The sequence below is a fragment of the Campylobacter concisus genome (assembly GCF_001298465.1).
Taxonomy (GTDB): domain Bacteria; phylum Campylobacterota; class Campylobacteria; order Campylobacterales; family Campylobacteraceae; genus Campylobacter_A; species Campylobacter_A concisus.
Map to the genome: position 1 here is coordinate 1,093,323 of NZ_CP012541.1, position 461,373 is coordinate 1,554,695.

General features: G+C 38.1%; 447 protein-coding genes, 8 tRNA genes, 6 rRNA genes, 1 other RNA gene and 2 pseudogenes (2 of these 464 running past the window's edge). 162 read left to right on the plus strand and 302 right to left on the minus strand.

The annotated features are described in order from the left end of the window. The 3 genes in view from CCON33237_RS05570 to CCON33237_RS05580 are tightly spaced (at most 11 nt apart) and all read right to left on the minus strand, a layout consistent with a single transcriptional unit that may run on beyond the window. Positions 1-20: the 5' portion of a hypothetical protein gene (locus tag CCON33237_RS05570; RefSeq protein ID WP_054196754.1), read on the minus strand. The gene continues 319 nt to the left of window position 1, outside the view; the window shows 20 of its 339 coding nt (coding positions 1-20); the start codon lies at positions 18-20; the stop codon falls past the left edge of the window. 11 nt (positions 21-31) lie between these two features. Further along, positions 32-931 carry a P2 family phage major capsid protein gene (locus CCON33237_RS05575; RefSeq protein ID WP_054196755.1) on the minus strand — a complete coding sequence of 300 codons (900 nt, stop codon included), beginning with the start codon at positions 929-931 and terminating at the stop codon, positions 32-34. Further along, positions 931-1,695, minus strand: coding sequence for an XkdF-like putative serine protease domain-containing protein (locus CCON33237_RS05580; RefSeq protein ID WP_054197410.1), 765 nt, complete (start codon positions 1,693-1,695; stop codon positions 931-933). Before CCON33237_RS05580 ends, CCON33237_RS05575 begins: the two co-directional genes overlap by 1 nt. 199 nt (positions 1,696-1,894) lie before the next feature. Here CCON33237_RS05580 and CCON33237_RS05585 point away from each other — a divergent pair, with 199 nt between their 5' ends. Continuing rightward, on the plus strand, positions 1,895-2,956 hold the full coding sequence (locus CCON33237_RS05585) for a phage portal protein (protein ID WP_054196756.1): 1,062 nt from the start codon (positions 1,895-1,897) through the stop codon (positions 2,954-2,956). 98 nt (positions 2,957-3,054) lie between these two features. Beyond that, entirely contained in the window at positions 3,055-4,623 is a 1,569-nt protein-coding gene (locus CCON33237_RS05590) for a terminase large subunit domain-containing protein (RefSeq protein ID WP_054196757.1), read from the plus strand. Between the two features lie 118 nt (positions 4,624-4,741). Here the strand turns inward: CCON33237_RS05590 and CCON33237_RS05595 are convergent, their stop codons facing one another. The 15 genes from CCON33237_RS05595 to CCON33237_RS09650 all read right to left on the minus strand — a co-directional run bounded on the left by CCON33237_RS05595 (position 4,742) and on the right by CCON33237_RS09650 (position 13,761). Continuing rightward, positions 4,742-5,545 (minus strand): hypothetical protein, encoded by an 804-nt coding sequence (locus CCON33237_RS05595; protein ID WP_054196758.1) that lies wholly within the window; start codon positions 5,543-5,545, stop codon positions 4,742-4,744. Between the two features lie 25 nt (positions 5,546-5,570). Further along, the gene (locus tag CCON33237_RS05600; RefSeq protein ID WP_054196759.1) at positions 5,571-6,005 is read right to left on the minus strand and encodes an HK97 gp10 family phage protein; all 435 of its coding nucleotides are present in this window, start codon (positions 6,003-6,005) and stop codon (positions 5,571-5,573) included. A gap of 9 nt (positions 6,006-6,014) precedes the next feature. Then, positions 6,015-6,248, minus strand: coding sequence for a hypothetical protein (locus tag CCON33237_RS05605; RefSeq protein ID WP_054196760.1), 234 nt, complete (start codon positions 6,246-6,248; stop codon positions 6,015-6,017). Beyond that, positions 6,245-7,462 carry a hypothetical protein gene (locus CCON33237_RS05610; protein WP_054196761.1) on the minus strand — a complete coding sequence of 406 codons (1,218 nt, stop codon included), beginning with the start codon at positions 7,460-7,462 and terminating at the stop codon, positions 6,245-6,247. The genes CCON33237_RS05605 and CCON33237_RS05610 overlap by 4 nt, the downstream gene beginning before the upstream one ends. Further along, positions 7,455-7,655, minus strand: a complete 201-nt coding sequence (locus CCON33237_RS05615) for an NrdR family transcriptional regulator (RefSeq protein ID WP_054196762.1) — start codon at positions 7,653-7,655, stop codon at positions 7,455-7,457. The genes CCON33237_RS05610 and CCON33237_RS05615 overlap by 8 nt, the downstream gene beginning before the upstream one ends. 31 nt (positions 7,656-7,686) lie before the next feature. Then, on the minus strand, positions 7,687-8,130 hold the full coding sequence (locus CCON33237_RS05620) for a phage protein GemA/Gp16 family protein (RefSeq protein ID WP_054196763.1): 444 nt from the start codon (positions 8,128-8,130) through the stop codon (positions 7,687-7,689). After that, complete coding sequence (locus tag CCON33237_RS05625) at positions 8,127-8,333, minus strand: hypothetical protein (RefSeq protein ID WP_054196764.1); 207 nt, start codon at positions 8,331-8,333, stop codon at positions 8,127-8,129. Before CCON33237_RS05625 ends, CCON33237_RS05620 begins: the two co-directional genes overlap by 4 nt. Then, positions 8,323-8,655 (minus strand): hypothetical protein, encoded by a 333-nt coding sequence (locus tag CCON33237_RS05630; protein WP_054196765.1) that lies wholly within the window; start codon positions 8,653-8,655, stop codon positions 8,323-8,325. The genes CCON33237_RS05625 and CCON33237_RS05630 overlap by 11 nt, the downstream gene beginning before the upstream one ends. A gap of 18 nt (positions 8,656-8,673) precedes the next feature. Then, entirely contained in the window at positions 8,674-8,841 is a 168-nt protein-coding gene (locus tag CCON33237_RS09545) for a hypothetical protein (RefSeq protein WP_155463279.1), read from the minus strand. A gap of 60 nt (positions 8,842-8,901) precedes the next feature. Further along, positions 8,902-9,312 (minus strand): hypothetical protein, encoded by a 411-nt coding sequence (locus CCON33237_RS05635; protein ID WP_054196766.1) that lies wholly within the window; start codon positions 9,310-9,312, stop codon positions 8,902-8,904. Positions 9,313-9,392: 80 nt separating this feature from the next. After that, a complete protein-coding gene (locus tag CCON33237_RS05640; RefSeq protein WP_054196767.1) occupies positions 9,393-9,872 on the minus strand; it encodes a DUF1937 family protein in 480 nt (159 codons plus the stop codon). A 175-nt stretch (positions 9,873-10,047) separates the two neighbouring features. After that, the gene (locus CCON33237_RS05645) at positions 10,048-10,245 is read right to left on the minus strand and encodes a sigma factor-like helix-turn-helix DNA-binding protein (protein ID WP_054196768.1); all 198 of its coding nucleotides are present in this window, start codon (positions 10,243-10,245) and stop codon (positions 10,048-10,050) included. Positions 10,246-10,249: 4 nt separating this feature from the next. Further along, on the minus strand, positions 10,250-11,119 hold the full coding sequence (locus tag CCON33237_RS05650) for an AAA family ATPase (protein ID WP_054196769.1): 870 nt from the start codon (positions 11,117-11,119) through the stop codon (positions 10,250-10,252). 11 nt (positions 11,120-11,130) lie between these two features. Continuing rightward, positions 11,131-13,590, minus strand: coding sequence for a Mu transposase C-terminal domain-containing protein (locus CCON33237_RS05655; protein ID WP_054196770.1), 2,460 nt, complete (start codon positions 13,588-13,590; stop codon positions 11,131-11,133). Further along, positions 13,591-13,761 (minus strand): hypothetical protein, encoded by a 171-nt coding sequence (locus tag CCON33237_RS09650; RefSeq protein ID WP_167496274.1) that lies wholly within the window; start codon positions 13,759-13,761, stop codon positions 13,591-13,593. A 239-nt stretch (positions 13,762-14,000) separates the two neighbouring features. Between CCON33237_RS09650 and CCON33237_RS09455 the strand changes: the two genes are divergently transcribed. Further along, complete coding sequence (locus CCON33237_RS09455; protein WP_081004441.1) at positions 14,001-14,744, plus strand: XRE family transcriptional regulator; 744 nt, start codon at positions 14,001-14,003, stop codon at positions 14,742-14,744. 170 nt (positions 14,745-14,914) lie between these two features. On the opposite strand, the pseudogene CCON33237_RS05665 reads toward CCON33237_RS09455, so the two are convergent. Both CCON33237_RS05665 and CCON33237_RS05670 read right to left on the minus strand, forming a co-directional pair. Beyond that, positions 14,915-15,292: pseudogene (locus tag CCON33237_RS05665) on the minus strand (cation diffusion facilitator family transporter); the annotation flags it as partial. Next, complete coding sequence (locus CCON33237_RS05670) at positions 15,282-16,154, minus strand: ABC transporter six-transmembrane domain-containing protein (RefSeq protein ID WP_054196771.1); 873 nt, start codon at positions 16,152-16,154, stop codon at positions 15,282-15,284. The gene CCON33237_RS05670 and the pseudogene CCON33237_RS05665, both read right to left, overlap by 11 nt. A 149-nt stretch (positions 16,155-16,303) precedes the next feature. Here CCON33237_RS05670 and CCON33237_RS05675 point away from each other — a divergent pair, with 149 nt between their 5' ends. From CCON33237_RS05675 to CCON33237_RS05685, 3 genes are all read left to right on the plus strand, one after another. Then, the gene (locus CCON33237_RS05675) at positions 16,304-16,678 is read left to right on the plus strand and encodes a cupin domain-containing protein (RefSeq protein WP_054196772.1); all 375 of its coding nucleotides are present in this window, start codon (positions 16,304-16,306) and stop codon (positions 16,676-16,678) included. A gap of 79 nt (positions 16,679-16,757) precedes the next feature. Then, positions 16,758-17,357 carry an NAD(P)-dependent oxidoreductase gene (locus CCON33237_RS05680; RefSeq protein WP_234402308.1) on the plus strand — a complete coding sequence of 200 codons (600 nt, stop codon included), beginning with the start codon at positions 16,758-16,760 and terminating at the stop codon, positions 17,355-17,357. Between the two features lie 116 nt (positions 17,358-17,473). Then, positions 17,474-17,890, plus strand: coding sequence for an Rrf2 family transcriptional regulator (locus CCON33237_RS05685; RefSeq protein WP_054196773.1), 417 nt, complete (start codon positions 17,474-17,476; stop codon positions 17,888-17,890). 152 nt (positions 17,891-18,042) lie between these two features. Here CCON33237_RS05685 and CCON33237_RS10115 read toward each other — a convergent pair whose 3' ends face one another. The 11 genes from CCON33237_RS10115 to CCON33237_RS05740 all read right to left on the minus strand — a co-directional run bounded on the left by CCON33237_RS10115 (position 18,043) and on the right by CCON33237_RS05740 (position 28,843). After that, the gene (locus CCON33237_RS10115) at positions 18,043-18,486 is read right to left on the minus strand and encodes a ComEA family DNA-binding protein (RefSeq protein WP_054196774.1); all 444 of its coding nucleotides are present in this window, start codon (positions 18,484-18,486) and stop codon (positions 18,043-18,045) included. 221 nt (positions 18,487-18,707) lie between these two features. Continuing rightward, a 5S ribosomal RNA gene (gene rrf / locus CCON33237_RS05695) occupies positions 18,708-18,826 on the minus strand. 133 nt (positions 18,827-18,959) lie between these two features. After that, positions 18,960-21,863 (minus strand): 23S ribosomal RNA (locus CCON33237_RS05700). Positions 21,864-22,190: 327 nt separating this feature from the next. Beyond that, positions 22,191-22,266: transfer RNA gene (locus tag CCON33237_RS05705), tRNA-Ala, on the minus strand. Positions 22,267-22,278: 12 nt separating this feature from the next. Next, positions 22,279-22,355, minus strand: a tRNA-Ile gene (locus tag CCON33237_RS05710). Positions 22,356-22,449: 94 nt separating this feature from the next. Beyond that, positions 22,450-23,961 (minus strand): 16S ribosomal RNA (locus CCON33237_RS05715). The 16S, 23S and 5S rRNA genes sit together here with 2 tRNA genes alongside, the layout of an rRNA operon. A gap of 254 nt (positions 23,962-24,215) precedes the next feature. After that, complete coding sequence (locus CCON33237_RS05720; RefSeq protein WP_054196775.1) at positions 24,216-25,556, minus strand: DUF945 family protein; 1,341 nt, start codon at positions 25,554-25,556, stop codon at positions 24,216-24,218. Further along, the gene (locus tag CCON33237_RS05725; RefSeq protein ID WP_054196776.1) at positions 25,553-26,119 is read right to left on the minus strand and encodes a DedA family protein; all 567 of its coding nucleotides are present in this window, start codon (positions 26,117-26,119) and stop codon (positions 25,553-25,555) included. Before CCON33237_RS05725 ends, CCON33237_RS05720 begins: the two co-directional genes overlap by 4 nt. Next, positions 26,119-26,715 carry a lipid-binding SYLF domain-containing protein gene (locus CCON33237_RS05730; RefSeq protein ID WP_054196777.1) on the minus strand — a complete coding sequence of 199 codons (597 nt, stop codon included), beginning with the start codon at positions 26,713-26,715 and terminating at the stop codon, positions 26,119-26,121. The genes CCON33237_RS05725 and CCON33237_RS05730 overlap by 1 nt, the downstream gene beginning before the upstream one ends. 9 nt (positions 26,716-26,724) lie before the next feature. Next, on the minus strand, positions 26,725-28,278 hold the full coding sequence (gene rny / locus CCON33237_RS05735; protein ID WP_035167447.1) for a ribonuclease Y: 1,554 nt from the start codon (positions 28,276-28,278) through the stop codon (positions 26,725-26,727). Further along, a complete protein-coding gene (locus tag CCON33237_RS05740) occupies positions 28,199-28,843 on the minus strand; it encodes a 5-formyltetrahydrofolate cyclo-ligase (RefSeq protein ID WP_054196778.1) in 645 nt (214 codons plus the stop codon). Before CCON33237_RS05740 ends, rny begins: the two co-directional genes overlap by 80 nt. A 49-nt stretch (positions 28,844-28,892) precedes the next feature. Between CCON33237_RS05740 and CCON33237_RS05745 the strand changes: the two genes are divergently transcribed. Genes CCON33237_RS05745 through radA form a run of 4 tightly spaced genes read left to right on the plus strand, consistent with a single transcriptional unit; the run spans position 28,893 to position 32,061 of the window. After that, a complete protein-coding gene (locus tag CCON33237_RS05745) occupies positions 28,893-29,525 on the plus strand; it encodes a TlpA family protein disulfide reductase (RefSeq protein WP_054196779.1) in 633 nt (210 codons plus the stop codon). Then, the gene (gene ftsY / locus CCON33237_RS05750) at positions 29,525-30,391 is read left to right on the plus strand and encodes a signal recognition particle-docking protein FtsY (RefSeq protein ID WP_054196780.1); all 867 of its coding nucleotides are present in this window, start codon (positions 29,525-29,527) and stop codon (positions 30,389-30,391) included. Before CCON33237_RS05745 ends, ftsY begins: the two co-directional genes overlap by 1 nt. Then, a complete protein-coding gene (locus tag CCON33237_RS05755) occupies positions 30,384-30,746 on the plus strand; it encodes a VanZ family protein (protein WP_054196781.1) in 363 nt (120 codons plus the stop codon). The genes ftsY and CCON33237_RS05755 overlap by 8 nt, the downstream gene beginning before the upstream one ends. Then, a complete protein-coding gene (gene radA / locus CCON33237_RS05760; RefSeq protein WP_054196782.1) occupies positions 30,721-32,061 on the plus strand; it encodes a DNA repair protein RadA in 1,341 nt (446 codons plus the stop codon). The genes CCON33237_RS05755 and radA overlap by 26 nt, the downstream gene beginning before the upstream one ends. 145 nt (positions 32,062-32,206) lie before the next feature. Here radA and CCON33237_RS09915 read toward each other — a convergent pair whose 3' ends face one another. The 3 genes from CCON33237_RS09915 to fliL all read right to left on the minus strand — a co-directional run bounded on the left by CCON33237_RS09915 (position 32,207) and on the right by fliL (position 34,056). Next, positions 32,207-33,034, minus strand: a complete 828-nt coding sequence (locus CCON33237_RS09915; RefSeq protein ID WP_054196783.1) for a hypothetical protein — start codon at positions 33,032-33,034, stop codon at positions 32,207-32,209. 144 nt (positions 33,035-33,178) lie between these two features. Beyond that, positions 33,179-33,523 (minus strand): holo-ACP synthase, encoded by a 345-nt coding sequence (gene acpS, locus CCON33237_RS05770; protein WP_054196784.1) that lies wholly within the window; start codon positions 33,521-33,523, stop codon positions 33,179-33,181. After that, positions 33,520-34,056, minus strand: a complete 537-nt coding sequence (fliL, locus tag CCON33237_RS05775; RefSeq protein WP_021091240.1) for a flagellar basal body-associated protein FliL — start codon at positions 34,054-34,056, stop codon at positions 33,520-33,522. Before fliL ends, acpS begins: the two co-directional genes overlap by 4 nt. A gap of 58 nt (positions 34,057-34,114) precedes the next feature. On the opposite strand from fliL, the gene ybaK reads away from it, so the two are divergent. Next, positions 34,115-34,597 carry a Cys-tRNA(Pro) deacylase gene (gene ybaK / locus CCON33237_RS05780; RefSeq protein WP_054196785.1) on the plus strand — a complete coding sequence of 161 codons (483 nt, stop codon included), beginning with the start codon at positions 34,115-34,117 and terminating at the stop codon, positions 34,595-34,597. Here ybaK and CCON33237_RS05785 read toward each other — a convergent pair. After that, the gene (locus tag CCON33237_RS05785) at positions 34,586-35,572 is read right to left on the minus strand and encodes an SAM-dependent methyltransferase (RefSeq protein WP_054196786.1); all 987 of its coding nucleotides are present in this window, start codon (positions 35,570-35,572) and stop codon (positions 34,586-34,588) included. The genes ybaK and CCON33237_RS05785 overlap by 12 nt on opposite strands. Beyond that, positions 35,569-36,177 carry a trimeric intracellular cation channel family protein gene (locus CCON33237_RS05790; RefSeq protein ID WP_054196787.1) on the minus strand — a complete coding sequence of 203 codons (609 nt, stop codon included), beginning with the start codon at positions 36,175-36,177 and terminating at the stop codon, positions 35,569-35,571. Before CCON33237_RS05790 ends, CCON33237_RS05785 begins: the two co-directional genes overlap by 4 nt. Positions 36,178-36,294: 117 nt before the next feature. Between CCON33237_RS05790 and CCON33237_RS05795 the strand changes: the two genes are divergently transcribed. Further along, complete coding sequence (locus tag CCON33237_RS05795) at positions 36,295-36,957, plus strand: lipid-binding SYLF domain-containing protein (protein ID WP_054196788.1); 663 nt, start codon at positions 36,295-36,297, stop codon at positions 36,955-36,957. Between the two features lie 91 nt (positions 36,958-37,048). Here the strand turns inward: CCON33237_RS05795 and CCON33237_RS05800 are convergent, their stop codons facing one another. Further along, on the minus strand, positions 37,049-37,258 hold the full coding sequence (locus CCON33237_RS05800) for a hypothetical protein (protein WP_002942234.1): 210 nt from the start codon (positions 37,256-37,258) through the stop codon (positions 37,049-37,051). A gap of 150 nt (positions 37,259-37,408) precedes the next feature. On the opposite strand from CCON33237_RS05800, the gene CCON33237_RS05805 reads away from it, so the two are divergent. The 10 genes from CCON33237_RS05805 (at position 37,409) to modD (ending at position 44,559) form a co-directional block, all read left to right on the plus strand. Further along, positions 37,409-37,855: a Fur family transcriptional regulator gene (locus CCON33237_RS05805; protein ID WP_054196789.1), complete on the plus strand. Its 447-nt coding sequence runs from the start codon at positions 37,409-37,411 to the stop codon at positions 37,853-37,855. 102 nt (positions 37,856-37,957) lie between these two features. Further along, a complete protein-coding gene (locus CCON33237_RS05810) occupies positions 37,958-38,281 on the plus strand; it encodes an HMA2 domain-containing protein (RefSeq protein WP_021091233.1) in 324 nt (107 codons plus the stop codon). Beyond that, positions 38,274-38,924: a ferritin-like domain-containing protein gene (locus CCON33237_RS05815; protein ID WP_054196790.1), complete on the plus strand. Its 651-nt coding sequence runs from the start codon at positions 38,274-38,276 to the stop codon at positions 38,922-38,924. Before CCON33237_RS05810 ends, CCON33237_RS05815 begins: the two co-directional genes overlap by 8 nt. Beyond that, positions 38,917-39,267, plus strand: a complete 351-nt coding sequence (locus CCON33237_RS05820; RefSeq protein WP_021091243.1) for a hypothetical protein — start codon at positions 38,917-38,919, stop codon at positions 39,265-39,267. Before CCON33237_RS05815 ends, CCON33237_RS05820 begins: the two co-directional genes overlap by 8 nt. Positions 39,268-39,276: 9 nt before the next feature. Next, positions 39,277-39,591, plus strand: a complete 315-nt coding sequence (locus CCON33237_RS05825) for a magnetosome protein MamC family protein (protein WP_021091246.1) — start codon at positions 39,277-39,279, stop codon at positions 39,589-39,591. Continuing rightward, on the plus strand, positions 39,591-39,914 hold the full coding sequence (locus CCON33237_RS05830) for a hypothetical protein (RefSeq protein ID WP_054196791.1): 324 nt from the start codon (positions 39,591-39,593) through the stop codon (positions 39,912-39,914). The genes CCON33237_RS05825 and CCON33237_RS05830 overlap by 1 nt, the downstream gene beginning before the upstream one ends. Next, positions 39,898-41,973, plus strand: a complete 2,076-nt coding sequence (locus CCON33237_RS05835) for a heavy metal translocating P-type ATPase (protein WP_054196792.1) — start codon at positions 39,898-39,900, stop codon at positions 41,971-41,973. Before CCON33237_RS05830 ends, CCON33237_RS05835 begins: the two co-directional genes overlap by 17 nt. A gap of 14 nt (positions 41,974-41,987) precedes the next feature. After that, the gene (locus CCON33237_RS05840) at positions 41,988-43,451 is read left to right on the plus strand and encodes an alanine/glycine:cation symporter family protein (protein WP_054196793.1); all 1,464 of its coding nucleotides are present in this window, start codon (positions 41,988-41,990) and stop codon (positions 43,449-43,451) included. A 12-nt stretch (positions 43,452-43,463) separates the two neighbouring features. After that, positions 43,464-43,724, plus strand: coding sequence for a helicase (locus CCON33237_RS05845; protein ID WP_103583443.1), 261 nt, complete (start codon positions 43,464-43,466; stop codon positions 43,722-43,724). 1 nt (position 43,725) lies between these two features. Next, positions 43,726-44,559 carry a ModD protein gene (gene modD, locus CCON33237_RS05850; protein WP_054196795.1) on the plus strand — a complete coding sequence of 278 codons (834 nt, stop codon included), beginning with the start codon at positions 43,726-43,728 and terminating at the stop codon, positions 44,557-44,559. A gap of 360 nt (positions 44,560-44,919) precedes the next feature. Here the strand turns inward: modD and CCON33237_RS05855 are convergent, their stop codons facing one another. From CCON33237_RS05855 to abc-f, 5 genes are all read right to left on the minus strand, one after another. Then, on the minus strand, positions 44,920-46,860 hold the full coding sequence (locus tag CCON33237_RS05855) for a BCCT family transporter (protein ID WP_054196796.1): 1,941 nt from the start codon (positions 46,858-46,860) through the stop codon (positions 44,920-44,922). Between the two features lie 126 nt (positions 46,861-46,986). Further along, entirely contained in the window at positions 46,987-48,432 is a 1,446-nt protein-coding gene (locus CCON33237_RS05860) for a DKNYY domain-containing protein (protein WP_054196797.1), read from the minus strand. Continuing rightward, entirely contained in the window at positions 48,432-49,943 is a 1,512-nt protein-coding gene (locus tag CCON33237_RS05865; protein ID WP_054196798.1) for a DKNYY domain-containing protein, read from the minus strand. The genes CCON33237_RS05860 and CCON33237_RS05865 overlap by 1 nt, the downstream gene beginning before the upstream one ends. A gap of 131 nt (positions 49,944-50,074) precedes the next feature. Further along, positions 50,075-50,461, minus strand: a complete 387-nt coding sequence (locus CCON33237_RS05870) for a hypothetical protein (protein ID WP_054196799.1) — start codon at positions 50,459-50,461, stop codon at positions 50,075-50,077. 1 nt (position 50,462) lies between these two features. Next, positions 50,463-52,394: a ribosomal protection-like ABC-F family protein gene (abc-f, locus tag CCON33237_RS05875; RefSeq protein ID WP_054196800.1), complete on the minus strand. Its 1,932-nt coding sequence runs from the start codon at positions 52,392-52,394 to the stop codon at positions 50,463-50,465. Between the two features lie 102 nt (positions 52,395-52,496). Here abc-f and CCON33237_RS05880 point away from each other — a divergent pair, with 102 nt between their 5' ends. From CCON33237_RS05880 to CCON33237_RS05890, 3 genes are all read left to right on the plus strand, one after another. Continuing rightward, positions 52,497-53,816, plus strand: coding sequence for an MATE family efflux transporter (locus CCON33237_RS05880; protein WP_054197412.1), 1,320 nt, complete (start codon positions 52,497-52,499; stop codon positions 53,814-53,816). Then, entirely contained in the window at positions 53,792-54,454 is a 663-nt protein-coding gene (locus CCON33237_RS05885) for a M48 family metallopeptidase (RefSeq protein WP_054196801.1), read from the plus strand. The genes CCON33237_RS05880 and CCON33237_RS05885 overlap by 25 nt, the downstream gene beginning before the upstream one ends. A 72-nt stretch (positions 54,455-54,526) precedes the next feature. Beyond that, positions 54,527-55,012 carry a tetratricopeptide repeat protein gene (locus tag CCON33237_RS05890; protein WP_054196802.1) on the plus strand — a complete coding sequence of 162 codons (486 nt, stop codon included), beginning with the start codon at positions 54,527-54,529 and terminating at the stop codon, positions 55,010-55,012. 166 nt (positions 55,013-55,178) lie between these two features. Here the strand turns inward: CCON33237_RS05890 and CCON33237_RS05895 are convergent, their stop codons facing one another. Together CCON33237_RS05895 and CCON33237_RS05900 are read right to left on the minus strand one after the other, a co-directional pair. Next, complete coding sequence (locus tag CCON33237_RS05895) at positions 55,179-57,245, minus strand: TRAP transporter permease (RefSeq protein ID WP_054196803.1); 2,067 nt, start codon at positions 57,243-57,245, stop codon at positions 55,179-55,181. Between the two features lie 87 nt (positions 57,246-57,332). Then, positions 57,333-58,274, minus strand: a complete 942-nt coding sequence (locus tag CCON33237_RS05900) for a TAXI family TRAP transporter solute-binding subunit (protein ID WP_054196804.1) — start codon at positions 58,272-58,274, stop codon at positions 57,333-57,335. Between the two features lie 314 nt (positions 58,275-58,588). Here CCON33237_RS05900 and CCON33237_RS05905 point away from each other — a divergent pair, with 314 nt between their 5' ends. From CCON33237_RS05905 to CCON33237_RS05920, 4 genes are read left to right on the plus strand one after another with little or no spacing between them, the layout of a single operon-like run. Continuing rightward, the gene (locus CCON33237_RS05905; protein WP_054196805.1) at positions 58,589-59,461 is read left to right on the plus strand and encodes a phosphate ABC transporter substrate-binding protein; all 873 of its coding nucleotides are present in this window, start codon (positions 58,589-58,591) and stop codon (positions 59,459-59,461) included. A gap of 3 nt (positions 59,462-59,464) precedes the next feature. Next, positions 59,465-60,322, plus strand: a complete 858-nt coding sequence (pstC, locus tag CCON33237_RS05910) for a phosphate ABC transporter permease subunit PstC (protein WP_054196806.1) — start codon at positions 59,465-59,467, stop codon at positions 60,320-60,322. Continuing rightward, positions 60,309-61,166 (plus strand): PstA family ABC transporter permease, encoded by an 858-nt coding sequence (locus CCON33237_RS05915; RefSeq protein WP_054196807.1) that lies wholly within the window; start codon positions 60,309-60,311, stop codon positions 61,164-61,166. Before pstC ends, CCON33237_RS05915 begins: the two co-directional genes overlap by 14 nt. After that, a complete protein-coding gene (locus tag CCON33237_RS05920; RefSeq protein WP_054196808.1) occupies positions 61,135-61,800 on the plus strand; it encodes a phosphate ABC transporter ATP-binding protein in 666 nt (221 codons plus the stop codon). Before CCON33237_RS05915 ends, CCON33237_RS05920 begins: the two co-directional genes overlap by 32 nt. A 26-nt stretch (positions 61,801-61,826) precedes the next feature. Here CCON33237_RS05920 and CCON33237_RS05925 read toward each other — a convergent pair whose 3' ends face one another. From CCON33237_RS05925 to CCON33237_RS05940, 4 genes are read right to left on the minus strand one after another with little or no spacing between them, the layout of a single operon-like run. Further along, positions 61,827-62,699 (minus strand): carbon-nitrogen hydrolase, encoded by an 873-nt coding sequence (locus CCON33237_RS05925; RefSeq protein WP_054196809.1) that lies wholly within the window; start codon positions 62,697-62,699, stop codon positions 61,827-61,829. Between the two features lies 1 nt (position 62,700). Next, complete coding sequence (locus CCON33237_RS05930) at positions 62,701-63,627, minus strand: cation diffusion facilitator family transporter (RefSeq protein ID WP_081004442.1); 927 nt, start codon at positions 63,625-63,627, stop codon at positions 62,701-62,703. A gap of 2 nt (positions 63,628-63,629) precedes the next feature. Next, positions 63,630-64,598, minus strand: coding sequence for an agmatine deiminase family protein (locus tag CCON33237_RS05935; protein WP_054196810.1), 969 nt, complete (start codon positions 64,596-64,598; stop codon positions 63,630-63,632). Further along, positions 64,595-64,840, minus strand: a complete 246-nt coding sequence (locus tag CCON33237_RS05940; protein ID WP_021089339.1) for a CBU_0592 family membrane protein — start codon at positions 64,838-64,840, stop codon at positions 64,595-64,597. The genes CCON33237_RS05935 and CCON33237_RS05940 overlap by 4 nt, the downstream gene beginning before the upstream one ends. Positions 64,841-64,950: 110 nt before the next feature. Between CCON33237_RS05940 and CCON33237_RS05945 the strand changes: the two genes are divergently transcribed. The 4 genes from CCON33237_RS05945 to CCON33237_RS05960 all read left to right on the plus strand — a co-directional run bounded on the left by CCON33237_RS05945 (position 64,951) and on the right by CCON33237_RS05960 (position 67,952). Continuing rightward, positions 64,951-65,604, plus strand: coding sequence for an amino acid ABC transporter permease (locus tag CCON33237_RS05945; RefSeq protein ID WP_054196811.1), 654 nt, complete (start codon positions 64,951-64,953; stop codon positions 65,602-65,604). After that, positions 65,591-66,259 carry an ABC transporter permease subunit gene (locus CCON33237_RS05950; RefSeq protein ID WP_054196812.1) on the plus strand — a complete coding sequence of 223 codons (669 nt, stop codon included), beginning with the start codon at positions 65,591-65,593 and terminating at the stop codon, positions 66,257-66,259. The genes CCON33237_RS05945 and CCON33237_RS05950 overlap by 14 nt, the downstream gene beginning before the upstream one ends. Position 66,260: 1 nt before the next feature. Further along, positions 66,261-66,998: an amino acid ABC transporter ATP-binding protein gene (locus CCON33237_RS05955; RefSeq protein ID WP_021091230.1), complete on the plus strand. Its 738-nt coding sequence runs from the start codon at positions 66,261-66,263 to the stop codon at positions 66,996-66,998. Positions 66,999-67,094: 96 nt separating this feature from the next. Next, complete coding sequence (locus CCON33237_RS05960) at positions 67,095-67,952, plus strand: cysteine ABC transporter substrate-binding protein (RefSeq protein WP_054196813.1); 858 nt, start codon at positions 67,095-67,097, stop codon at positions 67,950-67,952. Positions 67,953-68,346: 394 nt separating this feature from the next. On the opposite strand, the gene CCON33237_RS05965 is transcribed toward CCON33237_RS05960, so the two are convergent. The 3 genes from CCON33237_RS05965 to groES form a co-directional block, all read right to left on the minus strand. Next, a complete protein-coding gene (locus tag CCON33237_RS05965) occupies positions 68,347-69,714 on the minus strand; it encodes a phosphomannomutase/phosphoglucomutase (RefSeq protein ID WP_054196814.1) in 1,368 nt (455 codons plus the stop codon). Positions 69,715-69,842: 128 nt separating this feature from the next. Next, positions 69,843-71,477, minus strand: a complete 1,635-nt coding sequence (groL, locus tag CCON33237_RS05970) for a chaperonin GroEL (RefSeq protein WP_002940160.1) — start codon at positions 71,475-71,477, stop codon at positions 69,843-69,845. A 17-nt stretch (positions 71,478-71,494) separates the two neighbouring features. Next, a complete protein-coding gene (groES, locus tag CCON33237_RS05975; protein ID WP_002940431.1) occupies positions 71,495-71,755 on the minus strand; it encodes a co-chaperone GroES in 261 nt (86 codons plus the stop codon). 168 nt (positions 71,756-71,923) lie between these two features. Between groES and CCON33237_RS05980 the strand changes: the two genes are divergently transcribed. The 3 genes from CCON33237_RS05980 (at position 71,924) to CCON33237_RS05990 (ending at position 76,033) form a co-directional block, all read left to right on the plus strand. Next, positions 71,924-74,467: a translocation/assembly module TamB domain-containing protein gene (locus CCON33237_RS05980; RefSeq protein WP_054196815.1), complete on the plus strand. Its 2,544-nt coding sequence runs from the start codon at positions 71,924-71,926 to the stop codon at positions 74,465-74,467. 207 nt (positions 74,468-74,674) lie between these two features. Next, positions 74,675-75,322, plus strand: coding sequence for a hypothetical protein (locus CCON33237_RS05985; protein WP_103583393.1), 648 nt, complete (start codon positions 74,675-74,677; stop codon positions 75,320-75,322). Between the two features lie 18 nt (positions 75,323-75,340). Then, a complete protein-coding gene (locus CCON33237_RS05990; protein ID WP_054196817.1) occupies positions 75,341-76,033 on the plus strand; it encodes a metallophosphoesterase in 693 nt (230 codons plus the stop codon). Between the two features lie 482 nt (positions 76,034-76,515). On the opposite strand, the gene uvrB is transcribed toward CCON33237_RS05990, so the two are convergent. After that, positions 76,516-78,492: an excinuclease ABC subunit UvrB gene (gene uvrB / locus CCON33237_RS05995; protein ID WP_054196818.1), complete on the minus strand. Its 1,977-nt coding sequence runs from the start codon at positions 78,490-78,492 to the stop codon at positions 76,516-76,518. A gap of 65 nt (positions 78,493-78,557) precedes the next feature. On the opposite strand from uvrB, the pseudogene CCON33237_RS10120 reads away from it, so the two are divergent. The 8 genes and pseudogenes from CCON33237_RS10120 to CCON33237_RS06030 form a co-directional block, all read left to right on the plus strand. Continuing rightward, a pseudogene (locus tag CCON33237_RS10120) lies at positions 78,558-78,653 on the plus strand (hypothetical protein); the annotation flags it as partial. A gap of 18 nt (positions 78,654-78,671) precedes the next feature. Beyond that, positions 78,672-78,851 carry a cell division protein ZapB gene (locus CCON33237_RS06000; protein WP_407044219.1) on the plus strand — a complete coding sequence of 60 codons (180 nt, stop codon included), beginning with the start codon at positions 78,672-78,674 and terminating at the stop codon, positions 78,849-78,851. Between the two features lie 13 nt (positions 78,852-78,864). Then, positions 78,865-79,101 carry a hypothetical protein gene (locus CCON33237_RS06005; protein ID WP_054196819.1) on the plus strand — a complete coding sequence of 79 codons (237 nt, stop codon included), beginning with the start codon at positions 78,865-78,867 and terminating at the stop codon, positions 79,099-79,101. After that, positions 79,098-79,514, plus strand: coding sequence for a type II secretion system protein (locus CCON33237_RS06010; RefSeq protein ID WP_054196820.1), 417 nt, complete (start codon positions 79,098-79,100; stop codon positions 79,512-79,514). Before CCON33237_RS06005 ends, CCON33237_RS06010 begins: the two co-directional genes overlap by 4 nt. Further along, positions 79,514-81,367 (plus strand): primosomal protein N', encoded by a 1,854-nt coding sequence (locus tag CCON33237_RS06015; protein WP_054196821.1) that lies wholly within the window; start codon positions 79,514-79,516, stop codon positions 81,365-81,367. The genes CCON33237_RS06010 and CCON33237_RS06015 overlap by 1 nt, the downstream gene beginning before the upstream one ends. 238 nt (positions 81,368-81,605) lie before the next feature. Then, complete coding sequence (ispG, locus tag CCON33237_RS06020; protein WP_054196822.1) at positions 81,606-82,664, plus strand: flavodoxin-dependent (E)-4-hydroxy-3-methylbut-2-enyl-diphosphate synthase; 1,059 nt, start codon at positions 81,606-81,608, stop codon at positions 82,662-82,664. 4 nt (positions 82,665-82,668) lie between these two features. Beyond that, positions 82,669-84,081, plus strand: coding sequence for a replicative DNA helicase (locus tag CCON33237_RS06025; RefSeq protein WP_054196823.1), 1,413 nt, complete (start codon positions 82,669-82,671; stop codon positions 84,079-84,081). Next, positions 84,081-85,355, plus strand: a complete 1,275-nt coding sequence (locus CCON33237_RS06030) for a ComEC/Rec2 family competence protein (protein WP_054196824.1) — start codon at positions 84,081-84,083, stop codon at positions 85,353-85,355. Before CCON33237_RS06025 ends, CCON33237_RS06030 begins: the two co-directional genes overlap by 1 nt. Here CCON33237_RS06030 and CCON33237_RS06035 read toward each other — a convergent pair. Genes CCON33237_RS06035 through CCON33237_RS06070 form a run of 8 tightly spaced genes read right to left on the minus strand, consistent with a single transcriptional unit; the run spans position 85,352 to position 94,748 of the window. Next, positions 85,352-86,215: an EamA family transporter gene (locus CCON33237_RS06035; protein ID WP_054196825.1), complete on the minus strand. Its 864-nt coding sequence runs from the start codon at positions 86,213-86,215 to the stop codon at positions 85,352-85,354. The genes CCON33237_RS06030 and CCON33237_RS06035 overlap by 4 nt on opposite strands. After that, positions 86,208-87,443, minus strand: a complete 1,236-nt coding sequence (locus CCON33237_RS06040; RefSeq protein ID WP_054196826.1) for a TolC family protein — start codon at positions 87,441-87,443, stop codon at positions 86,208-86,210. Before CCON33237_RS06040 ends, CCON33237_RS06035 begins: the two co-directional genes overlap by 8 nt. Then, positions 87,440-90,466 carry an efflux RND transporter permease subunit gene (locus tag CCON33237_RS06045; protein ID WP_054196827.1) on the minus strand — a complete coding sequence of 1,009 codons (3,027 nt, stop codon included), beginning with the start codon at positions 90,464-90,466 and terminating at the stop codon, positions 87,440-87,442. The genes CCON33237_RS06040 and CCON33237_RS06045 overlap by 4 nt, the downstream gene beginning before the upstream one ends. Beyond that, complete coding sequence (locus CCON33237_RS06050; RefSeq protein ID WP_054196828.1) at positions 90,463-91,206, minus strand: efflux RND transporter periplasmic adaptor subunit; 744 nt, start codon at positions 91,204-91,206, stop codon at positions 90,463-90,465. The genes CCON33237_RS06045 and CCON33237_RS06050 overlap by 4 nt, the downstream gene beginning before the upstream one ends. Then, positions 91,203-92,468 (minus strand): TolC family protein, encoded by a 1,266-nt coding sequence (locus CCON33237_RS06055; RefSeq protein ID WP_054196829.1) that lies wholly within the window; start codon positions 92,466-92,468, stop codon positions 91,203-91,205. The genes CCON33237_RS06050 and CCON33237_RS06055 overlap by 4 nt, the downstream gene beginning before the upstream one ends. After that, on the minus strand, positions 92,468-93,190 hold the full coding sequence (gene fliP / locus CCON33237_RS06060; protein ID WP_374057409.1) for a flagellar type III secretion system pore protein FliP: 723 nt from the start codon (positions 93,188-93,190) through the stop codon (positions 92,468-92,470). The genes CCON33237_RS06055 and fliP overlap by 1 nt, the downstream gene beginning before the upstream one ends. 11 nt (positions 93,191-93,201) lie before the next feature. Further along, entirely contained in the window at positions 93,202-93,981 is a 780-nt protein-coding gene (locus CCON33237_RS06065; protein WP_054196831.1) for an OmpA/MotB family protein, read from the minus strand. Further along, positions 93,981-94,748 (minus strand): motility protein A, encoded by a 768-nt coding sequence (locus CCON33237_RS06070; protein ID WP_054196832.1) that lies wholly within the window; start codon positions 94,746-94,748, stop codon positions 93,981-93,983. Before CCON33237_RS06070 ends, CCON33237_RS06065 begins: the two co-directional genes overlap by 1 nt. A 136-nt stretch (positions 94,749-94,884) precedes the next feature. Here CCON33237_RS06070 and glmU point away from each other — a divergent pair, with 136 nt between their 5' ends. The 8 genes from glmU to CCON33237_RS09920 all read left to right on the plus strand — a co-directional run bounded on the left by glmU (position 94,885) and on the right by CCON33237_RS09920 (position 101,512). Then, a complete protein-coding gene (glmU, locus tag CCON33237_RS06075) occupies positions 94,885-96,192 on the plus strand; it encodes a bifunctional UDP-N-acetylglucosamine diphosphorylase/glucosamine-1-phosphate N-acetyltransferase GlmU (protein WP_054196833.1) in 1,308 nt (435 codons plus the stop codon). Continuing rightward, complete coding sequence (coaBC, locus tag CCON33237_RS06080) at positions 96,179-97,351, plus strand: bifunctional phosphopantothenoylcysteine decarboxylase/phosphopantothenate--cysteine ligase CoaBC (RefSeq protein ID WP_054196834.1); 1,173 nt, start codon at positions 96,179-96,181, stop codon at positions 97,349-97,351. Before glmU ends, coaBC begins: the two co-directional genes overlap by 14 nt. Next, positions 97,348-98,034, plus strand: a complete 687-nt coding sequence (locus CCON33237_RS06085) for a hypothetical protein (protein WP_054196835.1) — start codon at positions 97,348-97,350, stop codon at positions 98,032-98,034. Before coaBC ends, CCON33237_RS06085 begins: the two co-directional genes overlap by 4 nt. A gap of 3 nt (positions 98,035-98,037) precedes the next feature. Beyond that, entirely contained in the window at positions 98,038-98,709 is a 672-nt protein-coding gene (uppS, locus tag CCON33237_RS06090; protein WP_054196836.1) for a polyprenyl diphosphate synthase, read from the plus strand. A gap of 7 nt (positions 98,710-98,716) precedes the next feature. Next, positions 98,717-99,505 (plus strand): prepilin peptidase, encoded by a 789-nt coding sequence (locus CCON33237_RS06095; RefSeq protein ID WP_054197414.1) that lies wholly within the window; start codon positions 98,717-98,719, stop codon positions 99,503-99,505. Beyond that, a complete protein-coding gene (locus tag CCON33237_RS06100; RefSeq protein ID WP_054196837.1) occupies positions 99,498-100,526 on the plus strand; it encodes an LptF/LptG family permease in 1,029 nt (342 codons plus the stop codon). Before CCON33237_RS06095 ends, CCON33237_RS06100 begins: the two co-directional genes overlap by 8 nt. Then, positions 100,526-101,257, plus strand: coding sequence for a tRNA pseudouridine(38-40) synthase TruA (gene truA / locus CCON33237_RS06105; protein WP_054196838.1), 732 nt, complete (start codon positions 100,526-100,528; stop codon positions 101,255-101,257). The genes CCON33237_RS06100 and truA overlap by 1 nt, the downstream gene beginning before the upstream one ends. A 66-nt stretch (positions 101,258-101,323) precedes the next feature. Further along, complete coding sequence (locus CCON33237_RS09920) at positions 101,324-101,512, plus strand: helix-turn-helix domain-containing protein (protein ID WP_236842027.1); 189 nt, start codon at positions 101,324-101,326, stop codon at positions 101,510-101,512. A gap of 152 nt (positions 101,513-101,664) precedes the next feature. On the opposite strand, the gene CCON33237_RS10125 is transcribed toward CCON33237_RS09920, so the two are convergent. The 11 genes from CCON33237_RS10125 to mqnE all read right to left on the minus strand — a co-directional run bounded on the left by CCON33237_RS10125 (position 101,665) and on the right by mqnE (position 112,687). Further along, positions 101,665-102,108, minus strand: coding sequence for a ComEA family DNA-binding protein (locus tag CCON33237_RS10125; protein WP_054196774.1), 444 nt, complete (start codon positions 102,106-102,108; stop codon positions 101,665-101,667). A 221-nt stretch (positions 102,109-102,329) separates the two neighbouring features. Continuing rightward, positions 102,330-102,448 (minus strand): 5S ribosomal RNA (gene rrf / locus CCON33237_RS06115). A 133-nt stretch (positions 102,449-102,581) separates the two neighbouring features. After that, a 23S ribosomal RNA gene (locus CCON33237_RS06120) occupies positions 102,582-105,485 on the minus strand. A 327-nt stretch (positions 105,486-105,812) separates the two neighbouring features. Further along, a tRNA-Ala gene (locus CCON33237_RS06125) sits at positions 105,813-105,888 on the minus strand. A 12-nt stretch (positions 105,889-105,900) separates the two neighbouring features. Continuing rightward, positions 105,901-105,977, minus strand: a tRNA-Ile gene (locus tag CCON33237_RS06130). A gap of 94 nt (positions 105,978-106,071) precedes the next feature. After that, positions 106,072-107,583, minus strand: a 16S ribosomal RNA gene (locus CCON33237_RS06135). A gap of 352 nt (positions 107,584-107,935) precedes the next feature. Continuing rightward, positions 107,936-108,637, minus strand: a complete 702-nt coding sequence (locus tag CCON33237_RS06140; protein ID WP_054196839.1) for a pilus assembly FimT family protein — start codon at positions 108,635-108,637, stop codon at positions 107,936-107,938. After that, a complete protein-coding gene (locus CCON33237_RS06145) occupies positions 108,638-109,855 on the minus strand; it encodes a glycosyltransferase family 39 protein (protein WP_054196840.1) in 1,218 nt (405 codons plus the stop codon). It abuts the gene before it with no gap. Between the two features lie 9 nt (positions 109,856-109,864). Next, positions 109,865-110,305 carry a phosphoribosyltransferase gene (locus CCON33237_RS06150; RefSeq protein WP_054196841.1) on the minus strand — a complete coding sequence of 147 codons (441 nt, stop codon included), beginning with the start codon at positions 110,303-110,305 and terminating at the stop codon, positions 109,865-109,867. Between the two features lie 12 nt (positions 110,306-110,317). Beyond that, positions 110,318-111,610: an NCS2 family permease gene (locus CCON33237_RS06155; protein ID WP_054196842.1), complete on the minus strand. Its 1,293-nt coding sequence runs from the start codon at positions 111,608-111,610 to the stop codon at positions 110,318-110,320. A gap of 12 nt (positions 111,611-111,622) precedes the next feature. Beyond that, positions 111,623-112,687, minus strand: coding sequence for an aminofutalosine synthase MqnE (gene mqnE, locus CCON33237_RS06160; RefSeq protein ID WP_103583753.1), 1,065 nt, complete (start codon positions 112,685-112,687; stop codon positions 111,623-111,625). 110 nt (positions 112,688-112,797) lie between these two features. Between mqnE and CCON33237_RS06165 the strand changes: the two genes are divergently transcribed. Both CCON33237_RS06165 and glmS read left to right on the plus strand, forming a co-directional pair. Then, the gene (locus CCON33237_RS06165) at positions 112,798-115,293 is read left to right on the plus strand and encodes an HD domain-containing protein (protein ID WP_054196844.1); all 2,496 of its coding nucleotides are present in this window, start codon (positions 112,798-112,800) and stop codon (positions 115,291-115,293) included. A 3-nt stretch (positions 115,294-115,296) separates the two neighbouring features. Next, on the plus strand, positions 115,297-117,108 hold the full coding sequence (gene glmS, locus CCON33237_RS06170) for a glutamine--fructose-6-phosphate transaminase (isomerizing) (RefSeq protein WP_054196845.1): 1,812 nt from the start codon (positions 115,297-115,299) through the stop codon (positions 117,106-117,108). A 385-nt stretch (positions 117,109-117,493) separates the two neighbouring features. On the opposite strand, the gene CCON33237_RS06175 is transcribed toward glmS, so the two are convergent. Together CCON33237_RS06175 and CCON33237_RS06180 are read right to left on the minus strand one after the other, a co-directional pair. Continuing rightward, positions 117,494-117,988, minus strand: a complete 495-nt coding sequence (locus tag CCON33237_RS06175; protein ID WP_054196846.1) for a type 1 glutamine amidotransferase family protein — start codon at positions 117,986-117,988, stop codon at positions 117,494-117,496. A gap of 11 nt (positions 117,989-117,999) precedes the next feature. Continuing rightward, positions 118,000-119,199, minus strand: coding sequence for a 2,3,4,5-tetrahydropyridine-2,6-carboxylate N-succinyltransferase (locus CCON33237_RS06180; protein ID WP_054196847.1), 1,200 nt, complete (start codon positions 119,197-119,199; stop codon positions 118,000-118,002). Between the two features lie 154 nt (positions 119,200-119,353). Between CCON33237_RS06180 and CCON33237_RS06185 the strand changes: the two genes are divergently transcribed. Continuing rightward, complete coding sequence (locus tag CCON33237_RS06185; RefSeq protein WP_054196848.1) at positions 119,354-119,956, plus strand: YagU family protein; 603 nt, start codon at positions 119,354-119,356, stop codon at positions 119,954-119,956. A gap of 84 nt (positions 119,957-120,040) precedes the next feature. On the opposite strand, the gene CCON33237_RS06190 is transcribed toward CCON33237_RS06185, so the two are convergent. The 6 genes from CCON33237_RS06190 to thiC form a co-directional block, all read right to left on the minus strand. Continuing rightward, positions 120,041-120,493 (minus strand): hypothetical protein, encoded by a 453-nt coding sequence (locus tag CCON33237_RS06190; protein ID WP_054196849.1) that lies wholly within the window; start codon positions 120,491-120,493, stop codon positions 120,041-120,043. A 172-nt stretch (positions 120,494-120,665) separates the two neighbouring features. Further along, positions 120,666-121,355: a hypothetical protein gene (locus tag CCON33237_RS06195; RefSeq protein ID WP_054196850.1), complete on the minus strand. Its 690-nt coding sequence runs from the start codon at positions 121,353-121,355 to the stop codon at positions 120,666-120,668. 103 nt (positions 121,356-121,458) lie between these two features. Then, positions 121,459-122,796 (minus strand): PFL family protein, encoded by a 1,338-nt coding sequence (locus CCON33237_RS06200; RefSeq protein ID WP_054196851.1) that lies wholly within the window; start codon positions 122,794-122,796, stop codon positions 121,459-121,461. Between the two features lie 9 nt (positions 122,797-122,805). Then, a complete protein-coding gene (locus CCON33237_RS06205; protein WP_054196852.1) occupies positions 122,806-123,072 on the minus strand; it encodes an ACT domain-containing protein in 267 nt (88 codons plus the stop codon). 137 nt (positions 123,073-123,209) lie between these two features. Then, entirely contained in the window at positions 123,210-124,310 is a 1,101-nt protein-coding gene (locus CCON33237_RS06210) for an Mrp/NBP35 family ATP-binding protein (protein WP_054196853.1), read from the minus strand. Then, on the minus strand, positions 124,304-125,602 hold the full coding sequence (thiC, locus tag CCON33237_RS06215) for a phosphomethylpyrimidine synthase ThiC (RefSeq protein ID WP_054196854.1): 1,299 nt from the start codon (positions 125,600-125,602) through the stop codon (positions 124,304-124,306). The genes CCON33237_RS06210 and thiC overlap by 7 nt, the downstream gene beginning before the upstream one ends. A 149-nt stretch (positions 125,603-125,751) precedes the next feature. On the opposite strand from thiC, the gene CCON33237_RS06220 reads away from it, so the two are divergent. From CCON33237_RS06220 to CCON33237_RS06235, 4 genes are read left to right on the plus strand one after another with little or no spacing between them, the layout of a single operon-like run. Beyond that, positions 125,752-126,870 carry a bifunctional 2-C-methyl-D-erythritol 4-phosphate cytidylyltransferase/2-C-methyl-D-erythritol 2,4-cyclodiphosphate synthase gene (locus CCON33237_RS06220; RefSeq protein ID WP_054196855.1) on the plus strand — a complete coding sequence of 373 codons (1,119 nt, stop codon included), beginning with the start codon at positions 125,752-125,754 and terminating at the stop codon, positions 126,868-126,870. Then, positions 126,867-127,757 (plus strand): response regulator, encoded by an 891-nt coding sequence (locus CCON33237_RS06225; protein ID WP_054196856.1) that lies wholly within the window; start codon positions 126,867-126,869, stop codon positions 127,755-127,757. Before CCON33237_RS06220 ends, CCON33237_RS06225 begins: the two co-directional genes overlap by 4 nt. Further along, the gene (locus CCON33237_RS06230; protein ID WP_054196857.1) at positions 127,735-128,916 is read left to right on the plus strand and encodes a sulfate adenylyltransferase; all 1,182 of its coding nucleotides are present in this window, start codon (positions 127,735-127,737) and stop codon (positions 128,914-128,916) included. The genes CCON33237_RS06225 and CCON33237_RS06230 overlap by 23 nt, the downstream gene beginning before the upstream one ends. An 8-nt stretch (positions 128,917-128,924) precedes the next feature. After that, entirely contained in the window at positions 128,925-129,392 is a 468-nt protein-coding gene (locus tag CCON33237_RS06235; RefSeq protein WP_054196858.1) for a phosphatidylglycerophosphatase A family protein, read from the plus strand. A 53-nt stretch (positions 129,393-129,445) separates the two neighbouring features. Here CCON33237_RS06235 and CCON33237_RS06240 read toward each other — a convergent pair whose 3' ends face one another. From CCON33237_RS06240 to CCON33237_RS06250, 3 genes are read right to left on the minus strand one after another with little or no spacing between them, the layout of a single operon-like run. After that, positions 129,446-129,907, minus strand: a complete 462-nt coding sequence (locus CCON33237_RS06240) for a hypothetical protein (RefSeq protein WP_054196859.1) — start codon at positions 129,905-129,907, stop codon at positions 129,446-129,448. A 49-nt stretch (positions 129,908-129,956) separates the two neighbouring features. Next, positions 129,957-130,910, minus strand: a complete 954-nt coding sequence (gene hemH, locus CCON33237_RS06245; RefSeq protein WP_054196860.1) for a ferrochelatase — start codon at positions 130,908-130,910, stop codon at positions 129,957-129,959. Next, positions 130,910-131,779: a Gfo/Idh/MocA family protein gene (locus CCON33237_RS06250; RefSeq protein WP_054196861.1), complete on the minus strand. Its 870-nt coding sequence runs from the start codon at positions 131,777-131,779 to the stop codon at positions 130,910-130,912. The genes hemH and CCON33237_RS06250 overlap by 1 nt, the downstream gene beginning before the upstream one ends. A 167-nt stretch (positions 131,780-131,946) precedes the next feature. Here CCON33237_RS06250 and alaS point away from each other — a divergent pair, with 167 nt between their 5' ends. The 6 genes from alaS (at position 131,947) to CCON33237_RS06280 (ending at position 139,414) form a co-directional block, all read left to right on the plus strand. After that, positions 131,947-134,505: an alanine--tRNA ligase gene (gene alaS, locus CCON33237_RS06255; protein ID WP_054196862.1), complete on the plus strand. Its 2,559-nt coding sequence runs from the start codon at positions 131,947-131,949 to the stop codon at positions 134,503-134,505. Continuing rightward, entirely contained in the window at positions 134,502-135,002 is a 501-nt protein-coding gene (locus tag CCON33237_RS06260) for a hypothetical protein (RefSeq protein ID WP_054196863.1), read from the plus strand. Before alaS ends, CCON33237_RS06260 begins: the two co-directional genes overlap by 4 nt. Next, positions 134,999-135,541 carry a septum formation inhibitor Maf gene (gene maf / locus CCON33237_RS06265; protein ID WP_054196864.1) on the plus strand — a complete coding sequence of 181 codons (543 nt, stop codon included), beginning with the start codon at positions 134,999-135,001 and terminating at the stop codon, positions 135,539-135,541. The genes CCON33237_RS06260 and maf overlap by 4 nt, the downstream gene beginning before the upstream one ends. After that, positions 135,538-137,466 carry a transglycosylase domain-containing protein gene (locus tag CCON33237_RS06270; protein WP_054196865.1) on the plus strand — a complete coding sequence of 643 codons (1,929 nt, stop codon included), beginning with the start codon at positions 135,538-135,540 and terminating at the stop codon, positions 137,464-137,466. The genes maf and CCON33237_RS06270 overlap by 4 nt, the downstream gene beginning before the upstream one ends. Positions 137,467-137,475: 9 nt before the next feature. Next, on the plus strand, positions 137,476-137,733 hold the full coding sequence (locus CCON33237_RS06275) for a ComEA family DNA-binding protein (RefSeq protein ID WP_054196866.1): 258 nt from the start codon (positions 137,476-137,478) through the stop codon (positions 137,731-137,733). A 106-nt stretch (positions 137,734-137,839) separates the two neighbouring features. After that, positions 137,840-139,414, plus strand: coding sequence for a phosphoethanolamine transferase (locus CCON33237_RS06280; RefSeq protein ID WP_054196867.1), 1,575 nt, complete (start codon positions 137,840-137,842; stop codon positions 139,412-139,414). A gap of 44 nt (positions 139,415-139,458) precedes the next feature. Here CCON33237_RS06280 and glyS read toward each other — a convergent pair whose 3' ends face one another. The 13 genes from glyS to CCON33237_RS06335 all read right to left on the minus strand — a co-directional run bounded on the left by glyS (position 139,459) and on the right by CCON33237_RS06335 (position 149,487). After that, complete coding sequence (gene glyS / locus CCON33237_RS06285) at positions 139,459-141,477, minus strand: glycine--tRNA ligase subunit beta (RefSeq protein WP_054196868.1); 2,019 nt, start codon at positions 141,475-141,477, stop codon at positions 139,459-139,461. Beyond that, a complete protein-coding gene (locus CCON33237_RS09550; RefSeq protein ID WP_054196869.1) occupies positions 141,474-141,626 on the minus strand; it encodes a hypothetical protein in 153 nt (50 codons plus the stop codon). Before CCON33237_RS09550 ends, glyS begins: the two co-directional genes overlap by 4 nt. A 3-nt stretch (positions 141,627-141,629) precedes the next feature. Further along, positions 141,630-143,033, minus strand: coding sequence for an endonuclease/exonuclease/phosphatase family protein (locus CCON33237_RS06295; protein WP_054196870.1), 1,404 nt, complete (start codon positions 143,031-143,033; stop codon positions 141,630-141,632). Next, the gene (locus CCON33237_RS06300; protein ID WP_054196871.1) at positions 143,030-143,509 is read right to left on the minus strand and encodes a tRNA (cytidine(34)-2'-O)-methyltransferase; all 480 of its coding nucleotides are present in this window, start codon (positions 143,507-143,509) and stop codon (positions 143,030-143,032) included. The genes CCON33237_RS06295 and CCON33237_RS06300 overlap by 4 nt, the downstream gene beginning before the upstream one ends. Before the next feature lie 74 nt (positions 143,510-143,583). Then, on the minus strand, positions 143,584-144,771 hold the full coding sequence (locus CCON33237_RS06305; RefSeq protein WP_081004443.1) for a tRNA nucleotidyltransferase/poly(A) polymerase-related protein: 1,188 nt from the start codon (positions 144,769-144,771) through the stop codon (positions 143,584-143,586). Further along, complete coding sequence (locus tag CCON33237_RS06310) at positions 144,731-145,147, minus strand: CiaD-like domain-containing protein (RefSeq protein ID WP_054196872.1); 417 nt, start codon at positions 145,145-145,147, stop codon at positions 144,731-144,733. The genes CCON33237_RS06305 and CCON33237_RS06310 overlap by 41 nt, the downstream gene beginning before the upstream one ends. Next, on the minus strand, positions 145,144-145,389 hold the full coding sequence (locus tag CCON33237_RS06315) for a hypothetical protein (protein ID WP_021091490.1): 246 nt from the start codon (positions 145,387-145,389) through the stop codon (positions 145,144-145,146). The genes CCON33237_RS06310 and CCON33237_RS06315 overlap by 4 nt, the downstream gene beginning before the upstream one ends. Further along, the gene (gene leuB, locus CCON33237_RS06320; protein ID WP_054196873.1) at positions 145,386-146,453 is read right to left on the minus strand and encodes a 3-isopropylmalate dehydrogenase; all 1,068 of its coding nucleotides are present in this window, start codon (positions 146,451-146,453) and stop codon (positions 145,386-145,388) included. The genes CCON33237_RS06315 and leuB overlap by 4 nt, the downstream gene beginning before the upstream one ends. Before the next feature lie 3 nt (positions 146,454-146,456). Beyond that, positions 146,457-146,936, minus strand: coding sequence for a 3-isopropylmalate dehydratase small subunit (locus CCON33237_RS06325; RefSeq protein WP_054196874.1), 480 nt, complete (start codon positions 146,934-146,936; stop codon positions 146,457-146,459). A 124-nt stretch (positions 146,937-147,060) separates the two neighbouring features. Continuing rightward, positions 147,061-147,243, minus strand: a complete 183-nt coding sequence (locus CCON33237_RS09465; protein ID WP_081004444.1) for a YgaP family membrane protein — start codon at positions 147,241-147,243, stop codon at positions 147,061-147,063. 4 nt (positions 147,244-147,247) lie between these two features. Continuing rightward, positions 147,248-147,409, minus strand: coding sequence for a YgaP family membrane protein (locus tag CCON33237_RS09470; RefSeq protein ID WP_081004445.1), 162 nt, complete (start codon positions 147,407-147,409; stop codon positions 147,248-147,250). Positions 147,410-147,419: 10 nt separating this feature from the next. Beyond that, positions 147,420-148,757, minus strand: a complete 1,338-nt coding sequence (locus tag CCON33237_RS06330) for an NAD(P)/FAD-dependent oxidoreductase (RefSeq protein ID WP_054196875.1) — start codon at positions 148,755-148,757, stop codon at positions 147,420-147,422. 85 nt (positions 148,758-148,842) lie between these two features. Beyond that, the gene (locus CCON33237_RS06335; RefSeq protein ID WP_054196876.1) at positions 148,843-149,487 is read right to left on the minus strand and encodes a Crp/Fnr family transcriptional regulator; all 645 of its coding nucleotides are present in this window, start codon (positions 149,485-149,487) and stop codon (positions 148,843-148,845) included. An 83-nt stretch (positions 149,488-149,570) separates the two neighbouring features. On the opposite strand from CCON33237_RS06335, the gene CCON33237_RS06340 reads away from it, so the two are divergent. Further along, complete coding sequence (locus tag CCON33237_RS06340; RefSeq protein WP_054196877.1) at positions 149,571-150,530, plus strand: SLAC1 anion channel family protein; 960 nt, start codon at positions 149,571-149,573, stop codon at positions 150,528-150,530. A 20-nt stretch (positions 150,531-150,550) separates the two neighbouring features. Here the strand turns inward: CCON33237_RS06340 and CCON33237_RS06345 are convergent, their stop codons facing one another. The 7 genes from CCON33237_RS06345 to CCON33237_RS06375 all read right to left on the minus strand — a co-directional run bounded on the left by CCON33237_RS06345 (position 150,551) and on the right by CCON33237_RS06375 (position 155,776). Beyond that, positions 150,551-151,402 (minus strand): hypothetical protein, encoded by an 852-nt coding sequence (locus tag CCON33237_RS06345; RefSeq protein ID WP_054196878.1) that lies wholly within the window; start codon positions 151,400-151,402, stop codon positions 150,551-150,553. Between the two features lie 190 nt (positions 151,403-151,592). Then, positions 151,593-152,489 carry a DUF4299 family protein gene (locus CCON33237_RS06350; RefSeq protein WP_054196879.1) on the minus strand — a complete coding sequence of 299 codons (897 nt, stop codon included), beginning with the start codon at positions 152,487-152,489 and terminating at the stop codon, positions 151,593-151,595. A gap of 19 nt (positions 152,490-152,508) precedes the next feature. Further along, positions 152,509-152,868, minus strand: a complete 360-nt coding sequence (locus CCON33237_RS06355) for a DsrE/DsrF/TusD sulfur relay family protein (RefSeq protein WP_054196880.1) — start codon at positions 152,866-152,868, stop codon at positions 152,509-152,511. Between the two features lie 74 nt (positions 152,869-152,942). After that, entirely contained in the window at positions 152,943-153,542 is a 600-nt protein-coding gene (locus CCON33237_RS06360) for a LysE family translocator (RefSeq protein ID WP_054196881.1), read from the minus strand. Positions 153,543-153,649: 107 nt separating this feature from the next. Next, positions 153,650-154,666 carry a type II asparaginase gene (locus CCON33237_RS06365; protein WP_390622020.1) on the minus strand — a complete coding sequence of 339 codons (1,017 nt, stop codon included), beginning with the start codon at positions 154,664-154,666 and terminating at the stop codon, positions 153,650-153,652. Positions 154,667-154,781: 115 nt separating this feature from the next. Continuing rightward, complete coding sequence (locus tag CCON33237_RS06370) at positions 154,782-155,117, minus strand: branched-chain amino acid transporter permease (protein WP_054196883.1); 336 nt, start codon at positions 155,115-155,117, stop codon at positions 154,782-154,784. Then, complete coding sequence (locus CCON33237_RS06375) at positions 155,114-155,776, minus strand: AzlC family ABC transporter permease (protein ID WP_054196884.1); 663 nt, start codon at positions 155,774-155,776, stop codon at positions 155,114-155,116. The genes CCON33237_RS06370 and CCON33237_RS06375 overlap by 4 nt, the downstream gene beginning before the upstream one ends. Before the next feature lie 104 nt (positions 155,777-155,880). Here CCON33237_RS06375 and CCON33237_RS06380 point away from each other — a divergent pair, with 104 nt between their 5' ends. Together CCON33237_RS06380 and CCON33237_RS09555 are read left to right on the plus strand one after the other, a co-directional pair. Next, positions 155,881-156,324, plus strand: a complete 444-nt coding sequence (locus tag CCON33237_RS06380) for a tetratricopeptide repeat protein (RefSeq protein ID WP_054196885.1) — start codon at positions 155,881-155,883, stop codon at positions 156,322-156,324. 11 nt (positions 156,325-156,335) lie between these two features. Further along, positions 156,336-156,488 carry a hypothetical protein gene (locus tag CCON33237_RS09555; protein ID WP_155463281.1) on the plus strand — a complete coding sequence of 51 codons (153 nt, stop codon included), beginning with the start codon at positions 156,336-156,338 and terminating at the stop codon, positions 156,486-156,488. A 125-nt stretch (positions 156,489-156,613) separates the two neighbouring features. Here the strand turns inward: CCON33237_RS09555 and flgG are convergent, their stop codons facing one another. Both flgG and CCON33237_RS06395 read right to left on the minus strand, forming a co-directional pair. Continuing rightward, positions 156,614-157,402, minus strand: coding sequence for a flagellar basal-body rod protein FlgG (flgG, locus tag CCON33237_RS06390; protein ID WP_021091447.1), 789 nt, complete (start codon positions 157,400-157,402; stop codon positions 156,614-156,616). 15 nt (positions 157,403-157,417) lie between these two features. After that, positions 157,418-158,227, minus strand: a complete 810-nt coding sequence (locus CCON33237_RS06395; RefSeq protein ID WP_054196887.1) for a flagellar hook-basal body protein — start codon at positions 158,225-158,227, stop codon at positions 157,418-157,420. A 150-nt stretch (positions 158,228-158,377) separates the two neighbouring features. Here CCON33237_RS06395 and rpoD point away from each other — a divergent pair, with 150 nt between their 5' ends. Further along, entirely contained in the window at positions 158,378-160,234 is a 1,857-nt protein-coding gene (gene rpoD, locus CCON33237_RS06400) for an RNA polymerase sigma factor RpoD (protein ID WP_054196888.1), read from the plus strand. A gap of 242 nt (positions 160,235-160,476) precedes the next feature. Here the strand turns inward: rpoD and CCON33237_RS06405 are convergent, their stop codons facing one another. The 7 genes from CCON33237_RS06405 to CCON33237_RS06435 all read right to left on the minus strand — a co-directional run bounded on the left by CCON33237_RS06405 (position 160,477) and on the right by CCON33237_RS06435 (position 167,754). Next, on the minus strand, positions 160,477-161,232 hold the full coding sequence (locus CCON33237_RS06405; RefSeq protein WP_069174580.1) for a flagellin: 756 nt from the start codon (positions 161,230-161,232) through the stop codon (positions 160,477-160,479). An 84-nt stretch (positions 161,233-161,316) separates the two neighbouring features. Next, positions 161,317-162,609 carry a histidinol dehydrogenase gene (gene hisD, locus CCON33237_RS06410; protein WP_054196889.1) on the minus strand — a complete coding sequence of 431 codons (1,293 nt, stop codon included), beginning with the start codon at positions 162,607-162,609 and terminating at the stop codon, positions 161,317-161,319. Then, positions 162,606-163,457: a pyridoxal-phosphate dependent enzyme gene (locus CCON33237_RS06415; protein ID WP_054196890.1), complete on the minus strand. Its 852-nt coding sequence runs from the start codon at positions 163,455-163,457 to the stop codon at positions 162,606-162,608. The genes hisD and CCON33237_RS06415 overlap by 4 nt, the downstream gene beginning before the upstream one ends. Continuing rightward, complete coding sequence (locus CCON33237_RS06420; RefSeq protein WP_054196891.1) at positions 163,450-164,541, minus strand: OmpA family protein; 1,092 nt, start codon at positions 164,539-164,541, stop codon at positions 163,450-163,452. The genes CCON33237_RS06415 and CCON33237_RS06420 overlap by 8 nt, the downstream gene beginning before the upstream one ends. Beyond that, on the minus strand, positions 164,538-165,851 hold the full coding sequence (locus tag CCON33237_RS06425) for a MotA/TolQ/ExbB proton channel family protein (protein ID WP_054196892.1): 1,314 nt from the start codon (positions 165,849-165,851) through the stop codon (positions 164,538-164,540). The genes CCON33237_RS06420 and CCON33237_RS06425 overlap by 4 nt, the downstream gene beginning before the upstream one ends. A 4-nt stretch (positions 165,852-165,855) precedes the next feature. Further along, positions 165,856-166,920, minus strand: coding sequence for a class II fructose-bisphosphate aldolase (fbaA, locus tag CCON33237_RS06430; RefSeq protein WP_009294115.1), 1,065 nt, complete (start codon positions 166,918-166,920; stop codon positions 165,856-165,858). Between the two features lie 15 nt (positions 166,921-166,935). Continuing rightward, entirely contained in the window at positions 166,936-167,754 is an 819-nt protein-coding gene (locus tag CCON33237_RS06435; RefSeq protein ID WP_009294116.1) for a peptidylprolyl isomerase, read from the minus strand. 94 nt (positions 167,755-167,848) lie between these two features. Here CCON33237_RS06435 and nth point away from each other — a divergent pair, with 94 nt between their 5' ends. After that, positions 167,849-168,481 carry an endonuclease III gene (gene nth / locus CCON33237_RS06440; RefSeq protein ID WP_054196893.1) on the plus strand — a complete coding sequence of 211 codons (633 nt, stop codon included), beginning with the start codon at positions 167,849-167,851 and terminating at the stop codon, positions 168,479-168,481. Here nth and dsbD read toward each other — a convergent pair. Next, the gene (dsbD, locus tag CCON33237_RS06445; RefSeq protein ID WP_054196894.1) at positions 168,478-170,205 is read right to left on the minus strand and encodes a protein-disulfide reductase DsbD; all 1,728 of its coding nucleotides are present in this window, start codon (positions 170,203-170,205) and stop codon (positions 168,478-168,480) included. The two genes, nth and dsbD, sit on opposite strands and share 4 nt — an antisense overlap. Before the next feature lie 105 nt (positions 170,206-170,310). Here dsbD and ppk2 point away from each other — a divergent pair, with 105 nt between their 5' ends. Further along, the gene (gene ppk2 / locus CCON33237_RS06450; protein WP_021091543.1) at positions 170,311-171,120 is read left to right on the plus strand and encodes a polyphosphate kinase 2; all 810 of its coding nucleotides are present in this window, start codon (positions 170,311-170,313) and stop codon (positions 171,118-171,120) included. 51 nt (positions 171,121-171,171) lie between these two features. Here the strand turns inward: ppk2 and CCON33237_RS06455 are convergent, their stop codons facing one another. The 4 genes from CCON33237_RS06455 to CCON33237_RS06470 form a co-directional block, all read right to left on the minus strand. After that, the gene (locus CCON33237_RS06455; protein WP_054196895.1) at positions 171,172-171,603 is read right to left on the minus strand and encodes a trehalose-6-phosphate synthase; all 432 of its coding nucleotides are present in this window, start codon (positions 171,601-171,603) and stop codon (positions 171,172-171,174) included. A gap of 126 nt (positions 171,604-171,729) precedes the next feature. Beyond that, positions 171,730-173,604, minus strand: a complete 1,875-nt coding sequence (gene dnaK / locus CCON33237_RS06460; RefSeq protein ID WP_054196896.1) for a molecular chaperone DnaK — start codon at positions 173,602-173,604, stop codon at positions 171,730-171,732. Between the two features lie 31 nt (positions 173,605-173,635). After that, positions 173,636-174,178 carry a nucleotide exchange factor GrpE gene (gene grpE / locus CCON33237_RS06465; RefSeq protein WP_054196897.1) on the minus strand — a complete coding sequence of 181 codons (543 nt, stop codon included), beginning with the start codon at positions 174,176-174,178 and terminating at the stop codon, positions 173,636-173,638. Continuing rightward, positions 174,175-174,969, minus strand: a complete 795-nt coding sequence (locus CCON33237_RS06470; RefSeq protein ID WP_054197416.1) for an HrcA family transcriptional regulator — start codon at positions 174,967-174,969, stop codon at positions 174,175-174,177. The genes grpE and CCON33237_RS06470 overlap by 4 nt, the downstream gene beginning before the upstream one ends. 367 nt (positions 174,970-175,336) lie before the next feature. Between CCON33237_RS06470 and CCON33237_RS06475 the strand changes: the two genes are divergently transcribed. Both CCON33237_RS06475 and CCON33237_RS06480 read left to right on the plus strand, forming a co-directional pair. Next, on the plus strand, positions 175,337-175,582 hold the full coding sequence (locus CCON33237_RS06475) for a helix-turn-helix domain-containing protein (RefSeq protein ID WP_009294123.1): 246 nt from the start codon (positions 175,337-175,339) through the stop codon (positions 175,580-175,582). Further along, positions 175,583-175,762, plus strand: a complete 180-nt coding sequence (locus CCON33237_RS06480) for a hypothetical protein (protein WP_054196898.1) — start codon at positions 175,583-175,585, stop codon at positions 175,760-175,762. Positions 175,763-175,899: 137 nt separating this feature from the next. On the opposite strand, the gene kdsB is transcribed toward CCON33237_RS06480, so the two are convergent. Genes kdsB through CCON33237_RS06510 form a run of 6 tightly spaced genes read right to left on the minus strand, consistent with a single transcriptional unit; the run spans position 175,900 to position 181,225 of the window. Next, on the minus strand, positions 175,900-176,613 hold the full coding sequence (gene kdsB, locus CCON33237_RS06485) for a 3-deoxy-manno-octulosonate cytidylyltransferase (RefSeq protein ID WP_054196899.1): 714 nt from the start codon (positions 176,611-176,613) through the stop codon (positions 175,900-175,902). Next, a complete protein-coding gene (gene thrC, locus CCON33237_RS06490) occupies positions 176,610-178,073 on the minus strand; it encodes a threonine synthase (protein ID WP_054196900.1) in 1,464 nt (487 codons plus the stop codon). The genes kdsB and thrC overlap by 4 nt, the downstream gene beginning before the upstream one ends. Beyond that, positions 178,070-178,384, minus strand: a complete 315-nt coding sequence (gene cutA / locus CCON33237_RS10130) for a divalent-cation tolerance protein CutA (RefSeq protein WP_054197417.1) — start codon at positions 178,382-178,384, stop codon at positions 178,070-178,072. Before cutA ends, thrC begins: the two co-directional genes overlap by 4 nt. Before the next feature lie 49 nt (positions 178,385-178,433). Next, the gene (locus CCON33237_RS06500) at positions 178,434-179,354 is read right to left on the minus strand and encodes a tetraacyldisaccharide 4'-kinase (protein ID WP_054196901.1); all 921 of its coding nucleotides are present in this window, start codon (positions 179,352-179,354) and stop codon (positions 178,434-178,436) included. Further along, the gene (locus CCON33237_RS06505) at positions 179,347-180,477 is read right to left on the minus strand and encodes a DegT/DnrJ/EryC1/StrS family aminotransferase (protein ID WP_054196902.1); all 1,131 of its coding nucleotides are present in this window, start codon (positions 180,475-180,477) and stop codon (positions 179,347-179,349) included. The genes CCON33237_RS06500 and CCON33237_RS06505 overlap by 8 nt, the downstream gene beginning before the upstream one ends. A gap of 10 nt (positions 180,478-180,487) precedes the next feature. Then, complete coding sequence (locus CCON33237_RS06510) at positions 180,488-181,225, minus strand: NAD+ synthase (RefSeq protein WP_054196903.1); 738 nt, start codon at positions 181,223-181,225, stop codon at positions 180,488-180,490. A 120-nt stretch (positions 181,226-181,345) separates the two neighbouring features. Between CCON33237_RS06510 and CCON33237_RS06515 the strand changes: the two genes are divergently transcribed. Next, positions 181,346-181,948 (plus strand): MBL fold metallo-hydrolase, encoded by a 603-nt coding sequence (locus tag CCON33237_RS06515; protein WP_054196904.1) that lies wholly within the window; start codon positions 181,346-181,348, stop codon positions 181,946-181,948. A 172-nt stretch (positions 181,949-182,120) separates the two neighbouring features. Here CCON33237_RS06515 and CCON33237_RS06520 read toward each other — a convergent pair whose 3' ends face one another. The 4 genes from CCON33237_RS06520 to CCON33237_RS09930 form a co-directional block, all read right to left on the minus strand. Next, positions 182,121-183,398, minus strand: coding sequence for a major outer membrane protein (locus CCON33237_RS06520; RefSeq protein WP_054196905.1), 1,278 nt, complete (start codon positions 183,396-183,398; stop codon positions 182,121-182,123). Between the two features lie 195 nt (positions 183,399-183,593). Continuing rightward, positions 183,594-184,127 (minus strand): thioesterase, encoded by a 534-nt coding sequence (locus CCON33237_RS06525; RefSeq protein ID WP_054196906.1) that lies wholly within the window; start codon positions 184,125-184,127, stop codon positions 183,594-183,596. An 8-nt stretch (positions 184,128-184,135) separates the two neighbouring features. After that, entirely contained in the window at positions 184,136-185,005 is an 870-nt protein-coding gene (gene cmoB, locus CCON33237_RS06530; RefSeq protein WP_054197418.1) for a tRNA 5-methoxyuridine(34)/uridine 5-oxyacetic acid(34) synthase CmoB, read from the minus strand. Between the two features lies 1 nt (position 185,006). Then, positions 185,007-185,174, minus strand: a complete 168-nt coding sequence (locus tag CCON33237_RS09930; protein WP_002942642.1) for a hypothetical protein — start codon at positions 185,172-185,174, stop codon at positions 185,007-185,009. A 91-nt stretch (positions 185,175-185,265) separates the two neighbouring features. On the opposite strand from CCON33237_RS09930, the gene CCON33237_RS06535 reads away from it, so the two are divergent. The 4 genes from CCON33237_RS06535 to CCON33237_RS06550 are packed head-to-tail and all read left to right on the plus strand — an operon-like array spanning position 185,266 to position 188,221. Then, entirely contained in the window at positions 185,266-186,345 is a 1,080-nt protein-coding gene (locus CCON33237_RS06535) for a transglutaminase-like domain-containing protein (RefSeq protein ID WP_054196907.1), read from the plus strand. Beyond that, a complete protein-coding gene (locus tag CCON33237_RS06540) occupies positions 186,342-186,665 on the plus strand; it encodes a hypothetical protein (protein WP_054196908.1) in 324 nt (107 codons plus the stop codon). The genes CCON33237_RS06535 and CCON33237_RS06540 overlap by 4 nt, the downstream gene beginning before the upstream one ends. Further along, complete coding sequence (locus CCON33237_RS06545) at positions 186,658-186,915, plus strand: heavy-metal-associated domain-containing protein (RefSeq protein WP_054196909.1); 258 nt, start codon at positions 186,658-186,660, stop codon at positions 186,913-186,915. The genes CCON33237_RS06540 and CCON33237_RS06545 overlap by 8 nt, the downstream gene beginning before the upstream one ends. 16 nt (positions 186,916-186,931) lie before the next feature. Further along, positions 186,932-188,221 carry a M28 family peptidase gene (locus CCON33237_RS06550; protein ID WP_054196910.1) on the plus strand — a complete coding sequence of 430 codons (1,290 nt, stop codon included), beginning with the start codon at positions 186,932-186,934 and terminating at the stop codon, positions 188,219-188,221. 87 nt (positions 188,222-188,308) lie between these two features. On the opposite strand, the gene CCON33237_RS06555 is transcribed toward CCON33237_RS06550, so the two are convergent. From CCON33237_RS06555 to CCON33237_RS06585, 7 genes are read right to left on the minus strand one after another with little or no spacing between them, the layout of a single operon-like run. Then, positions 188,309-189,586 carry a dihydroorotase gene (locus CCON33237_RS06555; protein ID WP_054196911.1) on the minus strand — a complete coding sequence of 426 codons (1,278 nt, stop codon included), beginning with the start codon at positions 189,584-189,586 and terminating at the stop codon, positions 188,309-188,311. Positions 189,587-189,588: 2 nt separating this feature from the next. After that, a complete protein-coding gene (locus CCON33237_RS06560) occupies positions 189,589-190,518 on the minus strand; it encodes an aspartate carbamoyltransferase catalytic subunit (RefSeq protein ID WP_054196912.1) in 930 nt (309 codons plus the stop codon). Between the two features lie 17 nt (positions 190,519-190,535). Continuing rightward, entirely contained in the window at positions 190,536-190,946 is a 411-nt protein-coding gene (locus CCON33237_RS06565) for a tetratricopeptide repeat protein (RefSeq protein WP_054196913.1), read from the minus strand. A gap of 9 nt (positions 190,947-190,955) precedes the next feature. Then, complete coding sequence (locus CCON33237_RS06570) at positions 190,956-191,183, minus strand: hypothetical protein (RefSeq protein WP_002942640.1); 228 nt, start codon at positions 191,181-191,183, stop codon at positions 190,956-190,958. Further along, the gene (locus tag CCON33237_RS06575) at positions 191,180-192,205 is read right to left on the minus strand and encodes a DHH family phosphoesterase (protein ID WP_054196914.1); all 1,026 of its coding nucleotides are present in this window, start codon (positions 192,203-192,205) and stop codon (positions 191,180-191,182) included. The genes CCON33237_RS06570 and CCON33237_RS06575 overlap by 4 nt, the downstream gene beginning before the upstream one ends. A 9-nt stretch (positions 192,206-192,214) precedes the next feature. Next, positions 192,215-194,410, minus strand: coding sequence for a flagellar biosynthesis protein FlhA (flhA, locus tag CCON33237_RS06580; protein WP_054196915.1), 2,196 nt, complete (start codon positions 194,408-194,410; stop codon positions 192,215-192,217). A gap of 2 nt (positions 194,411-194,412) precedes the next feature. Continuing rightward, positions 194,413-194,817 carry an RrF2 family transcriptional regulator gene (locus CCON33237_RS06585; protein ID WP_054196916.1) on the minus strand — a complete coding sequence of 135 codons (405 nt, stop codon included), beginning with the start codon at positions 194,815-194,817 and terminating at the stop codon, positions 194,413-194,415. A gap of 146 nt (positions 194,818-194,963) precedes the next feature. Between CCON33237_RS06585 and rpsO the strand changes: the two genes are divergently transcribed. After that, complete coding sequence (gene rpsO / locus CCON33237_RS06590) at positions 194,964-195,236, plus strand: 30S ribosomal protein S15 (protein WP_004317763.1); 273 nt, start codon at positions 194,964-194,966, stop codon at positions 195,234-195,236. Between the two features lie 392 nt (positions 195,237-195,628). Next, a complete protein-coding gene (locus CCON33237_RS10135) occupies positions 195,629-197,908 on the plus strand; it encodes a molybdopterin oxidoreductase family protein (protein ID WP_307781498.1) in 2,280 nt (759 codons plus the stop codon). A 52-nt stretch (positions 197,909-197,960) separates the two neighbouring features. On the opposite strand, the gene CCON33237_RS06605 is transcribed toward CCON33237_RS10135, so the two are convergent. The 14 genes from CCON33237_RS06605 to CCON33237_RS06665 form a co-directional block, all read right to left on the minus strand. Next, a complete protein-coding gene (locus CCON33237_RS06605) occupies positions 197,961-198,395 on the minus strand; it encodes a hypothetical protein (RefSeq protein ID WP_169748878.1) in 435 nt (144 codons plus the stop codon). Positions 198,396-198,421: 26 nt separating this feature from the next. Continuing rightward, a complete protein-coding gene (locus CCON33237_RS09660; RefSeq protein WP_169748879.1) occupies positions 198,422-198,604 on the minus strand; it encodes a hypothetical protein in 183 nt (60 codons plus the stop codon). A gap of 52 nt (positions 198,605-198,656) precedes the next feature. Beyond that, positions 198,657-199,361, minus strand: a complete 705-nt coding sequence (gene cmoA / locus CCON33237_RS06610) for a carboxy-S-adenosyl-L-methionine synthase CmoA (RefSeq protein WP_054196918.1) — start codon at positions 199,359-199,361, stop codon at positions 198,657-198,659. Beyond that, a complete protein-coding gene (locus CCON33237_RS06615) occupies positions 199,358-200,251 on the minus strand; it encodes a bifunctional riboflavin kinase/FAD synthetase (protein ID WP_054196919.1) in 894 nt (297 codons plus the stop codon). The genes cmoA and CCON33237_RS06615 overlap by 4 nt, the downstream gene beginning before the upstream one ends. Further along, complete coding sequence (tlyA, locus tag CCON33237_RS06620; RefSeq protein WP_054196920.1) at positions 200,217-200,930, minus strand: 23S rRNA (cytidine-2'-O)-methyltransferase TlyA; 714 nt, start codon at positions 200,928-200,930, stop codon at positions 200,217-200,219. The genes CCON33237_RS06615 and tlyA overlap by 35 nt, the downstream gene beginning before the upstream one ends. Further along, positions 200,920-202,863, minus strand: a complete 1,944-nt coding sequence (ligA, locus tag CCON33237_RS06625) for an NAD-dependent DNA ligase LigA (protein WP_054196921.1) — start codon at positions 202,861-202,863, stop codon at positions 200,920-200,922. Before ligA ends, tlyA begins: the two co-directional genes overlap by 11 nt. A gap of 41 nt (positions 202,864-202,904) precedes the next feature. Beyond that, complete coding sequence (locus tag CCON33237_RS06630) at positions 202,905-203,336, minus strand: NADAR family protein (protein WP_234402287.1); 432 nt, start codon at positions 203,334-203,336, stop codon at positions 202,905-202,907. Beyond that, positions 203,330-204,469, minus strand: a complete 1,140-nt coding sequence (gene folP, locus CCON33237_RS06635; protein ID WP_054196922.1) for a dihydropteroate synthase — start codon at positions 204,467-204,469, stop codon at positions 203,330-203,332. Before folP ends, CCON33237_RS06630 begins: the two co-directional genes overlap by 7 nt. Beyond that, a complete protein-coding gene (locus CCON33237_RS06640) occupies positions 204,466-205,086 on the minus strand; it encodes a DNA polymerase III subunit delta' (RefSeq protein ID WP_054196923.1) in 621 nt (206 codons plus the stop codon). Before CCON33237_RS06640 ends, folP begins: the two co-directional genes overlap by 4 nt. Next, positions 205,087-205,629, minus strand: coding sequence for a HobA family DNA replication regulator (locus tag CCON33237_RS06645; RefSeq protein WP_054196924.1), 543 nt, complete (start codon positions 205,627-205,629; stop codon positions 205,087-205,089). Next, a complete protein-coding gene (locus CCON33237_RS06650; RefSeq protein ID WP_054196925.1) occupies positions 205,629-206,831 on the minus strand; it encodes an aspartate kinase in 1,203 nt (400 codons plus the stop codon). The genes CCON33237_RS06645 and CCON33237_RS06650 overlap by 1 nt, the downstream gene beginning before the upstream one ends. Beyond that, a complete protein-coding gene (locus tag CCON33237_RS06655) occupies positions 206,831-207,295 on the minus strand; it encodes an RNA pyrophosphohydrolase (RefSeq protein ID WP_054196926.1) in 465 nt (154 codons plus the stop codon). Before CCON33237_RS06655 ends, CCON33237_RS06650 begins: the two co-directional genes overlap by 1 nt. Positions 207,296-207,358: 63 nt before the next feature. Further along, entirely contained in the window at positions 207,359-208,456 is a 1,098-nt protein-coding gene (locus tag CCON33237_RS06660; protein ID WP_054196927.1) for a PepSY-associated TM helix domain-containing protein, read from the minus strand. Between the two features lies 1 nt (position 208,457). Further along, positions 208,458-210,404: a TonB-dependent receptor domain-containing protein gene (locus CCON33237_RS06665; RefSeq protein WP_054196928.1), complete on the minus strand. Its 1,947-nt coding sequence runs from the start codon at positions 210,402-210,404 to the stop codon at positions 208,458-208,460. Between the two features lie 106 nt (positions 210,405-210,510). On the opposite strand from CCON33237_RS06665, the gene CCON33237_RS06670 reads away from it, so the two are divergent. The 6 genes from CCON33237_RS06670 (at position 210,511) to CCON33237_RS06695 (ending at position 215,543) form a co-directional block, all read left to right on the plus strand. Further along, positions 210,511-211,395, plus strand: a complete 885-nt coding sequence (locus tag CCON33237_RS06670) for a helix-turn-helix domain-containing protein (RefSeq protein ID WP_054196929.1) — start codon at positions 210,511-210,513, stop codon at positions 211,393-211,395. Between the two features lie 53 nt (positions 211,396-211,448). Beyond that, positions 211,449-212,495: a radical SAM family heme chaperone HemW gene (gene hemW, locus CCON33237_RS06675; protein WP_054196930.1), complete on the plus strand. Its 1,047-nt coding sequence runs from the start codon at positions 211,449-211,451 to the stop codon at positions 212,493-212,495. Between the two features lie 67 nt (positions 212,496-212,562). Then, complete coding sequence (tatB, locus tag CCON33237_RS06680; RefSeq protein ID WP_054196931.1) at positions 212,563-212,961, plus strand: Sec-independent protein translocase protein TatB; 399 nt, start codon at positions 212,563-212,565, stop codon at positions 212,959-212,961. Next, positions 212,961-213,731 (plus strand): twin-arginine translocase subunit TatC, encoded by a 771-nt coding sequence (gene tatC / locus CCON33237_RS06685; protein WP_054196932.1) that lies wholly within the window; start codon positions 212,961-212,963, stop codon positions 213,729-213,731. The genes tatB and tatC overlap by 1 nt, the downstream gene beginning before the upstream one ends. Continuing rightward, positions 213,724-214,746 carry a tRNA preQ1(34) S-adenosylmethionine ribosyltransferase-isomerase QueA gene (gene queA, locus CCON33237_RS06690; RefSeq protein ID WP_054197419.1) on the plus strand — a complete coding sequence of 341 codons (1,023 nt, stop codon included), beginning with the start codon at positions 213,724-213,726 and terminating at the stop codon, positions 214,744-214,746. Before tatC ends, queA begins: the two co-directional genes overlap by 8 nt. Beyond that, on the plus strand, positions 214,743-215,543 hold the full coding sequence (locus tag CCON33237_RS06695; protein ID WP_054196933.1) for a hypothetical protein: 801 nt from the start codon (positions 214,743-214,745) through the stop codon (positions 215,541-215,543). Before queA ends, CCON33237_RS06695 begins: the two co-directional genes overlap by 4 nt. A 15-nt stretch (positions 215,544-215,558) precedes the next feature. Here CCON33237_RS06695 and ruvX read toward each other — a convergent pair whose 3' ends face one another. Genes ruvX through ilvC form a run of 4 tightly spaced genes read right to left on the minus strand, consistent with a single transcriptional unit; the run spans position 215,559 to position 219,108 of the window. After that, positions 215,559-215,942 carry a Holliday junction resolvase RuvX gene (gene ruvX, locus CCON33237_RS06700; RefSeq protein WP_054196934.1) on the minus strand — a complete coding sequence of 128 codons (384 nt, stop codon included), beginning with the start codon at positions 215,940-215,942 and terminating at the stop codon, positions 215,559-215,561. Continuing rightward, entirely contained in the window at positions 215,939-216,706 is a 768-nt protein-coding gene (locus tag CCON33237_RS06705) for a DNA-processing protein DprA (protein ID WP_054196935.1), read from the minus strand. Before CCON33237_RS06705 ends, ruvX begins: the two co-directional genes overlap by 4 nt. Further along, complete coding sequence (locus CCON33237_RS06710) at positions 216,703-218,082, minus strand: divergent polysaccharide deacetylase family protein (protein ID WP_054196936.1); 1,380 nt, start codon at positions 218,080-218,082, stop codon at positions 216,703-216,705. Before CCON33237_RS06710 ends, CCON33237_RS06705 begins: the two co-directional genes overlap by 4 nt. A gap of 3 nt (positions 218,083-218,085) precedes the next feature. Continuing rightward, positions 218,086-219,108, minus strand: coding sequence for a ketol-acid reductoisomerase (ilvC, locus tag CCON33237_RS06715; RefSeq protein ID WP_054196937.1), 1,023 nt, complete (start codon positions 219,106-219,108; stop codon positions 218,086-218,088). 142 nt (positions 219,109-219,250) lie between these two features. Here ilvC and CCON33237_RS06720 point away from each other — a divergent pair, with 142 nt between their 5' ends. The 11 genes from CCON33237_RS06720 to CCON33237_RS06770 all read left to right on the plus strand — a co-directional run bounded on the left by CCON33237_RS06720 (position 219,251) and on the right by CCON33237_RS06770 (position 226,515). Next, on the plus strand, positions 219,251-220,069 hold the full coding sequence (locus CCON33237_RS06720) for an HDOD domain-containing protein (protein WP_021091523.1): 819 nt from the start codon (positions 219,251-219,253) through the stop codon (positions 220,067-220,069). Beyond that, positions 220,066-221,985, plus strand: coding sequence for a VacB/RNase II family 3'-5' exoribonuclease (locus CCON33237_RS06725; protein ID WP_054196938.1), 1,920 nt, complete (start codon positions 220,066-220,068; stop codon positions 221,983-221,985). The genes CCON33237_RS06720 and CCON33237_RS06725 overlap by 4 nt, the downstream gene beginning before the upstream one ends. Next, positions 221,978-222,976, plus strand: coding sequence for a DNA polymerase III subunit delta (gene holA / locus CCON33237_RS06730; RefSeq protein WP_054196939.1), 999 nt, complete (start codon positions 221,978-221,980; stop codon positions 222,974-222,976). Before CCON33237_RS06725 ends, holA begins: the two co-directional genes overlap by 8 nt. Before the next feature lie 77 nt (positions 222,977-223,053). Further along, the gene (gene rpsF, locus CCON33237_RS06735) at positions 223,054-223,473 is read left to right on the plus strand and encodes a 30S ribosomal protein S6 (RefSeq protein WP_054196940.1); all 420 of its coding nucleotides are present in this window, start codon (positions 223,054-223,056) and stop codon (positions 223,471-223,473) included. A 13-nt stretch (positions 223,474-223,486) separates the two neighbouring features. Further along, on the plus strand, positions 223,487-224,044 hold the full coding sequence (locus CCON33237_RS06740; RefSeq protein WP_054196941.1) for a single-stranded DNA-binding protein: 558 nt from the start codon (positions 223,487-223,489) through the stop codon (positions 224,042-224,044). Between the two features lie 15 nt (positions 224,045-224,059). After that, entirely contained in the window at positions 224,060-224,320 is a 261-nt protein-coding gene (gene rpsR / locus CCON33237_RS06745) for a 30S ribosomal protein S18 (protein WP_021091467.1), read from the plus strand. A gap of 566 nt (positions 224,321-224,886) precedes the next feature. Beyond that, positions 224,887-224,962 (plus strand) — tRNA-Lys (locus CCON33237_RS06750). A gap of 13 nt (positions 224,963-224,975) precedes the next feature. Then, positions 224,976-225,051, plus strand: a tRNA-Glu gene (locus tag CCON33237_RS06755). Between the two features lie 18 nt (positions 225,052-225,069). Then, positions 225,070-225,145, plus strand: a tRNA-Val gene (locus tag CCON33237_RS06760). A gap of 8 nt (positions 225,146-225,153) precedes the next feature. After that, a tRNA-Asp gene (locus CCON33237_RS06765) sits at positions 225,154-225,230 on the plus strand. 265 nt (positions 225,231-225,495) lie between these two features. After that, positions 225,496-226,515, plus strand: a complete 1,020-nt coding sequence (locus CCON33237_RS06770) for a bifunctional 3,4-dihydroxy-2-butanone 4-phosphate synthase/GTP cyclohydrolase II (RefSeq protein WP_054196942.1) — start codon at positions 225,496-225,498, stop codon at positions 226,513-226,515. 47 nt (positions 226,516-226,562) lie between these two features. Here the strand turns inward: CCON33237_RS06770 and panB are convergent, their stop codons facing one another. Then, a complete protein-coding gene (panB, locus tag CCON33237_RS06775; RefSeq protein ID WP_054196943.1) occupies positions 226,563-227,372 on the minus strand; it encodes a 3-methyl-2-oxobutanoate hydroxymethyltransferase in 810 nt (269 codons plus the stop codon). An 86-nt stretch (positions 227,373-227,458) separates the two neighbouring features. Here panB and CCON33237_RS06780 point away from each other — a divergent pair, with 86 nt between their 5' ends. Together CCON33237_RS06780 and ssrA are read left to right on the plus strand one after the other, a co-directional pair. Then, positions 227,459-227,863 (plus strand): histidine phosphotransferase, encoded by a 405-nt coding sequence (locus CCON33237_RS06780; protein WP_035167557.1) that lies wholly within the window; start codon positions 227,459-227,461, stop codon positions 227,861-227,863. Positions 227,864-227,889: 26 nt separating this feature from the next. Beyond that, positions 227,890-228,248, plus strand: a transfer-messenger RNA (tmRNA) gene (ssrA, locus tag CCON33237_RS09355). 43 nt (positions 228,249-228,291) lie between these two features. Here ssrA and CCON33237_RS09665 read toward each other — a convergent pair. The 17 genes from CCON33237_RS09665 to galU form a co-directional block, all read right to left on the minus strand. Beyond that, positions 228,292-228,471, minus strand: coding sequence for a hypothetical protein (locus CCON33237_RS09665; protein WP_169748880.1), 180 nt, complete (start codon positions 228,469-228,471; stop codon positions 228,292-228,294). Positions 228,472-228,531: 60 nt separating this feature from the next. Further along, on the minus strand, positions 228,532-229,179 hold the full coding sequence (locus CCON33237_RS06785; protein WP_169748881.1) for a cache domain-containing protein: 648 nt from the start codon (positions 229,177-229,179) through the stop codon (positions 228,532-228,534). Continuing rightward, the gene (locus CCON33237_RS06790) at positions 229,172-229,543 is read right to left on the minus strand and encodes an HIT family protein (RefSeq protein ID WP_054196944.1); all 372 of its coding nucleotides are present in this window, start codon (positions 229,541-229,543) and stop codon (positions 229,172-229,174) included. The genes CCON33237_RS06785 and CCON33237_RS06790 overlap by 8 nt, the downstream gene beginning before the upstream one ends. An 18-nt stretch (positions 229,544-229,561) precedes the next feature. Continuing rightward, entirely contained in the window at positions 229,562-230,602 is a 1,041-nt protein-coding gene (locus CCON33237_RS06795; RefSeq protein ID WP_054196945.1) for an AI-2E family transporter, read from the minus strand. 216 nt (positions 230,603-230,818) lie between these two features. After that, complete coding sequence (locus tag CCON33237_RS06800) at positions 230,819-231,898, minus strand: hypothetical protein (protein WP_054196946.1); 1,080 nt, start codon at positions 231,896-231,898, stop codon at positions 230,819-230,821. Between the two features lie 23 nt (positions 231,899-231,921). Continuing rightward, positions 231,922-232,932 carry a Holliday junction branch migration DNA helicase RuvB gene (ruvB, locus tag CCON33237_RS06805; RefSeq protein WP_054196947.1) on the minus strand — a complete coding sequence of 337 codons (1,011 nt, stop codon included), beginning with the start codon at positions 232,930-232,932 and terminating at the stop codon, positions 231,922-231,924. A gap of 49 nt (positions 232,933-232,981) precedes the next feature. Further along, the gene (locus CCON33237_RS06810) at positions 232,982-234,088 is read right to left on the minus strand and encodes a sensor histidine kinase (protein ID WP_054196948.1); all 1,107 of its coding nucleotides are present in this window, start codon (positions 234,086-234,088) and stop codon (positions 232,982-232,984) included. Further along, complete coding sequence (locus CCON33237_RS06815) at positions 234,072-234,740, minus strand: response regulator transcription factor (protein WP_054196949.1); 669 nt, start codon at positions 234,738-234,740, stop codon at positions 234,072-234,074. The genes CCON33237_RS06810 and CCON33237_RS06815 overlap by 17 nt, the downstream gene beginning before the upstream one ends. Before the next feature lie 90 nt (positions 234,741-234,830). Next, entirely contained in the window at positions 234,831-235,766 is a 936-nt protein-coding gene (gene nrfD / locus CCON33237_RS06820) for an NrfD/PsrC family molybdoenzyme membrane anchor subunit (RefSeq protein ID WP_054196950.1), read from the minus strand. Beyond that, positions 235,759-236,322: a 4Fe-4S dicluster domain-containing protein gene (locus CCON33237_RS06825; protein ID WP_054196951.1), complete on the minus strand. Its 564-nt coding sequence runs from the start codon at positions 236,320-236,322 to the stop codon at positions 235,759-235,761. The genes nrfD and CCON33237_RS06825 overlap by 8 nt, the downstream gene beginning before the upstream one ends. 9 nt (positions 236,323-236,331) lie before the next feature. Beyond that, entirely contained in the window at positions 236,332-238,605 is a 2,274-nt protein-coding gene (gene phsA / locus CCON33237_RS06830; protein WP_054196952.1) for a thiosulfate reductase PhsA, read from the minus strand. A gap of 294 nt (positions 238,606-238,899) precedes the next feature. Beyond that, a complete protein-coding gene (locus CCON33237_RS06835; RefSeq protein WP_054196953.1) occupies positions 238,900-240,387 on the minus strand; it encodes an anaerobic C4-dicarboxylate transporter in 1,488 nt (495 codons plus the stop codon). Between the two features lie 91 nt (positions 240,388-240,478). Continuing rightward, positions 240,479-241,879 (minus strand): aspartate ammonia-lyase, encoded by a 1,401-nt coding sequence (locus CCON33237_RS06840; protein ID WP_054196954.1) that lies wholly within the window; start codon positions 241,877-241,879, stop codon positions 240,479-240,481. A gap of 660 nt (positions 241,880-242,539) precedes the next feature. After that, entirely contained in the window at positions 242,540-244,129 is a 1,590-nt protein-coding gene (locus CCON33237_RS06845) for an ABC-F family ATP-binding cassette domain-containing protein (protein ID WP_054196955.1), read from the minus strand. A 60-nt stretch (positions 244,130-244,189) separates the two neighbouring features. After that, entirely contained in the window at positions 244,190-244,735 is a 546-nt protein-coding gene (locus CCON33237_RS06850; protein WP_054196956.1) for a DUF1287 domain-containing protein, read from the minus strand. Between the two features lie 3 nt (positions 244,736-244,738). Beyond that, positions 244,739-245,959 carry a glucose-6-phosphate isomerase gene (locus tag CCON33237_RS06855; RefSeq protein ID WP_054196957.1) on the minus strand — a complete coding sequence of 407 codons (1,221 nt, stop codon included), beginning with the start codon at positions 245,957-245,959 and terminating at the stop codon, positions 244,739-244,741. Next, complete coding sequence (gene galU, locus CCON33237_RS06860; RefSeq protein WP_009294249.1) at positions 245,956-246,777, minus strand: UTP--glucose-1-phosphate uridylyltransferase GalU; 822 nt, start codon at positions 246,775-246,777, stop codon at positions 245,956-245,958. The genes CCON33237_RS06855 and galU overlap by 4 nt, the downstream gene beginning before the upstream one ends. A 125-nt stretch (positions 246,778-246,902) precedes the next feature. On the opposite strand from galU, the gene CCON33237_RS06865 reads away from it, so the two are divergent. From CCON33237_RS06865 to CCON33237_RS06940, 15 genes are all read left to right on the plus strand, one after another. After that, on the plus strand, positions 246,903-247,544 hold the full coding sequence (locus CCON33237_RS06865; RefSeq protein ID WP_054197420.1) for an IMPACT family protein: 642 nt from the start codon (positions 246,903-246,905) through the stop codon (positions 247,542-247,544). 40 nt (positions 247,545-247,584) lie between these two features. Continuing rightward, entirely contained in the window at positions 247,585-250,869 is a 3,285-nt protein-coding gene (locus CCON33237_RS06870; protein ID WP_054196958.1) for an N-6 DNA methylase, read from the plus strand. Continuing rightward, entirely contained in the window at positions 250,869-251,417 is a 549-nt protein-coding gene (locus CCON33237_RS06875) for a restriction endonuclease subunit S (RefSeq protein ID WP_054196959.1), read from the plus strand. Before CCON33237_RS06870 ends, CCON33237_RS06875 begins: the two co-directional genes overlap by 1 nt. Before the next feature lie 48 nt (positions 251,418-251,465). Beyond that, entirely contained in the window at positions 251,466-252,281 is an 816-nt protein-coding gene (gene lgt, locus CCON33237_RS06880; protein WP_054196960.1) for a prolipoprotein diacylglyceryl transferase, read from the plus strand. Positions 252,282-252,400: 119 nt separating this feature from the next. Continuing rightward, entirely contained in the window at positions 252,401-253,099 is a 699-nt protein-coding gene (locus CCON33237_RS06885; protein ID WP_054196961.1) for a fumarate reductase cytochrome b subunit, read from the plus strand. A 14-nt stretch (positions 253,100-253,113) separates the two neighbouring features. Beyond that, positions 253,114-255,132, plus strand: a complete 2,019-nt coding sequence (locus CCON33237_RS06890) for a fumarate reductase flavoprotein subunit (protein ID WP_054196962.1) — start codon at positions 253,114-253,116, stop codon at positions 255,130-255,132. Then, positions 255,125-255,844, plus strand: a complete 720-nt coding sequence (locus tag CCON33237_RS06895) for a fumarate reductase iron-sulfur subunit (RefSeq protein WP_021091811.1) — start codon at positions 255,125-255,127, stop codon at positions 255,842-255,844. Before CCON33237_RS06890 ends, CCON33237_RS06895 begins: the two co-directional genes overlap by 8 nt. Positions 255,845-256,206: 362 nt before the next feature. Then, complete coding sequence (locus CCON33237_RS06905) at positions 256,207-256,980, plus strand: restriction endonuclease (protein WP_236842009.1); 774 nt, start codon at positions 256,207-256,209, stop codon at positions 256,978-256,980. A gap of 359 nt (positions 256,981-257,339) precedes the next feature. Then, entirely contained in the window at positions 257,340-258,071 is a 732-nt protein-coding gene (locus CCON33237_RS06910) for a phosphatidate cytidylyltransferase (RefSeq protein WP_054196964.1), read from the plus strand. Next, on the plus strand, positions 258,053-259,162 hold the full coding sequence (gene dxr, locus CCON33237_RS06915; protein ID WP_081004448.1) for a 1-deoxy-D-xylulose-5-phosphate reductoisomerase: 1,110 nt from the start codon (positions 258,053-258,055) through the stop codon (positions 259,160-259,162). The genes CCON33237_RS06910 and dxr overlap by 19 nt, the downstream gene beginning before the upstream one ends. Continuing rightward, complete coding sequence (locus CCON33237_RS06920) at positions 259,149-260,384, plus strand: uracil-xanthine permease family protein (protein ID WP_054196965.1); 1,236 nt, start codon at positions 259,149-259,151, stop codon at positions 260,382-260,384. The genes dxr and CCON33237_RS06920 overlap by 14 nt, the downstream gene beginning before the upstream one ends. Then, positions 260,384-261,676, plus strand: coding sequence for a M99 family carboxypeptidase catalytic domain-containing protein (locus tag CCON33237_RS06925; protein WP_054196966.1), 1,293 nt, complete (start codon positions 260,384-260,386; stop codon positions 261,674-261,676). Before CCON33237_RS06920 ends, CCON33237_RS06925 begins: the two co-directional genes overlap by 1 nt. Then, complete coding sequence (gene tsaD, locus CCON33237_RS06930; protein ID WP_054196967.1) at positions 261,673-262,680, plus strand: tRNA (adenosine(37)-N6)-threonylcarbamoyltransferase complex transferase subunit TsaD; 1,008 nt, start codon at positions 261,673-261,675, stop codon at positions 262,678-262,680. Before CCON33237_RS06925 ends, tsaD begins: the two co-directional genes overlap by 4 nt. A gap of 96 nt (positions 262,681-262,776) precedes the next feature. Then, positions 262,777-264,864, plus strand: a complete 2,088-nt coding sequence (locus CCON33237_RS06935) for a dynamin family protein (protein WP_054196968.1) — start codon at positions 262,777-262,779, stop codon at positions 264,862-264,864. Continuing rightward, positions 264,857-266,689, plus strand: coding sequence for a dynamin family protein (locus CCON33237_RS06940; protein WP_054196969.1), 1,833 nt, complete (start codon positions 264,857-264,859; stop codon positions 266,687-266,689). The genes CCON33237_RS06935 and CCON33237_RS06940 overlap by 8 nt, the downstream gene beginning before the upstream one ends. Positions 266,690-266,738: 49 nt before the next feature. Here CCON33237_RS06940 and CCON33237_RS06945 read toward each other — a convergent pair whose 3' ends face one another. Continuing rightward, entirely contained in the window at positions 266,739-269,192 is a 2,454-nt protein-coding gene (locus tag CCON33237_RS06945; protein ID WP_054196970.1) for a molybdopterin-dependent oxidoreductase, read from the minus strand. Between the two features lie 161 nt (positions 269,193-269,353). Here CCON33237_RS06945 and CCON33237_RS06950 point away from each other — a divergent pair, with 161 nt between their 5' ends. Genes CCON33237_RS06950 through CCON33237_RS06960 form a run of 3 tightly spaced genes read left to right on the plus strand, consistent with a single transcriptional unit; the run spans position 269,354 to position 270,840 of the window. Next, positions 269,354-269,647 (plus strand): putative quinol monooxygenase, encoded by a 294-nt coding sequence (locus CCON33237_RS06950; protein WP_054197422.1) that lies wholly within the window; start codon positions 269,354-269,356, stop codon positions 269,645-269,647. Positions 269,648-269,679: 32 nt separating this feature from the next. Then, positions 269,680-269,901 (plus strand): hypothetical protein, encoded by a 222-nt coding sequence (locus tag CCON33237_RS06955; RefSeq protein WP_021091847.1) that lies wholly within the window; start codon positions 269,680-269,682, stop codon positions 269,899-269,901. Between the two features lie 51 nt (positions 269,902-269,952). Next, positions 269,953-270,840, plus strand: coding sequence for a hypothetical protein (locus CCON33237_RS06960; protein WP_054196971.1), 888 nt, complete (start codon positions 269,953-269,955; stop codon positions 270,838-270,840). Between the two features lie 180 nt (positions 270,841-271,020). Here CCON33237_RS06960 and CCON33237_RS06965 read toward each other — a convergent pair whose 3' ends face one another. From CCON33237_RS06965 to CCON33237_RS06995, 6 genes are all read right to left on the minus strand, one after another. Continuing rightward, positions 271,021-273,759 (minus strand): M16 family metallopeptidase, encoded by a 2,739-nt coding sequence (locus CCON33237_RS06965; protein WP_054196972.1) that lies wholly within the window; start codon positions 273,757-273,759, stop codon positions 271,021-271,023. A 74-nt stretch (positions 273,760-273,833) separates the two neighbouring features. Further along, the gene (locus CCON33237_RS06970; protein ID WP_054196973.1) at positions 273,834-274,550 is read right to left on the minus strand and encodes a transporter substrate-binding domain-containing protein; all 717 of its coding nucleotides are present in this window, start codon (positions 274,548-274,550) and stop codon (positions 273,834-273,836) included. Between the two features lie 194 nt (positions 274,551-274,744). Then, entirely contained in the window at positions 274,745-276,697 is a 1,953-nt protein-coding gene (locus CCON33237_RS10205; RefSeq protein WP_054196974.1) for a methyl-accepting chemotaxis protein, read from the minus strand. A gap of 379 nt (positions 276,698-277,076) precedes the next feature. Then, complete coding sequence (locus CCON33237_RS06985) at positions 277,077-277,850, minus strand: basic amino acid ABC transporter substrate-binding protein (protein WP_054196976.1); 774 nt, start codon at positions 277,848-277,850, stop codon at positions 277,077-277,079. Positions 277,851-277,861: 11 nt separating this feature from the next. Further along, the gene (locus CCON33237_RS06990; protein ID WP_054196977.1) at positions 277,862-278,590 is read right to left on the minus strand and encodes an amino acid ABC transporter ATP-binding protein; all 729 of its coding nucleotides are present in this window, start codon (positions 278,588-278,590) and stop codon (positions 277,862-277,864) included. Then, complete coding sequence (locus tag CCON33237_RS06995) at positions 278,583-279,293, minus strand: amino acid ABC transporter permease (protein ID WP_021091602.1); 711 nt, start codon at positions 279,291-279,293, stop codon at positions 278,583-278,585. Before CCON33237_RS06995 ends, CCON33237_RS06990 begins: the two co-directional genes overlap by 8 nt. 150 nt (positions 279,294-279,443) lie before the next feature. Here CCON33237_RS06995 and putP point away from each other — a divergent pair, with 150 nt between their 5' ends. Further along, the gene (gene putP / locus CCON33237_RS07000) at positions 279,444-280,931 is read left to right on the plus strand and encodes a sodium/proline symporter PutP (RefSeq protein ID WP_054196978.1); all 1,488 of its coding nucleotides are present in this window, start codon (positions 279,444-279,446) and stop codon (positions 280,929-280,931) included. Between the two features lie 58 nt (positions 280,932-280,989). On the opposite strand, the gene mnmC is transcribed toward putP, so the two are convergent. The 14 genes from mnmC to CCON33237_RS07070 all read right to left on the minus strand — a co-directional run bounded on the left by mnmC (position 280,990) and on the right by CCON33237_RS07070 (position 295,770). Further along, positions 280,990-282,858 (minus strand): bifunctional tRNA (5-methylaminomethyl-2-thiouridine)(34)-methyltransferase MnmC2/FAD-dependent 5-carboxymethylaminomethyl-2-thiouridine(34) oxidoreductase MnmC1, encoded by a 1,869-nt coding sequence (gene mnmC, locus CCON33237_RS07005; RefSeq protein WP_054196979.1) that lies wholly within the window; start codon positions 282,856-282,858, stop codon positions 280,990-280,992. After that, positions 282,855-284,297 (minus strand): N-acetylmuramoyl-L-alanine amidase family protein, encoded by a 1,443-nt coding sequence (locus CCON33237_RS07010; RefSeq protein WP_054196980.1) that lies wholly within the window; start codon positions 284,295-284,297, stop codon positions 282,855-282,857. The genes mnmC and CCON33237_RS07010 overlap by 4 nt, the downstream gene beginning before the upstream one ends. After that, a complete protein-coding gene (locus tag CCON33237_RS07015) occupies positions 284,294-285,385 on the minus strand; it encodes a nitronate monooxygenase (RefSeq protein ID WP_021091713.1) in 1,092 nt (363 codons plus the stop codon). Before CCON33237_RS07015 ends, CCON33237_RS07010 begins: the two co-directional genes overlap by 4 nt. Continuing rightward, positions 285,386-286,591: a tyrosine--tRNA ligase gene (tyrS, locus tag CCON33237_RS07020; protein WP_054196981.1), complete on the minus strand. Its 1,206-nt coding sequence runs from the start codon at positions 286,589-286,591 to the stop codon at positions 285,386-285,388. It abuts the gene before it with no gap. A 10-nt stretch (positions 286,592-286,601) separates the two neighbouring features. Further along, entirely contained in the window at positions 286,602-288,791 is a 2,190-nt protein-coding gene (locus CCON33237_RS07025; protein WP_054196982.1) for a RelA/SpoT family protein, read from the minus strand. Then, the gene (locus CCON33237_RS07030; RefSeq protein ID WP_054196983.1) at positions 288,778-288,993 is read right to left on the minus strand and encodes a DNA-directed RNA polymerase subunit omega; all 216 of its coding nucleotides are present in this window, start codon (positions 288,991-288,993) and stop codon (positions 288,778-288,780) included. The genes CCON33237_RS07025 and CCON33237_RS07030 overlap by 14 nt, the downstream gene beginning before the upstream one ends. Before the next feature lie 18 nt (positions 288,994-289,011). Next, complete coding sequence (gene pyrH / locus CCON33237_RS07035) at positions 289,012-289,728, minus strand: UMP kinase (RefSeq protein WP_054196984.1); 717 nt, start codon at positions 289,726-289,728, stop codon at positions 289,012-289,014. 73 nt (positions 289,729-289,801) lie between these two features. Beyond that, positions 289,802-291,019, minus strand: coding sequence for a murein hydrolase activator EnvC family protein (locus CCON33237_RS07040; RefSeq protein WP_054196985.1), 1,218 nt, complete (start codon positions 291,017-291,019; stop codon positions 289,802-289,804). After that, a complete protein-coding gene (locus tag CCON33237_RS07045; protein ID WP_054196986.1) occupies positions 291,016-291,831 on the minus strand; it encodes an FtsX-like permease family protein in 816 nt (271 codons plus the stop codon). Before CCON33237_RS07045 ends, CCON33237_RS07040 begins: the two co-directional genes overlap by 4 nt. After that, a complete protein-coding gene (locus tag CCON33237_RS07050) occupies positions 291,818-292,489 on the minus strand; it encodes a cell division ATP-binding protein FtsE (protein WP_021091805.1) in 672 nt (223 codons plus the stop codon). The genes CCON33237_RS07045 and CCON33237_RS07050 overlap by 14 nt, the downstream gene beginning before the upstream one ends. Then, complete coding sequence (gene trmB / locus CCON33237_RS07055; RefSeq protein ID WP_054196987.1) at positions 292,473-293,660, minus strand: tRNA (guanosine(46)-N7)-methyltransferase TrmB; 1,188 nt, start codon at positions 293,658-293,660, stop codon at positions 292,473-292,475. Before trmB ends, CCON33237_RS07050 begins: the two co-directional genes overlap by 17 nt. Beyond that, the gene (locus tag CCON33237_RS07060) at positions 293,660-294,127 is read right to left on the minus strand and encodes a fibronectin type III domain-containing protein (RefSeq protein ID WP_054196988.1); all 468 of its coding nucleotides are present in this window, start codon (positions 294,125-294,127) and stop codon (positions 293,660-293,662) included. Before CCON33237_RS07060 ends, trmB begins: the two co-directional genes overlap by 1 nt. Before the next feature lie 64 nt (positions 294,128-294,191). After that, entirely contained in the window at positions 294,192-294,866 is a 675-nt protein-coding gene (locus CCON33237_RS07065; RefSeq protein WP_169748882.1) for a fibronectin type III domain-containing protein, read from the minus strand. Next, on the minus strand, positions 294,799-295,770 hold the full coding sequence (locus CCON33237_RS07070; RefSeq protein WP_054196989.1) for an RluA family pseudouridine synthase: 972 nt from the start codon (positions 295,768-295,770) through the stop codon (positions 294,799-294,801). The genes CCON33237_RS07065 and CCON33237_RS07070 overlap by 68 nt, the downstream gene beginning before the upstream one ends. A 52-nt stretch (positions 295,771-295,822) precedes the next feature. On the opposite strand from CCON33237_RS07070, the gene CCON33237_RS07075 reads away from it, so the two are divergent. Then, the gene (locus tag CCON33237_RS07075; protein WP_054196990.1) at positions 295,823-296,929 is read left to right on the plus strand and encodes an FtsW/RodA/SpoVE family cell cycle protein; all 1,107 of its coding nucleotides are present in this window, start codon (positions 295,823-295,825) and stop codon (positions 296,927-296,929) included. Between the two features lie 37 nt (positions 296,930-296,966). Here the strand turns inward: CCON33237_RS07075 and CCON33237_RS07080 are convergent, their stop codons facing one another. The 4 genes from CCON33237_RS07080 to CCON33237_RS07095 all read right to left on the minus strand — a co-directional run bounded on the left by CCON33237_RS07080 (position 296,967) and on the right by CCON33237_RS07095 (position 300,987). Then, the gene (locus tag CCON33237_RS07080) at positions 296,967-298,244 is read right to left on the minus strand and encodes an aminotransferase class V-fold PLP-dependent enzyme (RefSeq protein ID WP_054196991.1); all 1,278 of its coding nucleotides are present in this window, start codon (positions 298,242-298,244) and stop codon (positions 296,967-296,969) included. 70 nt (positions 298,245-298,314) lie between these two features. Further along, positions 298,315-298,920: a thiamine phosphate synthase gene (gene thiE / locus CCON33237_RS07085; RefSeq protein WP_054196992.1), complete on the minus strand. Its 606-nt coding sequence runs from the start codon at positions 298,918-298,920 to the stop codon at positions 298,315-298,317. Next, positions 298,913-299,659: a hydroxymethylpyrimidine/phosphomethylpyrimidine kinase gene (locus tag CCON33237_RS07090; RefSeq protein WP_054196993.1), complete on the minus strand. Its 747-nt coding sequence runs from the start codon at positions 299,657-299,659 to the stop codon at positions 298,913-298,915. The genes thiE and CCON33237_RS07090 overlap by 8 nt, the downstream gene beginning before the upstream one ends. Next, positions 299,656-300,987: an aminotransferase class V-fold PLP-dependent enzyme gene (locus CCON33237_RS07095; protein ID WP_054196994.1), complete on the minus strand. Its 1,332-nt coding sequence runs from the start codon at positions 300,985-300,987 to the stop codon at positions 299,656-299,658. The genes CCON33237_RS07090 and CCON33237_RS07095 overlap by 4 nt, the downstream gene beginning before the upstream one ends. Positions 300,988-301,097: 110 nt before the next feature. Here CCON33237_RS07095 and CCON33237_RS07100 point away from each other — a divergent pair, with 110 nt between their 5' ends. Genes CCON33237_RS07100 through CCON33237_RS07110 form a run of 3 tightly spaced genes read left to right on the plus strand, consistent with a single transcriptional unit; the run spans position 301,098 to position 303,579 of the window. Then, positions 301,098-301,934: a DUF234 domain-containing protein gene (locus CCON33237_RS07100; RefSeq protein ID WP_054196995.1), complete on the plus strand. Its 837-nt coding sequence runs from the start codon at positions 301,098-301,100 to the stop codon at positions 301,932-301,934. Continuing rightward, positions 301,931-302,920, plus strand: coding sequence for a sensor histidine kinase (locus tag CCON33237_RS07105; protein ID WP_054196996.1), 990 nt, complete (start codon positions 301,931-301,933; stop codon positions 302,918-302,920). The genes CCON33237_RS07100 and CCON33237_RS07105 overlap by 4 nt, the downstream gene beginning before the upstream one ends. After that, complete coding sequence (locus CCON33237_RS07110; protein WP_054196997.1) at positions 302,917-303,579, plus strand: cysteine hydrolase family protein; 663 nt, start codon at positions 302,917-302,919, stop codon at positions 303,577-303,579. Before CCON33237_RS07105 ends, CCON33237_RS07110 begins: the two co-directional genes overlap by 4 nt. Here CCON33237_RS07110 and CCON33237_RS07115 read toward each other — a convergent pair. The 15 genes from CCON33237_RS07115 to CCON33237_RS09670 form a co-directional block, all read right to left on the minus strand. Then, complete coding sequence (locus CCON33237_RS07115) at positions 303,576-304,250, minus strand: DUF6882 domain-containing protein (RefSeq protein ID WP_169748883.1); 675 nt, start codon at positions 304,248-304,250, stop codon at positions 303,576-303,578. The genes CCON33237_RS07110 and CCON33237_RS07115 overlap by 4 nt on opposite strands. 14 nt (positions 304,251-304,264) lie before the next feature. Further along, positions 304,265-307,882: a DNA polymerase III subunit alpha gene (gene dnaE, locus CCON33237_RS07120; RefSeq protein WP_054196998.1), complete on the minus strand. Its 3,618-nt coding sequence runs from the start codon at positions 307,880-307,882 to the stop codon at positions 304,265-304,267. Between the two features lie 311 nt (positions 307,883-308,193). Continuing rightward, positions 308,194-309,045 carry a universal stress protein gene (locus CCON33237_RS07130; protein WP_021091781.1) on the minus strand — a complete coding sequence of 284 codons (852 nt, stop codon included), beginning with the start codon at positions 309,043-309,045 and terminating at the stop codon, positions 308,194-308,196. A gap of 17 nt (positions 309,046-309,062) precedes the next feature. Then, positions 309,063-311,261 carry a polyribonucleotide nucleotidyltransferase gene (locus tag CCON33237_RS07135; RefSeq protein ID WP_054196999.1) on the minus strand — a complete coding sequence of 733 codons (2,199 nt, stop codon included), beginning with the start codon at positions 311,259-311,261 and terminating at the stop codon, positions 309,063-309,065. Beyond that, positions 311,251-311,949, minus strand: coding sequence for a phosphoribosyltransferase family protein (locus tag CCON33237_RS07140; RefSeq protein ID WP_054197000.1), 699 nt, complete (start codon positions 311,947-311,949; stop codon positions 311,251-311,253). Before CCON33237_RS07140 ends, CCON33237_RS07135 begins: the two co-directional genes overlap by 11 nt. Continuing rightward, positions 311,950-314,109, minus strand: a complete 2,160-nt coding sequence (locus CCON33237_RS07145) for an LPS-assembly protein LptD (RefSeq protein ID WP_054197001.1) — start codon at positions 314,107-314,109, stop codon at positions 311,950-311,952. It abuts the gene before it with no gap. After that, the gene (locus tag CCON33237_RS07150) at positions 314,102-314,551 is read right to left on the minus strand and encodes an RDD family protein (RefSeq protein WP_054197002.1); all 450 of its coding nucleotides are present in this window, start codon (positions 314,549-314,551) and stop codon (positions 314,102-314,104) included. Before CCON33237_RS07150 ends, CCON33237_RS07145 begins: the two co-directional genes overlap by 8 nt. Next, positions 314,548-315,792 carry a phosphoribosylamine--glycine ligase gene (gene purD, locus CCON33237_RS07155; protein WP_054197003.1) on the minus strand — a complete coding sequence of 415 codons (1,245 nt, stop codon included), beginning with the start codon at positions 315,790-315,792 and terminating at the stop codon, positions 314,548-314,550. The genes CCON33237_RS07150 and purD overlap by 4 nt, the downstream gene beginning before the upstream one ends. A gap of 232 nt (positions 315,793-316,024) precedes the next feature. Further along, on the minus strand, positions 316,025-316,663 hold the full coding sequence (locus tag CCON33237_RS07160) for a uroporphyrinogen-III synthase (protein WP_054197004.1): 639 nt from the start codon (positions 316,661-316,663) through the stop codon (positions 316,025-316,027). After that, positions 316,656-317,816 carry a multidrug effflux MFS transporter gene (locus CCON33237_RS07165; protein WP_054197005.1) on the minus strand — a complete coding sequence of 387 codons (1,161 nt, stop codon included), beginning with the start codon at positions 317,814-317,816 and terminating at the stop codon, positions 316,656-316,658. The genes CCON33237_RS07160 and CCON33237_RS07165 overlap by 8 nt, the downstream gene beginning before the upstream one ends. A 108-nt stretch (positions 317,817-317,924) precedes the next feature. After that, a complete protein-coding gene (locus tag CCON33237_RS07170) occupies positions 317,925-318,569 on the minus strand; it encodes a cupin domain-containing protein (RefSeq protein ID WP_054197006.1) in 645 nt (214 codons plus the stop codon). A gap of 361 nt (positions 318,570-318,930) precedes the next feature. After that, a complete protein-coding gene (locus tag CCON33237_RS07175) occupies positions 318,931-320,223 on the minus strand; it encodes a hypothetical protein (protein WP_054197007.1) in 1,293 nt (430 codons plus the stop codon). 72 nt (positions 320,224-320,295) lie between these two features. Next, on the minus strand, positions 320,296-321,828 hold the full coding sequence (gene guaA, locus CCON33237_RS07180) for a glutamine-hydrolyzing GMP synthase (protein WP_054197008.1): 1,533 nt from the start codon (positions 321,826-321,828) through the stop codon (positions 320,296-320,298). A 10-nt stretch (positions 321,829-321,838) separates the two neighbouring features. Further along, positions 321,839-323,227, minus strand: a complete 1,389-nt coding sequence (nhaD, locus tag CCON33237_RS07185) for a sodium:proton antiporter NhaD (RefSeq protein ID WP_054197009.1) — start codon at positions 323,225-323,227, stop codon at positions 321,839-321,841. 115 nt (positions 323,228-323,342) lie between these two features. After that, positions 323,343-323,510 carry a hypothetical protein gene (locus CCON33237_RS09670; protein ID WP_021091736.1) on the minus strand — a complete coding sequence of 56 codons (168 nt, stop codon included), beginning with the start codon at positions 323,508-323,510 and terminating at the stop codon, positions 323,343-323,345. Positions 323,511-323,540: 30 nt separating this feature from the next. Here CCON33237_RS09670 and CCON33237_RS07190 point away from each other — a divergent pair, with 30 nt between their 5' ends. Genes CCON33237_RS07190 through CCON33237_RS07205 form a run of 4 tightly spaced genes read left to right on the plus strand, consistent with a single transcriptional unit; the run spans position 323,541 to position 329,413 of the window. Further along, positions 323,541-323,990, plus strand: coding sequence for a hypothetical protein (locus CCON33237_RS07190; protein WP_054197425.1), 450 nt, complete (start codon positions 323,541-323,543; stop codon positions 323,988-323,990). Continuing rightward, positions 323,984-325,801 (plus strand): excinuclease ABC subunit UvrC, encoded by a 1,818-nt coding sequence (gene uvrC, locus CCON33237_RS07195; protein WP_054197010.1) that lies wholly within the window; start codon positions 323,984-323,986, stop codon positions 325,799-325,801. The genes CCON33237_RS07190 and uvrC overlap by 7 nt, the downstream gene beginning before the upstream one ends. Then, positions 325,798-326,553, plus strand: coding sequence for a hypothetical protein (locus CCON33237_RS07200; protein WP_054197011.1), 756 nt, complete (start codon positions 325,798-325,800; stop codon positions 326,551-326,553). The genes uvrC and CCON33237_RS07200 overlap by 4 nt, the downstream gene beginning before the upstream one ends. Beyond that, on the plus strand, positions 326,543-329,413 hold the full coding sequence (locus CCON33237_RS07205; protein WP_054197012.1) for a response regulator: 2,871 nt from the start codon (positions 326,543-326,545) through the stop codon (positions 329,411-329,413). Before CCON33237_RS07200 ends, CCON33237_RS07205 begins: the two co-directional genes overlap by 11 nt. On the opposite strand, the gene CCON33237_RS07210 is transcribed toward CCON33237_RS07205, so the two are convergent. Then, positions 329,410-330,681: an anthranilate synthase component I family protein gene (locus tag CCON33237_RS07210; RefSeq protein ID WP_054197013.1), complete on the minus strand. Its 1,272-nt coding sequence runs from the start codon at positions 330,679-330,681 to the stop codon at positions 329,410-329,412. The genes CCON33237_RS07205 and CCON33237_RS07210 overlap by 4 nt on opposite strands. Positions 330,682-330,835: 154 nt before the next feature. On the opposite strand from CCON33237_RS07210, the gene CCON33237_RS07215 reads away from it, so the two are divergent. Continuing rightward, on the plus strand, positions 330,836-331,576 hold the full coding sequence (locus CCON33237_RS07215) for a sulfite exporter TauE/SafE family protein (RefSeq protein ID WP_054197014.1): 741 nt from the start codon (positions 330,836-330,838) through the stop codon (positions 331,574-331,576). Positions 331,577-331,606: 30 nt separating this feature from the next. Here CCON33237_RS07215 and CCON33237_RS07220 read toward each other — a convergent pair whose 3' ends face one another. The 24 genes from CCON33237_RS07220 to lpxB form a co-directional block, all read right to left on the minus strand. Next, a complete protein-coding gene (locus tag CCON33237_RS07220) occupies positions 331,607-333,067 on the minus strand; it encodes a class I SAM-dependent methyltransferase (RefSeq protein ID WP_054197015.1) in 1,461 nt (486 codons plus the stop codon). Continuing rightward, on the minus strand, positions 333,067-334,146 hold the full coding sequence (gene serC, locus CCON33237_RS07225) for a phosphoserine transaminase (protein WP_054197016.1): 1,080 nt from the start codon (positions 334,144-334,146) through the stop codon (positions 333,067-333,069). Before serC ends, CCON33237_RS07220 begins: the two co-directional genes overlap by 1 nt. Positions 334,147-334,148: 2 nt before the next feature. Continuing rightward, positions 334,149-335,315, minus strand: a complete 1,167-nt coding sequence (gene xseA / locus CCON33237_RS07230; protein ID WP_054197017.1) for an exodeoxyribonuclease VII large subunit — start codon at positions 335,313-335,315, stop codon at positions 334,149-334,151. Continuing rightward, positions 335,308-336,030: a bifunctional demethylmenaquinone methyltransferase/2-methoxy-6-polyprenyl-1,4-benzoquinol methylase UbiE gene (ubiE, locus tag CCON33237_RS07235; RefSeq protein ID WP_054197018.1), complete on the minus strand. Its 723-nt coding sequence runs from the start codon at positions 336,028-336,030 to the stop codon at positions 335,308-335,310. Before ubiE ends, xseA begins: the two co-directional genes overlap by 8 nt. A gap of 12 nt (positions 336,031-336,042) precedes the next feature. Then, on the minus strand, positions 336,043-337,449 hold the full coding sequence (locus CCON33237_RS07240; RefSeq protein ID WP_234402285.1) for a CYTH and CHAD domain-containing protein: 1,407 nt from the start codon (positions 337,447-337,449) through the stop codon (positions 336,043-336,045). A 138-nt stretch (positions 337,450-337,587) separates the two neighbouring features. Then, positions 337,588-337,998, minus strand: a complete 411-nt coding sequence (locus CCON33237_RS07245) for a Fur family transcriptional regulator (RefSeq protein WP_054197019.1) — start codon at positions 337,996-337,998, stop codon at positions 337,588-337,590. Positions 337,999-338,070: 72 nt separating this feature from the next. Beyond that, a complete protein-coding gene (gene dxs / locus CCON33237_RS07250) occupies positions 338,071-339,897 on the minus strand; it encodes a 1-deoxy-D-xylulose-5-phosphate synthase (protein WP_054197020.1) in 1,827 nt (608 codons plus the stop codon). Then, complete coding sequence (gene fliH / locus CCON33237_RS07255) at positions 339,890-340,753, minus strand: flagellar assembly protein FliH (protein WP_054197021.1); 864 nt, start codon at positions 340,751-340,753, stop codon at positions 339,890-339,892. The genes dxs and fliH overlap by 8 nt, the downstream gene beginning before the upstream one ends. Beyond that, positions 340,750-341,781 (minus strand): flagellar motor switch protein FliG, encoded by a 1,032-nt coding sequence (gene fliG, locus CCON33237_RS07260; RefSeq protein ID WP_021091747.1) that lies wholly within the window; start codon positions 341,779-341,781, stop codon positions 340,750-340,752. Before fliG ends, fliH begins: the two co-directional genes overlap by 4 nt. Beyond that, entirely contained in the window at positions 341,781-343,478 is a 1,698-nt protein-coding gene (gene fliF / locus CCON33237_RS07265; protein ID WP_054197022.1) for a flagellar basal-body MS-ring/collar protein FliF, read from the minus strand. The genes fliG and fliF overlap by 1 nt, the downstream gene beginning before the upstream one ends. Before the next feature lie 4 nt (positions 343,479-343,482). After that, complete coding sequence (hisC, locus tag CCON33237_RS07270; protein ID WP_054197023.1) at positions 343,483-344,580, minus strand: histidinol-phosphate transaminase; 1,098 nt, start codon at positions 344,578-344,580, stop codon at positions 343,483-343,485. Then, positions 344,580-345,659 (minus strand): prephenate dehydratase, encoded by a 1,080-nt coding sequence (gene pheA / locus CCON33237_RS07275; RefSeq protein ID WP_054197024.1) that lies wholly within the window; start codon positions 345,657-345,659, stop codon positions 344,580-344,582. The genes hisC and pheA overlap by 1 nt, the downstream gene beginning before the upstream one ends. Further along, the gene (gene lysA, locus CCON33237_RS07280) at positions 345,643-346,866 is read right to left on the minus strand and encodes a diaminopimelate decarboxylase (RefSeq protein ID WP_054197025.1); all 1,224 of its coding nucleotides are present in this window, start codon (positions 346,864-346,866) and stop codon (positions 345,643-345,645) included. The genes pheA and lysA overlap by 17 nt, the downstream gene beginning before the upstream one ends. 55 nt (positions 346,867-346,921) lie before the next feature. Beyond that, positions 346,922-347,986, minus strand: a complete 1,065-nt coding sequence (locus CCON33237_RS07285) for an LptF/LptG family permease (protein WP_054197026.1) — start codon at positions 347,984-347,986, stop codon at positions 346,922-346,924. Further along, entirely contained in the window at positions 347,983-348,531 is a 549-nt protein-coding gene (gene pth, locus CCON33237_RS07290) for an aminoacyl-tRNA hydrolase (RefSeq protein ID WP_054197027.1), read from the minus strand. The genes CCON33237_RS07285 and pth overlap by 4 nt, the downstream gene beginning before the upstream one ends. Positions 348,532-348,542: 11 nt before the next feature. Continuing rightward, positions 348,543-349,079 (minus strand): 50S ribosomal protein L25/general stress protein Ctc, encoded by a 537-nt coding sequence (locus tag CCON33237_RS07295; RefSeq protein ID WP_054197028.1) that lies wholly within the window; start codon positions 349,077-349,079, stop codon positions 348,543-348,545. A gap of 116 nt (positions 349,080-349,195) precedes the next feature. Next, positions 349,196-350,188: a transaldolase gene (locus tag CCON33237_RS07300; protein WP_054197029.1), complete on the minus strand. Its 993-nt coding sequence runs from the start codon at positions 350,186-350,188 to the stop codon at positions 349,196-349,198. Positions 350,189-350,194: 6 nt separating this feature from the next. Further along, positions 350,195-350,821 (minus strand): phosphoserine phosphatase SerB, encoded by a 627-nt coding sequence (gene serB / locus CCON33237_RS07305; protein ID WP_054197030.1) that lies wholly within the window; start codon positions 350,819-350,821, stop codon positions 350,195-350,197. Between the two features lie 8 nt (positions 350,822-350,829). Then, entirely contained in the window at positions 350,830-351,327 is a 498-nt protein-coding gene (locus CCON33237_RS07310) for a chemotaxis protein CheW (protein WP_054197031.1), read from the minus strand. A 9-nt stretch (positions 351,328-351,336) separates the two neighbouring features. Next, positions 351,337-353,691 carry a hybrid sensor histidine kinase/response regulator gene (locus CCON33237_RS07315; RefSeq protein WP_054197032.1) on the minus strand — a complete coding sequence of 785 codons (2,355 nt, stop codon included), beginning with the start codon at positions 353,689-353,691 and terminating at the stop codon, positions 351,337-351,339. An 8-nt stretch (positions 353,692-353,699) separates the two neighbouring features. After that, the gene (locus CCON33237_RS07320; RefSeq protein WP_054197033.1) at positions 353,700-354,653 is read right to left on the minus strand and encodes a chemotaxis protein; all 954 of its coding nucleotides are present in this window, start codon (positions 354,651-354,653) and stop codon (positions 353,700-353,702) included. Continuing rightward, positions 354,653-355,444: a UDP-2,3-diacylglucosamine diphosphatase gene (locus CCON33237_RS07325; protein ID WP_054197034.1), complete on the minus strand. Its 792-nt coding sequence runs from the start codon at positions 355,442-355,444 to the stop codon at positions 354,653-354,655. Before CCON33237_RS07325 ends, CCON33237_RS07320 begins: the two co-directional genes overlap by 1 nt. A gap of 111 nt (positions 355,445-355,555) precedes the next feature. Next, entirely contained in the window at positions 355,556-356,041 is a 486-nt protein-coding gene (gene greA, locus CCON33237_RS07330) for a transcription elongation factor GreA (protein WP_054197035.1), read from the minus strand. 3 nt (positions 356,042-356,044) lie between these two features. Further along, positions 356,045-357,079 carry a lipid-A-disaccharide synthase gene (gene lpxB / locus CCON33237_RS07335; protein WP_054197036.1) on the minus strand — a complete coding sequence of 345 codons (1,035 nt, stop codon included), beginning with the start codon at positions 357,077-357,079 and terminating at the stop codon, positions 356,045-356,047. Between the two features lie 102 nt (positions 357,080-357,181). On the opposite strand from lpxB, the gene surE reads away from it, so the two are divergent. Both surE and CCON33237_RS07345 read left to right on the plus strand, forming a co-directional pair. Further along, complete coding sequence (surE, locus tag CCON33237_RS07340; protein WP_054197037.1) at positions 357,182-357,958, plus strand: 5'/3'-nucleotidase SurE; 777 nt, start codon at positions 357,182-357,184, stop codon at positions 357,956-357,958. Next, positions 357,948-358,598 carry a tRNA threonylcarbamoyladenosine dehydratase gene (locus tag CCON33237_RS07345; RefSeq protein ID WP_054197038.1) on the plus strand — a complete coding sequence of 217 codons (651 nt, stop codon included), beginning with the start codon at positions 357,948-357,950 and terminating at the stop codon, positions 358,596-358,598. Before surE ends, CCON33237_RS07345 begins: the two co-directional genes overlap by 11 nt. Positions 358,599-359,131: 533 nt before the next feature. Here CCON33237_RS07345 and CCON33237_RS07350 read toward each other — a convergent pair. The 37 genes from CCON33237_RS07350 to gap all read right to left on the minus strand — a co-directional run bounded on the left by CCON33237_RS07350 (position 359,132) and on the right by gap (position 398,489). Next, positions 359,132-360,646 carry a 2-isopropylmalate synthase gene (locus CCON33237_RS07350; protein WP_054197039.1) on the minus strand — a complete coding sequence of 505 codons (1,515 nt, stop codon included), beginning with the start codon at positions 360,644-360,646 and terminating at the stop codon, positions 359,132-359,134. A gap of 145 nt (positions 360,647-360,791) precedes the next feature. Then, positions 360,792-361,523 (minus strand): CDP-diacylglycerol--serine O-phosphatidyltransferase, encoded by a 732-nt coding sequence (gene pssA / locus CCON33237_RS07355; RefSeq protein ID WP_054197040.1) that lies wholly within the window; start codon positions 361,521-361,523, stop codon positions 360,792-360,794. Next, positions 361,516-362,142 (minus strand): phosphatidylserine decarboxylase, encoded by a 627-nt coding sequence (locus tag CCON33237_RS07360; protein WP_021091662.1) that lies wholly within the window; start codon positions 362,140-362,142, stop codon positions 361,516-361,518. Before CCON33237_RS07360 ends, pssA begins: the two co-directional genes overlap by 8 nt. A 2-nt stretch (positions 362,143-362,144) precedes the next feature. Further along, a complete protein-coding gene (ftsH, locus tag CCON33237_RS07365; RefSeq protein WP_021091790.1) occupies positions 362,145-364,070 on the minus strand; it encodes an ATP-dependent zinc metalloprotease FtsH in 1,926 nt (641 codons plus the stop codon). Further along, on the minus strand, positions 364,063-364,896 hold the full coding sequence (locus CCON33237_RS07370; RefSeq protein ID WP_054197041.1) for a 50S ribosomal protein L11 methyltransferase: 834 nt from the start codon (positions 364,894-364,896) through the stop codon (positions 364,063-364,065). The genes ftsH and CCON33237_RS07370 overlap by 8 nt, the downstream gene beginning before the upstream one ends. Continuing rightward, positions 364,896-365,261, minus strand: coding sequence for a chemotaxis response regulator CheY (locus CCON33237_RS07375; protein WP_002939933.1), 366 nt, complete (start codon positions 365,259-365,261; stop codon positions 364,896-364,898). Before CCON33237_RS07375 ends, CCON33237_RS07370 begins: the two co-directional genes overlap by 1 nt. Positions 365,262-365,318: 57 nt before the next feature. Then, the gene (gene hisA, locus CCON33237_RS07380; protein WP_054197042.1) at positions 365,319-366,035 is read right to left on the minus strand and encodes a 1-(5-phosphoribosyl)-5-[(5-phosphoribosylamino)methylideneamino]imidazole-4-carboxamide isomerase; all 717 of its coding nucleotides are present in this window, start codon (positions 366,033-366,035) and stop codon (positions 365,319-365,321) included. After that, complete coding sequence (hisH, locus tag CCON33237_RS07385; protein WP_054197043.1) at positions 366,035-366,646, minus strand: imidazole glycerol phosphate synthase subunit HisH; 612 nt, start codon at positions 366,644-366,646, stop codon at positions 366,035-366,037. Before hisH ends, hisA begins: the two co-directional genes overlap by 1 nt. Before the next feature lie 16 nt (positions 366,647-366,662). Then, positions 366,663-368,444, minus strand: coding sequence for a UDP-N-acetylglucosamine 4,6-dehydratase (configuration-retaining) (gene pglF / locus CCON33237_RS07390; protein ID WP_054197044.1), 1,782 nt, complete (start codon positions 368,442-368,444; stop codon positions 366,663-366,665). Then, positions 368,445-369,536 (minus strand): UDP-N-acetylbacillosamine transaminase, encoded by a 1,092-nt coding sequence (gene pglE / locus CCON33237_RS07395; protein ID WP_054197045.1) that lies wholly within the window; start codon positions 369,534-369,536, stop codon positions 368,445-368,447. It abuts the gene before it with no gap. Between the two features lie 50 nt (positions 369,537-369,586). Next, positions 369,587-370,177: a UDP-N-acetylbacillosamine N-acetyltransferase gene (gene pglD, locus CCON33237_RS07400; RefSeq protein WP_054197046.1), complete on the minus strand. Its 591-nt coding sequence runs from the start codon at positions 370,175-370,177 to the stop codon at positions 369,587-369,589. Further along, positions 370,164-370,769: an undecaprenyl phosphate N,N'-diacetylbacillosamine 1-phosphate transferase gene (gene pglC, locus CCON33237_RS07405; protein WP_054197047.1), complete on the minus strand. Its 606-nt coding sequence runs from the start codon at positions 370,767-370,769 to the stop codon at positions 370,164-370,166. Before pglC ends, pglD begins: the two co-directional genes overlap by 14 nt. Beyond that, a complete protein-coding gene (pglA, locus tag CCON33237_RS07410) occupies positions 370,762-371,877 on the minus strand; it encodes a N,N'-diacetylbacillosaminyl-diphospho-undecaprenol alpha-1,3-N-acetylgalactosaminyltransferase (RefSeq protein ID WP_054197048.1) in 1,116 nt (371 codons plus the stop codon). Before pglA ends, pglC begins: the two co-directional genes overlap by 8 nt. Positions 371,878-371,879: 2 nt before the next feature. After that, the gene (locus CCON33237_RS07415; protein ID WP_054197049.1) at positions 371,880-373,979 is read right to left on the minus strand and encodes an STT3 domain-containing protein; all 2,100 of its coding nucleotides are present in this window, start codon (positions 373,977-373,979) and stop codon (positions 371,880-371,882) included. Further along, entirely contained in the window at positions 373,972-375,096 is a 1,125-nt protein-coding gene (gene pglJ, locus CCON33237_RS07420) for an N-acetylgalactosamine-N,N'-diacetylbacillosaminyl-diphospho-undecaprenol 4-alpha-N-acetylgalactosaminyltransferase (protein WP_054197050.1), read from the minus strand. The genes CCON33237_RS07415 and pglJ overlap by 8 nt, the downstream gene beginning before the upstream one ends. Next, positions 375,093-376,136 (minus strand): glycosyltransferase, encoded by a 1,044-nt coding sequence (locus CCON33237_RS07425; protein WP_054197051.1) that lies wholly within the window; start codon positions 376,134-376,136, stop codon positions 375,093-375,095. Before CCON33237_RS07425 ends, pglJ begins: the two co-directional genes overlap by 4 nt. Next, entirely contained in the window at positions 376,133-377,191 is a 1,059-nt protein-coding gene (locus CCON33237_RS07430) for a glycosyltransferase (RefSeq protein ID WP_054197052.1), read from the minus strand. The genes CCON33237_RS07425 and CCON33237_RS07430 overlap by 4 nt, the downstream gene beginning before the upstream one ends. Beyond that, complete coding sequence (locus CCON33237_RS07435) at positions 377,188-378,120, minus strand: glycosyltransferase family 2 protein (RefSeq protein ID WP_054197053.1); 933 nt, start codon at positions 378,118-378,120, stop codon at positions 377,188-377,190. Before CCON33237_RS07435 ends, CCON33237_RS07430 begins: the two co-directional genes overlap by 4 nt. Further along, the gene (locus CCON33237_RS07440; RefSeq protein WP_054197054.1) at positions 378,121-378,882 is read right to left on the minus strand and encodes a glycosyltransferase family 25 protein; all 762 of its coding nucleotides are present in this window, start codon (positions 378,880-378,882) and stop codon (positions 378,121-378,123) included. Beyond that, on the minus strand, positions 378,883-380,400 hold the full coding sequence (locus CCON33237_RS07445; protein WP_054197055.1) for an MATE family efflux transporter: 1,518 nt from the start codon (positions 380,398-380,400) through the stop codon (positions 378,883-378,885). Further along, positions 380,400-382,520 (minus strand): STT3 domain-containing protein, encoded by a 2,121-nt coding sequence (locus CCON33237_RS07450; protein WP_054197056.1) that lies wholly within the window; start codon positions 382,518-382,520, stop codon positions 380,400-380,402. Before CCON33237_RS07450 ends, CCON33237_RS07445 begins: the two co-directional genes overlap by 1 nt. Positions 382,521-382,528: 8 nt before the next feature. Further along, positions 382,529-383,761: a nucleotide sugar dehydrogenase gene (locus CCON33237_RS07455; RefSeq protein ID WP_054197057.1), complete on the minus strand. Its 1,233-nt coding sequence runs from the start codon at positions 383,759-383,761 to the stop codon at positions 382,529-382,531. After that, on the minus strand, positions 383,758-384,198 hold the full coding sequence (locus CCON33237_RS07460) for an ecotin family protein (protein WP_054197058.1): 441 nt from the start codon (positions 384,196-384,198) through the stop codon (positions 383,758-383,760). Before CCON33237_RS07460 ends, CCON33237_RS07455 begins: the two co-directional genes overlap by 4 nt. Then, the gene (locus tag CCON33237_RS07465) at positions 384,195-385,517 is read right to left on the minus strand and encodes a UDP-glucose dehydrogenase family protein (protein WP_054197059.1); all 1,323 of its coding nucleotides are present in this window, start codon (positions 385,515-385,517) and stop codon (positions 384,195-384,197) included. Before CCON33237_RS07465 ends, CCON33237_RS07460 begins: the two co-directional genes overlap by 4 nt. Positions 385,518-385,525: 8 nt before the next feature. Beyond that, positions 385,526-386,509, minus strand: a complete 984-nt coding sequence (gene galE, locus CCON33237_RS07470) for a UDP-glucose 4-epimerase GalE (RefSeq protein WP_054197060.1) — start codon at positions 386,507-386,509, stop codon at positions 385,526-385,528. An 80-nt stretch (positions 386,510-386,589) separates the two neighbouring features. Next, a complete protein-coding gene (locus tag CCON33237_RS07475) occupies positions 386,590-387,438 on the minus strand; it encodes a DNA ligase (RefSeq protein WP_081004468.1) in 849 nt (282 codons plus the stop codon). Beyond that, a complete protein-coding gene (locus CCON33237_RS07480; RefSeq protein ID WP_054197062.1) occupies positions 387,438-388,016 on the minus strand; it encodes a DNA-3-methyladenine glycosylase I in 579 nt (192 codons plus the stop codon). Before CCON33237_RS07480 ends, CCON33237_RS07475 begins: the two co-directional genes overlap by 1 nt. Before the next feature lie 9 nt (positions 388,017-388,025). Next, on the minus strand, positions 388,026-389,084 hold the full coding sequence (locus CCON33237_RS07485) for an NAD-dependent epimerase (RefSeq protein ID WP_054197063.1): 1,059 nt from the start codon (positions 389,082-389,084) through the stop codon (positions 388,026-388,028). A 45-nt stretch (positions 389,085-389,129) separates the two neighbouring features. Continuing rightward, entirely contained in the window at positions 389,130-389,807 is a 678-nt protein-coding gene (locus CCON33237_RS07490) for a DUF4272 domain-containing protein (protein ID WP_054197064.1), read from the minus strand. A gap of 38 nt (positions 389,808-389,845) precedes the next feature. Next, a complete protein-coding gene (locus CCON33237_RS07495; RefSeq protein WP_054197065.1) occupies positions 389,846-391,192 on the minus strand; it encodes an FAD-dependent oxidoreductase in 1,347 nt (448 codons plus the stop codon). Positions 391,193-391,319: 127 nt separating this feature from the next. Then, complete coding sequence (locus CCON33237_RS07500; protein ID WP_234402286.1) at positions 391,320-393,137, minus strand: TonB-dependent receptor domain-containing protein; 1,818 nt, start codon at positions 393,135-393,137, stop codon at positions 391,320-391,322. 597 nt (positions 393,138-393,734) lie between these two features. Continuing rightward, positions 393,735-393,881: a hypothetical protein gene (locus CCON33237_RS09560; protein WP_155463283.1), complete on the minus strand. Its 147-nt coding sequence runs from the start codon at positions 393,879-393,881 to the stop codon at positions 393,735-393,737. An 84-nt stretch (positions 393,882-393,965) separates the two neighbouring features. After that, entirely contained in the window at positions 393,966-394,352 is a 387-nt protein-coding gene (locus CCON33237_RS09480; protein ID WP_081004450.1) for a DUF2625 family protein, read from the minus strand. Positions 394,353-394,477: 125 nt separating this feature from the next. Then, entirely contained in the window at positions 394,478-395,296 is an 819-nt protein-coding gene (gene fabI, locus CCON33237_RS07510; RefSeq protein WP_054197067.1) for an enoyl-ACP reductase FabI, read from the minus strand. A 301-nt stretch (positions 395,297-395,597) separates the two neighbouring features. Next, positions 395,598-396,275 carry a triose-phosphate isomerase gene (locus CCON33237_RS07515; RefSeq protein ID WP_054197068.1) on the minus strand — a complete coding sequence of 226 codons (678 nt, stop codon included), beginning with the start codon at positions 396,273-396,275 and terminating at the stop codon, positions 395,598-395,600. Beyond that, complete coding sequence (locus CCON33237_RS07520) at positions 396,272-397,474, minus strand: phosphoglycerate kinase (protein ID WP_054197069.1); 1,203 nt, start codon at positions 397,472-397,474, stop codon at positions 396,272-396,274. Before CCON33237_RS07520 ends, CCON33237_RS07515 begins: the two co-directional genes overlap by 4 nt. 16 nt (positions 397,475-397,490) lie before the next feature. Further along, complete coding sequence (gene gap, locus CCON33237_RS07525; protein WP_054197070.1) at positions 397,491-398,489, minus strand: type I glyceraldehyde-3-phosphate dehydrogenase; 999 nt, start codon at positions 398,487-398,489, stop codon at positions 397,491-397,493. Between the two features lie 79 nt (positions 398,490-398,568). Between gap and nadD the strand changes: the two genes are divergently transcribed. After that, the gene (gene nadD / locus CCON33237_RS07530) at positions 398,569-399,450 is read left to right on the plus strand and encodes a nicotinate (nicotinamide) nucleotide adenylyltransferase (protein WP_054197071.1); all 882 of its coding nucleotides are present in this window, start codon (positions 398,569-398,571) and stop codon (positions 399,448-399,450) included. On the opposite strand, the gene CCON33237_RS07535 is transcribed toward nadD, so the two are convergent. Further along, positions 399,434-400,417: a YeiH family protein gene (locus CCON33237_RS07535; RefSeq protein ID WP_054197072.1), complete on the minus strand. Its 984-nt coding sequence runs from the start codon at positions 400,415-400,417 to the stop codon at positions 399,434-399,436. The genes nadD and CCON33237_RS07535 overlap by 17 nt on opposite strands. 103 nt (positions 400,418-400,520) lie before the next feature. Here CCON33237_RS07535 and CCON33237_RS07540 point away from each other — a divergent pair, with 103 nt between their 5' ends. Further along, entirely contained in the window at positions 400,521-401,450 is a 930-nt protein-coding gene (locus tag CCON33237_RS07540) for a sugar transferase (RefSeq protein ID WP_054197073.1), read from the plus strand. A gap of 91 nt (positions 401,451-401,541) precedes the next feature. Here the strand turns inward: CCON33237_RS07540 and argS are convergent, their stop codons facing one another. Genes argS through gpmI form a run of 6 tightly spaced genes read right to left on the minus strand, consistent with a single transcriptional unit; the run spans position 401,542 to position 407,748 of the window. Further along, positions 401,542-403,125, minus strand: a complete 1,584-nt coding sequence (gene argS, locus CCON33237_RS07545; protein WP_054197074.1) for an arginine--tRNA ligase — start codon at positions 403,123-403,125, stop codon at positions 401,542-401,544. Positions 403,126-403,134: 9 nt separating this feature from the next. Then, entirely contained in the window at positions 403,135-403,356 is a 222-nt protein-coding gene (gene tatA / locus CCON33237_RS07550; RefSeq protein WP_054197075.1) for a twin-arginine translocase TatA/TatE family subunit, read from the minus strand. Between the two features lie 50 nt (positions 403,357-403,406). Beyond that, on the minus strand, positions 403,407-404,018 hold the full coding sequence (gene gmk / locus CCON33237_RS07555) for a guanylate kinase (RefSeq protein ID WP_054197076.1): 612 nt from the start codon (positions 404,016-404,018) through the stop codon (positions 403,407-403,409). After that, on the minus strand, positions 404,019-405,461 hold the full coding sequence (locus tag CCON33237_RS07560; protein WP_054197077.1) for a midas domain-containing protein: 1,443 nt from the start codon (positions 405,459-405,461) through the stop codon (positions 404,019-404,021). It lies immediately after the preceding gene. Positions 405,462-405,518: 57 nt separating this feature from the next. Beyond that, positions 405,519-406,280: a flagellar biosynthetic protein FliR gene (gene fliR / locus CCON33237_RS07565; RefSeq protein ID WP_054197078.1), complete on the minus strand. Its 762-nt coding sequence runs from the start codon at positions 406,278-406,280 to the stop codon at positions 405,519-405,521. A gap of 4 nt (positions 406,281-406,284) precedes the next feature. Next, on the minus strand, positions 406,285-407,748 hold the full coding sequence (gene gpmI, locus CCON33237_RS07570) for a 2,3-bisphosphoglycerate-independent phosphoglycerate mutase (RefSeq protein ID WP_054197079.1): 1,464 nt from the start codon (positions 407,746-407,748) through the stop codon (positions 406,285-406,287). A gap of 79 nt (positions 407,749-407,827) precedes the next feature. Here gpmI and mraY point away from each other — a divergent pair, with 79 nt between their 5' ends. The 6 genes from mraY to CCON33237_RS09740 all read left to right on the plus strand — a co-directional run bounded on the left by mraY (position 407,828) and on the right by CCON33237_RS09740 (position 414,785). Beyond that, positions 407,828-408,892: a phospho-N-acetylmuramoyl-pentapeptide-transferase gene (gene mraY, locus CCON33237_RS07575; protein ID WP_054197080.1), complete on the plus strand. Its 1,065-nt coding sequence runs from the start codon at positions 407,828-407,830 to the stop codon at positions 408,890-408,892. Between the two features lie 8 nt (positions 408,893-408,900). Next, a complete protein-coding gene (gene murD / locus CCON33237_RS07580; protein WP_054197081.1) occupies positions 408,901-410,118 on the plus strand; it encodes a UDP-N-acetylmuramoyl-L-alanine--D-glutamate ligase in 1,218 nt (405 codons plus the stop codon). Positions 410,119-410,262: 144 nt separating this feature from the next. Then, positions 410,263-413,220, plus strand: coding sequence for a hypothetical protein (locus CCON33237_RS07585; protein ID WP_054197082.1), 2,958 nt, complete (start codon positions 410,263-410,265; stop codon positions 413,218-413,220). Between the two features lie 3 nt (positions 413,221-413,223). Next, positions 413,224-413,544 carry a DUF5675 family protein gene (locus tag CCON33237_RS10150; RefSeq protein WP_219808678.1) on the plus strand — a complete coding sequence of 107 codons (321 nt, stop codon included), beginning with the start codon at positions 413,224-413,226 and terminating at the stop codon, positions 413,542-413,544. Then, positions 413,528-414,238 (plus strand): hypothetical protein, encoded by a 711-nt coding sequence (locus CCON33237_RS07590; protein ID WP_054197083.1) that lies wholly within the window; start codon positions 413,528-413,530, stop codon positions 414,236-414,238. Before CCON33237_RS10150 ends, CCON33237_RS07590 begins: the two co-directional genes overlap by 17 nt. Then, the gene (locus CCON33237_RS09740) at positions 414,231-414,785 is read left to right on the plus strand and encodes a hypothetical protein (protein WP_199906613.1); all 555 of its coding nucleotides are present in this window, start codon (positions 414,231-414,233) and stop codon (positions 414,783-414,785) included. The genes CCON33237_RS07590 and CCON33237_RS09740 overlap by 8 nt, the downstream gene beginning before the upstream one ends. Positions 414,786-414,856: 71 nt before the next feature. Here CCON33237_RS09740 and CCON33237_RS07600 read toward each other — a convergent pair whose 3' ends face one another. After that, positions 414,857-415,894: a 3'-5' exonuclease gene (locus tag CCON33237_RS07600; protein ID WP_054197084.1), complete on the minus strand. Its 1,038-nt coding sequence runs from the start codon at positions 415,892-415,894 to the stop codon at positions 414,857-414,859. A gap of 63 nt (positions 415,895-415,957) precedes the next feature. On the opposite strand from CCON33237_RS07600, the gene waaC reads away from it, so the two are divergent. From waaC to CCON33237_RS07640, 8 genes are read left to right on the plus strand one after another with little or no spacing between them, the layout of a single operon-like run. After that, positions 415,958-416,932 (plus strand): lipopolysaccharide heptosyltransferase I, encoded by a 975-nt coding sequence (waaC, locus tag CCON33237_RS07605; protein ID WP_054197085.1) that lies wholly within the window; start codon positions 415,958-415,960, stop codon positions 416,930-416,932. Beyond that, positions 416,925-417,818, plus strand: a complete 894-nt coding sequence (locus CCON33237_RS07610) for a lipid A biosynthesis lauroyl acyltransferase (protein ID WP_054197086.1) — start codon at positions 416,925-416,927, stop codon at positions 417,816-417,818. The genes waaC and CCON33237_RS07610 overlap by 8 nt, the downstream gene beginning before the upstream one ends. Next, complete coding sequence (locus CCON33237_RS07615) at positions 417,812-418,516, plus strand: glycosyltransferase family 2 protein (protein ID WP_054197087.1); 705 nt, start codon at positions 417,812-417,814, stop codon at positions 418,514-418,516. The genes CCON33237_RS07610 and CCON33237_RS07615 overlap by 7 nt, the downstream gene beginning before the upstream one ends. Next, positions 418,513-419,574 carry a putative lipopolysaccharide heptosyltransferase III gene (gene rfaQ, locus CCON33237_RS07620; protein ID WP_054197088.1) on the plus strand — a complete coding sequence of 354 codons (1,062 nt, stop codon included), beginning with the start codon at positions 418,513-418,515 and terminating at the stop codon, positions 419,572-419,574. The genes CCON33237_RS07615 and rfaQ overlap by 4 nt, the downstream gene beginning before the upstream one ends. 4 nt (positions 419,575-419,578) lie before the next feature. Continuing rightward, entirely contained in the window at positions 419,579-420,652 is a 1,074-nt protein-coding gene (locus tag CCON33237_RS07625) for a glycosyltransferase family 4 protein (protein WP_054197089.1), read from the plus strand. Beyond that, positions 420,649-421,446, plus strand: a complete 798-nt coding sequence (locus CCON33237_RS07630) for a polysaccharide deacetylase family protein (protein WP_054197090.1) — start codon at positions 420,649-420,651, stop codon at positions 421,444-421,446. The genes CCON33237_RS07625 and CCON33237_RS07630 overlap by 4 nt, the downstream gene beginning before the upstream one ends. Then, on the plus strand, positions 421,446-421,952 hold the full coding sequence (locus CCON33237_RS07635; RefSeq protein ID WP_054197091.1) for a nucleoside/nucleotide kinase family protein: 507 nt from the start codon (positions 421,446-421,448) through the stop codon (positions 421,950-421,952). Before CCON33237_RS07630 ends, CCON33237_RS07635 begins: the two co-directional genes overlap by 1 nt. Then, positions 421,945-422,730 carry a glycosyltransferase family 25 protein gene (locus CCON33237_RS07640; protein WP_054197092.1) on the plus strand — a complete coding sequence of 262 codons (786 nt, stop codon included), beginning with the start codon at positions 421,945-421,947 and terminating at the stop codon, positions 422,728-422,730. Before CCON33237_RS07635 ends, CCON33237_RS07640 begins: the two co-directional genes overlap by 8 nt. A gap of 9 nt (positions 422,731-422,739) precedes the next feature. Here CCON33237_RS07640 and CCON33237_RS07645 read toward each other — a convergent pair whose 3' ends face one another. The 3 genes from CCON33237_RS07645 to CCON33237_RS07655 are packed head-to-tail and all read right to left on the minus strand — an operon-like array spanning position 422,740 to position 425,576. Further along, complete coding sequence (locus CCON33237_RS07645; RefSeq protein ID WP_054197093.1) at positions 422,740-423,498, minus strand: polysaccharide deacetylase family protein; 759 nt, start codon at positions 423,496-423,498, stop codon at positions 422,740-422,742. Beyond that, a complete protein-coding gene (locus CCON33237_RS07650) occupies positions 423,495-424,544 on the minus strand; it encodes a glycosyltransferase family 4 protein (RefSeq protein ID WP_054197094.1) in 1,050 nt (349 codons plus the stop codon). Before CCON33237_RS07650 ends, CCON33237_RS07645 begins: the two co-directional genes overlap by 4 nt. Before the next feature lie 3 nt (positions 424,545-424,547). Continuing rightward, positions 424,548-425,576 (minus strand): glycosyltransferase family 2 protein, encoded by a 1,029-nt coding sequence (locus CCON33237_RS07655; RefSeq protein ID WP_054197095.1) that lies wholly within the window; start codon positions 425,574-425,576, stop codon positions 424,548-424,550. 86 nt (positions 425,577-425,662) lie between these two features. Here CCON33237_RS07655 and CCON33237_RS07660 point away from each other — a divergent pair, with 86 nt between their 5' ends. Beyond that, on the plus strand, positions 425,663-426,835 hold the full coding sequence (locus CCON33237_RS07660) for an O-antigen ligase family protein (protein WP_054197096.1): 1,173 nt from the start codon (positions 425,663-425,665) through the stop codon (positions 426,833-426,835). A 58-nt stretch (positions 426,836-426,893) separates the two neighbouring features. Here CCON33237_RS07660 and uvrA read toward each other — a convergent pair whose 3' ends face one another. Further along, positions 426,894-429,722 carry an excinuclease ABC subunit UvrA gene (gene uvrA / locus CCON33237_RS07665; RefSeq protein ID WP_054197097.1) on the minus strand — a complete coding sequence of 943 codons (2,829 nt, stop codon included), beginning with the start codon at positions 429,720-429,722 and terminating at the stop codon, positions 426,894-426,896. A 174-nt stretch (positions 429,723-429,896) separates the two neighbouring features. Here uvrA and CCON33237_RS07670 point away from each other — a divergent pair, with 174 nt between their 5' ends. From CCON33237_RS07670 to CCON33237_RS07735, 14 genes are all read left to right on the plus strand, one after another. After that, positions 429,897-430,181: an NADH-quinone oxidoreductase subunit I gene (locus CCON33237_RS07670; protein ID WP_021091598.1), complete on the plus strand. Its 285-nt coding sequence runs from the start codon at positions 429,897-429,899 to the stop codon at positions 430,179-430,181. Positions 430,182-430,289: 108 nt separating this feature from the next. Continuing rightward, positions 430,290-430,703 carry a nucleoside-diphosphate kinase gene (gene ndk, locus CCON33237_RS07675; RefSeq protein WP_054197098.1) on the plus strand — a complete coding sequence of 138 codons (414 nt, stop codon included), beginning with the start codon at positions 430,290-430,292 and terminating at the stop codon, positions 430,701-430,703. Positions 430,704-430,719: 16 nt separating this feature from the next. Continuing rightward, positions 430,720-431,079 carry a DUF177 domain-containing protein gene (locus CCON33237_RS07680; protein WP_054197099.1) on the plus strand — a complete coding sequence of 120 codons (360 nt, stop codon included), beginning with the start codon at positions 430,720-430,722 and terminating at the stop codon, positions 431,077-431,079. Between the two features lie 12 nt (positions 431,080-431,091). Next, positions 431,092-431,238, plus strand: coding sequence for a 50S ribosomal protein L32 (rpmF, locus tag CCON33237_RS07685; RefSeq protein WP_002942540.1), 147 nt, complete (start codon positions 431,092-431,094; stop codon positions 431,236-431,238). Positions 431,239-431,241: 3 nt separating this feature from the next. Beyond that, the gene (gene plsX / locus CCON33237_RS07690; protein WP_054197100.1) at positions 431,242-432,231 is read left to right on the plus strand and encodes a phosphate acyltransferase PlsX; all 990 of its coding nucleotides are present in this window, start codon (positions 431,242-431,244) and stop codon (positions 432,229-432,231) included. Positions 432,232-432,234: 3 nt separating this feature from the next. After that, positions 432,235-433,242: a beta-ketoacyl-ACP synthase III gene (locus tag CCON33237_RS07695; RefSeq protein ID WP_054197101.1), complete on the plus strand. Its 1,008-nt coding sequence runs from the start codon at positions 432,235-432,237 to the stop codon at positions 433,240-433,242. Positions 433,243-433,477: 235 nt separating this feature from the next. Further along, positions 433,478-434,077, plus strand: a complete 600-nt coding sequence (locus tag CCON33237_RS07700; protein WP_021091673.1) for a peroxiredoxin — start codon at positions 433,478-433,480, stop codon at positions 434,075-434,077. 123 nt (positions 434,078-434,200) lie between these two features. Beyond that, positions 434,201-435,283 (plus strand): PilZ domain-containing protein, encoded by a 1,083-nt coding sequence (locus tag CCON33237_RS07705; RefSeq protein WP_054197102.1) that lies wholly within the window; start codon positions 434,201-434,203, stop codon positions 435,281-435,283. Between the two features lie 8 nt (positions 435,284-435,291). Then, the gene (locus tag CCON33237_RS07710; RefSeq protein ID WP_054197103.1) at positions 435,292-437,580 is read left to right on the plus strand and encodes an ATP-binding protein; all 2,289 of its coding nucleotides are present in this window, start codon (positions 435,292-435,294) and stop codon (positions 437,578-437,580) included. Between the two features lie 60 nt (positions 437,581-437,640). After that, positions 437,641-438,252 carry a glycerol-3-phosphate 1-O-acyltransferase PlsY gene (plsY, locus tag CCON33237_RS07715; RefSeq protein WP_054197104.1) on the plus strand — a complete coding sequence of 204 codons (612 nt, stop codon included), beginning with the start codon at positions 437,641-437,643 and terminating at the stop codon, positions 438,250-438,252. Next, positions 438,249-438,575 carry a dihydroneopterin aldolase gene (locus tag CCON33237_RS07720; RefSeq protein WP_054197105.1) on the plus strand — a complete coding sequence of 109 codons (327 nt, stop codon included), beginning with the start codon at positions 438,249-438,251 and terminating at the stop codon, positions 438,573-438,575. Before plsY ends, CCON33237_RS07720 begins: the two co-directional genes overlap by 4 nt. A 76-nt stretch (positions 438,576-438,651) precedes the next feature. Continuing rightward, positions 438,652-439,323, plus strand: a complete 672-nt coding sequence (hsrA, locus tag CCON33237_RS07725) for a homeostatic response regulator transcription factor HsrA (protein WP_054197106.1) — start codon at positions 438,652-438,654, stop codon at positions 439,321-439,323. Positions 439,324-439,361: 38 nt separating this feature from the next. Continuing rightward, positions 439,362-440,579: a sensor histidine kinase gene (locus CCON33237_RS07730; RefSeq protein WP_054197428.1), complete on the plus strand. Its 1,218-nt coding sequence runs from the start codon at positions 439,362-439,364 to the stop codon at positions 440,577-440,579. A 2-nt stretch (positions 440,580-440,581) separates the two neighbouring features. Further along, the gene (locus CCON33237_RS07735) at positions 440,582-442,030 is read left to right on the plus strand and encodes a Ppx/GppA phosphatase family protein (protein WP_054197107.1); all 1,449 of its coding nucleotides are present in this window, start codon (positions 440,582-440,584) and stop codon (positions 442,028-442,030) included. A gap of 61 nt (positions 442,031-442,091) precedes the next feature. Here the strand turns inward: CCON33237_RS07735 and CCON33237_RS07740 are convergent, their stop codons facing one another. The 10 genes from CCON33237_RS07740 to CCON33237_RS07785 form a co-directional block, all read right to left on the minus strand. Further along, on the minus strand, positions 442,092-442,970 hold the full coding sequence (locus tag CCON33237_RS07740) for a hypothetical protein (RefSeq protein WP_054197108.1): 879 nt from the start codon (positions 442,968-442,970) through the stop codon (positions 442,092-442,094). Further along, positions 442,967-443,284, minus strand: coding sequence for a flagellar motor switch protein FliN (gene fliN / locus CCON33237_RS07745; RefSeq protein ID WP_021091807.1), 318 nt, complete (start codon positions 443,282-443,284; stop codon positions 442,967-442,969). Before fliN ends, CCON33237_RS07740 begins: the two co-directional genes overlap by 4 nt. Continuing rightward, on the minus strand, positions 443,281-443,700 hold the full coding sequence (locus CCON33237_RS07750) for a chemotaxis protein CheX (protein WP_054197109.1): 420 nt from the start codon (positions 443,698-443,700) through the stop codon (positions 443,281-443,283). The genes fliN and CCON33237_RS07750 overlap by 4 nt, the downstream gene beginning before the upstream one ends. A gap of 78 nt (positions 443,701-443,778) precedes the next feature. Beyond that, entirely contained in the window at positions 443,779-444,528 is a 750-nt protein-coding gene (trpA, locus tag CCON33237_RS07755; RefSeq protein WP_054197110.1) for a tryptophan synthase subunit alpha, read from the minus strand. Then, on the minus strand, positions 444,521-445,702 hold the full coding sequence (gene trpB, locus CCON33237_RS07760) for a tryptophan synthase subunit beta (RefSeq protein ID WP_054197111.1): 1,182 nt from the start codon (positions 445,700-445,702) through the stop codon (positions 444,521-444,523). Before trpB ends, trpA begins: the two co-directional genes overlap by 8 nt. After that, a complete protein-coding gene (locus tag CCON33237_RS07765) occupies positions 445,692-446,306 on the minus strand; it encodes a phosphoribosylanthranilate isomerase (RefSeq protein ID WP_054197112.1) in 615 nt (204 codons plus the stop codon). The genes trpB and CCON33237_RS07765 overlap by 11 nt, the downstream gene beginning before the upstream one ends. Beyond that, positions 446,306-447,910 carry an anthranilate phosphoribosyltransferase gene (gene trpD / locus CCON33237_RS07770; RefSeq protein WP_054197113.1) on the minus strand — a complete coding sequence of 535 codons (1,605 nt, stop codon included), beginning with the start codon at positions 447,908-447,910 and terminating at the stop codon, positions 446,306-446,308. The genes CCON33237_RS07765 and trpD overlap by 1 nt, the downstream gene beginning before the upstream one ends. An 83-nt stretch (positions 447,911-447,993) precedes the next feature. Beyond that, entirely contained in the window at positions 447,994-448,566 is a 573-nt protein-coding gene (recR, locus tag CCON33237_RS07775; protein WP_002942587.1) for a recombination mediator RecR, read from the minus strand. Next, positions 448,563-449,819 (minus strand): ArsS family sensor histidine kinase, encoded by a 1,257-nt coding sequence (locus CCON33237_RS07780; protein WP_021091798.1) that lies wholly within the window; start codon positions 449,817-449,819, stop codon positions 448,563-448,565. Before CCON33237_RS07780 ends, recR begins: the two co-directional genes overlap by 4 nt. Further along, positions 449,816-450,487, minus strand: a complete 672-nt coding sequence (locus tag CCON33237_RS07785) for a response regulator transcription factor (protein WP_021091583.1) — start codon at positions 450,485-450,487, stop codon at positions 449,816-449,818. Before CCON33237_RS07785 ends, CCON33237_RS07780 begins: the two co-directional genes overlap by 4 nt. Before the next feature lie 122 nt (positions 450,488-450,609). Between CCON33237_RS07785 and dnaJ the strand changes: the two genes are divergently transcribed. Then, positions 450,610-451,752, plus strand: a complete 1,143-nt coding sequence (dnaJ, locus tag CCON33237_RS07790) for a molecular chaperone DnaJ (RefSeq protein WP_054197114.1) — start codon at positions 450,610-450,612, stop codon at positions 451,750-451,752. Positions 451,753-451,969: 217 nt separating this feature from the next. Here dnaJ and pyk read toward each other — a convergent pair whose 3' ends face one another. Next, positions 451,970-453,421, minus strand: a complete 1,452-nt coding sequence (gene pyk, locus CCON33237_RS07795; RefSeq protein WP_054197115.1) for a pyruvate kinase — start codon at positions 453,419-453,421, stop codon at positions 451,970-451,972. 90 nt (positions 453,422-453,511) lie between these two features. Here pyk and CCON33237_RS07800 point away from each other — a divergent pair, with 90 nt between their 5' ends. After that, positions 453,512-454,567, plus strand: a complete 1,056-nt coding sequence (locus tag CCON33237_RS07800) for a TRAP transporter substrate-binding protein (protein WP_054197116.1) — start codon at positions 453,512-453,514, stop codon at positions 454,565-454,567. Between the two features lie 152 nt (positions 454,568-454,719). On the opposite strand, the gene CCON33237_RS07805 is transcribed toward CCON33237_RS07800, so the two are convergent. The 8 genes in view from CCON33237_RS07805 to CCON33237_RS07840 are tightly spaced (at most 13 nt apart) and all read right to left on the minus strand, a layout consistent with a single transcriptional unit that may run on beyond the window. Next, positions 454,720-455,508, minus strand: a complete 789-nt coding sequence (locus tag CCON33237_RS07805) for a shikimate dehydrogenase (RefSeq protein WP_054197117.1) — start codon at positions 455,506-455,508, stop codon at positions 454,720-454,722. Then, on the minus strand, positions 455,505-456,350 hold the full coding sequence (locus CCON33237_RS07810; RefSeq protein ID WP_054197118.1) for an SPOR domain-containing protein: 846 nt from the start codon (positions 456,348-456,350) through the stop codon (positions 455,505-455,507). Before CCON33237_RS07810 ends, CCON33237_RS07805 begins: the two co-directional genes overlap by 4 nt. 13 nt (positions 456,351-456,363) lie before the next feature. Then, on the minus strand, positions 456,364-456,906 hold the full coding sequence (locus tag CCON33237_RS07815; protein WP_054197429.1) for a DUF1882 domain-containing protein: 543 nt from the start codon (positions 456,904-456,906) through the stop codon (positions 456,364-456,366). Then, positions 456,906-458,150 (minus strand): serine hydroxymethyltransferase, encoded by a 1,245-nt coding sequence (locus CCON33237_RS07820; protein WP_054197119.1) that lies wholly within the window; start codon positions 458,148-458,150, stop codon positions 456,906-456,908. Before CCON33237_RS07820 ends, CCON33237_RS07815 begins: the two co-directional genes overlap by 1 nt. Further along, positions 458,147-459,655, minus strand: coding sequence for a lysine--tRNA ligase (gene lysS / locus CCON33237_RS07825; RefSeq protein ID WP_234402280.1), 1,509 nt, complete (start codon positions 459,653-459,655; stop codon positions 458,147-458,149). Before lysS ends, CCON33237_RS07820 begins: the two co-directional genes overlap by 4 nt. 4 nt (positions 459,656-459,659) lie before the next feature. Continuing rightward, positions 459,660-460,127 (minus strand): Fur family transcriptional regulator, encoded by a 468-nt coding sequence (locus tag CCON33237_RS07830; protein ID WP_021091630.1) that lies wholly within the window; start codon positions 460,125-460,127, stop codon positions 459,660-459,662. A gap of 1 nt (position 460,128) precedes the next feature. Further along, positions 460,129-460,740, minus strand: coding sequence for a CvpA family protein (locus tag CCON33237_RS07835; protein WP_054197121.1), 612 nt, complete (start codon positions 460,738-460,740; stop codon positions 460,129-460,131). Continuing rightward, positions 460,740-461,373 carry the 3' portion of a type IV pilus twitching motility protein PilT gene (locus CCON33237_RS07840; protein WP_054197122.1) on the minus strand. Its footprint extends 506 nt past the window's final position, so only the last 634 of its 1,140 coding nucleotides appear in the window; the start codon falls outside the window, past its right edge; it ends in the stop codon at positions 460,740-460,742. The genes CCON33237_RS07835 and CCON33237_RS07840 overlap by 1 nt, the downstream gene beginning before the upstream one ends.

Genomic DNA, 461,373 nt, shown 5'->3' on the forward strand with positions numbered 1-461,373 from the left:
TTTAAAACTATAAATTCCATTAATTCTCCTTTTAAAGAGTTGCTATGCTGACCCATTTTTTGATTATGATCTCATAGTCCACACTTGCATCAAAGATGTATTTTAGTGCTCTCTCTTCTGGGTCATACCAACGGTTGCGATTTATATCAAGGCATACGCCAAGAACTAAATTTTTAAGCGGAGTAGCCATGTAAACGCCTTTTGGCATTAAAGGACTAACTTCAAGCTTTACACCAAGCACACGATCAGCATTGCCATTTATTAGGTAGGTTGGTGCATTTAACGCTGAAATTTCTTTGTTGTACTCCTGCATGTCAGCTGTGCTTATTAAGATTACACTATCAACTAAGGCGTCTGGGTTGATTGATTGGGCAAGTGCTGTTAAGCGTTTGCTTACACTATCATTTGCGACATAAGTAACTTTTGTGACGTCATTACTATCTTTTGCTGTTTGGATCCAGCCTTTATGTAGCGTCTCAAAGCTATTTGCATAAGTATCACTTGTACCACTAAAGCCAAGAAGTGCAAGATCATTACCGAAAATTGTTCCAAAAGAGTTAAATGTTTCACTCTCAAAATTTGGATTATTTTGGTTGTCTGCTAGTGTATCTTGAAGTACCCTTGCAAAAAGTTGCACACTTTTTGCTTCTAGCTTTACGCCTGCTTTTTTAAGCTGCGTTCTTTGTGCATCGCTTGGTTTTTCGCCACTTGCTACACGTACCAAAACGCCCCTCATAGCATCCCAGCCATCAAGCTCTTTAGTTAAGCGACTCATTTTGTCAACATGAATTTTTTGCAAAAATTCACTATTGTCTTTAATCACATTTATAAGACTAGTTGCTTGCTCTGGAGTTAAACTACCACTTAGTGTCGCACTAGTAGCATTCATGCTGCCTTTTGCAATATCTTTTAAACCAAGTCCCTCTAACATTAAAGTATTCCTCCTACTATTTTGTCATCTGTTTTCTCTATATTTTTGCTTTGTTTGCTATCTTTTGCGACATCCTCAAGCTCGCTTATACGCTTCTCAAAGCCAAGGAGCTTCTTGTTAAGCTCATCCATACCTTCAACAAGCGTCTTTTTTATCTCCTCTGCTTGTGAAATTTCTTTTGTTTCTTTTTCCACTTTGTCCTCTCCTTTTTTAGTTTTTTCAAATTTCTTTAGTAGCTCGTTAAAACCATTTGCTATGGCAGCAGCTATTGAAGTATCGTTTTTTTGTACCTCTTCACGCTTCGCAAATCCTGCCATTGAAAGTCCTGCGATCTCGCCACTTTTTATAAGTTCTTTTAGCTCGTCGCTTTCTATCTTGATACCAACTGCCCAGCTTCCCACCTTCTCGCTCTTAAAGAGAGCATCGTTTTCTCTTACTATCCAGCTCTCAGCCACGTATGCTTTGCCGTCTGGCTTAAAGTCATGCTCCTTGTCTATGTTTTGACCTTTAAGATCCTTCATAAAAGCATAGGCAGCCTTTTCAATCTCGGCCGCGTCCGTAAAATCCCCCTGAGTATCTACTTCATCTGGTGAATACACAATCCCATATACAACGCCTTTTTCTTCGTCAAATTTGGCGATGCTCACATCTTTTTCAAAGCTTGGCTCACTTGCGTCACTTTTATAAATGATGCTCTTTTTGTTTGCACCAGCTTTTACAAGAGATATGTGCGTGATACTTAGGTTAGTTAGTTTGTTTGCCATCTTTTTACCTCTTTCATTTTTAAGCCAAAAAGGCTCTTTGCTAGTGGGCATTTTATAAGAAAGGCTATTTTTAGAAATGCTAAATAATGGTCATTTGCTAATGTTTTAAAAAATTTTTCAGATAAATTTACCCCTAGCGTAGATTAAAGATTTATGGTCTTAGTCTTTGCTCAAATTTAGGTAATAATAAGGAGTGAGTGTGGAGAACAAATTTATTTTTAAGTCAGATACTCCGAGTTTGCAACTCTCGTCTGATGTGCAAAACGGTGATTATATAGAGCCTTTTATAAGTTTTAGTGATCTTTTAGAGCTTCACTATGCAAACGTATATCACCGCCGTGCCATAAAAATAAAAGCCAATATGCTCTCTCAGATAGAAATAGATGAGAGCGATCTGGCAAAGTTTTTACCTCAAAATGTAAGTGAGAAAGAGTTTTTATTTGAGTTTTGCTATAACCTAGAGCTTTTTGGCAATGCTCCTATTGAAAAAGCTGGAGCTAAGACAAACTATAAACTCTACAATATACCAGCTCATGAGTGGCGAACCAATAAAGATAAGCAAATGTTTCAGGTAGGCAAATCTGGTAAAAAGATAAAACTTGATGGATACTATCTTAAATTTTATTCTCCAAGCTCAAGATACTACGGCGAGCCAGACTATCTTGCAGCTATGTGTCAGATTTTGACAAATAGGCAAGCAGACATGTATAACTACTCATTTTTCCAAAATGGAGCAAGGCCTGATCTTGCTATCATTCATGAAAACTCAGAGCCTAGCGAAGAACAAATAGCAGCTTACAAAAAATTTTTTAGTGAAAACTATAAAGGAAGTGCTAATGCGCATAAAACACTCCTATGCTATACAAACTCGATTGGCGAAAAGGATGCAAAAATTCGTTTTGAAAAGCTATCAGAAGTACAAGATCTAAGCTTTAAAGCACTAAAGGAAGTAAGCCGTGATGAGATAGCAGCAGCTCATGGTATTCCGCCACGTCTGCTTGGTATCATTCAAAGTGCCCAGCTTGGCGGAAGTGGAGAGCTTATAGGCCAACTTCACCAGTTTAACGAGCTTGAGATAAAACCAAAAATAGAGCTAATAGAAGGTTTTTTTAGAAGCATCGGTATAAAAGTGGTATTAAGTGCTGTTGATGTAACAAATTTTAAAGACGATGGCGAGATAGTTACGCAGCTTGTTGAAAGAGGGATCATCTCAATTTCTGAAGCTAGAAGTATACTTGGCTGGCAAAAGAATATTGAGTAGGATAAAAATAGTGTTTAAAAACGTTTAAACCCCCTTTAAAAACGTTTAAATACTAAAAGGCAATACAAATGTATTTTAATAATATAAAAGGGCTTTAAATGGCTTATAATGAAGAGTTTAAAAAAGAGTGTATAAATTTATTAAAAAGTGGCGTGAGCTCAGTGCTAGTTTCAAAGCAAATGAACGTATCTCGCCCAACATTACAAAAGTGGTTAGAGCAGGCAAATGATGAATTTAGTCTTGATGATGGTGTAAAGGCACTAAAAAAGCAGGTTGAGTGTTTAAGCAAAAAGAAAAAGTTAGTCCCTGATGAGACGGCCCAGCTTGCTGATCTTATAGTGGCGTTAAATAAGATCGAGAGCAAAAGCAAAGCAGCCAAAGAGCAAAAAGCCTATGTTTTGCCACCAGTAAGCTTAGACAAAAGTGCCAAAATTTTAAGAGATGAGATAGTAAAAGATGGCGAACTGTTTGCTTATCAAAAAGAATTTTTGCAAAGCGATGCTCAGTTTCGTATCGTACTAAAATCGCGCCAGATAGGCTTTAGCTACGTGGCAGCAGCTGACGCACTTATAGGAGCAGTTGGCGGTAGAAACCAGCTATTTTTGTCCGCTTCAGAAGAACAAGCGCTAATCCTAATGAGATATTTAAAACTATGGTCTGATAGGTTTGGAGTGGCTTTAGCAAAAGATAGTGAGACTGAGATAAAGCTAGAAAATGGCGCTATTATAAAAGCTCTCGCTCACAACTTTCGTACAGTTCAAGGTTTTACTGGTGATATTTGGATGGATGAGTTTGCATGGTACCCAAACCCTAAGAAAATTTGGCACGCTTTTGTGCCAAGCATCGGTGCTGTTAAAGGTCGCTTAACAATACTTTCAACACCATTTGAAGAAAAGAGCCTTTTTCATGAGCTGTACTTTGACGAGCAAAAGTATAAGATGTTTAAGCGGTTCCATGTTGATATTTATAGAGCTATGGGAGATGGGCTAGAGTTTGACCTTGAAACCATGAAAGCACTCTTTGATGCTGATACATGGGCTAGTGCTTATGAATGCGTCTTTATAGATGATGAGAGCAGCCTACTGTCTATTACGCTTATCAAAAGCTGCATAGATGAAAAGCTTAGCTATTTTAGCCCAAACTCAAACACTCCGCTGCTTTGTGGGTATGATATAGGAAGAGTTAGCGACCGTTCAACACTTGCAAGTGTGATCAATAGCGATGATACATATACTCTTGCTATGCTTAATGTGCTTGCAAAAGCTAGCTTTAAAGAGCAAGAAGATGTCTTAAGCTCTCACCTGCGCTCCTACCCACTAGCAACCCTTGATATGGATAAAACCGGCATCGGTCTAAATTTAACAGAAACTATGCATGCTAAATTTAAAAGCAGGGTAAATGGAGTATATTTTACAGCTGGCACAAAGGAGCAAATGGCTCTAAATTTAAAGAAACTCTTTGAAGATAAAAAGATAAGCATACCAAACGATCCACTTTTAATCAGTGATCTTCACGCCATAAAACGCACAGCAGGAACAAAAAGCTTTAAGTATGATGCAAAAAGAAACGAGTATGGTCACGCAGATAGGTTTTGGGCATTAGCTTTAGCTTGTCGTAAGATAGAGGCTGTTGTAAAAAGAAAAGGCGGCGGAGCGGTGATATTATAAATAAAGGGGGGGGTGATAAAATCCAAGTAGAGCCAAAAGGCTCTACTCTTAGCAAGGCTCAATTATTTAAAATGTCTCCCAACATTTCAATTTGCAACAGTATAAAAATGCACTATTTTTAAGTATTTGTATATAATTTGTAAGTGCGTCCACTTTTAACCCTGTGAATGTCACCTAGTTCATTTGCAAAATAAAGCACATATCTCATTATCTCGATGTCATACTCTTTAAAATACTGATAGATTTGAGTTTGAAACATACCTTCATTTTTGGCTACTATACCAATGATTTTTTTAATGCAATCGTTATAGAGTGGATCTTTGTATGCAAAATAAATCATAATTTTTTTAAATTGGTCTTTTTCTTGTTGTGTGTGTCTATCTCCGACCATCTCGTAAGCTACTCTTTGTAAGGCAAAACGCATAGCATCAAACTCTCGCCTTTCATAATAATCTATAATTTCAATAGGTGTGTTATCTGGATATTCTTGTATAATTTCAGCTTCTAATACTTCGTCTTGTTTAATCGTTTGTATTTTATTGTTTACTTTTGTCAATTCTTGTTTCTTATGTTCTATTTCTTTTGGTTTATCCTTTAAATCTTGTTGCTTTGTTTTACATTGTAGTTCTATCTCTATATATTTTTTAGCCAATTTATTGGCTTCTTGATGTTTTAGTTTTTCTCTTTTATCTTTTATAAGCTCTTTTATCGCTTTTTTATCAAGCATTTTTGATTTAAAAGCTTGTAAAATTTGGATTATTTCTGATTGTGGATATTTTTCAAGTTCAAGCTCAATTATAATCTTAAGTTCATCTGATGTAGGCTTATAGCCTAAGATTTTACTCCATTTTTTTAAATCCCGATGATTTAATATCATAAAAACAACCAAAGCAAGTATAAAAATAGCAATAAACCAATGCATTTTTAGCCTTTTTTATGAAATTATATCACTTAATGTTATTAATGGAACTTGTTATAAATTTTACTGTCTCATCTCCTATATCCTTAGCTAATTGCTCTTTTGCCTTTACAAAGCTAGCGCTACTTATATACTCGCTAAAAGCTTTCTCGATATATGGGTTTGCCTTTGTGCCAGGGTGATTTACACTTTTGCCAAAAATTTGACCGCTCTTTTTGTTTGCAAGAGCCTTCATCTTTTTTGGCTTTATAACATGTGGCCTTGTACCAAAATATACAAATTTAGCATAAGGTGCAAGCTTTGTATTTCCCACACTTATGCTAAAACTATCTATCTTCTCGTCAAAAACTTGTATATCTTTTTTAAGATTACCAGTTTTATATGGCGCTAATTGCTTCGCTCTATATCTTACCCCTGAGCCTATGCGAAATAAAAACCTTTTTAAAGCACTATTAAAATTCATTAAAACCTACTAAGCTCTTTTTTTGGCTACATACTCTAAGCACGAGCACAAATCTCCGCTAAATTTTTCACCACTATCAAAGAAAAAATCATGCTCGCTTCCATTATCTATTGCAGTCTTTACATACTCTATAAAGCTAGCAAGATCGCCTACGCATGAACATACATCAGCACTTTTATCCTTTAGGCTTTTATCACTTGTTATAATAAGTTCTATGCCGCTATCAAAAACAAAATATTTCATATCTGCCACCATCTCTTTATGACTTCGATTTTATCCTTTTTGGCATAATTTTCAAAGTATTTTTTTAATGCTTGATTGTCTTTTGTAGGAAATATAGTGTCTATTTTATCACCATCAAAAATTATAATATAGCCATTTTGTGTTTTTGCTATTGATTTTTGCTCAACATTTGTATGTGGAGCTATATGTGTGATAGAGTTAAGTGCTGAGACTATCTTTGCTGCTGATGTACGTTGCAGCAAATTTGCACTATGCTTTTTATCATTTGCGTTTACAAAAGTCAGCACCCTCTCCACGCCCATTTTATCTATGTGTCTTATGATCTCGTCTTTGCCCGGTGCTTCGCTGGCTCTCATTGTCACGCCATCATTTTCATATTCATCAACCCATGCCGGCACGATCTCTGTTCTACACCTAAAATGATATGGCGGCATGCCAAAGTTACTATCCATCTTATCGCTTCTACCATTATATGGTGCTTTTGCCCATGTAGCTGCTGCCTTTTTGCTGGCCATATCTTTTGCATTCATGATATTATCGCACTGTCTTTCTATGTGCTCTGCTGGTATGAGCCTACCATTCATCGATCTACATATAGCGCTTGTTCTACTATCCATCACAGCTACTACTTTATAGTATTTTACGCCGTATTTCCTAGCCTGATTTACTGTTGATATGTTTTGATTTTGGCTGATGATATGATCACTCACTCCCTCAAAGTATCTTACGCTTTGCTTTAGCTCACTTGCAAATTCGTCTTTTAGTCTCTGTGCTAGTTCGCTTCTTGCTACCTCGCCACGAAAAGCACTCTCAATGATATCTTTTAGCCTATCACTAAAGTCTTTGTTAAACTCTTTGCCAACCCAATAGAAGTTATTTCTCATAGCGTTTATAGCCCTTATGTCTATCTCATCAAAGACTATATTTACGGCTATATTTTTACCTGCAAGCACGGCGTAAATTTCTTCAAGATTATTTGGATTTATACTTAGTCCCATTGATGAAATTTTAGAATTTACAAGCTCTTTTAACACCTTTTTATCAATGTTATAATTCTCATTTATAAATATAAGTAAATTTGCAAGCTGTGCCTCTAGCTCCTTTTTAGCTAGCTTCGCATTTTGTTTTATAAACTCATCTACTAGCTCGCTAACGCTCTTGTTTTTGTCAAATTTAGCCTTTAAAAGTGTTCTTAGAAGTAGCTCGTTATTCATTTTTTATACCCTTAAGATCGCCAAGCTCTTTAGTAGCCTTAGCATACTCTTGCCAGTACGGATCACAAAAAAGTGCTTCGATACTCACAAAGCTTCTTTTACACTTATCACAAACTCTATAACGCTTGTTTTGCAAGCCTTTCATAGTATTTAAAACCTTAGTCTTTTCAAAACCGCAGTAAGGACAAAACATAAAAATCCTTTTTATATATTTTTAAAAAATATTAGCTTTTTTTAGGATTTTTTTCACATTTTATAACGGCACTTAGTCCAGTAATGATCTTTGTAGCTTGGCTTGAGTTTAGTAAGGCTATGTTTGTCACAAGTGCTCCGATCTGGCGGTAGTAAAATCTCCTAGCACTATTTTCATCCCAGCCAAGAACGTCTATCAAAACCTCTATCTTTTTAAGCTGCTTCTGCGTGATAGCGCCTTTTTTGAAAATGCGCCTACCTTTAATGTCTGGCTCAAAGCCTAGCCTATCATCTACCCTCTCTTGTAATATATCAAGAGCCAAATTTAGCTCGCTTATGCTAAGTTCCTTGCTGCTCTCTACACCAAAGCGAAGCATTAGCCATTCTTGCCAAGCTCCATTTTCTACGATCTGCTTGTAAAGTGGGTTTATATGGATGAGTGTTAAAAGTCTCTTTCTATACTCACTTTGGTTCATATTAGCCCCCTTATATCAAGCTCACGTCTTGCAAATTTTTCGCTCACTCCAGCACATCTTGCAAGCTTAGCTACATTTAGTCTGCCATTTTTAAATTTATAAAAATCCTCATCGTAACCAAGTGCATTTTTCAGCCTAAAAAGTGCATTTTCATGTCTTTTAATGGCTAAATTTCTTAGGTGTTCTCTTTGCTTAAAGCTCATCTCTTGCCCTTATTGCTTCTCTTAATTGATCAAAGAGGTTGGCTAGATCTTTATCCATCTGCTTTTTAGGCTCTTTTTGTGCCAGCTTTGCGATTACGTCGGTGAAGTAAATTCCATTTTGCTTTATCTCTTTGGCGTGGATCTTCCAAAACTCACGTAAATTTGCCTTTATAGGCTCTAAATTGTTGTTAAAATACGTCTGATCATTTGGTGAAACAAAGTAAAAGATCAATGTTTGATACTCTATGCTTGCCCCTTTTAGTGAATACTTTAGGCAGCTATCTTTTAATGCATATTCACTCATCTCTTTTAAAAGTTTCATTTAATATCCCTTTATATTTTAGGCTTTCTCTTTTAGCTCTGGCTCAAGCATGCTAAGCCAATACGCATCGAGCTTTTGGTTAAACTCAGCTATCACTTCATCTCTAGGGCGCAAGCACTTAAATTCTTTTATCTGTGCTTCTTTGTTGGCTGTATGAAAATTAGCTACCGCTTCTTCAAAAGTCAAAAATAGTTCCTTTGTTTTTAAGCCTTAATCAAGCCCTAAAATTTAGGGCTTTGTTAAAGCTTAGAGCATGCTAACAGCTGGTGCTTTCTCCTTTATCTCTAAGCACTCTTTTAAGCCATCATCATTTAATGCAAGCTCCTTTAGTTTCTTTTCAGGCTTATAGACGCACTCAGTTTTTACAAGTAGATCAAATTTGTCTGCAAGCAAATTTCTAAGCATCTCTTCATCACTTACTTTTACATCCCAGCCAAAACTAACTTTTACGCCGTTTTCTTCGCCTACAAAGCTTATGGTGGTAGCCTCATTCTCGCATAGTGCATCCCTAGCAAAACAAACAATGACATCTTTATGCTCCTTTAGCTTCTCGTTAAGGGCGTCTATTTGCATCTTTATCTCGCAAAAATCCTCTACCGCGCGAGTTAGTTTTTTGTCGCTTATTTCGTTCTCACTTTTGCCTATTTTTACTCTCATTTTTCTCTCCTTTCTTAGATTTTTTAGCCCTTTTAGGATTTTGTGCTAGTTTTTTGTCTAAACTCGCCATCTCTTCTCCTTTAAATTTCTAACTCACTTATGCCAAGCTCTCTTGCATATTCTCTTTCCATATCCATGCCTTTTGAAAACTCACTAGCTGGATGCTTTGAAAAATATACATAAGAGCAGTGGCTAAGCATTTCAAGTCCAGCCTTTAGCACCTCGTCTCTTTGCTCCTCGCTAAACACACCACTAAATGCAAGCACAGGGCTAAGCGGTATATATCCAGCTTCTTTTACCTTTCTGCACTCTTCTTTAGCTACCATGCAAGCCATAAAATCAGCATTTACCTTACCGCTTTTAAAGGCAGCATAAGGGCTAGCAACATATACAAGTCTCATTGTCTCTTTCAAGCTCTTCTCCTTTCTTTTTGCATGCTTGTCTGGCTTTGCATAGCTTCGTTGTGATTTCGCTTGCCGCACTGCGTCGGACAAAACGTCCGTCTCATTTGCAAACCAATAAGGGCTAGCAACATATGCAAGTCTCATTGTCTCTTTCATCTATCTCCTTTGTAAAATTTTGACTTAAAAAAGCCCTCTATTAAGGGCTTTGTAAAATCAAATACTTAAAGTATCAACTACAAAATCGCTATCTTTCACATAGATATATAAGCCTCTTACTTCGTAAAATTTCTTTGAGTAAGATGCAAACATTCCCTTTATCATGGCTCTCTCCTTATGCTTTTATGCCTTGATATATCTCATCGCTATCGCTTTTTGCCTTATGCTCTTCAAGCAAAGCCATAAGCTCTCTTATCTCTTGCCATTTTTTGAAATTTCTTGGGTGAGATAGCTTTAAAAGTGCGCCTTTTTCTATTCTACGCACTTGCTCTACGCTTAGATTTAGCACCAAAGCTATCTCTTTTAGTGTCATTTTTCTATCCCAAGATAACCATGTCAATCGCCGTAGCAACGACACTCTCATCAACAAGGCATCCATTTAGCTCAGCTAGCCTCAAAGCCTTTTTATATAGCTTTGCACTGCTTCTAAAGTTACCTTTGCAGTAGGCAAATATCTCTTTTGTATAGATCTTCTCACACTCATCTTTGCTAAGCCCTTGCATGCACCATTTGCCACAAATTCGGCTAAAAAGCTGTCTTAGCTCCTTGTTTTTACCCATTAGATTTTTTAGTAGTATCTCTGTGCCACAAAGTATTAGCGGAGTGCGTGAGAAGTCATAAATTCTTCTTAGATCTTCAAGAGCCTTTAGCGGTAGATGCTCCGCCTCATCTACCATTATCACCTTATCGCTACTCTTTAAAAACCTTGCTACCGCCTTTAGCTTTGTGCTTAGCCCACCACTAGCATCGATCTTTAAAGCCTCGCATAGATCTTCAAGCAAAACCTTAGCGCTCGTGTGACAAGTTGCCTCTATCAAAACCACATTTGGATTATTCTTGGCAAATTCTTTCAAAACTGTTGTCTTGCCACTTCCAGCAAAGCCATATATTAGCCCTATCTCTTTTTCGGCTATCGCCTCACTTATGATGAAATTTGCCATCTTTACATCGCTAGTTACGTAAAACTCATTTTCTTTTGCGTTTGCGTGAAAATTCTTAGCTTTTTTGTTAAAATTATCGATGTAAGCATTGATTTTTGCATTTACTGCATCGCTATCGCCCTTATAACTTCCGGCACGAAGTTGGCTTATTAGCGATGCACTCACTCCTATTGCACGTGCAAGTGCTGATGCACTTATGTTGTTACTAGATAAAAATTCATCTAGCTTTTTTATACTTTCACTCATTACTACTCCTTTTAGTTAGTTTCATTGACTATTTCTTGCCAACTTTTTATCTTTTTCTCTTTTTTTACATCACTGCCAGCTACAGCCAAAAGCTCATCATCAAAAGCTCTATTTTTAGTCAGTGATCGGCTGCTTTTTTGAGCTGCTTCGATCTCTTTGCTCTCATTATTTACGCCCTTTAGCTCAGGCTTTAGCGCTCTTTTGGCTTCAAGGCCCATGACCATTTGTTTAAACTCTTCTTGGCTCTTATCTCTTGCCTCGCTAGCATCAGCTTTTATATCACGCAAGCGTTTGCTAAAGAGCTTTCTAGCTGCTTTTGCTTCCTCAACACTTACGCCCTCATTCATATCAAGAACATTTGCCACGCCTATAAATTTCTTGTCATCTTCATCCCAGACAAAACACTCATTTATGTTGTCTATGTTTTCTCGGATGGTAACTCGCTCATACCCAAACATCTGAGCGTTATAAAAATTCACGCCACCCACGCTTACTCCCTTTTTACTCACATGCTTTAGCTCTTTTTTGCTAAGTCTTGCACTAAGACTTATTGCGTCCATAGCCACAGCATCGTTTATCTTTTCGTTATATGCTTCGTTGCATGTTTTATTAAGGCGCTCTAGGTAGCGTGCGTTTAAGAAATTTTCAGCGTAAAGATCCATAAGCTCTTGCACTTCGCTTAGCTCTTTTAGTTTTGCTATATTAGTTTTTACGCCCTTTTTAAGGCGTCTCTCTTTTTTAGAGTAGAAAAACTCTATCGCTTGTCTCTCAGTTATGTTATGTCCGATATATCCGGCTAAATTTTCACTAAAGCTATGTTGAAGCGCTCTAAAATTTCTCTCTACATAAGGTTTTAACCAACCACTATATGCTCTAACGGCCTCATAGCGTATCTCAAGCGAACCAAGAACCGAGCTCATATATTCACTCTTAAAGGCCTTACCATTATCGCCCTTTATAGTTTTTGGCTTGCCATACCTTATTATGTATTTAGCCACAGCTCTTGCTATTGCTAGGCTATTTTCGCTATCGCTTATATGAAAGCTTGCCACTCCTGAGTAGGTATCGATTAGTGCTATGATCGTGTAGCGTTTTTGCCACTGCCTTACGTAGCTCTCAAACTCCTCTTTGCTTGAAAAGATATTATTTACAGCCTCATATCCTATGCTCTTGCATATATCACTGGCATTACATATCATGTCAAGTGGGCTAGCATCTATTTCAACGACTTCATTTATCGTTCTTACTGCCCAGTTGCTCACTCCAAGTGCTGGCATTTGTCTGCCTATAACGCCATCTTCGCCGTAAAGTATGAGATTTTTAAGAAGTTTGTTTTTCTTTAGGTAGTTATTTACATACCTATTTACCACCTCATAGCTCACACACTCATCTTTTTTGGCCAAAAACTCATCAAAACTTAGCTCACCGATCTGTGAAGTTGTATAGTAGTAGTTAAGCACCTTATAGATGTTTGTTATATTTATCCTACCTTTGCCTACATTTGATTTTATTAGCTCGTCGCACTTGTCACTAAGCCCAAGCTCTTCTATTTTTAAGCTCTTATTATTACTCCTACTATCCACAAGTGCATCTAGACCACCCATTTTAAATTTTCTTTGCCAGTCATAGAGCTTATTTGAGCTTACTTTTATAGGGTATTTATTGCTTGTATTTAAATACTCTATAAAACTACTCTCATCTATCTTCCCTTTTGCCTTATCCCACTCCAAAACTATTGCACGCTTACATAGTGCATCAGCTCTTTTTTTATCGCCGCAAGTTGCTATTAGCGGCAAATTTGCAAAAGAGTTGCCGCTATTATTAGTGCTGCTACCATACATGGTGCTAGTAGCAGCGCAGCCATTGCCATTATCTATATTCTCTAGCTTATCATTACTACAAGATATAGCAAGTACATAGCCATTACTATCATTGCCACATTGTTCATCTCTTTTTACCTCTTCTTGTATCCATATATTCCGTGTTTTGTTACTCTTATCACAAAGCCCATCTCTTGCATCTTCATCACAAATTCTTCCAGCGCTCTCTTTGCTTTTATCTCTTGCATATTCGCTCTCTCCTGCCTCTTTTGCTCCATTGCTTGCTCTTCTATCGCCATTTGCATTAGCTCCATCTCTTCCGCCCAGTTCATCTGCTCCCTCATCATCTGCACCAGCCCCTTTGCCTGACTTCGCTCCGCTTGCTGCATTGTAAGGCACGTCATAGCTCTCTCCTTCTCTTGTTTTACTGATCCTCTCCACGATCTCTGGATAAATTCTCTCGTCTATATCTATTCGAAGGGTTTTGCCACTTGCTCCACCACGATTACCTCCTATATAATCAAAGAGTAATATATTACTCTTTATAGAGCAAAATTTTTTGCCTGCTTTTTTGGCACGGCATGCTGCCTTTTCCACGCTTTTATTATTTATGCCAAAAAATTCAGCTGCAACCCTTGAATTTACCCACATTTAGGCTACCTTTATTCCATCTTTCTCTAGTATTTTTCTAGCTCTTTGGCTCACAAAACCTTTATAAAGGCTACTAAGACTAAGTCCTCTCATCTCGCAATAGTCTTTGAGGTCATACTTTAGCTTCTGCTTTACCTCTCTTGTCACTTGCTTGACCCTATATGCTCTCATTTTTTTTCACTCCTTTTCTATAAATTTATAGTTAAGCGGATATTACTTACTTTTTCTTGCATAGTGTATCCTTTAAAATGGCCTTTATCCGCTTGACAATAAATTTTAAAAGAACCTTTTTAGAAACTTTTTACTTTTTTTAAAGTAATATGCTTCCAAACACATTTTGAATTATAGCGTAATATATTACACTTTGTCAAGCATATCAAGCATATTTGGTATCTTTAAAGGAGAATTATATGGACTTATCAACTAGGCTAAAAGAACTCAGGCTAGAAAAGCAATGGACGCAAGCGGATTTAGCAAAATTTTCAGGTGTTTCTATTGATAGTATAAAAGGATATGAGGCAGGAAAGACGAAAAATATTACAATAGAAAATTTAAACAAAATTGCTTTAGCCTTTAACTTAACGCCAACAAATTTTTACACAGGTAATATGTCTCCCAATATGTCTCCCAAAAATAATAATTCTGTCTCCCAATATGTCTCCCAAACTCAAAATTTGTCTTCTAATTTGTCCATAAGTCCTACAAACCTTAAAAACTCACAAATAGAGCAGTTAAAAGAGGATCAGATCCTTATATGTGAGCTAAGCTCTAAAGTTGGAGCAGGCGAAAGTGTCGATATAAACGGCATTGAAGTCTATGACACAACTAAACTCGTCCCATTTTCTCAGATGCTCTTTAAAACTCGTCTAAAAAACACAAACAACCTACGCTGCATGCAAGTAGAAGGCTACTCTATGGTCCCTATGTTATACCCTGATAGCTGGGTCATTGCTGACGTTACAGCTAGATTTGAAGGCGATGGGCTATACATTATAAACTTTTGTGGAAATTTTATGGTTAAATTGCTCCAAAAAAGCCCTGACGGCGTGCTTCATATCATAAGCATCAACAAAGACTATCAAAGCTACGAGATAGATGAAGATAGTAACGTTGAGGTCTATATAGTAGGTAAAGTATTAAGATGTGTGATTTAAAGCCCATTTAAACGGCTTTTAAAAGAGTTTGTAAAAAGATGTAAAGCTTTTGTAAAGTGATGTAAAGAAATTTTTGCCACTTTGATTTTGACTAAAACTCACTCTAACTACGAATTAATCGCACTTTTCTATGCCTTTTTATAACTTTGATATCTAACATAACTTTACAAAATAGCCACGACTAAATTTACCACAAGCCCCAAAATACTAACAAAAAGCATCGTTTTAGCCTCTATCTGCGGCTCATTAAAAAGCCTAACTATCGCCTCGGCTATGACAAAGACGGCTAGCGCGATAAGAGCAATGGCATTTATAAAAGCGGCGATGATCTCGACCCTTTTGTAGCCAAAGGTCTTTCGTAAATTTGCCCTTTTTTCTGCGATCTTAAAAGCTACCAGCGACAAAAAAAGAGCCGCAGCGTCTGAGAGCATGTGAAATGCGTCGCTAATGAGCGCAAGCGAGTTTGAAACGAAGCCAAAAACGGCCTCAACTATCATAAACGTGAAAATTAGAAAAAATGAATTTCTAAGAACGCTCTTATTGTGCATCATTGTCCTTCTTTTGGGCGTCGATCCTCTTGCCTATATCTTTTAAATTTGAAAATTCCTCGATGAGCTTTGGCGAGTCGTCAAGGCTGATGACGAAATTCCATATATAGGTCATCACAGAGTAGATGTGGCCGGCATTTGTCTGCTGCGAGCTTAGCACTATTATCGCCACCAAAAAGAGCAGCGAAGCGCTAATGCCGATGATAAAATAGCTCATCGCCTCCCTGTTTGAGATCGCTATACGAAATTTAGAAACGACGTCGTAGTGCCTATTTAGCGTGCTTTTATTAAAAACACCTATCACCTTTGCCTCTTTTTCTAGGCGGTCATTTAAGCGAAGATAAAGGTCGTCATTTTTCTTAATATATCTTGGTAAAAATATAAGAAAAAAGGTCATCACTACAAAGCACGCCACAGCAACCTTTGGCTCGACAAAGATGAGCATAAATGCTGAGCCAATGATAGAAATAACCGATGTGAAAAACATAGGAAAATGTGTCTCAAAGAAATTTACAAACTCTCGCGAGAGCGCAGCTCTGGCGATGATGGCGGAATCGTCTTTGGCATTTTGTTTTTCATTCATGATGACGTTTACGGCGAGCTCTGCGTAGATGCCTGCAAAGACTTGCGTATCCACGCGGCGCCTGATAGCTCCAACAAGCCACGCTATGAGCACAAAAAGTGCGTAAACAAGGGCATTTAACGTGTTTCCTTGCATGATTGCGTTGATCGCAAAGCCTGCAAATATCGGGTAGGTTAGAAAAAGTCCGTTCTCGGCTAGCACCAAAGCGAAGGTCAATATAAGCTTTTTATTGTGCTCGGTTGCTATGCTCTTTAGCGTTTTAAAGGCGTTATTTTGCAAATTTACTCCTAAAAAATTTTTGCGAATTTTAGCTAAATTTATAAAAATTTGAAAAAAATTTTGTTGTAACTCTTGACATTACAACTAAAGAATATTATACTTCGCTCATCAGTTATAAATAAAAAGATTACAACAAAAAGGAGAACAAAATGAAAAATTATCAAGTTGTAAAGATCACTAACGAGCCAAGAGTCGAGCTAAAAGAAGCTTTAAATTTAAGCGGCTGTGAAGTTTCTATAAACGAGCTTCCAGCAAACGCAAGCGTGCCATTTGTCCACTCACACAAACAAAACGAGGAACTTTACATCATTATGGATGGTGAGGGTGAGCTTTTCATCGACGGTGAAGTGCTAAAAGTAAGCAAAGGTGACGCGCTACGCATAGACCCAGAAGGTAAAAGGTGCTTTAGAGCTGGCAAAAGTGGTATAAAAATGATGTGTATCCAAAGCAAAAAAGGTAGCCTAGAGCAATACACTATGAGCGATGGTGTGATGGTTACAGACATCAAGCCAAGCTGGTTATAATCTCAAAAACATTGCTGTCTAGCAGTCAAAAAACAAAAATTTAAAAGATAAATAATGAAAATAGCAATCATAGGTGCAAATGGTAAAAGCGGTACAAATTTCTTTAAAACAAGGCTACGATGTCACAGCGATAGTTAGAAATAAAGAGTATAAAAATGACACCGTTAAAGTCATATATAAAGATATTTTTGATATAGCTAAGTCCGATCTAGCAGACTTTGATGCAGTTATTAGTGCATTTGCTGCTTGGACACCAGAGACCTTCCCACTCCACAAAAAAATTGCTGCTCATCTTGCAAATTTGCTAGAGGGTAGCGACACAAGACTACTTGTAGTTGGTGGCGCTGGTACATTATTTGTAGATGATAAGGGCACAATGGTGATGGATACGCCAGACTTCCCGGCTGCATATATAGGTGTGGCAAAGGCGACTGCAGAGTCTTATTTTGAGCTAAAAGGCAGGAGCGATTTGCTTTGGACATATGTAAGTCCAGCAGGCGACTACGACGCAAGTGGTGCTCACACTGGTAAATACACGCTTGGTGGAGATAATCTCATCTTAAACTCAAAAAATGAGAGCTATATAAGCTATGCAGACCTTGCTATAGCAATCATAGACGAACTAAAAAACAAAAAATTTATACAAAAACGCTTCACAGCAGTTAGCAAGCGAGAATAAAAATTATAGATTTGACATAGTTAACACAAAAAGTCGGCTTGTCAAATCTAAACTAAAAAATAAACTGCTTTTAGTAAAAATTTAAAGTATAATCAGAGAAAATTTCAAGGACAATCATGCAAGTAGGGATCAAGTTTTCAACCGCGATCCATGTAGTTTTAGCAGCTTATTTTTTCAAAGACGAGAAAGTCACGAGCGAATTTATAGCAGGTAGTATAAACACAAATCCTGTCATAGTTAGGCGCCTGCTTGGCACTCTAAAGGCTGCAGGACTTGTGAATGTTGTAGCTGGAGTTGGTGGTGTGAGTCTTGCAAAAGAGCCAAAAGATATAACCCTCCTTCAAATTTTTAACGCAGTAAATGATAAAGAAAAACTTTTTAAGATCCACTCTGACTCACCTAAAGCCTGCCCACTTGGTAGCAAGATCGAGGGACTTTTAACTGGTCACTTCCTAAAAGCACAAGAAGCTTTAGAGGATAGTTTAAGAAGCATTACTTTACAAGATCTATTAGATGAGCTTATTGATTTATAAAATTTAAAAAGTAGGCAAACCAAGTTATAGAATTTAAAAAGTAGGCAGATATATAAAAAAACCAATCTATTTTATTTATTAGGAACGCTATGCGCTCCTAACTATTTTTATATATATTTTATGTAAGAATTTTTATAAATTCCTAGATTTTATTACTCTTTGCTTTTCTCTTTTTTAGCTTTGCTCTTTTTCTCTGCTTTATCTTTTGGGCTTTCTTTCTTATCTTTGACTTCTTTTACGCTATCTTTAGCACCATCTTTTTTCTCTTTTACTTCATCACTCTTTTTACTTACTTTTTGTTTTGTGTCATCTTTTTTAGATTTTGTTTTAGCTTTTGTTTCGTCTATCTTTGTAGTGCCTGATACTGATATATCTGATTTTAAATTTTCAAATGTCTTATCACCTATACCATTTACATTTTTTATATCTTCTATTGAGTTAAATTTATTTGCTTTTCTATACTCTATTATTGCATCTGCCTTTGAAGATCCTATGCCATCTAAACTCATTAACTCTTCTTTTGTGGCAGTGTTTAAATTTATGGCTGCTAGTAATGTAGAAGCTGCTACTAATAGTGAGAATATAATCTTTTTCATTTTTGTCCTTTTTGGGTAAATTTGGGTTTGGAGTCTATCATATTTGGTGTTTTTAGTCAACACTCGCATAAAAACATAAGCTAAAAGATATTTATAAATGTAAAGATAAAAAGTCTAATTATTTAAAAATATAAATAAATTTTAGATTTGATATTTTGTTATAAATTAAGAAATAATATTAAAAGATGATTGTTTAGATAAAGAATATTAAAAATCAACAAAGCCCGCAACGACCTACTTTTCCAACATCCCAGTAAGGGAGAGTATCATCAGCCAGGACGAGCTTAGCTTCTTGGTTCGAGATGGAGCAAGGCGTTTCCTCGTCTGTATAGTCACGGGCAGTGTTAAATAAAAGATATATCAGATAAATCTCTTATTTAACACTACTTGATAAAGTTAAAAGTCATAAACAAAGTTTTATAAAAACATATCTTATTAAGTTTTTATCCTTAACAAGGAAGTGATGCTTATTAAAAGATAAGCAGACGAGCTATTAGTACTGGTCAGCTAAAGGACTTTCATCCATTACACACCCAGCCTATCAAACACATAGTCTATATGAGCTCTTAAAAGAAGATTCATCTTGGAGTTGGCTTCCTGCTTAGATGCTTTCAGCAGTTATCACATCCCAACATAGCTACCGAGCGGTGCTCTTGGCAGAACAACTCGTACACCAGTGGTTGGTTCGACCCGGTCCTCTCGTACTAGGGTCAACTCTCCTCAATCTTCTTACGCCCACGGCAGATAGGGACCGAACTGTCTCACGACGTTCTGAACCCAGCTCGCGTACCGCTTTAAATGGCGAACAGCCATACCCTTGGGACCTGCTCCAGCCCCAGGATGCGATGAGCCGACATCGAGGTGCCAAACCTCCCCGTCGATGTGAGCTCTTGGGGGAGATCAGCCTGTTATCCCCGGGGTACCTTTTATCCTTTGAGCGATGGCCCTTCCACACAGAACCACCGGATCACTAAGACCGACTTTCGTCCCTGCTTGACGTGTATGTCTCGCAGTTAAGCTGGCTTTTGCCTTTATACTCTGCGAACGATTTCCAACCGTTCTGAGCCAACCTTTGTAAGCCTCCGTTACATTTTGGGAGGCGACCGCCCCAGTCAAACTACCCACCAGACATTGTCCTACTTGAGGATAACTCAAGCTAGTTAGCTATCAGAATAAAAAAGAGTGGTATCTCAACAACGGCTCACCATAAACTGGCGTCTATAGATCAAAGCCTCCCACCTATCCTGCACATTTTTATCCCAATAGCAGTGTCAAGCTGTAGTAAAGGTCCACGGGGTCTTTCCGTCTTGCCGCGGGTAGGAGGAATTTTCACCTCCACTACAATTTCACTGGATCCCTCTTCGAGACAGCTCCCATCTCGTTACGCCATTCATGCAGGTCGATATTTAATCGACAAGGAATTTCGCTACCTTAGGACCGTTATAGTTACGGCCGCCGTTTACTCGGGCTTCGATCAAACGCTTCGCAGAGCTAACGTCATCAATTAACCTTCGAGCACCGGGCAGGCGTCACACCCTATACATCCTCTTACGAGTTAGCAGAGTGCTGTGTTTTTGGTAAACAGTCGGGAGGGACTCTTTGTTGTAACCTTCAATGCTTACGGAGTAAATCCTTCACAAAGTTAGGCACACCTTATACCGAAGATACGGTGCTATTTTGCAGAGTTCCTTGAAGAGAGTTCTTCCACGCGCCTTAGAATACTCATCCCACCCACCTGTGTCGGTTTACGGTACGGGCAACTATAACTAAACTTAGAAACTTTTCTTGGCTCGACAGTATCGGCAATTCGCTATCCATTCCGAAGAACTTCAAACGCCTGTGGGGTCTCGGCTTAAAAAGATCCGGATTTGCCTGGATCTTAACCTACACCTTTCGACTAGCACTACCATCCGCTAGCTTGCTTAACTCTAAGCGTCCTTCCATCGCACATTATAGTTGGCATTGGAATATTAACCAATTTTCCATCGCATACCCCTTTCGGACTTTGCTTAGGACCCGGCTAACCCTACGATGACGAGCATCGCGTAGGAAACCTTGGGTTTACGGCGTTGGGGATTCTCACCCCAATTATCGCTACTCATGCCTGCATGCTCACTTGTATTCGCTCCAGCACTCCTTACCGGTATACCTTCAACGCAAATACAACGCTCTCCTACCACTTAGTAAAACTAAGTCTAAAGCTTCGGTACTCATTTTAGCCCCGTTATATTTTCCGCGCAGAATCACTAGACCAGTGAGCTATTACGCTTTCTTTAAAGGATGGCTGCTTCTAAGCCAACCTCCTGGTTGTTTAAGTAACTCCACATCGTTTTCCACTTAAATGAGATTTAGGGACCTTAGCTGTTAGTCTGGGTTGTTCCCCTCTCGACGACGGATTTTATCACTCGCCGCCTGACTGCCATGATTACACACTAGGTATTCGGAGTTTGATAGGGTTTGGTACATTGGTGTATGCCCTAGCCCATTCAGTGCTCTACCCCCCAGTGTTACTACATGACGCTATACCTAAATATATTTCGGAGAGAACCAGCTATCACGATGTTTGATTGGCCTTTCACCCCTATCCACAAGTCATCCCATAGCTTTTCAACGCTAGCGGGTTCGGTCCTCCACCGGCTCTTACACCGGTTTCAACCTGCTCATGGATAGATCACATCGTTTCGGGTCTGCAACGTCTGACTAAACGCCCTATTAAGACTCGCTTTCGCTACGGCTCCGGGTTTCCTTAACCTTGCCAGACATCACAACTCGCAGGCTCATTATGCAAAAGGCAGTCCATCACCCTGATAAATCATAGGGCTCTGAATGATTGTAAGCAAATGGTTTCAGGTTCTATTTCACTCTGATCACCTCAGTTCTTTTCACCTTTCCCTCACGGTACTTGTGCACTATCGGTCTAGTAGTAGTATTTAGGGTTGGATAGTGGTCTACCCAGCTTCAGACAGAATATCACGTGTTCCGCCCTACTCAGGATACTGCTAAGTAAAACAAAGCTTTCATATACGGGAGTATCACCCTCTATGCTTAATCTTTCCAAATTATTCTATTAGCTAAGTTTAGTCTATATTGCAGTCCTACAACCCCGTTAGTAAACTAACGGTTTGCCCTCTTACGCGTTCGCTCGCCGCTACTAGCGTAATCTCTTTTGATTTCTTTTCCTGAGGGTACTAAGATGTTTCAATTCCCCTCGTTCGCTCCATATTAGGTAGTTAAGCTCGCGCTTAACTGGGTTGCCCCATTCAGAAATTCCCGGATCAAAGCCCCTTGACGGCTCCCCGAGACTTATCGCAGCCTGGCACGTCTTTCATCGCCTCTACTAGCCAAGGCATCCACCACTTGCTCTTTGTAGCTTACCTTTTCTATATTAGATTATTCTAATTCGCATCACTTCCTTGTTAAAGATAACTTTATGTTACTATATTTAAATTCTAGCTCTCAAGACGGAAAGCATTGACTACTATTTAGATAAGTTTTAAATCCTAAATAGATTGTGATGTCAAACTTTTGCATTAAATGCAAAGAGAATAGAAATTTAAATCTTTAACAAGTCCTGTAAAATTGTTTTTAAAACTTGCTTGTGACTATTAACAATATTAATTAAAAGAACATTTAGACAAAAGTCTAATTAGAAAGTTTAAAAATTTAAGCTCTCTAATTAGACTTAATACGGTTAAACTATTTTATGGTGGAGAATAGCGGGATCGAACCGCTGACCTCCTGCGTGCAAAGCAGGCGCTCTCCCAGCTGAGCTAATTCCCCAATTAAATTCTCTGGTGGGCCTAACAAGACTTGAACTTGTGACCTCACCCTTATCAGGGGTGCACTCTAACCAGCTGAGCTATAGGCCCCTATAGGTCTATCAATCTTTCAAAACTAAACAAGGATGATTGAGAATATCTTTCTTATAGATATCTTGTGAGAGAATATCTATATGTACTCTAGAAAGGAGGTGATCCAACCGCAGGTTCTCCTACGGTTACCTTGTTACGACTTCACCCCAGTCGCTGATTCCACTGTGGACGGTAACTAATTTAGTATTCCGGCTTCGAGTGAAATCAACTCCCATGGTGTGACGGGCGGTGAGTACAAGACCCGGGAACGTATTCACCGTAGCATGGCTGATCTACGATTACTAGCGATTCCGGCTTCATGGAGTCGAGTTGCAGACTCCAATCCGAACTGGGACATATTTTATAGATTTGCTCCATCTCGCGATATTGCTTCTCATTGTATATGCCATTGTAGCACGTGTGTCGCCCCGGACATAAGGGCCATGATGACTTGACGTCGTCCACACCTTCCTCCTCCTTACGAAGGCAGTCTCATTAGAGTGCTCAGCCGAACTGTTAGCAACTAATGACGTGGGTTGCGCTCGTTGCGGGACTTAACCCAACATCTCACGACACGAGCTGACGACAGCCGTGCAGCACCTGTCTTAACATTTCTGCAAGCAGACACTCTTCTATCTCTAGATGATTTGTTAGATATCAAGTCCGGGTAAGGTTCTTCGCGTATCTTCGAATTAAACCACATGCTCCACCGCTTGTGCGGGTCCCCGTCTATTCCTTTGAGTTTTAATCTTGCGACCGTACTCCCCAGGCGGTATACTTAATCCGTTAGGTGCATTACTGCCAAGACTAGCTTAGCAACAACTAGTATACATCGTTTAGGGCGTGGACTACCAGGGTATCTAATCCTGTTTGCTCCCCACGCTTTCACGCATTAGCGTCAGTTGAGTTCCAGCAGATCGCCTTCGCAATGGGTATTCCTGGTGATCTCTACGGATTTTACCCCTACACCACCAATTCCATCTGCCTCTCCCTCACTCTAGATTACCAGTTTCCCAAGCAGTTCTATGGTTAAGCCATAGGATTTCACAAGAGACTTGATAATCCGCCTACGCGTCCTTTACGCCCAGTGATTCCGAGTAACGCTTGCACCCTCCGTATTACCGCGGCTGCTGGCACGGAGTTAGCCGGTGCTTATTCGTTAGGTACCGTCATTATTCTTCCCTAACAAAAGGAGTTTACGCTCCGAAAAGTGTCATCCTCCACGCGGCGTTGCTGCTTCAGGGTTTCCCCCATTGAGCAATATTCCCTACTGCTGCCTCCCGTAGGAGTCTGGACCGTGTCTCAGTTCCAGTGTGACTGATCATCCTCTCAGACCAGTTATGCGTCATAGCCTTGGTGAGCCATTACCTCACCAACTAGCTGATACAATATAGCCTCATCCTACACCGATAAAACTTTCCCTATCTAACTTATGTAAGACAGGAGTATAGAGTATTAGCAGCCGTTTCCAACTGTTGTCCTCTAGTGTAGGGCAGATTAGCTATACATTACTCACCCGTGCGCCACTAACTCATAAGAGCAAGCTCTTACTTGTCCGTTCGACTTGCATGTATTAGGCACGCCGCCAGCGTTCACTCTGAGCCAGGATCAAACTCTCCATATTAATTACCTATCTAATAGACAGGATTTTTATTATGAAGTTTTTAATCAAAAAAACTTTTAGTTTTTATATTAGTTTGTCTAATCTATTATTTAATCATAATAGACTGGCTCAATCGATCACTTGTTTAGATTTCAAAGATTGACTAATAGTTTAACAATTGTAAGTTAAAAGAACTTTCTGCTCTGCGTTTTGCAAAACAGAAAGTGAAGTATATAGAAGTGATGCTTAAATACAGATAAAAATCAGGCTAATTTTTAAAAACCCATAAAGAAATTTTGAAGTCCAACTTTTCCATTAAATATAATATCTTTTTTGTTTGGATCATATTTAAATTCACTTATTACTTTTTTGTCCTCTTCTTTAAAATATCCAGCAGATATCAAAGTAGGCTCAACAAAAGCTACTTCTGGCACTAATGTATCAAAAAAATTCGCCAGACTTTCATCGACACTTATTTTTCCACTAAGAGATAATTTATCAAAAATTTCTGACTGATTTGTTCCCTTTTTAAAGCCATTTACTGCTGCATCTAAATTTAGCTTTAGAGCCTTATCTCCCTTTTTGAAACTTAATGTATCTATTTTTATGGTTGGATTCTTTTCTAAGATTTGATCTACTGTCTCATCAAAATTTAATCCAGCTAAAACATTATAATTTTCTTCATTATTTAAATTATTAAGCTTGTCTAATACATTATTTAATGCAGGCACATTGATATTTGCGATTTTGCTATCAAAGACAAAATCTGTATATTTTACTTTATCAACTGCTACGATACCTATTTTTATAACATCGTCTGATCTTCCAAGATCATTTGAGATTTCAAATTTTGAGTCATACTTAAAGTCATCTATCAAAACATTACTTACATCATTAGATGCGAAAGACACCCTTTTAAATTTAACTTTTGCTAGATAAGGTACAAGCTGACTCTCTAAAATTTTTGAAATCTTAACTGGCTCTTTATAACTTGAGTCAATATAGAACCCTTCGATATTTAGATCAACTTTATTGTATTCACTAAAATCTTTCAAAACAATCTTATCTGCTTCAACCTTTAAGCTGTTTATACTATCTTTTGAATCAAGCGTCATACCAATCTTTATATCTTTTGTATTAAATGCAGTTTTTTGCTTATCATTAAATTCAATATTGCTAAATTTAATATCCACATCTTTATCGCCAGTTAAGCTAACTTTTGTTTTAGTTGTTGCAATGACGTTTGAACCCATGAATGTTGCGATAATGTTTTTAATCATATCGTTTTGGATAGAAATTTTTGAGTCTATTTCAAAGCCATCTATAAAAGCAAGCGCTGTATGAGAAATTTCATTTTCTACTTTAAAAACCAAATCCTCATTTACATTTTTACCAAATATATTTTCCAAAAGATCTTTTGAAACACTAAAATCAAATGATCCTTTTGAGCCAAAAAAACCTTTTTTGTAATTGTTATTAGAAATTTTAAAGCCCTTAATATTATTTAGATCATTCACTATCCTTTGATAGTTTTTCTCCACCTCATTTGAAGCAAAATAAACCGCTCCAATGGCTACCATGATAACTACGATTAAAGCAGATATCACCTTTTTCATGCTTTTCTCCTTTTTGTAATATGTTGTAAAAAAAACCAAATTCCAAGCAACAAACAAACCATAGCAAGAGGCATAATATATCCATGCTCGCCAAGATAGTCGCTTGCACCTACAAAATAATCACCCGCTTTAAAGCTGGCAAATCCGATAATGGCCGCCCAAAGCACTGACGAGATCAAATTTATAATGCTAAATTTATAAAATGAATATTTCGTAAGTCCAAGCGCGATAGGAACCAAAGTTTTGACGCCGTAGATAAATTTTTTGATAAATATTATCTTATCGCCGTGTTTTTTGGCCAAAATTCCTGCATAAGCAAGCTTTCTTTTATGATTTTTGATATAAGGCATAAGTGAGCTTTTATTAAATCTTGCGAGATAAAAAATTAGCGTGTCGCCGATTGTATTTGCCACAGCAGCGACAATTATACTAAGAGTGATATCCATCTTACCGGCAAAACTTAAAATTCCAGCGGCGATTAATGCAACCATACCGCCACCAAGGCTATAAAAAAACAATACAATATAGCCGTATGTTGAAACTGAGTTTATGATATCTTGCATTAATCTCCTAAAAGTTTAGATGCGGAGGCTATTAGCTGTTCATAGGCATAGCCACTTTGCTTTAAAATTTCTTCTCTTGCACTGATGACTGCTCCACCAAAGCTAGCTCCCGCAAAGAAACCATCATTTGCGGCATATGCGTAAATATCACTTGAAAATTTAAAATCGCTTACTTTACTGTAATTGCGTCCAATGTCACCAAAAGCTACTGAAAGCTTTGTATCAAGCGTGATCTTGGCATCTTTAATATCGTGGATAATGCTATCTTTAAATATAAAAAGTACAAGTGAACTATCTTCATAACCAAGCTGTATACCGATACTGCCGCCACTTATGCTAACTGGTAAAATTTCACTTGGCGAGTTAATGTTGCCAACAACCATGATGCCATCTCCGCCCATGCCACCAACTACAAAACCGACCTTTTTAACACTTGGAAAGATGATCGTCGCTTTTGACTGCTCGATTAGCTCTTTTATAGGAGCGTTTCTAGCGCCTCTCATAGTTGTTATAAACGAGTTTGCCGAATCTAGCACGAGCTCCTCGCTGGCAAAGCCAAGTGAGAAAAATAATAAAATTGAAAAAAGAAATTTCATATCTTGCCGTTATTTCGCAAAATCAACAGCGCGAGTCTCTCTGATGACGCTTACTTTTATCTCACCAGGATACTGCACCTTACTCTCAATCTCTTGAGCTATCTCTTTTGCTACAAGCACTGCCTCGTCGTCGTTTATGAGTTTAGCATTTGCGATGACACGAATCTCACGGCCTGCATTTATCGCATAAGCTTGTTTGATGCCATCTTTACTTTTTGCGATGTTCTCGATCTCTTCGACACGTTTTAGGAAGCTCTCAAGCACCTCGCGCCTTGCACCTGGACGAGCTGCACTTAGTGCGTCAGCTGCGCAAACAGCCGCACTTTCTATACTTGTTGCCTCTTCGTGGCCGTGGTGAGCGTAGATAGCGTTGATGACTACTGGATGCTCTTTGTAGCGCTTACAAATTTCTGCTCCAAGATCAACGTGACTGCCCTCATACTCGTGAGTTAGCGCCTTACCAATATCGTGAAGTATGCCAGCTCTTTTTGCAAGCTTCTCATCTCCGCCACACTCAGCTGCGATGATGCCAGCAAGGTGAGCTACTTCAAGGCTGTGCGCTAGGGCATTTTGTCCGTAGCTCGCTCTAAATTTAAGCTTGCCTATTAGTTTTACGATCTCTGGATGAATTTTATTTAGACCAAGATCCATGACGATATTTTCGCCCTCTTCTTGTATGCTTTGCTCAAATTCTTCAGTCACTTTTTTGTGAAGATCTTCTATCCTTGCTGGCTGAATTCTTCCATCCTCCACCAAAAGCTCGATCACTCTTGTTGCGATCGCACGTCTGTAAAGGTTAAAGCTGCTTAAGATGATCGCATGTGGTGTGTCATCAATGATAATATCAACACCAAGCACCATTTCAAGGGTCTTGATATTACGTCCCTCTTTGCCAATGATCCTACCTTTTAGCTCATCGTTTTTAATATTTACGACATTTATCAGACGCTCAGCTGCAAATTCTCCAGCAAATCTTGACGTAGCCTGCGCCAAGATGTAATTAACTCTCTTTTTAGCCTCTCTTTTTGCCTCTTCTTCGTACTTTCTAACGATGTGAGCGATGTCAGCACGTGACTTCTCTTCGACCTTTTTAAGCACGACCTCTTTTGCCTCTTCCTCCGTTAAACCAGCAGCGTGCTCAAGCACTCTTATCGCCTCTTCTACTTTGTTTTGATAAGTCGCTTTTAAATTTAAGCCCTCTTCGTAAGTGATCTTCGCATCTTGCTTATCTTTTTCAAAAAGCTCTTTGCTCTCATTTAAAAGCTCTTGCTCATTTAGCAAAATTTTCTCTTTTTTGGTCAGCTCATCAAATTTACTCGCATACTCTTTTTGAAGCTTTGTTGTTTTGTCATCGTATCTTTTTTTAGCCTCAAATTCAGCCTCTTGTACTGAAATTTTAGAATTTTTAAGCGTTAGTTCAGCTTCGTATTCTATTGCTTTTGCTTTTGCTTTTGCTTGTTCTAAGAAGATGTTGTAGTTTGCATCATTTATCTTTTTGGCGTAGAGATACCCTGCTCCAACGCCCGCCACACCGGCTCCTAAGCCTATTAAAACCTCTATCATTTATTCCTCTTTTTATATAATTTTTATTTGGGGTTATATAAAAGTCTGCTACCGCGTCTTGTGCATTTGAAAGTACATCTTTGGTGTAAAAGTCTTTTATCTCAAGAAAAACTATCCGTTTTGGCTTAATGGGCAAAGAGTTAAAAAATCTATCATAAAATCCTTTTCCGTGCCCTATCCTAGCCATAGCTCCATCAACCCCAATCGCTGGAACTACTGCCATATCAAGTCTAACATTATCCATTTTTTTGCCAGATGGCTGTCTGACGTTAAATTTATAAGTTATAAATGGCAGTCGCAATCTTACCATCTCTAAGCTAAGACCTACCATAAAAGGGGCAAAAATTTCACATTTATGCGATAAATTTCGCCTTATTTTAAGCACATCAACTTCGTAGTTAAGTGGCAAATAAAACAATACTTTCTTAGAATTTGTAAAATTTATCAATTTTAAAAGAGTTTTCGTAGCTTTATAATGCGAGCATTTGGCCTTAAATTTAGTAAGTTTCATCAAATTTGCTCTTGCATTTTTTCTAAATTCATTTTTTTCTAAATTAACGCTCATTTTATGCTCTTTCTTGTATAATCCTGAAATCTTATTCAAAAGGAAATTTATGACATTAAAACGAGCAATTATAACATCACTTTGCATTTTTGCATTTTTTGGATGCGGCGACGAGAACAAGCAAAAAAAAGAGCAAAATACAAGCGAACAAACGCAAGGCAAAATTTTAGATAAAAATGCTAGCAAAGATGAAAATTTAAGCAAAGACTCACTCACTCCAAAAATGAGTGAAAATGCCCAAGATAGCGAGATAAAAGAGATAAATCTAAAGCTGCTAAGTGGAGCAACTATGCAGATTACAAAAAGAAGCAATGGCTTTGATGTAAAAGATGGCAAAAAAGCAACTCTTTACGTATTTTTTGCCACTTGGTGCCCACCTTGCAAGGCCGAGATCCCTCACTTAAATAACCTAAGCGAGAAATTTAAAAACGAACTAGATATCGTTGGTGTGCTACTTGAAGACAAAAGTGAAGATGAAGTAAAAGATTTTGCTCAAAAATATAAAATAAAATACGAAGTCGCGGTTGGCGAGGGAAATTTTTTATTTGAAAAAGCAATGGGTGGCATAAAAGGCTTGCCTGCGTCAGCACTTTTTAAAGCAAATGGCGACTACGTTCAAGGCTACATCGGTCTTGTGCCTGAAGAGATGCTTGAAAATGACATAAATAGGGCTACAAAATAATGCTTGATTTTCTAAAAAAAGGCCTTGAGAAGACTTTTGGAGCGATAAGCTCAGCGAAGAAGTCAAAAAAGATAGACAAAGAGAGCTTAGAAGAAATTTTGCTTGAAGCTGACGTAGCTTACGAGATCGTGGAAGAAATTTTATACTACTTGCCACCACAAGATGAAGTGAGCAGAGCCGACCTAAGGCGCGTTATGAGTAGCTATTTCATCTACGAAAATGAGCGCGTGATCGAGCCTGATAAGCCATTTGTCGATCTCATCCTTGGCGTAAATGGCGCTGGCAAGACGACCACAATCGCAAAGCTTGCAAATTTATATAAAAATAATGGCAAAAGCGTCATTTTAGGCGCTTGTGATACATTTAGAGCTGGAGCGATCGAGCAGCTACGCCAGTGGTCAATTAGGCTAAATGTGCCAATAGTCGCCACACAGCAAGGGCATGATCCTTCGGCTGTTGCTTACGATACGATTAGCTCAGCCCTTGCAAAAGGCATCGACCGAGTCATCCTTGATACGGCTGGCAGACTTCAAAATCAGACAAATTTAGCAAACGAGCTAGAAAAGATCGTTCGTATTAGCAAAAAAGCTTACGAAAAAGCGCCTCACCGCAAAATTTTGATTCTTGATGGCACGCAAGGTAATGCCGGAGTAGCACAAGCAAAGGCGTTTAACGATATTGTCTCGCTTGATGGCGTTATCATCACAAAGCTTGATGGTACTGCAAAGGGTGGAGCACTGTTTGGTGTGGCAAGAGAGCTTGAGCTACCTATATTTTATATAGGCATTGGCGAGAGTATGGACGATATCATCAAATTTAATCCAGACGAGTTTTTAGACGAGCTAATGGACGCCATTTTTGAGTAGGGTAAAATTTCTTAGTAAAATTTGCTTTTTCGCTGCTCTTTTAGCAATTGATTTTCTTGCATTTACTCCAAAAAGTCCCACGATCATCGAAAATTCGTGGGATAAAGCAAATCATTTTTTAGCTTTTTGCATCCTATACATCCTGCTCTATCTTGGCTATGAGTTTAAAATTTTTAAAAATTTAGCCCTACTTTTAGCCTTTGGTGTGCAAATAGAACTCGTTCAAGCGTTTTTACCAAACAGGGAATTTAGCCTGCTTGACATCGTGGCTGACATGATCGGAGCAACTTTTGGAGTTATAGTAGTTGAAATTTTAAAAAGGATAATTTATGGCAAAAGCAAAGCCAGTTTTTGAGTGTCAAGCCTGCGGAAACCAGCAGAGCAAATGGCTAGGCAAATGCCCACAATGTGGGGCTTGGGATAGCTTTGTCGAGCTTAGTCAGCAAGAGATAAAGATAAGCAAAGAGATAGCAAAAAGCACCGGAGTAGCCAGCAAAGCCATAAGCATAGATGAAGTTGAAATTCAAAATTTTACGAGATTTAGCACCAAAGATAGCGAACTCGACCTTGTTCTTGGTGGTGGCGTAGTCGAGGGCTCACTCGTTTTAATAGGTGGTAGTCCGGGCATCGGCAAATCAACCCTGCTTCTAAAAATCGGCTCAAATTTAGCAAAAGACGGTAAAAAAACGCTCTATGTAAGTGGCGAAGAGAGCCAAAGCCAGATAAAAATGAGAGCTGACAGGCTAAATGCTGTGGATAAAAATTTATACTTATTAACTGAAATTTGCCTAGAAGATATCCTGCTAGAAGTGCAAAAAAGCGACTACAAAGTGCTAGTAATCGACTCCATACAAACGCTTTATAGTCAAAATATAAGCTCCGCTCCAGGCTCGATCACACAGGTTCGAGAGATCACATTTGAGCTGATGAGGCTTGCAAAGAGCCAAAATATCTGCGTTTTCATCATCGGTCATATTACCAAAGAGGGCTCGATCGCAGGGCCTAGAGTGCTTGAACACATGGTCGATGTGGTGCTTTATTTTGAGGGCGATGCGAGCAGAGAGTTAAGAATTTTGCGTGGGTTTAAAAACCGCTTTGGCTCGACGAGTGAGGTTGGTATATTTGAAATGAGCCAGCACGGACTGGTGAGCGCAAACGAGGTTTCGAGTAAATTTTTCACACGTGGCGGGGCGATGAGTGGAAGTGCGATAACTATCATAATGGAAGGCTCAAGGGCGCTTAGCATCGAAATTCAGGCACTTGTTTGCGAAAGCGCTTATCCAAAACGAAGCTCGACTGGCTTTGAGAGAAACCGCCTAGATATGCTGCTAGCCCTACTTGAGCGAAAGCTAGAGATCCCACTTGGCCACTACGATGTCTTCATAAACGTTTCAGGTGGCGTTAAGATAAACGAAACTGCGGCAGATCTAGCCGTCATCGCAGCGATAATAAGTAGCTTTAAAAACCGCCCTATCAGCAAGGACAGCGTCTTCATCGGCGAGCTAAGTCTAAACGGCGAGATAAGAGAGATTTTCAATCTCGATCAGCGCCTAAAAGAGGCAAAAATGCAGAAATTTAAAAATGCTATCATCCCAAACAAACCGCTTGACACGCAAGGACTAAAGTGCTTTTACGCCAAAGATATCACGCAAGTGCTTGAGTGGATGTAAATTTATCTTGCTAGCGACTTAATATCAATACTTTGCTGGCTAGGACATGTTTTTTGAAATTTATCTTTTGTATAAGTCTGAGAGCATCTATGCTTTTTCTTTGAAATTTAAATTATAAAAATTCCATTCTTTGCTTATAAAATACCTATGCCCTCTTATCCACTTTAAGCTTTGCCACTTTTTCTAAAATTTCAAACATGCTCTTGCCACTATCAAATTCACTCTTTATAAATTTATAAAGCTCTTTAAATCTCTCATCGGCTTCAAGCTTATAGGTATGAGATTTTTTAGTAACTTGTATAGGTGTAAATTTCTTCTCTTTAGCGTTGTCTTCTTTTTCAAGATTATCTATATTCTGAATACCTTTTTCGTTTAGCTCTTTTAATATATTGACAGCATTTTTAGCATCTTCGCCAGATAGAGTTAGATCAAATCGCTCTTTTAATACATATTTAGCCCACTCCTCTTTAAACTCATCAACGCTCATATCACTATCAAGCAGATCAATAGTCCTTGAGTTTTGCATAAATAGCAAATCGCTATCGCCACGATATTCATTTAAAAATTCATTTACAGTGTATGGGGTATCTCTTAAAATTTTTGGCTTATCGTTGTCTGGTTTTGCTTGCTGACCTTGTATGTATTCTACAAATAAACCCTTGCTTTCATTTATGAAATTTTTAAGATCCGATAACTGCTCACTTGTAAAATCAGGATCATAGCCTCTAAGCTTTCCTATGATAGTGACTTTTGCTTCATCACCCTTTGTAAAGCCAGATAGCGGATATATATGTCTATCATAAGCTGCAGCTTGAGCTTTTCTATCAAGCCTTGCGTATTTAGGAAAGCTCATACCATATCCCATATCGTTACTAAGTATCTCGTTTATATCGTTAAACTGAAAGCCCATCTCTCTTGCTATGTTTTCTCTTGAAAGATAGTTAGTAGTTGAGAGGTTATTAGAAATTTGCATTTTACTATCCTTAGTTTCTTTAGCTCCATTAAATCTTAATCTAAGATATCGTCTTTTCTTTAAAAAATTTTATAAAAATACGTTTTTTAAATTTATCAGAAGTAGTTAAAAGATATTAAAAAGCTTTGTAAAAATGTATAAATTTTAGACAATCATCACTGCAGCTACAGCAAATCCGCCGTCGTGAGTTATGCTAAGGCTTGCTTCTTTGATATTAAAATTTATATAAATTTTTGGGCTAAATTTTATCTTTGGTGCGTTTTTTGCGTCTTTGCTAAGCTCAATGTCCAAAAAGCCACACTCTTTGCTAATGCCCACACCAAGGGCTTTACTAGCTGCTTCTTTGGCCGCCCAAAATCCAGCCAAAGTCGCATCGTTTTTTGCTAGCATGATCTCGTCATCACTAAGAAATTTTTTTAAAAAAAGCTCACCGTGACGAGCCTTCAGTCTTGAAATCCTATCTATCTTAACGATATCAATGCCTATCATTGCACCACAAAATCAGTAAAAAATATGTTTTTGATGTAGCCATCATTTAGCACTTCATTTAGCTTGCCGACGATCTCGTCTTTTAGCCTATCTTTGCCTTTTGCAGTGCTTACTTCTTCGTAAGTTTTTGACGAAAGTGTTCTAATGATAATGTCTCTTAAAAGTGCTTTTTTCTTATCAAGCTCAGGAGTTAGCAACTCATCGCTTTGCTCCATATCAATCTTAGTTTTAAGAAATCTTGAGCCATTTTCGCTAAGCAAATTTACAATAAACTGATCAAGCGGATATATCGGCCCCATATTTGAATAGTCGTTGCTACCATGCTTTGCCTTATTTTGAGCTGGCATGGACTGCGTTTGAGTCTGAGCTGGTGTTTGCGCCATATTTGCCTCTTTTGGCTCGTCAGAACTAAGCATCAAAAACGCGACTAGCCCTCCAATAACTAGCAGCAAAACAAATATCGCAATGATAATTATCATTAATGCACCATTGCCACCTTTTTTTGCCTTTTTCTCTTCAACTTCTTCAGCCATCTTTCCTCCTTTAAGTTTTGGCTATAATTATACAAAAAATTCGCAAAAATGAGAAAAAATGATACATAAAACAAATGCGGCTAGGGCTTTAGATAAGCTAAAAATTAATTATGAAATTTTAGAGTATGAAGTTGATTTAAACGATCTTTCAGCCATTCACGTAGCAGCTAGCACCAAGCAAGATATAAAGCAAATTTATAAAACTATTGTTTGTGAGTGTGAGCCTAAAAATTTCGTTGTTGCTTGCTTACAGGGCGATTTGGAGCTTGATCTAAAAGCACTTGCTCACGCGTACGGAGCTAAACGCTGCGAGCTTATAAATTTAAAAGACTTAGAAAAGATCACTGGCTACATCAGGGGCGGCTGCTCACCGCTTGCTATGAAAAAACACTTTGCGACTTTTATAGACGAACGTGCTAGAGAGCTTGATTACGTACTTGTGAGTGCTGGTGTAAGAGGTAAGCAGATCAAAATAGCACCAAACGATCTTTTAAAGGCTTGTGAAGCAAGTTTTGCCAATATCGCTAGGCTAGCTCTTTAAAAACTCTATAAATTTAAACTTCTCGCCTAAAAACTCTGGTGAGAGTAGAAATTTTGCTTGTTTAGCTGCATTTTCATAGGCTTGCTTGCTACCTTTTTCAAGCACTAAAGATAAAATTTCATCCACGCCAAAGTCGCAAACTAGGGCATCATTTTGTTTTTTAAATTTAAGCATCTTAAAGCCAGTCTCACTAAAAGCGTATTCAACTTGTTTAAAGCAAAGACTATAAGTTAGATCTGAAGTTTTAAAGTATGGTGCAAGGTTTGAAATTTCAAACAAAGAAAAAACTTGATGATCTTTAAAAACTCTTAAACTAAACTCATTTTTTGGCTCAAATTCGCCGTAGTCAAAGCTTAAAAATCTAACCTTTTTTGCTGCATTTGCAAGCTGGGCTGCAAATTTAGCGTAGCTAGCTGATATCTCGCCCTTTTTTATCCCGAATTTCTTTGCCAAGTCTAATAAATTTTGATCAGCTTTTTGCCAGTAAAATTTTAGCTCACTATCCACAAAAAGCATATTTTCGCCATCTATCGCCTCACAGCTAAATGCATCAAGTAGCTCATTTGAGATAACAAAAATTTCTTCAAATGAACACTCGTTTAAATTTTCATAATGCCTTATTTTGACATCATTGCCAAAGCGCTTTGTAAAAGTTTCAAGCTGCTTTTTTCTTAAATTTTCATGAGGCTCAATGATAATAAACTCTAAATTTTTTAAGATCTCTGGCTCGAGTGTAAAAATTCCTTGAACAAAATCAGCTAGCATTTCACCTGAGTTTGCGCCGATCTCCACAACCTTACAAGAGCTAGAAATTTCGCCTTTTCTAAGCAGCTTTAAAAAGTAGTTTGCAAGGCAAGCACCAAAGAGATAGCCAACGCTTACATTTGTATAAAAATCGCCCTTTTTGCCGATATCTACGCCGAATTTATAGTAGTTTTCATTGGCCCAGATATCAAAAAACTCGCTAAATTTCATAGATCAGGTAGCTTCCAGCCTCTGTAAAACGCAAACATCCTAACCGTTATGCCAGCAGCAAGCAAGAGCATAGTAAAAAATATATTGGTTAGGCCTAGATGATATAGCACAAAGTAAGCAAGCCCAACGCCAAGGCTTATCGTGCCGTAAAGTCCAGTGCGTAAAAACCATGGAATTTCATTTAGCAAAATATCTCTTAAGATACCGCCGCCAACGCCGTTAAAAAAGGCGATCATCATGACGCCAAAGATGTTGTAGTTGTACTCAATAGCAACCATCGCGCCAACGATCGAAAAACAGATAACATCGATCGCATCTGCGAAAATGAATACAAATTTTCGCTCCAAACCTTCTCTTTTTATGTGTAAATTTGCCACTCTTGAAACAATCAACATAAAAATAACAACGCTTACTGGCATATAGTGCGTAAATGAATAAACCGCCCTGCCAACGAGCATATCACGCATGATACCGCCACCAAGTGCGGTCAAAAATGCAGACAAAAAGACTCCAAGCCAGTCGCATTCCTTTTTCACTGCAAATAAAAACCCGCTAAGTGCAGCTGATGCGATACCGACGTATTCGACAAAAAGTATTAAACTCATATTTTTCCCTTAAAAGGTCGCATTTTATAATGAACTCTCATAAAAAATCATTAATACTATTTTTACCATTAGTTTATTTTAGGCTATAATAACGAAAAATTTAAGGAAGGAATTTTAATGAAAAGACTATTAATCATATTTCTTGCTGGTTTATTTTTCACGCCAAACTTAAATGCTGATGTGATCCAAAATCAAAAGCTAAAAAATGCAATAAATATTTTAAATGCTTTTGGTGCAAGAAATTTAAAGCCAAACACTAAATTTGAAGGCATAAAAGCGATCGCCATAATCCCTGATGTAACAAAAGCAGGCGCTGTTGTAACTGGCTCAACAGGCAAAGGCGTATTTATCGCTAAAAACGATGATGGTGAATGGTCAAGCCCATTTTTTGTAAATTACACATCCGGAAGTATAGGCTTGCAGATTGGTTACAGCTCAGCTGACATGATCATCTTATTTAAAAATTCAGAAGCTTATGCAAATTTATTTAATGCAAAAGATACGATCAGTCTAAAAGCAGAAGCAACTGGTGGCGTTGGTAATGAAGTAGCGATCACAAGTGATTTGCCTGAAATTTCAGCATTTGCTGAGGAGCGTGGCAAGACAAGTGGTGCTTTTGTAGGCGTTAGCCTAGATGTGGCAAGGCTAAAAATAAATAGACAAGATACAAATGATTACTATGAGCGAATGTATGATTTTGAGAATATCTACAATAATAGCCCAAAAGCTAGTAAATATACTCTCAAATTTAAAGAAATAATCTCAAAATACTTCTTATAGCTCAAATTTCTTGGCTCATTAAGTGGGTCAAGAGCTCTTTTTATTTTTACTTTTTTGATTAATTTTATAGAAGTTATGGCTTAGCTTTTTGCTAAACCATAAATAGTGAAACAAAGCGTTTTTTAGGGATTGGAGAAAATTGAGTCATATACTCAAACGCTTCTTCGTAATCGCCATCTGTATATTGTGCAACTTGTTCTATAAGCTCGTAAAGCTCCTCATCGTCCATAGAATCAAAACTGCCTCTATTTTCTAAAACCTCTAACAAAACGGCGTCTAATTCAAGCTCGTCGTAAGTCATTTTATTCCTTAATTTTGATTTAAAAAATGCGACACTATACCAAAACAATCTTATAAAATACTTTACTTGAAATTCGTAAGAAATTTTATGCTTTTTTTATAAGTAAAGTTGTAAAATCCTTATATTCATTATCATTTTAGTTAGGTTTTTGTGGATAATTTTGAACTATTTTATAAGCATTTTAAAGAGTTTTTAGAAGCCTTTGGGCAGAAAAGCTCAGAGTTAAAAGAACAAATTTTGCATGTACTTTTCATTAGCAACTCTCATCTAAGTGCTCAAGAAATTTCTTCAGAAATTTACAAAATCCACAAGAATGAAATTTCAATGACATCAATTTACTCGTTTTTAAATTTTCTCGAAATGCATCATCTTGCAAATTGTTTTGAAGAAAATGGAGTAAAAAAATTTGAGTTAAATTTAAAATCCTCGCACGATCATTTGATATGTGAAATTTGTGAAAAGATAGTTGATTTTGAAGATGAGATGATAGAGCAAAGACAAGAGCAAATTTGCAAAGAAAAAAATTTTAGCGAGCAGTCACATACGATGATACTTTATGGTATTTGCAGTGATTGCCAAGAGAAAAATGGAAATTAAATTTTATCATTTCATTTTACTTTTTGATAATGAAAAACAAAAAAATTTCAGGTTTATTTAAGCTATGAAATAGATAATACGCAATTAAAAAAAAGGATAAAAATGGATATAAAAACACAAACTTTAGCACAAGTTGCAAGCTATTTTTCAATGATAGCTCACACAAACGGTAGACTAAGAGTAAGAGTTAGTCCAAAGATAAAAGAGCTAAGTAGCAGCGTAAATTTAGCTAGCCTAGATGATGTGATAGCTCAGATAAATGGTATAAAAAATGTAAAATTTAACAAGCTAATCGGCTCTGTAACGATCGAATATGATCATGAAATTTTTCCAAAAAACCTTTGGGAAGATCTTTTAAAAGGGCAAAATTTAGAAGAGATTTCAACTAGAGTAAATGAAGTTGCAAAAGAAGTAAAATATGCTTAATGAACTTTTAAATGCATCATACACCAGCGAAAAAAACGCACTTAGTTTATATGAAAATTTAGTTTTATTTGGTGATGTTTTTAACGAGATCGCAAATATCAGAAAAAATGCGATCATCTTGATAGAAAAATTTGCGAGTACGCATGATTATGAGCTTGCTTGCGAAAATGAAGCTATATTTTTGCCAGCAAAAAATAAAGAAGATGCGCTAATACAAGCTTTAAACTATGAGTTAGAGCTAAATAAAATGTATGAAAAATTTTGTGAAAGCTTAGATGACGAGGAGCTAAAAGATCTATTTTTTAGACTTTGGGCTACTTCAAATAACGAATACGTCGCCTCTTTAAAACAACGCTTAAAAGAAATTTATAGTGGCTGTGAAATAAAAAATGAGCTAAATTTAAATGAAATTTCACAAAATTTTGAGCAAAATGGCATAACAAATATTTTAGAAAACTATCAAAACGACTTTAATGAGATAACTAAAAGCTTGCAAAATATCGCAAGTGGCAAAGCTGATAAAAATGAGTTAGCAAAGATAACCAATAATCCAAATTTCTCGTTTTTTAGCGGACTTGCGCTTGGGGCATTAGGTATTTCAGTAGTTAGCAAAAATTTTAATAAGGATGAAGAAAATGAATAATTTACAAAATCAAACAAAGAAAGGATTTAAAATGGCATTACCATTTTTAGCAGGTTTAGCAGTAGGCGGTTTAGCAATAGCTGCTTGGAATAAAAGAGATAAGATCAAAGAGTACGCCCAAGATGGCTTTGATAAAGGCAAAGAGGCCGCAAAAGATCTTTACAAAAAAGGTAAAAGTGTTGCAAAAGATGCAAAAGACTTTATAGTAAAAGAAGAGAAAAAAGCAAAACGTGGTGCTAAAAAAGTAGAAAAAGAGGCTGAAAAAGTGGTAAAGAAAACAAGAAAACCACGCGCTAAAAAGCCAGCCGCTCCAAAAGCTATCACACCAAACGATATAGCTTAAGGATAGAGAATGCAAGAAAATAGTCTTTTTACACTTTCAAGCACAAGACTTCCATTTGATCACTTCATCAGCGGAGCTTTAATCGCTGGCATGGGTGCAGCTGCACTTGGCTTTAGCGACTATCTAAATAATAGAGCGACTAAAAAAGATGTCGCTAAAAAGATAGCAAAATACGCTGTAACAGGTGGTTTTGTAGGTGCTGTTGGCATTCATGCTTCAAATTTAATAGCACAAAAAAAATATCTAAATGCGGCAGCTTTTACAGCAGCTGGTATCGGCGGTCTTTTGATAGCAGAAAAACTAATAAAATTGGAGAGTAAATAATGAATAACCCTTACATTAATGAAGAAAACGTAGCAAGTGAAACTGCAGCTAACAATGCAGCAGCTTCTCAGCCAAGCGCAATCGATAATGCAATAAACAATGCAGCTCAAAATTTACCATTTGTGCCTGAAAATTTTAATGCTGCTGGCTTTGTAAAAGGTCTAGTTTTAGGTGGTATCGCAGCTTATGTACTGACTAATCCAAAAGCACAAGAGTGCGTATTTAAAGCGATTATCAAAGGTGGCGAGCTTATAAATGCTGGCATAGAAGAACTAAAAGAGCGTTTTGAAGATGTCAAAGCAGAACTTGACTCACAAAAATAAGATCACTCTAGCTCACAAGAGTAAAAATAGAGCGAGGTTTATTTGCGAGAGCCTAAACGCTAGAAGCGACGTCAGCGCTATCGAGGCTGCGATCTCAGAGCGAACTGATGCACTAAGTGTTCGTGTAAATAAATACGCAAAAAGCATTATCGTTGAATACGATAAAAACTACGATAAAATTTTAAACTTTATCAAGAGCTATGAATTTCCAACAAAGGCAAAAGATCCAAATTTGCCAAGCAAGGCAAATATCTATAAGGCTGCTGTTGCACTTGGCATAACGCCATTTATGAGTAACAAAACTCTAAAATCAGCCGTGACTCTTTACGCCACAGCTCCAAATCTAATAGAAGGTGCAAAAGAGCTAAGGCATGAGGGTATCACTTCAAAAGTGCTTGAGGCAACTGCCATTGGTACTAGCCTAGCAATGGGCGATCATTTAGCAGCAAATAGCACAAATTTGATGATAAATATCGGCGAATATATGGAAGAAAGTGCTAGCCACAGAAGCGATGATCTCATCAAAGAGCTAGCAAAACCAAATATCGAAGAAGTCTGGGTCGAGAGAAATTTAAATGGTGAAAAGACGCTTGAAAAAGTAAAAACCGAAAATTTAAAAAAGGGCGACATCGTAGTAGTTGGAGCTGGTGAGACGATAGGTGTTGATGGTTATATCGTTGAAGGTAATGCCGATGTAAATCAAGTCTCAATGACCGGAGAGGCTGAGCCTATACCAAAAGCTAGAGGCGACCGTGTTATAAGTGGCACCGTGGTTGATGAAGGTAGGATAAAAATTTGGGCTGAAAATGTAGGTAGCGACACAGCGACAGCTAGGATCAAAGAGTACATACAAACCTCACTCAATGAAAAATCAGCCATTGGTGTAAAAGCGTTAAAACTAGCTGATAAACTTGTGCCTGTTACGCTCTCGCTTGCTGGACTTTCATACATTATAAATAAAAATATGAATAGCGTTGCTAGCGTACTTCAAGCGGACTACTCTTGCGCATTAAAGCTTGCTACACCAGTTGCTTTTAAATCAAGCATCTCAAAAGCTGGTAGAAACGGCATTCTTGTAAAAGGTGCAAAGGCGATCGAAGCTTTAAGCTCAGTTGATACTTTTGTATTTGATAAGACCGGCACTCTTACACATGGACGCCTAAGTGTAGTTGAAATTTACTCATTTAAAGAGGGCTTTTCTCAAAATGATATATTAAATTTAACTGCAAGTGCCGAGGAACACTACTTTCATCCAGTAGCTGAAGCAATAGTTGAAGCTGCAAATAAGCGTGGTTTCCACCATATCCATCACGATGAAGTTGAATTTATCGTAGCTCATGGCGTAAAAACTGCGATGCACGGCAAAGAGGTAGTTATCGGCAGCAGGCACTTCTTAGAAGATGACGAGATGATAAGCTTTAAAGCTCATGAAGCTTTAATAAGCAAAGCATTAAATAGCGGTTTAACCTTACTCTACGTAGGATATGATAAAGAGCTAGTCGGAGTCATCGCTATGAAAGATGATATGAGAGAAAACGCAAAAGACATGGTGGTAAAACTACGCAGTCTTGGCGTAAAAGAGGTCGTCATGCTAAGTGGTGACATCAAAAGCAAGGCTGAAGAGGTGGCACGCGAGCTTGGACTTGATAGAGTCTATGCAGAGTGCTTACCAACAGATAAAGCAGCTATTATCGAAGAGTTAAAGAGCGAGGGCAAAAAAGTAGCCTTTGTGGGAGATGGCATAAATGATGCTCCAAGCCTAACTAAGGCAAATGTGGGCATAAGTATGCACAAGGGTGCTGATATAGCTAAAGCGACGGCTGATATAAGTCTTTTGAAAGACGACATCATGAGCGTAGCTCTTGTAAAAGAGCTAGCAAATAAAACAATGGATTTAATTAGCTCAAATTTCCGCTCAACCGTTGGCGTAAACACAGCTATACTAAGTGCTGCGACACTTGGCATGTTAAATCCAATAGCAACTGCCATGCTTCATAATGGCACAACGATTTGGCTTTTATTAAACTCAATGAAGGGCGTAAAATTCAAATCAAAATAAATTTGAAAGGGTAGATGGTGCTTGATAGTTTCTTAAATTTTTTAAACGGCAAAATGGACGTAGCCAACGACTTTTTATATGGATATTTTTTAGTCATTATTCTTGTGGCTACGGGAATTTATTTTAGTTATTTGACTCGTTTTGTGCAGTTTAGGATGTTTTTTGAGGCTTGCAGGGTCTTAGTAGAAAAAAAAGACAAGTACAATAAGCACCATTTAACGCCATTTCAAGCACTTATGATCTCGACTGCTTCGCGCGTTGGCATAGGCAATATCGCTGGAATTTCAGCTGCTATCGCCGCGGGCGGTCCTGGTGCTCTTTTCTGGATGTGCTTGATGGCATTTTTAGGATCAGCTTCGGCTTTTATAGAGAGCACACTTGCACAAATTTATAAAACAAAAGACGTTTTTGGATTTAAAGGTGGTCCAGCTTATTACATCAAAAATGGCCTTGGCATAAAGTGGTTGGCTTCGCTTTTTGCGGTGATTCTCATCATCACCTACGCATACGGCTTTAACGGCCTTCAAAGCTATACCATGACATCAGCCTTTGAAATTTACTACGACAAAGCTGGTAGCAACGTTAGCTTTGCGCAAAGCGGCCTACCTGTTGGTATCGGTCTTATTCTTACGGCATTTGCGGCGGTAATGTTTTTTAGCAAAAGCCACATCATCGGTAAAGTAAGCTCATACATCGTACCTTTCATGGCACTTGCCTACATCTCGCTAGCACTTATTGCTATCGTTTTAAATTTCAAAGAAATTCCTGATGTTGTTAAGATGATTTTAGAAAATGCCTTTGATTTTAAAGCGATATTTGGCGGATTTGCCGGCAGCGTGATCGTAATAGGCATCAAAAGAGGCCTTTTCTCAAACGAAGCTGGCATGGGTTCAGCTCCAAACGCAGCAGCCGCAGCACATACTAGCCACCCAGTAAAACAAGGCCTAGTTCAAGCAATGGCAGTCTTTATAGACATGACTATATGTATCGCTTCTGGTATGATCGTGCTATTTTCACAGGCATATCTTACAAAGCAAACTGGATCAAGTGGTGAGGTGCTAACAGCACTTCCTCTCGTTCAAGCTGCAATGAAAGAGTATTTTGGTGAATTTGGAGTTCATTTTACCACTCTTGCGGTCGTACTTTTTGCCATCACTTCACTTATTGGTAACTACTACTACGCTCAGGCAAATATGAAATTTTTAACAAAAAACCACAAGCTTACGTTGCTATTTAAGATAACAGCTGTCGTTATGATATTTATTGGTGCTCAAATGAATTTAAAGCTCGCTTGGAATATCGCTGATATCACAATGGCTGCGATGGCAACTATTAACATCATCGCTATATTCTTACTTTCAAAAGTAGTGATAATAGCAGTCAAAGATTACGAAGCTCAAAGAAAAGCTGGACAAAATCCAGAATTTGACCCAGAAAGCCTTGGTATCAAAAATACAAGTTGCTGGAATAAAAACTAAATGGAGAAGAATTTGAAAAACGATACAAAAATAAGTGGCAAACTACTTGATATAAACACTCATAGACAAGTATCAAAAGTCGGTATGGGCATCACTTTAGCCTCAGTTTGCTTAAGTGCCCTTTTTATGAAAAGAAATAAAAGTATTAAGAAATTTCACGTTGCTTCAGGTATTGCATTTACTTGTTTTGCTCTTTATCATGCTGGACTTTATGATAATGGAATCTTCAAAAAAATGATAATAAAAGCAAAAAATGAGGTAAAAAAGGCATAAAATGATACTTAGCGACGCAGAAATTCTAAGCTATATAAACGAAGATATACCTTACTTTGATCTTACTACGTCGCTTCAAAATATCGATAAAAATGCCTTACTTGAAATTTATTCACGTGATGAAATTTGCGTTAGCTGCGTTGATGTAGCCGCAAGTATCGCGAGGCTACTTTCATGCGAAAGTCAAATTTTTATCCAAAATGGTCAAATTTGCAAAGCTGGCGATGTAATTATCAAAATTTATGGTGATTATGAAAGCGCACACAAGGTCTGGAAGCTAGCTCAAGTAGCTTTAGAATATGCCAGCGGCATTGCAACCTATACAAAAAAAATGGTAAATGCCGCAAAGTGCGTCAATGAAAAGTGTGAAGTGTTGGCAACTAGAAAGAGTTTTCCATTTGCTAAGAAATTTTGCGTAAAAGCCGTACTTGAAGGCGGTGGTGGCATCCATAGACTTGGGCTTAGCGATAGTATTTTATTTTTTAAAAACCACATGAAAGCTTATGGTGGCTTTGATAAATTTCTCTCTCATTTACCAGAGTTTAAAGCCAAAATGGCTGAGCGAAAAATCTGCGTCGAGGCGGAAAATTTAGACGAAGCAAATAAGCTTTTAAAAGCAAACTGTGATGTTGTGCAATGCGATAAATTTAGTCCAGAGCTTATCGAAAATGTACTCTCTTTAAGAGATGAGATTTCGCCAAATACCATTATCCTAGCAGCTGGTGGCATAAATTTAGCAAATGTAAAAGAATACGCAAAAGCCGATGCGATAGTAACGTCAGCGATGTATTCAAAAGGCGTTGCTGATATCAGCACCAGACTTGAGATTTTGTAAATTTTTACGACGACCGATACAGCAAAATATCTATCAAAGTTAAAAATTTACAGAAAATGTATTTTGGCTCTGGAATTTGAACGATACGCAATAAAAAATTAACATTTTTTATTTCAAATTCACCTCATAACTACAAGCAAAAACATAAACTAATAAAGTTAAATTTTCTAATTTGTTTTCTCTAAAAAATAATAACACTTATATTTCGCTTTACACCATGTGCATATAAAACTCAATTAAAATTTTAAAATTTATAAACAAGCACATCACACTTTTAAATTCAGTAACAAACGATAACGAGTGAGTAAGATTTATAATTTGCCTAGAAATTTTCAAATTCCAGGCAAATTTAAGTCAAGCCTACCTTCTAACGACATGCAAGAACTGCATATGTTTGCGGTATTGCTCGATTACGTCATTTATCAGCGTGGCCTCGCTCCAACCAAGCACGTCGTAGTCTTGACCACCCTCTTTTAGATATACCTCGGCTCTGTAGTAAAGATCGTCGCCGTCAAGCTCTCTGGTGTAGTCTGGGCTCTGGCTCTTGGTGAGATAGACGCCATATCTAAAGTCCATCTCGTCGCCAAGTCCGACATTTAAATTTACAAAATTTTCGCCATTTGTGACCTTTGCTTCAAGGCCGTTTTTGGCAAATTCCTCTTTTAGCTCGTTAAAAACTTTTAGCACGACTTCGTTTAAAAATTTCTTGCCATCTTTCTTGCCTGGCAGCGTAATGATCGCACTTAGGCGCTCTTGCCACGGCTTTGAAAGATCACTAATGGGCATGTTGCTAAAGTTATTTGTCTCTTTTTTGGTTAGATCCACACGTAACGCCTTAAATAGCCCATAAATAGCACCAAGTAGCACTATGGCAAATGGCAGCGCGGTCGTGATCGTAAGTGCTTGAAGTGAGCCAAGACCGCCTGCTAGCATCAAAAATGCCGCCACGACGCCCACTGTAACGCCCCAAAAGACCTTTTGCCAAACCGGCGTATCATCCCTACCGTTTGAACAAAGCATATTCATCACGATCGCCGCAGAGTCGGCAGAAGTCACAAAAAATATGACGATCATAAAGACGGCGATGGTGCTTAGCACGCCTGAGAAGCTAAATTTTTCTAAAAACATAAAAAGTGCTGAGGCTGAGTCGGAATTTACAGTCGTTGCTAGCTCGCTAAAGCCGCCTTGCACAAGAGCGATCGCTGAGTTGCCAAAAAAGCTCATCCAAGCAAAGGTAAAGCCAGTTGGCACTAAAAGTACGCCGATCACAAATTCTCTTATCGTTCTGCCCTTTGAAATTTTAGCTATAAAAAGCCCCACAAACGGCGACCAAGATAGCCACCAAGTCCAGTATAGCAGCGTCCAGCCACCAAGCCAGCTCTCGTTTTGCCTCTCATAGGCGTAGAGGTTAAAGGTATTTGAGATGAGCGTAGAGACGTAGTCGCCACTGTTTTGTACAAACGACTTTAGAAGCTGTGTCGTATCGCCTAAAAATAGTATCAAAAACATAAAACATATAGCTAGCGCGATATTTGCGTTTGATAAGATCTTGATGCCCTTATCCACGCCGCTTGCCGCTGAGATGGTAGCTGCAAAACAAAGCACTATTAGAAGCGTGATGTGCATAGTCGGCAGGCCAAAAACGTGCGTAAGACCGGCATTTACCTGAAGCACACCATATCCCAGCGAGGTCGCCACACCAAAAAGGGTCGCTACGACGGCAAATGTATCGATGGCGCTACCTATCTTGCCGTAAATTTTATCTCCGATGATCGGATAAAACGCCGATCTAAGCGTGAGTGGCAAGCCGTGTCTATACGAGAAAAAGGCTAGAATTAGCGCTACGATAGCATAAACTGACCATGCACTCATGCCCCAGTGAAAAAATGTGATATTCAACGCAAGCTTTTGCGCTGCGATAGTTTGCGCGTCGCCAACTGGTGGGTTTAGATAGTGCATGAGCGGCTCGGCCACACCAAAAAATACTAGACCTATGCCCATGCCAGCGGCAAAAAGCATAGAAAACCACGAGATATTTTTGTGCTCTGGCTTTACGTGATCAGCTCCAAGCTTGATCTCGCCAAGCTTGCTAAAGCCAAGTATAATGACGCTTAGAAGTATGACGGCGACGGCTAGGATGTAAAACCAGCCAAATTTGGCCGCGATGTAGTTTTGCATACCTTTAAAAAACTCATTTGATAAATTTGGAAAAATCGCTGCAAATGCCGTTATTAAAACTATGACAACAAGCGATGGGATAAATACTGAGTTGTTAAATTTTGACCTTTGAAATTTAAACATTTTTCTCCTTTTTATAAATTTCAGTCTCGCTTTAAAATAACAAAAAAGAGTAAATAGATCAAATTTTCTCTTTAAAATTTTTATGAAATTTTAAGCTCTAGCCACCAAAAATAGCCACTTTGAAGTTTATCTCAAGTCGCTTTTATCTCTCTTTGGTTTTGCAAGAGTTATTAGCACTATGACGACAAAAGCTATGCCAAATGTGATATATAAAATGATCTTTGGCGAGTCATACTCTATCCTAGATCTTGCGACCTCTTCGCCACTTGCCTCCACTAGCTCGCCGCGCTTTATCATACCGCTGATATCTTTTGCACTAAGCGATTTAGATGGTCTTGTTAAAATTTCTATGACGCTCAGATCCGCCACCTCATAAACGCTATGCTTTATGCCATAAAATGGCTTTATCTTGCTAAAAAAATAGAGCTTATCGCCATTTGCATAAACTGCGCCATATTCGCCATCTTTTACCAGCCCTAACTCACGCCAAGAGGAGCTTGGGGCAAATTTATATAAAGAGACTATTTGTGCTACTAAGTGTCTGCCGTGCCTTGAGCGCTGCCACTCTTCGCCTTGCTGTAAAAAATACGCTGAGCCCTCATCTACAAAAACGTCAGTATAGAGCCTTTTTAGCTCGCCTTTTAGCTGGTAGTCTGAAATTTTAGCTTGCTCGTTTTTACTGCCATCCCAAAAGTAAATTCCATCTTTGCTGGCAAAAAGAGGCCAAAACGAGTGCACGTTATCCACGCTATAAATTGCGCTATAAGGCATATTTTGAGCGCTAAATTTGAGCTCATTTGCAAACGCCGCCCCACTTTTTGGCTCAAAAAGATATTCCATATCGTGCTTATCATCATAGCAAATCCGGCGCGTCCCATCTGTGTAGCTCGCATCAAGCTTATAAAAGCCTAAAAATAGGCTCTTGCCGTCTGTGTAATATCCGCTAGGAGCGCCATTTTCTGCTGTGATGTATCTTAGCTCGCTAGGATCTGCGTCAAGCTTTTCGCCCTTGTAGTAAAGCGTGCCGCCATCTCTTGCAAAGCCAGCGTCAAATATAGGCTCTAAATTTGTGCCTTCAACCCTTTTTGTCCTGTAAAAATAAGGGCTATCATCGTAGCTTTTTATAAAAACGTGAGCAAGGTTTTTCATAATGGCGCTAAATTCTCTAAATCCCGCCTCTTTCTCGCTTCTAGTGGCGCAATAATAGCTTATCTTGCCATCACTTAGATAGCCATTGCCAAGCACTTTGGCACTTTTTGGATCAAGACCAGGCAAAATTTCTCTAGCGCAATAGACATGATTTTTATCAGCCGCCACATTTGAGTAGTCGTATGCATGTTTTAGCTTTAAAATCCTAAAACTAGCCTCATCGACGCCTTTTAGCTCATACTTGCCACTGCCTGAAATTTGAACGTAAATTTTACCCTCAGGCGAGCGGTAAAACTCGCTACTATCAATGTTTGCAAAGCCTCTTTGATACTCGCCCTCATGCCATAGATAAAGCATCGCCAAAACAAAAAATAGCGTCAAGATGACTAAAAAATAAACAAATCTAATAGTAATTTTTCTCATTATCTATAATCATCCACCCTTTTTTTAAGCCCACTTTTTTGCTTTTTGTTTTTAAAAATAGCGCCAACTACCGAGACTATAAATGCAATGGCTAAAAATATCCAGTAGGCATATTTTTGCGAGTAATCATCAAAGTCGCTTATCGCATCGATCACCACCTCGCCCTCAGCTGGCGTCATAGCGCCTTGATCTACCATTTTTACTATCTCATCAAGTTTTAAATTCTTAACATTTGGGCCATAAGGACGAGTGAGAATTTCAACCACACCAAGGTCGTTTATATCATAAACGCTGCTGTTAAAACGCCAGCCGTAGCCGACGTTATCAAAATAATATGTCTTATCTCCGTTTGCATAAACCGCTCCGTAGCCATCGTTTCTTACAAGCCCTATCTTTCGCCACTGCTCTTTTGTATCAAGCCTTACGATACACGTGTGGCGTGAGCTTAGGCTGTGATCATTTTTCGTGTTGTGCCAAATTTCATAGGTTTTTAGAAAATATGTCTTGCCATCACTTATCACCACGTCGCCATATAACGGCGTTATCTCGCCTTTAAACGGATCGTCTCCGTCTCTTACAAACTCGCCCTCATCTATGCTGTTATACCACTGCCACTTTCGCTCCCAGTGATAGATCCCGCCTTTGCCGCGAAAGAGCGCATGATAGGAGTGCTCATCTTTTAGGTTAAAAAGTGGCTCGTATGGGGCAAATTTTGGGTCAAATGCGTGATCGTTTGCATAGACCATGCCAGAATTTGGCTCATAAAGATAGTGAATGCGCCATATCTCGCCGATATCACGCATTTGTGGGCTAAATTTGATCCCTAGTTTTGTGCTGTCATAATAGACATTTTCTCCGTCAGTCGTAAAATGCACGCTCTTTCTGCCAGATGCCTGCTCGATATATCGCATTTTACTAGCATTTGCGCCCTCTAGCTCTTTGCCATCATGATAGACCTTCACGCCGTCGCTTGCATAGCCAAAGCCCAAGATCGCTGCTAAATTTGCGTTATCAACCTGCCTAAATTTATAGATATGAGTTTGCGCTTTTGGCGTATCAAACATTTTATGTGAGACGATGTCCCAAAACTCTTTAAGCGCGGATATTTCGAGGTTCGTCTCGCTTACGCTATCACAAAAATATGTGATCTTGCCATCGCCAAAATAGCCATTGCCAAGCGCTCTAACGCCATTTGGATCAAGCCCGCTCATCACGAGATTGCCACAATATACCGCCTCATCGCTAGCGCCAACGTTTCTGTTGTCGTATTTTCCGGTGTCAATGTATCTAAATTTGCTGGCCCTCACGCCTATTAGCTCAAATTTACCGCCGCTTGGCACCATGGCATAGACTTTGTCATCTTTGACGTAAAAAAAGCTATTATTTAACTCTTTACTATCGCCAATGTCGTCGTCTAAAATAGTAGCTAACCCAAAGATAAAAAAATAGATAGCAAAAAATATCACAACAATGGCGATCATTACGGAAATTAGCGGATGTTTTTTTAGCATTTTAGCTCCATATCAAACAATTTTAAAGACCTTATCATGCCAAAAACCTTTCATACATTTAAATTTCAAAGTACCTATCCAAATATGAAATATCTAAATATCAAAAACCTAAAATATGCGGATTTGCCCATCTAAAATAGAAAACAAGCAGCTGCTAATATCATGAGAGCTACAAAAATGTCAAACTTTAACATAAGCCCCATAACCCCGTCATAAATAAGCCCCAACGCAACAAGGCAAAAATAAAAACAACCAAGCATGAAGATCAAATTTTTAAGCTTTGCAAAAAGCCCTGACTCCTCACTATTTTTTGCGATGAGGATAATAGTATCTATCTTATTTAAAAAACCAACCTTGTTATATTTTATCCGGACTAGGTCACCCACTTCATATTTATATATTTCAGGCGGAAATGTCTCACTAAACCTCATCTTATCAACAACAATACTAAGGCTTACAACAGAATTTTGTCTAACAACTCTTCTATTTAGCGCGCTTATCCTACCGATCTTTTTCAAGCTACTCCAGCCCCTCGGCGATCTCAAGTACTTCAAAATAGTCATTTTCAAGCTCTTCTAGCTCGGCTTTTGCCGCTTCTAGCTCGTTATAAAGCGTGGTAAGACCTAGTTCTTGATAAATTTTAGGGTCGCTTAGAGCCTCGTTTAGCTCGGTTATTCTTATTTCAAGGGCTGAAATTTTATCTGGATATGTGTTTAAAATTTGCGTTTGTTTGTAGCTCAGCTTTGCGCCTGTTTTGCTCTTTTGCTTAGCTTCATTTTGACTATTTGAGAGCTCTTTTTCAAATTTATCAAGCTCTTTCATTTCATCTTCAAGCTCCAAATATACGCTGTATTCTTCGTGCAAAACATTTATCCTCTCGCCTTCAAACGCCCAAAGCTTATTTGCCATCTTATCGACAAAATATCTATCGTGGCTTACTAACAAGATCGCCCCCTCAAAGCTTTGCAAATAATCCTCTAAAATGTTAATAGTTGCGATATCTAGGTCATTTGTCGGCTCGTCAAGTACTAGTACGTCGTAGGTTTTTGTAAAAAGAAGTGCAAGCGCCACGCGGTTTTTCTCGCCACCACTTAAAACACCTATCTTTTTATCTAAAAATTCTTTTGGGAAAAGGAAATTTTTAAGATAGCCATAAACGTGCATATTTCGCCCACGAACTAGCACGTGGTCGCCACCGTTTGGACAAAATGTCTCGATGAGGCTCTTGTCATCATCAAGGACATTTCTCGCTTGATCAAAGTAGCCGATACTTACTTCGCCTCTTTTTATCTCGCCACTACTTGGCTTTTCAAGTCCTAGCAAAATTTTAAGTAGTGTACTTTTGCCGCTACCATTTCGCCCGACTATGGCGATCCTTTCGCCTTGTAAAACCCTTGCGTCAAATTTTTCAAAAAGCACCTTGCCGTCTATGCTTTTGCTTAAATTTTTAAACTCAAAGAGCATTTTTTTGCGGTTTTGGCTCTGCGTTTGGTTGAAATTTTTACTCGCGCGCTCAAGCTCAAGCCTCACGCGTCTTATCACGCCTGGGTTTTTCTTGGCCTCCTCGCGCATGGCGAGCACTCGCTCTTTTCTGCCTTCATTTCGTTTTAGTCTAGCTTTTACGCCGCGCCTTAGCCACTCCTCTTCAGCTTTTAGCTGCTTTAGTAGCGTTTCATGCGACTTTGCAAGGCTTGCTAAAATTTCCTCTTTTTTGGTTAGATAGTTTGCATATCCGCCCTCGAAATTTTTTAAGCTTGCATCCTCGACCTCAACGCACCTGGTTGCCAGCGCATCGATAAAATACCTATCGTGGCTTATAAAAACTATGCTTTGATTTGAACCCTTTAGCATATCTTCAAGAAATTTGACCATGTAAACATCAAGGTGGTTTGTTGGCTCATCAAGTAGCAGCACATCTGGCTTTTTAAGGATGAGCGCACCAAGTGCCACGCGTCTAATCTCGCCGCCACTTAGCGAGCAAATAGGCCTGTTTTCATACTCTTTTAGCTTAAATTCTTGCAAAATTCGCTCTATTTTGTGCTCGATATTCCAGCCATCTTTTGCTTCTATAAATTTTATAAGTCTCTCTTGCTCTTTTAAAATTTCTTTGTTTTCTGGGTCGTTTGCTAGCAAGACTCCACTTTTTTCGTACTCGCTTATCGCATCAAATATCTCTTTTAGCTCGTTATTTAGCGCTTCTCTCACACTAAACGTGGCGTTAAAATTTGGATTTTGTGCTAGCATCTCGACGCTTATTAGGCTTTGCACTATCCGTCTGCCGCTATCCACCGTCACCTCACCAGAGATGATCTTCATTAGCGTGCTCTTACCACTGCCATTTTTGCCGATTATTGCGATCTTTTCATTTTCATTTATACTAAAATTTACACCATTTAAAATTTCATTTGCGCCGAATTTTTTACTAACGTCTATCAGGTCGATTAATGCCATTTTTCTCTCATTTTTAAATTTTTTGCGATTATATCAAAAGGGAGCTAAAACCTAATTTGGCTATAATTGCCACATAAATTTAGACTTTCAAGCGAGCATTTAATGAATCTTTCTATGAAAAAATTAGTAATTCCTATATTTTTAGATATGTTTTTACACTTCATCACACTCATCATCAACACCTACATGGTAACGAAAGTGAGCGTACATCTTGTGGGCGCCATGGGTGCAGGTAATCAAGTGATGGATCTTTTTATGACTATTTTTAACTTTCTAAGCATTGGCTGCTCGGTCGTCGTCGCACAAGCCTTGGGAGCTAAAAAGAACGATCTTGCCTCAAACGTCATACATGCAAGCATCACTTCAAACACCATATTTGGCGTATTTTCAGCTATCATCATCTACGTCTTTGGCTACAACATCTTAAATTTACTAAACGTGCCAAAAGAGCTCATCAACGAGAGTTTTTCATATCTACATATCCTTGGCTTTGCCCTGCTCTTTGACGGCATAGGTATGGTGCTAGCTGCGGTACTTCGCGTTTATAACTTTGCAACCGGCGTAATGCTAACCTCAGTTTTAATGAACGTCATCACCATTTTTGGCAATGCTATCGCCCTTTTTGGCTGGTTTGACCTGCCAAATTTAGGCCTCCAAGGGGTTGCTCTCTCGACGCTTGTAGGCAGACTAATAGGCGTTTTTGTCCTACTTTACATGCTCACTCGCGTGGCAAAAGTTAAAATTTTTATTAGCAAGCTACTTATCGTGCCATTTGAAATTTTAAAGAAAATACTCACCATCGGCCTTCCAAGCGCAGGGGAAAATTTACTCTGGATGGCGCAATACATGGTCGCTTTTGGCTTTGTAGCAAGCATGGGCGAGGCTAGCCTTAGCGTACAGACTATCTACTTTCAGATCACGCTTCTTATCTTACTTTGTGGAGCAAGTATCAGCGTGGCAAACGAGGTCATCGTAGGGCATTTAGTAGGCGCTAGCGAGTTTAACGAGGCCTATACAAGGACATTTAAAGCGCTAAAAATAGGCGTTTTTATAACTCTTATTGTCGTTCTTATCGCCTACGCACTTAAAAACCAGATCATGGACGCACTAAATTTAAACGAAAATTTACGTGCGATCATGCTACCGCTTTTTACACTTTCGATATTTCTTGAAGCGGGTAGAACCTTTAACATAGTCATCGTAAACGCCCTTCGTGCAAGTGGTGACGCGAAATTTCCTCTTGCGACTGGCCTTATCTTCATGTGGGGGCTTTCACTGCCACTTGGATATTTTTTAGGTATCTATCTTGGCTGGGGAATTATCGGCGTTTGGATAGGATTTTGTGCTGATGAGTGGCTAAGAGGTCTTGCAAATACGTGGCGTTGGAGAAGTAAAAAATGGCAAGAAAAACGCCTAGTTTAAAGCAAAAGAGCATAAATTTAGACTTTTATGGGCTAAGCGTTTTAATAAATTTTAAAACAAATGTAAAATCCATGCGTCTAAGAGTTGGCAAGGATGCTAAGATCACGCTATCTATGCCATTTTATAGCACACAAAAGATGGCTCTTAGTTTTCTTGAGATGCACAGAATTTGGCTTGAAAATACTTACAAAAAAGCTCTTTTGAATTTACCAAAAGATGATGAGATGAAATTTCTTGGGCAAATTTATAAGATAAAATTTGATGAAAATTTTAAAGAGCCATTTTTTGATGGCGAGTTTGTCTTTACGCCAAATTTAAAAAGCCTTGAGCGTTTTGTAAAAGTAAGAGCAAAAGAGCTATTTTTAGAGCTTATAAGCCATTTTCAGCCTTTTATAAATAAGCCAATCAAGCGTATAGTCATACGAAATAGCAAAACTCGCTGGGGCAGCTGTAATCACAAAAAAGGCTATATAAACCTAAGCCTAAGACTCATAGAAAAGCCACTCTCAGCCGTGCGCTACGTCGTACTTCACGAGCTTACTCACCTACTCTATCCGCATCATCAAAGCAGCTTTTATAAATTTATAGAACATATCATGCCTGATTATAAAGAGCAAGAGAGAATTTTAAGAGCGTAATTTATTTTCATCAAGTAAGTGTAAAAATTAATATGCTAAAATTGCATGTTAATTCACAAAAAGGGAATTTCAATGAAAAAAATGATTTTTATCTCAATCTTAGCTGCTTGTGCTTTTGCAGGTAACTTTGAAGATGGACTAAAGGCATATGGGAGCTCAAATTTCAAAGAAGCTTTGGCTAAATTTGAAGCAGGATGTTTGGCAAATGATGTAAAATCTTGCGTAAAAGTTGGAGCGATTTACCAACTAGGAAAAACAGCTCTACCTAATCCAAGCAAGGCCTTAGAGTACTATAATAAAGCTTGCGAAGCTGGTGAGGTTGAAGGTTGCTCGGCAGCTGGTGGACTTTATCTAAATACTGAGCCACAAAAAGCAAGAGAACTTTTTAATAAAGCTTGTGAGAAGAATGATGGATATTCTTGCGAGATGGTAGGTTCTATCTTAATAGAAGCTAAGGAATTTAAAAAAGCTTATGAATTTTTAGTAAAAGGCTGCGAATTAGGCGATAAGATGTCTTGCGAATTTGCAGGTGATCTAAGACGCTCAAAACAACTATAATTTTTAGGCTTTCGAGCCTAAAAATTTCTTATTTAATTTATTACACCAATATCCTTAAACAAAAAATCCTAAAAAACACTTATTTTAAATAGAAATTACTCAAAGTATAAAGGTAGCCCTAAAAAATTTATATTAGAAATTTAGGCAAGAGTGCTCTTGCCTAAGATTAGATTATTTTTATTTGATTAAGTGGTTTGTCTTTAATGCCCCATTGAGTCATAAAAACAAATCCATAAAGTACAGCAGCTACGATATAAGCAGTGTATTCGTTTGGTATAAGATTAAATTTCGCACATATATTTGGCACAAGAGCTAGTGGCACAACAGGGATCAAAAGAATACGCTCCCAAATTCTAAGCTTTGTGACATAGTAGCCTTGAAGTAAGCTTGAAAATGCAAACATTCCCACGATCGCCATACCAAAGACAAGTAAAATTTCAAGTGGATTGCTCATCCAGACTATTCCTTTTGAATCAAGCGGGTCGCCCTCATTTACGCTTTCTATTAGCATAAGTTTGTTGTTAAAGAAAAATGCAAATGGCAAGATCGCCGTTCTTAGATCGTAAAAGAATCCTTGAACGCCAACGGTTATAGGATTCGCTTTGGCGATACCAGCTGCTGCATAAGCTGCGATGCCAACTGGTGGCGTGTCATCAGCTAAAATTCCAAAGTAAAAGACAAAAAGATGCACAGCAATGGCTGGGATTAAAAAGCCATTTTTGTGCGCCAAAAATAAAATAACAGGTGCCACAAGGCTTGAAACTACGATGTAGTTTGCCGTCGTTGGAAGGCCCATTCCTAGTATAAGTGACATCATCGCAGTAAGAAGCAATATCATAACTATATTATCACCAGCAAGTAGCTCAACTAGATCTGAAAGTACTTGGCCAAGGCCAGTTAGAGAGATAGAGCCCACGATGATACCTGCAAGCGCGGTTGCTATAGCGATCGTTGTCATACTTTTTGCGGCTGCGACCATCGCCCAAAATATATCTTCAAAGCCTATTAACACATCATTTATTCCAACTTTTTCGCCACTTGCTAGTTTTTTAACTGGCTCTTGAAAGATCATTATTAAAAATAAAAATCCAATCGCATTAAATGCCGCAGCGATGGCCGATTCTTTTGCGATTAATAGCGTATAAAGCAAAATTAAAATCGGAGTTATATAGTGAAGTCCGCTTACAAAAATTTTAAATCTTGAGTGAAATTCGCTTTGATTTATACCTTTTAAGCCAAGCTTCACACTCTCTAAATGAACGATAAAAAATAGCGACAAATAACAAGCAAACGCTGGGATAACCGCCGCCATCATGACATTTGTATATGTCATGCCTAAAAACTCAGCGATGATAAAAGCAGCTGCGCCCATGATCGGAGGCATGAGCTGTCCATTTACGCCAGCAGCGACCTCAATGGCTCCAGCTTTTGTGCGCGAAAGACCAGCTTTTTTCATAAGTGGTATAGTAAATGTACCAACTGTTACAACATTTGCAGTGGAGCTTCCTGAAACCATGCCAGTTAGGCCACTTGCGATAACTGAAGCCTTAGCTGGGCCGCCTCTATATTTTCCAAGAAGCGAGAAGGCTAAATTTATGAAATATTGCCCAGCACCTGCTCGCTCAAGCAATGAGCCAAAAAGAACAAAAAGATAGATAAAACTAACGCTAACTCCGATAGGCACACCAAAGATGCCCTCAGTCGTCAAAAACATATGGCCTGCGATCTTTTCAAAGCTGGCACCTTGATGAGCGATGATGTCTGGCATATAAGGGCCAAAGTGATCATATATCAAAAATAATATACAAATAATTGGAAGTGCTGGCCCCATTACGCGCCTGCCAGCCTCAAGCAAGACAATGATCGCTAGAAACGATATGACAATATCTTGCGTGATGTAGTCCCCTGTCCTATCAGCTAACTCATAAAAATAAACCGCTGGATAAAGCACGGCAATAACGCCTACCACACAAAAGACCAGATCGTAAAATGGCAAACTAGAATGTGCCTTTTTATGAAAAGTGACTGGATAAAGCAAAAATACAAGACCAACCGCAAAGGCTAGGTGCACCGAGCGTGAAATGTTAGTATTTAGCGGAAAATAAGCTATATAAAGCTGAAAAATTGACCAAGAAAAGCATACGATCGCAATGAAATAGTTGTAAAAATTGCTATTTATCTCCCTTGTTTTTACTTCGACAAATTGTTCTTCGTTGTCTTTGACTTCGTTCATCTCTCTCCTTTAAAATTTAAATATATAAATTTAGAAAAAATTTGCATATTTAAATTTTATCCAGAGGCAAAAGCCCCTGGAAATGGATTATTTTAAAATACCAGCCTCTTTAAATGCAGCCTCTGCAGCTGGGTGAAGCGGAGCTGAAAGACCTTGAACAAGATCTTCTTTGTTTACTGATTTTAGCGCTGGGTGAAGAGTTTTATACTCATCAAAGTTGTCTAAAATAGCTTTTATCACAGCTTTTACAGCCTCGTCCTTTGTATCTTTGCTAGTTACTAAAACAGCTTTTACACCAATAGTATTTACATCGTGATCGACGCCGTCATATGAGCCTTTTGGGATCACACCTTTTGCAAAGTATGGTTTTTCTTTAAGAAGGTTATCGATCTCATTGCCTTCGATGTTTAGGATATCAATAGGCAAAGATGTCGCTGCGTCAGTGATGTTTGCAGTTGGGTGACCGACAACAAAGCTATATCCGTCTATCTTTTTATCTTTTAGTGCGTGTGGGCATTCGCCAACTGTTAAAACACCGCGGTAGCCTAGTTTTGAAACGTCAAAGCCTTTTGCTTTAAAGACTTCAAGTGTACTCACTTCGTTGCCACTGCCTGGGTTTCCGACGTTATATTTTTTGCCTGCAAATGAAGCAAGATCACTTGTAAGACCGCTATCTTTTGCTACAACAAATGCAAGAAGCTCTGGATAGATGGCAACTACTGAGCGTAAATTTTCATCTTTTGCTCCGTCAAATTTGCCAGTGCCGTTAAATTTATCATAGACGACGTCGCTTTGAACAAAGCCAAATGTAAGCTCTTTTTTGAGGACGTTATTTACGTTGTAGACTGAGCCGCCAGTTGATTGGACTGAGCATTTTACATTGGTATTTTTGTTTGCTAAACGGCAAATCGCTCCACCTATCGGATAATAAGTGCCTGTCATGCCGCCAGTACCGATACTGATAAATTCTTTTGCTGAAAGAGTTGTTGCTAAAAGCAAGCCAGCAAGTGCTAAAGAAGTAGTTTTCATCTAAGATCCTTTCAAGAAATTTAAGGCTATTTTATTCTATAAATTTAGCTTTTTACCTTATTTAATATGATATTTTCATGCCGTTTTAGTAAAGTTGCAACCATTCTACACAATCAAGACTTAAAAAAATATTTTCTTAAGATTAAATTTATATTTCTTTATTAGTCAAAATAAATTTGATAAACCGGCTATTTAAATATTATTTTTTATTGTATAATCCACCGCAGTTCTAAGTTTTAGAAAAACTGTTGCAAATTTACAACTAATCAATAGCTTTTACAAATGTTAATAACAATCAAATTTTGGAGGTTTTTATGAAAAAATCACTTATGTTGGCCGCTTCTATGCTGCTTTTATCTTTAAATTTCGCTTCAGGTGCGGATGAAAAAACGCAAGTTAGCTTTAGTGGCTCATCTACTCTAGCTCCAGTCATCGCTAAAATTTCAACCGACTTTATCGAAAAGTACGAAACTTGGGACAAAGTTGATAGCTCTTTGCCAAACAAAAATATCACCATCTTTGTCTCAGCTGGTGGCTCTGGTGCTGGCGTAAAAGCCGTGCTTGATCATGTCGCTGACTTTGGCATGCTAGCTCGCGATATAAAAGATAGCGAAAAAGCAAAAATAAAGGATATGAAAGCCTACACGCTTGGCATAGACGCACTTTGCGTGGCTGTAAACCCAGAAAATGAGGTGATAAAGCTAAAGGGCGGGAATTTAAACAAAGATGAGATTATCAAAATTTTCTCAGGCGAGTATAAAAAATGGAGTGATCTTGATAAGTCTCTACCAAATGACGAAATAGTCGTAGTTACAAGAGATCTTGGCGGCGGTGCTCACGAGGTATTTCAAAAAAAGATCATGAAAGATGTCAAAGTTAGTAAAAACGTCATCCAATCACCTTCTATGGGCGCACTTGTTTCAAAAATCATCGAAAATAAAAATGCTATTGGCTACGCATCTTTTGGTATCACAAACCAAAACAAAGGCAAGCTAATACCGCTAAACGTTGACGGTGTGGAGCCAACTGTTAAAAATATAGTTGATGGCAAATACTACATCTCTCGCCCGCTCATCATTGTAAAAAGTGGCGATCTAAGCAAGAGCGAGCAAATTTTTGTTGATGTGTTAAATTCAGCCGAAGGTCAAAAGACTATCGAAAAAATGGGATTTATACCAGTAAAATAGCCAATGACAGGGCAAATTTTTAAAGGCGGGGTATATGCTTTCACACTTTTATCCGCCATGCTTTTGCTTTTACTCGTGGGGTTTTTACTGATAAATTCCACGAGTTTTTTTGCAGAAGTAAGCCTTTTTGACTTCTTACTAAATGGCGACTGGGACGTTAGTACAGAGCCTTTTAGCTTTGGGCTGTTTAATATCCTAATCGCAAATTTCGCAGTTGCGTTTTTAGCTTGCATATTTTCATTTTTTATCTCGCTTGGCGTTACTATCTTTATCTGCTTTTTTGCGAGCGCCTGGCTTAGGCACGTGCTAGACTGGATGATACGAATACTAGCTGGCATACCCTCTATCATATATGGATTTTTCGCGCTTTACACGGTTGTAAAAATTTTAGAGTCAGGGCTAAAAATGTCCGCTGGCGAGTCAGTCTTGGCAGCTAGCCTCATCCTTAGCGTCATGATACTGCCCTTTTTTACCTCGCACTTGCTCCAAAGTGTTGATCTGCTAAAGCAAAATTTCAAAACAAACTCAGACGCGCTTGGCGTAAGCACGGGATATTTTATAAGAAAAGTCATTTTTAGAAAATCCATAAAAGCTAGCATTTCAGGCTTTATACTCGCATTCTCAAGGGCAGCTGGCGAGACGATGGCTGTGATGATGGTCATAGGCAACACTCCACTTTTTCCGCACCTGCTCTCAAAAGCTCAGACTATACCATCTCTAATAGCCCTTGAAATGGGCATGAGCGAGGCTGGCAGCCTGCACTACCACGCTCTTATTGTAAGCGGATTTGTCCTGCTTGTTTTTATATTTATGTTAAATATTTTTATCTTTAAATTTGAGAAAAACAATGAACGCTTTTAAAGATCATCTAGTCAAATTTTATGCTTATCTTTGCGTATTTATAGTGGTTGCGGTGATGTTTTGGATATTTTATTTCATCTTTGCAAATGGCATCTCTCAGATAAATTTAGACTTTCTAACTAAAAATCCGCAAGGTTTAAATTTAGGTGAGAGTGGTGGCATAAAAGATGCCATCATAGGCTCATTTTTACTGATGATACTATCTATGATATTTTCTGCGCTCCTTGGCGTTAGCTGTGCCATTTATAGGCAAATTTACTGCACCTCTAGCACGATCAAGCTTGGACTTAAATTTATCATCCAAACGATGGCCTCTATACCTTCTATCTTGCTTGGGATGTTTGTTTATGGGCTTTTTATCGTTAGTCTTGATATCCCAAAGAGCCTACTAACAGCTAGCATTACGCTTGCTTTGATGGTCTTTCCATTTGTGGAAGTTAGCACAGAAAAGGTGATCTCGCAGATAGATGAAAAGATGTTAAGAGATAGCTTCGCGCTTGGCGTTGATAAAAATTTCATGGCCAGAAAGCTAGTTTTGCCAACTATTAGAAAAAATATCATATCTATCTTGATACTTGCTGGCAGCTACGCCATAGGGGCTACTGCACCGCTACTTTTAACAGGGGTTGTCTTCATGGCAAAGGCTGAGGGCCTGCTCTCGCCAGTCATGGCGCTACCTTTTCACCTGCACATGCTCCTAAGCCAGTCAGTCGCAACGCAAAATGCCTACGCCACGGCACTTGTGCTTATATTTATACTTATCATTTTGCACCTGCTTTCAGCCGTAGTTTTATTTGATATAGGAGAGAAAATTGCCAGATATTTTAAACATAAAAGATCTTAGTATCTTTTACCAAGACAATGAAATTTTAAAAGATCTAAATTTAAACATCGCTCAAAACGAGATCATCTGCCTAATGGGAAGCTCAGGATGTGGCAAATCGACATTTCTTTCAGCGCTAAATGGCTTTTTGGAGCAAAAAGGCGGCAGATATAGCGGAGAAATTTTATTTAAAGGCGAAAATATCAAAAATAAGGGCGAAATTTGGCTAAGAAGGAAGCTAGCCATACTCTTTCAAGACGCCACACTCTTTCCCTTTAGCGTCGAAAGAAATTTGACCTATGCGATGGAATTTTACGAGGGCAGCATAAAAGACAAGCAAAAAAGAGTAGAGGAACTGCTTAAAAGCGTAAATTTACTAGATGAGATAAGTGACCTTTATATACCAGCTAGCAAACTTTCCGGCGGTCAAAAGCAAAGACTTTGCATCGCAAGGATGCTAACTACAAAGCCAGAAATGCTCATGCTTGACGAGCCTTGCTCATCGCTTGATATGAAAAATGTCTTGATAATAGAGGAGCTCTTAAAAAGCTTGTCGCAAAAATATACGATCATCATCACCACACACAACGAAGAGCAGGCAAAAAGGCTTGGCGGCAGGATAGTCCGCATCGTAGATAAGAAATTTGTATTTTAAAAGAGCTAGAAATTCTAGCTCTAATTTTAGTCGATAAATCTCTTTGTGATATTTGCGTAGGCATCTATCCTGCGGTCTCTTAAAAATGGCCAAATTCTGCGCACTTCTTCGCTTCTTTTCATATCAATTTCTACGATCTTACATAGCTCATCTGTGCTATTTGCACGGAAAAGCTCCTCGCCTTGTGGCCCAAAAACAAAACTATTTCCCCAAAATTTGATCCCATCCATCACGCCGCTATCATCTTTTTCAAAGCCCACACGATTTACTGCGACCACTGGCAGGCCATTTGCCACGCTGTGGCCTCTTTGCACTGCCACCCACGCTTCAAGCTGTCTTGACTTTTCATCCTCGCTATCGCCCTCAAACCAGCCAATAGCCGTTGGATAGATAAGAATTTTTGCCCCTTTTAGCGCCATCAGCCTAGCTGCCTCTGGGTACCACTGATCCCAGCAGACCAAAACGCCAAGCTTGCCAAGGCTAGTTTCAATAGGCTCAAAACCGATATCACCAGGCGTGAAATAAAATTTCTCGTAAAATCCAGGATCATCAGGGATGTGCATTTTTCGGTATTTGCCAGCTACGCTGCCGTCACGCTCGAAGACAAAGGCGGTGTTGTGATAAAGTCCGTCAGCTCTCTTTTCAAAGAGTGAAGTGACTAAAACCACGCCGTTTTCCTTAGCCACCTTGCCCCAAAAAGCAACATCTTCTTGCCAGTCGTTTGCGTGATCAAAGAAATTTGTATCCTCGCTTTGGCAAAAGTACTGCGTCTGGTGCAGCTCTTGACAGACCACGAGATCGGCACCTCCTTTTTTTGCCTCAGCGATTAGCTCGAGTGTCTTTGCGATAGTCGCCTCTTTTGTCCCTTTAAATTCTTGTTGAAGTAGTGCTACTTTCATCTCATTTCCCTTCTTTGTCGTTATATGGGTCTAAATGTGTGGTTATCTGCCACGAATAATCCCTAAATTTTTCTCTTATCTCAGCTTCAAGCGAGTCGGCCACTTCGTGCGCGTCGTAAAGCGAGATATCTTTGTCAAAAACTAAATGCAGCGTTAAAAATATGGTATTTGCGCTCTGTCTCGTGCTTAGGTAGTGAAAGTCTGAAATCCTCTCTTTTGCCTTTATCATCTTGATGATCTCATCTATGACTTCAGGGCTTGCTGCGTGATCTAACAAGATACCAAAGGCGTCTTTACCTAAATTTATAGCGCTTTGAGCGATGTAGCCACTTATCACGATACCAAAGATCGCATCTATCATCACAAAGCCGCTAAATTTAATGATAAGTAGCGAGATGATGACTGCTAGGTTGCTAAAAAGGTCGATCTTATAGTGCAGTGCGTCTGCTTTTATGATAAGGTTTCCGCTTTTTTTAGAAATTTGGTTTAAAAATAGCACCAAACATAACGTCACAACTACCGAAAATACCATCACACCAAGGCTTAAATCAAGGTCTATCTCTAAATTTGGCTCACTAAATTTTTTAATACTCTCATAAAAAATATATCCAGCAGCCACGACGATGATGACACACTCAAATAGCGCTGCCAAGGCCTCTAGCTTTGTGTAGCCAAAGTTAAATCTCTCATCGGCTTGCTTTCTTGACTTTCTAAGCGCAAATAAATTTAAAAGCGAAACGATAAAATCAAGCATCGAGTCAATCGCCGAGCCAAGTACAGCGACTGAGCCGCTAAAAAGTCCAGCTGCAAATTTCACAAGTGCGAGCAAAAAGGCGCAAGCTCCAGCTGCGATAACGGCCTTATTTTCGCCCTGCGTGCACTCTTGCTTATTTATGCGGTTAAACTCATAATCAAACGGACTTCCCAAGACTAAGACCTTTTGTATCTATTTTGGCTTGAGCAGTGAAGCGAGCCATTTTGACGGACAAAAACTAGCGAATTTACACCGATGATCTTTCTATCTGGCAGTGCCTGAGCTAGTAAATTTAGCACCTTTTCGTCGTTTTCGTCGTTATATGTTGGCACGATTAGCGCACCATTTATAAAGATAAAATTTGCATAGGTGCAGCCAAGCCTTTTGCCCTCATAAAATTTAGGCTTAGGAAGCGGCAGAGCAAGTAGCTTAAAGCCAGTTTTTTTAAGCTCATCCTCCATCTTTTTAAGCTCATCAAAGTGTTCATCGCTCTTGTCATCGCAAGCTGCGTAAGCGATAGTATCAGGCGTGATAAAGCGAGCTAAAGTGTCAATGTGGCTATCTGTGTCATCGCCTTTTATAAAGCCATTTTCAAGCCATATAATGCGCTTTAAGCCAAATAAGCTCTTTAGTTTTTCTTCGATCTGCTCTTTACTAAGTGCTTTGTTTCTATTTTCATTTAGCAGACATTTTGAGGTGGTTAAAAGCACGCCATCTCCGTTAAACTCGACACTTCCACCCTCTAGTATCATATCAACTTGCTCAAGCTTGGTTTTGTAAATTTTAGCTAGCTCTAAATTTATTGCATTATCTTTTGAGCTCTTAAATTTACCGCCCCAAGCGTTAAATTTAAAGTCGTAGCTCTTTACGCTAGAGCCATCGTAAACGTCGATCATACCGTAGTCTCTGATCCAAGTATCATCAGTATCAAGCTTAACAAACTCTACATTTTTAAATTTCTTAAACCTAGCAAAATTTGCCTCATTGGGGCAGATGAGCACCACTTTTTGAAACGGTGTAACAGCAGCCACAAGCTCCTCATAGCTCGCCAAAATCTCCTCTAAATAGGGCTCCCAGTCGCTATTACTATGCGGCAGCGATAAAAATAAAAGCTCCTGCTCTTCCCACTCTGCGTACGCTCTCACGCTCTCTCCTTGTAAATTTTATAAATTCCATAAATCGTAATGATTATCCAAAAGACCTCTATCAAAAATGAACCGAGGTTAAAGTGCACAAAAAGCGAGATGATGAGTAGCACCGCACCTGCTAAATTTATTATCTGATAGGCTAGATCGCGGCTATTTAGGCGGCCGATCTGAAGTAAAAAGTAGCCCATCACGATGCAAATCATCCCCAAAAAGCCGATGATCTGAAAAAGATCGATCAAATTTTATCCTTTTTGTAAGCTTAAATTTAAAACAAGATCATATCTAATTAGTTTTAAATTTATGATTATAAGATAAAATAACTCCATTTTTCAGATTGGATTAAAGTTTTATGGATTTTGAGTTTATTGAGAAATTTTATCCGCTTTATGTTAAGGCCGGAGTGCTTACCTGTGAGATCGCCTTTTTAGGGATCGTTTTTTCTATTTTGATCGGTATTTTTTGTATGGCCGTGAAATTTTACAAGCTAAAATTTCTATCAAAAGTGATTGACTGCTACGTTGAGCTCTCAAGAAATACACCACTTCTTATACAGCTTTTCTTTTTATATTATGGCTTGCCAAAGCTTGGGGTGTCGATGAGTGGCTTTGCCTGTGCGGTCGCGGGACTTAGCTTTCTTGGTGGTAGCTATATGAGTGAGAGCTTTAGGCTTGGCTTTGAGGCGGTTAGAAAGTCGCAGATAGAAGCAGGACTTAGCATCGCACTTAGCAAAAATCAGCTGCTAAGATATGTTATCTTGCCTCAAGCATTTAGCGTAGCAGTGCCAAGCATCAGTGCAAATATTATCTTTTTACTAAAAGAGACAAGCATCGTTAGCATCGTGGCACTTGCTGATCTAGTTTATGTCGCAAAGGATCTCATTGGGCTTTATTACAAGACAGACGAGGCACTTTTTATGCTAGTAATTAGCTATCTCATCATCATTTTGCCAGTCTCGCTGGTGCTTAGCTATGTCGAAAAAAGGGTGAGAAATGCAAGGAGTTAGTATTTTATTTGACACGCAAAATTTACTAAGACTCTTTGAAGGTCTAGTCGTTAGCACAGAAATTTCATTTATCTCTATATTTATCTCTATAATCGGTGGCTTAGTGCTTGGCGTACTTATGAGCATGAAAAATAAATTTATCTATTTTATTTTAAAAATTTGCCTAGAAATCGTTCGTATAATGCCTCAGATCGTTTGGTTATTTTTATTTTACTTTGGCGTTAGCAAGGCTTTTGGGATGCATATCTCGGCATTTACCGCCTCGCTCATCGTCTTTAGCCTTTGGGGCGTTTTTGAGATGATGGACATCGTGCGTGGAGCGATAACATCAATACCAAAACATCAATTTGAATCAGCCGCCTCACTTGGGCTTGGTAAATTTCAAATTTACTCTCACGTCATCATCCCACTTGCCACAAGAAGGCTAGTGCCTGGAGCTGTAAATTTACTAAGCCGCATGATAAAAACAACCTCTATCGTCGTACTAATCGGCGTTGTAGAGGTGGTCAAAGTCGGTCAGCAGATCATCGAGCGAAATGTATTTACAAATCCTATGGCGCCATTTTGGATATACACGCTCATATTCTTTTTATATTTTGTGATCTGCTATCCAGTCTCAAAACTATCAAAAAAACTAGAAAAAAAATGGAGCTAAAATGAGCGAAAACATATTAGAACTTAAAAAAATAAACAAATTTTATGGAGAGCTTCACGCCTTAAAGGATATAAATTTAGAGGTAAAAAGCGGTGAAGTGGTCGTGCTTCTTGGACCATCGGGCTGTGGCAAGAGCACAACTCTTAGATGTATAAACGGCCTTGAGAGCATAGCAAGCGGTGAGATCATTATAGACGGTGAAGTGATAGACGCTAAATTTAATGATTGGCAAAGGATCCGCCAAAAAGTCGGCATGGTCTTTCAAAGCTACGAGCTGTTTGATCACATGAACGTCATAGATAATGTCCTTCTTGGGCCTTTAAAGGTGCAAAAAAGAGATAGGGCCGAGGCTGAAAAAACCGCTGATATGTGGTTAAGCAAGGTTGGACTGCTTGATAAGAAATTTGCCTACCCAAAGGAGCTAAGTGGCGGCCAAAAGCAACGCATAGCAATAGTAAGAAGCCTTTGTTTAAACCCTGAGATCATGCTATTTGACGAAGTCACGGCTGCGCTTGATCCAGAGATCGTTAGAGAAGTGCTTGATGTGATACTAAATTTAGCCAAAGATGGCATGACAATGCTAATCGTCACGCACGAGATGAGCTTTGCAAGGGCGGTTGCGAACAAGATCGTATTTATGGACGCTGGAGCCATCGTAGAGATCAGCGAGCCAGAGGAATTTTTCACTAATCCAAAGAGCGATCGCGCGAAGAAATTTCTAAATTTATTCTCGTTTTAGAAAAAATAAGAGATAATTTGCCCGTTTTTTTCAAAATGCGTTTAGAGCGAGATTTGATCGTTCTTATTTATTTAACTTTTTTTACAAGGAGAAAGAGTGAGAAAATTAAAATTTTTCTTATTAGCATTAGTCGCTACCGTCTTTCTAACGGGTTGTGGTGATGACAAAGGTGCGGACAAAGCAGCCGCTTCAAACCAAGCTGACGCGATCGCAAAGATCAAAGAGCGTGGATATATAAGAATAGGCGTTTTCAGTGACAAGCCGCCATTTGGCTACGTCGATAAAGACGGCAAAAACCAAGGCTATGACGTCTACTTTGCAAAACGCATCGCAAAAGACTTACTTGGCGATGAGAGCAAGGTTAAATTTGAGCTAGTCGAGGCTGCTGGTAGAGTCGAAGTGCTCGTGGCTGACAAGGTCGATATCACGCTTGCAAATTTCACAAAGACACCTGAGCGTGCACAAGTAGTTGATTTTGCGCTTCCATATATGAAAGTTTCGCTTGGCATCGTTAGCCCTGAGGGCGCTGTGATAAAGAGCGTCGATGAGCTAAAAGATAAGACTTTGATCGTTAACAAAGGCACAACCGCGGACGCATTTTTTACAAAAAATTATCCTGACATTAAGCTTGCAAAATACGACCAAAATACTGAAACATTTGCAGCTTTGGTTGATAAAAGAGGTGCCGCACTAGCACATGATAACGCCCTACTTTTTGCCTGGGCAAAAGAGACCCCTGGCTTTGTTGTAGGCATTGAAGCACTTGGTGATGTGGATGTGATAGCACCAGCTGTTAAAAAAGGTAACAAAGTTTTACTTGACTGGCTAAACAATGAGATCATTGAGCTTGGAAAAGAAAATTTCTTCCATAAAGACTATGATGCTACACTAAAACCGATCTATGGTGATAGTGTCAATCCAGAATCACTTGTCGTTGAAGGTGGCAAATTCTAAAATTTAATGGCGTAAATTTTTACGCCATCTCTCTTTTTTTAAATTTAACAAATACGTTTGTAAAAATTTTTGCCAGTAGATTACACTGCATAAAATCCATAAAGGGCGGATATCTTACATACCTGAGTAGCAAACTAGTAGACGACCCCTTGCAAAATAATGAGCTATTTTAAAAAGAACGCCGACATTAGATAAGATTGTATTATCCGCATGAATATTCAAAAAGGCTAAGATGAGCATATACTTAATAAATTTAAATTGTAGATGGTATGTATGCAAAGTTTCCAAAAAATTCGCGAAAGCTAGACGATAGAGATAAATCTTAGTTTTTGAATGTTTAAATAAAATTTTAAAAAGCATTTTGACTAAATTTAACCCAAAATGCTTTTATTGGCTACATCAAGCTCTTTAGTAAATTTGTCACTTTTTGCTCGATCTCTGCTAGAAATTCCTTGCTCTTTGCCTCAAATCTAGTAACTATTACAGGCGTTGTATTTGACGCGCGCACCAAAGCCCAACCATTTTCAAATTGAATCCTTATGCCATCGATATCAATGATATTTTTTATCTTTGGCAGGTCGCAGCTCTCATTTTTCACACACTCTTTTAGCTTGGCAACTATCTTAAATTTAGCCTCATCAGTCGTCTTTATCTTGATCTCATCTGTACTAAAGACAAGTGGCATCTTATCAAGCTCGCCGTCAAGATCAAAGCCCTTGTGAACTAGCTCAAGCACCCTCATCATCGCATAAAGCGCATCATCAAAGCCAAAGTATCGCTCTTTAAAGAATATATGCCCACTCACTTCGGCTGCAAGATCAATATTTAGCTCTTTCATCATCTTTTTTATATTGCTATGTCCAGTTTTTCCCATGAAAACTTCGCCGATCTTTGCGATCTCATCGTACATATTTTGTGAGCATTTTACCTCGCCAAGCACCTTTGGATGTTTCATATTTAGAGCATAAAGATAGGCTAATTCGTCGCCTTTTATATCCCTTTTTGGTGTTATCACAGCGATCCTGTCACCATCTCCGTCAAAGCCAAATCCAAGATCAAATTCCTTCTTTTCGATGAGCGAAAATATCTCTTTTAAATTCTCTTTTTCGCTTGGGTCTGGGTGGTGATTTGGGAAATTTCCGTCTGGATCTTCATATAAAATTTTTGCATTTAGCCCAAGCGTTTTTACGATCGGCACCAAGCTCACGCCAACAGCACCATTTGCGCAGTCGATAACAAAAGGTTTTTTGAAATTTTTAAGTTCGCTAAATTCTTTTACAAAAAACTCAACATATTTTTCTAAGATGTTAAATTTCTCACAGCTCTCATCGTCTGCGATCTGCTCACCAGAGGCGATTATCTCGTTCACCTTGTCTCTTAAAATTTGCAGATCTTTGCCAAAAAAACTATCTTTTTTGATAGTGATCTTAAAGCCGTTATACTCTTTAGGGTTGTGAGAGCCCGTGATCATGATATTTGCGTCAAAATAGTCAGCATAAACGCTAAAGTAGCCAACAGGAGTTGGAAGCAAGCCAATGTTGTAAATTTTAAAGCCACCAGCCTTGTTTAGACCACTTAGCAGGCACCTAAAAAGTGTGCTAGCACTAAGCCTTGCATCAAAACCAACACTTAAAGTTTTTACGCCAAATTCGTTAAATTTCTTACCCAAAGCAAGCCCTATAGCCTTGACGCTATCTTCTGTCAAGTCTTTCTCAAAAATGCCGCGGATGTCGTATTCTCTAAAAATTTCATCATATTTCATTGTAAATTCTCCCTAAAAGAATGCAAAAATAATACAAGAATAAATTTAAAAAGGAGTAAATAATTTTATAAATTTAGTGGGGTTAAAATATAAATTCGAGCTAGAAAGCTCTAGCTCGAAAAGGATTGCTACATCATGCCGCCCATGCCACCCATTCCGCCCATGTCAGGCATTGCAGGCATTGCTTTTTCTTCTTTTATCTCGCTGATAGTTGCCTCAGTTGTTAGTAGTAAGCTAGCCACACTAACAGCGTTTTGAAGCGCGACTCTCTCAACTTTAACTGGATCGATGATACCAGCTTCAAACATATTTACATATTCGCCAGTTGCAGCGTTAAAGCCAAAATTTGCATCTTTGCTTGTCTCAACTGCGTTTGCAACAACGCCTGCGTCAAAGCCAGCGTTTTCAGCGATTTGACGAAGTGGAGCACGAAGCGCTCTTCTAACGATCTCAGCGCCGATTGCCTCATCACCTTGTAAATTTAAATTTACACTCTTTGAAGCAAGGATAAGAGCTGAACCGCCACCTACTACTATACCCTCTTCAACAGCTGCACGAGTAGCGCTTAGTGCGTCATCTACGCGGTCTTTTTTCTCTTTCATCTCAGTTTCAGTCGCAGCACCTACTTTGATAACTGCCACGCCGCCACTTAGTTTTGCAAGGCGCTCTTGTAGTTTTTCTTTGTCATAGTCGCTTGTAGTCTCAGCGATTTGCGCTTTGATCTGAGTTATTCTAGCGTCGATCGCTGACTTTTCGCCTGCGCCATTTACGATAGTTGTGTTATCTTTGTCGATAACTACACTTGAAGCTTGTCCAAGGTCGTTTATAGTAGCGCTCTCTAGTGTTCTGCCTAGCTCTTCACTGATAACTTCGCCACCTGTTAAGATAGCGATATCTTCAAGCATCGCTTTTCTTCTGTCACCAAAGCCAGGAGCTTTAACGGCTGAGATGTTTAGCACGCCACGAAGTTTATTTACTACAAGCGTTGCAAGTGCTTCGCCCTCGATATCTTCAGCGATGATTAGAAGTGGTTTGCCACTTTTTTGTACTTGCTCAAGCACTGGCAATAAGTCTTTTAAATTTGTTATCTTCTTGTCAAATAGTAATATGAAAGGATTGCTTAGCTCAACTTGCATCTTTTCAGGGTTTGTGATGAAGTATGGGCTTAGATATCCACGGTCAAACTGCATACCCTCAACAACGCTTAGCTCGTCTTGGATAGATTTTGCCTCCTCTACTGTTATGACGCCATCTTTGCCGACTTTTTCCATCGCGTCAGCGATAAGTTTGCCGATACTCTCGTCTGAGTTTGCAGAGATAGTAGCGATCTGAGCGATCTCTTTTGAGCCAGAAACTTTTTTAGAGATATTTTTTAGTGCATCTATAAGAGCTGCTACTTCTTTATCCATGCCACGTTTCACTTCGATAGGATTTGCGCCAGCAGTTACGTTTCTAAGACCCTCTTTAAATATCGCATGAGCTAGCACAGTCGCTGTTGTAGTACCGTCGCCTGCTTGGTCGTTTGTCTTGCTTGCTACTTCTCTAACTAGGCTTGCACCCATGTTTTCGATAGTATCTTTTAGCTCAACTTCTTTAGCCACGCTAACGCCGTCTTTTGTGATGTTTGGAGCGCCAAAGCTCTTTTGGATAAGGACATTTCTGCCTCTTGGTCCCATTGTCACTTTCACAGCGTCATTTAGTTTTTTAACGCCCTCATATAGGCGGTTTCTTGCATCATCAGAGTAAAAAATTTCTTTTGCCATTGTCTTTCCTTTTTAAATTATTTAATCACGCCTAAAACGTCGTCGATGTTTAAAACAAGATATGTTTTATCATCTAAATTTACCTCAGTACCAGCGTATTTAGCAAATACTACTTTTTCGCCAACTTTTACGCCCTCAGCTTCAGCGCCAACTGCTTTTACCTCGCCGCTTAAAGGTTTTTCTTTTGCGTTATCAGGTATAATAATGCCCGAAGCTGTCGTCTTTGTCTCTTCTACGCGTTCGACTAGGACACGCTTGCCTAATGGTTGAAAGTTCATTGTTCATCCTTTTAGTTTAATTGTCTTTTTTAGCACTCTTTATTTTTGAGTGATGAAATCCTAGCATTTTTTTCTAAAAAAGTCAATAATTTATAGTGAATTTTATTAAAAACTTTAGTCTAAGTGACTAAAGTTTTATGATATATAAAACTAATATAAAGGAATTTTATGAAAAAAATAGCCTATATAGTAGCGGCTTTGGCGCTGATAATCCTTTGCATTTTTGGCCTTTTGTTTAGCTCTTTTGGCAATAAATTTATAGCCAGCAAACTAGAAAAAGAGGCACTCGCTCGTGGCATTGATGTCAAATTTAAAGATTTTAGCCTTGGGTTTAGCACGCTAAATTTAGAAGCAACCGTGATGAATGCCATAAATTTAAAAGCAAATGGCGACCTCTCTTTGCTTGCTCAAAGCATGAATTTAAACATAGATATAGACGCCAACAAGGCAAAGGCTAGCGAGCTTGGTTTAAAAGAACCTGTCGCGCTTAAGGCAAATGTGGCTGGCAAATTTAGCGACTTTAAGCTAGTGGCAACTGGCACGGCGCTTGGCTCAAACATAAATTTAAATGCAAATTTAAAAGACTATCTACCAAAAGCTCTAAATCTTGACGCTAAAAATATCGAGCTTTCTGAGATCTCAGCCCTTGCTAAAAAGCCAAATTTAGCCAGCGGCAAGCTTGATCTAACGAGCAATATGCAAGGCGTTGATGAGAAAAATGAGCCCATCATTAACGCTCAAATTTTAGCCAGCAACGCAGTGATAAACAAAGAAATTCTTAAAAACGAATTTGGGCTAAATTTAGCAAAAGATATAAGTTTTAAAGGCGGCGTAAATGCTAAATTTGCAAATGAAAAAGTGAGCGCAAAAACCATTATCATTGCGCCTGAAGCCACTTTAAAAGCAAATGAGACGACCTATGATCTAGCTAGTAAAAATTTAAAGAGCGACTTTTCGCTAAACGTGCCTGATCTTGCTCTTCTTGGCAAGCTCTTGGGCGAGCAGCTAAATGGCGCAGTGGATGCAAACGGCAAAATTTTGGTGCAAGAAAATGCCCTTAAAAACCTAAAAGCAGACATCAACGGCCTTGGCGGTAAGATAAATGCAAATTTTGATAGTAAAAATTTAGTCCTAAATGCCGCAAATATCAAACTAAAAGAGCTTCTAGCACTTGCTTTGCAGCCAAACTACGCAGACGGAGAGATAAATTTAAATGCAAAATTTAGTGGCTTTGACGAGCTAAAAAAGCTTGCCGGCGAGGCTAAATTTGATATAAAAAACGGCCTTATAAATAAAGAACTTGCAAAGCTTAAAAATACGGCTAAATTTGAGCTAAAAGGTGGCGCTGTTGCAAAGGGAGAGCTTGTAAATTTTGACGCAAATGTGCTTAGCGACCTTGGCGAGCTAAAGGATATAAAGGGTATTTATGACTTAAAAAACAGCCAAATTTTTACTAAATTTGCCCTGCTTATTAGCGATCTTGAGAAATTTAAAGCAACAAGCGGCTTTGAGGTGAGCTCAAAGATGGCACTTGTGGGTGATATAAAAGTAAAAGAAAGCAAGATAGATGAGCTAAATTTGGGCGGCGATGCCTTTGCTGGCAAGCTAAACTCCACCATAAAAAATGAAAATCTAGGTCTTAGCCTAAAAGAGGCGCAGCTAGGAGAGATCTTAGCGCTTAGCGGCAACGATAGGCTGGCAAACGCCAAGGCAAATATCCAGGCAAAGGGGCAAAATATCTTTAGTAAAAGCCCAAGCATCGCCGTAACGATCGCTCTAAATGATGGCAAATTTAACGCCGCAGCGCTTAGCAAAATGCTTGATAAAAAATTCCCAGAAAATGAGAAATTTAGCTCAAATTTGAGCCTAGACTACAAAGGCGACGTAGCAAAATTTAGTGGCGACTTTCTTAGCTCGCTAGCTGACATAAAGGGCATAGATGGCAGCTTTGACGTGAGCAAAAGCACGCTAAACTTAAAGCTTCAAGCGGTAGTTTCAGAGCTAAATAAGCTTGCATTTTTAGCTGGTCGCGAGCTTCACGGTAAATTTGCAGCCCTCATAACAGCAAATGGCAAAGTGGATGACCTAAGCGTAAAAGCCACTTCAGATGATCTATTTAAGGGCAAACTCGAGGCTAACTATAAAGCTGGCACGCTTGATGCTGTGCTAAAAAACTTTGAGGTTAAAGGCCTAACGCAGACTTTGGGGCTTGATCATCTATATGATGGCAACGGCGATGCTAAATTTGACTACGAAACAAAGCAGAAGCTCGGCAAATTTGACATCTTGTTAAAAGAGGGTCACCTAGCCAGCACAAACCTCACAAACAACATCAAAACCTTCACCGGCAAGGACATCACAAAAGAAATTTACAAAGACGGTAAAATTTACGGCGATATAAAGGGCGATAACGTCGTTTTCAACGTAAATTTAAGCTCTCCAAAAAGCGACATAAAGGTCACAAATGGCACTTATAATACCGCGACAAAAATGCTAAACGCACCGCTTGTTTGCAGGCTCGAAAAGACCAATCTAAACGTGAAAATTTCAGGCACGACAGACAAGCTAAAATACGACGTCAGATCGCAGTATCTTGAAAATAAGGTCAAAAAAGAGATAGGTAGATTTTTAGATAAAAAGCTTGGCAAAGATGATGAAGGCACAAGTAGCGAAAAGCAAAATTTAAAAGGGCTTTTAAAAGGGCTATTTTAGATGAAAAAGGCGGAAAAATTTAAAGTATCTAATGGGGCTTGGGCACTTTTGTAGCGACATAAACCAAAGTGCGCTTGGCGTGATGCTAGTGATCGGCGAGTGATAGCGCTCAAATTTGATGCGAAATTTAGCTTGCGCGTATTTTGCAAGTAAAATTTAATGCTTGCGGTAGTAAAATTTTACAAAATTATGTTTACAAGAGAAGCGATGAAAAAGCTGATTATTTTTATGATTGCGCTACTATTTTGCGGGTGCGGTATAGCGTCAAAGGGTGATGGAGCCTCAAATAGTATGAATTTTCATATAGCAAAGAGGGTAGCCATAGATATGTCGGGCGGCTGGATTGATTTTAACAAAGAAAACTACGATAAATTTTGGAGAAATATACGAAGTTCTGGCAACACAAAATATAAATTGGATTGGATTAAAGCTGATGCTTATTCGATGGTAAATTTAAATATAGAGTTTTTGAAATCTGCTCTTGAAACTTATAAGAGTAAAAATGTGATTAAAACAGCTGATTTTGCGTCCTACGAGAAAAATATCGAAAATTTAGCTCCAACCGTATCTGGTTACAATACCGAACAAGAATATAAATTAAAAATGGTGATAAAGCAGGCTATAGCTGCATATAATCAACAGCTTCAAATGTTTCAAAACGGCGGTGAATTTAATCTTTATTTATATCTCATGCATGTTGCAAATATCAGCGATAACGGCGTGAGTATATTTATTGACTTTGGGAGAATTAATGCTGTCGGCGAGAATAAAAACGATATAGAAAAACACTTGAATAGAGCATATGAATTAAAGCAAAATCTAGATAGTCTTTTTGATAAAAACTATCGTTGGTAATGTATAAATTTTAGCAAAATGAACGACCAAATTTACCTCATCGGCGACGTTCACGGCTGCTATAAAACTCTTTGTGCCCTGATAGACCGCTTGCCGCGCGGCGCTGATTCTAAAATTTGCTTCGTCGGCGATCTGATAGACCACGGCGAGGGGAGTTTTGAGGTCGTGCAGCTAGCGATGCGGCGCGGTTACGCAGCCGTGATGGGCAATCACGAATACCGTCTTTTGCAATACAAGGACGCATTTTTACGCGGTGAGACGCCTAGCAACCCGCGCTGGTTTTACCTAAACGGTGGCGCGCAGACTTTCGCCTCCTACGATAAAGCTAGCCGCGTCCAGAAACTCGCGCATATAGAGTTTTTATCAAATTTACCGCTTTACTTGGAGTTTGCCGAGTTTAAAAACGCTCAGGGCAGACGGCTCTTCGTATCGCATTCGGCGATTGGGCGGATGTGGCCGCTGCGTAACTTGGACGGCGATAGCGAGGCGGAGTTTAGGCGGCATGTGCTTTGCGGCAGAGGCAATTTTAGCCAAAACGAAGGCGTCTTTAACGTCTACGGACATACGCCGATCGCCAAGCCCGATGTCACGAATTTTAGTGCAAATGTCGACATAGGATGCGTCTATAAGCATGATTTTGGCCGTCTTTGCGCTCTGGAGTTTCCGAGCATGCGGGTTTTTATGCAGGAAAATATCGAGGAGGGTGGGTGATTTTAGTCAAATTTTGAGGCTAAATTTGACTAAAATTTGAAATTTACGCACCGAGACCCGTACCGCGAAAATGCTAAATTTGGGTTAATCAAATTTGACGCCATGTGTTTAAAACCATCTAAACAAAAACAATTGTTTGAATTCGTCTTACTTCTTTGTTAAGGGGGAAGGGGCTTAAATGGCGAAGTCGCTCCCCCCCCCTTTTTTTTAATCCTCCTCCCCTCCCCTACGACGCTTTTAATGTGGCGACACAGCTTTTCTGACGCAAAGCGTCGCAAATATGATTCAAATTTGACGTTTTAAAGATGCGGGTCTCGGTGGGTCAAATTTGAAACCGAAATTTGCAAATTTGACTTCAAATTTGAGCAAAAAACGATAAGGCGAAGCATTTTTTCGTCAGACGAGGGAGCGGACTGGCCGTCCGTGATCGAAGCCGACTGAGTCGGTAACGAAGTATGGCGGAAAAAGACAAGCCGTCAAATTTAAAGCTTACGGATTTTGGCGATCTCGTCGCGCAATGCCGCTGCCTTCTCAAACTCCAGCTGCGCCGCAGCTTCAAGCATCTGCTTTCTTAGCTCTTTTACTATCGCAGCTCGCTCGCCAGCTGGCATTTTCTCTAAATTTTTACCACGCTTGTAAATTTCACCATCATCTTCGACGTGCAGGCTCTCTTCGATATTCCTGCTTGCAGAGTGCGGCGTTATGCCGTGAGCTTTGTTGTACTCATCTTGAAATTTACGCCTAGCTGTCGTCGTATCGATCGCCTCTTTCATTGATTTTGTTATCTTTTTGGCAAACATTAGCACCTTGCCATTTACATTTCTAGCTGCGCGCCCCATCGTCTGTATAAGGCTCGTTGTCGAGCGCAAAAAGCCCTCTTTATCAGCGTCCATTATGGCTATCAGGCTCACTTCAGGTAGGTCAAGCCCCTCACGGAGCAAATTTATGCCTATTAGCATGTCAAATTCGCCGCTTCTAAGCCCTCTAATGATCTCATTTCGCTCGATCGCGTCGATGTCTGAGTGCATATATTTGACTTTTACGCCAAGCTCGATGTAGTAGCGGCTTAGCTCCTCGGCCATTTTTTTAGTTAGTACCGTGACAAGCACACGCTCGTTTCTAGCGATGACCGCCTTCGCCTCGTCAAATAGCGCCTCGACTTGATTGTCACTATCTTTTATCTCGATGAGCGGATCTAATAGCCCAGTAGGACGTAAAATTTGCTCATAGACGTGCCCCTGGCTGATACCAAGCTCGTACTCGTTTGGTGTGGCTGAGACAAAGAGAAATTTTGCCTTTTTGCTTATAAACTCATCAAATTTAAGCGGCCTATTATCAAGCGCTGATGGCAAACGAAATCCATACTCCACAAGCACCTCTTTGCGGCTCCTATCACCCGCGTACATGCCCCTAAACTGAGGCAAACTCACATGACTCTCATCGACGATAACCAGATAGTCCTCGCCGTTTATCTCAAAGTAGTCAAACATCGAGTACGGCGTCTCTCCAGCCTTTTGACCAGTCAGATGTCGCGCGTAGTTTTCGATACCTTTGCACATGCCAGTGCTCGCCATCATCTCGAGATCAAACTCCACCCTTTGCTTTAGCCTCTGCGCCTCGACTAGCTTGCCTTGCTCGTTAAACTCTTTTAAGCGCGCATCAAGCTCCTCCTCGATCTCTTTCATCGCGATCTTTAGCCTATCAGCGCCCACGATGAACTGGCTGGTGGCATAAAGCGTAAATTTAGAAATGTCTTTGAGTCTCTTGTTATCAAGCACGTCAAAATGATACATCGAGTCTATCTCATCGCCAAAAAACTCAACCCTTAGGGCTTCGTCGTTGTAGTAAGCTGGATAAATATCCACCACATCGCCATTTACACGAAAGTCACCCCTGTCAAAGTAGTTGTCATTTCGCTTATAGCCCATATCGACAAGCTGCTCTAAAAGCTTTCTTTGGCTTATTTTCTCCCCTACGCTAAGATAAGCTACCATACCTTTATACTCGTTTGGATTACCAAGTCCGTAGTTTGCAGAGACAGAGGCGACACAGACGACGTCATCAAAGCTTAGTAAGCTAGCCGTCGCAGAGAGGCGCAGGCGTTCAAGCTCCTCATTTACTGAGCTATCCTTCTCTATATATAGGTCGCTTCGCGGGATGTAAGCCTCTGGCTGGTAGTAGTCGTAGTAGCTTATGAAGTACTCGACGTGATTTTTTGGGAAAAAGCCCTTAAATTCGCTATAAAGTTGCGCAGCTAAGGATTTGTTATGCGTCATTATCAGAGTTGGCATATTTAGCTCTTTTATCACATTTGCCATGGTAAAGGTCTTGCCAGATCCTGTGACACCTAAAAGTGTTTGATATTTGTTACCTGATTTTACACTTTTTACTATCTCTTTTATCGCTCTTGCCTGGTCGCTACTTGGACTAAATTTAGATGAAATTTCAAATTTGTTCATTGACTGCCTTTAAATTTGCAAGAATCTTATAGCAAAGATAGTGCTTTGTCAAATGGGAATTTTAAAAAGAATTTAGCCTCTGCGTGTTAGAATACGAGCCTAATTATTATTTTAAAGGAACTTTTATGTTTGAAGATAATGCGATCTTAACCACACTAAGCGATAAAGTAAATGACCTGATCACAAAATATGACGAACTTTGCAAAACGAACGAAGAGTTACGCAACGAGATCGTAACTTTAAAAGCACAAAATGAGGCGAAAAGCAATCAAATCATGCGTTTAGAAGAGGATCTTGACAAGAAAAATACCGAAGCTGACGATGTAATGAGAAAAATCGAAGCTGTCCTTGGCAGATAAGCTTGGCTAAAATATGAAAAAAATTACGCTCACGATATCATCTCGCGACTACACGATCACGCTTGATGATGATTTTGCTAAATTCTTTGAAGATGACTGGCAAAATTTAATGGGCGGACGCCAATTTATCGAGCCAAAAGAGCTTTTAAATGCCTTTATAGAAAAATGTTATGAAAATTATGCTGTGATAAAGGCAGTAAAAAATTTAACTGGCAACGTTGATGAGATATTAAAGCGAGAAGAGAGATGAAAAGACGAGCTTACACCTTGCTTGAGCTGATATTTATAGTAGTTATACTAGGCATTTTAAGCACAGTCGCTATACCTAGGCTATTTTTTTCTAGAAGTGATGCTACCATCTCAAATGCCAAAACTCAACTTGCCGCTATAAGAAGTGGAATTTCACTAAAATACAATGACAATATCTTGCAGGCAAAGCCAGAATTTCCACAAAAACTAGACGATAGCGATCCAAGTAAACTCTTTAAAAATGTTATAAATATACCGATAAAAGATAGCGGTAGCAAAAATGGCTGGCACAGAATAAGCGATGACAAATACACATTTAGGCTAGATGGCAAAGTAGCAAATTTCAAATACGACAAAAATACTGGCGATTTTGGTTGCAGCGATGAAAATGAAATTTGCAAATCACTTCAGTAATGCATTATTACATACTCGCATTTTATGGGCTAAATTTAGCCCCACTCACTTATGAAAGTGATCAAAAACTAGAAAAATTTCAAGGCGTAAAGGCTTCATTAAGAGGTAAAATTCTTACTGCTTTTGTCCTAAAAGAGACCAGCAAGCCAGAGTTTAAAACAAGTAAAATTTTAGAAATTTTACCAATCAATCTAACCCAAATCCAAGGCGAACTGGCAACCTTTATCTCATACTACTATACCTGCGAATTAGGCGTTAGTCTAAATTTATTTGAGCCAAACAGTATCGATTTATCAGAAGAATTTTACGAGAAACAAGACTTTGATATAGCACCAAAGCTAAATGAGCGGCAGCAAGAGGCTTTGGAATTTATAAATAAACGTAAAATTTCACTCATCTTTGGCGACACTGGAAGTGGAAAAAGCGAAATTTACATAGCGAAGATCAGAGAAATTTTAAACGCAGGCGGTCAAGCGCTATTTTTGATGCCTGAAATTTCACTTACACCACAGATGCAAAAACGTCTTGAGGGCTTTTTTGGCGAGGCAGTAGCAGTCTGGCACTCAAAGATCATGCCAAAGAAAAAAGAGAAAATTTTACAAGATATAAAAAGTGGCAAAGTTAGGCTCATTGCAGGTGCAAGATCTGCTTTATTTTTACCACTTGAGAGGCTAAAACTCATCATTATCGACGAAGAACATGATGATAGCTACAAAAATACAGGTTCAAAACCACACTACAACGCAAGAGATCTTGCCCTCTTTCTAACTGGTAAATTTGACCTGCAAGTAGTACTTGGAAGCGCCACACCAAGCCTTACTAGCTTTTACAAACAAGAACATTTTCGCCTAAAAGGGACATTTTTTGACTCACAAAAGAGCTATATATTTGACGAGAGTGAAACTGGAATTAGTGAAATTTTAAAAGACGAAATTTCAAAAACACTCGCGAATAAAAAGCAAGCTGTCATCTGCCTGCCAACAAGGGCAAATTTTAAGTATCTAGTCTGCAAAAACTGTGGCGAAACAGTAAAGTGCCCATTTTGCAGCATCGGAATGAGCTACTACAAAAAACAAAACGTGCTAAAGTGTCAATACTGCGAGCACAAAATGGCTGTGCCAAAGACCTGCCATCAGTGTGGTAGCGAGATGATAGAGGCCAAAAAAATTGGTACGAGTGAGCTACTTGAGAGGTTGCAAGCTGAGTTTGCGAACGCTAGAATCGCTAAATTTGACAGGGATGAGATAACGACGCAAAACAAGCTCGTAAAGGCTTTAAAGGAATTTAACGACGGCAAGATAGACATCCTGCTAGGCACGCAAATGCTAAGTAAGGGGCATGATTATCACAACGTCGAGCTTGCTGTCATCATGGGCTTTGATGAGCTTTTAAATTTTCCTGATTATAAAGCCAGAGAGCGAACGCTTGCTCTTGCCATGCAAGTAGCCGGAAGAGCTGGTAGAAACGGGGCTGGTAGAGTTATCATTCAAAGCAAACAAAGAGAATTTTTTGAGAGCTACATCAGTGATTATGACGCATTTCTAAAAGAAGAGATTGGCTACCGCGAGGGACTATATCCGCCATTTACTAGGCTTCTTCGCATTATCATCTCGCATAAAGATGAACGCATAGTAAAAAATACAACGAATGAATTTGTGCAAAGAATAGAACCTCTAAGAAGCGATGAGCTTGAGGTCATAGGATACGGAAAGTGCCAGATAGAGTATCTTGGAAGTAAATTTAGATATGAAATTTTACTCCGCTCAAACTCACATATACCTCTTTTAAAAGCTGCAAACCTCTGCAAAAGCGAGCTTAGCGATATTGATATAGACCCAGTCAACTTTACTTAAAATGTTAGTCTAAAAACTATTTAACAAAGACATGGTAAATTTTAAAATAGATAATAGAGAAACCTAAGGCTTATGAAAGCATTATGAAATTTGATAAGTTGACTATGGAAAGCAAGTGAAGTTTTAAAAACTATACCCAATAAAATACTAACTTTTGTAAATGATTAAAAATAAATTTTCAAGCCTTTTAAAAGCCATTTTTCTTTATAATCCCCAATAAAAATTTAAAGGCAAAATTTTGCAACGATACCCAACAAAACAGATAAAAATTCGCAATGTTTTAATAGGCGGTGACGCACCAATATCCGTGCAGTCGATGACCTTTTCAAAGACGAAAGACGTAAAAGGCACGTTAGAACAGATACAGCGGCTTTATTTTGCGGGCTGTGATATCGTGCGTTGCGCAGTTTTTGATAAAGAAGACGCCAGCGCGCTAAAACAGATCGTTGCAAGCTCCCCAATCCCAGTCGTTGCAGACATTCATTTTAACCATACCTATGCGCTCATCGTTAGCGAATTTGTCGATGCTATCCGCATAAATCCAGGCAACATTGGCTCAGCTAAAAACATAAAAGCAGTCGTTGATGCCTGCAAGCAGCGAAATTTACCCATCCGCATAGGCGTAAATTCTGGCTCGCTTGAAAAGCAGTTTGAAGACCGCTACGGCCGCACGGTGGAGGCGATGGTGGAGAGTGCAATGTACAACATCAAGCTTCTTGAGGATTTTGACTTTACAGACATTAAAATTTCGCTTAAATCAAGCGACGTCGAGCGCACTATGCAAGCTTATAGAGCGCTTCGTCCAAAGACAAACTACCCATTTCATCTAGGCGTAACAGAGGCAGGTACCACTTTTCACGCGACTATCAAGTCTGCGATCGCACTTGGCGGGCTTTTGCTTGAGGGCATCGGCGATACGATGAGAGTTAGCATCACAGGCGAGCTTGAAGAGGAGATCAAAGTCGCAAAGGCGATCTTAAAAGATAGCGGCCGCCAAAAAGAGGGGCTAAACATCATCTCATGCCCAACTTGTGGGCGTTTGCAAGCTGACCTCATGGCAGCAGTAAAGCTCGTAGAAGAAAAGACAAAAGGGATAAAAGAGCCACTAAACGTCTCAGTGATGGGCTGTGTGGTAAATGCGATCGGCGAGGCAAAAGGCGCAGACGTAGCCATAGCATTTGGCAAGGGAAATGGCATGATCATGCGCCACGGCGAATTGGTCGCAAGGCTGCCTGAGAGCGAGCTTGTTGATAGATTTTTACAAGAGATCGACGACGAGATAAAGAGCAGAGGATAAAGCAGTGGCAAAAGAGAGACTTAACGAGATAGAATTTAGCAACCTTTACGACCTTGATATGGAGCGAGCTATACTAAGCTCCATTTTGCAAAACAACGATATTTTAGGTGAAATTTTTGACATTGTTAAGGCAAAGGATTTTTATCTAAAAGGACATTCGCAAATATATGATGCAATGGTAGCATGCCTAAATAGCGATGATCCTATAACTATGCCATTTTTAAAAAATAGACTTGGTGAAAAATACGACGAAGAGCTAATACTAGATATTTTAGGCACAAATTCCCTAATAGACATTCAAAAATACGCAAACGAACTAAGAGAAAAATCTATAAAACGAAGTCTTGTAAAGATCGCTCACAATATACCAAGCAAAGTAAATGAAGATAAGCCAAGCCGCGATATGGTCGATGATCTTAGCCAGGAATTTTACTCTTTGATAGAAGGTGGAAGCACTGGAGTTATAAAAGAAGGCAAAGAGATCATCATGAAAATGATGGATCATATTAATGCTCAGGCCTTGCTTGGCGAAAAAGATATAGTTGGACTTGATACTGGATTTAAAAAGTTAAATGAGATGATAAAGGGCTTTAAAAATGGTGACCTCATCATCGTCGCAGCTCGTCCAGGCATGGGAAAAACGACACTTTGTTTAAATTTTATGAGTCAGGTTTTAAAAAATAATGCTGGAGTTGTTTTCTTCTCACTCGAGATGCCAGCTGAGCAAATAATGATGAGAATGCTAGCAAGCAAGACCTCTATCCCGCTTCAAGACATAATGACTGCAAAGATGGACGATGAAGCGTTGGCTAGATTTAGCGATGCTTGCGAGGAGTTTGCGGCTAGCAAGCTTTTTGTACATGATAGCGGCTATGTAAATATCCATCAAGTAAGAACGCAAATGCGAAAACTAAAGGCTATGCATCCTGAAATTTCACTTTGCGTGATCGATTACATCGGTCTTATGATGAGTACAAATAACTACGCTGATCGTCACGTCCAAATAGCTGAAATTTCTCGTGGATTAAAGCTTTTAGCACGTGAGCTAGATATGCCAATCATCGCTCTTTCTCAGCTAAATAGAAGCCTAGAATCTCGCGCAAACAAACGCCCTATGCTAAGCGATCTAAGAGAGTCAGGCGCGATCGAGCAAGATGCTGACATTATTCTTTTTGTTTATAGAGATGAGTTTTATCTAGAACAAGAAGAAAAAGAGAAAGAAAAACGCGCAAGTGCCGAGGGTAAAGAGTACAAGAGCAATCACGTCTTTAATAAGCTTCAAGAAAAGGCCGAGATCATAGTTGGCAAAAATAGAAATGGCGAAACTGGCTCAGTTGATGTGCTCTTTCAAAAGCAACACTCAAGGTTTGAAGATATGTCTGCAATGCCAGTATCTGACGTATCATTTGAAGGATAATGAGTTTTAAGAATCCAAAAAATAGAGAAATTTTTAATATATTTTGTCTATTTTGTCTTTGTATTTTTTCTATAAATTTAGCTATTAGCTATCATAAATATCAAATTTTTATGGACAAAGGAGAACAAGAGCTAACAGCAACCGTGATTTCTAGCTATGAAAAGCTTGGAGATGACGGCAAGAAAAGGCAAATTTTAAAGCTTAAAACTGATGAGTTTACATTTTATACACTTGGAGCTAAAACAGATGACTTTAAAGCTGGAGATAATATATTTCTAAGCGTCATAAATTTAGACGTTAGTTTTAAAGACTATCTTGCTTCCTCCTTTTACATGCCTAGCTTCTCACGCGAAAAACTGCCACAAAAAGCCACGCTAAATATCAACCAAAAACTACAATCACTCATCTACGCCCAGCATGAAAATAGTAAAATTTCACAGCTCTACTCGGCTCTATTTTTAGGCACAAGTATTGACGCAGAGTTAAGAGATGACGTCTCGCACCTTGGTATAGCGCATCTTATAGCCATAAGTGGCTATCATTTAGGTTTTATAAGCGCAGTTATATTTTTTGTATTTAGGCCGCTTTTAAAATTTTTATATGCGAGGTTTTTACCTTTTAGAAACTACAACTTTGATCTAGCCATTATCGTTTTTATAGTCTTGTCATTTTACTTTTTTATAATAGGCTTTATACCAAGCTTTTTGCGAGCGTTCTTAATGAGCATTTTAGGATTTTATTGCACGTTAAAAGGCGTCAAAATTTTAAACTTCAAAACACTTTTTATAGTGGCACTTGTTAGCATATCGCTCTTTCCGCAGCTACTTTTTAGCGTAGGTTTTTACTTTTCACTCATGGGCGTCTTTTACATATTTTTATATTTTAAACACCTAAAAGATAAATTTTCGCCCTTCATTCATCTTATACTTTTAAATTTATATGTTTGCTTTGCAATGGAAATTTGCGTGCTTTATTTCTTTCCACTCATTAGCTTACAGCAGCTTAGCGTCCTTGCCATCAACTACATCTTTAGCGTTTTTTATCCATTAAGCGCCGCACTTCACATCGCTTTGTATGGCGACATTTTTGATGGATTGCTAAATAATGTTTTAAATTTTAGACTAAGCTCAACTAAAATTTTCGTGCCAGCTATTATTTTTATATTTTATAATATCGCTTCGCTTCTAGCTATAAAATTTAGATCAATATTCTACATTTTGCCACTATTTGGACTTCTGTGTTTTGCTATTGCCAGCTATAAAATTTACGCCTAAGCGATCTTCATACCATAAAATTTCATTATCTTGTTGTGAATTATCAAAGATATATACATTATAACAGCGCCTAAAATTAGCCTAGTTAAGTCTGTGTCCTTTTGCCAAAAGACTAAATTTACGATGATAGCAGCTGGAATGAGAGCGTTATTCATGATAGCAAGCACGCCGCTATCGACCTCGCAAGCACCTTTGTTCCACATAAAATACCCTAGCCCACTAGCGACCACGCCAAGCCATAAAAGCACTAAAATTTGCGTTAAAGTAAGTGAAAATTTGGCTGGATTGCCAAGAGTAAGAAGCGCAACGACAGCTACAAAAAATGCACCAAAGTGAAAGTAGCCAAAGACATTTTTTTGATCCACGTCAAATTTTTCTAAAAGTGCCTTATATGCGCTCTGCCCTGCCCCAAAGCAGATATTTGCCGCTTGCACTAGCAAAAAGCCCTTTAATACACCATCGTTTATAGCGCCGTATTTTATAATCAAAGCTCCAAAAACCGCAACGCCAACACTAAATAGATAAAGTGGCCTAAATTTAAAGCTAAATGCGTCGTATATGAGCGTCACATAAAACGGCGTAAAAATGGTAAAAAGTGCGACTTCTGGAACACTTAGATACAAAAATGAATTGTAATAAAATAGATACATAAGTCCTATTTGCACCGCTCCGATCGCCATTATGCCAAATGCTAGCTTTGGACTGATACCACGAAATTTTGTAAATGGCAAAAAGACTAAGCTCGCAAGCGCAACCCGAATAAAAACAGCCAAATAGCTATCAACCTTGCCAGCTAAAAACTCACCTATCAAACTAAAGCTAAACGCCCACAAAATGGTTACAAAGATTAGTTTATTCAATTATCACCTCATTTATTTTTCTTGCACATTCAAAAAAATACTCAAGTTTGTTTAGCTCAAGTAAATCGCCATCAAGTATGAAATTTGCCCTATCGCTAAAATTTTTCTCACTCACAAACAAAAATTCTTCATATTTTATCTCGCCATCAAGATAGCCATTTAACAAATCAACAAAATCACTATCAAGCTTATCTTGCTTCAAATCTTGCAAATTTAACTTTGCACTTAAGCCTTTGATCGTGCTTTCTAGCTCTTTTAGGCGAGTGATTATCCTATTTTCTTCATCGCTTAGATCAAGTACCGCCTTTTGCTCTTCAATGCGCTTAACTTGACTTTGCTTGCTAAGACTTAAGCTATCTGGCAGCTTCCACTCAAACTCCACTCTAGGCCTGTTCGCATCAGCGTAAGCGCCTATCATCTGTGAAGTCGTCCTCTCACCTTTTTTAAAGCTGTTATTATTCACACTTTGCGTATCTTTTAAGTAAATTTTTGGAGCAAATTTGCTCTTTTGCTTCTCGTTTTCTTGCTCTTTTATAAATTTTTCTTGCTCCATCGCCCCAAGCTTGGCGCTTAGATCATCCTTGCTAAAATCAGGCATCACTATCTTTGAGCCAGCATTAAAGCCGATCTCGCCGTTTGAGAGCAAATTTATCCTTGAGTTTAGCTCGGCTAGCTTAAGCCCAAGCTCGTCTAGCTCAGCTCTTTTTTTATTTAACGTGAAATTTATCGCATCAAACTCAGCTTTATTTATCTCGCCATACTCAAACCAAAACTCATTTTCAGCCGCAGCTTTTGCAAAGCTATCTACAAATTTTGTCTCTAAATTTATAAGCGAATTTAGCGCAACAGCGTTGAAATAGACCCTTGCGACCTGAAAAGCGGTTAAATTCATCAGCTCTTCATCTTTGTAAATTTTCTCCACACCCTTGTGGTCTAAAATTTTATCAGCAGCCTCACTCGCACCGCCATCAAAGATAAGATACTCAACCTTTGCCGTGATAGATCCCGCCTTTGTCATATATCCGCCCTTTATCTCATCAGGCACAAAGGTATATCTGCCATCAAGGGATAAATTTAGCTTTTTACTTTTATTTTTATTTATATATTCATTTTTATTAAATTCTTTCAAGCTTTCAAGCCTTGCACTTTGCGCTAGAGCGATGATCTCTAGTAAATTTCCAGCCCAAAGAGGCAAAGCAAAGAGCAAAACCGCCAAAATCTTCTTCAAATTCTCTCCCTTTCATAAAATTTTCTTATAAATTTATCAAGATTATAAACCCAAGCAAAGAGCACTGGCACGACAAGCAAGCTTAGCAAAGTCGAGCTAATGAGCCCAAAGATGATGCTTATAGCCATAGGCGAATTGGCTTCAAAGCCAGCTCCTCTGCCAAGAGCAAGTGGCAACATGGCAAATATCATCGCAAAAGTGGTCATCAAAACAGCCCTTAGACGCTTTTTTGCAGCCATTTTCACAGCTTCGTTTGCCTCTATGCCGTTATTTGCAAAGTGGTTTGCAAAATCAACGACTAAGATAGCGTTTTTACCAACCATGCCAAAGAGCAAGATGACGCCAACCATGACAAATAGGCTAAATGGATTGCCACTTATAAAAAGTCCGATCACGACGCCACAAAAGGCAAGTGGCATGGCTAGCATGATAAGAAATGGCAGCAAAAAGCTCTCATAAAGTGCAGCAAGCACCATGTAAATAAGCACAGCACTAGCGCTCACTGTAAAGATAAAAGAAGCGTTCGTATCGTCCATCAGCTCCACAAATCCAAGAAATTTATACTTGAAATTTGCTGGCAAAATTTCATCAAGCTTCTTTGAAATTTCATTTGCCACGCTATTTAGCGGCGCGTTGTTTTTGGTATTTGCTAGAAATTTTATCTCATCAGCTCTATTAAACCTCGAAATACTAGCTGGCTTTTGCTCAAAACTAATCGTCGCCACATCACCAAGTGTCACGAAAAAGCCCTCTTTGCTTCTTATCTTGGTCTTTAAGATATCATCTGTATCGCTTCTAAATTTATCATCAAGACGCATGTAAAGCTCATACTCTTTGCCATTTTCGTTTTCAAAAACAGAGACCTCGTTCTGGCTAAATGCGCTATAAACAGCACTTGCAACGCTAGCTTTATCTAAAATTAGCCTCTTTGCCTTATCTTCATCAATAGAAATTTGCACACGCTTTAGCAGATCCTCTTCAGGAGAATTTACGTCCGTTGCGTCATTTATCTCTTTTAGCATTTTGCTGATCTTTGGTACAAATTTTTCTAACTCTTTGCCATTTTCAGAAGTGATAGTAAGCTTTACTGGCTGCACATCGCCACCTTCAACCACTGGCAGATCAGCCACGATGACGCTCATATCATCACTCTTTAGTCTGTCACGAAAACTTTGCATGATAGCGTTTTGCCGCTCGTGATTAACCCTATCTTTTAGCTCCTTTAGCCTAACGTAAGCCTTTACAAGATAGGGCTGCTTGGCGTCTGTGTAGCCAAGGATGAAGTACGCATAAGCAACCTGAGGATCGGCATTTATGAGTGAAATTTTATCTTTTAGCTTATCTTTGCTAGCTTGCAGGCTAAGTGAGGGATCGAGCTTAAAGTAGATGTTAAACTCTGAGTTATCCTCGCTTGGCATGAAGTCGCCACCTACAAATTTAGCCAGAGTAAACGAGCAAACAACGACCACAAGCGTTATGGCTAAAAATATGAGCTTAAATTTAAGAGCTAAGGCTAAAATTTTCTCATAGAAATTTTCAAGCGCTTCAAAAAATGGCTCGCTCTTTAGAAAAAAGCCACTTTGTTTGGCATTTACAAACCTAGCGCTAAGCGTTGGCACAAGAAATATGCTCACAAAAAACGATATTACAATGCCAGCTGCCACGCTCATCGCAAATGAGTTAAAGTATTTGCCAACGATGCCACTCATAAAGGCGATAGGCACAAAGACGCAAAGCAGAACGAGCGAGATCGCAAAGACGCTAAATGCTATCTCTTTTATGCCTGCAAAGCTTGCTTTTAGGGCATTTGGCTCATCTTTTAGCTTGCTAGCGATATTTTCAGTGACAACTATCGCATCATCGATGAAAATTCCAATGCCAAGCGTTAATGCGATAAGGCTTAAGCGATTTATATCGTATCCTAGGGCATTTATGATGAAAAATGTCGCCACGATGCTAGTTGGTATCGCTACGACTGAGATGATGGTGATCGAGAAATTTCTTAAAAATAGATATACGATCACGATGGTTAGCAAGATACCAAGGATCATATCAAAGGCGGTTTGATCGATGTGCTTTTGTATCACTTCGCTCTTATCATAAGCTATTTTTACGTCGTATTCGCTGCCAAGCAGGCTTTTAAACTGATCTAGCTTTGACTTAGCTAGAGCGATCACGGTTAGAGCGTTTGCGTCTGGAGCTAGTTCAAGACCAAGCAAGACGCCACTTTTTTTATCCATTATCGCTGCTTCGTTTGCATCTTTATAAGAGAGATCAACGCTTGCGATATCTTTTAAAAATACCCCTTGTTTGATCGTTAAATTTCTTATCTCATCTATGCTTTTGGCGCTGAAATTTGACTTGATCGCCATTTGGATCTGCTCATTTTCTATCTTGCCAAGTGGCGCTTTTAAATTTTCAACCTTTATTAAATTTGCCACTTCGTTTGCACTAAGGGCGTTTTTATCAAGTTTAAATCTATCTAGTAAAATTTTCACCGCTGGCTCTAAAAAACCATTTGTCTTGACCTTTGAAACGCCACTAATGCGCTCCAAAAATGGCTTTGCCACGTCATCGATCTCTTGCATTAGCTTAGTTTCATTACCATCGAGCCTTGTGATAAAGAGGCTAAAGACAGATGACGAGAGACCATTTAGCTTTTCTATCTCGTAGTTTGCGCCAACTCTCGCCTTTTGCATCTTATCGCGAACGTCATTTGTAGCGCTCTCTAGGTCTTTGTTTAGCTCAAATTCGATGCTAACTACACTTAGATTATCAAAGCTTGTTGAGTAAATTTTCTTGATACCTTCAATGCTTGAAATTTCATCTTCGATCTTTTGTGTGATCTTAGTTTTTATATAGTTCATATCGCCGTTTGCGTAGGTCGTGATCTTTACTATTGGGATATTTACTTGTGGGTATAAATTTACATTCATCGTCTTTAGCGAGTAGATACCAAAGACAACGAGGCTTAAGAATATCATAAGCGTAGTTATGGGGCGGTTGATGGCTGTTTTTATCATTTATTTTCGCCGATTATCACTTTTCCTTGACCAAACATGCCAGGTTTTAGTCCAGTGTCATAAGCCTGGGCGTAAAATTTTCTAGTCTCTCGCTTAATCTCTGGATAGATGAGAGCGATTTTTACCTCTTTTTCCTCGCTTGTTGCGTCAAGCTTAAATTTAAACGTATCTCCAACTTTTACTAAATTTGCATATTTTTCATCGATCGCTATTAAAATTTTAGCCTCTTCAGAGTTTAAGACAAAGGCTGGCTGAAGCGGCGAAGCACTCTCGCCAAGCTCGACATTTTTACTAGCTATGACGCCATCAAATGGAGCTTTTAAAACGGCCTTTTTAAGGCGATCTTGCGCATTTAAAATAGCAATTTGTGCACTTTGAACCCGAAGTATCGCTTCGTCAAATTTATACTTTACCTCGTCAAATTCTTGCTTTGAAGTGACGTTCCTTACTTGAGTAAATTTGCTTAAAGTATTTTTTGCAAATTCACTAGCGTTTTTTGCCAGCTCAAGATCATTTTTTGCCTTTTTAAGAGCGATTTCTAGGCTGCTTTGATCAAGAATAGCTAGCACGTCGCCCTTTTTAACATGGCTTGATACATCTACAAAAATTTTATCCACCTTGCCACTACCCTCAAATGCAAGCTTTGAGCTTTGCTTAGCATAGACTTCAAAATCAGCAAAAATTTCTTCACTAGCAAATGAAAAAATGCCAAATATCATTAAAATTATCAGCTTTTTCAATCTCTAATCCTCTCCAAAATCGGCTCGCCATTTTCAAAAAAGAACTCCGCTTTTTTGATCTCAAGCTCATCCTTTGCACTCTCAAAAAGGCTAATGGCATCAAATTTCTGAGAGAGCGCCTCAAGTAGGTCGCTATATCCCAAAAGCCCAGAGTTATACTTCTCATAGCTAGCTTTTAATGCCAAATCGCTTGCTCTTACATATTCGTTTAGTGAAGCAATTTTTGAAGTAAGCACCACGATTTCACTTTGCAAATTTTTAAGCTTTGTCTCGTTTTCACGCCTTTTATACTCCAAATTTAGCCTTGCCTCATCAAGTGCGATCTTTTGAGCCTGACTCATCTTACTAGTGGCGAAAAAATCAAAAATTTTCCATTTAAAAGCGATACCAAATTTATTGCCGTGAGTATCTTCTTTTAAGTATTTATCCACGTATGAGCGGTAAGAACTAAATCTGCCTAGATCGATATCGTAATTATTTTTATAAAATCCATATGTGTCATAAAGCAAAATTTGAGGCAAAAAGCCAGCCTTTGCCTCGCTAAGCTTAGCTTCACTTAAAAATATATCTTGGCTTAGTCTATCAAGCTCAGCATTCTTTGAAGCTAAATTTGAGCTAATATCAGCCATCTTTGCTCCGGCTACTGGTAAAATTTTCTCACCAGTTAGCAAATTTATCTCATTTAAAATTTGCTCCATTTTGTTTTTGTATTCAAGCTGCGTGCTATTAGCTAAGTAATATTTAGCCTTTACATTCTCAAGCTCATCTTTTGCGGCAAGGCCTGCTTTGTTTGCCTTTTCAAGCTTATCTAAAACACCTTTTAAAAAATTTGCCTGAGCGTTTTTGGCTGCGATTATATTTTCAAGCGCTAGAGCATTAAAGTATAAATTTACAGCCTTAAGTGCAAGGTAGTTTTTAGCTTCATCACTTGCTATGGCGGCTTTGTTTTTTAAAAGCTGGCTCGTCTTTAGCCTAGCCTCTCTAGCCCCGCCATCATATAGTAAAAAATCAATTCTAGCCAGCACACCGGCTGACTCTTTAGCGACTACGCTTGGAAAAGTGCTTGCATTTTTGCCGTATGAGCCCTCTAAGCTAAGGCTTGGCATATATGAGCTTAATGCGGCTTCATCGTTTAAATTTGCTCTTTTTAGCTCAAGCTCTTTGATCTTTGAAATTTCATTTTGCGTTGCCTTGTTTGCGATCACGCCTAAATTTGAACCAAGCAAAAATACCGGCAAAAAAATGAATAAAAATTTTTTCATTAGTGAAAGCTTTTTACAAGATTTCCTATTAGTAAATTCCAGCCATCAACAAGCACGAATATGAGCAGTTTAAATGGTAGTGAGATCATTACAGGAGGAAGCATCATCATACCCATAGCCATCAGCACTGAGCTTACGACCATGTCGATGACAAGAAATGGTAAATAGAGCAAAAACGCTATCTCAAAAGATGTCTTTAGCTCACTTATCATGAAAGCTGACATTGCGATACTTAGCGGTATCTCTTCGATATTTGCTGGATTTTGTAAATTTCTAATCCTAAAGAAAAGCGCAAGGTCTTTTTCTCTTGTGTTTTTTACCATAAATTCTTTAAATGGCTTTAAGCTTTTATCAAGCATCTCTTCATAGCCTATCTGCTCGGCTATATAAGGCTTTATGCCATCGTTATAGCTCTTTTGCCCAACTGGCTCCATAATAAAAAATGTAAGAACCATCGCAAGTGAGATGAGTACTGTTGAAGGTGGAACTTGTTGCGTGCCCATCGCTTGGCGCAAAAATGAAAATACGATAACAAGCCTTAAAAAACTTGTCATCATAAAAATGAGCGAAGGAGCAAGTGCAAGTGCGGTGAGAATTAGTAAAACATTTAGAGAATTTACTAGTTGTTCAGCATTTGCAGGAGAATTTAGACTTAAATTTATAGTTGGCAAGGCCGGATCAGCCCCAAAAACCACACAAAATAAAACCGCTAAGCTAAGCAGTGCTTTCAAGACTAATTCCTCATATCAAGGATACTTTTCTTAGTAGCCTCTTTGTTTTTTGGTTCAAGAGAGACGAAGTGAATTTCTACTCTATTGTTTTTTGCCCTACCCTCTTCTGTATTATTAGTAGCAATAGGATCAAACGAAGCCTTTCCTGAAGCTATCAGCCTATTTTGCGGCACTCCATCGCTACTAAGCTGTTCTACTACACTTAAAGCTCTTGCAGTTGAAAGTTGCCAGTTGTTTTTATAAGCTGAGTCTTTATTTGGCTCTATGTTATCGGTATGTCCGATGATATCGACCTTTACTTCATTTGGCATTTTTGCCACAATCATACCTATACGTTTTAAAAATAACTTTGCATCTTCGCCAGAAATTTCAGCACTATCCTTATCAAAAAGCATGGCTGCCGGAAGCCTTACGATAAAGCCATCTTCGCTCTCTTCCATCGTAATCTCAGGTGCACCACTAGCAGTTAGTAGCTCATTTATTTTTTTAACTGTCGCGCTTAGCTCGCTTTGTGAGCCTTTTTGCCTGCTTGATTTTTTCGCACGAGTACTTTCTGGGTCTGTCTCTTTTTCTATCTGATTTTCGGGTCTAGCACCGCCTTCAAGTACGCTTAGAGCGCCAGCTAACGAGCCAACAGCAGCCTCCATCTTTTTAGCATCCATTGTTGCCATCGAAAGAAGTAAAACGAAAAAGCAAAGCAAAAGCGACATGAGATCGCCAAAAGTAGCAAGCCACTCAGGCATACACTTTGGGCAATCTTTAGGATCTATTAATTTACCCATTATTCAAACTGACTTTTTCTATCTTTTGGTGGCAAAAACGCCAAGAGCTTAGCTTCAAGCGTTCTTGGATTATCCCCTGCTTGTATCGCCATGATGCCCTCTAAAATGACTTGTTTTTCAAGTGCCTCGTCAGAGTCACGTATAGAGAGAATATTTGCCACAGGTGCACCGATAATGTTACCTATCATCGCACCATAAAGTGTCGTAAGCAAAGCAACCGCCATTGATGGGCCGATCGCACTAGGATCTGACATGTTAAGAAGCATCGCAACAAGACCTATTAGAGTACCGATCATACCCATCGCACCAGCAAAACCGCCAATTTGTTCAAAAATTTTAATGTTATTTGTATGTCTAGCACTAGTTTGGTCTATGTCAATCTCTAAAAGCGCTCTTATAGCATCTGGCTCGTTACCATCGACAGCCATTGAAAGACCTTTTTTTAAAAACTGATTTGTTTCGTTATTTACTTCGCTCTCAAGCGCTAGTATTCCATCGCGTCTAGCTTTTGTAGAGTAATCAACTATCTTTTTTATAGTCTCAGGCAAATTTACAACAACGGGTGGCTTAACGGCAACACCATAAAATTTACCAATACCTTTAAGCGTCTCCATCTTGAAGCCAACCATCATAACGCCGATAGTACCACCAAAAACGATCATTATCGAAGGTACATCGATATATGGTCCTATACCAACGCCAATTGCCATTGATCCAAACAAAAGCACTAGGGTCAAAACCCAGCCGACGACGGTTCCTAAATCCATTTAAACTCGCTTTATTTATAAATTCTTAAGATTGCCTATTCTATTAGCTTTTTGTTGAAAAAATCGTTAAATTAAAAAAATTGTTTGCCATTTTTTGATACAATCTGCGAAATTTTTAACGTTAAAAGGCTTAAAAATGAACAATACTTCAATCATAATTTTAGCGGCTGGTCTTGGCACCAGGATGAAATCAACCCGCCCAAAAGTGTTATTTGAACTTTGCGGTGAGCCGATGATAATTCACATCTTAAAACAAGCCTATGCCATCACAAATGACGTTAGTGTCGTACTTCACTACGAAAAAGAGTTAATTAGCAAAAAGATAAAAGAAATTTTCCCTCAAACTAAAATTTTTGAGCAAGATCTAGCAAATTTCCCTGGAACTGCAGGCGCGATAAAGGGCGTTAGCCTAAGCGGCGAAAAGGTGCTTGTTACTTGCGGAGATATGCCACTTGTTAGATCAACTGACCTCATGCGCCTAGCAAATGCCGAAGCAGACGTAGTTATGAGCTCATTTGAAGCTGCAAATCCTTTTGGCTACGGCAGAGTCATCATAAAAAACGGCAAAGCTGAGGCCATCGTCGAGCAAAAAGATGCGAGCGAAGCACAGCTTGCCATAAAAAGCGTAAATGCTGGTTGTTACTGCTTTAAGCGCGAGGCGTTAGAGCAAATTTTACCACTCATAAATAATCAAAACGCGCAAAAAGAGTACTACCTAACTGATGCTATAAAAATAGCAAATGAAAAGGGTTTAAAGTGCGTTGCAGTGAGTGTTAGCGAGCAAAATTTCATGGGTATAAATGATAAATTTCAGCTTAGTATCGCTGAAAAAATAATGCAAGATGAGATCAAGCAAAATTTGATGAAGGCTGGCGTTTTAATGCGCATGCCTGAGAGCATTTTCATAGACAGTAGGGCTAAATTTGAAGGCGAATGCGTGCTCGAAGAAAACGTAAGTATCCTTGGCGAGTGTCTCATCAAAGAGAGTATTATCAAAAGCTCATCAGTGATCGAAAGTAGCGTCATCAAAAACTCAGATATCGGCCCACTAGCTCACATAAGGCCAAATTCTGAAATTTCTGACACACACATAGGAAATTTTGTCGAGGTTAAAAAAGGCGTTCTTGGAGGCGTAAAAGCTGGGCATTTGAGCTATCTTGGCGACTGCGAGATAGAAAGTGGCACAAACATCGGATGTGGTACAATCACATGCAACTACGACGGCAAGGCAAAATACAAAACCAAAATCGGTAAAAACGTCTTTGTAGGCTCAGATACACAGCTAGTTGCCCCTGTAAATATCGCTGATAACGTCATCATCGCAGCAGGAAGCACCATCACAAAAGACGTTGAAAGCGGTGCATTAGCGATTGGCAGAGCTCGACAAGAGAACAAAAGCGGCTTTTTTGAGAAATTCTTTGGCAAAGACGATGTTAAAAAATAAGAAAATTTTACTAGCTGTTTGCGGTAGTATCGCCTTTTATAAGGCTTTTGAAATTTTATCACTGCTTAAAAAGAAAGGCGCTGATGTTTATGTGGCTTTAAGTGACGGAGCGCTTGAATTTTGTAGTGTAAGCGGCTTTGAGGCGCTAAGCGAGCATAAAATTTTAAGCTCTCAAACACAAAACTGGCAAGATGGCGTAAATCACATATCCTACTCTAAAATGGACCTAGTCCTAATAGCGCCAGCCTCGGTAAATACGATAAATAAGCTAACAGCTGGCATCTGTGACAATGTCTTCATGCAAACGCTAATCGCCGCCTCGCACGTACCCTTAGTCGTTGCCCTAGCTGCAAATAACAATATGATCGAGCACTTCGCGACACAAAATTCGCTTGAAATTTTAAAGAAAAACGGCGCTTTAGTGGTTGAGCCAGTTCTTAAAACTCTAGCTTGTGGTGATGTTGGCAAGGGCGGTCTTGCAAGCCCTGAAGTGATAGTAGAAGCTGCCATAAAAAGGCTTAGCAAGACACTTTTTGCAGGCAAAAAAGTAGTTATAACTGGTGGCGCGACAACTGAAAAGATAGATGATGTAAGAGCTATTACAAATTTCTCAAGTGGCAAGATGGCAAAAGCCTTAGCTAGAGCCTTTTACTACTCAGGTGCGGAGGTAAAACTACTTGCTAGTTTTGAAACTAGTAGTGAGCTATTTGAATGTCTTAAATTTAGCTCAAGTAGCGATCTTTTGGAGCTTTGCAAAAGCGAGTGTGAAGACGCAAATTTACTTGTAATGTGCGCTGCGGTGAGCGATTTTATACCAACAAAAATTGATGGCAAGATAAAAAAAGAGGATGTTGGCGAAATTTTAAGCTTAAGTCTAAAGAGAAATGTCGATATTTTGCAAAGCTTAAAAGAGTTCAGCTGCAAAAAGATCGGCTTTAAGCTTGAAATCTCAAGTGAGAGCGCACACAAAAATGCCAGAGTAATGCTAGAGCAAAAGGGGCTTGACGCAGTTTGCCTAAATATCTTGGGTGAGAAAAATAGCTTTGCAAGCGAGCAAAATGAAATAAATTTTATCACGAAAAATAATGAAACTTTGCTACCGCTTGCCGCAAAAGACGAGATCGCAAGACATATCGTGGAGCTAGCGGCAAATTTATGATAGAGAAAATTTCTCGCATTCAAAAAATAGCAAAAAATGCAAATTCACCGTTAGTAGCTATAAATTCGTCACTTCCGCTTAGTATCTTAGTAAGCCAAAAGATCGGTTTTAACAGATACATTTTAAATTTTGCAAATAGAAATTTAAACACAAAAAGCGCAAAAGAGCTAAACGTAGGCTCGAGATACTGGGGCGAGATGCAAAGCCAGGGCGAAAATATCGTCATAAAAAATTTATACGAAAAGCCAAGAATTTTAGACGAAGATGTCTTGGCTAATGGGCTAAATCTTATCGAAAATTTGATAGAAAATGAGAATTTATCGTGGTTTTATGACTATTTATTTAAAAGTTTAAGTGAAGCTAAGACAAAAGACGAGATGAAAGTGCTAGCGAAAATGCTCTTTGCTCTGCAAGAAAATGTCTTGCATATACCATTTATTTATAATGGTACAAACGGCGTTTTTCAGCTAAAAAAAGAGGAGAATGATATGAAAATTTTTTTAATATTTTCAAATTTTGCTCCACTTATTTTTAAATTTAAAGATGAAGCTTTATGCGAGATCGCGACTCCATTTAATAATGTAGCTAGCTTGCTAAAAAGAGAATTTAACGCCAACATAACAGTGCAAAATGTGAGTGCTCTTTGGAGCAAAAAAGAACAAATTATTGATATAAAAGGTTAAAGATTGAATGAATTAAACCACCTTGCTATTATCATGGATGGAAATGGACGCTGGGCTAAAAAACGTGGATTTTTGCGGACAAATGGGCACGAAGCTGGAGCAAATGTAGTAAGCGATATGTGCGAATTTTGTATCGATAATGGAGTGAAAATTTTAAGCCTTTATGCATTTAGCACTGAAAACTGGAAAAGACCACAAAAAGAGGTCGAGTTTTTGATGAATTTGCTTAAGAAATTTCTCATTTTAAAGCGTGATGATTTTATAAAAAATAGGATCAAATTTAACACAATTGGCGATATTTCGCCATTTAGCGATGAGCTAAAAAACGAGATAGAGATCACCAAAAACACTACAAGAGAGAATAAAAATTTATTATTAAATTTAGCGATAAACTACGGCTCAAAGGATGAGATTATTAGAGCTGTGAAAAAGCTAAATTTAGAAGGTGTAGATATAAACGAAACAAGCCTAAATGCAGCACTTGATGAGAGTGAGCCGGTGGATCTTCTCATTAGAACTGGTGGCGAAAGTAGACTCTCAAATTTCATGCTCTGGCAGGCAAGCTACGCGGAGCTATTTTTTACGCCAACACTTTGGCCTGACTTTAGCAAGGATGAGCTTACAAGCATCGTTAGCAAATTTAAAAATATAGAGCGAAGATTTGGCGGAGTTTAGCGAGATAATGGATAATTTAGTCATCTTTTTTGCCGTTTTTACTTTTGTTTTGGGTATTTGTGTGGGCTCATTTTCAAATGTGCTGATATATCGCCTACCAAAAAATGAGAGCATAAATTTTCCAGCTTCTCATTGCCCAAACTGCGATCATAAGCTAAATTTCTATCACAATGTTCCAATTTTTTCGTGGATATTTTTAGGCGGCAAATGTGCCTTTTGTAAGCAAAAAATAAGCCTCATTTATCCAGCAATCGAGCTAGTTTCTGGGATACTTTTTTTGATCTGTTTTTTTAAAGAGTGCGGCGAAATTTTAAGTATAGAAACATTGCTTTACGCGCTATTTTTAGGGCTTTGTTTTATAATGCTGCTAGCTCTTAGCGTCATAGATATAAGATATAAAGCTGTGCCGGATCCGCTTCTTTTTGCAGCACTATTTTTCGCATTTATCTACGCTTTGATGCTTTTTATAGTTAAAGGAAATTTTGCCCAAATTTTAAATTTATTCCTTTTTGCACTTATCTTTTGGGTGCTTAGATTTGTCGTAAGTTTTGCCATAAAAAAAGAAGCGATGGGTAGTGCAGATATCTTTATAGCAGCGATCATCGGAGCTATTTTGCCAGCCAAACTGGCTCTAGTGGCGATCTATCTTGCAGCGCTTTTTACACTTCCAGTCTATGCGCTCGTTCAAAAAAAGGGCTATGAGCTGGCTTTTGTGCCATTTTTAAGTCTTGGCTTACTTATTGCATACGCTTTTAAAGAGCAAATTTTAGAAATTTTAAGGTTTATTTATGAGTAGAGTGAATAGATATCTTTTGTTTAACTTCCTAGGGACTTTTGCGTCGCTATTTAGTACGCTTTTTTTGATCATGTCGATCGTATTCTTCATCCAGATCGCGCGCATCACTTCTTACATTGAAATCAGCTTTGGCGAGCTTTTTAAACTCTACTCATTTATGCTTCCACGCGTACTACTTTTTGTCGTACCTATCGCATTTTTTGTATCACTTGCGATGACACTTTTTAGGCTATCAAAAGAGAACGAGAGTATCGTCATTTTTACGCTTGGTGGCTCACCAAATAAGATTGCTAAATTTTTCTTAATATTTTCAGCATTTTTAAGCACCGCTCTACTTGTAATCGCTACCATAATGATACCAATAGCCGCACAGCTAAATGCAAATTTTATTGATTATAAAAAGACTGTTGCAAAGCTAAATTTAAAACCAACTCAGTTTGGACAAAAATTTTCTGACTGGATGGTCTATGTGGGTAGTGAAATGCAAGATAACAACGGCACTACCTATAAAGATATCGTGATGTTTAATCCTTACATTAAAGACTCCCAACGCTTAATCACTGCTAAAAATGCAAAGATCACTAATACAAATCAAAGCATTGAACTCTCCTTAGCAGATGGAAAAATGTATGACATAAAAGATGAAATTTATCATCAAAGTAACTTCAAATCTATGAAGATAAGGACTACCCAAAGTGAAGAGATAAGCGATATAGGCAGTATAAAAGAGTACTGGACGGAGGCAAATAGTAGTGAAAAAAGAAGAAAAGACCTTAGTACGTATGTACTTGTTGCACTATTTCCACTTGCCAGTACACTTTTTGCTATAAGCTTTGGCATCGTTACTTATAGATATGAAAAAGGCATGGTTTATGTTGGGACATTTGGCGTTTTATTTGGGTATTTTACGCTCATAATGCTATTTTCATCAAAGCCATCTTTTGCGATTCCACTCATATTTTTTGTTTTTTTATTGGCAGGAATTTTGCTTTTTAAAGCCAAGATCATGCGAAGATACTAATGAAAATCCAACTAATTTATAGCTACGATGGCTCCAAATTTCAAGGCTCACAAACTCAGCCGCATGAAAATGGTGTAGAAGATGAGCTTTCGCGTGCTCTAGCTCACGTTGGAATATTTGAAAAAATAGTCTCTAGCTCACGTACAGACAAAAACGTCCATGCGATCAATCAAAGCTCAAGCGTAATTTGTGGAGATCATTTTAAAAATTTAGAGCATCTAAAAGAGCTAATCAACCGCCATGCTCATCCAAATATTCATATAAAACGTATAAATTTAGTTGATGAAAATTTTCAAGCAAGGTTTGATGCCATAGCAAGGTCTTATAGATACATTATAGATCATGGAGAATTTGATGTTTTTGGCTCAAACTATAAAGTCTTTTTGCCAAAATTTGATATCAAAAAAGCAAATGAAATTTTATCTAATTTTGTTGGTGAGCATGATTTTAGCTCCTATATGAAAACAGGAAGTAACACAAAAAGTCCGGTGCGAGAAATTTTTAAGGCATTTTGTTATGAATACAAAAACCAAACTATCATAGTTTTTAAAGCAAATGGATTTTTACGCGCACAAGTACGGCTTATGGTTGCAAATCTACTTAAAGCCTTAAGTATCAAAAATGGTGGTGAGCTCATTAATGTTTCACTTAACGGATACCCCGCCCTAACTCGTATCCCAGCTCCAGCTGAAGGACTTTATCTAAATAGAGTTTTTTATAAATTTAACTAGGTTTTTAGAATATTCAATAGTAAGTTTACTTAAAATATTAAATAAAGAATCTTAACCCTCCTTCAAATTTTTAACGCAGTAAATGATAAAGAAAAACTTTTTAAGATCCACTCTGACTCACCTAAAGCCTGCCCACTTGGTAGCAAGATCGAGGGACTTTTAACTGGTCACTTCCTAAAAGCACAAGAAGCTTTAGAGGATAGTTTAAGAAGCATTACTTTACAAGATCTATTAGATGAGCTTATTGATTTATAAAATTTAAAAAGTAGGCAAACCAAGTTATAGAATTTAAAAAGTAGGCAGATATATAAAAAAACCAATCTATTTTATTTATTAGGAACGCTATGCGCTCCTAACTATTTTTATATATATTTTATGTAAGAATTTTTATAAATTCCTAGATTTTATTACTCTTTGCTTTTCTCTTTTTTAGCTTTGCTCTTTTTCTCTGCTTTATCTTTTGGGCTTTCTTTCTTATCTTTGACTTCTTTTACGCTATCTTTAGCACCATCTTTTTTCTCTTTTACTTCATCACTCTTTTTACTTACTTTTTGTTTTGTGTCATCTTTTTTAGATTTTGTTTTAGCTTTTGTTTCGTCTATCTTTGTAGTGCCTGATACTGATATATCTGATTTTAAATTTTCAAATGTCTTATCACCTATACCATTTACATTTTTTATATCTTCTATTGAGTTAAATTTATTTGCTTTTCTATACTCTATTATTGCATCTGCCTTTGAAGATCCTATGCCATCTAAACTCATTAACTCTTCTTTTGTGGCAGTGTTTAAATTTATGGCTGCTAGTAATGTAGAAGCTGCTACTAATAGTGAGAATATAATCTTTTTCATTTTTGTCCTTTTTGGGTAAATTTGGGTTTGGAGTCTATCATATTTGGTGTTTTTAGTCAACACTCGCATAAAAACATAAGCTAAAAGATATTTATAAATGTAAAGATAAAAAGTCTAATTATTTAAAAATATAAATAAATTTTAGATTTGATATTTTGTTATAAATTAAGAAATAATATTAAAAGATGATTGTTTAGATAAAGAATATTAAAAATCAACAAAGCCCGCAACGACCTACTTTTCCAACATCCCAGTAAGGGAGAGTATCATCAGCCAGGACGAGCTTAGCTTCTTGGTTCGAGATGGAGCAAGGCGTTTCCTCGTCTGTATAGTCACGGGCAGTGTTAAATAAAAGATATATCAGATAAATCTCTTATTTAACACTACTTGATAAAGTTAAAAGTCATAAACAAAGTTTTATAAAAACATATCTTATTAAGTTTTTATCCTTAACAAGGAAGTGATGCTTATTAAAAGATAAGCAGACGAGCTATTAGTACTGGTCAGCTAAAGGACTTTCATCCATTACACACCCAGCCTATCAAACACATAGTCTATATGAGCTCTTAAAAGAAGATTCATCTTGGAGTTGGCTTCCTGCTTAGATGCTTTCAGCAGTTATCACATCCCAACATAGCTACCGAGCGGTGCTCTTGGCAGAACAACTCGTACACCAGTGGTTGGTTCGACCCGGTCCTCTCGTACTAGGGTCAACTCTCCTCAATCTTCTTACGCCCACGGCAGATAGGGACCGAACTGTCTCACGACGTTCTGAACCCAGCTCGCGTACCGCTTTAAATGGCGAACAGCCATACCCTTGGGACCTGCTCCAGCCCCAGGATGCGATGAGCCGACATCGAGGTGCCAAACCTCCCCGTCGATGTGAGCTCTTGGGGGAGATCAGCCTGTTATCCCCGGGGTACCTTTTATCCTTTGAGCGATGGCCCTTCCACACAGAACCACCGGATCACTAAGACCGACTTTCGTCCCTGCTTGACGTGTATGTCTCGCAGTTAAGCTGGCTTTTGCCTTTATACTCTGCGAACGATTTCCAACCGTTCTGAGCCAACCTTTGTAAGCCTCCGTTACATTTTGGGAGGCGACCGCCCCAGTCAAACTACCCACCAGACATTGTCCTACTTGAGGATAACTCAAGCTAGTTAGCTATCAGAATAAAAAAGAGTGGTATCTCAACAACGGCTCACCATAAACTGGCGTCTATAGATCAAAGCCTCCCACCTATCCTGCACATTTTTATCCCAATAGCAGTGTCAAGCTGTAGTAAAGGTCCACGGGGTCTTTCCGTCTTGCCGCGGGTAGGAGGAATTTTCACCTCCACTACAATTTCACTGGATCCCTCTTCGAGACAGCTCCCATCTCGTTACGCCATTCATGCAGGTCGATATTTAATCGACAAGGAATTTCGCTACCTTAGGACCGTTATAGTTACGGCCGCCGTTTACTCGGGCTTCGATCAAACGCTTCGCAGAGCTAACGTCATCAATTAACCTTCGAGCACCGGGCAGGCGTCACACCCTATACATCCTCTTACGAGTTAGCAGAGTGCTGTGTTTTTGGTAAACAGTCGGGAGGGACTCTTTGTTGTAACCTTCAATGCTTACGGAGTAAATCCTTCACAAAGTTAGGCACACCTTATACCGAAGATACGGTGCTATTTTGCAGAGTTCCTTGAAGAGAGTTCTTCCACGCGCCTTAGAATACTCATCCCACCCACCTGTGTCGGTTTACGGTACGGGCAACTATAACTAAACTTAGAAACTTTTCTTGGCTCGACAGTATCGGCAATTCGCTATCCATTCCGAAGAACTTCAAACGCCTGTGGGGTCTCGGCTTAAAAAGATCCGGATTTGCCTGGATCTTAACCTACACCTTTCGACTAGCACTACCATCCGCTAGCTTGCTTAACTCTAAGCGTCCTTCCATCGCACATTATAGTTGGCATTGGAATATTAACCAATTTTCCATCGCATACCCCTTTCGGACTTTGCTTAGGACCCGGCTAACCCTACGATGACGAGCATCGCGTAGGAAACCTTGGGTTTACGGCGTTGGGGATTCTCACCCCAATTATCGCTACTCATGCCTGCATGCTCACTTGTATTCGCTCCAGCACTCCTTACCGGTATACCTTCAACGCAAATACAACGCTCTCCTACCACTTAGTAAAACTAAGTCTAAAGCTTCGGTACTCATTTTAGCCCCGTTATATTTTCCGCGCAGAATCACTAGACCAGTGAGCTATTACGCTTTCTTTAAAGGATGGCTGCTTCTAAGCCAACCTCCTGGTTGTTTAAGTAACTCCACATCGTTTTCCACTTAAATGAGATTTAGGGACCTTAGCTGTTAGTCTGGGTTGTTCCCCTCTCGACGACGGATTTTATCACTCGCCGCCTGACTGCCATGATTACACACTAGGTATTCGGAGTTTGATAGGGTTTGGTACATTGGTGTATGCCCTAGCCCATTCAGTGCTCTACCCCCCAGTGTTACTACATGACGCTATACCTAAATATATTTCGGAGAGAACCAGCTATCACGATGTTTGATTGGCCTTTCACCCCTATCCACAAGTCATCCCATAGCTTTTCAACGCTAGCGGGTTCGGTCCTCCACCGGCTCTTACACCGGTTTCAACCTGCTCATGGATAGATCACATCGTTTCGGGTCTGCAACGTCTGACTAAACGCCCTATTAAGACTCGCTTTCGCTACGGCTCCGGGTTTCCTTAACCTTGCCAGACATCACAACTCGCAGGCTCATTATGCAAAAGGCAGTCCATCACCCTGATAAATCATAGGGCTCTGAATGATTGTAAGCAAATGGTTTCAGGTTCTATTTCACTCTGATCACCTCAGTTCTTTTCACCTTTCCCTCACGGTACTTGTGCACTATCGGTCTAGTAGTAGTATTTAGGGTTGGATAGTGGTCTACCCAGCTTCAGACAGAATATCACGTGTTCCGCCCTACTCAGGATACTGCTAAGTAAAACAAAGCTTTCATATACGGGAGTATCACCCTCTATGCTTAATCTTTCCAAATTATTCTATTAGCTAAGTTTAGTCTATATTGCAGTCCTACAACCCCGTTAGTAAACTAACGGTTTGCCCTCTTACGCGTTCGCTCGCCGCTACTAGCGTAATCTCTTTTGATTTCTTTTCCTGAGGGTACTAAGATGTTTCAATTCCCCTCGTTCGCTCCATATTAGGTAGTTAAGCTCGCGCTTAACTGGGTTGCCCCATTCAGAAATTCCCGGATCAAAGCCCCTTGACGGCTCCCCGAGACTTATCGCAGCCTGGCACGTCTTTCATCGCCTCTACTAGCCAAGGCATCCACCACTTGCTCTTTGTAGCTTACCTTTTCTATATTAGATTATTCTAATTCGCATCACTTCCTTGTTAAAGATAACTTTATGTTACTATATTTAAATTCTAGCTCTCAAGACGGAAAGCATTGACTACTATTTAGATAAGTTTTAAATCCTAAATAGATTGTGATGTCAAACTTTTGCATTAAATGCAAAGAGAATAGAAATTTAAATCTTTAACAAGTCCTGTAAAATTGTTTTTAAAACTTGCTTGTGACTATTAACAATATTAATTAAAAGAACATTTAGACAAAAGTCTAATTAGAAAGTTTAAAAATTTAAGCTCTCTAATTAGACTTAATACGGTTAAACTATTTTATGGTGGAGAATAGCGGGATCGAACCGCTGACCTCCTGCGTGCAAAGCAGGCGCTCTCCCAGCTGAGCTAATTCCCCAATTAAATTCTCTGGTGGGCCTAACAAGACTTGAACTTGTGACCTCACCCTTATCAGGGGTGCACTCTAACCAGCTGAGCTATAGGCCCCTATAGGTCTATCAATCTTTCAAAACTAAACAAGGATGATTGAGAATATCTTTCTTATAGATATCTTGTGAGAGAATATCTATATGTACTCTAGAAAGGAGGTGATCCAACCGCAGGTTCTCCTACGGTTACCTTGTTACGACTTCACCCCAGTCGCTGATTCCACTGTGGACGGTAACTAATTTAGTATTCCGGCTTCGAGTGAAATCAACTCCCATGGTGTGACGGGCGGTGAGTACAAGACCCGGGAACGTATTCACCGTAGCATGGCTGATCTACGATTACTAGCGATTCCGGCTTCATGGAGTCGAGTTGCAGACTCCAATCCGAACTGGGACATATTTTATAGATTTGCTCCATCTCGCGATATTGCTTCTCATTGTATATGCCATTGTAGCACGTGTGTCGCCCCGGACATAAGGGCCATGATGACTTGACGTCGTCCACACCTTCCTCCTCCTTACGAAGGCAGTCTCATTAGAGTGCTCAGCCGAACTGTTAGCAACTAATGACGTGGGTTGCGCTCGTTGCGGGACTTAACCCAACATCTCACGACACGAGCTGACGACAGCCGTGCAGCACCTGTCTTAACATTTCTGCAAGCAGACACTCTTCTATCTCTAGATGATTTGTTAGATATCAAGTCCGGGTAAGGTTCTTCGCGTATCTTCGAATTAAACCACATGCTCCACCGCTTGTGCGGGTCCCCGTCTATTCCTTTGAGTTTTAATCTTGCGACCGTACTCCCCAGGCGGTATACTTAATCCGTTAGGTGCATTACTGCCAAGACTAGCTTAGCAACAACTAGTATACATCGTTTAGGGCGTGGACTACCAGGGTATCTAATCCTGTTTGCTCCCCACGCTTTCACGCATTAGCGTCAGTTGAGTTCCAGCAGATCGCCTTCGCAATGGGTATTCCTGGTGATCTCTACGGATTTTACCCCTACACCACCAATTCCATCTGCCTCTCCCTCACTCTAGATTACCAGTTTCCCAAGCAGTTCTATGGTTAAGCCATAGGATTTCACAAGAGACTTGATAATCCGCCTACGCGTCCTTTACGCCCAGTGATTCCGAGTAACGCTTGCACCCTCCGTATTACCGCGGCTGCTGGCACGGAGTTAGCCGGTGCTTATTCGTTAGGTACCGTCATTATTCTTCCCTAACAAAAGGAGTTTACGCTCCGAAAAGTGTCATCCTCCACGCGGCGTTGCTGCTTCAGGGTTTCCCCCATTGAGCAATATTCCCTACTGCTGCCTCCCGTAGGAGTCTGGACCGTGTCTCAGTTCCAGTGTGACTGATCATCCTCTCAGACCAGTTATGCGTCATAGCCTTGGTGAGCCATTACCTCACCAACTAGCTGATACAATATAGCCTCATCCTACACCGATAAAACTTTCCCTATCTAACTTATGTAAGACAGGAGTATAGAGTATTAGCAGCCGTTTCCAACTGTTGTCCTCTAGTGTAGGGCAGATTAGCTATACATTACTCACCCGTGCGCCACTAACTCATAAGAGCAAGCTCTTACTTGTCCGTTCGACTTGCATGTATTAGGCACGCCGCCAGCGTTCACTCTGAGCCAGGATCAAACTCTCCATATTAATTACCTATCTAATAGACAGGATTTTTATTATGAAGTTTTTAATCAAAAAAACTTTTAGTTTTTATATTAGTTTGTCTAATCTATTATTTAATCATAATAGACTGGCTCAATCGATCACTTGTTTAGATTTCAAAGATTGACTAATAGTTTAACAATTGTAAGTTAAAAGAACAACGATAAAAAGAAAAGGCTTTATTAACCAATGAAGTTAAAGGTGGTTTCTTGTTTCGTGAGCTGGAATTATATACGAGCAATACTTAAAGATAGTTGAAATATTTAGGGAATTTTAGAAAAAATTGTTAGGCGCTTAAAAATTTTAAAGTATGTATTTTTATTATAGGTTTAAGGGTTTAGTTTATATATGCGTATCCACTTCTTTTTTCTATATTTATAGAGGCCACATTATTATTTTTATCTGTTAAAACTATCTTACAATCACCTTTTAATAGTCTTGAATAAGGCCTTTTTGCTCCTTTATTGCCAGTAACACTTACCACTCTCATAGGCCTACCTAATTCATCAAAATCAATGGTTTGCGTTTTGCCTTTTCCGCAACTACCGACAAATTTAACCGATTTTATGCCATATTTTTTTTCAATATTTAAATCTGTATTAATTTTATTACAATAGGATTGAGGAATGCCTCTCCAGCCCGCACTTAAAAATTTATTTGACTTTTGCGTATCGATGGCAACCTCTTCTTTGGAATTTAAGTTACCACTAAATTTATTACCACTACCTCTTTTATCATAAAAAATACTATATTTCCAAGATTTAACTCCAGGCTCATCTACAGAGCACTCTTGCAAACTAGTGTCATTAATAGCTATCCCCCATCTCATTTTAAACCAAAATTTTTCATTTTCTGAATATACAAATTTATCATCTTGCATGGCAAGGTGCTGGGCGTACCTTATATGCGTTAGCATCTGTGTAGCTGCCTCTCTAGCTCCATTTATTTCTAGCCTTGGTATGATCATTGCTGCAAGTATGCCTACGGCAATAATCACAAAGATAAGCTCTATAACAGTAAAACCCTTGTTTTTATGCATCTACCTGCCTCTTATGTCAAAATTTGCAATTACTTTTCCCATTTTTTCTATGCAAAATTTTGATTTTCCATTTAGATCGACGCTTAATAATAAATTTTTAGACTCATCTCTTACATCTATACCATAAAATTTAAGTCTTAATGCAAGCTTTTTATTGTCAGTGTATAAATCCTTGATTTCCGCTTCTTTTAATTTATCAGCAAGCTCTTTTACAATATCAAATTTATAGACAAAATGCTTTGTTGGATTATCCAAAAATAGGTAAAAAATTTGATTAAATACAATCATCGACCAGTTTATAGCCAGAAAAAGCATCACTAAAGTCGTACAAATTTTATAGCCTTTTCTAAATTTTGGCAATCTTACGCGATACGAATTAAAAAAAACTCTTACCATAAGTGGCGTTGCGATCACGCAAAACGGCAAAAACTGCTCAAGCTCTAGCCTTTGGCGCACTGAGACTATCATACAAAAGCAAAATGAGCAAATCGCAATAAACCATAAAAGATCCTTCTTTTCCTTAACCCAAATTCTATAAATAGTATAGACAAAAAAGATAAAAACAAACGGTGAAAAAACAGCGGCAAAGATACCAAAAGTATCAATGAAGTGTCCACTTGGCCTACCATTTGTATCAAAGCCAAAAAAGTAAAGCGTGAGTAAAAATAAAATAGCACTTAGCCAAGCAAGCGGAGGCCTTCTTTTATAAAGTGAAAATATAAAAAATCCTGCGTAAAATATCAAAAAATCGCCATCTATAAAAAAAGAAAGGCAAAAAAATACTACAAATAAAATTTTATTTTTAACATGGAAAAAGTATATACATAGGAGCGCCAGCATAACGCAAAGCCCAGCATTATTGACGATAAGAGCTGAAGCTAACGTGCCAGGAAGTAAGATAAAAAACAATACCGCAATAAGTCTGTCAAACTTTAATTTAATGTAAAATTTGCTTATCTTATACATTAAAACGACACTTATGACATGAAAAGCAATCATCACAGATCTTAGAGCAATATCTGTTTGACCAAAAATTTGAACGCTTAAGTTTAAAACATGACTAAGAAAATTTTGTTTGTTAAAAAAAATTTCAGCTTCACTATAACTTATGCTAAGAGAATTTGCCGTATAAAGTAAAAATATACAATCAATCAAACATATTAAAAATACGCTAAAGGCGACGTGATGTCCAACAAATTCTCTAAATTTATCTAGCAAAAATTTTCCTTAAATATGTATATCCCAAAAAAACTCGATCCAATCGTGAGCTTCTTTTACCTTAAATTCTGGTAAAAGCAGAGCTTTCTCTTTATAAAAGACGGTCGCTATTTTGATATCTAAATTTGGATAACGCTTAAGTAGCTCTCTTTTTATCTCGACCATGCTCTCTCCACTATCGATGATATCATCGACGAGCAAAATTTTAGTGTATTTGCTAAGATCTGGTACGTTAAAGATATTAATAGTATCAAGCTTATTTGTATCTTCGTAATGGATAGAATTTAGGGTAAATAAATTCCTATTATTAAGCGCAACAGCTAGCGAGTGGCCAAGCGTTAGACCGCCTCTTGCCACAGCTAGTATCACCTCTGGATCAAACTCGTCTTTTATCTGTTTTGCCATCTTTTTAGTATCAACGGCAAATTCATCGTAGCTATAAAATATCATCTTTCTTCCTTATCAATGCACTAAAAATACGATAAAACTAATGAGCGCTAGCACGACTACGCCTAAATTTATATCGCTAAATTCTCTCTTTATGAGCTTAACTATGACGTATGACATAAAGCCAAATGCAAGGCCGTTTGTGATCGAATAAGTAAGCGGGATGAGCACAACTATGAAAAATGTCGCAACAGCAATGGCTGGATCTTTAAAATTTATACTAGCAAGCTCAGCAAACATAAGCACGCCAACCATCACAAGGATCGGATAAATGGCATTGCCAGGAATCGCTTTAAAAAGTGGCAACATAAATAATGTAAGTATAAATAAAAGTCCGCAAAATACAGCCGTTAGACCAGTTCTACCGCCCTCTTCTACACCGCTAGCACTCTCTACAAACGATGTGGTCGTACTTACGCCTACAAGTGAGCCAGCTGCCGTAGCAATAGCGTCAGCTTCAAGAGTTTTTTCAAGTTTTACGACGCCATCTTTTTTGTTTTCATCAAAAATTCCAGCCCTCGTGCCTACACCAGCTAGTGTGCCTATCGAGTCAAAAAGATCGGTCACAAAAAATGTGATAACAACTGGCAGCAAGGCTAGACTAAGCGCGCCTTTTATGTCAAGCTCTAAAAATATCGGAGAGATAGAGGCTGGAGTTGAGAAAATTTCTGTTGGATGAGGAGCGATACCAAGCACCCAAGCTATTACTGAAGTAGCAAGCACAGCTAGGATAAACGCGCCCTTTATCTTCCACGCCCAAAAGAAAATAACTAAAAATAGTCCCAAAACGCCAAGAAGTACGTTTGGATCTTTGAAATTTCCTATACCAACCAAAACTGCGTCGCTATTTACAATAAAACCCATTTGCTGAAATGCCACAAAGCTGATAAATGTGCCTATGCCAGCGCTTATCGCCCTTCTTAGATCAAGTGGGATGGATCTAATTATCCACATTCTAAAATTTGTAAACGAAAGCACGACAAATATCACACCACTTAAGAAAACAACGCCAAGAGCCGTTTGCCAAGGCACTTTCATACCGATGCAAAGACCAAATGTAAAATAAGCATTAAGCCCCATACCAACGCTCATCGCAACTGGCGTGTTCGCCCAAAGACCATTTAATACAGTAGAAAATATGGTAATTAGCGCTGTTGCAGTGATGAGTGCCTCATAAGGCATGCCAGTTTTGCTCATAATGATCGCATTTACCGGCACAATATACATCATCGCTAAAAACGTCGTAAGTCCCGCTCCAAATTCCTGCTTCACACTTGTTTTATTTTGTGCTAAGTCAAAAAATTTCACCCCAAGCTCCTTTTAGTAAATTTTAAGTTCGTTATATAAGCTATCACGCTCAACCGGCGTAAAACCAGATGTCTTTATGAGATCACAAAATGTCTTTAGTGTAACGCCATTTGCGCTATTTGCGCCAGCTGCACTTTGGATGCTCTCTTTTTCTATCGTGCCATCAAGATCATCAGCGCCAAATTCCTGAGCGATCATCGCCAAATTTAGCGTCGAAGTGGCCCAGTAAGCTTTGATATGAGGAACATTATCTAGCACAAGACGTGAGATCGCCAGAGTCTTTAAAATTTCAGCTGATCCTAGAAATTTCACATCTTTTAAGTAGTTATTTTCTCTTTGATAGACAAGCGGGATAAACGCGTTAAAACCGCCAGTTTCATCCTGCAATTCTCTAATCCTTAGCATATGATCGATCCTGTTACCGCGACTTTCTATGTGACCAAAAAGCATTGTTGCGTTGCTTTGTTTGCCGTGATCGTGCCACATTTTATGGATCTTTAGCCAGTTTTCGCTACTTACTTTGCCTTTGCAAATTTTAGCTCTGACCTCTTCATCAAAAATTTCAGCCCCGCCGCCTGGCATGCTATCGACGCCGTATTCGAGCATCTTCTCTATCACCTCATCATAGCTTAAGCCGTAATGTCTTGATAAAAAGTCGATCTCGGCTGCCGTCATCGCCTTTACGTGAAGGTCTGGATGGGCTACCTTTATCTTTTTAAAAATTTCTAAGTACCACTGCCAGCCACTTTTTGCGTTGTGGGCAGAGACAATGTGTATCTCCTTTACGCCGTGACTCACGCTCTCATCAACGATCTTTAAAATTTCTTCGTGGCTCATTAGATATGGGTTTGGATTTTTTCTGTGAGCCGAAAATGCGCAAAATTTACAGATATCAGCACACATATTTGTTGGATTGATATGGCGATTTACATTAAAAAAGACCTTGTTGCCATGCAGTTTTCTACGTTTTTTATCGGCAAATTTAGCCAAGGTAAAAAGATCAAGCTCATAAAGCGAAAAAGCCTCTTGTTTGCTTAATCTCTCGCCACTTTCTAGTTTTTGTAATAGATTCATTATTTATATCGTCCTAAAGCTGAACTTAAGGCTTCATTATAAGCAAATAAAGCTTTGTTTTTGCAAAAATTATGTAACATTTGCCAAGATATTTTTAACAATGGAAACATTAAATGCTGTCTGATAAAAGTACCAAAAATAGCGATAATTATTTAAAAATCAAAGAGAAATTTCTTGATTTTAAAGCAAATTTACCAAAACATTTTCAAAAAAATCAGGGTAGAAATTTTGCAAATTTTTTAGCCAAAGAATACGATGATTTTATAAAATCTTATTTAAATGAAACTATGCGAGATTTTTTTGATGATTTTATTCCGCAAAATGACAGCTTTGCTTTTAGTGTTTTAGCTACTGGAAAATACGCTCAAACACTACTTAGCGCAAATAGTGAGCTTGAAATTTTACTAGTTTATAAAAATTTAAAAGGCTATAACATAAAGAATTTCTTAAAAGAATTTAGCGAAATTTTAAGTAGCTCTGGAATAAATTTTTATATAAAAAGTGTTGAAATAGATGAAATTTTTACAAATTACAAAGACGATCTCAAATTTAAAAGCGAAACATCGCAAGTCCGATATATCTGTGGTTCAAAAAGCCTCTACCGCTTAGTAAAAAGCGAGATCATAAAATTAAAAGAATTTGATAAAAAAGCCTTTTTAAACTACCATTTAAAGGCGTTTTTGCCATTTTCTAGCATCAGCTACTTAGCCCAAGAGCCAAATTTAAAAAGTGGCTTTGGAGGAATCGATGAAATTTACCACTTAAACTGCATACTAAACTGCCTAGATAGCGACGTTTCTGTTAGATCTCAAGCCCTAAAAGTGATGAATGAAAAAGAGATCGCTAGCTTTAACCTAAATGTAGACTTTTTATTAAGCTTGCTAAGTGCTTTAAATTTAACCCAAAACACCGATACTTTCAGCGCTTCAAGTGTTGAGATCACGACAAATTTCATGCAAACAAAGTCCAAAAAACTCCAAGACAATGAGAGTGTTATCAGCCAAAAAATGCTAAGCTCAATGAATAATGTCGCTATTTATTCAAGGTTTATCGTCGCTTCTCTTTGCAGGCCATTTTTCAAAAGCGAGCTAAGTTTTGAGCAGAGAAAATTTGCTAGGTTAAAAAATGGCTTTTACGAAGTAAATGGCGTCATCTACGTACCTTTACATAAAAAGCCAGCACTCATAGAAAAGCTAATATCCGAGCTTTTGGAGCTAAAAGATGTGGACTATAAATTTGACATAAGTGCGATCTTTTACATCAAGCGAGCCATCATCACAAAAAGCGGCTTGGAGTGCGCTATAAGCGAGTTTAAGAAGATATTTTTAAGAGAAAATTCCTACGCTATTTTAAAGTCCTTACTCGATGCGCAGATGATACAAATTTTGATAAAACCCATGGAGCACATCAGCCAGCTGGCTCAGTACGACGGCTATCACGAGTTTACAGTCGATGAGCATAGCGTCTTAAGCGTCAAATTTCTTGAAAATATAAAAGATAAATTTATAAAAAATCTCTATACCGAGCTTTGCTTGGAGGGCAAGACGATACTAAAGATCGTGACTTTAATGCACGACGTTGGCAAGGGGCTTGGTAAAGACCACGCAAATATCGGCGCAAATATCTTTAGAGCATACGCAAACAAGCTAAATTTAAGCCAAAAGGCGGTAAATATCGGCGTCATTTTGATAAAATATCACACGCTAATGAGCAACGTCTCAAACAGAGAGGACATTTATTCCCAACGCGTTATATTTGCTTTTATCTCAAAGCTTGGCGACAAGCAGGTTTTAAAACTGCTTTACATCCTTAGCTACTGCGTGATAAACGCGACAAATGAGAGGCTCTATAACGCCTACACAGCTAAACTTTTAAGAGAGCTTTATGAAATTTCTCTTAGTGCATTTAGCGATGAAAATTTACTAGACGAAGCGACAAGGCGCGTAAAAAAAGAGCAGTCTATAAAACGAAATAGCGAGTTTTTGGCGCTTGAACCAAGCTTGCAAGAGAAAATTTTTAAAATCACATCAAATCTTGTCTTTATAAAATATAGTGCGAGTGAGATCATAAATTTAAGCAAGACTGCAGATAGCTTAGATGCGACAGAAATTTTTATAAATAACTCTAAAAATTTAAGCATTCAGATCTATACAAAAAAGAGCCTAAATTTAAGCGCCCTGCTCTATGAATTTGCTAAATTCGACTTGGCATACATGGAAATTTTTGAGCTATTTGAGAAAAAATTTTATATCAGGCTTGATTTTAACCAAAATGTTAAAAAAGAGGAGCTTGAAATTACTAAAAATTTAGCTCTAAAATCCTTAAATAGCGAGGTTTTAAAAGAGCCTTTGAAACCAAATATTAACAAAGATGAGATAAACTTCGAGCTAAATCACTCTAAAGATTACGCCAAACTTAGCATCAACGCAAAAGATCAGCGCGGGCTAATGGCTTATGTGATGAGTGTTTTTGACAGGCTTCATTTTCAAGTCACGAGTGCTAGAATCCAAACGGTCAAAAATAGAACAAGAAATCTCTTTTTGATCGAGAAAAACGAGCGACTTGAGAGTAAAGGCGAAGAGATATTAAATTTATTAATAAGCGAGTAAAACATGTGTGGAATCGTAGGATACATCGGAGATAAAGAGAAAAAAGAGGTCATTTTAAGCGGCCTAAAAGAGCTTGAGTATCGCGGATACGACAGCGCTGGTATGGCTGTGATGAGTGATGGCAAGATTGATTTTTTTAAAGCGGTCGGCAAGCTTGAAAATTTAGCCCTAAAGACAAAGGACTTTACATCAACTGGCTTTGGCGTGGCGATAGGTCACACACGTTGGGCAACTCACGGCAAACCAACTGAGATAAATGCTCACCCACACCTTGGAGAGCACTCATTTGTCGTTCACAACGGAATCATCGAAAACTACAAAGAGCTTAAAGATGAGCTTGAAGCAAAGGGTGTGAAATTTGTCAGCCAAACCGACACCGAAGTGATCGTGCACCTTTTTGAAGAAATTTTAAAAGAGAAAAAAGACCCATTTAAAGCTTATGAGGCAACTATCGCAAAGCTAAGAGGCGCATACGCGACGCTACTTATCACCAAAACTGCACCTGATAAGATATTTTTCGCAAAAGATGCCGCTCCTATGGCGATAGGCAAAAGCGATAAAAAAGAGCTATATTTTGCCTCATCAGATGCCCCGCTTATCGGCAACGCAACAGAAGTGGCATATCTAGATGACAATAACTACGGCTATGTGAGCTTAGACGAGATAGCTGTTTTCAAACACGGCAAAAAGGCTAGCATAACATTTAACGCACTGCCAAAAGATAAGAGCTATGCCCAAAAAGAGGGTTATACATTTTTTATGGAGAAAGAAATTTACGAGCAAGGTGCAGTTGTATCTGAAACCATCATGGGCAGGGTTAAAAACCACAAAGTTACCCTTGAAAATTTAGACGATGAATACCTAAAAGGCATCGATGATGTCGTGCTTTGTGCGTGCGGCACGAGCTACCATGCAGCACTAACTGCAAGCTATCTTTTTGAAAGGCTTGCTAAAGTGAGGACAAAGGTCGAAGTGGCAAGCGAATTTAGATATAGAAAGCCTTATCTAAACAAAAACTCGCTCTTCATCGTCATCTCACAAAGTGGCGAGACAGCTGATACTCTTGAGGCACTTAGGATCGCAAAAGAGGCTGGGCTAAAGACGCTTGCGATTTGCAACGTCGATAACTCATCTATCGTTAGACTAGCTGATAATACACTTCTAACTCGTGCTGGTATCGAAAAAGGTGTTGCAAGCACAAAAGCTTTCGCAACGCAGATCATCGTGCTTTGGATGCTTGTGCTTCAAATGGCGGTAGCGAAAGATTCTATCAGTAAAAAAGAGCTTGATCACGAGATCAAAACTCTTCTTCACATCCCACAAATTTTAAATATCAATAACTCTCTTCAAGAGAAGCTTCACCGCCTAAGCAAGCACTATTTGCACGGGCATGGCTTCTTTTTTATCGGTAGAGATATCTTCTATCCGCTAGCACTTGAAGGTGCGTTAAAGCTTAAAGAAATTTCATATCTTCACGCCGAGGGCTATCCATCAGGCGAGATGAAACACGGTCCTATCGCACTTGCAGATGAGAAGCTATTTACAATCGCTTTAATGCCTCAAAATTTACTTTACGAAAAAACAAAAAGCAACGTCGAAGAGCTCGCTGCAAGAGATGCATACATCCTAGCGATAAGCCCACTTGAGTTTGAGCTAAGTGATGACTACGTAAAAACAAGCGTTCAAGATCACTATATGAGCGAATTTTTTGAGATGATGCTTGTACTTCAGCTACTTGCACTTGAAATTTCCGTTAGACTTGGCAACAACGTCGATATGCCAAGAAATCTCGCAAAAAGCGTAACTGTCGAATAATTTAACTGGCCAGCAAACACTGGCTAGTTAAATTTTAGTTGAAATTTTGCATTAAATTTTATGAAATGCTGTTTTTGCAAGAACACGATCCAGCTAAAATTTATCTAGCCTTAGTTTGATTTTTTATACTTTACTATGGCAATAAAAAATGGTGGCATAGATATAGTTTTTGATGTGACTAAAAACTTAATGAGTTAAGTAAAAAGAATAAGAATATCGCACTGGAGTATTTTGAGATGATGTGCGATATTAAAAATCAAAAAGTGGATATTTGTCCGATCTTGTTGGCATTTTCTCTTTAAACGCAAAAGAGATGTTAATTAAAAGCGCTATATTAAAGCTTTTTTGTAGCCCACTAAACTAAAAAATTTAAAGCTCAAAACTCTTAAAATTTATCTTTACCCAGTATCGTTACCAGCTGTTCTTTGATTCTATCATCGAATTCACTAACACTTATGACACCCCTGCTTTCGCACATCTTAGCGTCATTAACATCGCAGTAGTCACCCAGTGCATTTTTGTATCCGCCCCTTATGCAAGCCTCTCTGTCTTCTAAAAATCCAGCACCACCAAGGATAAGCACGCCAAGGTCAAAACCTATCTTAAATTTCGCACTCGCCGAGCTTTTAACCCAGCTTAAAAATATCTCATCGTATCTTAATCCAAGTGCTCCAACGCCATCTGGCACTACCAAAATATCCACACCATAAAGGCTCTCAGCATAAATTTCTGGATGAAGCCTGACGCCAAATTCATCGATTATCTCAGGCTTTAGTGCGTAAGTCTTGATATTAAAATCCTCAAATTTATGTAAAAAATCATAAATTTTGGCAAAGCTTAGTAGATTTAGCTTGTCAAACATCAAAATGCCAACTTTCATGCTAGCTCCTTTTAATGAAGTGCCTCATTTAGCTTGATCGCCCTTTTGCTCGCACTTGCAGTGATCTGACCTGTTTGGCTATTTTGTCTAAAATGAAGTCCATTTAGCCCGCCAAGCTCAAGTGCTTTGTAAATTTCAGCTTCAAATTTAAACTCTGGATTTAGCTTAGCTAACTTTTCGCGCTCGCTAGCTGATATATAGACCTTTGTGCCTTCAAGCACTGCTATGCCAGCATCCACGATGCAGTTATCACCAAGAGGTACGCCTGTAACTGAGTTTGCCCCAAGCAAGCAGTGTTTGCCGATGCTTACAGGGTTGCCATTTGTGCCACTTAGCACGCCAAGTATGCTAGCTCCGCCACCTACGTCGCTACCCTCGCCAACTACGACAGAGCTGCTGACTCTGCCTTCAACCATTACGCCACCAGTTGTACCTGCGTTAAAGTTGATGTAAGCAGCACCAGGCATAACGACTGTGCCAGGATACACGGCAGCACCCATGCGAACCTTGGCTGAGTCTAAAATTCTCGTATTATCAGCTGGGATGATGTGGCTTAAAAATCTTGGGAATTTATCGACGCTAACGATCGCTGGATATTCGCCAAACATCTTTAGAGAAATTTCATTTTCTCTTAGCCATTCAAGCTCGATTGGCGTATTTTGGCTAGTCCATGCAACATTTGGCAACACACCAAAAGCTCCATCAAGCACAATCGTTCTAGGTGCGACTTTGCCAAGCGATATCAAGTAAAGCTTGAGATATACGGCCTCTACGCTAAGTGGTTTTGCATCATCAAACAAAAACACAAGCTTAAATTTATTCTCATTTAGTTCAAGATCGTCATCAAATGCCATTTTTACAGCATGCAAATTTTGTACATTTTTATGAGAGCTTATCTCTTTTTCAAAGACGCTAAAGAGCTTGCTAGCTTTTTTCACCACTTTTGGTGTAAGATCAGCTACAAATTCAGAGCCGTTAAAATCAACCTTAACATCACATTTTTGCAAAGCATAGATATAAGCGGCTGCGCTTAAAAAACTCTCTTTGTAATTTACAACAGCAAATGTCGCTTGCAAAATTTTATCTGTATTTTTTTGTCCACGATCGATCCTAGCGATACCAAAAGCAAGCGGATCTTTATAGCCATCTTTTTTTCTAAATTCTTCAAAAAATTCCTTAAATTCATTTGCATCTTTAAACTCTTTAGACATCTATTCTCCTTTAAATTTTTTCTTAGTCTAGCCAAAAATGGCTAAAAATTTTATGATTTTAAGTCCATTAAAATTTTAAATATTTTTAATAATGATTAATCTTATCATAAAGTAAATTGCAATAAGATTTTGCAAATTTAAAGAAGGAGTTTAAATGTCAAATTTAATAACAAAACCTAGATTTGCTCTGGCTGCATTGATCGGCCTTGTTGCTGGCGTTGTCTCAGCTTTTGTCAAATGGGGAGCAGAATTCCCACTTCCTCCAAGAAGTCCGATGGATATGTTTAACGCTGCTTGCGGACCAGAGAGTACCATTAGGGCAGCCGATGCGATCGATTGCTCTAGAAATTTCTTAAATCCGCCTTATGTATTTTTAAGGGATTATTTGGGCGTAGCCGATCCAAATGCCGCTATTTACGAGTTTGCAGGGCATGCGTTTAACTACGTAATGATGACGCATATATTATTTTCGATCGTTTTTGCGGTTGCTTATTGTGTTTTGGCTGAGAAATTTCCAAAGATTACAATATGGCAAGGCTTACTAGTTGGCATTATCGTAAATATCGCTGTTCACGTGATCACATTACCTATTTTGGGGCTTACTCCACCACTTTGGACACTTCCTTGGTACGAGCATGTATCTGAATTTGTCGGCCACATGATATGGTTCTGGTCGATAGAGATCATCCGTCATGACCTAAGAGCTAGGATCACAAAAGAAAAAGATCCAAGTGATTATTGCTGCTGCAACGCATAAATGCAAATTTTTGCTGTTTTGGGCTAAAAACCTAAAACAGCAACCAAATTTATCTCACCGTTTAAAAGCAAAATTTATCCGCGATTAGCACTCCTGGCTAAGCTCTAAATTTTCTAAACGAAGTGGCTTTTCACCTTCAAAAATCACCCCAATACCGAAAGGTTCGCAAATATCAAGCACACCATCGGCAAATCTCATCAGCCACTGCTTATCTTGCGCATAAAAAGTACACTGTGGGGACTCAAACGGTAGATCGCAAACTGGCACATCAAGCGCTCTAAGCTCGTCCTTGCTCAAAAAGCACCCTCGCCTAAGCTCATCTTTTAAAAAGACAAGCGCCTCTTTTACATACCGGTCAATATCGTTGGCAATGCGCTCTGCTAGCAAAGTAGTCTCATCATCCACATCTGCCCCATCTGTGCTAACGAGGCAAAATAGCACCTGACCGAAATTTTCGCTCATTAGCTTCACCTCCGCATACCAGATAAAGCCACCATCTGTCGCTATTTTTTCAAGTTCGCCAAATTTCAAAGTCATTTTTTATTCTCATTTTTGTGGTTTTGCTACTCTTTTGCAAAAAGAGCCAAATTTAAGCAAATTTGTAGTGAGCTAAAATTTATTATCTAAAATGGAGATAGCTTGTAAATTTGCCCTTTTAGCATAAAGCAAAAGCTAAATTTACAAGCAATTTTTCAGTTTTTCTCGCTATTTAAAAGCAAAATTTCTCATCAGTGCCATTTTGCTTGCGCATAGCTTTAAAGTTAGCAAGATTGTCTTTGTCTAAAAAGTAATCTTTCTCTTTTTTATTGCGGGCTTCAAGCTTTTCTATGCCTTTTGCAAGGGCTGCTTTTCTATCTTCGTGAGGCGAGCTAAATTCTGGCGAAAACATCGCTTCATAGGCATTTTTCTTAGTCCATTCAAGTGCTTTATCAGCGATCTCTTGTTGCTTTTTGATATCGCAAAATGCGTAAGGATTGACCACATCACCAACAAGCTTCATAAACGCCCCTATCGCAGCCACCACGTCAGCAAATTTCTCGCCCTCCATGTCTATAACACCTCTTAGCAAGATCGCGCGATTTTTTGCCACGTAAAACCAAAATACCGCATCATCGCGAAGTCCGAGGTCATAAGCGCGAGCTGATAGAACAAAAAGAGTTATCGGAGAGACCATTTGCGGGGCGTCTTGCACGATCTTTTCTGCCTTTTTAAAGTCCTCTACTTTGCCACTTTTTAAAAGCTCATCTATCTTGTCATAGACCTTGACATATTCCACCTTGCCAGCGTTTGCTGAGTAGTAAGGCGTGACGTAGATGTCGATACTTCTTACTTTGCCGTCGTTTGCAAAGCCACATACCGCTGTAAAAAGTAGCATCGAAAGCAGTGATAAAATTTTCATTTTAACTCCTTGGTTTAAAATTTTTATTATTTTAACTAAAAGCAGTTGAAAGGTTGGGATAAATTTGAAAGAAAGTCCGCAAATTTAAAGCGGACTTTGAAGATTAGTTTTTAAAACTATGGATAGGTGCTGGAATTTGTCCGCCACGAGCGATAAAGTCGGCACTTGAAGCCTTATTTATCTTCATCACAGGCGCTCTTCCTAAAAGGCCGCCAAACTCGATCATATCGCCCTCACGTCCAAGAGGTATGATACGAACGGCCGTTGTTTTTTGATTTATCACGCCGATAGCCGCCTCATCAGCGATCATCGCAGCTATACTCTGGCTTGGCGTGTCCGCAGGTATGGCGATCATATCAAGTCCCACCGAGCATATCGCCGTCATCGCTTCAAGCTTTTCTAAATTTAGCGATCCCGAGCGCACCGCAGCTATCATGCCCTCGTCTTCTGAAACCGGGATAAAGGCACCACTTAAGCCGCCAACTTGATTGCACGCCATGACGCCACCTTTTTTGACCGCGTCATTTAGCAGAGCAAGTGCCGCAGTCGTGCCGTGCGTACCAACAGCCTCAAGCCCCATCTCCTCAAGCACACGAGCCACCGAGTCGCCAACAGCTGGCGTTGGAGCAAGAGAGAGATCGACGATACCAAATTTAACCCCAAGGCGCTCGCTCGCCATTTGACCAACTAACTGACCGATACGAGTGATCTTAAATGCCGTCTTTTTCACAGTCTCAGCCACCACGTCAAAGCTCTCGCCACGCACCTTTTCAAGGGCTCTTTTGACGACGCCTGGGCCTGAAACGCCGACATTTATCACCACATCAGCCTCGCCCACACCGTGAAATGCACCAGCCATGAAAGGATTGTCCTCGACTGCATTTGCAAAGACAACAAGCTTCGCACAGCCCATCTCTGATGCCGCCGCCGTCTCTTTTATGATGCGTCCCATGTCACGCACTGCGCTCATATTTATGCCACTTTTTGTTGAGCCGACATTGACGCTTGAGCACACTTTTGCGGTTTGTGCTAGTGCTTGCGGGATAGAATTTATCAAAATTTCATCGCCCTTTTGATAGCCCTTTTGCACTAGAGCCGAAAAACCACCTATAAAATCAATACCAACTTCAATAGCCGCCCTATCAAGCGTCTTTGCGATCATCACGTAGTCTTTTGCATCCGTTGCGGCGCCGATTATCGAGATAGGCGTCACGCTCACTCTTTTATTGACGATTGGTATGCCTAGTTCAGCGGAAATTTCGTTGCCCACTCTAACTAGGTCTTTGGCTTTAGTGGTGATTTTTGCGTAAATTTTGTCGCAGGCTTTATTGATGTCAGGATCGATGCAGTCAAGCAAACTAATGCCCATCGTGATCGTTCTGATGTCAAAATTTTGCTCCTCGATCATCGAGATCGTTTCGGTTACGTTTTTGATATCCATCTTTTGTCCTTAAATTTTGTGCATAGCATCAAAAATAGCTGAGCTTTGGATATTTATCTTTACTTTTAGGCTCTCTCCAAGTTTATCTAGCTCCACTCTTAAGGCTGTAAAGTCCTTATTTTCATCGCTTGAAACCACCGCCATCATCGTGAAAAAGTCGCTCAAAATAGTCTGGCTTATATCATCTATATTTAGCCCTAGCTCGCTAAGCTTTGCTGAGACGCCAGCAACGATGCCGACTCTATCTTTTCCGACTACGGTTACGATCGCTTTCATGTTTTCTCCTATTAAATTTAAATGATTGCATTTTGGCTACAAAATTTAAACCCTGCATCAAGCAAAGCCAAATTTTGGTAGCCAAATTCAAACTGGCAAATTTTAAAATTTGCTCTAAATTTTATCTTTTGTAAATTTTACTTCGAGCAAGCACTCTTGCCGTCATTTACTGGTTGGATCGCTGAGTTATCAGCTCCGCCATCACTATTTATATTTTCTATCACTTCCCAAAGTCTAGCAGCCGCGCTCTCGTAGCGTTTTGCAGTGACTGAGTTTGGCTCGTAGAAGCTAACTGGCTTACCATTATCGCCGCCCACACGAACAGCTGGCTCGATAGGGATTTCAGCTAAAATTTGCGTGTTGTAAGCTTTCGCCACCTCTTCAGTCGTACCTTTGCCAAAGATGTCATACTCTTTTCCATTATCTGGGCAGATAAAACCGCTCATATTTTCGATGACGCCAGCGATTGGAATGTGGAGCTTCTCAAACATATCAAGCGCACGCTTGCTATCGTCAAGTGCTACCACTTGTGGTGTTGTGACGCAGACACCTGCCGTTACCGGCACGCTTTGAGCTAGAGTTAGCTGTGCGTCGCCCGTTCCTGGAGGCATATCAAGAAACAAGACATCAAGCTCACTCCAAAGCACGTCTTTTAGTAGCTGCTCGATCGCTTTCATGATCATTGAGCCACGCCAGATAAGGCTCATGCCCTCCTCCATCAAAACGCCCATACTCATCATCTCCACGCCGTGGCTAAGTATCGGTTTTAGCTTGTTACCAACGACTTGTGGCTGAGTATTTACTTCGCCAAGCATTCTTGGGATATTTGGTCCGTAGATGTCAGCGTCTAAAATTCCCACTTTCTTGCCTAGTTTTGCCATTGAGATGGCTAAATTTAGAGTCGTGGTTGATTTACCAACGCCGCCTTTACCTGAGCTTACCATTACGAAATTTTTAACTTGTGGTGCGATATTTTTACCACTTTGAGTGTTACTTTTCTCCTCAGGTATCTTTGGCTGGATCAAATTTAGCGCGTACTCGTTTGAGCCCATGACACGTTTGATGTCCGCTTTTAGCTCGTTTGCCACATCAGGATTTGAGCTAACGATCTCGACTTCGATTAAAATTTTCTCGCCGATTTCTACATTTTTTACAAAGCCAAAGCTAACGATATCTTTTTCAAAGCCCGGATATATGACGCCTTTTAGTCTATTTAAGACCTCTTCTTTATTTAACATTTTTCTCCTTTTATTAGATCTTTTGAAATTTTATATGCACAAAATTTTGGTCCGCACATCGAACAAAAATGAGCACTCTTAAACGCATCTTCTGGTAAGCTCTCATCGTGAAGCTCTCTAGCCTTTTTTGGATCAAAGCTAAGCTCAAACTGCTTGTTCCAATCAAATGCGTATCTTGCATCACTCATCTCGTGATCCTTTTCTATCGCTCCCGCCTTACCAAGTGCGACGTCTGCGGCATGAGCTGCTATCTTGTGAGCTACAATGCCCTCTCTTACGTCATTTTCATTTGGCAAGCCAAGGTGCTCTTTTTGTGTCACGTAGCAAAGCATGCTAGCGCCGTGATATGCTGCCATTGTGCCGCCGATCGCTGACGTGATATGATCGTATCCTGCCCCTATGTCTGAGACAAGCGGCCCAAGCACGTAAAATGGGGCGCCATGGCAGAGCTCTTGTTCGATTTTCATATTATACTCAATTTGATTTAATGGCACATGACCAGGGCCTTCTATCATCACTTGCACATCTTTTTGCCACGCACGAAGTGTAAGCTCTCCAAGCACTTTTAGCTCACTAAGCTGCGCCTCGTCTGTTGCATCAAAAAGACATCCTGGGCGAAGTCCGTCACCAAGCGAGAGCGAGACGTCATATCTAGCGCAAATTTCTAAAATTTGATCAAAAATTTCATAGAAAGGATTTTGCCTATTTAACTTTGACATGTAGCTAGCGCTCAAACTGCCACCACGGCTTACTATGCCCATTTTACGCTTTTTTACAAGCGGTAAAAACTCACGCAAAAAGCCAGCGTGTATCGTAAAGTAACTAACCCCTTGCTTTGCTTGCTTCTCTAGCACGCTTAAAATGAGCTCATTTGTGATATTTGTAACCTCTTTTGCCTCTTTTAAAATTTCATACATCGGCACCGTGCCTATCGGAACGCTTGAATGCTCGATGATCGCACTTCTAATGGCATCCAAATCGCCGTCCGTACTTAAATCCATAACCGTATCAGCGCCAAATTCTAGGCAAATTTCAAGCTTTCTAAGCTCCGCGCAAATGTCGCTACTTAGGCTTGAGTTGCCGATATTTGCATTGACCTTTGTCTTTAGCTTTCTGCCTATGCCCATTGGCTTTAAATTTATGTGATTTACATTTGCTGGGATAATGATCCTGCCGTTTGCCACCTCGTCCATCACTAAATTTTCGCTCACTCCCTCGATCTTTGCCACACAGCTCATCTCCTTTGTGAGCTCACCACGCCTAGCATAATACATCTGCGTCTTATCTCTCATATAAGGCCTTTTTTGATTTTTAAAAACCTCATTTTAGTCCTTTTTTGATTTAAACTAACTAAATAAGCTTTTAAAAATTTACTTTTTAAAAAGAAATTTTGAAGTTTTGAGATGTATAATTCTGTAACAATTTTTAACAAGGAGCTACCTTGCTTGATATATCACTTATAATGCTTGGAGCAGGAAATTCTAGCCGTTTTGAGCTACCAGTAAAGAAGCAATGGCTTCGAATAGGAAGCGATCCACTTTGGCTATTTGCCACTAAAAATTTGAGTAACTTTTACACATTTAAAGAGATCATTGTCGTTAGCAAAGAGTGCAAATATATGTCAAAATTTGCTCCAAATTATAAATTTGTTGAAGGCGGCGAAACTAGACAAGATAGCCTAAAAAACGCACTTGAGCTAGTAAATAGCGAATTTGTCTTAGTTAGCGACATTGCTCGCCCTTGCATCTCAAGTGAGCTTTTTCACAAGATTATAGAGGCAGCGAGTCAGGCTGATTGTGTAGTTCCAGCGCTAAAGATCGCAGACACCGCTTATCTTGGCGAAAATGTGGTTGATAGAGATAAGGTGAAGCTTATCCAAACACCACAACTCTCTCGCACAGCACTTCTTAAAAAAGCTCTTAACAGCGGTGAAATTTACACAGATGATAGCTCGGCTATGAGAGCCATTGGCGCAAGCGTATGGCAAATTTTAGGTGATGAGATGGCAAGAAAGATCACTTACAAAGAGGATCTTGCCAAAATTTCTGCTTTAAAAGAGCCAGAAAATGAAGTCTTTGTGGGAAACGGCTTTGATGTGCATGAGTTTGAAAAAGGTCGTCCTTTGATTCTTTGTGGCGAGAAGATCGACTATGAGTTTGGGCTAAAAGCTCACAGTGACGGCGACGTGGCGCTTCATGCACTGACTGACGCTATCTTGGGGGCTGCTGGGCTTGGCGATATAGGTGAGCTTTTTCCTGATACGGATGCTAAATTTAAAGATATTAGCTCTATTTACTTGCTTGAGGAAGCCTACAAAAGGGTGCAAAGTGTGGGCTTTGTGCTAACAAACGCTGATATCACGATAATGGCACAAAAACCAAAAATTTCAAAACTAAAGTCAAAAATGGAGGCAAATATCGCAAAAGCTCTAAATTTAAGCCAAAGCCGCATAAATGTAAAGGCAACGACTACTGAAGGGCTTGGCTTTGTTGGCAGATGCGAAGGGATCGCCGTAATAGCAAGTGCAAGCCTTAAATTTTACAACTGGAAGCAAATATGAAAATTTTAATAGTAGAAAATGAAATTTACCTAGCTGGCTCGATGGCTAGTAAACTAGCTGATTTTGGCTACGACTGCGAGATCGCTAAAAGCGTAAAAGAAGCATTGAAGTTTGAAAATTTTGATGTAGTGTTACTTTCTACCACACTTCCAGGACAGGACTTCTACCCAGTCATAGAAAAATTTAAAAGCTCTATCATCATTTTACTAATCGCTTATATCAATAGTGACACTGTGCTAAAACCGATCCAAGCAGGTGCGGTTGATTACATCCAAAAGCCTTTTATGATAGAAGAGCTAGTTAGAAAGATAAAGCATTTTGAGGAATTTAGAAATTTCAAAAATGAGATCAAAAACTATGAAAGCTACGTAAATTACGCTTTAAAAGAGTATGAAATTTCTAGCTTTGAAGCAAAAAAGATAAAATTTCCACTGCTTTTAAAATCAAGCAAAAGCGGATACAGCGATAAATTTATATTTAGCTACGTAAAAGCTTGCAAATTACCATTTTTATTTTTAGGCAAAGCCTGTTTCTCTGAGCTTGAAAAGGCATTGTCCAAAAATAGTGATGAGCTAATCTATATGACAAATTTAGAGGAGCTAAAACAAGAAGAAAAAGAGAAAATTCTAGAAATTTGCAAAAAGAAAAAGGTTGCGATCTCAACTAGCGATTTTGCACAAAAAGCACCATTTGACGAGCTTGAGCTTTCAGGACGCGATAAAAATTTCAATATCGATGAGATTGTTACGATCGATGAATATATAAAATACATAATCGTTAATTATCAAGATAAATTCCCTGATACAGAACTTAGCAAGAAGCTTGGAATTTCTAGAAAATCACTTTGGGAAAAGAGAAAGAAATATGACGTCAGCAAGAAAAAATAGTGAAATTTCTATAAATACCGAGGTCTTTGGTGCTTTAGAGCTGATAAAAAATAAAATAGTATCAGACTACGACTCGCTTATGGATGATGAGCAGATAAAAGAGGTAAGCGAAAAAGGCTATTTTAACGGCGAGCCAATGCCGTATTCTTTTGGATTTGCTCCATTTGGCGAGCTAAATCAAAATATTGCCAGCAAGCTTACTCCTGGACAAAAAGTAAATCTAAGTCTTGATGGTAAGATCGTTGGACACATCAATGTTGCCAAGGTCTTTAAATTTGACGAGAGCATGAGAGCTAAAAATATATTTTTAGCAAATGAAGCCAGCAACGATAAAGAGCTAAATTTAGGCAAGTACGGCATCAGTGGCGAATTTGAGCTTTATGATGAAAGTATGCAAATAAGCAAAAATGCACTAAATGATCTAATAAAAGAAGATGGTGCAAAAAAGATAACGGCGGTCTTTTTAACGGCTGATCCATTCAATAGAGCTCACGAGCGCCTTGTTAGAATGACTATTGACAAGGCTGATTTAGTAATCATTTTTTTAATACGAACACGTGAAGAAAAGCATGTTGATTACGAGATTAGAAAGCAAGTGCTAGATTATTTTATACAAAATTATTTGCCGACAAAAAAGGTCTTTGTCTTTGCTTTAAAAAACACAACTCTTTTTAGCTCACATGCAAACCCAACACTTGAGTGTATTGCTGCTTCAAGATTTGGGGCAAATAAGCTAGTCATCGGGCAAAACCACTCAGGGATTGGAATGTTTTTTGATCACAATGAAGCTCATACGATTCTTGATATTTATAAAAACGACCTAAATTTAGAGATAATCGTGCTGCCAGAGCTAGTTTATTGCAATAAATGCAAGACACTAGTTAGCACCAAAAGTTGCCCGCACGGACAACATCATCAGATCAAATATCATCCAGATGTTATCAAGGAGCTGCTATTTAACGGCATTATGCCACCAGCCATTCTTGTGAGGCCAGAAATTTCTGCACTAGTTTTAAGCAAACTCTTTACAAATCGCTTCAAAGACGTGCAAAAGCTTTGTGATGATCTTTTTGTAAATTCAGGATTACTTGAAAACAAAACTGACCGTGACTTTTACGAAGAGCTTATGAAGCTTTATCAAACATCATCGATGACTTAAGGAAATTTATGCAAAAACTATTTTTAACTTTTTTTGGATTTGGACTTTTGCCAAAAGCGCCTGGTACTTGGGGCTCTATAGCTGGCGCTGTGGTAGCTTATTTTGTGCTTTATTTTTTATCATCAACCACGCTTTTTCTAGCTAGTATTTTGCTGTTTTTGGTAAGTATTAGTGTCATCGATGATTTTGAAAAAAAGGTAAATTCTCACGATGAAAGCTTTATTGTTATAGATGAAGTTGCTGGAGTTTGGCTTGCTATTGCGATTAGCGGAGCTACACTTTCTCAGCTTATTCTTTCGCTTGCGCTTTTTAGAGTGCTTGATATCAAAAAACCATCCATTATCGGAAGGATCGACCGCAACATAAAAGGCGGACTTGGTGTGATGGGCGATGATATGGTAGCTGGTTTCTTTGCTGGAATAATTAGCGCAATAATATACGGAGCTGCTATAAAATTTGGCATAACTTTGCCGTAAAAATATAGATTTTTGGCAAAGTTATATAGGCTTAAATATCTTTTATATAAATTTTAAGCAAGTCCTAGCTCATTTAAAACAGAACTTAGATTAACCGAGCTACTACTCTTACTATTAAGATTTTTTTGCTTCTCTAGTAGAGCCTGATTGGCAAGTGCTACATTTAGCTCTTTGCGATAATCGCTCAAAATTTTATCCATTATCTTAAGCAGCTCATTCTTTTGATCCTGTGTTTTTGCGGGATCATCTATACCTAGAAGTTCTGTTAGCTCCTTTTTCTTTTGGGCTATTTTCTCTTCTATCTTATTAGAATTTAGCTCGCTTATAAAACCAACTGCGCCGATTTCAGTAAGCCTTTTTTTAAACTGTTCAATCTTATCTGAAATTTTTGCATCGCTTGCGATCTTATCCATAGCAAGGCTTAAAATTTCATCAAAACTATTTTTTTTATCTTTAGTTTTGCTTGAGCCTGATTGCAATAAATAATCGATTATGTCATTATTTTGTACTTTCATATATCTCCTTTTACTGTATTGAGATATATTTTATAAGCAAGATTTATTCCTAAAAATTAATCTCTTTGGCTGTTTTTACTTTTTGTAAGATAAAATTAGCAAACTCATCACTAAAATTTGGGCACCAAACAACCTTGTAGAAGCTAAAATTTAGCTCTTTTGCGATCTTTGCATACTCAATAACTAGCTCAAAAATGGTCTCAGAGTTATCAATACAAAAAGATAGTGGATAGATAAGAGCCTTTTTACTCTTGCACTTTGCTAAAATTTCATTTAGTGAGGGCTCTAGCCATTTTACAGGCCCAAGACGCGATTGGTAGGCTAAATTTATCTCTTTGAAGTTTAATCCGCTATCTTTTATCATTTTGCTTAAAATTTGCACATGCTCATTTATATGTTTTTCGTAGACATCGCCTTTATCGATAATTTTTTGAGGTAACGAATGAGCTGAAAAGATAAGCTCCACATCGCTTACATCTATATTATTTATAGCTTCATTTATGTGCGAGATTATGATTTTATTATAAATTTCATCATCATAAAATGGCCCACAAAGCAAAATTTTAGCCTTTATCTTTAACTCATCTTTTGCTTTTTTAAAATCATCTAAACTCGAAGTTATTGTAGTTTGTGAATGATGAGGATAAAGTGGTAAAAGCACTATCTCACCAAAATTTTCGTATTTTTTAAGCACATCTTTTGCAAATGGTGAAGTATAGTTCATCGCAAAATCAACTGCATCAAACTCATTTTGTAAGCTTGAAATTTTATCGCAAAGCTTAGCTGTAAGCTCGCAAATAGGTGATTTGCCACCTATTTGTTCGTAGTTATGCTTAGCCGTTTTTAGCCTACCTTTTGTGATCATAAAAGCTACAAATTTTCTTAAAAATTTATTCTTTATACCCAAAATATAAGGGTCATTAAACATATTTTTTAGAAAAATTTCTACATCAGCAAGGCTATTTGCCCCACCCATATTTAAAAGCAAAAGTGCCTTTTTCATCAAAACAACTCCTTAATTTTTATCGCATCATCAATGCTTGAAAGCTCACTACTTTCGCCGCTTTGACAAAGATCATAAAAGGCATCGTATTGAGCTTTTATCTCATTATTTATGGGGTCAGTTTTTAAATTCATCTGCCCATTTTCATTGACTCTATGAAGCTTATAATCGATAAGATCGCCAAAATAAACACCTTCTTTGGCATTTACTTCTATTTTAAAACGCTCTAAAGATCCACAAAAAGAATCAGTAATACTCACCAAAATTTGATTTTTCATTTTAATGTTTATTCCAACATTGTCGCATATTTTGGTATTTGTTTTATTTGCCTGAGTATAAAAAAAGCTGCAAATTTCACTATCTACTAAATTTTTCGCAAGGTCTATATCGCAAAGCGAAAGTTCGTTTATAATATTTCCCTCACAAAGTGGCTTAAAATGCGCAATTGAAATGCTATAAATTTCTTCTTCTTTTAAAAGTGCCTTTTTTAATGAAACAATAGTCGGGTTAAAGCGCTCATCAACGCCAGTGCAAACTCTTACTTTATTTACCACTGAAGCATATTTTATCTCTTTTAGCTCGCTTACACTTTTAAATATTGGCCTTGAAATCAAGATATTTTGGCAATATTTTGCACACTGACAAAAGGCCTCTACGATCTCGTGTTGAGGCAGACAAAGTACGACAGCTTGCGGCTGGGCTACTTCTATAAATTTCTTAAACTCATCAAAAAATGGAGCTCTGCAAGCATCATCTCTATTTTCTTTATCAAAAACTCCACAAACTTCAAATTTATCAGAACGCCTCAGCTCCATATAGTGCCGCTTGCCAACTAGATTGTATCCAACAATGCCAATTTTGAGTTTCACTAAAGACCTTTTAGTTATAAATTTTTAGGCTATTTTAATTGCAAATCGCTTTTAAACAAATAAATTTATAAAATATATTAAGCAAAAATTAATTTTGTATTTTTTTATAAATTTACAAACGATTTTTAGCTAAAATCGAGCAAAATTTAAAACTAACGAGGATAAAAATGCAAAATTTAGATATAAGAAAGGCATATCTTGATTTTTTTAAATCAAAAGGTCACGAAGTCGTAGCTTCAGCGCCACTCGTGCCAAACGATGCAACGCTACTTTTCACAAATGCTGGCATGGTGCCATTTAAGAGTATTTTCACAGGCGAAGTGCCACGCCCAACACCACCTATCCGCACTAGCTGTCAGACCTGCATAAGAGCTGGAGGTAAGCACAACGACCTAGACAACGTCGGCTACACCGCGCGCCACCACACGTTTTTTGAGATGCTGGGAAACTTTAGCTTCGGCGAGTACTTCAAAAAAGACGCGATCGCATATGCGTGGGAGTTCGTCACGCAGGTGCTAAAACTACCAAAAGACCGCCTCTACGTGACCGTTCACGAGAGCGACGACGAGGCGTTTGCGCTATGGGAGCAGCACATCGCAAAGGAGCGCATTTATAGATTCGGCGATCACGATAACTTCTGGCAGATGGGCGATACGGGACCGTGTGGACCGTGCTCGGAGATCTTTTACGACCAAGGCGGCGAGCACTTTAACACGCCTGAAGACTACATGGGCGGCGACGGCGACAGATTTCTTGAAATTTGGAACCTAGTCTTCATGCAGTACGAGCGCAGCAGCGACGGCAAACTAACTCCGCTACCAAAACCAAGTATAGACACGGGCATGGGGCTTGAGCGCGTCACGGCGATAATGGAAGGCAAATTTAGCAACTACGACAGCTCGCTTTTTATGCCGCTTATAAACGAAGTAGCAGCGCTTTGCAGCAAGCCGTACGCGTATGAGAGCGGTGCTAGCTACCGCGTCATCAGCGACCACATCCGCTCGGTGACTTTCCTGCTAGCTCAAGGTACGACATTTGATAAAGAAGGCCGTGGCTACGTGCTTCGCCGCATCTTACGCCGTGCGATCCGCCATGGATACTTACTAGGCATAAAAGAGCCATTTATGTATAAGCTTGTTGATAAAGTTTGCGAGCTTATGGGCGAGCACTACACCTATCTAAATGAGAAAAAAGCGGCTGTAAAAGAGCAGATCAAGCTTGAAGAAGAGAGATTTTTAGCGACTATTGCAAGCGGTTTAGAGCTATTTGAGAGCGAGCTTAAAAATACAAAAGAAATTTTTAGCGGAGAGGCTGCATTTAAGCTCTATGACACATTTGGCTTCCCACTTGATCTAACGGCTGATATGCTTAGAGAAAAGGGCTTAAAGGTCGATGAGGCAAGGTTTGATGAGCTTATGAGCGAGCAAAAAGCACGCGCAAAAGCTGCTTGGAAAGGCAGTGGCGACAAGAGTGCGAAGGGCGATTTTAAAGAGCTACTTGAGAAATTTGGCGAGAATAAATTTATAGGCTACGAAGAGCTTAAAAGCAAAAGTAAAATTCTAGCTCTGCTTGATGAAGAATTTAAAAATGTAGATAGCCTGGACGCTGGCAATGATGGTTGGGTGATGTTTGATGTCACTCCATTTTACGCTCAAAGTGGTGGTCAGTGCAGCGATAGCGGTAAGATAGTAGGCAAAGCAAATGTACTTGATACGCAAAAATTTCATGGACTAAATTTATCTTTAGTAAAAACTAGCGCACCGCTAAAAGTTGGTGACGAAGTAGAGCTTGAAGTTGGCAGTGATAGAGCCCAGATCGCGCGTCACCATAGCGCTACACACTTGCTTCACGCAGCCCTTAGAAACGTGCTTGGCACGCATATCGCTCAAGCTGGCTCAAGTGTAGAAGCGGATAAGTTAAGATTTGACTTCTCACATCCAAAAGCACTAAGTAGCGAAGAACTTTCAAGGATTGAAAATCTAGTAAATGAGTGGATCTTAAACGGTGCAAATGCAAAAACGCAGGTTATGGAGCTTGAAGAGGCCAAAAAAAGCGGGGCGATCGCACTATTTAACGAAAAATATGCCGATAAAGTAAGAGTTGTAAGCTTTGGCGATGTCAGCAAAGAGCTTTGCGGTGGCACACACGTTAAAAATATAGATGAGATAGGATCATTTTTCATCACAAAAGAGAGCGGCGTAAGTGCTGGTGTTAGGCGCATAGAGGCTGTTTGCTCAAGGGCTGCGCTAAATTTAGCAAAATCATTTAGAGCTGAGCTTGATGAGCTAAAAGATGAGTTAAAGAGCACTGAGCCACTAAATGCGGTCAAAAAGCTAAAAAATGAACTAAGAGTTTTAAAAGATAAACTAAAAAATGCTAAAAATTCTCATGAGCTAGTCTATTTAGATATAAATAAAACCAAACTTTGCGTTACAAGCGTAGATGGTGGAGATATAAAAACCTTGATAGACGAGTTTAAAAATGAGCATGAAAGTGCTGCTATTTTGCTAATCCAAGCTGATGAGAGTGGTAAAATTTCTCTTGCAGCTGGAGTTAAAAACGCTCCTTTAAAGGCAGGTGCTTGGGTAAAATTTGCAGCACAAATTCTAGGCGGCAATGGCGGTGGTAAAGATGACTTTGCAACAGCTGGTGGCAAAAATGCATCAATGATAGAAGATGCGATAAAAGATTCACTTGGATACGCAAGGCAAGCCTTAGAAAAATGAGTCATTACGATATAGCTTTTATAAAATTTGACCAAGTAGTACTATTTTTGCATGTATGCTTTGTAGCTCTTTTTGTGGGGCTACAAGCCGGTCTTGTGCTTGTTGGAAGTTACTTTATAAAAAATAAATTTGAAGACAAGGAACGCTATCACATCTTACTTCACATTATAAGACGCTTTGGTATTGCGATTTTCATACTAATCCTTTGCGTGATAGCGACAAGCATAGTTATAATTTTTGGATTTTATGATGCAAATTTGACAAACCCTATGGCAAGTGCGATGGTAGCAACAAAATGCGCAATAGAACTATTTTTGCTATTAAATTTAAGCTATATATTTTATAGATACAAAAAGGCCTTAAAAGCACTAAGATCGCATGAAATGATCGAGCTAAATGAGAGTTTGATCGTTATAATTTATTACTTCACACCGCTAAATTTATTAGCTTCCCTAGCAGCTATTTATCTTGGCATAAGCTATAAGGTGTTTTTATGATAACACTTGCTTCAAGCTCACCAACAAGGGCAAATTTATTAAAAGATGCTGGCATAAATTTCATTCAAATTTCTTTCCAGTTTGACGAGAGCAAGATAGAAAAAAATGTAAAGCCTGAAATTTATGTCCAAAATGTTGTAAAAGCCAAAAAAGAGCAATTTTTAAAAGAAAATGTAGGTCTTAAAAATTTGCTCTTTGCAGATAGCTGTGTGGCGTGTGGAGATAAAATTTTAGGTAAAGCAAAAGACGAGAATGAGGCGCTTGCTATGCTAAATTTACAAAGTGGCAACGAATGTAGCGTCTATACGGCGATGATATTTTTAGGCGAATTTGAGCTTATAAACGTGAGCAAGACCACATATAAATTTGCTAAATTTAGCGAGCAAGATTTAAAAAGCTACCTAGAAAGTGGCGAGTGGCGAGGTAAGGCTGGAGCCATGACGATAGAAAATTTTAATAAAAAATACATCATCTCCCAACACGGCGAAACTAGCACGGCCATGGGACTAAATTTAAAAATATTAAAGGCATTTTTATGAAATATATCTTGGCATTTATCTTTATAGTTGCCATTTCGCTTGGCGGAGCATTTTTATATTTTTATTCACAAGTTAGATTTGATGCTTACGCTATTATTGATTATAAACCAAAGCTTACAACGCAAATTTTTGATAGAAACAACGAGCTCATTGCAAATATCTTTGAAGAAAATAGAATTTACGTAAAATATAACGACATCCCGCCGCGTGTCATCGAAGCGCTCGTAGCTATCGAGGATACAAGCTACTTTGAGCATGGTGGCATAAACGTAGAAGCTATGGCAAGAGCTGCCATAAAAGATATTAAAGCTAGAAAACTAGTCGAGGGAGCTTCAACACTAACACAACAGCTCATTAAAAATTTAGCTCTAAGCCGTGAGAAGAAATTTACAAGAAAGATAAAAGAAATCGTGCTTGCCATGAAGCTTGAAAGCGAGCTTAGCAAAGAAGATATCATCGAAAGATACCTAAATCACGTCTATTTTGGACATGGCTACTACGGCATAAAAACAGCAGCTGAGGGATATTTTAGAAAAGAGCTAAATGAGCTAAGCATAAAAGAAGTTGCCATGCTAGTTGGCTTGCCAAAAGCTCCAAGCACTTATGATCCTACAAAGCACCTTGACTTGTCGCTTAGCCGTGCAAATAGAGTACTTGAGAGAATGTATAGCATCGGCTGGATAAACGAGGACGAGTACCGCAAGGGCGTGCTTGAAGAGCCAGCAGTCTTTGACGATACACTCACAAGAAATAAAGCCCCTTACGTAGTCGATGAGATAATAAAAGAGGCCTCTAAAAAATTTGACGATATAAAAACTGGTGGCTATAAGATACAAAGCACAGTTGATCTAAATGTCCAAAAGATCGCTCAAGAAGCTCTAGTCTATGGCTACAATGAAATTTTAAAAAGAGATAAAAAGGCAAATCCAGAGATGCTAAATGGCGCTATCGTCGTCACTCATCCACAAAGCGGTCAAATTTTGGCACTAATTGGCGGTATTGACTACGCAAAAAGCAGCTATAACCGCGCCACTCAAAGCAAGCGCCAGCCAGGATCTAGCTTTAAGCCATTTATCTATCAAATAGCACTTGATAATGGCTACTCAGTCGTTTCTCAAGTGGCTGATATCGCTAGGACATTTGACATGGGAAATGGCAAAGAGTGGACGCCAAAGAATTATAGTGGTGGCTTTCAAGGCTATATAACTATAAAATCAGCCATAACCCAGTCGCGCAACCTCGCAACCATAAATTTGCTAAACGATCTTGGTCTTAGCTCGGTTCGTAAACAGCTTACTGATATGGGCTTTAACGATATCCCAGAAAATTTATCTATCGCACTTGGAAGTTTTGGGATTTCGCCACTTGATTTTGCAAAATTCTACTCGATGTTCCCAAATGAGGGCGAGATGGTTGAGCCAACACTTATTAAGCATATAGAAAATAGCTTTGGGGCTTCGATGGACTATGAACCACAAAGAAAGCAAGTGCTAAAACCAGAACAAGCATTTTTAATGACGACACTTCTTCAAAATGTCGTAAATAACGGCACTGGACGCAACGCTAAAATAAACGGCATCCAAATAGCAGGCAAAACCGGCACAACAAATAATAACATCGATGCTTGGTTTTGTGGCTACTCGCCCGATATCGAAGCGATAATCTGGTACGGAAATGACGACAACAGCCCTATGAAAAAGATTGAAGGCGGTGGTAGAACAGCCGCACCTGTGTTTAAGAAATTTATGGAAGGCTACATTAAGCTTTATCCTACTTTAAGACGTGCATTTGAGCAGCCAGATGGTGTTTATAAAGGCTATTATGGTGGCAGTGACGAATACTACACAAACGACTCACCACTACCTCAAAATATACCGGCAAATGACATCATACAAGATCAAGAAAATGATGGATTATTATTCTAGGAAGATAAGATGAGGATTAAAATTTTACTTTGTTTAGTAGTCGCAAGTATTGCATATGGTGCCAATCTAAATACAGCCAGCAAAAACGAGTTAATGGGGCTTGGGCTAAGTAAAGGCCAAGCGTTAAACATTATAAAATACAGAAAAGCCCATAAATTTAAAAGCATCGATGAACTTGAAAAAGTCCAAGGTATTGGCTTTAACGATATGCAAAAAGTTAAAGAAAAACTTAGCATAAAAGAGAATGCGAAAGTCAAAAAAATCTGAAGCAAAAAACTCCAAAGGCAAGAAAAAATAATCTTATTTTTTATTTGAAATTTCCAGCCATTTACATTTGAGTCCTATTATTATGGCTTTTTATAAAGGCTGAAAAGTGCTAAATATTAATAAATTTAAAAGTATCAGTTTTTTAAAGTTTCTGATTTTATTTACTGCTTACATATTTTTTATAAATTATATATTTTTATACAAAGGCGTTCTTTCAGGCTTTCTACAAAATAATCAATTCTCTTTTTCTATATTCTTTTTTCTTATATTTGCAATTGTCTTTATCTTAGTTTTCGCTAGTATTTTTTGTATCTTATTTGTGCCTTTTTTGCTAAAGCCAGTTGCAATTATTTTGATTTTAGCAAGTGGCATATCTGTTTACTTTATGCAAGCATATGGTGTTATTATAGATAAAGATATGTTATTAAACGTCCTACACACCGATACCAAAGAAGCCTTTAGTTACTTTAACACAGGTTTAGTTTTCTGGATAATTTTTACAATCATCTTACCTTGTGTATATGTAGCATTTGTAAAGATTAACTATGGTAGTTTCAAAAATGAGCTTAAATTAAGAGTAAAAATTATCTCATTTTCTATAGTTGCGATAGCTATCATATTTTCATTAACTTCTAAAATTTTTATACCATTTTTTAGAGAGCATTCGAATTTAAGAACTGCATTACTCCCATACTATCCTATCTACTCAGCTATAAAACTAGCAAAATCAATCACACAAAAACCACTACCTTTTACTTATGTAGCAGATGATGCGGTACTAACTAATGATAAAAAGAAAATTTTAGTTTTGATAGTTGGTGAGACACAAAGGAGCAAAAACTACTCACTAAATGGCTATACTAAAAACGATACAAACAAATTTACCAAGCAAAAAGATGTGGTAAGTTTTACAAATTTCTACTCATGCGGGACTGCCACAGAGACTAGTGTGCCTTGCTTATTTTCAGACTTAAAGCGAAAAAATTTTAGCAACCGCGAAGCTAAAGCTCGTGAAAATTTAGTTGATATCATCAACAAACTTGGAATAAAAACATACTTTTTTGGCAACAATAGTGGTGGCTGCAAGGGCGTTTGCGACAATCTTGATCAAAACCACACTTCAGAACACAGAGCAGCTGGCTTTGATGAAGTGATATTTGATGAGGCAAAAAAGGTCATACAAGATGCAAATTCCACTACTTTTATTGTATTGCACCTACAAGGCTCACACGGCCCTATCTACTACAAAGGCTATCCAAGTAAATTTAAAGAATTCACCCCAACCTGCGACACTGCCGAGCTAAACAAATGCACGCCAGACGAGATAGCAAACACCTATGACAACACCATTTTATACGAGGACTATCTACAAAGTGAGCTGATAAACGCCCTTGAAGCAAAAAAAGACAAATTTGAAGTCACTATGTTCTTTTTCTCAGATCACGGAGAGAGCCTTGGCGAAAATGGTATATATTTACACGGACTGCCTTACTCCATCGCTCCAGACGAGCAAAAGCACATCCCAGCCATCATCTTTTCAAGCGATAGCGAGCTTTTAAAAAGGCTAAAAACTAGAAAAGGCGAAAGTCTTTCGCATGATTTTGTCTTTAGCTCAGTTCTTGGATATTTTGGGGTGAAAACTAAGGCTTATGAGCCAGAATTTGATATTTTTAGGCAGTAAATTTAAAAGCCAGCCCAAGCGTAAAGCCTGAAGCTGGCGAAATTTTATAAGCTGATCTCTTTTATATCAGCTACTTTTAATATCTCGCTATAAATTTGACCAATGATCGCGACGCGGTTATTTCGCACTTTCTCGTTTTCAACGTTTATCATAACTTTGTCAAAAAACTCATCTATCTGCGGCTTTAGTGCAAATAGCGCTTTTAGCCTTGGTTCGTATGCCAAGCTCTTATCGACCGCTTTAAATGCGTCATTTAGGGCCCTTTCAGCATCTATCTCAAAGAGGCTCTCATCGACCATGCTAAATTTATCATCTTTTATGATGTTTGCAAGGCGCTTAAATGTCGAGAAATTCTCCCTAAAACTTGGCTCGCTTGAAATTTTAGCAAGCGCAGTTATCATCTTTGTAAGCTCCAATATATCCTTTTCACCGCTTTTAATGCAAGCTTTTACAATGGAGGCATTTGCGTCAAAGAAAGTATAAAGTCTATCAAGGATGAAATTTATAAGCACTTCAACATCAAATTTCTTATAATCTTTTGCAATATCTTCTAAAATTTCTTTTACCTTAAATTTTAAATTATGAGCTAAAATGATCTTTATTACGCCATTTGCCGCACGTCTTAGAGCGTATGGATCTTTTGTGCCGCTTGGGATCTTACCGATACTAAAGAGTCCCATTAGAGTATCAAGCTTATTTGAAAGCGCTACAACCGAGCTAAATACCTTGCTTGGACACTCTGCTTCTTCGCCATCTGGCAAATACTGCTCTTTTATAGCCAAAACGACGTTTTCATCCTCTTTTTTAGCCTTTGCGTAGTAAGCGCCCATGATACCTTGAAGCTCGGTGAACTCATAAACCATCTGCGTTGTAAGGTCAGCCTTACTTAACATCACAGCTCGCTCAAGCTTTGCTCCATACTCGCCAGCTTCTTTTTTAAGTAGTTCATCGTAGTTGCTGGCTAGTTTTTTAGCCACTTGTAGCTCTCTAAGCTCTTTTTCATAGATACTTCCAAGCTCTTTTAGGTAAGTTATATTTTTTAGTTTTTCTGGGCCAAATGCGTGCGCTAGGTCGCTTTGCCAAAAGAACATCGCATCACTTAGTCTTGCTCTTAGCACCTTTTCATTACCCTTAATAATAAGCGAATACTCATCAGTGATAGCGTTACTAACGACAACAAAGCCATTTGCAAGCTTACCATCTTTAAATACTGGGAAATAGCGTTGATTTTCTTTCATCGAAGTGATGATAACCTCGCTTGGCACCTCTAAAAATTCCTCTTCAAATGAGCCAAGAAGTGCTGTTGGGTACTCAGTGATCGCCACGACTTCAGCTAGAAGGTCTCTATCTATCTCGATCTTTAGCCCACTTTTTTGGCTGATCTTTTCAAACTCATCAAGTATGATCTTTTCTCTCTCGTCCGCTTCAAGTACGACACCACGAGCCCTTGAGCCATCAAAATACTCTTTTATATTTGATATTTTTATCCTATCGTAGCTGATGCTTCTGTGTGGATATGTCGAGTCGCCACTTTTCACGCCAAATTTATTAAATTTAATGACCTCATCGCCCAGCAAACACAAAAACGATCTTATCGGGCGGATAAACTCAAACTCACCATTACCCCAGCGCATAGACTTGCCAAAATTTAGGCTCTTTAAAAACTCCTCGACCATGTCACCCATTATCTTAGCGACTGGCTCGCCTTTTACCTCTTTTTCGTAATAAAGCACCTCTTTGCCATCTATCTCTTTAAATTTAAGCTCACTCTCGCTTATGCCACATTTGCTAGCAAAGCTAAGTGCTGCTTTTGTGAAAGCTCCGTCTTTTAGTGCTACTTGCTTTGGCGCACCGATAAAACTAGCCACACTATCAGGCTGTGCTTGTGGAAATTTCTCATGAAAAAAGACCAAGCGGCGCGGCGTGTAATAAAATTTAAACTCGCTTGCAATGTTATATTTTTCAAGTATTACCTGCCACTTTGCATTGATATTTGGCAGCTCTCTTAAAAATGGTATCGCCGGAAGCTCCTCGACTCCAATCTCTAGTAACAACTCTTTCATATTTCACTCTTTTTATTAAAATTTTCTCTTTTTTCTCTTACCATTTTTCTTACTCTCTCCTTCTCCTGTGCTTGCAAAACAACCCCTCTTATCATAAAAATAGCAAACAAAACAAATGCCGTGATCATAAAAATATCTAAAATTTGCACTTTCTACTCCACGACGATTTGATTTTCTCTTTTGTAAATTTGCACTCTTACATTTTCAAAAATTTGTTCGCCTTGTTTTAGCTTTTTCTTACTATAAACCCTAATCTTTCCATATGGCGTATGCAAATAGCGACCTACAAGATTGCCCGAAATTTTAGCAAAGACATCGCCACTTCTAGCTTCACTTAGTTGCGATGCATCTAGTAAATTTTCACTAATATCTTTCGTGCCATGCTCATTTATGATCTCATAAGAGCTGACTTCAAGCGCATCTTTATAAATTTTCATTCGCCTTACTAAAACATCTAGCTCTTCGCCTACAGTAACGCTATTTTTAGGATCATAAACATAAATTCCGCGGTGATTTTTCGAGATAATAAAGCCATGCTTATCTTTTAAGATAACAACCGCTTTTTCAATCACGACTGGCACAGCTTCTGGATGATCAAAAAGCGTATCTACATCAGCCGTCTTATAGTTTTGCTCGATTGTTTTTTTATTGGCTTTATTTTCATCTTTTTTAAAAATTTTACTCACAAAGCCTTTTTTTACTGGACTTGGATCAGTTGAAATTTTAAACTTTAATGCAAAGTGATCTAAGTAAAGGTCGCTCTTTGCAAAGCCTTTTTCATCGACTGCAAAGCTTGGTTTAAAGACTTCAAAACTACCGCCAACATAGCTTAGATCGCCATTTTCCATAAAGCTAGGCGAAAGTAAAACATGATCGATTGCTCTTTTTTTGCCATGCACTGCGTGAGAATATCTATCTTTTGGCTCAAGCTCTTTATAAAGATCATAAAAATTTCTCGTTGCAATGATGTCATTTAGGATGGATTTTTGTCCAAAGGGCGAGTTAAAATCACCCAAAATAATCGCATTTTTCTCTTTACCTAGAGCCGTTCTTAGCGTTTTTTCGGCCTTTTTTTGCATATTTATGCCATTTTTATAAGTTGGAAAGTGATTTACAAATATGCTAAATTTCTTGCCTTCCATCTCAAAAATAACCTTTAAAATATTTCTCGTCTTTACATTTGGAACTTTAAAAACTTCACTGCCACTTGGCTGCAACTTTGAAATAAGCCCAAGCCCAACAGGCGAATTTTTCTCCTTTGTAAAGCTTATAAATTTATACTCGCTATCACTTACCAGAGCTTTTAAAACCTGCTCATTTTCGATCTCTTGAAGTGCGATAATGTCAGTATTTAGTGCATTTATGACTTGTCTTGTCCTTTGTAGTTTTGAATCAGCTGCCTCGCAGTCCCATTTTGATACGCCTACTTTAAAATCAAGATACTCGCTACCATCATCTTTGCAATCAAATAAATTTTGCACATTATAAGTTGCGATGCTAATTTCACTCGCAAATGCCACCAAAATGGTAAAAAACAAAGCAAAAACTACTCTCAAATCTCACTCCTAAAGTCAAATTCAGCGATATTTTGCCTGATCGCCTCATAAGCGATAATGCCAGCACTCATAGCTAAATTTAAGCTCCTACCCTCTTTTCCCATTGGTATGGTTATGGCGTTTTTAAAATTTATATCCATAAATTCTCTTGGCAACCCAGTACTCTCGCCACCAAAAAATATAAAATCTCCTGGCTTAAACTTAGCCTCGTAGTAAAGCCTATTTGTCTTTGTGGTAGCGAAGAAAAATCTATCCTTATGGCTTAAGTTTGCTTCTAAAAATTCTTCCAAACTATCCCAAATTTTTGGATTTAAAATTTTCCAGTAGTCAAGCCCTGCTCGTCTAACAGCCTTTTCACTTAGATCAAACACAGTGGGCTTAACGATATGTAACTTTAAATTTGCATTAACGCACATTCTACCGATAGCTCCAGTATTTTGCGGTATCTGAGGATGAACTAAGACTATGTTAAACATAAGCTTTCTTTGCCTTAAAAAGTGTTATAAACTAGCCTATTTTAGCCAAAATGGGCTTTTAAGAGTTTTAAAGACTAATCTTTTCTAGGCTTATGCTCGCTTAGATATTTTGAAATTTCAAGCTCTTGCCTACGTTTTATCTCTTTTGCGATCTCTTCGTTTTTAAAACCAGCTGATAAAATTTCTGTCACATCGACTTTCGCATCAAATTTTAGCTCATAAATTCCAAGCTTCTTGGCACGCTCTATTCGCTCTTTATTATAAGCTCCAAGCCATGATTTTATGGGCATGTTTAGGGCAATTTGCATTAGCTCTTTATCGCTTGGCATGTCCTTAAAATAAGGCTGCTTTAAGATAGAAAAATAGCTCTTTGGCAGACGCATTTTCTCTAAAATTTTCTTTGCGTCAAGCTCAAATTTGCCAAACAAAAGATACAAAAATAGCCTCTCATCATCCACAAATTCTCTAGCACTCTTAAGATCGCTTAAAAATCCATCGTCCATAGAAATTTGCATACCAAAAATTTCTTTAAAAAGTCCAAGCTCAAAGAGATAGTAAGCTCCTTTTTCTAGATACTTTGCGTGAAAAAATTTAATAAGCTCAGTATTTATCCTATCTCTGCTTAGATGCTCCAAACTAAGGCTTTTCATAAGAGCTAGCGTCTCATCAGCTATGCTAAAATCAAGCCTAGCGCTAAACTGCACACCACGAAGCACCCTTAGCGGATCTTCTTTAAATTTATCACTATCAATGTGCCTTAATGTCTTGTTTGCCAGATCTTGCTTTCCGCCGTAAAAGTCTAAAATTTCTCCATTAAAGATATTCATCATCATGGCATTTATCGTAAAATCTCGCCTAAGGCTCGCCATTTTGGGATCGTTAATATAGCTTACTGCAAAGTCTTTGTGCGAATTTCCAGTTTTGCTCTCACTTCTTGGAAGCCCAAGATCGTAATTTTTGTATTTGTAGATGAAGTAGCTTTTGCCAACACCGCTAGCACCTATTCTAGCCATTAGCTCATTAAATTTTAAAGGCTCAATGTCATAAACTTCGATGTCATAATCATAAATTTCTCGCCCCAAGAACGCATCTCTTACGCAGCCACCAACTAGATAGACACGTGAAGTAAATGGGGCAAATAGCGACCTAAAAAAGTCTAGCTCGCTATTTTTATAAATTTCATTTTTGATTTTTATCTCATTTTTTAAGCCATCTAATGGCTTATTTTGAGAGATTTTGGAGTCTATTTTCGATATTTGCAAGGGTAAATTCTAAAAATTTTGTCGTTAGCTCAAGCCTTGAAGCAAGATTTTGTTCACTAGTTTGTTTAAGCCCTTCAAAAAGCACTTCTATGCGCTCAGCAAGGTTTGCTAAGAAAATTTTCTCTTCGCTCACCTCTCTATTTTTTATTGGACTTACTGGCTCCTCTTTTACCTCAAACACTTGCTCATTTTGTAAATTTGTCTCAACTTTTAGCTCGTTATTTAGTGCATTTTCATTAGACTCTATAGCCAAAAGCTCTTTTTTTAGATTCTCACGCTCGAGCTCTTCTTGCTTTTTACTTTGCAATGCTTCTATTTTCTCAAGCTCAGCGCTAACCTCACTGATTGCCATTCTAGCGATATCATCAAGCTTCATAATCTTATCAACCACCTTTTAAATTCATTTATCTCTTCGTCACTTTTCATCGCTATAAAAAACTCTTTCATCTGCTCGTTTTTTATCGCTCGCTCTTTGCGAAGTCCGCTCAGGCGATTTATCGCGCTAAGGGCGTCTTTGTTTGACGGATCTTGCTTTAAGATATTTTTATAAATTTCAAGTGCGTCATCTTTTAGCCCCTGAGCTTCGTAGATCAGTGCTTCAGTGATTGTGTTTTTCATTTTTTGATAAATCCTGCGATAACATCGCCTATCTCGCTAGTTGAGCAAATTTCAACTGCGTTAAAAGCAGCGATATCTTTTGTTCTATAGCCTTTTGCAAGTGCCTCTTTCACAGCATTTTCTATCGCATCTGCGGCTTCATTTTCACTAAATGCGTATCTTAGCATCATAGCTGCGCTTAAAATGGTCGCGATCGGATTTGCTATGCCCTGCCCTGCGATGTCTGGAGCTGAGCCGTGAATTGGCTCATAAATTCCCACTTTGCCGCCCATGCTAGCGCTTGGCAAAAGTCCTATCGAGCCACAAACCATGCTCGCTTCGTCACTTAAAATATCGCCGAATAAATTTTCAGTAAGTATGACGTCAAAATTTGCTGGAGCTCTTACTAGCTGCATCGCTGCGTTATCTACATACATAAAACTAAGCTCTACTTCAGGGTAATTTTTAGCCACTTCGCTAGTCACCTCACGCCAAAGCTGACTTGTCTCAAGCACATTTGCCTTATCGACCATGCAGACCTTTTTCTTGCGAAGCATAGCCGTCTCAAAGGCGATCTTTGCGATGCGTTCGATCTCAAATTTAGTATAAACCATCGTATTAAACGCTCTATCTTCGCCTTTTTCACGTGGCTGCCCAAAATAAAGCCCGCCTGTTAGCTCACGAACCACGACAAAATCAACGCCTCTTAAAACCTCTGGCTTTAGCGTGCTAGCATCCACTAGCTCATCAAAAACAATGGCTGGGCGTAAATTTGCATAAGCTTCTAGCTCTTTTCTAATCTTTAAAAGCCCACTCTCTGGCCTTAGATGTCTTGGCAAATTATCCCACTTCTCGCCGCCGATCGCCCCAAAAAGCACAGCATCAGAGTTTAGAGCGGAGCTAAGCGTCTCATCTGGCAAAGGCACGCCAAATACATCATAAGCTGCACCGCCCATAAGCTTGTAGTCGTACTCAAATTTTATCCCAAACTCAGCGCTAACAACATCTAAAATTTTTATCGCCTCATCTATGATCTCAGGACCGATGCCATCGCCTTTTATAACACAAATTTTATATTCTCTCATTATTTAATCCAACTTTACTTTTGCGTATTCTATAAGTCCGCCAGCGTTTAAAAGCTCTTGCATAAACGGCGGTATAGGGCTAAATTTATACTCTTTGCCGCTGGTTAAATTTACGATCGCGCCGTTATCTACGTCTATTTTTAGTTCGTCGCCCTCGTTTATCTCGTCCGTTTCTTTGATCTCAAGTATCAAAAGTCCCGTATTAAAGCTATTTCTATAAAAAATTCTCGCATAGCTTTTAGCTATCACCGCGCCTATACCGGCGGCTTTAAGCGCGATAGGAGCGTGCTCGCGAGAGCTACCGCAGCCGAAATTTTCGCCCGCTACGATAATGTCACCCTTATCTATCTTGGAGCTAAAATTAGGATCGGCGTCCTCCATTATATGTTTTGCTAAGATATTTTCGTCGGAAGTATTTAAGTATCTGGCGGCGATAATTATATCGGTATCGATATTGTCGCCGAATTTCCAAACTTTATTCATCGTTTCGCCTTTTTTAAATTTTCGAGATTTTAGCCAAAAGTAGCTAAATAATTCATCAAACGGCGAATAAAATTTACGGTCTAAGCGGCTAAATAGCGAGGCAAAGGGCGCTAAAACGCCCTTTTTATCTTTTTAAATTTAAAGAACACCTGCCTAAGAATTTACACGCAGGGCAAAAACCCGTAACGCCGACGATAATCGGGATTAACCCGATTAACGCCCAGTAGCTCTCGTAAAAATACCAAACTGCCGCCATAAAAACTAGCCCTAGTACGACCCTAATAATTCTACTTTTCACGCTTACCATATTTTTACCTTTTCTTGAAAATTTTATAGAGCGGGCAGTAGCCGTAATATCCCGTTAAAAGCGGAATTAGCCCGACCGTCCACAACCAGCAGTCGCAAATAAATCCGAAAATAAAAAACCAAATCACCGCTATAATCAAACGTATAGTTTTATCTAAAACGCTCATTTTATCTCCTTTAAGCTAAAGCTTTTAGCATTCCGTTCATAACCATAGGTTTAAATCCGTAAATTTTAACCAGCCAACTCATATAGCTCTCTCTAGTAGCGCCGAAACATTCTAACGTCGGAGCCGTTCCCTCCCAGTCGAACTCTACCATTATGGCCTTGCCATATTTGGTGATAAATGGGCAAGCCGTATATCCGGTAAATTTCTCGCTAGGTTCTCGTCCTTTTATCGTGTCGGCTAAATTTTTGGCTAAGATCGGATACATTTTCCTAACGCTAGCCCCCGTTTTGCCGGCCGCAAATCCGCAAATATCGCCGATACCGAATATATTTTTAAATTTTGTACTTTGTAGGCTGTATTTATCGACGGCTAGGAAATTTAGCTTGTCGCCCTCTTTGGTTAGGCCGGCGCGAGCTAAAATTTCGCTTCCTTTTTGCTTAGGCGGCAAGTGAAGCCAGTCGTATTTTACGTCGATTAGCTCGGATGCGATTTTATCTTCGCCGTTTTGCCTATACGCCGTCCAAAACTCGAAAGTAGCGGTATTTGAGCTTTTATCGACGGCTACGATTTGGTGGCGAAGATTAAATTTTATCTTTCTTTTTATCATTATTTGAGTCATCGCCGCGGCATAAGTCGGATCGCCGAAAAGCTTGCCGCCGCCGACGTAAAGATTAACGCTGCCTTTATCGCGGTTACCGGCCAACCTCAGCCTATCTTCGCTCATGCATGTTACTTTTTTATTAGCGCCGCTGCATTTCATCGGAGTTTTTTGATCGCAAAATACCGCCGCGCCGCCGTTTTGAGAGAATTTTTTCATCAGCTCGTTGCTCTTTACGGCGCCTTGTAGAGTGTAGACGGAGGATATGTTGCCGCTCGTATCGTTAATATCCTCTAAGCTTAGCCCCTTAACGGCTTCAAAGTCGTATTCCACGCCGCTTGCTACGATTAGATAATCATACCCCAGCTCGCTCCCGTCGTCTAGGACGAGCAGATTGGCTTCCGGCTTTATCTGCGATACGTTTTTGCGTATCCACTCGGCTCCTTGCGGGATATAATCCGCTTTTTCGTAAACGACGTCGCTAGCTTCGTAAATTCCGACGGCGATTAGCGTAAAGCCCGGCTGGTAGTAAAATTTCTCGTCTTTATCCACGAGAATTACCTTGGCGTTAGGCATATCTCTTCTAAGTTTAGCCGCCAATGCGATACCGCTAAGTCCCGCGCCCATTATGACGATTTTAGAATTTATATCGTCGTTTTCGCCACCCGTTACCGAGCAACCGCTCATACTCGCGGCTAGTCCCGCGGCCCCCATTAGCTTTAAAGCGTCTCTTCTTTGCAGTCCTTTCATAAATTCTCCTTATTAAACGAGTTTATGAAATGCTACCTAAAAAAGGCCGTCCTCTCCGTAACAAAGTTACCTTAAAACGAGAATTTTAAGAAACAAGCCTTATTTCGCCGCGGCTTTGCGTTATTTGCCCGCTTCTCTCAAGCTCTTTAAGCACCCTAGATACCGCTTCTCTAGCGCTTCCTAGATGATTCGCCAGCTCTTCGTGAGTTATTTTTATAAAATTTTCGTTTAGATTTTCGATGCTTTGGGATAAAAAATTCATAATCCGCGCCGAAAGCGGCAAAAACAAAGCCTGTTCCATAACGTTTATAGTTCTGGCAAACCGATCGGCTACGATTTTTAGAGTAAAATTTAAAATACTCGGATATTTTTCTTTAAGAGGCTTGTAAATTCGCGCCGGAATAACGATGATCTCGCTATCTTGCTCGATTTCGACGCTTACTTTATTTTCTAGCGAATTTATAGAACACGTATCGCACAGCACGCAACTCTCGTCTTTAGTTAGCCTAAATATCGTTATTTCCTTTGCGTTAGACGATACGAACGCCCTTAAAACGCCTTTTAGTATAAAGATAAATCCAAAGCAATCGTTTCCGGAGTAAAATATATCGCCCTTTTTTACGGTTTTTAGATACGCGTTAGCAAAGATCGCATTTAGATCCTCGCTTGCTAGATCGAAATTATTCGTAAATCTCTCGCGCAAAATTTCTTTTAACTCTTCGCTTAGCATTTTGCCCTTTCGTGACTTCGTTACAAAAATTTAACCTTATTATAGGTAATATTGCATAAAAATTTAATACGAAAAGAAAAACAATGCACGACGTTAAGCAAAACGACTCGCAAAGCAAAATAAAATCGCTTCCGATTATGCTTTTTGCCGGTACTATGGGGCTTGGAGGGCTTTGCGCGGCTTATAAGAAATTAAGCGAGATATTTGATTTACCGGGCGAGATATTCTCGGCGCTTAGAGCGCTAGACTGCACGGTATTTTGCCTACTTTCGGCGTTTTACCTCTTTAAGCTTTTAAAATTTAAAGAAGAGGTAAAGGCCGAATTTTCGCACCCTATAAGGATAAATTTTTTCGGCGGGTTTATCATCTCGCTTTTTCTTTTAGCTCTAGCCTACAAAGACGCGCCGCTACTATACTACTCGCTTTTTTACGCGGCTTTAGGCTTGCAAACGATTTTTACGCTTTACGTAATTTCTTTTTGGATCGACGAAAAATTCGATATCGCGACGCTAAATCCGGCATGGTTTATCCCCGTAGTGGGCAACTTGCTAATCCCGATCATAGCCGAAAAATCTCAAGCGATCTGGTATTATTTTAGTTTGGGGCTATTTTTCTGGATTATTTTATTCGCCGTTATATTTTACAGGCTAGTCTTTTACGATAAGTTAGCCGACAAATTCGTCCCGACGCTAGTCATTACGCTAGCGCCGCCGGCTATGGCGTTTTTGGGATATGTAAAATTAACCGAGCAATTCGATGCTTTTGCGGCGATACTGCTTAATATAAACGTATTTTTCGCGGCGCTTATACTTTTTTCGTATAAAAGATTTATTAAACTCAAATTCGCCCTATCGTGGTGGGCTTTTACCTTCCCGACGGCCGCTAGCTCCATAGCGTTTTTAAAAGCTTACGAAATTACGCAAAGCGATTTTTATTTAGTTTTAGGAGTCGGCGCTTTTGCGGCTCTAGTCGCTTCGATTTTGATAGTCGGATTTTTAACGGCTAAATCTATAATAAACGGCGAAATTTTTTCAGAAAAATAACCTTAGCTCAAAAATTTACTTTAGTAGTATTCATAGCTGATTTCCAGCTTTTTATATAGGCCGATTTCCGTTATGTCGCCGTTTTCGTAGTATTTGTCCGTGGGCTTAAATTTGACCGAGGTTTTATGCGTCAAATTTCCCCGCTCGTCCCTGCTTATATCCTTAAACTGCAAGATTTGCCCGATTTTTGCCTCAGATCCGAAGTAATTTACCGACGTATACTCCATCTCGTCGCCGTTTGCGGCGTAGTAATAAACCCATTTTGAGCCCGGGGCTTGCGTGATTTTTTCGTATTCGCCGTTTGGCTTGCGCTCGAAGCTTATCTCTATGCCGTGGCGCGGCTCCATATTATTTTCTATCCGCGTTAAAACGCCCTTTTCGTCGTAGACGTAGCTATCGTCCGTCACTAGCGTCCCACCCGAATACGCCGCCCAAGCGATCATTTTGCCGTCCTTGCTGTAAGTGGTTTTCTCCGTGCGGGGGTAAAATTTATCCTCCACATGCTGTTCTTTGGCTGTCGCGACTAAATTTTCGCCGTCAAATTCGTATTCGTAGAGATAAACGGCGCTATCTTGGTATTTTTTGCGTATTAGCCCGTCTTTGCCGTATTCAAACAAAACCGAGCCGTTTGGTACGCCGTTTATGTGCTCGGTTTCTTGCAGTATATAGCCGTTTTCATTAAACTCCGTCCGCTTCACGCGCGTATTTTCTAGCGTCCCGGAGCCATCCATTGAGTATTCGTACTCCGTAGCCGCCATACTTTTGACCTCGCCTTTTAGATCTTTTTTGTTCCAGTCGCTTTCTGGTAAAACGGCCGAGTTTAGATAGCAAACCGCCGATGCCGCCGCTAAAATAGCTTTTAAAATTTTCATTTTTATCCTTTTTCAAATCACGCAAAGCCTAGATTAATTTAGGTTAAAATTTCGCCTAATTTAGCCCAAAAAGCGACAATACTAATGAAATCCTAGCTTTTACGAGTTAAAATATATGTTTAAAATCGACTCAAATTTTTAAGCAAGCCTGAGGCGAATTTTCATTTTCGAGTGGTTTATTAACTTAAGACTAAGCTTCATTTACCTTTTTAAAAATTTCTCTCATCTCTTCTTCACTCAGTGGCTCAACTAGCACATTTGCCGCATCGATGAATCGGTATTTTTCTTTTGGTAAATTTTTCATGAAAGCACCATATTCACACTCACCAAGCACATGTGCATCACTATCTTCCACACCCACTACTAGCGTAAGTATCCAGCGTGAGACCTTGCGTTCACCTAGGGCTTCTTGTGCTTGCCACGAAGGAGAGGGAGCGTAAGGCAAGATGGTCGGTAAATTTTCACTAAGCGTATATGCACCAAAAATTTCGTTGCCGTTTTTATCTTCGTATAAATTCTCTCTTGCGCTATAAGCGTCAAGGTACTGCACCTGCCTCATCATCTCATCAAATTTAGCCACAGGGCTGGCACTTGCAAAAATTTCATCTATCATAACCGCGTCAAACGCCACGTCACGCTCCACGCCATAGATATAAAGCGTTTGATTTTTCTCTTTTGCGTCCTTTAGAGCTTCAAGCCCCCACATTATGTCAGCTTCATAATCAAATTTTAAAATTTGCTCGCTATCGTAAATTTCTTCATTGTCGCGCTCTATTTTCGAGCCGGTTTGGGCTGAGAGCTTTGAGAGTAGTTCAAGCGCGATCTGCCAGTCGCCAACGCCGCTTGGAGTGCAGACTCGGACGATATATTTGCCGTCTTCGTAGCTTAGTTCAAAGCCGCAAGCGCTCTTTTGCCATACGCCTGATATCATCACGTTTTCGTTTAGCGAAAGCTCGCTCGGCTCGTCGTTTTGACCATTAAAAAAGCAAAATCCCTCTATAAACTCTGAAATTTCACGCTCGCTAAGTGCCTTTGTATATCTGCCAAACAGCTTCTTTTTGTTTTTTACACTAAATATTACGCTCATAAATTCTCTTTCGCCTACTCTAAAACGTCATCGCTTGATCGCACTGCCTAACCCACTCGGACAAGATATCCATGCTGCCTTTCACCTCAGCCTCGAAATAAGGCTCTCCCGCATGCAAACCGCACCTCGTTTGGCAGCTACCGCAAACCTTTAACATAGCGCCGCTAGCGTATAGCTCTTTTAACATCGCTACTAGATCTACGTCGTAGTTTTCCGGCTTTTTGGTGCTATTTCGCGCAAGATCGACCGCGTTGTTCATTAGAAAAATTCTAACCTCTTCGCCTTTTTCTTTTAGCGTTTTAGCTAGCCTTAATGCGTTGTAAGCATTGTCGGTACCGTTGTATGGTTGATTTGTAAGTATAAATAGAAATTTTTTCATCTTTTTCTCCTTTTGCCAAAAATGTAGCGCAAACTGGGCAAATTTTAGCCAAGCTATATAAAAAGAGGCTAAATTTATCTAAAAAGTAAAAGTATGCCGATCGTGCAGACGATAATGGCGGTGCAAATTTCAAGTAGCCTTAGGTGCGTTTGTAGAAATTTCTTTAGCATAGCTCCGCCAAGCGCGTAGATATTTAGCGCCAAAAACTCGACAAAGATGAGTGAGGCGGTGATAACGCACATGCGAGTTATGCTAAATGGATCATCTTTGTCTAAAAATGTAGGCAACAAGGCTGAGAAAAATATCCACGCCTTTGGGTTTGAGACGCTAACGATGAGGCCATTTAAAAACATCTGCTTTTTGCTTGGCGAATTTGAGACCTTTGTGATGCTAAGCTCGCCCTTGCCAAAAAAGAGCATCGCGCCAAGATAGAGCATATATAGGCCTGCGATGATGTTTAGCGCCTTAAATGCGTACTCAAAGTGATGTAGCACTGCGCCCACGCCAAGCATACAACAAAACGAGACAAATGCAAGTGCTAAAAGCTGCCCAGCCATTACAAAAAACGAGTGCTTGTATCCAAGGCTCATGCCAACGCTCATTGCATAAGTCATGTTTATACCTGGCATCATAGAGATAGGAAAAATAGTGATAAAAAATAGAAAGAAATTCATAAGAGGCCTTGAAATTTAGCTAGTAAACATAAAAATTTAAGCTATAGATCTGATCCAATAATCAAATTTATAGCTTAAATTTAAAAGGCGGACTAAGCCGCCTTTTTTTAGTGAGTCAAGAAAAACTCTTGAATTTTTGCTTTATTGCTTGTTTTTGTAAGAGCAAGCATTAAAAGCACTCTAGCTTTTTGAGCATTTAAGTTATCGCTTGTTAAAAAGCCGTATTTTGCGTCATCAACTTCGCCGTTCATAGTTGTCTCGCCGCTTCCTACACGTGAGTCACGAACTACTACTACACCGGCTTTTGAAGCCTCACCAAGTGCGTCTAGCACGCTAAAGTAAGGGTTGCCGTTGCCTAGACCAGCGCTAACGATACCTTTTGCGCCGTTTTTGACAGCTATGTTTACAAAGTCAGGATTGTCATTTGCATGAGAGTAGATGATGTCGACTCTTGGAAGTTCTTTTACACCCTCTAGGTCAAATGCTGATTTTGCTGTGTGTTTTCTGATCGGATTCATATAGTATTTTACGTTGCCATAAAAGACTGTGCCGATTTTGCCGCTATTTGGTGATTTAAATGTATCAACACCTGTTGTGTTGGTCTTTGTCACCTCTCTTGCAGCGTGAATTTCGTCATTCATCGTAACTACAACGCCTTTTCCTACGCTATCTTTGCTGATAGCAACGTTTACAGCGTTAAATAAATTTAATGGGCCGTCTGCGCTTAGTGAGCCGCTATTTCTCATCGCACCTACAAGGACAACCGGTTTGTCGCTTTTGACGACTAAATTTAGAAAGTAAGCTGTCTCCTCCATAGTGTCTGTGCCGTGAGTAACGACGATACCATCGGCTTTGCCGCTATTTAGAAGCTCATTTATTCTATTAGCAAGCTTAAGCCAAACTTCGTTGTTCATATCTTGTGAGCCGATATTTGAAATTTGCTCGCCTTTTATGGTAGCGATCTTGTTTATATCTGGCACGGCTGCGATAAGTTTATCGACCGTAACAGTTCCAGAAGTATAGCTAGAGTCAAGCGATCCTGAGCCGCTTCCTGCTATCGTTCCACCAGTAGCTAGTATGTAGATGGTTGGCTTTGCAACCGCTAAAGTAGCACCTAAAATCATGAGTAACACCGCCTTAAAGATTAAACGCATTTTAGCTCCTTTGCATTAAAATTTGCAAAGTCATTATAATGCCATTTATTTAAAAAAATTATTAACTTCCAAATTTTATATTTATTTAAAAAATTCTTATCAAAAGCATATAAATTCCGGTTGAAATAACTATGCTAAGAAGGGCGTTTTTAAACTTTATATGCACTAAAACAGCCGTAAAAACCGCTGCTATCTCGCTTAGTCCATATGAAAACTCACTAAATTTCGTATCTTTTAAGCCGTAGCAGACCAAAACGACCATTATCATCATACCCATATGCTTCTCAATGGCGTCTAAATAAGGGTTTGACTTATAGTTTTTCAGTACATAAAACGGCGTTGCTCTCGTTATAAAAGTAGCTAGAGCACTTAAAAGCACCGCCACAAAAAGTACCATCTCGCTTGAGCTTACGCTTATCAAATTTTATCCTTGAACAAAAGCAAAAATATAAAACAAAGCGCCATCGAGCCAACAAGCACAAATTTAGCTGGAAACAAACTCACTCCAAGCACGCCAAAAAAGGTCGCCGCAAAGAGCACGCGGTAGTTTTTATCATTTTTAAACATCTCGATGACAATCACTATAAAAAGCGAGGTCAAACTAAACTCAAGACCCTTTGTATCGGCCTTTATAAGATCACCAAGTATCGCTCCAAATAGCGTTCCAGTCGCCCAGTAAGACCAAGAAAGTACGTTTAGCCAGGTAAAGACAAAACTGCGATCACTTGCATCCTTTAGCCCTAAATTTTTAAATATCGCAAAGGTCTCATCTGTTAATAGCGAGATATTTAAAAGTCTAAATTTTATCCCGCTATACTCTTTTAAAAGTGAAATTCCATAAAAAGTGTGGCGCAAATTTACAAGGTAGCTCACGATAAAGACCTCAACATAGCTCGTGCCGACGCTAAAGAGCGAGAGCATCATAAACTGCGCTGCTCCGCCATATCCAAGCATACTAAGCGCCATGGCAATAAATGCGCTAATGCCCATGCTTTTAGCCAAAATGCCAAAGGCGATGCCAAGAGGGAAAAAACCCATAAAGATAGGAATGGATAGTTTAAAAACGTAGTTAAATGTCAAAATTTTGCCTTGATAAAAGCCGAAATGTTAGCGAAAATTTGAAAAATTTATAGTAAAAATAGAGTTAAATTTTATAAAATGATAGAAATTTTTGGAGTTAAAAGATGAAAAAGGTAATTCTAATTTTATTTTGTATTCTATTTTCTTGGGGTAAAAATTTAGATACCACCAAGCTTGAAAATGAATGCGCTTTAAATAACGTAGAAAGCTGCACCGATCTTATATATATCTACCTTGATAGAAATGAGCGCGATAAAATGTCAGCTATGGCAAACAAGGCCTGCGAGCTAGGCAGTCCGCACAGTTGTCTATTTCTAGGAAATATATATCTACAAAAAGACACTCTAGCACAGGAGAAAGAAGAAGGACTTAGACTTTATAATAAGGCTTGCGAACTAAAAAATGCATTTGCCTGCTATACTCTTGCACTCATCTATGAAACTGGAGATGCTGGTGTGTTGCAAGATAAAAATAGAGCAAAAAACTACTGCAAAAAAGCCTGTGAGCTTGATTTGGAAGAAGCATGCAGTATGCTTAAAAATTTTTAATTAAGCAAAAGATGCTTTTATTCTTGCTCTTAAAAGCAGAAATTTTAGACGAGATGTATCAAAGTGATAGCAGGACAATAGAAAATTTTACAAGCAGTTACAAAGATGCCTTAAAAATTTATAATTCATCAAACAACAATAGTACTGCCAAATTTATAATTTAGACCAAATTAATGCGTCTGCTTTATTGAGTCCTTCTCTTTTGAAGTATTATTTGAAAAATAAAAAACCTCAAGCGTAAAAGCAACCAATATCAGCCCAACGATAGTCAGAGTCACATCCATGCTACCTACCTTTTAAGCCCATTTACTATTTCAAGCATCGAGTCACTCGTGGTTATAGCCTTTGAGTTTGCCTCGTATGCACGCTGTCCAGTGATAAGATCAGTCATCTCTTCAACCAGCTGGACGTTACTCATCTCGACAAATCCTTGTCTTATAGTACCAAGTCCGTCAAGTCCTGCCACACCTACCACCACGTTACCGCTAGCGCTTGTTTCTAGATAGTTGTTGTCGCCCATCGAGTGAAGGCCAGCTGGGTTTATAAAGTTTGCTAACTCGATCTGACCTATCTGAGCCATCTCTCTCTCACCTGCTTGGAGCACTGACACGGTGCCATCTGTGCCTATTGAAATTTGCGTAGCATTTGCAGGTACGGTGATCTGAGGGATCAGCTGATAGCCATCGCTATTTACGATCGTGCCGTTTGCGTCAAGCTTAAATGCGCCGTTTCTAGTATAGGCTGTCGTGCCATCAGGGAGTTGAATTTGAAAAAATCCGTTGCCAGCTATTACCATATCTAGGTTATTGCTGGTCTCTTTAAAATAGCCCTGAGAAAAAATTTTATTTATCGCCGTTGGACGCACACCAAGACCCACCTCGATACCAGTTGGGCTTGTAGTCGTCTGGCTTGTAGCCGTACCTGCGTACTCCATGACTTGATACATAAGATCAGCAAATTCAGCCCTATTTTTTTTGTATCCATAAGTATTTACATTTGCGATGTTGTGTGAGGTTACGTCTATCTGCGTCTGCTGAGCTATCATGCCAGTGGCCGCAGTGTAAAGTGATCTCATCATAGTTTTATCCTTTTATTAAGCTTTTAGGGCTAGTTTTTGAACAGCATCTTGGTTAAGATCACTCATGTGGCTTGTCATAACCTTTTGATACATATCAACTAAGCGCTGGGTTTCTATTAGACCCACCATTTCTAAAACTGGGTTTACGTTTGACATCTGAGCATATCCTTGCATTACACTATCAGCTTCATCAAGCTCGGTTATGTCGTCAAAATTTCTCGTTTCAAAGAGGTTGTCGCCGACCTTTTTAAGATCTCTTATTTCCCTTGGTTGGGCGATAAAAAATTTAGAAAATTGATTATTATTTGAGTATAAATTTCCATTTTTATCAGCAGTTAGTACCTCACCTTGTGGTACCTGAATGCCTCTTTGTCCAGGGTTTTGTGCCTCATAGCCACTTGGTAAAACCTTATAGCCCTCCTTTGTGACGATATAACCATCACCATCAAGGCTAAAAGAGCCATTTTTGCTAAGTTTTACACCATTTGGAGTGTCAACTAAGAAAAATGCATCATCTCTTTTTATCGCAAAATCAAGCGTATTTGAGCTGTATTTAAAACCACCAGCACTAAAGTCGGTATACTCTTCGCTCACTTGTGGCACGCGGTTAAGAGTTCTATTTAAAAATTTAGCTCCATCTTTTGTGTGATTTTTAAGTGGAAGCTCATCTTGTGTCTCTTTAAAAATTCTCGCAAAATCTCCGATAACTACGTCATTTCTCTTGTAGCCAATCGTATTTACATTTGCAAGATTATTTGAGATAACGTTTAATCTGTTAAACTGCGTTACCATGCCAGCAGTGGCTTGATAATAACCATTTTGCATAAATTTTCCTAATCAAAATTTGATTGTTTAGAATTTACTAAGCAATCATCGTTCCAATTTTGTTTTTATACACATTTACAAAATTTGGGTATAATCCACTTTCTTTTAAACAACACTTAAATCACAATTAGACGATTCGAAAGGAAATTTATGAGCGCCGCAAAAGACTCTTTTTCTCAGATAGAAGAGCTTTTCGCTGAAAATGCAAAAGGCTTTTTGACATACGAAAAATTAGTAAAATTATTAGACAAAGCTCCGACTGCTACGATAGTAAAAAAGATAGAACAACTAGCAAAAACGAATAAAGTCCAGCTCATCACATCTGCTGAGGCTGCAAAGCTTAGAAATTTAGCCGATGCTAAAAAACGCCAAGAAAATGCTCAAAAAAGTGATCAAGATATCGACGAAGACCTCGATCTTTCAGGCGAAAGTGACCTTTTAGAGTGGTCAAGATCTGATAGTCCAGTAAGGATGTATCTAAGAGAGATGGGTCAGATCGCACTTCTTACAAAAGATGAAGAGGTAGAGATCAGCAAAAGAATCGAGCTTGGCGAAGATATCATTATCGATGCATTTTGTTCAGTGCCATTTTTGATAGATTTCATACTTGATTACAAAGAGCCACTTATAAACAGAGAACGCCGTGTAAAAGAGCTTTTTAAGAGCTTTGAAGACGAGAGCGAAAACGAAGAAAATGAAGATAGTGAAGACGATATAGACGAGGAAGATGAAGAGAATGAAGAGAACGAAGCTCCTAAAAAATCAGCCAAAAACGACAAACGTGCTGAAAAGGTCATAGAGAGCTTTAAAGCCCTTGAAAAAGCTAAAAAAGAGTGGCTAAAAACTGCAAACAAGCAAGATAAGGTAGAAAGTGACGACACAGCTTCAAAAATGGCTCTTGCATTTAAAAAGAAAATTTTAAAAGAGAAGTTGATGGATCTTGGGCCAACAAGTAAGCTAATCAGCGAAATCGTAAAATCAATGGAAACAGCTCTAAAAAGCGACGATGAATTTGATAGAGAATTAAAACGCTTAGAGTATCGCTTGCCAATGTTTAGTGATGAACTTAAGAAAAATCACAAAAGCATACTAAAAGATATCATCAAGCTTAGTAAGGAAGAAATCGCGGCTCGAGTACCAGAAGCTACAATGGTCTCAACTTATGTCGAGATCAAAAAGCTATTTACTACAAAAGAGGCAAGCAAGCAAGGCTTTGATCTTGAGCCAACAAGGCTAAAAGAAATTCTAGAGCAGATCAAACGTGGAAAGAAAATTTCTGACGAGGCAAAAGCTAGAATGGCTAAGTCAAATCTCCGTCTAGTTGTAAGTATCGCGAAACGCTATACAAACAGGGGCTTGCCATTTTTAGATCTCATCCAAGAGGGCAACATTGGCCTTATGAAGGCGGTTGATAAATTTGAATATAGAAAAGGCTATAAATTTTCAACCTACGCCACATGGTGGATCCGCCAGGCTATTTCGCGTGCGATCGCCGATCAGGCAAGGACGATTAGGATACCTATCCATATGATAGAGACGATAAATCGTATCAACAAAATAAACCGCAAATACCTCCAAGAAGAGGGAAAAGAGCCTGATGTGAGCGTTATCGCAAAAGAGGTTGGACTAAGCGTTGATAAGGTAAAGCAAGTCATCAAAATAACAAAAGAGCCTATCAGCCTCGAAGCCCCTATCGCAAACGAAGAAGACGGTAAATTTGGAGATTTTGTTGAGGATAAAAGCTCACTTTCTCCAATTGATCAAATTTTAAAAAGTGACCTTAGAGAGCAGATAGATGACGTACTTTCACAGCTAAATGAGCGTGAAAAAGCGGTTATTTCGATGAGATTTGGCTTGCTTGAAGATGAGAGCGACCGCACACTTGAAGAGATCGGCAAGGCCCTAAATGTCACTCGTGAGCGCGTCCGCCAGATAGAAATCTCAGCTATCAAAAAACTAAAACACCCAAAAGTCGGTAGAAAACTTAAAAACTACATTGAGGGCTAAAAGCCCTTTTCTTTTGGATATTTTCCTTAAGACTTTCTCTTTAGCTTTATAAAAATTTAAATTTGATAATTTTTAGCAATAAATTTTACTAGCAAAACTACATTAATTTCATTATTGAAAGACTAGATCTAAATTTTATTTAGCCATTAAACCAACTTAAAAATAGAAACACAAAAAACTTAATATTTTTTAAAGAATAAAGTTAGATAAAAAGAATTTACCGGTGCAAGACCGGTAAAAATTTATTCAGCTAGAAGTTTATCTAGTTTTGCGACCAAACTCGTAGTATCGTGAGCTTTAGCCAAAGATACAGCATGTAGCTTTAAATTTGCTTGTAAATTTTCTTCCAAGCTCTTTGCTATATCGCTACTATCAAGATTCTCTATACTATTAGCATTTGCCACACTTCTTGCTGCTAGAGCGTTTATGCCCCTAAATACAGCATTTTGTGTTGATCCGATCTCTGAACGAAGCGAATTTATATTTTTTAAAATTTCATCTGCATTTGAGCCGTCATCTTTTACATTTAGAAGCGCGTTTGTACCTAAATTTATACTTTTTGTACTCTCACCTGCGAAAAATCCAAGCTCAGCATCAAATACGTTTTTGCCGTTAAATTTAGCTTCTTTTACACTATCACTCATAGCACTTCTTAGTGCATTGATTTCGCCCTTTATGCCTTTTTGTTCATTTGCTGAGAGAGTAGGATTTGTAAGCTTACTTGAAAGCTCGCCTATTCTATCCGTACTTTTACTTAAATTTAAAAGCGTTGAATCAGCGATTTGAAGCATACCGATCATGTCGTTTGCATTTGCCAAACCTTCGTTCAAGACATTTGTTTGTGATAGCAAACTCTCTGCGATTTGCAAATTTGCACCTGAAGCTTTGATCTCGCTGTTTGCAGAGATAGCATTTAGCGCTTTCTTCTCGCTATTTTTTGCTTGATCTAAATAATAGTTTCCTGAAGCCTGGTTTGCAGTATAAGTTCCTAACTTCATAACAACTCCTTTTTAATAATTCGCTATGGATTCTACTATAAATTCTATAAAAAGTTGCAAAATCTCTATAAAATCCATTTTTCTTTACTCTTCTAGCCTCACTGCGACTGATTTTTTATGAGCGGTTAGCCCCTCAGCTTCAGCTAGCTGCATGCACGATTTGCCAAGATGCATGATACCTTTTCTACTTACTGAAATGATCGAACTTCGCTTCATGAAATTTTCAACTCCAAGCGGTGAATAAAATCTCGCACTTCCTCCAGTTGGCAATGTGTGATTTGGTCCAGCGATATAATCCCCCATCGCTTCAGGCGTAAAGTGTCCAAAAAATATAGCGCCCGCATGAGTCACATCATCAATATAACTTAAAGCATCGTTTGTAGCGATCTCTAGGTGCTCAACAGCAAGCTCATTCATGAGAGCAAAACACTCTTTTAAATCTTTTGCCACTATTATTGCAGCTTTATTTCTTATGCTTGCACTTGCGATTGGTTCACGTTTTAGTGTCTTTAGCTCATCTTCAATGTGTCTTTGCACCGCTCTTGCAAAAGCCTCTACCGGTGTTATCAAAAAGGCGCTTGCTATCTCGTCGTGCTCGGCTTGTGAGAGTAGATCGATCGCTATGTGGCGAGGATCAGCGCTATCATCAGCGATCACGCCTATCTCGCTTGGACCAGCTATCATATCGATATTTACGTCGCCATAAACTAGCTTTTTAGCAGTCGCTACGTAGATATTGCCAGGTCCTGTGATGACATCAACTTTTGGCACCGTTTCGGTTCCATATGCCATCGCTGCGATCGCACTTGCACCGCCTACTTTAAAGGCTGTCTTTATGCCACAAAGATGCATTGCCGCAAGAAGCAAAGGATTTACATTGCCATTTGGTGCAGGTGTACAAACCACAATCTCTTTTACGCCAGCCACGATAGCAGGCACAGCGTTCATAAGAAGTGAGCTAGGATATGCTGCCTTACCGCCAGGGATGTAAAGGCCGGCACGATCAACCGGAGTGTATTTTGCCCCAAGTAATATGTCGTGCTCATCTTTGTAGGTCCAGTCACTTGGCTTTGTGCGCTCATGATAGCTTTTTATCCTATCGTGAGCTAAATTTAAAGCTACTCTTAGGGCGTTATCTAGAGAGTTATAGGCCGCTTCCATCTCTTTTACGTCGATTATTATGTCGTTTTTGCCTGTGACGCTAAATTTATCAAATTTTGTTATCTGGGCAAAAAGTGCACTATCGCCATCTTTTCTTATCTCGTCTATTATGCCCGCAACCACTGGCATTACAGCGCTCATATCATTATCACTTCGTCTAACAAGCTGCGAAAATTTACTCTCAAAGTCAGCGTCGCTGCTGTGTAAAAACTTCATCTATTATCCTTTATTTTTAGTTTTCTCTCATATCTTTGCTTTTGTGTAATGTTACCTAAAATTCCGCCCTGGTGGATATATAAAATTTCATTACTAAGCTTATCTAAATTTGCAAAAAGCGTCATAAAGCCCACTGGGTCGTAGATAAGCTCAAACTCCACACCACTTTTGCACACTTCAAGCCAAATTTCATAAAGCTCTTTGTATAAATTTCCAAAATGATACTTCTTTGGGGGATTTAAAATTTGTACCTTGCTATTTTTATCTAACTCATAAATTTGCTTTTTGAGATAGTCGCTGTCTCCCACGCAAGGAGCGGTAAAAACTCTAAGATCGGTGTGCTTTGCTAAGTAGCATGCACTTGTGCCTGTGCCTGATGGTAAAAAGATATCAGGCCTTATGCCACTTTTTTTGCTCCACTCATTTATCTCATTTGCCTGCGTGATAAAGCCAAGCTCGGCTTCACTCTGCGCTACGCCCTCGTTTATAAAAAGTGCATTTTTGCTAATTGCCAGCTCTTTAGCAAATTTCTCACGTTCCTCTTCTACAAAAATTTCCATACCATTTTCAAGTGCAAATTTGAAATTTCCAACTGGATTTTGCTCTAAATTTGAACTAAGATGAGAGACGACATAGTAAAATTTAAGCCCCTTTAGCTTAGCAAAAAGACTTAGGCTATACATAGCATTTGACTGACTTGAGCCGTGAGATACGATGGCCTGAGTGCCACCAAGATCAGCCTTTAGAAAATACTCTAGTTTTCTTGCTTTGTTACCGTTAAACTCGCCTAGAAGATCATCTCTTAAAAGCCAAAACTCTCGCCCCTTAAGAACAATCCACTCAATCACCCTTAAACTCCAAAAATTTCTCTATCTCGTTGATAGCCTCTTTGTTTGAGAGTGAAAATTTGATCTCGATGCGCCTTGAAGCGTCCTTGTCCTCGGCTCCGTCTTTAAAAATTAGCTCGTTGTAGCTTCGTCCGCTTGCAACAAGCAGCTTTCTAAGTCGAGTATCGTCACTAAATGAATTTATAAATTCCATCACCGCGTAAGCTCTTTTTTGTGAAAGCTCTAAGTTATAAATATAGCTTCCATCGCTGTCCGTAAAGCCTTCGATTATAATTTGATCAATGTTTGATGCAATATCTTTATCATTTAAAAGCACGTCAAAATATTTACTAAGCGTAGCCTTTAGCTCCTCTTTGACCTCTTCTTTTAAGACCGCACTGCCTTTATCAAAAAGTACTGAGGAGCTAAGCTTTAGCGCGCCTGAGTTTGGATCGATCTCGATGCTTGAGCCTAGCCTATCTTTTAAGGCTGAGATCACTTTTACCCTTATTCCAGTTAGGTTTTTGATCCTGTCACGAGTGACGTTTAAGTCCCTTAAAAGCTCGTCATATCTAGCCTCTCTTTGGCTCACTTGCTCGAGCAAAAAGGCGATCTTAGCTAAATTTTTCTCGCTGCTTTCATTTGCGTCGCTAAGCGCTCTATCTTTTGATGAAATTTCATCATTTAGCACGATCATCTTTTGATTTAGATCAAAAATACTGGCATTTAGCTCTTTTATACTCGCATTTGCATCTTTGTTTTCATTTATTAGCTGAGCTAGCTTTTCTTTTAGAGCGTCTATTTGGATAACAAAAATTTCATTTGATTTTTTCAAATTTATATTTTCGTCGCTTATCTTTGAAAGCTCTCTTTTTAGGGCGTCATTTAGCTCTTCAAGGGTGAAATTTCTACCCTGGGCGTCTTTTAAATTTGCCAGTGCTGCGATGATGGCTTGCTCTTTATTTTCAAGGGTGTTTTGAGTTAGGACGTATTTTACGACGACAGCGCCTATTAGCAGCATAAAAACAAAGAGTAGACCCGCCATCAAGTCCGCGTACGAAACCCAAAAGCTCGATTGATCCTCGTTATTTTTGTTTATTTTCATTGCACTAGATTTTCGATTTTTTCTATTACAGAATTTGCTTCTTTATCGATCTCGTCTATGTTTTTCTTAAGCTCAGCTATGAGGCTCTCGCGCTCTTTTTCACGCTCCAAGCTCCTGCCCTCTTGCTCATATGCGGCTTTAAATATCGTCGCACTCTCCACGAGCGAGGCTCTAAATTCCTTTAGTGCGTCGTTTTGCTCTTTCATGAGTGAGTAAGAAAATTCTCTTAAAACCTTGTCAAAGCCCTTGATAGTCTGCTCAAATTTAAGCTGGCTCTCTTTTGTGGCGTTTAAATTTCTACTAAAAATTTCGCCAAGTTTTGCATGCTCGGTTAAAATTTTAATCTCCATATCTTTAAAGGCGTTAGAGAACGCGCTTACTGCCTTTAACATATCAGAGTGGATTTTTACAAATTCATCTTGTTTTAGCCCAGATTCATTTAGCATTTTAAGGTTTGTGCTAAGCTCGGCTTTGCTTTGATTGATGATATTTTTCTCAACCTCGCAAAGCTCTTTTAGACTGTTAAATTTCTCATTTGTCAGTTCGCTTAGCTCTTTTACAAATTTATCGTCAAGCACCATTTTAAAGGCGTCGTGACTATCTTTAAAGTAGCCTACACTTGCTTTCATGAAATTTGCATTTAGCTCATTTTCTTGCCAGAAAAACTCACGGCTTAGCTCTTTTTGCTCGCTGTAAAATCTCTCAAATTTACTAATGCCGATCTTTTCAAAAAACATCCACCAAAGCGCTAAAAATATGCCATATATCGATACATAAAACGCCGTAGCTACGCCGTTTAGCAGTATAGCGATCTCTTTTTCAAGTTCGTTTGCAGTGCTTGAGCTAAAGCTTGGCATAGAGATAGCGATACTGATAAATGTGCCCAAAATTCCAAGCATAGGAAAGACTGCTTGCCCGATGTTAGCTAGGTTGTCATTTCTAAAATTTCTTGTATAGCTCTCAAAAAAATCTTCAAATTTAGCATTTGCCTTTTTGATGCTTGAAATTTCAAAAAGGTGAGCGATGATAAATTCTTTTAGCCTTATCTTGTAGTCTTTAGTATTTGCTAAGAAATTTGAGTAAGCTACCAAGGCGCTATGGCGAGAAAAGATAAATGCCACAAAGAGTATAACGCCCATCATCACGATGGTGTGAAGCTTCATCTGAAAATTTATAACGCCAAGATACGCTAGTATCGCCAAGATGTAGATAGCTAAAGGGATAAAGATAACTTTAAAAAAGACAAAGAAAGAGTGAGCTTGGCGCTCTTTTGGCACGCTTAGCTCACTAAAATCATTTTGATTTTGCATAGGATTAGTTCCTATTTAGGCAGTTTAAGTCGCTAAAAGCAGTCTGAAGACGCTTAACCATGCTCTCCTCACCACTTCTTAGCCATTTCCTTGGGTCGTAGTATTTTTTATTTGGTTTATCGTCGCCCTCTGGGTTTCCGATCTGACCTTGTAAGTATGCTCTATTTTTAGCCTCGTACTCGCGCACGCCGTCCCAGAAAGCCCACTGCGTATCTGTATCAATGTTCATCTTGATAACGCCGTAGCTAACAGCATTTTTGATATCTTTTAACTCGCTACCGCTACCACCATGAAATACAAAATTTACTGGCTTGTCGCTTTTTGTGTTAAATTTCTTAGCGACATAGGCTTGTGAGTTTTTAAGAATTTCTGGTCTTAGCACGACATTGCCCGGTTTATAGACACCATGAACGTTGCCAAAACTGGCTGCGATGCTAAATTTATCGCTTATCTTACTTAGTCTTTCATAAGCAAGTGCGACGTCCTCTGGCTGAGTGTAAAGAAGTGCGTTATCAACACTTGTGTTATCCACGCCGTCCTCTTCGCCACCAGTGACGCCAAGCTCGATCTCTAGGCTGATACCAAGCTCGCTAAGCTCTTTTAGGTACTTCTCACATGTGCTTAAATTTTCGTTGATATTCTCTTCACTAAGATCAAGCATGTGAGAGCTAAAAAGTGGCACGCCGTGAGTTTTTTTATACTCATGGCTTGCTTTTACTAGCTCATCTATCCAAGGCAAAAGCTTTCTAGCGGCATGGTCAGTGTGTAAAATGACTGGCACGCCATAAGCCTTGGCTAGTAGATGAACATGCTTTGCTCCAGCGATCGCACCAAGAACGGCTGCGTTTTCGCAGGCTTTACCAGCGTAAAAACCTGCACCGCCATTACTAAACTGAACGATAACAGGCGAGTTAGCAACCTTTGCTGCTTCTAAAACAGCATTTACTGAGTCGCTGCCTACGACATTTACAGCAGGTATTGCAAAACCTTGCTCTTTGGCATAAGCATAAAGTTTTGTTACATCATCTCCGCTTAAAACACCAGGTTTTACGATATCTAAAACGCCCATTTTATCCTCCAAATTTTATTTGTATTCTATCTTTGCTTTTTGGCGTAGAGCTTCACTTTTTTGTCTAACAGCAGCTTGGAATTTCTCCATTTTTACAGCTTGCTCGATCTCTGGTTTTGCTTGCTCAAAGCTTACAGTACCAGCAGCTTTGCCATCTTCTTTTAAGATAACATGGTAGCCAAACTGAGTTTTAACTGGCTTAGTTGAAACTGTGCCATTAGCCATTGAAAATGCTGCGTCTGCAAAAGGTTTTACCATTTGGCTTTGACCAAACCAGCCAAGCTCGCCACCGTGTGCTGCTGAGCCTTTGTCGATTGATTTTTGGCTTGCTAGCTCTGCAAATTTCTTAGTTAGAGCCTCGCCTTTTAAATTTTTAAGTTGAGCTATGATGTCATTTGCTGTTTTTTCATCTTCAACTAAGATATGTCTTGCTCTTGCTTGAGCTGGTTGGTTCATGCTAGCTTTGTTTTTGTTATAAAAATCTCTTAAATCGCTATCGCTTACTTTTATACCGTCAAATAGTTTTCTCATATAAAGCTCAACTGCGATGCCCTCTTGTGCAGCTTTTACAGCCTTGATGTAATCAACATCTTTTTCAATGCCTGTCGCTTTTGCGTCTTTTAAAAGAAGTTTTCTGTTGATTAGATCGTCGATTATACGTTTTTTCTCATTTGGTTGAAGCTTGCTAGCGTCAAATCCTGGCATAGCTGCTGATAAAAGTGCTGAGATATCGCTATCATTTATAGCATCGCCATCAACTGTTGCAACTACTGCTGCGTTTAGAGTGACAGCTGCAGCTAAACTTAAAACTGCTGGAAACAAAAATTTTTTCATATAAATCCTTTAAAAAATTGATTTTATGGGCAAGATTATATCAAATAATGCGGTAACTTTTCGTTTAACTTGTAATTTTAGGTAAAATAGCCAGATGAGAACAAAAAAAGATATTTTAGAGATAAAAAGAAGACTTTTGGACGAGTTTAAGGACGCAAAAAGCGAGCTTAAATTTAGAAATTTATATGAGCTACTTGTTTGTGTCATGCTCTCAGCTCAGTGCACCGACAAAAGGGTAAATTTGATCACGCCTGCCCTATTTGAGGCGTATAAAGACGTTTTTGAGCTAGCTAGCGCAAATTTAGCCAGTCTAAAGCTCTTGATAAACTCATGCAGCTTTTTTAACAACAAAGCCATAAATTTGATCAAAATGGCAAACAGCGTGGTTGAGCTTTATAACGGAGAAATTCCGCTTGATGAAGAGAAGCTAAAAGCCCTTGCTGGAGTTGGGCAAAAGACCGCTCACGTCGTGCTTTTAGAGGCGACAAATGCAAACGTAATGGCTGTTGATACGCATGTTTTTAGAGTATCACACAGGCTTGGTTTAAGCAGTGCAAAGACGCCAGAAGCGACTGAAGAGGATCTAAGCCGTGCCTTTAAAACCGATCTTGGCAAGCTTCATCAAGGCATGGTTCTTTTTGGGCGCTACACCTGCAAGGCTAAAAAACCACTCTGCCATGAGTGCATATTAAACGATCTTTGTAAGAGCAAGGATAAGGCTATTTAGATTTTCTCAAGCTTTGCTAGGAAATTTTTAGCATTTATAAAGCCGATCGTTCTAAGTGATTTTTGCTCTTCGCCGTTTTTAAAAAGTAGAAGTGCAGGCGGATCGATGAGTTCAAAATTTCTTAACATCTCATCATTTTGCGCCCCACCACTTGTCACGTCGATGCGAATAAGCGTAAAATTTGCCAAAGCATTTTTCACGCCAGCGTCCTTAAAAGTGATATGCTCTATCTCTTTGCAGCTCGCGCACCACTCGGCGTAAAAATCCACAAGTACTGGCTTGCCTGAGCTTTTTATCATCTCATTTAGCTCGTTTAAATTTCTAGCTTGTTTGAAATTTAACTCGCTCTCGTTTTTTGCTAAATTTAGTCCAGAAAGCGGCGAAAATGCGTCTTTTGAGCCTAAAAATGCTCCAATTATTAGCATGAAAGAGTAGATAAAAGCTAGCATGCAAAGTGCTTTTTTAAATTTAGCCCAGCCGCTATTTGCTGCCTCAAACGCCCCAAGGTAAATGGCTGCAAAGACGCCTATGATGCCGTAACCTAGTAGCTCAAAAAACGCTCCAAGCACGCGTGCAAGGATCCAAACTGCCATGATGAGCATCAAAAAGCCAAAGAGTTTTTTGACCTCGTCCATCCAACTACCAGGTTTTGGCAAGAGCTTTCCAGAGCTTAGCCCAATAATAAGCAGTGGCACTCCCATGCCAAGCCCCATGACAAAAAGCATAATGCCACCATAAAAGATATTTCCACTTTGAGCGATATAAAGAAGCGCGCCCGCTAGTGGTGCTGCAACGCAAGGCGACACAATGAGAGCTGAGGCAAAACCCATAATAAAAATTCCAACATAGCCTGAGCTATTTTGCGATTTTTTACTTATTAAATTTTCAAATTTTGCTGGCAATTTTATATCATAAAATCCAAACATGCTAAAGCTTAAAACGACAAAAATGGCTGCAAAAGCGCCAAGTACATAGATATTTTGCAAAGCTCCTGCGATACCAAAGCCAAGTAGACTAGCTGCCACTCCAGCTAGTGCGTAAGCTAGGCTCATCGCGACAACATAAATGAATGATAATAAGAAGCCTTTTTTTGCATTTAAATTAGCACCTTTTGAGACGATTATGCTTGAAAGTATCGGTATCATCGGAAAGACGCAAGGTGTTAGTGAAAGCAAGAGACCATAACCAAAAAAAGTAAGAAGCGAGATAAAGAAATTTTTATCTCCAAGCCTATTAGCGATATCTTGCTCGCTAGAAAATTCTTCAGCAAGAATGTCGGTATCGCTTTTTTGCTCTTTTTTAAAAGTGGCGATGCTAAATTTTCCAGCTTGGTCAGTTATCTCATAAATTTTACTTTGTGGACGGTAACAAATGCCGTTTTTAGCACAGCCTTGATAGTTAATGTCAAGTATTGCTTTGCCATTTGAAAGATTTTCTTTTACTAAATTTAATGGGATAAAAATCGAAAAATCTTTTGGATAAATTTCATATTCTCCCGTATTTTCACTACTTGGTAAATTTAATAGCTCATTTATCTTTTTGCCAGCTAGTTTAATCTCAAAACTCTCTTTATAAAGATAGATATTTTCACCAAAGTTAAACTTCACTTCAACATTTTGACTATCAATGCTTGGAGTTAAGACAAAGGCTTTGCTAACATCTAAAACCTCAGCAAAAAGCGAGCTTGCAAATAAAATAAGCGAAAAAAGAAATTTTAAAAACATACTAATCCTTGTTAAATTAAAAAAGATGATTTTAGTCTAAATTCCTAAATTTATTCTATTTTATTGTAAAATTGTGAAAATATGTGAAATTTTAAAGGAGCAAAGATGTCAAAAGACAAAAAACACCAAAAAAGTGAGAAACTTGGCTACGAGGAAGAGCTTAGACTACTTCAAATTGAACTTTTAAAATTTCAAAATTACGTAAAAGAAAAAGGTCTTAGAGTACTTATGCTAATGGAAGGGCGCGACGCAGCCGGTAAAGGAGGAACGATAAAACGCCTAACTGAGCATCTAAATCCAAGGGGTTGCCGTATAGTGGCGCTTGCTAAGCCAAGTGATGTCGAAAAAACGCAGTGGTATTTTCAAAGATATGTGACTCATCTACCAAGTGCTGGAGAGATCGTGATCTTTGATAGAAGCTGGTACAATAGAGCTGGTGTTGAGCCAGTGATGGGCTTTTGCACGCAAGAAGAGCATAAAGAATTTTTACGTGAAGTGCCAAAATTTGAAGAGATGATCATAAACTCCGGCATAATTTTCTTTAAAATTTATCTTTCAATCACAAAAGATGAGCAGAAAAAACGCTTCAAAGAGAGGCAAAATGATCCGTTAAAGCAATTTAAAATTTCACCCGTTGATCAAAAAGCACAAGAACTTTGGGATCAATACTCTATCGCTAAATATTCGATGCTTCTTGCCTCTCACAATAGCATTTCACCATGGGTTATCGTCTCAAGTGATAACAAAAAAGAAGCTAGGCTAAATGTCTTTAAATTTATCCTAAGTCACGTTGAATATCCAAAAAAGATAAATGACTACTTGGAATTTGACAAAAACGTCGTAAGAGATGGAAGTGAAGAGATAAAACGCATAGAAGAAGGGCTAAATAAAGACAAGTTAAAGAGTATCGATTAAAGAATTTTTAAGTTCTAGCTGGCGATTTGCTTAGATTTGTTAGCTAAATTTTTAAGCCCACCACATTACTTTTGCTAAAATGACCATTATTAGGCAAAGCACTAGAGCTATTAAATGTGAAAATTTGCCAAATGGATCAGTTTTTTTTAAAATAACGACATTAAAAACAGATATAAAAGTTACAAGGCACATTATAAGTAAAACAAAAATTTTTACAAGCAGTAGTTTTTGAAAGTTGCTTTGCCACCAGCCAAGCTCACCTCCAAAATAGTCTTTTGCCATATAAGCGCCACTTATTAAAAGCAATAAAAATGCCGTGCCAAAAACCTTTGCGCTGCCTTTTGTGTAGGCTTTTTTAACTATTTCAAGGGTTTTAGTATCAACCGTTTTTTTAGCAAACGGATATATGCAAACATCGAAAAATACGTATCCTATAAATACAATGGCACAAATTAAATGAGTAATCAAAAAAAATAAGTACATTTTTTCGCCTTTTTGTTTGGCATTATATAAATTTTAACTATTTAAATTACTTATTTTGAATCAATTTTAAGAATTTATGAAGATAAATTTAGAAAAGAGCAAGGCAAGTGCCCTGCTCTAGGATTTTTACTCGACTTCAGCGTCTATAACGTCGTCGTCTTTTTTGTTGTTTCCGCCGTTTGCGCCAGCGTTTTCATCTTTTTTATACATAGCTTCTGCTAGTTTGTGGCTAGCTTTGCTTAGAGCTTCTACTTTTGCGTCGATCTGCTCTTTTGAAGAGTTTTCATCTTTTAAGACCTCTTTTAGGTCATTTAGCGCAGCTTCGATCTTGCTTCTATCTTCAGCTGGGACTTTCTCGCCAAGCTCGCTCATGCTCTTTTCAGTTTGATGAACAAGTGCGTCTGCTTGGTTTCTAGCTTCAACTGCGTCTTTACGCTTTTTATCCTCTTCTTTGTGAAGCTCAGCATCTTTTACCATGCTATTTATCTCATCTTCGCTAAGACCGCTTGATCCTGAGATAGTGATGTTTTGAGCTTTGCCAGTTGCTTTATCTTTTGCTGAAACGGTCAAAATTCCGTTTGCGTCGATGTCAAATTCAACTTCTATTTGAGGCACACCTCTTGGAGCTGCTGGGATACCCTCGAGATTGAAATTTCCAAGTGATTTATTATCCCTTGCAAACTCACGCTCACCTTGTAAAACCATGATAGTAACAGCACTTTGGTTATCTTCAGCAGTCGAGAAGACTTGGCTTTTCTTAGTTGGTATAGTTGTACCTTTTTCTATGATCTTAGTCATCACGCCGCCAAGTGTCTCGATACCAAGGCTAAGTGGAGTAACGTCAAGAAGTAGCACATCTTTAACGTCACCTTTTATAACCGCACCTTGGATAGCAGCACCGATAGCTACGACTTCATCTGGATTTACGCTCTTATTTAGCTCTTTGCCAAATGCCTTTTTAACCTCTTCTTGAACAAGTGGCACACGAGTTGAACCACCGACCATTACGACCTCTTTGATGTCGCCCTTGCTTAGACCTGCATCTTTGATGACTTCATTTATCTTAGTGATAGTCTCACCCACAAGTGAGTCGATCATGCCTTCAAATTTAGCGCGAGTTAGCTTTTTGACAAGGTGTTTTGGACCAGTCGCGTCAGCTGTGATAAATGGTAAATTTATCTCAGTCTCTTGAGCCGAGCTTAGCTCTTTTTTAGCATTTTCAGCGGCTTCTTTTAAGCGTTGAAGCGCCATGATATCGCCTTTTAGATCGATACCAGTTTCGTTTTTAAACTCACTTACCAACCAGTCGATGATCTTGTTATCAAAGTCATCACCACCTAAAAATGCATTACCGCCAGTTGCCAAAACTTCAACTATATTATCGCCAGTTTCTAGCACTGTAACGTCGAATGTACCGCCACCTAGGTCATAAACTAAAATTTTCTCAGCCTCTTTTTTATCAAGACCATAAGCAAGTGCCGCAGCTGTTGGCTCGTTGATGATACGAAGCACGTTTAGACCTGCGATCGTTCCAGCTTCTTTTGTAGCCTTTCTTTGGCTATCGTTAAAGTAAGCTGGCACAGTAATAACCGCATCTGTTACCTTCTCACCAAGATATGCTTCAGCATCTTCTTTTAGTTTGATAAGAATTTTTGCTGAAATTTCTTGCGGAGTATAGACCTTGCCAGCGATCTCAACCGCGCAAGCGCCGTTTCTATCTACAACATGATATGGCAAGCGAGCCTTTGCCTCTTCAGCATTTTTTTCATTGCTCATCAAACCCATGATACGTTTGATAGAATATATCGTTTTTTCAGGGTTTGTAACTGCTTGACGTTTTGCAACATCACCTACTAAAATTTCACCTTTGTCTGTAAAAGCAACAACAGATGGAGTTGTGTTTTTACCCTCTTTGTTTGGGATAACCTTGCTCTCGCCGCGCTCAAAAACGCTCACACAAGAGTTTGTTGTACCTAAGTCTATACCTATAACTTTTGACATATTTTTCCTTTATTAGATTTATTTTTTAAATTTAGTTTGCCACACTGACCATGGCTGGGCGCAAAACCCTACCATTTATCATATAGCCTTTTTGCAAAGCTTGCACGATCTGACCGCTTTGCTTTTCCTCGCTATCGACCCTTAAAACGGCATTATGCACATTTGGATCAAACTCGACATCAGTTGCGATCTCGCTCACGCCATGCTTTTCAAAACATTTCTTAAACTGATTTATCGTTATCAAAATGCCCTCTTTGATCTTTTTAGCAAATTCATCATCCTCTGGGTCAAAATTTGCAGCGATCTCGAGCGCATCGATGACTGGTAGCAAGTCCCTTGCAAATTTCTCATTTGCATAGCTTGCAACATCTGCTTTCTCTTTTTCATAACGCTTTTTAATATTTTCAAACTCAGCATTTGCTCTGTAATATTTATCAGTGATCTCGCCAAGCTCTTTTTCGAGCTTCTCAACTTTTGAGATATCGCCAAGTGCGTCTAAATTTACGCTATCGCTAGCTGCCTCTTGCACTGGCTCGACCTCAGGTAGATTTTGCTCTTTTACCTCTTCGCTCACGCGGCCTCCTTTATTAGATTTATAAATTTCACATAATCAGTATAAACACTGCCAGCACAGATCATCTGCGCCTCGCTACCAAGGTAGTTTGCTTTAAATTTAAGCCCCATGTAATTTTCATCAAACATAGGAGAAAATGTAAGTTCTTCATCCATCTGCAAGCTAAAACTTGGGTCAAAAACCGTCTTAAAGCGTCTATCCTTAAACATATCAAAGGCTAAAATTTCATTTTCTTGGAAGTAAATTTTAGTCCTTTTAAGCTCTCTTATCTTGTTTTTTAGTTCGCTTAAGCCAACTTGAGAGCAGATAAGCTCAAGCTTGTCTAAACTAACTCCGATAAGGTTGTTTAAAAATTTATACATCCTAGCATCAAACTTGATGACGATCTCATCGCCACTAAAATTTAAAACCAGATATCTATCATTTAAATTTAAAATTTCTAGCAACTCCTTGTCGATCGTGCCAAAAATCATACAATAAAGCTCAAATTCATCACAGAGCATCTTTAAGCTTCCTGGATCATTTATCTCTAAATTTATGTCGTTTTCAGTAAAAATTTCACTCCAATATCTCCTCATCGCAGCGATAGTTGGGATCCTACCGCCACTGATGTGAAGCTTTGTGATCTCGCCCTCATCTGAAAGCTTTTTGAAATAAACACGTATCGTCGATGCTGGTATCGCCACGCTCATGCGAGAGCCAAGCTCGTTTGAGCCAATAGGCATATTGTCCTGCAAATAGGCTTCAATGATAGAATTTAGTATCAAATCGCGTTTATTTGTTTTACTCACTTTTAGCACTCTTTCTTTTTAATTGCTAAGCGGATTATACAACTTTAGTTTATCAATGTCAAGTATATAAGTTAAAAAAATTTATTTATATATATTTAGCCTATATAACTAAACTTTTCTAATGCCTATAATATAAGCTTTGCGTAAAAAAAATAAAATTTAAAACAAAATAAGAAATTTAACTTCAACATAAAAATCCGAAATTTCTAATTTTATTCAAAAATTTAAAAGATTTTTATACTTTTTAACGTATATTATAAATAATTTTTAGTATATTTAATACTTTATTTTGATATTTATATACTATTTTACATTATTTATATAATATTTTAGGTATATTTAATGATAAATAACGTATAATTCTTCAATGATTGAAACAAGTGATATATTTAATTTGCTTCACAATGCAGTTGAGGCAAAAAATATCGGAAAAAAAATTTCACAAGCAAAAATGGCAGAGGATCTTGGCGTGCCGATGAGGACATATCAGGACTGGAGGCTTGGTAACTCAAAGCCGCAAGCTGCTGCTGCTGTTTGCAAACTGCTATGTGAGCTTGACGATGATGAAATATTATTTGTTGTCAATAAGATGAGAAAATTGCTAGGAAAATAGATGGAAAATTTAACACAAAAAGAGAGAATCGACCTTGAAAGCGTTTTTGCAGCCATTTGCACTAAAAAAGAGTCAAAAATTTTAGTTACCTACAAGGATCTATGCTCGGCTGCAGCTTCAAAATTTCATGTAGTTAAAAACAAGATAAAAAAAATAAAATTTACGAAGATAGAAAAGTAGCCTAAATTTGAAGCTCTACACTTCGCTTCAAACCAAAAAAAATTATTTTTATATTAAGGTATTTAAGAATAAAGTTATAAAATACGCAAGAAGAATCCTCTTTAATTTATATGTTTATTAAAGAGAATTCACTTACATTATTTCTTGCCAAATTTAGCTAGCGCTCTTTGGTAGTCCTCTTCGCTGTCGATACCGATACTTTGACTTTCAACCTCTAGCATCGCTATCTTTTTGCCATTTTCTAGGGCACGCAGCTGCTCGAGCTTCTCGGTATTTTCAAGGCTTGAAGGTAAGAGGCCGCAAAACTCTTTTAGGCTTTTTACGCTGTATCCGTAGATGCCAAGGTGCGCCTTGTAGCTTTTGCACTCGCTTCTGTTAAATGGTATCCTCGATCTTGAAAAATAAAGTGCATAGCCCTCAAAATCAGTCACCACTTTGACTAAATTTTTATCATCCGCAAACTCATCGTCCATCTTTTTGTAGCAAGAAAACATAAATGCTTTCCCCTTATTTTGCTCGCAAAATGCCCTAAATTTAGCGATATTTTCAGGCTCGATAAATGGCTCATCAGCCTGAACATTTATGATGATCTCACTCTCGCTTAGCCCCAAAATTTGCGCCGCTTCGTTTATCCTGTCAGTGCCACTTTGATGATCTTTGTTAGTTAGCACCGCTTTTATGCCGTGAGCCTTGGCGATATCAAGCACGCTTGGCTCATCAACAGCAACCGCCACATCATCCACGCCGCTTATTCTAAGAGCCGTCGCCACAAACATCGGCACGCCGTTTATCTCTTTTAAAATTTTATTACTAAACCTTGTTGAGGCAAGGCGGGCTGGGATGATTATCATCGCTCGATCCATTCTAGGACGCACTTTTCGATCTCGTCCTCTTTTATGATGTTTTTGTGTAAAATTTTCGCACTAAATAGCGAGTTTATCGAGTTTGGCACGCTGTCATTTAAAATTTTAGCGGTCTTTGCCAGCGCATCTTTTTCATCTTTTGTATTTGTGATCTGGCACGCTTTTATCATACTTGGCGTAAATTTCACCCAGTGAGCAGTCGATGTGATGACGCTTAATCGGCTAGCATCCACCATTTTAAAGCAAGTAGCCGTATGCGGATCGATCGCGTAGCCGTCTTTTGCGAGCTTTGCGATATATGCCTCGCACTCCTTGTCATCGCACCAGCTAGCCTCAAAATCCTCTTTTAGCGCTTCAAGCTCTTGCTTGCTAAGTTTATAAAATTTATTTTTAGCTAGGCTTTGCATGAGCTCGTTGCTTCTAATGCTACCAAATTTATCAAATAGCAAGCGCTCAACGTTTGAGCTGATCAAAATGTCCATGGCTGGGCTTATCGTCTTAACAAGCTTTTTATCTCTTAGGTCGTAAACGCCGGTAGTGAAAAACTGCGTCAAGATGTTGTTTGCGTTTGAAGCGATCTTGATCTTGCCGATCTTTGCGCCCATTTTTTTAGCGTAATACGCCCCAAGTGCGTTGCCAAAATTTCCACTTGGCACGATGATATCAAAGCTCTCGTTTGCCTTAAGCGCCTTTTGTTTTAGTAAATTTGCGTAGGCGTAGGCGTGGTAGATGATCTGAAAGAGAATTCTGCCAAAATTTACCGAGTTTGCCGCGCTTAGCTTAAGGCGCTTTTTCTTAAGCTCAGCCTTAAATTTATCATTTGCAAGTAGCGTTTTTAGTGCCCTTTGAGCGTCGTCAAAGTCGCCTTTTATGCCAAAAACCTTTAAATTTTCACCCTGCATGGTCTGCATCTGGAGCCTTTGCACCTCGCTCGTGCCGCCGTCTGGATATAAGCAGACAACTTTGATATTTTCATCGTTTGCAAAGGTTTGAAGTGTCGCAGGGCCCGTGTCGCCGCTAGTTGCGCACATGATAAGGTATTTTTCGCCTCTTTCCTTTGCCAACTGGCTAAGCAGCGAACCAAAAGGCTGAAGCGCCATATCCTTAAATGCCCTAGTTGGGCCGTGATAGAGCTCATTTACATATAGATTTTTATCTATTTTTTTAAAAATTACTGGGTGCTTTGGATCATCAAAGCTTGTGTATCTTTTGACCGCTTTTTTGAAAAAGGCCTCTGGCACGTCAAATTTAAATAGCGAGATGATGTGAAGTGCGAGCTTCTCGTAGCTTAATTGTGAGAGCTCTTGCCACTTTGATTTTGTTATTTTTGGAAGCTTATTTGGTGCGTAAAGTCCGCCGTGAGCGGAGCTTGGGCTAAGCATGGCTGTGCTTAAATTTACATTTTTTGTCTTTTCATCTTTTACGCTTCTTGTCGGTGTTAGTCTCATTTTTTGCCTTTTTTGGTTGATTTTTGTATCCAATTTTCATATTTTTTAAAGATCTCTTTTGGCTTAAGTGCCAAAATTTCTGGGGTTTCGTAGCTGTGGTGCTTTCTTATAAAATTAGCCACCTTTTTAAATTTCACGTCCGTTTTTATGAGTAAAATTTGCTCTTTTTCATCGCAAAGCTTCTCTTGCCAAAGATAAAGACTTTTTACGCTAAAACTACTCACACAAGCCGCAAGTCCATTTTTCACTAGCTTTTTGCTTAGTTTTTTTGCCTCTTTTTTCTTTGCGACTGAGGTGATTAAAATTCTCATTTTGATCAAAATTTCCTTTTAAGAAGTGGCTCATTATAACAAAATGGGCTTAAATTTGCTGCGCCAAAACCTTTTTAAACTCCTCGCTTAGCGTAACTTCAAGCGTGATAAGCGAAATTGGCAAACCAAAGTCCTTTGCCTTTACATAGTCCTTTTGCGTCATCAAAAGCGAGGTGGCAGCGTAACTTTGCAAAATTTCACTTAGCTCTTCTTTTGAAAAGTCGTAGTGATCAGGGAAAAATACCTGTCCCACGCACTCGCTAAAAAATGCTTCAAGGCGGGCTGGGTTTGCTATAGCGGTAACTAGCACCATTTTTTCACTTTTATTTAAAATTTCACTCTTTCTAAAGTGAGTTTGCCCTTCAATCGCCACAAAATCAGCAAATTTATAAAAGCTAAATGGATATCTATAAGCCCCACTTGGTAGGCAAAATTTTAGCCTTGGCTCAGGATTTGGACGCACTAATATGTCAAATTTAGCTATGTCAAATTTAGAAAACCCATCATCTAGCAAAATATACTTTGCGCCATGGGTTTTGGCGTACTTTATGGCTACTTTCCTATTTTCGCTTACTATTACATTTGCGTTTTTAAGGCTTGTAGCATATATCATCGCTTCATCGCCACTTGCTGCTACGTCAAGTAAAATTCCGCCATTTCGAGCGACAACTTGCATGCCTTTGCTTTTTCTTTTATAGCCTCTAAGAATGATAAAAGCGCCCTCGTAATTTTTAGCAATTGCCACGCAAAGTGGAGTCTTCCCGCTTCCTCCAAGGGTCAAATTTCCAACGCTTATTACCTTTATGCCAAAGTCTATTTTTCTAGCAGTAAATTTCTTAAAAATAACAATAAGAAAATAGATAAAACTTAATGGCAAAAGTAAAAATGCTAGTAAAATTTGAAATAAATTTGGGCGAAAGAAGTAATCGTTCGCCCAAGCATGCAAGAAAATATTTAATTTCTTAAACACGAGTTTTAGAAATTTCTTTTACTTTATTGCAGATGTATTGCACCTCTTCGTCACTCAAACTATGATAAATAGGCAGTGACAACACTTGCTGATAATTTTTTAAAGCATTTGGAAAATCATTTACTTTAAGCGAGTATTTGTTTTTGTAATAGCTTAGTAAATGTATCGGTATGTAGTGCAATGATGTGTGAATGCCGTGTTCCAAAAGCTCTCTAGCAAAGCCGTCACGATTTTTATTTATCTTAATAATATACTGAGTGTAAATGTGCTCACGTTTTTTAACAGGGATTGTTATATTGTGGCACTCGCCAAGCTCTTTATCATAAATTTTTGCGATCTCTTGTCTTCTTCGTATGAGCTTATCTGTTCTTTCTAGCTGCGCAATAGAAAATGCTGCATTTATCGAGTTTATATCATACTTTAAGCCAATATCTACGACATCATAAATATAACTCAAGCTACCGAATTTATCAATGCCATTTACAAGGGCATAGTTGCGAAGTAGTTTTGCTCTTTTATAAATTTCCTCATCATTTGTCGTAAAAAATCCAACCGTTGATATAGGGTTTTGCACACGAGAGTGTGTTTGAAAGCACGATAAAAAGGAGTCTGAGCCAACTTTTTTGCCATTGTATGTTAGTCCCATACCACGGTTTGCATCATCTAAAATTTTTACACTATATTTCTCACAAATCGCTGTTATTTCGTCCATCCTGGCACTTTGACCTGCGATATGAGAGATAAAAGCACATTTTAATTTTTTATGATTTTGCTCTTTTAGTACTTTCTCAAGGGCATCTGGGCAGATGTTAAAATCTTCTTCATCAACATCCACAAAAATAGGTTCAGCATCAAAATGTCTAACAGCTTGTGCAATGCTAGGAAAGGCATTTATGGAGCAAATGACCTTATCTCCGCGTTTAGTGTCAAGCGCGCTTAGCGCCAAGTGATGTGCGGCTGCGATATTATTTGTGGTAACTACAAATTTTGCACCAAAATACTCTTTTAACTTTTCTTCAAATCTAGCAACGATATTAGTAGTATTTTCAGAGTGCAAAGCCTCTTCAATAAGCTCACTTTCACGCTCAGTGATAGTTGGTCTATAAAACGGAATCTCTCTCATCTTTAATCCTTTAAATTTTCACTATCAACGGCATTTGTCGTTTAAACCTGTTTGAAACAACTCTATTTTCTATATCCGATACTGCTTTTAATCCGAACTTTTTGATGACTTGCTCCTTGTTATTTTCTAAATTTTCTAAAATCTCATCAATAACAGCATAACTGTAACCTATGTCGCCTTCGTCACTTTGTCCATCCCACAAATCAGCCGAAGGTGCTTTGTTGATAAAATTTTTATCAACCCCAAGATGTTTTGCAAATTCAAAAATTTCACTTTTGTAAAGCTCTCCGATAGGATTTATCGCACATGCTAAATCCCCAAATATCGTACCGTATCCGAGCATAAGCTCACTTTTGTTGCTTGTTCCGATAACTAGAGCGTTTATACTAGATGAATAATCATAAAGCAAGCTCATTCTAACTCTAGCTGCTAAATTCCCTTTTCTTAAATTGCTTAAATTTACATCTATCGTTTCATAAAAGGCATTTAAAATGCCATCTATGGATAAAACCTTATATTTTATGTTTAGTTTTTCGCATAAATTTAAGGCATCGTCCATGTTTTGTCTGTTTGATGATGCTGTTGGCATGATGAGTGCATGAGTTTCATTTGGTTTTGCTCTTGCACACAAAGTCGCTACCACAGCAGAATCAATACCTCCACTAACACCCAACAACAAATTTTTATCTTTAGTTTTATCTCTTAAGCTAAAAACTAAAGTTTCTTCGATTTTTTGATACTCCTTCATTCTTCCTTTGCCTAGATTTGCTTCCTTTTGCAAAAATTATACTAAGTGAATTTAAAATTTTTCTTTAAGTTTAAGTAAAAAGATGTAAAATTTTAAGAAATAATAAATTTAAGGTAAAAAATGAGAGTAATACACAAAAGTTTTGGAGATTTTGGCACTAATTGTTACATAGTTACAAAAAATGATTCATCTTTAGTGATAGATCCGGGAGACGGGGCAAAAGAATGGGTTTTGCAAAATGCTAAAAATTTAAAAGCTATCCTTTGTACTCATGGGCATTTTGATCATATTTTTGATGCTGGTAAATTAAAAGATGAGCTAGAAATTCCAGTTTATATTAATAAATTTGATGCTTTCATGTGTGAGAGTGATATTTTTGGTTATATGAAAAGTACTTTTACTCCAGATGTTTTGGTTGAAGATGATGAAAATTTTAACATTGATGATTTTTTCATCAAATTTCATCATTTTCCAGGACATACACCAGGCTGCTCGATGATAGAGATAGATGACACGATGTTTAGTGGAGATTTTTTATTTAAAGGAAGCATAGGACGCTGGGATTTTCCTTTTTCAGATAAAAATGAAATGTTAAAAAGTCTAGGAAAATGTAAAAATTTAAAAGGTAACTTCACGCTTTATCCAGGGCACGGAGAAAGTAGTACACTAAAGGTCGAGCAAAATAATATTGATTATTGGATAGATATAGTAAAAAATAGCTAAAAATTTCGGTGGTATTAATTTCAAATTTCAAGCTTCTAGAATACACTTAATCACTATTAAAAATTTATATTTTTTATAAAACTAAGAGTCAATCAAAAAAGATAGATAAATTTTGTATGGGGTCTATTTAAATTTTAAAAAATCCGAGCGAAAGCTCGCTCGGATAAAGGTTTTAGAAGCTATATTTTGCTTCAAATCTTATACGATTTTGTTTAAAGCTTTCGCTATCTTTTTTATCTTTAGCAGCTGCATACCAAGTTAGGAAATTAAGTTTTTTGCTATATTTGTAGCTAGCTTGTGTATACCACTCATTTCTTTTTGCTCTCTCTTTATCAAGAGCATAGCTTGTGCCTTTACCTTGAGTATAACCAGCACCAAAACCAAATTTATCTATATCATATCCAGCATTAACAAACCAGTAATCGTTGTCACCTTTGATATTATTGTAGTATTGTGATCCACCAGACATTACACCATTTAATATTTTAGTTGGGTTGATTAGCTGACCATTTGCATCAATTGATGTAAATGCGATTTTACCACTATTTCTAGCATCATTATCTTTATTTTTAGCGTCAAATTCTAAGTAGCCAGCATTAAATTTGGCACCAAATAGTTTTGTTCCAGCTTGAACAGCCCAAAAATCAGCATCAGCTACTTTTTTGTGATCTGAATCGCTATAAACATATTGACCTTTTAGGTTTAGGTTTATATCGTCGGTTACATTAAAACTAAATGCTGCCTCAGCACCATAAAGTGTAGCAATTTCTTGTAGGTTAGCAATTGCAGCCTTAAATGATACTGGGTCGTAGCTACCAACTGCACCTAAATAATAAAGATTAGCAGGAGCGTCATGGAATTTTGTACCATCCGTTACTTCTTTTAGGAAAGGTCCATCTACTTCGTTACTATTGTTTTCTATGGCATCATAAGCAGCAGCTGTTAAAGTAAGACCAGACACATCTGTACTTACCGCTTTTAGACCAGTAGCTGCTATATCACCATCATCATAGAAAGTTTTGATAAGTTGTTTACCAGCTGTAATAGTAGTGTTAGATACTTTGTATCCTAGATACATCTCATATACACCAAAAGAATTTGTTGTATTTGTTTTATCTGTACCATCAATTATTCCTCCATTGGCGTCTCTTTTTTCATTGTTGTCACCAGAACCATCTGTAGCAGCATATCTTAGTGTTAAAACGCCAAAGAAGTTATCATCAATTGCAGCTTTAAATGATGTTTGCATTCTAAATGCATGACTAGCTGTATCGTTTGTAGCAGCTTTTGTATCAGCTTTTCTATCACGGTTATCATTTGTATAACGATATCTTGCGAATCCTGAAAGATCTACATTTTTTATAGCTTCTTCAAGTGGAGTTGCACTTGCAACGCTTGAAAATGCACCTAAAGCAACCAAAGCAGCTAAGCTAACTTTTGTAAGTTTCATCTAAATCTCCTTTTGATAAAAAGTTTTGAAAGGATATTATCATAGAAAATTAATTTTATTGCTTAATTTTCCTTAAAAATTTAAAAAATGTTACCAATTATTTACCAAAATAGGATAATGAGATAAAGATTGTCTTTTTAAAATTTCGCTTTATTTGGGAGTAATTGCAAGAAAATCAAAAATTTTTACTTACTTTTAGCTATTATCTTTAGCTTCTTCTCGTTCTTTTTTCTGCCTTATAGCAGCTTCTTTTTGGATATTTTTTTGTTGAGCCAAGAAGATATGCTCTTCAAGTGTGACAAGTTGAAATATTCCTTCAAAAATTTTTATATCTTTAACATATCCAAGTACTTTCACTTCTCTTTTTCTGCTCTCTTCAAATCTTGCTTGCGCGTCAAATTCCACCACGTCACCAAGCTTTAGTGGCCCAAAGAAATTTATCCTAGCCCCGATACTAACGCAAAATTCTTCATTAATAGCTAAAAGCGCGGCATGATTTGCACCCATAAAAATAAATCCGCTATGAATAAGCCCCTCAGTATCGCACACCATATCATCTGTAGTAAAAAATCTAGTCTTTGCGTGATTTTTTTCAAGCAAAAATGCCGTTCCACTAAAATTTAGCTTTGTAAGTGGAGCGGTTTTGATCTCATTTCTTAGTGGATTTTCATCTTCTGGTAAGATTATTTGCGATTCATCTTTTACATCATAAATATTTTCTTCTGCCATTTTTATCCTTAAATTTTAACTCTAACATATGCTCTTTTTGGTGCTGGGTAGCCCTCGATGGTCTTTGTATTATCGTCTGGATCTAAGAAATTTCCAAGACTCTCGCCGTCTATCCACTGCGTTTTTCGCTGCTCATTTAGATCAGTCGCCTTTGTTTCAAGTAAGGTAAAATCCCTAAATTTAGCTCTCTCGCACCAATTTTGAAGTACTGAGAGTGTTGGCACAAAGTAGATATTTGGAATTTTTGAGTATCTATCTTTTGGGCTTAGCACAAAGTCACCATCCATATCTATATACATAGTATCTAAAAATAGCTCACCGCCAGGATTTAGCGCAGTTTTTAGCTCTTTTAGCATTTTTATAGGATCGCTTCTATGATATATCACGCCAAGGCAAAAAATGGTGTCAAATTTTGCTCCAAACTCTGGCAAGCTCTCTACCCCAAGAAGCTCGTAAGCGATATTTGAGCGGATAAATTTATTTAAAAAAGCAAACTGCAAATATGTATGCACGCTAGGATCAAAGCCAGTTATGCTTTTTGGACCGTACTCAAGCATCTTAAACATATAATACCCATTATTGCAACCAACATCAGCCACGCACTTGCTAGCTAAATTTAGATGAGGAGCTAAGATATTAAATTTAACAAAACTTTGCCACTCGCTATCTATATATATATCATCAAGCCCAAATGGCCCTTTTCGCCAAGGCTTTAGGCTAAGGGCCAGATCATAAATTTCATCTTTTCCAGCTTGATGCAAATTCTTAAATTTCACATTTACACTATCTTTTAGCTCAAGCTCGCAGTCAAAATTTGATAAATTTTCTATCCTATTAAAAATTTGCTTTTGCTGCTCATTAAATTTACTAAGATTCACGCTATTTCCAGTCGACGATGTTGTGTGGGCACTCTTTTTGGTAGGTGCCAGTCGCGTCATAATACTCTTTACAGTCATTATAATATTGAGTCGAAACTCCGCGCTCATTCATGTAAAGACAACCGTTGCAAAATAACGCTATAAAGCCTAAAAATATAATCTTTTTCATATGGCGGATTTTATCATAAATAAAATTTTTATGCTAGAATAGCAGGCAGTTTTAGAGCCAAGTTTGGCTAATATTAAACAAAAGGCATCTCATGCAAAGAAGAGATTTTTTTAAATTCGGCGGTCTTTTAGGTGCAGCTAGTCTGCTTCCAAATGTTAGTTTAGCTAGCGATGAGCCAGCAAGCCCAGTAATCAGAAATTTTGATGTAAATTTTAAACACCAGCTGCTTGAAAAAGGCAAGAGCTCAAGAATTTGGTTGCCACTTCCACTAAGCACCACTTATCAGCAACTAACCAAAGACTACGTCATAAACACAACCGCTAAAAATGTTTATATTTCAGATACTCTTGTACCAACGATGTATGCTGATTTTGAAGAAAATGAGCCAAGACCTATTCTAAATGTGCAGTTTAAAATCCAAACAACAGAGAGAAATACTGACTTTAGCAAGGTAAATTACGATCCAAATGAGAAGGTCGACCCTGCAGTTTTAGAGTTTTTAAAACCAACCTCACACATCCCAACTGACGGAGTCGTAAGAGCAAAGGCACTAGATATAGTTGGAAACTTAAAAGGTGACTTGGAACGTGCAAAAGCGATCTACACATGGGTTGCAAACACTATGCAGCGCGATAACAGTATCCTAGGATGTGGCACAGGCGACGTTAGAGCAATACTAGAAAGCGGAAAACTAGTGGGCAAATGCACCGACATAAACTCTGTTTTTGTGGGACTTTGCAGATCAGTTGGTATCCCAGCTAGAGAAATTTTTGGAATTAGAGTTGGTCAGTCTAGATTTTCAGATCAGATGGGTAGCGCAAAAGATGGCGTAGCTAAAATTTCAGGCGGACAGCACTGCAGGGCTGAGTTTTACTTAAAAGGATATGGTTGGATACCAGTTGATCCAGCAGACGTTACAAAGGTAAGACTTGGCGAGAAATTAACAAACGATGACGCTAAGATCGTAGCTGTTAGGGATTATTGCTTTGGCAACTGGGAGATGTGCTGGATAGGCTTTAACTACGGACGTGACTTTATCTTAAAGCCAACTCCAGAGCAAACTCCGCTAAATAACTTTGGCTATCCATACGCTGAAATTGATGGCAACACACAAAATTATTATTCGCCAAAAGAATTTAGCTACGACTACGTCTCAACCGAGCTAAAATGAGAGCCTTTTGGCTGATACTAACATCCATAGGTAGTGCTATCGGCGCTACCTTGTGCTGCTTGCCGGCACTTCTTTTCTTGCTTTTTGGCACATCTTTTTCATTTTTATCTTGGACACAAAATTTATACGAGTACCGCGTCCCTTTAAGCGTTATAGCCGTCATTTGCTTTGTGATTTCAGGGATTAGTCTATTTTACAAGCCAAAAAGCTGCAACTTAAGCTATAAAAAGAAAAAATGGATACTTATATATATACTTTTTGGAGTGATTTTGCTTTTACTCCTTACATACCCAGAGCTTTTAGGAGAAATTTATGCGTAAAATTTTAGTTTTAGCCCTTTTAGTAGCTGCAAGCTACGCTGATAAAAAGATAGAAATTTCAGTACCTAGCATGCACTGTCCGCTTTGCACGGCGATTGTTAGAAAGGCTGCTCTTAGCGTTGATGGCGTAAAAAAGGCAGATGTATCGCTAAAAGAGCGAAAAGCTGTCGTTATAGCAGATGATAAGGTCGATGAAAAAGAGCTTTTAAAGGCGGTCGATGCAACCGGCTATAAGGGCGAGATAAAATAAATTTACGGAGGCAAATATGTCAAAGAGTGAAATTTTAAAGAAATTTGAGACACTTGCTGCGATACCACACTGCAGTTATGAGACTGATAAGATGCGTGATTTTCTAGCTAGCTATGCAAAAGATAAGGGCTGTGAGGTCGCGGTCGATAGCTTTGGCAACATTCACGCGTTTAAAGGCAAGCCAAAAATTTGCTTACAAAGCCACTACGATATGGTCTGTATGGGCGATGCTCCAAAGATCGAGATAGTTTATGGCGATGATGGCTACATGAGGGCTAAAAACTCATCTTTAGGCGCGGATAACGGCATAGGCGTGGCTATCATGATGCAGATGATAAGCGAATTTGACGACATAGAGTGCCTCTTTACAAATAACGAAGAAGTCGGCATGATCGGAGCCACTGGCTTTAGTGGCGATCTCAAAGCCGATAAGCTTTTAAATTTAGATAGTGAAGAGGACGATAGAGTCACTATCGGCTGCGCTGGTGGTGTAAATTTATTTGCCACTATCTCGCTTAATAGCAAAAAAACAAAAGAGAGCACGCTTTATGAAGTAAAAGTAAGTGGGCTTCCTGGCGGACACTCTGGCAACGAGATACATAAAAATATCCCAAATGCGATCAAGATTTTGGCGGCATTTGTGACTAAAAATGGCTGTAAGCTTGTCAAATTTGAAGGTGGCGAGCGAAGCAACTCTATCCCAAGCGGCGCAACTGCACTGGTTCTAAGCGATAAAGAGCTAAAAAGTGAGTGTGAAAATTTAAGCGTGAAAAAGCTTGGCATGGGAGATGAAATTTTAGAAAATGGCGAGAAAATTTTAGCACTAATCAATTCATTTTCACAAGGCGCAAGGGCCTATAACTGCGAGCTAGGCATACCGCAAGATAGCGTCAATCTCTCACTTGCAAAGATCAAAGATGATGGCACACTTGAAGTGGAGTTTTTCGCTAGATCTATGAGCAAAGACGGGCTAAATAGAATGGAATTTGAAATTTCAGAGCTTGCAAAAGCGGTTGGCTTTAACGTCATTAGTAAAGACAGAAACCCGGCTTGGAAACCTATAAATGATAAATTTGCAAACGATATTTTAGAAGAGCTTAAAATTTATAAGCCAAATGCAAGGATAACAGCCGTGCATGCTGGACTTGAGTGTGGAGTGCTTTTGGAGAAAAAAGCAGGTCTTAGCGCATGTTCTATTGGACCAAATATCTACTCACCTCACTCTACAAGAGAGCACTGCGAAGTAGCTTCTGCGCTTTTTATAGAAAAAGTAGTTCGCGGTATAGTTAAAAAATATAACTCATAAAAAGTAAAATTTGCTAGAAATTTCTAGCAAATTTTATATCTCAAAGCATCTAAAGCAAATTTGCCCGCAAGTGCGAGCAAATTTAGACTATTTTCCAAACTCATAAACGATCTTGCCACTTTTTATCGTGGTAGTCGCTGCCCCTTTTAGCTTTTTGCCAAAGAGTGGAGAATTTACCGATTTTGAGCGGTTTATCTTCTCGTCGTAGATATACTCGATCTCAGGGTCTATCACCGCGATGTCAGCAAGCATGCCCTCTGCGAGCTTACCTTTGTCTTTTAAATTTAGCATCTTAGCTGCATTTGTAGATGTTAGCTCCACCATGCGCTCTAGGCTTATAACGCCCTCATTTACGAGCTTAAGAGTGAGTGGCACAAGGGTTTGAAGTCCGATGATGCCAAATGGCGCCTTGTCAAATTCCACTATCTTTTCGTCCGTATGGTGTGGGGCATGATCGGTCGCGATAACGTCTATAAGTCCGCTTTTTAGCGCATCTCTTACCGCTTTTACGTCGCTTATCTCGCGAAGTGGCGGCGACATTTTGAAATTTGTATCGTAGGCATTTTTCAAAATTTCATCGTCGCTAAAGCTAAAGTGGTGAGGTGTCGCCTCGCAAGTGATGTTTATGCCCTCTTTTTTACCCATTTCGATGATCTTTAGCGAGTACTCTGAGCTTACGTGAGCGATGTGGATGTGCGCTTTAGTGAGCTTTGCGAGCAGCATATCACGGCTCACTGCGATCTCCTCTTTCTCTCTCGCCATACCACGAAGTCCAAGTATGGCTGAGACCTTGCCCTCGTGCATGACGCCCTGCCTGCAAAGCGAGCAGTCCTCTGAGTGGCTTATACAAAAGCTATTAAACATGCTTGAGTACTCAAGCGCCGCTCTCATCACGCTTGAGCTAGTCACTGGTAGGCCGTCATCACTAAATGCAACTGCGCCAGCTTCTATAAGATCGCCCATTTCAACGATCTCGTTGCCACCAAGTCCTTTGCTAATGGCTGCGATTGGCAAAAGATCGATCAGTCCGCAGTTTTTAGCCTTTTCTATCATCGCTCTTGTGATTGAAGCGTTGTCGTTTACTGGGTTTGTATTAGCCATGCAAAGGCAGGTGGTCACTCCTCCAGCCACAGCCGCTTCGGAGCCCGAGATGATGTCATCTTTATACTCTTGACCAGGATCGCGAAAATGCACATGCATGTCGATAAGTCCTGGCATGACGAGCTTATTTGTAGCGTCTATGACCTTATCAGCCTCAAATTTCTCACTTCCGATTTTGGCTATTTTGCCGTTTTCTATTAGGATATTTGCCTTAAATTTCTCGTCGCTATTTACGATAGTGCCGTTAATTATTGCTATTCTCATTTTTAGCCCCTATTTTTTGCAAGCGTATTTAGTATCGCCATTCTTATAGCAACGCCATTTTCTACTTGATTTAGTATGACTGAGTGCGTACCATCAGCCACGTCTGAGTTTAGCTCTACGCCCCTATTTATCGGTCCTGGGTGCAGTACGATAGCATCAGGTTTGGCTAGCTTTATCCTATTTTTATTTAATCCAAAGAATTTTGAGTACTCCCTCGAGCTTGGAAACGCTACGTCAGCACCGCCACGCTCTAGCTGGATGCGAAGCATGATGATAACGTCGCTGCCCTCGCAAGCCTCTTCCATATTTTTGCAAATTTGAGACTCAAATACCTCAGCATCTTTTGGCATCATCATCTTTGGCGCAAAGAGCTTTAAATTTATACCAAATTTCTTCATCGCCCAGATATCAGACCTTGCCACGCGGCTTCTAGCGATGTCGCCGATGATCGCCACGTTTAGGTTTTTATCCAAAATTTTGCCATGCTCTCTTAGTGTGAAAAGATCAAGCAAAGCTTGGCTTGGGTGCTCATTTGTGCCGTCTCCTGCGTTTACGATACTAGCCTCTGTCCTATCAGCTGCAAATTTCGCCGCTCCAGAGCTTGGGTGACGAAGCACAATGATGTCAGTTCTCATAGCAGCCATGTTATTCATCGTGTCATTTAGGCTCTCGCCCTTTGTCACGCTCGAGCTTGATGAACTGAAATTTATCGTATCAGCCCCAAGCCTCTTTGCTGCGATCTCAAAGGATGTTCTAGTTCTAGTCGAGTTTTCATAAAATGCATTGATCGTGGTCTTTCCACGAAGGTAGTCATTTTTTTTAACTTGGCTTAAATTTAGCTCCTTAAACTCTTTTGCCGCCTCTAAAAAATATAAAATTTCTTCCTTGCTAAGCTCTCTAGTTCCTATCAAATCTTTATGTTTGTAGCCCATTTTAAGCCCTTTTTGATCTATTTTGTTACAAAGTCGCAAGCTGGTTTGTAGCCGTTGTCGCAAGCTTTTTTAAACAAAGCTTTTGCCTTCTCTTCGCTTTTTGCTTCATTGTCATCTTTGTCTTTTATAAGGCCATAAGCTGTCATTTCGCCTAGTTTTTCGCAGGCCATGCCCTCATTTTCATCGCACATTTTTGTAAAAATTTTCTCAGCCTGAGCTCTATCTTTTGCCACGCCATCGCCATTAAATAGCATGATCGCATTCATCGTGCAAGCTTTTTTCTCGCCCTCGCCGCAAGCTTTGTTAAACGCAAGATAGGCCTCGTTAAAATTTTTCTTTGCATAAAGCTCATTTGCCTTGTCTAAATTTTCATTTGCCATAGCATTTAACGCAAAAAGTACCGCTGCAAAAACTAAAATTTTCTTCATATTTTCTCCTTATTTAAATAACTTTGGATGGTGTTTTTTCATATACTCAACTATCTCTATGACCTCGTCGCTACCGCTAGCGTCAGAGTTTTCTAACGCATCGTCGATGCACTCAACATAGAGATTTGCCGCCTCTTCAAGCTTGTCTTTTTTCACGCCAGCATAGTAAAACATCGCCTCAAGCACCATGCTAAGCTCGTAGCTAAGCTCCTCTACGCTTACCTCTTCTTCTTTCATATCTCCTCCTGTGTTTTTTTAGTTATTAGATCAACTATCTGCGCTTTGATCGGCTCATAGCTAAAGCCATCTTTGAAATTTGCAAAGAGCCCGCCGCTAGCATTGACGTGACCGCCGCCGCCAACTAGGTGTTTTGCCATAGCGCTAACGTCAAGCTTGCCATTTGCACGAAAGCTTAGCGTTTTTTTATTTGTCACGTCGATAAAGAAGTCAAATTCAGGATTTGCCACTAAAAAGTCGTTGCCGATAACCGAAACATTGCCGACATTGTAAGTTAAAATTCCTTTATGATCTTTATAGCTTATGCTAAATTTCTCTTTATTTTCACTAAGTTTTTTTACGACATAGTTTGAGATTAGATTGCTTAATGTGTCGTCCTTATCCTCTTTGAAAAATAACTTCTTAATCGCATGCACCTGCATATCAAGGCCGATATAGTCGTTTTTCTCGTTAAAAAATTTGCTAGCTTCTTTTAAGATATGATCCATATATAGGTTGTTTTCAGCCTCAAACATCACCTTATTTATCTCTTTGGCGTTTGCCACAAGTCCCAAGCAGACCTTGCCCATCTCAAAATTTTTATCATCTTTTAGCCAGATATCTACGGCATTTACGACGCCACTAAAAATTTCAAGCTCTTTGTTTTTGCCAAAAATTCCTGCAAAAAAGTCGTAAGTGATCTTTGTAGCACACCTTGAACTATCCAAAAAATACCATGGATAGGCGCTTGCACACTCGGCACCGCTTTGGTGATGATCAAGCAAAAATAGCTTTATATTTTTACCCTCTATCATCTCAGTAAAGCTTTCGCACTGGGCTAGAGTTAAATTTAGATCAGTAATCAAAATGATGTTTTTATCATCGTTTGAGGTATCTATCTCAGCTAAAATTTGAGCAAATTTATCATCTATCTCTCTGCCGTAGTTTGAGTTTAGAAATTTCACATCTTTGAAGTAAAAATTTGTTATATACTGAGCACCGTATCCGTCAAGATCGGTGTGTGAGAGGTGATAAATTTTCATCGTTTTCCTTTATAAATTTTCTATTTCTATGACGCCAACCGTTTCAAATGGCGTATTTGCCGAGATCTCAGCAAAGCTTAGCACCACGATGTCGATGGCAAAATTTGCACAGATATTTGCTATAAATTTTCTTAGACTTGGCTCCACACAAAGCACCATTTCGCCATGCTGACTCATCGGACGTTTCTCTTTTTCATGCCTTAGAGCCTGAACGATCGATGAAGTTTGAGCCACATTTATCATAAGGTGATACGCGCCGTCTTTATACTGCACCGCGTCCATAAGCTTTTGCTGCGCAGCACTATCTAAAATGTAAAAATTTAGCTGACCTTTCTCATCGACATAAAGCGAGGTGATAACACGTGAGAGCGCTGCGCGTACGTGTTCGATAATCATGTCTAGGTTTTTACTAACCTCGGCGATATCGCTAATTGATTCAAGTATGCTAAGCAGATCTTTGATCGGTATATTGTCTTTAAGCAGCGCTTTTAAAACCTTTTGGATCAAATTTATAGGCGCGATCCTTAGCGTATCCTCGACCACGACTGGATAATCGATCTTTAGTTTGTCTAATAAATTTTGCGTCTCTTGGCGAGTTAGAAGCTCGGCTGCATTTTGCTTGATAAGCTCGCTCATGTGCGTTGAGATGACGCTTGCAGGATCAACTATCGTGTAGCCACTAAGTATGGCGTCCTCTTTGACGCTAGCATCGATCCAAAGAGCATCCAGCCCAAAAGCTGGCTCTTTTGTCGGAATTCCCTCGATATCTTCGCTAACTAAACCGCTATCCATCGCTAGAAATTTATCCGCATAAATTTCACCCTGACCGATCACGATACCTTTTAGCTTAAAGCGGTATTCGTTTGGCGGTAGTTGAAGATTGTCACGAATTCTTATCTTTGGCATCAAAAAGCCAAGACTTGAAGCGATATTTCGCCTCATGGCGCGAATTCTCTCAATGAGATCCACATCAGCTAGCTTTAGCAGACCATATCCTAGGTCGAGCTCTAAAATTTCAAGCTTTAATATGTCATTTATCTTTGTCTCTTCTTCTCTTGCTATCTCTTCGTCGCTTTTCTTTGGAACCTTAGCAGCGGTGCCACTTGTCGCACCAGCTCCTGCGGCACCAGACACACCTGTTCCAGTCTTTTTAGAAGCAGCTTTGTCTTTTGGCGCAAGGTTTAAATTTAATCCACCATCTTTGGTCTGCTTGATGATGTAGCCAAGCCCCAAAAACAGTAATGCAATGAAGCCAAGAGATAGTGTCGGAAGTCCAGGAACAAGAGCAAACATAAAGAGTATGAAGCCCACTATTAGTAAGGTTTTATAGTCTCCCAAGAGCTGATTTAGAGTGCCTTCTGCAAAGTCCTCATCGTCTTTGCTAGCCCTTGTGATGATGATAGCAGTTGCTGTTGATGTGATAAGTCCTGGGATCTGACTCACAAGACCATCACCGATAGTTAGGATCGTATAATACTGGGCCGATGTAGCCATATCAAGGTTATGTTGAAACGAGCCGATGGCAAAACCGCCAATGATGTTGATGATAGTTATGATGATACCGGCTACGGCGTCACCTTTTATAAATTTAGACGAACCGTCCATGGCACCGTAAAAATTTGCCTCGCCGATGATAGCCTGGCGCCTTTCGCGCGCTGTTTTTTCATCGATCAGACCTGCATTTAGATCCGCGTCTATTGCCATTTGCTTACCTGGCATCGCATCAAGTGTAAAACGTGCTTGCACCTCGCTCACGCGGGTTGAACCCTTTGTTACGACCATAAAATTTATGAGCACCAGGATACAAAAGACGATGGTGCCGATGACAAAGTTGCCACCAACGACGAAATTTCCAAAACTTGAGATGATCTCGCTGACCGCTTCTGGGCCGTTGTGGCCTTCGCTTAAAATCATACGCGTGGTTGCGATGTTTAGCGAGAGGCGAAAAAGCGTAACAATAAGAATTAGCGTCGGAAATGTGCTAAGGTCAGTCGGTTTTGGCACGTAAATAGAGATCAATATAATAAGCACTGAAATCGAGATCGAAAGTGCTAAGAAAAAGTCAAGCACCGCGCTTGGAAGCGGCACGATGATGATAGCAAGGATAGCAACGATGATGCCAACGATGCTAAGACTTTTAAACTTAACAATTGGCGCAAGAAACGGCGCAACAAGAGTTAAGATGTTATTTTTTTGCTTTGCCAACTTTACTTCTTAACGATGTCACTTAGTTTGATCGCATCAAGCATCTCGTCGATCTTACTTTGAAGGCCGCTAAACATCGACCAAATTTGACAGCTTGAGGCTTTATTTGACGGGCAGCCATCTGCAGAAGATGAGCACTCAAAGACGTTAAGTTCACGTTTTTCAGCGCACTCTATTATCTTTTTTATGCTTAAATTTTCAGGTTCGTTATTTAGCGCGAAACCGCCATTTGCGCCTTTAAACGACTTTAAAATTCCATCTTTTGCAAGATTTTGTAAAATTTTGGCTAAAAAGCTTTTTGAAATTTTAAGTTCATTTGAGATTGTATCAACATCAACTGGAGATGATTTTTGAGATATTAAAATAAGTGAAAGTAGAGCGTATTCGCTTGCCTTTGTAAAAAGCATTTATCTTCCTTAAGTCTTTAAATAGCCCTAATTTTATTAAATTTTTACTGCATTTTTCATTAATTTTTAAAAAGCGTAGTTTTATCTAACTTTATGTTTTAAATGCTATAATCGCTCTTCCAAAATTCACCAATCAGGAGGTCATTATGGCTTTGGATTCGGCTAAAAAAGCTCAAATAGTTGCGAAATTCGCTAGAAAAGAGGGAGATACAGGCTCTCCAGAAGTTCAAATAGCTCTTTTAACAGCTAGAATAACTGAACTTACAGAACACCTTAAAATTTTCAAAAAAGACTTTTCATCACGCTTAGGTCTTTTAAAACTAGTTGGTCAAAGAAAAAGACTTTTAAAGTATCTTAAAAACAAAGACTACACTACATATTCAAAACTAATCTCTGAGCTTGGCTTAAGAGATAAATAATCCATCGGAGAGCGATCTGCTCTCCTTACTAAAATTCATTTATACATTTCTTTTGTTCAAAATTTATAGTCTATTTTAAAATTTTCCATCTTTAGTATTAATTTATCTACTCACAATACGACTAATCTTTTTAAATAAGGTAAAATTAGAATTAATTTTTTCATTTTATATAAAAAGCTAAATCTCTATATCTTTATTTCTTTTATAATAAATTTATCAATTTTAAATAAATTTTAAAACCCCTAAATAATTGACTTTAATAGAATTAAATTAATTTTAACTTAAATTAAAAATTTATTTTTATAGATAAAGAATTTTTATTAAAGATTAAGAATCCGGCTAGTAATATTATCCATATAAAAATATGCATATATTGCATAGTAAAGGAGAAAATGATGAAAGAAGGCAAAGTCATCTGTCCTTATTGCGGGACAGGCTGTCAAGTAACCTTGCATGTGGAAAACAATGTCGTTCGTGCCGCCACTGGCGTTGAAGACAATCCAGTCAACCAAGGAAATTTATGTTTAAAAGGCTTTTATGGCTGGGATTATGTTGCAAGTCCAGATAGACTCACAAAACCATTAATTAGAAAGAAAAATGGTGTATTTTCAAAGGATGGTGATTTTGAGGAAGCTAGCTGGGATGAGGCACTTGATCTTGTCGTAGAAAAAATGAAAGAAACCAAAGCAAAATATGGTCCAGACGCATTAGCCGGAAATTTCTCAGCACGTTGCACACTTGAAGACAACTACGTTGCTCAAAAACTAATGCGTGCCGTAATTGGTACAAACAACGTCGATCACTGTGCTAGAATTTGACACGCTCCGACAGTAGCAGGACTTGCTAAAACAATCGGAAACGGAGCTGCCACAAATAGCTTTACAGAGATTGGCACTTATAGTAATTGCATATTAATGATAGGCTCAAACCCAGAAAATGGTCACCCAATCGCAGCTATGCACATCCAAAGAGCACTAAACCGCGGTGCGAAACTGATCGTCATTGACCCTATCAAGACTGAGTTTGCAAGCAGAGCCGACATCCACTTACAACTAGAGCCTGAGCACAATATCCCAGTTATCAACGCACTTCTTTACACTATCATCGAAGAAGGCCTTGTAAATGAAGAATTTGTAAGAGATCACACAATAGGTATTGAGTATGTCAAAGAAGCTGTAAAAGACTATGCTCCAGAGGTCGTGGCTAAATACACAAGGCTAAATCCAGAGGATATCAGAGCGGCTGCTAGAATGTACGCTACCACAAAGCCAGCTGTCATCACTCACGGCATGGGTGTAACTCACTTTAACCACGGCGTCGGCGGAGTTTGCGATGTATCAAATTTATTCTTGATCACTGGTAATATCTGCGAGCTTGGCACAGGCGACTTGCCGCTTAGAGGTCAAGAGAACGTTCAAGGCTGCTGTGATATGGGCGTTTTACCAAATATTTTCCCAAATCTTGGCTCAGTAACTGATCCAGAGCAAAGAGCTTGGTTTGAGAAAATGTGGCACCTAGAACCTGGATTTTTGAGCTCAAAAATAGGCGTTCACAAAACCGAAGTACCTGATGCGATCCTTGATGGCAAAGTGCATTTCTTCTGGACTATCGGCGAAAATCCAGTCATCTCTGAGCCAAATACAAACCACTTCTTAAAAGGTATCGCTCATGTTGATTTCTACGTCGTACAAGACCTATTTTTAACCGAGACTTCACTAAAAGCTGACGTCATACTTCCAGGCGTTGCAAGTAGCGAGAAAGAAGGACTTTATACAAACGCAGAGCGCCGCGTACAGCACAATGAAGCAGTCATCACACCTCCAGGAGATGCTAGACAAGACTGGTGGATCGTTTGCGAGATCGCACGCCGTTTAGGTGCAACAGAGGGCTTTAACTTCAACTCACCAGAAGAAATTTGGGAAGAAGTTAGAAAATGCGACCCAAGACGATATGGCGGCATGAGTTATTACCGTATCAAAAAATATCACGGACTTCACTGGCCATGTCCGAACGAAGATGATATGGGCGGTCAGAGCCTCTATCTTGATAAGAAATTTTTCACACCTGATGGCAAAGGTCGTTTTGTACCATGCCTCTTTGTGGATAAGGCCGATAAGATCGAAAGTGCAAAACTTGAGTTTGCTAAAAAGATGAATATGTCACCTGAGTATCCTATCATGGCTGGCTCAGTCGATGAAAAGACTGACGATGAGTATCCGATACAACTTCTAACCACTAGGAAGGTTTATCAATACACCGTTGGCACTATGACAAGACGCTCACGAGCGATCGAAGAAGGCGGAGATAGTATCGGACCTATCGCCGAAATGAATCCAGCACTTGCAGCAAGATATGGTTTAAAACAAGGTGATTTCATCAAAGCATGGAGTAGATACGGCTATATCGTCGTAAAAGCTGAAGTAACAGACATCGTGCCTGATGGCATCATTCAGATGACTTTCCACTACTGGGAGAGCTCTTGCAATGAGCTAACAAGCAGTGGCTGGGACTACATCAGTAAGACTCCGACATTTAAAGCAGCTATTCAGATCAAAAAGATCGATGAAGAAGAATTTTTACGAGTTCGCGAACTAAAACGCATAAAATTCCAAACTTCAAAGATCATTTATGATGACTTCCACCACCACGGAAATGCAGCGATAAATGAGTAAATTTAGCGGGTAACTCCCGCTAAATTTCTTTTATAATTGAATTTTGTATAACTTATAAAATTTTCGATACTACAAAGCCAAAAAAATCACTTACTTTTATGTTGGATTTTTTGATTATTTCTATAAGTCTTTGATAATTATTAAGTGCATCAAAAAATTGTTTTTCATTTAGTTCTTTATCTTTAAGATAAGCTTGAACGGTAGCTTTAAATTTTTCTTTGTCTAAAAATTTCTCAAATAAAGAAAATAAAATATTAATCCTGATTTTTAAAATTTCATTATTTAATCCATAATCAGCAAATGAACCAAGATTATTTATTGCATTTATCATTTCACGCTTTTGAACACTACTTTGTATATGAATTTTAACTTCGCCATTTTGCTCATTGTAGATGGTGCTAAATTTTTTAGCAATATTTATAAGAGTTTCTCTAACTATCTCATCGCCATTTTGTTTCGGATATCTCAAATGCGCATTTAAATCCAAGCTCTTTACCTTTGTCTCGCTTATCTTTAATAAATTTGATATTCATAATTTGATAGCCCTTTAAAATCACTAGAAAGTAGATGAAATATAAGAATTTCAGTTTCACTTTTACTCATTGCACCAAAACTAGCAGATAAGTAATGTTTCAAAAATTCTTTACCAAAATTTACACTTGCTTTATCTATAATTTCTTGTATTGTTTGTGCCATAAAATACTCCTTATATATTTGAAAGTAAAAACAGATATTTTTAAATAAAAATTTACTTAAACGCCAAAAAACTCATGAAATTTCCCCATTTAAATGCGCTCTCGACACGCTTAAAGCCAGCATTTAGGGCTAAGCTTCTATTTTCTTCTTCAGTGTATGGCACTAGCACATTTTCAAGCGCCTCTCTTTTTTGGGCGATCTCATAGCGTGAGTAGCCTTGTGCCTGCTTGTAGTCTTCATAAATTTCTATGACGCTTTTAGTAAGTTTTTTATCTTCAAAGATGATCTTTTCACTAAACAAAAAAACTCCATTTTCATTTAGTCCGTTATAAATTTTTTGCACTAGATCAGCCCTTTTTGGCGGTCTGATAAACTGCAAAGTATAGTTTGCCAAAACTGCGTCAAAACCCACTAGCTCACACTTTAAAATATCATCAAGCAAAAATTTTATCTTTGCTCCATAAGCCTTTGCCTTATTTTTGGCATTTGCTAGCATCGCCTCAGAGTTATCCACGCCACTTAGCACGAGGTCATTTCTAAGATTATTTAGCAAAAGCAGGCTATTTGCCGTCGAGCAGCCAAGGTCGCATACACTTGCATCTTTTGGCAAAATTTTAGCAAGCAGCTTTGCATTTAAATTTGAACTAACGTCGTAAAATGGCACTGAGCGCGAGATCATATCATCAAATACACTCGCCACAAAGTCATCAAATTCAAACTGCTTACCTATAGGCTCTTTAAAAATTTCATCTCTCATATACCAGCTCCGTATCCGTCAAAGTATCTCATTGTCTCGTTGCCAAAAAGATCGCACACGCCAACACAAGCTCTAGCTCCGTTTATATCGCATTTGATCTGTTCTTTTAGCTCTTCAAGTGTGTCAAATTTTTTATTATCTCGCAAACGTTTTATAAAACAAACCGCAACGTGCTTCGTTACTTTTGGCGCGACCTCGTCTAAGATGTGCGTCTCGACACTAAAATTTCCATCCGTACTAAGTCTGTTGCCTATAAAAGTGACCGAGCCGTAGGTATATGAGCCTATCCTGGTTCTTGTGGCGTATACGCCGTCTTTAGGCAACAGATAGTTTTTTACATCCAAATTTAGCGTTGCAACTAGCTCCTTTGCACCGATGCCCTGCCCTTTTATCACGTTGCCCTCGACCGAGTACTCCCTGCCTATTAGCCTGTTTGCCTCTTCGATGTTGCCTTGGCGTATCAGCTCCCTAATGGATGAGCTATGCACGCCCATGCCGTCATAACAAACCTCATCAACGACGACCACCTCACCATCAAAAATTCTTTTCAAATCGTGCTTATCCCACGCTCTATTTCTGCCAAATCTAAAATCAAACCCAACAACGATCTTTTTTAAATTTTTAAAATCATGTTTTAGCATCGCGATAAATTCCTCACCACTAAGCCCTTTTATACTCTCAAAATCGTACAAAAAGCAAGGATAGTTTGAGTACTCGGCTCGCTTTAGCTTTGGCGTGATGTTGGCTTTATTTTTATCGATCACGACAAGTCCGCCAAACTCGCCAAGCTGCTTTAAAAGCTGTTTGTGCCCCCTATGCACGCCGTCAAAGTGCCCGATCGCAACGGCAGTGATGTTATCTTTTGTTAAAAGCGTAGAAAAATTCGGCATTTCCCTCTTTCCCTTTTACTTCGCACTCTTTGCAAGCTATCATTTTAAATCCTAAGCCATTAGCCATCACTTCAAACCTCTTCATTGCTAAATTTATAGCTTTCATATCAGTGACGACGCCTTTTTTATTTCGTTTTACGCCAACACCCACTTCAAATTGTGGCTTAAAGAGCGTGATAATGAGCGAATTTGCACTTGCTAGCTCGCCTATAGCTGGTAAAATTTCAGCTAAAGAGATAAAGCTAACATCGCAGGTTATTAGATCAAATTTATCTTGCTCTTGCTTGGCAAACTCTCTTATATCGGTCTTTTCATAAATTTTTACTCGATCATCGCTTCTTAGGCTAGTGTCCAGCTGATCGGTGCCAACATCGACGCCAGTCACGCTCTTTACGCCACGCTCAAGCAAAATTTGCATAAAGCCACCAGTTGAACTGCCGATATCAAGTGCGTTTTTGCCTGCTAGATCAAATTTCATCGCCTCTAAAAAGCTCTTTAGCTTCAAAGCACCTCGCCCAACGTAAATTTCATCAAGCAGTGAAATTTTAGCCTCGCTAACCTCGCTTGAAACCTTGGTGCAAATTTCGCCGTTTGTTAGCACCTTGCCAGATTTAATGAGCTCGCTCGCCTTGTTTCTACTGATATTTAAAATACTTGCGACGTAGTTATCAAACCTCAAGTTTTAGCCTCTCATATTCGTCCTCATCGATCACTCGCACGCCTAGCTCATTTGCTTTATCAAGCTTACTGCCAGCCTCCTCGCCAGCTAAGACGAAGTCCGTTTTTTTAGAAACTGAGCTTGAAATCTTTGCACCAAAACTCTCAAGCTCGGCCTTTATCTCATCCCTTGGGCGACTTAGCGTGCCAGTTATCACGACCGTTTTGCCACTTAGCGCGTTTGAGATGCTTTGCACCTGCGCCACGCTTGGCTGCACGATCTGGCTAAGAGCTAAAATTTCTGCTCTATTTACCTCAGCAAAATCAATTAGACTATTTGCCATCTCCACGCCAAAGCCCTCAAGCGAGGTTAGCTCTTCAAAGCTAGCGTCAAGCCAGCCCAGCCCAAAGCTACTTGCTAGCTTTTTAGCCGCTACTTCGCCGATGTGCTCGCAGCCAAGCCCCGTGATAAAGCGCGATAGCTCTGCACCTTTGCTAGCTTCAATAGCATTTAAAAGGTTATTTACCTTTTTCTCTTTAAAGCCCTCAAGCACCATGAGATCATCAAATTTAAGGCCGTAAATGTCTTTTATGCAGGCAATTAACCCCTTGTCAAATAGCAAATTTACGATCGCATCACCAAGGCCGTCTATATTTAGGCATTTTTTCGATGCGTAGTGAATTATTGAGCCAACCACTCTTGCCCTACAGCTTAAATTTTGGCACTTCAAAAACGCTCCCTCATCAAGCAAGTGCGAGCCGCAAACTGGGCAAAATTTAGGCCTCTCTATCGCCTGCTCGCTGCCATCTCGCCTATCTTTATAAACTTTTGTTATCTTTGGAATGACGTCTCCTGAGCGGATGATGCCGATATAGTCGTTTTTCATAACGCCAAGGCGCTCTATTTCATCAAAGTTATGAAGCGTGGCGGATTTTACATTTGCGCCATCAATATTTACCTCATCAAGCACGCCAACAGGTGTTACTACGCCGCTTCTGCCAACCTGAAGCGCGACGTCTTTTAGCCTAGTCACCTTTTCAATGGCTGGAAATTTAAACGCCACCATAAATTTTGGAAATTTAACAGTATAGCCCAGCTCTTCGCAGCGTGCAAGGTCGTTTACGCGTATCACCATACCATCCATCATCACACTTTTTGAGTCACGATTTGCCAAAAGCTCGTTGTATGCAGCTTCAAGCTCGTCTTTTGTTAAAATTTTGAAAAAATCATCCCTCTCAAAGCCAAGATCACGCACAAATTTCATTACCTCGCTATGATCTTTCAGCCCAAGGCTCTGCTCGCCTACGCCCCAAGGTATGAAAAGCAGCTTTCTTTTAGCAGTCACCGCACTATCAAGCTGTCTTAGACTTCCAGCTGCAGCATTTCTAGGGTTTGAAAGTGGTGCCTCGCCCTCTTTTGCGCGCTCTGCGTTTAGTAGCTCAAAATCTTCTTTTTTTATAACAACCTCGCCCCTGATTTCGATTAGCCCTTTGTAATCAATACTCTTTAAAACAGAATTTATCGTCTTTGCATTTTGCGTCACATCCTCACCAGTAACACCGTCACCCCTAGTAATCGCCCTAACCAAAACGCCATTTTCGTAGAGTAAATTTAAGCTCGCTCCATCAAATTTTGGCTCAGCCACAAAGGTCAAATTCTCTTTATCGCCACGCTTTAGCCACGCATCAAGCTCGGCTAGATCAAAAATATCTTCCATACTCCACATGCGTTTGATGTGATTAGCCTTACTAAAGCCCTCTTTTACGGTGCCGCCCACGCGTTTTGTAGGTGAAAAGATAGAAATTTCGCTTGGATTTGCCTGCTCATAATCAAGCACCGCGTGATATAGCGCGTCATACTCCTCGTCGCTTGCAAGTGGCTCGTCCTCGTCGTAGTAGGCCTTTGCCCACGCATTTAGCATCTCTACTGCTTTTTCGTACTCTTGTTTTGTCATTTTTGCTCCAAATTTACACCGCATTTTATCTTAAATATACTTTATAAATGATCTAAATTTAGCTCTCTGGCGTCACGTAAATGGACATTTTTATAGACCTTTGCTGTCTCGTCTCTAGCCCTCATCAGCGCAAAGCCAAGTAAATTTTGTCCGTACCACTTCATAGGATTTTTCGCATTTTCATCGCTTGCGGCCAAACCTATGCCCCAAATTTTATCAACTGGGCTTGCCTCAACCAAAACTTTACTCCCAGTTTGGAGCAAAAAGTCTCGCAAAGGGGCATTTTGGCTAAATTTTAGATAGCTAGCATTTAGCACGACGCCAAATTTGATCTCATCCCAGACCTTAGCGTCAAAGCCTCGCACCTGCCTGCCAAGTGCCTTCATCTGCGCTGGATCTTTGGCGGATAAAATTTCCTCCAAAGCCTTTTTATCACCAAAGCATTCAGCCTTTTTAGCCTTACACTCTACCAAAGCGTGGCTTGGCTCATCGCCTCATGCATATCAAAGAGTTGTTTATGCTCAGCCACATCGTGCGTTCTAATGATCTGTGCGCCGTTTTCGAAGGCTTTTAGATGCAGGTAAAGTGAGCCTGGTAAGCGGTCTTTGACCTCACTTGGATAATAGTGATTTATGACTGATTTGCGGCTCGCACCAACTAATAGCGGGCAGTCAAATTTTAAAAAATGCTCTAAATGCTTGATAAGCAATAAATTTTGTTCGGCCGTCTTGCCAAAGCCAATACCCACATCAAGCACTAGTTTTTTAGCGCCAAGCTCTCTTGCAAGGGCTATCTTTTGCTCAAAAAAATCAGAAATTTCGCCGATTAAGTCGTTATACTTTGGTGCGATCTGCATAGTAGCAGGATCGCCTTGCATATGCATCATGCAAAACTCAGCGTCATATCGCGCCGCAAGCGTAGCAAGTGAGGCGTTTGCCGTGATGTCATTTATCATTTTAAAGCCGTGATTTAGAGCAAATTCAAGGCAATAAGGATCAAAGCTATCAAGGCTAAATTTCGCCTTTTCGTGTAAATTTAGCTTGTAAATTTCCTCCACGATATCTTTTATGCGCCTAAATTCCTCTTCACGGCCGCAATACTCGCTCCCTGGCCTTGAGCTAACACCACCAAGGTCGATATAGTGAGCTCCCGCTTCTATCATGTATTCTATTTTTGAGATACCGTTTTGCGTATTTATGCGGCTTTGTTCGTTAAAACTATCGCTATTTATATTTGCAACGCCCATTATAAGAGGCTTTGTCGGCTTTATAAATTTTGTCTCTAAAAAGGCTGCTAAATTTTTAAGCCCAAAGTCTTGCAACTTCTCTTTTTTAGCTAGCTGTCTAAGCTGTGCATTTGTCGCCATTAGCAATGCTTTATTTAGACTCTCACGGCCCAAAATCGTATCTTTATGCGTCACAAGCTCAGCTCCAACGCTTAGTGCATCTTGCTTTAGGATATTTGCCGCTGGGGTTTTTATCTCATCTATAAATATAAAATTTATCTCACTCTTTTCGTGCATGAGCTTCGCACCAGCAGGACTTGGCGAGATAGCTTTGCAAATTTCATCAAAGTCGCTTTTGTTATCTATCTTATAAAATTTCAACGTCGTCCTTTTTGAAATATAGCAAGCAGTAGCGGCGTTAGCACAGCGTGAGACTTGGCGTTTAGATCCGCAAGCTTGATGAGCGAGAAAAAATAATCCATCTCATCGCCGCTAAATTTATATCCGCTATCAACCGCCTTTGTCACGATAATGCCAACAAGCTCTTTTAGCTCGTTTTTGCCAAATTTTTGAGCTTGCTCGTCTGCGATCTTTTGATCGATAAAACTTGTTAGCTCTTTTAAGCTAAGCGATTTTAAATTTAGATCAAGAGTTATTTTTTGCTTTTTTGTGAGGTTATTTTCTATGAGCATTCTTGATCTAATCGTTGGTAGAAGTAAATTTTTACTCTGCGTTACTATTATAAATTTGATATTTCTTGGAGGCTCTTCGATGATCTTTAAAAGTGCATTTTGAGCCTCTGTTCTAAAAGAATTAGCATGTATTACTAAAATTTTTTCATCTTTTTCAGCAATGTATGCTTCTGCGATGACCTCCTTTGCATTTTCTAGCAAAAAATCATCACTTATATAAAATCTTAAATTATTTATACCAAACTCGTCTTCAAGCTTGGTTTTTAAATTTTCAAAATCGCTTGTAACGACGATTTTATTAAGCATTTAGAGTATCACCTTTGCAAAGAGCGCCGCATCGATGCTTTTATCAAAAATTTTGCAAAGACTTATTAGTTTAATGTCTAAATTTTCATCGCTTGAGCTAAGAGTAAAGCTATTTTGTGCCTGCTCGTCAAATAGCCACATATAACTATCCTCATCGCTTTTGGCTAAATTCGCATATTTATCAAGGCTCTTTCCGATATAAAAAAACAAGTATCCGTTTGGAAAAGCAAGACTTAGCATATCTTTTAGAAGCTGTTTTTGCTCATTTGTCTCTATCTCATCAAGCGATGGATAAAGCGATCTTAGGCTAAAAAATGGCAAAAACGGCCTTATGCTTTTTGAATGATTCATCTTTTTTAAAAGATAAATTTCAAACCATCTTCGCTCTTCATCACTTATAGTTATAAAAGCCCTTCCTTCAAGTAAAAATTTAAGCCTAGATGCGAGCAAAGGCGTCCATTCGACACGCCTTTCCTCCATCCAGCTCATCAAAGGACCTTCGTCCCTAATAGCCTTTAACGTCCACTGAATAAAATCTTGCATTATTTATCTAGCTTATAGGCATCATGAAGTACGCGAACCGCTAGCTCACCATATTTTTGATCGACGATCATTGAAATTTTTATCTCGCTTGTTGAGATCATTTGGATATTTATGCCCTCTTTTGCAAGCGTTTCAAATGCCAAACATGCTACGCCGCTATGGCTCTTCATGCCGACGCCAATAACTGAGACTTTTACGATCGCATCATCAAATTCTATATGTTTTGCAGCTGAGAGCTTTTGCATAGTCTCTTTTGCCAGTTCAAGCTCGTTTTGTGGCACTGTAAAGCCTAAATTTGTAGTGCCGTCATGTCCTACGTTTTGAATTATCATATCTACGTTTATGTTTTCATGAGCTAAAGCTGTAAAAATTTCTGCTGCGATGCCAGGCTTATCAACTACGCCCCTTAGTGTTACTCTTGCTTGATTTTTATCTAGTGCTATTCCGCTTACTAAAACTGCTTCCATATTGTCATCTTCCTTTGCTATTAATGTACCTTCGTTGTGATTAAAGCTACTTCTTGTAATGAGTTTTACATTTAGTTTTTTTGCCAGCTCGACTGAGCGATTTTGTAGTACCTTTGCTCCGGCAGAGGCGAGCTCAAGCATCTCATCGTAGCTTATTTGCTCTAGTTTTTTTGCCTTTTTTTCTATCCTTGGGTCAGTTGTATAAACTCCATCAACATCGGTAAAAATTTCGCATAGATCAGCATCAAGCGCCCCTGCTAATGCAACTGCACTAAGATCACTACCACCTCTACCAAGGGTTGTGATATTACCTTTTTCATCTATACCTTGAAAGCCAGCCACAACTACGATTTTGCCAGCTTTTAGCTCGGCTTTTAGCCTAGCAGTCTCTATCCTTTCGATCCTTGCTTTTGTATGAATATCATCAGTAATTATGCCTGCCATCGCACCTGTCATACCCACACACGCATAGCCTTTTGCATTAAGCGCAATCGTTAAAAGCGCGGTCGTTACTTGCTCTCCAGAGCTTAAAAGCATATCAGTGGCGACGCCATCTGGATGTTTTGAAAAATACTCACTATATTCAACCAATTGATTTGTAACTCCGCTCATCGCAGAAACTACCACAACTACGTCTGCACCGCTATTTTTTGTCTCAATGACTCTATTTGCCACAGCTTCGATGCGTTCAAGTGTTCCTACGCTAGTTCCGCCAAATTTTTGAACGATTAACATCAAAAATATCCTTTCTCTTTAAAATAACTCAAAACCTTTTCATAAATAGGTTTTTTAAAGTGATTTATATTTTCTAAACTTCTACCAAAATCTACAAATTTATACTCGCTAAACTCTGGATGCTCTGTCTTTAAATTTATGCTGGCACCATTTTTAAGTCTAACCAAAAAATATTTTTGTGTCTGTCCATCAAATGGATAAAATTTCTTTGTCGCGTTTGCTGGAAAGTCGTAGCTTAGCCACTGCGGATACTCATCTAAGATATCGATTTTATCAGTTCCGATCTCTTCTTTAAGCTCCCTTTTTAAGGCCTGCTTTGGACTCTCACCTTCATCTATTCCACCTTGAGGAAACTGCCAAATATCGTCCATATCCACCCTTTTTGCGACTAAAATTTCACATTTAAATGGATACAAGCTAGACAAAATAACAGCTGCCACATTTGGTCTGTATTTTTTTTGCATGATTTTTCCAAAAATTTTATTTGGGATAATAACTAAAAAGAGTTAAGAGATAGATAAATAAGACTACTTTTTACGACGTTTGTAGTAAATCACACAGCCACTAAAAAGTAGCACGCCAACTCCACAAGAAGCCATAAAAAAGATAACTTTTCCAGCCTCTCCGAATGTATATCCAGCGTGCAAATCAAGCATAAATTTATAAATTTCAAAAGATTTTGGCATGGTGTTTTTTAAAATTTCTCCACTTGCCGTATCGACCGCAAGCCTAACGCCATCACTCTCACTAGCACCTTTTGGCAAGTAAAAGATCATAAATTTTACGCCGTCTTTATTGAGAATAAAATTTAAAGCGTCAAATTCATTTCCAAATTTTAAAGTAAAAATTTCATAAGCTTTTTTAAGATTTTCTACCTTTTGCCCATCATTTAGACTAAAGCCATTTTTGCTAGTAAAATTTGGCTTTTTAAAGACCTTCTCTTCGCCACAAATTTGATTTATAGCCTTAGCAAAGTTCTCATAAGAAAAGTATAGACCGCTAATACAGATAATAAGCAAAATGACCCCCAAATAAAGCCCTAAAAATCCGTGCAGCGAATATAAAAATGCAAATTTCTTTGCCTTTAGATTTAGCTTAAAGGCGCTAATAAATTTACTTCTAAATCTCCAAAAATGTATTAGCACTCCGGTTATTAAAATCACAAGTAGTGCAAGCGTCGAAATCGCCACTAGCTCACTTGCGATTTTAGATAAATTTTCATTTTTAAATAGAGCTAGTCCTAGATTTTTATGTAAATTTAAAGCTAGGCCTATAAATTTTTCCACACTATTTTCAGAGACTACCTCGCCCGTATATGGATCTATAAAGAACGACTTAAACTCGCCATTCTCACTTGTGCCGCTTACTACATAAGCTCTATTTGCCTCGCCTTTTATCTTTATATAACTAAGGTTAAAATTTGGCCAGGTCTTACTAAAGACCTTTAAAATTTCATCTATTTTTAAAGCACTTTTATTAGTTGCTATATCTATCTTATCTTTGCTAAAAGCTTCAATTACCTCATCGTGATACGAAATAATCGCTCCACTAATTGAGATTATCAAAAGTGGCAAAGCAAAGATAAGAGCTAAAATTAAGTGAAATTTCCGCCAAATTTTAAACATTTTAAAACTTTAGATTAAAGCCAAGTTCGATCTTTTGCCCATCGGCTATTAAGATATCATATCCGTTTGATCTTGTCGTAAAAAACTCGTTAAAGAGATTATAAACGCTTAGGTTTAGGCTGAAATTTTTAGTTACATTGTAGTTTATGCCAAGATCCGCAATAACGTAAGCTCTCATATCATTAGCATAGTTAAAAGAGTTTTTAGTTCTACCATAGTAATTTATCTGTGACCAGAAATTTAGCCATCTATTTAGCTCGTAGTTCGCTCCAAATTTAAATGTATGAAGCGGATAGTTGTTTAAGGTTTTACCAGCTTCTGGTCCATCTTTTTGTTTTGATTTTGTATAAACATAGCTTTGATTTAGTCTAAGAGCATTTGTTACCTGCCACTCATTTGTTAGCTCAACTCCGTAAATTTCAGCTTTACCGATATTTATACTCTCCCAAATACCATTTGGATAAATTTTGCCTTTATGCCTGCAAACACTGCCTCTTGAGCATATAGGCCTGTAACTTAGCATATCTTTAAAACTTGTGTAAAAGCCAGTTAAAGACGTTTCAAAACCTTCATTGTTATTATAAACGCCACCAAATTCATAACTTACGCTTGTCTCTGGCTTAAGGCTGCTTCTACCAAGCTGTGCTCCACGTCCTCCGGCAAATGGCAAAGCAAGATCTTGCGTGCGTTGCTTGATATCAGGTGTCGCATAACCTGTGCTAACTCCACCCTTTAAGGCGAAAAAGTCGTTTAAGTTATAGATACCATAAATTCTTGGTGAAACGTGCGAGCCATAGTTCTCATCGTAGTTATAGCGAATTCCTGTGCTTAAAATGAAGTCTTTTATAAGGCGATAATCATCTTCAGCATAGACCGAATAATCATACCTATTTACATTCGCAGCGTCCGCTGTGGTTGCCTTTTCATCAAGTTTTTCTTTTTTAGCATTTAGTCCTAAAGTAAAGGCGTTATTATCAGTAAAATATGAGCCTTTTGTATCAAAATTTAGAGTCTTTAGCGTCAAATTTTGTTGTGCTATCTCTTTTATCTTGCCGTAAGATAAATAGCTTTGAAGCAAGATATTATCAAGCCTTGCTTCGTGGCTTAAATTTATCACATCGCCCTTTATCCTCTCACTAGCAACTGAGTTGGTGCCAGTTGATAGTGTTTTGCCTTTAGTTCTTTTATATTTCACATCGCTTCTTGCAAGCTCAAGCGTAAGATCATTATTTTCATTTGGCTTTAAAAAGAGCTTCGCACCAAAATTTCTATCCTTTTGCTCTCTATTTGCGTAAGAAATTTTATCTTCTGATTTATTTAAATTTTTACCATAAACAGAAACACTTAAAACATCGTCAATTAATCCAGAGTGCAAATAAAGACTATTGTAAAGCTCGCCACTTATATTTTTATTTCTTGCAAATTTATAGCTTGAGCCAAGATTTGCACCAAATTCATTACTAAACTCATCTGTAATGATATTTATAACTCCACCAAGTGCATCACTTCCATAAAGTGAGCTCATAGGGCCGCGTATTACTTCGATACGACTTATCGCACTTGCTGGCGGGATGAAACTATATGAGCCTCCAACGCTTCTAAGTCCTTTATAGGCGTTATCGCCTGGTACTGGCATGCCATTTACTAAAATTTTAGTAAATCTTGGAGAGAATCCACGTATAGAAATTCCTCGTCTATTTGCCGCTTCGGGAGTCGTTCCAAAAAGACTTGGGATATCCTTGGTCATACTCTCGATATCTTTGTGATTTTTCTTTTCTAATGCCTCTTTGGTTATAACGCTAAGCGTTGCTGGTGCGTCTTTGATATTTTGCTCAAATCCTGTCGCACTCACTACTTTAACCTCTGGTAGAACCTTATCTTCATTTGCAAAAAGCGGTAAATTTATAAAAATTGCCGCACAAATAGAAATTTTTAATGCACTTTTCACAAAAACTCCTTATAAAAATTTAATGCACATTTTACTAAAATTAAATAATCGTTATCAATATCATACGTAACGCTAAAGGGATTAAATTTAACGCTTGAGGGATAAAATGATAAATTTAGACAAAAAATATGGAACGAGCAAGATATCTCAAAAGGAAAAACAAGTAAGCGTGGAGTTTTTCAAGCAAAGCAGTGGTATTAGCTATCTAAAAAGTGAAATTTTATGTAATGGCAGGATAAAAAGAGATCGTCATAAGTCTAAAAAATACCTATTTTTAATGTTTAATGAGGATAAAAACGATCTTTGCTTTAAACTTGATAGAAAAGAGTATATTTTAAACAAAGATGAATTTTGCATTGGGCTTGTTAATGACGATTTTAAAGGTGTCTTTGAGTATCAAAATAAATTTTATAAGACAAAAACACTACTTTTTGACGAAAGCTACGCAAATAAGCTTGAGATATTTGCTGGACTTAGATTTGATGATAAATTTGAGCTTTTAAAACACAAAAAAGATTTAGCTCAAATTTGCGTTTTAAATGAACTTGATACGACAAATTTATATGAAGGCGCGATGAGAGAAATTTTTACCGAGTCAAAAATTTTAGAGCTTATTTATAAAAGTAAAATACGAAAAGAGAGCGAATTTTCACTTAACAGTGACGAAGAAAAGACTCTTTTAAAGGCTAAAACGATCTTATTAAGCCGTATGCAAAATCCTCCAAGCATCAAAGAGCTAGCTCATCTTTGTGGCACAAATGACTTTTGGCTAAAGAAAAATTTTAAGCTATTTTTCAAAGATACGATCTATCAGCTCTTAGCAAAAGAGCGCCTAAAGCTCGCTTTTACTCTTTTAGAGCAAAACGATATCAGCATAAAAGAAGCTGCAAGTATCGTAGGCTACGCAAATACTGCACATTTTGCAAAAATTTTTAAGATAAATTTTGGCTTTTTGCCAAGCAAACTCTTAAAGACAAAAAGCTACTTTTAAACTGCTATAAATGCCAAATTTCTTATAATCGCCAAAATTTAAAAGAGAGAAATTTGCAAGTTTATATCCATGTGCCATTTTGCGAAAGCAAATGTCCTTATTGTGCTTTTGGCTCAAGTGACGACGAATTTAACAAGGTTAGCGCCTATTTTAAGGCACTTTGCCTTGATCTAAATTTTCAGCTAAAAAGCCAAAATGTAAAAGAAATTTCTACTATCTTTTTTGGTGGCGGCACACCAAGCGCGGTAAATGCTAAGCTTTATGATGAAATTTTTAGCATTTTAGCTCCTCTTTGCACTCCAACAACTGAGATCACACTTGAAGCAAATCCAAATTCTGCAAATTTAGCCTGGCTAAAGCATGTTAAAAATTTAGGTGCAAATCGCATAAGCTTTGGTGCTCAAAGTTTTTTTGAAGATAAGCTAAAATTTCTTGGGCGCATTCACAGCAGAGAGCAAATTTTTAAAGCAGTTGAAAATGCCGGGGCAGCTGGCTTTAGCAATATAAATTTAGACCTCATCTACGACACCAAATTTGACACTAAAAAGCGCCTTTTGGCTGAAACTGAAAATTTAAAAAGTCTTGCTATCACGCATCTAAGCGCCTATTCGCTCACTCTTGAAGAAAACACTCCATTTGCTGGCAAAAAAAGCTATAAAAAGGATAGCGACAGCCTGGCTAAATTTATGATAGAACAAATTGGGCTTGCTGGATTTGGGCAGTATGAAATTTCAAATTACGGTCAAATTTGCAAGCACAATCTTGGCTACTGGCAAGGCAAAAACTACATTGGTGTGGGGGCTTTTAGCGTGGGCTTTGTGAATGGCACCAGATACTACGCCAAAAATAGCATAGATGCCTACATCTCGCAACCAACTTACAGAGAAAAAGAAATTTTAAACGAGAGTGAGCTAGTAAGAGAGCATATATTTTTAGGGCTTAGAAGCATAGTTGGCGTGGAGGCTGGACGCTTAAGTGAGGCTCAGAAAAAAAGAGCAAATCTGCTTGTAGAAAATAAAAAACTTGATATTAAAAACGGTAAATTTTATAATCCAAATTTCTTATTAAGCGACGAAATTGCACTCTTTATCGAAGGATGAATTTATAAAATTTTGAGCAAAGTCAAGATAAAATACAAAGCTTAAATAAAATTTAATAGAGGCAAAAATGTTTGGAATGAGTTTTTCTGAAGTCTTAGTCATCGCCGTCATTGCAGTACTAATTTTAGGACCGGACAAGCTACCAAGTGCAATGGTTCAGATCGCGAAATTTCTAAAGACGTTTAAAAAAGGTATAAATGATGCAAAATCAACCTTTGATCAAGAGATGAAGATAGCTGAGCTTAAAGAAGATGCTCAAAAATACAAAGAAAGCATAACCAAAAGCACACAAAACGTACGCAAAAAACTAACTTTTGAAGAGCTTGACGAGATTAAAAAAAGCGCTACCGACATTACAAATGACATACAAAATGTTGTAAATGACACCAAAAAAACGGTAGAAAATATAAAAAATCCAACAAATTTAGTTAAAGATGCGATCTTAAACGATAAAAAAGAGGCGTAATGTTTGAAGAGCTAAGACCCCATTTAATCGAACTTAGAAAGAGACTTTTTATAAGCATAGTAAGCGTTTTTGTCTGCTTTGGCATCTGCTTTACGTTTTGGAACCCACTGCTTGCATGGATGAGCGAACCGCTAAAACAGGTCTTGCCAGCTGGCTCAAATATCATATTTACTCAGATTCAAGAGCCATTTTTTACAGCGATGAAGGTTGCATTTTTTGCTGGTGTCGTGATCGCGCTACCTATCATTTTTTGGCAGTTTTGGCTATTTGTCGCCCCTGGACTTTATGACAATGAAAAAAAATATGTGATCCCATTTGTCATCTCAGCTTCATTTATGTTTGCGTGCGGAGCGGCATTTTGTTACTACGTGGTGATTCCACTTGGCTTTGCATTTTTGGTAAATTTTGGTGGCCAGCTCTTTACGGCGCTACCAAGCATTGGTGAGTATGTTGGCTTTTTTGCAAAACTACTTATTGGCTTTGGAATTTCATTTGAGCTACCAGTCATTACATTTTTCTTAGCAAAGATCGGGCTTGTCGATGACAAGATGCTAAAAGATTACTTCAGATACGCTGTTGTTATCATCTTTATCTTTGCAGCTATCGTTACACCACCTGATGTGATAAGTCAAGTCTTAATGGCACTACCACTCATCGGACTTTATGGAATTTCAATAATCGTCGCTAAAAAAGCTAACAAGAGCGATGACGATGAAGAAGAAAAAGAAAATAACAAAGAGCAAAATGACACCAGTGACGATGATGAGTGACATAAACGATATTTCAAGTTACGACTATTTTTTGCCTGAAGAGCTCATTGCAAAAGAGCCTGTTTTACCAAAAGAAGAGGCAAGATTGCTTGTCTATTTTAAAAATACAAAAGAGATAAAACACTACAAATTTAAAGATCTCTCCAGCCTCATCCCAGAGGATGCGGCAGTCATTTTTAATAATACAAAAGTTATCAAAGCCCGCATTTTAGGACAAAAGGAAAGTGGCGGGGCTTGCGAAGTAATGCTAAATCAGCCCATAGGCGAGAATAAATTTAGCGTCTATATAAGAGCCAGAGTAAGCGCTGGTAGCGTTTTAAATTTTCCTGATAATCTAAAAGTAAATGTGCTTGAGCTAAATGACGATGGCACAAGGGTGGTAAATTTTACGCAAAATGGCGTTTTGCTTGATAACGTTCGCCTTTTTAGTGAGCTTGAAAAGATTGGTCACGTCCCGCTTCCGCCATACATTAAAAGGGCTGATACAAAGGATGATGAGAGCTGGTATCAAAGCATATTTGCCAAAAATAGTGGTGCAGTGGCAGCTCCGACAGCTAGCCTTCACATAAGCGAACAAATGCTAGAGCAGATAAAAGCAAAGCATGAAGTCGCTTACATTACGCTTCATGTTGGCGCTGGGACATTTAAAGGCGTGGAGTGCCAAAATATAAATGACCACAAAATGCACTCAGAATTTTACGAGCTAAGCGAGCAAGCTCAAGAGATTATAAATTCTAATAAACCAATTCTTGGCGTTGGCACGACGGTTACTAGATGCGTTGAAGAATTTGCAAGAAGCAAGCAAGCAAATGGCTTTTGCAAGCTATTTTTAAACCTAAATAATAAGCCTATCAGGCAAAACTACCTTCTTACAAATTTTCATCTACCAAAATCAACTCTAATAATGCTAGTTACCAGCTTTATAGGGCTTGAAGAGACGATGAGGATTTATAAAACGGCAGTTGATGAAAAGTATAGATTTTACTCATACGGCGACGGGATGTTGATAATATGAAAGATAAACCTATCGATATCATAAACAGAATGGAAATTTTCCTTAGTGCCATATACCAAGACGCACAAGACACTAAAAATTCCATCATTTTTAGCTACGATCCAAGTTATCCAAGGCTTTTAAAATTTGATGCTACAAGTCTCATAAAAACACTTGAAAATATTTGCAAATTTTTCCTTTATTCTACCGAATATGCAGACATTTATATTCTCTTTCAACTTAAAAATTATAGTCCCAAATCTGTACATTTTGACATTAAGATAAAATCTAGCCATAGCGTAATGAGGCCAAGCCACTACTATCTCAGCAAGATAAATAACTATCTAAAAAAAGCAAATGAATCTATGATCTCTCACAATGATGGAGAATTTTTAATATCTTTTAGCGCGGCACTAACGGGCGATAGAGCCATCCAAAGACAAATAAATATCAAAAATCAAACAAATACAAATATCTTAGTTGCTTGCGATGACGATGCTTTATATGACACCATTAGTGCTCAGATAAATTTTTTAGGTCTAAAGGTTATCGGCAAAAACGACATTAGCAATCTAATGAGACATATAAAAGATTCTATTTTTACCCCATTTGTTATTTTTATCGATAGTAAAATTTTAAAAAATGAAGCGATGTTAGAAGATATACTTGAGTTTAAAAATATTAAAAATTTTCGTATTGTAGCCATTTGTAAAAGCGATGAGTCAGCTAACGATCTGCCAAATCATGTCACGGTATTAAAGCAGCCTTTTAGCACAGATAGCTTTCAACTAGCTTTTAAAAATTCGCTTGAGAAATAGACCGATTTTTACTTTTTAATTTATCCTAAGATATCTTTTTAAAATAATAGTGGCTGAAATGCTATCTAGCCTACCATCTCGCTTTGTATTTGTGTAAATTTCACTAGCTTCGCTGCTGCTAAAGGCCTCATCTTGATAGACAATATTTGCCTTTACATCAAGAAGTGAGACAAAATGCTCGATGCGCCTTCTCATCTCATCTTCGCTACTACCACCGATTGGCACGCCAACCACCAGCGTATCTGGGGCATATTCATTTACCTTTTGGCTCACATCTCTTGCGGCTTGATTTCTATTTTTTCTAAGCACTGGCTCAAGCGGGGTCACGATCTCGCCAAAACCAAAGGCAAGTCCTATTCGCTTTAGCCCAACATCGATCGCCATAAATTTCTCTCTCATAGCACGCTTTTTACTCTTAAATTTGAAATCTCAATAAGCCCATCAAGCTCATATTCGTAGATAATATCACCAAATTTCGCCAATGCATCATCAAGGCTTATGCCATCTTTGCAAAATTTCACGACATCATCATCTATCTTTTGCTCTTCTACTTCGCCAAAAAGTGAGGCAAATTTATGATAGTCATCAATAAGCTCGGCTTTTTTATTTGCAAGCAAAAAAATTGTCCCATCGCTTTCGCCCATGCGTTGTGGCAGTACATAAACTGGGATTTTAAGCTCGTTTGCAAGCCTTGCACTTTGCATCGAGCCACTTTTAAGATCAGCTTGCGCGACAACTAGAGCTTCACAAAGCCCCACAACTATGCGGTTTCGCTCCAAAAATCTATAAGCAAGTGGCGGCTCACCTTCATCATACTCACTAAGAGCCAAGGCTTTGGTATAAATTTCTTTTATCGCCGCTTTATTTTGGCTTGGATAGATGGTATCAAGTCCGCTCGCAAAAATGCCAATCGTTCGTGGCATAGCAGCTTTATGAGCTGCGATATCAACGCCGATTGCTCCACCACTTACCACACAGATATTTGCACTTTTTAGTACTGCGCAAAGTGCTGTGACGCACTCTTTTGTATAAACACTTGCCTTTCTTGAGCCAACAACTGCGATCTTTGGTAAGGATAAAAGCGAAGTATCTCCGATAAAATTTAGCTGCTTTGGTGGATTTTTTAGCCTATTTAGTGACTCTGGGATAAAGTCAAGTCTCATAAAATATCTTTTAAATAAACCACATCAACATCTTTTAAAAGATTATTTTTGCTCTCTTTTATCACTGCGATCGTATTTTTCTTTGGATGTCCAATGGCGATCGCATAGCCTCTTTTTTTAGCCAAATTTACAGCAACCGCAAGTTCACGCCTAACAGCGCTAGCCGATGGATCATCATCTAAAAATATATCTCTTGAAATGTATGGCTGATTATGTTTTTTTGCAGCTCTTGCTACTGCGGTTTGAGCAATAGTTTTACTATCAACAAAGACAAAGCCCTGCTCTATCAGCGCCCTATAAGCCTTATCCATAGCGTCAAAATCGCTTGTAAAGCGCGATCCTGTGTGATTGTTTGTATATTTTGCGCGCGGGAAGTCTTTGCGTATCTTTTTTATCTTAGCAAGTATGCTTTCATAGCTTTCATTTGTAGTCAAAGTACCTATCTCTGGGCTATCAAAGTGTCTTGCTTGCATCGGAAGATGTATCATGTAAAACTCAAATGTTCTTGCGATATTTGGCGTATCTGGATGAGTCTTTGTCGCTGGAAAAATAGACGGCGTGATTTTTAGGCCAAGCGACTTTATCATACTCGCATGTTCAAATGTCGCCACATCATCTATTATGATAACGAGCTTTGCACGTCCTTTTATGCTAGCGCTTGGCGTAAAAGGCACCGCTTCAAAGCTATCTTTTTTTATATTCTTTTCTTCATATTTTGTTTTTTCTATCTTTTTAGTGTTTAAATTTTCAGCTTTTTTAACTGGCTCGACTTTTATGTTCTTGCTTTTAAATTTCTCTTTTTTTTCTATTTCAGTACTTTTATTTTGATCGACTTTTACTTCAAAATTTTGAGATTTTAGTTCGGTTTTTGAGTTATAAAATGGCTCTATCTTTTGTTCATTTTCTATTACGCTAGGTTCTGTATTTTTATAATTTGCGAGTAAATTTTTAGTATCGTTTTGCTCTTTTTTTATCTCTTCTTTTTTGGCTTCACTCTTTACTTCAGCTATCTTCTTTTGCTCTTTTGGCTCAACTTTTGAATTTAAAGCAAGCTCACTTTTATACTTAGGATCGGTAAAAATTTTACTTAAATTTTCATCTTCATCAAATTTTAGAGGGTATTTTCTCTTCTCGTATTCTTGTTTTTTCTCTTTACTAGCAACCTTTGGCTCAGCTTTTTTTAGGATTTGTTTCTCTGCCTTTGGCTCATTTGTTTTGTTTATCTGCTCTGCACCATTATTTTTTATACTAAGAGCTACGCTAAGTGCTATTATCAAAATAGCCGCGATAATGCCGATACCAAGATAGGTTTTGTTGTTAGAGCGACCTGCACTCTTTTTTGTAGGTCGCTTCTTTGTAGTCTTTTTTTCGCTCAAGGCTTAGTTTTTATTTTGATCTATAAGTTTGCCGTTAGTTATCCAAGGCATCATTGCGCGAAGTTTTTTGCCAGTTTGATTTAGCAAGCTTCTCTCAGCTATACCGCGTTCAGCGTTCATTCTAACGTAACCTGCTTTTCTCTCAAGGATAAAGTCTTTTGCAAATTTGCCATTTTGAATCTCTTTTAAAACTTCTTTCATAGCTTTTCTGCTCTCTTCACCAACTACTCTTACGCCACTTACGTAATCCCCATATTCAGCTGTGTTTGAGATAGAGTAACGCATATCAGCCATACCGCCTTGATACATCAAATCAACGATTAATTTTAACTCATGCAAGCACTCAAAATACGCCATCTCAGGCTCATATCCAGCCTCTACAAGCGTGTCAAAGCCTGCATTTACTAGCGCGCACAAACCACCACAAAGTACAGCTTGTTCACCAAACAAATCTGTTTCAGTTTCGTCTTTAAATGTAGTCTCGATGATGCCAGTCCTACCGCCACCTATGCCGCAAGCGTAGCTTAGCGCGATCTCTTTGGCTTTTCCACTTGCATTTTGCTCAACGGCGATAAGATCAGGTATGCCGCCACCTCTTACAAATTCACTTCTAACTGTGTGTCCCGGAGCTTTTGGAGCGATCATAATGACATCTATATTTGCTGGGGCTTTGATTTGACCAAAATGAACGTTAAAACCATGTCCAAATGCGATAGCAGCGTGATCTTTTAAATTTGGCTCGATCTCATTTTTATAAATTTCTGCTTGAAGCTCATCTGGAGTTAAAATCATAACCACATCAGCGCCCTTTGTAGCTTCGCTTACGGTTTTTACCTCAAAGCCTTTTGCCTCAGCCTTTGCCCAGCTTTTGCCACCTTTTGAAAGGCCAATCACAACGCTTACACCGTTATCTCTTAAATTTTCAGCATGTGCATGACCTTGTGACCCAAAGCCGATGATTGCTACTTTTTTACTTTGGATAAGGCTTAAATCACAGTCTTTATCATAATAAACATTTATAGCCATTGTTACTCCTATTATTAAAATTTGGCAAAATTATAACTTTAGCCAGCAAAAATTCGGCTGAAATATATAGAAACTCTTTTTAAGTTTTATGATAATTTATTTTGATAAAATACGCTGAAATTTCAAAAAAAGAGATAACTCAATGAATGAATCAGTTTTTAAAAAAATCAAAGCACTTCCACCATTAGATGACACGGTTATACAAATTCAACGCTTACATGCGGACGAAAACAGCTCAATAAGTGATCTTACAAAAGTGGTTGAAAAGGATCCGATGCTAACGGCAAATATCTTGCGTTCAGCAAACTCTCCACTTTATGGGTTTTCTCAAGAGATCACAACTATAGCAAGAGCTATTTCTCTTTTTGGTATGGCTACTATTCGAGGTTTTGCGCTTTCAAGTACGATTAAAAAGAGTTTTTCTATAAATTTAGAGCCTTATGGCATTACTACACAAGATTTTTTAAATATCTCGATAATACAAAATGCACTGATGTACAATTGGCATTCTAAAGTTAATCCTAAAAGCTTAGAAATTCTCTCTCCAGCTTCATTTATGCTTGAGATTGGCAAGATAGTTCTTGCTCATGAATTAGCCGAAAATAAGCAAGACGTCGAATTTAGAGAAAAACTTAAAAATATATCTAGCCCAATCGATCTTGCCCTATTTGAAACAGAAATTTTAGATATGTCAAATGAAGAAGTTACAGCTAAAATTTTTGAACAATGGAACCTTGAGACAGAGCTTAGCAGCTCGATACTCTATTCAAATAATCCAGAAGAGGCGCCAGATCATATAAAAGACTATGCAAAAGCCCTAAAAGTGATAAAAACGGCTGTAAATATCTTTAATCAACTTGATGATATAAGCATACAAAATACTCTACCTCTTCTTGACGAATACGGCTTTGGACATGATACGTTTTTAATGGCTGTTGCTAAAGTCAAAGATAATTTGTGAAAGAATTTCTAACATCACTACTAGTTGGCATCAAGGAAAAAGAAGTTTCAAACGAAGATAAAGAGATTTTACGAAATCTCTTAAATCTTGGTGCCGTAAGCTCTCATAAAGATAAATTTTACCTAAACAATGGCTACGTATGCGGCAAGCTAGACATCAGTCAAAACGCAACTGGCTTTATCATCCCATTTGACAAGCGCTTCAAGCAAGACATCATTGTTGAAAATAAAAATTTAAACAACTCTCACCTTGGCGATATCGTGTTAGCAAAGCTTTTGCCGCTTAAGAAAAAACGCCAAAGCGCTAAAATAGTGATGAGCCTAAAGCTTGCCAATGAAACAAGTGTGGTCTATACAAAACGCTTTGGAGCGGCCATTTTAGGTGTAAATTTAAAAACTGGACTAAGCACTACCTTAAAAGCGACGCAAAAAAGCCTAAAGATGCTTCATCTTGGGACGCTGCTTAAGATAAACAACCTAAACAACGAGATAGTCGAGGTTTTAGGAAATTTAGACGATCCGCTAAGTGATGAAAAAATTTCGCTTGCTATTTATAATAAAAACGATAAATTTAGCGAGGCTTGTGAGCTTGAGGCAAAGGCTTTTGGCGATGAGGTTGATGCTAGCATGTATCCAAACAGGGTTGATCTAAGAAATTTAGACTTTTGCACGATCGATCCAGCCGATGCCAAAGACTTTGATGATGCCATATATTTTGATAAAAAAAAGCAAGAAATTTACGTCGCAATCGCTGATGTGAGCGAGTATGTGACTGCTTATAGCGCCATTGACAGTGAAGCTAAAAAAAGAGGCTTTTCTATATACTTTCCACACATCTCAGTGCCGATGTTGCCGCGCGCGCTCAGTGAAAATATCTGCTCGCTAAAGCCAAATGTGCCTCGCCTTGCATTTTGTTTTAAAATTTCACTTGATGCGAATAATGAGATAAAAAAAGAGGAGCTTTTTGAAGCGATCATCCTTTCAAAAAGGCGCTTTAACTACGACGAGATCGATGAAATTTTAGAGGGCAAAAGAGAGTGTGAAATTTCATGGATCAAGCCACTTTTTAAACTCACCACAAAGCTTCGCAAAAAAAGACTTTTGCACGCATTTGACTTTAGGACCAAAGAGCTTAGAATGAGCCTTGATGACGAGGGTCAAATTTCTCAAACCAGGTTTGAAAGCGACTCCGACTCGCACAGACTAGTCGAGGACTGCATGCTTTTAGCAAACAAGGCTGCCGCAAAGCTCATCACAAAGGGCGTTTTTAGAAACCACGCCTCGCCTGATTTTAAAAAGATAGATACCTTGCTTGAGGACCTGCAACTTCTTGGGCTTGACTTTACTTATGAAAACGATCTTGCAAATTTGATAAGAAAGATCCAAATAAAAGCCGATGAACTGGGCAACCGCGAGGAGATAGATAAACTCATCATCAAGTCTCAAAAAAAAGCTGAATACTCGAGTGAAAATTTAGGCCACTTTGGGCTTGGATTTGATAGATACACACACTTTACAAGCCCTATTAGACGCTATTCTGACCTTATTTTACATAGACTTTTAAAGGCTAAAATTTCAAAAGATGAGAAGCTTTACAACTTCTTGCTTTTAAACATCCAAAGCACCTGCGCAAATTTAAGCGAGCTTGAAAGAGAAGCCGACAAGGTAGCCTACGACTTTATGGATAGGAAATTTGCACGCTGGGCAGCCGCAAATATCGGCAAAGAGGTGCGTTGCTACGTGAGCGAAAATCAAAATGTCTTGATTGCTAAGCTTGATGATCATTTTGTTGGAGCTAGGATTTTTATAACAGGATACAGTGCAAATTTACTTCAAAAGCTCGTTGTAAAGATCACAGAGGCTGATATCGCAAGCGCTAAAATTTTTGCAAAAGTGGTAAGAAAGATCGATGTATAGAAAAGATTTGGAGCTAAATTTAGCAAATGCAAATTTAAGCAACTACTTCTTGCTTTTTGGGGCGGATGAGTTTCAGATCGAGCTTTTTGGCAAGGAGATTTTGAGCTTTTACTCAAGCGAAGATGCAAATTTGTTAAGCCTTTATTTTGACGAGTACAACTACGCGCAAGCAAGCTCTCACCTAAGCGAGCAGTCGCTTTTTGGCGGCAAAAATATCCTTTATATAAAAAGCGACAAAAAGATCCCAGCAAAAGAGCTAAAGGAGCTCATCTTGCTTTGCTCGAAAAGCCAGGATAACTACTTCCTATTTGAGCTTTATGAGTCCGATATGAAACTAGTTTTTGATACGCAAAAGGCTTTTGGGACAAATTTTGCTAGATTTTTTAAGCCCTCAACTCCAGATGAAGCGATAAATTTACTAGCCAAAAACTCAGCCAAAATAGGCCTAAACATAACCAAAAACGCACTTTATGAGCTTTACTTTACGCATAATGAAAATTTATACCTTGCAGCAAGCGAGCTAACAAAGCTAAAGAGCCTAAACACACACATCGAACAAGATGATGTAAAAAGGCTGGTTTTTGGACTTGGCGGGATAAATTTTGATGATTTTTTTAATAAATTTATGGCTCTAAAAGATATAAAAAACGACTTTTTTACCTACTTAGAAGATCCAAATTTTAATGAAATTTTTCTTCTAAACTCGCTTTACAAAGCATTTTTTAGGCTATTTAAAATTTACTCTTATATAAAGGTAAATGGTCGCTTAAATTTAGATGAGGCAATTGGTTATCAACCGCCTGTAAATGTCGCAAATTTATTAAAAGCAAATAGCTTAAAACCAAATTTAAATACATATCTAGAGATATTTAAAACGCTAAATTTAGCCGAGCTAGAGCTAAAAACAAACACAAAAATGGATAAAGAAATTTTTGTATTATCAACTATTTTAAATTTGCAACATCTCATATCAACAGCAAATATTAAGTAACTTTAAGCTAAAATCCACCCTTGCTTAAAGCAAAATCCTTGCTCACAAAGTGAGCTAAATATCCATAAGGAGAAGAAATGAAACATTACGAGCTTTTATTTATTCTTAAGCCGACACTAACGGAAGAGGAAGTTAAAGCTAAAGTTGACTTCGTAAAAGAAGTTATAACAAAAAACGGCGGCGAGATCGCTACTGTCGTTGAGATGGGCACTAGAAAGTTAGCCTATGCCATCAAAAAATATGAACGTGGAACATACTTTGTTATCTACTACAAAGCACCACCAGCACTTCTTGCAGAGCTTACAAGAAACGTAAGAATTACTGAAGATATCATAAGATTTTTAAGCGTTAAATATGAAAATAAACGCGAAATCGCAGCCTGGGAAAGACTTTGCAAAGGTATCAAACAAACTATCAAAAAAGAGACTCGTGAGCCAAGAGCACCGCGTGAGCCAAGAGTTGAAAAAGTAGACGAGCAAACTTTTACAGAAGAATAATCAAGGATAAAAAATGTTCAATAAAGTAGTACTGGTTGGAAATTTAACAAGAGATATCGAGCTAAGATACACTACTAGTGGATCTGCTATAGGAAATTCCGGTATTGCTGTTACTAGAAAATTTAATACTAACGGCGAAAAACGTGAAGAGACATGCTTTATTGACATATCATTCTTTGGCAAATCAGCTGAGATAGCAAATCAATATTTAAGCAAAGGCTCCAAACTTTTGGTTGAAGGAAGATTAAAATTTGATCAATGGACCGACAACAATGGACAAAACCGTTCAAAGCACTCAATCGTAGTTGAAAATATGGAGATGCTTGGCGGAAATAGCGGAGCTAATGGACAAAATCAAGGTGGATTTAATCAAAATAGTTCGTACTCACAACAACGAAATAATGGTTCAAATAATAGCTATGACAATGGTGGATATCAAAATTCAGCACCACAAAGACAGCAAATGCAACCACAAAATAAAAAAGTACAAGAAGAGTACTATGAGGAGAAAATCCCTGATATAAACATTGACGCCGATAATTTTGATGGCGACAACGAAATACCGTTTTAATTTAAAGGATAGAAAATGGCAGAAAAAAGAAAATATTCACGTAAATATTGCAAATTTACAGAAGCAAAAATTGATTTTATAGACTATAAAGATACTTCTCTTTTAAAGTATTGTTTATCAGAAAGATTTAAAATTATGCCAAGACGTTTAACTGGCACATCAAAAAGACATCAAGAGATGGTAGAAAAAGCGATCAAAAGAGCTCGTCATGCAGCTATCATACCTTACATAGTAGATCGCAAAGATGTAGTTTCAAATCCTTTTGATGGACTATAATTATTAAACTATTAAGCCCCTATTAACGGGGTTTAATCCTAATCTTAAATATCCTAGATTCATGTTCTTATAGATTTTTTTATTTATTGACTGCAGTTTAAAATATTTTTCAAGCACTATCTATAATTTTGGTTTAACTTACACGAGGCAATTAGAATTTATTCAGGTGGACATCTCAAATATATGCTGTCTTTAAATAACTCTATAGCATCAATTTATTAGTTCAAAATAATTTATTTAGCCATATATACAATCAATATCGTTGATCTATATTATTCACAATTTTTACCACGAATCACGCATCATCTATCGTATAGCAATAGCTGTCCACATAATGCTAAAAGACAAGGTACTTAAATGTAAATAAACTTTATTCAATAAATCCAATATTCATCCATTTGGTGTTCATATATCTTACAAGTGGTATTTATCATGTATTTTTCAAATCAACTGATACCAAACCAACCTAACCATGCAACAATGTTAACTAAAAACAAATTTTAAGCATCCTTTTCTTGACATGCAATAATGTTTTTTGTATAATCTCAATTCTTTTTTAAATAAATGTCTTGCTAGCTCAGTCGGTAGAGCATCTCACTTTTAATGAGGGGGCCGTTGGTTCGAATCCAACGCAGGACACCATTTTTGGGTTTATGACCCTTTCGTCTAGTGGCTCAGGACTCTACTTTCTCTGTGTAGAAACAGAGGTTCAAATCCTCTAAGGGTCGCCAGATATTTTTTAAATTTTAGGTCGCTTAGCTCAGTTGGTAGAGCGCCACCCTTACAAGGTGGATGTCATAAGTTCGAGTCTTATAGCGACCACCATTTTAGGTGCAGCGGTAGTTCAGTTGGTTAGAATGCCGCCCTGTCACGGCGGAGGTCGCGGGTTCGAGCCCCGTCCGCTGCGCCATCTTTTATTCTTTGACTTTTATTTTACCTAATTACTGAAATTCTTAAAAATAGTGTATTTTATTAAAATTTATGCTTTAAAAATTTATACATAAGACAAATTAAAAAATAAAATCTAAGTTATCACCACTAAATCGCATATATTTAAAAATAAATCTTTTACTAAAATTTCTAAATAATTGATACAAGATAAATCAAAATTAATATTTTTATCTCTAAGTTATCAAAAAATCAATATAATCGTAAAAATTTAATAAGGGAAATTTATGGCATTTGAAAATGTATTAAAAGCGATTGAAGATATAAAAAATGGCAAAATGGTAATTATGGTCGATGACGAGGACCGTGAGAATGAAGGAGACTTGGTCTTTTCAGCGGCAAGCAGCGATATGCAAAAGGTAAATTTTGCAATCACTCATGCAAAAGGTGTACTTTGCCTTGCAATGGATGAAGCAAACGCAAAAAGACTTGATTTGCCGCTAATGGTTTCTAAAAATACATCTAGTCACGAAACCGCATTTACTGTCACAATTGACGCAAAGGAAGCAACGACAGGCGTAAGTGCTTATGAGCGAGATATGACGATTAGACTTGCTGCTAGTATTGATTCAGTGCCTGAAAATTTTGTAAGGCCTGGGCATATATTTCCGCTTATTGCAAAAAAAGGCGGCGTCCTCGTTCGTACAGGTCACACTGAAGGATCAGTTGATCTTTGCAAACTTGCTGGCGTTAGTCCAATGGCAGCGATTTGCGAGATCGTAAAAGAAGATGGCACAATGGCAAGACGTGATTATTTGGAAGAATTCTGTAAAAAATTTGACCTAAATATGATAAGCGTTTCTGAATTAGTAGAATACAGACTTAGTCACGAAAGCTTAATAGAAGTTTCGCCCGCAAAGAGTGTAAAAATCTGTGGTTTTGAAGCAAAAAGATATGACATAAAAGATCACGAAAATAAAAACCACGCTGCCTATATTTTCGGGGAGATAAAAGCGCAAACTAATGTAAAATTTCAAAAAATAAGCAAAGACCATGAGCTTTTAAGCGGAGATAAATTTGATAATTTATTAAAGTCGTTGGATTTTTTAAGTAAAAATGGCGGAGTGTTGCTATTTTTAGACAGCAATAAAAGCGATGCAAGCTCACAAAAAGATTATGGCATTGGGGCACAAATTTTAAAGTATTTTGGTATAAGCGAAATTGAGCTTTTAAGCTCAAATAAAAATAAAGAATTTGTAAGCTTAGCAGGCTTTGGTCTTGATATAAAAGGCTATAAAGAAATTTAAATAGATAGCCTTTTGACGCTTTTTATTTAACGCGGATATTGATCATCCTAATAGCAAAATTCTTCACTTGGAAAAATTTTGCCTTTTACATCATTTGCGTAGGATTGCACACTCTTTCTTACAATATCCGCTCCATCAAGATAGCGTTTTACAAATTTTGGTTTAAAGTCTTCAAAAAACCCAAGCATATCAGACCACACAAGCACTTGCCCATCGACATTTACCCCAGATCCGATACCAATAACTGGTACATGAACTTGCTTTGTTATCTCACTAGCCACGCCACTCATCGTACCCTCAAGCAAGATACCAAATGCTCCAGCTTGCTCAAACGCCAAAGCCTCTTCAATTAGTTTTTTTGCCTCGATCTCACTTCTGCCTTTTATCTTATAGCCACCTTCAAATTTATAAAACTGAGGCTTTAAGCCAATGTGAGCCATAACGTTTATACCCTCTTCACAAAGGCGCTTCACTAAATTTACTTGATGCATGCCAACTTCGAGCTTTACCGCATCGGCATTTGTCTGTTTGAAAAATTTCATCGCATTTTTTATCGCTTGCTTTTCATTTGTGTAGCTGCCAAATGGCATATCAGCCATGATAAAAGTATTTTTAGCTCCGTTACAAACGGCCTTTGTATGATAAAGCATGGTATTCATGTCCGCACCTATCGTGCTTTCTTGCATATTAAAACTCATATTTAAGCTATCGCCAACCAAAATAATATCAGCATAATCATCAAAAAGCTTGGCAAATAACGCATCATAGGCGGTTATCATTACAATAGACTCAATGCCTTTTTTGTTTTTTATATCATTTATGCTTAGTTTTTTCTTCTGAGTTTTTTCATTTTTCATTGCAAGCTCCAAGGATTTTTAGCTAAAAGGCTAACAATTTTATCAAATTTTTGCTACAATTACGCCAATTTCTTAAGGACATAAAAATGGGTATATTAAAAAGGCTTGAAATAGATTACTCTTATGATATAGTTGAAGAATTTTTATCTCACTATGCTTTAATGTGCGATTTACTCGAGCCTTTGATAATAAATTTAGGAAGAGCTGATAAATATAAAGATAGCATCCTAGAGCTTACTAGGATTTTTCATAATATTAAATCAGCAGCAGGATTCATGCATCTTGATCCGATTTTAAAGCTTACAACTTTAGCCGAAGAAATCACACAAGAGGCAAGAAGCCTAAAAGGGCCAGCAAATGATAAATTTATAGATTGGTTGCTACTTATTAGCGATCAGTTTAATAAATATAAAGATGACGTCGAGAACGATTTTGAATATTTTAGCGTTCTTGAGCCAAAAATCATTGATGTGCCTGCAAAACTTAACTAAATAATTCACTAACCATTTTATTTTTTGGGAGCGACTTGGCTTCGACAGGAGCAGAGTGTATACGGTGGCACGTCGCTTTGAGCAAAGCGTAAAAAGCTCAAATTAAATTTAAACGCAAACAACGTTAATTTCGCTCCTGCTTACGCTAAAGCTGCGTAAGTTCAGTTGAGCCTTGCTTAGTCTAATTCTAGCTAGGACAAAAGCAAGTAATTTAGCTAGAGTAGGCTCGCAAAGTGACTGCTTGCTAGCTGAAATTTTAGTCTTAGTCTAAATTTTGGTTTTGGAAAGTGAGCCTTTTTAGATGAAATTTTCACTTTTGCTAAGCGTGTAGAGGCTGTATGCATTTTGTTTTTGGACAGGGGTTCGATCCCCCTCGCTTCCACCATTTTTATCTAAAATACAAATAATTTTTTATTAAATAGATTAAATTAAAAGAGTTCTTCTGACTCAAAATAATTTTGTGAAATATTTCGCTCTTTTTCATTTGTATTTACATGAAGCACATAATAGCCTATCTGTGTGTTGCTAGCGTCTATTAATGGTACCACGCAAAAGTAGTGCGTTTTATAAACGTAAAATTCATATTCTTTAAAATTAATATCACGCAAAAAACCTACTATATTTAAATTTGCACTACTTAAATTTTCGATGTAATAATCATTTAAAATTTAATCACTTGGAATGCTTTTACGTGATGGCATCTTGTCTTTAGCTAAAAGAACAAATAGATCAATTCCTTGCTTTTTAAAATAATTTCCAAGTGAGTCAAAATTTAACAAAACCTCGATGTTGCCAATAATTTTACCATCACGTATTACGTTTGAGACAGCCCTTATATGCGTTCCAGCATACCACGCCTCGATGCCAACCATGGGCTTGTTTTGATGCCTTGACTCTTGCACTAAAAACCTACTACTAGCGATCATATCGCCATATCTGTTTAGATCACAACTCCTTACATAGCTTTTTAGATCTTTATCATAAATGTGAAGCTTAATGTTGTTATACATCGATGCTGCGCCAAGGGTTTTGGTTAAATTTTCGATATTTTTTATACATTCATCGCGACTTTGCCCTAGCAAGCACATTTGTATAGACTCATTTTGAGCAAGCAAGATAGAGATCGCCATTGATGAAAATTTCTCATCATCTATGCTTTTATTAAGCTGTTTTACCTGGTAATCAAAAAAGACTCGCATATTATTTTGCATCTTTTCAGCCATATAAGAGCTATAAAGAAAGTAAAAAAGCCCTCCAAGTACTATAATAAAGATAAAAACGATATAGACATTAAGATATTTTTTATATTTATTCAAAACTAGCCCTTAACTTTTCTTCTAAAAATTTTGCAAATTTATCAAATTCTGGCAACGCAAGCTCGCTTTTTCTTTTTGAATTAGCCCAAACGCTATCTGGGAAAAATGCGTCATCACTAAATCTAGCAATAACATGAATATGCACGTGTGGCACGTAGTTACCAAAACTAGCGATATTTATCTTAGTTGGTTTATAAAACTTAAGCATAGCTTTTTCAGCTACCAGCATAGCTTCAAAAAGTCTAGCCCTACTCTTTTCATCACAATCGCTTAACTCACGAAATGGCTTAACTGTAAAAATTTTTATCCATGGAAGCTCATTTTCTTCACGCTCAACTCTTATAAATTTATCTTCATAAATCATTTTTATTCCTAAATATTTTTATACAAAATTTCTCTCTCTTAAAAGCGTATAAAGCTTAATAGTCGAGATAAAAAATGTTACGATCGCTGGTCCAAGGATCACACCCCAAAAACCAAATGTCGTAATACCTGCAAGCATCGCAAAGAAAATAAGAAGCTCATTTATTTTTGTCGGTATTTTAACTAGCTTTGAGTTTATAAATTTAATAACAAGTGGCTTTAGGAGTGTGTCCGCAGCAAAAGATATCACTACGATCGTGTAAATTGCGATAGTTATCGCTGCTGCTATGTTGCCATTTGCAAACTCATAAATGCTAATAGGTCCCCATGCCAAAATACCGCCAACAACTGGGATTAGTGAAGCAAAGCTAAAAAAGATGCCAGTTAGCACGCCGTCATAGCCGTAAAAGCTTGTGACAATAGCAAATAAAAAGCCTTGTATTATCATATTTGCGATGGTTGAGTAAAAAACTACACTCATCACGTTGCCAACTTCACTTAAAATAGACTCTGTATCATCTTGCTTTAGAGGAAGTGCATATTTTAGATAGCTGATTAGTTCATTGCCGTAAAGATTGCAAAAGAAGAAAAAGACCAAGATAATGATCATATCAACGCCAAATTTAAGGCTTAACTTACCTAGACTTGCAAGATTTGTCGCAAGTTGAGAAAAAAGCATTTTAATATCAAGTCCGCCGATAAATTCTTTTATCTTTGGCTCTAAAAAATTTATCGACTCAGGCATCCTAAAATCATAATTTTTTATAAATTCGATAGTCTTTGTGACATTGTTTATATCAAAGCCAGCCGCGTATTTTGCGATCTCAACTACCGCATAAAGAAGTGGAGCGATAAATAAACAAAGAAGCACAGACGTGGTAAGCGCCGATGAAAGCGTCTTGCGGTTTTTAGTGAGCGATAAAAATGCGATTTGGACATTTGAAACCGCGACAGCAAGCAGTGCTGCGATAAAAATATCAAGCAGATATGGTTTAAAAAGATAGACCACCAAAGCCAAAGCACAAAATACAAAAATTCCAAAAAATAGTCTATTGTTCATCTTGCTCCCTTAAAATGGGGTAATTATAGCAAATTTATCAAAGCTGCTCATTTGCTTCCCAAATTTGCTCAAGCTCTTTGCCATCAAGCTTGCAAAGCTAGCAAGTGTGGCTAGGCCTTTGACATTTCTAGCATGCTACTGACGCTTAGTAAATTTAGATAAATTTATAGTTTTACGCAAAATTTCTAGCTCAAAAGCTCCTACAAATTTAGCCTTTTACGTGCACTGAAAATTTGCCCCGACGATCTCGCATTCATCACAGATTTGAACATATATAGTTCCCTCGCCCTCTACTAGACTTCCAAGAGGAATTCGTGCTAGATATTTCATGCTTTTGCTACATTTTGGACATTTTAAATGCTCAGCATCTTGCTCCCACTGCGGATATCCACCAAGCAAAATTTCGCTATCTATCATATACGAGTAGTGAGCGCAAACCTCGCTGGCTAGCTCGAAATTTTGCCCATCAAGAGTCGTCACAGCATCTCTTAAATAGTCCTCACTCTCGCCCTCGCCCACTATCTCTGTTTGCACGCTATTGCCGTCATTTTGGCAAAAATACTGCACCAAGCCAACGCATGTTGGGCAAAATTTAAGCACAGTGTCATTTTTAAGCTCTAGTCCAAGTCGCTTTAAGCTCTCTTTTTTGATGGTAAATTTCATCATCTCACCGCTACAAAATTTACATTTTTCATCGTTTAGTGCTTTAAATTTAATGCTTGCGTCTACGTTTTGGCTTGGCCCACATGTAAAACACCTACCAAAAACTAGGCTTCTTCTCTTACCACTCTCATCAAAGCTCCAGCCAGCAACCTGAGCGTATGCATCAGTATCGACGTGAAGCTTTGCCTTCCAAGGCTTTGGCGCATTATAGAGCTTAAAAAATAGCTCCCTCACCACCTCATCGCCCTGCCAGGCAAGCGCACAAAGGATGTGATTTATTTTTACCGTGTTTTCAGCGCCATTTAGACTATTTATGAGCTCATCTCTCACGTCAGTTGGGGCGTTTTTATAAATTTCAAATGGGTAGTACTCGCCCTGCTTGGTCACTTCTCTTATTATCTGCTCGTCGCAAATGCCGTGCAGGTAGAAAATATAGACAAGATCGCTATAAATTTCATCATATTTGCCTATCTCGTCTGTGTGAGCTAGGACATTTTTTAGCTTTTGCTTAATCTCAGCCTCGCTTAAACCTTGATAAAACTCCAGCTTCTCTTTTTGCCTGCAATCATAGCAGATCCCATCAAAGTAAATCGTCCTTTGCTTGCACTTAGGACAAAGATGTGGCTCGCCCATTTTTGCTCCAAATTTAAATTTTGCTACTCAAAAAGCCCTTTTTCGATGTCAATCTTGACATTAAAGGTCTCAAAGCACTTCGCACTTGCGATCCTGCCCTTTGCAGTGCGCTCGATAAAGCCATTTGCAAGCAGATATGGCTCGATGACGTCCTCAACCGTGCCCTCGTCCTCGCTAAGTGCCGCTGCGATCGTGCTAAGCCCCATAGGACGGCGCCTTGCTTGCATCAAAATTTCTAAATACCTAATATCCATCTCATCAAATCCAAGCGAATTTACACCAAGTGCATTAAGCCCCTCTTTTGCACGCTCGTGACTGATGATTTGCTCGTCATTTACCTCGGCAAAGTCGCGAATCCGCTTTAATAGCCTAAGAGCGATCCTAGGTGTGGCACGTGAGCGTTTGGCGATCTCAAGTGAGGCGTTTTTGTCGCACTCTTTGCCAAGTTTGACAGAGGCTATCTGCACGATACGGCTTAGCTCGCTACTTGTGTAAAACTGCAGCCTAAAGTCCATCCCAAAGCGGTCTCTTAAAGGCGCTGAGATCATACCAGCACGCGTCGTTGCACCAATCAGCGTAAATTTTGGCAGATCTATCTTGATGGTCTGAGCAGCCGGCCCTGAGCCGATTATAATATCAAGCCTAAAGTCCTCCATTGCAGGATAGAGCACCTCTTCAATGGCTGGGCTTAGACGGTGGATCTCGTCGATAAAAAGCACGTCGCCCTCTTGTAAATTTGTAAGGATCGCCGCCAGGTCGCCACTTTTTTCTATCATCGGTGCCGCAGTCATTTTGATACTTACGCCCATTTCGTTTGCGATGATGTGAGCAAGGGTGGTTTTACCAAGTCCTGGAGGGCCGTAAAATAGCACGTGGTCTAGGCACTCATTTCGCTTTTTGGCTGCTTTTATAAAGACATCTAAATTTTGTTTTATCTTTTCTTGGCCGATGTAGTCTTCAAATTTTGTCGGTCTAAGCGAGACTTCAAAGTCATTTTCAAAGCTTACTTTTTCGATTTCAACGATTCTATCCAAAGTTTTTCCTTCTAAATTTAAGGCTTCATTTTACGCTTTTATGCTTAATTTAAGCTCGTTTAAATTTATAGTAAAAGGTGCTGCCCTCGCCGTAGACACTATCAACGCCGTATAAAATGCCATGTTTTTGGCAAATTTCACTTACGATATTTAGCCCAAGTCCAAAGCCGCCTTGGATTTCATCCTCTCTAACGTAGCGCTTCCAGACCTTTTTGACGTCCTTTATCCCCTTGCCAAAGTCTTGCACACTAAGCTTTATGCGCTCATTCTCAAAGCTTAAATTTATTAGTATCTCGCTCTCTTTTGGGCTGTATTTTATGGCGTTTATGATGGTGTTATCGATGATGCGTTGAGCTTCAACTCTGCTTAGCATAGTGCATGCATCGTCTTCTAAATTTGTCTTTACCACGATGTGCTTAACATCAGCCACGCTTGAGAGAAATTTCACTCGTTCTATTATGTATTCGCCTAAATTTAGCCGCTCAAGTGGGAATTTTATATAGCCTCGCTTTATGAAGTATTCGACATCTTCGTAGGTTATTTGCATCTGTTTTAGGGCATTTTTGATGCGAGTTATATACTTGTTTTCAAGTCCAAGCATCTCAAGGTTCATGCCAGCTACGCCAAGTGGGGTCTTTAGCTCGTGCATGGCGTCATTAAAGAAGTTGTTCATATACTTTTGAAACTCTTTATAGGGCTTAACGCTGCTTAGATATAAAAAATATACGATAAAAAGCACCGCTACAAGGATGACAAGGAGCATAAGTGCCGCTAGAAATATGTTTTTTTCATTATCAAGCTCTTTTTCAACGACAATATAATAAGGCGTTTTATCCTTTATAAAAAAGCTTTTATAAAACAAGAAGCCATTTTCTTCAAGTGTTACAAATTTAAAGTTGCTTGGCTGCTTGGAGAGATTTGAAATAATTGGATTAAAATTTACATCATAGATCGCAAATTTATAATTTAAAGAAGGAGTTATATTTTCATTTTTTAAAAACGAATTTTTGATAATAGTTTCATGCTTCATCGCACCAAAAAGAGCTTTTGAAGTGCTATTTTTTTGGCTTAAATTTAAGATCACAAAGCTTTGAAAACAAAAAAGCGACATTATGACAAATGTCGCTATGATCTGGATCTTAAAGCTCTTGTGCATCTATCTTGTAGCCTATACGCCTCTTTGAAGTGATAAAGTCACTAGTTGTTTTGTTTCTTATCTTTAAAACATGCATTCTGATATCAGCGCCTTCTATTTCTTTGTCATTCCAGACAAGATCTCTTAGCTCTTCCATGCTGACGTAAGAATTTAGATGTGAAACTAGACACTCAACAAGTGCGACTTCTTTTGCACTAAGATCGACCATTTTGCCGTTTTTAAATAGTGCACGCTTATTTAGATTAAAGCTAAACTCGTCATTGATCTTTACTATGTTTTTATCGTCAGTTCCATAGTATTTTCTCATAAGCTCAGCTACTCTAAATTTAAGCTCAGCAAGCTCAAATGGCTTTTTTAGGTATTCATTACAGCCAAGCTCGTAGCCAATCGCCATATCGCCTATATCAACTAAAGATGTTGTTATCATGATAGGAGCGTTTGGATTTAAACTCCTTATGTACTTGATAACCTCATGTCCATTTACGCCAGGGACTTTTATATCAAGTATAAAAAGATGATAGAAATTTTTCTCTATCAGATCACACGCCTCTTGGCCATCGCTCACTGCTGTAACTTCATAACCAAGCGTCTGCAAAAACTCACAGACGCTTTCTTGAAACCCTAAATCATCTTCTAAAAGCAAAATTTTCAAATCTCTCTCCTAAAAAATAAGTTTTATTAAGATTTAGCCCTATTGTAATATTTAATAGGTAAATTCAAAATTAAAATTATTTTTTAAGTATTAAATAAAAATTTGCCCCGCATAGACAATGTAACACCTTAGCAAAAAGACGCCACATATTACGAATAATGCGTTGATCACGGCAAATTCACGTTTAAAATCATGCGCCTTTAAAACGCTTAAGTCTAAAATGATAGGCAAAGCCATACCAAGACCTATGACGCCGATATAAAACATCAGCCCAAGTGAATTTGCGCTAAGTGCGTTTGCTACGGTATCTGCACCACTTGCACTTGCACCTTTTACAACCATAAAAAGAGCAACTATTAGCAAAAACTCGACTATTATCGCTAAAAAGTCAAATTTTAATAAAAAGTGTGCAGTTTGGTTTTGTGCTCTCTTTTCATCTTTTAGCACGCCAAGAAGCAATGTAAAAGCACCAGCACAGCTTAAGCCAGAAACTAAGAATAATAGTGGCAAAACTGGCGTGTTCCAAAGTGCGATCTTGTGAGCTGCGCTTAACAAAAAGCCCGTATATGCGCCAACGCCGATGCCTAAGATGAAAAGTAAAACTCCAAGCAAACCTGAAAGCTTGCTAGCTAAATTTGCAAGTGCGTCAAAAAGTGAAATTTTAAGCATTGCTATCTCATTTTTAAACGCACCAATCGCGTATATAACGCTAAGAGGCGTATAAACTAGAAGCAGCGCAACGCCTATTGACATAACTGAGTCAAAGTTGTAAAGCAAGAGTATCCAGTAAAAGCTAAGCGGCTTACCAAGATCAAGCACCAAAAGAGCAAGTCCAAGGATGATCGCCACTGGAGCGATAAGAGCGGCTGCTTTAAAGTAGTAGTTGTCCTTGCCAAATTTATTTGAGATGAGCACAGCAACGATGCTAGCACCCGCACTAAGTCCTGCTAAAAATAGATAAAAAGCTATCGGCCAGCCCCAGTAAATTTCTGTGTATTGAGCTAGGCTTCCTGACATGTTATTCATGGTGTGCTCCTTTTATATTTGCGATCATCGCAAGTGAAGGTTTTGTGTTTAACTCCGCTTTTGGCAAGTAGTATTTGCTCTCTTTTAGTTTCTTTGAAATTTTAGAGTTTTCATCATTTACGTCGCCAAAAGTTAGGGCATTTGTAGGGCAGACGCTAACGCAAGCTGGCTCTTTGCCCTCTTCTAGCCTACTCTCATAGCAAAATGTGCATTTGCCTATCTCGCCATCTGGTAAGACGTAGCGAGCGTCGTATGGACAGGCTAGGATGCAGTATTTACAACTAACGCAAATTCTATGATCAAGCAGCGTCACGCCATCAGCAGTTTTAAAGCTAGCTCCAGTTGGACAAACCTCAACACAAGGTGCATCTTCGCACATAACACAGCTTTGACGTAAAAAGTCAGTCTTTAAATTTGGAAATGTCCCACTCATCTTTGCATGCACCTGCAAGCGGTAAAGTCCCCTTGGCACGTTGTTTGCACTTCTGCAAGCTACCGAGCAGCCTTGGCAGCCGATGCATAAATTTTCATCATGTATCATCATATATTTTTTCATTTTCTATCCTTACGCTTTACTTATGCTAACGCCAACATTTGTAACCATAGTCGCAGCCACTGGACCCTCAGCTGGATCAAGAAGCACGCTTGTGTTAAGCCCCACGTGATCTATACTCTTAAGGCCTGGCGTGATGTGTCCAAAGCCGTGATAGATAAAGAGCGTATCTTCTCTAATGCCCTCAGTCACCATAAGCTTGCCCTTTTGCTCGCCAAATTTATTTTTGACTAAGACCGTGTCGCCGTCACGTAAATTTTGCTTTTTAGCTGTGTTTGGATTGATCCAGATAGGGCTATCACTCATGAGGTCATTTAAAAATGGCACTGCCTGAGTGTGGCCGTTGGTATGGACAGGCGTTTTGCCGCAAGTTAAGCAAAGCTCGTGTCCGTCAAATGTGTCCATATCTTTGTCATTTAGCGCGCCATATCCTGCAAACTGCGCCTCGACATCAGGCAGATATAGCTCTATCTTGCCGCTTTTTGTTTTAAGCTTAGCCATATCGTCCATTAGGCCATTTTCTCCTACAAATTTAGCAGCTACTGGATATTTAGCGATAAATTTATCTATCATACCTTTTTCTCTAAACAAAATTCCCGGTTCATCCCACGTGATAAAGCCATCTTTTTCTAGTGCGGCAAGTAAATTTACATCTCCGCCAGCTTGCTGCATCCTAAACTCGCTTATGTCATTCCAAGTGTAAAGCTCATCTATCTTCATGCGGCGTGCTAGCTCTCTAAAGATAAATGCCCCATCTTTCGTGTCACCAACTGGATCAACGACTTTATTTCTTATCATATAAGCTGGTTTTAGACCTGACTTGTCCTCTATGCCCTCGTCGCGCTCTAGGTAGCTGCTCTCAGGCAAGATGACATCAGCAAAGGTCGCCATATCGTTTAGATAGACATCGCTTACTACGATGAGCTCGAGCTTCTTCATCGCCTCTATGCTCTTCATCGTCTCAGCTACGTTTATGAGGTGGTTAAAGCGGATGTTAAACCAACCTTTTATGGCATAAGGCTTCTCGTTTAAGATAGCGTTATCTATATCCATCAAAACGCCATGTTTTCTGTTTACAAATTTATGCGCTCCAGCCTCGCCAGCAAAGTCTAGTCTAGTGACTTTTGGCACTTTAAATTTCTCATCTGGGTTTTTAAGAACTGGAAATTTATCCTCGCCAACTAGCTTGTTAAAGGTCTTTGCATTTTTGCCACCAAAAAGACCGCCCTTAACCTCCCAGTTGCCCATCATCGCATTTGCAACCATGATGGCTTTTGTCCTCATGTATTCAGCTCTTGTGGTGGTTGTCTTGTGACCAAAGTCGATGATAACTCTTGGAGCAGCTTTGTAAATTTCATCAGCTATTCTTCTTACGTCGCTTGCTTTTATGCCTGTGATGCTCTCTTGCCACTCAGGTGTTTTGCCCTCGACGCTCTTTACGATCTCGTCAAAGCCGATTGTAAATTTCTCAATAAATTCTTTATCGTAAGTGCCATTTTGTATCCAAGTGTTGATGAGCGCTAGCACAAAAGCAAGGTCAGTGCCAGGTTTAACTGGTAGCCACTCATCAGCTTTTGCAGCTACAACGCTAAATCTTGGCTCAAGCACAAGTAGCTTTGTATCCTTGCTAGCTGCAAATTTAGCAAGCTTTTTAGCATCAGCTATGACGATACCCTCAAAGAGGTTGTGGCCAAAATTTACAACGTATTTTGCATTTGCAAAGTCTCTTTTTAGCTTAGCGATGCCATACATCTGCTCGCAGACCATTTGATAGGTGATCGGACAGCATGAAAAGTGTGAAAAGCAGTTTGGCGAGCCATAAGCTGAGGCAAAATTTACCATCAACTTGTGCGTTTGCGAACTTTTACAGGTAAATACAAAGCTTTCAGGGCCATATTTTTGTTTGATATCTTGCATTTTTGTCGCAACATAATCAAGCGCCTCGTCCCAGCTAACTTCACGCCATTTATTTTCGCCTCTCTCACCAACCCTGATCAAAGGCTTTTTGACTCTATGTTCGTCATAAAGCTGACTAAAACCAGAGCCACCTCTTGCACAAAGCGAAGTCGCCGTACCGCCAGCTTTTGGATTACCGCTTAAGAAGCAAATTTTATTATCAACGACCTTTGCTTCGATAGGGCATCTTGAAGAGCACATCTCGCAAAAGCTACGGACGTACTTCTCATCTTGCTTTGCAGCATTTTCTAAAGCACCACCCGGTAAGGACGATGCAACCATACTAACTCCAGCACCGAATTTTAAAAATTCTCGTCTATTTAAGCTCATCTTTCTCCCTTTAAAAGATATTTGCCTTTAGTTATTCTAGTATTTAAAGTTGAAAATAAAATTAAATTTTACTTAATATTTATATTTAGATTTTTAGTTTTAAAAAATGAGCATTCTAATATCAAAATAAGTAAAATTCTAAAAATGATAAATTTAATTAGTATAATTTTTAACGCAATCTTATAAAAATTTTGAATATAAAATTTTGATTAAGGATTTTGAATAGAAATTAAAAAATTTTCAAAAGATTTAAAAAGCCGAGAGAGATCTCGGCTTAAGTTTGATTTAAAATACTTATAAAAGTATCGGAGCTATCAAAAATCCAAGTGCGACAGAAAAAGCAATAGCTAAAACACCTGGAATAAAAAAGGAGTGGTTAAATATATATTTACCTATCCTAGTTGTTCCAGTATCATCCATTTGAACGGCTCCAAGAAGTGTCGGATATGTTGGCAATACAAATAATGCTGAAACTGCAGCAAATGATGCAACTAAAATATATGCGTCACCGTTATTTGCAGCAGTTAAGCCAAGTGCGGCTATAACCGTAGGAATAAGCGCCTTTGCGGTAGCGGCTTGAGAATAAAGAAGCATACTAGCAAAAAATAGCGCAACAGCTAGCATAAATGGATAGTCTTTAACAAAATCGCCGGCAAAATTTTTGATCGCATCGGTGTGATTTACCACGAAAGTATCTCCAAGCCACGCTACACCTAACACGCAGACGCACGCAGTCATACCACTTTTAAATGTAGCTGTATTAAATAGCTTATCGACCTTGACACCACAAGTTAGTGTGATTAAAGTAGCGATAACTAGCATAAAGCTCATAATAGCGTTATCTCTAGTTAATACCAACACCTTTGTAGGCTTATCTGGATCTTCTACATATTTTACATTAGTAGTTGAGTCAGTTTTGACTTTTATATCTTTTGCGACTAGTTCATTAAATTTATCTGGACTTTTGGTCTCATAAATTTTTTCATAGCCTGTTACATAGCTTGGTTTTATCCAGCCTACGTTTTTACTAATAGCAGTAGCATATAAAACGACAGAAATAACGCCAACTAAGAATATTAAAACAGATAATTTAGCTCCTTTTGGAAGCTCTTTTTTCTCTTCGATTTTAACATCTTTGATTAGCCCTTCTTTAAGTCTTCTTTGATACTCTTTATCGCTACTTAGATCAAGATTATAAAATATATTTATAACAAGAGCTGTTAGCATACAACCAATAAAAGTTGTAGGTATCCAGATAGCTAATAGTAATGGATAGCTAATACCAAGTCCACCTAAGGCATGCTCACCAGCCATAAATACAACCGCCGCTGAAACTGGGCTTGCAGTAATAGCTATCTGACTAGCAACAACAGCTATACTAAGAGGCGCGCTAGGCTTAATATTTTGTGTCTTTGCAACTTCGGTAATAACTGGAATCATAGAAAATGCTGTGTGTCCAGTACCAGCAAATACAGTTAGCAAGTAAGTAACGACCGGGGCTAAGAAATTTATATATTTTGGATGTTTTCTTAGTATCCCTTCGGCTATTTGCACCAAATAATCAAGGCCACCAGCTACTTGCATCGCTGTAATAGCAGCTATAACGGACATAATGATTAAAATAACATCCCAAGGTATACTACCTGCTTTTAATCCAAGTCCTAAAGTTAAAACTACGACACCAATGCCACCAGCATAACCAATGGCCATACCGCCTAGTCTAACACCCAAAAATATCGCGCCAAAGAGCACGATCAACTGTAATATCAATGAAATATCCATTGAAAACTCCTCTATTAAATTTTATAACTAAAATTTTTACTTAAGCGTGTCAGAATTTTGACACGCTTTTAATAATACTTTGCTTAAATTTCTACCTAACCATGCTTGGATTTAGCATATTTTTTGGCTCTAAAATTTTATCGATCTCTTCTTTGCTTAGATAGCCTCTCTCTAGGCAGATATCACCAACTGCTTTACCAGTTTGCAAAGCTTCTTTAGCGATACTTGCAGATTTTTCATAGCCAATATATGGGTTAAATGCTGTTACGATACCAACTGAGCCTAGAACTGATTTTAAGCAAGCTTCAGGATTTGCTGTTAGTTTTCTTACAGCTTTTTCAGCTAGTGTTTTCATCGCGTTTTCAAGGATAAATATAGAGTTAAATAACGCATAAGCGATGCCTGGCTCAAATGCATTTAGCTCAAATTCGCCTCTTTCTGAGCAAAGCATGATAGTTACATCATTACCGATTACTTCATAGCACGCTTCGCCTACAACCTCAGCGATAACTGGGTTTACTTTGCCTGGCATGATTGAGCTACCTGGTTGCATTTGTGGTAAATTTATCTCGCCAAGACCGCATCTTGGGCCTGAATTCATCAAACGAAGGTCATTTGCGATTTTTGAAAGTCTAACAGCTGCAGTTTTTAACGCACCACTTACGTGAACGAAATCTGCAGTGTCTTGAGTAGCTGCGATGAAGTCATCAGCCTTTTTAAAATCAACACCAGTGATATCTTTTAACTTTTTAACAACTACATTTTTATAATCAGGGTGGCAGTTAATACCTGTACCAATCGCAGTTGCACCCATATTTAGATATGTCATTGACTCGCGTGCAGCTGTGATCTTTTCGATATCGCTTTTAATGTAGCTTGCAAATGCATTAAATGTATTTCCAAGTGTTGTAGGAACTGCATCTTCAAGCTCTGTTCTACCCATTTTAATAATATCTTTAAATTCTTTTGCTTTTTTATCAAGTTCATCTTTTAGTAGATTCATCGCAGCAAGCAAATCAGTAAGTTTTGCGTAAGTTGCTACTTTTATTGAGCTTGGGTAAGTGTCGTTTGTACTTTGTCCAAGGTTTGTATGATCGTTTGGATGGATGTATTGATACTCACCTTTTTTATGACCCATGCTCTCAAGTGCGATATTTGTAATAACCTCGTTTGCATTCATGTTTGTACTTGTTCCAGCACCACCTTGGACCATATCAACCACAAATTGATCTAAAAACTCACCAGCTATTACTCTATCAGCGGCTTTTGCTAGCGTATCAGCGATCTTAGGATCTAAAACGCCAACCTCTTTATTTGCAAGTGCAGCTGCTTTTTTGATTTGTGCAAATGCTTTTACAAAGTATGGATACTCTTTTAAAGTTCTACCGCTCATGTGAAAATTTTCGGTAGCTCTAAATGTTTGGATACCATAATAAAAATCGTCAGAGATCTCTAACTCACCAATAAAATCGTGTTCTTTTCTGGTTGCCATAACCATTCTCCTTATAAAAAATGTATTAATGAAATTATATAGATATTTAATATTTTAAATATTAATTACTACTTTATTTTTTTAAGCTTTGGCTTTTAACCTAGATAAAACGACTTTTGGAGAAAAATTTATAGTAGCTTTTAAGCTATATTTAATAATATAGCTTAGATAAATTGTTATCTTAATAATAATATCACTTTTTTATTATATAAAAAGCTCATAATTAGCTCGAATTTATTTAAATTTTTAAGTTTAAAAGATAAATATATAGAAAAATAACATAAAATAAATATTAAATCACACTTTTTATATCCAAAAATATAAAAAATAAAGTTAAATTTTATTTCTAATATTACTTTAGAAAGTAAAAACTAAGTAAATATCACCATATTGCAAAGTAAATTTATTAAATTTTTAAATAGAGCCCTTAAACTAAGAATCATAAAAATATTATTTAATAAATTTTATTTTACAAATCTTACTAATGCTTTAGAAAATTCTTATTAATTTTCTTATTTACTTATAAAGTATTTTTATTGGATATTAATAATTTTTATAAGCTATTTTTAATTTATATAGCTAGATTAATACTTGCAAGATTTTGTAGTAAATATAAATTTTAATCTTGCCCCTACAATTAGGAGCAAGAAATAACAAATTTTAGCTCTCAAGCCCCAAATTTGCTCTATACTCTTCATATGTACCTTTAAAATCAACCACTTCGCCATTGCCTTTTAGGTGTAAAATTCTATTTGAAAAAGCGTCTATTAGCTCCCTGTCATGACTCACACAGATAACTGAGCCATTAAAGTTATAAAACGCCTCGCCAAGCGCGATGATAGCCTCGAGATCAAGGTGGTTGTTTGGCTCATCCATTACAAGTAAATTTGGTCTATGAAGCATAAGCTGAGCTAGCCTTACTCGGTGTTTTTCGCCACCACTTAGCGCGCCGACTGCCTTTTCTTGCTCAGCACCGCTAAAGAGCATCCTGCCAAGGCACTTTCTGATCTCGTCGATGTCTTTATTTTTGGCATCTTGCAAATATTCATATAGCTTTAGCTCGCCCTCTATCTTATTTACCGTATCTTGCGCAAAATATCCTAGCTCGATGGTCGCACCTATATGCACCTCGCCCGCATCAGGCTTTAGCTCGCCCATTATGATCTTACAAAGCGTGCTCTTGCCAACGCCGTTGTGGCCGATAATGGCTAGCTTATCGCCCTTTTCGAGCTTAAAGTTAAAGTTTTCAAATATCACTTTATCATCAAATTTCTTACTTACGTTTTTAAGCTCTATTAGCTCATTGCCTATCTCGCGGTTTGCACGAAATAGTATGCTAGGATCGCGTCTGCTTGATACTGCGATCTCTGCTATGTCGAGCTTTTCAAGCTGTTTTGCACGAGATGTCGCCTGCTTTGCCTTGCTCGCATTTGCTGAAAATCTCGCGATAAATTTCTCCAGCTCCTCTTTCTCTTTTAGCTTCTTGTCACGCTCCATCTCATGCTGCTTTGCGATCAAATTTGCAGCCATATACCAGTCGTCGTAGTTGCCTGAAAACTCGCGAATTTTCTTAAAATCCACATCCAAAATGTTTGTGCAAACTCTATTTAAAAAGTGCCTGTCGTGGCTGATAACCACAAGTGTGCCCTCATGGCGGTTTAGCTCGTTTTCTAGCCATGCGATCGCGTCTATGTCAAGGTTGTTTGTCGGCTCGTCTAAAAACAAGATGTCTGGCTTTGGAAATAGCACCTGAGCTAGTAAAACCTTAACTTTATCTGAGTTTTCAACCTCGCTCATTAGTTTATCAAATTCATTTAACCCAAGCGAGCTTAAAATTTTTTCTATCCTAGTCTCGTACTCGTAGCTTGGGTCCTCCTCGGCACTTATCATCTCAAGCTCACTTAAGCGCTCGTTTATCTCATCAGTAAATTCCTCGCTCATATAAAGTTTTTCTTTCTCTTTGACAGCGTCGTATAAGCGTTTGTTGCCATAAAGCACCGCATCTTTTAGAGTGAAATTTTCAAATGCAAACTGATCTTGCCCAAGCACACCAACTTTTAGTCCATTTTCTATGATGATCTCGCCGCTAGTTGGCTCGATAGCTCCGCTTAAAATTTTTAAAAATGTCGATTTGCCAGCGCCATTTGCGCCGATTAGTCCGTATCTGTTGTGACGATTTAGCTTTAAATTTACATCCTCAAATAGCAAACTGCTTGCAAATCTTTGAGTAAGTCCCCTAACTTCTAACATTATTTTTCCTTGAATTTATTTTTTGCGATTTTGCCTAAAATTTGATTAAAAAGCCATTTGCTACTTTAGTCTAAAATGTCCCGTGATCTTGTAGTTATAAAGTATATTTTCTTCTTGCACGCCAGAGCCGATATTGTGGATGACAAGCGGCGTTTGGCCTTCAAATTTATCTGAGATCACGCCGATGTGAGGTAGATTTCTTGGTAGCATCCATGTGACGATATCCCCTGGCAGAAATTTATCATCACTCACCTCGAAACCTTTTCTTTTTAGATAGGTAGCGATGTTTAAAACACGCCTGTGATCGATATTTTTATCAGCCTTTTTAAGTCCCCATTTTTTAGGATAGCTTACGAAATTTATACTCATATCTTCAAAAATGAGTCTTTGCAGATCCATCTCTTGATGACGTAGCGCCCTTACCACAACGTCGGTGCAAACGCCCTTTTTGATATCCACGTCGCCCATAGGATAGGCAAGTCTTTCGTAACTTGGATCGTAACTTAGCGTCACACCGATCTGCGACCTAGCATCATTTACAAATTTACTCGCCGAAAAGGCAAAAATTTGTGTGGCAAAAAGAGCCAAAAGTAGAAATTTCTTCATTTTCTACTTTAAAAGCATAGTTTTTAAGATACGTTTTCCTATCTCAACACCTGGCTGATCGTAGGTGTTGATGCCTAGCATGATGCCAGTGGCTGAGGTTAGCAGCTCATAGTAAAAAATGAGCCAGCCAGCGTGAAACTCATCAAGCCTCTCAAGTGTGATCGTATCGACACTTATGCCCTCTTGCACCAGCGCCATAGCAGTCGCGTCGCACTGCAAATTTATAAGCTCATTTAGGCTTAGACCTGCTACAAAATCGCACTCTTCAAGCCCTTTTAGACTAAAGTTTGGAATAGTCTTGTCGCTTGCGTGATCTTTTATCTTTATAAATGTCACACTCTTATCTTTTACGCCGTCCATGATAAGCTGCAAAAAGCTGTGCTGATCGCGGCTGCCGACAAGTCCAACTGGCGTAAGGCCGACCCTTTTATAGCCTCTTTTTTTACCAAGGCTCTCCGCCCAAAGCTGCACGTACCAGTCGTTAAATTCAAAAAATCTATCGCAATAGCTAAAAATGACATTTATACTGGCATTTCTGCTAGTGGCGTAGTGGTAAGCTTTAGCGACTATGGAGCTATCTTTTTGCTCGATGTATTGCTTCTTGCAAGCAAGTGCGCCCTCCAGTAGTGCCTTTATATCATATCCGCAGATGCCAAGAGGCACAAGGCCGATCGCACTTAGCACACTAAATCTACCGCCAACGTTTTTTGGGATGTTAAAAAATTTAATGCCATTTTCTTTGGCAAAATTTTCTAAATTTGTCCCGGGATCAGTTATGATTAGGAAATTTTTACCTAAATTTTTAGGCTTAAAGTCATCAAGCAAACACTTAAAAATAGTGATCGTCTCAATCGTATTGCCAGATTTTGAGCTTATTATAAAAAGTGTCTCGTCAAAATTTAGCCCATCAAGCGTGCTTTTGTAGCTGCAAGGATCAACGTTATCTAAAAACGAAAGCTCTCTTTTTATCTCCTTTGTACTATCAAGCATTGATTTTAACGCCTTTACGCCAAGACTGCTACCGCCAATGCCAACTAGCACGACATTTTTGATATGAGCAAGACCTTTTTCATACTCCTCGATCTCGCCAAGTAAATTTTGCCCAAGCACTGGCAGATGGTAGTAGCCTATCTCGCCGCTTTCGTACTCGTCGTTTATGCGTTTGGCGTAAGAGTCGATGACATCGCTGCTTGCAAAGTTAAATTTAAATGAAGTTTCTATCATTTACTGCGCTCGTAAAAGAAATTTGTAGCCTCGACGAACCCATCGATACTGCCGCAGTCAAACCTCTTACCCTTAAATTTATAAGCCAGCACCATGCCATCTTTTGCCTGCGTTTTTAGCGCGTCTGTAATCTGAATTTCGCCGTTTTTGCCTGGTTTTGTTCGCTCTAAGATATTAAAAATATCTGGCGTTAGGATGTAGCGCCCGATTATCGCTAAATTTGTCGGAGCCTCGGCAGGATCAGGCTTTTCAACCATATCATCAACCATTATAAGATCATCTTCTATAAACCTACCGCTTACGACGCCGTAAGACTTGGTCTGCTCTTTTGGCACCTCCATCACTGCAACTACGCTGCAGCGATACTTTTCATAAATTTTAACCATCTGTGAAAGCACACCCTCGCCATTTTCATTTATGCATAGATCATCTGCCAAAATGACCCCAAATGCTTCATCTCGAACTAGCGTTTTGCCCGTATAAATGGCATGTCCAAGGCCTTTCATAGCATTTTGCCTAGTAAATGAAAATGTGCATGAGCTCATTAAATTTCTAACTTCGCTTAGCAGCGACTCTTTTGAGCTACCTGCGATCTCTTTTTCTAGCTCGTAGCTGATGTCAAAATAGTCCTCAAGCGCCCTTTTTCCGCGTCCTGTGACAAAGGCCATATTATCCATGCCAGCCTCAAGTGCCTCATCAACGCCGTAGTGAATGAGCGGTTTTGTAAGTATCGGCAACATCTCTTTTGGGAGCGATTTTGTAGCTGGCAAAAACCTCGTTCCGTATCCAGCCGCTGGAAATAGGCAAGTTTGTATCATTTTAGTCCTTCATGAAAAATTGCAAAATTCTACTATCTTTTCCTTAATAATATAAATTTGTCTGAATTTACAAGGCTTTAATTAGCAAATTGATAAGATTTTTAAAATTTTTAAAAAGAGCAAATTTGCAGACGATTGATAGGATTTTTAAAGCACAGCTTGATATAAAAAAGTCAAATTTTTTAGCATTTTTGTGCCCGATAAGCGAATTTAAAAGTTTGCATGAACGCCTAAAAGAGGAGCATTTTAAGGCCGTTCATGTAGTTTGGGCAACAAGGGAGTTAAACAAATACGGACAAATAGTCGAGAATCAAAGCGACGATGGCGAGCCAAAGGGCACTAGCGGTCAGCCAAGCCTAAACGCACTAAGGGGCGCTGATCTTATAAATGTTGGCGTCTTGATAGTCAGGTATTTTGGCGGGATAAAGCTTGGCACTGGAGGGCTTGTTAGAGCCTACTCTGGGGCTGTAAATGAGGTGATAAATGAGGCCATAAAAGATGGTGGCGTGATGAAATTTGAGATAAAAGATGAGATCAAATTTTTTACGCCATTTTCATTAATGAGCCGCTTTGAGCACTATTTTGCCACTAAAAATTTAAGCGAGTTTGAAAGAGAATTTAATGACACTGGAGCGATCTGGAGCATAAATTTAAACGAGGCTGAGTTTGCCGAGCTGTTTAAATTTTGCAAAGAATTTGAAGCAACTGAGTTTAAATTTTTAGCCCTTGCGCTTAGTGGCAAGAGCTTATTCGCTCATCAAAGCTAAATCATTGTAAAATCGCAAAAATTAAACTAAGAGAGAAAAAATGATAACAAAAGAAAATTTAAAAGAGTTTCTGCAAAAACTAAATTTTATACCGGATAAAAGCGGTGAAGTTTTTACTAAAAATTATCAAAACGACAATATTCTAATAAATTTCAAATCTCAAAAAATTATCTATCCAAAAGAGCTTATTTGCGGCGATAAAACTAGCTCAAATTTCGATCATCCCGAAAATTTCGTAGTTTTAGAGTGTATAGATCGCCTTTTAACTAGCGGTTACGCACCCTCAAATTTAGAGATAGAGCGCAAATGGAAACTCGGTAGAGATCAGAAAAGCGGTAAAGCCGACATTATCGTAAAAGATAATCAAGGCTCCACATATATGATAATAGAATGCAAAACTTTTGGCATGGAGTATAAAAAAGAGCTATCCAAAATGATAGAAAACGGCGGTCAACTTTTTAGCTATTATCAGCAAGAAACATCTGCAAAGTTTTTGCTTCTTTATACGGCTGATTTTGATAGTAATATATCTAAAAACGAGTACTTTGCGATAGATTTAAGCGACGATGAAAAGATAAGTAAAAACACTGATAAAACCTATGAAAATGCTACGAATAATATAGAAAAATTTCAAGTTTGGCGAGATACTTATGAGTATGATGGCTTTAGCGTAGGCGTATTTGATAGTAAGCCGTTTAACATAAAACAAAATCAAAAAACATTGCGAAGTTTACAAGAGATTACTTTAAGCGACGTGGGTGGTAAATATAACGAATTTGCGACAATTATGCGAAAGCACAATATTAGTGGACGAGAAAACGCTTTTGACAAACTCTTAAATTTATTTCTTTGTAAGATTATCGATGAGTTAGAAAATCCAAATGAGCTTAAATTTAACTATCGCGGCAAAAGATATGACGATATTTACGCTTTTAGCGATAGGCTCCAGCAACTTTATCAAAAAGGTATGATGAAATTTTTACAAAAAGAGATCGCATACGTCTCGGACGAGCAAATTCAAGATGCTTTTAAATTTCTTCAAAAAGATCCCGACGAGACTAAAAAGACGATAGAAAAATATTTTAGAGAGCTTAAATTTTATACGAATAACGACTTTGCGTTTATAGAAGTTTATAATGAAGAGCTTTTTAAGAAAAATGTCAAAATTTTGACCGAAGTAGTAGAAATGTTTGAAAATATTCGTCTAACAAATAGCGAGCATAATCAATTTTTAGGCGATTTGTTTGAGGGCTTTTTGGATCAAGGCATCAAGCAAAGCGAAGGTCAGTTTTTTACTCCACTTCCTATCGTTAAATTTATTATTCAAAGCCTACCAATAGAGCAAATTTTAAAAGAAAACGAAGATGTTAGAGTGATTGATTATGCTTGCGGGGCGGGGCATTTTATAAACGAATACGCAAGCTTTATTAAGACTCATTATGTAAAAGATGCGGACGAGTTAAAGCGTTATCATAAAAATATTTACGGCGTAGAAAAAGAAAGCCGTTTGGGTAAAGTAAGTAAGGTTGCAAGCTTTATGTACGGGCAAGATTTAAACATTATAGATCAGGACGCGCTAGCCTATCATAAAGATATCGATAAAGGCAGTTTTAATGTCTTAATCGCAAATCCACCCTACTCAGTAAAAGGCTTTTTAACGACACTAAAAGATGATAAAAATTTTGATAAATACGAACTTAGCAAAGTAGTTGAAACTTTAGAAACCAATAATGCAATCGAGTGTTTTTTTGTGGAGAGGGCTGCCCAAATTTTAGATAAAGACGGCGTTTGTGGTATCGTTTTGCCAAGCTCGCTTATAAATAAAACTGGTAAAATTTACGAGAAAACGCGCGAAATTTTGTTAGGAAATTTCGAGATTATCGCCATTAGTGAATTCGGAAATAAAACATTCGGTAAAACTGGCACAAATACGGTTATTTTATTTTTACGACGCCTAGCAAACAAGCCGAACGCCTTAGTCCACGCCAAAAACCGTGCCGTTAGTGTTATAAACGACAGCAGCTTTTTAGCGCAATATAACGACAGGCTAAATTTAGGCGAATACTGCGAATTTATGGGCTACGACAAAAATAAATACAAAAAATTTATAACGCAAAAAGTGCTTTTGGAAAATGAAATTTTTAATGAATACGAAATAGCTTTTAAAAATTCAAGCGAATATAAAAGTATAATTAAAAAGAAAAATTTAAGCGAAAAAGAAAAAGAAGAGCAAATTTCTAATAAGATGATCGAGTTTATCAAAGGTATCGAAATAGATAAATTTAGCATTTTCCAACTTGTAAATTATCAAAATACACTAATAATAAAAGCTCCGAACGATAACGAAGAACAGAAAAAATTTCTGGGATATGATTGGAGTAATGCCAAAGGCAATGAAGGAATAAAGTATATAACGGATGTAGCTGCTAGTGGCGATGACGACGAAACGATAGAAAATATAAAAAAGATAAGTTCTATCAAAACCACTCTTTATGATCCTGCGGTTTTAGATAATCCCGAAAAATTAAATTTTATCATTCGAGAAGCTTTCGACGGAAAATTGAAACAATTTAATGAGAATTTAAAGCCGTATGCGAATTTGGTAAATTTACGTGATTGCATAGATTTTCGCCGTGCTAGTTTCGATAAGGCGATAAATTTAAGCGCAAAAAGTAAAGTTGAGATAACGAGTAAGTATCCGATGGTGAAGCTTGGGACTTTGCTTAATACAATAGAAACTGGCTCACGTCCAAATGGTGGAGTTGGTAATTTAAATGAAGGTGCGTTAAGCCTTGGTGGAGAGCATATCCATAATACAAACGGCATAATAAATTTGGTAAATCCAAAATTTGTAAGCATTGAGTATTATGAAAATAATCAAAAAGGCAGATTAAAACAAAATGATATTTTGCTTTGCAAAGATGGAGCATTAACTGGGAAAATTGCACTTTTAAGAGATGAGCTGAATAACAGAAGAGCTATGGTAAATGAGCATATTTTCATACTTCGAGCAGCCGATATAATTACTCAGAAATATATTTTTTATTTTTTATATTCTCCGTTGGGTCAACAAATTTTAAAACAAAATATTACCGGTGCAGCACAAGGCGGGCTAAATTCTACAAATTTAAAAAACATAAGAATTCCTTTTAGTAATAATAAAGAAAATAAAAAAGTGTTTCAAAAAATCGTAGCCGAATGTGAAAAGGTCGATAAAGAGTTTAAAACGATCCGTATGGAAATTGGCGAGCTAAAAGCTAAAATGAGCGAAATTTTTACAAAATTTGGCATAAGTTTTAACTCAAATGGGGGGGGTATGAGCTAATTTCTAATTTTTGCAATATTTTAATAGGTGGAACGCCCAAAAGGGATAATTCTGCATATTATGGCGGAGAAAATTTATGGCTAAGTATTTCAGAGATGAATTCAAACGTAATAACTGACACTAAAGAAAAAATTACAAATTTAGGGGTAAAGAACTCAAACGTTAAACTTATACCAGAAGGTACAACTCTTGTTAGCTTTAAACTAAGTATAGGAAAAACCGCCATTGCAGGAACTAATTTATATACAAATGAAGCAATAGCCGCCTTTGTTGTCAAGAAAGAGTTTAAGGATAAAATTTTGGATAAATTTATCTTTTGCTTATTTGATACAAAGTTTATAAAATTACAAAAAAATGGATTGAATGCTTTTGGTCAAAGCTTAAATTTAAAAGACTTAAATTTGATAAAAATCCCACTTCTGCCGCTTTCTATACAAAAGCAAATCGTAACAGATTTTGAAGTTTTAGAAAGCGAAATCTCGCAAAGAGAGCAAAAGTTAGCAAATTTGCAAGGCAAATACAATGAAATTTTAAATAGACATTTATAGTTTAAGCCTTTCCATTATAAAATCCATAAAAAAATAAAGTGAGATTCTATGGAAATTTGGAACGACATTTATAACCACTTTAACCCAGTCGCCTTTAGCGTCTTTGGCTTTAGCGTGCACTGGTATGGGCTTATGTATATCTTAGCCCTTGTTTTGGCACTTGCCATGGCAAAGTATCTCGTTAAAAAAGATAAAATCCCAATCTCAAATCAGCTTTTGGATAACTACTTTTTTTGGGTAGAGATAGGTGTCATTTTAGGCGCTAGACTTGGCTGGGTTTTAGTTTATTCAGGCGAAATAAGCTACTACTTGACGCAGCCTTGGCAAATTTTTAATCCATTTCATAACGGCGAGTTTATAGGAATTCGTGGTATGAGTTACCACGGAGCAGTAGTTGGCTTTTTGCTTGCAACCTATCTGTTTTGCAAAAGGTATAAACAAAATTTATGGCAGCTACTTGATCTTTGTGCCGTTTGCATACCTTTTGGCTATACGTTTGGCAGGATCGGAAATTTCTTAAATCAAGAGCTTTTTGGGCGAGTTACGGATGTGTCTTGGGCGATAAATGTTTTTGGGCAACCAAGACATCCTAGTCAGCTTTATGAGGCATTCTTAGAAGGTTTAGTTATTTTTATTATTTTATTTTTATATAGAAAATTTAAGAAATTTAATGGCGAGCTGATCGCGCTTTATGCTATTTTATACACTTTTGCAAGATTTATTTGCGAGTTTTTTAGAGAGCCTGATTCAGGGCTTGGATTTATTATTTTTAATCTTTCAATGGGTCAAATATTATCACTTATCATGTGTGGTTTTGGAATTTTTATTTATGCCATGCTTTATAAAAAATTTTCAAAGCTCTAATATAAGTGTTTAAAAAATATTAAAGTAAAAATCTGCTAGCATTAGCTTTATCAATTAATACTAATATTTAAATTAGTATTAAGAAATGATAATTTATTTCAAATTTCTTAGGAGGGCTCATGACCGGGCTTATAGAAGGTTTTTTGGGAAAACGGTCGGACGACAAAAAAAGTCGCACTCCAGCCGCTTGGGATAGATGGCAAAGTATTACAGGGTTTATTTTGGCCTGTTTTATATTGTGCCATATGGTTTTTACTTCTACCATACTATTTGGTAAAGACGCATTTAACGCTGTCGTAGGGTTTGCGGAGGCTAAATTTTTATTCGGCGAGGCTACATGGTGGATCACTAACGTTATTGCCGCGGTAATATTTGCCATTTTTATCGCTCATGCATTTTTAGCTATGAGAAAATTTCCAGCAAACTACAGACAATATCTAATATTTAGAGGCCACAAAGACCGCATGAAGCACCTTGATACTACGCTTTGGTGGTTTCAGTTTTTAACCGGTTTTGCTCTATTTTTCGCAGCCAGCGCACACTTAGTGGATATAGTCTTTGGTGGACATATTACTGCAGATAAATCAGCGGCTGCATTTCATCAACTAGAAATTTTCTACTTCGCACTACTTGTTTTTATGGTCGTTCACGCTAGTATCGGTATGTACCGCTTGTATGTCAAATGGATAAGCATTGATGGTGCAAATAAGCACGAAATGTTTGCCAAAAGAAATAAGGCAAAAACAATTGTATTTGCCGTTTATGGCATACTTGCTATAATTGCGCTAATCGCCGATTTCGTGTGGATCAGCCATTAAAAAGGAGCTAGAAGATGAATGTAAAATATTATGATGCATTAGTTATCGGAGGTGGTCTAGCTGGTCTTAGAGCTGCTGTGGCTGCTGGAGAAAAGGGCTTAAGCACCGTCGTTTTAAGCCTAATACCTGTAAAACGCTCGCACTCTGCAGCTGCGCAAGGCGGCATGCAAGCCTCTTTGGGAAATTCAAAAATGAGCGAAGGCGACAACGAGGACGTGCACTTTGCCGACACGGTAAAAGGTAGCGACTGGGGCTGCGATCAGCAAGTTGCACGTATGTTTTGTCAAACTGCGCCTAAGGCGATCCGCGAGCTAGCCGCTTGGGGCGTGCCTTGGACTCGTATAACAAAAGGTGAGAGAAGCGCTATCATCAACGCTCAAAAAACGACTATCGTAGAAAAAGAAGAGGTCCACGGACTCATCCACTCTCGCGACTTTGGCGGAACTAAAAAATGGAGAACATGCTTTACGGCCGACGCCACCGGACACACTATGCTTTTTGCTGTTGCAAACGAAGCGCTAAAACACAATGTAGAAATTCACGACCGCAAAGAGGCGATCGCTTTGATACACCAAAATAACCGCTGTTACGGCGCGATCGTTCGTGACCTAGTTAATGGCGAGATCACAGCTTATGTTTCAAAAGGCACACTTATAGCAACTGGCGGTTATGGTAGAGTTTATAAACACACTACAAACGCTGTTGTTTGCGAGGGTATCGGCGCTGCGATCGCACTTGAGACTGGCGTAGCTCAGCTTGGCAATATGGAAGCTGTTCAGTTTCACCCAACTCCGATCGTCCCATCTGGCATTCTTTTAACAGAAGGTTGCCGCGGTGATGGTGGAATTTTACGTGACGTTGATGGATACCGCTTTATGCCTGATTATGAACCAGAGAAAAAAGAGCTAGCTAGCCGTGACGTCGTTAGCCGCCGTATCATGGAGCACATCCGTGCAGGCAAAGGTGTGCCTAGCCCTTATGGCTATCACGTTTGGCTTGATATCTCTATCCTTGGACGCGAGCATATCGAGAAAAATTTACGCGACGTTCAAGAAATTTGCGAGATATTTAACGGTATCGACCCTGCCGACACCGAAGTATATACCGACGAAAACGGTCGCCAACGCGGTAAAGGCTGGGCACCGATCCTACCTATGCAGCACTACTCTATGGGCGGTATAAAAACTAAGCCTACAGGCGAGAGCCCGACGCTAGCGGGTCTATTTAGCGCCGGCGAGGCTGCGTGCTGGGATATGCACGGATTTAACCGCCTAGGCGGCAACTCCGTTTCAGAAACTGTCGTCGCGGGCATGATCGTGGGCGATTATTTTGCCGACTACTGCGGTAAGCACGAGATTGAGATAAATACCGCTGATATCGAAAAATTCGTTAAAAAAGAGGAAGACTACCTAAAGAGCCTAGTCGAAAAAGAGGGCAAATTTAACGTATTTGAGATCAAAAACAAGATGAAAGACATCATGTGGGAGCATGTGGCGATCTTTAGAACTGGCGAAGGTCTAGCCGTAGCGGTAAAAGAGCTAGAAGAGCTTTATAAACAATCTTTGGACGTCAAAGTCGCAAACAAGGCGCTATTTGGCAACCCTGAGCTTGAGGAAGCCTACCGCGTACCAAAGATGCTAAAACTGGCCCTTTGTATCGCGAAAGGCGCGCTTGATCGCACCGAGAGCCGAGGAGCGCACTGCCGCGAAGACTATCCGAAACGCGACGACCTAAACTGGCTAAATAGAACTCTAACTAGCTGGAAAGAGGGCGATACGCTACCGACTATCGTGTATGAGCCGCTTGATATTATGAAAATGGAGATGCCACCAGCATTTAGAGGCTATGGTGCGAAAGGTAATATTATTGAGCATCCAGATAGTGCCATCCGCCAAAAAGAGGTTGATGAAATTCGTGAGAAAATGCAAGCTGAAGGTAAGAGCAGACAAGAAATTCAAGAAGCGCTAATGCACTACGAGCTTCAGCCTAAATATAAAGCACCAAACGAAAGAGCAGGAATAGGATATGAGTAGAAAAATAACCATAAAAGCATTTAAATATAATCCGTTAAGTAAAATTTCAAAGCCGCATTTTGCGACCTACGAGCTAGAAGAGACTGATGGTATGACATTGTTTATCGCGTTAAATATGATTCGCGAGAAATTTGACCCAGATCTTAGCTTTGACTTTGTTTGTCGTGCTGGAATTTGTGGAAGTTGTGGCATGCTTGTAAATGGTAAGCCAAGATTAGCTTGTAGAACTCTTACTAAAGATTTTGAAAGCGGAGTAATTGAGCTTATGCCTTTGCCAGTATTTAAGTTACTAAAAGACTTAAGCGTAGACACCGGCAACTGGATGAATGCGATGAGTAGGCGTGTGGAGAGCTGGATACACACAGATCACGAGACCGATATCTCTAAGCTTGAGGAAAAGGTTGAACCTGAAGTAGCGCAGGAAGTATTTGAGCTTGATCGCTGCATCGAGTGCGGTATCTGCGTGGCTGCATGCGGTACAGCTATCATGAGACCTGATTTCATCGGTGCGGTAGGACTTAACCGCGTAGCTAGATTTAAAATCGATGCGCTAGATAAACGAACCGACGAGGACTTTTACGAGCTTATCGGCGACGATGACGGCGTGTTTGGCTGTATGACTTTGCTAGGTTGTGAAGACAACTGCCCTAAACACTTACCACTTCAAAGTCGCATAGCTTATATGCGTAGAAAAATGGCTGCTATAAAGTAGAAAAGGGGCTGTAAAAGCCCCAAATTTACTTCTAAATTTATTAAAAAAGACTACAAATAGATACCAAAAGGCATAAAAAGATATCAATAGATATAAATAAGAAAAATAAAAATATCAAAAATGGGATTGATAAAAGTGCGCCCATTATATAACCAAGTGGAAATGCGATAAATATAAAGACGATTCCAACACCAGAAACAAAACAAAAAATTAGCGCAAATATCGTAGCAAAGGTATTTACAAATAAGCTACTATTTTCTAAAAGAAAATTTGTTAGGCCAAGACTTCTCATTTTTTGATTATAGCTTTTAAGCCAAAAAATTTATATAATTTCAAAAATTTGCTTCATTTAAGGATATAGAATGTTACCAAGCTATAAAGATATGATGCTACCTATTTTAGAATTTGTTGCGCAAAGGAAAGAGGCAAATAGAGCTGAAATTTCTAAATTTATAATTGAATATTTCAAATTATCAGATGATGAAATTTTACAAAAAATAAAAAGTGGAACTTTTACATATATAAGCAGGACGGGCTGGGCTTTATCCTATCTGGCTACAACAGCTCAAGTAAAATCAAAGCCAGAAAAAGTGCCGCTTCAAAAAGTTGGCAGAAGTCTATTTGCCATAACAAATTTTGGCAAAGAGCTAGTAAGTAGCAAGGATAAAAAGAGCAAATTTCTCTCTTGGTACGATGAAATTTACAAGCAAGAGATAAGTCAAGAGGAAAAAGAGGCTACAGAAAATACCCCAGATGACAATATAGATGAAGCGCTTTGCAAGATAAAAGAAGAGCTAAAGAGTGAAATTTTATCTAGCATTTTAGAAAAAGAGCCAAGATTTTTTGAATACCTTGTAACAAAGCTACTTGAAAAGATGAATTATGGAGCTGGAAATCTCACAAACAAAGGCCCGGACGGCGGGATAGATGGCATCATAGACGAAGATGAACTTGGACTTTCTAAAATTTATATCCAAGCAAAAAGATACAAAGACGGCAGTAATATCCGTAGGCCAGAAATTCAGCAGTTTATCGGCGCCATTTCAAATAAAAATACTAAAAAAGGCGTCTTTATCACTACGGCAAAATTTACCAAAGAAGCTGAAAATTTCGCCAAAGATAATCAAAAATTTTAGTGTGGTTTTGATAGATGGCGACAAGCTTGCAGAGCTAATGATAAAATACAAAGTCGGCGTTCAAACAAGCCAAATATATGAAATTTGCAAAATCGACACCGACTTTTTTGAGGAAAATAATTTTTAAAATTTTAAGCCATAAAGCACTACTGCGTATATTTATTGCAAGTTGCTGCTTGGGATCATTTCAGTCTTGCTTTATTTGTGTATTTAAAAGGCAAATTTAAATCTTTACTAACGCCAAAATAGTCCAAATTTACCAGCTTAAAATGCTTTTTAAATCAAATTTTACTCTTATAAACGCCGTCTAAAATTTAAGTGTTATAATTACAGCGAAATAACGATTTTAAGGAGAGGATATGCAATCTCGCATAATCACTGGCGTTTTGATGTTTGTTGCTATTTTAGTAGTTTTTTTTATTGATAATTATATTTTAAATTTTATCTTGCTCGGCGCTGTGCTTTATTTTGCATTTAATGAGTCGCTCAAGCTTTATAATATCGATCACAAACAGCTAGTTTTTGCCACACTTGCTTTTTACGTGCTTACATATTTTACAAATCCAATATTCATAGCGATCCTTGCTATCATGCTAGTTGCTTCGATCCTGGCTCACATAAAAAGTGAAAATTTAAAGCTAGTCGCACCTTTTGTATATCCGACCACGCCGATCTTTATGATGTGGATGCTTTACTCAGAGTATGGCGTAGGCTATCTTGTATGGCTTATTTTAAGCGTAGTTGCAAGCGATAGTGGTGCATTTTTTATTGGCAAAATGTTTGGCAAACATCCACTTAGCCCAAGCTCACCAAACAAAACAATAGAAGGCGCAGCAGGCGGCGTAGCAATAGGCACTGTGATTGGTTGCATCGTTGGAAATTTTGTCACCGAAGGATTTTTCCAAATTTTATTCTCAAGCTTTTTGGTCTGCGTGTTTGCAGTTTGGGGAGATCTGTTTGAGAGTTACTTAAAAAGACTTTGCGGCGTCAAAGATAGTGGTTCGCTCTTCCCAGGACACGGTGGCATGCTTGATAGGATAGATGGCTATTTATTTGGCGTAGTTGCCCTACTTTGGTCGCTCTCGTGGTAATACTTGGCTCAACTGGTTCAATCGGTAAAAACGCCCTTAATCTTTGCGAAAAATTTGGCGTAGAGGTTGAGGCGTTAAGTTGCGCTAAAAATGTAGATTTGCTAAATGAGCAAATCTTAAAATTTAAACCAAAATTTGTCTGCGTAGGCGATGAAAAGCTAGCTAAAAATGTAAAAAACATAGAAGCTAAAAATATATTTTTTGGTGAGGCTGGACTGCTAGAAATGCTAGAAATTTCAAGCTCAAAAAAGGTGATAAACGCCCTTGTTGGCTTTGCCGGTCTTGCTCCTAGTCTAAAGACACAAGCTCTTGGCAAAAGGCTTGCGCTTGCAAACAAAGAGAGCCTTGTTGTTGGCGGCAAATTTCTAAAGACTAGAGAAATTTTACCAATAGACAGCGAGCATTTTGGGCTTAAATTTCTACTTGAAAATAAAACTGCACCAAAAAGACTCATCATCACAGCAAGTGGCGGCGCATTTTATAAAAAGCCGATCAAATTTCTAAAAGACGCCACACCAAGTGATGCTTTGAAGCATCCAAACTGGGATATGGGCGCAAAGATCACTATTGATAGTGCGACGATGGCAAATAAGCTTTTTGAGGTGATGGAAGCTTACTGGCTTTATGGCATCAAGGAGATCGAGGCTGTGATAGAGCCAACTTCTGCGATACATGCCGTAGTTGAATTTATAGACGGCTCAAGCACGATGCACCTCTCGCGACCTAACATGAAACTAGCTATCGCTCATGCTATGTTTGAAAATATCAATGAAAATATTGTCTCACACGCAAATTTACTTGATCTAAAAAATATAAAATTTCATAAAATCAGCCTTAAAAAATATCCCATTTTTTCGCTAAAAGATGAGGTCCTAGCAAACCCTGATCTAGGTGTAGTGATAAATGCTGCAAATGAGGTTGGAGTGTTTAGCTTTTTAGAGAAAAAATGCTCGTTTTTGGATATCTCAAGGCTCGTTTTAAGCTCTGTTAAAAATTTTAGAAATATTAAAATTTCAAATATTGATGAAATTTTTGAAGCTGATAAAGAAGTTAGAAATTACGCAAAAAGGATGTTAAATGCAAAGGTATGAGGGTTATAAATTTGATCCCAAGCAAAGCTTAATCGGCGTTCAGTTTTTATTTGTCGCCTTTGGTGCACTGGTATTAGTGCCGATACTTACGGGACTAGATGCAAATGTAGCTCTCTTTACAGCCGGTCTTGGCACGCTACTTTTTCAGCTAATCACTAGAAAAAATGTTCCGCCTATTTTTTTAGCAAGCTCCTTTGCTTTTATCGCGCCACTTCAGTACGGTATCGAAAAATGGGGCATAGCCGTGACGATGGGGGGCGTTATATTTGCTGGATTTTTCTACGTTGTTTTAAGCCTCGTGGTCCGATTTGGCGGAGAGAAAATTTTGCATAAAATTTTGCCTCCAGTTGTCGTTGGGCCGGTCATCATGACAATAGGCCTAATCCTTGCTCCAAATGCCGTCAAAATGGCAATATCAGCCACTGAAATTTATACACAAAATGAGGCGATGATCGTCGCTGGCATTTCGCTAGTGGCTACTATTTTAGTGATGATGCTTGGACGTGGCATGTTTAGGCTTATACCTATTTTGCTTGGTATTATCACCGGATACATCGTAGCTTACTGCTTTGGCATGGTTGATTTTACCCCTATCTTTAATGCACCTTGGTTTAGAATGCCAAATTTCACTACACCAAAATTTGAGTTTGAAGCGATAATTTATATGATACCTATTGCTATCGCTCCAGCGATCGAACATATAGGCGATATGCTTGCTATATCAAATGTCACAAAAGAGGATTTTCTAAAAAATCCAGGCCTTAAAAATACGCTCCTTGGAGATGGACTTGCTACTTCGCTTGCTGCTTTTTTTGGTGGCCCGCCAAACACTACATACTCAGAGGTCACAGGCGCAGTTAGCCTTACAAAGGCTTATAATCCAGCGATTATGACCTTTGCAGCGATCACTGCCATCGTGCTAGCTTTTGTTGGCAAGCTAGGAGCTGTACTCTCAACTATCCCAGCCCCAGTCATCGGTGGTATCATGCTGCTACTTTTTGGCATCATCGCAAGCGTTGGTATGGAGACGCTTATAAAAAATAAAGTCGATCTTGCAGACCCTAGAAACATGATAATCGTAGCCCTCATCTTCATCTTTGCCATCGGCGGCATGGTGCTTGACCTTGGTGCGGTGAAATTTTCAGGTATAGGGCTTGGCGCGGTTACTGGCATAGTTTTAAATTTGCTTTTACCAAAGACAAAGCATTACGAAGGATATTAATGCGTAAATTTTTACTTTTTTTACTAACCTTTGCCACTGCTAGTTTAGCTAATACTTTAGACTATGTGCTCATCAAAAAAGGTGAACCAAGCGAAAACACGATGTTGTTAATCGGCGGTATTCAAGGCGATGAGCCGGGTGGATTTTTGGCAGCCTCTATCGTGGCAACTGACTATAACATCACAAAAGGCTCGCTTTGGGTCGTGCCAAATTTAAATTTCCCAAGCATAATCGAGCGAAGTCGTGGCACAAAAGGCGATATGAATAGAAAATTTGCCCATGTTGATAAAAACGATCCTGATTACAACTCAGTAATGAAGATAAAAGATGTCATCACCGATAAAAACGTCACGCTCATCTTAAATTTACACGATGGAAGCGGATATTACAGAGATAAATTTATAAACAAAGATGAAAATCCAGATAAATGGGGCAATACTTGCATCATTGATCAAAGCACACTTCCTGGTTCAAAATACCCAGAGCTTGAAAACATTGCTTCAAGCGTAAAAGACGTGCTAAACAAGCATCTAATAGATCAAAAACACCAGTATCACATCAAAAACACGCACACTGCGATGGGTGATAAAGAGATGCTAAAAAGCCTAACTTACTATGCTATCACGCAAAATAAATCAGCCTTTGCAAACGAAGCTAGTAAAAATTTAAACGCTGAGCAAAGGACTTATTACCATCTAATCGCTATTGAAGAATATATGAAAAAGGCTGGCATTAGCTTTACTAGGCCGTTTAATCTTGATGTTAAAAGCGTAAAAAAGGCGATCGAAAAAGAGATCAGACTCGAGCTTGAAAATTCATACGCGATAAGTCTTAAAAATCTAAAACCTTTAATAAATTTTGTCCCACTTAAAAAAGGTGAGTTAAACTATAGCTCACCAAATCCGCTAATAGCCGTCATAAAAGAAAATGGTAGCTTCAAAGTGCAGTACGGCAACCGCTTTGTTACTAGATTAAAACCACAATATTTTGAGTTTACAAAGCCACTTGAGGAAATTTTACTAATAAGTGACGGCAGCGAGCTTGCATTAAAAAGTGGCGATAAATTTAGCGTGAAAAAGAGCTTTAAAATAAAATCACTCAAAAACGTGCGCGTAAATGTCATAGGATACGGCACAAAAAGCATAGATGAGAGCGAGCAAGAAGTAACTAAAAATAGCCTAAATAAAAGCTATAGCATCGATAAAGACGGCAAAATTTATAGAGTCGAGTTTTATAAAAACGAAGATGGCAAAGAGAAATTTGCTGGCATGATCTTAGCGGAGTTTAAATGATACTTGGTATCGAAAGTAGCTGCGATGATAGCTCGGTCGCACTAATAGATGAACGCACTTTAGAGAAAATTTATTATAAAAAAATTTCTCAAGAGGAGGAGCACGCTATCTTTGGTGGCGTGGTTCCTGAGCTTGCAGCTAGGCTTCATACAAAGGCACTGCCAGCACTTTTAGAGGATATCTTGCCAAATTTTAAAGAAATAAAAGCGATCGCTGTAACAAATGAGCCGGGTCTTAGTGTGAGCCTAATAGGTGGCGTCAGCATGGCAAAAGCATTAAGCGTTGCTCTTAATATCCCGCTAATTGCCGTAAATCATTTAGTTGGTCACATCTACTCACTATTTTTAGATTGCGAAGCCACCTTTCCACTTGGCGTCCTGCTAGTAAGTGGTGGGCATACGATGATCCTAGAGATTGACGAAAATGGTGAAATCACTGAGCTAGCAAGCACTAGCGATGATAGCTTTGGTGAGAGCTTTGACAAGGTTGCTAAAATGCTTGATCTTGGCTATCCAGGCGGTGCCGTAGTTCAGCAAAATGCCCTACTTTGCAAAGACAAAGAGAGGTTTCATTTTACCATTCCACTTCTTCACGATAAACGTCTTGAATATAGTTTTTCAGGGCTTAAAAACCAAGTCAGAGTTGAAATTTCAAAGCTAGAAAATATCACACAAAAGGATATCGCTGACATCTGCTACGCATTTGAAAATACAGCCTGTGAGCACATTTTAAACAAGCTTGAAAAGGTCTTTTGTTTAAGAAATTTCAAGCGTTTTGGCGTAGTTGGCGGCGCAAGTGCAAATCTAAATTTACGAAAAAGACTTGAAACGCTTTGCCAAAAAAATGAGTGCGAGCTTTTACTAGCTCCACTTGAGTTTTGCTCTGATAACGCACTGATGATAGCAAGAGCTGGACGTGAGAAGTACTTAAAAGGCGAGTTTGTAAACCATAGCGAGCTAAATATAAATCCAAGAGTTAGCTTTAAAAAGCTTGAGTTAAATTAAACTTTTTAAAAAATATAAAATTTTGCGCCTAAATCTTGATAGCTTCGTAAGTAAAAACGTAATAAAATCTAAAAAATTTCAAAAAAAGAATCTTTAATGGACAAGTTTTTAAATCACGCTTGGCATTTAAATAAAATTTACGCCAATACCGATGCGAGCGTGCCTTTTTACCCAGATCTACTGGCGCTTCTTTTATCTTGTGATGAGAAAAATTTAGATGAGTTTATGGCTCTTGCCGAGTTTAGAACTATCTTAAAAAAGTTAGGCGTTGGACTTGATATCTTTAGCATACAAAGTGCACAGCTAGCCACACTAAAAGCACTAAATGAGGCAAAAATTTCAAGTGATGAACTCATAACCCGCTTACAAAAGCTACGTGATGAAAAGATAATTAGCCATGAAAAATTTGATTTTTTAATAAAATTTATAAGCAAAAACTCAAATCAAAATAAGGCTGAAAATTCTAATGTAAAGCCAAAAGATCATTTTCACAAGAGCTTGGATTTTCTAAACGAGATAAATGAAAAAGCAAGCATGCTTGATGAAGATAAAGAATTTTTACTAGCTTTGAAAAATGCCAAGAAAAGATCAAATGAAACGCTTTTTAATATCGCAGTAAGCGGTATCATAAACTCTGGCAAATCAACGCTTTTAAATGCGCTTTTAAATAAATTCATCCTTGGCACTTCAAATGTGCCTGAGACCATAAATTTAACCATCTTAAAGCACGCATCAAATAGCCATGCAAAGGTAAATTTTTATAGCCCAGACGAGCTAGAAAAGCTTGGACTTTCAAGCAAAAATTTACTAGCTAATAGCGTAGAGATCAGCCTAGATGAGATAAAAAACTATACATCTTCAAGCTCAAAAACGGCAAATCTCGTAAAAAGCGTTGAGCTTTATGATGACTTGGAGCTTTTAAGAGATAATGTCTGCATTATAGACACTCCGGGCATAGATGATGCGATCGTTTTAAGAGAGCAAATAACTACAAATTTTATGAAAGAGTGCGACCTTTTAGCACATCTCATGAATGCTTCGCAAAGTGCAACGCAAAAAGACGCACTATTTTTGAAAAAATGCCTTGAAAACTCGCACATCGTAAGAGTTGCTATCGTGCTAACTCACGCTGACGAGTTAGACGCAAAGGGTATTAATGAAACTCTTAACTACGTAAAAAAGGCGATCGGCGAGCAGATAAATGATATCAAGATAGATTATTTTGCCCTTAGTGCAAAGGCTTATCTTGATGGCGCTTTAAATAGTGGCGTGCCGGAGTTTAAAGAGTATCTTTATGATGTGCTTTTTGGTAAAGACTCTAAAAAATCAGCTCTAATTTTAAACTCATATCAAAAAGAATTGCAAAATATTTTAAAAACAAAACTAGAAGCCACAAAGGCTGAAATTTTAGAGCTTAAAGCATTTGGTTTAGAGCTAGAAGCTTTGCAAAACGAGCAAGCAAATATCAAAAATTCTCTTAATGAAAATTTCACAAAACTTGAAAGGCTTTTAGAAAGCGAGCTAAAAAAACTCGATGATAAAAATGCAAAAGATATCTATAAAATGGGTCTTGAAGCATTACTTCAAAATCTAAATGAAAAGATTAAGAGCGAGATCACTTACTGCAAAAATAAAAGAGAAAATTTAAATCTAAAACGTCTTACACAAATAGCAAAAACTACACTTTGTGACGGAGTTGCGGCACTCATGAGAGAGGCTAGAAATGAAACTTTGGTGCAGATAAAGTCATGCGAGCAAAATATCGCTTTAAGTTTTGATGGCTTTAAGGTGAGTGAAAATAAAATTTTTAGTATAAATGACTTTTTAAAGCAAATGGGCGTAGAGCTTGATTTTAGCGAGCTTTTAGATGAGCTTGAAGCTAAAATTTTAAGCAAAAATGAGCCAGATGAGGCGCTTTTAAGTTTAAGACAAAATTTACTTAACAATAAAAGCATATCGCAGTTTTGTGAGATGCTAGCAGAACATGAAAAAAAGCTGTTAAAAGAGCGAGTAAAGGTTTATGAAATGAGTCAAAAAGAGGCTTTGAACCAAAGACTTTTAGTTCTCAATAAAAAACTTAATGAACTAAATTTACAAAATCAAAGCTCAATTTCAAAGCTTAAACAAAAAACTTCCTTGCAAGATGAATTTTACTCACTTTTAGAGGATATAAAAAATGTTTAATGAGTTTATAAATGCCTACAAAGCGAGATACTTTAAGGTTTTTACAAATGATTTTAGGGGCGAACTAGCTAGGTTTGTAAATGATCTAAACGATCCTAGCTTGCATATAAGCGATCAGATAAAAGAGAGCTTAAATTTACTAATAGACACTCTAAATGAACCACCGCTAATAGCTGTTATCGGTCAATTTTCAAGTGGAAAATCAACATTTTTAAACGCACTGCTTGGCCAAGATGTCTTGCCATCAGGACTAACCCCAGTCACCGCAAAGGCTGTGAGGCTAAAATTTGCAAAGATGCCACTTCTAAGCGTGAAATTTATAAACGGTAGCGAAAGCCTGCTAGCAAGTAGCGATCTAGCCGAGCTAAATAAGTTAGGCGAGCAAGTTTCTAGTATGACGCTTTATGCGCCAAGTGAAATTTTAAAAGAGATAAATTTCATCGATACTCCTGGCCTAAACTCGCTAAGAGATGCTGACACAAAAGAGACAAAAAATACGCTAAAAAAGGTTAGTGGTGCAATATGGCTAAGCCTTGCAAATAATGCCGCAAAGGCAAGCGAGCTTGAAAGTATCAAAGAAATTTTAAAAGCCAATGATCTAAAAGCGATCTGCCTAATCAACCAAAAAGACAAGCTAAGTGAGGAAGAGCTTGAAAGTTTGCTAAAGCACGCTGGGCAAACTTATGGCGAGCTTTTTGAGGATATCATCGCTATCTCATCAAAGCAAGCACTCCTTGGCATCACAAATAATGACAAAAGCCTACTTGAAGCTTCAAATTTTAACGAAGCTCTAAAGGCTATTAAAGAGTGCTTTTTAGACAAGAGCTTTAAAGAAAATTTCATAAAAGCAAGGGCAAAAAAGATCGTAAAACTCCTAACTAACGAGCAAGAAAAACATCTAGAAATTTATGATAATGCGCGGTTTATTTTAGATGAATTTAGTGGCTCATTAGATGGGAGGCTGGAGGCGATAAAAGAGGAGTTTAAACCAAAGATCGCTTTAAGATATAGTCAAATGAGTGAAGTCATAAAACTTGCTGCCAATGAAGTATTTAAGCTACTTAAGCCTTTTTCAAAGACGAAATTTAACGCTTCAAAGACGCTTTTAAATAAAGAAATTTACAAGCGTGAAAATTTTGAGGTAATAAGTCTTGATAGCGACGAAGTCTTTTCAAAACTTATCTACGAAGATGTGGTTTTTAATAAATTTTTTAAACGCTACAAAAAAGATCTAAAAGAGCTAGAAAATGCAATAACTTCAGCATTTAATGAGCTTTATAAAAATTTAGAGGATAAATTTTTAATATACAAATCTCGCTATGAAAATTACGCTAGCTTTGATGATCAAGCCTTGGCTTACGAAACAAAATCCATAAATACCTATGCCGGACGGACATATGAAGATTTTTTAAGAGAGTATGAAACGGCTAAATTTAAGGCTATACAAAAGGTCTCTTTGTTTTTTGAAAAGCTTGATATAAAGCTAGCCTCAAACTATGAAAACGCGCTCAAACTCGCGGTTTATTTTATAAAACAAAAGATAGAAAAGACGCTAGAGTCGCATCTGCAGATGAATACGCCACTTTATATTCCAAGTGCAAAAGACGTCTATGAGCGTATGCTTGATGCGTTTAGCCTTTATGAGTTTGAAGCTTTAATGTGCTCAAATAGCTCGTTTTTAAATAAAATTTTGCTTGATATAAAAAGCGATTTTAATGAAATTTATACTTTAAAAATAGCAATGCTTGATGGCTTAAAAGCAAGAGTTAAAGAGCAAATTTCAAAGATTGAAGAGCTTTGTGAAAATTCATTGTTATTAAGATAAATAAAATTTTTAAAGCTTAGAAGCTATCCATTTAAGGATAGCTTTTATTTTATGCGTGCATTACACCGATCTTTGGTATGTCAAATGCAGTCACGCGTTTTGGTACGCCTTTAAATTTTTCAATCTCGACAAGACTTGTATGAGCAGTGTTGCTCTGGCTCATCTTGCTTGATGGCACGTCTTTTGTGAGTACATTTAAATTTCCGTGCAAGCAAAGGCTCTTTTCACCCGGTTTTTCAGGGTCATACCACGCACCTTCGCTTACTATCACGACGTTTTGTGGCACGTCCTCGGTCACAAAGGCACCGCACAAGATTTCGCCCCTATCGTTAAACACACGCACCACATCGCCCATCTTTATCCCTCTAGCCTCGGCTGTTTTTGGATTTATAAGCACTGGCTCGCGCTCTGCGATCTCGTTAAAGTTGCGAAGCACGGAGTTATTTAGCTGTGAGTGAAGCCTAAATTTAGAGTGCGCACCGCTAATTGCGATAGGGTATTTTTTATTTTTTGCACCCAGCCACTCAAATGGCTCAAGCCAAGCTGCATGCGGTGGGCAGTCATCATAGCCAAAGCCAGCGACCGTTTCAGAGTAAATTTCTATCTTGCCAGATGGCGTTTTTAACGGATTTGCCACTGGATCGTCGCGGAATTTCTTGTAGTTTGTAAAGTAGCGTTTTTTCTCATCGATCTTGTCAAATCTAAAATATCCCTTCTCCCAAAATTCCTCAAAGCTAGGCATGCTCTCATACCCAAGCTCAGCAGCCTTTTTAACGGCATCTTCATATATTGTATTGACCCACTCTAGCTCACTTTTACCCTCGCTAAATGCCTCTTCCCTGCCCCACTCTTTGGCGATCAGCCTTGCGATCTCGAAGTCACTTTTACTCTCGCCAAATGGCTTAACTAGTGGCTTTATCGCAAATAGATACTCGCTTGTAGAGTTTGCCATCTCGATGTCTGTTCGCTCGTACTCAAGCGCAGCTGGCAAGACGATGTCGCTAAATTTAGCTGTACTTGTCCAAAACGGCTCGCAAGTGATGATAGCATTAACGTTTCGCATAGCTTTTATCGCTCTATTTGCGTCAGGATGCCTTGTGAAAGTCGAGCCATTTGCGTTAAACATCACTCTAATCTTTGGCAGTTTATAGCTCTTGCCATTTCTTGTTATCTCCTTGCCTGGCTTAAGGAGTGCGTCTATTAGCCTTGAGTTTGGCATGTCATAGCCCTTTGTTTTTGGTACCAGCCCACTATCAATAAATTTTTGAGGTACCTTCGTCTCAAACGCCACTAGTTTAGGCGCTATGAAGCTCTCATCAGCATTTTTGTGCATGCCGTCATTTGTGACAAAGCCACAACCCTCTTTGCCGATGTGTCCAAGCATCGCATTTAGTGTCACAAGCGCCCAGTATGCCATCTCACCGTTATCTTGTCTTTGAATGGCATAGCCACTAATTATCACTGAGTCATTTTTGGCTAGATCCTCGCTAAATTTCGCAAGATCTTGCTCGCTAACGCCACAAATTTTGCTTGCCCAAGCTAGGTTTTTATTGACCCCGTCTTTTGTGCCAAGCATGTACTCTTTAAATTTATCAAAGCCAACTGTGTATTTTTCTATAAATTCTTTGCTGTAAAGATCTTTTTCAAAAAGGTAGTTACACATACCTATCATCATCGCCGTATCGGTGCAAGGCACGACTTCAAGGTATTTTGAGTCAAAGTATTTTGCGCTATCGTTGTGATAAACATCGACGCTATAAATTTTCATCTCGCCACTCTCGCCTTTTTTTCTGATCTCATCGTAGTATTTATATGAGTTGTGAAGCGGCACGCCAATGGCGATCTTGTTTGAAACGACTGGGTTTGTGCCCCAAAATACGATCGTTTTGGCGTTTTTTAAGATAGCCTCCCACTTTGTTGGCGCTAGCGCAGGATCGACGAAGCCAGTGACGTGAGGCATGATGACAGTCGCTGCGCCGTATGAGTAACCACCTAGCTCATTTACGTAGCCACCAAGCACGTTAAGTAGCCTTTTTGCGGTCTTTTGGCTATGTCCTACTTTGCCAAGGCTACCCCACTGATAAACCTGTCCGTAGATCGCTTCAGCACCGTATTTATCAAAATTTTCTTTTAAAATTTTTGCGCTTAGCTTTATAGCCTCGTCCCAGCTCACACGCACAAATTCTTCTTTACCACGAAGCTCTGGCTTTGGGTTGTTTGGATTGGCTAAAAAGCTCTTTCTAACAAATGGATATTTTACTCTGCTCTCGTTTTGGATGTAGTCAATAACTGCGTTATTTAGCTCGTTTGGATAAGCATCGCCCTCAAATGGCACGGTCTCAACCACGCGTCCTGCGATAGTTCTTACGTAAAATGGGCCAAATTTATTTGCACTTAGTCCGCTTTGTTTGTCAAATAACGCTTGCTCTGCGCTTCCAAGCTCTTTTGCTTGAAGGCTAGCCGCGCCTAATGCACTCAATCTTAAAAAGTCTCGTCTTTTCATTTTCTCTCCGATTTTGGTTAAATTTATTGTTTTTGGTTGGTTTTAGAAATTATAAATTTAGGGTTTTGTATCATTTCATCGTTTAAAGGCCTTGTAATGTAATGCGCAAACTTGCGTCTAAATTGCGCTATTTTAGCCAAAAATTTTTAAAGGATGGGCAGATGATTGGATTTTATGTAAATGTAAAGTTAAAAGCTGGATGTGAGGCGAAATTTGAAGAAATTTTAAAAGAGATCGTGCCAGCTTCAAGAAAAGACAAAGGCTGCATAAGCTACGAGTGCGGCATGGTTGTGGGCGGTAAAAACGAATACTGTTTTATGGAAATTTGGGAAGATCTTGCAAGCCAAAAAGAGCATATGAAAAGCGCTCATATGGTGAAAAACGCAGCCGCACTGGAGGCTTGCAAAGAGAGCCAAGAGGTAAAAATAGTAAATTTTGTGAGCGTAAAGGAATAATATTTGCTTTAAAAAGGGCAAAATCCACAAAAATGAGCGAAGAAAAAATGCTTGAGATGATAAATGCGACTGCTGATATTATATTTATGGCCGTACTTAGGGGACGAGTGAGCTTTGAGGCTTGCAAAAAAGATAGGGAATTTATCGACTCTTTAAGAGAAGAGCTACTTGGCAAAAATCCAAATAAATTTAAAATCGCACAAAACTCATACCAAATGATCGCCATTTTTGAAAAATACCGCAATAAAAAATAATTCCACTTAAAATTTAAATCCATTTGCCGATATAGTGTTAAAGGATTTGACATGATAAACGCACTAAATGGATTTAACCAAAGCTTTAGCTATCAAGACGCTTTTAGTAAGCGTCAAGCCACAAGCACAAATTTAAATAAAGTAGAAATTCCCACCAAAACTGCGGACATCAAGCATCTACCGCTCTCTGGCTACTCATCAAATGACAAAATTTCTATCTGGGGCAAGATAAATGGCCTTGATAGCGGAGCGAGCAAAGATGAAATCTCTAGCCTTAAAAATTTCGTTGATAGCACGAAGCTTTGGCGAGCAAGCTACATTCTAACTAGCGAGAAAAACGGCTTTAGCGTAGATGAGTTCATCAAAAATCACAAAATGAGCATAAACAATAAAATAATCAATAATGCTTTTGGTGCTCTTTATCTAAGCCGTGAGGCTACAAATTTACTAGACTCTGATCTAAGTATCGATGAGTTTAAAGATAAATGGCTGGAATTTACCGCCGAAAGGATACTTGGCGAGCACGCAAATGTGAAAATTTCTTTTAAAGACGGGGCTTTACATTACGAACAAAGCTCGGATAAAAAACGTATAGAATTCTTAGGTCAGCCTATGTTACACCGTGTAAGCTACGCTGATAAAAACAGCAAAGATGAGTTTTTGAAATTTCTAAAAACAAGCTATGAAAAGGGCGAGAGCATCGCTGATGTGCTTCAAAATATCGCTCTTACGCCAGTTAGAGAAAATGGCGATGAAGAGATAGAAGAAGAGAAATTTAAGCCTATGCAAGTTACCAAAAAGAGCGTAACTTACACGGATAAAGATATAAAACGTGAGTTTTTTGAGGAATTTATTAGGAGCGAGGTCGAAAATGGAGCGAGCTTTGATGATCTAGTGCAAAAGCTAAACAAGCTAAAGCCAAAGGACATTCTCGCTTAGCTTTGGCTTAGGGTTTAAATTTTAAGGCTGGCTTAGTTCGTAAATTTTATACTCAGGATTAAATTTCTGGAGGCTATTAGCTCTCTAAATTTCTGCTTATGTTTAAATTTAAAAAGCTAGCTTGACCTCTCAAATTTCTACTTAGTCTTAAATTTTAAAAAGCCAGCTGCCCTCAAAATTTTACTTCGGATTATTTATGCTTATCACCATATTTTTATCATCAAGATATAGCTTAGCTGCCTCTTTGATGTCCTCATTTGTGATGGCTTTTACCGCACTTATGTACTCATCAGCCGTATAAAGTGGCGTGTTAAAAATTTTATTTGAGATGATGAGCTTTTGCCAAAACTCAGGCTTTTCATAATCTTTTTTTATAGAAATTTCACTCTGTGCTTTAAAATCCTCCAAATGCTTTGGCAAAATCGCGCCACTACGCTTGATACTAGCTATTATCTCCTTTATCTCAGCGATGATCTTGTCCGTGTTTGCAGGATCGCAAGTAAAGCTAATTAGCATATCTAAATGCTCAAAAGGATAGCGTGAGAGCTTGGCATTTAGGCTAAAGCCGTATGTTTGGCCCTTATCTTCTCTGATCTTTTCTCGAAGCGCCGTTTTTAAAATTTCACTTAATGCCCTTAGTTTAATCGCTCCTTCAAAGCTATATTTAGCGTCAGAATTTATGATATTTATGCCAACATCGCTTCTTTTTGTGCTTTGATACTCCCTTTTAAAGGTGTGCTGACCATTGATACTTCGCACGCCATCGTCTTTAAACTCTTCAGCCTCGCCAAGCTTTGGCAGAGTGGCGATATACTTTTTAACAAGCGGAAAAAGCCTCTCTTCGTCGGTGTCGCCGATGATTACAAAAGTATATGAGGCTACATTTGTAAATTTATTTTTGATGATCTCTTTTAGCTCATTTAGTTTTAGCGCATCGATCTGAGCCATCTCAAGCGGCGCGACACGTTTATTGTTTTCATAAAAAAACTTGCTAAATTCGGTGCTAAATTTATATTCAGGTAAATTTTGCTCTTTAGCTAGTTCATCTTTTGCTCTTTGCTTTATCCTCTCAAGCACGTGTGAGTCGGCTCTTGGAGCGTTAAATTCTAAATTTATAATAGCTAGCAGCGAGCTAAGATCGCTTGTGCTTGATGAGCCATAAAATCCTTGTGTAAGACCCTCGATATTCTTTTCATAGCTTACGATCTTTCCATTTAGTGTCTTTGAGAGCTCATAGTTATTAAATTTGCCAACGCCGCTTTCATTTGTGAGCGCTACTGCAAAGCTACCAAGCTTTGGATCAGCCAAATTTGATGTGCCTCCTTTGCTGACGGCTGCAAACAAAACGCTATCTTTTTTAGTAGCTAGTGGCTTAAAGATAACTTGCGAGCCATTTTGCATTTTGTAGGTATAAATTCCATTTTTTTCATCAAAGCTTCTTGAGCTTATCTCTTTTGGCTCTAAATTTTCATTGCCTAGGCTCTTATCGTTGTTATTAGCAGATAGGCTTGTGTTATAAGCAGGTGCCTTGGCAAAAAGCTTTAAAAACTCATCTTTGCTAAGCTTATAACCATCTTTGCTAAAAATTCTTACACGCTCATCAGAAATGGCCAAAATTTGCCTAAATCTAGCATTCACGTCAGCTAGCGTAATCTCGTTTAATAGCTTTAAACTGAGCTCTTTGTCGTCTTCATCGCTTAACACAAAGCCACCATTTTCTATCATATTTAAAATTTGTCCTGCGTAAGCACTTGATTTTTTAGTCTTTGAGCGTTTAAATTTTGCATCTACATTTGCCACAAACGCCTTTTTTACATCTTCAAAATCATCTTTATTAAAGCCAAACTCTTTAATGCCTTTTATAACGCCAAGCATATCTTTAAGGCTTGCGTTAAAATCGCCTCCAAGTACATTTGTTTCAAAACTATAAATTTTCTGCTTTGCTTGAAGTGTTTGAGCTATAAAATCAGTGCTTAAATTTGATGAATTATTTGCATTTTTTTGCTCATAAAGCATATTTATCAGGCTTGCGATAAGTGCGTCTTCTAGATTTCTCTTTGCGTCAGCCTCATTTAAAACTGGGCTAAATTTATCAAAATAGCTAAGTCTAATTAGCTCCATTCCAGTTTCATTCGAGTCATAGTTAAAAATATTTAAACCACTTTTAAAGCTGATATTTTTTTCTGGATGAATGTAAGAATTTGTATTTTTTGCTTGGCTAAAGCTTTTTTCGATTAAGCTTTTTATCTCATTTTTATCAAAGTCGCCAACGACTACAAAGCTCATAAATCTTGGCTGATAAAGCCTCTCGTAAAATTCTTGCATATGCTTAGCATCTACGCTTTTGATGACGTTCATATCGCCTATTGGCACTCTTTTTAGATAGATGCTGCCCTCAAAAATATCCTTTGTTTGAGCCAAATAAAGCCTATATCCTGGCGTATTTCTCTGACGCTCCTCTTCTATTATGACTCCACGCTCTTTATCAAGCTCCTTAGGATCAATTTTAACGCCATCTATCCAATTCGAAAAGACCTTAAATGTATCTTGTAAATTTTTCTCATTTACATTAATCGTTAAGACATAGCTCGTCTGATCGTAGCTCGTCTGCGCGTTTAGATCGGCTCCAAATTTTACACCAAGACTCTCAAGCTGTTTAATGAGCTCATTTTTGCTAAAGTCGCGGCTGCCATTAAATGCCATGTGCTCCAAAAAGTGAGCAAGACCTTGCTCGCCATCTTTTTCATCAGTTGAACCAGAATTTATAACAAGATAAAAAATAGCTGTTTTTTGTGGAAATTTATTCTCTTTGATATAGTATTTTAGCCCGTTTTTTAGCTCTCCATTTAACATATCTTTATCGTTTTGAAGCGCAAAAAGACCCATTGCTAGACAAAAAAGCAACAAAATTTTTCTCATTATTTTCCTTTTTAATTTTAATCGATAGACAAAGCAGAATTTAGCATAAGCCTGCAAAATTGCAGGCTAGAAGATTATTTTAGATCGTATTTTTTAAGTAAAGCTTCGTAGCTTCCGTCTTTTTTCATTTCATCTAAAATTTGATTTATTTTCTCTATTAATGCGCTCTCTTTTCCTTTATCAAAAGCTATTGAAAAGCCCTCGCTACCATCAACTTCTTTGAAAAATGCTTCAAGTTCTGGATTTTTCTTGATAAAGCCATATCCAATAGAGCTATCAAGGATAACTGCGTCAAATTTACCAACTTTTAGCCCCATAACAAGTGGCACAGTATCTTCTGAAGGCACTACTTTTACGCCATTTATAGCATTTGCTGCTAGCTCTTGGACGGTGCCTTGTTGCACGCCAACTCTTTTGCCAGCTAGCTCTTCTTTAGCCTTTAGTGCGTCATTGCCTTTTTTCTTTAGATAAAGATTTTCAGTTAGATAGTATGGCTTTGTAAAATCAATCGATTTTAATCTATCTGAAGTCGCACTCATCGCACTTATAATGCCATTTATTTTGCCAGCTTTAAGTGCTGGGATAAGGCCGTCAAAACTCATATTTATGATCTTATATGAAAAGCCTGCACGCTTTGAAATTTCATCAATTAGCTCGATATCAAAGCCTGTTATTTTGTTGTTCTCATCGATATATTCAAATGGCGGATAATTCGCCGCTGTGCCAAATTTTAGCTCATTTGCACAAAGAGCAACAAAAGCTGTGAGTAAAAGAGCAAAGATCTTTTTCATAATAGTGTCCTTTAAGGTGATTTAGTGGCTTAATTATCAGTATTTCTCTATTAAAAATTGTTTAAATCCGCAATAAAAGAAAAATGCTATGAATAATCGTATAGCAAAGTAGCATATAAATTTTTATAGATAAGTTCTATCCCTTAATTATTTTAAGGGATAGAATAATAGGAGTTCTAGGAGTAAGTCAAAGATTAAAATTTACTTTTTCTAACTTCGTTTACTATTGCCTTAGCCATGTCGTCAACATCAGATGTTACTTCATTTGCTTTATTGACAATTACTACATTTTCTTTTGTAAGTGTGTCTATTTGCGCAACTGATTGGTTTATCATATTGATTCCTTCACTTTGCTCTTTTATAGATTCACTCATTTCATTGATTGATTGAGCTAGTACGTTTGTATTTGCTTCGATCTCTGTTAGAGATTTTTGAGTTCTCTCTGCTAGTTTTCTAACCTCATCTGCAACAACTGCAAAGCCTCTACCATGCTCTCCTGCGCGTGCTGCTTCTATTGCGGCATTAAGAGCTAGTAAATTTGTTTGATCAGCTATATCTCTAATAATAGTTATGATATTTTTGATCTCGTCACTTTGTCTAATAACATCAGATGTTTTTTGAGATATTGCATTCATTGAGCTTGACATTTGCTCTACTGCGGCAGCAGACTCTTGAAGTGAGCTTGCTTGTACATTTGCGCCTTGAGTTAGTTCTTTCATTGACTGGCTTAAAGACTCAGCCTTTTCTTCTAACACATGAGCTTGATCTAAATTTGCCCTTAACATCTTGGCTATCTCTTCACCAAGAGCGTTTATACCAACCGCCATTTTGCCATCATCTTCAAGCCTTTTAGTAAAGTCTTGTTTTTTAAAGCTTTCTAATAGATTTAACACATCATCGCCATTTTCCGCAATAGCATGTTTAAGAGCGATTTGTAAGTCTTTGAAAGTTTGTTTTAGCTGGCTAAGCGCAGGATTTGAAGTATCTGCGTTAAGCTGAGCTACGTAGTTACCTTTTCCGATTTGATTTACAAAAGTATTTGCTTCTTTAATGAAATTATTTTGCTCAGATAAATTTGCCTCGATTTGTTTGATATTCTCATTTATCAGTGCACTCATCTGTCCAATCTCGTCACTACCACTACGATCTAAAAATTCAGCCTTATTAGATTTATAATTTAAGAAGTCAAAAAATCTAACTAAGCCATTTTTAGTCTGATCTATACCAGAGATCAGGTTTTTACCTATTAATGTAGATACTAGCAACATAAGTAAAATACAAATCGCAATCACAATAGAACTTATAATAAGTTCGGTATTTGCATCATCCTTAATACGTCTTGCATCTTTTTGCATATTATCAAGTAATTTAAGCTCAAGCTCTCTCATCGCATCTATCGTAACACTTATCTTTGAAAACCAGCTTGATGCATCATAAGATGCATCTTCTGTTGCAACTACATTTTTAATAATATTCATAGCATCTATAAAATCTGCCTTTTTTCTAGCGATAGCGTCAAATTCATCGCTAAATTCTTTTGGGTTGTAATCGTCAAAATCCTGCATAAATTTATTTATAACGCTATTTAGTGCAACTACTTTATTGTAGTCCTCTTTGTTTATGCTCTTTTTAGTAAAAACCCCATTTAAAGTAGCACGCAAAATACCAAAAGACTCTTTTATCTCACCAACAATAATGATACGCTTTAGATCATCTACCAAGCTAGGCTCAAGCTTATCACTATATCCATTTATAGCAATGACCTCTTTTCTTAAAATTTTTGTTATACGGCTAATTAGATCATTGCCACTTTTTTGATCTACATTTGAGCGGATACTATTTATCTCTGAAACTATTTCATTTTTCTCTTCAAGCTTATCAAGCGCAGCATCTACTTTTTTACGCTGCTCTAATAAATTTTTATTATCCCCTCCTGCTAGCACACCTGAGCTAAATCCACGTTCTTTTTGCATCTCATGGATAAAATTATTTTGATTTATGATTGTATCCACGATTTTCTCACTAAACTCTGCTTTTGAGCGAGTTTTTAAGATACCATTTAGCATGTATGCACTCATGATACCAAGGCCAATAAGACTGACGATAACTATCGCCATAATCTTAGATTTAATACCTAGATTATTCATTTTCTCTCCTTTTAGTTTTTCTTAATATCTGCTTCAAAAATAAAGTCGTATGACTTTAATACTTAAAATTTATCAACCAAAAAATACTTTTGGTTATTTTTATAAAAAATATTGATTAGCGTATTCATGTAAAATTTTAATTTATATTTAGCTCTATTAAATAGTAGGAATTTTTTAACAAAATTGTGATACATGCAAATAGAAAATAGCACATTTAAAATAAATGCCGTTCTCATCCTGAGAAGCTTCATTTTTTCTCCTTGAAAATAGTTAAGTCATTTTATTAATTTTACTTTTAAAAGATGTTAAATTTTAAAAATTAGAAAAAAGTGAGTTTTTGCAGAGAATTCCTGCTTCTCTGCAAATTTTGTATTTAGATTTATTTCTTTAATCCATATTTATCTAGCATTTTGTCAAATTCGCCAGATTTTTGCAGCTCATCGATCGCTGCGTCTATCTTTTTGATAAGCTCAGTGTGTTTGCCTTTATCAAACGCCATCGCAAATCCTTCCGTACCATCAGGAACTCTTAAAAATTCTTCCAAATCTGGATTTTGTTTTAAATATTCAGCCCCTATCGGACTATCAGTTAGCACAACATCGATTTTACCAGCGTTTAGTGACATGATGGCAGCTGCTACATTTTCAGCAGGTATCGACTTAGTAGTTATGCTTTTGGCTGCTTCTTCTTGAAGTGTGCCAACTTGAGCTGAAATTTTCTTATCCTTAAGATTGTCTTTATTTACATCTGAGCCTTTTTTGCGGATAAATAAATTTTCTGAAAAATAATATGGCTTGGTGAAATCAACCGATTTTCTTCTCTCATCAGTTGCACTCATTCCGCTTATGGCAATATCGATTTTACCGGTTTTTAATGCTGATATCAGTCCATCAAAGCTCATATTTGCAACATCAAATTTTATTCCAGTTTTTTTGGTGATCTCATTTAATAAATCTATCTCAAAGCCAACAATTTTATTGTTTTCATCAAGATATTCAAAAGGTGGATAATCAGCGCTCGAGCCAACTTTATAAACTACATTTTTACTAGCTTCTTCGGCATTATTTACTGCATTTTTTTTATTAGCATCATCGCCACAACCTAGTAAAAATAAAACCAAGCTTGCCATCAAAAATTTTAAAATTTTACTCATTTTCTACTCCTTTAATGATTTAAAATTTTGCCTAAAAACTCTTTTAAACGCTCATGTTGCGGATTTGTAAAGACATTTTTTGGTGTGTCATCAACTGCTATCTTGCCTTTATCCATAAAGAAAATTCTATTTGCCACATTTCTTGCAAAGCCCATTTCATGGGTCACAACAAGCATCGTTATACCCCTTGCAGCAACATCTTTCATGATATCAAGCACCTCTCCGATCATCTCAGGATCAAGCGCACTTGTCGGCTCATCAAAAAGTATCACTTCTGGCTCCATTGCTAGGCTTCTAGCGATCGCAATACGTTGCTTCTGTCCGCCTGAAAGCTTGTGCGGATAGGCAAATTTCTTATCACTTAGCCCAACACTTCTTAGCAACTCATCAGCTCTTTTTTCTGCACTTACTTTATCTAAAATTCCCGCTTTTATCGGAGCTAGAGTTAAATTTTGCAAGACGTTTTTATTTGCAAAAAGATTAAAGTGCTGAAAAACCATGCTCACTTTTTGGCGAATTTTATTTATATCTGATTTTTTATCTAAAATATCTTCGCCATTTATCTTGATGTGCCCGCTATCTGGCTCCTCAAGGCGGTTTATACAACGTAAAAATGTACTTTTGCCACCACCGCTTGGACCAATTATCGCTATAACTTCACCTTTTTTTATATCTACACTAATATCATTTAAAACTCGCAAATCGCCATAACTTTTGTTTAAATTTTTAATCTCAATCATGGCGGTTTAATCTCCTCTCAAGTAGTTTTGTCAAAAGTGTAAAAAATTTAACACTCACATAATAGACAATGCCTGTAAAAATGACTGGCTCTGGACTATAAAAGACCGCTTGCAAGCTCTTACTTTGCATCGTGATATCAACTACACTTATATAGCCCACGACCGATGTCTCTTTAAATAGCGATATAAACTCATTTGCAAGAGCTGGCAAGATATTTTTTGTAGCTTGTGGAAAAACTATCTCGCGCATCGAAACATAGTAGTTTAGGCCCATCGCACGAGCCGCTTCCATTTGTCCTTTATCCACGCTATTTATGCCACTTCGCACGATCTCCGCCACATAAGCAGAGCTATTTAGCCCAAGTGCGATGAGAGCTACATAAAAATTATCACTCCATGTTGCAAAAATGACAACTGAAAATATTAAAAGTTGAAGTATTACAGGTGTTCCACGTAAGATATCGATATATTCATCAATTATAAAATTTAAGACTTTAATGTTTAAAAATTTAATAAACGCCAAGGTAAATCCAAGCGTTATGCCTATGGCAATACCGCCTATTGTGAGTCCTAAAGTCACTCCGTAACTTTTGATATAAGCGATCTCTTGAGCCTCACTAAGATCTCTTGGATAGAAAAAATATGCTCCAAGTGAGACGATTATTATAAAAAATAGAAATTTAGCTAAATTTTGAGCCTTCAACTTCGTCCTTCTCTTTAAAATATGGCTTTAAATAATACGAAAAAATTTATATCATTTTGCTTAAAAGCGTTTAAGGATCGGTACTGAATGTTGTAATTTAAAAAAATTTATATTAACATAAGCCATTTATCTTAATTTGAAAGGAAATTTATGAGCTTTGGGTCTTATTTAGCCATCGCCATCTATTTTGGCTTTTTGCTCTTTATCGGACGATATTTCTACGATAAAAACGCAAGTATGAACGAGTATCTGCTAGATAACCGTCGAATGGGTCCAGTAGTTACTGCACTTAGTGCTGGTGCTTCTGATATGAGTGGTTGGATGCTACTTGGCGTGCCCGGAGCCTTATACGCAACTGGCATAGCAAATGTGTGGATGATAATCGGTCTTATCATTGGAGCTTACTGCAACTATTTATTTTTAGCAAAGAGGCTTAGAATTTACACTGAAGTTGCGAGTGATAGCATCACGATACCAGACTTTTTAGAAAATCGCTTTAAAGATAGGACTAAAATTTTAAGAATCATCTCTGGTCTTATCATTTTGATCTTTTTCACACTTTATGTAAGTAGCGGCATCATCGCTGGCGGAAAGACATTTGAGAGCTTTTTTGGTTTAAAATTTGCCTACGGAGCGGTCTTTACACTTGTTATCGTGGTCTTTTACACATTTTTTGGTGGATTTAAAGCAGTTAGTATAACTGACGCATTTCAGGGGCTTTTGATGTTTTGTGTCCTAGTCTCGATCCCAGTCGTGGCATATCTAAATTTAGACTTGCCAAGCGATACAAATTTACTAAAAGAGATAAGCAAGCTTGATGCAAATCACCTAAATCCATTTAGAGATCAAACTTTTTGGGGAATTTTAGGACTTATGGCTTGGGGGTTTGGCTATTTTGGCCAGCCACATATCATTGTTAGATTTATGGCGATACGTGATTCAAAAGAGCTTGCCAAAGCAAGAAGAATAGGCATTGGTTGGATGAGCATTGGGTTACTTGGTGCGATTATGAGCGGACTTATCGGCTTTGTCTACTTTAGTCAAAGAGGCGGACTTAGCGATCCTGAGACTGTATTTTTAAAGCTTGGCGAGTTACTTTTCCCACCATTTTTTATAGGCATTATCATCTCAGCTGTGCTTTCAGCGATAATGAGTACCATCTCAAGTCAGCTTTTAGTTACATCTAGCTCGGTAACAAAGGATTTTATCTTTGCATTCTATAAAAAAGAGATTAGTCAAAATACACAAACGGCGATCAGTCGCTATGCTGTTGTAGTAGTGGCTATAGTTGCTACTATACTTGCCTTTATCTCAACAGATAATGTTCTAAACGTCGTTGGCAACGCTTGGGCTGGATTTGGTGCGAGCTTTGGGCCAGTGTTACTTTTTAGCCTTTACTGGAAGCGTATGAGTGCACTTGGAGCACTCACTGGCATGATAGCTGGAGGCGCGACCGTAATATTTTGGATCACTTCGGGGCTAAACGTTTATGTTTATGAAATTTTGCCTGGCATCATAGCTTCTTGTATAGCGATCATTAGCGTAAGTATCTGGGGAGATGCGATAAATAAAATGACGAGCGAACCTCACGAGCAAGTCATAAAAGATGAATTTGAAAAGATGAAAACAAGGCTTTAAGCCTAAACTTACAAGAAATTCCTAGTATCTTGTGCTAGGAATTTCTGCTAATTGCCTCTTAAAGTTTTAATCCCTTTTTTAGTTTTCTTATCAAAAATCTAGCTGGATGAAGCTCGTGAAATAGCGATCTTTCTATGCAAAGTGGGCGTTCAAGCACAAGATCAACTATCAAATTTGCTCCAAGTATCGCTGTGCCAAGACCTCGTGAGCCGTGAGCAAAATTTACAAAGACATTTTTTTCGTAGCTTGCTTTTGGATTGTTATCTTTATTTTTGCTCCAAAATAGCCCTTTGTAGTTTTGCTTGTAAAATTCTTCGTCATGCAAGGCGCCAATTATCGGAAACCTATCTCCACTATAACTTCGGTAGCCTACTTTTGCACCGATAATAGTTGCTTTTTTGATATCAAAAAACTCGCTTACGTCGTTTAAATTTTTAGTATTATCTTCAACTTTAGGCGTGTCACAAATTTCATTTCTGGCATAAGTTGCTCCTATAACTTGCACGCCTTTAATGACTGGGCAAATATAGCCTTTTGCACTTAGCGGTAAAGTATTTTTAAGTATTGGTTTTAAGTGGGTTACTTGACCCCTGACACTGCTTATTTGCATGTCGTAGTCATTAAAAATTTCACTACTCTTGCTGCCAGTGCAAAAAACCAAAATATCAGTCTCTAAATTTTTACCGTTTTTAAATTTAACGCTGATTTTGCCGTTTTGCAGATGTGTTCTGCTCTCATACTCGTGATTTAATAAAATTTCAAAATTTTTTGATAAAAATTTACAAATTTCTCTTGGTCTAGTGTATGCGCCATCTTTTATAAAAATGCCAGGATACGGCTTTAGGCTACTGTCAAATTTAAAAATTTCCTCCGCACCTTGATCCTGCCACGAGCCATATCTCTTAACTAACTCATCATCAAATGCGTAATCGATGCAGCCATTAAATTTGATAAGACTTTTTGGCAAAGTTGCCTTATAAAATCTCACTGCTTGCAAAAATGCGTTTAAGTGCATGTGGCCTAAATTTACACCAGGCTTGGTAACTAGCGGCATCAAAGCACCACAGTGATTGCCTGAGCCATTTGTAGCCACCTCGCTCTTTGCCTCAGTGATCACAACCTTAAAGCCATTTTTGGCTAGCTCGCCAGCTGTTGCAAGTCCGGCCACGCCAGCTCCTATGATAAGTGCTGTTTTGCCTTTTGGCTTAGCCAGTGGCTCACATCTTGCAAACCAAGCATCCTTTAAATTTTCATCCTTTTTTTCTAGCACGGCACTACTCATCTGACGTTTTCTAGCATAGCCCTCTTTTAGACTCAGCAAAAAGCCAGCACCCTTTAGACCGTCCTTTACCATTTTTGCGCATGAGTAGGTTCTAGCAATAGTACCAACTCTGCTTAGTCTTGCGATCTCTCTAAAAATTTCTTTGCTCCAGATTGAGCCATTTTTACTTGGAGCAAAGCCGTCTAGAAACCAGATGTCGGCAATAAAATCAAGCTCAGGTAAAATTTCTTTAGCCTCACCGTAGCAAAGATCAAGTGTAATATTTGGGGCAAAATTTATACGGTGTATACCCTCAATAAGCGGCGGGTAGAGCGAAACCAGCTTTTTGGCATAAGCTTTAAAAATGCCTAAATTTTCATAAATTTTTAAAAGATCATCTTTTTTAATAGGGGTTTTTTCGATACTAACAAAGTGAAGTTTTTTATTACTACCTTTAAATTTCTTACAAAGTATGAAGAAATTTAGCCCAGCACCAAATCCTGTCTCAGCGATGACGAAGCTATCTTTCCTCTGCCAAATTTCATCAAGTGCGCTTGCAAATACAAATTCACTCTCAAGCCAAGGTTTGTCGGTATTAAAGTAGATGTCACCAAACTCTTCGTTAAATGGAATTTGTCCTTTAAAGCTTAAATTTGCATTTTTCATCTATTTTTTGCAAAATATCCATCTATACCGTTTGCGATGCCGTTTGCAAGGGCATTTTGATAGGCATCATTAAAGAGCTTTTCGCCCTCGACTGGATGCGTGATATAGCCGATCTCAACAAGAACTGCTGGCATAAGAGCGCCTACGAGTACCCAAAACGGCGCCTCTCTCACACTGCCATCACTTGCAGAATAGACCTTTCTAGCACTTGCTAAAATTTCTTTTTGGATATCAATGCCAAGCTTATTTGACGCAATGATCTTCTCGCGGTTTAGCACGTTTAGAAACGTTTGCTGCGAAAAGTAGTTCATCTCTTCGATATCTGATTTGTTCTCAAGCGCAGCCGCGTTTTTGCTACGTTCGCTTCTTGCAGGTGATAAGAAAAATGTCTCAATGCCGTGCATGCTCTTTGCCTTTGTGGCATTTGGAGCGGCATTTGCGTGAATGGAAACAAAAAGATCAGCCATCTTATCATTTGCAAATTTTGTTCTTGTTCTTAAATTTATAAAAACATCGGTTGACCTGGTAAAATAGACCTTGTAACCACGCGCTTTTAATATGTCGCCAAGTTTTTTGGCTACACCTAAAACCGCGGTTTTTTCCTGAAGCTTGCCATTTACTGCACCTGGATCAGTGCCGCCATGTCCTGGGTCGATGACGATGGTTTTATTGCGTGAAAATTTACCAGTCGCAACTGGTGGCAAAGGTGCTGCCACTGGCTCGCTTTGTGCAGGCTGCGGCTTTAAATTTGGCTCAGGCTCTTTGTGTGGCACTTCTTCATTTTTGTTTTTAGTTTTATGAAGTGGTGCTTTTACATTTTCGTTTGAGATAAAATTTTGTGTACTTATTATGAGTAGATCACCTGTTGCATTTGCTTTTATAGTCTTTTGAACCTTATCAGAAAAAATAACTCTAACAGTGTTTTTATCATACTGCGAGATGTGAATGTAATCAGATATGAAATTTTTATAAGTTAGAGGATTGCCATTTAGTCTACCGTCAATATCCATAATGTTTTTATATGTATTTTGCTGCTTTAAAAAGGATGTTTTTAGTTTTGCAGTATCAATTTTTGTATTAAACTTAAGCACTAAAGTATCATTTACCTTGGTTGCACTAAGCAGCGTCAAAGCAGCATTACTAGGCATGCTAGCGCTCTTTACGCCATTTAGTGCATTTAGATCTTTTATATACCCACTTGAATCAAAACCAAGCGATTTCGAGCTGGTTATGAGTCTTGTGAGCGCTTGTTTTTTTATATTTTTGTCATTTTTGATGATCGCGTCGACATAGATGTCTTTTATATCGTTGTGAAATTTAATCTTTGCACTTCTGCTTGAGCTGGCAAAATTTTTATCAAATTTTGCAAATATCTCAGAATTTGTTGCAGCAAAAAGAAAATTACAAACAATAAAAAAGAGGATTATCGCTCGTTTCATTCACCATGTACCAGCTTGTGCATTAGCTCTTTTACGCTTATTAGCTCTTTTAGTTTATATCCATTTGCTCCCGTGAAAAATAACCCGGTCTCTTTTTTGCCACTAAATGAGTCAAACAGCCTATCAGCGATGCAATATCCAACCTCTTTAGCCCCTTTGCCCCTTTGACAAGGGCTCACACAGTTGCTTATACACTGGATCTTTGGTCCCATCCTTTTTTCTACCAAATTTATCAAATTTGTTCTAATCCCACGAGCCGGATAGCCAACTGGACTTTTTATAAGCTCTATGTCCTTTTCCTCGGCTGCTAGTATCACCTCTTTAAAGCCAATATCCGCGTCACACTCATGAGTACCGATGAAACGTGTACCCATCTGAACGCCGTCTGCGCCTAGCGATATTGCTTTTTCTATATCATTTTTATCCCAAATTCCACCGGCTGCGATGAGCGGAAAGTCGCCCCACTCTTTTATCTCAGCTTTTACTTGTGGGATTAGATTAAATAGCGAAAACTCAGGATCAAGGCACTGCTCGTAAGTAAAGCCCTGGTGTCCGCCGCTTAGTGGTCCTTCAAGCACAACCGCGTCTGGCAAGCGATCATATCTTTGTAACCAGCGTTTGCAGATGATCTTTAGTGCTTTTGCACTTGAGATAATGGGAACTAGCGCGACTTCTTTAAAATTTTGTGTAAATTCTGGCAAATTCGTAGGTAGCCCAGCACCTGATACGATGATATTTATACCGGCTTCACAAGCATCTTTTACCACTCTTGCGTAGTCATTTGCAGCATACATTATATTTACGCCAAGTGGCAAATCTCCACAAATTTTTCGTGCATTCTCAATAATTGCTCTAAGGCCTCTTGTTGAGTAGAAATTTTCACTTCCAAATGGCTTTGCATTTAGCTCTTTGTTTATAAATTTACGATTTTCATAATATCCTGTGCCAACTGAGCTGATTATTCCAAGGCCGCCTTCTAAGCTGACATTGCCAGCTAGTTTGTCCCAGCTGATACCAAGTCCCATACCGCCTTGAAATATCGGATACTTTATCTCATATTTTCCTATTTTTAATGGCTTTAACTCCATCTATTCAACCTTTACTTTTGCAAATTTACGCTTTCCTACTTGCAAGATATATTCACCTGCCTCTAATTTTAACTGCTCATCGCTAATCTTTTCTTGATTAATGCTAACCGCATTTGCCTTTATGTCGCGCCTTGCTTGAGAATTTGACTCACTTAGCTCACACTGTGATAAAGCTTCCACGATCCAAACTGGTGCTTTTAGACTAAATTCTTTTATATCAGTTGGGAGCTGATTTTGAGAGTGCACGCTGTTAAATTCAGCCATAGCAGCCTTTGCAGCCTCCTCGCCGTGATACCTCGCTGTTATCTCATAAGCAAGATCCTCTTTTGCCTTTTTTGGATGATATTTGCCACTATTTACGTCATTCATTAGCTCTTCTATCTCGCCAAGTGTTTTTGTGCTTAGTAGCTCGTACCAGCGCCACATAAGCTCGTCGCTTATGCTAAGCGTTTTTGCAAACATATCATTTGCATTTTCAGTAACGCCGATGTAGTTTCCAAGGCTCTTACTCATCTTATTTACGCCATCAAGTCCCTCAAGAAGTGGCATCATGATAACAGCTTGCTCTTTGCCGATATTATATGTTCGCTGTAAGGTTCTGCCCATTAGAAGATTAAATTTTTGATCTGTGCCACCCATCTCGATATCGCACTTCATAGCAACGCTATCATAGCCTTGAAGAAGCGGATACATAAACTCAGAGATTGATATAGGATTACCAGCTTTTATCCTTTTTTCAAAGTCGTCGCGCTCTAGCATTCTAGCGACTGAAAATGTGCTAGTTAGCTCTATCATTCCAGCAGCTCCAAGCTCATTTGACCATTTTGAGTTAAACATTATCACGGTCTTTTTTGGATCTAAAATTTTAAAAACTTGCTCTTCGTAGGTTTTAGCGTTTTTTAAAACTGTCTCTTGATCTAGCTTTTTTCTAGTGGCTGATTTGCCAGTTGGATCGCCTATTTGAGCGGTAAAATCGCCTATCAAAAACTGCACGATCGCGCCATGTTTTTGAAGTAGTGCCATCTTGCTTAAAACGACTGTGTGACCTAAGTGAAGGTCTGGAGCAGTTGGATCAAAGCCAGCCTTTACATAGAAATTTTCACCTTTTTCATAATAGTTTTTTATTAAATTCTCAACTCTTTCAAAGTCAATAATCTCGGCAACACCGCGTTTTATCTCTTGTAAAATTTCAGCTATATCTTGCATTATCTTTCTCCTAGTTATGGTATGGATCGCTTTGCGAAACAAAATCTATAATCTTATATCTATCTTTGATCTTCTCTCTTAGCTCGTTTGCATCGATATTTTCGGCTATCTCAACACTTATCTCAAATGTATCACCGCTAAGGTCATTTGCTTCGTTTAGCGAGATTGTAGCCAAATTTACATCTAGTCTAGCAAGATATGTTAAAAATTCAGCCAACGCGCCTTTTCTGTTCTCAAGATTTAATAAAATTTTATATCTATGTGGGGCATTTCTAGTCCATTTGACAAATATGATCTCATTGCCCTTATCCATAAGCTTTCCAGCACGCTCACAAAGCTTGTGATGCACTGTCACATTGTGCCCATTTTTAAAGCCAACTATACTATCGCCTCTTTTTGGGTTACAACAATAGTCAAACTCGACATTTGAAATTTTATGATTTGAATAGATTACGATATTTTCAAATTTTTGCTTTTTAACCTGATATTTATCGCCCAAAGAGATCATAAAAGGACGCTCTTTTTTTATATACTTTTTAAGCATATTTACGACCTCTTGCAAAAAATCACTTTCAGTTGCAGCACGAAAAACTTTTTTGCCTAAATTTTCATGCTCTATCCAGTCTAAAATTCTATCTTTAGAAACGCCAAAAACTGACTTTAAAATATCAACTGCAATTTTATAATTTATATCTTTTATCTTTTGCTTGCAGTATGTTCTTATCGTAGCCCTTGCTTTACCAGTTCGAACGCTATTTATCCATGAACAGCGAAATTTTGCCTCTTCGCCAGTTACAATCCTTACAATATCGCCGTTTTTTAGCTCTGTTAAAAGTGGCATTCTGACGCGATTTATATAAGCTTCTTTTGCGTAAAGTCCGATCTCTGTGTGAATCTCATAAGCATAATCAAGTGCGGTAGCCCCGCGTGGAAGCGTAAAAACCTCACCTTTTGGCGAATAGACCGCAATATCTTCTATGTAAAGACTATCTTTTGCATATTCATAAAGCTCTTCGACATTACTTTCAGCTTCATTATTTTGCATACCAATGTCGTTTAGCCAGTCAAGCTTTGGATTTAAAAGACTACCCTCGCCGTTTTTGTATTTCCAGTGAGCTGCGACACCATATTCAGCGGTTTTGTGCATATCGTAAGTACGAACTTGTGCCTCAAAAATACTCTTATTATCAAAAATAGTTGTATGTATCGTTTGATAGCCATTTTGCTTTGGAAGTGCAATATAATCCTTAAATCTCGAAATAAGAGGGTTAAAATTTATATGCAAATTTCCAAGCGCAAGGTAGCAATCAAGTGGCTTTTGCACAAGAATTCTAATAGCGAGCAAATCAAGTACCTCTTCAATCGAAATACCTTTTCTTTGCATTTTTAAATAAATCGAATAGTAATGTTTTATACGTTTTTGAATCTCGAAAGTGCCCTCAATAAAGCCATTTTCAAGCAAAATTTGACTTACTTTCTCGTAAAAAGCATTTAGTTTAAGGCTAAGCTGCTGCTTATTTTTATTTAAAAAGCTATCAATCTTGGCGTATTCTTCTGGCATCGCATATTTAAAGCTTAGATCTTCAAGTATGTTTTTAATCGATGAAATTCCAAGTCTATGAGCAATCGGAGCATAGACCATAAGCGTCTCTTCAGCAATTCGTTTTTGTTTTTCTACCTTTAACGCATCAAGGGTTAGCATATTATGAAGTCTGTCACAAAGCTTAACCACAAGAACTCTAACATCCTCAATGGAGATTAAAAGCATTTTTCTAAAGGTTAGTGCCGAGCTTGCTAGTTTTTCATTACTACTTGAGCTTGCAAGTTTGTTTTCTCTTATAGCAACTATCTTTGTAAGTCCTTCAACCAGCTTCGCCACTTCATCACCAAATTCAGCCTGGACTTCGCTAAGCGTAACTTCAGTATCTTCAACTACATCGTGAAGTAGTGCAGCTATAACCATACTCTCATCTCCGCCCATATTTGCTACTATTGATGCTACTAAGATAGGATGGATTGCGTATGGCTCGCCACTTTTGCGATATTGACCAGCATGAGATGTGACACAGCTATCTATAGCTTTGTCTAATTTATCGCTTCGTTCGCAAAGAGAAAAGAGCAGCGTTATAGCTTCTGAAACATTTTTACAAGGTAAAATTTGTTCTATTAGCTGCTCTAAAAAAAGACTATTTTCCTTCAACTATTGCCTCTAAGCCTATTTTGCCCTCAGCTACTTCAAGTAGCGCAATGTCAGCAAATTTCATCTTTGAAGTATCGGTTTCTACAAGCACTACTGCTCCATTTGCTAGTGCTTCTGCACGCTTTGCTACGATAAGTGAAAGTTTATATCTATCATCACCAACTTGTTTTAACGCTCTTGCTGTTATTTGTTCTGTTCTCATATTTATCCTTTTTAAAATTTATTTTACTACTGAGTATAGGGCCGCTTCTTCTTCATTTATTATTTTTAATAAATTTCCAGCCTTAAACATATTACAAACCAAAATAGGCAGTGAGTTATCTTTTGCTAAAGCTATGGCAGTATCGTCCATAACCTTGATATCATCGCTCATTGCCTTTTCATAGTTTAGTGATTTTAAAAGTTTTGCATCTTTGAATTTTTTCGGGTCTTTATCATAAACGCCATCAACCTTTGTAGCTTTTATGATCATATCTGAGCCGATCTCAATAGCTCTTAAAGTTGCTGCTGTATCAGTTGTAAAGAAAGGATTGCCAGTACCTGCAGCAAATATAACAACTCTGCCTTTTTCTAAATGGCGCTGCGCACGTCCCACGATGAAGGTCTCACAGATCGCTTCCATTTTGATTGCACTTTGCACTCTTACCTCTAGCCCACTTCGTTCTAAAGCTTCACGCATCGCGATCGAATTTATAACAGTTGCTAGCATGCCCATGTGATCACCACTTGTTCGTTTGATGATGCCATCTTTTGCAGCACTCACACCACGTATAATGTTGCCACCACCTATCACGATGCCAACCTCGATACCATTTTCGACAAGCTCTTTTATCTCATTTGCTATAAATTTAAGCACCGCCGTATCTATGCCAAAACCATTTTCTCCCGCTAAAGCTTCGCCTGAAAATTTAACCAATACGCGTTTTCTTTTACTCATTGTCATGCTCCTTGAAATTCACGCATTCTAGCCAAAAAGGCTTTAAATTTAGCTAATAACGCTTACAAATTAGCTATTTTGAGATCATTTCAAGTGGATCGATGTGGTAGTTTCTTTGCGTCACTTCAAAGGTTAGATCGTTTCTAACTCGGCCTATAACGTAGCCTTTTTGCACGACTGAGCCGACTTTTACAGTCGGTGCGATCTGGCTTAGGTGAGCGTAGATCGTATGGATGCCATTTTCGTTTTCTATAATGACTACATTTTCAAGCATCGGAGTTACTTTTGCAAAGACTACTTTACCATTTAGCACGCTTTTGACCTTGGCATCTGGTGTGGTTGAGCGAAGCGTGACTGACTCGTTAAAAATTTTGATGTTATATATTGGATCTACGTAGTTTCCAAATTTTTGCTTTACAGTGTAGCTATCAAGAGGAGCAATTGTCTTTACACCTGAATATTTTTTGACCGAGCTTGTTTGATAGCCTCCACTCATTGGCTGGCTTTTTTCGCCTTTTTTGCCACCCTTACTGGCTACTTTTTCTTGTTTTTCTCTAGCAGCACGTGCGGCTTCATCTTCTTGTTTTTGCATGATAGCAAGCTGCTCTAGCGTCTTTCTTAGCTCATCTTGCTGGGCTTGAAGCTTGGCTAGCTTTTTGCTGTAAATTTCTTTATCACGCTTTAGTCCGTTTATAGTATTTTTTTGCGTACTTTCTAAATTTTGCAAGTCACTTTGCTTGCGTCTATAGTTTTTGATGCTTGAGTTTATCTCGCTTATTTTGTTTGATTTATTTTTTATCTTCTCAATCGTATCTTCATAGTTCTGGCTAAGCCTTTTAAAATCCTCTTTTGTGATGGCATTTAGCTTGGTTAAAATTTGAGACGAGATGATGCTCTCCTCGCTTTGCTTGCCCTCAGTTGCAGACATCAAAAGATCAAAAGACAAATCTTCTGCGATGATCCTTATCATGTTTTGCTCAAGCTCCTTTTGAGTGCGTTCTAGCTCTTTGTTTTGCTTAGTTAGATCATCAAGCTCAATAAGTGCTTTTGAAGCATTTGTCTCAAGAACTGAAATTTGACCTTTTAAATTTGTGATATCACCACTTATACCTCGAAGTTTTTTCTCGCCACTTACGATATCACCGGCTAAGTCATCAAGCTTTTTACTGAGCTGTTCACTCATCGCCTGACTTGATCTTAGAGAATTTTTGGAGTCTTTGATCTTCTCTTTAGTATTTGACGCAAAAACTATACTAAAAGCTAGCAAAAATATAAAAATTCCTTTTCTCATATCGTGCTTTTTCTAGCCTTACTCATCACTAAACTAACAGCAAAAATACTTAAAAACATAGCCACGCCAAATAAAATAAAAATATCCCTTGAAGGATCAAGACTAGGCAATACCACATCAATACTTGCGGCATTTTCTCTAAAAATTTCAATACTAGGCAAGAAAAAGAAAAATGCACTGACGGCAACGGTAGCGACTAGGCTATCAACCATGGCTGATTTGTAAAGCATGGCTGATTTTAGCCAAAATGGTGCTCCAAAAAGCGTCATAATCTCAATACGCTCTCTATGCTCAAATAGCCAAATTTTAGCCTGCTTTAGCATAAGCATAAGCCCTATTACACAAAGTATCGCCATAAAAGCATACGATATACTTTTGGCTAAATTTAGCATTTTAAAGACCTTATCGTGTGTCTTTGAAAATGTCTCGACCTTTGTGATCCCATCAAATTTTAAAAGCTTTTGCTTTAGCTCATCCATGTACTGCGGTGTCGGAAATTCGCTAAGTTTTAGTGAGTAAAATTTAGGTAGTGCATTTTGCAGTATGGACAAATTTTTAGCAGAGATGTCATTTGAGAGGCGGTCGATGATCTTTTGCGGACTTAGTGGCTCGAGGCTAGCTAGATTACTCACAATCGGCTTTAGAACGGGCTCGCTTAACTCTTTGCTTGAAACTATGACGATATTGTAGTCATTTCCCATGAGCCTTTCATAATCTCTTACAACCTTATCAGCAGTTAGACTAAACTGTACGGAAAACAAAAGCGCGATTAGCGGCAAGATGAATCCAAGATGGTTTTTAAGCGATCTCATGCACGCCTCCATTTTCTATAACGAAGTGACGGTATGGGATACGAAGTGTCGATGGGATATGGTGCGTAACAACCACTACGCTCGTGCCTAAAAATTCCCTAGCTGATTTTAAAAGTGACCAGATGACATCGCTTGAGTATTCGTCTAAATTTCCAGTTGGCTCGTCGCATAAAAGCAAATTTGGATTGTGCGCTAGAGCCCTTGCCATCGCCACTCTTTGCTGCTCGCCACCGCTTAGCTCACGAGGGTATTTATCTGCCTTGTGAAGCATATTTACATGTTTTAAAAGTTTAGCCACTTGCTTTTTGCTCACATTTTGATTGATGCCTTTGATGATGAGGGGCAACATGACGTTTCTTTCCACATTCCATTCATTTATCAAGCGATAATTTTGAAATATAATGCCAACTCGCTGCCTAAGCTCACAAAGTCTTTTATCATCGATGTCGTCCATTTGTGTCATGCAGACATTTAGCTCTCCAGCAAGAGGTGAAATTTCTCCATAAAATGATTTTAAAAGCGTGCTTTTTCCACTTCCGCTCTTGCCTGTAATAAAGACAAAATCATTTGCATAAATATCTAAATTGACGCTATTAATTACGATTTCATCGCGTTCATAAGCTAGGCTCAAATTCCTTGCACTAATTATCTCTTGCATCAGCCAAATACTCCTTCAAAAGCTCGTGTGCAGCTAAATTCTCACGAATTAAGATCGGTTTTCTTATAAAATATTCGCTTTTTTCATCGCTTATTTTGATAAAACATTGCTCAGGTTTATTAAATGCTCCAAAAGCAACTTTTAGTAAAATTTCATCTTCATTTATGATATAAATTTCTTCAAAATGTAAAAAATAATCTTCTTTTTTGATGATAAAATTTTTAAAATTTTTAATGATATTTTTTACGCTTGTCTTTTCTTTAAAGCTAAAATCCCCAGCCAAAAGGCTCTCGTCGCTTTTGACCTCACAAGTATAAATGACATCATAAATATCCTTATCTTGGCGTCTCCAGCGGTCTTCATACTTGCTAGTTACTTCTAAATTTCTATTTTTAAAAGCTTCGATTTTTGAGTTTGCAGGCTCTAAAAATTTACTCAAACTAAAGTCGCAATACTCCTTGCTATCACTCCTTAGCTCAAATTTACCGCCCACTTTTAATATCCTCTCGCACTCAAGTGCAAACGCCGTTGAGACCACGCGTCTATGCTCGGCCTTATCCCAAGGCACCGGAAAATGCAAAAAGACTCTATCAACCAAATTTGATCCTACAAGCGAGAGTAAGAGCCTTGCGTCAGTGTTTATAAGACGCACGTTTTCTAGGCCATTTGCCTTGGCTAGCTTTGCTACTTGCTCGATGCTTGGTTTATAGACTTCTATGCCGATAACTAGGGCTTTTGGATTGTTTTTGGCTTGATAGAGCAAGTGCCTGCCAGAGCCAAAGCCTATCTCGATAAATATCTCTTTAAATTTATCTTTTAGCTCGCTAAAGGCTGGCGCAAACTCTTCAAGGCTTAAAATTTCGCTCACTTTTTTGGTTAAATTTGTCTTTTTTACGGCAAATGCTTGGCTGATGATACCGTTGCAACTTTGCTCTTTAAAAAGCTCCAACGCTTCTTGCAAAAGGCCCACTTTAGCTGGCTTTGTAAGCTTTTCACCCTTTACGACTATACCGTTTTTACCATCTTTTACGACTAGAAAAAAACCCTCTTCTTCATTTTTTGTATAGATGAGCTTCTCGTTTCGTCCATTTGCCTGCCAAAGAAATTTGACCTTGTCATTTCCAAAAGGAAATGAGATATCTTTTAAAGATGAAGTTATAAAATTTGGCATTATTTTATGCTAACTTCTGCTTTTGATGACTTATCAGAAGCGATGCCGTACTCATCGATAGCTACGACGCTGTAAGAATAGCTAGCTCCTTTTTGCACGCTATCATCTCTAAGTCCAGTACCATCTATGCCACTAAAAATTTTCTCACTTGCACCACTTCTATAAACAGTGTACGAACTAGCTCTATCAACTGCATTCCAGTTTACATTTACGCCGTTACCATCGTAGTTAGCGCTAATATTTGGAGTCTTTGGTGCGCCAAGTGTTATCCCTACGATTGGCTCTTCTTGTTTTAAGCTCTCAAGGCCGTCTTTATCAACAGCTGTAACTCTATAATACCTTGTTGCCGCATTTGTATTTATGAGATCTTCATAGGTATTGCTAGTAGTTTTTGCTAGATACGTATAAGGTAAAAATTTACTTGTCGTTCTATAAACTTTATAGTACGAAAAATCCTCAGCCGGCATATAATCCCACGTTAGGATTATCTTTTTTGGTGCATTCTTTGTTGCCTGAAGATTCGTTACTGATTTAGGGTAACTCCTTTGTTGTTGCACTGATATTTTGACTTGGTTTTGAGACAACGCCTGAAGATGTTTTTACTAAAATTCTATACTCATAAGAACTTCCAGCTTTTACGTCAGTATCAATATACTCTGCATTTAGCCTACCATTTATCTCTGCTATTTGGCTAAATTTATTACGTCCTGCATCGCTTCTTTGGATGATGTAGCTAGCTACTGTGCTATCAGGATGTGGTCTCCAGATCACTTTTACGCGACCTGGAAGCCCTGTGATAGCTTGCGCAAATGGTACAGAGTCAAGTAGTGGCTTAGTAGTCGCAGTTGCGATTGTGCCTGGTTGAGAGATGGCGTTGCTTGAGTAGGTTCTCATCTGGTATGAGTATGTGGTCTCCGGTACTAAGTTGCGGTCTACATAGTGCGTTGCAAAGCGGTCTTTTATGTCCGCAACTAGCTGCATTTTTGAGTTGGCATCATTTGGATTTGAGCGGTAGAGATAGTATCCAACAACGCTTTCATCGGTTACTGGGTTCCATTCAAAACCAACTTCTGTCATGTCTGAAATAGTTTTTAAACTTGTAATCGTAGGTAGCGACATGCTTTGCTGAGTCGGTACGCTAGAGCCGCATCCCGCTAAGAAAGCTGCTAAAAATGGTGTCAATATGCGTAGGGCAAATTTTTTCATCAAAAATCTCCTTGGGAATTTTTTTGTAAATTATTTGGTTAAAGTCATCATACGTTTTTGCAATAAATTCCACCCTTTTGCCAGTTCGCGGATGGATAAAATAAAGCATATAAGCGTGAAGCATAACTCTGCTTATTTTATCGCCTTGGCTCTTAAATCCGTATAAATCATCGCCTAAAATATGGCGGTTTATGCTAGCAAGATGCACTCTTATCTGATGAGTCCTGCCTGTAAAAAGTTTTGCTGCTATTAAATTTATGCCATTTTCGCTTAGTAAATTTACAAAGGCACTTTTTGCAAATTTAGCGTCAGCGACGATCGCTTTTTTTAGATGATTGTTTGGGTTTCTGCCAATTGGCTTATCAATGATGACATCCTCTTTTAGGGGCAAGTCGGTGAGCGCTAGATAAATTCGCCCCATGCTCTTATCGCTTAGCTGCTCGCTTAGTTTTGCGTGAGCGAAGTTATTTTTAGCGACGACGATAGCGCCGCTCGTGCCCTTGTCTAGGCGGTGGACGATGCCAGCTCTTACGTCGCCGTTTAAATTTGAAAGCATAAATCCTTTTTTATTTAGCCACTCAACTAACGTCGCCTCTTTGACGCTTGGGGCTTGGTGGACGACGATTTGCGGGGGCTTGTTTAGCACCATGAGATCGTCGTCTTCATATATAATCGGGATATCGAAATTTACTTCGTACTCGTTTTGTACCTCTTTTTTTGGGGCAAAATTTACGCAAATTTTATCATTTTCATTTAACAAAAAGCTTGGTTTTGAGACTGGTTTTAAATTTACGCTTACAAGGGAGTCTTTTATCAAATTTAAAGCTTGATTACGTGAAATTTGAAGCTCTTTGGCCACTGCAACGTCGAGTCTTGAGCTATTTAAAACATTAAATTTAATCAAAATCAAAGCCTTGTTTGTGATATAATCTAGCCCAAAAATTAAGGTTTGCTTCTTGATAAAACTAGATCGGCGTATTTTAACACATTTTGATTTTATTCAGCCGTTTTTAATCATCCCAATCATAGCCATCTCATACATCCTAGTCTCCGAAGCAAACGACATTTTGGCAAACAAACAGCTTGTATATTTTGGCATAGGATTTGTCTCATTTTGTGTCGCATTTTTGTTGCCCATTAGGCGTATAGACTGGATTATTCCGATGTTTTACTGGGTCTGCATCGTGCTGCTTTTAAGCGTCGATCTCTTTGGCGTTAGCAAGCTAGGAGCCAAACGCTGGCTAGAAATTCCTTTCGTTCACTTCACACTTCAGCCATCAGAACTGATGAAGCCAGCCTTTTTACTGATGCTAGCCTATCTCATTAAACAGCGTCCTCCAGAGACTAATGGATACGGACTAAAAGATTTTTTAAAGCTTAGTTTTTACATACTTTTGCCATTTGCGCTCATTATGAAAGAGCCTGATCTTGGCACTGCACTCATACTTTTGATAGTTGGCTACACCATCCTTTTTGTTATCGGTGTAAATAAAAAAATTTGGATCACCATCATCCTTGCGATAGGCTTTTTGGCGCCGGTTTTGTATGAAAATTTACATGACTATCAAAAGAAAAGGATCCACGACTTTATCGCTGAAGAGCCAAGCTATCACGTCAAACAAAGTATCATCGCCATAGGTAGCGGTGGACTCAAAGGCAAGCCAAAAGATGAGGCAACTCAGACGCACTTTAAATTTTTGCCAATCGCCACTAGTGACTTCATCTTTGCCTACAATATTGAGCGTTTTGGCTTTTATGGTGGATTATTTCTGCTTGGGCTTTATGGGGCACTTATAACACATCTTTTAAGTTTAAATTACGGTCTAAAAAACGACTACTTTACACAAGTTACCACCACGGGGATTGCTGCGCTAATCTTCGTTTACGTCGGCGTAAATGTCTCGATGACTATCGGTTTTGCACCAGTTGTAGGTGTGCCACTACCATTTTTTAGTTATGGCGGAAGTAGCTTTGTTACATTTATGGTGCTTTTTGGAATTTTACAAAATTTGTTAACTTTTAGATTTGATAGAACTTATAGCTTTATAAAAATTCACTTCTAAAATTTTTCCCGCAAGTATCAAGCATATAGTTTTTGCTCTATCCTTCTTTGTGCTTTTTGATGCAAGATTTTATGGCATTTATAAGATATTTTATATCCTCTTTTGTATGCGTGTAGTGAATGCTAACACGTACCCAGCCAGGTTTTGCTTCAAAAATTGTATTATCTTTTAAATTAAGCAAATCATGTCCATACGGCCCAGCGCAATCACAGCCTGCACGTGTTTGGATGCCAAATTCGCTACTTAAACTAGCAGCAAAATCATAAGGCGAAATGCCTTTTACATTAAATGCAAAAATAGGCAATCTGTCTAAATTTTCAGGACAATAATTTATCACCTCATCTATCTTTTCTAGTTCTTTACAAAACATCTCGCCTAGCTCACATTCAGCCACTTTTATATTATTAAGTCCGATCTCATTTCTTAATTTATAGGCTAAATTTGCACGCATTAGTTGCATTATCGGCGGTGTACCGCCCTCTTCTAAATTTTCAACTTCATTAGTAAAAATATGTGATGTCCTGCTTACATACTTGACTGTGCCTCCAGCTGCAAATGTAGGCAAATTTTTACAAAGCTCTTTTTTGATAGCCAAAAGCCCACAACTCCCAACTCCTCCAAGTAGTTTGTGAGGTGAGAGAAACAGTGCGTCAAAATATCTGCAATCAACATTTTCATAAGCACTAAGAGTGGCTGCATCAAGTGCCAAAATGCCATTATATTTTTTAATCAGCGAGTAAATTTTTTTATAATTAGTTTTAACGCCAGTAACGTTTGAGGCGGCACTAAAGCTAGCTATTATCTTTCTTTTTGCATTTTGCTTTAATGTATTCTCAAGCATCGCATAGTCTATCTCATTATTTTCATCAAGCTCTATACGTTTTATATCACAAAGCCCTTCTCTTAAGCTAACTTCAACAGAGTGATGCTCATAAGGTCCAATGATCGCTAATGGCAAGTTTAATTTTCTTAAATTTGCTTCACCGATCAAAGCCCTTGTAGCTGGTGAGATATAAATTCCCATTATTTCCTGAAATTTCTTTATCGCAGCCGTTGCCCCTTGACCAGTCGCAATAAGATAAAAACTATCATCAAGACCTAATAAGCTTTTTAACTCAGCCCTTGCATTTTCATAGCATTTTTGCGTTAGCACCGCACTTGAACTACTATCTGAGTGAGTATTTGCGTAGGTTTTTAAAAATTTTAAAATTTCATCTTCAATGGGCTTATAAGCAAGACCTGAAGCCGTGTAGTCAAAATAGTAAAGGCCCTCTTTTAAAATGATATTTTTTCTTACTTCATCGATATTTAGCAATGTTTTCCTTTTTTTTAAAGCAGGGATTATAATTAAATTTTCATAAAAAAGCTTGCAAAATAAGCATCTTTTAAAACAATAAATTTCTTTGTAAATTTTCTATATTTTTCTTTATCGTGCCATCTTTATAGATAGCGGATATTAAGGCGATCATGTCTGGCTTTGCCTTAGCAACACTTGCAATATTGCTAGCATTTATGCCTCCTATAACACATACATTCATTCCCATTTCTTTTGCTTGTGATATGGTTTGGGCCTTGCAAAGTGGCGCATTTGGTTTTGTTGGGCTTTTAAACATCGCTCCAAAAGCCGCATAGCTAGCACCATTTTGTTTTGCCCTAAGGGCAAGCTCCAAGCTATCATAGCAGCTAACTCCCACGTAAGCATCATCCCCTAAGATTTCAAACGCTTCTTTTATGCTCGCATCATCTTTTCCCAAATGCACAGACTTTGCACCTATATGAGCAGCAAACAAAATATCATCATTTACGATAAATCTGGCTCCAAATTTCTCACATAGATTTAAAATTTCACTAGCCAGTCTATCATTTTTAGGTATTTTTTTAGAGCGAAATTGAAAAAATTTCACCCCACACTCTAAAATTTCTTTAGTATATTGCAAGGCTAAATTTTCAGGCATCAACACATCGTCGCTAATCGCATAAATTTCAATCACTTATGCCAACTTTATGATTTAGTAGACGTTTGCCAAATTTTGTCGTAATTGCATTTTTAATAGCATTTAAAATGTATTTTTTGGCTAGTTTTATGGCCTCTTCTTTTGTGTGTCCATTTGCCAGCAAGCAGGCCAGCGCACTTGCAAAGCTACATCCAGCCCCGTGCATGATTTCTGGTTTTATTAGTGGCTCTTTAATTTTAAGTATGTCACCATTTTTTTTAAAAAGAGTATCTTCACAAATTTCTGCAACCATGCTTCGCTTTAAGATCATATCGCAAGGTAAATTTTTGCTATCAAGCTCCAAAACTTTGGCTTCATCGATATTTGGCGTAATAATGTCTGCAAATTTAAAAAGCTCTTTTAAGCTTGCTATCGCGTCATCTTCTAACAGCTTTGAGCCTGATTTTGCTACGCAAACTGGGTCTATTACTATTTTAATGCCTTGCTTATGAAATTTTTCAAGCCAAGCACCAACGCAAGATATAAGCTCTTTATTAAAAAGCATACCAACCTTTATGGCATCTATGTTTAGCTCTTCGTCTACCATTTTGATTTGTTCATTTAGATTTGTAACATTTGTAGCAAAGATATTGCTAACGCCATTTGTATTTTGTGCCGTAAAAGCCGTGATAGCCGTCGCTGCATAGCAAGAAAAAGCCTCACATGTCTTTATATCAGCCTGCACGCCAGCACCGCCAACGCTGTCACTTCCTGCAATGATTAATATATTTTTCATCTATCTCCCATACAACCTGAAATTTTATCAACACTAAAAGGATCATCGACCTTCCAACTACTTGAATACTTTTTAATGCTATTTTTTAATGCATCTACTAAATAATCCACGTCTTGTAGTGTATGCGTATAGTGGAGTCCAGCCCTTACCCAGCCTGGCTTATGGGTAAATAGTGCATCTTCTTTTAAATGAAGCAAATCATGTCCATATGGCCCAGCACAAGAACATCCTGCACGCGTTTGAATGCCGTACTCTTTGCTTAAAACTTTGGCTAGCTCATAAGGCGAAACACCGGCCACATTAAAAGCAAATATCGGCAAACGCTTTGCATTATTTGGATGATAGCAAGTAAGCTCAGGAATTTCTGCTAGTCTTTTCTCAAAATACTCTCCAAGCTCGCTCTCGTTTTCATATATTGTCCCAAATCCTATCTCATTTCTCAGCCTATAAGCCAAATTTGCCCTTATAAGTCCTAAAATAGGCGGCGTACCAGCCTCTTCTAGCTGTTCACTATCTTTTACAAATATAGCATAGTTTTTGTTAACATAACTTACCGTTCCACCACCAGCAAATGTCGGCTCATCTGAGTTTGCAAGTATCTTTTTTATAGCAAGAAGCCCACAACTTCCAACTCCACCAAGCAATTTATGTGGCGATAAAAAAAGAGCATCAAAATAGTCACAATCAATATTTCCATATGCGCTAAAACTTGCAGCATCAAATGCTACAACGCCACCATAAGATTTTATAAGAGTGTAAATTTTTCTGTAATCGCTCAAAACCCCAGTCACATTTGAAGCCACACTAAAAGTTGCGATGATCTCACGACCGACATTTATCCTTAAAATTTGCTCCAAATGATTAAAGTCGATCCCTCCATTTTTATCAAGCCTGATACGCTCAACCTCACAAAGTGCCTGTCTAAAGCTTATCTCATTTGAATGGTGCTCATAAGGGCCAAGTACTACGAGCGGAGAATTTTCATCTGGCTTTAATGCATATCTTTTTTTGAGTGCTGGTGGTGCATAAATTCCTAAAATTTCTTGAAATTTCTTTATCGCACCGGTAGCTCCATTGCCACAAGTAAAAAGATAAAAGCTCTCATCAAGTCCTAGTAAGCTTTTTAATTCACGTCTTGAATCTTCATAAGTTTGAGCAGTTTTGTAGGCGTTTGATGAGCTGATAGAATGCGTATTTGCGTATGTTTGGAGTATTTTTGCCATCTCATCTTCGATAGGTTTATAAGCTAGTCCTGAAGCTGTAAAGTCAAAATAATAAATGCCATTTTTTAAAATTATATTTTCTCTAATATGCTCTAAATTTACCAAATCACAACCCTTGTTTTTTGCGTAGCATTATAGATTAATTTAGCTAAAATATACTACAATGCCCAAATAAAGGAGCCGATATAAAAGCTTTAAAATCAACATTTGAGCGAATGAAACACCTTGACATAAATGAACTTATTAAATTTCATCTCGTCTTTGATGAGTTTGATTTAAAGCACTCATATTATGATGTTTTTGAAGCAATCGAGGCTGAAATTTTAAACAACTTCTTAGCCTTGATGCCAAAATTTTACTTCAAACCCGATACAAACGATGCTATAAAATCTGCCCTCATAAAACTCGCACGAAGCGATAGAAAAAAATTCAATGTAAATAAAATTTTACCTCAAAGCCTAGCTAGCAAAGTCTATGCAAAGCTTTTTGAAAAGAATTTTTTATTGCTAGAAAAAAGCAGAGAAGTACTTCCAAAAAGGTCAAAAAACCAAATGCTAAAAAAAGAAGAAAGGGGCTATAAAATTGAGGATAAAATACATTTTAATAGCCATTTCTCAAGGTTTTGGTTTAGATTTATAGAGCCAAATTTAAGCTTGCTAAAAGCTGGTAAAAATGATGAAATTTTAGCCATTATAAAAAAGGAATTTGACGAATATGCAAGCCTTGGATTTGAAATTTTATGCGGTGAGCTAATGGCAAAAAAATTTCTGATTAATGGCATATTTTTAAGTAGCTTTTGGAGCAGGAATATAGAGCTTGATATGCTCTTAAATATAGGCGGTAAGATCATAGTCGGCGAGGCAAAATACAAAGAGAGAAAGGTTTGTAAAAACGTGCTAAATTTACTATTAAAAAAATGCGAAAAACTAAATATCAGGCCAGATATTATCGCTCTTTTTTCAAAGAGTGGATTTAGTAGCGAGCTAAGAAATTTAAAGGATGAAAGGCTAAGGCTTTATGAAATTAGCGATTTTGAGGAACTTTTAAAATGAACGAACACGATATCCAAGCTGGCTTAAAAAGTCTGATAGAGCAGACTTATCTGATAGAAAACGAATATAAAAATTTAACATCATCTTATGCAAACTTGCAAAATTTCATTAAAGATATTGTGGAAATTCTGCCAAATGCTATCTGGGTGTTAGATGAAAATGATGAGATCTTTTTACAAAACTCAGAAGCAGTAAGACTTGGTAAAATTTTTAAAGAGATACCAAAAAAAGAGGGTGAGATAAATGTAAATGGGCAAATTTATCTTTTTAAAACAAGCTCTAAAGACAATAAACTAATAATCTCTGCAACAAACATAACAGTAGAAAAACGCACCGAGCGTCTTGCCTCTATGGGCCAAGTAGCAGCTCACCTAGCCCACGAGATCAGAAATCCAGTAGGCTCTATCTCGCTTTTAGCTTCAACTCTACTTAAAAGAGCTGATGAACGCACAAAGCCTATCGTAAATCAAATACAAAAAGCTACATGGCGAGTCGAACGCATAATCAAAGCCACTCTGCTTTTCACAAAGGGCCTTAACATAAATGCACAAATTTTTGACTTTTCACAGCTTAAAAAAGAGTGTGAAGAGGCTATAAATTTTTACGACTATTCAAAGGATATTAAATTTAGCCTAGAATTTCCAGATGGCAAATATATGGGCGACCTTGATCTACTAGCCATTGTCTTTCAAAATATTTTATTTAACGCCATTGATGCCATCGAAGAGAGTGATGATGATGAGGGAGAGATCATTTTAAGCTATGAAAAAACACCAAGTGAGCATAAATTTATCATTTACGATAGTGGCGAGCCTATCAAAGACAAAGCCATAGTCTTTGAGCCATTTAAAAGTAGCAAGCTAAAAGGAAACGGCCTTGGACTACACCTTTGCTTGCAGATCATAGAGGCTCACAAAGGCAGTATCGAGATCACACTAAATCCAAAAACATTTTGCATAAATTTACCAATAAAGGAGAAAGAATGAACATACAAAACGAACTTGAGGCTTTTAAAAAATCTCTTCAAACGCTTGATTTGAGAGAAATTTCAAACGATGGAGCAAAAAACGTTGCATTTATTTGCATCGATATGATAGAAGCATTTGCTGGCAGTGGCGCGCTCGCTAGTCAAAGAGTAGCCGCCTTATCAAAAGGGATCGCGACACTTTTTGATAGAGCGTGGAAAGATTTTGGCTTTAGAAATTTTATCCTTATAGAAGATAGACACACTAGTGATTCAAAAGAATTTGAGAATTTTCCACCACATGCCATACTTGATACAAATGAGATAAAAACCGTAAAAGAGATAGAAAATCTAAGCTTTTTTAAAGAGATCAAAGCATTTTATAAAAACTCTTTAAGCATTGCATTTAATCAAGAATTTGAGAAATTTTTAGAAGAGCATCCAGAACTAGACACCTTTATAGTCACTGGAGATTGCACTGATATGTGCGTTTATCAGTGTGTTAGCTATCTTAAACTACGAGCCAATGAATACAATAAAAAAGCAAGAGTTATTGTGCCGTTTGATCTTACGCAAACATATGACATACCAGGACACAATGGCGACTTTTACCATGAGATGTTTTCTCTTCATATGAAGCTAGCACTTGGTGCTGATGTGGTAAAGGGTATTAAATTTTAAAGCTTACTTGAAATATTTATGAGCCTATTTAGCTCGTCAAATTTAAAGCTAAGCTCGTATTTATTCGATACGATTTCATTAGGACTTTCGCTAAATTTCATATCACAGCTTAGCAAAAGTCCTTTGACAAAGATTTTGTGATCTAGTTCGTAAGTGCTTAAACACTCATTTACTACGCTCAAAAGCTCATTTGCTAGCACTGGCTCTTCAAAGACCACATCTGATCTAAAAGCCACATACGCAGCTCCGCCCTCGTACTCTATCCTATAATAATTTTGTTCATCAAAAGCGGTGCAAAGAATCATACTAATCGTGTGACCATTAAAATTTTCATCTAGCTCAAATTGTGGCATACCAAATGCGCTAAGCCCAAATTTTTCGCCAAACTCACGTGCTTTATTTGCAAGCTCGAGCAACCGCTCATCAAAGCCATTTATATTTTCATAACCCCAAAGCCACGTATTTGACGAGAAGCTTTCAGAGCCAATAAACTGCATGTCAAACTCACGCCCATCAAAGTAAATTTTGCCACTATCAAAATCAACCTGCCAGTTGCTACCTTCAACAAGTAGCTTAAATGCACGTTTTTGAAGTAATGTCGCTTTGCCAACACATGCGCTAAAAAGCTCGCTCCAGTTACTTTTATCTACGCCAAGCTTATCTAAAAACATCGCTTCTCCAGGCATTAGCAAGCTATTGCTTGAAGTGCTTTTTCTTTAAAGCTGTCATTTACAACAAATTTTGTCTTATAGACAAAAATTTGAGCCGTACTTTCATTTTTTATCTTAATAACAAGACGTTTATCATTGTTTGTGCCACTTTTTATATGTTCGTTATAGCCAAGATTATAAAGGCTAGTTATCTTATCTTTGCTAAGCTCACTAAGGCATAAAAGCACCTCTAGCTCAGCATATTCTCTTGCTTTTTGAGGCGTGCTAGATTCTTCATTTTTAGAAAATTTAGAGTTTTGTTTTAGCTTTCTTGTCTTAAAGTCTAAATTTTGCGCATCTTCTAGGCTATAAACCTCGTTTAAATTTGTCCTTACAAATTGATCATCTTTTGTGATATTTATCCTAAAAGCATAAGGCAGGTCACGTTTTGCTTCATCTTTTACTATATCTTCGATATTACCAAGCTCTCTTTCAAAGACTGCGATCTCGATATTTCCGTGAAAATCAAGCACGTTTATAGTGCCCATTTTCTTGCCACTTTTGGTTATCCTTGTGCTAAAGTCCTCGATCTTACCAACGACTAAAATTTCAGCGCTTTGTGGCAAGCTCTCAAATTCTGAGCTTAGAGTGTATTTTATCTTGTTGATCTCGTCTTTATAATCATCAAGCGGGTGGCCTGAGAGGTAGATACCAACGCTCTCTTGCTCAAATTTTAAAATTTGTTTGATGTCAAATTCATCATTTATCGTGACAAAATTTATCTTCACATCATTCATGCTCTCATCTTCGCCAAACAAGCTCTCAACTGCATTTTTACGGATCTGAGCAGCACTTTTGCAAGCTTCTATGATATTTTCTACATTTTGCATAAGCATCTTACGACTAAAGCCAAACTCATCAAAACATCCAGCTTTTATGAGGCTTTCAAAGACCTTCTTATTTACTTTAAATGGATCGATCCTTGAGACAAAGTCGTCCATACTCTTAAATTCGCCATTTGCTTCACGCTCAGTGATAATGTTTTCAATAGCCGCTCCACCAACACCTTTAATCGCACCAAGCCCAAAGATAATGCCGTCATGATCGCCATTTTTAACGACGCTAAATTCTTTAGTTGATTTATTGATAGATGGTGGCAAAGTATCTATATTTATGCGTTTTATCTCATCGATATAGCGAACGATCTTATCGACGTTGCTCTCTTCGCTCGTAAGAAGTGCTGCCATAAATTCAGCCGGGTAATAAGCCTTAAGATAAGCCGTTTGAAATGTGACGTAGGCGTAAGCTGCGGAGTGAGATTTATTAAAGCCATATCCTGCAAATTTTACAATTAGCTCGAAAAGATCGTCTGCTTTTTGTCCATTTAACCCTTTTGCCTCAGCACCTTTTACAAACTCTCCCTTTAGCCTGTCCATCTCTTCTTTAATCTTTTTACCCATCGCACGGCGCACAAGATCCGCCCCGCCAAGACTAAAGCCACCTATGGCTTGAACGATTTGCATAACTTGCTCTTGATAAACGATTACGCCGTATGTTGGCGCAAGGATTGGCTCAAGCTCTTTAAATGAGTAGGTTATCTCCGCCTCACCATGTTTTCTTTTGACAAAGTCATCAAGCATGCCACTTTCCATCGGTCCTGGGCGGTAGAGTGCTAGCATCGCGACGATATCCTCAAAGCAGTCTGGACGCAAGCTAGTTCCTAGCTTTCTCATGCCTTCGCCCTCGATTTGGAAAATTCCTATCGCTTGGCCGCTTTGTATCATTTTATAAACATTAGAATCGTTTTTATCGATCTGCTCCCAAATAATATCCTTGCTAGTTCGTTGTTTTACTAGCTTTATGGCATTATCGATAACCGTTAGTGTTTTTAGTCCAAGAAAGTCGAATTTAATTAAATCCACATCCTCAAGATATTTAAGACTATACTGCGTAACATAGCGATCTTCTGGGCTGTTTGGCTGACGAAATAGCGGAGTTTTGTTCCACAGCTCCTCATTTGAAATAACAACACCTGCTGCGTGCTGGCCAGCGTTTCTGTTTAGTCCCTCAAGGTCAAGTGCAAATTTCCAAATTTTAGCTGCCTTTGAATTTTGACTTATTAACTCAGCTATCTTTGGCTCTTTTTCATAAGCATCTTTTAGCGTAATACCAAGTTCATCAGGTATTAGCTTTGCCATCGCATCGGCTTCGGCGTAAGGCATATCACAAACCCTAGCAACATCTCTAATAACACCTTTTGCGAGCAATTTACCAAATGTAATAACGCCAGCAACGTTAAATTTTCCATATTTTTGCGTAACATAGTCAATTATCTCACCACGCCTACTTTGACAAAAGTCCACGTCGATATCTGGCATGCTAACACGTTCTGGGTTTAGAAACCTCTCAAAAAGTAGGTTGTATGGGATAGGATCAAGGTCAGTGATCTTTAGCGAGTAAGCGACCAAGCTACCAGCCGCAGAACCACGTCCTGGACCAACTGGCACGCCTCTACTTTTAGCCTCATTTATGAAGTCCCAAACGATCATCATATAGCCTGGGAAATTCATTTTATTAATTATGCCAATCTCTATCTCAAGGCGCTTTTTGTATTCGTCATGTAAATTTTCAGGGACAAATTTTAGCCTCTCATCAAGTCCCTTTCTGCATTCATATTCAAAAAATACAGCATCATTTTTAAAGCTATATCTATTTTCAGGCTCTGGAAGTGTTAAATTTCTCTCTTTAGCATACTCAAGTGTAAATTTAAAATTTGGCGGAGTTGGGTTGCCAAGCTTGATCTCAAGGTTGCACTTATCCACGATCTCTTGGGTATTTTCTATCACTTCAGGGATATCTAAAAATAGCTCACTCATCTGCTCTTTGCTTTTTACGAAAAACTCATGAACGCTGTGGCGAAGTCGGTTTGGATCATCTAAAGTTTTGTTCATCGCGATACACATAAAAACCTCATGTGCGTCAGCTCGCTCTTTAAAAGTGTAGTGAGTGTCATTTGTAGCTATAACTTTTATGCCAGTCTCTTTGGCGATGCGTAAAATATCATCATCAATGCGTTTTTGATCGCCGATGCCGTGACGCATGATCTCAAGATAAAAGTCATCTCCAAAAATTTCTTTATATTCAAGTGCGACCTCTTTTGCTCTCTCATAGCCCTTTGCGCCAAATTTGACGTTACGATCGCTTAAATTTAGATGCCAACTCACCTCGCCCTGCAAGCAAGCAGAGCTACAAACCAAGCCCTCGCTGTGCTCTTTTAAGATTTTCTTATTTATACGAGGATAGTAGTAAAAGCCCTCGATGTAGCTCATGGAGCTAAGATACATTAAATTTTTATAGCCAGTCTCGTTTTTAGCGATTAGTATAAGGTGAAAGCGCTGTTTGGTGCTCTTATCATCAAGCTGCTCGCCGTTATGCACGTAAGCTTCGATGCCAATTAGCGGTTTTATCCCCTCTTTTTTCATCGCCTTGTAAAAATCTATCGCTCCAAACATATTGCCGTGATCAGTAATTGCCGCTGCTGTGTCACCTCTATCATGAAGCACATGAGCTAGCTCTTTTATCTTGTTTGCTCCGTCAAGTAGGGAGTATTCGGTGTGTAAATGCAGGTGTGTAAAGCTAGAATTTTCACTCATTTTTTATCCTTTTTTAATGAGTGGATTTTACAAAATTTTGGCTAATAAGGTGCTTGATGAAAACTTAATGGAAGCTTTAAAATTTATAGAATTTGTAGTTTGTGGCTAAGAACAAAGCGCGCCGTCATCTAACGCACTATGCTATTAAGGTCTTGTAAATTTTAAAATTTCATGAACGAGTAATTTCGGCTCTAAAATTTGAGCTAAGCGGTCAGTGAAGCCAAAATTTAGTAGTCATTTCTTGCGAGTGAATGGAATTTTAAAATCTATAAAGCGAAAAAGAATTAGATCGCGGACCAAGCCGCAATCCATTATAGATAAACTGGGATATTTGTGTGTTCTAAGAAAAATCTTGATGTTCCGCCAAGCACCATTTCCATAAGACCATTTTCACCATATCTGCTAGCAACGATTAGATCAGCATTTCTATCAATAGCTGCTTTCAAAAGTGCTTCACCAGGTATCATCGTAGTAGCGATTACTTCAAAAGTGGCTGATATGCCATGAATTTTGAAGTACTCTTCAAGCTTTTTAAGATTTAGTTCAGCATTATCGCCAAGGCTTGCTTTTGAGGTAATGCACTGAACCTTTTTTGCCTTTTTTAAAAGATCGATCGAGCCTGTTAATGCCCTTGAGCTTTGTGTCGTACCAGTCCAGCTAACAAGGATATTATCAGCTTTAAACTCACGCATTTTTCTAGGGATTACAATCGCATTTTTACCGCTTTTTAGAACAGCTGACTCAAATGTGCCAGTGATCTTTCCATCAAGTGGCACAGCAGCCACTACAAGATCACAAAATTTACTTTCTTGCTCAACTATGGCGCTTCTTTTGCCACTGTGAATCGTAAAATTTGCAGTGCAAACATCTTCAATGATTTCACTAGTTACTTTTATGCCAAGCTCAGCACAAATTTTATTGAAAATTTTCTCATTCTCTTCATGCTCGACAGCTAGTTCAGATTTAGCTGATTTTAGAAATTCTTCAAAAAGCACTCCTCCACGAAGCGTCATTTTCATATTATAAACTACGCTTGGATCAAGCTGGCAAGTCATAATTTCCATATGTGTGTTAAACCACTGAGCAACCTTTAGGGCACCATAAATTCTTGGCTCGATATCGTCTCCAGCTCCTATTGGAAAAAGCAACTTTTTGTATTTCATCATCTGTCCTTTAAAATTTATTCAACCAAAGAGAGCGAAATTTTATTTCCTTTTTGCTCGCTCACACATACTTTGACCTGATCACCTACGTTTAATGGGCTTTTTATCTTTGAGATATGAAGCAAGCCATCAATGCCATCTTTTAGCTCAATAAACACGCCAAAATCAACAACACTTTTTACAGTTCCTACAAACTCATCTCCGATATTAAAATTTGGCTTTGCTCGCTCCTTATCATGTTTAAATGGCTTTTTACCAAATGAACGTCCACTATCTCTTGAGGTTATAGAGATGATGTAATCTTTTGCGGCATCAACATTTTTCTTTGCACCACCTGCGATTTTAACTTCACCTTTTTCTCTATCAAGATCGATTGAAACTTCAAATTTCTCAATGATCTCTTTTATGGTTTTTCCAGCTTGTCCGATGATGTCTACGATCTTGCTTGGATCAACACTAAATAGTTCAAGCTTTGGAAGCACATCTTCATTTATTTTTATATTTTTATCCGCTTCTGCCATCAAAGATAAGATATGCTCTCTACCACGTTTTGCTTGATAAAGTGCCTCTTTTAGCACCTCAAGACTAATGCCACCAAGTTTTATATCCATCTGAAGTGCTGTGATACCATCACTTGTACCTGCTACTTTAAAGTCCATGTCGCCGTCATGATCTTCAAGTCCCATGATATCTGTTAGCACTGCATGCTTATCGCCTTCAAATATAAGACCCATAGCGACACCTGCGACAAGTTTTAAAGTATTTACGCCAGCTGCTCTAAGTGCGAGCGAGCCACCGCAAACGCTAGCCATCGAGCTTGAGCCGTTACTCTCTAAAATTTCTGAAACGACTCTTATTGTGTATGGCGAAGCTAGATCGATACTTGGTGCAAGGGCACGTTTGGCCAAATTTCCATGTCCAAGCTCACGTCTACCAGGAGCTTTTAGTGGGCTTGCCTCACCTACGCTAAAGCCTGGGAAATTGTAGTTAAACATAAATTTTTCTACAAAAGGTACTTTTTCAGTGAGGATGTCATACATTTGAGCGTCACTGTCAGTGCCAAGAGTAGTGACAACTAGGGCTTGTGTCTGTCCTCTTGTAAAGAGGCATGAGCCATGTGCATTTGGAAGCACATTTGTTTCGATACTAATAGGCCTAACCTCTTCAAGACCACGTCCATCAGCTCTTACGCCCTCGTTTATGATCTGCTCTCTAACGATTTTCTTTTTATATTTACCAAGGACATTTGTGATGACAGCCTCATCCCAGCCCTCTTTTTGAGCTACCTCATCGCTTGAAATTTGTTTTGCAATCTTGCTAAGTTCGCTCGCACGCTCGCTTTTTGCCATTTGGTTGATCGCATTTTTGACTTCAGCTTTATAAAATTTATCGATATAAATAGCGATATTTTCATTTTCTATTTCAGGTTTTAACTCAAGCGCAGCATCCTCTTTTTTATGCTCTTTGAAAGCTTCTTCGTAAGCACTGCTAGCTCTTAGTATCGCCTTACCAGCAAAATCAATCGCCTCAACCATCATATCTTCGCTAAATTCATTCATCAGCTGTTTTTGAGCCATGCTATCACTTAAGCTCGGATCTATCATCGGCTCGATCGCGACCATTGGGATAAGCTGCGTAGTTTGCTGAGGTAAGCTTCTCATCTCGATCATCAAAAGCTCATCTTTTGTGCCAGCCACGTATAGATCTATCGCACTTTGTTTTAGTTCAGAGTTGCTTGGGTTGATCACAAATTTTTCATCTATGTAGCCAACCCTAACGCCACAAACTGGGCGATTTACTGGGATATCACTAAGATAGAGTGCAACTGACGCCGCATTTAGTCCAACAACTTGCAAATCAACCTCAGGATCAGCTGAAAGCACCATTACCACTATTTGAGTAGGATATGCGTAACCTTTTGGAAAGAGCGGTCTAAGAGATCTATCGATGATGCGAGCTGTTAGCGTTTCAAAGTCGCCTGGCTTTGTCTCGCGCTTAACGTAACCGCCAGGAATTTTACCAGCGGCGTAAGCTTTTTCGATGTACTGCACCGTTAGAGGTAAAAAATCCTCCTCAACTTGCGTATCCTCTCTTGCAACAGTTGCTAAAACTACGGTATTTTTCACCCTTAAAAGTACCGCTCCGCTAGCTTGTTTTGCTACTTTATTAAGGTCAAAAATTTCAACCTGATTATTGACTTCTATACTATATTGCATTATTTTTATCTCCTTGTTGTTTTTGTAACGGCAAATAATAAGGGCTCTCTTCTAATATTGACATGATACGCTCACTCGTAGCTTCGATCTTTTTCTCGTAATACGAATCTACATCGATAAAATCAACGATCTTGTTTATCGTGTAAATTTCATCAACCATATCATTTAAATTTGCAAAGACATCAGTAGCAATCACTGGCGTTGCGTATGAGATGGATTTTACCTTCACATCAAGCAACGTCTTTATGCAAATGAGTGCCGTCATACCAGTCTCGCACCCCTCATCGATTAGTAAAATATTTTTATCTTTTAGCTCTCCTATCAAATTTCCTTTTCGGTATTTATAAACGTTTTTTAAAATTTTCTCTTCATATTTTCTATGTGCTTCGCCGTAAATATAGTCATAGCTTATATTAAAAGCTTTTATAAGTTTATCATTTAATACTATATCTTCTGTCTCGCTAACTATTGCAACGTCGCATTCGCTATTATTTGGCGCAGGTATTGGCTCGCTAAAGAGCATCTCGTAGCTTAAATTTAAACTTCTACAAACTGCATCTGCGAGTATAACTGACTCAAGCGACATACAAACAACTATCGTCTTTTTATCTACAAGCTCTTTTTTTGGCAAAATTTCAATTAGCTTGCTAGCTGCTTCTAATTGATCCTTAAATTTAGCCGTTATCATTTAGTTGGCACTCGATTTTGTACTACTTTGTGAAAAGTCATAGTGCAAACCGCCCATTGGATAGAAATTTATCGTGAAATAGATACCATTTTTTCTAGTTGATGCTGAGCCGTTTATTGTTGTTGTTGGCTCGACATCTTGTTGATAAATTATCCCGTAATTCCAGCATTTTCTTTGATGAAGCACACCAACTCTCCAGCTTTTTGTGTAGCTTCGCTCAATATCATATTGCCAGCCGCCAATAAGGCTGTATTGATGAGGTAATTTTACTCCAAGACCACTTGTAAAATAGCTATCTTTTGTCGCACTATTTTTTATTTTGCTATCATTTTTCTTCATGGTGTGAAGCATATTTAGCCAAAATAGATCATTTGTGTATGAAAGTCCGCTTTGTATCTTTTTAAGCTCTTTGCTCTTGTGTGAATACTCAAGCTTATTATAAAGGCTTAAATTTTCAAATGGATATAGATAGATAGCATTTTTTAAATTCGAATATTCATCTTCTTTTGTGTAATATCCTTGAGAAATACTATGTTTTATAATCTTTCTACCATTAGAGTTAAAGAAATACTGCGTCAAATAACCAGAAATTTCTTCTTTGCTCTGCCCTTGAGCCAAGAAATTTTCATACTCATTTAAATTTTTATCATAGATAAACTCATCATCTAAATTTCCTTTTCTATAGCCTGGCAGTAGGTATTCAGCTCCAAAATTTAGAGTGTGATAAAAGCTTTCATACGCTTTTGCAAGGTCAGTGTGAAGGGCAAATTTATGGTAATTATTTACAAAATTTGTATGCTTATCTTCTCTTTTATCATCAAATGAATTTATCTTATTCTCGTAATTTATTCTTGATGCGTATAGATACTCGTAAAATGAAAATGTTAAGCTATCATCAAGCAGTGGCACATGCACTGAAGCTGGGAGCGTAAATTCATACTGAGTCGCTCTAACGCCTATCTTTCTATCATATCTATGTGACTGAAGATCGAGCGAGTATAAGATATTTGGCAAGACAATATCATCTGTAAATTTATGATACTGAAGTGATGGAAGCTCTTGAAGCGTGTCTTTGTTCTCATTTTTTGAGCCAATCTTTTCAGTGTCTATGTAGTATTTTGCATAAGCACCAAAATAATGATCGTCATTTGCGATGAAGTAGTTAAATTTAGAAGTTACAAGCGAATCATAATCATCATCCCTGCCCTTTAAATTTAAATAATCTATATCATTTAGCTTCGTTGCGTCTATCCAAATTCCCTCTTGTAAATCCGCTTCACTAAGGTATCTTATAAGCTTATCTCTTTCGTATTTTAGTCCAATGCCTTTATGTGTTTTATTTTTTAGTTCGGCCTTATTTGAAGTCTCTCCTTTTTGCTTGGCTTGGTAGCTGTTTTTATCAGTAAATGAGCCAAAGCTGATTTCGCCCCTTGAATCAGGCGACTCAGTAAATCTAAACGCACCATAAATTCCAGCACCTCTGTTTGTTCTTATCTGCGGATCAAGCTCGAAGTCCCACTCATTATAAGGCGCAAAATAAATCGGCTGCTTGTAATAAAAGCCTTCAGATTTTCCGTATCCAAGATCAGGCGGTAAAAGACCTGTTCTTCTTGTGGTATCTGTTGAAAAACCAAAATATGGCAAATAAAAAACTGGCACATTAGCTATACGAAAGACTGGGTTAAAAAGATGTAAAAATTTGCTTTGTTTATTTAGCATAGCTGAGCTTGAGGTGATGCTCCAGTCAGGATCTTGGACATTACAGCTTGAAACCATCGCTTTTTTTACTCTATAATACTCACTATCAGAGCTGCTCTCATCGCTTCTCATCCACACTTCCATGTCTTTATTCATCATAAAAAGCGATTCAAAAGCAGCGTCATTATTTTTTAAATTTAGCTTTGCATAGTTTGAGCGAGAGACTTCACTCTTGCCCTTCATCATGTTGACGTTACCAAAAAGCTCTATAATCGAATTATTTTGATCATAAACTGCACAATCAGCTGTCACAAGGTAATCTTGTGAATATACAACGACGTTTTTGTTTGCTGTTACGATGCCTTTATCTTGCTTTACATCATCAGCCAGAAGCTGCACATCTTGCACAGCTGCACTTAGATTTAAAATACAAATCGGAACTAAAAATAAAATTTTACGCATTTATCACCACTGTTTTTGCTATTTTGTCTTGCCAAGTTTGCCTAGCTGGATTTGCAAAAGCCCATGCAAAACCAAGATAAAAACAAGCTTCACTAACTAACCTAAAAATCGCTCTTACTAGGCTTGAAATAAAATTTGGTCTATCTAAAATTTCTACATTAATGCACATCGTCTTTGTTAGCATTTGCCCAAGACTCGCGCCATAATACCAAACAAAAAATGTATGATAAATAATCTTTAGTGCGACTATTTGCCAAAAGAAATTTAAAGTCAAATTTCTGGCTTCATCATAGCTCATAACCGACAAAAAGGCATCCCAGTAAATGATCAAAAACAAAAAAGAAACAATACATTCATCAATTGAGTAAGCTAGCACTCTTTTTGAAAATGGCGCTAGCGAAATTTCTTCTTTTTCAAGTTTTTCAACTATCTGCATACTCATTTTAATGCCTGCCAGGCAATATCTTTTCTATAATGTGCTCCGTCAAATTTTACATTTTCGCAAAGCTCATAAGCTCTATCACGTGCCTCTTTTATGCTCTTCGCAGTGGCCACGCAGACTAATACTCTGCCACCATCTGCATAAATTTCTCCATCTTGCTCACTAACACCAGCATAAGCGATGTGAGCATTTTTTACATCATTTAAAACTGAAATTTTAGCTTTTGGGCTGCTTTTATACGGATAGTCCTTACTAGCCATCACAACGCCAACTGCAAATTCATCTTTTAAGCTAATAGGCTTTAGCTCGCCCTTTGCAGCATTTAGTAAAATTTCGCTTAATTTTCCGTCAATTAACGGCATCAAGACCTCGCACTCAGGATCGCCAAATCTGACGTTAAACTCAAGTACATAAGGCTCATTTTTCACGATCATCAGTCCCACAAAAAGTACTCCACAAAATGGACTGCCCTCGTTTTTCATCCCTTTTAAAGTTGGCTTTACAACCTCTTCTTCGACCCTTTTTATCAGCTCTTTTGAAGCAAGCGGACTTGGAGCATAAGCACCCATGCCGCCAGTATTTGGACCTTCGTCGTTATCTAGCAAGCGTTTGTGGTCTTGTGCCACTGGCAAACTTACAAAATTTTCGCCGTCACAAATAGCAAAAAAGCTAAGCTCAAAGCCGTCCAAAAACTCTTCAACAACAACAAATTTACCAGCCTCGCCAAAGCTAGCTCCACTTAGCATGTCATTAACTGCCTCTTTGGCCTCCTCTTTAGAGTTTGCGATTATAACGCCTTTTCCAGCACAAAGACCATCTGCCTTTACGACCATCGGCGCGCTTAAGGTATCAATAAATTTAAATGCTTTTTCTTTATCATCTGTGTTTAAATATCTTGCGGTTTTTATGTTATTTCTAGCTAAAAAGTCTTTCATATAGGCCTTGCTGGCTTCAAGTCTAGCAGCTGCCTTGTTTGGTCCAAAGATGAGCAAACCCTCTTTTTTAAAGATATCCGCCACGCCTTCGCTAAGAGGTGCTTCAGGTCCCACGATAGTTAGCTCGATACTATTTTTTTTAGCAAATTCAGCTAGTTTATGAAAGTCTTTTATGTTTAAATTCTCGCCAAGGCGTGAGGTCGCACCATTTCCAGGCGCAAAGTATAAATTTATATTTTTTTCTTTTTTTAGTTTTAGAGCAATGGCGTATTCGCGGCCGCCACTTCCTATTATGAGAATATTCATTTCATCTCCGTAAATTTAAAAACCCGAGTGGGCGTCGCATAGAAGAGTGGCCCATAAACAAAGCCAATCTTGCAAATAGATGGATACCAAACGGTTGCAACTTCTCGCCTTTTCAGACTCAAACGAAGCCACATCACAAGGCATCCATACCTTTTCGCTAACAAAAAAGTGTTGGACCCCGTAAAATGCTGACTCGCTTCACTCAGGCAATAAAATTATATAAATTCTTTGCTTAAAGTAATGTTTTGGCAAGCGCGATACAGGCGTTTATATCTTGACTTTGGCTCACTATTGGCTCGGTAAATTTTAGCTCTTTTGCAGTGACCTTTCCAATGCTTATTGCTTGATAGCTCTCATCCCAGTCAAAATTATTAAGAAAATTTTTGACATTTAGTGGAGAAGCAAAGATCAAGATACTATTTTTTGGCGGTTTTAGCCCCATTTTGCAAGGATTTAAGACATTTTCATAGGCGATGATCGCTTTTATATTTACGCCGCCATTTTGCAAAATTTCTAAGAAATTTGAAGCACTATCTTTACCTTTTAGATAAAGAACTTTTTTGCCCTTTAAAAGTGGTAAAATTTCTCTTGCAAAGTCGTCTCCGTGAGCGTTCTTTCCGGTGTAAATTTCACTAAATCCAAACTCTCTTGCGGCTGCCGTACAACTATTTGCGATGGCAAAGACTGGCAAATTTATAGCTTTTATATTGTTAAATTTTAATGCATTAAAAGCATTTTTAGAAGTAGCTACCAGCACATCATATTCACTTAAATTTAGTTCAAATTTCAAAAACTCGATCTTGCTAACGCTTAAATTTACAACGCTCTCATCAGCCGTTTTTGTATTTGAAATAAGATAAATTTTACGCAACTCTTTTTAACCTTAAAAAAGATATCAAAGCAAGTAATGTGCAGGCTAAAATAACAATAGAAGTCGAGTAAAATATATTACCAAGCCCAACTAACGGAGAGACGACGCCGCCTAAGAAAAATGGGCAAAATCCAAGTATCGCTGAGGCCGAACCAGCGTACTCTCTGCCCTCATTCATCGCAAGTGATGAGGCCGTTGGTAAGATAAAGCCAGTAAAGAGCAAAAGCAAGAAAAATGCGATGATAACGCCGATCACTTCAAATTTGAAACAAAGCATGAAAGCAATAAAAACACTAGCAAACAAGGTGCCAAAAAGCCCAGCTTTGAGCGCTTTTCTCTCATTTAAAAGACTAGCAAGCCTTGCTCCTATAACAAGCCCTAAACCATTTGAAGCAAAACAAAAGCTATAGCTTACTGGGCTTAGAGAATAAAATTCTTGAAAGATAAACGAAGATGACGCTATATAAGCAAACATCGCACCCATCGCAAATGTCTGAATGCTTACAAAAAGCATAAATTTTTTCTTTCTTAAAATTTTGCCAAAAACACTATAAGTCACTAGCAAAGGCATTTTTAAGCGATTTGACTGACTTAAGCTCTCTTTGAAATAAAAATTTGCGATAAAAAGCAAAATGCCAATGATAGTAAGCGCCATAAAGATGCCACGCCAGTCGGTAAATTTAAGCAGCAAACTACCGCCAATTGGTGAAAGTATCGGGGCTAGACCATTTACGACCATCATAAGGCTAAAAAATTTAGTCATCTCGTGACCCTTATAAAGGTCGCTCACAACGGCTCTTGAGATGACTAAGCTACCAGCACTCGCAAGCCCTTGAATAATTCTCATAAAGATAAAAAACTGGATATTTTGTGCAAAAAATATAAAAATAGTGCTTATCGTATAGACGATGAGCGAGATGGTAAGGGGCAGTTTTCGGCCAAATTTATCACTTATTGGGCCAACTATTAGCTGGCCTATGGCTAAGCCTGCCATTGATGTCGTGATCGTTAATTGCGTAGCTGTAACACTTGTTTTAAACCACTCGGTAATAGCCGGAAGTGCTGGCAAATAAAGATCTGTAACAAATGGTCCAAAGGCAGAGAGAGCGCCTAAAAATAGCAATAAAAATAACTCGGAATTTTCTTTTTTCATAGTTTTTCTTTTTTTGGAGCGATTATATTATGGTTTTACTTTTTGCTTTATTAAGTATAATTTACTATTGTTATTATAAAGGAAAAGCCCTAAAAATAGGGCTTAGTATTACATTTTGTCTTTAGTGACGATTAAGAGCATTTTAAATTTATCTTTTATCTTTAATCCGTGTGGTATTTTGCCTGGTAACACGATGGTATCGCCTTTTTTGATATCAAAATGTTCATCACCAATAGTTAGCTTCATCTCGCCATCAAGTGCGATAAGTAGTGCATCGCCTGGAGCTGCGTGAGTTGAGAGCTCTTGGTCTGTGTCAAAACTAAGTAATGACATTGAGCCGTTTTCGTTCTTTACAAGCGTTTTGCTCACGATTTTGCCTTTTTCGTATTCGACTGCATCAACTAAGCTAAAAATAGCTGCCTTAGGTAAATGATCTATCATTAAATCCTCCTTAAAATCAATTGAGACGTATTTCGTCGGTTCGTTGAAAACTAGTTTTCGCCACACTTTTTTCTCTATCAGGCAGGCTTGTTCACCGCCTAAGCGCATCTGCTTTTCGCCGTAGTGCAAGCTCGCGCCACCCTCTACGACCCACGCGAGGCTGTCGCAAAATAGCATCTCATGATCTAGCTCCTCGCCCGCGTCAAAGGCAAACACGTCGACGTGAGCATTCTTGCAATCAAAAATTCTCTTGCTAACGACGCTTTTAGCGATCACTTTCGTGTCGGCGTTTAGGTTGTAAATTTTACTCATTTTTCGCCCTTTCATAAAATTTACAAGGCATTGTAGCGAAAATGGTTTTAGGTTTTGTTGATAGAGGTTATCTTTTTGCGCCAAAGCTGCGCAAATTTGACTTAGTAAAAATTAAATTTAATTATAGACATATTTTACCTCATACTACTATGTTGTAAATTTAAAATTATCCATAAACATTGCTAAATTTGATGATACTTCGCTCAAAGCTAATGTTCCAGTCTTGCCCCTTTACGACGATGTCTGAGTGGGGCAGACTGCACTGCGATACCTCGCGCAAGAGTAGCTATAGATTTAGACTTATCAAGCTCATATCCGCTTTGGAGGATGGGCAAATTTTAAATATTTGCCAATTTATTATTTACTCAATTAAAATACCCTTATCGTATTTTAGATTATTGTATTGCTTAAAATCATAGTTAACATCTAGTTTTTTAAAAGTTAAAGATGCTGAAATTAATTTATTATTATCCCCATAAGACTTTCTTCTATCATAAATTTGGCTATTCTTATTTGAGCCATTTAAGATATTCTTAAACTGTGTAGAATCAAATTTTTCCAGATATGGCGATATACATATATCAAAATTCTTATCTGCAGAGTCAAAACTACTGCTTTCTAAAAATATATTGATTAGGATATCCAGAAACTCTTTTTTGAGGCCTTCGTTTGCATATTCTTCAAATGCAAGTTTAATAACACCGTTTGTTACATTACCATATCTTTTATAAGCTGCTATTTCTTCTAAATGTTTTCTCTTATTTGACTTAAACCATGAAATAAAAAATGCATTATCATTGTCATTAATTTCCTTATCAATTTTTATCTTCACATCTTCGCCTATCAAAGCATAAAGATTTTGATGCTTGCAAAGAATCTTGCAAAGAGCAAAAGCTCTATCTTTTTCAATATCTTTAAAAACTTTATCTTTAGTTATAAAGTTTTTAAGATCATAAAAATAATTTTTCAATAAAAAGTTGAATACTTTTAAATTGATTGATAAATTTTCTTTACAATCATCATTATTCAATTTAAAACAAAATTTCCAATAAGCTTTTAAAACACTTTGCACCATAGAAATGTGCATCTTTTCAAAATATTTTCTCTTTAAAAATGGCTCTAACTCATCTGGAGCAAATTTGTATATATCCTTGTTGTTTTTCATATCTTCACTCAACATCTCGATAATATTATTGATAAATATAGGAGGTTTTATAAATATATTCAAGAAAATATTTCTTATGAGACTTATTGTTGTATCTTTATCAGGCTCATACAAAAAGTAATTATCATTTAATGCTGGATGCGATGATAAATTTCTCAAATTTTTCAAATGTCTCAAAGTTTCTTCTGTAGATTTATCAATTAATTTTGTCTCCTTGGTAATCTTCTCCAATAAAGTATTCTCCCACTCAGAAATTGTCTTGCCATTATTTTTGCTATTCTCAATAGTTTCCAATATTCCTTTTGCTTTTTTATCATTATATATATCATATAACTCTTGAAGTTTATAAATTAAATCACATATCACTACTGAATATAACATAACTATAGATGAGCGATAATTTCCATTTGAATAGGTGTTTAAAACTTCACCAAAATATTTACCTGTTCTTGAATCATAAATTTGTTCACTTTCTGAAAAATAAAACAAAATAAGCTCCCTTAAATCTATTTATATAACAAAGATATTTTGATATGTCCCATCTTGTATTATTTTACCTTCTCACTCCCACTCTATCGTTGCGGGCGGTTTGCTCGAGATGTCGTAAACTACGCGGTTTATGCCATTTACCTCGTTTATGATGCGGCGGCTTACGTTTTCAAGTAGATCATAAGGCAGCCTTGAAAAGCTTGCGGTCATACCATCACTCGCATCTACTACGCGCACGCAAACAGCGTTTTCATAGGTGCGATTATCGCCCATTACGCCGACTGAATTTACGTTTAAAAGTACGCAGAATGCCTGCCAAGTTTTGTTGTACCAGCCAGTGCTCTTTAGCTCATCTCGCAAGATCACGTCAGCTTTGCGAAGTAGTTCTAGACTTGGTTTATTCACCTCGCCCATTATGCGGATAGCAAGGCCCGGCCCTGGGAAAGGATGGCGAAAAACTAGATCGCGACTTAGTCCAAGCTCAAGGCCTAGTTTTCTAACCTCATCTTTAAAAATTTCTCTTAGTGGCTCTATTAGCTCAAATGTCATCCAATCAGGCAAACCGCCAACATTATGGTGGCTCTTTATTGTCTTGCTTGAGCCAACGACTGAGCTTTCGATGATGTCAGTATAAAGAGTGCCTTGAGCTAGAAATTTCACATCGCCATGCTTTTTAGCCTCTTTTTCAAAAATTTCTATAAAGGTCTCACCTATGATCTTACGTTTTTTCTCAGGATCAATCACACCAGCTAAGCGGCTAAGAAAGGTCTCGCTCGCGTCTATGCTAACTAGCTCAACGCCAAGCTTTGTTCTAAATGTAGCTTCAACTTGCTCTCTTTCGTTTGTTCTAAGAAGTCCGTTATCAACAAAAACAAGGATCAAATTTTCAGGCACAGCAGCCGCTAAAAGTGCCGCAGTCACAGAGCTGTCCACACCACCGCTAACTGCACAAAGTACCTTGTGGGTGCCTACTATTTTTCTTATCTCTTCTATCTTATTTTTAGCGAAGCTTCCCATATTCCATGTACTCTCGCAGCCGCAGATATATTTAGCGAAATTCTTTAGAATTTGCGTGCCGTATTCGCTATGTTGCACCTCTGCGTGGAACTGTATCGCATAAAATTTACGTTTATCATCGCCAAAAGCACAATAAGGTGAATTCTCACTAACAGCGATCACTTCAAAGCCCTCTGGCAAGTCCTTTACATAGTCACTATGACTCATCCATACGATTTGTTTTGAAGGTGTATCTTTAAATAGCTCATGCTCTTTAATAACGCTAAGCTCAGCCTTGCCATACTCTTTTTGATCAGCTGCTAAAACCTCAGCCCCATGCGTGTGAGCAAGTAGTTGCATGCCGTAGCAAACGCCAAGTATAGGGATGTTTAACTCAAAGACACCGCTATCACAAAAATAAGCATCTTTAGCATAAACACTAGCTGGACCGCCACTTAAAATGATACCCTTTGGCTCTTTCGCTTTTATCTCACTAAGCTTTGCATTAAATGGCAAAATTTCAGTGTAGACGCCCTCTTCTCTTAGCCTTCTAGCTATTAGCTGAGTGTATTGCGAACCAAAATCCAAAACTATAATCGTATTGTTCATTTATAACCTTTTAAAAATAGATATGAAAAATTTCAAACTGCACATACCAAACAATGATCGATACGATATATCCTAGAACCACCATCCAAGCGTATTTCATATGTGCACCAAAGGTATAAATTCCTTTTAATTTACCCATTACTCCAACACCAGCTGCTGAACCAAAGCTGATCATCGAACCGCCGATACCAGCAGTTAGTGTCACTAGTAGCCACTGACTCATTGCCTCGCCTGCATCAGCTCCCATTGCTGGATTTGCTTTTAAAACAGCTGACATAACAGGGACGTTATCAACGATCGCTGAAAGGAAGCCAACGCCAATATTTACAGCAGTTGAGCCAAATTTATCATAAAGCGATACAGCGTAATTTAAAAATCCAGCAAAATGAAGAGCGCCAACTGCAGCTAAAATTCCAAAGAAGAAAAATAGTGTGTTGTTTTCGATCTTTGACATATAGTGAAATACATGCATTGGCTCTTCGCTTTTGTGAGCTTTTTTGAAATAGTAAGTATAAAGACTAAGTAGTGAGAAACCAAACATCATGCCCCACATCGCTGGTAAGTGAAAAAGCTGGTGCATCATAACTGCACAAAAGATAGTAAATGCGCCTATAAAAATAACCGCTTTACCGCCTTTTTTCATAACCACTTTTGGCTCGTTTGCCACATCAAAATGTGGTGCAGTACTTGGCACCACGCGAGAAAGTAAAAATGCCGTTACAAACCAACCTACGATAGATGCTGGGAAAAGTGCGAAAAAATCGACAAACGGCGCTTTTCCAGCAGCCCAAGCCATAAGCGTAGTGATATCGCCAAATGGACTCCATGCTCCACCTGCATTTGCTGCAACGACGATGTTTATCGCACCAGCCACTAGGAAATTTGTATTATTTCTATCTATCGTTAGAAGAACGGTTGAAAGAATAAGCGCTGTTGTTAGGTTATCAGCTACTGGGCTTATAAAAAATGCCAAAATACCAGTTAGCCAAAACAGCTTTCTATAAGTATAGCCTTTTGATACGAGATTATATTTAAGTGCGTTAAATACGTCTCTTTCTATAAGTGCTTCGATAAATGTCATCGCCACCATCAAGAAAAATACTATCTGAGCGATCTCTAAAATCAGGTGATTTACCTCATGTTCAAGCGAATGCACATCCATGCCATTTATAAGCATATAAACACCGATAAGTAGGAACATAAACGTACCGATAAAAATAGCAGGTTTTGCTTTGTCGATATGGAAATTTTCTTCTGCTGCTATAAAAAAATATCCAACAACAAAAATTATAAGCGATAAAATTCCTGCCCATGTAGTAGTTAAGTCAATAGCTGCGGTTTCTCCATCAGCACCAAAAGCCATCGCGAAAAACAAGCCTAGAAGTCCAAAAAACCTCATTATACTCTCCTTGTAGAATAAAAAATCTTGGTATATTACTTAAATGAGCCTAAAAATTAGGTTAGTTAAAATTATTAAGCTTACATTACATTTTTATTTAAATACGAAAATTTTACTAGATTTTGTTTATCTTGTCAGTTTTCTTTTCTTTTACTGGAGCATTTCCATAAAATGGATCATCTTTATAGCCACAACCGCTAAATGCAAAAAGAGTAAAAATTAAAATAAAAGATGATAAGATAAGCCCATGAAAAACGCTAAATTTTTGATAAATACTATTCACGAAAATCCTTTGTATAAAGAAAAATTAAGCATGGCAAATGAGTGCCAACAGCTTTTAGAGCTTATGGGGAAAGCAAAACGATTTTATATAGCTTTTTGCTACGTTAGAGAAGGTGTTTTGACCTTTGTTCTTACTCATCCCACTGGGCTTTTAGAGCTTAGGCGTGATAGTAGTATAAATGATATAAAAAGGTTATTAAAAACCTTTTGCAATTTTAATAAAAATAGCGTTTTTAACAGCATTCTTACTCCAAAACCTATTAACGAAATCAACTATACAAAGAACAAAAAAGAAGAAAATATAAGATTTGTCGTGAGCAAATTTTTAAAATTTTTTAATCAAAAAGAGCAAAGTGCCATCTTTTATGCGCCAGCTAGTAAAGGCGAGTTTAAAAATTTAGCAAAAGACGAGCAAATACACCAAAAATTTGAAGAGCTAAGAGAAATTTTGCTCAAGAAAAATAAGCAGGCAAGATGCTAATAGACGAGATAAGAACGCTTCCAAACGAGCCTGGCGTATACCAGTATTTTGACGCGCAAAATAGACTCTTATACGTTGGCAAGGCCAAAATTTTAAAAAATAGGGTCAAAAGCTACTTTAAATTTACCCCAAGCCTAGCTCCGGCTGAAAAACTAAGCCCTAGAATTTCAAAGATGATAAGCGAGGCGGTGCATCTTGAATACATCGTCACACCAAGCGAAGCAGACGCTCTAATACTTGAAAATTCTTTCATCAAGCAGCTTAAGCCAAAATACAACATCTTGCTTCGTGACGACAAGACCTACCCTTATATTTTTATAAATTTAAATGATGATTTTCCAAGATTTGAGATCACTAGAAAGGTGGTAAAAGGCTCGAATATCCGCTATTTTGGGCCATATTTTAGTGGAGCTAGCGAGCTACTTGAGGCACTTTATCTAAATTTCAACCTCGTTCAGAAAAAATCCTGCATCAAAGGCAAAAAAGCCTGCCTTTTTTATCAGCTAAAACGCTGCTATGCCCCGTGTGAAGGCAAAATTTCAAAAGAAAACTACGCTAAGATCGTAAACGAAGCTATCGCGGCCTTACAAAATCCAAATTTGCTCATCGCTCGCCTTGAAGAGCTCATGCTAAACTACGCCAAGGCCGAAGACTACGAGCAAGCAGCCGCGACTAGAGATAAGATGCAAACGCTTAAAAATATGCAAACAAAGGTCGAGGTCGATCTTGCCAAGCTTGAGGACTTTGAGGCATACTCGGTCGCTTGCGTGCACGATATGATCTGTGCGGTGAGATTTAGCGTGCAAAGTGGCAAGATAACAGGCGTAAAAACCGATATCACGCAGGCTAAAAACGCCCAAAATGACGAGAAAAACGAGGCTTATAAACAGGCTATTTTAAAAAGCTTCATAGCCGGTCAGCCGATAATCACGACCAAAATTTACGTACACGAGGACTTTGAAGATAGCAAGCTGGTGGAGGAGATTTTAAACGAGAGGTTTGGGCGTAAATTTAGCATCACTTGCCCAAAAATAGGCGACAAACGTAAAATTTGTGAGATCGCCACCAAAAACGCCGAAGTTAGCATCGAAAAATATCTAAAAATGCACGATAATGAGCTACTAAATGAGATAAAAGAGTACTTTAATCTAGCTCACACGCCTTATGTGGTCGAAGCATATGACAACTCACACCTTTTTGGCGAGGCAAGTGTCGGAGCGATGGTGCGCTATGAACACGGCGAGTGGGCGAAGCAAAACTACCGCCACATGCATCTAAACTCTAAAAACGACTACGATCAGATGAAAGAGAGCCTAACAGCTAGGGCGCTTAGGTTTGACAAGCTTAGCCCACCTGATCTTTGGGTCATTGACGGCGGCGAGGTGCTTTTAAATTTAGCCTGTGAAATTTTAGCAAGCAGTGGCGCAAACGTCGATATCATCGCTATCTCAAAAGAAAAAATAGATGCCAAAGCTCACCGTGCAAAGGGCGAGGCAAAGGATAAAATTTATACAAAAAATGGCAGTTTTAGCCTAAGCACGAGCGATAAAAAGCTGCAGTTTTTCCAAAAAATGCGTGATGAGAGCCATAGATTTGTCATCAGTTTTCACAGAAAAACAAGGCAGAAAAACGATATGCAAAGATCAATTCTAAAGCAAGCTGGTGTATCTGAGGGCAGTATCGCGAAATTAATAAGCTTTTACGGAAGTTTTGATAAAATCAGCGAAGCAAATTTAGACGAAGTGGCAAAAATAACAAATAAAAGCGTAGCAGAAAAGCTTGCAGTACTCAAAGAAGGAAATTTGAAGTGATAATATATGATGAAAATTTAAAAATATCTGCGATAACGCAAGATTCACTTGAGCTATTGGGTTTTGATAGTTTAGATGATTTTTTGTTGCAATACAAAGATATAAGCGAGCTAGTCATAACAAGCCAAGAAAGTACAAACTACAGCTTCTTAGAATTTTTACAAAATACGAAAGATAATAGTGCTAGAGTAAATTTAAAAAGAAAAGATGGTGGTGCGATCTTACTAGAAGCGAGACTGCAAAATGCTATTTTAAAAAATGGTGAAAAATTTTTTATCGTTCTTTTAGAGAAGCAAGACATAATAAACAACCAAAATCTAATAGCAGCAGTAAAAGTAAAACCTACATTAAGACTGCCTGTTTTTAAACTAAACGCATGGTATCTTTTTGACACACAGACACAATCACTTATCGATGATTCCTGGTTTGAAACATCGCTTAAAATACTAAATTTAAATAAAAAAGATTTTGCATCCTATTTAAATATATTTTTGCATAACGCAAGAGAAATTCTTATCCAGATCCAATCAGCCATAATTGCAAAAGATGAGATAATGCTCAAAAAATACGTAGATGAGATAAGAGAAGCTGCATTAAATTTAAAGCTTAATAATCTAGCAAATGAGCTTAATGCTCTTTTAGATAACAATCAAAATGGAAAGATGAAAGAGATGTCTCTTTTTACCAAAAGACTAATTGAGATAGAAAATATCGTCAAAAAATATAGCAAAAAGAGTATCAATGAAAAATAATAAATTTTATATATTGCTAGCGCCAATAATAATTTCAGCGATCTTTTGCGCATATAGCGGAAATGAAAGCTATAAAAATTTTACAGATCTAAAAGATCTAAATGAAAAACTATATAAACAATCCTTAGTATTTCAAACTATAAGATCTGTAATACAAGAGCACGATACGCTAATAGGCAAAAGCCAAGAAGATATAAAAAAGTTGCGAGATAGCACCTTAAAAAATACACAAAAATTTATAAATTCTATAAGAAAAGACGATCGCACTGAGATACGAAATGTAAATAAATTAAAAGAATTGCTAGCAAATCTAAACCAAAATGATAAATTTGATGAACTATTTTACGAATTTTTCCAAAATATAAATGGAGAAATAGATAGCGATTTTAAACAAGACTTAGACCGAGACTTTCCGCTTATAATAAAAGCTTATGCCGCAACTTTAAGTAAAATTTACAATCAACTCTCTTTAGCAAACAATACTAAATACTACGTAAAAAATATCTTTATAAATGGCCTTTTATTTTCAATAAACAATGATGTGAGAGAAAATATATATTCCGTAAAGGACAACACGCCAAATCTTGATATGCTTCCAAAAAGTGAGCTAAAAGAGAATATTTACAAAGACTTTAATCAGTTTGAAGCCAACTATCAAGCTAAAAAAATAAGAGAAGCTAAAGCCAAGATCGCATTTTCTGAAAAGCTAAATATCGAAGATATCATCTTAATAAAACAGTATGAAGATGATAAATTTATACTTTTATTAGATAGTGCCATAAACATAAAAAATGAGCTACTAGAACTTACCGAGAGCGAGAAAATAAACTTTGGCATAAAGACCTTTTTCGAGTTTTTACTTTGTGGCTTGCTCATTTTATCTTTGCTTGGTATTTCTGCTAGGTTGAAATTTTTAAAGGTACTTATCGATAAGTCAAAATACATATCAAACTATATCCTATCATCAAAAGAGACAAGTGCGGATAATGCGATATCAAAGCTTATAAAAGCTTATGAAGATCTAAAAGAAACCTATATAAAAGATAGCAGCTTTTTTCAGATAAAAGATAGATATATTTTATCAGTTAGCAAGAAGCTAGAGTCTATCAATAAGGAAATTTTTACATCGACCGCGGCTTTAAAAATAGAAACAAATAATAGCAAAAAGCAAGTATTTATAGACACGATAGAAAAAAATGCAAATATCATGACCTCGCTTTATAACAATGCTAAAAATATCTCAAATGTTAAAAAATATAGCGAATGCAATAAAACCGAGATATTTGATCCTCAAAAAAGCTTTGAAGAAATTTTGCAAGCAAATATCGTCTATTCGCAAAGCAAAAAGATAAATTTTATAAGCTACCTTGATCCAAGCCTTACAAATGAACTAGAAGGAAATCTAAATTCATTAAAAACCGCATTTAACTCTATCTTTTTGGCATCTTTATCAATGTCTTTAAGACATCAAAATATTATCATCGCTATCAAAAAAGTTCAAAAAGAGTTTGATAGAAGCGGACTTTGTTCTGTAAGCTTTAGCATAAAAAATAGCTCAGCTGCCATGAGTGAAAAGCAAATTTCAGATATATTTTCAGATGATGAGAATAGCTTAAATAATGATGAGAGCGAGTTTTATCTAAAAATCGCTCAAATTTATTTAAAAAATTTAGAAAGTAAGCTGGAGATTAACTCGTTTCCAAGTATTGGCAATGAGTTTAAATTTGTAGTCATTTTTAAAACAACATCGAATTATAAAGACTTTGATATAAAATGCAATCATAAATTAGCATTCTTACAAGACGTAAATGTCGCTTACAACGAAGCTTTTGAGCAGACTACAAAAGACCTTGGGCTCAAAGTGGATATGTTAACAAGTGCTAATCCATCTATTACAAAAAATTATGATGCTATATTTTTAAGAAACACCAATAAGCAAGGTCAAGATATTAAAAATCCGCTCATTTTAAAAGATCCGCTAACTCCATTAAGCATCACAAGGCTACTTTGCTTAGGCGAAGCTGATATCATGAATAAAAATTTAAACGATAAACCAAAAATTTTAATCTGCGATACTAATGAAATTTACATAGGTATAACAGCAAGTGGTTTTAGTAAATTTAACTGTGAAGTTGTGGGAGTTTGTAATAAAAAAGATCTAAAACAAGCCATAAAGCAGGGCGATTTTGACCTTATATTTGTTGGCTCAAAATTTTTCGAAGCTGAAAAAAATAGCCTTCAAAAAAATCTTGATCTTATAAAAGCAGCCATACAAAATGCGAAAATTCCAATTATACTAATGCTTTCAAATACTTCAAATATAGATGGAGAGAGTGTCAAAGAATACTTTAATGCTTATATAAAAACGCCAATAAATAGCGACGAACTGGCTCAAATTTTTAGAAAATTTTTGCCAAATTTTGGCGAGATTGCAATAGACGAAAGCTATCTAGCAAAAAGCGAAAATATTATTTTATTTAAGAAATCGCCAATGGAAAATAAAATATTTAGCTCAGCTTTAGGAGAATTTTACAACACACTTGAAACCACAAATAGCTTTGATGAGCTATTAACAAAGATAAAAACCAAAACTTACGGTATCGTTCTTATAGATGAAAACGTAAAAGGCTTCAACTACGAAGAGCTAACAAGAGTTGTTGATAAGATAAGACAAAGCCAAAAGGTTGATACAAGAGTGCTGATATTTGGCGCACAAGAAAGAAGTGAATTTCCTTTTGTAAAAGTGCTAGCTAAAAATATCACAAAAGCAGAGCTTTCAGCTACAGTAAGAGAGCAAATCGATTCTATGGGCACTAGCTATGCCAAAAGCTCTTATGAATTTATTAAGTTTAACGCCTAAAACTCTTTTGCGTTATTTTTAAATACATTTAGCACGCTTGCTCGTTTATGGCAAATTTCGGCGTATTCTCTTTCGCTCTTTGAGTCATAAACTATACCAGCTCCAGCCCCCACAAATACATCACTAAAGCCATTTTCACTTGGCACAAATATGGCTGATCGAATAAGAATAGCAACCTGAGCATCGCCATTAAAATGTAAAAATCCAATGCCGCCGCCATAGATATTTCGCTCAGAAATTTCAAGCTCATTGATTATCTGCATAGCTCTTATTTTTGGGGCACCACTTAGCGTGCCAGCTGGAAAAATACTAGCTAAGACGTCAAAAAGATCAAGCCCTTTGGCGCACTTGCCATAGACATCGCTTACGATATGAATTACTTTTTCATATTTTTGGATATGCATAGCATTTTTTACAGCTACGCTTTTTGGTTCCGAAACCCTGCCGATGTCATTTCTAGCAAGATCAATTAGCATTTTGTGCTCAGCCAGTTCCTTTTCGTCACTTAAAAGCTCACTTTCAAGTGCTGCATCTGCATTTGCATCGCTTCCTCTAGGCCTTGTGCCTGCAATTGGTGCCACAAAAATTTGCTCACTTTTCATCTCAAAAACAAGCTCTGGCGAAGAGCCAACCACATCGCCATAAGGTGTAGGAAAATGAAACATATATGGGCTTGGATTTGTAAGTGAGAGCTTTTTATAAAATTCCAAACTGCTCATATTCGTTGAAATTTCAAGCAACTCACCAAGCACCACCTGAAAGACATCGCCACTTCTTATATACTCTTTTGCTAATTCAACCATATCCTCAAAGTGTTTCTTTTCTTTACTAAGATCAGCTCTTATACTAAATTTACTCTGCTCTTTACTTTTGCATTCAACTTTCGCATCAAGCAAAAAGTCGTAATATTTTTTCTTATCTCCATAGAATGTATAAATTTTACTCATCTTATCAAAGTGTAGATAGGCCTTTGCATCGGCATAGATAAATTTTGGAAATTCATACTTTTTAGCTTTCTCTTCTCCGATATATTCAAAATATCTCACACCATCATAAGCAAAAACACCAAAGAGTCCCGCAAAAGGAGCTAGTGATTTGTTGCTATTTGTATCAAAGTAGCTTCTAAGTCCATAAAAATCCATATCCTTTTCATCTATATAATCGCAATCAATGCCAATTATCGTCTGTGTCTTATCTTCAGCTAAATAGCTATTTTTAAATTTTTCTCTAATCGCTTCATAATAAAAAAGCGGCTGTTCTAAAAGCATTTTTTCCCTTTTTGATTTTTGGGTGATTATAAAGAAAAATCGCTTTTAGTTTTTAAAATTTTTACTAAATTTTTAAATTTATGCCCAAATTTCACCTTTTTACTATTTTTTTAACACCGCTTGGCTAAAATTTGGCACTCGTAAAAGGAAATTTATGCTTTTTGTTGAACTTTTTATAATTGGTATCGGCGTTGGATACATCGCTGGCTTTTTTGGCATCGGTGGTGGCACAGTCGTTGTTCCTATAATGGTCGCCTTTGGATATGACATAAAAACTGCTATTGGCATAAGCGTTATGCAAATGATATTTAGTGCGACATTTGGCTCATACCTAAACTACAAAGCTGGACTTTTAAAACTAAACCGCGGTGTATTTTTAGGTCTTGGAGGATTGGTCGGAGCTAGCTTTAGTGGCATAATCGTATCTCATACACCTGAGCTCTTACTCGAACTGCTCTTGCTTGCAACTTTTATCTTTTCACTCATAAAACTATACTTCACGCCAAATAGTGATGGTACAAATGCGAACAACTCAGTGTTTTTGCTATTTCTAGTTGGTTTTTTCATAGGTGCATTTGCCATTAGTATAGGCATAGGTGGTGGGGTTTTTATAGCTCCTATTTTAGTTGGCTTTTTGCGCTATGATATAAAAAAAGCCGTTTCAATGGGTGTATTTTTCGTGATGTTTGCAGCCATTTCAGGCTTTATCTCACTATCTTTAAACGGACACATCTCTTATTTAGAGGGTACATTCCTAGGACTTGGCTCACTAATAGGAGCCTACTTTGGCACCAAGAAAACACAAGCCATGGACAAAAAAGCACTTAAAAAGTGGTTTTTACTCTTTTACATAGCGATGATAATTCTAATCTTAAAAGATATGATATTTGGCTAAATCAAAAATTTAAGGCTAGGCTAGCTAGTCTTAAATTTCCTCAAAAAAGTAGGCTTCGCTTAATTTAAAAGCAAGCTTATCTAGTTCGTCTTTACTTAAATTTACGCTCTTTGCGATATCTTTTAAACTAGCTTTGCCATCAAATTTTAAGGCGATTTTGATCTCTTCATGGCTTAAGCTTAGCTTGCCATTTAGCTCATTTGCCAAAGAGATAACTGGTGAGCTAGCATTTAAAAAATACTTAAGATACGCAGCAGCTCTAGGCTTTAGTTTGGTTTTACTAGGCTCATAAGCGAGTGCTACAAGCTTTGATGAAGAGATTTTTGTATTTGCGTCATTTAAAATTTCAAGCAGTCCCACAAAAGCTTCATTTGCATTCTCGCCAAGTGCCGCCTTTACTTCACTTAAATTTAAGCTTTGTGGATAGCTTTTGCTTAAAATTTCTTGCGTTTTTGTCCTTGGCTGCTCGCTAAAATATGAAAAATAAATTCTATCGAGCTCACTCTCTCCAAGCACTGCATCAAAGTCCTCAGCACCGCCAAGCCTCTCCTTGTGAGCGATGAGACTTTTTCTAAATGATCTATTAAACAAAAAATCGTTTAGTTGCTCTTTTTTGATACGAGAGTCGTAATTTTGCTCGATATGTGCGTCAAAGCGATAAATTCCAGTTGAGCTTGCAAAGATGTCATTTAGCGAAGCATCTATAACGTAGCAAAGTCCGTGTTTGTCGATATGCTTAGCAAATTTATGAAAGTAGATTGGCTCGTTGCTTGCCTCTAAAAAGTCATGCAATATATAGTAATCATTGCCCTTTGCGATGATGCCTTGTAAGAAATTCAGCTGCGTTAGAAGAAGCTTCATGCTATCTTTGTATACGACATCGCTTTGGCTTTGCAGACTAAATTTTAAATAATCCTGTAAGAAATTTAACTCACCTTTTACATGAGCAAGTGCTTCTTTGCTATCGTTACCTGAGCTAACAAAAAGCATAAAATCTCTTAAAATATCAAGGCTCTTCCAGCCAGGATAGGTATTATACGAAACATAAGCGATGCCATCCTCGCTAAGTAGCGCCTTTATCGTGGCAAGCAGCGCATCTCTTACATTTGGGCTCACCCAGCTATAAACGCCATGAGCGATAATATAGTCAAATTTCCCAAGCTCTTTTATATCGCTTTCGTTCATGTGCAAAAAATTTCGCTCAAACAGAGTAAAATTTTCTAAACCTATCTGCTTTGCTACCTTGTTACCTTCAGCCACTTGATGGCTTGAGATGTCGACACCAACGACTTTTGCGTTTTTATGCGAAATAGCAAATGGCAAGATATTACCGCCATATGACGAGCCAAGCTCAAGCACCCTAGCCTCTTTTAAGCCAGCTGCTTTAAGCCCCAGAAATTTAGCAACCGCTTCTATCCTAACTGGCGAGCAGTCGCTAAATGCGGCCGAGAAATAAGGAATTTCGTCGTAAGCTTTTTTTGCCTTGTTCATCAGCCGTGCTTTCTAGCAAATTCTCTCATGAACTCGCCAAGTTTCTCAACGTCGCTTTGGCTAACGGCGTTATAGATAGAGGCTCTTATGCCACCAAGATGTCTGTGACCTTTTAGCCCTAGCATGCCCTCTTTTAGTGCTTCTTCTACAAAAACTGGCTCAAGCGCATGATCTTTTGGTATCGTAAAGCTCACGTTCATATCTGATCTGCTTGATTTTTTAGCGTGGCCTAGGTAAAAGCCATTTGAGCTGTCTATGATGCTATAAAGCGTGCTTGCTTTTTTGGCATTTATCTTCTCAACCTCGGCAAGTCCGCCAAGATCTAGCAGGTGCTGCATGGTTAAATTTAAAAGATAAATTCCAAAGGTTGGCGGTGTGTTGTAAAGTGAATTTGCCTCTACGTGCGTTTTGTAGCGCAAAAACATAGGGATATTTTGACTGCTCACACGATCAACTAAGTCTTTTCTTAAAATAACGATAGTCACGCCACTTGGGCCTGCATTTTTCTGAGCGCCGCCGTAAAGTAAACCAATGCTGCTAAAATCAAGCGGTCTAGCGAAAAAATCGCTCGAAGCATCGACAACTAGGGGCGATTTAGTCTTTGGCATAGCCTTATACTGCGTGCCATAAATCGTATTATTTGAGCAGATGTAGGCATAGTCGGCATCATCGCTAAATTTTACCTCTGGGATGTAAGAGAAATTTTCATCCTCGCTGCTTGCGACGACATCTACATTTACGCCAAGCACTTTTGCCTCTTTGATCGCTTTGTTTGTCCAAACGCCGGTGTTTGCGTACTGCGCCTTGCCGCCTTGATATAAATTCATCGGTATCATCGCAAACTGCAAGTGTGCGCCACCTTGCAAAAATAAAATTTCATACTCATCGCCAATGCCGTAAAGCTTTCTTATCTTATCCATCGCGCCAAAGTGTATCTCCTCAAAGGTCTTGCTTCTGTGGCTGATCTCCATGATCGAGTAACCCTCGCCTCTGTAGTCGGTAAATTCGGCCTTTGCGTGCTCTAAAACGTCTAATGGTATCGCACTTGGGCCTGCGCTAAAGTTGATTTTTCTACTCATTTTTACTCCTTGATGATTGCTTTTTTATGTGTATTTTGCGAGATGAGCTCGATCTCATCATTAAAATTTAAATCCCTAAGATCGGCTCTCTTGCCATCTTTTCTAACCTCGATAAGCCCTTTCGTGCTCTCAAAAAAGAGCTCCCTCATCTCGTAAGCCTTTTCTAGCGAGCTAAGAGCCGAGCTAAGAACTAAAATTTTCCTTGAAACGGCGTTTGTTAGGGCATTTTGCTTGTTTGTCACCTCGCTAAATTTTAGCTCGATCCTAGCTTTTAGAGCGTTTGACGAAAATTTAGAGAGGAGCAAATTTAATAAATTTTGCTTCTTTGTGATCTTTAAATTTAAAGCGCTATCAAGATCGTCGCTGAGCCTATCAAGATACTGCAAAAACGCCTCTTCATCAGGCAGTAGATCAAGCATAGCTGCACTTGGCGTGAGCGACCTGCGATCAGCCACAAAGTCGCTTATAACGTAGTCGATCTCATGTCCGATAGCACTTATGACAGGCGTTTTGGTAGCGTAAATTTCACGTGCCAAACCCTCGTCATTAAAGCACCAAAGATCCTCTTTGCTACCGCCTCCGCGCGCCAATACGATCACATCAACACCGTATTTATCGGCCCTACGCAAAGCTTTTATGAGTGAGCTTGGAGCATTTTCGCCCTGAGTTAATGCGTCAAATATATAAATTTCACTTAGCCTCCAGCGGCTCGTAACGACTTTTAGCATATCCTGAAGTGCAGCTGAAGTAGCGCTTGTGACAAGGGCTATTTTTTTAGGTAAATTTGGTATCTCTTTTTTTGCGCCGATGTCAAAAAGCCCCTCATTTTCGAGCTTTTCTTTAAGCTGTCTAAACGCGAGCTCAAGCTCGCCCTCACCATCAGGCAGCATGGCACTTGCCACTAGCTGATACGACCCACTTGGCGAATAGATGGTCACTTTGCCATAAATTTTGACCTTCAAGCCCTCTTTTGGCAGGAATTTGACCTTTTGGTTATTCATACGATACATCACAGCTGAGATGCTTGACTTTTCGTCCTTTAGCGTGAAGTACCAGTGCCCAGAGGCGTGCTTAGTAAGGCGCGAAATTTCTCCACTTACCTCGACATAGTCAAGTGTGGCTTCAAGTAGTGCCTTTGCTTTTTCGTTTAGCTCAGAAACACTAAGCATTGATTTCTCTTACCTTTTTAGCAATAAATAGTGTCGAGATATCCATGCTAAAGCCCTTGCAAAGATCTATCTCAAAGCCAGCTTCGGCTAGCTCGTCGCAAAAGCTCTTTGCGTCCAAGAAATTTTCGATCGAGCTTGGCAGATATTCGTATGCCTCTTTGTTTTTGGAGATAAAGCCGCCGATACTTGGCAAAATTTTACTTAGATAAAAATCTCTTAGCGAGGTCATAAGCCCCTTTTTCTGGCGTTTTGTAAATTCAAGTACGACTACGTAGCCATTTAGAGCAAGCACTCTGTTAAACTCTCTAAGCGCAGCCTTTCGCTCGACCACGTTTCTGATGCCATAGCTTATGCTTAGAATTTGAGCCTCTCCACTTGCAAGCGTCGTGTTGTCAGCGTAGGCCTCTATAAATTTAAAATTTGGAAATTTTGCCTTCGCCTCTTTTAGCATACCGCTTGATGGATCGATACCAGTAAGGCTTTTCACCTCAACGCCAAATTCCTTTGAGATTTCACTCCAAAGCCCCATCATATCGCCAGTGCCACAAGCCACATCCACGATATTTATGCTTTTATTTTTAAAAATTTCTAGCATATATCTGCAGGCAAATTTCCTCCAGCTCACGTCCACGCCAAGGCTTAGTACCCTGTTTGCGACGTCGTAAGTCGGAGCGATCTGGTTAAACATATCAACTATTTTTTCTTGTTTTTGCATAAATTTGCCCTTTTATATGTAGTAAATTTTTAAATTTCTTGAAATTTTGCGAGTTGCTTTTATAAATTTAAGACGCTTTTTTAGTATCTCTTCTCTACTTTTATAAATTTGTTTGTAAATTTTACTCTCGAGCCTCTCTTTATCTGGCATTTCTGGAAGTCTTTTAAGGATACCGAGCCAGACGTCATAGTCTTGAAGATTACCAAAAATTTCTTGCATCTGCTTTAGCTTATCTTCATACTTTTTAAGCCCTTCAAAATAGAAAATTTCACATAAAAACTCATATGTGTATCTTATCTTTTTAAGCTCGATCCTAAGCTTGTGAAATGTCTCGTTTGGGCAGTCTTGATTAAGGCCTTTTAGCCTTTTTTGAGCTAAAACTAAAAGCATTCTAAGCTTAAACGAACCAAGGCGCGAAAGGCTTACATCAAAGAGTTTTGACTTATAAAATTCACCCTCGTTTAAAAATATCTCCCACTCTTTTAAAAATGCGTAGTTTTCTTCATCGCCAAGGTAGCTTTTTACATTTTCATACTCTAAATCTAGAGCCTTTCGCACAAAATAGATAGGCTCATTTGCGTGCTTTTGCTCGTTTAAAAAGTTCAAAAATACATCCAAATCTCGCTTTTTGTTTGTCGAGTTTGCAAGCATTTTAAAATTCTCACCAAAAAAAAGTGTCACTTTCTCATCAAAAACGCCACTAAAAATTTTAAGTAACGATCTAACTTTTCTTAAATTTACGCGAAGCTCATGCAAAACTTCTTCATCTTTGTCTACCAAATACTGGCTTTTTAGCCTTTTTATTACTTTAAAAATACTAACAAAAAGGACTCTTAACGCCTCTCCACTTTTTAGATTTGCAGCAAAATTTGGCAGAATTTCTTTTTCTTTTATGATCTTATAGGCTCTTTTGTAGTCGATTTGTTCATTTTCATTAGCATGGATGGCGAGAAATTTGTTTTTATATCTTTTATCGCAAGTTACGTCACTTAGGCAAAAATTTTCTAAAAACGGTGGCAGCTTGAAAAAGACGGCCTCATTTTCATCGCTAAATTCGATCTCAAATGTACAAAGCCCGTTTAGTTCATTTTTAAAAATATCGATATTGCAAGGATTGTTATTTAGTTTAAAAATATATCTATCTTTTAAGATGACGGTACCGATGCGGTTTTTAAGAGCCTTTTTAAACTCCGCTTTTTCACAAAATTCTTCATTTTCTTCTCTGATTAGATCTTTGCCAATCTTTACAGTTTTTATAAATTTATCCTCTTCACTTCGGAAGCGGGTCTCTTCATTTTGCGTTATCTTGGTATAAAATTGAGAAATTTCAAGATGCTTAAAGACTACTCCAGCTTCTTTTAAAAAATCTAGAATTTGAGAATTTTTGAGTAAAAATTTACGCTCTATCTCCAAACTCACATTTTTCTCCAAAATTTTTTGTTCATTTTAGCAAGTTAGTGCTTAAAACAATGAGAAAAATGCTAAATTTAGGCTTATTTTAAAAGTATTTTTACAAGAAAAAGATGGAATTTATGCTGCTAAATAGCAACATAAATTTTATTTACAGTGTTTACAGCTTTTTACGCTAGCTACGATATTTAGACGCTCTATTATATTTCCGATCTTCTTTTCTAGCGCCTCTTGATATTTGCCAAGCTCAGCATCATCGTAACTCACGTCCTCGACGCTTCCACAGCTTTCACAGACAACATGGATATGTGGATATTCGTATATGTCGTATCTAGCTTTTTGATTGACGATATTTACTTCAACTACGAGACCTTCGTCTTTTAAAGTATTTAAATTTTTATAAACCGTTGCTAGAGAAACCGATGGGCTCTCTTTTAAAATTTCATCATAAAGCTCATCAATCGTTGGATGCGTGTGGCGATCAAGAATTCTTAAAACGCTAAGGCGCTGTGGCGTGACTTTTAGCCCAGATTGCTTTAATAATGATACGTATTGCATAATGCTTTTCCTTGTTTTTATTTTGGCTTATGCTAGCAAAAATAATATTAAACGTTACTTTATTAAATGATATTAATTATTCTCTAGTAAATTTTTGGTAATCTGCTCGGCACTTATACCAAGGTACTTTTCAACCTCGGCGGTTGAACCATGCGGGATAAATTTATCTTCATACTCAAAGCTAATGACGCTTATATTTGATATGCCATTTTCTTGTAAAAATGCACTTACTATCTCACCAATACCGCCTTTTTTGGCACTATCGCTAAAGATGTACCACTTTTTAGTACGTTTTGCAAGATCCAGTAAAAGCTCACTATCAAGCGGCTTTGCAAAGACAAGATCAACCAATATCACATCAAGCTTGTCAGCTAGTAAATTTCTAACCAAATTTGCCCTACCAACGCCGTTGCCATAGCCTAAAAATACAATATCACTATTTGCATCAGCTAAAATTTCACCCTTGCCAAACTCAAGTGACTTAGCTTCAAACTCATCTCTTAAGATAAATGCCCCACGCGGATATCTAAATGCGCTAACACCCTTGTAAGAGTAGGCAAATTCCATAACATTTTTCATACTCTCTTCACACCTTGGGGCAAAAAGAACCATATTTGGCACAGCATTTAAAAAGCTAATATCAAACGCACCTTGATGCGTTTCGCCGTCCTCACCTACGATACCAGCCCTATCCATCGCAAAAGTGATGTTTAAATTTAAAATAGAAGCATCGTGAATGACCTGATCGTAGGCTCTTTGCATAAATGTCGAGTATATCGCAACAAATGGCTTAAAGCCCTCTTTTGCCATGGCTGACATAGACGTGACTGCGTGTTGCTCGGCTATCGCCACGTCCCAAAAACGATCTGGAAATTCTTGTATCAAAGCGTCCATGCCAGTGCCTGTTGGCATCGCGGCCGTTACGCCAACGATGTCGCTATACTCTCTTGCCATCTTTAAAAGCTGCTCGCTAAAGATCGCCGTGGCTGACTTGTTTGACTGTCTTTTGATAAATTCGCCACTTTTTAGATCAAATGGTCCAACTCCGTGCCAATTTTCGTAGCACCCCTCAGCAAATTCATACCCTTTGCCCTTTAGTGTCTGCACGTGCACAATGACTGGCTTTTTCATATTTTTAGCAGTTTCAAATGTACTAAGAAGCGCGCCTAAGTCGTGTCCATCAACTGGCCCAATGTACTCAAGCCCAAGCTCTTCAAAAAACATGCCAGGAGTGATGAGCCTGATGCCCTCTTCGATACGCCTAGCCATATATGCAGCTGAATCTGGCATATAGCTTAGAAATTTCTCAACCCTGCCCTTAAATTTTTGATAAAACTGTCCTGCCATCATCTGGCTTAGGTACTTGCTAAGCGCGCCTATAGGCTTACTAATACTCATCTCGTTGTCGTTTAGGATGATAACGCAAGGGTATTTTCTATCGCCCAGCTCATTTAGCGCCTCGTACGCCATTCCGCCACTTAGTGAGCCATCCCCTATGACAGTCACTGGGATACGATCTTCATTTTTAAGTTTTATCGCCTTTGCAGCACCAACTGCTAGAGATATAGATGTTGAGCTATGTCCTGCCACAAAGTAGTCAAATTTACTCTCACTTGGCTTTGTGTAGCCGCTAATGCCATTAAATTTCCTAAGAGTATCAAAACTCTCCCAGCGCCCAGTTAGCAGCTTATGCGCATAGCTTTGATGGCTTACGTCAAAGATAAATGGATCTTTTGTCACATCAAAAATTTTATGCATCGCAACGATGATCTCAACAGCACCGATATTTGAGCTAAGATGACCGCCATTTTTGCTAACAGTAGCTAAAATTTTATCCCTGATGTCATGACAAAGTGCGTTTAGTTCATCAACATCTAAACTTTTAACGTCTTTATTCATTATTTACCAGCATTTTTAGTTTTTCTAGCCTTGTTTGCATAGTCGCATCGATATTGCCGCCATCACTTATAATAACCACACCACCTTTACTTATAGCATCATCAGCGCTTATTTTGACGTGTTCATTCTTGCTAAATTGCTCTTTTATATATTCGCTATCTTCTGGGTTTACGCGAATTTCTATATTTTTAACATTACTTAGCTCTTTTATAAGAGAGCTTGCTAGATGATGAGCGATCTGATTTGAAGAGGTTGAAATTTCTTTATCGATTACTTCTTTTGCGATTTTTATAGCAGTTTGTCCAAGCTCTTCTTCGATCTTCTTTAAAAACTCATCGAATTTAACGTACTGCTCATCTAGCTTTGCAGCTGAAGCACTAAATCTAGCCTCAAGCTCATTTATCCTTGCTTCATTTGCCGCATTTGCCTGGGCGATACCCTCATTTTTGCCATCCTCTTTTGCACGAGAAATTTCAGCCTCAAGGCGCTTAGCAAATTCGCTCTCTTGGTTTTCTATTTGCATTTGAAGTTTGATGATATTGCTACTTAGCTCATCTGTTTTTTTAAGCAATTCTTCGACAAAGCTTGACTCGCCTGCTTGCTGTATTTGTGGACTTTGAGCCTGAGAAGCAAAGTGATTTTGTGAGTTTGTCTGCGTTTGGTGGCTAGCTTGAGGAACAAAATTTTCACCCTTTTGCCCAAAATTTTGCTCGCTTAGCTCTTCACTAAGATTATTTTCCTCTATCAATACAGGAGCACTATCTGTGGCTCGCTCTCCAACTCCAAGCACCTTAAATCTGTAATTTTCTATAAAGTGAGCTGGAGAAGTTTCACTGGTTATTACGCTGCTTTTCATTCTATCATCTCATCTGCTTCGCCGACTTGGAATACACCTTGATCAGCTAGAGTTTGCACTGTCTCTACTATGCGCCTTTGGGCCTCTTCAACATCTTTTACACGCACGGCACCAAGGTATTGCATCTCCTCTTTAAAGGCTTCTGCTGCACGCTGAGACATATTTGATAAAAATTTATCCTTGATGCCATCGCTTGAGCCCTTAAACGCGACCATGAGGTCTTTTTTATCGACATTTTTAAGAATTTCTCTAATCGCAGTTGCGTTAAGGTTGATAATATCTTCAAAGGTAAACATAAGCTCTTTAATCGTTGTCGCAAGCTTATCATCACTTTGCTCTATGCGTTCGATCGTGCTTTTACTAGCTTTTTGCCCAAGTCTATTAAGCACTTCTGCCACAGCTCTTGGACCGCCAACTTCGACTTTATAAGAAGTAAGACTTTCAAGCTTGCCTTCAAGTACAGTTGAAACACGCTTAATCACCGATGGGCTAATATCACCAAGATTTGCCATTCTAATGACAACTTCGCTTCTTAGCTCATCTGAGAAAAAGCTAAGCGTTTCAGCAGCGCTCGTTGAGTCCATGTGAGCTAGTATTAGCGCAATAGTTTGAGGATGCTCTTTTATGATAAAGTCTGCGAGTTGCTGTGGTTTTATCTTATCAAGATAGCCAAAGCTTTTTGAGTTTTCCATGCTTTTTGCAAGCTTGTCTAAAATTTTCTGAGCAGCCTCTGGACCAAATGTGCGGTATAAAATTTCTTTTGCATACTCTAAACCACCACTTCTCATATATTGATTTGACTGCATTAGCGCGTAAAATTCTTCTAGCACAGCACTTGCGACTTGTTTGTCTATGTTTTTTGCGGTTGCGATATAGCCTGAAATTTCAGTGATGACATCAACATCCATGTGAGAAAATATAAGAGCAGTTGCCTCTTCGCCAAGCTGAATCAGCAAAATAGCAATCTTTTCAGGCATCGATAGATCATCATAAATCATTTTTTGCTTGTCATTTAGCTTTATTGACATCAAATTTCCTTACGCATATTAAAGTCGCTGTCATTTTTTACCATATCTTGAAGTAGCATTGCTATCTCTTCATTTCTCTCTGTGATGACCGCTCTCATTTTCTCAAGTAAAACATCGTATTTTAATTCATCTTCATTAAACTCGCCACTAAGTCCTAGTTGCTCTTCGACCTTTTTGCGAGCAGCTTTGAATTTCTCAAGTGTATCTTCGGCATCTACCTCAATATCTTCAAGGCCATCTTGAACTTGCTCCTCTTCTTCTTTTGTCTCTTCAAGCATCTTTTGCATAAATGGCACAATGACTTTTTTGTAGAAGATGTAGAGCAACAATGCTGCAAAAATATATTTTAACAGCGGCATAAATGGCACTACATAGTTATTCACAAAGCCATCCATCTTCTCACTAGTGCTTATATCTTTGCCAGTTTTAAACTCAAAGTTATCCAAGCTTACTTCATCGCCCCTATTTTGGTTATAGCCGATTGATTGTTTGATTAAATTTGTGATTGACTCTCTTTGCTCTTTAGAAAGTGGCGTAAATTCCACCTCGCCAGTTGGCTTGCCATCACTATCTTTTTTACTCTGATAAAGTCCGTCTATAACGACAGCCGCACTCACTCTATTTATGCTAGCAAACTGTCCTTTGACGTTTGTCACTTTCTTTGAAATTTCATAGTTTGTCTGCTGCGAGCTTTTGTTGTACTGCTCTTTTAAAGTGCTATCATCTAGCCCTTGAACAGGGCCAATGTTGCTAACCGCGCCTGGGACGCCGCCTACTTCATTTGGAGCTGAGCCTTGGCGCTTTTCCTCGATATTGCTTTCGCTTCTTACGACGTTATTTGGGTCATAAACTTCGCTTTTTGTATCTTTTTTGTCAAAGTCAAAGTCGATATTTACCTTTGCTACGACCTTATCTGCCCCGCCCACGATAGGAGCTAGCACATTTACGATCTTTTGCTCGTAATTATTTTCAAACTCACGTTTATAGCGTATCTGCTGAGCTATAGCATCACTATCAAACTCACCGTCTTCATCGCCAAGTGCGACGCCATCTTGATTGACGATCTTTACATTTTCTGTGCTTAAATTTGTAACAGAGGCAGCGACTAGGTTTTTAATGCCAAAAATTTGCTTCGCATTTAAACTAACGCCTGGCTTTAGCTCAACGACGATAGAAGCTGTTGGAAGTGCTTGTCTTTCAGTGAAAACACTCTCTTTTGGTATGGCTATTCTTACGGTTGCTTTTTGGATAGATGAGAGGCTCTCGATCGTTCTAGCTAGCTCGCCCTCAAGCGCTCTTTGAAATTTTACTCTCTGCTCGGCATCAGTCGCACCAAATTCTTGCTTATCAAAAATTTCAAAGCCAATTTTGCTCTCTTTTGGTATGCCAAGCGTTGCAACAGCGATACGCTCTTTATAGACATCACTCGTTGGCACAAGGATAGTGCCTTCGTTTGCCAATTTATATTTAATTCCATCTTTGTTTAACTGATCAAGTATTAAGGCTGAATCATTTGGGCTAATGTTTTCAAAAAGGACGCTGTAGCCTGCAAAATTTTCATTTTTGCTTTTATAAAGTGTTAAAAATACCAAAAATGCCACGACCAAGACGATCGAGCTAGCTGCGACGATCTTTTGTTTTAGTGAAAGCTTTTGATAAATTTGACTTATTTGATGAAGTAATGCCTTAAAATCCATATCCCTACTTTAAAATTTGCTTTAACTCTTCAAAAACTCTATCGTTTTGCCATGCCTGACCGATGGTGATTCTCACCGCATTTAAGGCGTAGCTTTTTAGATCTCGCAAAATTATACCCTTTTTTAGCATCTTTTCGCATATCTGGCTTGATTTTGGCTCGTTAAATTTAAAAGTTATGAAATTCGTATAGCTTGGGATAAACCCTATGCCATTTTGCTTTGCAAATTCTTCATATCTCCTCATTTGCTCGAAGTTGTTTTGCATAGTTTTTTGCACAAACTCATCATCTCCAAGTGCTACTATCGCAGCTCTTAAGCTTGGAGTTGTGATGTTAAATGGGGCTCTTAGTTTTGAGAGAGCGCCTATGATCTCTTCATTTGCCACGCCGTATCCAACGCGCATGCCACCAAGTGCGTAGGCTTTTGAGAAAGTGCCAAGATAGATGGCATTTTTAAATTTTACCACCTCGCTTGGCTTTATCTCTTTTTTACTATCTTTAAATTTAGCAAATTCGTTGTAGGCACAATCAAGCACAATAAGCGTGTTTTCATCAATGCTTTTTATAAATTTAAAGACCTCATCTGCGTCCAAACACTCACCTAATGGGTTATTCGGCAAGCAAAGAAAGATGACAGAAATTTCATCTTTATACGCATTATAAATTTCTAAAAACTCACTCAAATTATGCTCCACACTCTTTGTGCGGTAAATTTTAGCCCCAGTTTGTTTTGCATAAATTTCATACATCGCAAATGTCACGCCAGCCATCAAAACGCTGCTTTGCTTGTTCGCTTTTGCATGAAGCGCATACTCTATGATCTGATCGCTTCCAGAGCCGATGATTAGATTTTTGCTAGTTACACCAAATTTCTTAGCTAGCCCCTCTTTTAGCTCAAAGTAGCTGTCGTCTGGATAAAGATGTGCGTTTTTAGCGACCTCTTTTAGCGCCTCTTCTACGCGTTTGCTCGTGCCAAAAGGATTTTCATTGCTCGCTAGCTTTATCACATCTTTTGCATCGATGCCAAACTCTCTAACTACAAGCTCGATTGGCTTTCCAGCCTCGTAATTTACTAGATCATCTAAAAAGTCATTAAATTTCATCACTCATCTCCGTTTAAATAGCTTCCAAGCCACGTTATCTCAGCGCCGCTCTCTTTTGCGAGTTCAAAGGCGTTTTGCACCTTCTCATCGTCGATATGCCCTTCAAAGTCAAGATAAAAAATTGACTTAAATTCGCGCTGCTTGATAGGGCGTGACTCAAGTTTTGTGATATTGATATTTTCATTTTTAAAGATAGAAAGCAGATCAGCAAGGCGTCCTGGACTGTGGTCAGTCTTTGCAAGGATCGAAGTTTTCGAGTTTTCAACTCTTGCGTTTTTAAAATCGCTTAAAATCAAAAATCTCGTTCTATTTGCCATATTATCTTCAATCGTCTCATAAACGATTGGCACGTTGTAAATTTTAGCTGCGATTTTTGAGCAAATAGCGGCTGATTCTCTATCTATAGATGCCATATATGCAGCTGCGGCGGTTGATTTGGCTGGGATAAATTCGACCTCATTTAGCAGGTGATCTTCTAAAAATTTACGGCACTGGTTGTAGCCTTGCGGATGCGAGTAAATTCGCTTTATCTCTTTTAAATTTTCATTTATGCTAACAAAGCTGTGATGGATATCCACATAAAGCTCAGCAACTATTTTTATATCACTGAATTTACTCAAACAATCAAGCGTAGCGCCAACAGCGCCTTCGGTGTTGTTTTCAATAGGCACAACGCCGTATTTTGCCTCTTTTTGAGCTAGCTTTGTAAAAACCGCCTCGATGGTCGCAAGTGGCAAATATGAACTCATCGCACCAAATCTACTCTGAGCCGCTTGATGCGTATAGGTGCCCTCAGGTCCTAGATAGACGATCTTTTGAGGCATTTCTAAATTTCTACTCACAGCAAAAATTTCAAGATAAATGGCTTCAATAGCAGCTTTATTTAAAGCTTTGTCTTTGCTAAGGCTAGTTAAGCGGTTTATGATAGCTCGCTCTCGCTCAGGACGATATATAGGCGTTCCGCTAGTTTGTTTTAGCTTGCCGATCTGCTCGACAAGCTTCATCCTCTCATTTAGTTTATTTAAAATGAGATCATCGATACTATCGATCTCTTTTCTAAGCTCATTTAGCTCTTGCATCAGCGCTCTCCAAAAATTCTATCTCAGGTGCCACGACGTCCTCGAAACTCTCGCGTCTTCTTACAAGCCTATCTTTGCCATCAAGCACGCAAACTTCAGCGGCTCTGTTTCTTGTATTGTAGTTTGAGCTCATGCTAAAACCATAAGCTCCAGCTCCTTTAACCACGATGATATCGCCACTTTCGCACTCTGGCAGCTCTATATTTTTCGCCAAAAAGTCGCCGCTTTCGCAAACTGGACCGACCACGTCACAAGTGCCTAAATTTTCGTCTTTACCATCGACAAAAATTTTGTGATGAGCGCCGTAAAGACTTGGTCTTATAAGATCATTCATCGCGCCATCAGTAATGACAAATCTCTTTTTGCCATTAAATTTCTCATATAAAACGCTTGCGACAAAGTAGCCAGCATTGCCCACGATAAAGCGACCTGGCTCGCAAACGATGGTCACATCTTGACCTTTTAGTGCGCCTAAAATTCCTTGTGCGTAGTCGTATAAATTTATCTCTTTTTCGTCGTTATAGATGATGCCAAGTCCGCCACCAACATCGAAAAATTTGATATCTATCTCAAGCGCTCTTAGCTCTCTTAAAAGCTCGCTAACGATATTTGCAGCGTCTATTATCGGGCTTAGTGAAGTTAGTTGCGAGCCGATGTGAAAGTGTATGCCAGTTGGCTCAAGAAACTCTGAAGCTTTAGCGTGAATGTACATTCTTTTAGCTGTTTCGGCATCAACGCCAAATTTATTTTCATTTAGTCCTGTCGAGATATATGGGTGAGTTTTTGCATCGACACCTGGATTTACCCTGATGCTAATTCTTGCCTTTAAGTTTAGCCCTTTTGCGATCTTTTCAAGTCTTAAAAGCTCAGCGAAACTCTCGACATTTATGAGCAAAATTTCATTTTTTAAAGCCTCTTTTAGCTCATCATCGCTCTTGCCAACACCACTAAAAATGATCTGATATCTCTTCGCGCCTGCTAAAAGCGCTCTTTTTACTTCGCCAATACTAACACAGTCAAATCCAGCTCCAAGATCAGCTAGAAATTTTAAAACACTTAAATTTGAGTTTGCTTTCACCGCATAACAAATGAGAGATTTTCTAGCAAAAAATGCATTTTTTAGTGCTTCATAGCGGTTTTTTATGTGGTTAAAATCATAAATGTAAAGTGGGGTTTTGTATCTATTTGCAAGCTCTTTAAAATCCATAAAATAGCCTTTATTAAAATGGCTTGATTTTACAAAAAGCTTGCCAAAATTTGGCTTAACGATGCGATTTTATGAGATAAATAGCGTATGCAAAAAGTAAAATAACTGGCAAAACTATGCCAATCTCTGGCAAGATTACGGAAGTTTGTGCAAATTTTGTAAGAATAAAGAGCAGCCCCCAAACGACAAGGGTTATCACAACAAAGATAAAAGTCGAAAGCGCAAGATTAAAAAATCTACCGGTCACAGGCAAATGATAGTAAAAAATGAGCAATAAAAATGGTGCAAAAAATGGTGCAATAGCAAGGTTGTAAAAAGCTGTTTTTGCACTATCAAGGCCGATGCCTTCATTCTTAAATGTCTTTATAAAATTTATCGCATCTGGGATATTAAATTTTGAGTTTTCAACACTAACAGCGCTTTCAATACTCTTTGGCTTAAAGCCCTTTAATGCATCTAAGCTCTCGCTTTGTATTTTATTAAAACCAGCTTCACCAAGCTCTAAAATTTGAGGCAAAAGAGTTTGATTAACATCTTTTAAAATCCACTCATTGTCTTTAAAATTAGCATGATTTGCAAATGTAGTTGAGAGTAAATTTGTGCCATTTATCTCAAAAATTCTAACATCATTTGCTATTTGATTAACAGAATTTAGCTCCTTTATGTAGATAAATTTGCCTTCAAATTTTAAAAATGAATCATTTGTACTTTTTGAGAAAGCCGTATTTTTAGCGATACTTTTTTGATAGTCGTGCGCATAGGCAAATGGAGTAAAATTTAAGCCAACATAAAAGATAGTTACAAAAAGTGCAATAAAAAATGGTGGAAAAATTAGACTATTTTTACTAATACCAAGTGCATAAAAACTGATTAGCTCGTTTGAACGAACCATATTTACATGTAAAATAATGAGTGCAAAAATAAGCGAAAGTGGCAAAACGTAGCCAATAGCGCTAAGCGATGTAAGCCCAACATAAAGGAGCTGAAGGTTAGCAGATGGTGGCAGATCTTTTAAATTTGTAAGCAGATCAATGCCTACATAAAATAGTTCAAGCGCTAAAAATACGATAAAAAAAGATTTTATATAGACCCAGCCAACGTATCTGGCGTATAGTTTCATTTTATAAGACCTTTTTTTATCGTAAATTTTTGCGAGATTTCGTTGATGTCACTCTTTAGTAGCTCGCAAACTGCATTTTTTGTGTAGGCCAAAATTTCATCTAAAGCCTTTTTCTCCTCATCACTAAACTCACCAAGGACAAAATTTTTAGCATCACCAAGGTGCCCAATGCCAACACGCACCCTTTCGTAGTCGTTGCCAATTAATCCATCGATTGATTTTATACCATTATGCCCGCCACTACTGCCGCCTTTTTTAAATTTAACTGCACCAAAACTAAGATCAAGATCATCATGTATTACGATTATTCTATCTGGTTTATAAAAATCTTTGACTGCTTTTACACTTTGTCCTGAGAGGTTCATAAAGGTTGTTGGTTTTAGCAAGATAATGTCATTGAATTTAAAAACTTCGCCTTGGAATTTGGCTGAGCTAACATCTTTGTAATTTGAGTCTTTTAGGAGATCTATAAGCATAAAGCCTATATTGTGTCTAGTGTTTTCGTATTTGGGGCCAGGATTTCCCAGCCCCGCTATTAGTGTCACAAAAGCCCTTTTTATTTAGCTTTAATAACTCCAAGTACCGCAACACGGTCAGCGTCTACAATAGTAACGCCTTTAGGAGCTGTGATATCACGAACCAAAATAGTATCGTCGATGTCAAGTTTGCTTACATCAACGTCAAATGAATTTGGTAAATTTTCAGCCGTACATTTTACGCAAAGACGTCTTTTTGACTGGATCAAAACACCCTTATTTTTAAGACCAATAGGTGTTCCAACTGGCTTAACTGGGATCATATATTTTGATAAAACGCCAGGAAGTGCTACTTTTAGATCTACGTGTTTAAGATCGCTTGTAACAACATCTCTTTGGTAATCAACAATAACGACATTATAAACTTTTCCGCCTACTTTTACATCAAAAGCAAGGCTCTCTTTTTTGCGCGCTTCTTTAATAAAGTCATTTACTTTAAAAGCAGCTGCAATATTCTCTAATCCCTTGCCATAAATGTTGGCGATTAGATAACCATCTCTTCTCAAAGCCTTTGCAGACTTCTTACCGATACTCTCTCTAACGATTCCTTCTAACATCGTTTTCCTTTCGTAAAAAATAGGTGCTGATTCTATCCAATACTTTATAAATTTCAAATAAAGCTTACTTTGGAATGATCGCTTTTTCTATTTGTATTATTAGCTTATTTCTTTGTTTAAAGTGATTTCATAATATCATCAAATGCTGATACAAACTGTTTTAATCCATCATTTAGCAATTCTTTATAAATAATATTTATGTCTATATCATTATTTTTTATAATTTGAAAAAAGCTTAAAATATTTTCTTTACTAGGCACATTTTTTATCTCCGCTTTTGCTTTGATAAATTCTTTTATAGTTTCGATTGGTGCTGTATTGATGGAGTTTTTATACATTAGCTCTCTAACGTAGTAATCCCCTCTTAAGCTACCACCTTTTACACCTGTACTTGCAAAAAGCGTTCTTACATTTTCTAGCCCAAAATCTTCAATCATGTGATATATATTTGCAGCGTTCATTATACCAACTTGTCCAGTTGGTAGACTCTTTGCAGCCATTGTATCATCAAGTTTTCTATCAAATCTACTAACAAAAACACTTACTACACCTTTTGGCATAGTTGTATTTACAAAGCGACTCGTGTAAATTTTAGAACCTTCACTAAAAGCCTCAAGACATTGTTTTGCTTGATCTGGAGAAAAAATGAGTGTTGCATTTACACTAATACCCTTTGCCATAAGTGCGCTCATTGCCTCATAGCCATCTTTTGTAGCTGGAATTTTTATCATAACATTTGGCATTGATATTAGATTATGAAGTCTGATACCTTCCTCTATCGTTGCGGCTGTATCGTCACTTAAATTTGGATCAACCTCAATGCTTACAAAGCCATCATCGCCGTTTGCATAATTTCTTAACATTTTACATGCTGCAATTTTTATATCTTGAGTAGCCAAAATTTCATAAAGATCTTTTGGGTGGCGTTTATTGCTAGTTTCTATTATCTTTTTATAAGCAGGTGAAGCAAATGCTGTTTTAAAAATAGCTGGGTTGCTTGTAGCACCGTTTATAACATTATTTTCCAATAAAGAGTTAAATTCGCTTTGTAAAAAATTTCTCTCTATAAAATCACACCAAAGAGAGAATTTAGCTTTGTTGTCATACATTAATTTCTACCTTATAAATTTTAAAATTTCACGCAAATCTTTAACATCAACACAATGTGTCGCTTCTTTTTTTAAGATATCTTTTGCACAAAATGCAATGCTAAGGTCGCACTTTCTAAACATCGATATGTCATTGGCCCCGTCCCCAACACACATTATCTCGTCCTTGCCTAGATTTAATAGTCCACACAAGCGGTCAATCATATCTCCCTTTGAACTACCAAACATCATTTCTCCACCAACTTTACCAGTCAAAACTCCATCTTTATGATGCAAGATATTTGCAAAATTTGCATCAAATTTAAGTTTCTCTTGCATGACGTCAGTTGCTATGTGAAATCCACCACTAAAAACCACAACCTTGATACCTTTTTGCTTTAAAGCCTCTATTAGCTCGCCAGCTCCAGGCATTATGGGTAAATTTTTGCAAATTTCATTTACCTTTAAAAGTGGTAATCCTTTTAAAAATTTTACTCTTTTTGTAAGACTTTCAAAAAAATCAAGCTCACCGTTCATCGAACGCTTAGTTATGTTAGCTACTTCTTCACTAGCATTATTAGCGGCGGCGAGAATATCTATTGTCTCGCCGTCCATTATTGTAGAGTCAAAATCAAAAACACAAAGTTTTATCAAGCTATACCCTAAAAATCACGTTTTAAAAGGCTTTCGACCTTTAAGATCGTAAGGATATTTTGGTCGCGCTTACCGATACCATAAATCATGCCTTTGTCTTTTACTAAAGTCTCTGGTGGCGGATCGATCCTGTTGCGGTCTATTCTGATAGCCTCCGTCAAGCGGTCTATCACAAAGCCAGCGATATTATCTGCATCTTTCATAACGATATATCTTGTGCTTGCGCTTTGTTTTGTAACATTTAACGAAAAACGTTTTCTTAAATCAATAAGAGGAATAACGTTGCCACGTAAGTTAAATACACCAAGAACATAATCAGGCACGCTAGGAACACGTGTGTATTCAATAGGCTTGATTATCTCTTGAATATTTAAAATAGGTATTGCGTACTCTTCCTCACCGACAACAAATCCTACTAGCTGAACTATATCCTCATTATTTTTTAGCTCGGTTCCATTTATTTGCTGTTTTTGTTTATTTAAAACTTGATTTAGTTTATTGTCCATCCCTTACCCCTAAGCTAATTTTATATTCTTTCTAACGACATTTTCTAAGTACTCGGCTGAATATGGTTTTGTAATATACTCAGTCATTCCAACTTCTACGCCACGTAATCTATCTGTTTTTGATGTCCTTGATGTAACAGCAATAAGTGGTAAATTTCTATACTTAGAGTATTTTCTAATTTCGCCAGCTAGTGTATATCCATCCATTCTTGGCATCTCAATATCTATCAAAATCGCATCAAAGGAGTGTTCTCCAGATTTTACGATATTTAATGCCTCAACACCGTTTGTGGCTTCTATTATCGTTACCCCAGTTGGTTCAAGCGCTTTTTGCATGATAGTTCTATCCATTTTTGAGTCATCAACTATCAAAACTTTATAATCGCTTGGTTTTTCCTTTGCTTTTGTACTATCTTCTATTTCGGCTCTAATGTCTACCTTGATATCTTTTGCCATCTCCATCATAGCACCAACGTCAATAATCAATGTCACACGGCCATCACCTCTAATAGTCGCTCCAGCAATACCTGGGATATTTTGTAAATAATCACCCATTGATTTAATAACAATCTCTTCTTGTCCAACCAAAGTATCGACGATAATACCTAGTTTTGCTTCAGCAACACCGATTATTACGACATAAGTTTGATCTCCACCATCAAATGCTTTTTCTACACCAAATACATCAGAGAGTCTAACAAGAGATAAGACTTCATCTCTTAGCCTTAGTACATTTTTGCCATCGATCGTGTAGATATCATCAATCGGCACGCGAACAGTTTCAAGAACGCTAGCAAGTGGAATAGCATAAAATTCTTCTTGCGTTCCAACAAGTAGCGACTGAATAATCGCAAGCGTGAGTGGAATTTTAAGCTTCATAACCGTGCCTTTTCCAACTTCACTTTCAATATCAATGATACCATTTAGCTTTTCAATATTTGTCTTAACAACGTCCATACCAACACCACGACCAGATACGTTTGTAACCTTTGCTGCAGTTGAAAATCCTGGTCTAAAGATAAGGCCAAATGCCTCTTTTTCGCTCATCGCATCAGCTTCGCGCTCAGTGATGATGCCTTTTTCTATCGATTTAGATTTAAGCATGTCAGCATCTAAGCCTTTACCATCATCAACTATCTCAACAACGATGTGGTTGCCTTCATTGTAAGCTTTTAGCTGAACAAGGCCTTTTTCTGGCTTACCTGCTGCCTTTCTTGTCTCAGGATCCTCGATGCCGTGATCGCATGAATTTCTGATGATGTGAACTAGTGGATCGCCGATCTCTTCTACGATTGACTTATCAAGTTCAGTCTCTTCACCTGAAATTTCAAGATCGATTTGCTTACCAAGATCGCGGCTAAGATCGCGTATCATACGTGGGAATTTATTAAAGACTTTTGCTATTGGAAGCATTCTTGTCTTCATAACTGCAAGCTGAATATCAGTCGTTACCAAGCTTAGACTTGAGACTACTTGATTTAACTCTTCAAGGAATTTCTCACCCTCATATCTCTCTTCCACGTCATCATAAATTTTTAATAATCGGTTTTTACCAAGAACAAGCTCACCAATTAGGTTCATTAAGTGGTCAAGTCTTTTTACCTCAACACGTATAGTTTGTTCCTGAGCTACTGCACCGCTACTTGCCGCTGGGACCTTCTTATCTCCGTCTTTTTCTTTGCTCTCTGCTTTTGCAGCTGGAACTGAAGTGCTACTTGCAGCTGGGGCTATCTCGCTAGGAGATTTTGGAGCTATACCTTTTGAAGCACGCCTTGCTTGATCCTCAGCCTTTCTAACCTTTAAGAGTCTTTCTATCTCAGCTTCAACTTCTGAATCACTTAGCTTTGAAAGCTCAGCATCACTTATCTCTGGTGCCTCTTCGGCAGGCGCGGCTGGCTCTGGCTCTTTTGCCGGTTCTGATGCTGGCTCAGCTACTGGCGTGGAAGGAGCTTCAGGAGCTGCTGCTGGAGCCTCACCTTCAGAAATTTGAGTAAGTCTTGCGCAAATGTTTTTAATATCAATGCCAGCAGCTGTATCATTTCCATGATCTCTAATGCTGCTTAACAAACCTTTCATCATATCAACAGACTCAAGAACTACGTCCATAATGTCTGGAGTGATCTTTAGCTCGCCTTTTCTGGCTTTATTTAAAACATCCTCCATATGGTGAGTAAGCTCTGTTAAAACATCAAAATTTAAAAAGCTTGAACTACCTTTTACTGTGTGAGCAACACGGAAAATTCTATTTAATAATTCCAAATCTTCAGGGTTTGACTCAAGCTCAACAAGGTCGTGATCTATCTGCTCAATAAGTTCGAAAGCCTCTATTAAAAAGTCTTCCATTATTTCTTTCATATCATCCATGTTTCACCTCATTTTGCAGATTTAGAATGTGCTTCAATAACTTTTAGCACTTCTTGATAAAATATGCTTGCGTCAAATTTCGTAAGATACGCCGCACCACCAGCTTCTTTGCTCTTGATTTCACTAAAATCATTACTCAATGAGGAGTTAAATACTATTGGAACTTCTTTAAATCTTTCATCGTTTTTAAGAGTTGAAGCAAAGCGGTATCCATCCATCTGTGGCATTTCGATATCACTTAAGATAACTCTAAGCTCTCTTGATAAGTTATCTCCATATCTTTGATAAAGCTCTTCCATTCTCTCCAAGCCCTCAACGCCGTTTTTAGCCTCAACTACGCTAAGTCCCATCTTCTCAAGTGCATCTTTTACTAGTTTTCTAGCAGTCGAGCTATCATCTAAAACTAAAGCAGCACCTTTTAATTTTTGATCATCTGTTACATCAAAATCGATCTTTGGTGAGTAAATTCCAAGTTCTTCAACAATACTTTCAAGATCAAGGATAAGTAAAACTTCATCATTTTCTATTCTTGTCACGCCTGTTATTTTACCTTTGTCTAAAGCACCAGAACCTGAAGCAAAATTTGCAGGCTCGATATCTTTCCAGCTTATACGTCTGATCCTTTTTGCCTCATGGACGATAAAACCGATCAAAATACCACTAAACTCAGCAATAATAACACGTGGCTTTATAACTACGCCTTCAGTTGGCTCGATAATATTCATCCATCTTGCCAAATTTATGACAGGGATCACCACGCCCCTTAAATCAAAAATTCCCTCGATATACTCAGGAACGCCTGGAAGCTCTGTAAGATTTGGCATCTTAATGATCTCCCGCACCTTTGCGACATTGACTCCGTATATTCCTTCATATACTTTGTTTTCGGTCTTTTTAAAGATACGAAAATCAACAAGTTCCATCTCGTTTGAGTCCGTTTTTAGTACGTTATCTCCAAACATCAATGTCCTTTCAAACTCATTTTGAGCAAATTTAATTTTTGCTGGGCGTATTCTACAACAAAATAACTTTGCTCACATGCAAAACAAGATAAATTTATATAAAATCTATCATAAATGTTAAATTGCCTACCTTGATGATAATGCCCTTCTATTATTATATTAGCGTTGTAACCGCGTAAATGCCTGCTCATCAACTCTTCAAAATTAGGAATTTTATAGTCTAAATTTTTCTTAGTAAGTCTAGCTAGTATTGCTTTTGATATTTTAAAATATAAAAATTTATCCAAAGCATTCATAAATTTTAAAAACCATCTTACACGTAAAAATCTAAGCGCGTATTTATCTATAAAAGGTAAAAATATATCACCATGTGCGATCTGGACGTGCTCTTCATTGATCGTCTTAAAATTTGCAGGCTGTGCAGAAATGTCATATATTTTGACATTTCTGTAGCTTTGCACCTCGTGTCCATCCCAAAAATTTCTTGTTTTATTAAATAAATTTGAAAGTCTAAAGTCGTGATTGCCCTCAAAATAAAAGATCTCTATCTTTTCTGAAATTTTATTTATAAGTCTCAGATGCTCAGCGTAGAAATTTATAGTGTATTCGCTCTCGCCACTTAGAAAATCAAACATATCGCCTAGCAAAAAAATTTGTGGTGGCTCTGGGATTTTTCCGTTATCAATGGAGTGCAAAAATTTTAAAAAACCATCTCGATTTACATTTTCATGTGCGTCGCCTATAAAAATCGCACCATCTTTAATAATGGGTGTGTATAAATATTCACTCAAATTTGGCCTTAACTAAAAGATATAAATTTAATCCATTTATGAGCCAAAAGCTTGCATGCCGGCTATTATCAAGCATAACTTTTGGCTCTAGCGATATCACTTTTAAGATTTTTAATTAAATTTTATAGGCTTGTAGCAGATCTTTATGATCTCAACGTCGCTTCTGCCTTTTGGTAAATTTAGCACCACTTCATCGCCCTCAGCCTTACCCAAAAGCTGCTTTGCAAGAGGTGAGTTTATCGAGATATAGCCTTTATCGATGTCGCTTTCACTAATGCCAACTATCGTATATGTGTGCTCTATTTCGGTTTCCTCGTCCATTATCGTAACGCTTGAGCCAAACCTAACTCTATCGTGCTCATAGCTACTTGGATCGATCACTTCTGCGTTTGCTAGAAGCGCGCTAAGCTCAGCGATCCTAGCGTCTATAAAGGCTTGCTTTTCTTTTGCTGCGTGATACTCGGCATTTTCTTTTAGATCGCCGTGGCTTCTTGCGATGTCGATCTCAGTTACGATTTGAGGGCGTTGCACCAGCCTTAAATCTTTTAACTCAGCTTCTATCTTCTCGTATCCGTGCATTGTCATTGGTTCACTCATTTTTTACTCCATATTCTTTAAAATTTTTACTACATTTTTACTGCTGCCATGCCCTAAATAAGCCCTTAGTTCATCACAGCCTTTTAAGAATTTCTGCCTGTCGCAGCTCTCATAAGCTCTTAGCAAATTTTCAGCCGTTGCAAACTCTTGGATAAACTCCTCATGAAGCGGCTCTTTGCCCATGAAGTCAAACATTATATTTGCAAGTCCTGCGTGCTTGATCTTTACAAATTTTCTAGCGATGAAAACATCTATGGCTTTTGCCTTGTAAGCTAGCAAAAATGGCGTACCAATGAGTGCTGCTTCAAGTGTAGCCGTACCTGAGCAAATAAACGCAAAATCGCTCTCATACAAAGCCTCAGGTGTGTTTGTGATGGTCTCAAAATCGCTTGTATCACCATAAATTTCATCCACTTTATCAAGCAAAAATGGTGGCACGACAAGTAGCCTCCTAGCCTCTATCTTTTTAGCAAGCTCCCTATAAACTGGCATGAGTCTTGAAATTTCAGACCTTCTTGACCCCGGCAAAAACGCTACTTTGCCACTGCTACTTAGGCTAGTTTTTTTAAGCTTTATCTCATCCATCAAAGGATGTCCAACATATGTTGAACGGCTATAAAATTTAGAGTCAAATGGCAGGATCGAAGCAAGGTTGTCACAATACTTCTCAACCGCACTCACACGCTTTGGCTTCCACGCCCAAACTTGAGGCAAGATGTAATATGTCACGGCTGCCTTTACCCCAGCCTCTTTTATCGCCTTTGCAAGAGGCAAGTTAAAAGCTGGACTATCGATAAGTAGCACTGCGTCGGCCTCTTTTGCCATCTGACTCATTTTTTTCATCGCCTTTTTTGCTTTTAAAATGAGCGGCAAAACCTCAACAAAGCCCATCGCAGAAAACTCGCTGCTTTTCATATATGGCGTGCCAAATTCTTCGCTAAAAATTCCCATTAGTTCAAATTCGCCCTCGAAATTTTTCAAAATTTCTTTTAAGTGCAAATTTGCCGATGGCTCAAGAGCGGAGACTAAAATTTTCATTTTCACACTTTCGGTTGGTCTTTTTTTAGGGGCATTATACGCAAAAATTCTTTAAAATTTTAAGAAAGCTGTGATAAAATCCAAGCCTCTAAAGGATAAAATTTGAAAGAAATTTTGATAACAAATGACGATGGATTTGAGGCGGCTGGACTACTTGCTCTAAAAGAAGCTTTGAGCGAGTTAGATGGCGTAAATGTCACAATCGTAGCCCCAAGCTCAGAAAAGTCAGCCTGCGCTCACTCGCTAACTCTCACAAGACCGCTTAGATTTATTAAGCTTGATGATAACTTTTTTAAACTCGATGATGCTACACCAAGCGACTGCGTCTATCTCGCACTTCACGCACTTTATAACAAAAAGCCAGATCTAGTGATAAGTGGCATAAATCATGGAGCAAATTTGGGCGAAGATATAACCTATTCTGGTACGTGTGGAGCTGCCATGGAGGGTGTTTTACAAGGCATTAGAAGTATCGCTTTTTCGCAGTTCTATGCAAATAACTCGCTAAATGAACTTGGCTTTGAGCTAGCAAAAGAGGTGGTGAAATTTATCGTACCAAAGGTGTTAAATGACGAAATTTCGCTAAATCAAAGAGAATTTCTAAATATAAATATCCCAGCCGTAACAAGCAAAAATTTCAAAGGCTACACCGTCGTGCCAGCTGGCAGACGCACCTACGCCACGCATGCCACGCTTAATCGCAACCCAAGAGGCATCGAGTACTACTGGCTTGGAAATGCTGCGCTTGAGTACGAAAAAGGCGAGCCAAGCGACATCAGTAAGGTAAATGAAGGCTTTGCGACGATAACGCCCATAAAACTAAATATGACTTCATACGAGAGCTTGGAGAGCTTAAAAGGGAAATTTGATGCAAAATGATAGATTTACAAGGATAAGATGGCTCTTTGGCGAGGATGGTTTTAGCAGGCTTCAAAGCGCAAAAGTGCTAGTTTGTGGAGCTGGTGGTGTGGGTGGAATGTGTGTGGATGCGCTTGCTAGAAGTGGGGTTGGGCACATCACTTTAATCGATAAAGATATCTTTGACATAACAAATCAAAATCGCCAAATTTACAGCGAAAACGTTGGCGGCATAAAGGTGGACGAGTTTGCCAAAATTTATCCTTGTATCACGCCTATTCAAGCACTGATCACGCCAGAATTTATTACTAGTTTTGACTTTAGTAAATTTGATGTGGTGATCGATGCGATCGATGACATCACTGCCAAGATCGCCCTTGCAAATGCGGTAGATCCTAGCAAATTTATAGCCTCGATGGGTGGCGCAAAAAGGATCGATCCAACTAAGATAAAGGCGGCTAGCGTGTGGAAAACCTCGGTCGATCCGCTAGCTAGAAAATATAGATATGAGCTCAAAAAATCAGGCTTTAGCAGTAAATTTGACGTGGTCTTTTCAACAGAAGAGCCACGTTGCAAGCCACTTGGAAGTTTCATGGGCGTGACTGCTTGCTTTGGACTAAATTTAGCTTCACTAGCTGTTAAAAAGATAGTTGGGCAGTAAGTCAAAAATTTGTTTTACAAGCAAAATTTCAAATTAGAGCTGGCATTTTGTGTCTATAAATTTAGTAGTCTGCTAAGGCGAGTGTAATATTTTAAAATTTACAAAATGGCTTGATTAAATTTGCAATTTTTTATTCAAAAGGTAGGCAATGGGACTTAATTTTTACTTCTCAGGCTCGCAACTGCGTTGCAGACACGAAGTCCATCCCCTTATCCCCCTCCTTTTTTTAAAAAAATCTCCCAAACCCTTCGCACATTCAAAGGGTATACGCTAGTGCTTCACACTGCATGCGGTCTAAGCTCTATCAAATTTTAAAAATTTACGAGCGAGCATATCACGCTTCTAAATTTAGTGGTGAATGTTTATGAGCCCTAAAATTAGTAAGTTGCTAAGGCGAGTGAGTAAGATTTTAAAATTTGTAAAGATAGTAAAATTCTATTTTTTTAAATAAAGACTTTGAATTTTAAAAATTTATATAGTTTTTGGAATAAATTTAAAATAGCCAGCTGCAAATTTAGCAGCTGGCTAAAATTTTAGTTTTTATGTATGCGAAGGTAGCTATTTAGTGCGCCAACATAGGCTTTTGCGCTTGCCATCATAGTATCTATGTCAAGTCCATGGCCTATTACAGCCGTTTTGCCCTCAAACTCGACCTTTACATCAACCTTAGCAAGTGCGTCTTTACCTTGAGAAACAGATGCCACTTTATAGTCTTTTAGCGTGCCGCTAATGCCACTAATACGATCAACTACCTTAAATATCGCATCAGCGGTACCATTTCCTAGAGCTGAGTCACTGATGATCTCATCGTTGTGTTTTATGCTAATTGAAGCACTCGCAAGGCTTCCGCCACTACTTTGAAGAAGAGCCGTGATCTCATAAGCTTGTGGAATTTTTGTAATCTCTTCAGCCACAAGAGCCCTAATATCGTCATCAAATATCTCTTTTTTCTTATCAGCTAGCTCTTTAAATTTTTCAAATGCCTTATTAAGAGCATCGCTATCAAGGTCAAATCCAAGGCTAGCAAGCTTATCTTTAAACGCGTGGCGACCACTATGTTTACCTAAAACAAGAGAATTTTTCTCAAGGCCTATACTCTCAGCGCTAATTATCTCATAGGTCTCTTTGTGCTTTAACACGCCGTCTTGATGTATGCCACTTTCATGAGCAAACGCGTTTTTACCAACGATAGCTTTATTTGGTTGAGGCTCAATGCCTATAATACTAGCAATCAGTCTTGAAGTTGGATAAATTTCTTTTGAGATGATGTCCGTATAAAGTGGAGCAAAGACGTCTTTGCGGGTTTTGATAGCCATCACGATCTCTTCAAGCGCAGCATTTCCAGCACGCTCACCTATGCCATTTATCGTACCTTCAACCTGCCTTGCACCAGCTTTTATGGCCGCTAACGAGTTTGCTGTAGCCATGCCTAAGTCATTGTGATTATGCACAGAGATTATCGCTCTATCGCCTACAAATTTTACTATTTCACTAATGCGAGCAGTTATCTCTTCAGGATATAAATAACCAACCGTATCAGGGATATTTAAAGTTTTTGCACCCGCATTTATGGCAGCATCACAAATTTCTTTTAAAAAGCTCATTTCACTTCTACAAGCGTCCTCGCAGCTAAACTCCACATCATCGCAAAAGGTTTTTGCGTATTTTATAGACTCTATTGCACGTTTTATTACTTCATCTGGGCTCATTTTTAGCTTGTACTCCATATGAATTGGGCTTGTTGCTATAAATGTATGAATTCTCTTATTTTTAGCTGGAGCTAATGCCTCGCCAGCTGCCTTGATATCACGCTCAACTGCACGTGCAAGAGAGCAAACCGTGATATTTGAGGCTTGCTTTGCTATTTGATTTACCGCATCAAAATCCCCTGGGCTTGCTGCTGCAAATCCAGCCTCCATAACATCCACGCCAAGCCTTTCAAGCTGAAGTGCGATCTGTAATTTTTCAGCTGTATTCATCGATGCACCAGGGCTTTGCTCACCATCTCTTAAAGTCGTATCAAAGATTATAATTTTATTCTTATCCATTTTTGTCCTTTTTTATTTTTTATATTTAAATTTTAAATTTAATGAGTTAAGTAAAGAGAAATTTGCTACCTAAGTAGCAGCAGTAGAGAGTTTTTGATTTCGATTTTTGGTAAAAATTTACGTGATTTCATGACGCCATTTTCGCTCATTCGCTCTCCTTTTTTTTGGAATTTTTACTAAACATTATAGTGGCTCTTACTATGCCATAAAGCATATAGACGCTCATAACCAAAGTCGCACTTTCAAATGGATATAGATAAAGTATCGAAAACGCAACTACAAGAGCTACTAAAATTCTTATCACATGGGTTTGTTTTAAATTTATTTTTTTAAAACTTGGATAGCGGATGTTGCTAACCATTAAAGCTGCCAAAGTAGCTTCAAGTAGCATCAAGCACCACTCAAATCCCTCTAAAAAAGTATAGTCGATATAAATTCCAACCCAAAGTACGCTCACAATAGCTGCTGATGGTATAGGAAGTCCGATAAAAACATTTGGCTCATATGTACCAGTAGTGACATTGAAGCGAGCAAGCCTAATAGCTCCAAAAACTACAAACATAGCAGCTATAAGTGCTCCAAATCTGCCAAAATTTTTACCAATAGTCAAATAAAATAAAATCGCTGGTGCTACACCAAAAGCAACAAGATCTGCAAGGCTATCAAACTCTACTCCAAATTTACTAGTTGTCTTTGTAAGTCTAGCCACACGCCCATCAAGTCCATCTAGAATAAGCGATAAGATTATATAAATAATGGCTTTAAAATAGTTACCTTGAATAGATGAAATAATGCTAATAACACCCAAAAAAGCACTAGCTGCTGTAAATAAATTTGGCAAGATATACATTAGTTGCATTTTTTGTATGTTATTCATCTCTTTTTCCCTCTTCAAAATATCCCAAAAGTGAAGCAGCCTTTACGCTTTCTCCGACACTTACACATATCTTAGTATCTCTTGGTAGGTATAAAATCACCTCACCACTTCCTAAAAAACCAAATTTCCTAGATGCTTTTAGGCTAGTAACATTTGAAATTTCTAAACTTCTACTGAAAGCTCCAGCTATAATTTTCATAACAAATTTTATATTTTCTTTTTCAAAGCGAATAATCGCTCTTTCATTTAAAAATTCTGAAATTTTCATAGCCTGGCATAAGAATAAGCCATGTCTTTTGCGTATTTCAGCTACTTTTACATCACTTACAGCCCTTAATGTACCAACATCAAAAAAAGATTTTTTTATGACTATCTTAGCTACTTCATTATTGTCAAAATTTGAAGCACTGATCTCTTTTATCTTGCCATCAATCGGCGATAGTAAAGCCAATTTATCATCAGAAAATGGCTCTCTCTCAGGATCTCTGAAAAAATAAAGTCCCAAAAAAAGTAAAATAGCAAAAAGTAGTGGCAAGATCCCAAATAGCAAAGATAAAACAAATAAAATTAGAAAAAATAATATAAATTTATATCCTGCTTTCGCGATATAGCCACTCATTTTTATTCCTCTTTTTTACTCTTTTCGTCTTCTTCGGTCTCTACAAGTCTGCTCTCTAGACTATTTTCGATCTCATAGTTTTTAATGATCTCTCTAACTCTTTTTCCTTCGATTGTTTCTTCTTCATAAAGTGCTGATACCATATTTTCAATAGCGCCTTTATAAATTTCAAGCAAACCAAGCACAGCTGTGTATCTTTCATGAAGAAGCGTTTTTACAAACTCATCAACCTTCTCAGCCATCTTATCACTGTAATCTTTGATACTTTGACCACCATTTAAAAATGTCGCACGTTGCTTTTCAAGCACCATAAGACCGGCAACATCGCTCATACCATACATACTAACCATAGCTTTTATGATATCAGTCGCACGCTCTAGGTCGTTGCTAGCTCCGGTTGAAATTTCTTTAATAAACACCTCTTCAGCTGCTCTACCAGCCAAAAGTACATCTACTTCTGCTATCAACTCATGCTTTTGCATCATAAATTTATTCTCTTCAGGCGTGTTTAGAGTATAGCCAAGTGCCGCAAGACCACGTGGTACGACTGAGACTTTTGTTACCCTTTTTGCACCTTTTGTTAGCTCAGCTATCAAGGCATGACCACACTCATGATAAGTGACGATTCTTTTTTCTTTTGGATTTACGCGGCGAGACTTTTTCTCAAGTCCAGCGATCGATCTCTCAACAGCCTCCACAAGATCAGCCTGCTCAACAAAGGTCTTTGACTTACGTCCTGCAAGAAGAGCGGCCTCATTTATGATGTTTTCAAGATCAGCGCCAGCTAAGCCGGTTGTAAGCCTTGCGATATCTTCGATATTTACATCCTTACCGATCTTTACATCTTTCATGTGAACTTTTAAAATGTCGCAGCGTCCTTTAAAATCAGGCTTATCAACAAGCACTTGCCTATCAAATCTACCTGGCCTTAAAAGCGCAGCATCCAAAACTTCAGGTCTATTTGTAGCAGCTATAACAATGACTGGCGACTTGTCCGCATCAAAACCATCCATCTCAGAAAGAAGCTGATTTAGCGTCTGCTCTCTCTCGTCATTGCCGCCCATCGGACCAGAATTTCTACTTTTACCGATCGCATCGATCTCATCTATAAAAACGATCGCTGGAGCCTCTTTTTTAGCATTTTCAAAAAGATCTCTAACCCTACTTGCGCCAACACCGACAAACATCTCTATAAAGCTTGATGCTGACATAGAGAAAAATGGCACACTAGCCTCGCCTGCAACTGCTCTTGCAAGAAGCGTTTTGCCTGTGCCCGGAGGGCCAACTAGCAAAATTCCTTTTGGAATTTTTGCCCCAAGTCTTAGATATTTATCAGGACTTTTTAGATAATCAACTATCTCTTGAACCTCTTCTTTTGCCTCTTCGACACCTGCAACATCATCAAATTTTACTTTTGGCTTTTCAGAATTTATAAGCTTTTTTGCACTTCCTATACCAAGTATGCCACCGCCAATATTCTTTTGCATACGACTAGCAATAAACATCCAAATAGCAAAAAATATAAATACTGGGATTATCCATGAAAATATAAGATCTCCAAACCAGTTATTTTCGCTATAAACGCTGTAAGTTATACCATTTTGCTCAAGTATGCCAATGAGCGTTGGATCATTTATGCGCTTTGCAAGATAGATAGTTTTGTCACTGCCTATGCCTTTTATGGTAGTCTCCGAGATAGCAACCTCATTTAGCTGCTTATTTTTTAACATATCTTTAAACTCAGAATAAGCTACCATTTTACTCTGGGCATTACTATTTAGCCCAAAAGAGCCACCAAGTCCGTCTCCACTAAAGCTTCTAAAAGCTAAAACTATAACTATTGCAAAAATGGCAAAAATGAAAATAGGATTTTTATTAAAAAAACCGTTATTGTTGCCATTATTTTGGTTATTATTTTGGTTATTCATCTATTTCCTTATAAACAAAGCTACTCCAATCGTTACTTTGTTTTATCTCAATTAGCTCCAAATCCTTAAACGTATCTTTAATCCTATCTTCGTATTTGTTTAAAATTCCTGACAATACCAAGTAGCCGCCTTTTTTAAGCGATTTTTTTAAGTCATTTGAGAGCATAAAAATGACATCAGCAATGATATTTGCTACGACAATATCATATTTTTGCTCTAAATTTGCGATAGAACCTGTCCAAATTTTATTAAATTTAACCTCATTCAACTCGGCGTTGCTAAGTGAGCTTTGTGTGGCTTGCTCGTCTGTATCACAAGCATCAATCTTGCAGCCAAGCTTTGCCAAGACAATACTTAAAATTCCACTTCCACAGCCCACGTCTAAAGTAGTATTGCCACTTTTTGCATATTTTTGTAAAAGCTGCAAGCAAGAATTTGTGCTTTCATGGTGCCCTGAGCCAAAGGCTAGAGCTGGGTCGATTATGATATTTGTTACGCCATTAAGTGGCTCTTCCCAGCTAGGTCTAACATAAATTTTATCAACCAAAATAGGCTTAACTGCCTTTTTATATTCACCTAGCCAGTCTTTATTTTCTTTTAAATTAAGAGAAATTTTTAAATCATTTGAAATTTTACGAACACTAGAGAGCCCTTTTGCATACTCTTCGATACCCCAAGCTATATCTTTTAGATCATACTCTTCCCTGACAATGATCTCGTGATCTAGCTCTTCAACACAGGTAACTCCAAAAGAGAAAACTAGCTCTAAAATTTCATCATAAAAATTTGATGTTTTTATGCTTAATTCGTAAAATTTATCTTTCATTAACCAAGAACGTCTTCAAGCTTCTCTTTTAAAACTTGTGGTGTAAAAGGTTTAACGATGTAGTTATTAACACCTGCTTTTAAAGCCGTTATAACTTCGGCTTTTCCGCCCTCTGTTGTTACCATTATGATAGGCATATCAACATACTTTTGCTCAGCTCTTACCTTTTTAACAAGCTCAAGACCGTTCATCTCAGGCATATTCCAGTCAGTGATAAGAACTTCGATACCCTCATTTTGAGTTAAGATATTCCAGGCCTCAAGACCGTGCTCAGCCTCAAGAATTTCTTGATGTCCTAACCTTTGCAAAGTATTTTTTATGATTCTTCTCATTGTTGAACTGTCATCTACAACCAAAATCTTCACATAATATCCTTTTAGTAAAAATTGCCCTATTCTAGCTAATTTAAATTTATAAAAGCTTTAACGATATCTAAGTAGTTTAAAGGCCTCTTTTAGGTCAAGCAACCCTTCATAGTAGGCTTTCCCAACTATTACGCCACTAATCTCATTTGTAGCTTTTAGCATCAAAATATCATTTATATCACTCACGCCACCACTTGCTATTGTCTCAAGCTTGCTATTTCTAGCTATTTGCAAGCTAAACTCAACATTGACTCCGCCAAGCATTCCATCTTTGTTAATATCGGTGCAAATCACAGCTTCTACACCCACATCTGCAAATTTTTTCGCAAGATCGACTGCTTTTATGTTTGAAACCTCGCCCCAGCCTTGCACTGCCACATAGCCATCTTTGGCATCTATGCCAACTACGACTCTGTAAATTCCAGCCATTTTTGCTGTAAATTCTGGATCACGAAGGGCAACTGAGCCAAGGATCACCCTGCTAACTCCAAGGTCCAAATAGCGCTTTATTCGCTCTTCATCTCTTATGCCGCCACCCACTTGGACGCTTAAATTTGTAGCCTTTGTAATTTTTTCAATTGTTTTAAAATTTATCGTCTCTCCAGCAAATGCACCGTCTAAATCAACCACATGAAGCCATTTTGCGCCATAATCTTCAAATTTCTTAGCAAGTTCACTTGGCTCGTTGCTATAAATTTTTGCACTTTGCATAAGACCTTTGCTAAGTCTAACTGCTTGTCCCTCTTTTAAATCAATAGCTGGAAAAATTTCCATCATAACCTCGCAAAATTCTCTAAAATTTTAAGTCCAGCTTCATGACTTTTTTCTGGATGAGGCTGAAAGCCAAATATATTTTCATGCCAAACCGCACTTGTAAATTCATATCCATAAGTCGTCTTTGCCAGTGCAAATTTATCATCACAAACCACATGATAGCTATGTACAAAATATAAATACTCAAGCTCTTTTAGTCCTAAATTTAATGGGCTATTTTGCTTAAATTCCAAAGCGTTCCAGCCAATGTGAGGTATCTTTAATGGTTTATCGAAATTAGCTTCATTAAATTTTACGACCTCGCCAGGCAAAAGAGAGAGTCCCTCATGCTCGCCAAACTCGAAGCTTCGCTCAAATAAAAGCTGCATACCAAGACAAATGCCAATAAAAGCTTTGCCACTTTTTACAGCCTCTTTTATTGCTTCATCCATGCCGTTATTTTTTAGCTTTGTCATCGCCTCACCAAAAGCTCCAACGCCTGGCAAAACAATGTGCGAATACTCCTTTAAATTTTCAGGCTTACTTACTAAGGCACATTTTTTGTCAAGAAAATCAAAAGCATTTATCACGCTTTTGATGTTTCCAGCTCCATAGTCAATTATCGCTATCATTGTTCTTTGCCTCTAATTAGCCTTTTAGATTTAGTGCATGATTAAACTCAGGTACGATCACCTTAAGAGCAGGTGCTACCTCGTCATCTTCAAGCTGCAAAAGCCCATTTATCTGTGAATTTAAAAGAGTTAGGTCGTATGGCTGTGAGTGCGTCACAAAGATCGATTCATACTTAGTTTGAACGTCATCTTTGTTGATAAGCAGCTCCTCATAAAGCTTCTCGCCAGGTCTAAGCCCTACAAATTCGATACCCAGATGCTCTTTGTTTGAAAGCAGAAGCATCTTTTTAGCAAGATCAACGATCTTGATTGGCTCGCCCATATCAAGCACAAAAAGCTCGCCACCTTCTGCAATAGAGGCAGCTTGAAGTACCAGCTGACACGCCTCAGATGTGAGCATAAAATATCTTGTAATCTCTGGGTGAGTAACACTTAGTGGCTTGTTTACAGCGATTTGTGCTTTAAATTTCGGTATAACAGAACCACTTGAACCAAGGACATTTCCAAAGCGCACGCAAACTATCTCACACACGCCAGCTTCATTTGAATTTAAAGCATAAAGCTCACAAACACGCTTAGTTGTTCCCATTATATTTGTTGGGCGTACGGCCTTGTCTGATGAGATCATAACAAATTTTTTAACGCCATATTTTTTTGAAAGATCGACAGCATTTTTTGTGCCAAGGATATTATTTTCGACAGCCGAGCGAGGGTTTAGCTCACAAAGTGGCACGTGCTTATATGCTGCAGCATGGATAACAATCTCAGGTTTAAAGTCAGCAAAAACTTCTTCAAAATCCTTTAAATTTGTGATGTTTACAAGCTTACTGATAGTCCTTTTATCTTTTGTATCTTCGCCTATTTTATAAAGGTTAAACTCACTGTGCTCAACCATTACAAGCTCGCTCACTCCAAATTTTAAGCACTGCTTACAAATTTCGCTTCCTATGCTACCACCAGCTCCAGTAACAAGCACTTTTTTGTCTTTTAAAAAATTTGAGATAGCCTCTGGATTTAGGTCTTTTGGCTTTCTGGCTAGTAAGTCTTCGATCGAGATATCCTTGATCGGCTCGTTTTCGATAAGCGAAAATAGTTTCATATCTCTTATGCCGTATCCCGTTAGTTCATCGACTAAGGCTTGAAGCCCATCTTGATCAAGTGCAAGTGCGATAATAGCGGTCTTTACATCGTAATCTTTTATCAAATTTGGTATCTCTTTTTTATCTTGCACCAAAAATCCATCACAATAAGTGCCCACAAGATCACTCCTGCCATCTACCACGCCAACTGCATAATAATCAAGATAACCCTGTTTTAAGCCACGCAAAACGTGAAGTGCCTTTGAGGTAGCGCCGATGACCACGCATGGCTCGCCTTTGTGAGGTTTGTTTGAAAAGTCAAGCACCATGCGCTTTGAAATTCTCAAAAGTCCAATAAGCAGGCATGAAATTAGAAGATCAATGAAAATAACGCTTCTTGGGTATGGATTAAAGAAGTCTTGTATTATGAAAAATATGATCGTAAACAAAACCGCTGAGCAAACGTGAGCTAAGAAAATTTTGCGAGCTTCATTTAGCCCAAAAAATCTCCATGGCACCTTGTAAATTTTAAACATCCATAGAAAAAATAGCTTAAAAATAATCAAAAATCCAGCCGTTACAAAAAGGCCCTGAACGTAGATATCTGGGATATTTGCGTTAAATCTCAAAAGATAAGCCGCATATATCGAAAACGCAGATATAAAAACATCGCCAGTAAGGAAAAATATAAGCCTTTTTAACTTTGTTGCATGAAACATTTAGGCGTTTTCCTTGACTAGTTTGATCACTCTTACTTGCGTTTCCTCGCTCATATCACTACCGCTTGGCAAGCAAATTCCTCTTGAAAATAGATCTTCGCTACAACCATCAACAAAGCTTAGCGCGCCCTTAAATACAGGCTGTATATGCATAGGCTTCCAAAGTGGACGGCTCTCGATATTCTCATCAGCTAGAGCTTTTATCACCTTTAAATGTGCGTCTTTTTTAGCAAAAACGCCAGTTGTGAGCCATCTGTTGCCACGAGAATTTGCTAGCTCTGGCATAAATTCTAAAATACTGCCAAGCTCTTTTTCATAAATTTCAAATACTTTTCTCTTTTGCTCGACTCTTTTTTCTAAAACTTCCATCTGTGCCACGCCAATAGCGCCTAGAACGTTGCTTAAACGGTAGTTGTAGCCATACTCTTTGTGCTCGTAGTGAAGTAGCGGCTCTCTTGCTTGCGTGCTGTAAAATCTAGCTTTTTCGACAAATTCGCTATCTCCAACTAGCATACCGCCACCTGAAGTGGTGATGATCTTGTTGCCATTAAAACTATATGCACCCATCACACCAAACGTTCCAAGTGCCTTGCCAGCGTAAAACCCACCAAGTGCCTCAGCTGCGTCCTCGACCAAAGCGATACCCTCGTTTTGGCAAATTTCGCAAATTTCTTTCATCTTTGAAGCTTGGCCGTAAAGATGAGTAACGACTAACGCCTTTGGCTTTTTAGGTAAATTTGATATCGCTTTTTTAAGTAGCTCTGGGCTTAAATTCCAGCTCTCATCGCTATCTATAAAGACTGGTGTCGCTTTTTCGTAAAGTATAGGCGAGACCGAAGCCATAAATGTAAAGCTAGAAGCCAGTACAAAGTCGCCCTCTTTCACGCCAAGGACACGAAGTGCTAGGTGAAGCGCCGCCGTTCCAGCGCTTAGTGCTAGCGCATCTTTTGCTCCAGTGTAGTTTTTTATACTTTCTTCAAATTTATTTACATACTCACCAAGTGGCGCTATATAGTTGCTTTCAAAAACTTTTTTTATATATTCCTGCTCTTTTCCACTCATGTTTGGCGGAGATAAAAAAACCCTATCCATGTTCATACCTTTCGTGATTTTTTAGCGATTTTAGCACTTATTTTTAAATTTTATATCTTAGCGCGCTCGCATGCTGGCACTCCGTACGCCTTTGTGCCATCTTTTATATCTCTAACAACGACGCTTCCAGCGCCGATGATACAGCTGCTGCCGATACTTATACCTTGAATGACGCTTGAGCCTATGCCAACATGCGTAAATTCGCCCACTCTAACGTTTCCAGCAAGGGCTGCATTTGGGCTGATGTGAGCAAATTTACCTATCACACACTCATGCTCTATTACCACACCAGAGTTTATGATAGCGCCCTCTTTTATGCAAGCTTTTGCGTTTATCACAGCATTTGGCATGACAACTACGCCTTTTTCTATCACAGCACTTTCGCTCACAACCGCGCTTTTATGGATCAAATTTACTATCTCAAAGCCAGCAGCCTCTACTTTTTGGCTGATCTTTTGCCTTATTTTGTTTTCGCCAATAGCTATTATGATATCGGCTTTTTCGAGCTCTGGGCTAAATTTGAACTCACTAGCATCATCTAAAAAAACTATCTCATCATAGCCGTTGCTTCTAGCGATATCAGCGACCACAAGGCCATGCCCACTCGCTCCGTAGATGTAAATTTTCTTAGTTTTTGCCATTAAATTTCTCCGTCGTCGCCTGCCCCTCTTTGCTGACGTCACTTCGTTTTAGTACCTTTTCGATAGTCTGTAAGGCAATCTTTACGTCAAGTATAAAGCTTAAATTTTTAGCGTAATAGACGTCGTATTCAAATTTTTTCTCCCAGCTTATGGCGTTTCTGCCATTTACCTGCGCTAGGCCCGTGATACCAGGACGCACGTCGTGGCGGTGCTTTTGCGTTTCGTTATAGATGGGTAGATATTCAACCAAAAGCGGCCTTGGTCCAATAAAGCTCATGTCGCCTTTTAGTACATTAAAGAGCTGTGGTAGCTCATCAAGGCTAAGAGAGCGGATCAGTTTGCCAAATCTACCAAGCCTTTGCTCATCTGGCAAAAGCTCGCCATTTGCGTCACGCTCATCGCTCATCGTCTTAAATTTATAAATTTTAAAAATTTTCTCATTAAAACCTGGTCTTTCCTGCGTAAAAATGACATCACGGCTTACCTTAAAATAGATAAAGATCGCCGTTGCTATGATGATAGGCGATGTTAAAACGAGTAAAAATAGTGCCCCCAAAATATCAATCACCCTTTTTAAAAAATTTCTATACATCTATAAATTTCCTATAAATTTCTATATATCTTTTTGCGATTTGCTTCTCGTCAAACTCGCTCACCACCCAGCTCCTGCCATTTGCTCCAAGCCTAGCGCAAAGCTCCTCATCATCAAGCAAAATTTTTATCTTACCAGCAAGGTCGTTTGCGTCTTTTACCTTACATAAAAGTCCGTTGTAGCCATCCTTTACAGCCTCGTTACAGCCTGTAACATCACTTGCGACAACTGCTTTTGCCATACTCATCGCCTCTAAAACCGTTCTTGGAAAGCCCTCTTTGTAGCTAGGAAGTGCCAGCAGATAAGAGGCCTTTAAAAGCTGTGGGATGTCATTTCTAGCTCCAAGATATCGCACTTTGCCACCTTTTAAAAAGCTCTCGTCTGCAGTTGATTTATTGCCAGCAAAGCCCTCGCCAACAAAGACAAATTCGCAGTTTTTGTAGCCATTTAAAATTTCTGCTGCCTCATAAAATTCACGAACACCCTTGTGCCACATCGCCCTTGCGATCATGAGAATGACCTTTTTCTCGCCAAGGTCAACCGCCTGCGTGATAGCTGGGTCAAATTTAGCAGTATCCACGCCGACACTTTTTATGCGGTACACCTTGCTTTTATCTATCAAATTTTTTGAAATCATATAATCAGCATCCGAGTTGTTTACAAACACGCAAGCATCGGCTTTTGCAAAGGAAATTTTATAAAGGCTCTCCATAACAAAACGCACGGCCTTTGTCTTAATATCATCGTCTATATAAAAACTGCCAAGGCCTTCAACCAAATTTATCACGTACTTTATGCCAGCGTTTTTGGCAGCAAACGTGCCAAAGACATTTGACTTGTGAGCACCAGTTTGCAGCAGATCTAAATTTAGCTCACCTAAAATTTGAGATAGTTTTTTTGAGTTATTTATAACGGTTAGTGGATTTAGGCTCGCCTTGTCAAGCTCGTAGGTAACAGCGTGAAAGCTTTTAGCAAGCTCGTCAGTAAAATTTCCTTTTGGAGCGATAGCAAAAACTTCATGCCCCATATCTTTTAAAGCCTGCATAATGGGCCGTCTAAAAAAGTGTATGCTCATATCAGCGTGGCTTAAAAACCCTATCCTTGCCATTTTTACCTCTTTAACTTGTAAACTTTTGCCGCCCCATCAAGTATGACTGGCTCAAAAATTTTTGGATCATATCTTTCTAGCACGAAAAGCTGTATATAAGTGCTACTTAAAATACTCTCATCAAGGATGATAAACCTACCGTAATCCCTCATAAAAATAACAGAAATGTTTGAGAGTTCGTTATTTTTATACTCTTTGACATTTAGTTTGCCAGACTCGTCGTAGTCAGTCTCTATGAAAGATCTTAGCGGCAAGACATTGTTTTCGTAGATCAAATTTGTGACATCGCTTGATAGTGTAAATCCGCCGCTTAGCCTGATGCCTTGTTCATTTTGTGAGATCGCTCTTGTGACGATAAAAAGTCCGTTGTTTAAATTTTTACCGCTTTTTAGATCGATCTTACTAAACTGCAAAATGGTCGGGAAAATACTAAGCATCCTATCTGGCAGGTAATAATATATCTCTCTGCTCTTTGCTGGTAGGCTAAAATTTGCCTCTTTTATATCACTAAAAAACTGATCAATGCTTGCGTTTCTCTCTTTTAAAATTTGAGCCAAATTGCCGTTAAATCTCTCCTTGAAATTTCGCTCCGTATACTCGACATCAAGCCTTGCAATATTTGCCGAGCTCATCTCATCACTTCCAAGTGCAAAACTCACGGCAAAATTTTCACGCCCAAGGTGCTTTCCACCATCAATGAGTGTCTTAACATCGCTGTAATATCTAATCGGATATCCATAGTCCCACCACGCAACCACGTAGTCCTCGCGTCCTGCGATGCCTTTTAGCTTGTTTAAAATTTCAACCTCTTTGTGTACAAAAACCGGCTCAGCTTTGTAACCATAGATATGAATGAGAGCTGGAGTAAGAGCAAGCACGGTTATAAAAGCTCTCGCGAGATTTAGCACCGCTCCTTTTAGCTTTAAATTTGAAAGTATAAACTCCACTAAGTAGCCAAAGCCAAGTGCCATGATAGGCACAGCATAAATGGTAAATCTAAGTCCACTTTTAAATGCTAAAAAGCCAAGTGCAAGCATGCCAAGCGAGACGGCAAATGAGCGGTATTGAAAGCAAAAAAGAGCAACGCCAGCAAGCGAGATCAAAAATGTGATGACATTTGCGCTGATCCTCTCGCAAAATAGCGTAAAATCAACGATGCTTGACTCTTGGATGGTTTGATTGACATTAAAAAAGTGAAAACTCATGCCTCCAACTTCAGGAGCGTCTCTAAAGACGTAAAATTTAAGTTGAAAGATTATCGGATTTAGCCCACCACGGATGACAAAAACGACAAAGATAATTGCCAAAATGCCAAGAGCAATTTTTAAATTTATCACCTCTTTTTTAAATAGGCAAAGTGCGTAAATAGCGATAACAGCGATAAATTTAAGCGTTAGATCAAGGTTTGAGATGGCGAGTAAAAGCAGAGAAATTTCAAGGTAAAAAAGTGGGTTTTTTCTATCAAAAACGAGCGTGTAAAGTAAAAATAGCCCAGTTAAAATGCTAATAAGCGAAAAGGCACTCGCATACCACCACATATAAATAAGTGCGCTTAAAGGTGCGATGATTAGGCTCTTTGCGTCCTTTTTTTCAAGCACTCTAACAAGCCCCCAAACGATAAAGACGCTAAGTGGGATGATGAGCATGTCAGTGTCGTAGTATCCTGCCATCGTGCGGTTGTAGTAGCTATTTGCGATCACTGCAAGAAGTGCGGCGATGAAGCCAGCAAATTTTAGCTTATACTCATTTGCGATCAAAATGACTGGCACAGCGACAAGAGATGAGAAAAATACACTCATATAAATCATCGCCGTCTCAAGCTTGACACCCAGAAATTTCACGATCCAATAAGTCAGTGTCGAGAGTGGATAGCCGTAGTAGCTAAGGTCGTTTTCTTGGTGAAAACCAGCCATCATATCCCTTGCACCCTCGGCAAATGCGTAGCCGTCGTTTGTGCTGATCATCAGCTCGTTGTTCCAGAAAAATACCGGATATTCACTCGCCCAAAAGACCCAGTAGAGCCTACAAACCATGCCAAAAAGGACTGCGACAAATATCATCAAGTATAAAGAGTAATTTTTAAAAAATAAATTTCTATTCATTAGGATTTTCCAAAAATTTTATAAGCTCCCTCGCTATATTTTCACTATCAAAAAATTTAGCCCGATTATACGCAACATTTTCAAAATTTTGCCTTATCTCAGGCGCGTTAAGCACCTTTATCATCGCCTCTTTCATCGCATTTTCGTCATCGACTGGCACCAAAATGCCAAACTCGCTCTCGCCCAAAAGCTCCTTTGCGCCGCTTTTATGCTCGGTTGAGATGATTGTTTTTTCGCATGCTAGTGCTTCAAGCAGGACATTTGAAAAGCCTTCGAACCTAGAAGCACAAAGCAAGCAAGAGGCGTTTTTTATATGTTTAAATGGATTTTTATCAGTACCAAGAAGCTTTACGCGCTCGCCGACATTGAGCTTGTCTATCAAATTTTGCAGCTCATCCTTTAAAGGCCCTTTCCCTAAAATGCCAAGCGTTGCACGAGAGTCGTTAATGGAGGCAATTATTTTTATTAGCATGGCTTGATTTTTACCGCTATCAAGGCGGCCGATATTTATGAAAAATGGCTTAAAGTCACCCTCTAGTGGCTCATTTTTTAATAAATTTATAGTTTTTAGATCAAGGGCGTTATAAAGCACCTTTGTTTTGACCTCGCTCATGCCAAAATTTCTCACCAGATCCTCTTTATTCCCAGCTGCATTTGCTAGGATGAGATCGGCTTTTTTATAAAGATGAGTGAGTAAAAATTTATTAACTCGACCGCTTGGATCATCTTTATATAAGATAGACGGGCAGCTTCGCTCGCTGATAACTAGCCTTTTTTTAAAGCCCAAAATTCTGGCTATTGCAGCAATATAACATGGGCGATTCATCAGCACAAACTGCATGTCGACGCCTAAGTTTTGACAAAGCTTTTTATACTTAAACGCTAGCATTGGCATCGCCAAAAAGAGCCTTGCAAGCTTCTTTAGCCCGCTTTCATAAGGATCGCTATTTTCTATAAAGTGAATTTGCACCTCGCTTGGGATCTCATAGGCGATAACCTTACTCATTAATATGAGATGAACTTCATAACTTTTAACCAAAAATGGCAGTAAATTTGCAACATTTCGCTCAGCCCCGCCAGGGCCCATCGAGTATAAAAAAACGGCTAATTTTTTCACTTACTAACAACCTTTTTTACAAATTCTCGCCACTGTTTGATGATGTTTTCTTTGCTAAATAAATTTGCACTTTCGCTGGCGTTTTTTGCTAGTTTTTGCCTTAAATTTTCATCTTTTAAAAACATCTCAAGCTTCTCTTTTAGATCATCTGCATCGCCATTTTTAAAGATAAGCCCGTCAATGCCGTCATTTATAAGCTCTCTTGCTCCCACAGTGTCGCTACTTAGCCTGGCGCAGTTAAAAGCGCCTGATTCAATTAGCACGTTTGAAAGCCCCTCGCTTCTTGAGCAAAGAGTAAAAATTTTTGCCTCACTATAAAGCTTTGTGACATCACTCATGTGGCCTAAAAATTTGATGTTAAGCCCTAAATTTGACGCCATCTGCTTTAGCTCGGCTTCCTGCCTGCCACTGCCTGCGATCTTTATCTCCCAGCCATCAAGCAAGCTCTTATCCACCTTGCTAAGCGCCTCAAAATAGATATCATAGCCCTTTACCGCCTCCAGCCTTGCCACGCTTAAGATGACGTTTTGCTTCTCGCAAATTTCAGGTACGTCGATAAAAAGTGGGTTGTGGATGACCTCGCGGTTTTTGGCAAATTTATAGTAGTCGTAGTCGCTTTTGCTTAGCACGCTTAGGCCATCTACAAAGCGGTAGCTAATATCACGCATAGCGCTAGCAATTTTGCTTTTTAAGTAGCTATGCTCGTGATGCTCGGTTGCTATTAGTTTGCTCTTTAGCCCAGCATTTGCCAGCACGCAAGCGACGTTTGTCCAGTCGATAAAGCTAATTATTAGATCAGCCCTTTGCTCCTTAAAAAGCGCTCTAAGGGCGAGGATTTTCTTAAATTTTAAAGCCAGTCCTGAGCCAGTGACGCTAAGGTTTATGATATTTATTTTCTCACTAAATTTATAAAGCCCAAGATCCTCTTCAAGCACGGCGATAGTGATCTCATTATCTTTGCAAAGCTCGTTTGCAAGCACATTTAGCACTCGCTCGGCTCCACCATTTCTAAGTGCGGCTATGACAAAAAGAATTTTCACTTTACACCTCCAAGCTTTAAAAGCTCCAGCCATTTTTTATAAATTTGCTCCACGCTAAACTCATCAAGTCTAGTTCTTGCGTTTTTGACAAATTCGCCCATTTTTGCCTCATTTTGGATCAAATTTGCAAGCTTTTCGCTCATCTGATCAGCGTCATTTATCTCGCAAAGCAAGCCATCAAAACTATCTTTTATAAGCTCTTTTGCCCCGCTAGTTCTTGTAGCAACACGCACGCAGTCATAGTTTATAGCCTCTATCAAGGTATTTCCAAGACCCTCGTAATTTGAGCAAGAGAGCAACACCTTTGCTCTTTTATAAAGCGAGGCGATGTCGCTAACATTGCCTAAAAACTCTACATCAGCGCCCAAACTTTTAGCTAAATTTTCTAAATTTCCCCTCTCGCCGCCATCTCCAGCGACAGCAAATTTATAGCCACTTTGCTTTAAGCTTGCAGCCACTCTTACAAACATTTCGCAGTTTTTTATCTTATTTAGCCTGCCAACAAAGATGACTAAATTTTCTTTATCAAAGCTCTCACTTGGCACCTCTTCAAAGAGTGGGTTGTAAATTTTCATCACATTTTTGCAAAATTTCGAGTAGTAGCCTAGGTCCTCGTCGCTTAAGACACTAAGTGCGTTTGCAAATGGGTAGCTAAGGCGTCTTAGCACCTTAAAAATGGCTCTTTTTGGCGCAAGATAGTTTGTGTGTTCGCTTATGATAATAGGCGTTTTTAGCCCAGCTGAGCTAAAGAGCACCAAGGTATTTACGGCGTCTAAAAAGGATATCACAGCGTCAAATTTGCCCTCTCTTATGAGCGCTCTTAAGGCAAGCACCTTTAAAACTCTCTTTTTTAAATTTCCAAAAAAACCAAGCTCATCAGCCCCAACGCCTAAATTTATGAGCTTTACGCCACTTGCTAGCTCGTAAAATGGCTCATCCTTGTCGAATTTAACAAGACTTACATCATGATCCACGCTAAATCTTGATGCGATCACCGCACAAACTCGCTCCGCACCGCCACTTCTAAGCGTTGATGTGACAAATAATATCCTCATACACCAAACCTTTGTTTGATTTTTACTCTAAGCTTTGAAAGTGCTGGCAAAATGCCACTTGGAAGTGGGCTAAGTAGTAAAAAGACAAATGCCTCTTTGCTAAATTTAATGCTAAGACTTTTAAAGATACACCTTAGCATCAGGCCGTATTCGCCTGCTATTTTGGCGTAGTAAGCGGCGTTTTTATACTGGATGGCTAGAAATTTTGGCTCATTTTTTATAGCGATGTCATAGTGCATATTTGCTGTTTTGATGTAGGCGTTTGCAACGTTTAACGGGTGTTTGCTGGCATTTAGCGTCGCACTATCGCTTCTTGCGATGCGGTAGATGTAAAGTGGCTTTTTAAGATAAAAGACATTTTTTTCAAAAAAGCGGATATAAAGCTCATTTTCGCCGCCAAAACTGCTCTCATCAAATCTAAAGCCGTCTATAAATTCACGCGAAAAAAGTTTAAAATACTCGCCATTTATCCGCCCACAGTGATAATCAACCTTGCTCATCGCCCCACTCATGTTATACGGGCTTCTACCAGCCATTACTTCGGTCATCACGCCATCTTTTTCGCAGATAGCGTCTGCAAAAACGCACGAATACTCGCCACTTTTTAAAATTTCATAGCACTGGGCAATCGCCTCTGGCAAAAGCTCGTCGTCGTCATCAAGCAAGCAGACAAACTCACCTGTTGCGTTATCAAAGCCGTTATTTTTGTTGCCATTTGGGCTCTTTTTGTGAGCGCTGTTTTTTACAAATTTGATCCTTGCGTCGTTAAAACTATTACAAATTTCACTCGCACTCTCGTCATCGCCGTCGTCTGTTACAACTATCTCTATGTTTTTATAGCTTTGAGCTAAAGCGCTTTTTATGGCCTTTTGTAAAAGCTCCGGACGCTTATAAGTTGCGGTTACGATGCTGATTAATGGCTCACTCATTTAGCCCCTTTTAAAAATTCTCTCATAGCCTTGAAGCTTTTCAAGACGTGAAAAAAGTATAAATTTAATTGTCTTGACATAGGCCTTTAAATTTGCCTTGTATCCTCTCTCAAGGCGTTCTCCTTCGATATTTGAGCCACTTAGATCAGTTGGATGCGAAAAGAGATCGCAAAAATACATCTGCATATCATTAACGCCTAGCAAATAGTCCCAAACATCGGTCGTACAAAGCGCACGTTTATGAATTTCAAGCAAATTTTTAACGCTTTTTTTAGTTAGCACATAAGCCCCTGCTCTATAAATGCTCGAAAATGAGTGCTTTGAGACCTGCCAAAGCGGCCTGCTTAGGCTAGTATCCACCTTTTTACCAAAGGCGCTAAATCTACCTTCCAGCCCATCTTGCATGCCACATATCAGCACGCTGTTTTCAGGTATCTTGCTAGCTGCTAAAAAGGCCTCTTTTATGGCCTCATCATCTCCAATCACGTCATCTTCAAAGATGAGGGCGAATTTGGCGTCACTCGCCAAAAACGCCTCGTAGGCTTTCACATGCGAGAGCGAACAGCCAACCTCAGCTGGGCTTAAAACCTTACCGTAAGCTTTAAATGATGGCGAAATGATCTTGTAGTATTCCCTAGCGTTTAACTCACTGCCATCGACTGCGTCTATTAGATTAAAGCTATCATAAGAGCTAAATTTCTGCTGCAAAAGCTCTCGCCTTTTAGTGTCTTTTGCCAAAGAGATCAGGTAAATTTCATCCATTTAAGACCTTTTAAATTTTTTTAAAATTTTACGCCAGACTATGCCTCTCTCGAAGCCATTAAAAAACAAAAAATATCCCAAAACATAAGCTGTACCAGCGTATATCACAGCAAAGATAGCAAATTTTAGCCAGTTATCTAGGCTCACAAAATCCTTGCAGACAAACATCGCAAGCACGCAGAGTGCAAAAACGGCTAAATTTTTAAAATAAACCCCATAAAACATGGTGAGCTTTACCTCTAAATTTAAGGCGGCATTTATAAGGTCAAAGCCAAGAATTCTTATGCTATAAAAAATGGCTGCGACGATGACGATGCCATAAACGCCGTAGTCACTAAATTTAAGCAGTGCGATCTGCGCTATGATCGTGCTAACGCCAAGAATGGTGTTGGCAATGGCTGGTCGACGAAGCTTGTTTGTCGCACTATCAAGGTTAAAAAGCGAAAAAACAAAGCTGATAAATACAATCGGCACAAGCGTGATCATCGAGACGTTGTAGATAAATTTAACCTCGTCCGCACTTTTAAACGGCAACCAAAGCTTGTAAAAATCAAGTCCAAAAACGACGAAAAATGCGGCTGGAGCGCTCATCACAAAGGCAATCACCTTCATTGAAAATTTAGCCTCTTTTATGAGGTCTGTGATCAAATTTTTAGAGTAAAGCTCGACAAATTTTGGCGCAAAGATACTGCTAAGCTGCGCCACAAAGCTCTCAAGTATGATAGGAGCAGCTTTTGCGACTGAAAGAAGGCCAGTGGCGTTTGCATTTACGAAAACGTTACAGATAAATAGGTCCATGCCCGTTAAAAGTATGCGATTTAGCGCATTAAAGCTGTTCCAAATGCCAGAGCTTAAAAGCTCTTTTATCTTTGAAAAGTCAAATTTACTAAGGCTAAATTTTAGCTCTGGTGTGATGCGAGCTGACATAAAAATGGTGCTAAAAAAGACAAAAAGGCTAGCAACTAGCGCTGAAATGGCGATGTATGAGATAAATGGCTTAAAAAAGTAAAAAAGTGCGACGATAAGGGCTGCTAGGATCGCACTTGAGATGGCATTTCTGATGGAGAGTAGGTAGAGCTTATTTGTCACAAAGGCGCAAACCGTCAAAACGCCGTTAAATAGCCCAACGCAGAAATTGATAAAGTAAAAAACAAGGGTCATTCTCACGTCAAAGAGTAAATTTTCAGGGACGTTTAAAAAGCTTTGCAAATTTAGTATGAAAACAGAGCTAAGCACTACGACAACGGCGCAAAAGAAGATATTTACAACAAGCACTGATGAGTAGTAGGTGTTTGTAAGGCTTAGATCTTTTTTGTGCCACGCATGAGCGACGAAGCGGCCGCTCACTGAGTTTATAGCCACACTCACGACTGCGGCATAGCTAACGATGGCGTTGCTAAGGCCCACAAAGCCAAATGCCTCGTTGCCAAGGCTTTTTAAGATAAATGGCGTAAGAAAGAAATTTATGCCCATTGACACGACAAAAATGACGATCGAGCTTATTAGATTGATTAGCATTAAATTTTTAACCTATAAATTTTTACACCATTTGAAATAATAAATGGCTCAAAGTATCTATCATCGGCTCGCTCAAATATAAAAAGCTGCACAAAAGATGAGTTAAAAACATTTTCATCAAGCAACAATATCCGCGCATAGTCTTCTAAAAAAACCACATAAATTTTGGCGTTTTCATCTATGATTTTTTCATCTATTCGCAAATCTCTTCCAGTACCTTTTACCTTATAAAATGATTTTACGGCTATTTTCTCACCGTTATGTATGATAAATTTTTGATCATTTGTAGGCAAAGTATAGCCGTCTCCAAGGTCGATACTAGCTTCGCTAACGCCATTTAATGTACTAACATGATAAAAATTCTCTTTTTGTCTTTTACCAGTTGTAATGTCGATATAGCTATATCTAAAGATATTTGGTGCGATGTCAATCATATTTGGCATAAGATAGTAAAAAACATCTTTTTTTGCAGCTGGCAGAGTGAAATTTTCGCTTTCAAGCTGACTTAAAAAAGTATTTATATCGCTTGTGTTGTAGTCTTTTAAAATTTTATCTACTGGCCTTATATTTTGCTCAAGCGAGATGTCATTATAGGCAACTGCTACTCTTGCAAGTCTAGCCGAAAATGCCTCATCTTTTCTCAAAGCAAGGCTAACAAAATAATTATTTTCGCCACCTTGTCTACCAGGATCGTTTAAAGTCATAACATCAGCAAAATACCTTATAGCATACCCGTAATCCCACCATGAAAATACATAATCATCGCGCTTTGTGACCTTTTTGAGCCCATCAAGCGCTACTGCTTCATCACGGCTAATTACAGTCTTTGGCCTATATGAATAAGCAAAATCTAAATTTATAGCAAGAGCAGCTACGGCAAAAACTAAAAATGATAAATTTTTAATAGATTTTCTAAGATCAAATAAATTTAAAAAAAAATGCAAGAAATACCCAAAACCAAGCGCAACAAGTGGTGTTACGTACATAACAAATCTAACTCCGCTAAAGAAAGAGAGGAGTCCAAGTCCAAGCATTGGCAAAGTAAGTAAAAATGGACGAAATTTAAAGCATAGTAGCAAGTATCCAACAATGGCTGCCATCAATATAAGGATATTGCCAGACATGAAATAGATAAAATACAAAGGGCTAGAACTTTTTACTTCACTGATGAAATTATGCTCATTTATAAAGTGAAATTTATCGCTAAGAATTTCATTGCTTTTAAAAACATAAATACCTATTTTTGAAGTAATGAAATCAAAACCGCCAAAATAGATAAAAATAGCTAGCATTAAAGTAAGAAAAATGGCTAAATTTCTAGCTGAGAGTAAATATTTACAAAAAAGAGAGAAAAATAAAGCAATAACCACTAAATTAAAAACAAAAATTTTATTTGCTATTAGTGGATCTTTAGTAAAAACATTTGAGCTTACGATGCTTATAAACATAAAAAATATCGCTTGATAATTTTGCAATCTATCTCGCATAAAAACTAGCGTATATAGTAAAAACATAAAGAAAATGCTTAAAATAAGTGCATAAGAGCTTTGATACCACCAAAGATAAAGCGACACAAAGACTCCAGGCAAAACGATAAATTTTTGTTCATTTGTGTTTAAAAGCCTGATCAAAAAATAGATGATAAAAAGCGCAAATGTGACATTTAACATGTCACTATCAAAATATCCAGGCGATGTCCTTGAAAGATAGCTTGGTAAGATAACACTCATAAATGCAGCCACAGCCCCAGCTTTTAGCGCTTTAAGCTCATTTGATATCAAAATAACTGGAAGTGCGATAAGAGGAGCTAAAAGCGCACTCATATAAAACATCACGCTTTCGATCTTAAAAGGAAAAACTTTGCAAATATAAAAAACTATAGTTGAGATTGGGTGATTAAAGGGGCTAAAGTCATTTTGCTGATGAAAGCCAGCCAGCATGTCTCTAGCACCCTCTGCGTAATAGTATGCGTCATTTGTCGTAAGCATAAACTCGCCATTAAAGTAAAACTCTGGCATATCCTTTGCCCACAATACCCAGAGCATCCTAGCCGCAAATCCAAACAGATAAGCAACCAGAAATATAAGTAAAATTTTACAATTTACGCTTACTTTGTGCACTAAATTCCTTACAGCCTAGCGTCAGCCTCTGGGTAGATATTTTTTATATCGTAAACTAAATGGCCTTTTAAATTTAACTTTTTAAACTCATTGTGAGCTACGGCTATCACAATGCAGTCATAGTCATCTAGATTATACTCTTTTACCAGATCAAAGCCGTACTCGTGTTTTACCTCAGCGCTATCAGCCCAAGGATCAGTCACATCGACCTTGCAACCAAAGTCTTTTAGCTCATCAACTACGTCTATAACGCGAGAATTTCTTATATCAGGGCAGTTTTCTTTAAATGTCATGCCAAGAACAAGCACGCGCGCTTTGTTGATAAGCACGCCTTTTCTTATCATTAGTTTTATCACTTGATCGGCTGCGTATCTGCCCATATCGTCGTTGATGCGGCGACCTGCTAGGATCATTTCAGGGTTGTAGCCTACTTCTTGAGCTTTGTGAGTTAGGTAGTATGGATCTACGCCGATGCAGTGACCGCCGACTAGACCTGGGCGGAAATTTAAGAAATTCCACTTAGTACCAGCCGCCTCAAGCACGTCGATAGTGTTGATGTGAAGCTTTTCAAACAGCATCGCAAGCTCGTTTATAAAGGCGATGTTGATGTCGCGCTGAGTATTCTCGATGACCTTTGCAGCCTCTGCTACTTTGATGCTTGAAGCTTTGTGAGTGCCAGCTGTGATGATAGAGCGGTAAATTTCATCGACCTTGTCAGCGATCTCTGGAGTTGAGCCACTTGTGATCTTTTTGATCTTTGTAACAGTATGCTCTTTGTCACCTGGGTTTATGCGCTCTGGAGAGTAGCCGCAGAAGAAGTCTTTGTTAAATTTAAGTCCGCTCTCTTCAAGAAGTGGCACGCAAATTTCTTCTGTAACGCCTGGATAAACGGTGCTCTCATAGACAACGATGTCGCCTTTTTTAAGCACTTTTGCCACGCTCTGGGTCGCTTTTACCACTGGGGTTAGATCAGGGCGCTTGTTTTTGTCTATCGGAGTTGGAACAGTCACGATGAAGAAATTGCAATCCTTTATATCGTCCAAATTTAAGCTAAATTTCATACCATTATCGATCGCTTTTTTCATCTGCTCACTGCTAAGCTCAAGCGTTCTATCATAGCCACTTTTAAGCTCTTCTATACGTTTTGCATTTACATCAAAGCCTACTACTTCGTACTTTTCGCTAAAAGCTGCTGCAAGTGGAAGTCCCACATATCCAAGTCCTACTACTGCTATTTTCATTTACTTTTTCCTTTCTTTTTTGCTTCTATCTTTTTTACGCGTTCGTACATTCTTATTTCCGCACTTACACCTTTTGGAGTTATGATTCTAATAGGGCTAATGCCTGGTAAAATTTTAGTAAATTCGTAATAAACCCGCCTCTTTTTCTTTCTGTCCTTGCATAGCATCATCGTTTGCGCTAGCTCATCCCCGCCGCTAAATTCGTAATAAATTCCGCGCGCGTCCTCTTTTTGTTCAAGCTTTCCGCCGAGCAAAAAGGCGAAGTTGCAGTCGATTTCTATCTCTTTAAAAAATGCGACTTCGTATTTAAAATAATCAGGCGGCATCTTTGAGATAGGTAGCTCAAAAATATTTTCCTCGGTTTTTAGCGTGTTTTCACCTGCTAAAAGCGCAAATGGAAGCACGCAAGCTACGATAAAAAGTAAAATTTTTCTCATGCCTTTACTCCGATTTGGAAATATTTAAATCCGTGTTCGGTTAAAATTTTAGCATTGTATTGATTTCGTCCGTCAAATATGACGGCGTTTTTTAGCCTCTCTTTGATCTCCATAAAATCAGGTGATCTAAACTCGCTCCACTCAGTTACAAGCACCATAGCATCGGCGTTATCAAGAGCATCGTACTTATTTTTAGCATATTTTATATCTAAATTTGGCATATATTTTTTAGCTTCTTCGCTTGATTTTGGATCGTACGCCACCACTTTTGCGCCAGCATCGTCTAAAAGCTTTATCAAAGTTAGTGAGCTGGCCTCTCTCATATCATCAGTGTTTGGCTTAAATGCAAGCCCCCAAAGCGCGATCGTCTTGCCATTTAGATCGCCGTCAAAGAAATTACAAATTTTCTCAAATAGCACTCTTTTTTGAGCCTTATTTCTTGACTCAACCGCGTTTAAAAGCTCTGGCTCAAATCCATTTTGTCTAGCTGTGTAGATGAGTGCCTCAACGTCTTTTGGAAAGCAACTGCCGCCGTATCCGCAACCTGGATAGATGAAGCTATATCCGATCCTTGAGTCACTGCCGATGCCTTTTCTCACTAAATTTACATCAGCACCCACGCGTTCACAGATATTTGCTATCTCATTTATAAAGCTTATTTTGGTTGCTAGCATCGAATTTGCAGCATATTTTGTCATTTCAGCCGACTTTACGTCCATACAAATGAGCCTGTCGTGGTTTTTCATAAATGGCTCATAAAGCTCTCTCATCACGCTAAAGCCCCACTCGCTGCTAGCACCGATAACAACGCGGTCTGGCTTTAAAAAGTCCTCGACTGCCGCACCCTCTTTTAAAAACTCTGGGTTTGAGACGACTTCAAATTTAACCTCTACATTTCTCTTTTTAAGTTCACTCTCGATCACCTCATGCACCTTAGCTCCAGTGCCTACTGGAACGGTTGATTTATCGACTACGATTAGTGGTTTGCTTAAATTTTCTCCGATAGACTTGGCAACTGAGAGAACGTATTTTAAATCCGCCTGCCCATCAGCACCCATAGGCGTGCCAACTGCGATAAATAGCACATCTGCATGCTCTAGCGCCTCGGTTATCTGCGTGCTAAATTTAAGCGAGCCATTTTTGTAGCACTCACTCACGATATCAGCAAGCCCAGGCTCATATATAGGCACGATGCCGTTTTTTAGCGCTTCGATCTTTTTGCTATCGACATCGACGCAGATCACGCTGTTGCCCATCTTAGCAAAGCATGCACCACTTACTAGTCCAACATATCCGGTTCCAATTACTGCTACCCTCATGTTTATCCTTAAATTTTCTTTTCCCACTCAAGGGCAGTTTTTATGATGAGCGCTAGGTCATCTCTTTTTGGCTTCCAGCTTGTTAGCGAGCGCAGTTTGCTTGCGTTTGAGATAAGGATAGCTGGGTCGCCATCCCTTCTTGGTGCGTTTTGTACCTTAAAATTTACCTCACTTACCTTTTTTGCGGTCTCGATGACCTCTTTTACACTAAATCCTCTGCCATATCCCACGTTAAAAGTTTCGCTACCGTTTTGACCGATGTATTCCAGCGCGCTGATATGAGCGTCTGCTAGGTCGCTAACGTGGATGTAGTCCCTCACACATGTGCCATCTTTTGTTGCGTAGTCATCGCCAAAGATACCCATGCTCTCACGCTTGCCAAGTATAGTTTGCACAGCTACCTTAATAAGGTGCGTGGCGTTTGGATAGTTTTGGCCGATAAGCCCCTCTTCGTCTGCGCCTGCGACGTTGAAGTAGCGAAGTATCGCAAATTTAAAATTTTTATTTGAAGCGGCGTAGTCTTTGATGATCTGCTCGCTCATAAGCTTGCTTCTGCCGTATGGATTTATAGGGATAGTAGGCGTTGTTTCACTAACTTCTGCCACGTCTGGCTCGCCGTAAACTGCAGCAGTTGAGCTAAATATAAATTTATTTACATTGTAAGTCTTTGCGTATCTTAGCACCCTTGCAACGTTTGCGGTGTTGTTTAGATAGTATTTTAACGGCTCACTCATACTCTCAAAGACCTCGATAAATGCTGCAAAATGGATGATCGCATCAAATTTACCATTTGCAAAAATTTCACTTAGATCATCTTCTAAATTTGCGTTTATAAATTTAAAATTTCCTATTTTTTGGAGTGCTTCAAGTGCTTTTTGTGAACCCTTGCAAAGATTGTCGATGATGGTTATCTCATCTTTGCCTTGCTTTAAAAGTGCTTTTACTACGTGGCTGCCGATGTATCCAGCACCACCTGTTATTAAAATCTTCAAGTTTAAGCCTTTCATAAAAAGTGGTTAATTTTATCAAAAATAGAGTAAAGCAAAAGTAAAGCAAGACTTTTGAATAAAATTTAATCCTCTCTAACCCTTAAAAATATTGGAAATCTTGGCTTGCCATTAGCAGTTAAATTTTGAAATTTATATGTGATGATGGAGCCTATCTTTGGGGGATTTCGGCGCTTTTCATCGCTTAGTCCTGAGCCTATTTTAAAGACAGTGCCAGATTTTGGCTCGCCAGATTTTTCTTCACCCTGCTTGCCACCAAGCGCTTTACAGGTAAGCGAGCCAGCAAATTTTGCGTATTTGCCGCTACCTTTATTTATAGTGATTACTTCACACTCGGCATCTTTAAATTTTTTAAATTTCAGTGCATTTTTACTTCTTTTTCGCTCGTATGGTGCATTTGGCTCACGCACGACTGCTCCCTCTCCGCCCTTTACAATAATGTCCTCTGTAAATTTTAAAAACTGGGCGTTATCTCGCATTTTTATCTGTTTTATGATGATCAAATTTTGATTTGGCTCATTTTTTAGAAATTTAGCCAAAACTTCAAGTCTGGTAAGCAAACCACCACTTGCCTCAGGTACGTCAAAAATATGAAATTTTAGCCTTCTCCAAGCTTTTTCATCGGGCAACTTATCCATCACTGTTGCTTGAATTTCTTCAAACTTAAGCTCTTTAGCATAAAGCTCGCCATCGAGTGCAAATTTTGGGAAATTTTTAGTAAAACTTAGCGGTGCATTCAGTTTTTTACCCTGCCTTGAGAGTAAATTCTCTCCGTCCCAGTAGGCACGCACGCCATCAAGCTTTTCACTAGCTAGCCAGCCTGAGACGTTTTGCTCTTTATACTCGTTAAGGCGCAGCAAGTCAAGAGAAAATGCAAAATTTAAAAGGAGTAAAACCGCAAAAATTATTCTGATCAAGCCTTGCCCTTACAAAAACAATATTCCAGATGATCGTCTAAAACGCCCACGCTTTGCAAAAAGGCATAGGTGCTAACAGAGCCTAAAAATTTAAACCCTCGCTTTTTTAGCTCCTTTGCCACAAAGTTAGACATCGGCGTAGTGGCTGGCACTTGTTTGATATCTTGATAGTGATTTATGATCTGTTTGCCGTCAAATTTTGGGTCAAATTTTCTTAACAAATATCCCCAAAGATAGTCATAAAAGCTACCAAATTCTTGCGTTACGGATAAAAATGCAAGGGCGTTTGCAGAAAGCGATTTTAGTTTTAATCTGTTGCGGATCAACCTCTCATTTTGCATAAATTTCGCTATCTCAGCCTCGTCGTAAAGCTTGATCTTCTCTGGATCAAAGCCATCAAACGCCTCTCTCATGGCCTCTCTTTTTTGAAGCACTCCATGCCACGAAAGTCCCGCCTGAAAACCCTCCAGAACTATCATTTCAAAAAATTTTCTATCATCTTTTACGACTTTGCCCCACTCGTTATCGTGGTAAGCTATATCAAGCTCGCCTTTTGCCCATTCACATCGCCTCATCTGCTTTCCTTAAATTTTAACTCCGTAAAACTCGCAATACCACTCGACAAATTTAGCCACGCCGTCGTTTACTTTTGTATTTGGCTTGTAGTCAAAATCAGCCACCAAATCGTTCACATCAGCAAATGTTGCTGGCACGTCGCCTGCTTGAAGTGGGAGGAAATTTTTCTTGATCTCGCGGCCGATCTTTATCTCAACCGCCTTGATGTAGTCCATGAGCTCAACTGGGCTGTTATTACCGATGTTATAGACCTTAAACGGCGCTTTTGAAGTGGCAGGGTCTGGGTGCTTTGCGTCCCAAGCTGGATTTGGCTTCGCTGGGTTGTCAATGCATTTAATTATGCCCTTTACGATGTCGTCTACGTAGGTAAAGTCGCGCTTCATCTTGCCGTAGTTAAAGACGTCGATGGTTTTATCTTTAAGTGCCGCATCAACAAATAAAAATAGCGCCATATCAGGACGTCCCCATGGTCCATACACCGTAAAAAAGCGAAGTCCAGTCGTTGGCACGTTAAATAGATGGCTATAAGTGTGCGCCATCATCTCGTTGCTCTTTTTGGTCGCTGCGTAGAGGCTTATAGGGTGATTTACCGCCTCGTGCGTAGAAAATGGCATATTTTCATTTAGTCCATAAACCGAGCTAGAGCTTGCATAGACTAAATTTTTGATCTCATTGTGGCGGCAGCACTCGAGGATATTCACAAAGCCCGTGATGTTGCTGTCTATATAAGCTTTTGGGTTTATGAGCGAGTAGCGAACGCCAGCTTGTGCGGCTAAATTTACCACTACGTCAAATTTTTCTTTAGCAAAAAGCTCTTTCATCGTCTTTTCATCAGCGAGATCTGCTTTTATAAATTTTAAATTCGGATGTGTTTTTGAGGTGATAAGCTTGCCATAGTCTATCTCGCTCGTATCAAAGCCAGCCGTTTTTAGGCGTTCAAGCTTTAAATTTACGTCGTAATAGTCATTTATCACGTCATATCCGACGACCTCATCGCCTCTTTTTACAAGGGCATTTGCAAGGTGAAATCCTATAAATCCAGCTGTTCCAGTTACTAAAATTTTCATATTTTTCCTTTCATTTTTGGCTTATTTTAGTGCAAAAATGTAAATTTACGTATTTAGATCAGGGTAGTCCCAAGCGTTAAATTCAGCTCTTAAGTCGTCATTTTCCCAACCTTTGCAGCATAACCACTCAAGCCCTGCACGTCTTTCCATAACGACCTCTTCGTCAAGTCCAGCAAGCTTTTTGCCATTTATCCTTGCGTCCACACACGCCCAGTGATAACGATAAACTAGGTCAAGCTTGCTTAAAATTTCATCCAAACTGCGCGGTTTTGAGCGCTTTTTTAGCCCGCCCTCTTTAAAGACGTTCATCACAAACTCGCAGTCGCAAATTTTATCCATCTTACCGATATCTTCAGCTATGCCAAGCGCCCAAAGCAAGATCCAAAGCGACTCATACTTCCAGCCCATATTTACGGCCAAATTTATATCAGCTCTGCCCTCTACGACCTCTTTTTCTTTTACACTTAGATCGCCATAAAAATCGCCCAAAAAGTCTTTAGCCCAAGCTATCTCATCTTCACCTAGGTGGCCATTGTCGCGGATAGTGCAAGCACACATAATGGCCGTAAATGAGCAAACCGCACGAGTAATGATCTCATCAACGCTTCTTGGCGTAACTTCACTATTGTCATACCTTAGTGGCAGACTCTCAAGCACAGCCACACCCTCTTTTTTTAAAATTTTTATGCTCTCATCTTTTCTTTGTTGCGCTGTTTTTGGCATATCCGCACCTTTTTTAAAAATATCAAACACTCCCATTTTTATTCAAAAAACTCAGCGTTAAATTTCTCTTCGTTAAAATTTTTACCTAAAAATTTACAGGCTTCGATCATATCAGTTCTTGCTATTTCAAAACAACTCGTAGCCCCAGGACTTGGAGTCATATTAAAACTTATGCCCTCGCCTGTGCTTATCTTGCCCTCGCCAAGCTCAAGGCACTTTTTATTACGGTCGATAACTTGCGGTCTTACGCCGCCAAAATTTATAGCATAGCTTAGGTCATTTTCACTTAGGCTTGGTACGATCTTTCTAGCATCTTTTACAAATTCTTTTTTATTGATAAATGGCACTTCAAATAAGAAATTTCTCAAAATATAAGATCTGATGTCGCTATCTTTTAAGAGATTTGTAAAGACTTCAAAGACATTTTTATCAAATTTTAGGCATTTACAAAAGTCAAAAAAGCTTGAACAGCCGTGGTATCTCTCTAGTTTTGGTATGACTAGAGCCGTTGGTCCAAAGCGAGTGTTGCCATTAGCTAGGATATCTGGATCGCCGTGAAGCGCGGCAAATGGTAGCTTATCGTTTTGCACCATATAAACTTTGCCATTTAGCAGGCGTTTTTTTGCAAAGTAAAAGCTTCCAGCAACGGGCAGTGTGCTAAGATGAAGCCCATAACCCATTTTGTGAGCCAAAAATAGCGAGTGTCCGCCAGCATCTACTACGACGTAGTTTGCAGTGATCACCTCACCATCATTTATCTTTATGTGAAATGTATCGCCAGCCTTTTTTATATCAGTTACTTCTGAGTTTAGGCTGATCTCATAGCCATCTCCGCCTAAATTTATAGCATTTTGTACGAGTGAGTTTGCCAAGCCACCAAAGTCCATCGTCGTAAACTGCCCATTTTGCGTGCCTATGGCGATGATGTTTTCTGGCCTCTCATTACCATTTGCGTCAAAAACGACGTTTGGCTCGATCTGTTTTAACTTCTCTTTGTCATAAATTTCAAGGTAAGAAAAAAGCTCCTTAAAACTCTCATATCTCTCTTTCATGCGCTCTACTTCGGCATCTCCGATAGCTAGTGCCATTTTTTGATGAGCGAACATATATTTGCCATCAAGATTGTATTTTAGAGCATATTTTACTGGCATATTTGCCACACGAGAGACTTTTTTCGCCTTTTCTAGTGTGTAGTTTGTCTCAATATCGCCACAATGAATGGTTTGTGAGTTGCCTTTGCCGTTTGAATTTAGAGTAGCTACGCCGTCATATTTTTCTAAAAGTGCGACTTTTTTTATGTCGCTAAATGCAGCCAACTCATAAAAGAGCGCCGTCCCACTAATGCCTGCTCCGACAATTACCACTTTAAAGTGCTTCTGCCTCATTTTTTCTCCCAAAAAGTTTAGTCGCCAAAATGATACTATATTAATTTTAAAACAAACAGTATGGTGAAAAAAGCTAGAATTTTTATATAAAATAGAAATTTGGCAAGGCTCTCACCTTGCCATAAAGCTAAAATTTATAAGAGAAGTTTACCTTGAAATTTCTACCTGGCTCCCAGTCTACATAGTTTGGATCGCCTGTATAATCAGCCGTTCTTTGGGACTGTGAAGCATAAGTTTTATTAAAGAGGTTATAAATTCCAGCATTTATCTCTAGCCCTTTAAATTTACCACTGCTTGGTGCATAGGTAGCATAGATATCGCTAACTGCATAGCTTGGTATCTTGACATTTTTATCATCGCCGGCTGAGACGGTATTTTTTGAGGCAAAGTAGATTAGATTATAGCCTATTAATGTATCGATCCTTGAAAATGCATACTCTGCATTAAATGTATATTTATCGCCCTGATCGCGGTAGCCAATGACGTTTGAGGTATAATAGCTACCATTTGATTTTGTGACTCTATCTTTATATTTTACATTTTGATGAGTGTAGCTAGTAGCTAGGCTAAGTGCGTCTAAATTTAGCTTTGCAAGTAGCTCGACGCCGCTTATGTCAGCACCACCAGCGCTTATCCTCTTTAAAGCTCCATTTGCTGTGTTGTTATCAACTATTAAATTTTTATATTTTGTCATGAAGTATTTTGCAGAGAGGTTATACGAGCTAGCTTCGTTTATATCGCCGTGGTATTTAAGGCCAGTTTCGTAGCTGTTACCTGTGGTCGCTTTTAGATCTTTATTTGCCTTCCAGTTTAGTGCCCTACCCCTGCTAACTCCGCCTGCCATCATCGACTCCATGACATCAGGCCCTCTAAAGACTCTTGCGTAGCCTGCAAATGCGTGTAATCCTTTAATGATCTCATAATCAAGCGCAAGCGCTGGCGTAAATTCGTTAAATTTATAGGTGTAGCTCTTTACATTTCCTGCTCTTCCGTCATAGCTTTTTAGCTCATGGTGCGTATATCTGATGCCTGGAGTAACAGTTAGCGAGCTAAAATTTAGTGCATCTTCTGCGTAGATAGAGTAGTTATTTACCCTTTCTGGGTAGTGATTGTCTGGTTTGTTGAAATTTTTACTTTGATAAAACTCAGCGCCATATCTAAAAGTCTGCGTCAAAGCGCCGCTCTCGACTACACTTTTAGCCTTTGCATTTATGCCATTTGTCTCTACTCCCCATTTTGAGCTATCAATCCTTTGGTGCCTTGTGTTGTAAGCTGTTATGTCTAAATTTAAAAGATCGCTTGGCTTATACTCGTATTTTAGTGTTGTTGTATCACGCTCGTATTTTCGGTAGTCGTCATTTGTATGCCAGCTGCCAAATTCTGCTCTTAAAGGATAAAGACCCTTAAATTCATTATGCTCTCTTGAGATAGAAATTCTATGCGCATCAAGGAAGCTATAACCAAGCTTTAGAAGATAGCTAAGGTCGTTGCCGTCGCCGCCTATCTTTCTTTTGTTGCCACTTTTGCCGTAGTCGTAGCCTTTGTGATTAATAGCTGCTATAAAATCGAGCCCTTCAACTGGGGCAGTAAAGAGCATAAGACCTTGAGAAAATTCGCTGTTATTTGAGGCGTATCCGGTCTTTATCTTTGCGCCGATCTTTTCACCGCTTTCTAGCAAATCCCTTGCATCGACTGTTTTAAAAGCGACCGAACCGCCAAGCGCTCCAGAGCCATTTACGACTGATCTTGAGCCAACCTCGATGTCTATTGCCTTTATGAGATCAGGATCGATCAACAAGTCGGCGTTGTGGTGAAAGGTGTTTCCATTTTGTTTTGCGCCATCTATCGTGATATTTAGGCCGCAATCGCTCACACCACGCATATAATTTTTTTGGTTCATGCCGTTTGTGCCACCCACATAAACGCCAGGAATGTCTCTTATCACGTCTTTTGCCAGACCAGCGTTTCTAGTTGAAATTTTGATGTCATCAACGCCGTATCCACCACTGCTACTTCACCTCAACACCGCTTAGCACGCTCTCGCCTGCTGCGTTTGCACAAACTACCACGCTAGCTGCAAGAGAGAGTTTAAATAAGCTTTTAAATCTCATATTTCCTCCTAATTTGGTTATTAAAGTTACTATTTTAATTTTATAGCGTAATTTTGAGATTGAATATTATAATTTTAAGTATAAATTTTGGATAAATTTTTGAGTTTTTAGATAAAAATATAAACTATTTTTAAATTTTAATTATCTAATAAATTAATTAAATATCGAAATAAAGGACGAAATTATATGATTTTATCAAGGTAGTAAATAAGGTTAATTTTTAATAGAAAATTATTAAAAGTATAAAAATTCTTAAATTTTATAGATAATTTTTATCAAGAAAGGCTTAAGAAACATAAAATAAATTTTACTTTTTTAGCATTCAGAATTATTTTTATAAACACTCTTAAGTAGATTATGAAAAAATTTTATAATTTTTAAATAAGATAGAGCAAAACTCTTGGATCTGCTGGAAGTATCATATAAATTTACTAGACGCCCTTGAAGGCAAAATTGAAATATTCATTCATGCAAATACTATCTTTTTTCATATCTTTTAGTCTTAGCTTTATGTCGACGCCTTGCCAAAGTATTGGCAATAGCGCAAATATCGTCCTATCAAGGCTAATTTTTTTCACATCCTCACACTAGCCATACCAGCTGTAAAACTCACAAAAATTTAGATATATCGCCGCAAAGCGCCAAGTAAAAACCGCGAGTAGCTAAGCTAAGTATCTTCCCATTTGCTGCTTATCTGGCACGCAGTAAAAGACATTGCCAGCTTTGCCACCAAAGGCACCGCCGTTTATCACGAACAATTTTATACAAAACATCGTTTGCCACGAACAAATTGCTAGGCATCTACCCTGCCTCGCTAAAGTTTTTGCAAGGTTAAAGCTGTAAATTTTGCACTTCATCTGCTCGCATCCTGAGCCAAGCAAACACAGCCAACCTTCATCCATCACGATGCCACCACACCCATAAACAAGCGCTCCCATCGGCGAGCGAGTGGTGACCTGAAGCACTAAAAGCTCGCTTTGCGCCCTACCCTCATCGCGAGGCAAAATTTCATAATCGTTTTTATCCTCTTTTAGCCACCCTTTTATCAGTGCCCAGCCTGGCCTATTGAGTCTATAAGCTCATCTAAAGCTCATTTTGTATGCCCTTGTGGTAAATTTAGTGAAATTTTAAAGAAGAATTTGGCGAGTCACCCCGCCAAATTTGTATTAGTAGATTATTTTGCGTCCCAAGCTAGGATAGTGTTGCCCTCGGCGTCGGTAGCCACGTCGCCCATGCCCATGATGTTGTAGCCGCAGTCTACGTAGTGAACTTCACCTGTCACGCCGCTAGCTAGGTCGCTAAGCAGGTACATAGCGCTGTTGCCGACATCTTCAGTCGTGACGTTGCGTTTTAGTGGGCTGTTTACTTCGTTGTAGCGCAAGATCATCCTAAAGTCGCCTATTCCGCTTGCAGCAAGCGTTTTGATAGGACCTGCACTGATCGCATTTACGCGGATATTTTTAGCGCCAAGGTCGTGCGCTAGGTAGCGAACCGAGCTTTCAAGCGCTGCTTTTGCGACGCCCATAACGTTGTAGTGTGGCACGAATTTCGGTCCGCCTAGATACGTAAGAGTTAGCACCGAGCCGCCCTCTTTTAGCACTGGCAAAACCGCACGCGTAAGGCTTAATAGCGAGTAAACACTAGTGCCCATCGCTATGTCGAATGCCTCTTTTGTTGTGTTTACAAACTCGCCTTCTAATGCTTCTTTGGGCGCATAGGCCACTGCGTGCACGACAAAATCTATCTCGCCAAGATCTTTTTTGATGCGATCCGCGAGACCGTCAAGGTGAGCTGGGTTGTTTACGTCAAGCTCATAGACGAATTTGCTCCCAAACTCCTCCGCGATCGGCTCTACGCGCTTTTTAAGAGCGTCATTTAGATATGTAAACGCCATTTGCGCACCTTGCGCGTGACAAGCTTCGGCGATGCCGTAAGCTATTGATTTAGCGTTAGCAACGCCGACAATTAGACCTTTTTTACCCTTTAATATCATTATTTTTCCTTTCTACTTTTGCCTGGCTTTTTCTACTTATTCTGCGTTAAAATTTAAAAAATAATACTCACGAACCATATGTTCGCTCCGCTTATTTTTTAAATTTTGCCTTGACTAAGCGAAAAATCCTTCGCAATTTGACTTAAAAATCTATAAATTAAAATTCGCAAAATCTCGCGAAACGCCAAATTTGATAGCAACAGTATCGTGAGATGGATTTTAATGTTGCATAGAAATTTTAAGTCAAGACTAGGCACATAGCCTGTCGCAGACTTAAAATTTCAAACTCATTAAAAGACGCTCACGAGACAACGCGTATAAGATCCAAAAACTTCGACGCATCCCAGCTGGCTGTTCCTACCAACACTCCATCGCAGTTTTTAATACCCGCTATCCCGCCGATATTTGCGACATTTACGCTTCCGCCGTAAAGTAGCGGCGCGCTCGTCTGCTCGCGGATGAAATTTAAAACATTCTCGATTTGCTCCGCACTAGCGCTCTTGCCCGTACCTATCGCCCACACGGGCTCGTAGGCGATCAGTAGCCGCTCGTAGCCAAGGTCGATATTTTTTAGCTGTTCCGCCAAAAACTCCTTCGTGCCGCCAGCTTCGTTCACGCTCAAATTTTCGCCGATGCAGTAGACGATCTGCCAGCCCGCCTTTACGGCGAAGTCGAATTTAGCGCGCAAAAGCTCCTCGCTCTCGCCTAACTCGCGCCTTTCGGAGTGCCCGATCAGCACGCTTTTTACGCCAAACTCGTCCAGCATCGCCCTACCGATCTCTCCCGTGTGAGCGCCGCTTTCGCATGGGTAGAAATTTTGCACACCGAGTTTAAATTTATGAGTCGCGAGATCAAGCGCGCTAAACGGAGGAAAAACCGTCACGTCGTCGTTTGCGCATAAATTTGCGTCTAAAATTTCAGCGTATTTAGCAAAGCTCGCTCTGGTGTGATTGCACTTTAAATTTGCTAAAAACCTCACTCCGCAACCTTTCTAAGCGGTTTTATGCCGGGTAGTTCCTTGCCCTCGATGAGCTCCAGGCTAGCACCTCCGCCCGTGGAGATAAAGGTCATCTCGTCAGCATCTCCCGCGCGCTCGACGACGTCGGCTGTATCGCCGCCGCCAACGACCGTAGTCGCGTGAGTGTCTATGATGGCATGGCTCATTTTGATGCTGCCTTTGCTAAATTTATCCATCTCAAAAACGCCCATCGGCCCGTTCCACCAGATGGTTTGCGCGTCGGCTATGACCTCTTTAAAGAGCCTAATCGACGCCGGTCCGATATCAAGCCCCATCCAGCCGCTAGGTATCTCTTGTGCGGGGACAAACTTCACGGCGCTTTCGGCTGAAAACGTCTGAGCCGCGACGACGTCAACCGGCAGGTAAATTTTAACGCCAAGCTCTTTGCCTTTTTGTAAAATTTGTCTTGCGTCTTCGATGAGGTCTTCTTCGAGCAACGAATTTCCGATATTTTCGCCCAGAGATTTTAGAAACGTAAACGCCATACCGCCGCCGATTATCAGCTTATCCACACGCGGAAGCAGGTTGTGCAGGGCTTGCAGCTTGCCGCTAACCTTACTACCGCCCACGACCGCCACAAACGGACGCGCAGGGTGTTTGATGAGATTTTGAGCGAAATTTATCTCTTTTTGCAGTAAAAATCCCGCCGCTTTGTGCTTCTCGTCGTAAAATTTAGTGATCGCCTCGACCGAGCTGTGAGCTCTGTGGCAGACGCCAAACGCGTCATTGATGTAAAATTCGCCGTATTTAGCTAGCTCAGCGGCTAACGCCTCGTCGTTTTTGGTCTCGCCCTTTTCGAAGCGTAAATTTTCAAGAAGCAAAATTTCGCCAGGTTTTAGCGCGGCGGCTTTAGCTTTGGCGTCCGCGCCGATGACGTCCTCGGCAAAAATCACGTCTCTATCAAGTAGCCTCGAAAGCCTCTTTGCGACGCCTCGCAGCGAAAATTTTTCCTCAAAGCCGTTTTTCGGACGCCCTAGGTGGCTAGCCAAAACCACGCTGCAGCCGTTATCTAGGCAGTAGCGGATAGTAGGGATCGCTGAGCGGATACGGCGGTCATCGGTGATGTTTAAAAACTCGTCCATAGGCACGTTAAAATCGCACCTGACAAATACCTTCGCGCCGCTAAGCTCAAGATCGTTGATCGATAAAATTTCACTCATTTTTCACCCTTTAAATTTACTTCGTAGCCACGATCTTAGCTAGATCGACGAGCCTTGTCGAGTAGCCCCACTCGTTGTCGTACCACGCAAAGACCTTTACCATATCATCGGCGATGACCTGCGTAGTGTCGCTGGCTACGATGCTGCTGTATGCGCTCGTGCAAAAGTCGCTGCTAACTCTATAATCGTCATCGACAAATAAAATTCCCTTTAAATTTGACTCCGCAGCCGCTCTAAACGCCTCGTTTATCTCCTCTTTGCTAGCCGGTCTTTTTAAAACCGCCGTTAGATCAACCATCGAGACGTTAGCGACCGGTACGCGCACTGCCTGACCGTGCAACTTGCCGCTTAGCTCCGGAAGCACTTTAGCGATAGCTTTTGCGGCTCCAGTGGTCGTAGGCCCGATATTTAGGGCTGCAGCGCGCGAACGACGGAAGTCTTTGGCCTTCACATCAACCAAGCTTTGGCCGTTCGTGTAAGCGTGTATCGTAGTCATGAGCCCTTTTACGATGCCAAATTTATCATTTAGCACCTTTGCCACTGGAGCTAGGCCGTTTGTGGTGCAGCTTGCGTTTGAGACGATCGCTTCGCCTGCGTATTTATCGTCGTTTACACCGACTACAAAGGTCGCCGTGTCATCTTTTGCCGGAGCACTCATGACGACTTTTTTGATACCGCGAGCTAGATACGGTTCGCATTTTTCAGTGGTCAAAAACTTGCCTGTGCACTCCAAAACCACGTCTACGCCGTAGTCTGCGTAGCTAAGCTCGTTTAGATCTCTTGTTGAAAAAACTCTTATCTTTTTGCCGTTTACTTCTATAAAATCGTCGCTTATCACCTTAACGTCTTGCTTAAATTCGCCGTGCACGCTGTCGTATTTGAGCAGATAGCGCGTCATGTCGCGCGTCGCCGTGTCGTTGATAGCGACAAGCTCGACGTCGTCTCGCTCTAAAATAATACGAGCAGCACACCTACCGATACGCCCAAAGCCGTTTATTGCTACTTTAACTGACATCTTAGCTCCTTTTGATATAATTACGCCTAATTCTACAAAAAAGAATTTTAAAACAAATATAAACAAGGCACTTTAATAGATGAAGTTAGCACTTTTTGGCGGGAGCTTTGATCCGGTTCATTTAGGACACGATAGCATTGTGAAAATGACACTGAGCAGCCTTGACATCGACAAGCTCATCATTATGCCAACTTTTATAAGTCCTTTTAAGAGCGAATTTTCAGCTCCGCCAGAGCTTCGCCTAAAGTGGATAAGAGAAATTTGGGGCGCTTTAGAGAAGGTCGAGATCTCAGACTATGAGATAAATTTAGCTCGCCCGGTGCCTACCATAGAGACGGTCAAGTATTTGTATGAGAAATTCAAGATAGAAAAATTTTATCTCATAATAGGCGCGGACCACCTAGCTACGCTTGATAAGTGGCACGGCTACGAGGAGCTAAAAAATTTAGTGCAGTTTGTGATCGCTAAGCGCAATCACATAGAAATTCCGCAAAATTTACAAAAAATGGACGTGCACGTCGATATTAGCTCGTCGCAGATCAGGCATCAAAAGGGGCTTGATGAGCTGCCTAGCGAGATAAAAGATGAGATTATAAATTTTTACCAAGGATACAAAATGCAAGAGAGATCGATGCAAGAGCGCACCGAAAGTATAGTTAAGGTTTTAGACGCAAAAAAGGCTGAAGAGATACAAGTGTTTGATATGAGCGGGGATGATTATTTCGTAAAGGCCGTAGTTATCGCTACTACGCTTGGTGAGAGACACGCTTACTCACTGAGCGAGGATCTAAAAGAGGAGCTTAAACCTCTTGGAGAGAAATTTATAGGTACGGAGAGTTCGCCTGATTGGATCGTGATGGACCTTGGCGACATTTTGATACATCTTTTAAGCCCAGCTTACAGGGCAAAATACAACATCGAAGAGTTTTTACAAAAGCTAAAAACTAGCAAAGAGTCTTAACAAAAACAAGCGAAGAGCAAATAAGCCATAAAAATATAAAAAATGCTAACAAAAATGGCTTTTTGCCCGTCGCTTTAAATATACTCCTATCTATCCCAAACCCCAAAGCACACATAGCAACACAAAGGCAGATGCTAGAGGCTAGCTTTAAAATTTGCACCAAATTTTCAGGGAAAAATGGTAGAGATCTAACGCATATCGCCACTAGGAAAAATAGCGCAAACCATGGTATGCTCTTTAGTTTTGAGCCGCCGCTATTTTGGCTTAAATTTAAGAAATTTAGCAAAAACAAAAATGGTACGAGCATGATGACGCGAAGCATTTTTATGATGACGGCGGTGCTACTTGCTGTGCCGTCAAATGCCGCTGAGGCTGCAACTACATGGGCTACTTCGTGAAGCGAGCCGCCGATAAAAAAGCCAGTTTGCTGCGGCGTGAGAGCTAAAAATTTAGCGATAAATGGGTAGATAAACATACCAATCGTCCCAAAAAGTACCACCGTGCAAATGGCGATAGCAAGCTTGTTTGCGTCTGCTTTTATCTCATTTTGTGTAGCCATAACAGCAGCTGCGCCGCATATGCTAGCCCCCGAGCCAATAAGCACGGCGCTATCCTTGCTAAGCCCCAAAGCCTTAGCGGCAAAAAGCGCAAAGCAAAAGGTCGCAAAGACCATAAAAGCTGCGTATATCACACCTAGAGTGCCAACACTTGCGATCTGGTTAAGGCTTATATTGAAGCCAAAAAGTATGATGCCTAGCCTTAAAATTTGCTTCCCAGCGATCGCCACGACGCCACTAGATTTTAAAATTTGAGTTTGTTTGGTGAAAAGATTTGCAAAAATAGCGCCTAAAATGATAGAGATAATGAGCGGGCTTGTATGAAATTTAGCTAAAATCGTGTTTGAGAGCGCAAAAGAAACGGCGCAAATCACTGCCAGAACAAGCATAGCGAAAAATTTATGAGACATATTTTAACCTTAATCTATTTTTTAAAAATGTAATTAGCACGTTTGGGTATAATTAGACGAATTTTATAATGCAAATTTAAAATAAAGATAAAGGGATAGGACTATGATCATCCTTGGCGAAAAATATGCTTTCACCAAACTCGAGCTAGAGAAGCTTAGGAAGAAATTTGGCCAGGTGAATTTTTTATCCCATGAAAATAGCGACGCAAAAGCCTTGCGAAGCGCACTAGAAAATCTCATAAAATCAGGCGATCAAAGGCTAATCGTACTAAATACCGCAAAGCCAGTTGATAGTAAATTGGTTAGATTTCTCACGCTTTTGCAGTTTAAAACAAAGTATAAAAAGATAAAATTTTTAAATGTAGAGAATTTTTTAGAAATTTATCTGCACAAATGTTATATCCCAGAAAATGGCGAAAATCTTAATTTTTTAGATGAGATAAAGCCTTATGGTGCCTTTGATTACGTACTGAAGCGAATGATCGATTATGCTAGCTGTTTGGTACTTTTTATCTTGCTTTTTTGCCTAAAATTTTATGTAAAAAGAAAGATAGACGAGCAATCCCCCGGAAGCCTTTACTTTTTACAAAGTAGAGTTGGGCTGGATGCTAAAATATTTAAGTGCCATAAATTTAGAACGATGCATGAAAACTCACAACACAACCCATATACTCAAAAAAATGATATAAGAGTATTTAAGTTTGGCGAATTTATGCGCAAGACTAGAATAGATGAAATACCTCAATGTATTAATGTATTTCGCGGCGATATGCACCTCATAGGACCGCGTACAGAATGGGATATATTAGTACATGACTATGAAAAAGAGATCCCTTACTACAATGAACGCCACATCGTTCGCCCTGGCATCACAGGCTGGGCGCAGGTAAACTACCCTTATGGCTTAAATACACACGACGCAAAACAAAAACTAATGTATGATCTTTACTACATCAAACACTGGTCACTTTGGCTGGAGATAAAGATTATAGTAAAAACCATTGCGATTGTATTTAAGAAAAAAGGTATTTAAATTCTCAAGAGCATCATGAGTTTGAGATATTTTTAAATAAACCTTTTTTCAAATTTAATTTTGTTGCATTTAGTCAGAATAAATACAAATTCTACATCCTATCTTTAGCTGTAATTCCCATTATATTAAATGCTGTTTTTATCGAGATAGCGACAACTGCAAAGACTTTTAGTAAGCTATCTTCGTTTTCATTTCCAACCACACGGTTTTCGTTATAAAATTTATGAAAACTAGCAGCTAGGGACTTCAGATAGTCTGGGATCTTTTGAAGCTGTCTTGAGATAAAAGCATCCTCTAAAATTTCAGGTAAGATTAGCGCCTCAAAAAGTAAATTTTTCGCATTTTCATCTAGGCATTCAAAGTCCGAATTTATCACGTCACAAACGTTTTTCCCGGCCTTGGCGAAGACTTGATTTATCCTAGCGTGAGCGTAGTTTATATAAAAAATAGGATTTGAGCTGTCCTCTTTTTTAAGCTCATCTACATCAAATTCCAAACTACTCGTATTTGCCTTGCTTATAAAAATAAATCTAAGCGCCTCAGCACCGATCTCACTTACGATATCGCTCATCAGCACGGCATTACCAGCGCGCTTGCTCATCTTGTATGGCTTGCCATCTTTTAGCAGACTAACCATCTGCATAAGTATCACTTCAAGCTTGCTTTCATCGTATCCAAGGAAATTTATCGCAGCCTTAAGCCTTGCGATATATCCGTGATGGTCAGCACCCCAAATGTTTATATAGTGATCAAAATTTTTCTCAAATTTCGCGTTGTGATAGATGATATCGCCAGCTAGATATGTTGGCCTGCCGTCATTTCTAACCACAACCCTATCGTTATCATCGCCAAGTGTAGTCGAAGCGATATAAGTAGCGCCCTCTTTTTCATACATTTGATTTGAGCGTTTTAGCTTGTTTATAGTTGGCTCTAGGCCGTCATAAAGAGCCTTCTCACTAGCCCAGCTCTCTATGAATATCCCAACATCTGCTAAATCTTTTTTAATGATTTCAAGCACGATATCCTTGCCAAACTCGGCAAGCTCAAGGTTTCTGCTCTCGTCATAAAAAATTTCCTTGCCAAATTTCTCATTTGCAAGCCTAGCAATATCCAAAATATAATCGCCTCTGTAGTATTTCTCTGGATAGACGACGCTTTCGTTGAAAAGCTGCTCTTTTGCCGCAAGCGATATCGAAGTGCCAAGTAGGTCGATTTGATTACCAGCATCGTTTATATAGTATTCTGTCGAGATAGCATAGCCAAGTCTTTTACCAAGTCTTGCCAAAGTATCGCCATAAACTGCGCCTCTAACGTGTCCGATGTGAAGTGGTCCAGTTGGATTTGCACTGATATATTCTATTAAATAACTATTTTTTTTCACATCTTCTTTTGCAAAATTTTCGCTATCTAGCAAAATTTGCTTTGAAATTTCATCTAAAAACTCGCTTTTTAGCTTGAAATTTAAGTAGCCATTTACTGCACTAGCTTCAACTATTTTGCTATCACTAAATTTATCGGCAAACTCGCTAGCTATCACGGCTGGCGACTTTCTTAGCTCCTTTGCTAGGCTAAAAAGTGGCGTTGCATAGTGGGCTAAATTTTTATCCTTTGGCTTTTCAAGCACAAATTCACGCTCTAAAACCTTTGAAATTTCAGCTTTTATTTTATTTTTCAACTCTAAAACCTATGCGTTTTTAGTTGTTTCTTCTATTTTTTGACTATTGGCATTCTCTTCTTTATGCTCGACTTTCTCACTTTTTTCAGGTGTTGTATCTTCCATCTCAGCCTTAAAAGTCTTTATGCCTTTGCCTAGTCCTTTTGCAAGTTCTGGGATCTTCTTTGCTCCAAAAAGTAAAACAATAATCGCTAAAACAACTAGCCAGTGACCAATACTAAAAGAACCCATTTTTTCTCCTCAATAAATTTTTCAAAATGTTATCATAAATTCCTGAATTTCTAGCAATCTATCCACTCATCAATAACGCGTCTTAGATCTATTTTCGTGCTTTTTAACCTCATCGCTCTAAGAATTGATTTTAGGCCTTTATAACTCTTTTCAATGTCATCATTTACCAAAAAATAATCATATTCTAAGATGTGCTCCATCTCGCCAACTGCGTTCATTAGGCGATTTTCTATCGTTTCGTCGCTATCAGTTCCGCGGTTTTTCAAGCGTTTTTTAAGCTCTTTTTTATTTGCAGTCGTGATAAAAACTGAAGTTATGTAGCTTCTAAATTTTTCAAGTGCGATGTGAAAGCCTTGTACGTCGATATCAAATATAACTATCTTCCCAGCCTCAAGTGCTGCTAAAACAGGCTTTAGACTCGTTCCATAATAGTTTTTATGCACCTGCGCCCATTCTAAAAATTCGCCCTTTTCTATGCCGCTTTTAAACTCATCTTCTTTTATAAAATAGTAATCCACTCCATCGACTTCGCCTTCTCTTTTTGCTCTAGTCGTGCTTGAAATAGAAAAATAAAGATCCTTCTCTTCCTTTAAAAGACGGCCCAAAAGCGTGCTTTTACCGCTTCCGCTAGGTCCAGAAACTACTAAAATTTGTCCTTGCAACTACTTTTCCTCAAAACTTATATTTATCTTTATGTTCATATCTTTTAGCACATCTCTTAGCGAGCTTTCATTTAACGACTCATGGACGTGTTTTGTGATCTTTTTGGTTAGCTCTTCTTTATAGTCAGCATCGATTTTTGTTTCATCAAATGAGCTAGTTTGTGGTGCAATATTTAATCCAAATGCTGCTTGCATCGTATTTTCATCTATTTCTTCAATAGACGCTACATCAAAATTTAGGCTACCCAACGTCTCTTCTTTAAAATTTTCTTCCTCAAATACCTCATCTACCATACCTAGATCTTCTTGAGCAAGGACTTCTTCAGAAATTTCTTCATGATCTTCTTTAGTTGGCTCTTTTTCAAGGTCTATACCTTCATCCAAAGAAATTTCCTCTGCTTCTTTAGTAGATTCTTTATCTATATCTTCCTCTAAATTTTGACTAGCTTCATCTATCAAATTTGCCTCGCTGCTTTCAGGCTCAAAATTTTCATCATTGCCAAAATCAGTCTCTAGATCATCAAAATTTTCGCTATCTTCGCTAGATTCTTCGTTTAGCTCTTTATCCAAAGATTCGATCTCGCTGAGCTCTTTTTTACTTTGGCTTATATCATCTACAAAATCTTCATTAAGCTCAGCAGTTTCTAAATTTTGAGAATTTTGCTCAACCATTTTATCAAGCTCGTTCTTCGCCTCTTCATCTGCCAAGTCACTCTCTCCCATATCATCTATCTCATCTACAAGCGAACTAAGCTCATCAAAGTCATCACTATGCTCTTCTTTTATCATAGGTGGCTCATTATTTTGCTCTAAGGATTTATCTATATCTTCTGAATCAGCCATATATTTGCTAGCTATGTCATTTATAATATCATCATCTATGAGTTCAGTATCTGTTTCATCAAAACTGATATCTTTATCCTTTAAATCCTCGGTTTCTAGTTCACTTAGCTCCTCTTTTAAAAACTCATCATCTAAAGCCTCATTATCAAATTTATCTGCCTCATCATCTTCTTTTGCTAAATTTTCAAGTCTCATATCAATTTCTGGAAGCTCAAAATTTTCTAAATCATCAAAGTTTTTATTGTTTTCGTCAAAGTCATTAAAATTTGCAGACTCATCTAGTCCAAGCTCAAGTTCTTTATCATTGTCAGTATCTTTGTTTTGTTCAAACAAACTAATAAATTCTGTTGGTAAAAAGGGCTTTTCAAGCATAACATCAGCAAAATCTGGCTTTTCACCGCCTCTAGGTGCTAGATACATTATCTTTTGATTTAAATTAACATCGCTACTATCCATATCACTATCGATGATAATATAATCAAATTGATCGCCAACACTATTAGCATCGTCAAATTCGCTATATTCTATGCCTAGCTTATTTAAACTTAACGTTATAAGGCGAGAAACTGCTGGGTTTTTGTTTACAAGTGCAACTTTCATGATCCCTCCTTGAAGAGCTTGAGGCTGTATTCTATGATAAATTTCATTGCTATTTACTTAAAAAAATAGTGCTGGCATATCGTTTAAAATCTGCACCATCATATCAGTTATGATTTTTATAATGCCGGCTAAAATAGCTATCAAAACCGAAAAGCCAATACTTACCTTAATAGGATAACCAACGACTAATAGGTTAAATTGTGGCATAGTTTTCATAAGCATGCCAAAAATAGCATCCGAAAGTATAGAAAGCGCGATAATAGGAAAAGCTAGAACAAATCCAAACATAAAAAGATTGCCAAAAAGCTTTAGGGCGTAGCTCATCACACCACTTCTTGGATAAAAATCTCCAAGCGGTATAGCAGAAAGTGAAGTGGAATAAAACTGCAATATCAAATGGTGCCCATCAAGCATCAAAAATGCAAGAAGCGCGATAAAATTTAAAATATTTGCGATCACTGGTGAATTTGTACCAGTTTGCGGATCAAGCACTGAAGCCATCGAAAAACCCATAATCATTGAGATTTGCTCGCCAGCCATTTGAAGTATGGCAAAAACTATATTTAGCAAAAGCCCAGCACAAAGTCCGAGCATAGCCTCACTTAAAATTTCCATGATCAAAAAATTTATAGCATGCTCATGAGCATGTGAGAGCGGAAAAAGCACAACACAAAGGGCAAAAACTAGCAAAGTTTTTACGCTAAGCGGGATTTGATTGTGAGAAAAAAATGGAAAAAATACGATAAGCCCACTAAGACGTGCAAAAAGGAGCATAAAGGTTATGACTTTATCCGCTCCAAAAAACTCGACTAGCTCCATTCTTTTATATTAACGCCTCGTCCATCTCAGCTGGGATCTCAAGCCCCATGAGCTTTAAAACACTAGGAGCGATATTGTTTAGACCGCCGTTTTTTACTTTTTTTACGCCATCTGCCATCACAAAACAAAAGACATCATAAGTCGTGTGGTTTGTCAGTAGCTCACCGCTGTTATCACGCATCTCTTCGCAGTTTCCGTGATCGCTCGTGATGATCATCGCATAGTTTTTCTCTTTTGCTTTAGCGTAAATTTCTCCAAGAGCCGTATCTACCGCCTCTACAGCTTTGATTGCAGCCTCGTAATTTCCAGTGTGCCCTACCATATCGCCATTTGCGAAATTTACCACGATAAAGTCTTGCTCATCATCCATGCCCTTTAGCACGGCTTTGCAAACCTCTGCAGCGCTCATCTCTGGCTTTTCGTCATAGGTCTTTACCTTTGGACTAGGAATTAGCACCCTTGTTTCATTGCTAGCTAACTCCTCGACGCCGCCATTAAAGAAAAATGTTACGTGGGCGTATTTTTCAGTTTCAGCCGTGTGAAGTTGCCTTAGTCCAGCTGCTGCTATGACCTCGCTTAGAGTGTTTTTTATCTTTTCATTTTTAAATAGTACTTCAAAATTAAAATTTGCGTCGTACTCGGTCATGGTGATTAGATTTTTGATAGCAAAAGGTCGCTCAAACTCACTAAATTTCTCTTCGCCCAGAGCCTGGCAAATTTCTCTTGCTCTATCATTTCTAAAATTTATAAAGATCACGCCGTCATCTTCGCCTATGCCTTTAAAGCCATTAAAGCTTGCTGGCTTTACAAACTCATCTGTCACGCTCTCATCGTAGCTTTTTTGTAGATACTCACTTGGCGATAAGCTGCTTAAATTTGCCCCATTTACTAGGCTATCATAGGCCTCTTTTACGCGCTCCCAGCGCTTGTCTCTATCCATCGCGTAAAATCTCCCACAAACGGTCGCTACTTTAAATTTAGCCTCCAAGCTTTTCATGAAATTTATACCGCTATTTGGGCTAACGTCGCGTCCGTCGGTGATAGCGTGAGCAAAAACTTCGCAGCCATTTTTACTAGCAAGCTCGCACATACCATCAAAATGCTCCATATGTGAGTGCACGCCGCCATCGCTATAAAGCCCTATGACGTGAATTTTTTTGCACTTTTTAAAAAGAGCTTTTAGGGCTTCATTTTCTGCTATAGAGCCATCAGCGAAGCTGCGTGAAATTTTGACCAAATTTTGATACAAAACTCGTCCGCTTCCTATGCACATATGCCCTACTTCGCTGTTTCCCATCTGCCCTTCAGGTAGTCCCACAGCGTTTCCAGAGGTTTTTATGAGCGAGTTTGGAATTTCTTTAAAAAATTTCTCGTAATTTGGCTTTTTAGCCGCCTCAAATGCGTTAAATTTAACGCTTTTATTAAATCCAATACCATCAGTTATTATTAAAATAGTTTTTTGACTCATTTTGAAAATTTATCCTTAATTTTAGATAATTTTTAAGGCCATTATACTAAAATTGCTTTTTTTAAAAATAAAGGCTCTCATGTTTTACTATATCTATGAAATTTTAAATTTTAATATCTTTCAATACATCACCGTCCGTGCTGGTATCGCTTTTTTCATCGCTTTTACACTCACAGCTTATTTGATGCCCAAATTTATCGCTTGGGCAAAGGCAAAAAACGCCGCCCAGCCTATCTACGAGCTAGCCCCACAAACTCACCAAAAAAAGGCTAAAACGCCAACTATGGGCGGACTTGTCTTTGTCTTTACAGCCGTGATCGCCACGATCATCTGCGCTAGGCTTGATAACGCCTTTGTGCTAGCCTCGCTCTTTTGCCTAGTTTGCTTTACTTTGCTTGGTTATAAGGATGATTACAGCAAAATTTTAGGTGCGAAAAACCACGCCGGCCTAAGCCCAAAGGCAAAGCTCTTTTTTCAGTTTTTAATAGCTTTTGTAATTTCTGTTTTTTTATATGCGAGTCACGAGCTTAGCACCGAGTTTTATCTACCTTTTTTTAAGCAACCTATTTTAGATTTAAAAATTTTTGCCATTCTCTTTTGGACACTGGTCATAGTCGCTGCTTCAAATTCAGTAAATTTAACAGACGGGCTTGATGGGCTAGCTACTGTGCCATCTATATTTTCGCTTCTGACACTTGGCGTTTTTGCTTATATCTGCGGACACGCTGTCTTTAGCTCATATTTACTCTTGCCAAAGATCATAGGCGTTGGCGAAAGCGTTGTTGTCTCTTCAGCCCTAATTGGCTCATTGATGGGCTTTTTATGGTTTAACTGCCATCCAGCCGAAGTCTTTATGGGCGATAGCGGTAGCTTAAGCGTTGGAGCATATATCGGTTTTATGGGCGTTGCGACCAAAAATGAAATCTTACTCATCATCATTGGCCTCATATTTGTCGTTGAAACTCTAAGCGTCATCTTACAAGTGGGAAGCTTTAAAATTTTCAAACGCAGAATTTTTCTCATGGCGCCTATACATCACCATTTTGAGATAAAAGGCTGGGCGGAAAATAAGATCATCGTTCGCTTTTGGATCATCGCACTTTTAGCAAATCTAATCGCACTAACTGCGCTAAAGATCAGATAAGGAAAGCCATGAGAAAATCGCTATTTGGCTATGGTGGCACGATAAAGGCGATCGCAAAGAATTTCACAAAAGACAGCCTTTGGGATATCTATGATGATAAATTTAGTGAAATTTCAAAAGATGAGTTTGGCAACACCATTTTGCCAGTTAGCGAATTTGATCCAGCAAAAAGCAGCCTAGAGATACCAAGCCCGGGCATCCCACCTCATCATGAGCTTATTAAAAAAGCCAAGAATTTAGTTAGCGAGTATGACTATTTTTATGAAATTTATAAAGAAAATCTGCCATTTAATATCTGGATAAGCGGCACAAACGGCAAGACTACAACCACAAAGATGACGCAGCACCTACTGGAGAGCAAGGGCTCGGTAATGGGTGGTAATGTTGGCATTGCGCTGGCAAATTTAGACTCAAACGCTAAAATTTGGATACTTGAGACTAGCTCATTTACCCTGCACTACACAAATCACGCTACACCTGGTATCTACGTGCTTTTGCCGATCACTCCAGATCATCTAAGCTGGCATGGTGACATGAGCGAGTACGAAAAGGCTAAGTTAAAGCCGCTTGCTAACATGAGCGAAAGTAGCGTGGCAATCGTACCTGAAATTTACGCCAACACACCAACAAAGGCAAAAGTGATCGCTTACAAAGACGAGAGCGATCTAGCTAAATTTTGTGGTGTAAGCGTAGATGATATAAATTTTAAAACGCCATTTTTGCTTGATGCACTGCTAGCACTGGCGGTGGAGAAAATTTTATTTGACCGCTGCGATATCGCACTTTTAAATACCTTCGTCATCGAGGCAAACAAGCTTGAAGAATTTAGCGACGCAAATGGCAGAATCTGGGTCAATGACACAAAAGCGACCAACATAGACGCGAGCATACAGGCCGTTAAACGCTACAAAGATCATTTCATACATCTAATACTTGGTGGCGATGATAAGGGTGTTGATATGACGCCACTTTTTGAAGACTTAAAGAGCTTAAGAGTAAAAATTTACGCCATCGGCTCAAATAGTGACAAACTCATGAAATTAGCGACTAAATTTGGTATACCAGCTTTGAAATGCGATTTTTTACAAAATGCTGTCAATGAGATAAATAAAGAGCTAAAGACTAGCGAGATAGCGCTTCTAAGCCCGGCAGCTGCGAGCCTTGATCAATTTAAGAGCTATGCCGAGCGAGGTGATAAATTTAAAGAGTTTATAAAGGCGCTTTAAATTTACAAGCCCTTTTAAATAGCCTTGTCAAAAATAAAAACATACAAATTTATGTTTTTGACATAAATTTTTACTATAAAGTTTTATTGTTGAATACTTTTTAAGTTTGTGCTAATATTTAGCAAAAATTTCCAAGGAAGTTTAATGCCTCTAACGCCCAGAAATGATGTAAATTTTAAAAGAAATTTAATAGATATCATAAAATTTTCATATGGCAATGACATAAGCAGACCATTTATATCTAACAAAAAACTACTCATCGGATATGGCTTTAGCCTAAAAGATGATATAGAACTTATTTGTACTCAAATTTATAAAAATAACAAAGACAAAGTCATAAAAGATATCAAGCAAACTATTGCTAACACCACGAGCACGACTACCATAGAAAAGATAGACACAGATGAACTTTTTAAAAAGATAAATGATGCCGCAAAAGGGGCTTATGCAAAGTCTGGAAGTGCCGATACTTTACCTGAGTTTGAATTTAGCTCGGAAGATCAGCTAAATACCATCTTGGAGCAAAAGCTTACGCCGCTAATCCAAGAGATAAATCAAAAATTAAACAATTCTCCACTTAAAAATTTACAAGCCGTTTCACTTACTTCAGATACACAAAACAGCCAAATTTCAATAGAGCATGTCGCACTTTTAGCACTTCTTTATATCAGCAAGAAAAGTAATATTGATCCATCCCTAGCAAGCTACATCAAAAGCAAAAATCGTTTTAAGGCTTGGTTTTGGCTAGCATATGAAAGCTTTAGTGATGAAGTAAGCAATAAAACATCCCTTTTGCGAGAAAAAATTTCAAATCAGTTTGGGCTTTATGAAAGCGATGAGCAAAATGTTAATTTTGCCGAGTGCATAGATGTTTTTAGCCATTTAAATATATCCAAAGCAAAATATAAATCAAAAAATCAAAACAATAAAGAGATCATCCAAAACGTCACTCATTTAGAATTTATGAAACTTCAAGAAAATGGATCAAATTTAAACGCACCAGATACATCAAAATGTGAGGCATTATTTCAACCATTTGTTAATAAGATAAATTCTTTATTAAGCACTCAAAGTACAAAGACCTTTAGCCTTGAAAACATATACTGCGTAAATTTAATCAGCTCAAATGCTTCAAACACTTCAAGAATAAATAAGCTCCTAAGGCAAAGAGAGGAGGAATTTTACAAACAAGAAAATATACTCTTGCTATGCCCAAGAAAGATGACAACTCCTATTAGAGTCTTTCAGCCCAAAAAGAGCGAATTTACCGTCGTGCTAGCTTGTCAAACTCCATTTGATTGCAGTGAGCTAAACCCAAAAGAACTAAATTCTAGTAGGCCAAACTATGGTAAGGTAAATTTATGCGAGCTAATACTTACTGACTTTAAATTTGACTCTTATGAAGATAGTAAAAATGAAGAGATAAAATTTAAAAATGCAAAGAGCAAAGATACGGTAATACTCTATCAAGAAAACAAAAATGAAGAAGATAAGATAAATGGTGCTACCTTTATTAGCATAAAGCAAAATAGCGATGATATAGAGTATAAACTAGAAGATGGCGCTATAAGTATGAAGTACTTTGAAGACCAAACGTCCAAAAACAAACACCTAAATTTTTCTTTATTAAATTTCGCCAAAGAGAATAACTTTACCCTAAGAGACGATAAAGATTCAGCTATGTTTGATATAAAGCTTCGTCTAGCTCATGGCAACAATGTAGTGCCTACATCAGCATCAAGTTCAGGTCTTACTCTTACAATAAACAATCTCATCATTGAAAACGAAGATGGTAAGGCAAGTGAAGATATAGATAAGATATATCTTCATCACTGCTTTGATAAAAGTATATATGAGAGTATATCTTTAGTAAAAAATGAAGACTCAGATATCAAAAACTCATATACAGCTACATTTAATATCCCAATAGATAAAGAGAATAAAGGAGATACTAAATTTATACTTTATTCAAGTGATCTAAGTAAAGTTTATAGCACTAAAGATATTCATGCTCACTCTGATACAGCTGTAATATCTTTAGGATATCAGGACAAGAGTAGCTCTAACTTTTGCTATAGCAATAAGGTCTCGTTAAGAGATATAACAGATCATATAACAAATGTAATCTCTGATAGTGAGTATCCATTTAAGACAAATGAGCCAATAAGCTTAAAGGCTATATATAAACAAGAAAAAGGTAGTAAGAGATATAAAGAGATACTTTGGGGATATAAGGTCATAAAAAGTAAAGAGTATGATGAACTATCCAAATCAAATCCAAAAGATGTAGTAGCCCTAAAAGAACAAAAAGGTAAAGAGATAACATTTAAAATTTCAGATGTTATACAAAAAGATGATCTAGATAAGCTAAAGCAAGGTGGTCATACTATAGTATTTTTTGCATATCTTGAAGGTGATAAGGATAAATTTAAGTTTTATACAAGATATGGCAAAAATCATATAAGAATAGATATAAAGATACCTTTATATATTAAATTTAAAGATGATAAGCTAGTTATATATGAGTTTGAGCATGCCATAAAAGAGAAAGCATTTGATGCTAAATTAAAGCTTAGTGATGATAAAGACGATGCTTTAATAAAAAATGATAATTACTTATATATAAATAAAAATATCTCAACAAATGAGATAAGTATCTATGAAGATGATAAGCTAAGCAAAGAGTTAAAAAGTGATGAGAAGACAAATAAGAGCTATCAAATTTATGCAAAAGAAGAGAGCTCTAATAATCAGTCTAATGAAGATAAAGATGATAAGCTTGGTATAAATTTATTAAATAAAGAGGATATGGATAAATTTATTAACTCTTTTAATGAATCAAAGAGTTTAACTAGAGCAGATAAAGGTATGTGGGTTGATGGAGATAGAGGGGTTGGGGTTTGCGCCATAAATGATAATATAATTTATATTACTAGAAAGTGGGAATATAAAGCATCCAGTCACTCATCCAGCTCTACAATAAGTGAATTTAAAATTAGCGATAATGATTTAACAGGCTATATATTAGAACCATATGGCGAAAGCACAAAACAGTCTGGTCAAGACAAAAGAATACCTACAGGAAAATATAATCTAGTATGACATATTTCTACAAAATATTCAAAAGACAAATACTCCAAAAATAAGCGTGGAAATTTTTTAGAAAATGGATTTCCAAAATTATATAATAATGATGTTCCTAAAAGTAGAGCCATATTAATACATGTTGGTAGCAAAGGAGAGCACTCTGAAGGATGTTTGCTGCCAGGGAGTGATGTCGTTGTTAGTGAAATAAATGGAAAAAGATACGTTACAGGTATTTCTGGCAGCATAAACAAATTCTATCAGCTTATAGAATATATAGAGAGCAATGGAATAGATAACGTAAAAGTTGTGATTGAGGAAAAGTATGAAGATTATAAATAAAATAATTTTTTTATGGTTAATGGTGTTTGTGTCGCCAGCTCTTTTTGCAGAGCAAACCACCGAGAAGTGTTTTAATGGCTTTTTAGATAATAAAGCACATTTTGCCAAACAAGACAAATTTGACGATTTTGATTTTTCTAACATTTTGGCTGACAAACGTACAAAATTTTTGGGTTATATCGGAGCTGATTATCACAGACTACATATAAATTTTGATAGCATTAAAAAGATATCAAGGTCAAAATATATAGTATCTGGCAACTATAAAATAACCGAAGAAGCTCGCCCATTTAACGGCGAAATTCAAATATCTGAAATAAGAAAATATACAAATTTTAACTACGGTGTTGATGATTTTATGAAAGGCAAAATCAATGCCCAAGGCATAGCTTTAGCGACCTATTTTATAAAAGGCGAAACAGAAAAATTTCAAGCTAAAGGCTGTATGCTAATAAGATGGTACATTGACAACGATGAAAAATTGCTATACGACGATATATCAGAAGATGAGGATTTGTACGCAAATAATTTATTTTGTGGAGAGTGCAAGGTAGGCAAGGTACAAATAAAGCCATGCGCATGGGGTCATTACAGGATACCAAATAGTGGCGATCTTGACATAGGGGCTGGGGAATTTAGTCCGAACCCAAAATATATTGGCAACGGCTGGAGCGACTTTAATAAAGATGAATAAAATTGCAATGAAACACTTTTTAATACTATCTATAATTTTAGGTTTTCTAAATTTAACAGCCAGTGAAAATTTACCACGCACAACAAGCATAGACAAAATCAAAGTAGGTAAAATTTTACCTTCAAGTAATTTAACATCTAAAAAAATCAAATATTTCTTAGACGGCGAAAAGGCAAGCTTCATAAATTTATCAAGAACACAGATAATGACGCTCGATTTTTGTTGTGGTGGTAGCGGTGAGGTCCAAAGGATAAATGTCAAATTTTTTGATAAAAATTTGACTAAAGATTATATGAATTCCAGCAAAATAAAAGATTTCACTACAAATTCTGGTATAAAACTTGGAGACAAACAAGAGCAAATTTTAAAGAAGCTAGGTAAGCCAAACGATCTGCAAGAAGAAAACACCACCTCTATCGTCACCTACATCACTGAGCAAAATGAAAGCAAACTCTTACAAGAATTTGATATGCCACTCTACTACGAGAAATTCATCTTTTCTAATGGAGTTTTAAAAGAGTATGAATTTGGATTTGAGTACCCGTGATATTCCGCGGATCAGGATATTAATTCCATAGAGTAGCAAAAGATATTTTACGGCCTAAAAGCATAGAATTTCTACTCTTCGTCCAAATTTATTTCAGGTAGTTTCTCTTCGGTAAAACCCTTATCTTTTTTTGCAGCTGAGGTAACTTCACTAGCCTTTTTCAAAAGTCCGTCAAGTCCTTGTCTTGCCAAACGCTCGTTTAGCTGCTCTGGTGTATCTTTTGTGCCGTCAAGATCACTAAAATCATCAAATTCATCGTAATCCTCACTCTCTTTTTGTACCTTGATCTCGTAATCAAGCTTTCCACCAAGTCTAGCTAGCTCATCTTTTATGGCTTCGCAAAAGACTTTGGTATACCCTCTATGGGAGCAATTTTTTGCCAGAAATTCACTCATCACGATTAGATGATTTATGTAGTCATCTTGCAAGATATTTGCTTGCAAAAGTTCAAATTTTAAAAAGAGCCAGTAGGTATTAAGCACGTCGCTTTCGCAGTATTCGTTGATCTTATCAAGCTCGCCAGCGTAGTAGAGCTCAAGTACCTGATCGCCGTGCACGTCATACTTGCCAGGCAAATTTAAACTAGCACAAAGAGTGTCGAGCTTTAGCCCTCTAACACTTCCAAAATCGCTTATAAAATCAAGCAGGTCAAGGTGAAATTTAGGCGAATATCTGGCTCTATAATTTTCCCATTTGTTTTTGTTTAGCTCTTTATTTTCGCTCTCGTAATACGCCGCCGCGTTTAGGTTGTAGCGCATCGCACGTACCATTAGCATCGGTAGGTCAAAACCCCTTCCATTAAAGCTAACAAGCCTTGGGTTATAGTCATTTATAAATTTTAAAAATTTAGCGATGATCTCGCGCTCGTCTTTGCCCTCCATCGTGCTAACTTTTAAAAATTTACCGTACTCATCAGCCATTACCGCAGAGATAGCCACGACCCTATGAAACATCACAGGCAAAAACTCACTACCACTGGCCTCTTTTTGCAAGGCCATCGCTTGCACGCTCACATCTTCATCGCTCCCATCAATGCCATAAATTTTTCTTATCAAATTTGCATCAGGTATCGTCTCGCAGTCAAAGACACAGATGTAACTTTTCGCCATTTTAGCCCTTTTTTAAGCATTTTTTTTTAAAATCATACCAAAAATTTATATCTAAAGTGATCAATGCAAAACAAAAATCAACTAAAAATAGCCATCGTCAAACTCTCAGCTCTTGGGGATATCGTGCACGCAGCTATTGTACTTCAGTTTATCAAAAAGCACCACCCAAATGCCCATATCACGTGGCTAGTTGATGCTCGTTTTGCAAGCCTTTTAAAAGATCATCCGCTTATCAACGAGCTAGTCGTTTTACCACTTAAACAAAGTTTTAGACAAAGCTACAAGATACTAAAAACCCTTGGTAAATTTGACAAAGTGATCGATCTGCAAGGGCTTTTTAAATCAGCCGTCGTCGCAAAAATAATAGGCAAGCAAACTTATGGATTTAGCAGAGAAAGTGTCAAAGAAAAGATCGCAGCTAGGCTTTATAGGCATAAATTTAAAATTGATTACAACGAAAATATAATCATTAGAAATTTGGCACTTGTGGCTTTCGCTCTAAATTTTAGCTTTGAAGCAAGTGAAATTTTAGAAAAAGCACCTTGCTTTGAAATAAGTGAAATTTATAAAAATGAAAGTGGTAAAAAACGCGTTTTAATCGCTGCCTTTGCAAGCGAAGAGAGCAAAATTTATAACAAATTTAAAGATGTGATCAGGCTAATTGATGGATGCGAAATTTGCCTTTGCTACGGAAGTGAGAGCGAGAAAGTAAGGGCTGAGGTGATCATTTCAGGCACCTCAGCAAAGCTACTTGAAAAACTAAGCATAAAAGAGATGATAAGCTTCATTGCAAGCTGTGATTTAGTAATTGGCAACGATAGTGGCCTAACACACCTTGCTTGGGCGATGAATAAGCCTTCTATCACGATTTTTGGCAACCGTCCAAGCCACAGAAATGCTTACATCACGGATAAAAATTTAGTTATAGATATGGGCAAGCAAATAGATGCGAGAAGTATCGATAAAAACGACTTTTGCATAAGAGAGATTTTTCCAGAAACGGTTGCAAATTTTGCAAAAAGGCTACTAAATGGATAGGCTCTATTTGGCTGGCTTTTATACTTTAAAATTTTTTATATTTTTACTGCCTAGCTCACTTAGAGATTTACTTGCTAAATTTTTAGCTTTTTCGTATATGAAGCTTAATAAAAAGCGATTTCACGTCGTTATGACAAATTTAAATCTTGCGTTTGGCGAGTCAAAAACTAAAGAAGAGAAACTTGAGATCGCCAAAAAATGCTACTACAACTTTGCAAAATATCTTGGTATAAATTTTATCCTAAATCAAAACACAACAAAGCAAAAAGTGCTTGAAAAAGTTAGCTTTAAAAATGAGCATAATCTACTTGAAGCGCTTAAGCTTGATCGTCCGATTATCGTGACGACTGCGCATTTTGGGCAATGGGAGCTTTTTAGCTTAACAATGGCTGCTCGTTTTGGCGCAGTCTCAGTGCTTGGCAGAAAGCTTGATAGTAAAAGTATGGATAAAATTTTAAGTGCAAATAGATCGCAGTTTGACGTGGAGCTAATAGACAAAGATGGCGGTGCAAAAGATATCTTAAAAGCGCTAAAAGCTAGGCGAATAGTGGGAATTTTAGTCGATCAAAATACCGCTCCAAAAGATGGCATAAAGGTGAAATTCTTTGAAAAAGATGTGCTTCATACGCCAGCTGCAAGCGTGCTAGCTCAAAAAACAAACGCACTAATAATTAATGCATTTATCTATCAAAAAGATGAAAACATAAGCGAAATTTGCTTTTCGCCAGCCATTGATATAAATAAATTTGACAAAGAAGAGGCGGTACAAAAAGTAACGCAAATGCAGTGCAGCGCGTGCGAAGAGATGGTTAGAGCAAGGCCTGAGGAGTACTTTTGGTTTCACAAACGCTTTAAAAGATTTTACGAAAAAGAGTATAAATGCTAAGTGTCGTCATCTTAACTTTTAACAGCCAAAAATATCTGCAAGAAGTGCTAGAAAGTACAAATTTTGCGGATGAGGTCATTGTGGTTGATAGTGGCTCAAGCGATAGTACAAAGCAAATTTGTCAAAATTTTAGTAATGTTAAATTCTACGAGCAAGTATGGCTTGGATTTGGCGCGCAAAAGCAAAAGGGCGTTGATCTATCTAAAAATAAGTGGGTCTTTGTGCTTGATAGTGATGAAGTGATCACAAATGAGCTTCAAGATGAGATCATTGGCACGTTAAAAGAGCCTAAATTTATGGCCTACAATGTAGCTAGACTAAATTTTTTCTTTGGTAAAGCGATCAAAAATATGGGGCTCTATCCAGACTACACAGTGAGGCTTTTTAACAAAAATTTTGCCAAATTTGACGGTAGAGCCGTGCATGAAAAGGTCATTTTAAATGATGGCTCACAAAAGCTTGGAGTGCTTAAAAATCACTTCTTGCACTACGCATATGAGAGCATCGATCAGTTTATCACTAAGCAAAATCGCTACTCAAGCATGGGGGCAAAAAGGAATTTATTTAAAGCTCTAACAAGCCCAGCTTGGACATTTTTTAAGCTTTATGTGCTAAAAGGTGGCTTTAAAGAGGGCTTTGCTGGCTATGTTATAGCCAGACTTTATGCTCAGTACACATTTTGGAAATATATAAAATGAAAATACTTGTAATTAAATTTAGAAACATCGGCGACGTGCTTTTAACAACGCCTCTTATTGAAAATTTGCACCATTATTACCCAGATGCGACCATCGACTTTGCCCTAAACAAAGGCACAGAAGCGATGATCGAGGGAAATCCTTACATAAATAAAATTCACATTTACGATAGACAAAGTGCAAATTCTGGCTTTTTTAAAAGACTGATTACCGAGATAAAATTTATAAAAGCCATTAAAAAAGAAAAATACGATATGGCGGTGCAAACAACCACGGGGGATCGCGGTATAATCATCTCAAAATACGCAAAGATCAAAAAAATAGTAGGCTTTCTTGGCAAAAATCAATCAATAAATAAACTTCTAAACGTCAAAGCAAAATACTATGAAAATTTTTCACATACGATCGATCATAATCTAAACGCTTTAAGGGCTTTAGGATTTGAACCGGTTAGCAAAAAGGTGAGTGTATTTTCGGACGAGAGTGTGGAGCATCTAAATTTATCAAAACGCTTTGTACATATGCATCTTACAAGCCGCTGGATGTTTAAATGCGCAAATAATAAGAGCATGGCACAGCTCATCGACTACTGCGAAAATGAGCTTGACGTAAAGGTTGTGCTAACAAGTGACAATAAAGAAAATGAGCTAGAAAAGCTAACAAGCGTGCTAAAAATTTGCAAAAGTGAGCCTATAAATTTAGGCGGTAAGCTAAATTTGAAACAAACTATCGCCCTATCAAAGCATTCAAGCCTTTTTATCGGTGTTGATACCGCCATCATGCACATTGCCGCTGCAAATGATGTACCAGTCATAGCCTTTTTTGGTCCAAGTAATGCTTTCGAGTGGGGACCTTGGGATAACTCACTCATGAAAAATGGCTACACAGCGCAAAATGGCATCCAAAGTATGGGCAAACATATCGTCTATCAAAAAGACTGGGACTTTGTGCCTTGCGACAAAGAAGGTATAGCAAAGCATGGCATAGAAAAGACCTTGATGGATTTTAGCGACGAAATGCCAAAAATAAAAGCCAAAATAAAAGAAATTTTAGGATAGGTAGATGAATATTCTTCACACGCAGACACTTTTTAACTGGGGTGGCGAGCAAAATAAGACGCTAAATGAGATGCGTTTTATGCGCGAGATGGGTCACAATGTCATACTTTTTTGTAACCCAAACTCTCAGATAGAAAGTATTGCAAAAGAAGAAGGCTTTAGTGTTATAGCACAAGAGATGAATAAGAAAAATTTTCATAAAAGCGTACCAGCACTTTGCGAAGCAATAAGCTCGAACAAGATAGATGTCTTGATCACACACGGCTCTACTGATAGCTGGGTTGGGGCAATTGCTGGGCTATTTTACAGAAGCAAAGGCGTTAAATTTTACAAGGAAAGGCATAATCTTTTTCCTATAAAAGGCTTTCTCTCAAAACTCATGCACAAAAGACTATTTGATAAAATTTTGTACATCTCAACTAGTGTTAAGGAGTATCTGCTAAATATCGGCGTTAATGAAGATAGACTAGTTTTTATGCCAAGCACGGTTGATGTTGAAAAGATTGATAGTATAAAAAGCACTTTTAGAGATGAGTTTAATATATCTCAAGATGAGCTAGTTATCGGTACATTTACTTCGCTTTACCGCAAGAAAGGTGTCTACGACTTCGCAAATGCAGCAAAAGAGATTTTAAAAGAGAAGGACGCTACTATAGTATTTGCAGGAAATATTAGCGAAAGCACAAAAAATGAGATTGCCTCTATTTTTAGCAAAAAAGACAAGATCATCTTTACTGGATTTAGAAATGACGCGGCAAATGTTATAAAAAGTTTTGATATCTACGTATTTGCTTCGCACTCTGAGGGGCTTGGTACTGTATTGCTTGAAGCAATGAGCTCAAAAGTGCCAGTCGTAGTCTATGATAACGCCCCGATGAACGTACTAGTTAAAGACAAAGAGCGTGGGCTTTGTGCTAAAAATTTAGATGAGGTTTCACTAAAAGAGTGTATTTTAGGGCTGATAGATGAGCCTGAAAAAGCTAAAATTTACTCACAAAATGCCTTTAAATTTGTGAATGAAAACTTTAGCCACAAGGCGCTAAAAGAGGCTATTAAAAATTTACTGGAGCAAAAATGAACTACCCAGTTTGCGTGCTAACGATGCATCACTGCAATAATAATGAAAATGACTTTGCCATTAAGCCAGAGCTATTTAGAAAAGCACTTCTTATGGCGCTAGATGAGGGCTATAAATTTATAAACTACAGCCAGTTTAAAGATATAGCTAGTGGCCGAGTAAAAGCCTCAAGAAAGAGCATTTTGTTAACTTTTGATGATGGATATTTTGATAATTATAAATTTGCATTTCCTATCCTAAAAGAGCTAAATATCCCAGCTGTGTGCTTTTTGATAACAGATAAGATCAAAGATTTTAAAAGGCAGGATTACGATTTTTCGTTTAAGATACACAAAGATATCGACTACAACAAAGATATAGAGTATTTTTTAAATTTAGACGAGATCAGACAGATGCAAGAGAGCGGGCTTTTTGAGTTTGATAGCCATACAGCGAACCACTTTTCTTGTAAATGCAATGATGAAGAAAAATTAAGAGAGGAATTTTCTAGCTCGCTAGCTAAGATAAAAGAGCTATTTCCCGAAAAACAAGAATTTGGCTTTTGCTTTCCCAAAGGGCACTTTAACGAGCTTTCACTAAAGGTTGTAAGAGAGTATTATGACTTTGCTTTTAGTGTGATAGATGGTGGATTTTGCGCAGGAGATGATAAATTTAAGATAAGACGTATCGATATCTCAAACAATGCAAAAAGTGAAAAAGACTACATTTTTAGGGTCAAAAAGAAGCTTTTTATCTATTCTACGCCGGTGCTAGGAAATTTATATTCAAATTTTAGAAATAGAGACTATAAATAATGCTTGAGGCATTGAATGAGGCTTGTAAAGAAATTTTAAAAGATAAAAAACAAGCCTTAATCGCTCTTACTGGGCTTCACGGTAGTGGCAAAAGTACACTTGCAAAACAAATTAGAAAAAATGGATTTAAAAACTTTAAACCTTATCAAATCGCTGTAATCGATGATGATGTAATGAGCCTAAATTTATTTATAGCTCGTCCAAAGATAAAAATCAAAAGCGATCATCAAGATGAGTTAAAACCATTTTTTAAATTTATCATGCCATTTGTAAAAGTCGTAATATACGTAAGCGCAAATCCACTTTTACGTATAAGTAAATGTGACATTCTTTGTATTTTAAACGCTGATGAAGAAGCTCGAATCGCTGGAATTTATAAAAGAAATTCTAGTGACGATTTAATCAAAACACAAAAACATATAAATAAAAAAGAGCTTGATCTAGCAGGCCTTACATATAAAGTCAAGTTAGAATTTGACTTAAAAGTTGGAGCAAAAAATGAATAATCCCGTCTATGTAATATCATTAAAAAGAGATGAAGAGCGAAGAGAAAATTTACAAAGACAATTTAACAGATATGATGAATTTAAAATAATAGATGCGGTTGATGCTAAAAATTTTAGTGTCAATGAGTATTACAGCGCCATGATAGATTGCTTGTTAAAATCTTGTGATGAAGATTATAAATTTAAAATACCGCCATTAATTGCGACTCCAGGTGAGCTAGCATGCACAATGTCACACATAAAAGCTTATGAGGATTTTTTACAAGGCGACGCAGAATTCACTTTAATATTAGAGGATGATGTTATTGGAAATGACGAATTAATAAATGAGGCCTTTTTGCTATGCAAAGATATAAGTAGTGATAGCATTTTAATATGTGGTGTACAAGATGGATTAAATAGTAGATTTCGTGCTTTTGGCAAAAAAATAAAAAAAAATTTATATCTTATCTCACCATACTCATACGCTAGTATATATAGAACGGCTGCTTACATTCTAACAAGAAAGAGTGCAAAAGCTCTGCTTGATTTTTACAAAAATGGCCTTTACGGAGCCGATAAATGGGAGGCAATCTTAAAAAACACTGATATAAAAATGTACTTTAGCAACATCTTTTCTCATCCAGAGGAACTAAATAGCTCTAGCTTGGAAATCCAAAGAAAGCAAAAAGAGAAGATAAATTCTCTTTTTAAAAAATATAATAAAAATTTCTCATACAAAATTTCAAGATTTTACGAAAAACATATTGCTAAAAATGAGAGAATTTTTACAAAATAAAAATTTCTCCTAAGATTTTAGTGTTGAATATAGTGAGCCTAAAAAGTCATTTTGATAGATAAATAGTGTCTTTTTTAGCCAACTTGCATCTTTTTTTACCGCTATTCGCCTTATATCATCAAGCACACCATCGGGTTTATTTATCCCACGCTTTGTTGTGAAAAATACCTCATAGCCAACGCTTTTTGCCACATTTTTTAGCTCATCATTAAATTTACCTCTTGGCCAGCAAAGAAGCTTGTCATCAAAGCCAAAATTTTTATACATAAATTCTTTGCATTTTGTAAAATTTTCTTTCATTTCACAAATACCAAAATAATCATCAAAATGCGTATAAGTATGCGAGTGAAAGTCAAAGCACTCTTTCATCTTTACTATTTCCTCGTAGTTTAAAAAGACATCTTCAGGTCTAGTTGGTGCAGCATTTTTGTATTCGTTATGATCTAGCTCTATAAACTCGCCACTTTTTCTACTCGCCTGCTCTATCCAGCCAGCAACTAAAAAAATAGTCGCTTTAAGATTAAATTCCTTGATAATAGGATATGCGTAAACAAAATTATCCTTCCAGCCATCATCAAATGTGATAAAGACACTCTTTTTAGGCACACTAAGCTCACCTTTTTTATATGCCACAAACTCGGCCGAACTTAGCGATTTGTAGCCATTTTGAGCCAAAAATTTCATCTGATCTCTAAACTCATCTACACTACTTGCAATAAACCCACTTTTTTTAAGCACATGATGATACATTAAAACTGTTACGCTCATTTTACAAGTTCCATATATAAATTTTGTGTGTTTTCTATCATTTTTTCGATGCTAAATGTCTCTTTTACATACTCTCTGCCAAACTCGCCCATCTGTTTTCTTAAATTTTCATCCAAAATGAGCCTTTCAAGTACCTTTTTTAGCCCCTCTTTATCGCCATTTTGAAATAAAAATCCACTCTTTCCATCACTCACTGCCTCGCCAAGACCGCCTACATCGCTTCCAATAGTAGCTAGCTTGCACGAAGATGCTTCAAGCAACGCTCCACCTATGGCCTCCATCTCTGAAGGCAACACACAAATATCAAGTGAGCCCAAAAAATCACTCACATCGGTTCTATTGCCGAGCATAAAGATATTTTTTTTATCTTTTATATACTCTTTTAGATTCTCATTTTGAGGACCGTCACCTACGATAAAGAGAGCTGACTTTTCTAAATTTAGCTCATCAAATGCATCGATTAAGAGCTTATGATTTTTAGCTGCCCTTAGCACTGCCACGATACAAACACCCACTACATCGTCACTTAGGCCAAATTCTTTTTTCATATTTATCTTAAATTCTGGTGTGTACTTTTGCGTATCAATGCCAGTGTAAATTTTTAGCACCTTCTCTTTTTTCACGCCTCTTTTGATAAGATCAGCGCAAACTGAGTCACACACGCCGACTACTTTTGTACTTAGATTATAAGGCAAAGGCGATGTTATAGGCAGCTGCAAATGCCTAGTGCGAACCACGCTAACGCCGCAAATTTTGCCCACTATAGCGCCTATTGTGCCGTCTTTGCCTGAGTGAGTTGAGATGATTTTTATATTATTTTGCTTTACAAATTTACAAATTTTTAAAATTTCAAAGATATTGAAAGACTTTTTGAGATTAAACTCAACGAATTCACACTCTATTTGCTTCTCAAAGCTTTTTGAGCCAGGATTTAGCCCATAAAAAACCTTAAATTTGCTCTTATCTAGTCCATTTATCACACGCTGTGTGCGGTGTTCCTGTCCACCAAATCCAAGAGAGCTTTCAAGCTCAAGTATATTTATCATCTTCTACTCTTTAAATTCTTTCATTTTTTTATTTGACAAAAAGCCATTTATTGTATTAAAGATTTTTAAAATTTTTGATACATTTTCGTACGATTTTACATTTTTTAGCACTTTAAGCAAAATTCTCTGCTTTAGTCTAAGCTTTGAAAAACCAGCTGAGTTTATGATGCTATCAATATCTGCATAAAAAAGATCAAGTGCCTTTACATAGCTACTATTTTTTAGATTTGGTCTTGCCAAAATGGCTGGTATATAGACGCTTTTTATCTTTCTAAGCTCTAGATCTGGCACCATTTCAAGAGCTAAATTTTTGTCTTTTAAAATTGAGATTATGTCGTCATAGACAAATTTATGATCCATCACAGCTTTTAATTTTTCAAAGCCAGCAGTGTTGTTGTCTCCTATCTTATAGCAATAAAAAACCTTATTTAGCTTTACAAGGGTTTTTGAAGCGATAACATTTCTCACTACAGTGTGAAAATCTTCAGCTTGCGTGATCCCAACTGGAAATAAATTTTCTTTTAAAATTTTAGTCCTAATCGCCTTGTTTGCCGCATTATGCAAGACTTTGTTATGCCTTGAGGCTAAAAGCCTTTTTAGATACTCGTTTTTATTGATTACGCCATCCTCTTTTGTCTCAAAATCCTTAAAAAGGAGCTTTTTATGACCATAGACCTTACACATATCTGTTATCACTATGTCGGCATCAAATTTTTCTGAGATATCATAAACGCATGAAGCATAATCTTTTTCCACATAGTCATCAGCATCTACGCAGATAGTATATTTGCCACTAGCTAGCAATATACCGTCATTTCTAGCAGCGCTAACACCGGCATTGCTCTTTGTTTTTAATATTATTTTATCTTTATATTCTTCTAATATTTCTAGCGTATTGTCAGTACTTCCATCATTAATAACTATAATCTCAATATCATCCATGTCTTGAGATATAAGCGAATTTAAACAATCCCTAATGTGCTCTTTTTTGTTAAAAACAGGCACTACAAAGCTTATTTTCACATCAGGCACGATACTTCCTTTTAATTTTTGTTTAATTGTATATTATTTTTAGTTCAGCAATGATAAAATGTCCACTTAAAATTTAAAGGATCTGCATGAAAAATGACATCGTGTCTAAGCTCTACAATCTCTTTTTAGTTATTGTCTTATTTACACTACCAGTAACTGAGGGCTTAAAGCAAATTTTACTTACACTTTTTGTATTGGTTGGAATTTATATTTGTGTCAAAGAAAAAAAGCAATTTAAATTTGATCTCATAAATATCTCGCTTTTTATCTTTGTTTTGGCTACTTTTATAAGTTGCCTTATAAATGGAGTTTCTGTATCAAGAGCACTTGATCCGCTAAGGTGTATGCTATTTTTCTTTGTAGCCAGAAGTGTTGGCATAGAAAAAATAAATTTTAAAATTTTATTTTTTGCCTTATTTGCTGGTTTGATTGCTGCATTTATCCCTGCTTGTGTAGAAAAATTCACTTCAAATGATCCTTTAGCACTTTTTGAGCTTAAATCAATAGGACACGTAAATCATAGCGCTATTTTTATGCTGCTAGTTTTTTGTGTAGCATTAGTTTCGATAAATAGCAAAGAAATTTTTGAAAAGTACATAGGCATAAGTGTTGCCGGAATTTGCGTACTTGGAATAATGATAGCTGGCTCTAGAGCTACAATGTATCTTTTACCAATCATTATTTTTACTTACTTGCTTTTTGAAATTTTAAATAAACAGATAAAAATAAAATTTTTATTAAGCTTGATAATTTTATTTAGTGTAATAGCTATTTCTTATATATACATATCAACAAATATCACTCAAGATGAAAGATTGTATAGTCAACTAACAAAAGGAGTAACTGGATCAGAGACTAGATATCCGATCTTTGCTAGCGCGTTTTATACGTGGTTAGAACACCCTTTATTTGGGATAGGTTCTGGTGAGTTTAAGATCATTGATATAACAAAATATTTTCCAGGCAATGTTGAAGTTCATGTTAGTCACGCACACAATACCTTTTTAACATTTTTAACAGAAAAGGGCGTCGTTGCCTTGCTTGCATATTTGGTATTTCAACTATTACTCTTTATAAAATTCATTAAAAATTTTAGACAAAATAGCATAGTTTTTCTTGCACTTTTAATGCTTATGGCTAATAATATAATTTCACTTGCAAATACAACATTTCACCATGAAAATGCACTTTTAATGCTACTATTTTGGGCTCTAGCTTTAAGTGCGATAGATGAAAAATCGACCTTAAAAATTAGCTAACGATCCAACACGCCTCAACCGTTTTAAATTTTATAAAGAAACGGTTGAGGCAAATTTTTTATTTTTTCTTCATCTCCTCAAGCTCTTGCGCTAGAAATTTCCCCGTGTAGCTGCCAGTTTTTTTATAGTTTTTAGCTACTTCTTTTACACTGCCGCACGCTATCACTTTACCGCCCTTTGCGCCGCCTTCTGGTCCCATATCTACGATATAGTCGCAGTTTTTGATAACATCCATATTATGCTCGATCACAAAGACTGAATTTCCAAGATCAACTAAGTGATTTAGCACCTTTACAAGCCTATCAACATCGGCAAAATGAAGTCCAGTCGTTGGCTCATCAAGGATGTAAAGCGTATTTCCGGTATCACTTCTACTAAGCTCTTTTGCTAGCTTCACACGTTGCGCCTCGCCACCACTAAGCGTGACTGCATTTTGTCCAAGCGTGATGTAGCCAAGCCCCACGTCTTGCAGCGTGGTGAGCTTTGAAGCGATCTTTGGCACAGCCTTAAAAAACTCAACCGCCTCATCTATGCTCATATTTAGCACCTCAGCGATGTTTTTGCCTTTGTATAAAATTTCTAAGGTTTGAGCGTTATATCTAGCACCATTACAAACGTCACAAACTACGTTAATATCAGGCAAAAAGTGCATCTCAATCGTAATCTCACCCTCGCCTTGGCACTTCTCGCAGCGTCCACCTTTGACGTTGAAGCTAAAGCGCCCTATTTTATAGCCTCTAAGCTTAGCTTCTTTAGTCTGCGCAAACAAATTTCTGATCTCGTCCATCACGCCAGTGTATGTCGCTGGATTTGAGCGTGGGGTGCGGCCGATCGGGCTTTGATCTAGATATATAACCTTATCTAGATTCTCAAGTCCGCTTAAATTTACTCCAGCTATCTTTTTTACTTTTTTGGCCCTATTTAGCTGCTCCTGCGCCTCTGGAAGCAAGGTCTGAAGCACTAGCGAGCTTTTGCCAGATCCTGAAACGCCAGTGATGCCTACAAGGTTTCTAAGCGGAAATTTTGCGGTTAAATTTGAGATATTATTGATATTTACATTTGAAATTTCGAGCCACTTCTCAGCTTTTCTATTTTTTTGATAGTCAATCTTTTTCTTGCCATTTATATATAGGGCAGTCTGAGTGTCTGATCTTAAAAGCTCTTTTGAGCTACCAGCAAAGACCACATTACCGCCAAATTTACCAGCTCCAGGGCCGATATCTACGATAAAATCAGCCTCCTCTATCGTCTTTTTATCATGCTCGACGACGATTACAGAGTTGCCTTTGGCTTGCAAATTTCTAAGCGTCTTTATGAGTTTTAACGTATCTCGCTCGTGAAGTCCGATACTTGGCTCATCAAGCACGTACATGACGCCACTTAGCCCGCTTCCTATCTGGCTCGCGATCCTGATACGCTGTGCCTCGCCACCGCTGATCGTCCTAGCATCACGTCCAAGAGACAAGTAGCCAAGTCCAACGTCATACAAAAAGAAAAGCCTCTCGTTGATCTCTTTTAAGATAGGCTTTGCGATCGCCTTATCATAGTCGCTGAGATATGCGAAATTTTTCTCATTCGAGAAAAATGCAGTGCAGTTTTCTATGCTCATATCTAAAATTTCACCAAGGCCAAGGCCAGCGACCTTGACCGCTAGACTTTGAGGCTTTAGTCTGTGGCCATTACAAGCATCGCAAATTTTCTCGCTCATGTACTCATCGAAGTCCTTATAATCCTTTAAAAGCCCATGTGAAATTTTAACTACACCATCAAATTTTCTAAGCAGCTTGTTTCGTTTCCAAAAGAACTCAACATCCTTCACATTTCCATATAAAACGAGCCTTTTTTCATCTTCACTAAGCTCATAATAAGACTTTTTAATATCGATACCATTTTGCTCACAAAAAGCAAGTAAAAATTTATAGTAATAGCTCATGTTATAGCCATAAAGCAGTTTGATAGCACCATTTTCTATCGACTTTTCCTCATCGATGATCTTGCTCATATCTAGGCTATACCTTATGCCAAGTCCGTCGCAGTGCTCGCAAGCGCCCTTTGGCGAGTTAAAGCTAAAGCTTAGTGGTTCAAGCGGCGTAAATGAAATTTTGCAGTCAAAACAAGCCATGTGCTCGCTGTAATGTATAAAACTCTCTTTTAAGCCAAGCTCATCGGCATTTGCGATCTCTATCTCGACTTCGCCAAAGCTCTCATTTAGCGCCTTTTCCACGTCGCTCGCAAGGCGTTCGTGATTTTGCTCATCGATAGCAATCCTATCAACAATAACCTTGATCGTGTGTTTTTTCGTTTTTGCAAGCTCGATATCCTCATCAAGCCTCACCACCACGCCATCTATTTGCGCTCTTACAAAGCCTTTTTGGCGTAAATTTTCGATCAAATCCGCCCATGTGCCCTTTTTCTCACGAACTAGCGGCGCATAGATGATCACTTTTGCGCCAAGTGGGAGTTTTGAAATTTCATTTATGATATCGCTTGCACTCATTTTTGAGATAGGTTTGCCACATTTATGGCAGTGCTGAACGCCGACTCTTGCGTATAAGAGCCTTAGATAGTCATAAATTTCAGTGATCGTGCCGACCGTTGAGCGAGGGTTTTTAGAGGTTGTCTTTTGATCGATCGCGATAGCAGGCGTTAAACCCTCGATCTTATCAACATCAGGCTTACCCACTCGGTCCAAAAACTGCCTAGCGTAGCTGCTAAGGCTCTCCATGTATCTTCTTTGCCCCTCAGCATAAAGCGTATCAAAGGCTAACGTGCTCTTGCCGCTTCCGCTAAGACCGGTAAAAACCACTAATTTATTTTTAGGAATTTTAAGATTTATATTTTTTAAGTTATGTTCTCTTGCGCCAGTTATTTCAATAATATCGTTCATTAAATTTATACAACCTTTTTAAAATTTTAATCTGTAAATTTAGTCTAAAAGTGATAAAAGATTTATAAAGTAGTTTTTCTAAAATTTAAGATCGTAGTTAAATTTAAGTGCTTATTTATATCATTTTCAGCTTTTTTTGATATTCTACGCCAAATTTTAATCTAAGGAGAAAAAATGTCTGTAAAAATAACTGATATATGCATAAGCTGTGGTTCATGTATTGATGAATGCCCAGTTTCAGCCATCGTTGATGATAGCGACAACCCAACTGGTGCAGATACATACTATGTTTATTCAAATAAATGCGTTGAGTGCGTAGGCTACAACGATGAGCCAGCCTGTGCATCTGCCTGTCCAACTGACGGTTGTATCGTATGGGACGCTGTTGTAGCAGGACAACCTTCGCGCGATCAGATCGGTGCTGATGCACGCAATGGCTCTATTCCAGTTATTCAATAAATTTATATTTATAAATTTTAGGCTCAATTTGAGCCTATTTTATTTTTAAGCTTTATTTGATATAATTGCCAACTTCAATTTAAATAACCTAGATTTAAGGAAAAATTTATGCAAAGAACACTTTCTATTATTAAGCCTGATGCTGTTAAGAAAAATGTTGTTGGAAAAATTATAGATAGATTTGAAAGTAACGGCCTAAGGATCGCAGCTGCAAAGAAAATCCAACTTAGCAAATGCGACGCAAAAGCATTTTATGCAGTTCATAAAGATAGACCTTTCTTCAACGATCTAGTCGAATTTATGATAAGCGGGCCAGTTGTGGTTATGGTTTTAGAGGGCGACAATGCAGTTGCTAAAAACCGCGAGCTAATGGGTGCAACTAACCCAAAAGAAGCAGCTCCTGGCACTATAAGAGCTGATTTTGCTGATAGCATTGATGCAAATGCAGTTCACGGAAGTGATAGCCTAGAAAATGCCATGAATGAAATAAATTTCTTCTTTGCTTCAAGAGAAATTTACTAATTTTAGGTCAAGAAAATTGATTATATCTTTTTCTAAAATAGCAAACAAAGATATAAGCTTTGAGCTAGTAGGAAATGATAATTTAGTTTTTATTGGATTTTTAAAAAGAAAAGATCCTTTTTTGGTAAAATGCCAAGGCAAAATAAAAGGTAATATAAATTATATTTGCGATCGATGCGGTGAAGTATTTATGCTGCCTATTGATCAAGATGTAGAGCTAAATTTAAGCGATGGTATCTATAAAGATAGCGAAAATAAGCTTAGCGATACGATGGAATTTTTTGATGGCAATATTGATTTAAAAGAAGTCCTTGAGAGCGAGTTAGAAGCTTTTAAGAGTGATTATTTCTATTGTGAAAAATGTAAAAATTTATAAAGGAGAGTAAAAATGGCAGTACCAAAGCGAAGAGTGAGTCATTCTCGTGCAGCAAAACGTAGAACACATTATAAAGTTACACTTCCAGTGCCTGTAAAAGACAAAGATGGTTCTTGGAAAATGCCTCACCGCATAAACAAAACTACAGGTGAATATTAAAATATGATTCGCATTGCTATCGATGCTATGGGTGGTGATTTTGGTGCAGATCCTATAATATCTGGTGTTATTGATGCACTAAAAGAGACAGAATTTAAAGCTGTATTAGTCGGCGATAGCAATGTCATCAAACCACTCATTCCACAGTCTTATTTAAAAAATATCGAATTTTTAGAAGCTAGCGAAGTTGTCTCAATGGCAGATGGCGCAACTGATGCGCTTAAGAGAAAAGACAGTACTATCTACAAAGCAATTGAACTCTTAAAAAATAAGGAAGTTGATGCTGTAGTTTCTGCTGGTCATAGTGGTGCAACTATGAGTTTAGCTACCCTAAGAATTGGTAGACTAAAAAATATTTCTCGTCCAGCAATTGCAACACTTATGCCAAATTCAAAAGAATCTGCGACTTTGGTTTTAGATGTTGGTGCAAATGTTGATTGCAGAAGTGAGCATTTGTTTCAATTTGCCATAATGGGTGAGGCCTATGCAAAAGAAATTTTAGGTAGAAAAGAGCCAAAAGTTGGTCTTTTGTCAAATGGTGAAGAAGAGAGCAAAGGCAATGAAGTTAGCAAAGAAGCATTTAAATTAGTTTCTAGGCTTGATAGCTTTATTGGTAATGCAGAAGGTAATCAAATTTTTGATGGCAGTATTGATGTAATGGTTTGTGATGGTTTTATGGGAAATATTCTTTTAAAAACTAGTGAAGGCGTTGCAGATGCAATAGGCAAAATCATCAAAAAACAAATTAAAAAATCACCTCTTGCTATAGCTGGCTCTGTACTCATGAGAAAAGTTTTTAAGACACTTAAAAAGCAGGTTAGCTATGACGAATATGGCGGTGCACCGCTTCTTGGTGTAAATGGTTGTGTTATCATAAGTCACGGCAAAAGCAATTCAAAAGCTATAAAAAATGCAATTTTTCAAGCAATAAAATTTGCTAATTCAAATATAAATAAAGTTATCGAAGAAGAACTTTCGCACTTTGCAAGGTAAAATATGCCAAAAGCTTCACTGATTTCTATCGCTTCTTACATTCCAGAAAAAATTCTAACAAATTTTGATTTTGAGAAAATGGTTGAAACAAGTGATGAATGGATAGTAAAGCGAACAGGTATCGAACAAAGGTATATTGCAACTAGCGAAACAACAAGTGACCTTGGTACAAAGGCTGGTGAATTAGCCATAAAACGCTCAGGACTTGATAAATCTCAAATCGATGCAATCATCTGTGCTACGATATCTCCAGATCATCTTTGTATGCCATCTACCGCTTGCAAAATAGCTGCAAATTTGGGTTTAAACTATGGAGTTACAGCATTTGATATAAGTGCAGCTTGTACAGGTTTTATTTATCTTTTAGAACTTGCAAATTCTCTCATTATTAGCGGCGCCAAAAAGAATGTCTTAATCATCGGAGCTGAAAAATTAAGCTCTATTGTTGACTATACAGATAGAAGCACTTGTATACTATTTGGTGATGGAGCAGGCGCGGCTGTAATTAGTAGTGGCAATGAAAATGAGATCATCGATATTCATACGGCAAGCGACGGCAAGCAAGCTGAACTTTTAATAACCCCAGGATGCGGGAGTGTATTTCCAGCCAGTGAGGAAACACTAAAAAATAGACTAAATTTTATCCATATGAGTGGAAATGAAGTTTTTAAAATAGCAGTTCAAACACTTAGCAAAAGCGTAATAGAAATTCTGCATGCAAACAAAATGCAAAGCGAAGATATTGATTTTTTTATACCTCATCAAGCGAATATAAGAATAATAGATGCAGTAAAAAATAGATTAAATTTTAAAGATGAGCAATGTGTCTTGACTGTTGCTAAATATGGCAATACAAGCTCCGCTTCAATTCCAATGGCTATAAATTATGCCTATGAAGATGGACGCATCAAAAATGGTTCAGTTTTGCTTCTTGATGCATTTGGTGGCGGCTTTACATGGGGATCAGCGATACTAAAATTTGGCGGAAAAAATTTTAGCGATTTACAATAATTACAGCAAGTAATCTTCTAAATTTTTAGCAACGCTTTTACTAATTTCTTTCAAATACTCTCATCAATAATTTTTTAAAATTCAAATTTTTATCGCTTTTAACAAAATCCATTTTCTGCTTTTACCAATAACACTAAATTTACTACACAAAAATTTCTAAAATATGTTTAAACTAAATTTAATTTTGTATAGATATAATTTCGCAATCAATAAAATTTATTATTAAGGAGAACAAATGTTAGTAACAAAAAAAGCACCTGATTTTACAGCTGCAGCAGTTTTAGGAAACAATCAAATTGTAAATGATTTTAATCTTTATAAAAATATTGGCGAGAAAGGCGCGGTTGTATTTTTCTATCCAATGGATTTTACTTTTGTTTGCCCAAGCGAAATTATCGCATTTGACAAAAGATATGACGAGTTCAAGTCACGTGGTATCGAAGTTATCGCAGTTTCATGCGATAACCAATTCTCACATTTTGCATGGAAAGAGACTCCGGTAAACAAAGGCGGTATTGGTAAAGTTCGCTTCCCTATCGTAGCTGATATGACAAAATCAATCGCTCGCGGATTTGACGTACTTCTAGAAGATGCTGGTGTAGCGCTTCGCGGTAGTTTCTTGCTTGATAAAGACGGCACTGTTCGCCACGCAGTTATAAACGATCTTCCACTTGGCAGAAATATCGATGAGATGATAAGAATGGTTGATACTATGCTATTTACAAATGAGCACGGCGAAGTTTGCCCAGCTGGCTGGAACAAAGGTGATGCTGGTATGAAACCAAGCACTGAAGGTGTTGCCGACTACCTTTCACATAACGAAGGCAAACTATAATCAACAGAAATTTCTAGGTATCCTTTACCTAGAAATTTCTCCTCCAAATAATTTTAAATACTTTTTTAATATAACTTTTTATATCATAGCCTTGGCTTTAATCAACAACATTCCGGAGACTACATGGATTTTAAAGGCAGGCAAGAGCTTGTAATAAATTGCGAAGATAGCATACTTAAATTAAGAGATAAATTTATCGACGATGGTATCAAATTTTGTAGACAGCTAACATTTATCGTACCGCACGATCAGGTAAAAATTTGTCTTGAAAACATTTTTGATACACTGCTTATTCAAAAGCCAAATGCTATGCAACTACAAGATGATTTAAATAATCTAATACCAAAATCAAACGCAAGAGACGAATTAATAAATTTCCTACTTTTAAATTTGACTTTAAATTTTAGTCACTCTTGCGACAATAGCACCTTCGTAGGTTATTTCGTAAATGCCGTTTCAAGAATCAAAGAAATTTTATGTGGTGCCAAAGACCAGCAAGAAACAAATGTAAAAGATATGATTGAAACCGGAACATTTTTTTATGAAGATCCGATCAATACATTCACTCGCATGAAAAGAGCCAAGGTAAGGCCTGAGCTTTTAAATTTATATGATGGATTAAATATAAAATATGAGGCTGAAATTTTAGAAGTTAAGGAAGATAGTGTCGTTTTTCGCGTGGATATGATGCAAATTTTAGCCATGAAGCAAGACGGCAAAGGTTTTATTTTGCCAAATAGCTTTTTCTCAAAGCCTTTGTGTGCAGATATCATAAATTATAATATAACAGATAAAAGTGTTACTTTTTCAAATTTCTTGCTAAATACAACAATGTATGCGTACAAAAGAAAATTCCAACGTATTTTGCCAAATCGTTTTACTAAAACTATTATCAAAGGCAAACAAGACAAGATCGAAGGTAGCCTTTATGATGTTTCCGAAGGCGGCATAAGTGTATTAAGTTCACAATCTGCAAATTTTAAAGATAACGAAGAATTAGAAGTCATTTTTGATCTCTTGATGTCTGAAAAAATGGTAAAAAGAGTTTCTTTAAGGCTAAAATTAGTTACTGAAATAACCTATAAAGGCTACATCAGATACTGTATGAAGCTTATCGATGATGATGAAACGATAAAAGATTTTACGCAAAAGCGCATAAAAGAGACACTTGACGAGCTTCGCTCACGTATAAATTTATACGAATAAGGCAGCTAGTGAAAACAATACAAGAAAATTTAAAACTTTTTTATATCGGACTAAAAGACAAAGAGCCATTTTTTTATAAAAATAAGGATCTAACCACCCACGTAGCTATCATAGGTATGACAGGTAGCGGTAAAACAGGCCTTGGTATCACGCTTTTAGAAGAGGCATGCATAGACAATATCCCTTCTATCATCATCGATCCAAAGGGCGACATCACAAATTTAGCTCTAACCTTTCCGCAGATGAGGCCGGAGGATTTTTTACCATACATAGATGAAGCAGAAGCAACCAACAAAGGTCAAAGCGTAGAGGAATTTGCCACCTCTCAAGCCGAGCTTTGGAGAAACGGCATAGAGTCGAGCTTTCAAGACCTTGAGCGAGTAAAAATTTTAAAAGAAAGCGCTAGCTTTAACATCTACACACCAAAAAGCTCAGCTGGTATAGGCGTGGCGCTACTTAGTGACTTTGCCTGCCCAAATATCAATGACGAAGAAATTTTTAGCAACTATATAAATTCGCTTGCAGCCTCAGTATTATCTCTTGTAGGTATAAATTCCGAGGACACGAACTCAAAAGAACAGCTGCTTATCTCAACTATATTTGAGACTAAATTTAAAGAGCAAAAAGATGTCAGCATCGAAGAGCTTATAAATTTCATCGCAAATCCACCTTTTAAAAAGATAGGTGTCTTTGACGTGGATACCTTCTATCCAAGCAGTGAGCGCCTAAAGCTTGCCATGAAGATAAACGCACTTATCGCAAGCCCAAGTTTTAAAGGCTGGACTCAAGGCGTTAGACTAGAAATTTCAAAGATGCTATTTGACGAAAACGGCAAAGCAAAGTGCAATATCTTTACAATCTCACACCTAAATGACGTTGAGAGGATGTTTTTTGTTGCCCTTTTACTAAACGAGATCATCGCGTGGATGCGCGGCACCGAGGGCACAAGCTCACTTAGAGCGATCCTTTATATGGACGAAATTTTTGGCTTCTTCCCACCAAATGCAAACCCGCCGTCAAAAACGCCTATGCTTACGCTCTTAAAACAAGCTCGTGCATTTGGTCTTGGCTGCGTCTTAAGCACGCAAAACCCAGTAGATCTTGACTACAAAGGTCTTAGCAACATCGGTACTTGGTTCATCGGCCGCCTCCAAACAGCGCAGGATAAAGCCCGCGTGATCGACGGACTAAGCGGCATCGCAGGCTCAAGCTTAGATAAAGCTTCGCTTGAAAATCTCATATCAAATTTGGCAAAAAGAAATTTCTTACTCAAAAATATAAACGAGGACGGCTTAAACGTCATCTCCACGCGCTGGGCGCTTAGCTATCTAAAAGGACCGCTCAGCCGCGAGCAAATTTCAAATTTGATGAAAGATAAAAAAGAAAATTTAAGCACTCAAAGCGTGGATAAAAGCGAGATGAAATTTAGCATAAAGCCCATAATCTCAAATGAGATTACGCAACTTTATGCTAACTCAAAAAGCCTCACGCCAAATTTATTTGCAAGTGCGAAGGTGAGAATTTATGACACCAAAAAAGGCATCGATAGCGTTTATGAAGTAAGCTATCTTTATGAACTAAACGAAAATGACAATGAGCCAAACTGGGATGAGGCTAGCGAAGGCATGCACGTTGAAGCAAGCGAAAATGAGCCAAGCGGTGCAAGCTTTGCAGCTGTGCCAAATTTTATTTTAAAAGCTAAAAATTTTGACAATATCCAAAAAGATTTTAAAGAGTATCTGTATAGAAATTTTAAATTTAATACCTTCGAAGCATTGGGAATTTATTCAAAAAACAATGAAGCAAAGGAGCAGTTTTATATCAGGCTTCAAGATAAGTGCAATGAAATTTTAGAAGAACAAACCGCAAAACTCACAGCAAAATTTGAAAAAGAGCAAAAAAACTTGCAAGATAAACTAAACAAAGCCTTGGCAAAGCTTGATAAAGAGCAAAAAGATATGACTGGAAGTGGCCTTGATGCTGCTATAAATATCGGAGCAAGCATACTTGGGGCACTATTTGGCAACAAGCTCTTATCTCGTCAAAATGCCGGCAAGATTGCATCAAGTGCCAGAAGTGCAAATAAAGTCTTAAAAGAAAGAAGTGATGTCAAACTTAGCGAGCAAAATGTAAATGATATAAATTTAGCCCTAAGTGAGCTAGAAGAGAAATTTTTAAGAGAAAGCGAAGAGTTAAAAGAAGCAAATGATGTCAAAAATATTACGATAAATGAGACACAAATTTCACCTAAGAAAGGTGATATCTATGACGAAAAAGTCGTGCTTTTATGGAGATAATTTATAAAAGAATTAGTATTTTTTTACTATCATTCGCTCTTTAATTATAAAAGGTAATATATGCAAAACTTAATACTTTATGCTATTAGCTATTTACTTGGTAGTATCCCATCAGGCTTGATACTCGCAAGAATTTTTGGACACGTTGATATAAAAAACGAAGGTAGTAAAAGCATTGGGGCAACAAATGTCCTAAGAGTTTTAAAACAAACCAATCCAAAACTAGCCAAAAAGCTTGCTATTTTGACTGTGGTTTGTGATGTACTAAAGGGTGTTTTGCCGCTTATAGTCGCTTTATCTTTAGGTGCTAGTCAAAGCGTACTTTGGACGATGGCAGTTTTAAGTGTAGCAGGACACTGTTTCTCAGTATTTTTAGGATTTCAGGGTGGCAAAGGTGTTGCTACTGGAGCTGGCGTGATAGCATTTTTCTTGCCAGTTGAGATTATTATCGCTTTAGTAGTTTGGTTTTTTGTTGGTAAATTTTTAAAGATTAGCTCGCTTGCCTCACTTTGTGCTTTGATAGCACTCATTGTCTCAAGCTTTGTGATCCATCCGGAGTTAGATGAAATTTACACGCATGCACCGCTTCTAATCATTGCATTTTTGGTAGTTTATAAACATATACCAAATATCGTTCGCCTAATATCTGGCAAGGAGCAAAAAGTCGTATGAAAAGTGAAATAACAACTATTATAAAAGATTATAAATTTAAAACAGTTATTGGAATGCTTGACTTTGAGCGAGTAGGAAAGCAAGAAGTACAAGTAAATCTAGAAATTTGTTCAACTAGTTTTGTTGATTATATTTTAGTTATGGATTTTATAAATAGTTTTTACAATGAAAAAAAATTTCAGAGCGTTGAAGAGTCACTTGAAGTAACCTGCAAAGCATTAAAAGAAAAGTTTGACTCACTTACTAGCTTGAAAATGGAAATTTTAAAAACTGAAATTTTACCAAATGCGGTCGTCGGAGCAAAAATAAGCACTGTTTTTTAAAAATTTATTAAAGTATCTTGAAATGTTGCTTAATTTATGATACAATCCCCAATAAATTTTAGTTTAAGGAAATAAAATGCGTATTTTAATAGTAGAAGATGAAGTAACGCTAAACAAGACGATTGCTGAGGGCCTACAAGAGTTTGGCTACCAGACAGATAGCTCTGAAAATTTTAAAGATGCTGAGTACTACATCGGCATCAGAAACTATGACTTGGTTTTAACTGATTGGATGCTTCAAGATGGCGATGGAGTAGATCTTATAAATATCATCAAACACAAATCTCCACGCACCTCAGTTGTTGTACTTTCTGCAAAAGATGATAAAGAGAGCGAAATAAAAGCACTTAGAGCTGGTGCTGATGACTATATCAAAAAGCCATTTGATTTTGACATCTTAGTAGCTAGACTTGAAGCTAGACTACGCTTTGGTGGTACAAATATCATCAAAATAGACGAGCTCATCATCAATCCAGATGAAGAGAAAATCACATATTTAGGTCGTGATATTGAGTTAAAAGGTAAACCGTTTGAGGTACTAACTCACCTTGCAAGACACTCAGATCAGATCGTATCTAAAGAGCAACTACTTGATGCTATTTGGGAGGAGCCAGAGCTTGTAACTCCAAACGTTATCGAGGTTGTTATCAATCAAATTCGCCAAAAAATGGATAAGCCGCTAAATATTTCAACGATTGAAACCGTTAGAAGACGCGGATATAGATTTTGTTTTCCCAAAAAAGCTTAAGAAATAGATTTATATTACAATTAGCATCTGGTGCTATGATGCTAATTGTAGTTATTTCGGTAATGCTTTATCACTATATAAGGGTTACTGTTTTTCAAAGTGTAGTTAATGAGCTAAACTATCAAGCAGAAGCTTATAAAAAAAATCCTCAGAATTTCAATCCTTTAAATTCAAAAACATTTACGATAGAAAATCCAAACAAAACCCTAGCAACGATAAAAACAGACGAGCCACAAGATAAAGAAACATATATCGTAACACAAAAATCAAAGGATCAAAGTAAAACTATTTTAATAACAAAACTTGATGAAAGCAGTTATTTAAGCCTAGAAAAAGATACTACACTTCAAGCTCATATAGTAGAAGAAATTTTTATAGATATTATAATCGTAAATGTGTCAGCGATACTTTTGGTGCTTTTTTATGCACTATTTTTATCAAGAATGCTTTTAATACCTATAAAAATTTTAAGTCACAAGCTTACAAATTTAGACGAAAAATTTCTTCATGAGATAGATATAAAAAGTCTACCAGATGAGTTTTTACCACTTGGACAGAGCATAAATAGGCTAATCTCTCGAATCCAAACATTTGTCTTATACCAAAAAGAACTTTTTGTAGGCGTAGCGCATGAGTTAAAAACACCGCTGGCTGTAATGAAAACAAAAAATGAAGTTACACTTTTAAAGCCACGCGAGAGTGAAAAATATATCGAAGCTCTAAAATCAAACAATGAAGCTATAAACGGCATGAACGCGATGATAAGTTCTATACTTGAGATCGGCCGTCAAGAAGGAGCTCAGTTTGAAGAGCCAGTAAATACCGATGTCATAGGATTTTTAAAAAAACTTGCGAAAAACTATGAGATACTTGCAAAAAATGATGAAAAAAATATAAAACTGGACCTAAAACCAGAAATTTTAAATCTAAAAATCCAAACTAGCCTATTAACTCACATCGTGCAAAATTTTGTTCAAAATGCCATTAAATTTTCACCAAAAAATAGCACCATTACGATTAGTTCTAAGCTTATAAAAAATAAATTTATCATCGAAGTAATAGATGAAGGAATAGGCATAGATGAGAGTAAAGATTTATTTGCTCCATTTAAAAGATATGGCGACAAAGGTGGTGCTGGGCTTGGGTTGTTTCTAGTTAAAGGTGCAGCACAGGCTCTTGGTGGCGAAGTAGACATTAAAAATAGAAACGATAGAAGCGGTGCAGTCGCAAGCCTAGTTTTAAATATAAAAGGATAAAAATGGCAAAGAGAACCGCAGTAATCGACCTTGGCTCAAATTCCATGCGAATGGCGATATTTGAGAGAACGTCACGCTTAGCATTTTTTATACTAGCTGAATATAAAACAAAGGTTCGCCTAGGTGAAGGCGGATATGGCTCAAACAATGAAATATCCGAAAGCTCGATGGAAAAAGCGCTAAAGGCTTTTAGAGAATTTTCAAATATCATAAAAAGCTACAAATGCAATAAAGTCTTATGTGTTGGTACTTCAGCGCTTAGGGACGCTCCAAACGCAAATGTTTTGATCTCTCTTTTAAGAAAAAAACTTGGCATAAATTTAAAAGTCATAGACGGCAAAGAAGAGGCTACTTTTGGTGCAATCGCGGCCAAGAATTTACTCCATAACATCGCTGAATGCGTCACTATTGATATCGGTGGCGGATCAACTGAGCTTGCCAGAATAAGCAAAGGCAAAATAATAGATACGCTCTCACTTGACATTGGTACAGTTAGGTTAAAAGAGCTTTTTTTTGATAAGAAAAACTTAAATAAGTTGCCAAAATTTTTAGAACAAGTTACAAAACAGATATATGAGCGATTTAAATGCCAAAATATAATCGCTATTGGTGGCTCTCTTAGAGCGATATCATCTGCTATAATGAGCAAAAATTTATATCCACTCTCATCACTGCATGGCTTTTGCTATAAGCTTAGCGACGAGCAAGCCTACATCGAGAGCATTGCAAATGTTAGCGTGCTTGAGCTAAATAAATTTCCTATTAAAAAAGATAGATACGACACCATTAGAGAAGGCGCACATATCTTTTTAGCCCTTGCCGAAGCTCTAAATGCCAAAAATATTATAACAAGTGGGGTTGGCGTAAGAGAGGGAGTGTTCTTAAAAGATTTTTTACGCCCTAGCATTAAATTTCCGCAAAATTTTAATCCAAGTATCAAAAGTTTGCAAGATCGTTTTATATTATCATGTAATAAATCGGTCACAAGATATGCAAAAGATATATTTATGGTATTAAAAAAGCTTCACGGTTTAAGCGATAACTATCTTGAAGTGCTTTTAGTTGCTACAAAACTTCACAATGTCGGTCAAGAGATTGGCTTTTATGGCGATCATAAAAACTCAGCCTATATAGTCCTAAATGCCTTAAATTATGGCTTTTCGCATGAACAAAAAGCATTGATTGCAGTAGTAATTGGCACAAACGGAAAGAAAAACATCTATGAATTTGAGCGATATAAAAATTTACTTCCAAAAGCCGAGTGTATAAGATGGCTAAGTTTTATACTCTCACTAGCAAAGGCACTTGATCTAACCTGTGAAAGGCCAAATCTAAACTTCGAATTTAGTGGGCATACGCTGAAAATAGAAGGCGCAAAAGAATTTGCTATGGCAAAAGAAGAGATAAAAAAGATCACAAAGCCTGAAATTTTTGCTATTTCGTTTGTATAAATTTTGAAACTAGCTTTAACGCATAAAAATTTAAATTGGATGAGAATTTTAGCTAAAACTACTAAAATTCTCCGCTCATTTTATCTTTATAGTTACTTAAACTATTTTTTCGCTCTTCTAAAAATGAGCTTAGTTTTTTCTTGTTCTCTTCGAAAAATATAGCAAAATCTTGCTCATTTTGTATCTTGTCTTCACCAAAGCTATCAAGCATTACATTTGAGCTACCAACTATCACTAAATAACGCCTATTTTCATAGCTTAATAGCATTAGTTTATTCGTGCGATCAAGATATTTTTCATATATTATATTGACGTTACTATTTTGATTTTTAAGTAGCCAGTTCATTGATTTTGTATCATTTTGAGACTGATTTCTAGGTGCTTTAAATCCGCTAAAATCATTACTCTTTGAAGTAATATATCTTTTAAATACATATAAAAATACAAGAAGCGCAATAAGCACACTTAAGACTATAAAATACCTTGAGTCTATATTCAGCATAGGCTCTTCATCCATCTTTGGAGTGCTAGGGGTCTCTATTTTTGCACTAGCTTGAGGCATATTTTGTATTTGAGGTTTTGCATTTTTTAGAGTTACACGAATGCGGAGTCCAAAACTATCAGTCGTCTTTGAAGCATTTACGATAATAGCATCATTTGAGCGCAAATTTAAGACAAGCGAGTTTTGCTTTGGCTCTATCTCAAGCTCTTGAATAATCTTTGAGTTTATGTCTTTACTAGCACTTTGATCGTAATTTAGCGAATTTAATATCAAAGATGTTGTGTCTTTTTCGCGCTTTTGAAAGATATTTCCTTCATAAGGTGCATCAAAGCTAAGCATAATATCGACTCTATCAGCACGTTCATAGATATTGTAAGTTAATAGATTTGAAGCTAAAATTTGAGTTACAAAAAGTAAGAAAAATAGTATAAATTTCATAAAAGTTCTTTTTTGAAGTACTGAATAACTGACTTTGAATCCAAAATTTCATTTATCCTGATGGCTAAATTTTTCTCATAAACCATTACTTCGCCTTTTCCAAAAATTCTATTATTTATATATAGCTCCACGCTCTCACCAGCCGGCTTTTCAAGGTCTATGACCGAGCCAGCTTCAAATTTCAAAAGCTCATTTATACTAACCGTGGTAGTTCCTAGCTCAGCTATAAAATCAACGCTTATATCCATAAGCTCATCATAGCTCTTAAAAAGCCCTAGCTGCTCTAGCGTCTCTATCGCACTCTCATCGTTCATTGTATGTCGTAGCCTATTTGAAATGTTCTATTTTTTATTTTATATATAAATTTTTCTTTTAGCTTTATACCAAAATTTTCAACTTCGCCTAAAAATTCAGGCGTTCCAAGCTTATAAGCATTTGGCTCTTTTTCATTTAGTAAATTTTTAGCTTTGCCGATGATTTGATTAGCTATCTCTTTGCAAAGATCGTCCAGATCGCCACCATCAACATCTTCGTGACCAAAAAAGGCATTCATGAAAATTTTCAAAGTATCTTTTTTAAAAAATAGGTAAAAATGATACTCGCTTTTACCCTTATAGACTGGTATGCTAGCTCCGTAAAATCCTTTGCCCAGACTCTTGCCAAACTCTAAATCTAGCCCTAAAGTATCCTTGCAAAGATAGCTTGTAGCTTCATCTATAACTTTTCTCATATCTCTTCCTTAAGACTTGAAATGCATTTTCAATTATACTTTGGCTTTACTAAATTAGCTATAAATTTATTAAGCATTTTAAAAGAGTTTATCTATCTCTTTTACTAGCTTTTCACCGCTAAATTCGGCACAAAGCTTAACTATTTGCGTACCTATTATCGCTCCGTCAGCATATTTTTTTACTTCATTAACATCATCTTTGTTTTTTATACCAAAGCCAACAGCTACTGGCAAATCGCTCTTTTTCTTAAGCTCTAGGACCAATTTTTTTATCCTATCTTCATTAGCCCTTTTTGAACCGCTAACGCCGATCGCGCCAAGAGCGTAGATAAATCCTGAGCCAAATTTTAAAATTCCATCCGCTCTACTACCAGATGTGACGCTGATAAGTGGTATCAGGCTTAAATTTAGCTCCTTGCACTTTAGAGCAAATTCCTCGCACTCCTCGCAAGGCAGATCCGGAACGATAAAGCCGCTAACTCCAGCCTCAACTGATCTTTTTAGAAATTTATCAACACCATAAGCAAAGATGATGTTGTAATAAACCAAAAAAACAAGTGGCTTTGTCACTTTTGCCTTGCAACTCTCAAGCATATCAAAGACAACGTCTGTATTTACGCCATTTTGCACCGTCTCAAAGCTAGCTTGCGCGATGAGTTTGCCATCAGCTAGCGGGTCAGAGTAAGGGATGCCGATCTCAACTAGATCTAGCGTGCTCTCATCTAAATTTTCTAAAAATTCCTTCGTTTTTTCTAAGCTTGGATATCCAGCCACGATGTAGCCGATGTTTGCCTTTTTGCCGTTAAATGCGCTTCTAACCTTATCCATAAATTTTTCCTTTTTCGTAGCCGATAACTGTGTTTATGTCCTTATCGCCCCTGCCTGAGACGTTTACGACGATGACGCTTTTTTTATCAAGTTTTGGGCAAAGCTTTTCTAGATACGCCAGCGCATGCGCGCTCTCGATAGCTGGGATGATACCCTCCATCTTGCTTAGAAAATACAAGGCATTTATGCACTCATCGTCGGTTACAGCTTCGTATTTTACCCTTTTGATGTCGTTTAGGTGAGCGTGCTCTGGGCCGATGCCTGGGTAGTCTAGGCCTGCTGAAATGCTGTGAACTGGCGAGATCATGCCGTACTCATCTTGCAAGACCGTCGTTTTCATGCCGTGGATGATGCCAGTTTTGCCTTTGCTAAGCGTAGCTGCATGATAAGGTGTCTCTATGCCAAGACCGCCAGCCTCAATACCTACTAAATTTACGCTCTCATCGTCCAAAAACGCACTAAAAATGCCAATAGCATTGCTGCCGCCGCCAACGCAGGCAATGACGTAGTCGGCCTTTTTGCCGTAATCTGCAAGCTGAGCTTTGGCCTCTGTGCCGATGATGCTTTGGAAGTCACGCACGATCTTTGGGTATGGGTGCGGGCCAACGGCTGAGCCAATGACGTAAAATGCGCTCTCTATCTCATTTACCCACGCTTGTATGGCTGCCGTGGTCGCCTCTTTTAGTGTTTTTAAGCCGTCTTCTACGCTCACCACCTTTGCGCCAAGAAGCTGCATGCGAAAGGCATTTAGCTGCTGTCTAGCCACGTCAGTTGCGCCCATATAGACGTCACACTCTAAGCCCAAAAGTGCCGCTGCAGTCGCTGTTGCCACGCCGTGCTGACCAGCTCCAGTCTCAGCTAAAATTTTCTTTTTACCCATTTTTTTAGCAAGTAGCGCTTGAGCTAGGGCGTTATTTATCTTATGCGCGCCCGTGTGGTTTAGATCCTCTCTTTTTAGGTAAATTTCATGTCCATAGTGCTCGCTCAGGCGCTTTGCAAAAAAAAGCGGACTAGGCCTGCCAACGTAGTTTTTAAGCAGATCATCAAGCTCGTCTTTAAACTCTTTTGTCTTTGCGATGCTAGCATAGGCGCTTTCCAGCTCATCAAGGGCAAACATTACCGTCTCAGGCACAAACTGCCCGCCAAATTTTCCAAAATATGCTTTACTGTTCATCTTCTACCTCACCTATGATCTTTAAAATTCTCTCTATCTTTTGTGCATCTTTTATGCCGTTTTCGTCCTCGACTTTTGAGTTGATATCGACTAGATATGGCTTAAATTTCAGCGCCTCTTTTATGTTGTGCTCGCCTATGCCCCCAGCCATGCCAAATTTAAATTTAGTATCTTTTAAAATTTCCCATTCAAAGCTAGTGCCGTTTCCGCCGGCATTTTCGCCCTTGCAGTCAAAAAGCGCCATGTCAAAATGCTTAAAATCAACCTCTGGCAAGCTATCTTTCACGCTAAAAACCTGCCAAATCTCAAGCCCCATATCTTTTAAATTTACATATAAATTTTCACTCACCGCTCCATGCACCTGAGCCACGTCAAGACCAGCAAACTGACAAATTTCCATTACCTCGCACTCACTTTGCTCAGCAAAAACGCCAACTACTTTTTTGCCCTTGCTGTGAGCAAATTTCGCTATCTGCCTAGCTAAATTTAGCTCGACCCTTCTTTTACTTTTGGCAAATATTAACCCGATAAAATCAACATCCAAAGCACAAACCGTACTTGCCTCTTCTAGCGTTTTGATGCCACAAATTTTAACCAGCGCCATTACGCTTGCGCCTTTATAAACTCTTCATAAAATTTATATACCTTGCCGCTTTTTATCGCCTCAAGCACTATTTTTTTAGCCTCGTCTGGGCTCTTAGCGCCATCAGCTGCGTAGAGTGCGAACATCGCATTAAAGACCACGATGTCAAATTTTGCCCCCTGCTCCTCGCCCTTTAGCGTGCGTATCAAGGTTTTGGCATTTTCTTCAGGTGTGCCACCCTCGATGTCGCTGTGAAGCGCTCTTTTAAAGCCAAACTGCTCTGGCGTGATGCTGTACTCAAAGATTTCGCCATTTTTTAGCTCCACAACGCTCGTTTCGCTACAAAGCGTGATCTCGTCTAGTCCATCATCTCCGCGAACGACTAGAGCGTGCTTTCTGCCAAGGATCTTAAGCGTCTGGGCGTAGAGTTTTAGCACTGGCTTATGATAGACGCCAACTAGCTGGTTTGTAAGGTTTAAATTTGGATTTAAAAGCGGTCCAAGCACGTTAAAGACGGTCCTTATGCCAAGTCTTTGACGCACCTCTCTTACCTCACCAACTAACGGATGAAAAAATGGCGCGTGAAAGAAGGCTAAATTTTTACTAGCTAAATTTTCGCGCTGTTTTGCCAGTGATTTTTCACTTTTTACACCTAAAATTTCAAGCACATCAGAGCTGCCAGACTTGCTTGAAACTGCCTTGTTGCCGTGCTTTGCGACCTTTATACCAAGACTTGCGAGGGTAAATGCCACAGTTGTTGAGATATTTATCGTCTTAAAGCCATCGCCGCCAGTGCCACAAAGATCGATCATAGGCGTATCATCGCGGTAAGTTTGCGAGTATTTTAGGATATTTTTTGCAAGCGCAGCGAGGCTTTTTGGATAGAGGCTCTTTTCGCTAATTAGCACTAAAAGGGCTGAAAGCTGCACTATCTCGTACTCTTTGCTGGCTATTATCTCGCAAATTTGCTCAAAGTCGCTATCGTCAAGCGGGATATTCTCTTGAAGCTTGATAAGATATGGCTTGAGTGAGCGAATTTTTGGCTCTTTTACCTCTTCTTTTGCCTTATAATTTACAAAATTTTCAACGATCTTTTTGCCGTATTGCGTGAAGTAGCTCTCAGGGTGAAACTGGATGCCAAAGATCGGCTTATCTTTAACGCTAAGTGCCATAACTACGCCATCATCACTGACCGCATCAGCACTTAAGCTAGCTGGGAGCTCATCGACATAAAGCGAGTGGTAGCGCATAACCTCAAAACGATCAGGCAGCCCTGCAAAGAGTGGCTCTTTGTTTTTCACGTCTATAAACGAGGTCTTGCCGTGAAGTGGGTCATCTAGTCTTTTTATCTTTGCGCCAAAACTAAGCCCTATGGCTTGGTGTCCAAGGCAAATGCCAAGCACAGGCACGCCAAGGTCTGCTTTTAAAATTTCTAAGCAAACTCCGCTATCTTTTGGGTGCTTTGGCCCTGGGCTTAGGATGATCTTACTTGGGTTTAGTTTTTTGATCTCTTCAAGCGTTATCTTGTCGTTTCTAACGCATCTAACCTCTTCGTTTGTGAGCTCTTTTACGTACTGCTCGACGTTGAAGACAAAACTATCGTAGTTATCTATAAGCAAAATCAATCTCTATCCTTTTAAATTTAGCGGCGATTTCGCGGACTAAATATTATAAATTTAGGTGAGATTATAACTAAAAGAAATTTTAATTAGGCTTTTGTGCGGCTCTCGTAGGCTTTTAAGAGTGAGAGCATATCGACGTTTTCTAAATTTACACCAGTTGGCACGCCCTGAGCGATCTTGCTAAATGAAATTTCACTCATGCCAAGCTTATCCTCGACGTAAAGCATGAGTGCGTCTGAATTTAGCCCTGGTGTAAAGGCAAAGACAACCTCTTTTGAGCCATTTTGCTTAATAGCACTTCGCAGCCTCTCTATGGCGTCCTCGTTGATCTCGTCAAGTACGAAGTAAAGGCCGTTGTAGATGCCATTTTGCTCAAAGACTAGGATGTCTTTTGGACTTTCAACCAGCAATATAACCTCACTATCCCTACTCTCGTCACTGCAAATGTCACAAATTTCATTTTCGCTTAGCCCACCACAACGCTCACATCGCTTTATAAACCTCACTGCGTCTTCGATATTTTGAGCGAGCCTTAGCCCTGCAAAGCTATCTTGCATGCAGACAAAATAGGCAAACCTTGCGGCTGATTTTTTACCGACACCAGGGAGCTTTGCAAAAGACTCAGTTAGCTCGTTAAATTTTTCTAAGCCCCTTTTCATGCTCGCTTTGCCTTTGATCTAAGTAAAATTTTAAAGACGTGATAGCCGTCTTCGTAGTCATAAACAAGCTCAAATTTTTGCATCTGACAAATTTGCTCGATGATATAAAGTCCAAGCCCCATGCCACTTCCAGCACTCACTTTGTCGCCACGCACAAAGGCTTGTTTGTAGTAGTCAATCGGGTGATTTAGCTTTTTACCTAAATTTTTAACCGCTATAAATTCGCTATCGCAGATCAAAATAGCCTTTTTATCTTCTGCGTATTTTAGGGCATTGTCTATCAAATTTTTAATCGCCAAACTAAAAAGCTGAAAATCCACTCTTAATATGACGTCATCTCTGATATCACAGCTCACTCGCTCTTCAAATTTATCAAGCATGAGCATATCTTGCACTTGCTCCAAAATGAGCGAAAAATGGCACTCTTGGTAGTTTAATGCGTAGCTTTTAGAAAGGAGCTGTTCAACCTTGCTAAATTCATTTATCAGCATCTCAAGGCGCTCAAAAACATTTATGAGCCTCATCTTTTGGGTCTCATTTGCGACCATCTCAGAGACGATCCTGCCCTTACCAATAGGAGTCTTTAGCTCATGCATAATCGCACGCAAAAATAGCTGCCTTGAGCGGATGAGCTCTCTGATCTTGCAAACGGCGTTATCAAACTCAACCGCAACCTGTCCGATCTCGTCTTGCTCGTTTTCATTTAGCCTAGCCGTCATCGCCATTTCCATATTTCCACTGGCAAATTTTCTGATATCTTTACTAAGCCTTCTAAGTGGTGAAAGACTTCTAAGAACAGAAACATAAAGTGAGATGAGAAGGGCTGAAACTATCAAAAATGCGACCCAAAGCGGATCATTTACGTGTCTTGCGTCGTTACTTTCAAGAAGTAGCTGAAAAGATGGATTTTTAATAAGCAAATACAAATCGCCTTTGTAATTAACCGATTGCACCACTCCAAGAGGTGTATGCTGCGTAAAAACAACAGTTCCATTTGTAGCTATTGAAGTGGCTAAATTTTTATTTCCAACATACTCTAAGTAAAAATTTTTAAAATAATGCTCTAAATCTCTTGGGGGATTTCCACGTTCATAGAGTGCGACAAGGTAGTTCATCGCACTTATTTGTCTATCCTTTAGTTTTTCTAAAGCGCTCTCTTGCTGAATGTTTGCAAAAGTTACAAAGAGCAAGCACATCAGCGAGAAAGCTATGGCAAAGATAATAGTTATCTTCGTAGTTATGGAATATTTCATCCGATAAGCTTATATCCTATGCCTCTTACTGAAAATATATGTTTCGGGGCTTTTGAGCTATCACCGATTTTTGATCTAAGGCGTCCGATAATAACATCTAAGCTCTTTGAATCTTTATCTTTTAGGCTTTTGCAGTTATAAACTAGCTGTTCGCGTGATACTGAAAAACTGTGTTGTTTGATAAGATATGTCAAAATTTCATACTCAGCTGGAGTAAGTGCCAACGGCTCATTGTTAAAGTAAATTTCGTGACGTTTATCATCGATCCTAAATGCGCTATCAACGACCTCTTCTTGTACTTCATTTGTCTTTTTATATCTTCTTATAAGACTTGTGATACGAGCATACATCTCTTTTGGATCGTATGGTTTTGGCAAATAATCATCAGCACCAAGCTGAAGTCCAACAACCTTGTCACTAATATCGCTTCTAGCTGAACTTATGATGATAGGAATGTCGTATTTTTGGCGAATTTCTTTACAAACCTCAAGCCCATCAATGCCCGGCAAAGTAAGATCAAGTATTAGCAAATCATAGTTTTTTATTCCAGCACTAAGTCCTAAATAAGGGTCTTCAAAATTCGTAACTTTTATATTAAAACTATCAAGATATTCAGATAAAATTTGCGCAAATTCTGGATCGTCTTCTATCATTAAAACATTAACCATGAATTATCCTTTTTATTAAAAATAGTAGAGATTATACGGCAAAAATGTAAATTCTTTTTTAAATTTAAACTTTTTTGGGTAAAATCCCATATTTAAAATAAGCTTAATTAACAAGGAAAAATGTGGAATTTGACTATTACGAAATCCTTGAAATTTCAAGAAATGCAAGCGGAGATGAGATCAAAAAAGCCTTTAGAAGGCTTGCTTTAAAATATCATCCAGATAGAAATTCTGGCGACAAAGAGGCTGAACTAAAATTTAAACAGATAAATGAAGCTTATCAAGTTTTAAGCGACGAACAAAAACGCTCTATCTACGACAGATACGGCAAAGAAGGTCTTGAGGGTCGATTTGGTAGCGGTGGCGGATTTAGTGCCGATTTTGATCTTTCAGATATTTTTGACTCATTTTTTGGTGGCGGTTTTGCGAGTAGTTCTAGACAGAGAAAAAGATACTCTGAAAAATACTCAGCCGATCTTGAAATTCCTATAAATTTGGAGTTTAACGAAGCTATTTTTGGTTGTGAAAAAGAGATAAAATTTGATCAAAAAGTGCCTTGCCCAACATGCAATGCAACTGGTAGTAAAGATGGCAAGAGCAAGACATGCCAGCACTGTGGCGGAAGTGGCAGGATAACACGCGGAAATGGCTTTATGAATATCGTCCAAGAGTGCCCATATTGCCATGGAAGCGGTGAAGTAATAAGCGAACCATGCCCTGATTGTAATGCAAAAGCTTATAAAATCCAGCAACAAACTGTAAAGATTACTATCCCTGAGGGCGTTGATAGCGGTATGAGAATGAGAGTAGCTGGCAAAGGCAATATCGGTACAAACGGCGTTCAAGGCGATCTTTATGTAAGCATAAATGTAAAAGAAGATAAGCATTTCATTCGTCATAACGACGATGTTTATCTAGAAATTCCTGTCTTTTTCACGCAAGCTATACTTGGCGAAAGCATAAAAATTCCAACGCTTCGAGGAGAAACTGAGCTAAAACTACCTGTTGGAGCAAAGGACAAGCAGCAATTTATCTTTGAAAATGAAGGTATAAAAAGCGTGAATTCGCGCAAAAAAGGTAGGCTTGTAGCGCAAATTTCTATTCAAACACCTGAAAAACTAAGCGATGAGCAAAAAGAGCTTTTAAATAAGCTTCAGGCTAGCTTTGGCATAGAATCAGGCAAATCAAATACCGATGAAAGCGTCTTTGATAAGATAAAAAGCTGGTTTAAAGGCGATGAGCCAAAAGGCAAAAAGAAAAAATAAATTTAGATTTGTGACGTTAAATTTGACGTCACAAATTCTTTCAAAATAAATTTTATATATCCTAATTTTTACAAGTAAATTTCATACAAATTTTAAAATTTCATGAGTGAGTAATTTCGGCTATAAAATTTGAGCTAAGCAAAAAGCAAAGACAAATCTTAGCAGTCAATTTTTACAAGCAAGCAAAATTTTAAAATTTGCAAGAGAGTATATAAATTTACTCAGTTGCAAGCTCCAAATAATAATCAAGCTGATCGCGTCTGATGATGCGTATAAGGTTTGTGCTACCCTCAACGCCCGTAGGGTGACCGGCAGTGACAAGATAAGTCTTATCGTGTTCGACATATCCCTCTTCATACGCCTTTTTCATGACATTTGCCAAAAGTGAGCTAAGCTTTGTTTTTTCTAGTACAAGCGCTGGCGTAACGCCCCAAGCAAGAGTAAGCATGTGCGCTGTTTGCTCATCGTGAGCGACTGCGATGATGTCGATATTTGTGCGGTTTCTAGCTAATTTTATGGCCGATTTTCCTGAGCCAGTGATTGAGATTAAAGCATCTGCCTTTATGCGAACAGCAAGAGATGCGGCACTACTTGCCACCATATCAGTCTCGTCAAAAAAGTCAAACTCATCAAATTTATTATATGGATAGATGCTTTGAGTTTGGATGATCGTTTTACTCATCGCCTCTACGACCGCGACTGGGTTTTTACCGATCGCACTCTCCTCACTTAGCATAACAGCATCAGTGCCGTCTAGCACGGCATTTGCCACATCGCTGATCTCCGCCCTTGTGGCAGTCTCATGCTCTGCCATGCTTAGCATCATCTGGGTTGCTGTGATGACTGGCTTGCTTGCTGCATTTGCTTTTTTGATGATGAGCTTTTGGATAGTTGGAACCTTATAAAATGGCACTTCTATGCCAAGATCGCCACGAGCTACCATGATGCCATCACTCTTTGAGATGATGTCGTCTATATTTTCAACCGCGTCAAATTTCTCGATCTTAGATAAGACAGCAGCTCTTGAGCCAAATTCTTTTAAGATATTTTTTGCCTTTATTACGTCATTTGCATCTTGCACGAAGCTAATGGCGACAAAATTTACGCCATGCGTTGCGCCAAATTTCATATCTTCTTTATCTTTTGGCGTGATGATTTCTATGCCAAGGGCTGTATTTGGGAAATTTACACCTTTGTTTGAGTTTAAAATTCCATCATTTTCAATGATAGTTTTTACTATTTCTTTACCTTCACTAACGACCTTTGCCCTTATAGAGCCATCATAGAGATAGACATACTCGCCAACCTTTAGCATTGGCAAAATTTGAGGCTGATTTAGGCTTACTTTATAAATTCCTTTTTCCACTTTTTCACCGATAATCTCATCAGCATGGATACTAAGTTCATCACCAGCCTTTAGATAAAATGGCTCACTAAGCTTACCAACTCTGATCTTTGGGCCGCAGATATCTTGTAAAATTCCTATTCTCTTATTTAGCTTTTTTTCGATATTTCTTATCTTGTCAATGTTTAATTTATGGTATTCGTGTGTCCCATGGCTAAAATTTAAACGAAAGACATTAACGCCTGCTTTTACCATCGCCTCCATTGTCTCTTCATTATCACTTGCTGGCCCCAAAGTAGCTACGATTTTCGTCTTTTTTATCATTTTATGCCCCATAAATTTGATTTTTGCGATTATAACACATTTTAATAATGTAATTTTTTGTATAATAGTCAAAATTTCAAAGGAGAAGATATGAATAAATTTTTATTAGCGTCTCTTGGTCTAGCAGCTGCTGCTTGCGTTGCTATGGGAGATGATAAAGTTTATAAGCTAAAGCTTGCTAGCTCATGGGAGAGCACTATGCCAGTGCTTGGTGATGTACCAAAAGAGCTAAAGGACAAAGTTGAAAAGATGAGTAATGGTAGACTTGAGCTAAGGATTGATTATCCATCAAAACATAAATCACCTTTTGCGATGCTTGATTTTGCTAAAAGCGGTCAATACGACATTACCTACACAAGTAGCTATTATTATAAAGGCAAAGATGCTAAAACTATATTTTTTACAGCAACTCCATTTATGATGAATACTGATGAGCAAACAGCTTGGTATGAATTTGGCGGTGGTAAGGAGCTTGAGGCAAAAGTTTACGATCCATACAATATCAAAATTTTTAGAGCTGGAAATACCGGCATGCAAATGGGTGGCTGGTTTAAAAAAGAGATCAAATCATTAGATGATATCAAAGGCTTAAAGATAAGAATTCCGGGCTTTGGTGGTGAAATTTACGCTAAACTTGGCGCCAACATCAATACTATCCCAACTGGTGAGCTTTACATGGCCCTTGAGATGGGAACGATCGACTCAGTCGAATGGGTTAGCCCAGCTTATGACATGGCACTTGGTTTTCACAAAGTGGCAAAATACTACTACACAGGTTGGCAAGAGCCAAACGGTGAAACTCAATTTTTCTTTAATAAAAAATCATACGAGAAGCTTCCAGATGACCTAAAAGCGATCTTTGAAGCAGCTGCAGCTGAAGTAGCAAGAGATGCAAATACAAAAGTATTTTATTCAAATGTCGAGTACTGGGATAAAATGAAAAGCGAGTATCCAGACATCCAAGTAAAATCTTTCCCACCAGAAGTAATCGCAGCTCTTAAAAAAGCTACAAATGAACTACTTGATGAAGAGAGCGCTAAAGATCCATTATTTAAAGAGATCGTTGAATCTCAAAGAGCTTTCCTTAAAAAAGCAAGAGAATGGACTAAAATTTCAGACTACGCTTATATCAAAACAAACGAATAGTAAAATTTAGCAGGGATCTTCCCTGCTTTTTATATTTACTCCAGTTACTTTCAATAAAAATTTTAATCAAAATGTTTCTACAAGCTATAAATTTTTAACTTAGTTTAAAACCAAACTTACGAAAATTTTTATAAAAAATAAATGCTAATTGGTTATAGATAGAAAATTTCTCTCATTGAGCGCTCGATCTTTGACTCATCAAGTGTATTGTTAAAAAATAAATTTAGTGCTAGAACCGCTTGATATAAAAGCATATCGGCGCCATCTTTTACACCAAGGCTACTTTGCTTGGCCATTTCTAAAAATGGTGTCTGCTTGCTATAAATCACATCAAATGCAAATTTAGCATCCTTAAAAATACTTTTTAAAATTTCTTTAGGTGCCGGTAGAAAATCATCCTTTAAACCAGCAGAGGTCGAGTTAATGACTAGATCAAATTTTTGCTCTTCGTAGTTATCCCAACTAAAGCATTTGTACTCATCTTTAAATTTCTCAAGCCTATCTTTGCTTCTATTTAGTATGCAAACATCAACGCCTTGTTCTTTTAATGCATAAGTTATGGCATTTGCGGTACCGCCAGCTCCAAGGACAATAGCTTTTTTTACATCTTTAAAATTTTTTATTGCCTTTAAAAACCCGGGCGCATCTGTGTTATATGCATAAATTTTGTCATTTTTAAGTACAAGAGTATTTGCAGAGCCTATTTTGCGAGCTATATCTGAAGCTTCATCGGCTAAATTTAAAGCCCACTCTTTATGTGGAAGTGTTACATTTGCACCGTTTAATTTTAAGGATTTAAATTTATTGATTAATTCGCTGCCATCTTTTAGCAAGACTCTTGTGTAAAGTGCTTTTAAGCCAAGGTCCGCAATGGCTTTGTTGTGCAGCCTCGGAGATACCGAGTGAGCTATTGGATCTCCAAAGACTGCAAATGTTTTCATTTTGCTCTAAAGATAAAAGCGTCTTTATTGATATCTTTTCTAATATCGCCTACTGCTTTTTGAAGCGTTTTTTCATCAAATGGACCAACTAAAATTTTAGTCAGTTCACCAACTTTTATAGTTTTGTAGCTATATCCCTTAGTAGCGATCTTCTTTATATATTCAGCATTTGGATTAAATTTACTAGTCACAAATACTTGAACATAAGAGCCTTTTGCAGCAGGTTCACTTTTAGCTACTTCAGCTTTTTTATCCGTTTTTTCTATTTTGGTTTCAGCCTTTTTCTCAATCTTTTTATCTACTTTATTTTCAGTTTTGGCTGGTTTTGCCTCGCTCTTTTTATCAGTAGTTGCTACTTTTTCGACTTTTTTAACTGGAGTATCCACCTTTGTCTCAGCTTTTTTTGCTGGTATTTCTGCAGACTTTTCGATAGGCTTAACTATCTCTTTTGGCTCTTCAGTTTTAGAAACAGGCTTATTGTTTTCTTTATCTTTTAGCTTTTTGATCATATCTTCAAATTCATCTTGTTGCTTATTTTCAGGCACGATCGGTACTTGCTCAAAGAGCTGTGTATCGCCTTTTTTATTGTCTGAATTTGTATCAGCTATCGGAGCTTGTCTATCTACTGGCTGCTCGGCTGGTACTGGAGGAAGCACTAGTCTTGAATCAGCTTCATTTTGCGCTTGTGAAGGATCGCTTGAATTTACTAGCTTCATAGCCACTACAATGATCAAAAAAAGTATAATAAGAGCTGCTATAAATATAAGAAGTTTTTTTAGCTTCAATCCTCTTGCGTCATCATCTCTTTCTAAAAGAATATCTTTTAACTCATCGTTTTCCACTTTTTATCCTTAATTACATATATTTTGACCAACTTGCCCCACGCTCTTTTTGATAGAGTTTATAAGGTAAAGTTAGTATGTTAAATTCTTTTGGCATATCGATATTTGGAAACATCCTCCACTCTTTAGGTAGCTTCTGTGAAAGCTTTGCGTTGAGCATATTTGCTAGCTGGCAAGCCTCATTTAGCGTAGTGTGACCTTTATGCACATAAAGATGCAGATGTCCTGGCGTCTTACTCTCGTAGGCTGTAAAATTTATAAAGCCCTCTTCTCTTAGAAGAAGCTGTGCTTTATGCCAAAATCTATCTGGGGTTCTGCCGTTATAGTCAAAGACTATATTTTCAACTTTATCATTTGCATTTATTAAAGAGTGTGCGATAACAGCTTTGCCCTCTTCATGCTCTTTCATAATATTATAGGTCAGTGGCTCATTTATCTTTTCAAATTTATCAAAGAAAATTTTACCTCTGTATTCTATTTTATTAACGATCGTATCACGCTTGATATAGTAGTGAGTTGTAATAATCTTTATAAGTGCCGTATCAATACTTTGCATCAAAATGTCGCTTTATCATAGATTATAAATTTATGAGCAAGTTCAACTAGCTCAGCTTTTGTCTTCTCTTGCAAAGATGTGTTGTTTATATCGCTTAATACGTCAGCTATTTTGTTTGCTATTAGTTCAAACTCAGCTTCTTTCATGCCACGGGCCGTAAGCGCAGGACTACCAACACGTATACCACTTGTGATAAATGGGCTTCTTGTCTCACCTGGAACCGTATTTTTATTTACCGTTATTCCAGCATTTCCAAGAGCGATATCTGCGTCTTTACCGCTAAAATCCCTATTTAAAAAGCTCATCAAAATTAGATGGTTATCAGTACCACCACTCACTAAATCAAAGCCTCTTTTTATTAGTACTTCGCCTAATTTTTTAGCGTTTGCTTTTACTTGTTTAGCATAAATTTTCCACTCAGGGCTAAGGTTGTGCTTAAAGCCAACTGCCTTTGCTGCGATGACATGAACTAGTGGTCCGCCCTGGATACCTGGAAAAATAGAAGCATTTATCTTCTTAGCATACTCTTCGTTATTTGTCATAATGATACCGCCTCTTGGGCCTCTTAATGTTTTGTGCGTAGTTGAACTTACAACGTCGCAGTATGGGAAAGGACTTTTATGCTCACCAGCAACAACAAGACCAGCAATGTGAGCAACATCTGCAAAAAGTATCGCCCCAACAGCGTCAGCTATCTCACGAAATTTTTTAAACTCAATCTCTCTTGTATATGCGCTTGCGCCACAAACGATCATTTTTGGTTTTACTATCTTTGCAATATCCATTACTCTATCGTAGTTTATGCGACCATCAAGCTCAACGCCATAAAAGAAGCTCTCATACATCTTGCCAGAACTGCTTACCTTTGCACCGTGCGTTAAGTGTCCACCATGGCTTAGATCCATGCCTAAAATTTTATCACCTGGATTAAGTAAAGCGCCGTAAACACCTTGGTTCGCCTGAGAGCCTGAGTTTGGTTGAACGTTTGCAAATTCACATCCAAAAAGCTCTTTACATCTATCGATCGCTATTTGCTCGATCTCATCGACAAATTCGCAGCCACCATAATATCTCTTGCCAGGATAGCCTTCAGCGTATTTGTTTGTTAGGATTGAGCCCATTACTTCCATAACTTCTGGATATGTAAAATTTTCACTAGCGATCATCTCAAGGTGATCACATTGGCGTTTTAGTTCTAAATTTACTAGATTGTAAATGTCCTTATCGTAACTTTGCAAACTCATTTTTCGTTCTCCTTTGTCTCAGTTTTTAGTGGTCTCATCGCTGGGAAGAGCACAACGTCACGTATCGATTTTTTATCTGTTAAAAGCATAACAAGTCTATCTATGCCTATGCCCTCACCTGCAACTGGTGGCATGCCGTATCCTAGGGCTTTTACATAGTCCTCATCCATCTCGTGTGCCTCGTCATCGCCTGCGTTTTTAGCATCGATTTGAGCTTTAAAGCGGTTGTATTGATCGATTGGATCGTTTAGCTCGTTAAAGCCATTTGCTAGCTCGCGACCAGCGATAAATAGCTCAAATCTCTCAGCCACATCAGGATTTGCGTCACTTCTTCTTGAAAGTGGACTGATCGAAATCGGATAATCAATAACAAATGTTGGGTGTATAAGCCTACTCTCTACGTAGTTATCAAATAGCTCAGCCTGCAAGTGACCAAGATCAAGCTTCTCATTTGCTTCAAGGCCATCAGCTCTTAGTTTTGCTAAAATTTTATCTTTGTCGTTTATGATATTCTCATCTAGTCCACCGATCTCAACGAGAGCTTTTTTGTAGCTTATTCGCTTAAATGGCTTACTAAAATCAATCTCCATGCCGTCAAAATTTACAACCTTTTCCATATCTAGCTTGTCTAAAATGACATTAAAAAGATCCTCTGTGATACCCATTAAATCGTGGTAGTTGTGGTATGCCCAGTAAAACTCTATACTTGTAAACTCAGGATTATGAGTAAGATCCATTCCTTCGTTTCTAAAATTTCTATTCATCTCATAAACAGCTTCAAAACCACCCACTATAAGACGTTTGAGGTATAATTCAGGTGCGATCCTTAGATATCTCTCTACTCCAAGGGCATTGTGAAAAGTTATAAATGGCTTTGCGTTTGCACCGCCTGCTATTGGGTGTAGCATCGGTGTTTCAACTTCTAAAAAGCCTTTTTCTTCAAAAAATCTTCTAATCGTACTAATAATCACTGAGCGTCTTTTAAAATCAGCTCTAACTTCAGGGTTCATTATCATATCAAGATATCTTTGGCGATATCTTGTCTCAACATCAACTAAGCCATGATACTTCTCAGGAAGTGGACTTATCGACTTTGAAGCAAGGCTAAGCTCGCTTACATGCATGGAAAATTCGCCAGTTCTCGTTATAAATGCATAACCTCTAACATAGACGATATCGCCTATCTCTACGTATTTTTTAACGATTTTAAACCACTCTGGATCAAGCGTTTTATTACTAAAGTAAATTTGTAAATTTCCATCTTCATCTTCGATATTTGCAAAAACCGCTTTTCCAGCATCACGAATTAGTTTTATTCTACCTGCAAGACCTACTAGCTGACCTTCGGCCTTTTTCTCTTCTGTATCATTAATGTAGTTAAATTTTAGTCTAAATTTAGAGATATTCATATCTCTTCTAAGAAAATGCGGATATGGATTAATGCCTAAATTTCTTAGTTCATCTATGCTTTGTAGTCGTTGAATCTCATGTTGGTTGTCAAATATCACCTTACTTTCCCTTTATATTATTTTTTGAGCATTTTTCACAAATTCCATAAAGCTGCATCATATGACCAGTTAGTTTAAAGCCATGATCTTTTGCGATACTGATTTGTCTTTTTTCTATCATTGGATCTTCAAATTCTATGATAAGACCGCACTTTCTGCATATCATATGGTCGTGATGTGGCTTTGTGGCAAGCTCAAATTTTTTACCTTGTGAACCAAAGCTGATTGATGTCACCATCTCTGATTCTTCAAGTAGATTTAGTGTTCTATAAACAGTTGCGATACCAATATTTAGCTCAGGGTGTGTCTCTTTTATAAAAAGATAAAGTCTTTCTGGAGTAAAGTGTTCGCCATTGTTATATAGCGTTTTTAGTAAAATTTCACGCTGTTTCGTATATTTTAAACCATTGTCGCGAAGCACTCTTTTGAATTTCTCAAGCAACGCATCATATTCTAAATTTTCTATCATCTTATTCCCCTTTTGTGATATTAGAGTCGGTATTTACACTAGCATTTGCATCCATTGAGATAAATGCATCAGTTTTATTTGTATCCATTGGTCTTGCCACTATCTCATCTAACTCACTTTTGATATTTTTCACATCAAGATTTGTTATCCATTTGCCAGTTTCTATCAAAACCGGATAGACTTTACTATTCGCGAAATAAGGTGCAATTATATTATTTAGCGAAGTACCAGATATTACAGCAACTACTGCCGAAAATGTTAAGAAAATTTTTCCACTTCCCATAACAAATCCACCAAGTCTATCCAAAAAACCAAGTCCGCTTACTGAAACTATTTTTGATAAAAATTTACCAACTAGCAAGCAAACTATCCAAAAAACCAACCAAAGAGAGATAAATGCGACAAACTGTAAAAATGAAGGATTTTCAAATTTATATATATTTTTAGTTATAAACTCACCAGATAGATCTGAAAATCTACTAGCTATAATTAAGCCTCCGATAAGTCCGATAAGTCCGAAAGCTTCTTTTATAAGTCCATTTAATATGCCTTTTATGCCAAGCATCAAGACAAGAGCGATAATAATAATATCAAACCACGTTACTAAATCCATTATATAGTTCCTATTAAATTTTGAAGTTCTTGCTGACTAGTTGAATAAGCTAGCGCATTTTCTTTTGTAATCTTACCCTCTTTTAGTACTTTCATCAAAGCCTGGGTTTGCGTACTCATGCCAGTTTGTTGCTGGTTTAGCTGCATCTGAGAGTAAATTTGATGTATTTTGTTTTCACGTATCAAGTTCGAGATAGCCATATTGTTTATTAAAATTTCATGCACAGCGCACCTTCCACCGCCTATCTTTGGGATTAGACTTTGTGAAACGACAGCAGTTAGCGAAACACTAAGCATATTTCTTACTTGCAATTGCTCGCTTCCATCGAAGCTATCAACGATCCTATTTATAGTTTGAATGGCTGAATTTGTGTGAAGCGTACCAAAGACCAAGTGTCCAGTCTCAGCCGCCGTAATAGCCGTTGAAATCGTTTCTCTATCTCTCATCTCGCCCACAAGTATGATATCTGGATCTTCACGAACCGCAGATTTTAAGGCCCTTGAGTAAGAAGTTGCGTCAGTGCCGATATTTCTATGAGAAAATAGAGCTTTTTTATTGTTATGCACAAACTCGACTGGATCCTCAATTGTAATAATATGCTTTCTATAATTTAAATTTATCTCATTAAGCATG

Bases quoted from the DNA above. Each gene is read 5' to 3' on its own strand.
- CCON33237_RS05575 (WP_054196755.1), bottom strand. From the start codon at position 931: ATGTTAGAGGGACTTGGTTTAAAAGATATTGCAAAAGGCAGCATGAAT.
- CCON33237_RS05580 (WP_054197410.1), bottom strand. From the start codon at position 1,695: ATGGCAAACAAACTAACTAACCTAAGTATCACGCACATATCTCTTGTA.
- CCON33237_RS05590 (WP_054196757.1), top strand. From the start codon at position 3,055: ATGGCTTATAATGAAGAGTTTAAAAAAGAGTGTATAAATTTATTAAAA.
- CCON33237_RS05595 (WP_054196758.1), bottom strand. From the start codon at position 5,545: ATGCATTGGTTTATTGCTATTTTTATACTTGCTTTGGTTGTTTTTATG.
- CCON33237_RS05600 (WP_054196759.1), bottom strand. From the start codon at position 6,005: ATGAATTTTAATAGTGCTTTAAAAAGGTTTTTATTTCGCATAGGCTCA.
- CCON33237_RS05605 (WP_054196760.1), bottom strand. From the start codon at position 6,248: ATGAAATATTTTGTTTTTGATAGCGGCATAGAACTTATTATAACAAGT.
- CCON33237_RS05610 (WP_054196761.1), bottom strand. From the start codon at position 7,462: ATGAATAACGAGCTACTTCTAAGAACACTTTTAAAGGCTAAATTTGAC.
- CCON33237_RS05615 (WP_054196762.1), bottom strand. From the start codon at position 7,655: ATGTTTTGTCCTTACTGCGGTTTTGAAAAGACTAAGGTTTTAAATACT.
- CCON33237_RS05620 (WP_054196763.1), bottom strand. From the start codon at position 8,130: ATGAACCAAAGTGAGTATAGAAAGAGACTTTTAACACTCATCCATATA.
- CCON33237_RS05625 (WP_054196764.1), bottom strand. From the start codon at position 8,333: ATGAGCTTTAAGCAAAGAGAACACCTAAGAAATTTAGCCATTAAAAGA.
- CCON33237_RS05630 (WP_054196765.1), bottom strand. From the start codon at position 8,655: ATGAAACTTTTAAAAGAGATGAGTGAATATGCATTAAAAGATAGCTGC.
- CCON33237_RS05635 (WP_054196766.1), bottom strand. From the start codon at position 9,312: ATGAGAGTAAAAATAGGCAAAAGTGAGAACGAAATAAGCGACAAAAAA.
- CCON33237_RS05640 (WP_054196767.1), bottom strand. From the start codon at position 9,872: ATGAAAGAGACAATGAGACTTGCATATGTTGCTAGCCCTTATTGGTTT.
- CCON33237_RS05645 (WP_054196768.1), bottom strand. From the start codon at position 10,245: ATGACACTAAAAGAGATAGCTTTGGTGCTAAATCTAAGCGTAGAGCAA.
- CCON33237_RS05650 (WP_054196769.1), bottom strand. From the start codon at position 11,119: ATGAGTGAAAGTATAAAAAAGCTAGATGAATTTTTATCTAGTAACAAC.
- CCON33237_RS05655 (WP_054196770.1), bottom strand. From the start codon at position 13,590: ATGTGGGTAAATTCAAGGGTTGCAGCTGAATTTTTTGGCATAAATAAT.
- CCON33237_RS09650 (WP_167496274.1), bottom strand. From the start codon at position 13,761: ATGAGAGCATATAGGGTCAAGCAAGTGACAAGAGAGGTAAAGCAGAAG.
- CCON33237_RS09455 (WP_081004441.1), top strand. From the start codon at position 14,001: ATGGACTTATCAACTAGGCTAAAAGAACTCAGGCTAGAAAAGCAATGG.
- CCON33237_RS05675 (WP_054196772.1), top strand. From the start codon at position 16,304: ATGAAAAATTATCAAGTTGTAAAGATCACTAACGAGCCAAGAGTCGAG.
- CCON33237_RS05680 (WP_234402308.1), top strand. From the start codon at position 16,758: ATGGTAAAAGCGGTACAAATTTCTTTAAAACAAGGCTACGATGTCACA.
- CCON33237_RS05685 (WP_054196773.1), top strand. From the start codon at position 17,474: ATGCAAGTAGGGATCAAGTTTTCAACCGCGATCCATGTAGTTTTAGCA.
- CCON33237_RS10115 (WP_054196774.1), bottom strand. From the start codon at position 18,486: ATGAAAAAGATTATATTCTCACTATTAGTAGCAGCTTCTACATTACTA.
- CCON33237_RS05720 (WP_054196775.1), bottom strand. From the start codon at position 25,556: ATGAAAAAGGTGATATCTGCTTTAATCGTAGTTATCATGGTAGCCATT.
- CCON33237_RS05725 (WP_054196776.1), bottom strand. From the start codon at position 26,119: ATGCAAGATATCATAAACTCAGTTTCAACATACGGCTATATTGTATTG.
- CCON33237_RS05730 (WP_054196777.1), bottom strand. From the start codon at position 26,715: ATGAAATTTCTTTTTTCAATTTTATTATTTTTCTCACTTGGCTTTGCC.
- rny (WP_035167447.1), bottom strand. From the start codon at position 28,278: ATGATAGAGGTTTTAATAGGCTTAGGAGCCGGTGTGGCGGGCGTTGGA.
- CCON33237_RS05740 (WP_054196778.1), bottom strand. From the start codon at position 28,843: ATGAGCGTTAATTTAGAAAAAAATGAATTTAGAAAAAATGCAAGAGCA.
- CCON33237_RS05745 (WP_054196779.1), top strand. From the start codon at position 28,893: ATGACATTAAAACGAGCAATTATAACATCACTTTGCATTTTTGCATTT.
- ftsY (WP_054196780.1), top strand. From the start codon at position 29,525: ATGCTTGATTTTCTAAAAAAAGGCCTTGAGAAGACTTTTGGAGCGATA.
- radA (WP_054196782.1), top strand. From the start codon at position 30,721: ATGGCAAAAGCAAAGCCAGTTTTTGAGTGTCAAGCCTGCGGAAACCAG.
- CCON33237_RS09915 (WP_054196783.1), bottom strand. From the start codon at position 33,034: ATGCAAATTTCTAATAACCTCTCAACTACTAACTATCTTTCAAGAGAA.
- acpS (WP_054196784.1), bottom strand. From the start codon at position 33,523: ATGATAGGCATTGATATCGTTAAGATAGATAGGATTTCAAGACTGAAG.
- fliL (WP_021091240.1), bottom strand. From the start codon at position 34,056: ATGGCTGAAGAAGTTGAAGAGAAAAAGGCAAAAAAAGGTGGCAATGGT.
- ybaK (WP_054196785.1), top strand. From the start codon at position 34,115: ATGATACATAAAACAAATGCGGCTAGGGCTTTAGATAAGCTAAAAATT.
- CCON33237_RS05785 (WP_054196786.1), bottom strand. From the start codon at position 35,572: ATGAAATTTAGCGAGTTTTTTGATATCTGGGCCAATGAAAACTACTAT.
- CCON33237_RS05790 (WP_054196787.1), bottom strand. From the start codon at position 36,177: ATGAGTTTAATACTTTTTGTCGAATACGTCGGTATCGCATCAGCTGCA.
- CCON33237_RS05795 (WP_054196788.1), top strand. From the start codon at position 36,295: ATGAAAAGACTATTAATCATATTTCTTGCTGGTTTATTTTTCACGCCA.
- CCON33237_RS05800 (WP_002942234.1), bottom strand. From the start codon at position 37,258: ATGACTTACGACGAGCTTGAATTAGACGCCGTTTTGTTAGAGGTTTTA.
- CCON33237_RS05810 (WP_021091233.1), top strand. From the start codon at position 37,958: ATGGATATAAAAACACAAACTTTAGCACAAGTTGCAAGCTATTTTTCA.
- CCON33237_RS05815 (WP_054196790.1), top strand. From the start codon at position 38,274: ATGCTTAATGAACTTTTAAATGCATCATACACCAGCGAAAAAAACGCA.
- CCON33237_RS05820 (WP_021091243.1), top strand. From the start codon at position 38,917: ATGAATAATTTACAAAATCAAACAAAGAAAGGATTTAAAATGGCATTA.
- CCON33237_RS05825 (WP_021091246.1), top strand. From the start codon at position 39,277: ATGCAAGAAAATAGTCTTTTTACACTTTCAAGCACAAGACTTCCATTT.
- CCON33237_RS05830 (WP_054196791.1), top strand. From the start codon at position 39,591: ATGAATAACCCTTACATTAATGAAGAAAACGTAGCAAGTGAAACTGCA.
- CCON33237_RS05840 (WP_054196793.1), top strand. From the start codon at position 41,988: ATGGTGCTTGATAGTTTCTTAAATTTTTTAAACGGCAAAATGGACGTA.
- modD (WP_054196795.1), top strand. From the start codon at position 43,726: ATGATACTTAGCGACGCAGAAATTCTAAGCTATATAAACGAAGATATA.
- CCON33237_RS05855 (WP_054196796.1), bottom strand. From the start codon at position 46,860: ATGTTTAAATTTCAAAGGTCAAAATTTAACAACTCAGTATTTATCCCA.
- CCON33237_RS05860 (WP_054196797.1), bottom strand. From the start codon at position 48,432: ATGAGAAAAATTACTATTAGATTTGTTTATTTTTTAGTCATCTTGACG.
- CCON33237_RS05865 (WP_054196798.1), bottom strand. From the start codon at position 49,943: ATGCTAAAAAAACATCCGCTAATTTCCGTAATGATCGCCATTGTTGTG.
- abc-f (WP_054196800.1), bottom strand. From the start codon at position 52,394: ATGGCATTAATCGACCTGATAGACGTTAGTAAAAAATTCGGCGCAAAT.
- CCON33237_RS05880 (WP_054197412.1), top strand. From the start codon at position 52,497: ATGAATCTTTCTATGAAAAAATTAGTAATTCCTATATTTTTAGATATG.
- CCON33237_RS05885 (WP_054196801.1), top strand. From the start codon at position 53,792: ATGGCAAGAAAAACGCCTAGTTTAAAGCAAAAGAGCATAAATTTAGAC.
- CCON33237_RS05890 (WP_054196802.1), top strand. From the start codon at position 54,527: ATGAAAAAAATGATTTTTATCTCAATCTTAGCTGCTTGTGCTTTTGCA.
- CCON33237_RS05895 (WP_054196803.1), bottom strand. From the start codon at position 57,245: ATGAACGAAGTCAAAGACAACGAAGAACAATTTGTCGAAGTAAAAACA.
- CCON33237_RS05900 (WP_054196804.1), bottom strand. From the start codon at position 58,274: ATGAAAACTACTTCTTTAGCACTTGCTGGCTTGCTTTTAGCAACAACT.
- CCON33237_RS05905 (WP_054196805.1), top strand. From the start codon at position 58,589: ATGAAAAAATCACTTATGTTGGCCGCTTCTATGCTGCTTTTATCTTTA.
- pstC (WP_054196806.1), top strand. From the start codon at position 59,465: ATGACAGGGCAAATTTTTAAAGGCGGGGTATATGCTTTCACACTTTTA.
- CCON33237_RS05915 (WP_054196807.1), top strand. From the start codon at position 60,309: ATGAACGCTTTTAAAGATCATCTAGTCAAATTTTATGCTTATCTTTGC.
- CCON33237_RS05925 (WP_054196809.1), bottom strand. From the start codon at position 62,699: ATGAAAGTAGCACTACTTCAACAAGAATTTAAAGGGACAAAAGAGGCG.
- CCON33237_RS05945 (WP_054196811.1), top strand. From the start codon at position 64,951: ATGGATTTTGAGTTTATTGAGAAATTTTATCCGCTTTATGTTAAGGCC.
- CCON33237_RS05950 (WP_054196812.1), top strand. From the start codon at position 65,591: ATGCAAGGAGTTAGTATTTTATTTGACACGCAAAATTTACTAAGACTC.
- CCON33237_RS05955 (WP_021091230.1), top strand. From the start codon at position 66,261: ATGAGCGAAAACATATTAGAACTTAAAAAAATAAACAAATTTTATGGA.
- CCON33237_RS05965 (WP_054196814.1), bottom strand. From the start codon at position 69,714: ATGAAATATGATGAAATTTTTAGAGAATACGACATCCGCGGCATTTTT.
- groL (WP_002940160.1), bottom strand. From the start codon at position 71,477: ATGGCAAAAGAAATTTTTTACTCTGATGATGCAAGAAACCGCCTATAT.
- groES (WP_002940431.1), bottom strand. From the start codon at position 71,755: ATGAACTTTCAACCATTAGGCAAGCGTGTCCTAGTCGAACGCGTAGAA.
- CCON33237_RS05980 (WP_054196815.1), top strand. From the start codon at position 71,924: ATGAAAAAAATAGCCTATATAGTAGCGGCTTTGGCGCTGATAATCCTT.
- CCON33237_RS05985 (WP_103583393.1), top strand. From the start codon at position 74,675: ATGAAAAAGCTGATTATTTTTATGATTGCGCTACTATTTTGCGGGTGC.
- CCON33237_RS05990 (WP_054196817.1), top strand. From the start codon at position 75,341: ATGAACGACCAAATTTACCTCATCGGCGACGTTCACGGCTGCTATAAA.
- uvrB (WP_054196818.1), bottom strand. From the start codon at position 78,492: ATGAACAAATTTGAAATTTCATCTAAATTTAGTCCAAGTAGCGACCAG.
- CCON33237_RS06005 (WP_054196819.1), top strand. From the start codon at position 78,865: ATGAAAAAAATTACGCTCACGATATCATCTCGCGACTACACGATCACG.
- CCON33237_RS06010 (WP_054196820.1), top strand. From the start codon at position 79,098: ATGAAAAGACGAGCTTACACCTTGCTTGAGCTGATATTTATAGTAGTT.
- CCON33237_RS06015 (WP_054196821.1), top strand. From the start codon at position 79,514: ATGCATTATTACATACTCGCATTTTATGGGCTAAATTTAGCCCCACTC.
- CCON33237_RS06030 (WP_054196824.1), top strand. From the start codon at position 84,081: ATGAGTTTTAAGAATCCAAAAAATAGAGAAATTTTTAATATATTTTGT.
- CCON33237_RS06045 (WP_054196827.1), bottom strand. From the start codon at position 90,466: ATGATAAAAACAGCCATCAACCGCCCCATAACTACGCTTATGATATTC.
- CCON33237_RS06055 (WP_054196829.1), bottom strand. From the start codon at position 92,468: ATGAAAAAATTTTTATTCATTTTTTTGCCGGTATTTTTGCTTGGTTCA.
- CCON33237_RS06065 (WP_054196831.1), bottom strand. From the start codon at position 93,981: ATGGGTAAATTAATAGATCCTAAAGATTGCCCAAAGTGTATGCCTGAG.
- CCON33237_RS06070 (WP_054196832.1), bottom strand. From the start codon at position 94,748: ATGGATTTAGGAACCGTCGTCGGCTGGGTTTTGACCCTAGTGCTTTTG.
- glmU (WP_054196833.1), top strand. From the start codon at position 94,885: ATGAACAATACTTCAATCATAATTTTAGCGGCTGGTCTTGGCACCAGG.
- coaBC (WP_054196834.1), top strand. From the start codon at position 96,179: ATGTTAAAAAATAAGAAAATTTTACTAGCTGTTTGCGGTAGTATCGCC.
- CCON33237_RS06085 (WP_054196835.1), top strand. From the start codon at position 97,348: ATGATAGAGAAAATTTCTCGCATTCAAAAAATAGCAAAAAATGCAAAT.
- CCON33237_RS06095 (WP_054197414.1), top strand. From the start codon at position 98,717: ATGGATAATTTAGTCATCTTTTTTGCCGTTTTTACTTTTGTTTTGGGT.
- CCON33237_RS06100 (WP_054196837.1), top strand. From the start codon at position 99,498: ATGAGTAGAGTGAATAGATATCTTTTGTTTAACTTCCTAGGGACTTTT.
- truA (WP_054196838.1), top strand. From the start codon at position 100,526: ATGAAAATCCAACTAATTTATAGCTACGATGGCTCCAAATTTCAAGGC.
- CCON33237_RS10125 (WP_054196774.1), bottom strand. From the start codon at position 102,108: ATGAAAAAGATTATATTCTCACTATTAGTAGCAGCTTCTACATTACTA.
- CCON33237_RS06140 (WP_054196839.1), bottom strand. From the start codon at position 108,637: ATGCATAAAAACAAGGGTTTTACTGTTATAGAGCTTATCTTTGTGATT.
- CCON33237_RS06150 (WP_054196841.1), bottom strand. From the start codon at position 110,305: ATGATATTTTATAGCTACGATGAATTTGCCGTTGATACTAAAAAGATG.
- CCON33237_RS06165 (WP_054196844.1), top strand. From the start codon at position 112,798: ATGCTGTCTGATAAAAGTACCAAAAATAGCGATAATTATTTAAAAATC.
- glmS (WP_054196845.1), top strand. From the start codon at position 115,297: ATGTGTGGAATCGTAGGATACATCGGAGATAAAGAGAAAAAAGAGGTC.
- CCON33237_RS06175 (WP_054196846.1), bottom strand. From the start codon at position 117,988: ATGAAAGTTGGCATTTTGATGTTTGACAAGCTAAATCTACTAAGCTTT.
- CCON33237_RS06180 (WP_054196847.1), bottom strand. From the start codon at position 119,199: ATGTCTAAAGAGTTTAAAGATGCAAATGAATTTAAGGAATTTTTTGAA.
- CCON33237_RS06185 (WP_054196848.1), top strand. From the start codon at position 119,354: ATGTCAAATTTAATAACAAAACCTAGATTTGCTCTGGCTGCATTGATC.
- CCON33237_RS06190 (WP_054196849.1), bottom strand. From the start codon at position 120,493: ATGACTTTGAAATTTGGCGAACTTGAAAAAATAGCGACAGATGGTGGC.
- CCON33237_RS06195 (WP_054196850.1), bottom strand. From the start codon at position 121,355: ATGAAAATTTTATCACTGCTTTCGATGCTACTTTTTACAGCGGTATGT.
- CCON33237_RS06200 (WP_054196851.1), bottom strand. From the start codon at position 122,796: ATGGATATCAAAAACGTAACCGAAACGATCTCGATGATCGAGGAGCAA.
- CCON33237_RS06205 (WP_054196852.1), bottom strand. From the start codon at position 123,072: ATGAAAGCGATCGTAACCGTAGTCGGAAAAGATAGAGTCGGCATCGTT.
- CCON33237_RS06210 (WP_054196853.1), bottom strand. From the start codon at position 124,310: ATGTTAAATAAAGAAGAGGTCTTAAATAGACTAAAAGGCGTCATATAT.
- thiC (WP_054196854.1), bottom strand. From the start codon at position 125,602: ATGAGAGATAAGACGCAGATGTATTATGCTAGGCGTGGTGAGCTCACA.
- CCON33237_RS06225 (WP_054196856.1), top strand. From the start codon at position 126,867: ATGAAAATTTTAATAGTAGAAAATGAAATTTACCTAGCTGGCTCGATG.
- CCON33237_RS06230 (WP_054196857.1), top strand. From the start codon at position 127,735: ATGACGTCAGCAAGAAAAAATAGTGAAATTTCTATAAATACCGAGGTC.
- CCON33237_RS06235 (WP_054196858.1), top strand. From the start codon at position 128,925: ATGCAAAAACTATTTTTAACTTTTTTTGGATTTGGACTTTTGCCAAAA.
- CCON33237_RS06240 (WP_054196859.1), bottom strand. From the start codon at position 129,907: ATGAAAGTACAAAATAATGACATAATCGATTATTTATTGCAATCAGGC.
- hemH (WP_054196860.1), bottom strand. From the start codon at position 130,910: ATGAAAAAGGCACTTTTGCTTTTAAATATGGGTGGGGCAAATAGCCTT.
- alaS (WP_054196862.1), top strand. From the start codon at position 131,947: ATGCAAAATTTAGATATAAGAAAGGCATATCTTGATTTTTTTAAATCA.
- CCON33237_RS06260 (WP_054196863.1), top strand. From the start codon at position 134,502: ATGAGTCATTACGATATAGCTTTTATAAAATTTGACCAAGTAGTACTA.
- maf (WP_054196864.1), top strand. From the start codon at position 134,999: ATGATAACACTTGCTTCAAGCTCACCAACAAGGGCAAATTTATTAAAA.
- CCON33237_RS06270 (WP_054196865.1), top strand. From the start codon at position 135,538: ATGAAATATATCTTGGCATTTATCTTTATAGTTGCCATTTCGCTTGGC.
- CCON33237_RS06275 (WP_054196866.1), top strand. From the start codon at position 137,476: ATGAGGATTAAAATTTTACTTTGTTTAGTAGTCGCAAGTATTGCATAT.
- glyS (WP_054196868.1), bottom strand. From the start codon at position 141,477: ATGAAAGAGTTGTTACTAGAGATTGGAGTCGAGGAGCTTCCGGCGATA.
- CCON33237_RS06300 (WP_054196871.1), bottom strand. From the start codon at position 143,509: ATGTTTAACATAGTCTTAGTTCATCCTCAGATACCGCAAAATACTGGA.
- CCON33237_RS06310 (WP_054196872.1), bottom strand. From the start codon at position 145,147: ATGAAGCTTGATGATATCGCTAGAATGGCAATCAGTGAGGTTAGCGCT.
- CCON33237_RS06315 (WP_021091490.1), bottom strand. From the start codon at position 145,389: ATGAAAAACACAATCACTGAAGCACTGATCTACGAAGCTCAGGGGCTA.
- leuB (WP_054196873.1), bottom strand. From the start codon at position 146,453: ATGAGAGAATATAAAATTTGTGTTATAAAAGGCGATGGCATCGGTCCT.
- CCON33237_RS06325 (WP_054196874.1), bottom strand. From the start codon at position 146,936: ATGAATAAAGTTTGGAAATTCGGCGACAATATCGATACCGATATAATT.
- CCON33237_RS09465 (WP_081004444.1), bottom strand. From the start codon at position 147,243: ATGGTAAGCGTGAAAAGTAGAATTATTAGGGTCGTACTAGGGCTAGTT.
- CCON33237_RS09470 (WP_081004445.1), bottom strand. From the start codon at position 147,409: ATGAGCGTTTTAGATAAAACTATACGTTTGATTATAGCGGTGATTTGG.
- CCON33237_RS06330 (WP_054196875.1), bottom strand. From the start codon at position 148,757: ATGAAAGGACTGCAAAGAAGAGACGCTTTAAAGCTAATGGGGGCCGCG.
- CCON33237_RS06335 (WP_054196876.1), bottom strand. From the start codon at position 149,487: ATGCTAAGCGAAGAGTTAAAAGAAATTTTGCGCGAGAGATTTACGAAT.
- CCON33237_RS06340 (WP_054196877.1), top strand. From the start codon at position 149,571: ATGCACGACGTTAAGCAAAACGACTCGCAAAGCAAAATAAAATCGCTT.
- CCON33237_RS06345 (WP_054196878.1), bottom strand. From the start codon at position 151,402: ATGAAAATTTTAAAAGCTATTTTAGCGGCGGCATCGGCGGTTTGCTAT.
- CCON33237_RS06350 (WP_054196879.1), bottom strand. From the start codon at position 152,489: ATGAGCGTAATATTTAGTGTAAAAAACAAAAAGAAGCTGTTTGGCAGA.
- CCON33237_RS06355 (WP_054196880.1), bottom strand. From the start codon at position 152,868: ATGAAAAAATTTCTATTTATACTTACAAATCAACCATACAACGGTACC.
- CCON33237_RS06360 (WP_054196881.1), bottom strand. From the start codon at position 153,542: ATGAATTTCTTTCTATTTTTTATCACTATTTTTCCTATCTCTATGATG.
- CCON33237_RS06365 (WP_390622020.1), bottom strand. From the start codon at position 154,666: ATGATTTTAGGTGCTACTTTAGCGGTTGCAAAGCCAACCATCTACATA.
- CCON33237_RS06380 (WP_054196885.1), top strand. From the start codon at position 155,881: ATGAAAAAGGTAATTCTAATTTTATTTTGTATTCTATTTTCTTGGGGT.
- CCON33237_RS09555 (WP_155463281.1), top strand. From the start codon at position 156,336: ATGCTTTTATTCTTGCTCTTAAAAGCAGAAATTTTAGACGAGATGTAT.
- flgG (WP_021091447.1), bottom strand. From the start codon at position 157,402: ATGATGAGATCACTTTACACTGCGGCCACTGGCATGATAGCTCAGCAG.
- CCON33237_RS06395 (WP_054196887.1), bottom strand. From the start codon at position 158,227: ATGCAAAATGGTTATTATCAAGCCACTGCTGGCATGGTAACGCAGTTT.
- rpoD (WP_054196888.1), top strand. From the start codon at position 158,378: ATGAGCGCCGCAAAAGACTCTTTTTCTCAGATAGAAGAGCTTTTCGCT.
- CCON33237_RS06405 (WP_069174580.1), bottom strand. From the start codon at position 161,232: ATGAAGTTAGGAACTTATACTGCAAACCAGGCTTCAGGAAACTATTAT.
- hisD (WP_054196889.1), bottom strand. From the start codon at position 162,609: ATGAAGTTTTTACACAGCAGCGACGCTGACTTTGAGAGTAAATTTTCG.
- CCON33237_RS06420 (WP_054196891.1), bottom strand. From the start codon at position 164,541: ATGAAAATAAACAAAAATAACGAGGATCAATCGAGCTTTTGGGTTTCG.
- CCON33237_RS06425 (WP_054196892.1), bottom strand. From the start codon at position 165,851: ATGCAAAATCAAAATGATTTTAGTGAGCTAAGCGTGCCAAAAGAGCGC.
- fbaA (WP_009294115.1), bottom strand. From the start codon at position 166,920: ATGGGCGTTTTAGATATCGTAAAACCTGGTGTTTTAAGCGGAGATGAT.
- CCON33237_RS06435 (WP_009294116.1), bottom strand. From the start codon at position 167,754: ATGAAAAAATTTTTGTTTCCAGCAGTTTTAAGTTTAGCTGCAGCTGTC.
- nth (WP_054196893.1), top strand. From the start codon at position 167,849: ATGAGAACAAAAAAAGATATTTTAGAGATAAAAAGAAGACTTTTGGAC.
- dsbD (WP_054196894.1), bottom strand. From the start codon at position 170,205: ATGTTTTTAAAATTTCTTTTTTCGCTTATTTTATTTGCAAGCTCGCTT.
- ppk2 (WP_021091543.1), top strand. From the start codon at position 170,311: ATGTCAAAAGACAAAAAACACCAAAAAAGTGAGAAACTTGGCTACGAG.
- CCON33237_RS06455 (WP_054196895.1), bottom strand. From the start codon at position 171,603: ATGTACTTATTTTTTTTGATTACTCATTTAATTTGTGCCATTGTATTT.
- dnaK (WP_054196896.1), bottom strand. From the start codon at position 173,604: ATGTCAAAAGTTATAGGTATAGACTTAGGTACAACAAACTCTTGTGTG.
- CCON33237_RS06475 (WP_009294123.1), top strand. From the start codon at position 175,337: ATGATTGAAACAAGTGATATATTTAATTTGCTTCACAATGCAGTTGAG.
- CCON33237_RS06480 (WP_054196898.1), top strand. From the start codon at position 175,583: ATGGAAAATTTAACACAAAAAGAGAGAATCGACCTTGAAAGCGTTTTT.
- kdsB (WP_054196899.1), bottom strand. From the start codon at position 176,613: ATGATAATCATCCCAGCCCGCCTTGCCTCAACAAGGTTTAGTAATAAA.
- thrC (WP_054196900.1), bottom strand. From the start codon at position 178,073: ATGAGACTAACACCGACAAGAAGCGTAAAAGATGAAAAGACAAAAAAT.
- cutA (WP_054197417.1), bottom strand. From the start codon at position 178,384: ATGAGAATTTTAATCACCTCAGTCGCAAAGAAAAAAGAGGCAAAAAAA.
- CCON33237_RS06505 (WP_054196902.1), bottom strand. From the start codon at position 180,477: ATGAGAGAGATTCCGTTTTATAGACCAACTATCACTGAGCGTGAAAGT.
- CCON33237_RS06510 (WP_054196903.1), bottom strand. From the start codon at position 181,225: ATGAAGGAGTATCAAAAAATCGAAGAAACTTTAGTTTTTAGCTTAAGA.
- CCON33237_RS06515 (WP_054196904.1), top strand. From the start codon at position 181,346: ATGAGAGTAATACACAAAAGTTTTGGAGATTTTGGCACTAATTGTTAC.
- CCON33237_RS06520 (WP_054196905.1), bottom strand. From the start codon at position 183,398: ATGAAACTTACAAAAGTTAGCTTAGCTGCTTTGGTTGCTTTAGGTGCA.
- CCON33237_RS06525 (WP_054196906.1), bottom strand. From the start codon at position 184,127: ATGGCAGAAGAAAATATTTATGATGTAAAAGATGAATCGCAAATAATC.
- CCON33237_RS09930 (WP_002942642.1), bottom strand. From the start codon at position 185,174: ATGAAAAAGATTATATTTTTAGGCTTTATAGCGTTATTTTGCAACGGT.
- CCON33237_RS06535 (WP_054196907.1), top strand. From the start codon at position 185,266: ATGCAAAGAAGAGATTTTTTTAAATTCGGCGGTCTTTTAGGTGCAGCT.
- CCON33237_RS06540 (WP_054196908.1), top strand. From the start codon at position 186,342: ATGAGAGCCTTTTGGCTGATACTAACATCCATAGGTAGTGCTATCGGC.
- CCON33237_RS06545 (WP_054196909.1), top strand. From the start codon at position 186,658: ATGCGTAAAATTTTAGTTTTAGCCCTTTTAGTAGCTGCAAGCTACGCT.
- CCON33237_RS06550 (WP_054196910.1), top strand. From the start codon at position 186,932: ATGTCAAAGAGTGAAATTTTAAAGAAATTTGAGACACTTGCTGCGATA.
- CCON33237_RS06555 (WP_054196911.1), bottom strand. From the start codon at position 189,586: ATGAGAATAGCAATAATTAACGGCACTATCGTAAATAGCGACGAGAAA.
- CCON33237_RS06560 (WP_054196912.1), bottom strand. From the start codon at position 190,518: ATGGGCTACAAACATAAAGATTTGATAGGAACTAGAGAGCTTAGCAAG.
- CCON33237_RS06565 (WP_054196913.1), bottom strand. From the start codon at position 190,946: ATGAAGAAAATTTTAGTTTTTGCAGCGGTACTTTTTGCGTTAAATGCT.
- CCON33237_RS06570 (WP_002942640.1), bottom strand. From the start codon at position 191,183: ATGAAAGAAGAAGAGGTAAGCGTAGAGGAGCTTAGCTACGAGCTTAGC.
- CCON33237_RS06575 (WP_054196914.1), bottom strand. From the start codon at position 192,205: ATGAAAATTTATCACCTCTCACACACCGATCTTGACGGATACGGTGCT.
- CCON33237_RS06585 (WP_054196916.1), bottom strand. From the start codon at position 194,817: ATGCTTTTTACAAAGGCAAGCGAATACGCTCTACTTTCACTTATTTTA.
- rpsO (WP_004317763.1), top strand. From the start codon at position 194,964: ATGGCTTTGGATTCGGCTAAAAAAGCTCAAATAGTTGCGAAATTCGCT.
- CCON33237_RS09660 (WP_169748879.1), bottom strand. From the start codon at position 198,604: ATGGCACAAACAATACAAGAAATTATAGATAAAGCAAGTGTAAATTTT.
- cmoA (WP_054196918.1), bottom strand. From the start codon at position 199,361: ATGAGAGATGAAATTTTTAAAGAGCCTATAGGTAAGCAGTTTGAATTT.
- CCON33237_RS06615 (WP_054196919.1), bottom strand. From the start codon at position 200,251: ATGCCGAATTTTTCTACGCTTTTAACAAAAGATAACATCACTGCCGTT.
- ligA (WP_054196921.1), bottom strand. From the start codon at position 202,863: ATGACAAAACAAGAGTACGAAAAAGCAGTAGAGATGCTAAATGCGTGG.
- CCON33237_RS06640 (WP_054196923.1), bottom strand. From the start codon at position 205,086: ATGCTTAATAAAATCGTCGTTACAAGCGATTTTGAAAATTTAAAAACC.
- CCON33237_RS06645 (WP_054196924.1), bottom strand. From the start codon at position 205,629: ATGCAAGATTTTATTCAGTGGACGTTAAAGGCTATTAGGGACGAAGGT.
- CCON33237_RS06650 (WP_054196925.1), bottom strand. From the start codon at position 206,831: ATGTTAATCGTTCAAAAATTTGGCGGAACTAGCGTAGGAACACTTGAA.
- CCON33237_RS06655 (WP_054196926.1), bottom strand. From the start codon at position 207,295: ATGCAAAAAAAATACAGACCAAATGTGGCAGCTGTTATTTTGTCTAGC.
- CCON33237_RS06660 (WP_054196927.1), bottom strand. From the start codon at position 208,456: ATGTTTAAAATTTGGCGGAAATTTCACTTAATTTTAGCTCTTATCTTT.
- CCON33237_RS06670 (WP_054196929.1), top strand. From the start codon at position 210,511: ATGATAAATTTAGACAAAAAATATGGAACGAGCAAGATATCTCAAAAG.
- tatB (WP_054196931.1), top strand. From the start codon at position 212,563: ATGTTTGGAATGAGTTTTTCTGAAGTCTTAGTCATCGCCGTCATTGCA.
- tatC (WP_054196932.1), top strand. From the start codon at position 212,961: ATGTTTGAAGAGCTAAGACCCCATTTAATCGAACTTAGAAAGAGACTT.
- queA (WP_054197419.1), top strand. From the start codon at position 213,724: ATGAGTGACATAAACGATATTTCAAGTTACGACTATTTTTTGCCTGAA.
- CCON33237_RS06695 (WP_054196933.1), top strand. From the start codon at position 214,743: ATGAAAGATAAACCTATCGATATCATAAACAGAATGGAAATTTTCCTT.
- ruvX (WP_054196934.1), bottom strand. From the start codon at position 215,942: ATGAGAGAGAAATTTATGGCGATCGATGTTGGGCTAAAGCGAATAGGA.
- CCON33237_RS06705 (WP_054196935.1), bottom strand. From the start codon at position 216,706: ATGAGACTTGACTTTATCCCAGAGTCACTAAATAGGCTAAAAAATCCA.
- ilvC (WP_054196937.1), bottom strand. From the start codon at position 219,108: ATGGCTATAAATGTTTATTATGATAAAGACTGTGATTTAAGCCTTATC.
- CCON33237_RS06720 (WP_021091523.1), top strand. From the start codon at position 219,251: ATGAATGAATCAGTTTTTAAAAAAATCAAAGCACTTCCACCATTAGAT.
- holA (WP_054196939.1), top strand. From the start codon at position 221,978: ATGTATAGAAAAGATTTGGAGCTAAATTTAGCAAATGCAAATTTAAGC.
- rpsF (WP_054196940.1), top strand. From the start codon at position 223,054: ATGAAACATTACGAGCTTTTATTTATTCTTAAGCCGACACTAACGGAA.
- CCON33237_RS06740 (WP_054196941.1), top strand. From the start codon at position 223,487: ATGTTCAATAAAGTAGTACTGGTTGGAAATTTAACAAGAGATATCGAG.
- rpsR (WP_021091467.1), top strand. From the start codon at position 224,060: ATGGCAGAAAAAAGAAAATATTCACGTAAATATTGCAAATTTACAGAA.
- CCON33237_RS06770 (WP_054196942.1), top strand. From the start codon at position 225,496: ATGGCATTTGAAAATGTATTAAAAGCGATTGAAGATATAAAAAATGGC.
- panB (WP_054196943.1), bottom strand. From the start codon at position 227,372: ATGAAAAATGAAAAAACTCAGAAGAAAAAACTAAGCATAAATGATATA.
- CCON33237_RS06780 (WP_035167557.1), top strand. From the start codon at position 227,459: ATGGGTATATTAAAAAGGCTTGAAATAGATTACTCTTATGATATAGTT.
- CCON33237_RS06790 (WP_054196944.1), bottom strand. From the start codon at position 229,543: ATGATTTATGAAGATAAATTTATAAGAGTTGAGCGTGAAGAAAATGAG.
- CCON33237_RS06795 (WP_054196945.1), bottom strand. From the start codon at position 230,602: ATGAACAATAGACTATTTTTTGGAATTTTTGTATTTTGTGCTTTGGCT.
- CCON33237_RS06800 (WP_054196946.1), bottom strand. From the start codon at position 231,898: ATGGGCGAGCCACATCTTTGTCCTAAGTGCAAGCAAAGGACGATTTAC.
- CCON33237_RS06810 (WP_054196948.1), bottom strand. From the start codon at position 234,088: ATGCACAAGAGCTTTAAGATCCAGATCATAGCGACATTTGTCATAATG.
- nrfD (WP_054196950.1), bottom strand. From the start codon at position 235,766: ATGAATAACATGTCAGGAAGCCTAGCTCAATACACAGAAATTTACTGG.
- CCON33237_RS06825 (WP_054196951.1), bottom strand. From the start codon at position 236,322: ATGAAAAAATATATGATGATACATGATGAAAATTTATGCATCGGCTGC.
- phsA (WP_054196952.1), bottom strand. From the start codon at position 238,605: ATGAGCTTAAATAGACGAGAATTTTTAAAATTCGGTGCTGGAGTTAGT.
- CCON33237_RS06835 (WP_054196953.1), bottom strand. From the start codon at position 240,387: ATGGATATTTCATTGATATTACAGTTGATCGTGCTCTTTGGCGCGATA.
- CCON33237_RS06840 (WP_054196954.1), bottom strand. From the start codon at position 241,879: ATGGCAACCAGAAAAGAACACGATTTTATTGGTGAGTTAGAGATCTCT.
- CCON33237_RS06845 (WP_054196955.1), bottom strand. From the start codon at position 244,129: ATGTTAGAAGTTAGGGGACTTACTCAAAGATTTGCAAGCAGTTTGCTA.
- CCON33237_RS06850 (WP_054196956.1), bottom strand. From the start codon at position 244,735: ATGAAGAAATTTCTACTTTTGGCTCTTTTTGCCACACAAATTTTTGCC.
- CCON33237_RS06855 (WP_054196957.1), bottom strand. From the start codon at position 245,959: ATGATAGAAACTTCATTTAAATTTAACTTTGCAAGCAGCGATGTCATC.
- galU (WP_009294249.1), bottom strand. From the start codon at position 246,777: ATGATACAAACTTGCCTATTTCCAGCGGCTGGATACGGAACGAGGTTT.
- CCON33237_RS06870 (WP_054196958.1), top strand. From the start codon at position 247,585: ATGATAACAAAAGAAAATTTAAAAGAGTTTCTGCAAAAACTAAATTTT.
- lgt (WP_054196960.1), top strand. From the start codon at position 251,466: ATGGAAATTTGGAACGACATTTATAACCACTTTAACCCAGTCGCCTTT.
- CCON33237_RS06885 (WP_054196961.1), top strand. From the start codon at position 252,401: ATGACCGGGCTTATAGAAGGTTTTTTGGGAAAACGGTCGGACGACAAA.
- CCON33237_RS06890 (WP_054196962.1), top strand. From the start codon at position 253,114: ATGAATGTAAAATATTATGATGCATTAGTTATCGGAGGTGGTCTAGCT.
- CCON33237_RS06895 (WP_021091811.1), top strand. From the start codon at position 255,125: ATGAGTAGAAAAATAACCATAAAAGCATTTAAATATAATCCGTTAAGT.
- CCON33237_RS06905 (WP_236842009.1), top strand. From the start codon at position 256,207: ATGTTACCAAGCTATAAAGATATGATGCTACCTATTTTAGAATTTGTT.
- CCON33237_RS06910 (WP_054196964.1), top strand. From the start codon at position 257,340: ATGCAATCTCGCATAATCACTGGCGTTTTGATGTTTGTTGCTATTTTA.
- CCON33237_RS06920 (WP_054196965.1), top strand. From the start codon at position 259,149: ATGCAAAGGTATGAGGGTTATAAATTTGATCCCAAGCAAAGCTTAATC.
- CCON33237_RS06925 (WP_054196966.1), top strand. From the start codon at position 260,384: ATGCGTAAATTTTTACTTTTTTTACTAACCTTTGCCACTGCTAGTTTA.
- tsaD (WP_054196967.1), top strand. From the start codon at position 261,673: ATGATACTTGGTATCGAAAGTAGCTGCGATGATAGCTCGGTCGCACTA.
- CCON33237_RS06935 (WP_054196968.1), top strand. From the start codon at position 262,777: ATGGACAAGTTTTTAAATCACGCTTGGCATTTAAATAAAATTTACGCC.
- CCON33237_RS06940 (WP_054196969.1), top strand. From the start codon at position 264,857: ATGTTTAATGAGTTTATAAATGCCTACAAAGCGAGATACTTTAAGGTT.
- CCON33237_RS06945 (WP_054196970.1), bottom strand. From the start codon at position 269,192: ATGAAAAGACGAGACTTTTTAAGATTGAGTGCATTAGGCGCGGCTAGC.
- CCON33237_RS06950 (WP_054197422.1), top strand. From the start codon at position 269,354: ATGATTGGATTTTATGTAAATGTAAAGTTAAAAGCTGGATGTGAGGCG.
- CCON33237_RS06955 (WP_021091847.1), top strand. From the start codon at position 269,680: ATGAGCGAAGAAAAAATGCTTGAGATGATAAATGCGACTGCTGATATT.
- CCON33237_RS06960 (WP_054196971.1), top strand. From the start codon at position 269,953: ATGATAAACGCACTAAATGGATTTAACCAAAGCTTTAGCTATCAAGAC.
- CCON33237_RS06965 (WP_054196972.1), bottom strand. From the start codon at position 273,759: ATGAGAAAAATTTTGTTGCTTTTTTGTCTAGCAATGGGTCTTTTTGCG.
- CCON33237_RS06970 (WP_054196973.1), bottom strand. From the start codon at position 274,550: ATGAAAAAGATCTTTGCTCTTTTACTCACAGCTTTTGTTGCTCTTTGT.
- CCON33237_RS10205 (WP_054196974.1), bottom strand. From the start codon at position 276,697: ATGAATAATCTAGGTATTAAATCTAAGATTATGGCGATAGTTATCGTC.
- CCON33237_RS06985 (WP_054196976.1), bottom strand. From the start codon at position 277,850: ATGAGTAAAATTTTAAAATTTTTGATGGCAAGCTTGGTTTTATTTTTA.
- CCON33237_RS06990 (WP_054196977.1), bottom strand. From the start codon at position 278,590: ATGATTGAGATTAAAAATTTAAACAAAAGTTATGGCGATTTGCGAGTT.
- putP (WP_054196978.1), top strand. From the start codon at position 279,444: ATGAGCTTTGGGTCTTATTTAGCCATCGCCATCTATTTTGGCTTTTTG.
- mnmC (WP_054196979.1), bottom strand. From the start codon at position 282,858: ATGAAAAATGCAAATTTAAGCTTTAAAGGACAAATTCCATTTAACGAA.
- CCON33237_RS07010 (WP_054196980.1), bottom strand. From the start codon at position 284,297: ATGAAACGAGCGATAATCCTCTTTTTTATTGTTTGTAATTTTCTTTTT.
- CCON33237_RS07015 (WP_021091713.1), bottom strand. From the start codon at position 285,385: ATGGAGTTAAAGCCATTAAAAATAGGAAAATATGAGATAAAGTATCCG.
- tyrS (WP_054196981.1), bottom strand. From the start codon at position 286,591: ATGCAAGATATAGCTGAAATTTTACAAGAGATAAAACGCGGTGTTGCC.
- CCON33237_RS07030 (WP_054196983.1), bottom strand. From the start codon at position 288,993: ATGAGAACAGAACAAATAACAGCAAGAGCGTTAAAACAAGTTGGTGAT.
- pyrH (WP_054196984.1), bottom strand. From the start codon at position 289,728: ATGAGTAAAAGAAAACGCGTATTGGTTAAATTTTCAGGCGAAGCTTTA.
- CCON33237_RS07040 (WP_054196985.1), bottom strand. From the start codon at position 291,019: ATGAGAAAAGGAATTTTTATATTTTTGCTAGCTTTTAGTATAGTTTTT.
- CCON33237_RS07045 (WP_054196986.1), bottom strand. From the start codon at position 291,831: ATGAGATCGCTTAAAAACCATCTTGGATTCATCTTGCCGCTAATCGCG.
- CCON33237_RS07050 (WP_021091805.1), bottom strand. From the start codon at position 292,489: ATGCAAGAGATAATTAGTGCAAGGAATTTGAGCCTAGCTTATGAACGC.
- trmB (WP_054196987.1), bottom strand. From the start codon at position 293,660: ATGCCAAATTTTATAACTTCATCTTTAAAAGATATCTCATTTCCTTTT.
- CCON33237_RS07060 (WP_054196988.1), bottom strand. From the start codon at position 294,127: ATGCCGGCTGAGGATTTTTCGTACTATAAAGTTTATAGAACGACAAGT.
- CCON33237_RS07065 (WP_169748882.1), bottom strand. From the start codon at position 294,866: ATGAAAAAATTTGCCCTACGCATATTGACACCATTTTTAGCAGCTTTC.
- CCON33237_RS07090 (WP_054196993.1), bottom strand. From the start codon at position 299,659: ATGAAAAATATATTAATCATTGCAGGAAGTGACAGCGTTGGCGGTGCT.
- CCON33237_RS07100 (WP_054196995.1), top strand. From the start codon at position 301,098: ATGAAACACCTTGACATAAATGAACTTATTAAATTTCATCTCGTCTTT.
- CCON33237_RS07105 (WP_054196996.1), top strand. From the start codon at position 301,931: ATGAACGAACACGATATCCAAGCTGGCTTAAAAAGTCTGATAGAGCAG.
- CCON33237_RS07110 (WP_054196997.1), top strand. From the start codon at position 302,917: ATGAACATACAAAACGAACTTGAGGCTTTTAAAAAATCTCTTCAAACG.
- CCON33237_RS07115 (WP_169748883.1), bottom strand. From the start codon at position 304,250: ATGTTTTTAGATAAGCTTGGCGTAGATAAAAGTAACTGGAGCGAGCTT.
- dnaE (WP_054196998.1), bottom strand. From the start codon at position 307,882: ATGAGTGAAAATTCTAGCTTTACACACCTGCATTTACACACCGAATAC.
- CCON33237_RS07130 (WP_021091781.1), bottom strand. From the start codon at position 309,045: ATGAAATACAAAAAGTTGCTTTTTCCAATAGGAGCTGGAGACGATATC.
- CCON33237_RS07135 (WP_054196999.1), bottom strand. From the start codon at position 311,261: ATGCAATATAGTATAGAAGTCAATAATCAGGTTGAAATTTTTGACCTT.
- CCON33237_RS07140 (WP_054197000.1), bottom strand. From the start codon at position 311,949: ATGATAACGGCTAAATTTAAGGATCAATTAGAAGCAGCTAGCAAGCTA.
- CCON33237_RS07145 (WP_054197001.1), bottom strand. From the start codon at position 314,109: ATGCGTAAAATTTTATTTTTAGTTCCGATTTGTATTTTAAATCTAAGT.
- CCON33237_RS07150 (WP_054197002.1), bottom strand. From the start codon at position 314,551: ATGAGTATGCAGATAGTTGAAAAACTTGAAAAAGAAGAAATTTCGCTA.
- purD (WP_054197003.1), bottom strand. From the start codon at position 315,792: ATGAATATTCTCATAATAGGAAGTGGCGGCCGCGAATACGCCATTGCT.
- CCON33237_RS07165 (WP_054197005.1), bottom strand. From the start codon at position 317,816: ATGAAAAAAGAAAATTCCGAGTTATTTTTATTGCTATTTTTAGGCGCT.
- CCON33237_RS07170 (WP_054197006.1), bottom strand. From the start codon at position 318,569: ATGAGTAAAATTTACAACCTAAACGCCGACACGAAAGTGATCGCTAAA.
- guaA (WP_054197008.1), bottom strand. From the start codon at position 321,828: ATGAACAATACGATTATAGTTTTGGATTTTGGTTCGCAATACACTCAG.
- nhaD (WP_054197009.1), bottom strand. From the start codon at position 323,227: ATGAGGTTTTTTGGACTTCTAGGCTTGTTTTTCGCGATGGCTTTTGGT.
- CCON33237_RS07190 (WP_054197425.1), top strand. From the start codon at position 323,541: ATGGCAAATGAGTGCCAACAGCTTTTAGAGCTTATGGGGAAAGCAAAA.
- uvrC (WP_054197010.1), top strand. From the start codon at position 323,984: ATGCTAATAGACGAGATAAGAACGCTTCCAAACGAGCCTGGCGTATAC.
- CCON33237_RS07205 (WP_054197012.1), top strand. From the start codon at position 326,543: ATGAAAAATAATAAATTTTATATATTGCTAGCGCCAATAATAATTTCA.
- CCON33237_RS07210 (WP_054197013.1), bottom strand. From the start codon at position 330,681: ATGCTTTTAGAACAGCCGCTTTTTTATTATGAAGCGATTAGAGAAAAA.
- CCON33237_RS07215 (WP_054197014.1), top strand. From the start codon at position 330,836: ATGCTTTTTGTTGAACTTTTTATAATTGGTATCGGCGTTGGATACATC.
- CCON33237_RS07220 (WP_054197015.1), bottom strand. From the start codon at position 333,067: ATGAACAAGGCAAAAAAAGCTTACGACGAAATTCCTTATTTCTCGGCC.
- serC (WP_054197016.1), bottom strand. From the start codon at position 334,146: ATGAGTAGAAAAATCAACTTTAGCGCAGGCCCAAGTGCGATACCATTA.
- xseA (WP_054197017.1), bottom strand. From the start codon at position 335,315: ATGCTTAGTGTTTCTGAGCTAAACGAAAAAGCAAAGGCACTACTTGAA.
- ubiE (WP_054197018.1), bottom strand. From the start codon at position 336,030: ATGCAAAAACAAGAAAAAATAGTTGATATGTTTAACCAGATCGCTCCG.
- CCON33237_RS07245 (WP_054197019.1), bottom strand. From the start codon at position 337,998: ATGCAATACGTATCATTATTAAAGCAATCTGGGCTAAAAGTCACGCCA.
- dxs (WP_054197020.1), bottom strand. From the start codon at position 339,897: ATGAATAAAGACGTTAAAAGTTTAGATGTTGATGAACTAAACGCACTT.
- fliH (WP_054197021.1), bottom strand. From the start codon at position 340,753: ATGAAAAGCAGCGTAATAACCAGTGAAACTTCTCCAGCTCACTTTATA.
- fliG (WP_021091747.1), bottom strand. From the start codon at position 341,781: ATGTCAATAAAGCTAAATGACAAGCAAAAAATGATTTATGATGATCTA.
- fliF (WP_054197022.1), bottom strand. From the start codon at position 343,478: ATGGATTTTAAGGCATTACTTCATCAAATAAGTCAAATTTATCAAAAG.
- hisC (WP_054197023.1), bottom strand. From the start codon at position 344,580: ATGAAATTTAATGACTTTTTAGATGATCTAGTAAATTACGAGGCTGGA.
- pheA (WP_054197024.1), bottom strand. From the start codon at position 345,659: ATGCAAGAGCTAAATGAGCTTAGAAAAGAGATCGATAGTATCGATGAT.
- lysA (WP_054197025.1), bottom strand. From the start codon at position 346,866: ATGGATTTTAAAGAGCTTGCAAATAGATACAAAACCCCACTTTACATT.
- CCON33237_RS07285 (WP_054197026.1), bottom strand. From the start codon at position 347,986: ATGAAACTATACGCCAGATACGTTGGCTGGGTCTATATAAAATCTTTT.
- CCON33237_RS07295 (WP_054197028.1), bottom strand. From the start codon at position 349,079: ATGTTAGAAGGAATCGTTAGAGAGAGTATCGGTAAGAAGTCTGCAAAG.
- CCON33237_RS07300 (WP_054197029.1), bottom strand. From the start codon at position 350,188: ATGTATGACAACAAAGCTAAATTCTCTCTTTGGTGTGATTTTATAGAG.
- CCON33237_RS07310 (WP_054197031.1), bottom strand. From the start codon at position 351,327: ATGGACAATAAACTAAATCAAGTTTTAAATAAACAAAAACAGCAAATA.
- CCON33237_RS07315 (WP_054197032.1), bottom strand. From the start codon at position 353,691: ATGGATGATATGAAAGAAATAATGGAAGACTTTTTAATAGAGGCTTTC.
- CCON33237_RS07320 (WP_054197033.1), bottom strand. From the start codon at position 354,653: ATGTTTGGAGATAACGTACTAAAAACGGACTCAAACGAGATGGAACTT.
- greA (WP_054197035.1), bottom strand. From the start codon at position 356,041: ATGAGTGAACCAATGACAATGCACGGATACGAGAAGATAGAAGCTGAG.
- lpxB (WP_054197036.1), bottom strand. From the start codon at position 357,079: ATGAAAATTTTAGTCTCCGCTCTTGAGCCATCGGCAAATTTGCACTTA.
- CCON33237_RS07345 (WP_054197038.1), top strand. From the start codon at position 357,948: ATGCAAAATGATAGATTTACAAGGATAAGATGGCTCTTTGGCGAGGAT.
- CCON33237_RS07350 (WP_054197039.1), bottom strand. From the start codon at position 360,646: ATGGATAAGAATAAAATTATAATCTTTGATACGACTTTAAGAGATGGT.
- pssA (WP_054197040.1), bottom strand. From the start codon at position 361,523: ATGAATAACATACAAAAAATGCAACTAATGTATATCTTGCCAAATTTA.
- CCON33237_RS07360 (WP_021091662.1), bottom strand. From the start codon at position 362,142: ATGAGTGGCTATATCGCGAAAGCAGGATATAAATTTATATTATTTTTT.
- ftsH (WP_021091790.1), bottom strand. From the start codon at position 364,070: ATGAATAACCAAAATAATAACCAAAATAATGGCAACAATAACGGTTTT.
- CCON33237_RS07370 (WP_054197041.1), bottom strand. From the start codon at position 364,896: ATGAAAGATAAATTTTACGAATTAAGCATAAAAACATCAAATTTTTAT.
- hisA (WP_054197042.1), bottom strand. From the start codon at position 366,035: ATGGAAATTTTTCCAGCTATTGATTTAAAAGAGGGACAAGCAGTTAGA.
- hisH (WP_054197043.1), bottom strand. From the start codon at position 366,646: ATGATAGCGATAATTGACTATGGAGCTGGAAACATCAAAAGCGTGATA.
- pglF (WP_054197044.1), bottom strand. From the start codon at position 368,444: ATGTTTCATGCAACAAAGTTAAAAAGGCTTATATTTTTCCTTACTGGC.
- pglE (WP_054197045.1), bottom strand. From the start codon at position 369,536: ATGGATAGGGTTTTTTTATCTCCGCCAAACATGAGTGGAAAAGAGCAG.
- pglD (WP_054197046.1), bottom strand. From the start codon at position 370,177: ATGGCAAAAACTAAGAAAATTTACATCTACGGAGCGAGTGGGCATGGC.
- pglC (WP_054197047.1), bottom strand. From the start codon at position 370,769: ATGTATAGAAATTTTTTAAAAAGGGTGATTGATATTTTGGGGGCACTA.
- pglA (WP_054197048.1), bottom strand. From the start codon at position 371,877: ATGGCAAGGATAGGGTTTTTAAGCCACGCTGATATGAGCATACACTTT.
- CCON33237_RS07415 (WP_054197049.1), bottom strand. From the start codon at position 373,979: ATGAATAGAAATTTATTTTTTAAAAATTACTCTTTATACTTGATGATA.
- CCON33237_RS07430 (WP_054197052.1), bottom strand. From the start codon at position 377,191: ATGAGGATATTATTTGTCACATCAACGCTTAGAAGTGGCGGTGCGGAG.
- CCON33237_RS07435 (WP_054197053.1), bottom strand. From the start codon at position 378,120: ATGAGTGAGCCATTAATCAGCATCGTAACCGCAACTTATAAGCGTCCG.
- CCON33237_RS07440 (WP_054197054.1), bottom strand. From the start codon at position 378,882: ATGGATGAAATTTACCTGATCTCTTTGGCAAAAGACACTAAAAGGCGA.
- CCON33237_RS07445 (WP_054197055.1), bottom strand. From the start codon at position 380,400: ATGCTAATCAATCTAATAAGCTCGATCGTCATTTTTGTCGTGTCAATG.
- CCON33237_RS07455 (WP_054197057.1), bottom strand. From the start codon at position 383,761: ATGAAAATAGCAGTAGTAGGACTTGGATATGTGGGACTTCCACTTGCA.
- CCON33237_RS07460 (WP_054197058.1), bottom strand. From the start codon at position 384,198: ATGAGAAAAATTTTACTTTTTATCGTAGCTTGCGTGCTTCCATTTGCG.
- CCON33237_RS07465 (WP_054197059.1), bottom strand. From the start codon at position 385,517: ATGAGGGTAGCAGTAATTGGAACCGGATATGTTGGACTAGTAAGTGGT.
- CCON33237_RS07480 (WP_054197062.1), bottom strand. From the start codon at position 388,016: ATGAGGCGATGTGAATGGGCAAAAGGCGAGCTTGATATAGCTTACCAC.
- CCON33237_RS07485 (WP_054197063.1), bottom strand. From the start codon at position 389,084: ATGAAAATTTTAGTAACTGGAACAGCTGGATTTATAGGATTTCACCTT.
- CCON33237_RS07490 (WP_054197064.1), bottom strand. From the start codon at position 389,807: ATGCCAAAAACAGCGCAACAAAGAAAAGATGAGAGCATAAAAATTTTA.
- CCON33237_RS07495 (WP_054197065.1), bottom strand. From the start codon at position 391,192: ATGAGGCAGAAGCACTTTAAAGTGGTAATTGTCGGAGCAGGCATTAGT.
- fabI (WP_054197067.1), bottom strand. From the start codon at position 395,296: ATGATATTAAAGGGTAAAAAAGGTCTAATTGTCGGCGTTGCTAACGCT.
- CCON33237_RS07520 (WP_054197069.1), bottom strand. From the start codon at position 397,474: ATGAGTGAAATTTTATCGATCAACGATCTTGAGCTTAGCGGCGCGAAG.
- gap (WP_054197070.1), bottom strand. From the start codon at position 398,489: ATGTCAGTTAAAGTAGCAATAAACGGCTTTGGGCGTATCGGTAGGTGT.
- nadD (WP_054197071.1), top strand. From the start codon at position 398,569: ATGAAGTTAGCACTTTTTGGCGGGAGCTTTGATCCGGTTCATTTAGGA.
- CCON33237_RS07535 (WP_054197072.1), bottom strand. From the start codon at position 400,417: ATGTCTCATAAATTTTTCGCTATGCTTGTTCTGGCAGTGATTTGCGCC.
- CCON33237_RS07540 (WP_054197073.1), top strand. From the start codon at position 400,521: ATGATCATCCTTGGCGAAAAATATGCTTTCACCAAACTCGAGCTAGAG.
- tatA (WP_054197075.1), bottom strand. From the start codon at position 403,356: ATGGGTTCTTTTAGTATTGGTCACTGGCTAGTTGTTTTAGCGATTATT.
- CCON33237_RS07560 (WP_054197077.1), bottom strand. From the start codon at position 405,461: ATGAAAGTTGCACTTGTAAACAAAAACCCAGCAGTTTCTCGCCTTATA.
- fliR (WP_054197078.1), bottom strand. From the start codon at position 406,280: ATGGAGCTAGTCGAGTTTTTTGGAGCGGATAAAGTCATAACCTTTATG.
- gpmI (WP_054197079.1), bottom strand. From the start codon at position 407,748: ATGAGTCAAAAAACTATTTTAATAATAACTGATGGTATTGGATTTAAT.
- mraY (WP_054197080.1), top strand. From the start codon at position 407,828: ATGTTTTACTATATCTATGAAATTTTAAATTTTAATATCTTTCAATAC.
- murD (WP_054197081.1), top strand. From the start codon at position 408,901: ATGAGAAAATCGCTATTTGGCTATGGTGGCACGATAAAGGCGATCGCA.
- CCON33237_RS07585 (WP_054197082.1), top strand. From the start codon at position 410,263: ATGCCTCTAACGCCCAGAAATGATGTAAATTTTAAAAGAAATTTAATA.
- CCON33237_RS07590 (WP_054197083.1), top strand. From the start codon at position 413,528: ATGAAGATTATAAATAAAATAATTTTTTTATGGTTAATGGTGTTTGTG.
- CCON33237_RS09740 (WP_199906613.1), top strand. From the start codon at position 414,231: ATGAATAAAATTGCAATGAAACACTTTTTAATACTATCTATAATTTTA.
- CCON33237_RS07600 (WP_054197084.1), bottom strand. From the start codon at position 415,894: ATGGCGAAAAGTTACATCTGTGTCTTTGACTGCGAGACGATACCTGAT.
- waaC (WP_054197085.1), top strand. From the start codon at position 415,958: ATGCAAAACAAAAATCAACTAAAAATAGCCATCGTCAAACTCTCAGCT.
- CCON33237_RS07610 (WP_054197086.1), top strand. From the start codon at position 416,925: ATGGATAGGCTCTATTTGGCTGGCTTTTATACTTTAAAATTTTTTATA.
- CCON33237_RS07615 (WP_054197087.1), top strand. From the start codon at position 417,812: ATGCTAAGTGTCGTCATCTTAACTTTTAACAGCCAAAAATATCTGCAA.
- rfaQ (WP_054197088.1), top strand. From the start codon at position 418,513: ATGAAAATACTTGTAATTAAATTTAGAAACATCGGCGACGTGCTTTTA.
- CCON33237_RS07625 (WP_054197089.1), top strand. From the start codon at position 419,579: ATGAATATTCTTCACACGCAGACACTTTTTAACTGGGGTGGCGAGCAA.
- CCON33237_RS07630 (WP_054197090.1), top strand. From the start codon at position 420,649: ATGAACTACCCAGTTTGCGTGCTAACGATGCATCACTGCAATAATAAT.
- CCON33237_RS07635 (WP_054197091.1), top strand. From the start codon at position 421,446: ATGCTTGAGGCATTGAATGAGGCTTGTAAAGAAATTTTAAAAGATAAA.
- CCON33237_RS07640 (WP_054197092.1), top strand. From the start codon at position 421,945: ATGAATAATCCCGTCTATGTAATATCATTAAAAAGAGATGAAGAGCGA.
- CCON33237_RS07645 (WP_054197093.1), bottom strand. From the start codon at position 423,498: ATGAGCGTAACAGTTTTAATGTATCATCATGTGCTTAAAAAAAGTGGG.
- CCON33237_RS07650 (WP_054197094.1), bottom strand. From the start codon at position 424,544: ATGATAAATATACTTGAGCTTGAAAGCTCTCTTGGATTTGGTGGACAG.
- CCON33237_RS07660 (WP_054197096.1), top strand. From the start codon at position 425,663: ATGAAAAATGACATCGTGTCTAAGCTCTACAATCTCTTTTTAGTTATT.
- uvrA (WP_054197097.1), bottom strand. From the start codon at position 429,722: ATGAACGATATTATTGAAATAACTGGCGCAAGAGAACATAACTTAAAA.
- CCON33237_RS07670 (WP_021091598.1), top strand. From the start codon at position 429,897: ATGTCTGTAAAAATAACTGATATATGCATAAGCTGTGGTTCATGTATT.
- ndk (WP_054197098.1), top strand. From the start codon at position 430,290: ATGCAAAGAACACTTTCTATTATTAAGCCTGATGCTGTTAAGAAAAAT.
- rpmF (WP_002942540.1), top strand. From the start codon at position 431,092: ATGGCAGTACCAAAGCGAAGAGTGAGTCATTCTCGTGCAGCAAAACGT.
- plsX (WP_054197100.1), top strand. From the start codon at position 431,242: ATGATTCGCATTGCTATCGATGCTATGGGTGGTGATTTTGGTGCAGAT.
- CCON33237_RS07695 (WP_054197101.1), top strand. From the start codon at position 432,235: ATGCCAAAAGCTTCACTGATTTCTATCGCTTCTTACATTCCAGAAAAA.
- CCON33237_RS07700 (WP_021091673.1), top strand. From the start codon at position 433,478: ATGTTAGTAACAAAAAAAGCACCTGATTTTACAGCTGCAGCAGTTTTA.
- CCON33237_RS07705 (WP_054197102.1), top strand. From the start codon at position 434,201: ATGGATTTTAAAGGCAGGCAAGAGCTTGTAATAAATTGCGAAGATAGC.
- plsY (WP_054197104.1), top strand. From the start codon at position 437,641: ATGCAAAACTTAATACTTTATGCTATTAGCTATTTACTTGGTAGTATC.
- CCON33237_RS07720 (WP_054197105.1), top strand. From the start codon at position 438,249: ATGAAAAGTGAAATAACAACTATTATAAAAGATTATAAATTTAAAACA.
- hsrA (WP_054197106.1), top strand. From the start codon at position 438,652: ATGCGTATTTTAATAGTAGAAGATGAAGTAACGCTAAACAAGACGATT.
- CCON33237_RS07730 (WP_054197428.1), top strand. From the start codon at position 439,362: ATGCTAATTGTAGTTATTTCGGTAATGCTTTATCACTATATAAGGGTT.
- CCON33237_RS07735 (WP_054197107.1), top strand. From the start codon at position 440,582: ATGGCAAAGAGAACCGCAGTAATCGACCTTGGCTCAAATTCCATGCGA.
- CCON33237_RS07740 (WP_054197108.1), bottom strand. From the start codon at position 442,970: ATGAAATTTATACTATTTTTCTTACTTTTTGTAACTCAAATTTTAGCT.
- fliN (WP_021091807.1), bottom strand. From the start codon at position 443,284: ATGAACGATGAGAGTGCGATAGAGACGCTAGAGCAGCTAGGGCTTTTT.
- CCON33237_RS07750 (WP_054197109.1), bottom strand. From the start codon at position 443,700: ATGAGAAAAGTTATAGATGAAGCTACAAGCTATCTTTGCAAGGATACT.
- trpA (WP_054197110.1), bottom strand. From the start codon at position 444,528: ATGGATAAGGTTAGAAGCGCATTTAACGGCAAAAAGGCAAACATCGGC.
- trpB (WP_054197111.1), bottom strand. From the start codon at position 445,702: ATGAACAGTAAAGCATATTTTGGAAAATTTGGCGGGCAGTTTGTGCCT.
- CCON33237_RS07765 (WP_054197112.1), bottom strand. From the start codon at position 446,306: ATGGCGCTGGTTAAAATTTGTGGCATCAAAACGCTAGAAGAGGCAAGT.
- recR (WP_002942587.1), bottom strand. From the start codon at position 448,566: ATGAAAAGGGGCTTAGAAAAATTTAACGAGCTAACTGAGTCTTTTGCA.
- CCON33237_RS07780 (WP_021091798.1), bottom strand. From the start codon at position 449,819: ATGAAATATTCCATAACTACGAAGATAACTATTATCTTTGCCATAGCT.
- CCON33237_RS07785 (WP_021091583.1), bottom strand. From the start codon at position 450,487: ATGGTTAATGTTTTAATGATAGAAGACGATCCAGAATTTGCGCAAATT.
- pyk (WP_054197115.1), bottom strand. From the start codon at position 453,421: ATGATAAAAAAGACGAAAATCGTAGCTACTTTGGGGCCAGCAAGTGAT.
- CCON33237_RS07800 (WP_054197116.1), top strand. From the start codon at position 453,512: ATGAATAAATTTTTATTAGCGTCTCTTGGTCTAGCAGCTGCTGCTTGC.
- CCON33237_RS07805 (WP_054197117.1), bottom strand. From the start codon at position 455,508: ATGAAAACATTTGCAGTCTTTGGAGATCCAATAGCTCACTCGGTATCT.
- CCON33237_RS07815 (WP_054197429.1), bottom strand. From the start codon at position 456,906: ATGCAAAGTATTGATACGGCACTTATAAAGATTATTACAACTCACTAC.
- CCON33237_RS07820 (WP_054197119.1), bottom strand. From the start codon at position 458,150: ATGAGTTTGCAAAGTTACGATAAGGACATTTACAATCTAGTAAATTTA.
- CCON33237_RS07830 (WP_021091630.1), bottom strand. From the start codon at position 460,127: ATGATAGAAAATTTAGAATATGATGCGTTGCTTGAGAAATTCAAAAGA.
- CCON33237_RS07835 (WP_054197121.1), bottom strand. From the start codon at position 460,740: ATGGATTTAGTAACGTGGTTTGATATTATTATTATCGCTCTTGTCTTG.